At 60.1% G+C, this 327248-nt stretch carries 277 protein-coding genes and 2 pseudogenes (1 of these 279 running past the window's edge); 126 read left to right on the top strand and 153 right to left on the bottom strand.

Going from position 1 to position 327248, the window contains the following annotated elements; all coding sequences use genetic code 11:
* Positions 1–108: 108 nt before the first annotated feature.
* The 4 genes from JUI81_RS04665 to JUI81_RS04650 form a co-directional block, all read right to left on the bottom strand.
* Positions 109–1296: an MFS transporter gene (locus JUI81_RS04665; protein ID WP_019579454.1), complete on the bottom strand. Its 1188-nt coding sequence runs from the start codon at positions 1294–1296 to the stop codon at positions 109–111.
* Positions 1297–1348: 52 nt separating this feature from the next.
* Complete coding sequence (locus JUI81_RS04660; protein WP_018929765.1) at positions 1349–2047, bottom strand: dienelactone hydrolase family protein; 699 nt, start codon at positions 2045–2047, stop codon at positions 1349–1351.
* A gap of 47 nt (positions 2048–2094) precedes the next feature.
* Complete coding sequence (locus JUI81_RS04655) at positions 2095–2610, bottom strand: DoxX family protein (RefSeq protein ID WP_086946252.1); 516 nt, start codon at positions 2608–2610, stop codon at positions 2095–2097.
* A 205-nt stretch (positions 2611–2815) separates the two neighbouring features.
* Positions 2816–3445: a ferric reductase-like transmembrane domain-containing protein gene (locus JUI81_RS04650; protein WP_019579451.1), complete on the bottom strand. Its 630-nt coding sequence runs from the start codon at positions 3443–3445 to the stop codon at positions 2816–2818.
* A 228-nt stretch (positions 3446–3673) separates the two neighbouring features.
* Between JUI81_RS04650 and glsB the strand changes: the two genes are divergently transcribed.
* From glsB to JUI81_RS04635, 3 genes are all read left to right on the top strand, one after another.
* Positions 3674–4582, top strand: coding sequence for a glutaminase B (glsB, locus tag JUI81_RS04645; protein WP_018929762.1), 909 nt, complete (start codon positions 3674–3676; stop codon positions 4580–4582).
* A 74-nt stretch (positions 4583–4656) separates the two neighbouring features.
* Entirely contained in the window at positions 4657–6159 is a 1503-nt protein-coding gene (locus tag JUI81_RS04640; RefSeq protein WP_204123819.1) for an aldehyde dehydrogenase family protein, read from the top strand.
* A gap of 149 nt (positions 6160–6308) precedes the next feature.
* A complete protein-coding gene (locus tag JUI81_RS04635; RefSeq protein WP_081625598.1) occupies positions 6309–6659 on the top strand; it encodes a BON domain-containing protein in 351 nt (116 codons plus the stop codon).
* Positions 6660–6777: 118 nt separating this feature from the next.
* Here JUI81_RS04635 and JUI81_RS04630 read toward each other — a convergent pair whose 3' ends face one another.
* Positions 6778–7437, bottom strand: a complete 660-nt coding sequence (locus JUI81_RS04630; protein WP_204123818.1) for a carbonic anhydrase — start codon at positions 7435–7437, stop codon at positions 6778–6780.
* A gap of 196 nt (positions 7438–7633) precedes the next feature.
* Positions 7634–8101, bottom strand: coding sequence for a cyanase (gene cynS / locus JUI81_RS04625; protein WP_018929757.1), 468 nt, complete (start codon positions 8099–8101; stop codon positions 7634–7636).
* 118 nt (positions 8102–8219) lie between these two features.
* Between cynS and cynR the strand changes: the two genes are divergently transcribed.
* The gene (gene cynR, locus JUI81_RS04620; protein WP_204123817.1) at positions 8220–9104 is read left to right on the top strand and encodes a transcriptional regulator CynR; all 885 of its coding nucleotides are present in this window, start codon (positions 8220–8222) and stop codon (positions 9102–9104) included.
* 1 nt (position 9105) lies between these two features.
* Here cynR and JUI81_RS04615 read toward each other — a convergent pair whose 3' ends face one another.
* From JUI81_RS04615 to JUI81_RS04600, 4 genes are all read right to left on the bottom strand, one after another.
* On the bottom strand, positions 9106–9408 hold the full coding sequence (locus JUI81_RS04615) for a hypothetical protein (protein ID WP_019579446.1): 303 nt from the start codon (positions 9406–9408) through the stop codon (positions 9106–9108).
* A gap of 150 nt (positions 9409–9558) precedes the next feature.
* Entirely contained in the window at positions 9559–9888 is a 330-nt protein-coding gene (locus tag JUI81_RS04610) for a hypothetical protein (RefSeq protein ID WP_019579445.1), read from the bottom strand.
* A gap of 537 nt (positions 9889–10425) precedes the next feature.
* On the bottom strand, positions 10426–10965 hold the full coding sequence (locus JUI81_RS04605) for a GNAT family N-acetyltransferase (RefSeq protein WP_204123816.1): 540 nt from the start codon (positions 10963–10965) through the stop codon (positions 10426–10428).
* 62 nt (positions 10966–11027) lie between these two features.
* Positions 11028–12977, bottom strand: coding sequence for a DNA topoisomerase III (locus JUI81_RS04600; RefSeq protein WP_204123859.1), 1950 nt, complete (start codon positions 12975–12977; stop codon positions 11028–11030).
* Positions 12978–13209: 232 nt separating this feature from the next.
* On the opposite strand from JUI81_RS04600, the gene JUI81_RS04595 reads away from it, so the two are divergent.
* The gene (locus JUI81_RS04595; RefSeq protein WP_019579442.1) at positions 13210–13572 is read left to right on the top strand and encodes a DUF427 domain-containing protein; all 363 of its coding nucleotides are present in this window, start codon (positions 13210–13212) and stop codon (positions 13570–13572) included.
* Between the two features lie 66 nt (positions 13573–13638).
* Here the strand turns inward: JUI81_RS04595 and JUI81_RS04590 are convergent, their stop codons facing one another.
* Together JUI81_RS04590 and JUI81_RS04585 are read right to left on the bottom strand one after the other, a co-directional pair.
* Positions 13639–15261: an MFS transporter gene (locus JUI81_RS04590; RefSeq protein ID WP_204123815.1), complete on the bottom strand. Its 1623-nt coding sequence runs from the start codon at positions 15259–15261 to the stop codon at positions 13639–13641.
* A gap of 80 nt (positions 15262–15341) precedes the next feature.
* The gene (locus JUI81_RS04585; RefSeq protein ID WP_204123814.1) at positions 15342–16991 is read right to left on the bottom strand and encodes a GMC family oxidoreductase; all 1650 of its coding nucleotides are present in this window, start codon (positions 16989–16991) and stop codon (positions 15342–15344) included.
* A gap of 133 nt (positions 16992–17124) precedes the next feature.
* Here JUI81_RS04585 and JUI81_RS04580 point away from each other — a divergent pair, with 133 nt between their 5' ends.
* Positions 17125–18051, top strand: a complete 927-nt coding sequence (locus JUI81_RS04580) for a LysR family transcriptional regulator (protein ID WP_028940232.1) — start codon at positions 17125–17127, stop codon at positions 18049–18051.
* A 130-nt stretch (positions 18052–18181) separates the two neighbouring features.
* Here the strand turns inward: JUI81_RS04580 and JUI81_RS04575 are convergent, their stop codons facing one another.
* Positions 18182–18580: a carbohydrate-binding module family 20 domain-containing protein gene (locus JUI81_RS04575; protein WP_218585023.1), complete on the bottom strand. Its 399-nt coding sequence runs from the start codon at positions 18578–18580 to the stop codon at positions 18182–18184.
* 495 nt (positions 18581–19075) lie between these two features.
* Between JUI81_RS04575 and JUI81_RS04570 the strand changes: the two genes are divergently transcribed.
* Positions 19076–19435, top strand: a complete 360-nt coding sequence (locus tag JUI81_RS04570; RefSeq protein ID WP_204123813.1) for a DUF6124 family protein — start codon at positions 19076–19078, stop codon at positions 19433–19435.
* 108 nt (positions 19436–19543) lie between these two features.
* Here the strand turns inward: JUI81_RS04570 and JUI81_RS04565 are convergent, their stop codons facing one another.
* The 7 genes from JUI81_RS04565 to JUI81_RS04535 are packed head-to-tail and all read right to left on the bottom strand — an operon-like array spanning position 19544 to position 25848.
* On the bottom strand, positions 19544–20920 hold the full coding sequence (locus tag JUI81_RS04565) for an ATP-binding protein (protein ID WP_204123812.1): 1377 nt from the start codon (positions 20918–20920) through the stop codon (positions 19544–19546).
* Positions 20917–21579, bottom strand: a complete 663-nt coding sequence (locus tag JUI81_RS04560) for a response regulator (RefSeq protein ID WP_018929746.1) — start codon at positions 21577–21579, stop codon at positions 20917–20919. The genes JUI81_RS04565 and JUI81_RS04560 overlap by 4 nt, the downstream gene beginning before the upstream one ends.
* A 12-nt stretch (positions 21580–21591) precedes the next feature.
* Positions 21592–22236 (bottom strand): tetratricopeptide repeat protein, encoded by a 645-nt coding sequence (locus tag JUI81_RS04555; protein WP_204123811.1) that lies wholly within the window; start codon positions 22234–22236, stop codon positions 21592–21594.
* Entirely contained in the window at positions 22233–23042 is an 810-nt protein-coding gene (locus tag JUI81_RS04550) for an SDR family oxidoreductase (protein ID WP_018929744.1), read from the bottom strand. Before JUI81_RS04550 ends, JUI81_RS04555 begins: the two co-directional genes overlap by 4 nt.
* On the bottom strand, positions 23029–23703 hold the full coding sequence (locus tag JUI81_RS04545) for a TenA family transcriptional regulator (protein ID WP_204123810.1): 675 nt from the start codon (positions 23701–23703) through the stop codon (positions 23029–23031). The genes JUI81_RS04550 and JUI81_RS04545 overlap by 14 nt, the downstream gene beginning before the upstream one ends.
* Positions 23700–25181, bottom strand: a complete 1482-nt coding sequence (locus tag JUI81_RS04540) for an AMP-binding protein (protein ID WP_019579432.1) — start codon at positions 25179–25181, stop codon at positions 23700–23702. The genes JUI81_RS04545 and JUI81_RS04540 overlap by 4 nt, the downstream gene beginning before the upstream one ends.
* Positions 25171–25848 carry a thermostable hemolysin gene (locus tag JUI81_RS04535; protein ID WP_018929741.1) on the bottom strand — a complete coding sequence of 226 codons (678 nt, stop codon included), beginning with the start codon at positions 25846–25848 and terminating at the stop codon, positions 25171–25173. Before JUI81_RS04535 ends, JUI81_RS04540 begins: the two co-directional genes overlap by 11 nt.
* A gap of 186 nt (positions 25849–26034) precedes the next feature.
* Between JUI81_RS04535 and JUI81_RS04530 the strand changes: the two genes are divergently transcribed.
* Complete coding sequence (locus JUI81_RS04530) at positions 26035–26607, top strand: cytochrome b (RefSeq protein ID WP_019579431.1); 573 nt, start codon at positions 26035–26037, stop codon at positions 26605–26607.
* 83 nt (positions 26608–26690) lie between these two features.
* Here JUI81_RS04530 and JUI81_RS04525 read toward each other — a convergent pair whose 3' ends face one another.
* Entirely contained in the window at positions 26691–28499 is a 1809-nt protein-coding gene (locus JUI81_RS04525) for a monovalent cation:proton antiporter-2 (CPA2) family protein (RefSeq protein WP_204123809.1), read from the bottom strand.
* A gap of 193 nt (positions 28500–28692) precedes the next feature.
* Between JUI81_RS04525 and JUI81_RS04520 the strand changes: the two genes are divergently transcribed.
* Positions 28693–29607: a LysR family transcriptional regulator gene (locus tag JUI81_RS04520; protein ID WP_018929738.1), complete on the top strand. Its 915-nt coding sequence runs from the start codon at positions 28693–28695 to the stop codon at positions 29605–29607.
* On the opposite strand, the gene JUI81_RS04515 is transcribed toward JUI81_RS04520, so the two are convergent.
* The 4 genes from JUI81_RS04515 to JUI81_RS04500 form a co-directional block, all read right to left on the bottom strand.
* Positions 29597–30373 carry a substrate-binding domain-containing protein gene (locus JUI81_RS04515; protein WP_028940236.1) on the bottom strand — a complete coding sequence of 259 codons (777 nt, stop codon included), beginning with the start codon at positions 30371–30373 and terminating at the stop codon, positions 29597–29599. The two genes, JUI81_RS04520 and JUI81_RS04515, sit on opposite strands and share 11 nt — an antisense overlap.
* A gap of 32 nt (positions 30374–30405) precedes the next feature.
* Positions 30406–31698 carry an MFS transporter gene (locus JUI81_RS04510; protein WP_019579428.1) on the bottom strand — a complete coding sequence of 431 codons (1293 nt, stop codon included), beginning with the start codon at positions 31696–31698 and terminating at the stop codon, positions 30406–30408.
* Between the two features lie 171 nt (positions 31699–31869).
* Positions 31870–32943, bottom strand: a complete 1074-nt coding sequence (locus JUI81_RS04505; protein WP_018929735.1) for a sensor domain-containing diguanylate cyclase — start codon at positions 32941–32943, stop codon at positions 31870–31872.
* Between the two features lie 216 nt (positions 32944–33159).
* The gene (locus JUI81_RS04500; protein WP_019579425.1) at positions 33160–33621 is read right to left on the bottom strand and encodes a hypothetical protein; all 462 of its coding nucleotides are present in this window, start codon (positions 33619–33621) and stop codon (positions 33160–33162) included.
* A gap of 272 nt (positions 33622–33893) precedes the next feature.
* Here JUI81_RS04500 and JUI81_RS04495 point away from each other — a divergent pair, with 272 nt between their 5' ends.
* The gene (locus JUI81_RS04495) at positions 33894–34232 is read left to right on the top strand and encodes an FKBP-type peptidyl-prolyl cis-trans isomerase (protein WP_018929733.1); all 339 of its coding nucleotides are present in this window, start codon (positions 33894–33896) and stop codon (positions 34230–34232) included.
* A 428-nt stretch (positions 34233–34660) separates the two neighbouring features.
* Here the strand turns inward: JUI81_RS04495 and JUI81_RS04490 are convergent, their stop codons facing one another.
* The gene (locus JUI81_RS04490) at positions 34661–35782 is read right to left on the bottom strand and encodes a cytochrome P450 (RefSeq protein WP_204123808.1); all 1122 of its coding nucleotides are present in this window, start codon (positions 35780–35782) and stop codon (positions 34661–34663) included.
* Positions 35783–35863: 81 nt separating this feature from the next.
* Between JUI81_RS04490 and JUI81_RS04485 the strand changes: the two genes are divergently transcribed.
* Complete coding sequence (locus JUI81_RS04485; protein WP_019579422.1) at positions 35864–36628, top strand: helix-turn-helix transcriptional regulator; 765 nt, start codon at positions 35864–35866, stop codon at positions 36626–36628.
* Here the strand turns inward: JUI81_RS04485 and JUI81_RS04480 are convergent.
* The gene (locus JUI81_RS04480; protein WP_028940243.1) at positions 36625–37233 is read right to left on the bottom strand and encodes a LysE family translocator; all 609 of its coding nucleotides are present in this window, start codon (positions 37231–37233) and stop codon (positions 36625–36627) included. The two genes, JUI81_RS04485 and JUI81_RS04480, sit on opposite strands and share 4 nt — an antisense overlap.
* A gap of 104 nt (positions 37234–37337) precedes the next feature.
* Between JUI81_RS04480 and JUI81_RS04475 the strand changes: the two genes are divergently transcribed.
* Complete coding sequence (locus tag JUI81_RS04475) at positions 37338–38264, top strand: LysR substrate-binding domain-containing protein (protein ID WP_204123807.1); 927 nt, start codon at positions 37338–37340, stop codon at positions 38262–38264.
* Here JUI81_RS04475 and JUI81_RS04470 read toward each other — a convergent pair.
* Entirely contained in the window at positions 38254–38595 is a 342-nt protein-coding gene (locus tag JUI81_RS04470; RefSeq protein WP_204123806.1) for a hypothetical protein, read from the bottom strand. The genes JUI81_RS04475 and JUI81_RS04470 overlap by 11 nt on opposite strands.
* Before the next feature lie 508 nt (positions 38596–39103).
* Here JUI81_RS04470 and JUI81_RS04465 point away from each other — a divergent pair.
* Complete coding sequence (locus JUI81_RS04465; protein ID WP_204123805.1) at positions 39104–40063, top strand: hypothetical protein; 960 nt, start codon at positions 39104–39106, stop codon at positions 40061–40063.
* Between the two features lie 148 nt (positions 40064–40211).
* Here JUI81_RS04465 and JUI81_RS04460 read toward each other — a convergent pair whose 3' ends face one another.
* The 5 genes from JUI81_RS04460 to JUI81_RS04440 form a co-directional block, all read right to left on the bottom strand.
* Positions 40212–41231 (bottom strand): branched-chain amino acid aminotransferase, encoded by a 1020-nt coding sequence (locus JUI81_RS04460; protein ID WP_019579417.1) that lies wholly within the window; start codon positions 41229–41231, stop codon positions 40212–40214.
* Positions 41232–41421: 190 nt separating this feature from the next.
* On the bottom strand, positions 41422–42804 hold the full coding sequence (gene lpdA / locus JUI81_RS04455) for a dihydrolipoyl dehydrogenase (RefSeq protein WP_204123804.1): 1383 nt from the start codon (positions 42802–42804) through the stop codon (positions 41422–41424).
* A 3-nt stretch (positions 42805–42807) separates the two neighbouring features.
* Positions 42808–44082 carry a dihydrolipoamide acetyltransferase family protein gene (locus JUI81_RS04450; protein WP_028940248.1) on the bottom strand — a complete coding sequence of 425 codons (1275 nt, stop codon included), beginning with the start codon at positions 44080–44082 and terminating at the stop codon, positions 42808–42810.
* A complete protein-coding gene (locus JUI81_RS04445; RefSeq protein ID WP_019579414.1) occupies positions 44083–45141 on the bottom strand; it encodes an alpha-ketoacid dehydrogenase subunit beta in 1059 nt (352 codons plus the stop codon).
* Between the two features lies 1 nt (position 45142).
* On the bottom strand, positions 45143–46378 hold the full coding sequence (locus tag JUI81_RS04440) for a 3-methyl-2-oxobutanoate dehydrogenase (2-methylpropanoyl-transferring) subunit alpha (RefSeq protein ID WP_019579413.1): 1236 nt from the start codon (positions 46376–46378) through the stop codon (positions 45143–45145).
* 185 nt (positions 46379–46563) lie between these two features.
* Here JUI81_RS04440 and bkdR point away from each other — a divergent pair, with 185 nt between their 5' ends.
* Entirely contained in the window at positions 46564–47052 is a 489-nt protein-coding gene (gene bkdR / locus JUI81_RS04435; RefSeq protein WP_017339472.1) for a Bkd operon transcriptional regulator BkdR, read from the top strand.
* Between the two features lie 68 nt (positions 47053–47120).
* On the opposite strand, the gene JUI81_RS04430 is transcribed toward bkdR, so the two are convergent.
* The gene (locus JUI81_RS04430; protein WP_204123803.1) at positions 47121–47984 is read right to left on the bottom strand and encodes an MBL fold metallo-hydrolase; all 864 of its coding nucleotides are present in this window, start codon (positions 47982–47984) and stop codon (positions 47121–47123) included.
* Positions 47985–48087: 103 nt separating this feature from the next.
* Between JUI81_RS04430 and JUI81_RS04425 the strand changes: the two genes are divergently transcribed.
* The 5 genes from JUI81_RS04425 (at position 48088) to nahK (ending at position 54727) form a co-directional block, all read left to right on the top strand.
* Positions 48088–48423: a helix-turn-helix transcriptional regulator gene (locus tag JUI81_RS04425; protein ID WP_026331709.1), complete on the top strand. Its 336-nt coding sequence runs from the start codon at positions 48088–48090 to the stop codon at positions 48421–48423.
* A 42-nt stretch (positions 48424–48465) separates the two neighbouring features.
* Complete coding sequence (locus tag JUI81_RS04420) at positions 48466–49272, top strand: sulfite exporter TauE/SafE family protein (protein WP_028940249.1); 807 nt, start codon at positions 48466–48468, stop codon at positions 49270–49272.
* Positions 49273–49480: 208 nt separating this feature from the next.
* On the top strand, positions 49481–50665 hold the full coding sequence (locus JUI81_RS04415) for a porin (protein WP_019579409.1): 1185 nt from the start codon (positions 49481–49483) through the stop codon (positions 50663–50665).
* Positions 50666–50997: 332 nt separating this feature from the next.
* Positions 50998–52161, top strand: coding sequence for a nitric oxide-sensing protein NosP (gene nosP, locus JUI81_RS04410; protein ID WP_019579408.1), 1164 nt, complete (start codon positions 50998–51000; stop codon positions 52159–52161).
* Positions 52091–54727, top strand: a complete 2637-nt coding sequence (gene nahK / locus JUI81_RS04405) for a hybrid sensor histidine kinase/response regulator NahK/ErcS' (RefSeq protein WP_371929212.1) — start codon at positions 52091–52093, stop codon at positions 54725–54727. Before nosP ends, nahK begins: the two co-directional genes overlap by 71 nt.
* 178 nt (positions 54728–54905) lie before the next feature.
* On the opposite strand, the gene JUI81_RS04400 is transcribed toward nahK, so the two are convergent.
* From JUI81_RS04400 to JUI81_RS04375, 6 genes are all read right to left on the bottom strand, one after another.
* Positions 54906–55571, bottom strand: coding sequence for a response regulator transcription factor (locus tag JUI81_RS04400; protein ID WP_018929713.1), 666 nt, complete (start codon positions 55569–55571; stop codon positions 54906–54908).
* A gap of 56 nt (positions 55572–55627) precedes the next feature.
* Positions 55628–56185 carry a PQQ-dependent catabolism-associated CXXCW motif protein gene (locus JUI81_RS04395; protein ID WP_019648888.1) on the bottom strand — a complete coding sequence of 186 codons (558 nt, stop codon included), beginning with the start codon at positions 56183–56185 and terminating at the stop codon, positions 55628–55630.
* Between the two features lie 146 nt (positions 56186–56331).
* Positions 56332–57123 (bottom strand): ABC transporter permease, encoded by a 792-nt coding sequence (locus JUI81_RS04390; RefSeq protein WP_096480057.1) that lies wholly within the window; start codon positions 57121–57123, stop codon positions 56332–56334.
* Entirely contained in the window at positions 57120–57863 is a 744-nt protein-coding gene (locus JUI81_RS04385) for an ABC transporter ATP-binding protein (protein WP_204123802.1), read from the bottom strand. The genes JUI81_RS04390 and JUI81_RS04385 overlap by 4 nt, the downstream gene beginning before the upstream one ends.
* Positions 57860–58819, bottom strand: a complete 960-nt coding sequence (locus JUI81_RS04380; protein WP_018929709.1) for a YVTN family beta-propeller repeat protein — start codon at positions 58817–58819, stop codon at positions 57860–57862. Before JUI81_RS04380 ends, JUI81_RS04385 begins: the two co-directional genes overlap by 4 nt.
* A gap of 33 nt (positions 58820–58852) precedes the next feature.
* The gene (locus tag JUI81_RS04375) at positions 58853–60037 is read right to left on the bottom strand and encodes an ABC transporter substrate-binding protein (RefSeq protein WP_204123801.1); all 1185 of its coding nucleotides are present in this window, start codon (positions 60035–60037) and stop codon (positions 58853–58855) included.
* 250 nt (positions 60038–60287) lie between these two features.
* Between JUI81_RS04375 and pedF the strand changes: the two genes are divergently transcribed.
* From pedF to JUI81_RS04315, 12 genes are all read left to right on the top strand, one after another.
* Positions 60288–60749, top strand: coding sequence for a cytochrome c-550 PedF (pedF, locus tag JUI81_RS04370; protein WP_018929707.1), 462 nt, complete (start codon positions 60288–60290; stop codon positions 60747–60749).
* Between the two features lie 3 nt (positions 60750–60752).
* A complete protein-coding gene (locus JUI81_RS04365) occupies positions 60753–61631 on the top strand; it encodes an ABC transporter substrate-binding protein (RefSeq protein ID WP_204123800.1) in 879 nt (292 codons plus the stop codon).
* Positions 61628–62377 (top strand): quinoprotein dehydrogenase-associated SoxYZ-like carrier, encoded by a 750-nt coding sequence (locus tag JUI81_RS04360; protein ID WP_064618306.1) that lies wholly within the window; start codon positions 61628–61630, stop codon positions 62375–62377. The genes JUI81_RS04365 and JUI81_RS04360 overlap by 4 nt, the downstream gene beginning before the upstream one ends.
* A 15-nt stretch (positions 62378–62392) precedes the next feature.
* Entirely contained in the window at positions 62393–63331 is a 939-nt protein-coding gene (locus JUI81_RS04355) for a quinoprotein relay system zinc metallohydrolase 1 (RefSeq protein ID WP_204123799.1), read from the top strand.
* A gap of 352 nt (positions 63332–63683) precedes the next feature.
* The gene (locus JUI81_RS04350) at positions 63684–65459 is read left to right on the top strand and encodes a PQQ-dependent methanol/ethanol family dehydrogenase (protein ID WP_007937649.1); all 1776 of its coding nucleotides are present in this window, start codon (positions 63684–63686) and stop codon (positions 65457–65459) included.
* Positions 65460–65670: 211 nt separating this feature from the next.
* A complete protein-coding gene (locus JUI81_RS04345; RefSeq protein WP_019579394.1) occupies positions 65671–67191 on the top strand; it encodes an aldehyde dehydrogenase family protein in 1521 nt (506 codons plus the stop codon).
* A gap of 303 nt (positions 67192–67494) precedes the next feature.
* Positions 67495–67566, top strand: a complete 72-nt coding sequence (pqqA, locus tag JUI81_RS04340) for a pyrroloquinoline quinone precursor peptide PqqA (protein ID WP_081499480.1) — start codon at positions 67495–67497, stop codon at positions 67564–67566.
* A gap of 53 nt (positions 67567–67619) precedes the next feature.
* Positions 67620–68534 carry a pyrroloquinoline quinone biosynthesis protein PqqB gene (pqqB, locus tag JUI81_RS04335; RefSeq protein WP_204123798.1) on the top strand — a complete coding sequence of 305 codons (915 nt, stop codon included), beginning with the start codon at positions 67620–67622 and terminating at the stop codon, positions 68532–68534.
* A gap of 48 nt (positions 68535–68582) precedes the next feature.
* Positions 68583–69335 carry a pyrroloquinoline-quinone synthase PqqC gene (gene pqqC / locus JUI81_RS04330; protein WP_019579392.1) on the top strand — a complete coding sequence of 251 codons (753 nt, stop codon included), beginning with the start codon at positions 68583–68585 and terminating at the stop codon, positions 69333–69335.
* Positions 69332–70465, top strand: a complete 1134-nt coding sequence (gene pqqE / locus JUI81_RS04325; RefSeq protein ID WP_028940420.1) for a pyrroloquinoline quinone biosynthesis protein PqqE — start codon at positions 69332–69334, stop codon at positions 70463–70465. Before pqqC ends, pqqE begins: the two co-directional genes overlap by 4 nt.
* A 116-nt stretch (positions 70466–70581) precedes the next feature.
* The gene (gene ercA, locus JUI81_RS04320) at positions 70582–71745 is read left to right on the top strand and encodes an alcohol dehydrogenase-like regulatory protein ErcA (protein ID WP_028940421.1); all 1164 of its coding nucleotides are present in this window, start codon (positions 70582–70584) and stop codon (positions 71743–71745) included.
* The gene (locus JUI81_RS04315; RefSeq protein ID WP_204123797.1) at positions 71729–73414 is read left to right on the top strand and encodes a NahK/ErcS family hybrid sensor histidine kinase/response regulator; all 1686 of its coding nucleotides are present in this window, start codon (positions 71729–71731) and stop codon (positions 73412–73414) included. The genes ercA and JUI81_RS04315 overlap by 17 nt, the downstream gene beginning before the upstream one ends.
* Before the next feature lie 61 nt (positions 73415–73475).
* Here the strand turns inward: JUI81_RS04315 and JUI81_RS04310 are convergent, their stop codons facing one another.
* Entirely contained in the window at positions 73476–74426 is a 951-nt protein-coding gene (locus JUI81_RS04310; RefSeq protein ID WP_204123796.1) for a polysaccharide deacetylase family protein, read from the bottom strand.
* A 332-nt stretch (positions 74427–74758) separates the two neighbouring features.
* Between JUI81_RS04310 and JUI81_RS04305 the strand changes: the two genes are divergently transcribed.
* On the top strand, positions 74759–76423 hold the full coding sequence (locus JUI81_RS04305) for an MFS transporter (protein WP_204123795.1): 1665 nt from the start codon (positions 74759–74761) through the stop codon (positions 76421–76423).
* Complete coding sequence (locus JUI81_RS04300; protein ID WP_019579387.1) at positions 76420–77568, top strand: HlyD family secretion protein; 1149 nt, start codon at positions 76420–76422, stop codon at positions 77566–77568. The genes JUI81_RS04305 and JUI81_RS04300 overlap by 4 nt, the downstream gene beginning before the upstream one ends.
* Positions 77569–77731: 163 nt before the next feature.
* Here JUI81_RS04300 and copD read toward each other — a convergent pair whose 3' ends face one another.
* Together copD and copC are read right to left on the bottom strand one after the other, a co-directional pair.
* Positions 77732–78592 (bottom strand): copper homeostasis membrane protein CopD, encoded by an 861-nt coding sequence (gene copD, locus JUI81_RS04295; protein WP_204123794.1) that lies wholly within the window; start codon positions 78590–78592, stop codon positions 77732–77734.
* A 3-nt stretch (positions 78593–78595) separates the two neighbouring features.
* Positions 78596–78961: a copper homeostasis periplasmic binding protein CopC gene (copC, locus tag JUI81_RS04290; RefSeq protein ID WP_204123793.1), complete on the bottom strand. Its 366-nt coding sequence runs from the start codon at positions 78959–78961 to the stop codon at positions 78596–78598.
* A 139-nt stretch (positions 78962–79100) separates the two neighbouring features.
* Here copC and JUI81_RS04285 point away from each other — a divergent pair, with 139 nt between their 5' ends.
* The gene (locus tag JUI81_RS04285) at positions 79101–79721 is read left to right on the top strand and encodes a TetR/AcrR family transcriptional regulator (protein ID WP_007937670.1); all 621 of its coding nucleotides are present in this window, start codon (positions 79101–79103) and stop codon (positions 79719–79721) included.
* 39 nt (positions 79722–79760) lie between these two features.
* Here JUI81_RS04285 and preA read toward each other — a convergent pair whose 3' ends face one another.
* The 3 genes from preA to hydA all read right to left on the bottom strand — a co-directional run bounded on the left by preA (position 79761) and on the right by hydA (position 83999).
* Positions 79761–81035 carry an NAD-dependent dihydropyrimidine dehydrogenase subunit PreA gene (preA, locus tag JUI81_RS04280; protein ID WP_204123792.1) on the bottom strand — a complete coding sequence of 425 codons (1275 nt, stop codon included), beginning with the start codon at positions 81033–81035 and terminating at the stop codon, positions 79761–79763.
* Positions 81036–82403: an NAD(P)-dependent oxidoreductase gene (locus JUI81_RS04275; RefSeq protein ID WP_204123791.1), complete on the bottom strand. Its 1368-nt coding sequence runs from the start codon at positions 82401–82403 to the stop codon at positions 81036–81038. It lies immediately after the preceding gene.
* A 156-nt stretch (positions 82404–82559) separates the two neighbouring features.
* Complete coding sequence (gene hydA / locus JUI81_RS04270) at positions 82560–83999, bottom strand: dihydropyrimidinase (RefSeq protein WP_018929684.1); 1440 nt, start codon at positions 83997–83999, stop codon at positions 82560–82562.
* Positions 84000–84621: 622 nt separating this feature from the next.
* Here hydA and JUI81_RS04265 point away from each other — a divergent pair.
* Positions 84622–86106, top strand: a complete 1485-nt coding sequence (locus JUI81_RS04265; RefSeq protein ID WP_018929683.1) for an NCS1 family nucleobase:cation symporter-1 — start codon at positions 84622–84624, stop codon at positions 86104–86106.
* A 147-nt stretch (positions 86107–86253) separates the two neighbouring features.
* Positions 86254–87537, top strand: coding sequence for a Zn-dependent hydrolase (locus tag JUI81_RS04260; RefSeq protein ID WP_019579380.1), 1284 nt, complete (start codon positions 86254–86256; stop codon positions 87535–87537).
* A 21-nt stretch (positions 87538–87558) separates the two neighbouring features.
* On the opposite strand, the gene JUI81_RS04255 is transcribed toward JUI81_RS04260, so the two are convergent.
* Positions 87559–87972 (bottom strand): DUF6691 family protein, encoded by a 414-nt coding sequence (locus tag JUI81_RS04255; protein WP_018929681.1) that lies wholly within the window; start codon positions 87970–87972, stop codon positions 87559–87561.
* A 2-nt stretch (positions 87973–87974) separates the two neighbouring features.
* On the bottom strand, positions 87975–88409 hold the full coding sequence (locus JUI81_RS04250) for a YeeE/YedE family protein (protein ID WP_019579379.1): 435 nt from the start codon (positions 88407–88409) through the stop codon (positions 87975–87977).
* A 168-nt stretch (positions 88410–88577) separates the two neighbouring features.
* On the opposite strand from JUI81_RS04250, the gene JUI81_RS04245 reads away from it, so the two are divergent.
* Both JUI81_RS04245 and JUI81_RS04240 read left to right on the top strand, forming a co-directional pair.
* Positions 88578–90074, top strand: coding sequence for a helix-turn-helix transcriptional regulator (locus tag JUI81_RS04245; protein WP_204123790.1), 1497 nt, complete (start codon positions 88578–88580; stop codon positions 90072–90074).
* Positions 90075–90267: 193 nt separating this feature from the next.
* Positions 90268–90516 carry a DUF1652 domain-containing protein gene (locus JUI81_RS04240; protein WP_019579377.1) on the top strand — a complete coding sequence of 83 codons (249 nt, stop codon included), beginning with the start codon at positions 90268–90270 and terminating at the stop codon, positions 90514–90516.
* Positions 90517–90970: 454 nt separating this feature from the next.
* On the opposite strand, the gene JUI81_RS04235 is transcribed toward JUI81_RS04240, so the two are convergent.
* On the bottom strand, positions 90971–92086 hold the full coding sequence (locus JUI81_RS04235; protein WP_204123789.1) for a Gfo/Idh/MocA family protein: 1116 nt from the start codon (positions 92084–92086) through the stop codon (positions 90971–90973).
* A gap of 317 nt (positions 92087–92403) precedes the next feature.
* Between JUI81_RS04235 and JUI81_RS04230 the strand changes: the two genes are divergently transcribed.
* Both JUI81_RS04230 and JUI81_RS04225 read left to right on the top strand, forming a co-directional pair.
* Positions 92404–92559 (top strand): hypothetical protein, encoded by a 156-nt coding sequence (locus tag JUI81_RS04230; protein WP_204123788.1) that lies wholly within the window; start codon positions 92404–92406, stop codon positions 92557–92559.
* A gap of 204 nt (positions 92560–92763) precedes the next feature.
* Positions 92764–93408, top strand: a complete 645-nt coding sequence (locus JUI81_RS04225; protein WP_204123787.1) for a DUF2268 domain-containing putative Zn-dependent protease — start codon at positions 92764–92766, stop codon at positions 93406–93408.
* Positions 93409–93697: 289 nt separating this feature from the next.
* Here the strand turns inward: JUI81_RS04225 and JUI81_RS04220 are convergent, their stop codons facing one another.
* Positions 93698–94384, bottom strand: a complete 687-nt coding sequence (locus JUI81_RS04220; RefSeq protein ID WP_204123786.1) for a hypothetical protein — start codon at positions 94382–94384, stop codon at positions 93698–93700.
* Between the two features lie 856 nt (positions 94385–95240).
* Between JUI81_RS04220 and JUI81_RS04215 the strand changes: the two genes are divergently transcribed.
* Together JUI81_RS04215 and JUI81_RS04210 are read left to right on the top strand one after the other, a co-directional pair.
* A complete protein-coding gene (locus JUI81_RS04215) occupies positions 95241–95897 on the top strand; it encodes a VOC family protein (RefSeq protein WP_204123785.1) in 657 nt (218 codons plus the stop codon).
* Positions 95898–96160: 263 nt separating this feature from the next.
* Entirely contained in the window at positions 96161–96568 is a 408-nt protein-coding gene (locus JUI81_RS04210) for a DUF3224 domain-containing protein (RefSeq protein WP_204123784.1), read from the top strand.
* Between the two features lie 279 nt (positions 96569–96847).
* Here the strand turns inward: JUI81_RS04210 and JUI81_RS04205 are convergent, their stop codons facing one another.
* Together JUI81_RS04205 and JUI81_RS04200 are read right to left on the bottom strand one after the other, a co-directional pair.
* On the bottom strand, positions 96848–97615 hold the full coding sequence (locus JUI81_RS04205; protein WP_018929676.1) for an SDR family oxidoreductase: 768 nt from the start codon (positions 97613–97615) through the stop codon (positions 96848–96850).
* A 25-nt stretch (positions 97616–97640) separates the two neighbouring features.
* Positions 97641–98708, bottom strand: a complete 1068-nt coding sequence (locus JUI81_RS04200; RefSeq protein ID WP_019648915.1) for a phosphotransferase family protein — start codon at positions 98706–98708, stop codon at positions 97641–97643.
* A 188-nt stretch (positions 98709–98896) separates the two neighbouring features.
* Between JUI81_RS04200 and JUI81_RS04195 the strand changes: the two genes are divergently transcribed.
* On the top strand, positions 98897–99292 hold the full coding sequence (locus JUI81_RS04195; RefSeq protein WP_018929674.1) for a DUF4280 domain-containing protein: 396 nt from the start codon (positions 98897–98899) through the stop codon (positions 99290–99292).
* Positions 99293–99486: 194 nt separating this feature from the next.
* Here JUI81_RS04195 and JUI81_RS04190 read toward each other — a convergent pair whose 3' ends face one another.
* The 13 genes from JUI81_RS04190 to tssB form a co-directional block, all read right to left on the bottom strand.
* Positions 99487–100029, bottom strand: a complete 543-nt coding sequence (locus tag JUI81_RS04190) for a toxin-antitoxin system YwqK family antitoxin (protein WP_028940430.1) — start codon at positions 100027–100029, stop codon at positions 99487–99489.
* A 12-nt stretch (positions 100030–100041) separates the two neighbouring features.
* On the bottom strand, positions 100042–102051 hold the full coding sequence (tssI, locus tag JUI81_RS04185; RefSeq protein WP_204123783.1) for a type VI secretion system tip protein VgrG: 2010 nt from the start codon (positions 102049–102051) through the stop codon (positions 100042–100044).
* Positions 102052–102062: 11 nt separating this feature from the next.
* Positions 102063–102629 carry a hypothetical protein gene (locus tag JUI81_RS04180; protein ID WP_204123782.1) on the bottom strand — a complete coding sequence of 189 codons (567 nt, stop codon included), beginning with the start codon at positions 102627–102629 and terminating at the stop codon, positions 102063–102065.
* A gap of 33 nt (positions 102630–102662) precedes the next feature.
* Positions 102663–103289, bottom strand: a complete 627-nt coding sequence (locus JUI81_RS04175) for a hypothetical protein (RefSeq protein WP_204123781.1) — start codon at positions 103287–103289, stop codon at positions 102663–102665.
* A 35-nt stretch (positions 103290–103324) separates the two neighbouring features.
* Positions 103325–103846: a hypothetical protein gene (locus JUI81_RS04170; protein ID WP_204123780.1), complete on the bottom strand. Its 522-nt coding sequence runs from the start codon at positions 103844–103846 to the stop codon at positions 103325–103327.
* 62 nt (positions 103847–103908) lie between these two features.
* The gene (locus JUI81_RS04165; RefSeq protein ID WP_204123779.1) at positions 103909–104547 is read right to left on the bottom strand and encodes a YopT-type cysteine protease domain-containing protein; all 639 of its coding nucleotides are present in this window, start codon (positions 104545–104547) and stop codon (positions 103909–103911) included.
* 57 nt (positions 104548–104604) lie between these two features.
* Complete coding sequence (gene tssH, locus JUI81_RS04160) at positions 104605–107148, bottom strand: type VI secretion system ATPase TssH (RefSeq protein WP_204123778.1); 2544 nt, start codon at positions 107146–107148, stop codon at positions 104605–104607.
* A 2-nt stretch (positions 107149–107150) separates the two neighbouring features.
* Positions 107151–108176: a type VI secretion system baseplate subunit TssG gene (gene tssG / locus JUI81_RS04155; protein WP_019579361.1), complete on the bottom strand. Its 1026-nt coding sequence runs from the start codon at positions 108174–108176 to the stop codon at positions 107151–107153.
* Positions 108140–109933, bottom strand: coding sequence for a type VI secretion system baseplate subunit TssF (tssF, locus tag JUI81_RS04150; RefSeq protein ID WP_019579360.1), 1794 nt, complete (start codon positions 109931–109933; stop codon positions 108140–108142). Before tssF ends, tssG begins: the two co-directional genes overlap by 37 nt.
* Positions 109917–110360, bottom strand: a complete 444-nt coding sequence (gene tssE / locus JUI81_RS04145) for a type VI secretion system baseplate subunit TssE (RefSeq protein ID WP_019579359.1) — start codon at positions 110358–110360, stop codon at positions 109917–109919. Before tssE ends, tssF begins: the two co-directional genes overlap by 17 nt.
* Positions 110361–110375: 15 nt before the next feature.
* Complete coding sequence (locus JUI81_RS04140; RefSeq protein ID WP_007937704.1) at positions 110376–110873, bottom strand: Hcp family type VI secretion system effector; 498 nt, start codon at positions 110871–110873, stop codon at positions 110376–110378.
* Between the two features lie 168 nt (positions 110874–111041).
* A complete protein-coding gene (gene tssC, locus JUI81_RS04135) occupies positions 111042–112529 on the bottom strand; it encodes a type VI secretion system contractile sheath large subunit (protein ID WP_019579358.1) in 1488 nt (495 codons plus the stop codon).
* A 29-nt stretch (positions 112530–112558) separates the two neighbouring features.
* The gene (gene tssB, locus JUI81_RS04130; RefSeq protein ID WP_026331704.1) at positions 112559–113107 is read right to left on the bottom strand and encodes a type VI secretion system contractile sheath small subunit; all 549 of its coding nucleotides are present in this window, start codon (positions 113105–113107) and stop codon (positions 112559–112561) included.
* A 228-nt stretch (positions 113108–113335) separates the two neighbouring features.
* Between tssB and JUI81_RS04125 the strand changes: the two genes are divergently transcribed.
* The 5 genes from JUI81_RS04125 (at position 113336) to tssA (ending at position 121025) form a co-directional block, all read left to right on the top strand.
* Positions 113336–113785: a type VI secretion protein gene (locus JUI81_RS04125; protein ID WP_204123777.1), complete on the top strand. Its 450-nt coding sequence runs from the start codon at positions 113336–113338 to the stop codon at positions 113783–113785.
* Between the two features lie 213 nt (positions 113786–113998).
* Positions 113999–115330 (top strand): type VI secretion system baseplate subunit TssK, encoded by a 1332-nt coding sequence (gene tssK / locus JUI81_RS04120; RefSeq protein ID WP_028940437.1) that lies wholly within the window; start codon positions 113999–114001, stop codon positions 115328–115330.
* 18 nt (positions 115331–115348) lie between these two features.
* On the top strand, positions 115349–116116 hold the full coding sequence (locus JUI81_RS04115) for a DotU family type IV/VI secretion system protein (protein ID WP_019579354.1): 768 nt from the start codon (positions 115349–115351) through the stop codon (positions 116114–116116).
* Positions 116113–119931, top strand: coding sequence for a type VI secretion protein IcmF/TssM N-terminal domain-containing protein (locus tag JUI81_RS04110; RefSeq protein ID WP_204123776.1), 3819 nt, complete (start codon positions 116113–116115; stop codon positions 119929–119931). Before JUI81_RS04115 ends, JUI81_RS04110 begins: the two co-directional genes overlap by 4 nt.
* The gene (gene tssA, locus JUI81_RS04105; protein WP_204123775.1) at positions 119928–121025 is read left to right on the top strand and encodes a type VI secretion system protein TssA; all 1098 of its coding nucleotides are present in this window, start codon (positions 119928–119930) and stop codon (positions 121023–121025) included. The genes JUI81_RS04110 and tssA overlap by 4 nt, the downstream gene beginning before the upstream one ends.
* On the opposite strand, the gene JUI81_RS04100 is transcribed toward tssA, so the two are convergent.
* Positions 121022–121993, bottom strand: a complete 972-nt coding sequence (locus tag JUI81_RS04100; protein ID WP_028940440.1) for a 2-hydroxyacid dehydrogenase — start codon at positions 121991–121993, stop codon at positions 121022–121024. The genes tssA and JUI81_RS04100 overlap by 4 nt on opposite strands.
* Before the next feature lie 530 nt (positions 121994–122523).
* On the opposite strand from JUI81_RS04100, the gene JUI81_RS04095 reads away from it, so the two are divergent.
* Complete coding sequence (locus JUI81_RS04095; RefSeq protein ID WP_096480080.1) at positions 122524–123804, top strand: serine/threonine transporter; 1281 nt, start codon at positions 122524–122526, stop codon at positions 123802–123804.
* Between the two features lie 12 nt (positions 123805–123816).
* On the opposite strand, the gene JUI81_RS04090 is transcribed toward JUI81_RS04095, so the two are convergent.
* Positions 123817–124497, bottom strand: a complete 681-nt coding sequence (locus JUI81_RS04090) for a glycosyltransferase (RefSeq protein ID WP_050438312.1) — start codon at positions 124495–124497, stop codon at positions 123817–123819.
* Between the two features lie 148 nt (positions 124498–124645).
* Positions 124646–127255: a bifunctional aconitate hydratase 2/2-methylisocitrate dehydratase gene (acnB, locus tag JUI81_RS04085; RefSeq protein WP_018929654.1), complete on the bottom strand. Its 2610-nt coding sequence runs from the start codon at positions 127253–127255 to the stop codon at positions 124646–124648.
* Positions 127256–127664: 409 nt separating this feature from the next.
* Here acnB and JUI81_RS04080 point away from each other — a divergent pair, with 409 nt between their 5' ends.
* Positions 127665–128135: a DUF1289 domain-containing protein gene (locus tag JUI81_RS04080; RefSeq protein ID WP_007937731.1), complete on the top strand. Its 471-nt coding sequence runs from the start codon at positions 127665–127667 to the stop codon at positions 128133–128135.
* 104 nt (positions 128136–128239) lie between these two features.
* Here the strand turns inward: JUI81_RS04080 and JUI81_RS04075 are convergent, their stop codons facing one another.
* Complete coding sequence (locus JUI81_RS04075) at positions 128240–129103, bottom strand: universal stress protein (protein ID WP_018929653.1); 864 nt, start codon at positions 129101–129103, stop codon at positions 128240–128242.
* A 159-nt stretch (positions 129104–129262) separates the two neighbouring features.
* Here JUI81_RS04075 and JUI81_RS04070 point away from each other — a divergent pair, with 159 nt between their 5' ends.
* From JUI81_RS04070 to JUI81_RS04060, 3 genes are all read left to right on the top strand, one after another.
* Complete coding sequence (locus JUI81_RS04070) at positions 129263–129871, top strand: tRNA-(ms[2]io[6]A)-hydroxylase (protein WP_008010271.1); 609 nt, start codon at positions 129263–129265, stop codon at positions 129869–129871.
* Between the two features lie 160 nt (positions 129872–130031).
* Positions 130032–130739 (top strand): winged helix-turn-helix domain-containing protein, encoded by a 708-nt coding sequence (locus JUI81_RS04065; RefSeq protein WP_028940441.1) that lies wholly within the window; start codon positions 130032–130034, stop codon positions 130737–130739.
* Positions 130740–132026 carry an ATP-binding protein gene (locus tag JUI81_RS04060; RefSeq protein ID WP_019579349.1) on the top strand — a complete coding sequence of 429 codons (1287 nt, stop codon included), beginning with the start codon at positions 130740–130742 and terminating at the stop codon, positions 132024–132026.
* A 120-nt stretch (positions 132027–132146) separates the two neighbouring features.
* On the opposite strand, the gene JUI81_RS04055 is transcribed toward JUI81_RS04060, so the two are convergent.
* The 4 genes from JUI81_RS04055 to JUI81_RS04040 form a co-directional block, all read right to left on the bottom strand.
* Positions 132147–132635 carry a GFA family protein gene (locus JUI81_RS04055; protein ID WP_019579348.1) on the bottom strand — a complete coding sequence of 163 codons (489 nt, stop codon included), beginning with the start codon at positions 132633–132635 and terminating at the stop codon, positions 132147–132149.
* Positions 132636–132780: 145 nt separating this feature from the next.
* Positions 132781–134052: a cation:dicarboxylate symporter family transporter gene (locus JUI81_RS04050; protein ID WP_019579347.1), complete on the bottom strand. Its 1272-nt coding sequence runs from the start codon at positions 134050–134052 to the stop codon at positions 132781–132783.
* 93 nt (positions 134053–134145) lie between these two features.
* Entirely contained in the window at positions 134146–135354 is a 1209-nt protein-coding gene (locus JUI81_RS04045; RefSeq protein WP_204123774.1) for a pyridoxal phosphate-dependent aminotransferase, read from the bottom strand.
* Positions 135355–135364: 10 nt separating this feature from the next.
* Entirely contained in the window at positions 135365–136030 is a 666-nt protein-coding gene (locus tag JUI81_RS04040; protein ID WP_018929645.1) for an RraA family protein, read from the bottom strand.
* A gap of 128 nt (positions 136031–136158) precedes the next feature.
* Between JUI81_RS04040 and JUI81_RS04035 the strand changes: the two genes are divergently transcribed.
* Entirely contained in the window at positions 136159–137055 is an 897-nt protein-coding gene (locus JUI81_RS04035) for a LysR family transcriptional regulator (RefSeq protein WP_019579345.1), read from the top strand.
* A 46-nt stretch (positions 137056–137101) separates the two neighbouring features.
* On the opposite strand, the gene JUI81_RS04030 is transcribed toward JUI81_RS04035, so the two are convergent.
* The 3 genes from JUI81_RS04030 to JUI81_RS04020 form a co-directional block, all read right to left on the bottom strand.
* Positions 137102–137719, bottom strand: coding sequence for a DNA-3-methyladenine glycosylase (locus tag JUI81_RS04030; protein WP_204123773.1), 618 nt, complete (start codon positions 137717–137719; stop codon positions 137102–137104).
* Between the two features lie 74 nt (positions 137720–137793).
* Entirely contained in the window at positions 137794–138606 is an 813-nt protein-coding gene (locus JUI81_RS04025; RefSeq protein WP_019579343.1) for an isocitrate lyase/phosphoenolpyruvate mutase family protein, read from the bottom strand.
* A gap of 60 nt (positions 138607–138666) precedes the next feature.
* Positions 138667–139749 carry a bifunctional transcriptional activator/DNA repair enzyme AdaA gene (locus JUI81_RS04020; protein ID WP_204123772.1) on the bottom strand — a complete coding sequence of 361 codons (1083 nt, stop codon included), beginning with the start codon at positions 139747–139749 and terminating at the stop codon, positions 138667–138669.
* Positions 139750–139875: 126 nt separating this feature from the next.
* Between JUI81_RS04020 and JUI81_RS04015 the strand changes: the two genes are divergently transcribed.
* Positions 139876–140289, top strand: a complete 414-nt coding sequence (locus JUI81_RS04015; RefSeq protein WP_086946053.1) for a VOC family protein — start codon at positions 139876–139878, stop codon at positions 140287–140289.
* Between the two features lie 3 nt (positions 140290–140292).
* On the opposite strand, the gene JUI81_RS04010 is transcribed toward JUI81_RS04015, so the two are convergent.
* Together JUI81_RS04010 and JUI81_RS04005 are read right to left on the bottom strand one after the other, a co-directional pair.
* Complete coding sequence (locus JUI81_RS04010) at positions 140293–140913, bottom strand: LysE family translocator (RefSeq protein ID WP_019579340.1); 621 nt, start codon at positions 140911–140913, stop codon at positions 140293–140295.
* 183 nt (positions 140914–141096) lie between these two features.
* The gene (locus tag JUI81_RS04005; RefSeq protein ID WP_007937743.1) at positions 141097–141309 is read right to left on the bottom strand and encodes a DUF1059 domain-containing protein; all 213 of its coding nucleotides are present in this window, start codon (positions 141307–141309) and stop codon (positions 141097–141099) included.
* Between the two features lie 241 nt (positions 141310–141550).
* Here JUI81_RS04005 and JUI81_RS04000 point away from each other — a divergent pair, with 241 nt between their 5' ends.
* The gene (locus JUI81_RS04000) at positions 141551–142138 is read left to right on the top strand and encodes a LysE family translocator (protein ID WP_019579339.1); all 588 of its coding nucleotides are present in this window, start codon (positions 141551–141553) and stop codon (positions 142136–142138) included.
* A 24-nt stretch (positions 142139–142162) separates the two neighbouring features.
* On the opposite strand, the gene JUI81_RS03995 is transcribed toward JUI81_RS04000, so the two are convergent.
* The 3 genes from JUI81_RS03995 to JUI81_RS03985 all read right to left on the bottom strand — a co-directional run bounded on the left by JUI81_RS03995 (position 142163) and on the right by JUI81_RS03985 (position 147389).
* The gene (locus tag JUI81_RS03995) at positions 142163–145846 is read right to left on the bottom strand and encodes a hypothetical protein (protein WP_204123771.1); all 3684 of its coding nucleotides are present in this window, start codon (positions 145844–145846) and stop codon (positions 142163–142165) included.
* A 171-nt stretch (positions 145847–146017) separates the two neighbouring features.
* Positions 146018–146851, bottom strand: a complete 834-nt coding sequence (locus JUI81_RS03990; RefSeq protein WP_204123770.1) for an AraC family transcriptional regulator — start codon at positions 146849–146851, stop codon at positions 146018–146020.
* A 34-nt stretch (positions 146852–146885) separates the two neighbouring features.
* Positions 146886–147389 carry a VOC family protein gene (locus tag JUI81_RS03985; protein ID WP_018929635.1) on the bottom strand — a complete coding sequence of 168 codons (504 nt, stop codon included), beginning with the start codon at positions 147387–147389 and terminating at the stop codon, positions 146886–146888.
* 252 nt (positions 147390–147641) lie between these two features.
* Here JUI81_RS03985 and JUI81_RS03980 point away from each other — a divergent pair, with 252 nt between their 5' ends.
* From JUI81_RS03980 to JUI81_RS03965, 4 genes are all read left to right on the top strand, one after another.
* On the top strand, positions 147642–148097 hold the full coding sequence (locus tag JUI81_RS03980; protein ID WP_007937751.1) for a (2Fe-2S)-binding protein: 456 nt from the start codon (positions 147642–147644) through the stop codon (positions 148095–148097).
* Between the two features lie 36 nt (positions 148098–148133).
* Positions 148134–150302: a xanthine dehydrogenase family protein molybdopterin-binding subunit gene (locus JUI81_RS03975; RefSeq protein ID WP_204123769.1), complete on the top strand. Its 2169-nt coding sequence runs from the start codon at positions 148134–148136 to the stop codon at positions 150300–150302.
* A 1-nt stretch (position 150303) separates the two neighbouring features.
* Positions 150304–150882, top strand: a complete 579-nt coding sequence (locus JUI81_RS03970) for a hypothetical protein (protein WP_111453535.1) — start codon at positions 150304–150306, stop codon at positions 150880–150882.
* A gap of 74 nt (positions 150883–150956) precedes the next feature.
* Positions 150957–151565, top strand: a complete 609-nt coding sequence (locus JUI81_RS03965) for a GGDEF domain-containing protein (RefSeq protein WP_204123768.1) — start codon at positions 150957–150959, stop codon at positions 151563–151565.
* Here the strand turns inward: JUI81_RS03965 and JUI81_RS03960 are convergent.
* Both JUI81_RS03960 and JUI81_RS03955 read right to left on the bottom strand, forming a co-directional pair.
* Positions 151556–152833 (bottom strand): amidase, encoded by a 1278-nt coding sequence (locus JUI81_RS03960; protein WP_204123767.1) that lies wholly within the window; start codon positions 152831–152833, stop codon positions 151556–151558. The two genes, JUI81_RS03965 and JUI81_RS03960, sit on opposite strands and share 10 nt — an antisense overlap.
* The gene (locus JUI81_RS03955; protein WP_019579332.1) at positions 152830–153255 is read right to left on the bottom strand and encodes a VOC family protein; all 426 of its coding nucleotides are present in this window, start codon (positions 153253–153255) and stop codon (positions 152830–152832) included. The genes JUI81_RS03960 and JUI81_RS03955 overlap by 4 nt, the downstream gene beginning before the upstream one ends.
* A 113-nt stretch (positions 153256–153368) precedes the next feature.
* Between JUI81_RS03955 and JUI81_RS03950 the strand changes: the two genes are divergently transcribed.
* Positions 153369–154235, top strand: a complete 867-nt coding sequence (locus JUI81_RS03950) for a LysR family transcriptional regulator (protein ID WP_204123766.1) — start codon at positions 153369–153371, stop codon at positions 154233–154235.
* Positions 154236–154429: 194 nt separating this feature from the next.
* Complete coding sequence (locus tag JUI81_RS03945) at positions 154430–155659, top strand: hypothetical protein (protein WP_204123765.1); 1230 nt, start codon at positions 154430–154432, stop codon at positions 155657–155659.
* A 72-nt stretch (positions 155660–155731) separates the two neighbouring features.
* On the opposite strand, the gene fabI is transcribed toward JUI81_RS03945, so the two are convergent.
* The 8 genes from fabI to gloB form a co-directional block, all read right to left on the bottom strand.
* Positions 155732–156526, bottom strand: coding sequence for an enoyl-ACP reductase FabI (gene fabI / locus JUI81_RS03940; protein ID WP_007937760.1), 795 nt, complete (start codon positions 156524–156526; stop codon positions 155732–155734).
* 22 nt (positions 156527–156548) lie between these two features.
* Entirely contained in the window at positions 156549–158159 is a 1611-nt protein-coding gene (locus tag JUI81_RS03935; protein WP_018929627.1) for an ABC transporter ATP-binding protein, read from the bottom strand.
* A 1-nt stretch (position 158160) separates the two neighbouring features.
* Positions 158161–159180 (bottom strand): ABC transporter permease, encoded by a 1020-nt coding sequence (locus tag JUI81_RS03930; protein WP_007906755.1) that lies wholly within the window; start codon positions 159178–159180, stop codon positions 158161–158163.
* Position 159181: 1 nt separating this feature from the next.
* Positions 159182–160255 (bottom strand): microcin C ABC transporter permease YejB, encoded by a 1074-nt coding sequence (locus JUI81_RS03925; RefSeq protein ID WP_018929626.1) that lies wholly within the window; start codon positions 160253–160255, stop codon positions 159182–159184.
* A 4-nt stretch (positions 160256–160259) separates the two neighbouring features.
* Positions 160260–162101, bottom strand: a complete 1842-nt coding sequence (locus tag JUI81_RS03920) for an extracellular solute-binding protein (RefSeq protein ID WP_204123764.1) — start codon at positions 162099–162101, stop codon at positions 160260–160262.
* Positions 162098–163930, bottom strand: coding sequence for an extracellular solute-binding protein (locus JUI81_RS03915; protein WP_018929624.1), 1833 nt, complete (start codon positions 163928–163930; stop codon positions 162098–162100). The genes JUI81_RS03920 and JUI81_RS03915 overlap by 4 nt, the downstream gene beginning before the upstream one ends.
* A 283-nt stretch (positions 163931–164213) precedes the next feature.
* Positions 164214–165668, bottom strand: a complete 1455-nt coding sequence (locus JUI81_RS03910; RefSeq protein WP_204123763.1) for a transglycosylase SLT domain-containing protein — start codon at positions 165666–165668, stop codon at positions 164214–164216.
* 99 nt (positions 165669–165767) lie between these two features.
* A complete protein-coding gene (gloB, locus tag JUI81_RS03905) occupies positions 165768–166535 on the bottom strand; it encodes a hydroxyacylglutathione hydrolase (RefSeq protein WP_019579326.1) in 768 nt (255 codons plus the stop codon).
* 65 nt (positions 166536–166600) lie between these two features.
* Between gloB and JUI81_RS03900 the strand changes: the two genes are divergently transcribed.
* The 5 genes from JUI81_RS03900 (at position 166601) to JUI81_RS03880 (ending at position 171931) form a co-directional block, all read left to right on the top strand.
* A complete protein-coding gene (locus tag JUI81_RS03900) occupies positions 166601–167359 on the top strand; it encodes a methyltransferase domain-containing protein (RefSeq protein ID WP_019579325.1) in 759 nt (252 codons plus the stop codon).
* A gap of 93 nt (positions 167360–167452) precedes the next feature.
* Entirely contained in the window at positions 167453–167905 is a 453-nt protein-coding gene (gene rnhA / locus JUI81_RS03895; protein WP_003180633.1) for a ribonuclease HI, read from the top strand.
* A 91-nt stretch (positions 167906–167996) separates the two neighbouring features.
* Positions 167997–168755, top strand: coding sequence for a DNA polymerase III subunit epsilon (gene dnaQ / locus JUI81_RS03890; RefSeq protein ID WP_019579324.1), 759 nt, complete (start codon positions 167997–167999; stop codon positions 168753–168755).
* Between the two features lie 291 nt (positions 168756–169046).
* Complete coding sequence (locus JUI81_RS03885) at positions 169047–171302, top strand: Orn/Lys/Arg decarboxylase N-terminal domain-containing protein (RefSeq protein ID WP_018929620.1); 2256 nt, start codon at positions 169047–169049, stop codon at positions 171300–171302.
* 14 nt (positions 171303–171316) lie between these two features.
* Positions 171317–171931, top strand: a complete 615-nt coding sequence (locus tag JUI81_RS03880; RefSeq protein WP_007937773.1) for a GNAT family N-acetyltransferase — start codon at positions 171317–171319, stop codon at positions 171929–171931.
* Here the strand turns inward: JUI81_RS03880 and JUI81_RS03875 are convergent.
* Both JUI81_RS03875 and JUI81_RS03870 read right to left on the bottom strand, forming a co-directional pair.
* Positions 171897–172790, bottom strand: coding sequence for a LysR substrate-binding domain-containing protein (locus tag JUI81_RS03875; RefSeq protein ID WP_019579322.1), 894 nt, complete (start codon positions 172788–172790; stop codon positions 171897–171899). The genes JUI81_RS03880 and JUI81_RS03875 overlap by 35 nt on opposite strands.
* An 88-nt stretch (positions 172791–172878) precedes the next feature.
* A complete protein-coding gene (locus JUI81_RS03870; protein WP_018929617.1) occupies positions 172879–173115 on the bottom strand; it encodes a hypothetical protein in 237 nt (78 codons plus the stop codon).
* A gap of 184 nt (positions 173116–173299) precedes the next feature.
* On the opposite strand from JUI81_RS03870, the gene JUI81_RS03865 reads away from it, so the two are divergent.
* A complete protein-coding gene (locus JUI81_RS03865; protein WP_018929616.1) occupies positions 173300–173860 on the top strand; it encodes an NADPH-dependent FMN reductase in 561 nt (186 codons plus the stop codon).
* 144 nt (positions 173861–174004) lie between these two features.
* Entirely contained in the window at positions 174005–175288 is a 1284-nt protein-coding gene (locus JUI81_RS03860; protein WP_018929615.1) for an arsenic transporter, read from the top strand.
* 22 nt (positions 175289–175310) lie between these two features.
* On the opposite strand, the gene JUI81_RS03855 is transcribed toward JUI81_RS03860, so the two are convergent.
* Positions 175311–176261 carry a DUF1853 family protein gene (locus tag JUI81_RS03855; RefSeq protein WP_086946064.1) on the bottom strand — a complete coding sequence of 317 codons (951 nt, stop codon included), beginning with the start codon at positions 176259–176261 and terminating at the stop codon, positions 175311–175313.
* A gap of 112 nt (positions 176262–176373) precedes the next feature.
* Between JUI81_RS03855 and JUI81_RS03850 the strand changes: the two genes are divergently transcribed.
* The 8 genes from JUI81_RS03850 (at position 176374) to JUI81_RS03815 (ending at position 187401) form a co-directional block, all read left to right on the top strand.
* A complete protein-coding gene (locus JUI81_RS03850; RefSeq protein ID WP_007906781.1) occupies positions 176374–177264 on the top strand; it encodes an NAD(+) kinase in 891 nt (296 codons plus the stop codon).
* Positions 177261–178235, top strand: coding sequence for a metallophosphoesterase (locus JUI81_RS03845; RefSeq protein WP_172901237.1), 975 nt, complete (start codon positions 177261–177263; stop codon positions 178233–178235). Before JUI81_RS03850 ends, JUI81_RS03845 begins: the two co-directional genes overlap by 4 nt.
* Positions 178232–179101, top strand: coding sequence for a rhomboid family intramembrane serine protease (locus tag JUI81_RS03840; protein WP_019579319.1), 870 nt, complete (start codon positions 178232–178234; stop codon positions 179099–179101). Before JUI81_RS03845 ends, JUI81_RS03840 begins: the two co-directional genes overlap by 4 nt.
* A gap of 31 nt (positions 179102–179132) precedes the next feature.
* Positions 179133–179393 carry a YeaC family protein gene (locus tag JUI81_RS03835; RefSeq protein ID WP_019579318.1) on the top strand — a complete coding sequence of 87 codons (261 nt, stop codon included), beginning with the start codon at positions 179133–179135 and terminating at the stop codon, positions 179391–179393.
* Positions 179390–180220: a DUF2797 domain-containing protein gene (locus JUI81_RS03830; RefSeq protein WP_018929611.1), complete on the top strand. Its 831-nt coding sequence runs from the start codon at positions 179390–179392 to the stop codon at positions 180218–180220. Before JUI81_RS03835 ends, JUI81_RS03830 begins: the two co-directional genes overlap by 4 nt.
* Before the next feature lie 10 nt (positions 180221–180230).
* A complete protein-coding gene (gene pepN / locus JUI81_RS03825) occupies positions 180231–182888 on the top strand; it encodes an aminopeptidase N (protein ID WP_204123762.1) in 2658 nt (885 codons plus the stop codon).
* Positions 182889–183920: 1032 nt separating this feature from the next.
* Entirely contained in the window at positions 183921–184988 is a 1068-nt protein-coding gene (locus JUI81_RS03820; protein WP_028940457.1) for a YCF48-related protein, read from the top strand.
* A 28-nt stretch (positions 184989–185016) separates the two neighbouring features.
* A complete protein-coding gene (locus JUI81_RS03815) occupies positions 185017–187401 on the top strand; it encodes an RND family transporter (protein WP_019579313.1) in 2385 nt (794 codons plus the stop codon).
* 64 nt (positions 187402–187465) lie between these two features.
* Here JUI81_RS03815 and JUI81_RS03810 read toward each other — a convergent pair whose 3' ends face one another.
* From JUI81_RS03810 to JUI81_RS03800, 3 genes are all read right to left on the bottom strand, one after another.
* Positions 187466–192181, bottom strand: a complete 4716-nt coding sequence (locus JUI81_RS03810) for a dermonecrotic toxin domain-containing protein (RefSeq protein WP_204123761.1) — start codon at positions 192179–192181, stop codon at positions 187466–187468.
* Positions 192182–192325: 144 nt separating this feature from the next.
* Positions 192326–193045 carry a FadR/GntR family transcriptional regulator gene (locus JUI81_RS03805; protein ID WP_019579311.1) on the bottom strand — a complete coding sequence of 240 codons (720 nt, stop codon included), beginning with the start codon at positions 193043–193045 and terminating at the stop codon, positions 192326–192328.
* Between the two features lie 200 nt (positions 193046–193245).
* Positions 193246–194982 (bottom strand): IlvD/Edd family dehydratase, encoded by a 1737-nt coding sequence (locus JUI81_RS03800; protein ID WP_018926177.1) that lies wholly within the window; start codon positions 194980–194982, stop codon positions 193246–193248.
* Positions 194983–195175: 193 nt separating this feature from the next.
* Between JUI81_RS03800 and JUI81_RS03795 the strand changes: the two genes are divergently transcribed.
* The 9 genes from JUI81_RS03795 (at position 195176) to JUI81_RS03760 (ending at position 202017) form a co-directional block, all read left to right on the top strand.
* Positions 195176–196498: an MFS transporter gene (locus JUI81_RS03795; protein WP_019579310.1), complete on the top strand. Its 1323-nt coding sequence runs from the start codon at positions 195176–195178 to the stop codon at positions 196496–196498.
* A gap of 43 nt (positions 196499–196541) precedes the next feature.
* A complete protein-coding gene (gene araD1 / locus JUI81_RS03790) occupies positions 196542–197534 on the top strand; it encodes an AraD1 family protein (RefSeq protein ID WP_096480100.1) in 993 nt (330 codons plus the stop codon).
* A 10-nt stretch (positions 197535–197544) separates the two neighbouring features.
* Entirely contained in the window at positions 197545–199125 is a 1581-nt protein-coding gene (locus JUI81_RS03785) for an aldehyde dehydrogenase (NADP(+)) (protein ID WP_204123760.1), read from the top strand.
* A 185-nt stretch (positions 199126–199310) separates the two neighbouring features.
* Positions 199311–199607 carry a DUF5629 family protein gene (locus tag JUI81_RS03780; RefSeq protein WP_026331700.1) on the top strand — a complete coding sequence of 99 codons (297 nt, stop codon included), beginning with the start codon at positions 199311–199313 and terminating at the stop codon, positions 199605–199607.
* Positions 199600–200769, top strand: coding sequence for a lactonase family protein (locus JUI81_RS03775; RefSeq protein ID WP_204123858.1), 1170 nt, complete (start codon positions 199600–199602; stop codon positions 200767–200769). Before JUI81_RS03780 ends, JUI81_RS03775 begins: the two co-directional genes overlap by 8 nt.
* Before the next feature lie 155 nt (positions 200770–200924).
* On the top strand, positions 200925–201104 hold the full coding sequence (locus JUI81_RS03770; protein ID WP_018926171.1) for a hypothetical protein: 180 nt from the start codon (positions 200925–200927) through the stop codon (positions 201102–201104).
* A 205-nt stretch (positions 201105–201309) separates the two neighbouring features.
* A complete protein-coding gene (locus JUI81_RS31985; protein ID WP_007901166.1) occupies positions 201310–201435 on the top strand; it encodes a hypothetical protein in 126 nt (41 codons plus the stop codon).
* A 115-nt stretch (positions 201436–201550) separates the two neighbouring features.
* The gene (locus tag JUI81_RS03765; RefSeq protein ID WP_019579305.1) at positions 201551–201763 is read left to right on the top strand and encodes a hypothetical protein; all 213 of its coding nucleotides are present in this window, start codon (positions 201551–201553) and stop codon (positions 201761–201763) included.
* Entirely contained in the window at positions 201760–202017 is a 258-nt protein-coding gene (locus JUI81_RS03760) for a hypothetical protein (RefSeq protein ID WP_018926169.1), read from the top strand. Before JUI81_RS03765 ends, JUI81_RS03760 begins: the two co-directional genes overlap by 4 nt.
* Before the next feature lie 170 nt (positions 202018–202187).
* Here JUI81_RS03760 and JUI81_RS03755 read toward each other — a convergent pair whose 3' ends face one another.
* The 10 genes from JUI81_RS03755 to JUI81_RS03710 all read right to left on the bottom strand — a co-directional run bounded on the left by JUI81_RS03755 (position 202188) and on the right by JUI81_RS03710 (position 215367).
* Positions 202188–202784, bottom strand: coding sequence for a glutathione S-transferase (locus JUI81_RS03755; protein WP_204123759.1), 597 nt, complete (start codon positions 202782–202784; stop codon positions 202188–202190).
* Complete coding sequence (locus JUI81_RS03750) at positions 202781–206422, bottom strand: AAA family ATPase (protein WP_204123758.1); 3642 nt, start codon at positions 206420–206422, stop codon at positions 202781–202783. Before JUI81_RS03750 ends, JUI81_RS03755 begins: the two co-directional genes overlap by 4 nt.
* A complete protein-coding gene (locus tag JUI81_RS03745) occupies positions 206419–207663 on the bottom strand; it encodes an exonuclease SbcCD subunit D C-terminal domain-containing protein (protein ID WP_096480105.1) in 1245 nt (414 codons plus the stop codon). Before JUI81_RS03745 ends, JUI81_RS03750 begins: the two co-directional genes overlap by 4 nt.
* A gap of 254 nt (positions 207664–207917) precedes the next feature.
* Positions 207918–209558, bottom strand: coding sequence for a BatD family protein (locus tag JUI81_RS03740; protein WP_204123757.1), 1641 nt, complete (start codon positions 209556–209558; stop codon positions 207918–207920).
* Positions 209555–211291, bottom strand: coding sequence for a VWA domain-containing protein (locus JUI81_RS03735; protein WP_019579300.1), 1737 nt, complete (start codon positions 211289–211291; stop codon positions 209555–209557). The genes JUI81_RS03740 and JUI81_RS03735 overlap by 4 nt, the downstream gene beginning before the upstream one ends.
* On the bottom strand, positions 211288–212382 hold the full coding sequence (locus tag JUI81_RS03730; RefSeq protein WP_028940466.1) for a VWA domain-containing protein: 1095 nt from the start codon (positions 212380–212382) through the stop codon (positions 211288–211290). The genes JUI81_RS03735 and JUI81_RS03730 overlap by 4 nt, the downstream gene beginning before the upstream one ends.
* The gene (locus JUI81_RS03725) at positions 212375–212869 is read right to left on the bottom strand and encodes a DUF4381 domain-containing protein (protein WP_019579298.1); all 495 of its coding nucleotides are present in this window, start codon (positions 212867–212869) and stop codon (positions 212375–212377) included. The genes JUI81_RS03730 and JUI81_RS03725 overlap by 8 nt, the downstream gene beginning before the upstream one ends.
* A complete protein-coding gene (locus tag JUI81_RS03720; RefSeq protein ID WP_019650033.1) occupies positions 212866–213810 on the bottom strand; it encodes a DUF58 domain-containing protein in 945 nt (314 codons plus the stop codon). The genes JUI81_RS03725 and JUI81_RS03720 overlap by 4 nt, the downstream gene beginning before the upstream one ends.
* Before the next feature lie 5 nt (positions 213811–213815).
* Positions 213816–214775, bottom strand: a complete 960-nt coding sequence (locus JUI81_RS03715) for a MoxR family ATPase (protein ID WP_007941298.1) — start codon at positions 214773–214775, stop codon at positions 213816–213818.
* Between the two features lie 238 nt (positions 214776–215013).
* Positions 215014–215367 (bottom strand): hypothetical protein, encoded by a 354-nt coding sequence (locus JUI81_RS03710; protein ID WP_019579296.1) that lies wholly within the window; start codon positions 215365–215367, stop codon positions 215014–215016.
* Between the two features lie 514 nt (positions 215368–215881).
* Here JUI81_RS03710 and JUI81_RS03705 point away from each other — a divergent pair.
* The gene (locus tag JUI81_RS03705) at positions 215882–220792 is read left to right on the top strand and encodes an NAD-glutamate dehydrogenase (protein ID WP_019579295.1); all 4911 of its coding nucleotides are present in this window, start codon (positions 215882–215884) and stop codon (positions 220790–220792) included.
* A gap of 88 nt (positions 220793–220880) precedes the next feature.
* On the opposite strand, the gene JUI81_RS03700 is transcribed toward JUI81_RS03705, so the two are convergent.
* The 3 genes from JUI81_RS03700 to JUI81_RS03690 form a co-directional block, all read right to left on the bottom strand.
* Positions 220881–221300: a cupin domain-containing protein gene (locus JUI81_RS03700; protein WP_204123756.1), complete on the bottom strand. Its 420-nt coding sequence runs from the start codon at positions 221298–221300 to the stop codon at positions 220881–220883.
* A 287-nt stretch (positions 221301–221587) separates the two neighbouring features.
* Positions 221588–221881, bottom strand: coding sequence for a putative quinol monooxygenase (locus JUI81_RS03695; RefSeq protein ID WP_018926158.1), 294 nt, complete (start codon positions 221879–221881; stop codon positions 221588–221590).
* 123 nt (positions 221882–222004) lie between these two features.
* A complete protein-coding gene (locus tag JUI81_RS03690; RefSeq protein ID WP_019579293.1) occupies positions 222005–223438 on the bottom strand; it encodes a PLP-dependent aminotransferase family protein in 1434 nt (477 codons plus the stop codon).
* A 207-nt stretch (positions 223439–223645) separates the two neighbouring features.
* On the opposite strand from JUI81_RS03690, the gene JUI81_RS03685 reads away from it, so the two are divergent.
* The 3 genes from JUI81_RS03685 to JUI81_RS03675 all read left to right on the top strand — a co-directional run bounded on the left by JUI81_RS03685 (position 223646) and on the right by JUI81_RS03675 (position 225891).
* On the top strand, positions 223646–224086 hold the full coding sequence (locus tag JUI81_RS03685; RefSeq protein WP_019579292.1) for a carboxymuconolactone decarboxylase family protein: 441 nt from the start codon (positions 223646–223648) through the stop codon (positions 224084–224086).
* Between the two features lie 92 nt (positions 224087–224178).
* On the top strand, positions 224179–225165 hold the full coding sequence (locus JUI81_RS03680) for a LysR family transcriptional regulator (RefSeq protein ID WP_204123755.1): 987 nt from the start codon (positions 224179–224181) through the stop codon (positions 225163–225165).
* A 207-nt stretch (positions 225166–225372) separates the two neighbouring features.
* Entirely contained in the window at positions 225373–225891 is a 519-nt protein-coding gene (locus JUI81_RS03675) for a GNAT family N-acetyltransferase (RefSeq protein ID WP_019579290.1), read from the top strand.
* Between the two features lies 1 nt (position 225892).
* Here JUI81_RS03675 and JUI81_RS03670 read toward each other — a convergent pair whose 3' ends face one another.
* Positions 225893–226585, bottom strand: a complete 693-nt coding sequence (locus tag JUI81_RS03670; RefSeq protein WP_028940471.1) for an aspartate/glutamate racemase family protein — start codon at positions 226583–226585, stop codon at positions 225893–225895.
* Between the two features lie 77 nt (positions 226586–226662).
* Here JUI81_RS03670 and JUI81_RS03665 point away from each other — a divergent pair, with 77 nt between their 5' ends.
* Positions 226663–227439, top strand: coding sequence for a helix-turn-helix domain-containing protein (locus JUI81_RS03665; protein WP_204123754.1), 777 nt, complete (start codon positions 226663–226665; stop codon positions 227437–227439).
* A gap of 70 nt (positions 227440–227509) precedes the next feature.
* Positions 227510–228004, top strand: coding sequence for a hypothetical protein (locus JUI81_RS03660; RefSeq protein ID WP_064618184.1), 495 nt, complete (start codon positions 227510–227512; stop codon positions 228002–228004).
* 164 nt (positions 228005–228168) lie between these two features.
* Here the strand turns inward: JUI81_RS03660 and JUI81_RS03655 are convergent, their stop codons facing one another.
* Together JUI81_RS03655 and ccoN are read right to left on the bottom strand one after the other, a co-directional pair.
* Positions 228169–228390: a hypothetical protein gene (locus JUI81_RS03655; RefSeq protein ID WP_019579286.1), complete on the bottom strand. Its 222-nt coding sequence runs from the start codon at positions 228388–228390 to the stop codon at positions 228169–228171.
* 15 nt (positions 228391–228405) lie between these two features.
* Complete coding sequence (gene ccoN, locus JUI81_RS03650) at positions 228406–229833, bottom strand: cytochrome-c oxidase, cbb3-type subunit I (protein WP_028940474.1); 1428 nt, start codon at positions 229831–229833, stop codon at positions 228406–228408.
* A 428-nt stretch (positions 229834–230261) separates the two neighbouring features.
* On the opposite strand from ccoN, the gene JUI81_RS03645 reads away from it, so the two are divergent.
* The 4 genes and pseudogenes from JUI81_RS03645 (at position 230262) to JUI81_RS03630 (ending at position 234073) form a co-directional block, all read left to right on the top strand.
* The gene (locus JUI81_RS03645; protein ID WP_204123753.1) at positions 230262–231935 is read left to right on the top strand and encodes a nitrite/sulfite reductase; all 1674 of its coding nucleotides are present in this window, start codon (positions 230262–230264) and stop codon (positions 231933–231935) included.
* On the top strand, positions 231932–232426 hold the full coding sequence (locus tag JUI81_RS03640) for a DUF934 domain-containing protein (RefSeq protein ID WP_028940476.1): 495 nt from the start codon (positions 231932–231934) through the stop codon (positions 232424–232426). Before JUI81_RS03645 ends, JUI81_RS03640 begins: the two co-directional genes overlap by 4 nt.
* Positions 232427–232609: 183 nt before the next feature.
* Positions 232610–233281 (top strand): annotated as a pseudogene (locus JUI81_RS03635) (hypothetical protein); the annotation flags it as partial.
* A gap of 120 nt (positions 233282–233401) precedes the next feature.
* On the top strand, positions 233402–234073 hold the full coding sequence (locus JUI81_RS03630) for a DUF3313 domain-containing protein (protein WP_204123752.1): 672 nt from the start codon (positions 233402–233404) through the stop codon (positions 234071–234073).
* A 455-nt stretch (positions 234074–234528) separates the two neighbouring features.
* Here the strand turns inward: JUI81_RS03630 and JUI81_RS03625 are convergent, their stop codons facing one another.
* Complete coding sequence (locus tag JUI81_RS03625; RefSeq protein ID WP_204123751.1) at positions 234529–234954, bottom strand: YciI family protein; 426 nt, start codon at positions 234952–234954, stop codon at positions 234529–234531.
* Positions 234955–235135: 181 nt separating this feature from the next.
* On the opposite strand from JUI81_RS03625, the pseudogene JUI81_RS03620 reads away from it, so the two are divergent.
* The 8 genes and pseudogenes from JUI81_RS03620 to JUI81_RS03585 form a co-directional block, all read left to right on the top strand.
* A pseudogene (locus JUI81_RS03620) lies at positions 235136–235432 on the top strand (polyketide cyclase); the annotation flags it as partial.
* 149 nt (positions 235433–235581) lie between these two features.
* Complete coding sequence (tpx, locus tag JUI81_RS03615) at positions 235582–236082, top strand: thiol peroxidase (RefSeq protein WP_018926141.1); 501 nt, start codon at positions 235582–235584, stop codon at positions 236080–236082.
* A 181-nt stretch (positions 236083–236263) separates the two neighbouring features.
* Positions 236264–237580 carry an MdtA/MuxA family multidrug efflux RND transporter periplasmic adaptor subunit gene (locus JUI81_RS03610; protein WP_204123750.1) on the top strand — a complete coding sequence of 439 codons (1317 nt, stop codon included), beginning with the start codon at positions 236264–236266 and terminating at the stop codon, positions 237578–237580.
* Entirely contained in the window at positions 237577–240681 is a 3105-nt protein-coding gene (locus tag JUI81_RS03605) for an MdtB/MuxB family multidrug efflux RND transporter permease subunit (RefSeq protein ID WP_028940481.1), read from the top strand. Before JUI81_RS03610 ends, JUI81_RS03605 begins: the two co-directional genes overlap by 4 nt.
* Entirely contained in the window at positions 240678–243785 is a 3108-nt protein-coding gene (locus JUI81_RS03600; protein ID WP_204123749.1) for an efflux RND transporter permease subunit, read from the top strand. The genes JUI81_RS03605 and JUI81_RS03600 overlap by 4 nt, the downstream gene beginning before the upstream one ends.
* A complete protein-coding gene (locus tag JUI81_RS03595; RefSeq protein ID WP_204123748.1) occupies positions 243782–245263 on the top strand; it encodes an efflux transporter outer membrane subunit in 1482 nt (493 codons plus the stop codon). Before JUI81_RS03600 ends, JUI81_RS03595 begins: the two co-directional genes overlap by 4 nt.
* Before the next feature lie 283 nt (positions 245264–245546).
* Positions 245547–247628 (top strand): bifunctional diguanylate cyclase/phosphodiesterase, encoded by a 2082-nt coding sequence (locus JUI81_RS03590; RefSeq protein ID WP_204123747.1) that lies wholly within the window; start codon positions 245547–245549, stop codon positions 247626–247628.
* Between the two features lie 270 nt (positions 247629–247898).
* On the top strand, positions 247899–248645 hold the full coding sequence (locus JUI81_RS03585; protein WP_018926135.1) for an SDR family oxidoreductase: 747 nt from the start codon (positions 247899–247901) through the stop codon (positions 248643–248645).
* 75 nt (positions 248646–248720) lie between these two features.
* Here JUI81_RS03585 and mapR read toward each other — a convergent pair whose 3' ends face one another.
* The 3 genes from mapR to JUI81_RS03570 all read right to left on the bottom strand — a co-directional run bounded on the left by mapR (position 248721) and on the right by JUI81_RS03570 (position 252165).
* Positions 248721–250130 (bottom strand): GntR family transcriptional regulator MpaR, encoded by a 1410-nt coding sequence (gene mapR / locus JUI81_RS03580; RefSeq protein WP_019579269.1) that lies wholly within the window; start codon positions 250128–250130, stop codon positions 248721–248723.
* 175 nt (positions 250131–250305) lie between these two features.
* Positions 250306–251736 carry a cytochrome c oxidase accessory protein CcoG gene (ccoG, locus tag JUI81_RS03575; protein ID WP_204123746.1) on the bottom strand — a complete coding sequence of 477 codons (1431 nt, stop codon included), beginning with the start codon at positions 251734–251736 and terminating at the stop codon, positions 250306–250308.
* 195 nt (positions 251737–251931) lie between these two features.
* Positions 251932–252165 carry a DUF3203 family protein gene (locus JUI81_RS03570; RefSeq protein ID WP_019579267.1) on the bottom strand — a complete coding sequence of 78 codons (234 nt, stop codon included), beginning with the start codon at positions 252163–252165 and terminating at the stop codon, positions 251932–251934.
* Between the two features lie 280 nt (positions 252166–252445).
* On the opposite strand from JUI81_RS03570, the gene JUI81_RS03565 reads away from it, so the two are divergent.
* From JUI81_RS03565 to glgB, 3 genes are all read left to right on the top strand, one after another.
* Positions 252446–254443, top strand: a complete 1998-nt coding sequence (locus JUI81_RS03565) for an alpha-1,4-glucan--maltose-1-phosphate maltosyltransferase (RefSeq protein WP_204123745.1) — start codon at positions 252446–252448, stop codon at positions 254441–254443.
* A 252-nt stretch (positions 254444–254695) separates the two neighbouring features.
* Positions 254696–258037, top strand: coding sequence for a maltose alpha-D-glucosyltransferase (gene treS / locus JUI81_RS03560; RefSeq protein ID WP_204123744.1), 3342 nt, complete (start codon positions 254696–254698; stop codon positions 258035–258037).
* Between the two features lie 2 nt (positions 258038–258039).
* Complete coding sequence (glgB, locus tag JUI81_RS03555; RefSeq protein WP_019579264.1) at positions 258040–260271, top strand: 1,4-alpha-glucan branching protein GlgB; 2232 nt, start codon at positions 258040–258042, stop codon at positions 260269–260271.
* A gap of 107 nt (positions 260272–260378) precedes the next feature.
* Here the strand turns inward: glgB and JUI81_RS03550 are convergent, their stop codons facing one another.
* From JUI81_RS03550 to JUI81_RS03495, 12 genes are all read right to left on the bottom strand, one after another.
* Positions 260379–261443, bottom strand: coding sequence for an autotransporter outer membrane beta-barrel domain-containing protein (locus tag JUI81_RS03550; RefSeq protein WP_019579263.1), 1065 nt, complete (start codon positions 261441–261443; stop codon positions 260379–260381).
* Positions 261444–261869: 426 nt separating this feature from the next.
* Positions 261870–262670 (bottom strand): endonuclease/exonuclease/phosphatase family protein, encoded by an 801-nt coding sequence (locus JUI81_RS03545; RefSeq protein ID WP_019579262.1) that lies wholly within the window; start codon positions 262668–262670, stop codon positions 261870–261872.
* 244 nt (positions 262671–262914) lie between these two features.
* On the bottom strand, positions 262915–263673 hold the full coding sequence (locus JUI81_RS03540; protein ID WP_019579261.1) for a PIG-L deacetylase family protein: 759 nt from the start codon (positions 263671–263673) through the stop codon (positions 262915–262917).
* A 394-nt stretch (positions 263674–264067) separates the two neighbouring features.
* Positions 264068–266224: a glycogen debranching protein GlgX gene (gene glgX, locus JUI81_RS03535; protein WP_019579260.1), complete on the bottom strand. Its 2157-nt coding sequence runs from the start codon at positions 266222–266224 to the stop codon at positions 264068–264070.
* A gap of 93 nt (positions 266225–266317) precedes the next feature.
* Positions 266318–266662 carry a DUF2934 domain-containing protein gene (locus JUI81_RS03530; RefSeq protein ID WP_019579259.1) on the bottom strand — a complete coding sequence of 115 codons (345 nt, stop codon included), beginning with the start codon at positions 266660–266662 and terminating at the stop codon, positions 266318–266320.
* Positions 266663–266683: 21 nt separating this feature from the next.
* A complete protein-coding gene (locus JUI81_RS03525; protein ID WP_204123743.1) occupies positions 266684–269470 on the bottom strand; it encodes a malto-oligosyltrehalose synthase in 2787 nt (928 codons plus the stop codon).
* Positions 269467–271545 (bottom strand): 4-alpha-glucanotransferase, encoded by a 2079-nt coding sequence (malQ, locus tag JUI81_RS03520; RefSeq protein ID WP_204123742.1) that lies wholly within the window; start codon positions 271543–271545, stop codon positions 269467–269469. The genes JUI81_RS03525 and malQ overlap by 4 nt, the downstream gene beginning before the upstream one ends.
* Complete coding sequence (gene treZ / locus JUI81_RS03515) at positions 271542–273338, bottom strand: malto-oligosyltrehalose trehalohydrolase (RefSeq protein WP_204123741.1); 1797 nt, start codon at positions 273336–273338, stop codon at positions 271542–271544. The genes malQ and treZ overlap by 4 nt, the downstream gene beginning before the upstream one ends.
* A 13-nt stretch (positions 273339–273351) precedes the next feature.
* On the bottom strand, positions 273352–274938 hold the full coding sequence (glgA, locus tag JUI81_RS03510) for a glycogen synthase GlgA (protein ID WP_019579255.1): 1587 nt from the start codon (positions 274936–274938) through the stop codon (positions 273352–273354).
* A 563-nt stretch (positions 274939–275501) separates the two neighbouring features.
* Positions 275502–276455: a D-2-hydroxyacid dehydrogenase family protein gene (locus tag JUI81_RS03505; protein WP_204123740.1), complete on the bottom strand. Its 954-nt coding sequence runs from the start codon at positions 276453–276455 to the stop codon at positions 275502–275504.
* 36 nt (positions 276456–276491) lie between these two features.
* Complete coding sequence (locus JUI81_RS03500) at positions 276492–276938, bottom strand: YqaA family protein (protein WP_028940491.1); 447 nt, start codon at positions 276936–276938, stop codon at positions 276492–276494.
* A complete protein-coding gene (locus tag JUI81_RS03495) occupies positions 276938–277384 on the bottom strand; it encodes a DUF411 domain-containing protein (RefSeq protein WP_204123739.1) in 447 nt (148 codons plus the stop codon). The genes JUI81_RS03500 and JUI81_RS03495 overlap by 1 nt, the downstream gene beginning before the upstream one ends.
* Positions 277385–277946: 562 nt before the next feature.
* Between JUI81_RS03495 and JUI81_RS03490 the strand changes: the two genes are divergently transcribed.
* Positions 277947–278480, top strand: a complete 534-nt coding sequence (locus JUI81_RS03490) for a hypothetical protein (RefSeq protein ID WP_019579250.1) — start codon at positions 277947–277949, stop codon at positions 278478–278480.
* Between the two features lie 49 nt (positions 278481–278529).
* Here the strand turns inward: JUI81_RS03490 and JUI81_RS03485 are convergent, their stop codons facing one another.
* A complete protein-coding gene (locus JUI81_RS03485) occupies positions 278530–279525 on the bottom strand; it encodes an aldo/keto reductase (protein WP_204123738.1) in 996 nt (331 codons plus the stop codon).
* 115 nt (positions 279526–279640) lie between these two features.
* On the opposite strand from JUI81_RS03485, the gene JUI81_RS03480 reads away from it, so the two are divergent.
* The gene (locus tag JUI81_RS03480) at positions 279641–280567 is read left to right on the top strand and encodes a LysR family transcriptional regulator (RefSeq protein ID WP_204123737.1); all 927 of its coding nucleotides are present in this window, start codon (positions 279641–279643) and stop codon (positions 280565–280567) included.
* Here JUI81_RS03480 and JUI81_RS03475 read toward each other — a convergent pair.
* The 6 genes from JUI81_RS03475 to JUI81_RS03450 all read right to left on the bottom strand — a co-directional run bounded on the left by JUI81_RS03475 (position 280556) and on the right by JUI81_RS03450 (position 288077).
* Positions 280556–281518 carry a GNAT family N-acetyltransferase gene (locus JUI81_RS03475; RefSeq protein ID WP_096480129.1) on the bottom strand — a complete coding sequence of 321 codons (963 nt, stop codon included), beginning with the start codon at positions 281516–281518 and terminating at the stop codon, positions 280556–280558. The genes JUI81_RS03480 and JUI81_RS03475 overlap by 12 nt on opposite strands.
* On the bottom strand, positions 281518–282807 hold the full coding sequence (locus JUI81_RS03470; RefSeq protein WP_204123736.1) for a phenylacetate--CoA ligase family protein: 1290 nt from the start codon (positions 282805–282807) through the stop codon (positions 281518–281520). Before JUI81_RS03470 ends, JUI81_RS03475 begins: the two co-directional genes overlap by 1 nt.
* A 39-nt stretch (positions 282808–282846) precedes the next feature.
* On the bottom strand, positions 282847–285249 hold the full coding sequence (locus tag JUI81_RS03465) for an aldehyde dehydrogenase family protein (RefSeq protein ID WP_204123735.1): 2403 nt from the start codon (positions 285247–285249) through the stop codon (positions 282847–282849).
* A 1-nt stretch (position 285250) separates the two neighbouring features.
* On the bottom strand, positions 285251–286381 hold the full coding sequence (locus tag JUI81_RS03460; RefSeq protein WP_204123734.1) for an acyl-protein synthase: 1131 nt from the start codon (positions 286379–286381) through the stop codon (positions 285251–285253).
* Between the two features lie 21 nt (positions 286382–286402).
* A complete protein-coding gene (locus JUI81_RS03455; protein WP_026331694.1) occupies positions 286403–287644 on the bottom strand; it encodes an MdfA family multidrug efflux MFS transporter in 1242 nt (413 codons plus the stop codon).
* Between the two features lie 295 nt (positions 287645–287939).
* Positions 287940–288077, bottom strand: a complete 138-nt coding sequence (locus JUI81_RS03450) for a hypothetical protein (protein ID WP_019579242.1) — start codon at positions 288075–288077, stop codon at positions 287940–287942.
* Between the two features lie 158 nt (positions 288078–288235).
* Between JUI81_RS03450 and JUI81_RS03445 the strand changes: the two genes are divergently transcribed.
* A complete protein-coding gene (locus JUI81_RS03445; protein ID WP_018926107.1) occupies positions 288236–288424 on the top strand; it encodes a hypothetical protein in 189 nt (62 codons plus the stop codon).
* Here JUI81_RS03445 and JUI81_RS03440 read toward each other — a convergent pair.
* Positions 288414–288815, bottom strand: coding sequence for a fe2+ zn2+ uptake regulation protein (locus JUI81_RS03440; protein ID WP_204123733.1), 402 nt, complete (start codon positions 288813–288815; stop codon positions 288414–288416). The two genes, JUI81_RS03445 and JUI81_RS03440, sit on opposite strands and share 11 nt — an antisense overlap.
* A 234-nt stretch (positions 288816–289049) precedes the next feature.
* Between JUI81_RS03440 and JUI81_RS03435 the strand changes: the two genes are divergently transcribed.
* Positions 289050–291395: an acylase gene (locus tag JUI81_RS03435; RefSeq protein ID WP_028940498.1), complete on the top strand. Its 2346-nt coding sequence runs from the start codon at positions 289050–289052 to the stop codon at positions 291393–291395.
* A gap of 56 nt (positions 291396–291451) precedes the next feature.
* Here the strand turns inward: JUI81_RS03435 and JUI81_RS03430 are convergent, their stop codons facing one another.
* Positions 291452–292453: a FecR family protein gene (locus JUI81_RS03430; protein WP_019579240.1), complete on the bottom strand. Its 1002-nt coding sequence runs from the start codon at positions 292451–292453 to the stop codon at positions 291452–291454.
* 98 nt (positions 292454–292551) lie between these two features.
* Complete coding sequence (locus JUI81_RS03425; RefSeq protein WP_204123732.1) at positions 292552–297375, bottom strand: dermonecrotic toxin domain-containing protein; 4824 nt, start codon at positions 297373–297375, stop codon at positions 292552–292554.
* A gap of 229 nt (positions 297376–297604) precedes the next feature.
* On the opposite strand from JUI81_RS03425, the gene JUI81_RS03420 reads away from it, so the two are divergent.
* A complete protein-coding gene (locus JUI81_RS03420) occupies positions 297605–298645 on the top strand; it encodes an Ldh family oxidoreductase (protein WP_019579238.1) in 1041 nt (346 codons plus the stop codon).
* Positions 298646–298679: 34 nt separating this feature from the next.
* Here JUI81_RS03420 and JUI81_RS03415 read toward each other — a convergent pair whose 3' ends face one another.
* A complete protein-coding gene (locus JUI81_RS03415; protein ID WP_019579237.1) occupies positions 298680–298997 on the bottom strand; it encodes a YqjD family protein in 318 nt (105 codons plus the stop codon).
* Positions 298998–299163: 166 nt separating this feature from the next.
* Here JUI81_RS03415 and JUI81_RS03410 point away from each other — a divergent pair, with 166 nt between their 5' ends.
* Positions 299164–299415 (top strand): hypothetical protein, encoded by a 252-nt coding sequence (locus JUI81_RS03410; RefSeq protein ID WP_007937833.1) that lies wholly within the window; start codon positions 299164–299166, stop codon positions 299413–299415.
* On the opposite strand, the gene JUI81_RS03405 is transcribed toward JUI81_RS03410, so the two are convergent.
* On the bottom strand, positions 299408–300328 hold the full coding sequence (locus tag JUI81_RS03405) for a LysR family transcriptional regulator (protein ID WP_204123731.1): 921 nt from the start codon (positions 300326–300328) through the stop codon (positions 299408–299410). The genes JUI81_RS03410 and JUI81_RS03405 overlap by 8 nt on opposite strands.
* 85 nt (positions 300329–300413) lie before the next feature.
* Here JUI81_RS03405 and JUI81_RS03400 point away from each other — a divergent pair, with 85 nt between their 5' ends.
* Both JUI81_RS03400 and JUI81_RS03395 read left to right on the top strand, forming a co-directional pair.
* Positions 300414–301337, top strand: coding sequence for a carbon-nitrogen hydrolase family protein (locus JUI81_RS03400; RefSeq protein WP_019579235.1), 924 nt, complete (start codon positions 300414–300416; stop codon positions 301335–301337).
* 68 nt (positions 301338–301405) lie between these two features.
* Positions 301406–302968: an alkaline phosphatase D family protein gene (locus JUI81_RS03395; RefSeq protein WP_204123730.1), complete on the top strand. Its 1563-nt coding sequence runs from the start codon at positions 301406–301408 to the stop codon at positions 302966–302968.
* A gap of 235 nt (positions 302969–303203) precedes the next feature.
* Here JUI81_RS03395 and JUI81_RS03390 read toward each other — a convergent pair whose 3' ends face one another.
* From JUI81_RS03390 to JUI81_RS03380, 3 genes are all read right to left on the bottom strand, one after another.
* Complete coding sequence (locus tag JUI81_RS03390; RefSeq protein WP_026331693.1) at positions 303204–303677, bottom strand: LEA type 2 family protein; 474 nt, start codon at positions 303675–303677, stop codon at positions 303204–303206.
* Between the two features lie 55 nt (positions 303678–303732).
* Entirely contained in the window at positions 303733–305208 is a 1476-nt protein-coding gene (locus JUI81_RS03385; RefSeq protein ID WP_204123729.1) for a nucleobase:cation symporter-2 family protein, read from the bottom strand.
* A gap of 212 nt (positions 305209–305420) precedes the next feature.
* Positions 305421–306314 carry a LysR family transcriptional regulator gene (locus tag JUI81_RS03380; protein WP_204123728.1) on the bottom strand — a complete coding sequence of 298 codons (894 nt, stop codon included), beginning with the start codon at positions 306312–306314 and terminating at the stop codon, positions 305421–305423.
* A gap of 101 nt (positions 306315–306415) precedes the next feature.
* Here JUI81_RS03380 and JUI81_RS03375 point away from each other — a divergent pair, with 101 nt between their 5' ends.
* The 7 genes from JUI81_RS03375 (at position 306416) to JUI81_RS03345 (ending at position 312438) form a co-directional block, all read left to right on the top strand.
* The gene (locus tag JUI81_RS03375; RefSeq protein ID WP_019579230.1) at positions 306416–307507 is read left to right on the top strand and encodes a polyamine ABC transporter substrate-binding protein; all 1092 of its coding nucleotides are present in this window, start codon (positions 306416–306418) and stop codon (positions 307505–307507) included.
* Between the two features lie 22 nt (positions 307508–307529).
* On the top strand, positions 307530–308489 hold the full coding sequence (speB, locus tag JUI81_RS03370) for an agmatinase (RefSeq protein ID WP_019579229.1): 960 nt from the start codon (positions 307530–307532) through the stop codon (positions 308487–308489).
* 276 nt (positions 308490–308765) lie between these two features.
* Entirely contained in the window at positions 308766–309482 is a 717-nt protein-coding gene (locus JUI81_RS03365) for a YafY family protein (RefSeq protein WP_019579228.1), read from the top strand.
* A 52-nt stretch (positions 309483–309534) separates the two neighbouring features.
* Positions 309535–309876: a nuclear transport factor 2 family protein gene (locus JUI81_RS03360; protein ID WP_019579227.1), complete on the top strand. Its 342-nt coding sequence runs from the start codon at positions 309535–309537 to the stop codon at positions 309874–309876.
* Positions 309877–310107: 231 nt separating this feature from the next.
* Complete coding sequence (gene zapE, locus JUI81_RS03355; RefSeq protein WP_204123857.1) at positions 310108–311226, top strand: cell division protein ZapE; 1119 nt, start codon at positions 310108–310110, stop codon at positions 311224–311226.
* A gap of 19 nt (positions 311227–311245) precedes the next feature.
* Positions 311246–311827: a DinB family protein gene (locus JUI81_RS03350; RefSeq protein ID WP_204123727.1), complete on the top strand. Its 582-nt coding sequence runs from the start codon at positions 311246–311248 to the stop codon at positions 311825–311827.
* A gap of 119 nt (positions 311828–311946) precedes the next feature.
* Positions 311947–312438 (top strand): GNAT family N-acetyltransferase, encoded by a 492-nt coding sequence (locus JUI81_RS03345; RefSeq protein WP_019579224.1) that lies wholly within the window; start codon positions 311947–311949, stop codon positions 312436–312438.
* Positions 312439–312644: 206 nt separating this feature from the next.
* Here the strand turns inward: JUI81_RS03345 and JUI81_RS03340 are convergent, their stop codons facing one another.
* Together JUI81_RS03340 and JUI81_RS03335 are read right to left on the bottom strand one after the other, a co-directional pair.
* Positions 312645–314390 (bottom strand): phosphoethanolamine transferase CptA, encoded by a 1746-nt coding sequence (locus JUI81_RS03340; protein ID WP_096480140.1) that lies wholly within the window; start codon positions 314388–314390, stop codon positions 312645–312647.
* 192 nt (positions 314391–314582) lie between these two features.
* A complete protein-coding gene (locus JUI81_RS03335; RefSeq protein WP_019579222.1) occupies positions 314583–314765 on the bottom strand; it encodes a DUF6026 family protein in 183 nt (60 codons plus the stop codon).
* A 272-nt stretch (positions 314766–315037) separates the two neighbouring features.
* Between JUI81_RS03335 and gnd the strand changes: the two genes are divergently transcribed.
* From gnd to JUI81_RS03320, 3 genes are read left to right on the top strand one after another with little or no spacing between them, the layout of a single operon-like run.
* The gene (gene gnd, locus JUI81_RS03330; RefSeq protein ID WP_018926087.1) at positions 315038–316018 is read left to right on the top strand and encodes a phosphogluconate dehydrogenase (NAD(+)-dependent, decarboxylating); all 981 of its coding nucleotides are present in this window, start codon (positions 315038–315040) and stop codon (positions 316016–316018) included.
* Positions 316015–317538, top strand: a complete 1524-nt coding sequence (gene zwf / locus JUI81_RS03325) for a glucose-6-phosphate dehydrogenase (RefSeq protein WP_028940508.1) — start codon at positions 316015–316017, stop codon at positions 317536–317538. Before gnd ends, zwf begins: the two co-directional genes overlap by 4 nt.
* A complete protein-coding gene (locus tag JUI81_RS03320) occupies positions 317535–318359 on the top strand; it encodes a Cof-type HAD-IIB family hydrolase (protein ID WP_028940509.1) in 825 nt (274 codons plus the stop codon). The genes zwf and JUI81_RS03320 overlap by 4 nt, the downstream gene beginning before the upstream one ends.
* A gap of 97 nt (positions 318360–318456) precedes the next feature.
* On the opposite strand, the gene nhaB is transcribed toward JUI81_RS03320, so the two are convergent.
* From nhaB to JUI81_RS03305, 3 genes are all read right to left on the bottom strand, one after another.
* Positions 318457–319959 (bottom strand): sodium/proton antiporter NhaB, encoded by a 1503-nt coding sequence (nhaB, locus tag JUI81_RS03315; protein WP_204123726.1) that lies wholly within the window; start codon positions 319957–319959, stop codon positions 318457–318459.
* 67 nt (positions 319960–320026) lie between these two features.
* The gene (locus tag JUI81_RS03310) at positions 320027–321316 is read right to left on the bottom strand and encodes a hypothetical protein (protein WP_028940511.1); all 1290 of its coding nucleotides are present in this window, start codon (positions 321314–321316) and stop codon (positions 320027–320029) included.
* Between the two features lie 283 nt (positions 321317–321599).
* A complete protein-coding gene (locus tag JUI81_RS03305) occupies positions 321600–321866 on the bottom strand; it encodes a hypothetical protein (protein ID WP_018926082.1) in 267 nt (88 codons plus the stop codon).
* A gap of 343 nt (positions 321867–322209) precedes the next feature.
* Between JUI81_RS03305 and JUI81_RS03300 the strand changes: the two genes are divergently transcribed.
* Entirely contained in the window at positions 322210–323535 is a 1326-nt protein-coding gene (locus tag JUI81_RS03300) for a sigma-54 dependent transcriptional regulator (protein ID WP_096480145.1), read from the top strand.
* A gap of 68 nt (positions 323536–323603) precedes the next feature.
* Here the strand turns inward: JUI81_RS03300 and JUI81_RS03295 are convergent, their stop codons facing one another.
* The 4 genes from JUI81_RS03295 to JUI81_RS03280 form a co-directional block, all read right to left on the bottom strand.
* A complete protein-coding gene (locus JUI81_RS03295) occupies positions 323604–324908 on the bottom strand; it encodes a hypothetical protein (RefSeq protein ID WP_204123725.1) in 1305 nt (434 codons plus the stop codon).
* Positions 324909–324954: 46 nt separating this feature from the next.
* Entirely contained in the window at positions 324955–325701 is a 747-nt protein-coding gene (locus JUI81_RS03290) for a hypothetical protein (RefSeq protein WP_028940513.1), read from the bottom strand.
* A gap of 45 nt (positions 325702–325746) precedes the next feature.
* Positions 325747–326427, bottom strand: a complete 681-nt coding sequence (locus JUI81_RS03285) for a C39 family peptidase (RefSeq protein WP_019579214.1) — start codon at positions 326425–326427, stop codon at positions 325747–325749.
* A 67-nt stretch (positions 326428–326494) separates the two neighbouring features.
* Positions 326495–327248, bottom strand: the 3' portion of a protein-coding gene (locus JUI81_RS03280) for a hypothetical protein (protein ID WP_028940514.1). Its footprint extends 194 nt past the window's final position; only the last 754 of its 948 coding nucleotides appear in the window; its start codon lies beyond the right edge, outside the window; its stop codon occupies positions 326495–326497.

Below are 327248 nucleotides of genomic sequence, written 5' to 3'. Positions count from 1 at the left end.
TGTCAGGCGAATCGCGTTAGCCGGATTCACGACTGCTGCGCAGCCGAACGCAGCCTCGCAAGCTCGACAGCTGCTACAAAGATTGCGCTGCGGCTTAATTTGCAGGCATTAGGACTTGCGCAACAGGAGCAGCGCCAACGCCGCAGCCGCCAGCACCGCCCCGGCGATGAAAGTGCTGGCGGAGCCCGAGGTTTCCCATAGCGCGCCAGCCAGTACGCTGGCGATCAACAGGCACACGCCGCTGATCAGATTGAACAGGCCGAACGCCGTGCCCCTGAGATGTTCGGGTGCGGTGTCGGCGATCAGCGTCGCGAGAATGCCCTGGCTGAAACCCATGTGCAGACCCCACAAGGCCACGCCCGCCATCATGGTCATGATTGAATCCGCTTGCGCCAGCAGCAGGTCCGCCAGGATCAGCAGCCCCATGCCGACACACAGCAACTTGGTGCGGCTGATCCGGTCGGACAGCCAGCCCGCCGGGTAGGCAGACACCGCATACAGCAGCGACATGACCACCATCACCATCGGCACCCAAGTGGCCGTCAGGCCTGTCTGCTGCGCTTTCAAGACCAAAAAGGCCTCGCTGAAACGGGCCAGCGTGAAGAGCCCGCCAACAATCACCACCCACCAGTAACCACGGGAAAACTCCCGCAGAACCTTCCAGTGGATAGGCGAGCGAAAGGTGTGTTTCCCGGCGACATCGGTCGGTTCTTTGACGCCACCGACAATCAGCGCCACCGATATCACCGCCGGGATCACCGCGAACCACAACACCAGATGGATCTGCCCGAGCCAGAGCATCAGCACGATCGCCAGAACCGGACCCAGAATCGCCCCCACGGTGTCCATCGACTGGCGCAAGCCGAAGCAGGCACCACGGATTTCGGCGGGGGCGACATCGGCGACCAGCGCATCGCGCGGCGCGCCACGAATGCCTTTGCCGATGCGATCCAGAAAGCGTGCGGTAAATACCACATCAACCGAGTGCGCGAGGGGAAACAGCGGCTTCGACAACGCCGCCAGACCGTAGCCCATCAACAGCAGGCCTTTACGCCGGCCGATAAAGTCGCTGATGGCGCCGGAGAATATCTTGACCACCATCGCCGTCGCCTCGGCGATGCCTTCGATCACCCCGACGGTCAAGGCGCTGGCGCCCAAGGTGGTGACCAGAAACACCGGCAGCAGGCTATGCACCAGCTCGGAAGACAGATCCATGAACAGGCTGACGAAACCCAGGGCCCAGACCGTGGAGGGGATACGCAGTGAGGCTGGTCTGGGTTTTGCGAGGTTGTCCATGCTGGTTTCCGGGGTTGAATGCTTACCGATTGTTGATGTCGGCGATCAGCCCTTAAAGATTCTGACTCAAGAAGATCAACGTATTGCCATGCGCCTCGGCCGCAGCCCGTTGGTTGTAGCTGTCGCGGTGCGAGCAGTTGAAGCCATGTTCGGCCCCTGGATAGACCTCGATATCGACGTCGTCGTTGAACTCGAAACGCTCGGCGATTTGCTTCACGGCATCGATGGGGATGTGGCTGTCCTGTTCGCCGAAGTGCATCAGTAGCGGCACCTTGATTTCACCGGCCCGATCCAGTTGGTTCTGAATGCCACCGCCGTAATAGGCGATCGCCACGTCGACGAAACCGTTGGCTGCGGTGTTGTACGACAGCATGCCGCCGAAGCAGTAACCGATGGAGGCGATCCTGCCGTCGAGCCCGGTATGCGTCTTCAGGGTATCGATGGCCAGTTTGATGTCAGCCTGGGCTTTATAGCGGTCGGTGGCGTTCATCAATTCGACGGCGCGTTTCCAGCCGGCTTCGTCGTAGCCCAGTTCGATACGGTGGCCGTGGCGCCAGAACAGATCCGGCGCTATGACCAGATAGCCATCGGCGGCGTATTGCTCGGCAACCGAGCGAATGTGTTCGTTGACCCCGAAGATTTCCTGAATCAGTACGATCCCCGGCCCTTTACGGGTGTGTGGGATGGCCAGGTAAGCGCCGAAGGTGCCTTCGGGGCTGCTGATTTCGATCCATTGGCTGGTTACGCTCATGATGGCTCCTTTACACAAGTTGGATGGGGTATCGAGACGCTGGCGTCTCAGCGGTGACTGCGCCGCCAGAAGAGTCGAGCCAACAACGCGTCCATGCTGAGTTTGCCGGCCCCCGAGAACAACAACGGCATGAGGGCTGCGAGGTAGATCAGCGGCAGCTTGAAGTTGCCGTGGCCTTTATTGCTGATGGCATAACCCTGGGCAAGTTCACTCAATGTAGACCAATCGGCCGGCCAGTGAACGGCAGCGGTCGCAACGACTGTGACCACCACGAGAATAATCGCCGAGAGCCGTGTCCCGAGGCCTGCCAGCAAAGTGAGGGCGCAGATCAGCTCGGCCCACATCGCCAGTTCCCAGTTCAGCGTGGCGGGAACGTGGTTGAAGGGAAACGGGAAGCGGTCCTGGATGTCGGCAAACCAGTTCTGGCCGTTCCATTTTTCCAGGCCTGACTCGAAAAACTCCCAGGCCAGAAACAGCCGCAGGGTGAGAGGGGCGATCCAGTTGCCGACGCGGTCGAGGTTCAGGTGCAGGCCTTTGACGGCTGATGAAAGGGAAGTGTTCATGGGTTTGATCTCCGAGGGATTCATTGTGGGAGCGGACTGTGGCGAGGGGGCTTGTCGGAACGCCGCACCGCCCCGTTTGAGTGCGTAGCACTCACAAGATCTTTGATGCATCAGAGATTTTGGGGCTGCTTCGCAACCCAACGGGGGCAAGCCCCCTCGCCACAAAAGTCCGATCCCACTGGGGATTGGTGGTGTTGTTGAGGTTTTATTCGGTCAATAGCGTGTTTCTGGCGGACCGTTTGTACTTCTGCGCAATTTTGCCCAGCAGCCGAATGACAATTGCTGAAAACATCAGGCCGAACGGCAGGACATACCAGGCGCTCAGGGGGATGCGTTTGAAGTTGGAAAAGGCGAACACCGCCGCGATCACCCACATGCCGCTGGTATGCAGGGTTTTCCAGGCTTTGGGGCCGATCAGGCGCGCCGTGGTTTTGAATGAGGTCAATGCCATCAACAGAATGAACAGGTAACCGACCGAACCCGGAATATTGCCGACCGTGGTGCGGCCGGGCCAGAACTCGGGGTTCAGTTGGCCGTAGCTGTAGATCAGGATGGCGTGGACCAGATGGGAGAACGCGAAGGCCAGGCCGATGAAGCGTCGTTCACGCACCAGCGAGCGGCTGAAAGGCGAGGGCACCAGCACCGCCAGGGCCGATGCAGTGAACGCGGCGAGAAACAGCGCAAACGAAGTGCGTGCGGTGGCGCGAATGGCGATGCGGGTGGCTTCCACCAGATCGGGGTTGAGCAGCAGAATCAGGCCGGTCATCAACAGCACCAGCATGGCCAGCAGGCCAAACAGCGACCAGCCATGGTAACGGGGGACTTGGGTCATCATGACAACACTCCTGAGCAAGGGCCGACCCGGTTTGCCGGTGGTCAGCGGACGACAGAAGTGTTGCAATCAGCTGTATTGGCGATATGTCTGAAAGGCCCCCCGGTGCAAGTTGGTGTATCCCGGGCGGTGAAAGATACATTCCCATACAAAACTGTGATTCAGCGCCGCCCAGCGGCGTCTAGCGACAGTGTCCCCGCAATCCCATGGGGCGAGACTTCGGAACCCGGCATGCAAGCGCTGTTGAACGAGATCCTTGACGCAGTCCGACCGTTGATCGGTCAGGGCAAAGTGGCTGACTACATTCCCGCCCTCGGCGAGGTACCGGGCAATCAATTGGGCATTGCCGTGTATGGCAATGATGGCGAGTTGTTTTGCGCGGGGGACGCCGACACGCCGTTCTCGGTGCAGAGTATTTCCAAGGTGTTCAGCCTGGTGCAGGCCATCGAACACTCCGGCGAAGCGATTTGGGAACGCCTGGGCCACGAGCCGTCCGGCCAGCCGTTCAACTCACTGGTGCAGCTGGAATTCGAGCGCGGGCGCCCGCGCAATCCCTTCATCAACGCCGGTGCGCTGGTGATCTGCGACATCAATCAATCGCGCTTTGCCGCGCCGGCATTGTCGATGCGCGATTTTGTCCGGCGCTTGTCCGGCAACCCGAACATCATGGTGGACGGCAAGGTCGCCGAATCCGAATACCAGCACCGCGCGCGTAACGCGGCCATGGCGTATCTGATGCAGTCGTTCGGCAACTTCCATAACGATGTCGAGGCGGTGCTGCGCAGCTACTTCAGCCATTGCGCGCTGCGCATGAGTTGCGTGGACCTGGCCCGGGCGTTCTGCTTCCTGGCCAACGACGGTTTCTGCAAACACAGCGGCGCACAGATCCTCAGCGCCCGCCAGACCCAACAAGTCAACTCGATCATGGCCACCAGCGGGCTGTACGACGAAGCGGGCAACTTTGCCTATCGCGTCGGTCTGCCGGGCAAGAGCGGCGTGGGCGGGGGCATCGTCGCGGTGGTGCCGGGGCAATTCACGGTGTGCGTCTGGTCCCCGGAATTGAACGCCGCCGGTAACTCGCTCGCGGGCATGGCGGCGCTGGAGTTGTTGAGTCAGCGGATTGGTTGGTCGGTGTTCTAGAGCGGTGTGGGCATGACGCTGCGGGAAATTTGCTATACATTTTCCGACCGCCCCCTGCATGGTGAAACCGCTTCATGTCTCTTGCGCTCGAACGTCTAGTCGCTGGCACGCCGATCCCATTTGCCGGTAATCGTGTCACTGTCGTCAGCCCCGAACTGGCGGCGCGCTTTCAACCCGGCGACCATCTGCTGGTGGAGCAGGTCAGCGGCGAGTTGTTGCTGATCCCGGTGGCGGATCAGCAGGCGGCGACGGTCGCCATCGAGCGCGCCGAGGCGGCGTTTGCCGCAATGTCCAGCGTTTCGGATCACGCCATCAGCGAGTTCTTCGATCGCTTCGCGCAACGCCTGGAAACCCCGGAATGCTGGGCCTTGATTGCAGCCGCCAACCTGTCCGACATCGAGCGGGCCAAGGCGCGCGGGCGTTCCACCACGCGATTGCTGGCCGATGAGCGCATGCGCCGCGACATGATCGCAGGCCTGCGGGCCTGGCGCGATGCACCGGCCACCCGCGGTCAAGTCGTGAGATGCGTCGAGCACGAGGGCTGGAAAGTCGAGCAGGTGGTTTCGCCGCTGGGTATCGTCGCTTTTGTGTTCGAAGGTCGGCCGAATGTCTTCGCCGACGCCGCCGGTGTATTGCGCACCGGTAACACTGCGGTGCTGCGCATTGGCAGCGACGCGTTGGGCACCGCCCAGGCCATCGTCACCCATGCGTTGAATCCGGCACTGGCCGATGCCGGGTTGCCGAGCGGTGCAGTGTCGCTGGTCGAAAGCGTCAACCACGCGGCTGGCTGGGCAATGTTCGCCGACCGGCGCCTGTCGCTGGCCGTGGCCCGTGGTTCGGGGCGTGCGGTCAGCCAGTTGGGCAGCATCGCGCAACAGGCCGGCACCGCCGTCAGCCTGCACGGCACCGGTGGCGCCTGGCTGATCGCGAACAAAGACGCCGATGCCCAGCGCTTCGCCGCCGTGGTGCGCAACTCTCTGGACCGCAAAGTCTGCAACACCCTGAACGTTTGCCTGATCCACCGCGACCGAGCTGCCGAACTGGTGCCGCTGTTTCTCGATGCACTGCAACAGGCCGGCACCGCGCGAGGCCAAGGCTGCAAACTGCACATCGTCGAGGGCAGCGAGCAGCATTTGCCGAGCGATTGGCGCACCGCGAGCGTCGAGGTGTACCGCGCCGAAGGCTATCAGACCGAAGCACAGGCCGAACCGCTGCCCGAGGACCAATTGGGCCGCGAGTGGGAATGGGAAGAAACCCCGGAAGTCAGCCTGAAGATCGTCGACGATCTGGATCAGGCCATTGCCTTGTTCAACCGCTACAGCCCGCAATTCACCGTGTCGCTGATCAGTGAAGATGCACTGGCGCAGGAGCGTTTCTACAATGCGGTCAACGCGCCTTTTGTCGGCAACGGGATCACCCGCTGGGTCGACGGACAGTACGCGCTGAACAAGCCGGAACTGGGGCTTTCGAACTGGGAGAGCGGGCGTCTGTTTGCACGCAGCGCGATTCTCTCGGGTGATGGCGTGTTCACGATCCGCAGCCGCATGACCCAGGTGGATCTGTCGGTCAAACGCTGACAGCGATAAGTTAAGCCACGCTCCCACAGGATTTTCGTCGCTCATCAGGAGCCCCCGGCCGCAGGCAACGGTACGCACTATACTTATTGTGTGTCCGTGCCCGCGCGGGGACGGACAGCGCATCTGATTACGTGTGAGAGGATTGCGCCATGAAACTTCATGACTTCCAACATTACTCCCATGGTCTGGAAACGGTCGTTCACGACACGTGGATTACCACCCGGGTAAAGTCGGCCCTGGCATTGGCCGATACCACTCTTGGCCTGAATGTCCATGTCAAAACCCATGCGGGTGCGGTGGCATTGAGCGGTCGCGTCAATACCCATAGACAGTGTGAGCACGCTGTTGCTCTGGCCCGTTCGGTTCCTGGTGTCGTCAACATCGATGCCAGCGAATTGCTCACTCATGTGTTCACGCCAGGCAGTTTTCCAGAAGCGCCCAACGCTGAAGACACACCTGAACGTCGGCCACAATCGTCAGCCAAGACGGACGACAAATAACAGGGGCGATCGTGTGAGTGGCACATTCCCGGCCGGGAAACGAGGACGGGCGCAGTAGCGCGCCTGTCCACTTTGTAACGCTGCGCCAAGCCTGGTGCAGCTTGTGCGGTCGACACCTTCAGGCGGCTTCGACCATTTTGCCGTGCACGGCGCAAGTGCCGGGGTGTTCGGCCAGCGACACGAAGCTGTGACTGCCGGCATCCAGGGCATCGACCGAGCCGGTTTCGATGTCATAGACCCAGCCATGCAGGTTCAACAGGCCTTTTTCCAGGGCCAGGCGCACGCTCGGGTGGGTCTGGATATTCGCCAGTTGGGCGATGACGTTTTCCCGCACCATCGAACTGACCTTGGCCGCGTCGCTGGCATGAGGGCGGGCTTCGTTGATCACCTTGGCCGACTCGGCGTGCTGCAACCAGCCGCTGACGGCGGGCAGGTGATCCATGCATTTGCACTGGGCAATGGCGGTCATGGCGCCACAGTCCGAATGACCGCAGATCACGATGTCCGTCACGCCCAATACCGCGACCGCATATTCCACCGTGGCCGACACGCCGCCCGGATGCGGGCTGTAAGAGGGCACGATATTGCCGGCGTTGCGCACCACGAACAGTTCGCCGGGTTCTTGCTGGGTCAGCAGCTCCGGTACCACGCGGCTGTCGGAACAGGTGATGAACAAGGTGCCGGGATGCTGGGTGGTGGCCAGGTGTTTGAACAGGTCGGTACGTTGCGGAAACGCTTCTTTCTGAAACTTCAATAAACCTTCGATGAGCGCTTTCATGGCGGACTTCCTTGCAATGAATGAGGGGGCGTAGCAGCTGCCGAGCCTGCGAGGCTGCGTTCGGCGGCGGAGCCGTCGTTAACACGGTGCACGCGGTTTACCTGAAAGACCGCGCTGTTTGATTTCGCGACTGCTTCGCAGCCGAACGCAGCCTCGCAGGCTCGGCAGCTGCTACATGGGGTGCTGAGCGGTTGTTTCAGAACGGGCGCAGCGGCAGGAATTTGCCGTCCAGGGTAATCACGGCGCGGGAGCCGCCTTCCGGGTCTTCGACCTTTTTCAGGTCCAGCTTGAAGTTGATCGCGCTGATGATGCCGTCGCCGAATTGCTCGTGAACCAGCGCTTTGAGCGTGGTGCCGTAGATCTGGATCATTTCGTAGAAGCGGTAGATGGTCGGGTCGGTCGGAACACCCGACAGGCTGCCGCGCAGCGGGATGATTTGCAGGCGGGCCACGGAGTCGGCGTCCAGCTCGAGTTTTTCGCCGATCACTCTGGCGGCGGCTTCCGGCAGTGGATGTTGGCCGAGCAGGGCGGCGGTGACGTAGGCCAGACCCAGGCCGGTGCCGTCGGTCAGATCCTGCCAGGACAGATTCTTGCGCGCCTTGGCATCGAGGATCGAAGTGGTCAGGGCCAGACTAGTGTCCTGGTAAGCGTGGGACTGTTGCATGGTGTGACTCCTATCGGTTGTGGCTGGAAAGTGGAGCCATCTTCGGTTGATTGATCCATAGCGTCCAAGATCGATATACAATGTTTTGCATAATTACTGCCTATAGATGATGAATCCCATGCTGCTCCGACATTTGCGCTACCTGCTGGCGGTCGCCGACCACGGCGGCTTCACCCGTGCCGCCGAGGCGTTGCACGTCTCCCAACCGACACTGTCCCAGCAGATCCGGCAACTGGAGGAAACCCTGGGTGTCAGCCTGTTCGACCGCACCTCGCGCACGGTCAAACCGACCGACGCGGGGCAGGCCTATATCGAATGCGCCCGGCGGGTGCTGGTGGAACTGGAAGCGGGTAAACGCGCGCTGCATGACGTGAAGGACTTGTCTCGCGGCACCTTGCGACTGGCCATGACGCCAACGTTCATGGCGTATCTGGTGGGGCCGCTGGTGCGCGATTACGCGGCGAAGTTTCCGAACATCCATCTGCAGATTTTCGAGTTGTCGATGGATGACATCGAGGCGGGGTTGCTTGATGACTCGCTGGACATTGCCATTGCCTTCACCCCGGTGAGGAGCCCGGATATCGAGTGCGTGCCGGCGTTTGTCGAGACTCTGGGGGTGGTGGTCGGGCACTGTCATCCGTTGTACGAACGGCAGATCCCGCTATCGCCCAAGGAGATGGCGCAATTGGAATTCGCGTTGCTGACGCCGGACTTCATCACCCGATCCTCAGTCGACGAGTATTTTCGGCAACAGAGCATCACGCCCAAGGTGGCGATCGAGGTGAATTCGGTGAGTACGTTGCTGGAGGTCATTCGCCACACGCCGATGGCCACCATCCTCCCGGAGCCCATCGCCACGGCGGAACGGGCATTGTGCCGGATTGAATTACAGGGCGAGGTACCCCGGCGCGACGCGGCATTGCTGCGCAGGAAGAACAACTATCACAGTGCCGCGTCTGTGGCGTTCGCGAACCTGGTGATGGCCGGCAGCACCAGCGTGTGAATCAATCATCCACCGACTGGCAGATGCCATTGCCGCCTTTCTTGCTGGTATAGGTCACGGCTACCGTATCGTCATCCGCGATGCTGATCGAGATCGTCACATCCGGCCCCTTGGCCTCGAAAAGGCGATCATTGATCATTTTGGTCTGGGCTTCTTTGCTGTTGATCATCACCGGACCATCCTGGTCGGCATGGACCATGATTTTCCCGGGGCAGTCCACATCGAAGGCGGGAACGCCGGGAACACTGTTCCCATAAGCTGCACTCGCCAATGCCAGTAGCATGAATGTCAGGGTTGTTTTCATCGCAGACCTCCAGCGGATAAACCGATGTCCAGCGCACTGTTAACCATAGCTCTGTTCTTTTGACCCGGTGCGAAGTTAGAGGTGCAGACGCAAAAGACAAAAAAGGCCCCGCTCGATAACCGAGCGGGGCCTTCTTGTATTTGGGGGAGATCAGTACAACCGATCAATCACCCGAACTTCATTCTGGTTCTGCATCGAGGCCCACGCCTGTGTCAGCGTTTGCAGCACATTACCGATGAAGTCCTTGTCGGCCGCGGCTTTCTTGCCGACATAGCCCTGGCCGCGACGGTACATCTTCAGACGGGCCAGCAGGTTCTGGTTGTTCTTGTCGAACTCTTCTTCGTGGGCATGGGGCGACAGGCAGTCGATATGGACCTGGCCCGATTTGCTGATCCACAGAATATGGCTGTCTTGGCTGTCTTTTTGCGCAGCGAACAAGCGAGCCAGTTCATCGATAGTAGGTTGATTGTTCAGATTCATAGTAAGCCCCTTGACCATTTGGTGATCTTTCAAAGTTGATTCGCTAATACAGGTAGCCCATCGGTTAGTTGATCCCTGGCACCGAAACCAGGACGTCAGCGGTCGACCGTCAATACGACGGGGTTACGCGTCTGTTGCATGTAGTCGTGTTGAATAACTGCTACGCAATAGCGTCACAACGAAGAGAAGCAGCGAAAACCTGGAGGCCACTGCCGACGTTTTCAGGGTCGGCCACAAGCTTCATGAGGATTGATCGCCAGCGCTTCTCGCCCTTGTACTGGACGTTCAGGCCAGGTCAGCTTCTTCAATCTGCCTTGTGGGCAGCGTGTATCCGGGAAAAACAGCTCGGCGGTCAGACGAACTTGCTCAAACGTGTTGCCTGTACTCCCGATCGGGGAGACGTCTGCATCATGCAAGGGCAAATCGGAGGCGTCAACGGTTTTGTAGTGATTATTTTTGTTCACTACATATTGTCGGACAAAGTGGTTTTGGAATTAGAAAGTCAGCGTGGCCAGCGCTTGGAGTCTTCGGCAGCGCTTACCCGGGCCCCGGAGGTGTTGCCGAAGGCTGCGATCTTTCAAAGCGGTAAACGGTGCATGGATAACCGTCAATCGGCAGTTGATGCACGGTGAACGCTCCGCCCGTGAGATCGGGCATCACCCTGGCCCAGAACAGCCGCGCAGGCTGGTTGGCATCGATGTGGAAAATCTGCCATTGACCGGGGAACCGGCTCAAGAGGGCAGAGACGACAAACTTCGCGACACCTTGGCCACGAAAGCGTCGACTGACAAAAAAGTAGCCGATGTTGTACTCGGCGCCGACGATATGGGTTTCGTCATCCACGGTCACGAACCCCGCCAGCTCGCCGTCGACCTTGATCAGAAAAGGCCGGGTTGCCGGGTTGCGCCAGTAGTCCAGTTTGGGCTGGATGTTGAAGAAACCATGCTCCCCGAGCTTCAGAGGCAGCCATTCACTGAAATCGTACACGTAGAACTGCATCAGGTTTTCGATGGTTTCCAGTTCGTCGCGCTGGGCGGCGTGCAGTTCTATCGAGGGCTGGCTCCTGATTGTCGCCATGGTCGTACCTTCGGTGTCTTAACTGACATTGAAGAACACTAGACCATTTCGATTCGCTGCCCTCAAACCTTGCCCGCCGGTTTCGCCGCGCGCTTGGTTCCAGTCGAAGGCTTGCGTTTGGCGGGTTTGCGTTTGTTCTTCCACGGTGTGGCGCTACGCCCGGCCGGGCTTGCCGGCCCGCTGATGGTCAGGTTCAGGCCGGCGCAGCGTGCCACTTGCTTGCTCATCCACGCGGCCTGTTTGGTGACGAATTCTTCCAGGCTCATTTCACCGCTCTGCACCATGTCCAGCGCCTGTTCCCAGATTGCCGTGGTGCCGGGGTCGGCAATCGCTCGCGGCACCGCATCGATCAGGCTGAAAGCCGCCGGCGTTGCGGCCAGGGCCTTGCCGTTCTTGATCAGATAACCGCGATCCAGCAGGCCCTGGATGATCGAGGCGCGTGTGGCTTCGGTGCCGATGCCGGTGGTGTCCTTGAGCTTTTGCTTGAGCAGCGGATCTTCCACCAGTTTGGCGACGTTTTTCATCGCCTTGATCAGATCGCCTTCGGTGAATGGCTTGGGCGGTTGGGTCCAGAGGTCCTTGAGTTTCACGTCGGCCACCGCGCAGTCACGCCCTTCGGCCAGTGTCGGCAGTGTTTGCGGTGCCGGTGCTTCGCGGCCCTTGGCAGGCGCGAGGGCTTCGGGCAGGGCGCGTTTCCAGCCGGGCTCGACAATCTGCTTGCCCACGGCGCGCAAGGCCTCACCGGCACAGTCGAAGTCGGCCTGGGTCCGGTCGTATTCATGGTTGGGCAGGAACTGCGCCAGGTAACGCGCACGAATCAGGGTGTAGACCGCCCGTTGCTTGCCCGCCAGTCGGTCGAGGTTCTTCGCCGCGGCGGTCGGAATGATGCCGTGGTGTGCGCTGACCTTGGCATCGTTCCAGGCTCGCGAGCGGCGTTGCGGCTCCAGATAATCGTGCAAGGCGTTCAGCGCCGGGTCGGCTTGCCGGAGCGCCGCCAGAATACCCGGCGCTTCGCTGTGCTGACTCAGGGGCAGGTAGCCGCAGTCGCTGCGCGGGTAGGTGATGACTTTATGGGTTTCATACAGGGCCTGGGCGATATCGAGGGTTTCCTGGGCGCCGAGCCCGAGTTTTTTCGAGCAGACTTCCTGCAAAGTACCCAGGTCGAACGGCAGCGGCGCGACTTCGCGCATGCGCTCGGTACGTAGCTTGATCACCCGAGCGCTCGCCGCATTGCCAATGGCCGCAGCCGCCTGCTGGGCCAGCGCCTGGTTCAGGCAGCGATCCTGATCGTCACAGGCATCGGACGCCGCGCGCCACTGGGCAGTGAACGCAGTGCCATCGTGCAGCAGTTGCACGTCGATGGCCCAGTAGGCCACCGGGACGAAATCGGCAATACTGCGGTCGCGATCCACCACCAGGCGCAAAGTCGGCGTCTGCACCCGACCGACCGGCAACACGCCCTGATAGCCGGACTGACGCCCCAGCAGGGTGAACAGCCGACTCATGTTCATCCCGATCAACCAGTCGGCCCGGGAGCGCCCCAACGCCGAATGATAGAGGCTGAACGTCTCGGCCCCCGGCTTGAGCGCCGTCAGCGCCTTGCGGATCGACGCATCGTCCAGCGCCGACAACCACAGCCGCTGGATCGGCCCGCGATAACGGCAATGCTCCACCAGTTCCCGGGCGATCATCTCGCCCTCACGGTCGGCGTCGGTGGCAATCACCAGTTCACTGGCCTCGCCGAGCAGGCGTTTGACTGCCTTGTACTGGCTGGCCGTGCGCGGCTTGACGGTCATTTTCCATTTTTCGGGAATGATCGGCAGATCCGCCAGCACCCAACGTTTGTAACGCGCGTCGTAGGCATCCGGCGGCGCGGTTTCCAGCAGGTGGCCGATGCACCAGGTCACCGTGACGTCCGTTCCCAGCCAGCAGCCGTCGCCTCGACGCCTGGCGCCGAGCACGGCCGCGATATCTTTGGCCTGGGAAGGTTTTTCACAGAGGTACAGCCGCATAACCACCATCATCGATCAGTGTTCGAGAGGTGCACAGAATGGCGGGTGATGAGCGATGGAGCAATCTTTATCTGTATGGATGTACAGCTTGAGCTGTTGCTGTTGATGACAGCGGTCATTCCAGCGACTGAAGCACGCTCCGTTCGGCTGCGAAATATTCGCGAGACCCGGAACATGGGGTATACCTGATGGGGCGCAAACACAGCTCAACAGCAACAGAGGAGCCGACCTCATGAAAGTCCCAGGTGCCGGTAATCCCATCTCCATCGTCCCCCAGCCCGGCTGCGTGGTGGTGAAGTTCCATGGCATTCAAGTGGCGTCGTCCACTCGGGCGCTGGTCATGCATGAGACCAATTATCCTCCGGTCTACTACATCCCGCGGGAGGACATCGCCGAACAGTATTTCGCCCGCACCGACCACACCAGCTATTGCCCGTACAAGGGCGATGCCAGCTATTACAGCCTGCAGATCCCCGGGCATGAAAGTGCCAACGCGGTATGGAGTTATGAGCACCCCAAGGTGTCGGTTGCGCAGATTGGCGGGTATGTGGCGTTCTATCCTGACGAAGTGACGTTTGAGGTGCTCAAGACCTGATGTGCAGAAAACATTTTGTGGCGAGGGGGCTTGCACCCTCGCCACAAACTAACCTCCCGTTAGCGCTCAGTTTTTATCAAGGTCCACGTTCTTCGTCTCGCGCAAACACATCATCCCCACCACCAGGCTCACCCCGGTAATCACCACCGGGTACCACAGCCCGTAGAAAATATCCCCGGTGTACACCACCAGGGCAAACGACACCGTTGGCAGGAAACCACCAAACCAGCCGTTGCCGATGTGATAGGGCAGGGACATCGAGGTGTAGCGAATGCGGGTCGGGAACAGTTCGACCATCAGCGCCGCCAGCGGGCCGTAGCACATGGCGGAGATGATGATCAGCGCGACGATCAACACCACGATCATCGGTTTATTGATCAGCTGGATGTCGGCTTTTGACGGATACCCGGCCAGGGTCACTGCGCCACGCAGGGCCGCTTCGTCAAAGCCGTCGAGCTTCACGTCACCGACGCTCACCTGCACACCGCTGCCGGTCGGGGCCGCTTCGCTGTTGTACGGCAGGCCCTGTTTGACCAGGAAGGTTTTGACCTTGTCGCACGGGCTATCAAATTTCGCCTTGCCCACCGGGTCGAACTGGAAGGTGCAGGTGGCAGGGTCGGCCAGTACGGTGATCGGAGCCTGACGGCTGGCCTGGTCGATGGCCGGGTTGGCGTAGTGGGCGATGGACTTGAAGATCGGAAAGTACAGTGCGGTCGCCAGCAGCAGGCCGATCATCAGCACCGGTTTGCGCCCGACTTTATCCGACAGCCAGCCAAAAAAGATGAAGAACGGCGCTCCAATGATCACGCTGACAATCAGCAGACTGTTGGCCAGGGCCGGGTCCATTTTCAGGAACTGCGTGAGGAAGAACAGCACGTAGAACTGCGCGGCATAGAAGGTCACCGCTTGCCCGGCGTTGATGCTGAACAGGGCGATCAGCACCACTTTAAGGTTTTCCAATTTGCCGAAAGAATCGCGCAGCGGCGACTTGCAGAGTTTGCCTTCCTCTTTCATTTTCACGAACGCAGGCGACTCGTGCAGGCTCAGGCGAATCCAGGTGGAAATGCCCAGCAGCACGATCGAAAACAGAAACGGGATGCGCCAGCCCCAGACTTCAAACTGGTCGCCGGTGAAATAACGGCAACCGAGCACCACCAGCAGCGACAGCAGCAAGCCAAGGGTGGCGGTGGATTGAATCCAGCTGGTGTGGAAGCCGCGTTTGCCGATCGGTGCGTGTTCGGCGACGTAAGTGGCAGCGCCGCCGTACTCACCACCCAGCGCCAGACCTTGAAGCATGCGCAGCACCACGAGGATGATCGGCGCAGCGATGCCGATGCTCGCGTAGGTCGGCAGCAAACCGACGCAAAAGGTTGCAAGGCCCATGAGGACGATGGTCGCGAGGAACGTGTATTTACGCCCGATCATGTCCCCCAGGCGTCCGAACACCAACGCACCGAACGGCCGCACGATGAAGCCGGCGGCGAAGGCCATCAGCGCGAAGATGAACGCCGTGGTGTCGTTGACCCCGGCGAAGAACTGTTTGCTGATGACCGCCGCGAGGGCGCCGTAGAGGAAAAAGTCGTACCACTCGAACACCGTCCCCAGGGACGAGGCGAAGATGACTTTCTGGGTTTCCTGACTGGTGCCCGCGCTGCGGACGGCTTCCAGGGGGTGAACATGTTCTGACATATCGGTATCCCTCACAGTGATTGTTTTTGTTGTTCCACTGTCGACGCCAGCCTTGTGGGCGGGTGCCGCTATTCCTTTGCTCAAGAGACTGCGGTCAGTGCTTTTTCGTCAGGGGCGAAACTCCTTGCGGTTGTTTCGAGGATCAATTGCGCGGCTTTCTCGGCGATCATCAATGTCGGCGAGCAGGTGTTGCCCGAGGTGATGCGCGGCATGATCGAGGCGTCGGCGATGCGCAGGCCGGGGATTCCATGCACGCGCAGCTCAGCGTCGACTACTGCTTCCGCGTCGTTGCCCATCCGGCAGGTGCCCACCGGGTGGAAAATGGTGGTGCCGATCCGGGCGGCGGCTTCGTGCAATTGCTCTTCGCTCTGCAAGCTGTCGCCGGGCAGGTATTCCACCGGTTTGAACGCTTGCAGGGCGGGGGCGCGAACGATGCGGCGGGTCAGGCGGATCGCGTCGGCCGCCACTCGCAAGTCTTCGGGATGGCTCAGGTAGTTGGGCTGAATCAGCGGCGCTTCTCGCGGGTCGGCGGAGCGAATGTCTATGCGCCCACGGCTTTGCGGGCGCAGATCGCAGACCGACGCGGTGAAGGCGGGGAAGGCGTGCAGCGGTTCGCCAAAACGCTCCAGCGACAGGGGTTGCACATGGTATTCGAGGTTCGCCGAGGTCTGTTCCGGCCCCGAACGGGCGAAGGCGCCGAGTTGGCTTGGGGCCATGGACAATGGGCCGCTGCGGTCATACAGATAACGCAGGCCCATGCCCATCTTGCCCCACAGCGTGCCGGCGATCTGGTTCAGGGTGCGGGCGTTTTCCAGTTTGTAGATCAGCCGCAGTTGCAGGTGATCCTGCAGGTTGCCGCCCACGCCGGGCAGTTCATGGGCAACGCCGATGCCGAGTTGTTGCAACAGCGGGCGAGGGCCGATGCCGGAACGCTGGAGGATGCCGGGTGAACCGACGGAGCCGGCACACAGGATGATTTCCTTGCGCGCCTTGAAGGTTTTCGCCTGATCTTGCCAACGGGCGCTGATCGCCGAGGCTCGGCCGTTTTCCAACAGCACGCGGTCGACTTCAACGTCGGTCAGCACCGTGAGATTGGCGCGGTGGCGGACCGGTTTGAGAAACGCCTTGGCCGCGTTCCAGCGCACCCCGGCTTTTTGGTTGACCTGGAAATAGCCGCAACCTTCGTTGTCGCCCCGGTTGAAGTCATCGATGCTGGCAATTCCGCTTTGTTCGGCAGCAGTGCGGAAGGCATCGAGAATCGGCCACGACAGACGTTGCCGCTCGATCCGCCATTCGCCGGCGGCGCCGTGAAACTCCGAATCACCGGCAAAATGGTTTTCGCTCTGTTTGAACAGCGGCAGCACGTCTTGCCAGCCCCAGCCGGGATTGCCCTCGGCCGCCCAGCCATCGTAGTCGCCAGCCTGGCCGCGCATGTAGATCATGCCGTTGATCGAGGAACAGCCGCCGAGCACCTTGCCGCGCGGGTAGCTCAGGGCACGGCCTTGCAGGCCCGGTTGCGACTCGGTCTTGAAACACCAGTCGGTGCGCGGGTTGCCGATGCAGAACAGGTAACCCACGGGGATATGAATCCACGGATAGTTGTCGCGGCCGCCGGCTTCGAGCAGCAACACGCGGTGTTGCGGGTTGGCCGACAGTCGATTGGCCAGCAAACACCCGGCAGGGCCGGCGCCGACCACGATGTAGTCGTATTCATCAAGGGAAGTCTGCATCCCTGACCTCGTATTGTTGTTCTTGTTGTCGGTCATCCTAGTTGTTAGCTTTCGTTAAAAGAATGTTAGTTTTTGCGCAGCTGCTGTGCGTTTTTAAACAGCGTTATTAACGGCATAACGTCAAGGATGGTTCATGTTCGACTGGAATGACCTGCGGTTTTTTCTCGAATTGCAGCGCAGCGGCCGCTTGCTGACCGCCGCCCGCCGCTTGAACACCACCCACGCCACCGTGGCCCGGCACATCGAGGCCATCGAAAAAAGCCTCGGCACCGCGCTGTTCGTCCAGCATGCCCAGGGCTACGAATTGACCCCGGCCGGCGAAGCGCTGCTCAAGCATGCCGAGGCCATGGAAAACGTCGCGTTGCTGGCCCAGGAAGAAATCACCCAATCCACCGCGCCGCTGGGCAAGATCCGCGTCGGGGTAACGGAGGGGCTGGGCATCATGTTCCTCGCCAGCCGCATGAACGGCTTGTTCGAACGCTATCCGGGGTTGGAAGTGGAACTGGTGGCGGTGCCGCGCTTCGTCAGCATTCTCAACCGTGAAGCGGAGATCAGCATTCACTTGGAACGCCCGGCCGCCGACATGCTGGTCACCCGCAAACTCACCGACTATCGACTGGCGCTCTACGCCAGCCAGGCCTATCTGGACCGCTCGCCACCACTGCGCAGCCGCGAAGACCTCGGCCGCCATGCGTGGATCGGTTACGTCGACGACTTGCTGTTCAGCCAGGAACTGATGTTCCTCAACAGCTTCTGCCGCAACCCCCAGGTGGTGTTTCACAGCACCAGCGTCATCGCCCAACAACAGGCCGCGCGCTCGGGCCTGGGCATCGCCGTGCTGCCGTGCTACATGGCCAGCGCCGATCCTGAACTGGTGCCGTTGCTGCCGGACGAAAGCATCCAGCGCAGCTATTGGATCAGTACGCGGCGCGAGCTGCACAAGTCGGTGCGGCTGCGGGTGCTGTGGGATTACGTGGTGGAGTTGTGTGAGCGTGAGCAGGCTCTGCTGCGAGGCACCGTTCCCCCTGTAGGAGCGAGGCTTGCCCGCGAAGAACGATAACGCAGTGTGCCAGACCTGATGCCTTCGCGGGCAAGCCTCGCTCCGGGGATAAGTGTGGAGCTGCCGAAGGCTGCGATTTTTTGATCTCGGAAGAATGACAGATTCACTTTCCCATATGTTCACTCACGCCTCAGAACGTGCCGACACTCGCTGTTTTGAAAGTCACCTTCACTATGTTGTTGGGATTGCTCTGCCACTTCTGCACGTCGGTCGGTATGGTCTCGTTGCGCACGACACACTTCCACTCCACATCTTTGCCATCGTCCGTGCCTGGGAAAAGTACCTTGCCGGTCCATGTTGGATAGGCAGTAGGGGCAAGCTTTACGGCCTTGGTCGGATCCCAATTCCCTAACTCTGGACGGTTGCCGACAACATAAACACTGTAGCCCAGCGTCGTGACGCCGTTGTCGCATTGGAAGTTCACTTCGGATTGTAAGGGCGTCCACTGGCCGCCTTGGACATCGCGGAACACCGACAGCGTCGCCAACAAGAGAACGCCCAGCGGCAACAGGTAACGATTGCGAGACATGATGAACACCTCAACTCATTCCAGTGGACGCAGCTTAGCCCCGGCCAAACTGAAAGTGACCTGTTAGAACTGACAGTTCATTAGATCTCTTCGCAATAGTTCTAATCGTTGCTTGTTAACGGCGAGCTTTCTTGCGCTTAAACAAGAACAATCGCGATCGTTTAAATGAAGCTTGCCGTTACCATCCAAAGGCTACAACGCCTTGCGCCACCCCCTACACGTAAGACAGAATCCGCCGGCTTGTGCGCCTTGGGCCCGCTCGGTAACTTGATTCCCGTCACTGCCCATCAGTGATCGGGTTTAGTCGCCCGCGTTAACTCAGTTGTGCGTGCATCTGTCATGCAGGTCTTTCATTCCTGTACTTGATGGTAGCTGTACGTAGGGCGCCTTCGGGCGCGCCGGATTTCTGAGTTTCCCGGTCGACTAACCTGCGTGCAGCTGCCTCCCCTCTCGTTTAGTCGCAAGAGGGGTGGCACCCAATAGGAAACTCAGAATATGTTCAAGGTCACACCCAATCCGCCGGACGCCGATCCGGTCTCCCCGTACGAACCCGATTCAAAGAAGCTCAACGAGGCCGCCGAGCGGGCTCTGAACTTCCACTTTCCGTCGAATGCCGACATCAAAGCCACCGCGCGTAAACCCAGCAGGCTGTTTACTGTGGCCCCAGAGGCCACGACCGAAACCCTGGCGATTTTTTTGGTCGAGACACTGGCCTCGGTCGATGTGATGGTCCATCAGTTGGTGGATCATCTGGAGGGTGAGTCGCGCTACGCCCTGCTGGGCATTTCAAACAGCATCATGGTGGCGGAGATCACTGCGAACCGGGTGTTGGATAAAATTGATCTGCCCAAGTAGGTGCGCTCTGCTGTGGTGAGTGGATAGCTGACGTTGGGTTGTGCAGCGGTCCCTTTTTTGGGGTCGCTTCTCGCCCCAGCGGGAGCAAGCTCCTTCGCCACAGAGTGTTCAATGGTGCTGGTCAACAGGAATCGACAGCGTCGCCCGCAACCCGCCTTCCGGTGGGTTGACCAGGGTAATCCGCCCACCCAGCTGCGTCGCGATGGTGTTGACGATGGCCAGTCCCAAGCCTGCGCCGCCGGTGTTTCCACGGCTGTAAAAGCGTTCGAACAATCGTGCGCGATCCGCTTCGTCGATGCCCGGTCCCTGGTCCTGGACGCTCAAGTTGTAGAACCCGTCGTCCTGACTCAGTTGCACGGTGATGACGCCATTCTCCGGCGAAAAATTCGCCGCGTTGGTGACCAGGTTGTTCAGGGCGATGTCGATGGTGCCGGCGTCGGCGAGGACTTTGAAAGGCCGGTCCTCGGCGTCGAAAGCCAATTCCAGGTTCCTGCTCAGCAGCCAGGGTGTGAGCTGGGCCAGGCTGGCGCGCACGGTTTCACTCAGGTCGATGCTGTGCAGCACCGGCACCACGGCCTTGGGTTCGAGACGGGCCATGGTTAGCAACTGATTGACCAGACGGCTGGCGCGATCGACCCCGGCAATCAGAAACGCCAGGGACTCACGACGTTCCTGTTCCGTGCCGGCCTCCAGCAGGTTTTGCGCATGCACCCGCAATACGGCCAGCGGCGTGCGCAATTCGTGGGCGGCGTCGGCGATGAAGCGCCGCTCACGGCCCAGCACCTCTTGAATTTGCGCGAGCATCCGATTGAGCGCCGCTTGCATCGGTTCCAGTTCGCTGGGCAACGGGGTCAGTTGCAACGGCTCCAGAGAACCGCTGTGCCGTGCCCGCAAGGTTGCCGCCATATCGGCCAGGGGTTTGAGCCCCCAGCCAATGGCCAGCCAGACCATGGCCGCCAGTATCAGGCTGCCAAGCACATTGGGCCATAGGGTGTGACGCACGATCCGGTCGACCAGGTCCGCACGCACATCATCCCGTTCACCGACCCAGATGCGCAGGTCATTCTGTTTGTCTTCGAGCACGAACACCCGCCAATGACGGTTGTTCAAATCCACCACATCGCTGAAACCATGCGTTGTCGGCGGCACGGTGAAGGAGGGGGCGCTGGCGGTGTGCACCAGCACTTCTCCCTTGCGATTCCACACCTGAAAGGCAATTTTGCTTTCATAGGGGTGACCATCGACTCCCGGCGCCGCTTCACTCAAGGCCTTGTTGAATGCTTGATACAGTTCGGCGTGTTCATGGCTGGCCAGCGGCATGCGCATCACACCCTGCAGCAGTCGGGCGTTCTGTGCCAGTTGGGCGTCGTAGACTTCGGCAATTTCGTGATTGCTGTCGTGCAGGTTGAACACACTGATGATTGCCAACCCCGTCAGCATCAGGCCGATGATCAGCGTCAGGGTGCGACGTCGGATCGAGGTCATCGACGTTCCTCCACCAGATAACCCACCCCACGAATGGTGCGGATCAGATCGGTGGAGAACTTCTTGCGCAGGTGATGGATGTGCACTTCCAGGGTGTTGCTTTCGGCTTCTTCGTTCCAGCCGTAAAGCAGTTGCATCAGGTGATCGCGGGTCATGACCCGGCCCGGAGGCGAGAGCAATTCATGGAGCAGTTGATATTCCTTGGGCGTCAGCGCCACCGGTTCGCCCTGATAGCTGACTTGCTGGGTGCCGGGGTTCAGGCAGATGCCAGCGTGTTCGATCAGCACTTGCGCGCGACCGGCACTGCGGCGCAACAAAGCTCGCAGGCGAGCCTTGAGTTCGGCCAGATCGAAGGGTTTAACCAGGTAATCGTCGGCGCCGGCATCCAGCCCGGCGATGCGGTCTTCAGTGGCATCCCGGGAGGTAAGGATCAGCACCGGCAGGTTCGAGCCGCTGTCACGCAAGCGGCGTAGCACTTCCAGACCGTCCATGCGCGGCAGGCCGAGGTCGAGCACGGCCACATCGAAGGTTTCGCTGAGCAGTGAATGCAAGGCGTTGCTGCCGTCCTGCAGCCAGTCGACGGTGTAACCCTCACGGCCCAGCGCCTGATGAATGCCCTCGCCAAGGGCCACGTCATCCTCGATCAGTAATAAGCGCACACGGGACTCCTGTCAGTCGAGTTTCTTGTTTACGTCACCCAGTAATGCTTCGATCTCTTTGCGACGCCCGGCGTCGGCGCTTTCCCGGCCAGGACGGGGCGCGGCGTGCAGGGCTTTTTGCAGGGCATCCCGAGCTTCACCATAGCGCTTTTGACGGTAAAGGTGATCACCCCAGAAGTACAGGCTGTCGATGCCGGTCGGGTTCAGGTCCAAGGCCTGCTTCAACAGTTTTTCGGCCTTGTCGGCGTCGCCGAAACCGATAGGCCAGCCGGGCACCCGATCATACAGCGCCGCGAGGCTGGTGTAGGCCGAGCCTTGCAGGGCCTTGGGATCGATGGCCAGGGCTTTTTCCAGATCGACTTTGGCGGCCTTGGCCTTGCTCAGGGCACCGAGGCCTCCCTGGGCGCCGGCCCAACTGCTGGTGACGATGCCGGACCAGATCCACGCTTCGGCCAGGGACTGGCGTTCCCGGGTGAACGCCGAGGCCTGGGCTGCGAGTTTTTCGAAGGCGGCGCTGCGCTGTTCGGCAGGCAATTCGTACTGGATGTGCGCCCAGCTTTGTTGGATGGCATTGAGGCGCTGCTGATCGGCGGCTTCCAGCGCCCAGACGCTTTGGCTCAGCACGGCGAGCAACAAGCAGGTGAGGATTTTCTTCATGGTTTGAGGCTCTCCTTATCGGGCTTCTGACTCAGGCGACGGATCAGCGGCAATTGCTTGCGCAAGCCACGGTCCACCAGATGCGGCAACAGACTGTTCAGGCGCACGAAAAAGCGTTCAGGCCAGCCCAGGTACAAGTCGCGACGGTCGCCGGCAATGGCGTGGATGACCGCCGAAGCGACGGTTTGCGGGTCGTCGACATTGGCTTTGAGCGCATCGTTCAGCGCTTGGGCCGCCGCGCTGTTCATGCTGGTATGGGTTGCCCGGGGAGCGACATAGAGCACGTTGATCCGGGTATCGGCCAGTTCCCGGCGCAGGGCTTCGGAGAAACCGCGGAGGGCGAACTTGGTGGCGCAATAGCTGGCGTAACCGGGGTAGCCGATGGAGCCGTAGGTCGAACCGACGTTCACCACCATGGCACTCTCGGCCTGCCTGAGCAGCGGCAGCAACAGCCTGGTCAGGCTGATCGGCGCGCCGACGTTCACCGCGAGCATGGCGTTGATCTCGCTGTCATCGAGCTGTTCGAGCATGGCGAAGTGATTGACGCCCGCGGCATTGATCAGCAGGTTGATGCCGCCGATGGCCTCGGCCGCCGCCAGCACTTTGCGCCGGTCATCGGGCAGGGTCAGGTCCGCCCCGACCCAGCGCAACTGCTCCGGGTAGCGCTCGAGCAAGGGCTCCAGCGACTCTCGATGTCGGGCTACGGCCAATACGTGTGCACCACTGGCACACAGGGTGCCGGCGATGGCCAGGCCGATGCCGCCGCTGGCGCCGGTCAATACCACGCGTGCCTCAGACGGGCGCATGCAGATTCTCCCCATCACGCGGCAGGCCGCGGAACATGTCGGTGTAGAGCGTGTACACGACCTTCGAGGCATGAATCACCGCGGCCTGATCAGCCGGGTCTTCGAGCATGTTCATCAAGCGGCGGTAGGTCTGCATGTGTTCGATATCCAGCGAGCCGTGGGAGCTCAGGTAGCTGAAGGCGGTTTCCGGCAGCGCCAGGCGTTCGCGGATGCTGCCGGCCGCGTGGGTGGCCAGGGCAATGCTGGTGCCTTCAAGCACGTTGACCATGCCGAACAGGCCTACCGGGTTGTCCCGGGCAATCAGGTCGTAGAGGAAGCTGATCATCAACTCGATTGGCAGCGATGGACGGCCGTCACGCACGGCGTCTTTGTCACCGCCACAGGCCGCGATGTCATCGAGTACCCATTGTTCATGGCCGTATTCGTCCTCGATGTACTCGCACACCGCTTTGCGCAGCCATTCCAGGCGCTGCGGCAGACGTGCGCCGCACGCCATCATCAACGGCACGGTATGGCGCACATGGTAGTAGGCCTGGGTGAGGAAGGCGCGGTAGCTGTCCAGGCTCACGTTGCCCTGAAGGGCATCGCGGATGATCGGCAGATTGAACAGCTCGTGGCGTTCCTGATGAGTGGCTTCTTGCAGGGTGTCGAAAAAACTCATGGTGCAGATACCTCGGGGAAAACGGATTCAGTGAGCTGCGCCCGGTAACGCTCGACGATGGCGTCGCGGCGCGGTCGGCCATTGGCGGTCAGCAAGCCGTTGGCGGGGGTGAAGGGTTGATCGAGACGGGTCCAGTGATGAACCTGGGCGTAATCGGGCAAGGCCTCATTGGCCTCGGCTACGGCGGTGGCCAGCTCTTCATCGGTGCAGTCCGGTCGATGGGGCCAGAGCAGGGCGTGGTTGCTCGGCATCGCTTCGCCGTAGACGAACGCCTGAGCGATATGGCGACGCTGGGTGAGTTCGGCCTCGACCCATTCCGGGTTGACGTTGCGGCCGAAACTGGTGATGAACTGATGTTTCTTGCGCCCGTTGAGGTAGAGAAAACCTTCCGGGTCGAATTCGCCGAGATCACCGGTCGGCCACCATTCATCGTGGTGGGGCGCTTGCCCCAGATAACCAAGCAGGGTCGAGCCCTTGACCAGCACTTCGCCGTCGTCGGCCAGGCGAATTTCGACATGGGGCAGGGGCCGGCCGACGCTGCCGGGGCGGTGTGCTCCCGGGCGATTGAGGCACACCACCGACGCGCATTCCGACAACCCGTAACCCTCGTACACCGGCATGCCGATGCGTTGGGCACGGTGCAGCAGCTCTTCGGAAACCCGCGCACCGCCCACGGCGGCAAAACGCAACGATTGGGGGTTGAACGCTTTTTGCTCGGCGGCGCTGACCAGCATCAGTAACAACTGTGGCACCAGGATCAAACTCTCGGGCGCGCGGGAGGCCAGACACCCCAACAAGCGCGGCACATCGACACCGCTGGCGCCCTGAATGCCCAGGGTTTTCTGGCTCGGCACGCTGAGGGTCGCGCCGGCATACAGCGCGGCATAACAGCCGAGGTTTTCCAGCAGGATCGCCAGGGGCAGCAGTGCCAGGTGATGTCGCGGGTGGGTGGGCTTGCTCGCCTGATCCAGCTCACGGGCCACCCGCAAAAGGCTTTCGGCGCTCAGGCACACGCCTTTGGGCGTGCCGGTGGTGCCGGAAGTGAAGGTGAGTTTGGCGGTGCCTTCAGGTATGAGGTTCGGGCCGCTGAAGGGACGACGCCAGAATTCACCACTGTGCTCATAGCCTGCTCCTTGAAGCTCGGCTTCCAGTTCCGGTTCGGCAATCACCCGTTCGGCCTGGCTCTGTTCCAGGCAATGGATGCGTTGTGCCGGGCTGAAGAAGGGCGGCAATGTCAGGCAGGTCAGGCCTTCGAACAGGATGGCCAGGTCCCAGAGCATCGCCTCGGTGCCGTTGTCCAGAGCCAGCGCGACCACTTTGACGTGCTCATCGCGCAGTCGCTGTTGGCGATCCATGACCTCGGCATACAGCGTGGCGTAGTCCAATTTCAACTGATCGCCCCACAAGGCAATCGCGCTGCTTTTATGTTCGGCGTGATGGCGCAGGGTTTGTTTGAAACGCTCCATTTCAGGCGACATGGCTGGACTCCTCAAGGGAGGTTGGCAGCCCCAGGCGATTGAACAGGCCGATGTTGCGCAGATGAATGAAACCGGCGCGGATGTTGCCGACATGCACCCATGGCTGGCTCTCGTAATAACTGCCCCAGTGGTGACGGTCGTCGCCCAACCGCTCGGGATCGGCGGCGCACAGCGTCACTGGCTTCAAACCCAGGCGATGAAAACTGTTTACCAGCCCGATGTTGCCGGTGAACGCCACCCATTCCAGCCCGCCCATGGCCAACAGATAGGTGATGGCGACGATGCTCAGCCGCGCGCTGCCGGTATCGCTGGCTGCGAGGTTACCGACCTCGACAATCCCGGCCCGGTCCACCGGTTGGCCGGCAGCGGCGCTGATCAGCGGATCGATCGCCTCGTCCAGGTAACGCTCCAGAAACAAGGGTTCGGCACTGGCCAGTCGTAAGCCGGCCACCGCACACAGCGTGTCGGACTCATCGCTCAGGCCGAACAGTTGTGGCATGAAATGGCGGATATCGGCGCCATGGGCCTTGCGAAAACGCTGCTGGATAAAAGCTTCGAAGACGGGTCGCTGGGCATCGTCTGGCAAGGCCCTGACCAGACTCATCTGCGAGGTTTCGGCTTGACCGAAGTGCAGGGGCAGAGGGATGTTCCAGTCAAAATCGTGCATGGGCAAGAACGCCTCCCCGAGTCAGTTTGGGGGGAGTATCAAAGGCGATTCTTAACGAAGTCTGAAGGTTATCTTCAGATTGTCTTAAGACTGGACAGGCAGGGTGGCGCCGGTCGGTTCGACGAAACCGGATCCAGGCTGCACGAAATGAGTCGGCAGCCGCCACCGATCTACACGAGGTTCTGTATGACCCCAGATTCAGCAGTACACCGGTATGGAAAACTCTCGATCACCTTGCACTGGCTGATGTTGGCGCTGTTCGTCGGCGTTTATGGCTGCATCGAGATCAAAGGGCTACTGCCCCGTGGAAGTGATTCGAGGGGCCTTTTCCTGGGGCTTCACGGCTTATTCGGATTGAGCATTTTTGCGTTGGTCTGGGTCCGCCTGCTCGGGCGTCTCACGCCCCGGCCACCGATTACCCCGGCCCTGTCAACCTGGCAGACCGGCGTCTCGCACCTCATGCACCTGGCGCTGTATGTGCTGATGATTGCAACGCCGCTATTGGCCTGGTTGATGCTGGCCGCCGGTGGCAAGCCGATGCCGTATTTCGAGTTTTTCCTGCCGGCGCCCGTGGCGGTTGATCCCGTGCTGGCCAAGCAATTCAAGCATTGGCATGAGTGGCTCGGCAGTGCCGGTTACTGGCTGATCGGTTTGCACGCGGCGGCGGGGTTGGTCCATCACTACTGGGTTCGCGACAACACGCTCACGCGCATGTTGCCCAAGGGATTTAGTGCGGGTGTCAACGAGCGTCAGCGATAAGCTTCCCTGGACGTCAGGGTTGCCTCGAACGCTGCGTCATCATTCATCGCGAGCTTGCTCGCGATGAAGCCATCACTGTCACCTCAAACCTTACCCGCTTGCTCCTCCAGCTGATCTGACTCAAACAACTTCGCCAGTTCCGCCCGCGCTTCCTGCGCCGTTTGCATTACCTTGGCGGCATCGTCATACACCGCGTGCTGAGCCTCCAGCACTTGTTCGTCGTGATGGGTAAAGCGCTTGATCCGCGCATCCGCCTGGGCTTGTGTCAGCCCCAGTCCAACCAGGGTGCGCCGGGTCATTTCCAGGCTGGAGTAATAGGTCTCCCGCACCGCCTGCGCCCCGACATCCACCAAGCGGTGCACATGCTGACGGTTACGGGCGCGGGCGATGATTTTGATGTGCGGATAAAGCTTGTGCACCACCTCGGCCGTCTTGATGTTGGTGTCCGGATCATCGGTGGCGATCACAAAGAACTCCGCTTGCTCGACCTTGGCGGCGCTGAGGATTTCCGGGCGCATCGGGTCGCCGTAGAACACCGGAACGCCACCGAAGCTGCGGGACAGTTCGATGGTTTCCACCGAGGTGTCGAGGGCGATGAACTTGATGTTCTGCGCCCGCAGAATCCGCGCCACGATCTGTCCCATACGACCCATGCCCGCGATGACCACGCGGGGCGAGTCGGCGTCGATTTCGCGGAACTTCTGCGGCACCTCCACCGGTTGCACCTTGGGTTTGACCAGCCGTGCGCAGGCCAGCAGCAACAGCGGCGTCAGCGCCATCGACAAGGTGATGGTCAGCACCAGCAAGTCGTACAGGCGCGGTTCGAACAAGCCCTGATCCCGACCGATCTTGAACACCACGAAGGCAAACTCACCACCGGCCGCCAGCACGATTCCCAGACGAATCGCATTAACCTTGCCCAACCCTCCGGCCAGTCGACCGACCACAAACAGCAGCGGCAGCTTGATGGCGATCAGCAGCACGGTCAGCCCCAGCACCACGACCGGCGCACTGAGCAGCAGACTCAAGTTGGCGCCCATGCCGACGCTGATGAAAAACAGCCCCAGCAGCAGGCCCTTGAACGGTTCGATCTGCGCTTCCAGTTCGTGACGGTATTCGGAGTCCGCCAGCAGCAAACCGGCGAGGAACGCGCCGAGTGCCATGGACACGCCGACCAGATCCATCAGCCACGCCGTGCCGATCACTACCAGCAATGCGGTGGCGGTGGACACCTCCGGCAGACCGGTCTTGGCCACCACGCGAAACACCGGGCGCAACAGATAACGCCCGCCGATCACCACCACCGCGATGCTGCCCAGCACCCGCAAGCCATGGTTCAAATCTTCGGCCGCGCTGCTGGTGTGATCACCGCCGGCCAGCAACGGCACCATCGCGATCAACGGGATCGCGGCGATGTCCTGGAACAGCAAAATCGCGAACGCCAACCGCCCATGGGGGCTGGTCAATTCCTTGCGCTCGGCCAGGCTCTGCAAACCAAACGCGGTGGACGACAACGCCAGACCCAGGCCCAACACGATGGCGCTGTTCAGGGACTGGCCGAACACGAACAACGCCAGCACGCCAATCACCGAACCGGTCAGCAGCACCTGTGCCAGGCCCACGCCGAACACCGATTTGCGCATCACCCACAAACGTCGCGGCGACAGCTCGAGGCCGATGATGAACAGCAACAACACCACCCCGAGTTCGGAGATGTGGCTGACGCTTTGTGGATTACCGATCAAACCCAGCACCGACGGCCCGATGATCACCCCGGCAAACAGATAGCCGAGCACCGCCCCCAATTGCAGGCGCTTGGCCAAGGGAACGGCGAGCACCGCCGCGAACAAAAAGACGACAGCGGCTTGTAACAGGTTGCCTTCATGGGGCATGTGAAACTCCAAAAACTCGATACGGCGGGGGCGATAAGGATAAAGGCTGGAGCCGGATGCGTCAGCCATGAACGAAAATGTTTGGGCCTCGCGATGGCAATTTTGCAGGCACCCAAGATGTCGTTACATTTAGCATCAATTAGTGACATTCATAGGATAAGCTGATCAAACTGTTCGTTCCCGAGTGCGCACCATGACCATCAACTTCGACCTTAACGATCTGCAAGCCTTTCGCGCCGTGGTGGAGCAGGGCAGCTTTCGCAAGGCTGCGGACACCGTACGCATCTCCCAACCAGCCCTCAGCCGGCGGATCGAAAAGCTCGAAGACGCTCTGGGCGTGAAATTGTTCGAACGCACGACTCGCCGGGTCAGCCTGACTCAGGCCGGGCGTGGTTTCATGCCCAGCGTCGAACGCCTGCTGGATGACCTGGACGTGGCGCTACTGGGCATCAGCGAAGTCGCCTCGACCCGGCTCGGGCATGTCACCGTCGCCTGTGTGCCGTCGGCGGCGTACTACTTCATGCCGCGTGTGATCGCCCACTACCATCGGCAATTTCCGCGGATCAAGGTCAAGGTGCTCGACTCCAGTGCTCACGAGGTATTGAGTGCCGTGGTCAACGGTGAAGCGGACTTCGGCTTGAGCTTCATGGGCACCCTGGAGGCCGAAGTCGAATTCGAGCCGCTGGTGCAGGAAGGTTATGTGGTGGCGTGCAGACGAGATCACCCCCTTGCAGGACGCAGCAGCGTGACATGGGATGAGTTTTATCAGCAGGATTACATCTCGCTGGACAAGACTTCGGGCAATCGCTTTTTGCTGGATCAAGCGCTGGCTGGCGTGGTGCCGCAGCGGCCGAGCATCTGCGAAACCCGTCATGTGACGACCATGATCGGTCTGGTGGAGGCCGGGTTGGGCGTGGCTGCCGTGCCGTTGATGGCGATGCCGGCGGCGGACCACCCGATTCTGACGCGGGTACCGTTGACCGATCCGCAGGTGATGCGCAATGTTGGGTTGATCAAGCGCCGGGGTCGTACGTTAACCCCGGCGGCATTGGCGTTGGAGCGTCTTGTAGTGGAAATGAAAGTCCAGCAACCTTCGGTCAGTGGCTGACTGAGTCCAGCCCCGTCGCTTTTACGTCCGGCTGGGCTGCGCTGGAGGCCAGGTACGCAAGCAGCGCCTTGGCCTCGGCCGGGTGTTGCGCATCGACTGGAATACCGGCGGCGAAACGGGTGACCGATTGCACCGATTCCGGAATTTTCGCCACGAAACTCACCCCAGGCACCGGTAGCAATTCGCTGACCTGCTGGAAGCCCAGTTGATAATCGCCGGTGGCAACCACCGAGCCCACCGGGATTTTCGGGATCATCTTCGATTTGGGTTTGAGCTGGTTTTCGATGCCCAGACGTTTGAACAGTTGATCCTCGATATACACGCCGCTGGCACTGTCGGAGTAGGCGACTGACTTGGCGTCGAGCAGGGTTTTTTTCAGGCCTTCCACCGAGCTGATGTCCGGCTTCGGCGCACCTTCACGCACCACCATGCCGATCCGCGAATCCGCCAGTTCGACCCGTGAAGCGGGATCGACTTTGCCTTGCTTGATCAGGTCGTCGAGGGCATAGCCGACCATGATGACCACGTCGGCTTTCTCACCGCGGGCCAGACGATTGGGAATCGCTTCCGGGGCTTTCCCCATGGATGGACCGAGGGCGGTGTCCAGGGTGTTGCCGCTAGACTCGGCGAATTTCGGACCGAGGATTTTGTAGGCCGCCGTGAAACCACCGGACGTCATTACACGGATTTCTTCAGCCTGGGCGATCGAACTCAGACCGAGACTGGCCACCAGGGCCAGGGCGGTAAAGTTGAAAAACCTTTTCATCAAATAGCTCTCGCAGTTAGAGGTTGGGTGGTTCACGACACGGCCGGTTGCAGGCGGCCAGAGGCACGGCGATAGAGAAACAGCGTCGCGCACAGGGCACAGAACGCGGCGAAACTCATCCAGTAACCGGGTGCGGCCTTATCGCCGGTGTACTGGATCAGGAAGGTCGATATGGCCGGTGTGAAACCGCCGAACACCGCCGTCGCCAGGCTATAAGCCAAGGAGAAACCTGCGACCCGAACCTCGACCGGCATGATTTCCGTCAGCGCGGCGATCATTGCGCCGTTGTACAAGCCATAAATGAACGACAGCCACAGCAGCACCAACAGCATGTTGATGAAGCTCGGTGCTTGCACCAGATAGGTCAGCGCCGGGTAGGCCGTGGCCAACGTCAGCAACGCCATGGCGATCAGTACCGGGCGACGACCGATGCGATCTGAAAGCGCGCCGCCAATCGGCAACCAGAAAAAATTCGAAACGCCCACCAGCAAGGTCACCAACAGCGCATCGGAGGTGTTCAGGTGCAGCACGGTTTTGCCGAAGGTCGGCGCGTACACGGTGATCAGATAGAACGCGGTAGTGGTCAGGGCGACCATCATCATCCCGGCGAACACGATGACCCAGTTCTGTCCCAGGGTGCGGAACACGTCGCCCATGCTTGGCCGGTGTTTACGGGCGGCGAACTCTTCGGTTTCTTCCAGGTTACGGCGCAGGAAGAAGATGAATGGCACGATCATGCAGCCGACGAAAAACGGAATCCGCCATCCCCAATCGGCAATCATCGTCGGCGCCATCCATTGGTTCAGACCATAGCCCAAAGCCGCCGCGACGATGATCGCCACTTGCTGGCTCGCTGATTGCCAACTGGTGAAGAAACCTTTGTTGCCGGGAGTGGCGATCTCCGCGAGGTACACCGATACACCGCCCAGTTCCGCACCGGCCGAGAAGCCTTGCAGCAATCGGCCGATCAGCACGATGGCCGGGGCGAACAGCCCGATGGTTTCGTATCCGGGCACCAGCACAATCAGAATCGTACCGCTGGCCATGATCGACAGGGTGACGATCAGCCCTTTGCGGCGCCCCACATCATCGATGTATGCGCCCAGTATCACGGCGCCCAACGGACGCATCAGGAAGCCGGCGCCGAACACCGCGAACGTCATCATCAGGGACGCAAACTCGCTGCTGGCAGGGAAAAATACGGCAGCGATCTGCGTGGCATAGAAGCCGAAAAGGAAGAAATCGAATTGCTCGAGGAAGTTGCCCGAGGTCACTCGGAAAATCGCACTGGTCCGGGAGCGACCGGAATGGATTGATGCTGTCATTGACGTGTACTCCACCGCTTTTATGACGTGCACTGCCTGGACGCGGTGCACGGTTCTTATTGGGGTGGATAGTGGAGCAGGGACATCGATATGTTAATTGCATAGTTGGTATGTATTGATGCATGAAGCGGATCAATGCTGCCGACCCAGAGACGCGGCGTTTACCCAAGGCTATTCGCTGTGTACGCGTATCGGGCTGATGTTCCCCAACCGATACTGATTATTCCCGCTGCGCTTGGCCTCATACATCGCCAGGTCGGCAATGTGAATCAACCGGTCCATGCTCGGCGCATGGTCCGGGAACACCGCAACCCCAAGGCTGCTGCCGATATGGCGCTGGTCGTTGCCAATGGTCACCGGCGGTGCGAGTTCGATGAAGATTTTCTGGCAGATGCTGCGGGCTTCGTCTTGCAGGCTGTTGCCTTGGGGAAGTCCTTGGAGGATGACCACGAACTCGTCGCCGCCGATCCGGGCAACGGTGTCGGTTGAACGCAGGATCTTCTTCAGGCGTGTCGCGGTGGTGATCAGCACGCGGTCGCCGGCCGCATGGCCATAGTGGTCGTTGATCGCCTTGAAACCATTGAGGTCGACAAATACCAGTGCCACCCGCGTGGCGCTGAGGCGGGCGTGTTCCAGGGCAGCGGACAGGCGCTCTTCGAGCACCAGGCGATTGGGCAGGCCGGTCAGCGGGTCGTAATGGGCCAGGTGTTGCAGGTAGCTGGCGGAGGCTTTTTCCTCGGTGATGTCGCGGACCACGCCCATCATCTTGATCGTTGCGTCATGCTCATTCTTGACCACATTGCCGGTCTCCCGCAGCCAGCGGATGCTGCCGTCCGGCCAGACCACGCGGTATTCCTCGTCGTGGTTTTCGCCGGTTTCCAGGCAACGCAATTCACCGGCGCGGACCTTGACCCGGTCGTCCGGGTGCACACAGGAACAGAACAGGGCGTAGGAGGGCGTCACCTCGCCGATCTTGAACCCGAACATCCCGTAGATTGCATCCGACCAATAGAGCTTGTCGGTATCAACCTCCCAGTCCCAGGTGCCGATGCGGGCGAAGTATTGGCTGCGTTTGAAGCGCTCGGCGTCGCCTTCCTGGTGGATACTTTGTCCCTCGGTGAGGCTGTCGATCAGCGCGCGGCACTCGGCCAACTGCTTTTGCAGCGAACGATCGCGCCAAATCAGCGCGACGATCAGGGCAAGGGTCAGTGAGCCGATGGTGACGTCGGTCCAGAGCTGACTCATTGAGAAATTGCGCTCATGGCGTATCGAACCGTGGGGGAGGTGGCGGGTATATTAAGGCTCTGTACGAAAAACTGCCTGCGTGTCGATCATGCTGCGTTAAAAACAGGCTCGGAATGCTCATTTACAACCCGTAAACTCCGCTTCATCGCCTGTTTTTGCCTTGCCTGATCGACACTCGGCGACTTTTCGTACAGACCCTGGCAAGCAGGAGGTGGGTCAGTTCACCACTGACGGTTGCGTCGCGACCGAGACGGTGAAGGTCACGACAACCAGCACGACGAGTACCCAGAACATCACCATGACTGTCAGCATGACGACCTTCAGGCTTTGATAAAGCCAGCGCAACCAATGGCCTTCGGGTTTTGCTTCTGAGCGGGTTCTGAGTACGCCTTTCAAATAGAAGCCGAGGAGGGCCAGCAGTGCGCCGTCAATCAACAGCGCAGGCAGGCCGGCTTCGGGGAAAATGCTTCCCCACCGATAGAATGACGACCGGCTCAGGAACACCACATAACAAATGAGGCTGCCGTAGGGGATGGCTCTCCACCATTTACCGGCCAGCGCTCCGACCATCAGGCACATAATCACCATGAACGGGTTGAGGAGAATATTGATCATCCACTCCAGTACGTTGGGGAAGTAGCCCGGGGAATGGATGCTGCGCCAGATGTGTTCAAACATTGTTCAGGCTCCTGCCTTCTATGGAGTAAGTGCTGCTTCGGTGCTTCCGTGCCGCTGCACGGTATCGGCGTATTGTCGGGTTACATAAGTCCTGTTGTGTAAATTAGGGTCTGTACGAAAAGTCGCCGAGTTGCGATCAGGCAGTTTTCGTACAGTGCCCAGTTCACGACCACTGCCGGATGCAGAGCGAAATGGTTGCCAATAGCCTGCATTTCTGGGAAAACGGCGCCCATCAAGCCCGCTCGGGCAAGCGCACAGATAGAGTGAATGTAATGAATGATGAGTTGCAGGTAATCGACCTTGAAGTGGGCGACGGCAAAGCCGCCGTCAAAGGCGCGCTGATCACTACCCAATATCGCGGGTGGTTGGAAGACGGCACCGAATTCGATTCTTCCTACAGCCGGGGCAAACCGTTTCAGTGCGTGATTGGCACCGGGCGGGTAATCAAGGGCTGGGACCAGGGAATCATGGGCATGCAGGTCGGCGGTAAGCGCAAGCTGCTGGTGCCGGCGCACCTGGCCTACGGCGAGCGCTCGATGGGGGCGATTACGCCGAATTCGAATCTGATTTTCGAGATTGAATTGCTGGAAGTGCTGACGCGGGATGATTGATGGGCGAGTGAATTGAAATGATTAACCCCGCTGTCTCTGAGAGGAGAGAGCGGGGTTTTTGCTATCTGTGGCGAGGGGCTTGCTGTGGCGAGGGGGCTTGCCCCCGTTGGGTTGCGCAGCGACCCTGAAACCTGCACATGCGGCGTGTCAGGGAATCTCCACTCGCCAGTTTTGCGGCTGCTGCGCACCCGAGCGGGAGCAAGCTCCCTCGCCACAATTCAGCCGCTGTTCCCGTGGATCGATGTTGTCCAGCGCTCGGTTCACGGCCAGTTCCCTTTGCGGATGGGCAAGTCAGGTGAATGCCTCAATATCATCAAGGGTGTCCGCCACAGTTCCTTCCAGGGAGGGGAATCATGGCAACACTGTTTTTGCAGCCGGCCTGATCCGCTATTACCGCGATACAAGGCGAAGAGCGATGACACGGTCTGTCAGGCGTTCGGCAGATCAGCAAACAAAGGAATGCGCCCGTTAAGGGAAGGGCGGTAGTGCCAGGTCAACCGATCCAAAGCCGGTTTCATCATCAGGATCTGAGTCAGCGTCGCGCGGGCGATGCTCAAGGCCAGCACCTGCCCCGGGCACTGATGACGGCCGGCGCCGAAGGTGAAGCTGCGGCGGTTTGGGCGCTCGAGCAGGAACGTATCGGGATCGTCATTAAGCTGCGGATCACGGTTGGCCGAGGCCAGCAGCACCAGAATGACGTCGCCGGGGTTCAGATTCATGCCGTCGATTTCGCACGGTGCGGCGACGAAGCGGCGGGTGTTTTGCACCGAAGGATCGAAGCGCTGCACTTCGGCGATCAGGTCGTTGGCTTGAGTTGGGTCGATCTGCGGGTTTCGGCTCAACGCCAGTAGCGCATTGCCGATCAGCCCAGCGGTGGCTTCGTAGGTCTGGGAGAACAGGCCAATCAGGTTGGCGATCAAGGTTTGCGGGTCGGTCGCGGTGGCCGTGAAGCGCTGCCGGATACCGGTGAGCAGGGTGTTTCGATTGTTCGGATCAGCCAGAAGCTCGATGAAATATCCCTTCAGCTGTTCTGCCGCAACATGGGCAGCGTCCAGTTGGGCCTGGTCGCTGAGGGGTGACAGGCAGGCGACGAAGTCAGCGGTCAGCTCGCTGATGGCCCGGCCCTGAGCCGGAGAAAAGCCCAGCAACGCCGCCACTACACAGACCGGCCCGCGAAACATCGCCGCGTACAACCCATCGGCTCCAGGGGTAATCAACCGAGCACTGACCAGTGAGTTGACTTCATTCACATCAATCAGCGCCAGCCCCGGCTCAATCGCCGCCCTCGGGCAACGCTGCCGCTCACCCTCGTTCATCCGCATCAGCTGACCGAACACCTTGCCGGCCATGCCTTGAGCAATTGCCTTGGGCACCGGCTCATGCGCCGGCCGCACATGGCAATCCGGATGCGCCAGCACGGCAGCAACCGCTCGGGCGCTGCTGGCCACCCACAGTTTCAGTCCCTGATGAAAAACCAATCCACCCTCGGCACGCAGTTGCGCGTAGTAGGGGTAAGGATCGGCGTGAGTCGCAGCGATGATCGGGTCCATGGGTCGCAGCCTTATCGATGGTTGAAAAGTGTTGCTACTATCACCAGTCCGAAAGGGCCTTGATTCGTCCGGGAGCGAAATATGAACGCAGAACAACATGACGTTGGCGTCTCTCAAGTGGCCGCAGCGATTGCAGAGCCTGCGCGGACGAAAATCCTCTGTTCGCTGATGGATGGCCACGCCCGCACCAGCACCGAGCTGGCGGCGGTTGCCGAAGTCAGCGCTTCGACCGCCAGCGCGCACCTGGCCAAGCTCAAGGAACTGGCGCTGGTGCGTTTGCACGTTCAGGGCCGCCACCGCTATTACAGCCTCGCGGACAAACGCGTGGCCCAAGCACTCGAAGCACTGATGGTGATTGGCCAGAACGCCGCGCCGACGTTCAACCCGCGCACCCCGGACCGCCTGCAATTCGCCCGCACCTGCTACGACCACATGGCCGGCACGCTGGCGGTGGTGCTGCATGACCGGATGATCGACGCGGGGTGGTTGCTGCAAACCGATGAGCAGGCTTATCGATTGAGCGACAGTGGTGAAGCGTTGTTCGAAGGATTGGGCATCGACGTCAAAGACCTCGGCACTTTGCGCCGCCGCTTTGCCTGCCCGTGCCTGGACTGGAGCATGCGTCGGCCGCACCTGGGCGGTGCCTTGGGCGCGGCGTTGTTGCAAACGGCGATCAAACGCCAATGGGTGACGCAGGACCTGGACAGTCGGGCGTTGGCGTTGACGGCAGTGGGGCGAAAGGAACTCGGTCGCCGGTTCGCCGTTGAACTGCCGATTCAGGGAGCGACAGCGCCACTCACATCCACCGAGAACAGGCGCCGCGTGATTGCCAGTCCTGCGACTTAGCGACTGGTCGAGGCCATGAGTACGCCAAAACCGGCGAAGGTCACACCCGAAACTTTCGCGGTCAGCCATGAACCTTTCGGGCTCGACAACCAGCCTTTGGCGGAATTGGCGAGCAAGGCATAGCTGCCGTGCACCAGGATTACCAGTACGCCGTAGGAGGCGACCAGCTTGATGAACTGGCTGTAGAAGTGCGCCGAAGTGTCGATGAATTGCGGGAACACCGCCAAAAAGAAAAACACCGCCTTGGGGTTCAGAAGCTGCATCGAAGCCGCTTCAAGGAAGCGATAACCCGGGCTTGAGGGGCGCGTTTCAAGCAGCGTGCTGAAACGATCCGAGCGCCAGCTTTTGTAGCCCAGGTACAACAAATAGGCAGCCCCTGCGTATTTCAATGCGGTAAAGGCATTCGCGGAGGTGCTGAGTATCAGGCCAACACTGGTGGCGCTGATGGCAGCGACGACAAATGCCCCCGACGCGATCCCCAGAATGCCCGGCACGGCGCCCCTCCAACCGTGGCGCACCGCGTTGGACAGGGTCAGGACCACGCCCGGCCCCGGGCTCAAAATGGTCAGGGTGGCGAAGAGTACAAAGAGTCCGTAACTGTTCATGGCTTGCTCCGTCAGTGGCGTTGGCTGCGTGTTGGCAGATTGGCGTGGCGGCGAGAGTGTGACAAACGCTTTAATTGCAGCGCATAGGTGACTAAATTAGACACATGATAAATCTATTACCGCCCCTTAATGCCGTTCGCGCCTTTGCCGTTGCTGCTCGTCATCAGAGCTTCAGCCTGGCGGCCGAAGAGCTGCATGTCAGCCACAGTGCCGTCAGCCGGCACATCAAATTGCTCGAGGAATACCTGGGGGTGCTGCTGTTTGAGCGGCGTATCCGTCAATCGGTGCTGACGCCGGCCGGCCAGCGCTTCTATGAACAGGTCAGCGCCGGGCTGTCGCAGATCGCCAACGCCGCCGCTGCGCTCAAGCAACATGCCTCGCAACCTACCGTGAAGATCAATGTGCGTCCGTCCTTCGCCATGCTTTGGCTGACGCCCAGGCTGGCGGATTTCGTTGCGCAGCACCCGGGCATCGAGCCGCAGGTGATCACCCAGACCCAGGCCCCCGATCAGGCACGCGACGGGTTCGATATCGTCATTCGCCGTGGTCGTGACGATTGGGCACCGGCGATTGAAGCGCGAGCACTCTTCGAAGACGAACTGTTGCTGGTCGCGGCGCCATCGCTGATCGAGCGCCTGCCACTTGAAGACCTCACGTCCCTGAGTCGGCATACATTACTGACCGCCAAGGCCCGTCGCGAAGACTGGCACAATTGGGCCATGCACTTCGGTCAATCCCAGTCAGCCACTCAGGTCACCCGGCAGTTTGATCACATGCACCTGGTGCTTCAGGCCGCTGTGGATGGACAGGGCATTGCCCTGTGCCCGACCTCTTTACTGGGCAGCCACATCTCGAGCGGACGCCTGACCTGCCCGTTACCCGAGTTGCGCATGCCGTTGCCGCGTTATTACTACGGTGTTGCGCCGGACGTGACGGCGCACACGCGGATCTTTGTGGAGTGGTTGTTTGCCCGGATCGCTCAGGATGAGCTGAGTTGGCAGATACCTCGTGCCGTGACCGCTACGCCCTGAAATCCCAGACGATCTCCACCACCCGCACCGCCAGTACCAGGTAAACCAGACCCAGGATGATCTGGAGCGCCATGTGATACGGCAACCTGGACAGCCGACGCAAGCCATCGCTGACACTGAGCAGCATCAGCAGTGCTGACGTTGCAATCAATCCCCAGCCGGCGAGGTTTGAGGCGAGCATTCCCATAAACAGCTGATGACCGCCGTGCAACGCGTTGGTGCCCGCCGCGAATAGCAGGGCGCACACGAGCAGGTTCTTGATGTTGTCGAACACTTGCGTGGTGAAGTCTGTTTCCAGCAAGGCCAGATACTTTCGCCAGAATTTACTCATGGTTTTGGTGGCACCTGTTGATGGCGGTTGCACGTGGCAAGTCTAGTGACGAATTGAGAAGCGGGGCGCTGATTTGATCCGATTCGACGAGGGGCATGCAGACGACTTGCGCGTAGGTTCGTAATTGCTATCACCCATTGGGAGGTCGCTGCGGCAATGAAACTATTTTTACCCGCGCAATTCTGCAGTGCGGTCAGGTTATGTTGTCCATTTTTCAAGGCGCACTTCACCAACGGAAGGTCATTGTGTCAAACTGCTTGTGCGATGGCTATGTGCCATGGCTGGTGCAGTAGGCCAATTTCAGGAGCTCGTGGTCTCGGCTTTTATAGCGGCCAGCCAGTAGAAAGGAGCCTGCTGCGTCCGTGAAAACAAATGGGACTAACGATGTTTGTTCTGGGTGCCATTGTTTTTGGTGATGATTTGTTATCTTGGCCATTACATGTCTGATTGTTTGATGGCATCCTGAACTCCGTTGGATAGCCTGCAATTTAACACCTGGAATATATCGATGAGAGTGTTTTTTCTAGGCTGGAAAGCTCGATACGAGCAAATTATGATTGATGGTCTTGCTGAAAAAAATAATGTGCATATGTTTCATGTTCCGACTTATGCCAAAAGAATCAATCGTGCTGTAAGGTCATTTCAAAAGAAAGTCCCACTAAGTGTGTCCGTCTCCTGGCTTGGTAAGTTGGTCAATGCAGGTAAGTTTGTAAGTGCGGAAGACATGCTGGTTTGTAATGAGGGACAAGTTAAGCGCGGATTAAACCCTAGTGTTATTAGTACTTTCAGAGGCGTGAAGGTCCTTCTGATCAGAGATTTGGTTGATGCGCCGTTTGTAGAAGAGATGAAAGGGCTTTTTGACAAAATCTACAGCTTCGACCCCGATCAGTGCAGGTCATTTGGTATTGACTATTTGGAACAGTTCTTTCCTTTCAATGCTGAAGCTGCAAGAAAACTGAGTGCAAAAAGGCAGGGATCTGCCAGTTGTACTAGTTGTTTTTTTCTCGGTAGGGATAAAGGTCGGGCTCGCCTGATAGAAGGCATTGCTAATGATCTCGAGTCCTTAGGGTGTAGCATTAAATTTCAAATCGTGAAGGATGACTCATCCACCTCAATATCAAAATATCATACTGACGCAGTATTGCCGTATGAAGAAAATCTTCAGATGGTAATTAATGCAGATGTGCTGATAGAGATCAACCAGCCAGGGCAATCTGGCCTCACTCTTCGAGCCTTAGAGGCTGCATTTTTTGACAAAAAGCTAATTACTACCAATGAAGCAGTCAGGGAATTAGGTTTTTATGATCCTAGTCGTTTCTATGTTTTAGAAGTATTTGACAAGGAAGCTATTTCTCGATTTTTGGCGTCACCCTCAAAACCGATTGATTGGCAAGCCCTGAAAAAGCATTGTCCGGAGACCATGCTTGAACGTTTACAAGCACTGCAAGATTCCAGCAGGCGCGCATAAACGCGCGCAAGACCACTGGTGACCTATTGTCGCCAGCGAGTGATAGGGAATGAGCACACATAGACAGTCATTCCTTGCGCAATAAAAAACCCACCCACCGCCAAAGCGATGGATGGGCTATTTGCCGCTTAGGGCAGATCCGATCAGATCAAACCTTGACGATCCAGCCCGCTGGCGCTTCGATGTCGCCGGTCTGTACACCGGTCAACTCTTTGTAGAGCTTCTGGGTGACCGGGCCGACTTCGGTTTCGCTGTGGAACACGTGCAGCTTGTCCTTGTAGCTGATGCCACCGATCGGGGTGATCACCGCGGCAGTACCGCATGCACCGGCTTCCTTGAAGTCGGACAGCTTGTCGATGAACACGTCACCTTCAACCACTTCCAGGCCCAGACGGGTCTTGGCCAGTTCGATCAACGACAGACGGGTGATGCCCGGCAACACCGAAGGGGAGTTCGGGGTGACGAACTTGTTGTCGTGGGTGATCCCGAAGAAGTTGGCCGAGCCGACTTCTTCGATTTTGGTGTGGGTCATCGGGTCCAGGTAGATGGCGTCGGCGAAGTGCGCCTTCTTGGCCTGGGAGCCTGGCATCAGGCTGGCGGCGTAGTTGCCACCGACCTTGGCCGCGCCGGTGCCTTGTGGGGCGGCACGGTCGTAGCTGGAGATCAGGAAGTTGTGCGGGGTCAGGCCGCCCTTGAAGTAGGCGCCGACCGGGATGCAGAAGATCGAGAAGATGAACTCGGGTGCGGTACGCACGCCGATGTTGTCACCCACGCCGATCACGAACGGGCGCAGGTACAGCGCGCCGCCGGTGCCGTAAGGCGGGATGAAACGCTCGTTGGCGCGGACCACGTCCTTGCACGCTTCGATGAACTGTTCGGTGGACACTTGCGGCATCAGCAGGCGCGCGCAGCTGCGTTGCATGCGGGCGGCGTTCTGGTCCGGGCGGAACAGGTTGATCGAACCGTCCTTGCAACGGTAGGCCTTCAGGCCTTCGAAGCACTGCTGGCCATAGTGAAGGGCCGTAGACCCTTCGCTGATGTGCAGCACGTTATCTTCGGTCAGGGTGCCTTTGTCCCACTCGCCATTACGCCAGTGCGACAGATAGCGCTTGTCTGTCTTGATGTAGTCAAAACCCAGCTTGTCCCAATTGATGCTTTCGTTACCCATGACACCCTCTATCACTTAACAACCGTCGAAACGGTTCAAGGCTTCTGACATTTTTCTGGATGGGGACAACAATACTTCATTCCGGGCCTAAATCGCAGCCCGGATTACGAACTCCGCGACCATCGATGCACCTCGTGGTAGCAGTTGTCGAGCACCGCTCGACAGCTGCTACCAAGGGTTGCGTTAGTCTTTAAAGGTGCAGGGCATGCCCCAACGCACGCAACGCCGCTTCCTGCACTGCCTCGCCGAGCGTCGGATGCGCGTGGATGGTGCCGGCGATGTCTTCCAGCCGGGCGCCCATTTCCAGGCTCTGACCGAACGCCGTCGACAACTCCGAAACACCCACACCCACCGCCTGCCAGCCAACAATCAGATGATTGTCACGCCGCGCCACGACCCGCACGAAGCCGCTTTTCGACTCCAGTGTCATCGCCCGGCCATTGGCGGCGAACGGGAAGCTGGACACGATGCAGTCCAGCCCCGCAGCCTTGGCCTCGTCCGGGGTCTTGCCGACCACTACCAGTTCCGGGTCGGTGAAACACACGGCGGCAATGGCGGTCGGGTTGAATTCGCGGTGTTTGCCGCTGATCAGTTCGGCAACCATCTCGCCCTGGGCCATGGCCCGGTGGGCGAGCATCGGTTCGCCGCTGAGGTCGCCGATGGCGTAGACGTTGCGCATGCTGGTCTGGCAACGGTTGTCGATCTTGATTGCCGAACCGTTCATGTCCAGGTTCAAGGCTTCGAGGTTCCAGCCCTGGGTGTTGGGTTTGCGACCGACGGCCACCAGCACCTGATCGGTTGCAAGATTCAGGATGTCGCCGTTCGGGTCGCGAACTTGAAGTAAATTTCTTTGAGAATCAAAGCCTTCAACGCTGTGCTTCAAGTAAAGCTTCACGTCGAGTTGTTTGAGTGCTTCGTGCACCGGATGGGTCAGTTCGGCATCGTAAGCCGGCAGAATACGATCCTGCGCCTCGACCACGCTGACCTCGGCGCCGAGCTTGCGATAAGCAATCCCCAGCTCCAGACCGATATAACCGCCACCGACCACGACCAGTCGTTTCGGCACGTTTTTCGGCGCCAGGGCTTCGGTGGAGGAGATGATCGGCCCGCCAATCGGCAGCATTGGCAGGTTGACGCTTGTCGAACCGGTGGCCAGCACCAGGTGTTCGCACTGAATCCGCGTGTCGCCGACTTCAACGGTTTTACCGTCGATCACTTTCGCCCAGCCGTGAATGACCTGGACCTTGTGTTTCTTTAATAGCGCCGAGACGCCAGTGGTCAGGCGATCAACGATGCCGTCCTTCCACTCGACGCTTTTGCCGATGTCCAGGGTCGGCGCCGATACGTTGATGCCCAGCGCCGAGTACTGGCTGTGGTGCTGTGTCTGGTGGAACTGTTCGGCGACGTGGATCAACGCCTTGGACGGAATGCAGCCGATGTTCAGGCAGGTGCCGCCCAACGATTGGCCTTCCACCAGAATGGTCGAAATGCCCAACTGACCGGCACGGATCGCCGTCACATAACCGCCAGGGCCGCCGCCGATGATCAGCAGCGTGGTGTTCAGAGTTTGCATTTCTTACTCCACAAACAGCGTTGCGGGTTGTTCGAGCAAGCCACGAATGGCCTGGATGAAGAGCGCCGCGTCCATGCCATCGACCACGCGGTGATCGAAAGAGCTGGAGAGGTTCATCATCTTGCGGATCACGATCTGGCCTTTGATCACCATTGGCCGTTCGACGATTTTGTTCACGCCGACGATCGCCACTTCCGGCAGGTTCAGCACCGGCGTGCTGACGATGCCGCCCAATGCGCCGAGGCTGGTCAGGGTGATGGTCGAGCCGGACAGCTCATCGCGACTGGCCTTGCCAGTGCGTGCAGCCGTCGCCAAACGGGAGATTTCCGCGGCGTTGTCCCACAGGCTGCGGGCTTCGGCGTGACGCACTACCGGCACCATCAAACCGATGTCGGCTTGCGTGGCGACGCCCACATGCACTGCGCCGAGGCGGGTGATGACCTGGGCCTCGTCGTCGTAACGGGCGTTGATCTGCGGGAAGTCGCGCAGGGCCACGACCAGGGCGCGCACCAGGAACGGCAGCAAGGTCAGCTTGCCACGGGTCGCGCCGTGTTTTTCGTTCAGGTGCGCACGCAATTCTTCGACGGCGGTGACATCGATTTCTTCAACGTAACTGAAGTGGGCGGCACGCTGGGTGGCGTCCTGCATACGCTGGGCGATCTTGCGGCGCATGCCGATCACCGGGATTTGCTGTTCGTCGTTGCGCTGGGCGTAAGCGGCGGTGGCCGTCGATGCGTTCGACTGACCCTGAGCCAGATAGGCTTCGAGGTCTTCGTGCAGAATCCGCCCGGCAGGGCCGCTGCCACGCACCAGGCGCAATTGAATGCCCAGGTCCAACGCATGTTTGCGCACGGCCGGGGAGGCCAGCGGACGTTCATCGGCTTCACGCGCGACCATCGGTCCTTGGCAAGCGGCAGCCGGACGCGGGGCCGCTGCAGCCGGTTTGCTTTCTACGACGGCTTCAACTTTTGGCGCCGCCACAGGTGCTTCTTTAATAACAGCCGCTGGCGCAGTCGATTCCTTAACGTTGCCCGCGCCTTCGACTTCAATGCTGATCAGCACACTGCCGACCGCCATGACTTCGCCTGGCTGTCCGCCCAGTGCAATCACCTTGCCGTGCACCGGCGAGGGGATGTCGACCATCGCCTTGTCGGTCATGACATCGGCCAGCACCTGATCTTCTACGACCATGTCGCCGACCTTGACGTGCCACTGAGACAATTCAACTTCTGCAATGCCTTCGCCAATGTCCGGCATTTTAATAACGTGCGTGCCCATTCAGACCTCCATGACCCGTTTCAAAGCCGCGCCCACACGGGACGGGCCAGGGAAATACGCCCACTCTTGCGCGTGCGGGTAGGGGGTGTCCCAACCGGTGACGCGCTCGATTGGCGCTTCCAGGTGGTGGAAGCAATGCTCTTGCACCAGCGCGACCAGTTCGGCGCCGAAACCGCAGGTGCGGGTGGCTTCGTGCACCACCACGCAACGTCCGGTTTTCTTCACCGACTTGACGATGGTTTCCAGGTCCAGCGGCCACAGGCTGCGCAGGTCGATGACTTCGGCATCGACGCCGGTTTCTTCAGCGGCGACTTGCGAGACATAGACGGTGGTGCCGTAAGTGAGCACGGTCACGTCCTTGCCCGGGCGGGTGATGGCGGCAACATCCAGCGGTACGGTGTAGTAGCCGTCCGGCACTTGCGCGGCGGGGTGTTTCGACCACGGGGTTACCGGGCGGTCGTGGTGGCCGTCGAACGGGCCGTTGTACAGGCGTTTTGGCTCGAGGAAGATCACCGGGTCATCGTTTTCGATGGAGGCGATCAGCAGGCCTTTAGCGTCGTAAGGGTTGGATGGCATGACGGTGCGCAAGCCGCAGACCTGGGTGAACATCGCCTCGATGCTCTGGCTGTGAGTCTGGCCGCCATAGATGCCGCCGCCGCAAGGCATGCGCAGGGTCATCGGCGCGGTGAACTCACCGGCCGAGCGATAACGCAAGCGCGCCGCTTCGGAAATGATCTGGTCCGATGCCGGGTACACGTAGTCGGCGAACTGGATCTCGGCCACCGGCCGCAAACCGTAAGCACCCATGCCCACGGCGACGCCGACGATGCCACTCTCGGAGATCGGCGCATCGAACACCCGGGAGGTGCCGTACTTGGTCTGCAGGCCTTCGGTGCAACGGAACACACCACCGAAATAGCCGACGTCCTGGCCGAACACCACGACGTTGTCGTCACGCTCAAGCATCACATCCATGGCCGAGCGCAGGGCCTGGATCATGGTCATGGTGGTCGTGGTCATGGCGGTTTCCAACTGAATATTATTGTTGTGATCGTTCATGTCAGATCCCCAACTCCTGACGCTGGCGCTTCAAGTGCTCCGGCATCTCTTTGTAGACGTCTTCGAACATGGTCGCGGCGCTCGGAATCTGGCCGCCGGCGAGGGTGCCGTACTGCTCGGCTTCTTTCTGTGCGGCGATCACTTCGGCTTCCAGTTCGGCGCTGACGGCGGCGTGTTCCTCTTCGGACCACTGACCGATTTTGATCAGGTGCTGCTTGAGGCGCGCAATCGGGTCACCCAACGGGAAGTGACTCCAATCGTCGGCAGGACGGTATTTGGAAGGATCATCGGAGGTCGAGTGCGGGCCGGCACGGTAGGTGACCCATTCGATCATGGTCGGGCCGAGGTTGCGCCGTGCCCGTTCGGCAGCCCAGGCGGATGCAGCGTAGACCGCGTAGAAATCGTTGCCATCGACCCGCAGGGAGGCGATGCCGCAACCGACGCCGCGTCCGGCAAAGGTGGTGGCTTCACCGCCGGCAATCGCCTGGAACGTCGAGATCGCCCACTGGTTGTTGACCACATTGAGGATCACTGGCGCACGGTACACGTGGGCGAAGGTGAGGGCGGTGTGGAAGTCCGATTCAGCAGTGGCACCGTCGCCGATCCACGCCGAGGCGATTTTGGTGTCGCCCTTGATCGCCGAAGCCATGCCCCAGCCCACCGCCTGGACGAATTGGGTGGCGAGGTTGCCGGAGATGGTGAAGAAACCGGCTTCCTTGACCGAGTACATGATTGGCAACTGACGGCCCTTGAGCGGATCGCGCTCGTTGGACAGCAGTTGGCAGATCAGGTCCACCAGCGGCACTTCGCGGGCCATCAGGATGCTTTGCTGACGGTAGGTGGGGAAACACATGTCGTCGATGTTCAGGGCCAGGGCCTGGGCGCTGCCGATGGCTTCTTCGCCGAGGCTCTGCATGTAGAACGACATTTTTTTCTGGCGCTGGGCGACCACCATGCGGTTGTCGTAGATCCGCGTCTTGAGCATGGCGCGCATGCCTTTACGCAGGATCTCGACGGGTACGCCTTCAGCCCATGGGCCGAGGGCATTACCCTGGTCGTCGAGCACGCGAATCAGGCCTCTGGCCAGATCAGCGGTATCGGCCGGTTCTACGTCGATTGGGGGTTTGCGCACCGTGCCGGCATCGGTCAGATGCAGGTAGGAGAAGTCGGTTTTGCAGCCGGGACGGCCCGAAGGTTCGGGAACGTGCAGGCGCAGCGGTTCGTACGCTTGGTTCATGGCTTCTACGCTCGATCTTGTGAATTTCTTGTAGTGAGCTGGCAGTCATTCTTCGGTAAAAGAATTCTTGTCCTACAACAATCATAGGCCGGGCCAAGAAGAATATTTCTCTGTGTTTCGTTGCGCTGGAGGCTATTTGAGGATAAAAAATCTGCATAAACATAAAAAACAGGTGTTTTTATCTCATGCGCAAACTGGACCGTACCGACATCGGCATTCTCAACAGCCTTCAGGAGAACGCGCGCATCACCAACGCCGACCTCGCGCGCTCGGTGAACCTGTCGCCCACGCCATGCTTCAATCGGGTCAAGGCGATGGAAGAATTAGGGTTGATTCGCGAGCAGGTGACGTTGCTGGATGCCGACTTGCTGGGGCTTCATGTGAATGTGTTCATTCACGTCAGCCTGGAGAAGCAGGTGGAAGAGGCGTTGCAGCATTTCGAAGAGGCGATTTCGGATCGCCCGGAAGTGATGGAGTGCTATCTGATGGCCGGCGACCCGGACTATTTGATCCGTGTGTTGGTGCCGACCATCCAGTCGCTGGAGCGCTTCATGATGGACTTTCTGACCAAGGTGCCGGGGGTGGCGAACATTCGTTCGAGTTTTGCGCTCAAGCAAGTGCGCTACAAGACGGCGCTGCCGTTGCCGGCGAATGGTCTGACTCTGGCCAATTGAAGATCGCGGCTGTAGCGGCTGTAGCGGCCGTAGCAGCTGCCTCGCGGTGCTCGACAGCTGCTACGGGGCTAGAGTTGGTTCAGGGGGATCTTCAGGTAAGTGACGCCATTGTCTTCCGCGGGCGGCAAATTCCCCGCCCGCACATTCACCTGAATCGCCGGCAGCAACAGCGTCGGCATGCACAAACCGGCGTCACGCTGAGTGCGCATCGCGACGAAGGAGGCTTCGTCGACGCCGTCGTGAATATGAATGTTGCTTTTGCGCTGTTCGCCAACCGTACTCTGGCATTGCGGGGCGCGGCCCTCGGGCGGGTAATCGTGGCAGACGAAGAGGCGCACGCTGGCGGGGAAGGCCAGCAGTTTGCGGATCGAGGCGAACATCTGATTGGCGTTGCCGCCGGGGAAGTCGCAACGCGCGGTGCCGACGTCCGGCATGAACAACGTGTCGCCCACCAGAATCACATCGCCGTCGATCAAATAAGCCATGTCTGCCGGAGTATGCCCTGGCACATGCAGGGCCGTGGCCTTGAGGTTGCCGATGCGGAATGACTCGTCCGGCGCGAACAGGTGATCGAACTGCGAACCGTCAACCTTGAATCCCGGTTCAAGATTGAACAGTGTCTTGAACACCCCCTGAACCTTGCTGATCGACTGACCAATCGCAATCTTGCCCCCCAGTTCCCGACGCAGATAAGGCGCGGCCGACAGGTGGTCGGCGTGGGCATGGGTTTCCAGCAGCCATTGCACCTGCAACTGGTGTTGGCGAACGAAGGCGATGATCTTGTCGGCCTGGACGGTCGAAGTGCGCCCGGCGGCGGCGTTGTAATCGAGCACCGGGTCGACAATCGCGCAGTACCCGCCATCGTGCTCGTAGATTACGTAGCTGTAGGTCGACGATGCAGGGTCGAGGAAGGCTTCAATCAGCGCAGACATGGGCAGGAACCTGTGGAAAGGGCAGGAGGGAAATAACCGGTTGCAACACTTTATGTTTAAACATAATGTCCGCAGCTTAAGTGACGTCGAAGGCATCCTGCAAATGCAATCCAGTCTGACCGAATGTGAAGTCGCCCAGCTCCGGGCCTCGGCCTCCAAGGCGTGCGCGCTGCTCAAGGCCTTGGCCAACGAGGACCGCTTATTGATTCTCTGCCAGCTGACCCAGGGCGAGCGCAACGTCGGCGAGCTGGAGAAAATGACCGGCGTGCGCCAGCCCACACTGTCCCAACAGCTGGGCATCCTGCGCGACGAGGGATTGGTCGCGACCCGTCGTGAAGGCAAGTACATATTCTATGGTTTAGCCAGTCACGAAGTGATTCAGGTGATGAAGACGCTGTCCGGGCTGTACTGCGGAGCGGTGCTGAAAAGCTGGGGCTGAACCCGGCGCCGTGTCGACAGGAACGACTGAAGAGAAAACTCTATGTTGTTGGCAAGTTTTTTTGGTCTGGTCATGGGCCTGGTGCTCGGCTTGACCGGAGCCGGTGGCGGTATTCTTGCGGTGCCGGCCTTGGTACTCGGGCTGGGTCTGAGCATGACCCAAGCGGCGCCCGTCGCGTTGTTCGCGGTGGGCAGTGCGGCGGCGGTTGGTGCGATCGACGGTTTGCGCCATGGCCTGGTGCGCTATCGCGCGGCGTTGTTGATTGCTTTGCTCGGCGCGGTGTTTTCGCCGGTGGGCATCTACTTCGCCCATCAGTTACCGGAAAAGATCCTGATGATTCTGTTCAGCCTGCTGATGGTCATGGTGGCCTGGCGGATGCTGCGCCCGGAAAAGCTCGATGCCGGCCCGAGCGATCACGGCCACGCCAACTGGGGCCAGAAAAACTGCATGCTCGATCAGCAGACCGGGCGTTTTTCCTGGACTGCCAAATGCACCGCGACCCTTGCCGCGCTCGGCGCGGTCACTGGCGTGGTCTCGGGGTTGCTCGGGGTCGGTGGCGGTTTTCTGATAGTGCCTGCGTTCAAGCAACTGACCGATGTACAGATGCGCGGGATCGTCGCCACGTCGTTGATGGTGATCAGCCTGATCTCGATCATCGGGGTGATTGGCGCGTTTCACGCCGGGGTGCGGATCGATGGTTTGGGCGTGTCGTTCATTGTCGCCAGCATCGTCGGGATGATCCTCGGCCGAAAACTCTGCGCGCGGGTGCCGGCTCGAGGGTTGCAGATCGGCTTTGCCAGCGTCTGCGTGGTGGTTGCCGTTTACATGCTGTTTAGAGCGCTCGCCTAGCGCGCACCGGTTCCTGTGGACGCCTGTGTGGCCCGCAGGCTTACACCCTAAGTTCCGGGCCTGGCCGACGGGCGGTCTTACACCGAATTTGCCGCGCGCTACCGGCTACCCCAAAGCACCTGACAACCGCCTCCAAGGCAGCGTATGACGCCGCCTGTCCGCTTTCGATAATCGCCTCCGACATCAAGTCCCCGTAGCGGAGCGCGTCATGCACAACAATAAGAATCTCAAGCATCGTTTCTTGCCGGCTTTCATCGTTAGTCTGTCATCCCTGGGCCTGAGCTCGATGGCCCAGGCCGAGATCATGCTGTACGACAAGGACCAGACCACATTCTCCACCGATGGCTACATCAACGCCTTCTACGTCAACAGCAACGTGGACCGGGCCGGCGATCAGTACGACCGGCGCCAGGCGCGGGTGAAGATGGGTTTTTTGCCTAACTATCTGGGTTTCAACATGGGCAAGCAGGTCGATGACCTCAAGCTCGGCGCCCGGGCCTCGTTCTGGGTGACCATCAACGACAGCGAAACCAACGGCACCGACACCGCCATCGACGTGCGGCAGTTCTACGGTACGGTGGCCAACCCGGAGTGGGGCGAGGTGCTGATCGGCAAGGATTTCGGCCTGTTTGCCCGCTCCAACATCCTGCTCGATGAACTGCTCGCCGGTTACGGTCAGGTCAGCGATACGTTGGGCCTGGTGGACGGCGGCGGGGTGTCGTTCGGCAATATCGGCAGCGGCTATCCGTACCCGTTCCCGACGTCGCAGATTACCTATCGCACCCCAATGATGGACGGCTTGCGGGTCGCGGTGGGGATCATGGACCCCGTCGATACCAACGACAGCAGCGCAACCGGCAAGGCCTACCAGAAGAACCCGCGTACCGAGAGCGAGATCACCTATCAGTTCGACCTCGGCGGAGCGAAGATTTACAGCTGGCTCAACGGCAGCTACCAGACCTCGGACAACACCGACTCCAACGTCGAGTCCGTCACCTCCAAAGGTGTCGGTTACGGTGTGCAGGCGAAGATGGGCGGGCTGTCGCTGACCGGTTCCGGTTTCCAGGCCAAAGGCATTAACCCGTTCTTCACCAACAATGCCGGTGAACCGACCCTGCGTAATGTCGACAGCAACGGTTACTTGTTGCAGGGCTCCTACAAACTGGGCAAAAACCGCCTGGCCTTGTCTTACGGCAAGACCAAGGACGACGGTAACGGCGTGGTCGGCAGCGGCGCTGATTACGAAACCCGCGGCGTTGCGCTGTTCCATGACGTCAACGACAACCTCAAGCTGGTGGCCGAGTACAACCAGTTCGAAATCAACGGCCACGACACCAGCGCCCAGAATGAGAACACCGATACGTTTGCGGTGGGGGCGGTGTTGACCTGGTAGGGGCTGACTGGCCACTCCTTGTGGCGAGGGAGCTTTCTTTGGCGAGGGGACTTGCCTGTGGCGAGGGAGCTTGCTGTGGCGAGGGGGCTTGCCCCCGTTGGGTCGCGAAGCGGCCCCGATTCTGGTCGCGCATCGGCCAGTTTCGGGGACTGCTGCGCAGTCCAACGGGGCGATGCGGTGTTCCGACAAGCCCCCTCGCCACAAAAGCTCCAGCCACGCAATCGTGCAAATCCCCCTCTCATCCCATCGAACCACCCACCCGCTACCCAAGTAGCATTCGTCACCACCCGCAGGCTTCGTACACTCGAAGCTCATACAGGCGAGGGGCGACGATGCAGCAGGTTCAGAGTGACGGTGTGGTCAGTGCCATGTCCCAGGCCATCGATGCCCAGCAAGCGGCGCAGGATCTGGCGCGACAACTCTTGCACCCGCATTTGGGCTTCGTGCTGTTCTTCTGTTCCGCCGAGTACGACTTGCAGGCGCTGGGCCAGGCGTTGCAGCAGAGTTTCGGCGGCATTCGGCTAGTGGGCTGCACCAGTGCCGGCGAAATCACCCCCCAAGGTTATGGCCGCAGCTGCGTGACAGCGGTGGGCTTCGATCATCGGCACTTTTCCATCGCCATCGAACTGATCGATGAGATGGAGCATTTCAGCCTGATCGATGCCCAGCAAATGGTCGAGCGCCTGGTCAGCGGTTGTCGCAGCAATACCCTGGCGCCGATCAAGGGCAACAGCTTTGCCCTGACCCTGCTCGATGGCTTGTCCAGTCGTGAAGAAATGGTGCTTGCTGCCTTGAGCGCGGCTTTGGGCGATATTCCGCATTTCGGCGGTTCGGCCGGCGACGACAATTACCTGACCCACACCCATGTTTATTTCGGCGGCGAGTTTCACAGCGGCGCGGCGGTGGTGGTGCTGGTCAATACCTGGCTGGACTTTGAAGTCTTCACCACCCACCACATCCTGCCCAGGGCCGAAAAACTGGTGGTCACCGCTGCCGACAGCACTTCGCGCCGGGTATTCGAGCTCAACGCCGAACCGGCCGCCGAGGAGTACGCCCGGCATATCGGCGTGGCGGTGGCCGACCTCGATTACCGGACCTTTGCCGCACACCCGTTGGCGGTGCGGATCAACGATCAGTATTACGTGCGGGCGATCCAGCAGGTTCATCCAGACCTGAGCCTGAGTTTCTACTGTGCGGTGGAAAACGGCATCGTCCTCACCGTCATGAAACCCGGCCCCATGCTGCCGAATCTGCAAGGCCTGTTCGAGGGCTTGCGCGAGCGTCTCGGGGACTTGTTGCTGACCATCGGCTGTGACTGTTTTCTCCGGCGCCTGGAACTGGAGGACGCCGGCAGTCTCGAGCAGATCGGCGCGTTTTTGCGGGACCAGCGGGTGATGGGTTTCAACACCTACGGAGAACAGTTCAATGGCATGCACATCAACCAGACCTTCACCGGGGTTGCCATTGCCCGAGGACGCGCCCCTGGACAGCGCTGACCTTCAGGCGCAAATCGCCAGCCTGCGGCACGAAAACCAAAAATTGCAGCGTATCAATGACGCGCTGATCGAACGCATCGAGTCCGGAATCACCCGGGGCAACGACCCGTATGCGGCGTTCCAGCATTCGGTGGTGCTGGCCGAACAGGTGCGTGAGCGCACCGACGCCCTGAACCAGGCCATGGCCGAACTCAAGGCTGGCAACCATTTGCTCAGCGAAGCGCGGCTACGGGCCGAAACCGCCCATCAACACTTGATCGACGCCATCGAAAGCATCTCCGACGCCTTTGTGCTGTTCGATGCCGAGCAGCGGATTGTGCTGTTCAACAGCCGTTTCAAGGCGTTTTGGGGTAACAGCCGGGTACGGATCAACGCGGGCATGCGCCTGAGTGAGGTCAAACGATTGATGACTTCGACCGGGTTGTTCAGTGAAGAACCCCGGTCGCCTGTCGACGAAAGCCTGCTCTATCGCCTGCACAATGGCCGTTGGCTGCAAGTCAGCGAGCGGCCGACCCAGGAAGGCGGGCGGGTGATCCTGTTCACCGACATTACCGACGTCAAACTCAGCGAAACCCTGCGCCGCGAGCAGGCCGTGGCGCAGAAATCGCACCTGTTGCAACGGGCGGTCGACAACCTGTCCCAAGGGGTGGCGATGGTCAACGCCGAGGGCATTCTGGAACTGTGGAACCGGCGTTTCCTGGAACTCAGCGGCCTGGCCCCGGTGGCGGCTCATCGGCCGTTCGCCGAAGTGATCGCCGACAGCGAATTGAACCTGCTGACTCCGGCCAGTCGTGATGCCAACGGGCGGTACGTGCAGGAATGCGAGCAGCGCCTCTACGATGGCCGGGTCCTGGAAATCCGCACCCATCCGTTGCCCACCGGCGGCTTCGTCAACACCTTCACTGACATCACCGAGCGCTATCAGCACGCCGAAGCCCTCAGCGAAAGCGAGCGCTGGATTCGCTTGATCACCGACCATGTGCCGGCACTGATCGCCTACCTGAATGCCGATCTGGTCTATGAATTCACCAACAAAGTCTATGAGGAATGGTACTGCTGGCCCCGGGGTGTAATGCTCGGGCAGAGCCTGCGCGAAGTGCACAGCGAGCAGCACTATCAGCGCCTGGAGGCCTATGTGGCCCGGGCCCTGGCCGGCGAAAGCGTGACGTTCGAGTTTGCCGAAACCAACATCAACAATCAGGAGCGCTACATGCTGCGTTCCTATGTGCCCAACCGCCTGGCCAGCGGGGAAGTGGTGGGGATTTTCGTACTGATCCGCGACATCACCGAACGCCGACGCACCGCCGAGGCGTTGCATCAGGCCTATCAGAACCTTGAGTTGCGGGTACGCGAACGCACCACCGAATTGACCACCCTCAATGACCAGCTATTGCGCGAAATCGACGAGCGCCGCCGCGTGGAATCACGCTTGCGCGAGGCCAAGCTCGAGGCCGAGCAGGCCAACCTGTCGAAGACCAAATTTCTCGCCGCCGTCAGTCACGACCTGCTGCAACCGCTCAACGCCGCGCGATTGTTTACCAGCGCGTTGCTGGAGCGCCGGGAACCGGTGGCCAACGAGAATCTGGTGCGCAATGTCAGCAATTCCCTGGAAGACGTGGAAAACCTGTTGGGCACACTGGTGGACATTTCCAAACTGGATGCCGGGGTGATCAAGGCCGACATTGCGCCGTTCGCCCTCAGCGAATTGCTGGAAAACCTCGCCGCCGAATACACCCAAGTGGCCCGCAGTGAAGGCCTCGAGCTGCATTTCATCCCGTGTTCGGCGCTGGTGCGCAGTGACATTCAATTGCTCGCGCGGATCCTGCGCAACCTGCTGAGCAACGCCATTCGCTATACCTACAGCGGGCGGGTGGTGCTCGGTTGTCGGCGTCATCACCAGCGGCTGACGATTGAAGTCTGGGACAGCGGCATGGGCATTGCCGAAAACCGTCTGGAGGAGATTTTTCAGGAGTTCAAACGCGGTGACGTACAGCGCCCCGATCAAGATCGCGGCTTGGGGCTGGGCCTGGCGATCGTCGAGAAAATCGCGCGTATCCTCGGCCATCGGATTCACGTGCGGTCATGGCCGGGCAAGGGCTCGATGTTTTCCGTCGAAGTGCCGTTGAGTGCCACGGCGCCTAAGGCGTTGCCGAGTTTGTTGATGAGTGAACCGATGCTCGAGCGCCTGCGCGGTGCACGGGTGTGGGTGCTGGACAACGACGCGGCGATTTGTGCCGGGATGCGCACCTTGCTCGAAGGTTGGGGCTGCCGGGTGGTCACGGCGCTGTCGGAAGAGGATCTGGCGCGGCAAGTGGACAACTATCACGCCGAGGCCGACCTGTTGATCGCCGACTATCACCTGGATGACGAGCAGAACGGTGTCGACGCCGTGGCCCGTATCAACGCCCGTCGCGCCTCGGCGATCCCGGCGATGATGATCACCGCCAACTACAGCAATGAGCTCAAACAACAGATCCGCGAACTGGGCCACACCCTGATGCACAAACCGGTGCGGCCGATGAAGCTCAAGACGGCGATGAGTCATTTGCTGAATTCATCCAGATAGTCCATGCCAGCATCGAACCTGCGGCGAGGGGGCTTGTCGGAACGCCGCACCGCCCCGTTCGGCTGCGAAGCAGTCGTAAATCCAGGCGACTCGGTGCATCTGAGAATTTGCAGGGGGCCGCTTCGCGACCCAACGGGGGCAAGCCCCCTCGCCACAGGTCAGCTTTCAAACCGGGCAGTTACCGCCGTAAATACGACCCGAAATCAATATCCCCGGCACTCAATATCGCCTGCACCCGGTTGTGCACATTGAGTTTGCGCAAGATCGCCGAGACGTGGGCCTTGACCGTGGTTTCGGCGATTTCCAGGGTGTAGGCGATCTGTTTGTTCGACTCGCCCTTGGTCATGCGTTCAAGCACCAGCAGCTGTTTGCGGGTCAGCGCCTGGAGCAGCTCCGGCGGGAAGCTCGGGGTCTCGCTCATGCGCCGGCTGGCGCCGCTTTTTTGCGTGCGGATGATGTCCGGCGGCAGGTACACATTGCCATTGAGAATCTGCTGGATGGCTTCGGTCATCTGCACCCGTGGCGAGGACTTGGTGATGAACCCCACCGCGCCATAGGTGATGGCTTGCAGCACGATTTGCTTGTCCTGTTCGGCCGAGACGATCACCACCGGAATGGTCGGCGCCTCGTTGCGCAGGTTGATCAGGCCATTGAGGCCGTGCATGCCGGGCATGTTCAGGTCGAGCAGGATCAGGTCCAGGTCGTCGTGTTCCTGGGTCAGGGCCAGGGCGCTGTCGAGGTCGGCGGTTTCCATGACCTCGCTGCCGGGGAAACCGTCGCTGATGACGTTATGAATGGCTTCACGAAACAGCGGGTGATCGTCGGCAATCAGAATTTTGTACATGGCCTTTCACCTCATTATTTTTTTCAGGGTGTGGCAACAACACGCAAGTGCTCAAGTCAGGGAAAAGGCTCGGGCTTCGCCTGCGTCACGGGCAGATTCGCCGCTTGCCAGGCATCCAGTCCATCGCGGTACCAATACAGTGTTTTATAGCCCATGGAAGCAGCGCGTTTTACCGCGTTCCAGCTCAACCAGCAATCGGAGCGGCAGTAAAAGACCAACGGTCGGGCCTGGTCGCCCGCCGTCAATTGCTGCAAATGACGTGCGAAATAATCTTGCCAGGGCGGCGTCAGGTCACCGTCCCCGGTATTGGCCAGCCAATGGCTGCCGGGCAGGTTTTCGTGGGGCTGGTCTTCGATGAAACGGCCCTGTAGCCATTGCCGGCGGTAGACGTCGATCAGCACCGGCCGGGGTGTCTGCTTGAGCAGGTCTTGCAGGGCGGGCGTGTCGATGATGCTCGCGCCCTGGAGCTGAGTCGGGGTCGGGCTGCGGTACAGGCCGATGCGATAACCGTCGGCGGAGAACAGCGCTGTTTCGGCCTGCGCGGTGCCCAGCAACAGGCTCAGCGACAGCGCAGCGAGAGAAGGGCGCAACAGAACACGTCGGGCACGCGGCATAGGGGTCAGTCCTTATAGTTATGAACCCATTACATGCCAGTAGCGATGCGTTGTGAATGCGACGATAGACAGGTAAACCAGTACCAAAGTAGTAATTTTGTCCTGTTGATCGTTCCCACGCTCTGCGTGAGAACGTTCTGGAGTAGTCAGCCGGTTTTGCGCAAGGCGGCGTGTTGCGGGTTGAAGGTGAGCACGGCGAGCAGGGCGAACACCAGCGTCAGCCCCGCGCACACCGCCAGCGCCAACGGGTTGAAGCGTTCGTACAGCGCGAAGCGCACCAGCTCCACCGCATGGGTGAACGGGTTCAAGGCGCACAGCCAATACAGCCACTCGCTGGAATCGCGCATTTTCCACAGCGGATACAGCGCCGACGACAGGAAAAACAGCGGGAAGATCACGAAATTCATCACCCCGGCAAAGTTCTCCAGTTGGCGAATCGCATTGGACAGCAACAGGCCCAGCGCACTGAGCATCAACGCCACCAGCAGCAACGCCGGCAACGCCAGCAACAGGCCCATGGCCGGCGGTTGCACGCCGTACAGCCAGGCAATCGCGAGGAAGGCGTACACCTGCAACAACGAAATCAGCGACGTCGCCAGTAATTTGCTGCACAGCAGAAAGGTCCGGGGCAGGGGGCTGGTCAGCAGCACGCGCATGCTGCCCATCTCCCGGTCATACACCATCGACAGCGAACCTTGCATGCCGTTGAACAGCAGGATCATGCAGGCAAGTCCTGGGATGATGTAAACCTCATAGGGAATGTAGGTGTCGTAGGGCTCGATGATGGCGATGCCCAGTGCCGCGCGGAACCCGGCGGCGAACACCAGCAGCCACAGCAACGGCCGCACCAGCGCACTGAGAAACCGCGTGCGCTGCAACACGAAGCGCAGCCATTCGCGCAGCACGATACCGCTGAAACATTGCCAGTAAGCGTTCATCTGCTGACTGCTCCTGAAGGGACCGAGGTGGTCAGGCGAGCGAAGGCCGAATCGAGGTCGCCGCCATGTTCCAGGCTCAGCGCATCAGCTTGTCCGCTGGCGACCAAACGGCCTTGATGCAGGATCAGCAAGTCGTCGCTGGGCTGCACTTCATCCAGCAGATGAGTGGTCCAGAGCACGCTGATGGTTTGCTCGCGACACAGGCTGCGGATGTGCTGGTTGAGCGCCAGGCGACTGGCCGGGTCGAGGCCGACGCTGGCCTCGTCAAGCAACAACAGGCGTGGTTCGTGCAGCAACGCGCGGGCGATTTCCACCCGCCGGCGGTGGCCGCCATTGAGTTCGCGTACCCGCTCGCGACGGCGCTCGGTCAGGGCTTGACGCGCCAGCTCCGCGTCGACCCGCAGCCCGGTCTGGCGTCGGGACAGACCATGCAGCGCCGCATGATAACGCAGGTTCTGCTCGACGCTGAGATCCAGATCCAGCGTGCTTTGCTGAAACACCACCCCTAATTGCTTGAGCGCCGGGCGTGCCGCGTCGCGCAACGAGCAGCCGCCGACCCGGATATCACCGCGTTGCAGATCATAGAGGCGGGTGAGCAGGGCGATCAGGGTTGATTTGCCCGCGCCATTGGGCCCAAGCAGCGCCGCAAAACGCCCCGGTGCCAGGCTGAAACTCACCTGGCGCAAGGCCTCGCGTGGGCCGTAGGTGAAACTCAGGTCGCTGACCTCGAGGGCGTTCATGGCGTCACCACCACGCCCCATGGATAGCGCCCGACCTTCACCGATTTGCTGACCTTGAGGGTGTCGACATCGATCACCGACACATCGCCACTGACGCCATTGGTGGCCAGCAATTGTCGTTGATCCGGGGTGAACGCCATCTGCCAGACCCGTCGGCCCACCAGCAGGTAATCAACGATTTCGAAGGTCTTGGCGTCGATCACCGCCACATGGTTGGCCGGGCCGAGGGCGACGAAGCCGTACTTGCCGTCGGCGCTGAGCTTGATGCCCACCGGCTGGACTTTGTCCGGGTGCACGCCTTTGATCTGGAAGCTCAGGGTCTTGAGGATCTTGCGGCTGGCGACGTCGAGAATCGTCACCGTGCCACCGATTTCCGCCGAGGCCCAAAGCTGCGAGCCATCGGGATTGAACTCGACGAAACGCGGCCGCTGATCCACCAGCGTATTGTCGGCCAGTGTCTGGGTGCCGGTGTCGATCCAGTGCAGCATGTTGGTGGTTTCGCTGGTGTTCACCGCCCATTTGCCATCGGGGCTGACCGCCATGCCTTCGGGCTCGACGCCGACGTTGATCTGCCCTAGCACCTTGGAGGTTTCGGTGTCGATCACCGTCACCAGCGCATCGTCCTCGTTGGAGACATACAACCAGCGATTATTGGGGTGCAGGGCGAATTGTTCGGGGTCTTTGCCCGAGGGCAGTTCCTTGATGATTTTGCGGGTGGCGACGTCCATCACCTGGACCCGGTCCGAATCACTGGCGCAGATGTACAGCAGCTTGTTGTCGTGGGACAGCAACAGGCCGCGCGGGCGCTGGCCGACGGGCAGGGTGTCGGTGACTTGCAGGGTCTGCATGTCGATCAGGCTCAGGCTGTTGTCCTTTTCGTTGGAGACCCAGGCAGTGCTGGCCGCCGCATGCCCGGCGGCGAGCAGTAGAGCGCATGAAAGCAGGGTGCGGCGCATGGCAGATTCCTTATTGTTGTGGTGGTAGAGCTTTCAGGGAAAGCGGCAACTGACCTCGGCTTTGTCGTAACCCAGGCTATCCATTTCGTTGAAGGGGTGTAGAAAACCGTCTTGCGGCGACGTGCTGACCAGCGCCCGGGGTTGCACGATGGGGATCGGCTGGCGCAACTGACCGTTCCACGGCCGATAACTGAGCTTGCGACCCTTGAAGCCGTCCAGCGGCAATTGCTCGCTGATTTCAAGGGTACGAATCGCCATGGCATCGGCCTGACGCAGTTTGCCCACCGCGCTGGCAATGCTGCGCACCGCCATCCATGCGGCGAAATCCCGGTCGTTCATCCAGCGCCCGGCCAGGGCTTCGAAGCGTTTTTGCAACTGCGCGGCACCGTAGGTTTCCACGGTCTTGTGCCAGCCCACCGGGGTCAGGCCCTGGGTGCCGGCGACCGGCCGTGGGTACCAGGTCTGGTAGGGCACGTACTCGCCGAAATCTCCGCGTTCATCGGCGACCAGCACTACGTCGTACTCGGCGGTTTGGGTGAACAGCGGCATATCGGCCTGGGCGCTGCGGCGCTGGTCGTTATCAAAGCTCCAGGCTTTTTCCGCCACCAGTTGCAGGCCGAAGCGTTTCGCCGCCCGGCGCAGGGCGGCGGCATAGGCTTGATCGTCGGCGGTGGGGCCGACGATCAGCAGCGCCCGTTGCCATTTGCGCAGCACCAGAAACTGCGCCAGCGCATCGGCCAGCATCGCGCGGCTCGGCAGGCTGTGCAGCACGTTCGGCAGGCAATCGGTAGTGCGCAGGCTGTCATCGGGGCTGCCGGCATTGAACAGCAGGCTGTCGGGTAGCACGGCGCTGAGTCGGCGCAGGTTTTCCGCCGGTGCATTCACCACAAACAGCCGCAGGCCTTGTTCGTGTTGGGCTTTGGCGGCTTCGAGCAAGGCGTCGGGGTTGTCGACATTGGCGCTGACCAACTCGTAGCGCTGGTTGAGAAAGTGCCCGGTACTGTTGCTGTCGATGATCGCCAGTTCCGCGCCCCGCAGGCCGGCATCGGTCGGTTCAGGAATAACGTTCGACAGCAATGGCCCAGGGTCGGGGCGATACCCCAGATAGCCGATCCGCACCTGCAACGGCGCATCCGCCGCCTGACTCTGGGTCGCCAGCCCGGCAGCGCAGGCGATCGCCAGCAGGTAGATCAAGGCATAAGGGGCGAGCTGGCGCATAAGGCACTCCATCACAGGTAGCGCCAGCATAGGAACCCATGACGGGTGGGGAAATATGCAGAAAGTATCGATGGGCCAGTACCAAGGTAGTAACGGCGTGGGAAACACTTGGGCGGCTCACCACAAGCCCTACTACCAAGGGAGTAGGTCGCGACCACCAAAGCAGCATAGGGCTGGTGCGACGGGGTTCCTAAGATGGCTGCCATAGCCTCTGTAAAGAGGTTCTGCGTGCAATCTTGAGGGCATAACAATGACAACAAAACGCAACGCCTTGCTCGTTGCCGGACTGCTGGCCGGCTTCATCAGCGCAGGTTCCGTCTGGGCTCACGGCAACGTGGTACCCCAGGCCGTCGAAACCAAGGGACTGACCCCGATCAAGGATGCCGGTGTGCAGGTCGATGCCGATGGTTGGGCGGCGGTGAACCCGTATCGTTCCTCTCCGGAGCACGATAAAGCGTTGGAAATCGGCTCTTCGGCCTACAACCAGAACTGCGCGGCCTGTCATGGTCTGGAAGCCAAGTCCGGCGGCATCGCCCCTGACTTGCGCAAGCTCGACGTCGCCGAAGCCGGTGACGAGTGGTTCGTCGAACGGGTGCGCCATGGCGCCGTGCGTGATGGCCGGGTGTACATGCCGAAGATGGCCGACTACTTGAGCCAGGAAGCCTTGTGGGCGGTACGCACCTACCTGGACAGCGTGCACGTCGAGGAGTGACCCATGCGCCTGCTCGCGGTGTTGATCAGCGCTGTGTGGTTGTGCTGCCAGGCAGCGCAGGCACAGGTCCGAACCTATGACGAAATGATCGCCGCCGCCGAGCTGAAAGTCGCGGTCTACAAGGACTTCGCGCCCTACAGTTTCGAGGACGCCGGCCAGCCTCGCGGAGTCGATGTCGAACTCGCCCAGGCCTTGGCCAAGGCCATGGGGGTACGCCTGAAACTGATCTGGGCACCCGCCGGGGAGAAGCTCGACGACGACCTGCGCGATTACATCTGGCGGGCCAGTCAGCTGCACAATCAGCAACTGGCCGACCTGATGATGCGCGTGCCCTACGACCGCGATTACTCACAGAAGCGCAATGAGCTGGGCGAACTGGAGAACGGCCATGTGGTGATGTTCGGGCCGTACCAGACCGAGCAATGGCAAGTGGCTTATGACCGTCGTCGGCTGGACTCGGTGGCCAGCGTCGCGGTGTTCCAGCAGCACCCGATTGGCGTCGAAGTCGACAGCGTGCCGTCGTTTTACCTGACCTCGGTGTTCAACGGCATGCTCGCCGCCAAGACCCATCATTACCCCGGTGTGCCCCAGGCGTTTGCCGCGATGAAGGCGGGTGAAGTCGACGCGGTGATGGCGATGCGCGGCGAGATCGACTGGCAGGTGCATCAGGCCGCCGACCCGCAAGTGGCGCTGGCGGAAAATGCTTATCCGAACATGGGCAAGCAACGCTGGGAGATCGGCATGGCGGTGCATGAAAGCAACCGGCAACTGGCCTATGCCGTGGAAGAGGCGCTGGAAGCGTTGATTCGCGAGGGCACGGTCAAAAGCATTTATGCCCATTACGGCCTGCGCTATGACGTGCCCGAGATGTATCAACAATGAACTGGCGCGCGCGTTGGCTGTTGGCCTGCTGGTTGCCCTTGGCCGCTCAGGCGGTTGAGGTCGATCCGGTGCCGTCGGTGATGTGGGCGTTCTATCACAAGCAGATGCTTGGCGACGCGCCGTTCGTGTTCGACGAGCGGGTCAAGCTGCTGGCACCGCCGTTCGCCGAAGACGCCCGGCAAGTGCCGCTGGAAATCGACGCTCGGGCGTTCAAGGGCGAGGTGGTGCGAATCCTCGCCTGGGCCGAACTCAACCCGCTGCCGAAAATCGTCGACTTCGAGCCTTTGACCGGTGTGCTGCCCTGGCTGTCGATCCGCATCCGCGTTGAACAGGCCACGCCGTTGCGTGCGGCAGTGTTGACCCGCGACGGGCTGTGGCATGTCGGCTCGACCTTGATCGATGCGGCGGGCGGCGGTTGCACGGCGCCGAGCGTGGTGCGCACCCAGCCGGGCTGGGAAGAACACATCGGCGAAGTGCTCGGCGGTCGTTATCCCCGTGGTGAGTTCAGTCGCGTGCGTTTGCAAGTGGCGCATCCGATGGACAACGGCATGGTCAGCGGCATCCCGGAGTTTTTCCTCAACCAGGCCGAGCTGCGGGACTCAGACAACCGGGTATTGGCGCGTCTGGAGCTGTTCCCGGCGGTCAGCGAAAACCCCAACCTGGCTTTCGACATCGAAGGGGCGGGGCAGACGCGTCTGATACTGCGCGACAACAGCGGCAATCAATTCGATGCGGCCATACCCTGACCCAAGGAGCGTGTGATGCGCTGGATGCTGTTGTTGTTCATCTGTGTGAGCCTGCCGACCCTGGCCGATCCCGATTACGCACTCAAGCCCCGACAGATTGCCGAAGACACCTGGCTGCTAGAGGGCCGCACCGATAACTTCGCCAAGAACAACGGCGGCAACATCGTCAACACCGCGTTCATCGTCACCGGGCAAGGGGTGGTGGTGATCGACACCGGGCCATCGAAGCGCTACGGCGAAGCCTTGCGCAAAGCGATTGCCGCAACCACCGATAAACCGGTGATCCAGGTGTTGCTGACCCATCACCATCCCGACCATGTGCTGGGCAATCAGGCCTTCACCGACGTGCCGATTGCTGCACTGGCCGGCACCACCGAACTGTTGCATCAACAGGGTGATGCGATGGCCGAGAACATGTATCGACTGGTGGGTGACTGGATGCGCGGCACCGAAGTGGTGTTGCCGACGCAGGTATTAATGCCTGGCGTGCAAAGTTTTGGGAACCACGATTTGCGGCTGCTGAGTCTGGGTGGGCACACCGGCGCGGATCTGGCTATTCTCGACCAGAAAACCGGCGTGCTGTTTGCCGGGGATCTGGTGTTTTATCAACGGGCCCTGACCACGCCGAACAGCCCGGGGTTGTCGGTGTGGCTGGCGGATATCGCCACGCTTCAGGGGCTGCCGTGGACGCTGATCGTCCCCGGTCATGGCCCCGTGGCAACGGACAGCAAACCGCTTGAGCAAATGCGCGATTACCTCTCCTGGCTCGATCAACTCATGCACGACGGTGCGGCGAACGGCAGCGACATGGCCGAGATGATCCGCAGCCCCATTCCTGAACGTTTCGCCGGGATCAACCTGAGCCGTTATGAACTGATCCGTAGCGTCAGTCATTTGTACCCGCGCTATGAGCGCGCGCGGATGACGCGGGTGGATTCCGGCAAGGATCAGTAGTCCATCTCAGATACGACGCATCCTTTGTAGCAGCTGGCGAAGCCTGCGTTCGGCTGCGCAGCAGTCGTGAATCCGGCCGACACGTTCTGCCTGATGTACTGCAAGCTCTGGTTTTACGACTGCTGCGCAGCCGAACGCAGCCTCGCGGGCTCGGCAGCTGCTACAGCCGAACGCAGGCTCCGCCAGCTGCTACAAGTGGTGAGCCTTCGTTGGTTGGCATCATCCGACCCGCTACCAAGGAACTAGAAATCTCCGCATTGCGGGCAATTGTTGCAAGGGCGGCGGCGCCCAAGAATCTGCACCAGACCGGGAAAATTTCCCGGGTATAACAAAAACCGCAGAGGTAGCCGTCATGACCCAACCCGCACGTCGCCAACCCTTCGTCTTGAGCGTGCTGCTCAGTGCCATGCTGTTGTCCGGCCAGGCAATGGCCGCAGTCTCCGATCAAGACATCCTCCAGGATCCGAAGAATCCGGAACAGGTCGTCACCAATGGCCTGGGCGTCCAGGGTCAGCGCTACAGCCCGCTGGACACCCTCAATGTCGACAACGTGAAAGACTTGCGCCCGGTCTGGGCCTTTTCGTTCGGCGGTGAAAAACAGCGCGGTCAGCAAGCGCAGCCGATGATCAAGGACGGCGTGATGTACATGACCGGTTCCTACTCACGGGTGTTCGCCGTGGATGCGCGCACCGGCCGCAAGCTCTGGCAATACGACGCGCGCCTGCCGGATGACATCCGTCCGTGCTGTGACGTGATCAACCGTGGCGTGGCTCTGTATGGCGACCTGGTGATCTTCGGCACTCTCGACGCCAAGCTCGTGGCCCTGAATAAAGACACCGGCAAAGTGGTATGGAGCAAGAAAGTCGCCGACCACAAGGAAGGCTACTCCATCAGCGCCGCGCCACTGGTGATCAACGGCAAACTGATCACTGGCGTGGCAGGTGGCGAGTTCGGGGTGGTGGGCAAGATCGAAGCCTACGACCCGAAAAACGGTGATCTGCTGTGGACCCGGCCAACGGTCGAAGGCCACATGGGTTACGTCTACAAAGACGGCAAGGCCGTAGAGAACGGCATCTCCGGCGGCGAAGCGGGCAAGACCTGGCCGGGCGATCTGTGGAAAACCGGCGGCGCGGCACCGTGGCTGGGCGGCTACTACGACCCGGAAACCAATCTGCTGCTGTTCGGCACCGGCAACCCGGCACCGTGGAACTCGCACCTGCGCCCTGGCGACAACCTTTATTCGTCCTCGCGCCTGGCGCTGAACCCGGACGACGGCACGATCAAATGGCATTTCCAGAGCACCCCGCACGATGGCTGGGACTATGACGGCGTGAACGAACTGGTGTCGTTCAACTACAACGAAGGCGGCAAGGAAATCAAAGCCGCAGCCACTGCGGACCGTAACGGTTTCTTCTACGTGCTGGATCGCACCAACGGCAAATTCATCCGCGGCTTCCCGTTCGTGGACAAGATCACCTGGGCCAGTGGCCTGGATAAAAACGGCCGGCCGATCTACAACGAGGCCAGCCGTCCGGGTGCGCCGGGTTCCGAGGCCAAAGGCAGTTCGGTGTTTGTAGCGCCGGCGTTCCTGGGGGCGAAAAACTGGATGCCGATGGCCTACAACCGCGACACCGGCCTGTTCTATGTGCCGTCCAACGAGTGGGGCATGGACATCTGGAACGAAGGCATCGCCTATAAAAAAGGCGCGGCCTTCCTCGGCGCCGGTTTCACCATCAAGCCATTGAATGAAGACTACATCGGCGTGCTGCGCGCCATCGACCCGAAAACCGGCAAGGAAGTCTGGCGCCACAAGAACTTCGCGCCGCTGTGGGGCGGGGTGCTGACCACCAAGGGCAACCTGGTATTCACCGGTACCCCTGAAGGCTTCCTGCAGGCGTTCAATGCCAAGACCGGCGAGAAAGTCTGGGAATTCCAGACCGGCTCCGGCGTGCTCGGCTCGCCCATCACCTGGGAAATGGACGGCGAACAATACGTATCGGTGCTCTCCGGCTGGGGCGGCGCGGTACCGCTGTGGGGCGGCGAAGTGGCCAAGCGCGTCAAGGACTTCAACCAGGGCGGCATGCTGTGGACCTTCAAGCTGCCGAAGGACCTGGTTGCCAAGCACTAACCCTGGCAACCACAACCTGAGTGGCGATGAATGAACTGTGGCGAGGGAGCAAGCTCCCTCGCCACAAAAGCCCGCTGACACAGCGGCGCCTTCTACTACCAAATAACGAGAGTCCCCCTGCCAACGGCGCATTCGTCTGGCAGGCGGGGCTCTCTACTATCGGTTCATCGCCTGTTGGCCTGACAGGCATCGACCCAGACAGAGGCCCATCATGATCTACGCACAACCCGGAACACCTGGCGCCATCGTTTCCTTCAAACCGCGCTACGGCAATTTCATCGGCGGCGAGTTCGTCGCCCCGGTCAATGGCGAGTACTTCACCAATACCTCACCGGTCACCGGTGAAGTGATCGCCGAATTCCCGCGCTCCAGCGCCGCCGACATCGACAAGGCTCTCGACGCCGCCCATGCCGCCGCTGATGCCTGGGGCAAAACCTCGGCGCAGGACCGCTCGCTGGTGCTGCTGAAAATCGCTGACCGCATCGAACAGAACCTGGAAATCCTCGCCGTCACCGAAACCTGGGACAACGGCAAGGCCGTGCGCGAAACCCTCAACGCTGACGTGCCGCTGGCCGCCGACCACTTCCGTTACTTCGCCGGTTGCATCCGCGCTCAAGAGGGCGGTGCCGCTGAAATCAACGAACTGACTACCGCCTATCATTTCCACGAACCACTGGGCGTGGTCGGGCAGATCATTCCGTGGAACTTCCCGCTGCTGATGGCCGCGTGGAAACTCGCCCCGGCCCTGGCTGCCGGCAACTGCATCGTGCTCAAACCCGCCGAGCAAACACCGCTGTCGATCATGGTGTTCGCCGAGCTGATCGCCGATTTGCTGCCAGCCGGCGTGCTGAACATCGTCCAGGGCTTCGGTCGCGAAGCCGGTGAAGCGCTGGCCACCAGCAAGCGCATCGCCAAGATCGCCTTCACCGGCTCCACCCCGGTGGGCGCGCACATCATGCATTGCGCTGCCGAGAACATCATTCCAAGCACCGTTGAGCTGGGCGGCAAGTCGCCGAACATCTTCTTCGAAGACATCATGAACGCCGAACCGCAGTTCATCGAAAAAGCCGCCGAAGGCCTGGTGCTGGCGTTCTTCAACCAGGGCGAAGTCTGCACTTGTCCGTCGCGGGCACTGGTGCAGGAATCGATCTACGAGCCGTTCATGGCCGAGGTGATGAAGAAGATCGTCAAGATCAAGCGCGGCAACCCGCTGGACACCGAGACCATGGTCGGCGCCCAGGCGTCCGAGCAGCAATACGACAAGATCCTCTCGTACCTGAAAATCGCCCAGGAGGAGGGCGCCGAACTGCTCACTGGCGGCGCCGCCGAGCGGCTGGAAGGCGACTTGTCCAGCGGCTATTACATCCAGCCGACGCTGCTCAAGGGCCACAACAAAATGCGCGTGTTCCAGGAAGAAATCTTCGGCCCGGTGGTGGGTGTCACCACCTTCAAGGACGAAGCCGAAGCCCTGGCGATCGCCAACGACAGCGAGTTCGGCCTCGGCGCCGGCCTGTGGACCCGCGACATCAACCGCGCCTATCGCATGGGCCGGGCGATCAAGGCCGGGCGCGTCTGGACCAACTGCTACCACCTGTACCCGGCCCACGCCGCGTTCGGTGGCTACAAGAAGTCCGGTGTCGGCCGTGAGAACCACAAGATGATGCTCGACCATTACCAACAGACCAAAAACCTGCTGGTGAGCTACGACATCAATCCGCTGGGGTTCTTCTAACCCCATAAGCACAGCACAAACCAAATGTGGGAGCGGGCTGATGTGGCGAGGGGGCTTGCCCCCGTTGGACTGCGGAGCAGTCCCCGGAACTTCAGGTTTTGGGGCCGCTTCGCGACCCAACGGGGGCAAGCCCCCTCGCCACATCAGCCCGTTCCCGCATTGGTTCTGTGTGTGCTTGAAGGCCTTGCAACACCCCCTACCAACGCACGCCGCCACCTCCTTCGAAAGTAGCATTCGGGCAGTTGGCGCCCCGTGCATTAATGGCTCTACCGGAATCGTCCGGCACAAGAAGAGGAATGACCCATGTGGCATAAACCCGCGTTTACCGATCTGCGCATTGGCTTCGAAGTGACGATGTATTTCGCCAACCGTTGATTGATCGCCCGGTCAGCCGTCGCGTTGGCCGGGCCTGCTTTCTGGAGCCTGCCATGCACATCCGCGTTCTCGGTTCCGCCGCCGGCGGCGGTTTTCCGCAGTGGAACTGCAACTGCCGTCAATGCGCGGCGATGCGCCGCGGCACCCTGCACGCGCAACGCCGCACGCAGTCGTCCATTGCCCTGAGCGACGACGGTGTGGAATGGATACTCTGCAATGCGTCACCAGACATCCGCGCCCAACTCGAAAGCTTCCCGACGCTACAACCGGCCCGCCGCGTGCGTGACACGGCGATTGCCGGCGTGGTCCTGCTGGACAGTCAGATCGACCATTGCACCGGCCTGTTGAGCCTGCGCGAAGGCTGCCCGCATTCGGTCTGGTGCACCGAGCGGGTGCATGAAGACCTGAGCAGCGGCTTCCCGTTGTTCACCATGCTCAAGCACTGGAACGGTGGTTTGCAGTGGCAACCGATCGAACTGGACCGTGAGCCGTTCAGCATCGCAGCCTGCCAACACCTGCAATTTCGCGCCATTCCATTGGTCAGCAACGCACCGCCGTATTCCCCCAACCGTGGCAACCCGCAGCCGGGGGACACCATCGGCCTGTTCATCGAAGACCTGCGCAACGGAGCATCGGTGTTCTATGCGCCGGGTCTGGGGCAGGTCGACGCCGAGGTATTGAGCTGGATGCAGCGCGCCGATTGCCTGCTGCTGGACGGCACGCTGTGGCGCGACGATGAAATGCGCGTATGTGAAGTCGGCCAGAGCCTGGGCCACGAAATGGGCCACCTGCCGCAAAGCGGCCCCGGCGGTATGCTCGAAGTGCTGGAGGGCTTCAATCGCCAGCGCAAGGTGCTGATCCACATCAACAACACCAACCCGATCCTCGACGAAGACTCGGCCGAGCGGGCGTTGCTGGAACGACGGGGGATTGAAGTGGCTTATGACGGCATGAGTATTGAGCTGTAGCGGACTGCCTCATCGCAGAACCCAACGGTTATTCCCCGGAGAACCGCAATGACTGACACTCCCATGACCCCCACTGAATTCGAAGCGGCCCTGCGCGCCAAAGGCGCCTATTACCACATCCATCATCCATTCCACCAAGCCATGTACGCCGGGCGCGCCACCCGCGAGCAGATCCAGGGCTGGGTCGCCAATCGCTTCTACTATCAGGTGAACATTCCCCTGAAGGACGCGGCAATCCTCGCCAACTGTCCGGACCGCGACGTGCGGCGGGAATGGCTGCAACGGATTCTCGACCATGACGGCGCCCCCGGCAGCGAAGGCGGTATCGAAGCCTGGTTGCGTCTGGGCGAAGCGGTGGGGCTGGATCGCGAACAAATTCTCTCGCAAGAGTTGGTGCTGCCGGGTGTGCGATTTGCCGTGGACGCCTACGTCAATTTCGCCCGCCGTGCTTGTTGGCAGGAAGCGGCCAGCAGTTCGCTGACCGAACTGTTCGCACCGCAGATCCATCAGTCTCGGCTCGACGCCTGGCCCAGCCATTACCCATGGATCGACCCGGCCGGTTACGACTATTTCCGTACGCGGCTGAGCCAGGCCCGGCGCGATGTCGAGCATGGTTTGCGCATCACCCTGGCGCATTACGTCACGGTCGAGGGCCAGCAGCGCATGCTGGAGATTCTGCAGTTCAAGCTTGATGTGCTGTGGAGCATGCTCGACGCGATGAGCATGGCCTATGAGCTGGACCGCCCGCCGTATCACACCGTCACCACCGATCGGGTCTGGCACCGGGGGATCGCCCTGTGAACGCGATCGAGCAGCAACCCGGCCCACCGTTGTGGCTGTTGGCGGAGCTGACCTATCGCTGCCCGCTGCAATGCCCGTATTGCTCCAACCCATTGGATTTCGCCCAACAGGGTGAGGAGTTGAGCACAGAAGAGTGGATCAGGGTGTTTCGCGAAGCCAGGGAGATGGGCGCCGCGCAACTGGGCTTTTCCGGTGGCGAGCCGTTGGTGCGCCAGGACTTGGCCGAGCTGATCAAGGCCGCGCGGGACATGGGTTACTACACCAACCTGATCACCTCGGGTATCGGCCTGACCGAACAGAAGGTCCGCGACTTCAAGGTCGCCGGACTGGACCACATCCAGATCAGCTTTCAGGCCGCCGACGAAGCGGTCAACAACATGCTCGCTGGCTCGCGCAAGGCCTTCGCCCAGAAACTGGCCATGGCCCGAGCGGTAAAAGCCCAGGGCTACCCGATGGTGCTGAACTTCGTCACCCATCGGCACAACATCGACCAGATCGCGCAGATCATCGAACTGTGCCTGGAGCTGGAGGCGGATTTCGTCGAGTTGGCGACCTGCCAGTTCTATGGCTGGGCCGAACTTAACCGCGTGGGCCTGTTGCCAACCCGCGAACAATTGCTGCGCGCCGAGCGCATCACCAACGACTATCGCCAGCGGCTTGAGGCCGAGGGCCACCCGTGCAAGTTGATCTTCGTCACCCCGGACTACTACGAAGAGCGCCCCAAGACCTGCATGAATGGCTGGGCCAACCTGTTTCTCGACATCACCCCGGACGGCACGGCGCTGCCTTGCCACAGCGCTCGCCAGTTACCGGTGCAGTTCCCCAATGTGCGCGAGCACAGCGTCGAACACATTTGGAACGACTCCTTCGGCTTCAATCGTTTTCGCGGCGACGACTGGATGAAAGAGCCGTGCCGTTCCTGCGATGAAAAACATAAGGACCTGGGCGGCTGCCGTTGCCAGGCATTCATGCTCACGGGGGACGCGAGCAACGCTGACCCGGTGTGCAGCAAGTCGCCGCACCACAGCGTCATCCTCAAGGCCCGGGACGAAGCCGACGCGCCGGGGCAGGGCATGGAACACCTGACCTTGCGCAATGAAAAGGCTTCGCGGCTGATCTATCGCGGATAAATTGCGAACGCGAAGCCCCCACCCCAGGCAGTTGCTACCCATTGGTCTGATTGCATTCGCAGCCGGATGCTTTAGTGTTGGCTTTACCTTTCAAAACAATAAAAACAGGCTTTCCAATGAGCCAGAATCTCAGTCAACTGCGTAAATTCGTTTCACCTGAAATCATCTTCGGTGCCGGCTGTCGGCATAACGTCGGCAACTACGCCAAGACTTTCGGTGCCCGCAAGGTGCTGGTGGTCAGCGACCCCGGGGTGATTGCCGCCGGTTGGGTTGCCGATGTCGAAGCCAGTCTGCAGGCCCAGGGCATCGATTACTTCGTGTACAGCGACGTTTCGCCCAACCCGCGGATCGAGGAAGTGATGCTCGGCGCCGAGCTGTACCGGGAGAATCACTGCGATGTGATCGTCGCGGTCGGCGGCGGCAGCCCGATGGATTGCGGCAAGGGCATCGGCATCGTCGTCGCCCACGGGCGCAACATCCTTGAATTCGAGGGCGTGGACACCCTGCGCATGCCCAGCCCGCCGCTGATCCTGATCCCGACCACCGCCGGCACGTCGGCCGATGTGTCGCAATTCGTGATCATCTCCAATCAGCAAGAACGCATGAAATTCTCCATCGTCAGCAAGGCTGCGGTGCCGGACGTGTCGCTGATCGACCCGGAAACCACCTTGAGCATGGACCCGTTCCTGTCGGCCTGTACCGGCATCGACGCGTTGGTCCACGCCATCGAGGCCTTCGTTTCCACCGGCCACGGGCCGCTCACCGACCCGCATGCGCTGGAGGCGATGCGGCTGATCAACGGCAATCTGGTACAAATGATCGCCAACCCCGGCGACATCGTCCTGCGGGAAAAGATCATGCTCGGCAGCATGCAGGCCGGGCTGGCGTTTTCCAACGCGATTCTTGGCGCGGTGCACGCCATGTCCCACAGCCTCGGTGGATTCCTCGATCTGCCTCACGGTTTGTGCAACGCGGTGCTGGTGGAACACGTGGTGGCGTTCAACTACAGCTCGGCGCCGGAGCGCTTCAAGGTGATCGCCGAGACCTTCGGCATCGATTGTCGCGGCCTGAACCACCGGCAGATCTGCGGACGTCTGGTCGACCACTTGATCGCCCTCAAGCATGCCATCGGCTTCCACGAAACCCTGGGTCTGCACGGGGTCAGCACGGCAGACATTCCGTTCCTGTCGCAACATGCCATGGATGACCCCTGCATCCTTACCAACCCGCGCGAGTCCAGTCAGCGCGACGTCGAGGTCGTCTATGGCGAAGCCCTCTGACGAACAGCAACGGGCGCTGACCGGGTTACTCGGGCTGGGCAATCACTCGGCGCGCAAGAGTCATTACCCGGAACTGGCCGCGCGCCTGGATGAACTGGAAGCCGAGCGCAACCGCTACAAATGGCTGTTCGAAAACGCGGTGCACGGGATCTTCCAGGCCAGCCTGCAGGAAGGCATGCGCGCCGCCAACCCGGCGCTGGCGCGGATGCTCGGCTATCACGACCCGCAGGAGGTGCTGTTTTCCCTGACGGACCTGGCGGGCAGGCTGTTCGTCGGCGGCGCGCAAGAGCTGGAAAGCATCGGCGAAATCCTCCAGCGCGAACGCAGCTTGCTGGGCTATGAAACCCAACTGCGGCGCAAGGACGGCACGGTCCTCGACGTGTTGATGAACCTGCTGCTCAAGCCGGATCAAGAAGGCTTGGTGGAGGGTTTTGTCGCCGACATCACCGAACGAAAACAGGCCCAGGAGCGTTTGCAACAGCTCAATGACCAACTGGAACAGCGGGTCACCGCGCGTACCAACGAGTTGCTGGAAGCCGCCGAAGCCTTGCGCGACGCCCGTGATGCCGCCGAAGCGGCCAATCGCAGCAAGGACAAATACCTCGCCGCCGCCAGCCACGACTTGCTGCAACCGCTCAACGCCGCGCGTTTGTTGATCTCGACCTTGCGCGAACGGCATTTACCCGACGTCGAACAGGTACTGGTGGAGCGCACCCATCAGGCACTGGAAGGGGCCGAAGACCTGCTCACCGACCTGCTGGATATTTCCCGGCTCGATCAGGCTGCGGTGAAACCGGACATCGCCCTGTACCGACTCGATGAATTGTTCGCGCCACTGGTTTCGGAGTTTCAGTCGGTGGCCGCGGCGGCCGGGTTGAACCTGCGGGTGCACATGGGTGATTACGCGATTCATACCGACTTGCGGCTGATGACGCGGATTCTGCGCAACTTCCTCAGCAATGCCTGCCGCTACACCGACGACGGCAGCATCCTGCTGGGGGCTCGGCGCCGGGGCAACGCGCTGCGAATCGAAGTCTGGGACACCGGGCGCGGGATCCCGGCGGATCGTCTCGACTCGATCTTCCTCGAATTCAACCAACTGGACGTTGGCCGCGCCGCCGATCGCAAGGGCGTGGGCCTGGGACTGGCGATTGTCGAACGCATCGCCAAGATCCTCGATTACCGGATTCAGGTGCATTCACTGCCGGGGCGCGGTTCGATGTTCAGCATCGAGGTGCCTATATCCCATGAGATTCCACTGCCGATCAGTCAGGCCGCACCGCAGCCGAGTACCGGCAACCCGTTGCCGGGCCGGCGCCTGTTGGTGCTGGACAACGAAGTCAGCATCCTTGAAAGCATGAGCGCGCTGCTCGGGCAGTGGGGCTGCGAGGTGGTCACCGCCACCGATGAGGCCACCGCGCTGGCGGCCTTGCAAGGGCAGGCGCCGGAACTGATTCTGGCGGATTACCACCTCGATCACGGGGTGGTGGGCTGTGAAGTGGTCCGGCATCTGCGCGAGCATTTCAGCCGGGCGATACCGGCGGTGATCATCACCGCCGACCGCACCGACCAGTGTCGACGCTCGTTGCAGCGGCTCGACGCGCCATTGCTGAACAAACCGGTGAAACCCGGCAAGTTGCGTGCGGTGTTGAGTCAGTTGTTGGCGTAGCGAGCCGATGAAAAGATCGCAGTCTGCGATCTTTTCATTCCGGTTTTGGCGGTGATTTGGTTCAGTGGTTGTACGCCGCCTCGGTGTTATCGATCAGCGGGTTCTTTTCGGTCAGCACGATCTGGGCAATCTGATCCTTGCGCATGAAGCTGACCTTCGGATAGGACTTGGCGTAACGGATGAAACGTTCCACCGCCTCGACCATCGCCGGGGTGCCGCCGATCCGGTCATGCAGGCTCACCGACATCATCCGCCGCCGGCTGGCGCCTTCGGCGTACAGGCGATCGAATTCCAGCACCAATTGCCGGTAGAACTGTTGCGCCGAGAAGTGCCGGCCTTCAATCAGCACGATGTCGTTGTTGCGCAGGGTGTATGGCACCACGGCGAATTTCTTGCCACGGACCAGTGTCACAAACGGCTCGTCGCGGCTGACGTCATCGATGTGATAGGTGAAGTTCAGATCCTGCAGCACTTTCAGGGTATTGGGGCTGCGCCGCAGCCAATTGGCGTTGTAGCCCACCGAGCGCTGGCCGGTGAGTTTCTGCACCGCCTCGACGCCGTCGCCGATGAAGGCCTTCTCTTGCTCGTAGCTCATGTTGTAGGAGTCGGCCCAGCGCATGCCATGGGCGGCGACTTCATGGCCGCGATCGGCGATCGCCCGCACCAGTTCAGGGTGTTTCAATGCCGCTTCGCCCACCACATGGGACGTGACCTTGATGCCGTTGCGGTCCCACAAGTCGAGCATCCGCCACAGGCCTTCCTTGTAGCCATAGTCGAACCAGGTCTGTGCCGGCATGTCCGGGTAACCCTTGGGCAATGGAGTGCCGGAGAACGGACTTTCGGCACCGTCGGGCTGGCCGCCGGTTTCGAATTGCATAGAGAACGAAATCACCAGTTGCGAGCCATCCGGCCACGGGCGTTCCTGGGCGAACGCGAGGGACGGCAGCAGCAGGGCGGCGGCCAGCAGATTTTTCAGCCAGCGGGGGGAGCGTTGCCAATGGGCAGTGGTCATAGGGGGCACCTTTTGAGTTGAACAGTGCCGTGAGGGTGTCATTTGGATTGCCCCGGAAAAATCCGCTACGGGCGAGAAGACTTTTAAACAGAATTTACGAATCCCGCCGAATACACAGTCCAGTGTGGGAGAAGTCCTGTGGCGAGGGGGCTTGCCCCCGTTGGGGCGCGAAGCGGCCCCTATTTTTTCCTGCATGTCGAGTTGTCTGAATTGCGACTGCTTCGCAGCCGAACGGGGGCAAGCCCCCTCGCCACAGGCTCGTGTTTGCAAGGGTGTGTTCTCCCCGTGATTTTGCGGCAAACTGACCACACTCCTTGAACCAAGGCCATCGAATGGATCACTACACCCCGCGCGACTGGCAGCCCCACGAGCGGCCCAGCCTGCCCGGATCGCCCTCGACGCCGTTGCACTCCAACCCCAGGCGGCTGGCCTACGCGCTGGTGGGTGTGTTGGTGGCGTTGACCGGTGGTCTCGGGAACTCGCTGGTGGTCGCCAACCTTCCGTACCTGCAAGGCGCGCTGGGCGCGACCACCGCCGAGATGGCCTGGCTGCCGGCGGCCTTTGTCATGACCAATGTGTCGATGAACCTGCTGCTGGTGAAGTTTCGTCAGCAGTTCGGCTTGCGGGCGTTCACCGAAGTGTTCCTGATGCTTTATGCGCTGGTGACCTTCGGCCATCTCTTCGTCAACGACCTGAGTTCGGCGATCGCCGTGCGCGCGGCCCACGGCATGGTCGGCGCAGCGCTGAGTTCGTTGGGCCTGTATTACATGATCCAGGCCTTCCCGGCGAAATGGCGGATGAAGGCGCTGGTATTGGGCCTCGGCACCTCGCAACTGGCCTTGCCCATGGCGCGGTTGTTCTCCGAAGACCTGTTGCAAATCGCCGAATGGCGCGGGCTGTACCTGTTCGAACTGGGCATGGCGCTGTTGTCTTTGGGCTGCGTTTTTCTACTGAAACTGCCGCCGGGTGACCGTTTCAAGACCTTCGAAAAACTCGACTTCCTGACCTTCGCCATCCTCGCCAGTGGCGTGGCCTTGCTCTGCGCGGTGTTGTCTTTGGGGCGGATCGACTGGTGGCTCGAGGCGCAGTGGATCGGAGTGGCCTCGGCGGCTTCGATCGTGTTGATCCTCACGGGCCTGGCCATCGAGCACAATCGCAGCAACCCGATGCTGATGACCCGCTGGCTCGGCAGCGGGGCGATGATTCGCCTGGCCCTGGCGGTGATCCTGATCCGCATGGTGACGTCGGAGCAGTCCACCGGCGCGGTGGGGTTCATGCAAGCGCTGAACATGAGCAGTCAGCAGCTGCACAGCCTGTATGTGGTGATGTTGATCGGCAGTATCGCTGGCCTTGCCACCAGCGCCCTGACCATCGACCCCAAGCACCTGATCATGCCGCTGAACATCTCCTTGGCGCTGATGGCGGTCGGTTCGGTGATGGACAGTTATTCGAACAACCTGACCCGCCCGGAAAACCTGTATTTCAGTCAGTTTCTGCTGGCCTTCGGCGGGACGTTTTTCCTCGGGCCGACCATGGTCTACGGCATGCGCAACGTGCTGTCCAGCCCGCGCAACCTGGTGAGTTTTTCGGTGCTGTTCGGTATCTGCCAGAACCTCGGTGGCCTGATTGGCGCGGCATTGCTGGGGACGTTCCAGATCGCGCGCGAGAAGTTTCATTCCAGCCACATCGTCGAGCAGCTGACCTTGCTCGACCCGCGTGTGGCGGCGCGGGTCCAGAGCGGCGGCAACGCGGTCGGCTCGATAATTGCCGACCCGAGCCTGCGCAACCTGCAGGGCATCCGTAGCCTGGCCGTCGCCGCCACCCGCGAGGCCAATATCCTGGCCTACAACGACGTGTTCATGCTGATTGCCGTGATCGCGGTGCTGACCATGATCTGGATTTCCATTCGCGCCCTGTGGCTGATGAGCACTACCCAAGCCGTCGCCCCGGCGCCTGCCACTCCAACCAAACAATCCAGCGGTGCCACTTCTTCATGACCGAACCGACCACCACGACCACCAACACTATTGCCGCCACCCCCGAAGGCGTGACGCCGCCATCCTCGCCGGGCTCTGAACCGCGCTCGCTGGGGGTGCGGATCATCTCGTCCCTGGGCTTTGCGGCGATTGCTCTCGTCGGTGTACTGATCGTGTTGTACGCCTGGCAACTGCCACCGTTCAGCAGCGCGGTCGAGACTACGGAAAACGCCCTGGTGCGCGGGCAGGTGACGATCATCGGCCCGCAACTCAGCGGTTACGTGTACGAAGTGCCGGTGCAGGATTTCCAGTTCGTGAAGGCCGGCGATTTGCTGGTGCGTCTCGACGACCGCATCTACAAGCAGCGTCTCGATCAGTCCCTGGCGCAACTGGCGGTGCAGAAAGCCGCGCTGGCCAACGTGGTGCAGCAACGCAACAGCGCCGAGGCGACCATCAAGTTGCGTCAGGCCGCCGTCGCCGACGCCCAGGCGCAGTTGCGCAAAAGTGAAGCGGATCTGCGCCGCAACAAAGAGCTGGTCGGTGATGGCTCGGTGTCGAAACGCGAGCTGGACGTGACCCTGGCCGCCAACGCCCAGACCGTTGCCGCCGTGGCGCAAGCCCAGGCCAATCTGGACATCGCCCGCCAGGATCTGCAAACGGTGATCGTCAATCGCGGCTCGCTGGAAGCGGCGGTGGCCAGTGCTGAGGCGGCGGTGCAACTGGCGCGGATCGACCTGTCGAACACCCGCGTGGTGGCGCCGCGCGACGGTCAACTCGGGCAGATTGGCGTGCGCCTCGGCGCCTACGTCAACTCCGGGGCGCAGCTGATGGCGTTGGTGCCGAACCAGTTGTGGGTGATCGCCAACATGAAGGAAACCCAGATGGACAACGTGCGGGTCGGCCAGCCGGTGAGCTTCACCGTCGATGCGCTGAACCACCAGAAATTCCACGGGCGGGTGCAACGGATTTCACCGGCCACAGGCTCCGAGTTCAGCTTGTTGCAGGCTGACAATGCCACTGGCAACTTCGTCAAGATTGCCCAGCGGGTGCCGGTGCGGATCAGCGTCGATGCCGATCAGGAACAGAGCGAACGGCTGCGGCCGGGGATGTCGGTGGTGGTGAGTATTGATACCGCTGCCGAAGGGGATCCCAGTACCCCTGACTAACGCATAACTCTTGTGGGGGGTGACCTGTGGCGAGGGGGCTTGCCCCCGTTTGAGTGCGTAGCACTCACAGGATTTTTGGTACAACAGAAACTTTGGGGCTGCTTCGCAACCCAACGGGGGCAAGCCCCCTCGCCACAGGTCGCTCCTACAGATGGGGTGTGATTCAGGGGGCGATCATTGGGGGCAGGGTGCCCAGCAGTGAAACCGCCGCCACCGCGCCGATCCCCAGTAACCATTCCAGCACAACGCTGGCACGCAGCAGGCCCGGGCGCTGTTGGCAATCCTCGATCCGCAACCGATTGAACAGCGCCAACCCCAGCATCGCGATCACCAGCACAACCTTGATCAACAGAATCAGCGCAAACCCGGACAGCAACGGCGTCGGCCAGAACACGCCGGTCAGTACACGCACGTTGATCAGGCCGGTCATCACCAACCCTGCCACCAACGCGTAACCGATCCCGCTGAAGCGTTGCAGTATTGCGCTCAAGGGATGATCGTCCGGTTGGCGCAGGATCATCACCAGCAACATCAACCCACCGAGCCAGGCGCCGACGCATGTCAGGTGAACAATCTGGTTGAGGATCAGCAGCCGGCCTTGCAGGCCATCGAGCATGGCGCCATGACCGACCGGGGCCAGGGTCGCCAGCAGCAGGCTGGCAAGGCTGATGCGCCAGGCCATGTTGGAACGCCAGGGCGTCAACAACAATGCCACGAGCAACAGATTGAGCAGCAGATGCCAGCGCCACACCTGACCGAAAAAGGTATTGCTCAGCACCAGGCCTAGCGTCGCCGGGTCGAATGCCGCCTCCGGGGAACTGGCCATGCTGGCGGTGATCAGCAGCAACCAGCCGACGCCGCTGAGTAACGCCACCACGCTGAGCCAGCGGGTCACTCGCGCCAGGGCCGTATCCAGCAACACCGTTTCGCGGCCCAACAGCAAAGGCCTGAACACCCAGGCCCCGAACAACATCAGCACCACGGTGAAATGCAGGAAGCGGCACAGCACCAGCGCATCGGTCATGAATTACTGACCCACCTTGAAGCGGTAGGCGCCTTCACTTTTATGGGTGTCGACCGACACGGCGTGCCATTCGACTTTGTAATCACCTGCGGCCAACGGCGCTGCCGGGGTGACGACCAGGGTTTTCTTGTCGCTGCCTTCGGTGGCGAGGCTTTTTACCGGTACGTCGGCACCGTCCTTGCTGATCGTCACTTTGGTGAATGTCGCTTCAACCCCTTCGGAAAACACCAGGCGCAGTTCCGTAGGCGCGCTCACCGTGCTGTCGGCCGCCGGGGTCTGGCTTTTCAGATGGGCGTGGGCAAACACCGATGAGGCGGCGAGCAGCGAGCCGAGCAGGGCAGTGGTGGTCAGGGCGTTCTTGAGCAGCATCGTGAAGACCTCAGCGGCAGGTTCAAAGTGGCGGGCAGTTTACCTGCCGCAGGGCCGCTGTACGAAGTTTCGTTTTCCCCTGTCGCCGCGACGTAGAGCGGATGCTAGTCTTGAGCAACGCTGTTGTCAGGGAGCCCTCATGGGCAATCACAAGATCGAGATTCGTCGCAGTAACGTCGAAAAAATCCTGTTGGCGGCCGAAAAGGTCTTCGCCGAAAAAGGCTTCGGCAGCACCGCCATGGCCGACATCGCCGCCGAAGTGCAACTGCCGCGCTCCAACCTGCATTACTACTTCAGCACCAAGAGCGAGCTGTACAGCGCGGTGCTCCTGGGTTTGCTGGAGGTATGGAAGCAGGACGCCCTGTGCTTCGAAATGTTCGACGACCCGCGCGTGGTGCTCAGCAGCTACATCCGCGCCAAGATGAACCATTCCCGCAGCCGGCCGTACGGTTCGAAAGTCTGGGCCAACGAAATCATCCACGGCGCGCCGACCCTGGGTGAGAAGCTGGACGCGAGCCTGTACGACTGGGCCAAGATGAAGGAAGCGAAAATTCGCCAGTGGGTGGAAGACAAACGCATCCTGCCGGTGGAGCCTTCCAGCCTGCTGTACATGATCTGGGCCTCGACCCAGCACTACGCCGACTTCGATCATCAGGTGAACATCTTGAATGATCATCAGCCGTTGTCGGACATGCAGTTCGAACGGGCGGTGCAGACGGTGACCAGTGTGATCTTGCGCGGGATCGGGTTGGAGCCGTAACCAGATCATTCCCACGCAGAGCGTGGGAATGATCGGTGATCAAACCACAACGTGATACGGATTGCGGGGATCATGGTTCCAATCCAGAAACGGCTTGCCCGTATCCACCGGCACCATCTCGATGCAATCCTGCACCGGGCAGGTGATCTGGCACAGGTTGCAGCCCACGCACTCCTCATCGATCACTTGATATTTATGTGTGCCATCGGCCTGTTTGAGGCTGGCAATCGCCTGGTGCGAGGTGTCTTCGCAAGCGATGTGGCAGCGACCGCAACCGATGCACGCCTCCTGATCGATTTTCGCAATCACTTGATAGTTGATGTCCAGGTACTTCCAGTCCGTGGTATTGCCCACTGCGCGCCCGGAAAAATCCGACACACTGGCGTAACCATGACTGTCCATCCAGCGTGACAAACCGTCCTTCATCTCCTCGACAATCCGGAAACCATGCAGCATCGCCGCCGTGCACACCTGCACCGAACCGCTGCCCAGGGCAATGAATTCCGCCGCATCGCGCCAACTGCCGATGCCGCCAATGCCGCTGATCGGCAAGCCCTGGGTCTGCGGGTCGCGGGCGATCTCGGCGACCATGTTCAACGCAATCGGCTTCACTGCCGAGCCGCAATAACCGCCGTGGGTGCTTTGGCTGCCGACGGCGGGATTGGCGACCATGCGCTCCAGATTGACGCTGGTGATCGAGTTGATGGTGTTGATCAACGACACCGCATCGGCGCCGCCACGGTGGGCGGCACGGGCGGCGACGCGGATGTCGGTGATGTTCGGCGTGAGCTTGACGATCACCGGCAACGAGCAATAGGTCTTGCACCAGCGAGTGACTTGTTCGACGTATTCCGGCACCTGGCCGACCGCCGCGCCCATGCCCCGTTCCGGCATGCCGTGGGGGCAACCGAAATTCAGCTCGATGCCATCGGCGCCGGTGGCTTCCACCAGTGGCAGGATGTTTTTCCACGACTCTTCGACGCAGGGCACCATCAGCGACACGATCAGCGCGCGGTCCGGCCAGTCCTTTTTGACCTGGGTGATTTCCCGCAGGTTGATTTCCAGGGAGCGGTCGGTGATCAGCTCGATGTTGTTGAAGCCCATCACTTCACGGTTGGCACCGAAGTGCGCCGAGTAGCGTGACGACACGTTGACCGCCGCCGGGTCTTCCCCCAGGGTTTTCCAGACCACGCCACCCCAGCCAGCCTCGAAGGCACGGACCACGTTGTAGGCTTTGTCGGTCGGCGGCGCGGAAGCGAGCCAGAACGGGTTGGGGGCCTTGATGCCGGCGAAGACAATCGAGAGATCGGCCATTTACGCAGCCTCCACGTTGAGCATGAGTTGAGCGTTGATCGCCTCGGCGGCCAGCTTGCCGTGCTGCACGGCTTGCACGGTGAGGTCCTGATCGAGGCTGGTGCAGTCGCCACCGGCATACACGCCGGGAATGCTGGTGCGCAGCTGTTCGTCGACGAGGATGCGATCGCCCTGACGCTTGAGTTCACGGGCCAGCGGATCGGCGAGGGCGCCGGCGTCGAAGGCCTGACCGATGGCTTTGAAGATTGCGTCGGCAGCCAGTTCAAAGGTTTCGCCGGTGGTTTGCAGGCGACCTTCCACCAATCGGGTACGGGCGAAGCGCATGCCGCGCACATTGCCCTGATCGTCGAGCAGCACCTCTTCGGGTTGCGCCCAGGTCAACAGCCGCACCTGATTGGCCTTGGCGATGTCCTGTTCGTGAGCGGTAGCGCCCATATCCGCGACACCACGGCGGTACACCAGGTTCACGTCCCGGGCACCGAGACGGGCCATTTGCACGGCCATGTCGATGGCGGTGTTGCCGGCACCGAGGACGATGCAGCGCTCGGCCAGCGGCAGTTGCGTCAGGTCATCGGCCTGGCGCAGTTCGCGGATGTAATCGGTGGCGGGGAGCAGGCCGGGGGCATCCTCGTTGGGCAGGCCCAATTGTTTGCTGGCGGCCAGGCCGAGGCCGAGGAACACCGCGTCGAATTGCTGATGCAGTTCGCTCAGAGTCAGGTTGTCGCCCAGTTTCTGCCCGTGGCGAATCTCGATCCCGCCAATTCCCATCAGGAACTCAAGCTCCTTCTGCGCGTAATCGTCCACCAGCTTGTACTTGGCGATCCCGTATTCGTTGAGGCCGCCGGCCTTTTCCCGGGCCTCGAAAATCACCACGTCATGGCCGTGCATGGCGCTGCGGTGCGCGCAGGACAAACCGGCCGGGCCGGCACCCACCACGGCGATGCGCTTGCCGGTTGCGGCGGCGCGCTGGAACGGGTGTTCGCTGAAGTGTGCGTTGTCCACGGCATAGCGTTGCAGCAGGCCGATCAGTACCGGCGCGCATTCCTGGGCGTTGTTGCGCACGCAGGCTTGCTCGCAGAGGATTTCCGTCGGACAGACCCGGGCACAACTGCCACCGAGGATGTTGGCCGAGAGGATCTTCTGCGCCGCACCCTGCACGTTTTCCTGATGGATATTGCGGATGAACGATGGAATGTCGATGTCGCTTGGGCACGCGTTCACGCACGGCGCGTCGTAGCAATACAGGCAGCGCGAGGCTTCCAGATGCGCCTGACGCTCGTTGAGCGGTGGCGCCAGGTCGGTGAAATGGCCGGCGAGGGCGGCCGCGTCCTCATGGGGATGCGGGAGGTGGTTCAAAGTCTTGATCACGGTGTTGGCCTCACGGTTAATTGAGGTACTGCCTCTGGTGGGCATTGGTTTTGTGTTGTCTGGGCCGGCTTCTTCGCGGGCAAGCCTCGCTCCTACAGGGGAACGCATTCCAAATGTAGGAGCGAGGCTTGCCCGCGAAGGCCGAAGGCCTCGATTTCAGCGTTTCACTGCGGTCGGCTTGTGCAACTCGGCCCGCTTGCTCAGCAAATCAAACACCGCCGGATACGCCGGCCGTTCGATATACCGGCCCGCGCCACGCTCGGCGCGCAAATCACCATCGGCCCACACCACACGGCCCTGGCTGACGGTGTGACTCGGTACGCCACGCACGGTCTTGCCTTCGAAGATGTTGAAGTCGACCTGCTGGTGGTGAGTCTTGGCTGAAATCGTCCGCGTGCCTTCCGGGTCCCACAGCACCAGATCGGCATCGGCCCCGACACGAATCGCCCCTTTGCGCGGGTAGAGGTTGAAGATCTTCGCGGTGTTGGTGGAGGTGAGGGCAACGAAGTGCTGCATCGACAAACGCCCGGTGTTCACCCCTTCATCCCAAAGCACCGCCATGCGGTCTTCGATACCGGCGGTGCCATTGGGAATCTTGCTGAAATCGTCACGGCCAGCGGCTTTTTGCTCGGCGCAGAAACAGCAGTGGTCGGTGGCGGTGGTGTGCAGGTTGCCCGCTTGCAGGCCATGCCAAAGGGCTTCTTGATGACCGCGTGGACGGAAGGGTGGGCTCATCACGTAACCGGCGGCAGTCTGCCAGTCCGGGTGTTGGTAAACGCTGTCGTCCAGCAGCAGATGCCCGGCCAGCACTTCGCCGTAGACCGGCTGGCCCTTGGCGCGGGCGTAGGTGATTTCGTCGAGGGCTTCCTTGGTCGAGACGTGGACCAGGTACAGCGGCGTGCCCAACGTTTCGGCAATGCGGATCGCCCGGCTCGCGGCTTCACCTTCCACCTGCGAAGGTCGTGATAGCGGATGCGCTTCCGGCCCGGTGATGCCCTGGGCCATCAACTTGCGTTGCAGGTGATAGACCAGCTCGCCGTTTTCCGCGTGCACGGTCGGCACTGCGCCCAATTCCAGACAACGCTCGAAACTCGCCACCAGCGTATCGTCGGCGGCCATGATCGCGTTCTTGTAAGCCATGAAATGCTTGAAGCTGTTGACCCCATGCTGGCTGACCAGCTCGGCCATTTCCTCGCGGACTTGCTCGCTCCACCAGGTGATGGCGACGTGAAAGCCATAGTCAGACGCCGACTTCTCGGCCCAGCCGCGCCATTGATGAAAGGCCTCCATCAATGATTGTTGTGGGTTGGGTATCACGAAGTCGATGATCGACGTGGTGCCACCGGCCAATCCCGCCGCGGTGCCGCTGAAAAAGTCTTCGCTGGCCACCGTGCCCATGAAGGGCAGTTGCATGTGGGTGTGCGGATCGATGCCGCCGGGCATCAGGTATTGGCCGCTGCCGTCGAGCACTTGCGCATCGGCGGGAACATCGAGGTTTTCACCGATGGCTTTGATCACGCCGTCAGCGCAATAGACGTCGGCGCGATAACTTTCATCATGGGTAATAACGGTGGCGCCACGGATCAACAGAGACATTCCGAGTTCCTCGCAGGCATGACCGACTATTGCCGGTTCTAGATGTTTTATATGAAGCAGACGCCAATCGGTGTATTCCTGTCAGCGCTGTCAAGAATAGACGCTAGCTGCAGTTTGTGGATTGAGCAAGAATATTTTTTATAAGCTTATTACTGTTTTAACTGTTTGATAAATAACGATAAAAAGTGAAAATCACCAAAATGGTGAGGCCGCTCACCATTTTGACGCACTTGACAGGTTGGAAATATGGTCAAGATTTTCTATGTGAAATCAGCCGGTTGAGGATGGTCTATGGTTGATGCGCAACCTTTCAAAAAAAGATCGACGCACCAGATTGAGTCCTGACTGTTCGGACAACTTGCCTGGCATTCGGCCTGAGTGACAGGGCAACTGACCGGGGACTCGCTAGTTGGATAAATAAAGCTGATTAACATCAGTTGGTTAGCAAAATTTTATGGCACTGCCCGAGGCGCAAGCGGGGCACCCGGCACGTTTATTGATGCCGCCGCTGACACCGTGGCCGGTCCGTAAAAGTTGTCAGTTTCTCCGGCCATCGTCCGGCTCGCGCGCATTGCGCCAGCCTCTGATGAGCAAAAATAATCAAAAGAACAGTGGAGCGGCCATGCAACAGATCAGATCGCAAGTGACCGAGCGCGACGGCTTGTTTGAGCTCGAAGCCGGCAGCGATGTCCTCGACAGTCCCCGATACAACCACGACATGGCACCGACCAAGGTGCGCGAACGAACCTGGAACAAATGGCACATCACCGCTCTGTGGGTCGGCATGGCGATCTGCGTGCCGACTTACACCCTCGGCGGTGTGCTCACGGCCTACTTCGGCCTGACCGTGGGCGAAGCGCTGCTGGCGATTCTGTTCGCCAATATCATCGTGCTGATCCCGCTGACCCTGAATGCCTTCCCCGGCACCAAGTACGGCATTCCGTTTCCGGTATTGCTGCGCTCGTCCTTCGGCATTCTCGGTTCCAACATCCCGTGCCTGATCCGTGCTTTGGTGGCGTGCGGCTGGTTCGGCATCCAGACCATGTTCGGCGGGCTGGCGATTCACCTGTTTCTCGGCTCGGTGTTCGATGGCTGGAAGGCCCTCGGCGGTACCGGCGAGGTGATCGGCTTCATGCTGTTCTGGGCCTTGAACCTGTGGGTGGTGATTCGTGGCGCGGACTCGATCAAATGGCTGGAAACCCTCTCGGCGCCGTTGTTGGTGCTGGTGGGCGTGGGGCTGTTGGTGTGGGCCATGCCGAATGTATCGATGACCGAGTTGCTGGCGATCCCGGCCAAGCGTCCGGAAGGGGCCGGCGTGGCCAGTTATTTCGCCGCCGGGCTGACCGCCATGGTCGGCTTCTGGGCCACGTTGTCGCTGAACATCCCGGACTTCAGCCGCTACGCGAAAAGCCAGAAGGACCAGATCGTCGGGCAGATCATCGGTTTACCCCTGACCATGTTCCTGTTCGCCTCCCTCGGCGTGGTGATGACGGCCGCGTCGGTCAAACTGGTGGGTGTCACTGTCTCTGATCCGGTCACCCTGATCGGCCATATCCAGAGCCCGGTCTGGGTCGCACTGGCCATGGCGCTGATCATCATCGCCACCTTGTCCACCAACACCGCGGCCAACATCGTGTCGCCGACCAACGATTTCCAGAACGTTGCGCCCAAGTACATCAACCGCACCACGGCGGTGATGCTCACGGGGTTGGTCGGGTTGGCGCTGATGGCCCATGAACTGCTGAAAAAGCTCGGGCTGATTGTCTCGGATCTGAGCCTGGAGACGGTGTATTCCAACTGGTTGCTCGGCTATTCGAGCCTGCTGGGGCCGATCGCCGGGATCATGGTGGTGGACTATTTCCTGATCAAGAAACAGCAACTGGATCTGGCCGGCCTCTATCGTGATGACGTGTACCCGGCGTGGAACGGGTTTGGCTTCATCGCGTTCGGCGTGCCGGTGGTGTTGACGCTGCTGTCGCTGGGCAGCGATGCCTTCAGCTGGTTCTACAGCTACGGCTGGTTCACCGGCTCGGCCTTGGGAGGGCTGATTTATTACGGGTTGAGTTCGATGCGGCCGAGTCCGACTGTCGTGAAATCTCCGGTGTGATGAGTGATCGTTCCCACGCTCTGCGTGGGAACGCAGCCAGGGACGCTCCGCGTTCCAGGAGCGGACGCAGAGCGTCCAGGGATGAATTCCCATGCGGGGCGTGGGAACTAGCGAAGAAACCGATAACAACTGCCTGAGGAGATCACCATGAACGCTGCCGTTGACGTTCTGCAATCCACCCATCAGCACATTAATCGCGACCGTCTGTGGCAGTCGCTCATGGACCTGGCCAAGCTCGGCGCGACGGTCAAGGGCGGTGTCTGCCGGCTGGCCCTGACTGACCTCGACCGCCAGGCGCGCGATATCTTCGTGAAGTGGTGCGAGGAGGCCGGTTGCACCGTCAGCATCGACGCTGTCGGCAACATCTTCGCCCGTCGTCCGGGGCGCAATCCGAACTTGCCACCGGTAATGACCGGCAGCCACATCGACACTCAGCCCACCGGCGGCAAGTTCGACGGTTGCTTCGGCGTGCTGGCCGGGGTCGAAGTCTTACGCACCCTCAACGACCTCGGCGTGGAAACCGAAGCGCCGCTGGAAGTGGTGGTCTGGACCAACGAGGAAGGCTCACGCTTCGCCCCGTGCATGATGGGCTCCGGCGTGTTCGCGGAAAAATTCACCCTCGAGGAGACCCTGGCCAAGGTCGATGCCGAGGGCGTGACCGTCGGCGAAGCCTTGAACGCCATCGGTTACGCCGGGCCGCGCAAGGTCAGTGGTCATGCCGTGGGAGCGTATTTCGAGGCGCACATCGAGCAAGGCCCGATTCTTGAGGACGAACACAAAACCATCGGCGTGGTGATGGGGGCCCTCGGGCAGAAATGGTTCGACCTGAAACTGCGCGGCGTCGAAGCCCACGCCGGCCCGACGCCAATGCACTTGCGCAAGGACGCGCTGGTCGGCGCCGCGGTGATCGTCGGCGCAGTCAATCGCGCAGCCCTCGGTCATCAACCCCACGCCTGCGGCACCGTCGGCTGCCTGCAAGCCTATCCCGGCTCGCGCAACGTGATTCCCGGCGAAGTGCGCATGACCCTGGACTTCCGTCATCTGGAACCGGCGCGACTCGACTCAATGATCGCCGAAGTCCGCGAGGTCATCGAAACCACCTGCGAGCAACACGGCCTGAGCTTCGAACTGACACCCACCGCCGACTTCCCGCCGCTGTATTTCGACAAGGGCTGCGTCGAAGCGGTACGCGGTGCTGCTCAAGGGCTCGGTTTGTCGCACATGGACATCGTCAGTGGAGCAGGGCACGACGCAATCTTCCTCGCCGAACTCGGCCCGGCCGGGATGATCTTCGTGCCTTGTGAAGGTGGCATCAGCCACAACGAAATCGAAAACGCCGCGCCGGATGATCTGGCCGCCGGGTGCGCCGTGTTGTTGCGGGCGATGCTGGCGGCGTCGCAGGCGATTGCCAGTGGTAAGCAGGCGGCTTGACCACTGGCCTGGCGGGGATGCTCAACGGCGGGTTTGCAGCGCTTTGAACATCAGCATCCCCGCCAGCATGGCGATGGCGAACACCCAGGCCTGCCAGTGCCCCGTCGGCAACAACACCAGTGCCGGGCCGGGGCAGATGCCGGCAATACCCCAACCGATGCCGAAGAGCAGGCTGCCACCGATCAGGCGTCGGTCCAGCTCACGGCTGACCGGCAATTGCATAGGCGCACCCAGCAAGGACGTCGGTTGTTTCATGGCCCAGTGAAACGGCCCCCAAGCCACGGCAATGGCGCCGATCATGACCAGCGCCAGTGAGGGATCCCACAGGCCGGCAATGTCCAGAAAACCCAGCACTTTGGCCGGGTTCGCCATGCCGGCCAGCAACAGGCCGACGCCGAACAGCAGGCCGGCGAGGAAAGCGGTCAGTTTGCGCATGTTCAATACCCCAGCAGATGACGCAGGACGAACACGGTCACGAAGCCTGTGAACATGAAACTCAATGTCGCGGCAATGGAGCGTGGTGACAGGCGCGAGATACCGCACACGCCGTGGCCACTGGTGCAGCCGGAGCCATAACGAGTGCCGATGCCGACGCACAATCCGGCGACGATCAGCCCCACCGTACCGGTTTTGAATTCGATGGCCGGCCACACATGAAACAGCGCCCACACCAACGGTGCCGCCAACAGTCCAAGCAGGAACAGGGCTTTTTCACCTCGTCCTGAATCATTTCGCTCAAGCAGGCTGCCCAACAACCCGCTGATCCCGGCAACTCGCCCGTTGGCCACCACCATTACGCTGGCGGCGAGGCCAATCAGCGCTCCTCCCGCGAGGGCAGACCAGGGGGTGAAGTGAAGAGAATCAAACACCATGGCAACTCTCCGTATAGACAAAAAGCGGCACTAAACCACTCTTTCCGTATTGAGCATAGGGCTACTTTGGGAGGCCGCGGGTGCCGGGCTTTGCACTATCACAAACGCCTGCGGTCGTAATCTTCACTGGGCAGCGCGCAAAAGTGCCGCCGCAATTGTGGAGTTCCAATGAGCCAGGACGTCCTGAGCACTGAAACCAATCGCCGTCAGTTGCAGCAAATCATCGCTGGCCTGTCCGATGGGGTGATTCTGCTGGAGCTCGACCAGACCATTCTCTGGGCCAATGACGCCGCGCTGGCCATGCACGGTGTCAGCGAGATTGGCGAGTTGGGGGCCAATGCCGGGGAGTACGCCAAACGTTTTGCCTTGCGTTATCGCAACAATCATCCGGTAGCGATCGAGAACTATCCGATCAGCCGCGTGGCCCGTGGTGAGACGTTCAGCGATGTGATGGTAGAGGTGACGCAGCTGGAAAATGAAGAGCGCACCTGGGTTCACAGCGTGCGCAGTATGGTGCTGGCGGACCGTGCCGGTGAGCCGGAGTCGTTGGTGCTGATCATGAACGACGTCACCGACTGGGCCAGCGCCGAGCAGCGTTTCGAAAAGACCTTCAATGCCAACCCGGCCCCGGCAGTGATCTGCCGTCTCAGCGATTTACGTTACATCAAGGTCAACCAGGGCTTCGTGGAAATGACTGGCTATGCCCGTGATCAGGTGATCGGCGCTTCGGCTTATGAGCTGGATGTGCTGGAGCGCGCCGAGAACAAGGACTTGGCCAAGCAGCGTTTGCGTGACGGCGCCACCATTCCGCAGATGCAGGCCGAGCTGCGATTGGCCGACGGTGGCAGCAAGCAAGTGATCGTTGCCGGCCAACCGCTTGAGCTCAACGACGAAGCTTGCATGCTGTTTTCCTTCGTCGACATGGAGCTTCGGCACAAGGCCGAAATCGCCCTGCGCCAGAGCGAGGAACGGTTCGCCAAAGCGTTTCGCCTCACTCCGGTGCCGATCCTGGTGTGCCGCGCCGCCGACCAAGTGGTGATGGACGTCAACGAAGCCTTTCTCGAGTCTCTGGCGTACCCCAGTGATGAGGTGCTCGGCAAGACCGTGGCGCAACTCGGTTTCATTGATGAAGCGGGCGCTCGCACTCGACTGTTTACAGCTCTGGAGAAGACGGGGCGGGTGGATCGTGTCGATGTCAGGGTGCGCAGGAAGGATGCCGGGCTGATTGATTGTGCGGTCTCGGCGGACACCGTGAACATTCAGGATGGCTCTTGTTACCTGCTGGTGTTGATGGACATCACCGAGCGCAAACGCACCGAGCTGGAGTTGGTGTCGGCGATCGAAGAGGTGATGAAAGATGCGTCCTGGTTCAGCCGCACGCTGATCGAAAAACTGGCCAATGTGAAGAACGTCAATTCGCCGCAGTTACTCAGTGTGTCGTTCACCGACCTGACCACCCGGGAGCGCGATGTGCTCGGCCTGATCTGTGAAGGCCTGGCCGACAAGGAGATTGCTGCGCGTCTGAAGCTGGCACCCAATACGGTGCGCAATCATGTGTCGACGGTGTATTCCAAACTCGATGTGCATAGCCGTAGCGAGGCGATTGTCTGGGCTCGCGAGCGAGGTCTGTTCTCCGGGGTGAAGCGGATCAAGGGGCAACGTTAAGGTGCAAATGCACTAGTGCGGGTGGTGCAATTTCATGTATTGATCATATGGGGCTTTTTCTAGGCTGTCGGGGTGCGAGACGTGGCTTGGGCCCGGTATCGCGTCCTCTTCGATGCAGCTGAAGGAACAACCTCATGGGTGCGAAAAGAACAAGCGGGCAGTCGGCTTTACGCTGTCGCCAAGGTGAGTCGGGATGAGTTATCTGGTGCAATTGCGTATGCAGTTGGAGCGGAGCTTTTTGCCGTTGGCCTGTGAGTGTGCGCTTGCCGGGGATAATTCGTTGACGGTGAAGCTTTACCATCCGGCGACAGGGCAGGTGGATCTGGTGGTCAGCGGGTTGAACGTGGCGACGCTCCGGACGCCGGAGGCAGTGGCGGCGTTGATTGAAGAGCTGCGCTATGAGCTTGAAAGCAGTGGCTTGAATCGATCCTCCGCTCTTTAGGCGTCATATCCCGCAGGCCTGCGGTAATGGAATGGTCGCTGTCTTTCTGGCATTGGCGGGTAGCTAAGCTATAAGGAATGCGAGGGTATTTCTTTTCTGTGACAGGGCCGCGGGTTCGCGGGGTGGTTTTCGAGTCGCGGAAAATGTCGATTACTTACCGCGGGTCAGCCTATGAACAGTTTTGGGAAATGTGCTTTTTCACCACTGTCGCTCGCACTTTGCGTGGCGATTCTGGGTGGTTGCGCCAGTCCGCCGCCTCCACCCCCGGCCGTACCACCACCGACACCGGTTCGTACCTGTTCGACCACCGAAAGCACCGATGTACAGGGTGATATGAGGGCTGAAGGACAGGTGACCCGAACCACGACCCTGACCCGTTGCGTCACTCAGTAAACCGGGTCTGGTGTACCGCCAGTAGCACGTGCAACTGGCGGTGTATGACCTGAGCGTCGGTTCAGACTTCCTCGATCCTGACCCACCGCGACTCCCGTGCCGCCAGACGAATCGCCGTCGCCAGGCGTTCGACTTCCCACGCCTGCTCGAAATCGGTCCCGTCCTGGCCGAGACCGGCCAGCGCCATCACCAACTCATGCACTTCAAGAGTCTTGAGTTCGTTGTAACCCAACTGGTGCCCCGGCGCCGGGCTGAAGGCGGCGTAACCCGGCAAATCCGGCCCCGCCAGCAGCCGTTGGAAACCGCCTTGCCCGGCACGATACAGCCGCAGTTCATTCAAGCGTTCCTGATCGAACGCCAGGGTGCCTTGGGTGCCGCTGATTTCAAAACTCAGGTGATTCTTGTAACCGTGTTTGAGCCAGCTACTGCTGAACGTCCCTCGTGCGCCGTTGGCGAACCGCAGCAACGCGTGGACCTGATCGTCGACCGCGACCTCGCGTCGTTCCTGACCACCCGCCGTCACGGGGCGTTGCGCATGTACAGTCTGGGTATCCGCGCACACCGCCTCGACGTCGCCCAGTAGATGACGGGCCATGGCCAGCAAGTGACTGCCCAGGTCCGCCAGGGCGCCGCCGGCGTAATTGGCGTCGCAGCGCCAGGACCAGGGTGAAACGGGATCGGCCATGAAGTCTTCGCTGAACTCGCCCTGGAAACTGATGATCTGCCCCAGCGCGCCGTTTTGAATCAAATCCCGAGCCAGGCCGATGATCGGGTTGTGCTGATAGTTGTAACCCACCCGCGTCACCACGCCTGCGGCTTTGGCTGCAAGGTGCATGGTACTGGCCTGCTCGAGGCTCACGGCCAGCGGCTTTTCGCAATACACCGGTTTACCGGCGGCGATGGCAGCCATGGCCATGGGGTAGTGCAGATGGTTGGGGGTGGTGATGGCGATCAGGTTGACCTTGGGGTCATCAATCAGCTGTTGCCAGTCGCTGTGAGCAGCATCGAAGCCCCAAGCGTCGGCGCAGTGGCGGGCGCGCTGCGGGTCGGCGTCGGCAAGGGCGGCGAGTTTGAGCTTCAGCGGCAATTCAAAAACAGCGCTGACATTGCGAAAGGCCAGGGCGTGGGCGCGGCCCATGAAACCTGTGCCGATGAGTCCGATACCGAGTTCGCGCATAGCCGGGGTCCTTTGGATTTTTATTTTCAGGAGGGCTATTTATGGAATAAAAATTCGTAACATGCAATAAAGTGGAATAAATATTCTTTTTTTTGCGGGATCAGGAAGCACTGGGAATGGCTACATCGCCTTGCGTCATTACCTACAGCAACGCCGGAATCTGCTGGCTTGTGCGTCTTGCTAGCGGCCTCTATCGTTTCCAGGTGTGCAGATCAGCCACAAATCGCGGGCTTTGATGACGGGACAGACACCACAGATGTGTTGGCCACTAATTAATCAAGTTTGAGCAATGCAACCAAGCTCGAATAGCGGTGGCTATGTCGAAGGATCTCGAAAAAACGGCCTATGTTTTTGTTGATGGTGACCGTCATGAAGCAAAGGTTGTACGTGATTCTGCAGGATTCCAGCACGGCGGCATTGTCCGGCTAACGAATGGCAAATTCGCAAGCCGCGTCACCGAATATCTGTGTTGAAATCCAGCACCCACGTGGCACCGTCAAAGTGAACTGGCCAACTGAAAATGCTGCTGCCTGCGTAACCTTTCTCCGAGACCTGCTGAGATGATTCGCATCGACTCCATCTGGCTCGCCACGGAGCCGATGGACATGCGCGCGGGTACCGGGCCATAGTTGGCAACCTATCTCGTTACGCAAGGCTTTATGCAAGGAGGCATAATAATGACATCCATAAATTTCCATTTCATCGACGCGCGCGGCGCGCTTATCGATCACCGTGATTGGCTTCACACCCGCCTGTTAGAAACCTACGCAAAAGCAAGTGCGTTGATGCCGTTGCGCCCACTTGATGTGATAGTGAAAGCTGGCACTCATGTCATTCCAGAAAAGGGGCATCTAGGATATGCGTCGGAACCAGGTCTTATTTTTTTGACCGTAGATCCTGCAAGTGACATTTTCAGAGCAAACCAAGACGCGTCGCTCGAACGAATGTTTGCACATGAACTTCACCATGCCGCCCGATGGGATGGGCCAGGTTATGGATCATCATTAGGTGAAGCGCTTGTTTCGGAGGGGCTGGCGGGCGCTTTTGCACAGGAAATCTGTGGTGGTTTACCTGAACCATGGGAGCGCCTCGATGTGTCTGACATTCGACGCCATATCGGAATGGCGGAAAGCTACTGGAGTCGCAAGGATTATGGTCACGACGCGTGGTTCTTTGGTGCATCTGACCTCCCAAGATGGTTGGGCTATTCCCTTGGATTTCAGCTCGTAAAACGATTCCTGTTGGAGCATGAGGGCAGTACATCTTCTAGTCTCGTGGAGATAGAGGCACAAGCGTTTCGTGGAGTGCTCGCAGTTATCTAAAACGTTCGGGCTTAGGTCATCAAGATGGCCCCGCCAGTCATTGCTTGCCAAGGCAATGACACTACGCAAGATGGGATTGCCGGGCGCGTACGCCGTAATCGACCCTATGCGTGGAGAGCTGGCTGATAGCGTATGCCCGGACTTCAGCGCGATGAGTTTTTCGCACCAGACTCAGCAGTTTCACGCCCGGATTTCGTCGGTGGGGATGACACCATCGCGGCTCCACGCAGCGTATTTATAGCGAATGCAATTCCACTCTTCGTAATCCACCCACCTAGCCATGTAGAGGTCATTGCTTATACGTGAGTTTCTGCACTTGCCCTGTAACACTTTTCAGGCCTGATTTCGGTAATTCAAGCGTATGGAACTCAACGCCCATTGAGTCAGCGTGGTGTCGCTTAAGCAAGTAGAGCATGTCGCCAGACTCTGCTACCTGGCATCCCTCGTACTGGTCGAGATTTGCGTAAACCACTTGGCGAACAATACATTCTGAAGCGAGTTCCAGCGCCGCCGCCCGTCCTGCGTTCGATGGCACCCGCACCAAGAGATACCAAGCAGACATCAGCAGAAGCGCGAGTATGCAAATGGAGCCGACAACCACAAACGCGCCTCGATTTTCAACAGCCCGGTCGCGCATGTTGGCCATCCATTTCGGCACTATGACGGGCTTGCCCGTGTCGTTTCCTGGTTTCTCAAAAAGTACCAAAAGAAGGGTTACTGTTCCGACCAGAGCCATTGCGAACACCAGAGCTGCAAGGAAGGACCCAAACCCGGCGGCTCCGTAGGCCACGAACTGCTGCGCGCTGATGCTCACCCGATCAATCGGCACATCCAGTGTTAGATAAAATTTCTCCAGGTGTGCAAAACCGCTAAGGGTAAAAGCTCCCACCATGCTCGCTATAAACAGGGCTGCGTCGATACGCAGATGCTTTCTGAAGCTGCGGAGGCTTTCCTCTCTTGTGATGCGGTCCGTCAAAATGTTGATCTCCTTAAAGTAGTCAGGCTGAGCGTTGCCCCACGAGTATCATGGGGGACTTCCTGATGGTCGAGTTGAAGCCATTTCTCAGACGCTATGACCGGCCATCAAATCAGCTGCTGAGTAGACTTTCCATATCTGATTTTGTAGTGGGCGCGAGCATAACTGGCTGGCAGCATTGATGCCGAGTGGCGGTTCATGGCTGTGGATTCAACTGGTCGACACGAAGTTATTCAGCGATCACACCTTCTCAGCTTGTAACGGCTAGCGTCGTTGGTCGATCCCGCTATCATGCATGGCATAGGTCACGAATGTAGATAACGCTATGCCAAAATTGTCATTCGCCGTCAGAATTTTGTTCGCATGCTGCCTTTTCATCGCAACCGCTAATCACATTCGTGCAGACGTTTCGCATGGGTTGCTCTGGGACTACGGATACGGGCCTAACGCTTACTTGGCTAGCCGTATTTTCTGGGGGGCGCTTACGTTTTTTGACCCGCTCGCAGCACTGCTACTTTTCATCAGGCCAAGAGCCGGAATCGTGCTTACGGTAGCGATTATTTTGGTAGACGTAACCCATAACACTTTTTATGTTGCCTTGAAGCAGCAGTGGCTGGAGCCGTTCTACCTGTCCCAGATAGCTTTCCTTATCATAGTATTCTTACTCTCACCCATCGCTTGGAATCGCCCTATTCGAGGCGTAGCGCTCACCAATCCAGTCCGAATGTGATTCGCTCCATTTATGAAGTAGGAACTCTTCGATCTCACGCGGCTGCCTACGCATCGGGCGAGTGAAGTTGCTGACCTTCCGCCAAATAATTGGGCAATCAAATCACAGGATTAAAGGGAATTAACGATGGAAATAGATCACATTTTTATTTGTGTGAGTGATGACGGGCGAGGCGCTGATGCTCTGAAAGCCCTCGGGCTCGCTGAAGGGACGCCAAACGTACACCCAGGCCAAGGCACTGCCAATAGAAGGTTCTTCTTCCGAAATTCTTTCATTGAGCTTTTACATCTCACCGATGAATCAGAAGCTCAAAGTCAGTTAACGGCGCCAACCCAACTCTTTGACCGACTCAAGTGCGCAGATGGAGTCGCCGCGCCCTTTGGAATTTGCTTCAGACCATCCACCGTAGGCGAGAAGCCAATATTTCCGGTCTGGGAATATCGACCTGTTTACTTACCAGCTGCCCTGAAAGTCGACGTGGGGCATGCGCCTGTATCCGAACCGATGTGGTTTTTTCTTTCGTTTGCCAAGAGACCAGATGAGGCTCCGATTGAGCGAGCGCAGCCGTTTGAACATCCCAACGGCTTTCGCGACATTACATCTGTGCGAGTTACCACCCCCAACAGCCAAGCTTTTTCTACCCCTGCGAACTGCGCAAATCAGCTGAAAGGATTTGAAATTGTTCATGGTGATGAGCATCTGGTCGTATTGGAAATCGATCATGGCGCAAGTGGCCAGACACACGATTTCCGTCCTGGGTTGCCGATGATTATGAACTGGTGATGGATTGGCCTAACTATTCAGCCGACATCTCGTTCTGATCCCAACGCTGGGGGCGCTGGTGTGTACGTCATTGAAGTTTAGATTCAGCAGCGCGGTTGGCCGGGAGCTTATGAGTACGCCCCCCCAAAACCGATATGGCTCTGCGAAGTTGCTGCCACATAGATGGAAATAGGCTTAGCTCCGTAGAGCGTTTTTTGGCTCAGTGCGTGCTGTGCTGTGGACTAGAATGAGAACCTCACTCATTTGGATAGGGACGGATGTGAATGGAAGCGTTAGCCACTTTTGCTACTAAGAATTTCAAACCAACAGGCCTGAGCCCAACCCCCGAGATTACTACCTCCTTACCAGTGTCTATCAGCACCATGGAGAAATGCTACTCGGGTGCTATCGACGGTGTTTCCTCAACAGTTTTTACTGCGGCGTTCGATCAGACGACCAGGACGGGCAGTTACATCGCTATTGAGAGCTTCAAAGGTGCGGTGAATGGAAAAGAAGGCGCCTTCAATTTCATCCACTCTGCCTCCACAACCGGCACTGATCGGGCAGATGAATTTTTCTGCATAGTCGGAGGCAGTGGTACAGGTGATTTGAGAGGGATATCGGGATCAGGAGGGATCAAAGTCGATACCGATGGCACGCACCATATTTGGTTGAATTACCAACTCGAATAGGTCAGAAGTAAGTTTTGAGGTAATGCCGCAGAGGACCCCGTTGCCCTAGATGTTGCATCAGGGTGGGTGTCTTCACCGGATGCTTACGCTGGATTTGACTGGGAAGCCGGTTGAGTTTGTGCAGGGGGAATAGAGTCGTTCCTGGGTCCAGTCCCACGAATACAAACCATTACCCGACACCCGATGTATTTCAGAAACAGGCGAGAGTCTTCCACGAGTCCTCCGATCAAACACCAAAGGCAGCCCTGAGGCTGCCTTTGGTTTATTCGCAAAACCGAATCAGGACAGGAACCCGCCATCCACATTCAGCGAAACCCCGGTCGTATAGCTGGAAGCATCACTCGCCAGGTACAACACCGCACCGGCCATTTCACTCGGATCTGCCACGCGCTTGAGCGGAATCTGCTGCAATGCGGTGTTCAAAATTGCCTCGTTCTTCACCAGCGCCGATGCAAACTTGGTGTCGGTCAAACCCGGCAGCAAGGCGTTGCAGCGAATGCCGAACTGCGCGCATTCCTTGGCGAACACTTTGGTCATGTTGATCACCGCTGCCTTGGTCACCGAGTAGATGCCCTGGAAAATACCCGGTGAGATGCCGTTGATCGAGGCGACGTTGATGATGCTGCCACCGCCGTGTTCGCGCATCAGCTTGCCGGCTTCCACCGACATGAAGAAGTAGCCGCGAATGTTCACGTCGACAGTTTTCTGGAAGGCGCTGAGGTCGGTGTCCAGCACGTTGCAGAACTGCGGGTTGGTCGCGGCGTTATTGACCAGGATGTCCAGGCGCCCGAATTGTTCGCGGATGGCGGCGAATACCTGGGTGATCTGTTCCATCTCACCGATGTGGCAGGCAATGGCGGTGGCCTTACCGCCGGCGGCGATGATCGCGTCGGCGACGTGCTGGCAGCCGTCGAGCTTGCGGCTCGAAACGATCACGTGGGCACCTTGCTGCGCCAGCAGTTTGGCGATGGCTTCACCGATGCCGCGACTGGCACCTGAGACGAAAGCGATCTTGCCGTCGAGGTCGAACAACTGAGTCTTGGACATGATTTTTCCTTGTTATGGGGCCTGATCAGAGGCTGGATTTCTGAATGACCTGCAAGCTCATCTGCTCCAGCAGTTTGTTCATGTGAATGAACTGTGCGAAGCGTTTGTCCTGGGTCTGACCATGGAAGAAGCGGTAGTAGATCTGCTGCACGATGCCGGCCAGACGGAACAGGCCATAGGTGTAGTAGAAGTCGAAATTGTCGATCTGGATGCCGGCGCGCTCGGCGTAGTAATCGACGAATTCGCGGCGGGTCAGCATGCCGGGGGCGTGGCTTGGCTGGCGGCGCATCAGTTGCACCGGTGCCGGGTCGTCGGCTTCGATCCAGTAGGCGAGGGTGTTGCCCAGGTCCATCAGCGGGTCACCGAGGGTGGTCAGCTCCCAATCCAGCACACCGATGATCTGCATCGGGTTGTTCGGGTCGAGGATCACGTTGTCGAAGCGGTAATCGTTGTGGACGATGCTCGACGTCGGGTGATCGGCTGGCATCTTGTCGTTGAGCCAGGCCTTTACCGTTTCCCACTTCGGCGCGTCAGGGGTCAGGGCCTTTTCGTAGCGCTCGCTCCAGCCTTTGATTTGCCGCGCGACATAACCTTCGGGCTTGCCGAGATCACCCAGGCCATAAGCCTTGTAGTCGACCCGGTGCAATTCGACGAACTTGTCGATGAAGCTCTTGCACAGGGTTTCGGTCTTCGCTGAATCAAGACCCAGTTCCGGTGGCAGTTCGGAGCGCAGGATGATGCCCTTTACCCGTTCCATCACATAGAACTCGGCGCCGATCACCGATTCGTCAGTGCAGTGCACATAGGCTTTGGGGCAGTAGGGAAAACCGTCCCGCAGTTGATTGAGGATGCGAAATTCGCGGCCCATGTCGTGGGCGGACTTGGCTTTGTGGCCGAACGGCGGCCGACGCAGGACGAATTCCTGTTCGGGGTATTCCAGCAGGTAAGTCAGGTTCGACGCACCGCCCGGAAACTGGCTGATCACAGGCAAGCCACTCAGGCCCGGAATGTGCGCCTTGAGGTACGGATCGATCAGGCTGGCATCGAGTTCTTCGCCAGAGCGGATACGGGTGGACTGGTCAGTAAGCGCCATGCTTATCCCTTCTGCTTATTTTGGAGGCCAGACATCATTGGCTAATCTAATGGCGCGCCGGGGTGGCCACAAGCGCGGCACGGTCTTATAGGTTAGCGTGTTGCCGGATAATCAGCGTTCCTGATGTGCGCGAACAGGCGCGGCGGACTATGGTTCAGGGAGCGTCGCTTCCAGGAAGGAGATTCGACATGGGCTGTCCGCAAGTTTGCGCCACCGCGACCCTGCAATGCAGTTTCGGTGCGGCGCCGGCGGTACTCAACGTGCTGCCAGTGAACCGCACAATGACCGGGGGCATGCCGGCGGCGAACATCATGGACCACATTCCGTTGGTGAACGTCATGCCGTTCGGCACGTGCATGAGCATGGCCAACCCGATGGTCGCGGCCGCCACTGCCGCGGCGCTTGGCGTGCTGACACCGATGCCGTGCATCCCGGCCACCGCCACCCCATGGATCCCTGGCGGCGCGCCGACCCTGCTGCTGGGCGGCATGCCGGCCATCGATGCCAACAGCACCTTGATGTGCAACTGGGCCGGAGTGATCAAAATCGTGATGCCGGGGCAAATGCAGATGCTGATCCCCTGATCGCCACAACCTCTGTAGCAGCTGGCGAAGCCTGCGTTCGGCCGTAGCAGCTGTCGAGCTTGCGAGGCTGCGTTCGGCTGCGAAGCAGTCGTAAAACCTGAGATTGCGGTACATCAGGCAGACTGCGTCAGCCGGACTTGCGACTGCTTCGCAGCCGAACGCAGCCTCGCGCTGCTCGGCAGCTGCTACAGAACTTAGGCCTGCTCGGGATCGCTCCAGCGCCTGAACCACCAGCGCACTCGTGAGATCGGCTTGCCGTCGGCGTCCAATGGTCGTCCGTCGCTGGCGAAGCCCTGTTCCGGTTCCAGCAATTGACCGTTGAGATACCGGGCTTCGACGGCCGGCTTGCCGTTCGGATGAAAGCGTTGATAGCGCCCGTCGCGCACGCCGTCGCGGTAGAACTCGACCTCCGCCAGTTGCCCATCGGGAAAGTAATTGAACGCCTCGCCATGCAGCAGCCCCCGGTGGTAAGTCGCCTTGCGCTGCAGACTGCCTTCGGGGGCGTAGAAACTGGCAACCCCCTGCAGCTTGTCACGCATAAACGGCAACTGCGCCGAGACCTTGCCATTGGGGTGGTAGAGCAGGGAGGTGCCTTGCAGCTCGCCCTGGCTGTAGTGCAAATCAGCCTGCGCGCGCCCGTCATCCTTGATGTGCAGCGCACCGTCGAGCTGGCCATCGAGCAAGCGCCCTTTGAGCTGTTTATCGTTCTGTTGCAAATCCAGCGGTGTGATGGCCATGGGTTCTCCCGATCAGTTGACCTGCACCAGACCACCCTTGATGGTCAGCATGCCGCCACCATCCACGGTCTGCGAAGCGGCGCCCTTGTTGGTCAGGCTGATCCCGGCATCGTTGGTCATGGTCGTGCCGGCCTTGTTTTCCAGCGAGGTGCCAGCCTGATTGCTCAGAGAGGTCCCGGCCTTCTGACTGATCGACGTACTGGCCTCGGCCGCCAGATCGGCGCCGCTCTTGATCGAAAAACTGCCACCGCTTTGCAGGGTCAGGGTGCCGGTCACCTTGATGGTCAGGTTGCCGTCTACCGTCAGGCTGTAATCACCGGTGACCTTGTGCGTGTAATTGCCACCGGTACTGTGGGTCTGGTCGGCGCCCACGGTCACCGTGCGGCTGTCCTTCACATCGAGCGTGTCGCTGCCAGTCTGGATGGTCACGCTGCGTTTGCCTTTCTCCAGGGTCACGGTCTCGTCGCCGTCCTTCACCGTGCGCGTGCGGGCGTTCTGCACGGTGAGGGTTTCATCATGGCCGACCGTGGCGGTGGTGTCGTTGAGCACGTTGATCTTCAGGTCTTTCTGCGCCTGCAAAAAAACCTCTTCGGCGTCTTTCTTGTCCTCGAAGCGCAACTCGTTGAAACCGCCACCACCCTTGGACGATTGGGTCTTGATTCCTGACTGGGTCTGATTCGCCGGCAGCGCATAGGGCAGGGCGTTGTCGCCGTTGTAGACGCAGCCGGTTACCAGCGGTCGATCCGGATCGCCATCGATAAAGGTCACGATCACTTCCTGGCCGATGCGCGGCACGAACTGCATGCCGAAGCCCTTGCCGCTCCAGGGCAGTACAACTCGCACCCAACAGGAACTGGTTTCGTCGTTCTTGCCGTCGCGGTCCCAAGGGAACTGCAACTTGATCCGGCCGTATTCGTCGGTCCAGATTTCTTCGCCCGACTTGCCGACGACAATGGCGGTCTGGGTGTGCATCCGTGGTTTGGGCGTGGTCCGCGCCGGGCGAAATGGCGTGGCTTTGGGGATCGCTTCAAAGCGGTTGCGATAGCTTTCGTGACTGGCTTCGTGGGTGACCGCCGTCACCACCCAATCGATGTTCAGACTCGCATCATCATGGCCCGCAAGGGTGAACCAATGCCCCGGCACCAACCAGCGGCAGTCGCTTTCTCCAACGAAACGCTTCTCCTGACTGCGCAAGCCGTCGACCCGCTGCTTGGTCAATGCATCGCCGCGCGCTTTGGCGTTGTAACCGCCCGGATGCTCGTACATTGAACGCGGCCCGGCCACCGCTTCGGCCTGGCCGTACAGCGATGTGGTCGGGGTGGTGAATTCATAATCCGTCGCCCGATACACCCCGGCCACCGCCTGCACGCAGACCTGCCCGGAGCGAATGCCATGCAATTCACGCTCGCCCAACTGCTGGCCGAGATAGCTGACCTTCGGCCCGTTGGGGATCGGCACGAACGCGTCGTTACTGTCACCCAGCACCAGCGTGTGCTTGCCGTCCTCATGGGTGAAAAACCAGAAAATCCCTTCTTCTTCCAGCAGCCGCGAAACGAACGCGAAATCGGTTTCGCCGTACTGCACGCAGTATTCGCGCGGGGTGTAAGTGCCGGTGAGTGAGAGCTTGAAGTCGGTGAAGGCATGGGCCTTGAAAATGGTGGTGACGATGTCTGAAGTGCTGAGGTTCTGGAACACGCGATTGTTGCTGGCCAGGGTCAGCCACCAGAGCCATGGCCGTAGTACAAGCTGATAACGCTCGGCGGTGGCGTCGGCGGGGAGTTGGCGGATTTCGGCGACCAGTGCGTCCAACGGGCGAGTCAGGGCGTCGTTGTGCAGGGTGGCGGTGATGTGGGTGGCGACGGCAGTGGTCAGGCTGAGCGAGGCGCCGTCGTTGAGGCCGTTGAGGATTTGCGAGCCGAGCTGGTTGAGGGCCTCTTCGCCGGAAAGGGATTCAGGGTAAAGCGCCGACAGTGAGGCGGCGGTGAGGGAGAGGCTGGTGTTGCTGTCGGTGGTGCGGGGCATTGAATGGCCTGCTATTGATAGTTCAATTCATGGATGTCGGTGTCGCCGTTGCCGTTTTGATAGTAGAAGTGCCACTTTGAGGTGAATGGCCAATATCGGGCAACGTATTCCCCCCAAAGAACGGCCTCGGCCCATGGTCCCGAATGAGTGTACGGCTCTGCCTTGTTGATGGCAGGCACGTTGTATTTGTCGGAGGGCAACAGCCAGGAAATATTGGTCCCATATCTGGCAAGATCGTCGTGGGAAAAAACCGGGTTGTGGTTGCCACTCGTATACAGGTTGTAATGACGAACCCTGATGAACCCTCCGAAGTTCTGAATGCCCACGCAGCAACCAGACAGATTGGCGGTAAGAAAAAGAAGAGGGTTGCCGCCAGTTGGTGTGGCCGGGAGATCGATATACAGGCCGCTGTCTTCTTTCCACGGTAAATAGTAGGCGCTATAGGTGGTGCCAGACACTATTGCAATCAGTGCTTTGCTCATGTCCAGATCAAGATCGAAGTTAACGACTCCGGCATGGGCGTTGGGTATGGTTATTTGAAGATGTCTGTGTTCTTGCTCAAGTCGCGCCTTTAGCATGATGAAAGATCCTCGATACCCGTCTTTTGCGTATCAATATGGAGTGTAGCGGTATGACTTGCGTGGCTCTTGTATTCTGCCGAATGTCTTTTTCCTGTCGTCTTTTTTTAGTTTCTTTAACGGCGCTTGATTGTTTAACTCGGCAAAATAGTGCACGTACCAGTTTTCGTTTCTGGCTTCTAGCCATGGCTCGCAGTTGTTGCAAGGTGTCAGGTCGATGTAAATGTGATTATTGTTGTTGTAGGTGAAAAAAGGCCCGTTTGCATTGGCGATTCTTTCGGCCGTCAAGATGGCTGATTGCTCAGCGTGCTCTTCAGCCAGTGAATTTGAGAAAGGTCGTGTTGATGAGAGATGTCCGTGGAAAGCGTTAAAGTCAGGATCCATGCCTTGGTACAATCTCGAAGAGCCAAAGCTAACGCTAAAATTCAGGTTACCTATATTGACCGGGGCGTACATGGCATTGTGGTTTATTGCCACCGCTGCGTTGCATGAATCGTAGCTAAGCCCCAATCCGGATTGACCAAGAACTTGTGTGAAGTGCGTAAGGCATTGAAGAAAAAGAGCGTGGCCAATTCGTTCTTCAGGAGTGGTCGGGAATAAACTGACGCGGTTCAGGCTAATGATTGGCATAGTGAGTACGTCCTTGTCGGTGATGGACAAACGGGTGTCCCCTTTCTTTTCTTATAAAAAAGGACTCAAGCGTGGGGCGGTGGTGCAGACAGATCAATCCATGGAAGAGCGTTGCCCAACAACATATTGATGGACGTATTCTCGGCACCAAAATGACTGACACCAAACAGAACGACGCAGCCAACAGCGTTTGTGACGGGGAGAGGTCCGGGAAATTGGGCCCTGAAGGCAGTGACGACCGTTGCATTGCGATTGGCAACGTTCTGCGGCATCGATACCCCGGGTCGATCTCCGGGATCCCAGGCATAGATAGCTATATTCAGCGACCTTGCCAGCCTCATCAGATGCGTAAAGGGAATCTGGTTGCCCGGCCATCGATTATCGACGTACCCAACCATCCGGTCGTTTTCGTCCTCGGTGAAATCGTCAAACAGAATGATTTCCAGGACCAGGCTGGTGACGAGTCCAGAAACCATCCATTCGTAGATGTAATGCCTGGCACTGTCGGAGTCGTGATGTTCACCCACTCCCAAAGCTCCATTTTGCAGCGCTGCCCTGGCGCCATTGATGAAGTGTATTTCCGGCATGTCCTGCTCCCCCAAAGATAAATCTCATTTCAGCATCATCAACAAAGCAAAAAGGCCGGGAGTCAGCTGAATCCCCAGAGGCGATAACCTTTTGATAACCCCTGACGGTAAGCAGTCGCTACCGCGCTCAGGCACAGTGCGATGCCGTCACTTCCCTCTAATTTGAACTCGCCGAAGTTTGGGTCGAAAAAGGTACAGCTACTGCTTTTGCCGAAGAAAACCCAGGGTCTGTAAAAGGCTACGGAGTGCCCACCCAATGTGCCTTTGATGGATAAAATGAAATATCGATAGCCCGAAGTCAGGACTAGTTGGCCAATGGGTTTTCCATCATCGGCAAAGCCTTGATAGGTTTGTGATTTCTTTTCTCCCAACGATCCCAACCCCCCAGTCCTTAGCGATGACAGCGTCGCGATGGAGGGCGAGTCAGGCGAGTCGCCGCTGATGTCCAGGTAGGACGTCTGGAAGTCTGAAGCCTGCCGTGCGGTCCGCTGTTCATGCAGCAGGCTCGTGCTGGCAGTCGGTGCCACAATTTCTTTAAGGTAGTCGTTACCGTTTTTCTTGGCGATCAGCCATGCGGTGCAAACGCCGCGACATATACCGTCTCGGTTGTCACCGACGAGGTTAAGAAAACTGGACTGGCCGAAATTGTAGATGCCTTCACCATGCCCCTTGATGGCCTTGCATATAGCGTCGTAGCTCATGATGCCTCCTTGATTCAACTGTGCTCGGCCACCGGGTGCGCTCAACTGCGCGACGTCCTATTCCAATACCCACTCCGCCAACTTCCCCGTCACCTGCGTCATCAACACATTCTCAACATCCCTCGCACCCGCAGCACTGCACTTGGCCAACACCGCCTGCACAATTCCGGCATCGAACTCGAACTGCTTCCCGGTCGCAGCCTTGTACCGCCCGCGCAATTTCTCCAGCTTCGCCAACACAATCCCTTCCAGCGTCGCCTCATCCAGCGGCCGATACGCCACCACCGTCATGCGCGCCAGAAACGCCGGGCGAAAGGCTTTCAGCAGCACGTGATGCAGCGCTTCGTTGAAGGCATCGGTGCCCAGTTGCGCGGTCGGTGTGTCGAGCAGCAACTCAGCCCCGACGTTGCTGGTGGCCAGCATCACGGTGTTTTTGAAGTCCACCACCAGCCCGGTGCCGTCTTCCATCACGCCTTTGTCGAAGACGTTGTAGAAAGCTTCGAGCACGTCCGGGTGGGCCTTTTCGATTTCGTCGAGCAGCACCACTGAGTAGGGTTTGCGCCGCACCGCTTCGGTGAGTACACCGCCGCTGCCGTAGCCGACGTAGCCGGGCGGGGCGCCTTTGAGTTGGCTGACGGTGTGGGCTTCCTGGTATTCGGAAAGGTTGATGCTGATCAGGTTGCGTTCGCCGCCATACAGTGCGTCGGCCAGGGCGTAAGCGGTTTCGGTTTTGCCGACGCCGGTGGGGCCGACCAGCAGGAACACGCCGACCGGTTTTTGCGGGTCGGTGAGGCCGGCGCGATAGGCTTGCAGGCGTTGGGCGATGGTGTTCAGCGCGGTGCTCTGGCCCATCACCCGCAGGCCCATGCGCTGGCCGAGGGTGCGTACGGCATGGGCTTCGTCGGCGAGCATCTTGCCCACCGGGATGCCGGTCCAGCCGGCGATCACCGCGGCCACGGTTTTGCCGTCGACCTGTTCCGGTACCAGCGGATCGTCCTGGCGAATGGCGTCCAGACCGGCCTCCAGGCGCACCAGTTCGGCGGCCAGATGATCGATGCGGCTATCAGTTGCTTCGTCCGGTTTATCGTTGTCGGCGCGTTCGCTCAAGGTGAGTAATTCGCGGCGGGTTTCCAGCAGTTCGCGCACGGCGATCCGTTCTTCGTTCCAGCGGGTTTCCAGTTCGCGAATGGCCTGCACGTTACCCACGGATTCGGTTTCCAGCAGGGTGATGCGTTCACGGTGATCGAGCCCGGTGGCCTGCTCGCGGCGCAGGCGTTCGACTTCCTCCTTGAGGCTTTGCTGGCGGTGACGCAGGCTTTCCAGCGGTGGCGGCACGTCATGCTGACCGAGGGCGACCCGGGCACACGCGGTGTCGAGCACGCTGATGGCCTTGTCCGGTAACTGGCGCCCGGAGATGTAGCGGTGGGACAGTTTCACCGCTTCGTGGATCGCCGCGTCGAGCACCTGCACACCGTGATGCTGTTCCAGTTTCGCAGCCACGCCACGGAGCATTTCCACGGCGGTGATTTCGTCCGGCTCCTCGACTTGCACCAACTGAAATCGCCGGGCCAGGGCCGGGTCTTTTTCAAAGTATTTTTTGTACTCAAGCCAGGTGGTCGCGGCCAGGGTGCGCAACTCGCCACGGGCCAGCGCCGGTTTCAGCAGGTTGGCCGCGTCGCTGCCGCCTTCCGCGCCGCCAGCACCAATCAGGGTGTGGGCTTCGTCGATGAACAGAATGATCGGTTTGTCGGCGCTGCGCACCGCGTCGATCACGCCTTTGAGCCGCTGCTCGAACTCGCCTTTGACCCCGGCACCGGCCTGCAACAAACCGAGATCGAGTACCCGCAGGCTGACTTCCTGCAATGACGGTGGTACATCGCCGGCGGCAATGCGCAAGGCCAGGCCTTCGACCACCGCCGTTTTGCCCACCCCCGGTGCGCCGACCAGGATCGGGTTGTTCTGCCGACGTCGGAGCAGGATGTCGATGCACTGTCGAATCTCACCGTCGCGGCCGACGATGGGATCGATGCGCCCGGCGTGGGCATCGGCGGTCAGGTCCTGGGTGAACTGGTCGAGCACTGAATCCTGTTTCGGTTGCGGATGGCCGGCACTGACCGGTCGCGTACCGCCAACGTGTTCGCGGGAGCTTTCGGTCCACTCCAGCAAATTACTGCGCAAGGCTTCCCGTGGAATTTTCAACAGCGACGAGGCGCTATTGAGCAGCAGACTGCGACGTTCATCACGGTCGAGCAGGGCCAGTAGCAGCAAACCGGAGCGGATGCTCTCCAGGCCAAGCACACTGGCCTGAACCACCGCGTCTTCAAGCAGGCCGATGGTGTGCGCCGAGAGCGCCGGGGTGCGGGTGCTGCCGGATTTGAACAGTTCCAGGGCCTTGTTGATTTCCGCCGTCAGGGCATCGCGCTCCAGCCCGAAACGCGGCAGCAGCCAGGCGAAGTCGCCGCCCTCGATGTCCAGCAACTCCAGCAGCAAGTGTTCGATTTCGACGTAATGATGACCCCGTTGCAGGCAGCGCTGCGCGGCCCGTTCGAGGGCGCGGCGGTTGTCCGGGTTGAGGCGTCCGATCAGACTGGCCAGTTCCATGTTCAGGTGATCTCCAGCTGACGAAGGCGGGTTTCGATCCGTTGCACGGCAAGGCTGGTCTGGCGTTGCAGGCCGCCATTCCAACTGAGCAGGGGCGGTGCCTGGCGACCGAGTTTCATCGGACTGGCACCGCGCACCAACAGCACCAGTGTGCAATCCAGGTCGGGGCCGAAATACAGCGCGCTGAGACTGGCCAGCGCCGGATGGGCTTCACCGTCCGGCAGAAACCGCGCCGCCTGCGCCGAGGTCAGCGGGCCGAGGGTCAGGCGGATACCGGCGTGTTCATCCCAGACCCGAGTGCCGGCCACCGCGTTGCGGCCCAGTTGCAGGTTGCGCCCGCCCGGTTGCAGTCGACTGCGACTGGCCGGTGGGATTTCCCGCCAGGCACCTTCATAGGCGCTGAGTTCTACCGGCAGTTCGAAGTGCTCGCGCACGATCGCGGCGAAGCCGGCCAGGGAGCGACGACCGTCGGCAAATAGCGCGCTGCACGCCAGTACCGCAGAGTCGGGTACGGCCTGGCGTTCCTGCAAGGCTTTGGGCAACAGCCCGGTCAGCGCCCGCAGTTGCGCCTGCACCGGCGATGCGCCGGGGGCTGTGAAGCCGACGGCGATCCGGTGTTTGCGCATCACCTTGTACAGCAGGCTGAGCAAGCGATGCTGGAACAGGTCGAGGAATTCGGCCGGGGCATAGTCCTTGGCGCGGGCCCGTTGTTGCAGCCATTCCTGATAGGCGTAGGGCAGGGGGCCGTCCGGCCCGCCGAGGCCAAACACTGGGGTCGTGAGCGTCGGTGGCTGGTCAGCTTCCTGAGTCAGGCTTTCGATTTCACTGGCGGAAAACAGCGGCGTAAGCGGCCCGCGCAGGCGCAAGGCTTCCGCTTGGGGGGCGGTGCCGCTGCCCAGGGATTCGGCTTGCGGGTGTTCGCGCTCCAGCAGCAACAATGCTTGCAGCAACTGGAACGCCTGCGGATCGCGCCGCAGCTTCTGACTCAGGCTCAGAGGGACAGCGGCATGCCGGCTTGGGGTTGCCATGTCTTGACCTCCTTGTCTGACTGGACCAGAACCGTGCGCACGAAGCGATTGGCCGTGGCATAGAGTGAAAAGAACTGCGCCAGCACCGCGGAAAACAACACCGCGCTGCTGCCGACGAAATGCTGCGGATCGAGTTGCAGCTGAACCTCCAGCCCATTGCGCCAGCCGCGCCAGGCGTCTTCACCAACATGGGCGATCACCCGTTCGCAGCCGAGGCTTAACAAACCGTCGATTTGCCGCAAGGCGCTGGCCTCGTCACGCAGGTTGTGCAACTGCAGGATTTCCTTGAGGGCATCCAGCGCTTGCGGCCCCTCGACCAGTGACAAATGATTGAGGGTCAGTTGCGACACCAGCCGCCAACGGGATTCGCCATCCAGTCGCGGCAAACTCTGCGGGCTCGGCGGGTTGCGCAAACGGGCCCAGGCCACCGGCCCCGGTCGTTCGAAACCCAGGGGGGTGCCGGCCGGCAGGCTCTGGGCCAGATGCCGGTTGGTGCACAGCAGTTCGGCGGTGAGGCTGTATTCGCTGGCCTCGGTCAGCGGATCGAGCCGGGTGTCCACCAGGCTCACCATCAGGTCGGTGCCCAGCCGATTCGGGGTCATGCCGCTGACCCGTCGCGCATGCCAATAGCACTGTTTGTCGCCGCCGATATGCTGGCTGCCGTAATACGCCGGTACCCGTTGCACGCCCTGGCTTGAGCTGGCGCGCATGGCGCGGATGCTGTGGATCTCGACGCTGTTTTCCCGGTGACTGTCGGCGACCAGGCGATACTCGCTGCGGGTGCCGTCCGGGCGCAGGGGCTCCGAGGTTCGTGGAAACAGGTTGATCACCGGTGCGCAGCCCAGGGCGAAGTCGCTGGCCTGAAGGTGCAGGCGGTTGGCCGGGGCACGGTCAAACACGATGTACAGGTACAGCGTCTGGCTGTCGCTGGCGGCGCCGGCCAATGGAATGTCGAAGAAGTTGAATTTGTCCGGGAATGCAAAGTACTCGGCGAGCAGGCGCATGCCCGGATGCACACCATCCTCGTCCGGCAACAGCACTTCGTCGCTGGCAAAACCGACGATCTGCGGCAGCCCGGCCAGCATGACCGGCACGCTGCCGACCGGTCCGGCCAGCACCTTCACCGCGTGGGCACCGAGCAGGTCATACAGGCAGGCGTTGATCACCGGCGAGGCGGCCAAGTGCACGCGCAATTGTTTGATGGCCAGCGTCGCCCACTGGCTTTCACCGAGGCAACGCAGGCTCAGGCGCAGGGCCGAACGCGCCTGCGCCACACCGGTCAGGGCCTGTGCTTCATCGCTGCCCAGCAGCAGCGCTTCGTTGATTTCCACCGGCCACAATCGAACCGCGGCGCTGGTGCGAAAATGGATGCTCTCGCCTTTGCTGGTGGTGACGAATAGCGGTGTATCGCGCGGCAATGGATAACCATCGTTCAGGTTGCCCTTGCTCGGGTCCGGCTCGAACTGCACGATCGCGCAGGACGGCAACGGCCGCATGGCCAACGGGTAAAGCTGTTCGAGCAAGGCGTCGCTGAATTCGGCGTAGTCGTCATCGAGCCGCCGTTGCAAGCGTGCCGCGAGCAGGGCGAAACCTTCAAGTAGCCGCTCGACATGCGGGTCGGGGCATTCACCGGGGGACAGTTCCAGGCGTCTGGCGACCTTGGGATATCGCTCGGCAAAAATGCTCCCGGCGTGGCGCAGCCAGGTCAGTTCGCGTTGGTAGTAGTCGAGCAGTTGCGGGTCAATCGAGTCGCTCATGACGCACCTCAAGGCCATGGCTGGCCTTCTCGATGACAAATGCCACGGGCCAGTGCTGCTGGCCGCTGCGCAACTCGCCCAGTAGCCGAATGCTCAGTTGCTGCGGATGGCCGGGGACCGGATTGACCTGGACCTCGCCCAGTTGCAGGCGCGGTTCGAAATGGCTGATGGCCTCGCGGATTTCCCGTGCCAACTGACGACGGTCATCGCTGCGCTGCTGTTGCAAGGCAGTCCAGTCAGCGATGCCGTAGTCGAGAATGCTCGGCGGAGAGGTCAGCGGACGTGAGCCGCGTCGGGTGTTGAACAGGCGCAGCAACTCCGTGTGCACCGAGTCGAGCAGCCCCTGGCGATCGAACACCTGCACGGTGTCGACCTCGCTGGCGGCGAGGCGCTCGAACAACGGTGGGAGCATGCCGGTGCCTGCCATGGCCGACGCGTCCGCTTACTTGACGAGCTTGTTGGCGGCCATGTCCCAGGTCGAGGCGGCCGTGCCTTCCTTGGTGCCGTCGTCTTTCTGGGCGGTGAGCTCCCACTTGATCTTGGTAAAGTTCAGGGAAATGGTTTCCACCGGTTTGCCACCCGTGCCGCCGCTGACGCTGACGTTGGACAGCACCACGTTGGTCAGGGTGTAGATGATGAACGGCATCAGCTGACCGCTGCCTTCGGCGGCGTTACGGCCGATGGTGATCTTGGCTTCGGGGATCGGTTTGCCGGCGCAGCAATATTCGTTGAGGGAAGGCGTCGAGCTGTCGACGAACTTGGTCAGGGTGAACTCGCCGATGTGCGGCTTGCCGGAGGTGCGCTCCGAGTTGCTGACGTCGTTGGTCACCTGCATGGCCACGTTGTGGCTGTAGGACATGACTTCGATCTTGTCCTTGTAACCCTCAAGCAAGCTATCGCCTTTGATGTCGCCGCCGAGGTCGAGAATGATTGCATCCATCGCATGAAACTCCTGAAGAAATTCAATTTAGACACGTGAACGGTTGCCGAACCCTTAACCTGTGGCGAGGGGGCTTGCCCCCGTTGGGCTGCGCAGCAGACCTAAAAGCAAGGGCCGCTGCGCGCCCCAACGGGGGCAAGCCCCCTCGCCACAGAGGTTTCACCGACTTTAGGCGGCTACCGGTGGCGGCAGGGTCGCGACCAGGCGGATCGACGCGGTCAGTTCCTCAAGCTGGAAGTGCGGCCGCAGGAACACCGTGGCTTTGTAGGCTCCCGGTTTGCCGGCGACTTCGGTCACGTCGACCCGGGCTTCACGCAACGGGTACTGCGCCTTGATCTCTTGCGGCGCGTTGTCGTTGATCAGCACGTAGTCGGCGATCCAGTTGTTGAGGTAGGTCTGCACGTTGTCGCGGGTCATGAAGCTGCCGACTTTGTCGCGCATGATCACCTTCAGGTAGTGCGCGAAACGCGAGGCCGCGAGCACGTACGGCAGCATCGCCGAAATCCGCGCGTTGGCATTCGCCTCGTTGGTGTTGTAGACCTTGGACTTGTTGGTGGTCTGGCCGCCGAAGAACACCGCCACGTCGCTGTTTTTCTTGTGGCACAGGGCGATGAATCCGAGGTCGTTGAGCTCTTTCTCGCGACGGTCGGTGATCGCCACTTCGGTCGGGCATTTGAGCGACAGGTCGCCGGAGGTTGTACGGAAGGTATGGGCCGGCAAGCCTTCCACCGCACCACCGCCTTCGGCACCGCGAATCGCCGCGCACCAGCCGTATTTGGCGAAGGCCTCGGTGATCCGTTGCGACAAGGCCCACGCGGCATTGCCCCACAGGTATTTGCCGTGGTCACTGCCATTGACGTCTTCGACGTAGTTGATGCCTTCCACCGGCGACGTGTCGGGACCGTAAGGCAGGCGCAGCAGGAAGTGCGGCAGCACCAGCGACACGTAGCGCGAATCTTCGCTTTCACGGAACGAGCGCCACTTGATCAGCTCCTGGCTCTCGAACACTTTCGACAGATCCCGTGGCACGGCCAGTTCGGTGAAGCTGTTCATGTCGAACAACCGAGGGCTCGCGGCGGCAATGAATGGCGCATGGGCGGCCGCCGCGACGTTCGACAGTTTCTCCAGCAGGCCGATGTCCTGCGGGTGCCGACCGAAGGTGTAGTCACCCACCAGCAGGCTGAACGGATGGCCACCGAAGGTGCCGTATTCCTCTTCGTAGATCTTCTTGAACAGCGCGCTCTGGTCGAACTCGACGGCTTTTTCCAGGTCGTTTTGCAGCTCTTTCTGGGTCACGTTGAGCAGGCGCAATTTCAGCCGGGAACTGGTCTCGGTGTTCTTAACCAACAAGTGCAGGCCGCGCCAGGAGGCTTCAAGTTTCTGCAGGTCCGGGTGGTGCAGCACTTCGTTCAGTTGAGCGCTGATCAGCTCGTCGATCTGGCTGATGCGGTCGTTGATCATCGCCACGGTGTCCTTGTCGACGGCCATGCCCTCATCGAGGACCTGGGTGGCGAATTCCGCGAGCATGTCGCGGGCGTAATCCTGTTGGCTGTCGTCATGGGCCATGCGGCCTTTGGCGATTATTTCATCGAGCAAGGACAAGGTCTCGGTCGTACTGTCACTGGCTTGGGTCTGGGCGGCGGATGAGGCGGGCATGGCAAAATTCTCCCTGGGTGGATGAGCGATCAGGCTTGCGGTTCAGCCGGTGCTTCGCTGTCGCCAGCAGGAGCGGGAGCGGCGGTGTCCGGACGAGCCGATTTGATCTCTTGCAGTCCCTCGGTGTTGGCAATGACGTCACGCAGCAGCTTGTCCAGATCATCGTTGCCATCGAGTTTGGTCAGCAGGTCGCGCAGACGCTGGCGAGCTTCGAACAGGCGCCGCAGGGGCGTGACTTGCTCGACCACCTTGACCGGATCGAAGTCATCGATGTGTTTGAAGTTGAGCTCGATGTTGAGCTTGCTGTCGTCGCCGCTGAGGGTGTTGTTGACCTGCAAGGTGGCGCGCGGGCCGATCGAGGCGAGGACTTCATTGAAGTTGTCGCGGTCGATTTCGGTGAAACGCCGTTCATTCAATTTCGGGAGTGGTTCGAGAGGCTTGCCGGAGAGGTCGGCAAGAATACCGACAACCAATGGCAATTCTTTCTTCTCGATCGCGTTGCCGATTTCGACGTCGTAGGTGATTTGCACCCGGGGTGGGCGAACCCTGTCTAGCTTGTGCTGAGTACTTTCTGCCATGGTGGCTGACTCCGATGCATGAGGCGGGTGCAATGCATCGGGAGGCCCGTTTCATCGCATTCCCTTACTGGACCGTAGGTTAGAAAGGGAGGGCAGAGGACCTGTCATTCCTTTGACGAACCTTCCACATTCGTCGTGCCGACCGAACTACCCAAGACGCTAGAACAGGTCTATAAAAAAGCAAACGAAAAACGTTTTTGGACCGTGTCGAGAAAAGGAAAATTCATTTTGTACGCACGTCTTTTTTCTTTGCTTGTGCTCCTGTCGTTCGCCGGGTGTTCGTTGTTCGGGCCTCGCGTCGATCTCGATAGCCTGACGCTGGACGTCGCGCCCCGCGCCAACGACGACACGCCGATAGCGGTGGACTTCATTGCGGTGAACGACACGGATCTGCTCAAGCAATTGTCGAGCATCACCGCCCGCCAGTGGTTCGCCGAACGTGAGCAGTATCAGCGCGACTACCGACAGCTGATGACGGTCTGGGGACTGGAGCTGGTTCCGGGTCAATTCATCGACAAACAACCCTTCCCGCTGGGGGGCAAGCGGGCGGCTGGACTTTTAGTCTTCGCCAGCTATACCACTCCCGGAGCACACCGGTTGCGGCTGGACGATCAAAGCAACGCCTGGCTCAAGTTCGACAGTCGCGAGATGACACTGGTCAGCGACCACCCGAACTGAACACAAAATTGTGGCGAGGGGGCTCTGTGGCGAGGGGGCTTGTCGGAACGCAGCACCGCCCCGTTTGAGTGCGTAGCACTCACAAGATTGTTGGTGCATCAGCGATTTTGGGGCTGCTTCGCAACCCAATGGGGGCAAGCCCCCTCGCCACAGGATTGCTCCCACAGGGGCTGATGTTCAAGTCAGGCACCACATGAGGTCGAAAGGAGTCGTATGAGTCTGCTTCCTGACGCGGTTTGCTGGCATGAGGGCATGCAGTTGTTGCCCCAGCATTTTCAGTTGCAAGGGCTGCGGGCCGAGGCGTTGGTAGCGCATTTCGCCCAGGCATGTAATCCATGGTTCTGGGGCGTGACCCGCGTTGAATTCGATCCCTCGGCATTGAGCGCCGGGTTGGTGCGCCTGCTCAATTTGCAGGCGACGTTGCCGGACGGTTTGCCGGTCAATTTGCAGGCCGGTGTCGGGCCGATGCTGGAGCTCGACGTCAGTGAGGCGATCGATGCCACGGACAATGCCACCGTCACCGTTTACCTGGCGGTCAGCCCGCTGTGGCGTGCCGGTCAGTTGCTGCCGCTCAAGGGGCGATTGCAGTCGGTGGTCGGCGATGCGCTGCCGGATCTCACCAGCGGCGAGTACCCTGAATCGATCACGGTGTGGCGTCCGAATCCGCGTTTGTGCACGCAACTGAACAAGGCCGATTCGGTCTGCCTGCCGCTGCTGAGGATTCGCAAGGAAGGTGGCGGCTTTCTAGCGTTGCCTTACACACCGCCGACGCCGTGCCTGTTGCCCGAGTCGGTGGTGGGCCGGCGCGTGGCGGGACTGTGTGCCAGGGCGCGGGAGAAATGCATGTTCCTCGCCGGTCGTTTGCGCCAGGCGCAGCAGGCCGGCAATCAGGATGATTCGATGGAAATCCGGCGTCAGTTGACGGCGCTGTGGGCGCGGTTGCCGGAAGTCGAAGGTCTGCTGAACAGTCGCGTGGCCACGCCGCAGGCGCTGTATGGCTCGTTGCTCGGGCTGACCGGCGCCTGGTCGGCGCTCGATCCATTGGCGGGTGTTCCGGCGTTCGCCCCGCTGGATTTTCTGGAGTTGCAGCGCGGCTACGAAGCGGTGCTCGACTGGCTGGAAAAGACCCTCGAACTGATCCGCGCCGGCTATCGCAGCCTGGCGTTCGAGCGCAACGAACAATCCTTCTCGATTCAATTGCCCGACGACCAACCGAGCCAACGGCTGGTCATCGGTTTGCGCATGCCCAATGGCGCCAGCGAGCAGGCCGCCAGCGAATGGCTGAGCGGCGCGATCATCGCCTCGCAGCCGCACATCCCGTTGCTCAGCCGCCAGCGCATGAGCGGTTTGTCCCATCAGGCCATGAGTCGCAATGAGCAAGTGGCCTACGGCGTCGGTGACGATACGCGGTTGTTCGTGGTGACGGCCGAAGGCCAATGGTTCGACGGGCAGTTGCCGTTGCTGATTGCCGCACCGGCTTCCAGGCTGGCCAGCAGTCCATGGCAAGTGGTGTTGTTTGTGGCCCAGGCGAGTGAAAGTGCTTGATCGAGGAAGGAACGTCATATGTCTGAGGGGAATGCCGGGACAGGTACACGAGGCCTGAACGAAGCGCCGCTGAGCAGCGCTTTTCGCCAGGCCTGGCAGCAATGGTCCCAGGACTGGAGCCAGTTGCCCAAAGACAGCGAAGACGAAGCGCTGGTGGAAGCGGTGGTCGAACTCTCCACGCAAATCTCCCAACGCCTCTGGCGAACGGCCTTCGCCAAAGTCGGTGACGCCGCCACTGAACAAGTCAAAGCGCTGGTCTATGCCTTTGTCGCGCTGGTCGATGAAACCTTGCTGTTCACGTCGTGGCCGGGTCAGTCCACTTGGCAGGAAAAACCCCTGGAATCGCGAATGTACGCCAGCCGTCAGGCCGGCGAACGTATACCGTTGGCGATCAAGGAACTGCTGGATGAGCAGCTTCCCACCACGCGCGATCTGGCCAATGTCTATTTGCAGTGCCTGGTACTGGGCTTTCAGGGGCGTCTGCGGGGCGAACAGAATCAGGCCCAGCATGAAAAATGGCGCCTGGCGCTGTTCACCTTTGCCTGGCAGCACGAGGCGGATTATGCCGACGTCAGTGCCCGGCTCGAACAACCTTCAGCGGTAACGCCGCTGCAATTGCCGGTGCGTCTTTCGTTGCCCGATGGCTTTCGCCTGGGGTTGGGAATTCTTGCCGTGGTCCTGTTGCTGACCGGTTTGGGGCAGTTGTTCTGGCGTGACATTCGCCAGGAGCTCGAACCGGTCTTGCAACTGACCGATTCGGTGGCCACCTCGGAGCAAGACTCATGAGCACGCTGGGGATTATCGGCCTGATCATCGTCGTGCTGTTGGTGCTGGCGATTGTCGCCGTGGCGGTCTGGTGGTTGCGCACGCAAAGCGGCGCGGCGATCCGCAGTTTTTACCTGGCGGTGCGGCAGATGGAGCAGGAGCAGGGCACCCGGGATCGCTACCAGATTCCCTGGCTGCTGTTGCTCGGCAACGAGACTCAGGGCACGCAGTTGTGCACCCAGTGGCGCTTGCAGCCCACCGACAAACCAAGCTGGTTCGGTCGCTGGTGGTCGGACCCCGAAGGTGCCGTATTGGTGGTGCCCCAGGCGCTGTTTTTGCCGGATGAAGGCATGCACCTGCAACGGGGTGGCTGGTGGCGCTTGCTGGGGTTGATCCTGCGCTTGCGCAGTCAGCGTCCGCTGGACGGCGTGATCTGGACGGTGTCGATCAGTCGGCTGGGCAATGCCGAGCAGGCGGCGGCCCTCGGCCTGGCGGCGCGTCGACGTTTTATCGATCTATTGCAGCGCTTCGGTTTGAGCCTGCCGGTGTACGTGGTCGTTACCGGCATGGAAGAGTTGCCGGGTTTTCAGGAGTTGATTAGCGCGCTGCCGGTCGAGGCTCGCGAACGTACGCTCGGTTGGTCCTCACCCTACGGGCCTGATGCGGTGTGGCAGGCGCAATGGAGCGATCAGGCGCTGGATCAGGTCAACCGGGCCCTGGCGGAATCGATCATCGAAATCGGCGCCTTGTCCGGGCAGTTGAGCGTCGATCTGTACGGCTTGCCGGAACGCTTCGAAGCCTTGCGGCGCAATCTGCAATCCTTGCTGGAACCGGTTTTCCAGGGTAATGCGCAAGGCGAGGCGCCGCGTTTTCGCGGTGTCTATTTCACCGCCAACCAGCCCTCGGACGACAGCGCCGACGGGTTTTCGGCCTACGACACCGGCTTGCAGCAGAGCGCTTTCGCCCGGCAACTGTGGCAGCGGCGGGTGGTCGCCGAGCGCGGTCTGGCTCAGGTGGTGCCGCGTCTGTTACGCCTGCGTCAGCGCTGGCAGCGCGTGACCGGTGGGGTGGCGCTGGTGGTCGCGCTGCTCTGGGGCGCTGGCATGCTGTGGGTGTGGCAGGACTCGGAAAAGGATGCCCATGAGTTGTCGCGTCTGATGCAAGGGGCGCAGAAAAATTACGTGGCGGTCACGGATGAATCTCATCGGCTGGAGGCGACCCGGCGCAACGTCCAGGGTTTCTGGCGGGTGCTGGAGAAGGCGCAGCGCTGGCGCTTCACCTCGGTGGTGTTTCCGACCTCCTGGTTCTCCTCGCTGGATGCGCAGTTGGAGAACGAATTGCGCCTGACCGCACAAAGTCACTTGTTGTTGCCGCTGCGCGATCTGTTGAGCGCGGATCTGGCGCAACTCAAGACCATTCGCAACACCGAACGACGGGGCAACGTCGAAAGCGAAGACCCGGCCCAATGGCAAAACTACGTCAAGGCCACGGAGCTGGTCGAGCGTGCGGTGAGTCTGGAGCAGCAGAACCAGTGGTTCAGTCAGGCGCTGAACAACACCAAGGCGCCGCTCGAAGACCTGGTGTTGCTGAGCAACAACGCCCTGTCGCTGAACCTCAACGCAGGCACTCTGCACCGCGCCGGCTTTTACAACCGGGCGCTGCTGGATGCCGACAACAGTGAGTTGAAGCCGCTGGACCTGACCGTCGAGCGCGCGCAGATCGAGGAAAACTTCCTCGGGCTCATGGAGCGCTGGCTGGACCAGTATTTTCTCGCTGACAACTTTGTCCGTCAGGCCGGTTATCTACGTTTGCACCTGGAGCGGCTGGAGGTCGGCAGCGGCAATTCCCTCACCGAGCTGGAAGATCTGCGGGCGTTGATCGACGACCTGCAAGCGCTGGTCGGCTTGACCAACTCGGCGTGGAGCCGGGGCAAGGGACAGGATCTGGTGCCCGGTTACCGGGCGATGATGGACAAGGTGCGCCAAAGCACATTGCTTGGTCCGCAGGTCGAACAGCAACTGGATCAACAGGCGTCGAAGTTGCAGCAGAGCTTTCGTGACCAGTGGATCACCCAGACCGGGGCCAGGGACAATTTGCTGATTCAGCAAGGCAGCGGGCAACTGGTCTTGCAGGAGCATGTGGTGCAGTTGAACAACGCGGTGCAGGCACTGTTCAAGCGTGATTTCGTCGCCATCGCCTTGCAGGCGGATCAGTCCGACGTCCCGGATGGACAGGGGCGCGGTGTTGATGGCGACGACCTCGACAGTGCGCTGAACTACTTCGCCAGTTACAAGAGTTATACCGCCGAAGAGCTGCCGCGCATCCCCCCGGCGTATCGCGGCGCGTTGCTGCAAGCGGCCGAAGGCGCGGTGGTCAAGGCCATGTTGTCGAGCCTGCGCGAGCACAATGCGCAGGTCCAAAGTGGTGTCTTCAATGTGCAGGCCTCTCAGGCGATTGCCTTGCAAAAGGCTTTTGTCGAAGTGCGCCGCAGCGATCTGGCCACGCGTTTGCAAACCGCTTTGAACCGCCGCGCCCTGGCCGACATCGTCAGTGGCCTCGATGAAATCGTCGCCCAGCCGCTGTTCAGCGGGCGCACCGAAATCAGCCAGTGGGACGGCTCGAAAAACTTCGGCCTGCAACTGTACGGCGCCAATGACGTTCAGGATCTGAAACTGAGCCTCAAGCAGCAGTTCAACACCATGCTCGGCATCACCGAACGCCGCACGTCGGCGCTGGAATGGCTGAAAGTCCAGCAACAGAACCTCTCGGCACTGGATTACGAACGGGTGACGCAGTTCAGTGCGCTCAACGATGATCTGCTCAAATACAAAGAACAGAACCCCGCCAGTTCGCCAGCGCAGATCGAGCAGTTGGTGAGCCGCGACTTCATCGAAATGGACGTCGCGTCCTGTGGCCAGATCCTGCAAACCGCCAACCTGTCCGGCGGGCGCGGAACGTTGGCATTGCGCGCCGTGGATCTGCAACAAACCGCCATGCAACGCTGCCAGTTCCTGCAACAGCAGCAGGCTGCGGCGGCCTGGAATGAGCTGGCCAATTATTTCAACCAGTACCTGGCAGAGCGCTTTCCGTTTGCCAATGGCTTGCAGGCCAGCGACGCCGACCCGGCCCGGGTCCAGCATTTGCTGGAGCTGATCGACAAGCGTTTGCCGGTGGCGCAGGCCGGATTGGCTCCGAGCCAGACCCCGGAACGCCTGGCCGCCGAGGACTTTCTCAATCGTCTGAAGCAAGCCAGCACCTGGCTGGGGCCGATGTTCGTGCGCGACAAGAGCGGCGTGCTGGGGGTGGAGATGGATGTGCGCTGGCGCACCGATCGGGAGGAAGAGCGCGGTGCCGACCAGGTGATTGCCTGGGGCTTGAATGCCGGTAATCAACAGATCAACTACCCCGGCGAGGCTCAGCAGAACCTGCGCTGGATGGTCGGCCAACCAGTCCGGCTGACCTTGCGTTGGGCCAGAAATGGCTATCAGCGTCCGGCCAACGATCCGTTACAGCCGAGCCTGGTGGTGCGGGATCTGGAAGCGGGTTGGGAGTACAGCGGTCCATGGTCGCTGTTGCGCTTGATGCGATCGCACATGTCGGTGCAACGCCAACCCAGCATGGACTACACGGATTTTCCGTTGACCTTGCGCCTGCCCGTGACCACGCAGGCCAGCGCAGCGGAGCAAACCCTGATGTTTGTGCGCCTGTCGTTGATGACCCAGGGCTCGAAATTGCCGTTGTCCATCCAGCCCTTGCCGACCCGGGCTCCGCGTTCACCGTTCCTGGTGACGCGCTCAACCGCGGCGATTGAATCCCATGAGGAGGAGGGCCTGTGAATCAACCATCAACACCGTTGCCGGAACTGATTGCGCAACTGCTCGAACCGATCAGCAAGGAGGCGCCTTGTGGTCAGGATTTGCGTTATGAACCCGAGTTCGACCGGTTGCGCGAATTGCGCCGCGAGGATGACACCAGTTTGCCGACGGGGGTGTGGCAGTCGTCGATCAAGCGCGCCCAGTGGCCGGAGCTGGAAAAACTGGCCACGAGCCTGCTGCTCGAACGCAGCAAGGATTTGATGCTCAGCGCCTGGCTGGGGGAGGCCTGGCTGCATCAGGACGGGCTCGATGGGTTGCCGGGCAGCCTGGCGCTGGTGGCCGGGTTGTGCGAACGCTATCCCGAACACCTGCACCCACAGGCTGAGGATGGCGACCTGTCGTGGCGAGTGATACCGCTGGAATGGTTGGCTCGACGCTACGCTGAAGTGTTGCTGACCCGAGTGCCGTTGTTCGAACCGCGCAACCACGAATTCGATGGGTTCTGTCTGGACGCCTGGCGCCGGTTGCAGTTGCAACAGGTGCAGGGCAGCGACAGTAAAGCCGCCAAGACCTCGGCCGAGAACGCGCGCAACGAACAGAAAAAAATCACCGAACAGATTCGCGCCACACCGTTGTCATTCTGGTTGCGCAGCCAGGGCAGTCTGCTGCTCAGCCAGCAGCACTTGCAGCGCCTGGCGGTGTGGAGCGACGCTTTTCTCGGAAATCAGGCCCCAGGCTTCAAGGCGCTGCAGGACGTGATCGACGCGTTGTTGACGCTGGTTCAGGAGTTTATCGCCATGCATCCACGAAAACCGACCCCGGCACCTCCGGTCGAAACGCCAGTGGTGGCTGCATCGAGCCCCAGCCCGACCGCCGCGCCTGAAGTCCTTGCAGTGCCCCAGGTGTTCAGCGAACCGGCGAATCGTGAAGAGGCGTACCGGCAGTTGCTGCTGATCGCCGAGTACCTGGCGCGCACCGAACCCCACAGCCCGGTGCCCTATTTGATTAAGCGGGGCGTGGAGTGGGGCAACAAACCCCTGAGCGAGCTGCTGGGCGAACTGATCAGCGCCGATGCCGAATCCCGACGACTCTGGACACTGTTGGGCGTTCTTTAGTGATTGAGTCGGGTGGTTGTCGACGGTGGCGGCAACGCAATGGGCGTCAGTACCGGTTGACCGGAAAAAAACGCCGTCAGGTTTTTGCCGGCCAGTTCGACGGTGCCTTGGGTGGCCTCCGGGGACAAGCCGGCGACATGCGGCGTCAGAATCACGTTGGCCAGCCCCTTGAGGGCGTCCGGTACCTGGGGTTCGTGGTCGAAGACATCCAGCGCAGCACCGGCGATCCGCCGCTGTTCGAGCGCGGTGATCAGGTCTGCCGTGACAACCACACTGGCTCGGGCGATGTTGACGAGGAATCCGTTGGGCCCCAGGGCATCGAGCACTTGCCGGTTGATCAGGTGTTGGGTGCCGATCCCGCCTGGGGTGGCAACTATCAGAAAGTCTGAATGGCGTGCCAGCTCGGTAGGCGTCGAGCAATAGCTGTACGGCACATCGCTGCGATGCTGACGGTTGTGGTAACTCACTCTCATATCGAAGCCGTTGGCGGCACGTTTGGCGATAGCGAGGCCAACGGCACCGAGGCCGAGGATGCCTATGTGTTTGCCGGCCAGCGAAGGACGCATGATTTTCGGCCACTCGCCCCGACGGACGGCAGCATCTGCCCGAGGGATGTCACGAACCAGTGCCAGCAGCAACGCCATGGCGTGATCGGCAACGGAGGAGGCATTGACGCCGGCACCGTTGGTGACAGTGATGCCCCGGTTGACGGCGGCCTGCAGGTCGACGTGTTCGTAACCGGCGCCGATCACGCAAATGATCTTGAGGTTGGGCAGGGCGGCGATTTCATTGGCATACAGGCCCAACGGGCCACGCGTCAGCACCGCATCGATCTGGCTGCCCTGTCGGGCAATGGCGGCAGCGCGCTCGGCCGGGGTTGGGGCCAGGATCAAATGAAACCCTTGATGTTCGAGAATCGGCAGGTATTCATTGATGGTTTCAACCAGTACCAGAACGGTTGCGGTCATGCTGGGCTCCTGTGGGCAGCGGAGTGTCGGGGCTCGAACGTCGCGTCAGATTGCTGACTCCAGAGCAGATTGGCAATGGTCCGAGATCATAGGCTATTGGTTGGCAAGCACCTGTGCAGGCGTTGGCGATACCGGCGAGCTTCTTAGATACAACACTAGATCAGTGCGCGGCAGGTGGAGAGGATTTGTCCGCGATGAAATTGCCGTAGCAGCTGTCGAGCCTGCGAGGCTGCGTTCGGCTGCGCAGCAGTCGTAAAATCAGGCACTGCGGTCCGTCAGGCACACCGTACATTCAGGGTTTACTAAAGCGTGTCAGAAAACGACACATCGCATACCCACTGCCGACAGTTATTTTTCTAAAAGCGACAGGCCTTTGATCTGCTCCGCACAACCATTGCTCAGCTAAGCCTTTGCTTCTGCTCGTTTATCGCGGAGAATCCCGCCCCTGTTTCGGCCGGAGCATGTCTGTCGGTTTTTTCCGACGCGTCCTGACCGAGTGGCAAGTGACCGGAAAGCGGAGATCCGACCGGATGAATGATCAGGCCAATAGCGTCGACGAACGCTATGTAGCGGCGACACCAGCGAGCCTCGAAAGCTGGAATCGCCATGACACCACCTGGATGCTGGGCCTGTTTGGCACGGCAATCGGGGCCGGTACCCTGTTTTTACCCATCAACGCGGGGCTGGGCGGCTTTTGGCCGTTGCTGATCCTGGCATTGCTGGCGTTCCCCATGACGTTTTACGCACACCGTGGCCTGACCCGCTTTGTGCTGTCCGGTCGTGAAGGTGCAGACATCACCGAAGTGGTGGAAGAACATTTCGGCATTAAGGCCGGCGCGCTGATCACCTTGTTGTATTTCTTCGCGATCTTCCCGATCCTGCTGATCTACAGTGTGGCCCTGACCAACACCGTGGGCAGTTTCCTCGAACATCAGCTGCACATCATGCCGCCACCGCGCGCCGTGTTGTCGTTCGTGCTGATTCTCGGCCTGCTGGCGGTGGTGCGTTGCGGTGAGCAGGTGATCGTCAAGGCCATGAGCCTGATGGTGTATCCGTTCATCGTCGCGCTGCTGTTCCTGGCGGTGTTCCTGATTCCTCACTGGAATGGCGGCATCCTCAGCACCGCGTCCACGCTGCCTGAGTCGTCGGCGCTGCTGCACACCCTGTGGCTGGCGATTCCGGTGATGGTGTTCTCGTTCAACCATTCGCCGATCATTTCGGCGTTCGCGGTGGACCAGAAACGTCGCTACGGCACTCATGCCCAAGAGCGCAGCTCGCAGATCCTGTCCCGCGCCCACCTCTTGATGGTGGTGATGGTGCTGTTCTTCGTCTTCAGCTGCGTGCTGACCCTGTCGCCGGCGCAACTGGCGGAAGCCAAGGCGCAGAACCTGTCGATCCTGTCGTACCTGGCCAACCACTTCAGCAACCCGACTATCGCCTTCGCGGCGCCGTTGATTGCCTTCGTGGCCATTTCCAAGTCATTCCTGGGCCACTACATCGGCGCCAGCGAAGGCTTGAAGGGTTTGATCGTCAAGAGCGGCAAACGCCCGGCGCCGAAGACCCTGGACCGCATGACTGCGGCATTCATGCTGGTGGTCTGCTGGGTCGTCGCGACCCTGAACCCGAGCATTCTCGGCATGATCGAAACTCTCGGTGGCCCGGTCATCGCGGCGATTCTGTTCCTGATGCCGATGTACGCGATCCGTAAGGTGCCGGCAATGGCGCGTTACCGTGGCCAAGCCTCCAACGTCTTCGTGACGCTGGTGGGCCTGGTGGCCATTTCGGCGTTGATCTACTCGCTCACCGCCTGAAGCAGCGGGCGATCAATCGGGGCTGCCCCGGTTGATCGCCCCCTTCGAATGCCTGGCCAGACGACCTTTGGTTCGCTGGCGGCAATGCTCGATAGCCGCAACGGCTTTTTCGCAAGCCTTGCACAATGTGGCCGGCGCAGTGGCTTGCTGCGGTGCGAACCATTCGGGGCAGAAGCTGATCACGCCGTCCGGCGAGTGCATCCATTGACTGACAACATGTTGAACCGTCCCGCCCAGTCCCTTTCTGGCTCGTAACGCGTTGAGCTGTGGCGCACAGAGTTGGTCCAGCATCAGCCGGTGGGTCTCGCGCAAGAACGGTGAAATCTGTACCGAAAGGTAGGCAATGCCGAACTTCTCCCGGGCCACACGTGCGCCCAACGCCCAAAATGAGCCCACCACCACGATATCCTCATGGCGCCGCGCTGCGATGTAGTCATAGGTCGGTTCGAGCAGGTGCGAGACCGCGTTCCACTGCTCTGCCAAAGCGCTTTTCGAGTCTCGCGGGCGGGGCGTGTCGTCGCAGCTTTGCTGGCCTAACGGCTCGAATTCCAGCCCGTACTGTTCGACGGTGGCTTTGAACGCCGGCAGGCTGCACAAGGTCGCGCGATGACCGCGCAGGTTCAGCGCATTGGCCAGGCCAATGAAGGGGAAAACGTCACCGGGCGAACCGATGGCGATCAAGATGACCCGCATGACTCCTCCTTGAGATAAGGCCCGTGGGGCCTCGTGGCACGCCGTCCTGGTGCCGACATCAGGCAAAGATAGCTGGGTAATTGGCGTCAGGCATAAAAAAACGCCGCTCATCTCACGATGGGCGGCGTTTTTTCATGGCTTTGTAGCGTTAGGCTTGAACGACCGGGATGTTGGCGTTCGCAGCAGCTTCACGGAACTCGGCGATCTGGTCGAAGGACAGGTAGCGGTAAACGTCGGCCGCCATGCTGTCGATCTTGCCAGCGTATTCCATGTACTCCTCGACGGTCGGCAGGCGACCCAGGATGGACGCAACGGAGGCCAGCTCGGCCGAAGCCAGGTAGACGTTCGCGCCATCACCCAGACGGTTCGGGAAGTTACGGGTCGACGTCGACACCACGGTGGAGTTCGGCTCTACACGTGCCTGGTTACCCATGCACAGCGAGCAGCCTGGCATTTCCATGCGTGCGCCGGCCTTGCCGTAGATGCCGTAGTAGCCTTCTTCGGTCAGCTGGTGAGCGTCCATTTTGGTCGGCGGCGACAGCCACAGACGGGTTGGCAGCTGACCTTTGACCTGTTCCAGCAACTTGCCGGCAGCGCGGAAGTGACCGATGTTGGTCATGCACGAACCGATAAACACTTCGTCGATTTTCTCGCCAGCAACGCTGGACAGCAGACGGGCGTCGTCCGGATCGTTTGGTGCGCAGAGCACAGGCTCATTGATGTCCGCCAGATCGATTTCGATGACTTCGGCGTATTCGGCGTCAGCATCGGCTTCCATCAGTTGCGGGTTGGCGATCCAGGCTTCCATCGCTTGAGCGCGACGTTCCAGGGTACGTGCATCGCCGTAGCCTTCGCCGATCATCCAGCGCAGCAGGGTGATGTTGGACTGCAGGTACTCGGTGATCGACTCTTTCGACAGCTTGATGGTGCAACCGGCAGCCGAACGTTCGGCCGACGCGTCGGACAGTTCGAAAGCCTGTTCCAGCGTCAGGCCTTCCAGGCCTTCGATTTCCAGGATGCGGCCGGAGAAGGCGTTTTTCTTGCCTTTCTTCTCGACGGTCAGCAGGCCATTCTGGATGGCGAAGTAAGGAATGGCATGAACCAGGTCACGCAGGGTGATGCCAGGTTTCATTTTGCCTTTGAAGCGCACCAGGATCGATTCCGGCATGTCCAGCGGCATGACGCCGGTGGCTGCGGCGAACGCGACCAGACCGGAACCGGCCGGGAACGAGATGCCCATCGGGAAACGGGTGTGCGAGTCGCCACCGGTACCCACGGTGTCTGGCAGCAGCATGCGGTTCAGCCACGAGTGGATGATGCCGTCGCCCGGACGCAGGGAAACGCCGCCGCGGGTCATGATGAAGTCAGGCAGGGTGTGGTGGGTGGTCACGTCGATCGGCTTTGGATAAGCCGCGGTGTGGCAGAAGGACTGCATCACCAGATCAGCGGAGAAGCCCAGGCACGCCAGGTCTTTCAGTTCGTCACGGGTCATTGGACCGGTGGTGTCCTGGGAACCCACGGTGGTCATCTTCGGTTCGCAGTAGGTGCCAGGACGAACGCCTTTGCCTTCTGCCAGGCCGCAAGCCTTGCCGACCATTTTCTGCGCCAGGGTGAAGCCCTTGGTGCTTTCGGCCGGTGCTTCAGGCTTCTTGAACAGGTCGAACGGTGGCAGACCCAGTTCGGCGCGAGCCTTCTCGGTCAGGCCACGGCCGATGATCAGCGGAATACGGCCGCCGGCGCGGACTTCGTCCAGCAGAACCGGGGTCTTCATTTCGAAGGTGGTCAGGACTTCGTCGCTGTTGTGCTTGGTGACTTTGCCAGCATGCGGGTACAGGTCGATCACATCGCCCATGTTCATGTTGGAAACGTCGAACTCGATTGGCAGTGCGCCGGCATCTTCCATGGTGTTGTAGAAGATCGGAGCGATTTTGCTGCCGAAGCAGAAACCGCCAGCGCGCTTGTTCGGCACGTAAGGAATGTCGTCGCCGAAGAACCACAGTACCGAGTTGGTAGCGGATTTACGCGAGGAACCGGTACCGACCACGTCACCGACGTAGGCGATAGGGAAACCCTGGCCGCGCATTTCTTCGATCTGCTTCATCGGGCCGGTCTTGCCTTGCTCGTCCGGAACGATGCCGTCACGGGCCATTTTCAGCATGGCCAGGGCGTGCAGCGGGATGTCTGGACGCGACCAGGCGTCTGGAGCAGGGGACAGGTCGTCGGTGTTGGTTTCGCCGGTCACCTTGAAGACGCGCAGGCTGATCTTGTCGGCCAGCACCGGGCGCTTCTTGAACCACTCGCCGTCAGCCCAGGATTGCAGCACGGCCTTGGCGTGAACGTTGCCGTTCTTGGCTTTTTCAGCCACGTCGTGGAAGGCATCGAACATCAGCAGGGTGTGCTTGAGTTCTTCGGCAGCCACTGGCGCCAGTTCGGCGTCGTCCAGCAGGTTTACCAGGGTCACGATGTTGTAGCCGCCCTGCATGGTGCCGAGCAGTTCAACAGCGCGCTTCTTGTCGATCAGAGGGGATTTGGCTTCGCCCTTGGCGAGGGCAGACAGGAAACCGGCCTTTACATAGGCGGCTTCGTCCACTCCTGGCGGAACGCGATTGGTGATCAGGTCAACGAGGAAAGCTTCTTCGCCAGCCGGGGGATTCTTCAGCAGCTCGACCAGGCCTGCAGTTTGTTCGGCGTTAAGCGGCTGGGGAACGATACCCAGTGCTGCGCGCTCTTCGATATGTTTGCGGTAGGCTTCAAGCACAGTTATTACCCTCATCAGTGGTCCCAAATGGGTGTCCGGGACGCTCATCCCGAAATTACCGTACTCATGCGCTGCGTGGCGTTGTGGGCCGCTTAGCCAGAATTACCGGCAATTCCTTACAGAAGCTGCTTTCAAAGTTTTACGCCTGCAGAACGGGGAGCTGATGAGGGTTGGCGTTGGGCTTTTCCCCGCTGGAAAAACCCTTCGCCAACACCGCTCTGAAGGAACGACTGTGCTCGTGACGCTTTGAAAACAGCTTCTTAACGGACATTGGCGCCTTAAAAGGCTGGCTGATTCTACGGCAAAAAAATTTGAAAGGTAAGTTAGGTCCAAAACTTTGAGGGGTGATGAATGTTAGACAAAGGGCTAACATGCCGGCCTGTTCTGCTTTCCCGTGTTTTGTCTACCTATGCCCAATCAGACCATCAAGACCCCCTGCGTCGGCCTCTGCTCCACTGTTTACGGTGATTTGGTGTGCCGTGGCTGCAAGCGTTTCCATCACGAAGTGATCCACTGGAACGGTTACAACGAGGAAGAAAAACGCGCGGTGTGGTTGCGGCTTGAGCAGCTGTTGTCGCAGGTGATGGCTGCCAAGGTAGAAATTTTCGATCCCGCGCTGCTGAGAATGCAGCTGGAACAGCGCAAGATCCGCTTTGTGCCGCATCAGTCGGAGTATTGCTGGGCTTATCAGCTGATCGCCCGGGGCGCGCGGGTCATCAATAATCTGGAAGCCTACGGAATGGTGCTGCTGCCGGAGTTCCGCGACTGGAACCTGCCGGAATTGCGCGATGCCATTGATCGGGAATTTTTCCTGCTCTCGGAAGCGCATTACCAGCGCTACATTGCGCCGGGGTTCCTAAAAGACGCCTTCGGCGGCTGATTTTTAAAAGCTTCGCGGGCAAGCCTCGCTCCTACAGTCTTGCGTTGCTTACCCTGTAGGAGCGAGGCTTGCCCGCGAAGGCGATCGACCCGACGCCGAAAATCTCAATGCCGGGTCACGATCTCTTCCAGGTGATCCATGATGTCGTCCGGCTTGAGCACCAGCACATCGCTTTCCAGTGCATCAAGCACCACTTCTGCCGTATTCCCGATCAACGCCCCGGACAACCCGGTCCGCGCCACCGTGCCGATTACCGTCACGGAGGCCCCCAGCTTATGGGCCATGAACGGAATCAATACATCCGCCGGGCCTTCCTCGATGTGCAGGTGGTCGTCGTCGATGTCGAACTCGGCCTGGAACGCCTGGCACTGCTCGCGGTAACGGGCCTCGATGGTTTCCTTGAGCTGCATCGTCGGGTCGGCCGCCGACAGCATCGGCGACGGATGGGCGCTGATCACGTGCAGATGGGCCTTGGCCAAGCTGGCAATGTCGTAGCCATGATCGATGATGCTGGCATGCAAGGTGCGGTGTTCGCCGTCCATGTTGCCGACATCGATGGCCGCCAGGATCACGCCACCGGTCCAGGGTTTGGCGGTTTTCACCAGCAGCACCGGAGTCGGGCAGTAGCGCAGCAGTTTCCAGTCCGCCGGGGTCAGCAGGGCCTTTTTCAGTGGGCTGTCGGGATAATGCTGCTTGACTACCAGCCCGCAACCTTCAGCCTGCTGCACATCGATAATGGTGTCGTGCAGGCTTTCGTTCCAGGCTTGCTCGGTGGTGACGTTGTACCCGTCCGCCAGCAGGGCCGCCTTGAGCACGCCGAGCATCGCGCTGTGATCATGCTTTTTATCGCAGACCAGCAGGTGCAGATGAGCCTGGGTCACGCCAGCGATCAATTTGGCCCGTTTGAGCGCCAGGCTTTCCGAGTGTTCGGGTTCAATGACCACCAGAATGCTGCGAATGGCTTGCATGGTCGGGATCTCCAGGAAGGTAAAAACACTGCGTTGGACAACTATAGTTGCTGGTCGGGCATTCGCGACTTGATGCATATCAACGGTGGCGACTGGTGGTCTGTCGGCAGGCCGGTATAATCGGCGCCCTTCGTTTTGAACCTTTTATCCGTGAGCCCCATGATCCTTCCCGAAATTCACGAGTTCCTCGGCTGCCGCACGCCCGACGGTTGGGTCCAGGCCGCGCTGGCCGATCAGGAAACGCTGCTGATCGACCACAAAAACTGCGAATTCAAGGCGGCCAGCACGGCGTTGAGCCTGATTGCCAAGTATCACTCCCACGTCGATCTGATCAACCTGATGTCGCGTCTGGCCCGGGAAGAGCTGGTGCACCACGAGCAGGTCATGCGCCTGATGAAAAAGCGCAAGATCGAGCTGCGTCAGTTGTCCGCCGGGCGTTACGCCTCGGGGCTGCGCAAAGTGGTGCGCAGCCACGAGCCGGTGAAACTGGTGGATACGCTGGTGGTCGGCGCGTTCATCGAAGCCCGCAGTTGCGAGCGTTTCGAGGCGTTGGTGCCGCATCTGGATGAGGAACTGGGCAAGTTCTATTTCGGCCTGCTGAAAAGCGAGGCCCGGCATTTCCAGGGGTATCTGAAATTGGCCTATCAATACGGTGACGCCAAGGACATCGCCCAGGTGATCGACAAAGTGCGCGACGCCGAACAGGCGTTGATCGAGTCGCCGGATGTGGAGTTCAGGTTTCACAGTGGTGTGCCGGTCGCGGCGTGACAATGTTTCATCTTCAATAATTGTTAAAAACTCTTAAAAGAATGAAACATCGCCAAAAACCGGCCCCCGTGGCCGGTTTTTGCTGTCTGCGATAACCGTCCCTTCACCGATTGGCGCCATAATGCCGGCCATTTCATTCAAGGGTTGGCAGACGGTCATCATGGAGAGTCTGGGTTTTGGCAAAGTATTGCTGGTGGAAGACGACGAGAAGCTCGCCGGGCTGATTGCGCATTTCCTGGCCCAACACGGTTTTGAAGTTCGACAGGTGCACCGCGGAGACCTCGCGGTAGCCGCTTTCCTTGAATTCAAACCGAAAATCGTCGTACTCGACCTGATGTTGCCGGGCCAGAGCGGCCTGCACGTGTGCCGCGAAATCCGCAGTGTGTCCGACACACCCATCGTCATCCTCACCGCCAAGGAAGACGACCTCGATCACATTCTCGGCCTGGAATCCGGTGCCGACGACTACGTGATCAAGCCCATCAAGCCCCCTGTGCTGCTCGCTCGTCTGCGTGCCTTGCAACGCCGTCAGCTGCCGGACAGCAGTGTGTGCAGCTCACTGGAATTCGGTCATCTAAGCATCGATCGCAGTTGCCGCGAAGTGCGCCTGGCGGGCGAGGGCATCGAGCTCACCACCATGGAATTCGAACTGCTGTGGTTGCTGGCCAGCGCTGCCGGCAAGACGCTGTCCCGCGACGACATCCTCAACCGCATGCGCGGTATCGCCTTCGACGGCCTCAACCGCAGTGTCGACGTGTACATCAGCAAACTGCGCGGCAAGCTCAAGGACAACCCGCGCGAACCGGTGTGCATCAAGACCGTGTGGGGCAAGGGTTATCTGTTCAATCCGTTTGCGTGGGAGCTGTAAATGCTGCGGTTATTTTTGGGACTGTTTCTGGTGATGACGGTTGGCCTGGTACTGGGGCTGCAAACCGTCGAGCGCACGTTCGATGCGCTGCTCGACGGTCAGATGCGCAGCTACAACCAAGAGGCGGTGCGTGGTCAGGCCTGGTCGCTGGTCGAGCAATTGCGCGGCCTGGACAGTCCGGCCCGGGAGCGTCAGCTGGAAGCCATACGCCCTCACTACGGTTTGGGCCTGGCTCTGGTCGAGACCGATCAATTGTCTCTGACCGATCAGGAACAAGCCGAGTTGGCCCAGGGCCTGCTGGTGATGCGCGACAAGTACACGCAGTTCATTTCGCGCATTGACGACGGTTCGCAACTGCTCAGCATCAAGCTGCCAGCCGAGCCGAGTCTGATGCCGTTCTACATTGCCGCGGCCTATCTGATGATCGCGGTGATGATCGGTTTTGTATTGTTTTTCTGGGTGCGCCCGCATTGGCGCGATCTGGAGACACTGCGCTTGGCCGCCGAGCGCTTTGGCGACAACGACCTGTCGGCGCGTATCCAGCTGTCCAAGCGCTCGAACATTCGTGACCTGGCCGAACACTTCAACCTGATGGCCGCGCGCATCGAGGGGCTGATCGCCAACCAGCGCGAGCTGACCAACGCGGTGTCCCATGAGCTGCGCACACCCATCGCGCGGTTGTCGTTCGAACTCGACCAACTCAAGCAACAGCCCGACCCAACCCAGAACCGCGAGTTGATCGCCGACATGTACGCCGACCTCGGCGAGCTGGAAGAAATGGTTTCCGAGTTGCTGACGTACGCCAGTCTTGAACGCGGCGCCACGGTGATTACCCGGGAGAACATTCAGGCCAGCCATTGGCTAGACAGCGTGGTGGGCAGCGTGACGCTGGAGGCTGAAGCCGCCGGGGTGCAACTGCTGATTGTCGAATGTCAGGTTGACGAAATTCGTATCGAACCGCGCTTCATGGCTCGGGCAGTGATCAATTTGCTGCGCAATGCCATTCGTTATGCCGATCAGCGGGTGGAAGTGTCGTTGGTGCGCACCGGTGATCATTACGAAGTGCAGGTCAACGATGATGGGCCGGGCGTGCCGCTGGACGGGCGGGAGAAAATCTTCGAGCCGTTCTCGCGCCTCGATGCCAGCCGCGACCGCCGCACCGGTGGTTTTGGCCTGGGCCTGGCGCTGGTGCGGCGGGTGTCTCAATCCCATGGCGGGCAAGTGGAAGTGGCGGATTCGCCGTGGGGCGGGGCGTCGTTTCGCATGACCTGGGCGCATTTGGATTAGCTCGGGGTTGCTCTCACTGACGCCATCAACAACACCGCATCATCAAAAGGTATAAACCACCTGACCAGCCAACGACATCTGCATCCGCCGCTCCACAATCGTCAAAGACTGTGAACGGGATTACCGACTTAAGCCCAGGCGAATATGCCACTGGGCAATGGACTCTACGGGGTAGACCTCGAATTGCTGGTCCCCCGGATACACCTCGACTTCCACCCACGGCGCCTTGGAGCCGAGCATCAGATGCGTGTGCTCGGGCGGCACCGGCAACGGGGTGTCGATGGCCGAGGCAAACGGGTGAATCAGCTCCGGCCATTCAGGGCTGAACAGCCATAGCCCCGAACCGCACAGGGAGCAGAAATGTCGCTCGGCGGTGCTGCGCCGGGCGCGTTTATCGCCTTCGTCCTTGAGCCGCGCATGGTAAATCGAGATGTGCTTGCGACCACGCACCTTGAGGCTCTGGGCGTCGCCCGCCAGGTTGATCGCATAACCGCCACCGCCCTGGGTCTTGCGACAGATGGAGCAGTAGCAACGCTGATAAGGGTAGGGGTGGGCGCTGGTCAGGCTGAACGACACCGCGCCGCAATGGCAGGAGCCTTCGAGCTGCATGGGAGCCTCCGATGGGGTTGGGATGACTCAAGACAGACTAGACCGTAAGCGTTTCTGGACAGTTGAATTTATGCTGGCCGTTCGGGCGCCTTCGCGGGCAAGACACAAGCGGGCTTGCTCGCGAAGAACGATGACGCGGTCTGCGCTACGAGCACTGCCCCTGCGGCACCCTCAGGCAATGAGCCTCGCGACCCTCCCACTTGGCGATCACCAGTGGCGCCAGTGCATTGCCAAGCACATTCAGGGCGGTGGTCGGCATCTCCATCAACCGATAAACCCCGGCAATGAACGCGATGCCTTCCAGCGGTAATCCGGCACTGGCCAGGGTGGCCGAGAGAATCACGAACATGAACCCCGGCACACCGGCAGCCCCCTTGGACGTCAGGACCATGGTCACCACCAGCAACGCCTGATCGCCCAGGCTCAGGTCGATGCCGTACAACTGGGCGACGAACAAGGTGCCGATGCCGAGAAACAGCGACGCACCGTCAAGGTTGAAGGAATAACCCACCGGCACCACGAAACTGACCAGCGACGGCGGCACGCCATAGGTCTCGAGTTTCTTCATCAGTTGCGGCATCACCGCCGCCGAGCTGGCGCTGGAGAAGGCCAGGACCAGTTCATCCTTGATGTGGCGCATCAACGCGAACAGGTTGATCCCGCACAGTCGCGCCACCAGGTTGAGCACCACCAGCACGAAGAACGCGATCGCCACGTAACTGACCATGATCAGCTTGGCCAGTGGCAGCAAAGAGCTGAAACCGAAGTTGGCCACGGTCACCGCAATCATCCCGAACACACCGATCGGCGAGTAGGCCATGATCATCGACGTGACCTTGAACATCGCTTCCGAGACCCCGCGCAGCAACGCGATCAACGGCTCCTTGCGTTCGTTGCCAAGCTTCGAAACGCCGAGGCCGAACATCACGGCGAAGAACAGCACCGACAGCAGACTGCCCTGGGCCATCGCGTTGACGACGTTGTCCGGAATAATGCCGACGATGATCTGCCCCAGGCTGTGCCCTCCGGTTGCGCCGCTGGTCGGCAGGGTAACGGCGGCTGCCTTGAGGCTCGCCAGATCCGTGCCGGCACCGGGTTTTAACAGGTTGCCGATTACCAGTCCGACGATGATTGCCAGGGTGGTGATGCTGAAGAAATACGTCAGCGACTTGACCCCGATGCGGCCCAGGGATTTGCCGTCACCATGACCGGCAATGCCGACCACCATGCAGGAAAACACAATGGGTACGACGATCATTTTCATCAGCTTGATGAAAATGTCGCCGGCCGGTTGCAGCAGGTTGTTCACCAGCCATGGACGAGATTCGGGAAAGCTGTGCAGCAGTGCGCCGATGGCAATGCCGGCGAGCAGGCCGATCATGATTTGCCAGACCAGCGCGATACGGGGCTTGTGCATGGGGGATGCCTCATTTGATGACATGATTATGAGTGTTGTTCTAGGCAGTCAATGAGCAGCCGTCCGATGGCTGTCGGGTGTAGCGATCAGCCGTCAGCGCAAGCGTTGGCACGCTTCTTTGAGACGACGGCAACCTTCTTCGATCACGTCCAGCGCACTGGCAAACGACAGACGGATATATGGCGACATGCCGTACGCCGCACCGCTGACCGTGGCCAGGCCGTGCTCCTTGAGCAGGTAGGCGACCAGTTGCGAATCGCTGTCGATGCGCTCGCCGCTGGTGGTGGTTTTGCCCATCAGCCCGCTGACGTTGGCGAACACATAGAACGCCCCGTCCGGAGGGGTGAAGCTCAGGCCGTTGATCGGTTGCAACAGTTCGAGCATGCGGTCACGGCGTTGTTGGTAAACCTCGCGCATGCCGGCAATCGGTGCCTGATCCCCGGCAAAAGCCGCGACCGCCGCCGCCTGGCTGACCGAACTCGGACACGTGGTGGTCTGCGACAGCAGTTTGCCGATAGCCCCAATCAACCACGCCGGACCTGCGCCAAACCCAAGACGCCAACCGGTCATGGCGTAACCCTTGGACGCGCCGTTGACAATCAGCGTGCGCGATTTGAGGTCTGGGACGAGTCGGGTCAGCGGCACGTGCCGGGCATCGCCATAGACGAACTGCTCGTAGATTTCGTCGGCCATGATCAATACGTGAGGATGCCGACGCAGGACGTCTGCCAGTGCCAACAGCTCGGTTTCGCTGTAGACCGCGCCACTCGGGTTGTTCGGCGTGTTGAGGATCACCCATTTGCTTCGCGGGCTGATTGCCTGCTCCAGCGCCGCTGGCGAGAGCTTGAAGCCGTTGGATTCATCACCGGGAATTATGACTGGCGTGGCGTCGTTCAACCGGGCGATGTCCGGGTAAGACACCCAGTACGGCGTGTGCACGATCACTTCATCGCCCAGGTTCAGTGTTGCGGCCAGGGCGTGGTAGATGATGTGCTTGCCGCCGCAGCCGGTAACCACTTCGTCGAGCCCGTAATGCAGACCGTTATCGCGCTCAAGCTTGAGGCAGATCGCTTTGCGCAAGGCGAGTGTGCCGTGGGTGGCCGTGTAGTGCGTGTCACCGCTGTGCATCGCGGCGCTGGCGGCGTCGAGGATATGTGCCGGGGTGTCGAAATCCGGTTCGCCCATGGTGAAGTTGACGATGTCCCGACCCTGGGCGCGCAACTCGGTCACCAGTGCGTTGGCGGCGATGCTCGGCGAAGGCTGAATGCCCAGCACCCGATCAGACAAGAATGAAGTGCTCATTGTGTTCCCCTTAATCGGCCAGGCCGGCCTGCTGCAAGACCTTGTCCATCCAGCTCTGACGCAGGGCGCCGGTGGCGATTTCGGCTTTGACTTGTTCTTCGTGGGCCGCATGTTGTGCGGCGCGACGCAGCACTTCGGCCGCATCGGCCTGGGAAAACGCCACCAGGCCGTCTTCGTCGCCGACCAGCAAATCGCCCGGTTGAACCAGCATGCCGCCAATCGACACCGGTACGTTGATTTCGCCCGGACCGCTCTTGTAAGGGCCGCAGTGCACGACGCCGCGGGCGTAGCAGGGGGTATCGTCGAAACTGGCGACATCGCGAATCGCGCCGTCAATCACGAAACCGACGCAGCCACGCTGCTGGGCGTAGAGCTTGACCAGTTCGCCGATCACCGCGTTGTTGGTATCGCCCTGGGCGTCCACCACCAACACATGGCCGGGTTGCAGCATGCTCATGGCCTTGTAGATCAGCAGGTTGTCGCCTGGACGGGTTTTGACGGTCAGGGCGGTGCCGACCAATTTGCCGCTGCGGTTGTAGCGGGTCAGGCCGCGAGCACCAATGTGCCGGCCGAGGTTGTCGCTGATGTGCGGCGTGACCACATTGGCGAACGCTTCGAGCACTTCGGCAGCGGCCAGCGGTGGGTTGGGAAGAATGCGTGAACCGGGCAAGGACATGGCTGATCTCCTGAAGAATGAGTTAGCAGCCGATCAGGGCTGTGGCTCGATCTTAGGAGTGATAAACAAACAGTTTTAGCGATATTTTATTATGCGGTAGTATCGCTTTTTTTCATGTGGTGTTTGCAATGATCACCTTTAAGCAGATTGACGCGTTGTTCTGGATTGCCGAGTTGGGCAGCTTCGAAGCGGCAGCGAACAAGCTGAACATGTCTCAGTCGGCGATTTCCAAACGTATCCAGGAGCTGGAAGAAACCTTCGACGTGGAGATTTTCGACCGCAGCAAGCGCAACGCACGGCTGACCGAGAAGGGCGGCGAACTGCTGGATTACGCCAAGGATTTGCTGGAACGCCGTGACTATTTGCTGGAGCGGGTCAGCGCCCGTGAAGTATTGGTGCGCAGGTTTCGCCTCGGGGTCACCGAACTGACGGCGTTGACCTGGTTGCCGGCGCTGGTCGAGTCGCTGCGGCAGGCTTACCCCAAGGTGCAGATCGAGCCTTCGGTGGAGCTGAGTAGCGAACTGTTTCGCAAACTGGAAAACGATCAACTCGATCTGGTCATCGTCCCGGATGTCTACAACGATGCGCGGTTCGTCAGCACCCCACTGAAGTCCGTCGAAAACGCCTGGATGTGCGCGCCAGGTCTGATTACCGACCCGGATCCGGTGAGTATCGAGCGCCTGGCCGGTTGCACGGTGTTGACCCAGGGATCCCAGTCCGGGACAGGCTTGATCTACGAGCGCTGGATGGCTTCCCACAATGTACAGATGCCTAAAACCATCACCAGCCATAACTTGCTGGTGCAGGTCGGATTGACCTTGTCCGGGGTTGGTGTGAGTTATTTGCCCAAGGCCTGCCTGTCGCACTTGATCGAACGAGGCGCATTGCGCGCTCTGGTGACGACGCCGGGCCTGCCGCGGATTCGCTACGCCGCGCTGCACCGTACCGATCGTCAATTCGGTCTGAATCAGGATGTCGCAAAACTGGCGTTGCAGTGTTGCGATTTTTCGCGGCTGTTGCTCTAAGCGCTCTGCAGCCGCCGGGTTTGCCCGCGATGAACGATAGCGCCGTCTACCGGTTAGGCACCCGCCACAAGTACCACGCCGCCACCGTCCGATAAGGGCTCCACGCCAACCCGATATCAATCATCTGTTTGCGACTCGGCTGTTGTTCCACCCCCTTCAACCGGCGATATCCCTCACGCACCCCGAAGTCATCGGCCGGCAAAACGTCTGGCCGTTCCAGGCTGTAGATCAGCAGCATCTCTACGGTCCAGCGGCCCACTCCGCGCAAGGTGATCAAACGCTCGATCAATGCTTCATCGTCCATCGCCAGCGCCGTGGCGTAGTCCGGCACCACGCCGTTCAGAGCCGCCTGGGCGATGCCCTGAATGGTCGCGATCTTGCTGGCGGAAAAGCCGCAACCGCGCATCTGCTCGAAGTCAGTCGCCAGGATCTGCTCGGGTCTGGGGAAGGTGCTCGCGGGAAACAACGCCAGCAGCCGGCCGACAATCGCATCGCCAGCCTTTGCATGCAGTTGCTGATAGGCAATCGCCCGCACCAGCGACTCATAAGGATCGCGCGCCGCATGGGGCTGATGCAGGCAGGGGCCGATGGCGCTGATGTGGCGCTGCCAGTCGGTATCGAGGGCCGAGAGGAATTGGCTGGCCAGTTGATAGGTGTCGGGCATGGAGCATCCTGAGGGGCGGGTGGCAGCGGGAAGACTAGTCGTCTCCCCGCAGCGCCGCACTCCATTGCTTGCGGTCAAACTTTCCCGGTCGGGGCCAGCAGGGCGTTCACTTGGCTGTAGGTGAAGGCCTTGAGGTGACTGCTGTCGAGCGTGCCGGTTTGCAGAAAGCTTTTGGCCAGGCCGGCCATGGCGCCGTAGAGGAATTCGGCGATGCCCGAGCCGGCGCTCAAACGGCGTACGCCAAGGGCTTGCAGTTCTTCAGGCGACGGCAGGCCCGGGAAGCCGAGCACGTTCAGCGGCAGCGTCGTGCCGTGGCACAGGGCGTCGATCTCGTACGCCGCCGTGACGCCAGCGGCGAACAGTCCGTCGGCACCGGCCGCCTGATACAACGCGGCGCGTTTGAGCGTCTCGGCGACACGATCTTCGGCCGGCACCAGCCCCCTGAGGTACACGTCAGTGCGGGCATTGATGAACAGCTTCACATCCCGGCGATTGGCAACCTGGCGCGCGATTTCGATCTTGCGGGCCAGCAGGTCGGGCGGGGCAGCACCGTCCTCGATATTGATCCCCACGGCACCGGCGGCGATCACCGCGTCGACCACTTGCGCAACTCGCCCCAGGTCATCGGAATAACCCGCCTCGATGTCCACGCTCAACGGCACGCTGATGACCCGGGCGATGGATTCGACGGTGGAAACCAGCCGCTCAAGCGGCAAGGTGTTGCCATCCGGATAACCATGCACCCAGGCCACTGCAGCGCTGCTGGTGGCCACGGCTTTACTGCCCAGCTGTTCCACCAGTCGCGCCCCGGTGGCATCGGCGACGTTGGTCAGAATCAACAGCCCGCTCTGGTGCAGTTGATGGAATTGAGTGTCGAGTGTGTCCATCGAATGTCCTTCCTTATGACTCTTTATTGGAAAACCTTTTTTTGAAAAGCCGTGGAGTGATCAGAATGCCAGTTGTTGGGTGATTTGCACCGCGGCGCTTTCCAGCCTGAGCAGAAACGCTTTACGCGGTTGTCCACCACCATAGCCGGTCAACGAGCCGTCTGCGCCGATCACCCGATGACAGGGCAGCACAATCGCCAGACGGTTTTGTCCGTTGGCCATGCCCACGGCGCGACTGGTGCCGGGCTTGCCCAGTTGCGCGGCAATCGCGCCATAGGTGCTGGTCTGGCCGTAGGGGATCTTCATCAATTCGCTCCACACCTGCTTGGCGAACGCGCTGCCGGGCAGGTGGAGGGGCACGTTGAATTCGCTCCGTTTGCCGGCGAAGTATTGCGCCAGTTCCTCTTCGATCTGCTGCAAATGCCCGTTGTGGCCGGGGGCCACGGCGTAGCCATAATGGTTCTGCAGTTCTTCGATTTCCTTGGTCAATGCCGGTCGGTCGAGAAACTCCAATAGCACCAGCCCACGCTGTTCGGCCATGGCGATCATCGGCCCCAGCGGCGTGGTCAATCGGGTGAACAGCAGCGGCTCGCTGTGGGCGGCGCGACCGGGCGTGATGTGGAATGACTTTTGAAACGCATCGCGAAAACCGCTCAAGGATTCGTAGCCGGAATCGAACGCCGCGTTGTCGATGGATTCGCCTTGCTTGATGCCACCGAGGGCGATGCCCAGGCGTCGGCTGCGCAGCCAGGCGTGAAAGGTCATGCCGAAATGCTGCTTGAACCAGCGCCGCAGTTTCAGCGGCTCGATGCCCTCGGCGAGCAATTGGGCATCGGTCCAGCGCTGGTCGGGGTCGGCGTCGACGGATTTCAGCAGTCGTTGCACCCAGTCCGGCGCAATGGCCGCGGCGTCCAGCGGCTTGCACCGCAGGCAGGCTCGATAACCCGCCGACATCGCCTCATCGGCATGGGCGAAGAACTCGACGTTTTCCGGCTTCGGTTTGCGCGCCGTGCAACTGGGGCGGCAGAAGATGCCGGTGGTTTTGACCGCGGTAAAGAACACCCCCTCGTAGGCGGTGTCGCGTTCGAGCATGGCGCGAACCATCTCGGCGTGGGGCGGAAGCACAGCGTTTTGTAAGTTCATGGGCTGAGCATAAGCGGCGTTGCCTGGCGCCTCCACCGGAAAATCGACAGAGAATTTTTGTACCCTGAGCTACAGTCATCGGGTCACCGGCAATGCTGTAAACGATATTTTCAGGAATCCATCCCAATGCAAGCATTCACGATTAAACACATCGATCACATCGTCCTGCGCGTCGAGGACCTCGAACGCAGCATCGCGTTTTACGGCGAGGTACTCGGCGCCGAACTGGTCAAGCGCCGCGACGATCTGGGCCTGGTGCATTTGCGTGCGGGCACCTCGATGATCGACCTCGTCGATATCCAGGGCGAACTCGGCCGCACGGGCGGGGCTGCCGCTGGTCGCGAACGGCGCAACGTCGACCACTTCTGCCTGCGCATCGAACCGTTTGACGAGGAAGCGCTGGTCAGTCACTTGCAGTCCTTCGGCCTGAAACCCGAGAAAGCCGCGGTGCGTTTTGGTGCCGAGGGCAACGGGCTGTCGATCTATTGCTTCGATCCGGACGGCAACCAGGTCGAACTGAAAGGACCGTCCCAAGCGTAAAGGTCAGGCCCGTTTCGCCATCAACAGCACCGAAGCTGCCGCCGACAGCAACCCCGCGCAGCAACGGTTGAACATCCGCTTGCCCCGTGGTTCGGCGAACCAGCGGCGCATGTGCAGGCCCATGTAGGCGTAGGCGCTGATGGCGATCCATTCCAGCAGCAGGAACAACGCGCCGAGCACCGCGAATTGCGGCGCCACCGCCTGGGTTGGGTCGACGAACTGCGGCAGGAAGGCGGTGAACAGCAAAATGGCCTTGGGATTACCCGCTGCCACCAGAAACTCCTGGCGCGCCAGGGCCAGGATCCCCACCGGCGTGCCGGTGATGTGCTGCTCGGCCTCGGGATTGGCGCGCCACAGTTGCCATGCCAGGTACAACAGGTAAGCGGCACCGATGATCTTGATCGCGTAGAACAGCCATTCCGAGGTTTTCAGCACCACCGACAATCCGGCGGCGGCCAGGCCAATCATCCCGGCAAATGCCAGCAAACGCCCGACGCCGGCCACACAGGCGCGACGATAGCCATAACGGGTGGCGTTGCTGACCGACAACAGATTGTTTGGGCCGGGGGCCATGTTCAGGGCGAAGCAGGCCGGCAAAAACAGGAGGAGGGTGGCGAGGTCCATGAACGGGGCTCCAGGAACGAGAGCGGTATTTTTATCACGGGTGGTTGGTGATTTGGCCCATACAGCGGTGGATGCAAATAGCCGTACAGAGAAAAACATGGGACAGACCACGATTGTTCGGCATTTGCCTTGAGTCGTGGTCTGTCCCTTCTTGCGTTTACGGATCGCAGCCTTCGGCAGTTCCTACGCCGGACGCGGTGCTTCTACGGGCGGGGTGCCGTCGTGGAACATTGTCTTCAGTTGAGCACGCAGTTCTGGTGAATCGGTGTGCTTGTGAACACTGACCGCATGCTGTGCCGCGGCCTCCAGCAGTTCGTTTTCAGAGTCTGCGGACAGGGCGACCGAGCATTTGGAAGCGCTTGGGAACTCGCGGCAGTCGATGTATTTACGCGCCATGATCTTCTCCTCCCTACGATGAAGGCAGGCTGTGGCCTGCGTGAACGATCACTCGACGCGCCCCGCATCGAGTGTGCCGACTCTTGAAGTATAGGCCCGCCATAAGGTGCCTCGTGACAGTCTTGCAACCTACAGGGCGCGACATGCATCGCGGAACAGGCAAGGGTTGTTTTCTTCAATACAGCATTTCCCTGGCTCTTTACCTTGAGCCCTGGTTCAACTGAATTGAAGAAGGTATGCAATGAGTCTGATTCTTTCCATGGCGGCGTTTGCCTTGGTCGCTTCCATTACACCGGGGCCGGTGAACATTGTGGCGTTGAGTTCGGGGGCGCAGTTCGGTTTTCGCGCCAGTCAGCGACATGTCGCCGGAGCAACGCTGGGTTTCGTTTTATTGCTGGTATTGATGGGAATGGGGTTGCATGAGGTATTGCGGTTGTGGCCGGCGCTGACGCAAGTGGTGCAACTGGCGGGTGTTGCGTTTCTGTTGTTCATGGCCTGGAAACTGGCGGCGGACGATGGCCGCATCGATGCGGATAAATCGCGCCGGGCGCCGTCGATGTTATATGGCGCGATGATGCAATGGCTCAATCCGAAAGCCTGGCTGGCCTGTGTAGCGGGCATGGGCGCGTTCGTCGCGGACGGCGAGGCGCGGCTGGTCTGGCAGTTCGCGGCGGTGTATCTGGTGATCTGCTATGTGTCTGTCGGCTGTTGGGCGTATGCCGGGACATGCCTGCAGGGTTATCTGAATAATCCTGTAGGCATGCGATTGTTCAACCGGCTCATGGCATTGTTGCTAGGGCTGAGTGCGGTGTATTTGTTGCTTTCCTAAGCCACACACCCTCAGGCATTCACCTTAATCGAGTCCGTGCAGCAAACTGAACTCTTGTTTTGTCAGCGGTGTGAACCGGTTGTTTCGAAGCTGACTGATGGCATACAGGGCACGACCCGTACGGCCATTACCGTCGCCTAGACCGTGGAAACCTACGACGGTCGCCAGCAACTGTTTGTCGAAATGCTCATGACTGGAATTCAGTGTTTTCAGATGTTGTTCCATCGCGGCGAATCCACTGATGTTGCTGGCGTATTTCTTGTCATTGACGCCCACGCGCACGACGTCCGAGGTGGCTGGCGCGATACGGGCATGCAGCTGTTTGATCACGGTCGGATCAGTCAGTGTTTTTTGATTGCCGGCGTACTCGCGCAGTACCGCAACGATGCTGTCGAGGTCGTTGCCAGGGGAGGTAGAACCATTGACGATCCAGGCGCCGGCCCTTTGCGAGTTATCGGTAAAGCCCATTGAATTGAAGGCTGACTCTGGCATGACCTGATTAAACGGTGTCTTGCCCAGGTCTTGCTGTAATACGTTTTGTTGGTAATTCTTCATGTAGGTGACGTTTTTCGTTTCGACCTGGGCAAAGGTTGCCAGCGTATCGGCGTAACTTTGGGCAGCGGATGCGGAGCGGGCGCTGGTGTAGCTGTATTGAGCTTTTTCCAGGACGGCTTTGAAAAGATCATCAACAGCCGTTCGGCCGATCAATGCCTGCAGATCTTGTGTTTGCCTGAGTCCGGTCGCCGATTCAACAAGCGCATTGTTGAACAGATGCTCCAGTTCGGACGGCAGAGCGCCATCTGGCAGTCGACTGTGCTTGTTGCCCAGGCGGGTCACAATCTGTTCAACGGTTTGAATGCCATCGTCCTTGAACAGCGCACGACCATGGGCAACCGTGTCCAGCGACATTCGAATCCGTGGGGCCGCGCCGGAATGGTTGATGGCCTTGATCAAGTCGTAGCCGTTTACACCGGACATAAAACGCAATTGCTGTCTGGCCAGGTGAGAAGCGGAGCGGGCGTGGCCGCTCAACTTCATTACACCTCGAGCCAGCAGCTTGCTGCCATCGGTGAGTAACTTTGCAGGATCGTCGATGGGAGTGAAGAGGCTGATGACGGTACTGCCAACCACTTTGGAAGTGGAAAGCAGTTTCGAAACCAGGGTTGTGGCCTTCGCGCTGATAGCGGCCACTTTAATGCCGATGACGGCAACGGAAACAGCGAGGGCCGCGGCATCCATGATACAGCCGAAAATGGCGCGGTTTTGTCGGGCAGGAACCCCCGAGGAAAGCTCCTCGACGCACTCCTTGAACGGAATGATCAGGTTCAGAATGAACGTGTATATAGCTTCGGTCTTTTCAATCGCTTTTTCACGTTTGGTCTGATCGAAGCCCAGTTGCATCAGTTCATCTTCAGTGAAATAAGGATTCTCTTTTGCAATAAGATTGCTGATTGCTTCTTTTCGCGTCGAACGAAAGTAGGGGTTCGGTGTGGTGGTGTCTGCACTTGCTGATGGGTTGAACTCACCGATCTTGTGGATGAAAAAAGCGGATTTTGAATAGCTGCGGGGGGCTGTGTTCGCTCGATAAGCCTGTATATCCAGACGGCCTTCCAAATGTTGTTGGTGGTCCACAAATGTTGCGCCGGCTATGGGCCCGTTGGCCATTACCAGAGGACGAAACACTTCGCTGAGTTCTTCGCTGAATACACATTCCGTCCTCATCGGGAACAGTTGATAACAACGAAGTTCCGAATGGAGCACCGCACAGATGAGAACGCCGTAACGAGCGGTCTTTCCGGGGGTGGGCGTTGCCGGTCTTACGACGCCCGGCCAGCCGGGAATATAAGGAGCTCGGGTGGTTGTGTACTCCTGAACACAATAGATACCCAGGTGGCCGTCCTCAATGAACGACCTGTCCGTCAGGCTTAGTTGCGAAAATGTAACATTGATAATGGCCGACAACGCTTCGGTCATTGAGTTGTAATGATTGTGGATCGCTTGCTGAAATAAATCTGCAACGGGGTACATGTCAGCCAGATCAGGGAAGGACTGGTAAATGCTGGTCCCTTTGGCTCGATCCCAATCCTGGGTGTGAAGCTCGTCGCCCAGGTAAAGATCGACAACCGATACCCGCCTTCCTGCGCCGCCGCCCGTTCCGCGATGTTTGACCAACAGTTCCTCGGGGTCACAATCCGGCACCTGGGATTTCAGTTCTTTAAGCGCGAGCGCCTTGCGATGGGGCAGCGGTTTGCCTAGATCAATCAAGGCGCTCGTCATCATGTCCGCATGTTGCTTGTACTCATCCATCGCCACCGTAACGGCTTGCTGATTGAGGTTGCCCTCTGAGTCCCGGGAGATCAGGTCGTTCATCAGCGCCCAGGTGATCACCGGGTCAGCCGAGTGTGCGGTAAACACTGCTTTGAGCTCGGGTGTCAATTGCGATGCGCGGGCGAACCCCAGCAGGTGTTGGTAGGTCATGCTCCGGGAAACACCGGGGGTGATCGCTTCGGCAAAGTGTACGGCCTGGGTGAAGACGACCCACGCCGGTGTGCCGATACGCAGATTGGACGGCAGTTCATCGGCAAGATACTCCGGCGCCATGCCACCCAGGACCAGTTCCGCGACGAGCGGGGCAACCATGGCGTCGAGCTTGAGTTGGCTGACCAGATGCTGTTCAAGTTGCGTGCGGACCGCTGAGGGGGGAAGCAGCAAATAACGCTTCGAGTAGAGGTCAAAACCTGCAAACGAGGTATTGGCGCTGTCCAGTTCCGGATCAAGGTCAAGCAGCATCACCGCAATCATCAGCTGTTCGATGAACTGCTCGGTGGGCTTGGGGCCGTTTTCATCAGCGAACCAGCCTAATGCCGTCATGAACGCATGCCCATTATTCGCGCTCGACACTGCAATATCGATCAGCCGTGTCAGACGGTAACCTTGGCTGGTGGGCAGTTTGTCGGCGGAAAAGCTTTCAAGTTTCAGCGCATGGCCATAAATCGAAACCAAAGGAAGTTCGCCTCCGGTTTCTTCCTCGATCACATCGCGAATGAGGGCGCGATTTTTCTCCGTGAGTTCGAACGGTGAGTCTTTGGGAGGGCTCAGCAACTCCCAGTAGTTCCCATAGGGCGACGGTGCTGGAAGTGTGGTGACATTCAGTAAATCAATTAACTCTTTTGCACTTTCCACGCTGGCCGGAAGTGGCATGCCGTGAAAACGCAACCACTGGCTTATTGTGATTTTTTCGGTGGACGTCACCCATCCGCCGGTCAGCTTGGCACTGTCTGAAAGGAGGCGTAGCTGTTCATCGATATCGGCAACGCCGGTGTAGTGATGGGCGATGTCGTTACGCTCGGAGAAGAAACCAACGGTGACCAGCTCGCCGTTGACTTCACGGGTACTGATATTGTCATAGGCGTAAAAGAGTTGGCCGTGTTCATTGACATGAAAGATGTTTGTTTGGGGGATGCCTTGTTCGCCGCCGATTTTTTTGAAGTCGGGTTGCCGGCTGAGCCTCGCCAGGCAGGTAGTAGCTGGACGATGTAGCTGGGAGAAGTTGGAATTCGGGTCACAGGTAACGGATACACGATCCCACGACCATCCAACAGTTGCCATGACGTCTTCATCGCTGAGGAAGTTGGCGATGGCTTCAATGACTGATTGTTTCTCGCGTTGGTTGCTGGAATGAAGTACGTGGTTATTCGACGTGTTCAAGTAAGAAGCTCCATCTTCTGATATTGGGTTGTCGCGTGGGAAGGGAGCTTAAATAATAGTTTGGAGTGTTGTCATGTTAGTTATATGACTTTGTATGACTTTTGTCGGTATGGCTCGTGGTTTGATATTAACTAATCTGTTTTTAACAGGGGCGTTTGTCGGCGTATTAACTTACCCGCGATATTGCCCCGGTGTCGCCGCCAGATGTTGCTTGAACGCCCGCTGAAAATGCGCCTGATCGGCAAACCCGGCTTCCAGTGCTACATCGGCGATCAGCCTGCCGCTGCGCAGTCGATCCCGGGCGAACTGGATGCGCCGGTTGACCAGAAATGCATGGGGCGTCATGCCGTAATGCTGTTTGAACGCGCGGATAAGGTAGGACGGCGACAGTTGCGCCGCTTCGCAAATGTCTTCGAGCTTGAGCTGATGCGTGCAGTTATCGCGGATGTAGTCGGCGGCCCGTTCCAGCTTGAAGTTAGGCTCGCGCAACGGTTGATCTACAGGGTTGAGCCGCTGTTGCACCTCGGTGAAAAACTCCACCGCCGCGCTGTGCTTGCGCAGCACGTCTTGCTGCTGATCGATCAACACCTCGTATACGTTCTTCAGGCCGGCAAACAGCTCGACATCGCGATTGTGGGTGATGGAAAACCGGCGAAACGCCGAATCCTGGCTGAAGCCGAGCTGATGCTGCAAGTCGGTCAGCCAAGGCGTCTCGACGTACAGCATCAGGTACGACCAGGGCTGGTCGTCGATCGGATTGCAGGCATGCACATCGCCGGGGTTCATCAACACCACGGTGCCGGCGCTGACCTGAAACTCCGATTGCTCATGGATGTAGGTGCTGCGCCCGGCGGTGATTGCACCGATGGAAAAGTGTTCGTGGGAATGCCGTGCGTAGCAGACCTCGCGGCCGTCGGCGATGGAGCGGGCTTCGATGAAAGGCAGGGCGTCGTCGCGCCAGAAACGCGGGGCTTTGTCTGCATCTTTGGCGACGGTGTGCTTCATCTCGATGTCCTCGGCGGGCCAGTGCCTGAGTGTATTAGCTCTGGCCGGCAAAGGCTCGTTCCAGTTCGGCTATGTCGAGCTTTTTCATTTGCAGCATCGCTTGCATCGCGCGCTGGGACTTGTGCGTATCGGGGTCTTGCATCATGTGCATCAGCGCGATCGGCACGATCTGCCATGACACGCCGAATTTATCCTTGAGCCAGCCACATTGCTGCGCCTGCACAGGCCCGCCGGCGGACAGGTTGCCCCAGAAGTGGTCGACTTCCTCCTGATTCTGACAATTGACCTGGAACGACACCGCTTCGTTGAAGGTGAACACTGGCCCGCCATTGAGACCGGTGAAGGTCTGGCCATCGAGCTCGAAGCTGACCGTCATCACCGAACCTTCCGGGCGGCCGTGGATTTCCTGACCGGCCTTGCCGTAATGGGTGATGGCGGTGATTTTCGAGTGATCGAAGATCGAGCAATAAAATTTCGCCGCCGTTTCGGCCTGATCGTCAAACCACAGGCAGGGCGTGATTTTTGGAAAGCGTTGCATGGCGGTTGTCCTCGGCAGGTTAAACACACTGGATTATCAGATTAGCCAGTCCGCAGTAGACGGGTGGCGCCGTAGATCGCCAAGTCCGTAGCAGTTGCCGAGCTGCTACGGGACGGGAGCGACCGGTGGTCGATGAACATGGCTTGTGGGTGAAATTGCGCTTAGCTGTAGGGATGACCCAAGGCGCCGCGTAGGTATTTCGCTGCCACAGCGGCGCCCCTTCAGAACACCGTGAGTCTGAGGAAATCAGCCATGCTGACCCTGAATATCAATGGCAAGGACCAGGAACTGGATGTCCCCGCGGACATGCCGTTGCTCTGGGTTCTGCGCGATGTCGCGCACCTGACGGGCACCAAATTCGGTTGCGGCATGGCCCAGTGTGGCGCCTGCACCGTACACGTCGACGGCGCGCCGCTGCGCTCTTGCATCACGCCCGCTACGGCGGTGGCCCACGGGCAGAAAATTCTCACTATCGAAGGCCTGTCCAGCGACGGCTCGCACCCGGTGCAACAGGCCTGGGCCGAACTCGATGTGGTTCAGTGCGGTTATTGCCAGTCCGGGCAGATCATGTCGGCGGCCGCGTTGCTGGCGAAGATCCCCAAGCCTACCGACAGCGACATCGACCAGGCGTTGTCCGGCAACATTTGCCGCTGCGGCACCTACCCAAGAATCCGCGCCGCGGTCAAACGCGCCGCCGAGATCGGGTGAGGCGACGTTGAAGCCACGTTGAAGGGAGTCTGAGCAATGAACAGCATCAACCCTGTCTCGCGTCGCGGTTTTCTCAAGGGCAGTGCCGTGTTGGGTGGCGGTCTGGTGGTGGCGTTTGTCATTCCTGGCGGCCATCGCTTCGCCTTCGGTGCCGAGAGTCAAGGAGAGGTGTTCGCGCCCAATGCCTTTTTACGCATAGGCAACGACAACAGCGTCACTGTGCTGCTCGGCCATTCGGAAATGGGCCAGGGCATCTGGACCGGCCTGACCATGTTGATCGCCGAAGAACTGGACGCCGACTGGTCGAAAATACGCGTCGAACACGCGCCAGCCTCGGCCGCCGAGTATGGCCTGCCGGCGTTTGGCGGGATGCAAATCACCGGCGGTTCGACCTCGACCTGGATGGAGTTCGATCGCTATCGTCAGGCCGGCGCAGCGGCGCGCTTGATGCTGATCGACGCTGCGGCCAAGCGATTCGACATGGCGCCTTCGCAGATCCACACCGAATCGGGCGTGGTCATTGCCGGCGACAAACGCGTCACTTACGGCGAACTGGCGGATGACGCCGGCAAGTTGCCGGTGCCGGATCCAGCCTCGATCAAGTTCAAGGAAGCCAAGGACTGGAAGGTCATCGGCAAACCCACCAAGCGCCTCGATACCCCGGAGAAAATCACCGGGCAGGCCAAGTTCGGCATGGACGTGCAATTCGACGGGCTCATGACTGCGGTGGTCGCTCGGCCGCCAGTGTTCGGTGGCAGCGTCAAATCCTTCGAAGGCGCCGAGGCGCTGGCGGTGCCTGGCGTGCACAAAGTGGTGCAGGTGCCCACGGGGGTCGCGGTGATTGCCGATCATTATTGGGCGGCGAAGCTGGGGCGCGATGCGCTGAAGGTTGTATGGGAACCGGGGCCGAACGCCGGGCTCGACAGCCAGCAACTGCTGGAAAGCTTCCGTAAACTCGCCGCCACCCCCGGCACCTCGGTCAGCCAGGCCGGGGACGCGACGGTGATGTTGGGCAGGGCGGCGAAGACTATCGAGGCCGAATACAGCGTGCCGTACCTGGCCCACGCGCCGATGGAACCCCTCAATTGCACGGTGAAAATCACCAAGGACACATGCGAAATCTGGACCGGCACGCAGTTCCAGACCCTGGATCAGATGATCGCGGGGAAGATCACCGGGCTCAAGCCCGAACAGGTCGAGATCCACACCCAATTCCTCGGTGGCGGCTTCGGGCGTCGGGCCAACCCGACCTCGGATTTTGTCAGCGAGGCGGTGTACGTCGCCAAAGCGGCGGGCGAACCGGTGAAAACCGTCTGGTCCCGAGAGGATGACATTCGCGGCGGTTACTATCGCTCGGCATTCCTGCATCAGGCACGCATCGGGCTGGACGCCGACGGTATGCCGATCGCCTGGAAGCATGTGCTGGTCGGGCAGTCGATCATGGCCGGCACGTCGTTCGAGGCGACCATGGTCAAGGACGGTGTCGACAAAACCTCCGTCGAAGGTGTGGCCGACAGTCCTTATTTTGAGGGGCTGGCCAATCACCTGATCGACCTGCATTCCCCGCAAACCGGCATCAGCGTGTTGTGGTTGCGGTCGGTGGGGCATACCCATACGGCATTCGTCATGGAGTCGTTGATCGATGAGCTGGCAGAGGCGGCCGGCAAGGATCCGGTGGAATACCGACGAACCTTGCTCAAGGCGCATCCACGGCATCTGGGGGTGCTGAATCTGGCGGTGGAGAAAGCCGACTGGAAAGCCCCGTTGCCGGACGGCCACGCATTGGGCGTGGCGGTGCATGAGTCTTTCGGCAGCTACGTCGCCCATGTGGCGGAGGTGTCGCAGGACAACCTGGCGATTCGCGTACACCGGGTGGTGTGTGCGGTGGATTGCGGCATTGCGGTCAACCCGCAGAGCATCGCCGCGCAGATGGAGTCAGGCATCACCTTCGGTCTCGGATTTACCTTGCACAGCAAACTGACGTTCAAGAACGGCCAGGTGCAGCAATCCAATTTTCACGACTATCAGGTGCTGCGCCTGAACGAAATGCCCGTGGTCGAAGTGCATATCGTCCCCAGCACCGACAAACCCGGCGGTATCGGGGAGGTTGGTGTACCGCCCGTGGCGCCGGCCGTGGCGAACGCGGTGTTTGCCCTGACCGGGCAGCGTCTGCGGGAACTGCCGCTGCAACTGTCGGGGGTGTGACATGAAACGACATCTGTTGCTGGGCGCGGTGGTGCTGATCGGGCTGACTGGCTATGCCTCAGACCTGTTCGCTGATGAAAAAGAGGCGCTGAAGGCGTTTGACACGGTACAGAAGGTGTTCCAGAGCCCGCGCTGTCAGAACTGCCATATCCCCGGCGATTCGCCTTTACAGTTCGACGCCGGCAATCCTCACGCGATGAGGGTGGTTCGCGGGATGGATGGCAAAGGGGCGGCCGGTCTGCCGTGTGCCAGTTGCCATGCCGACAGCAATCCGCCCGCCAGTTATGGGCCTCACACACCGCCTGGAGCGCCGCATTGGAGCCTGCCGCCAGCCGCGCACAAAATGGCCTGGATCGGCCTGCCGCCCGACAGGTTGTGCGCAATGATCAAGGACCGTTCCAGTAATGGCGATCGTGATTTTGCGGCACTGATCAAACATGTCAGCGAGGACAAACTGGTGCTCTGGGGCTGGCATCCAGGTGAGGGACGGACGCCGGTGCCGGTGCCCCACGACATTTTCGTCACCCAGTTCAAACTCTGGGCGGACGCTGGAGGGCCGTGTCCGGTGGCGGGTAGCTGACCAGCGGCGCGTTTATAGGGAGTCAAACCGGGTGTGAACGACTCTAACGTTTATATCCATCAAGGGAGTGAGTAATGCTAACCCCAGACAAACCGCTCAAACCCGGCGTGGGCACGCCGAACGTCCTCGACGGCGCCGTGCAGGACCGCGATGTACTGCGCGACCTGGCGCGCAAGGCCGAGCAAGAACTGATGGGCGTGCAGATGGCGAGCATGGATGAGTTGACGCTGCTGTCCAATCGTCATGGCTTCGAGGCTCTGGCCCAATTGGCGCTGGAGGCCTGTCGGCAGTTGGGCCAACCTGCGACCTTGTTGTTTTTCGACCTTGACGACTTCAAGCGCATCAACCGGTTGTATGGGCGTGCCGAGGGCGACAACGCCCTGAAAACCTTTGCCGACGTGCTGCGCATCGCTTTTCGTGAAAGCGATGTGATCGGTCGGCTGGGCAGCGATGAGTTTGCCGCCTTATTGACCGGCGCCAACACGGTGGAGATTGCCGCAATCAGGGCGCGCCTTGAAGAAATACTCGATGAGCGTAATGCCACGGTGCATCGTGGCTATGACATTCGCTTCAGTGTCGGGCAGATCGAGTTTGATGCTCAGCTAACCCAAACGGCGCAAGACCTGCTGGCTCTGGTCGATAAGGCGTTGCGTGCCCGACAGTTCGATGCTCGTCATTCTTGAATGGCGCCTTGCAAAACCGCTGCAACGTGCTCGGCCGTTCGTAACAGCCGACCATCCTCTCTGAACCTTCCGATCATCTGTAGCCCGACAGGCAACATGGCTTGGCCGGGCCTCAGCGGGATGTTCAGTTGCGGCCAGCCAAACGCCCCCCAGAACTTGATGAAATCCGACGGTCCGGTGCTTTCCAGGCCGACCGGCGCGACCATCCCGCAAGAGGCGCCGAGCATGGCGTCGAAGGGGCGGCAAAGCTCGCTCAAGCGTGGGGCAAGATCAGCCAGGCGCGCCTTGGCAGCGGATTCCTGTTGCCAGGTTGTGGTTGCCGCCCGCTCGAACATGGCCAGGGTCGAAGGGCTCAATTGTGTTCGGTGTTGTTGAAACTCCTTTGCCAGCGAGCGGGCACCTTCGCAATCGTTAATCAACTGATGATCGTCGAATACACCGGCAAACTCATCCGGCAGCCGTACATCGCTCACGTGATGGCCGGCGCTGCGCAACTGATCCACCGCCTGTTCCAGGGCAAGGACCACGTCGGGGTCCACTTGATCCCAGCGCGACGTGCGGCAGAACCCCAAGTGCAGCGGACGCCGCTCGATGTCCGGCATCACAAACCCGGGAATCAACACGCGCGCTACCAGGTGCAGGTCGCGCACTGACTGGCCATACCAACCCACGGTGTCGAAGCTCGGCGCCAACGGTTTTACCCCTTCCAGCGACACCAGGCCCAGCGACGGTTTGAAGGCGAAGAGGCCGCAGTAGGATGCCGGTTTGAGCAACGAGCCAGCGGTCTGGGTGCCCAGCGCCAGGGCAAAGAACCCTGCAGCCATCCCGGCCGCCGAGCCAGCGCTGGAGCTGCCCGGCGTTCGCGTAAGGTCGTGGGGATTGCGGGTTGGACCGGTGTGCATGTACGCAAACTCGGTGGTATGGGTCTTGCCCATGATCAGCGCTCCGGCCTGGCGCAGTAGCGTCACGACGTGGGCGTCCCGGGAGGGTTGATGGTCGGTATAAATGGGCGAATAGAACTGCGTGGGGTAGGCCGCGGTGTCGAAAATGTCCTTGATGCCCACGGGGACGCCGGCCAGCAGGCCACGGCCGTTGTGCTGCGCCGCATCGGCGCGGACCTGCAGGGCGTCGAACGAGACAAAAGCCTGGATATCCGGCTCTTGCGCCTGAATGCGCTGAAGAAATGTTTCGGCGATGATGGCGGCGGTAGTTTCGCCATTGACCACCGCTTCACTGAGGGTGGTGGCGTCAAGGGGCGAGCGGATCATTTGGCGAACAACTGATTGATATTTTTGAACGCCTTGAACTCCAGAGCATTGCCGCAGGGATCGAAAAGAAACATCGTGGCTTGTTCGCCCACCAATCCCTGAAACCGGATGCCCGGCTCGATCACGAAGTGTGTACCCAGGGCTTTCAGGCGTTCGGCCAGCGCCTCCCATTCTTCCATCGGCAATACCACGCCGAAATGCGGTACCGGTACGTCGTGGCCATCCACGGCGTTGGTATGGGCGGCTTCCTGAGAAGCGTTTTTCGGGGCCAGATGAATCACCAGTTGATGGCCGAAAAAGTTGAAATCGACCCAGTGATCGCTGGAGCGACCTTCTTCCAGGCCGAACACCTCGCCATAGAAACGCCGGGTAGCGTCCAGATCGTAAACCGGGATGGCCAAATGAAAAGGGGACAGTTGCATCGGATGTGCCTCGACGGGTTGAGCGTTGAGGCTGAGTTTAGTCCTGTGCTTTTTGATTAAAAGACGATAATTTTTGCAGCGAGCTCAAATTATTTCGATCAATTGGGGGCAGTATGCTGCGGGAACTGAAAACCTTCATTGCTGTGACGCGCCATGGCACGTTCGCAGCGGCAGGCATGCACATCGGCCTGACTCAGTCGGCGGTCAGCGCGCAGATCCGCAATCTGGAGCAGGCGTTGGGCATCCGTCTGTTCGATCGCACCGGGCGTCAGGCACTCCTCAATGCCGCAGGGCAGCGAGCGTTGCCGATGGCTCAGGAAATGCTCGAGATCTTCAGTCGCATGGCCGTCAGTGATGACATCAGCGAGTTTCGTGGCGAATTGAAGATCGGCGCGGTGGCCACTGTCCAGACCGGTTTGTTGCCACAGGCGTTGTTGCGACTCAGGCAACAGGCGCCATTGCTGGAGGCGAAACTGGTGCCGGGGGTATCCCTGAACTTGCTGAGCCAGGTGGACACTGGCGAAGTGGACCTGGCGATTCTGATCAAGCCGCCGTTTGAATTACCCAAGGAATTATCGGTGCAAGTCATTCGCCGGGAGCCGTTTGTGCTGATCGTGCCGGCCGACCTTGAGGGGGATGACCCGCTGCAGTTACTCGCCAGCCATCCCCATGTACGCTACGACCGCAATTCATTCGGTGGGCGATTGGTGACGCGTTTTTTGCGCGAGCAGCAGATTGATGTGCAAGTAGCGCTGGAGCTCGACGAGCTGGAAGCGATCGTGAAGATGGTTGAATGTGGACTCGGCGTTTCACTGCTGCCCGAGGCGGGGCTGTGGCTTGAGCATGGGGCGAAGGTCCGGATCATCCAGTTGGGTAAGTTGACGTTTTATCGCGATATCGTCCTTTTACAGCGCTACAGCCAGCGCACACAGCCGATCCAGCAGCTATTCGCCAACTGCCTCACACAAATTGCTGGCTAAAGCAGATGTAGCAGGTATGTGCTGTAAAGAATGTATTTTGGCTCTTGACGACACTAAAACTGTTATTTCTGGCAGTGATGCTTTTTTCAGTTTTCGCACTATCGTGGCCCTATCAAACGGACTCGGCCGTCTGTAGGAATGGTTTGTGGCATTCCTCGGATTGCATGAAACCAACAATTCAGGAGGATGACCGCATGACAGCACAAGCCAGCATGGAGCAAACACCAGGTGATCTGGATTTGGGATTTGCTGAAGTAGGCATGATCAATATTCCGCAAGATTCGTCTCAATGTGTCGTTGAAACAACTGCAGAAAAACTTCTTTACGCGGCTCAAAAAGGCAATTCCCAATGGGTGTATCGTGCCGCGTCTGGTGGCACTCCCGATCGTGATTTCACAACGTTTGAGTGGAGCTTCGCCAAAGGCCAGTTCGAAAAGCCTACACGCTTACTGGCTCGAGAAGACGGCAAATTCCTGTTGATTGGTTACACAGGTAGTGACCCCTTTATCAGGCAGGCTGCGATTACGCAATTCAATGAAGAAGGAAGTCCTAATTTAGTCTTTGGTACAAGAATTTTCCCTTTGCCCGTTGATCCTGTCCCTCCGGGGCAGGGTTTGCAGACCGACGAACCCACGGGATGTCTCACGGCTGACAACCATGTTTTAGTGGGTGCAAGTTACCAATTGTCTGACAACGATGGCATCACCATCGATTCGGCAGGTCGCGTATACAGCCTTGATGATCAAGGTAATCCCGATACCGGTTTTAACGAATCAGGAATGATCGAAGTCAGGTTTAAAGGTCCGATAACGAAGATCCTTAGCCTCTCCGTCTTGCCAGATGGGCGTATTGTTGTGTTTGGGATCGTTGATCGCCCGTCTCAAGAACAATCAAACTCAAGGGCAGCCCTGGCTTGCTATAACCGGGACGGCACGTTGCACAAGGCCTTCGGCATTGACGGTTTTTGGGAAAATGATGATTACACCAATTTTGGCGCGATGGTGCTGGACGGCGACAAGATAGTCATTGTTGCTGTCACGTCGATCAACGACGATGGTAAACGTTATATTTCCGTGCAACGCCTACTGGGTAATGCCACCGCGGATCCGTCCTTTAACGGTGGAAATACCCAAGTGGTTGATCTGGATACCAGCTTTTTAAATATCCCCTCCATCGCCGTACAACCGAATAGAAAAATCGTGGTTGGAGGGAGTGAGGATTTTCCTGCGCAGAAGCTGTACTGGCTACGCATCACAGAAGGCGGTGTGCTCGACGTTTCTTTTGGTCGCTCTGGGGTGGTTCGGGAGCAAACAGGTCGCGTGAGCGACATTATTGTCCAACGCACCGGAAATCGAATCATCATTGCGGCTGATCTGAACTCAGGTGAACGTCCAGGTCCGAAAGTCCTGGGTATCCAGAGCTGACGGTAACCGCTGCTATTTCAGGCATAAAAAAACCCGCCAGAAATGGCGGGTTTTTTAACGGCTAACCGAAGATCACTCTTCGATGTTGCCCATGGCGGTGGTGTTGAAGCCGCCGTCTACGTACATGATTTCGCCGCTGATGCCGGACGCCAGGTCCGAGCACAGGAAAGCGCCGGCGTTGCCGACTTCTTCGATGGTGACGTTACGACGCAGCGGGGTTTGCGCTTCGTTGGCGGCCAGCATTTTGCGGAAGTTCTTGATGCCGGAAGCGGCGAGGGTGCGGATCGGGCCAGCCGATACGCAGTTGACGCGGGTGCCGTCCGGGCCCAGGGAGCCGGCCAGGTAACGTACGCCGGCTTCCAGGGAAGCCTTGGCCATGCCCATGACGTTGTAGTTCGGCATGGTGCGCTCGGCGCCCAGGTACGACAGGGTCAGCAGGCTGCCATTGCGGCCTTTCATCATTTCGCGACCAGCCTTGGCCAGGGCCACGAAGCTGTAGGCGCTGATGTCGTGAGCGATGCGGAAACCTTCACGGGTGGTGGCTTCGGTGAAGTCGCCGTCCAGTTGGTCGCCCGGGGCGAAGCCGACGGAGTGCACGATGCAGTCCAGGCCGTCCCACTTCTTGCTCAACTCTTCGAAGACCTTGGCGATTTCGGCATCGCTGGCCACGTCGCACGGGAAGCACAGCTCAGGGCTCGAACCCCAGCCTTGTGCGAACTCTTCGACACGACCCTTGAGTTTGTCGTTCTGATAAGTGAAGGCAAGCTCAGCGCCCTCGCGATGCATGGCGGCAGCGATGCCGGATGCGATGGACAGCTTGCTGGCGACACCGACGATCAGTACGCGCTTACCGGCGAGAAAACCCATGTGTTGCTCCTCTCTTTCAGGTTTATTGCGCAGTGGCTGGTGCCAGAAAAGCGGCTTCCAGCAACTGCTGTGTATACGGATGTTGGGGGGCGGCAAAGATACTTTGCGCGTCTCCCTGTTCGACCACTTGGCCATGCTTGACCACCATCAGCTGGTGGCTCAGCGCTTTGACGACAGCCAGGTCATGGCTGATAAACAAATACGTCAGGTTGTACTTGGTTTGCAGTGAACGTAGCAGCTCCACCACTTGGCGTTGCACGGTGCGGTCGAGGGCCGAAGTCGGCTCGTCCAGCAGAATCAACGCCGGTTTTAGCACTAAAGCCCGGGCAATGGCGATTCTCTGCCGCTGCCCACCGGAAAATTCATGGGGGTAGCGGTGCCGGGTTTCCGGATCCAGGCCTACCTCCTTGAGTGCCGCAATAATCGCTTGTTCCTGCTCGGCCTCGGTGCCCATCTTGTGGATCCGCAGGCCTTCGCCGACGATCTGGCTCACGCACATCCGTGGGCTCAGGCTGCCGAAAGGGTCCTGGAACACCACCTGCATTTCCCGCCGCAGCGGCCGAACCTGTTGCTGCGTCAGGCAGTCTAGCTGCTTGCCTTCAAAACGGATTGCCCCTTTGCTGCCGATCAGCCGCAAAATCGCCAAACCGAGCGTCGACTTGCCGGAACCGCTTTCTCCCACAATCCCCAGGGTCTGTCCCTGGGGCAGGCTGAAATTGATGCCGTCCACCGCCTTGATGTGGTCGACGGTCTTTTTCAGAAAGCCTTTCTTGATCGGGAACCAGACTTTCAGATCCTCGACTTGCAGCAATGGCGGGCCAATTACATTGGTCGCAGGCTTGCCGCTGGGCTCCGCTGCCAGCAGTTCCCGGGTGTACGGATGCTGCGGCGCGCGGAACAATTCTTCGCACGATGCCTGTTCGACGATGCAACCGCGCTGCATGACACATACGCGATGCGCAATTCTTCGTACAAGGTTCAAATCGTGACTGATCAGTAACAGCGCCATGCCCAGGCGGGCCTGCAATTCCTTGAGCAATTCGAGGATTTTCAGCTGAACAGTCACGTCCAGCGCGGTGGTCGGTTCGTCGGCGATCAGCAGTTCCGGCTCGTTGGCCAGGGCCATGGCGATCATTACCCGTTGGCGCTGGCCACCGGACAATTCGTGGGGCAGGGCCTTGAGACGCTTCTCGGGTTCCGGGATGCCGACCATCTCCAGCAGCTCCAGCGTGCGCCTGGTCGCGACTTTGCCGGTCAGGCCCTTGTGGATGCCCAATACCTCGTTGATCTGCTTCTCGATCGAATGCAGGGGATTGAGCGAGGTCATCGGCTCTTGAAAGATCATCGCGATCCGGTTGCCGCGGATATGGCGGATGGTTTTCTCTTTCAGCTCCAGCAGGTTTCGGTCGGAATAGGTGATGGTGCCGGACGGATGCCGGGCGAGCGGATAGGGCAGCAGCCGCAGGATCGAGTGGGCGGTCACCGATTTGCCGGAGCCGCTTTCACCCACCAGCGCCAGGGTTTCGCCGCGCTTGATGTCGAAGCTGACGCCTTCGACCACCCGCTGAACGTGCTCGCCAACGACAAATTCGACGGCCAGGTCGCGCACTTCGATCAGATTGTCCTGATTCATTTCACTTCCTCGGGTCGAAGGCATCGCGAGCGGACTCGCCGATGAATACCAGCAAACTCAACATCAACGCCAGCACCGCAAACGCACTCATACCGAGCCACGGCGCTTGCAGGTTGGATTTGCCCTGGGCCACCAACTCACCCAGCGACGGGGCGCCCGGCGGCAAACCGAAGCCGAGGAAGTCGAGGGCGGTCAGCGTGCCGATGGCGCCGGTCAGGATGAATGGCATGAAGGTCATGGTCGAGACCATGGCGTTGGGCAAAATGTGGCGGAACATGATCGCACCATTCTGCATGCCCAGCGCCCGGGCCGCGCGTACGTATTCCAGATTCCGCCCGCGCAGGAACTCGGCGCGCACCACATCCACCAGGCTCATCCAAGAGAACAGCAGCATGATCCCCAGCAGCCACCAGAAGTTCGGCTGCACGAAACTGGCAAGGATGATCAGCAGGTACAGCACCGGCAGCCCGGACCAGATCTCCAGAAAACGCTGCCCGGCCAGGTCGACCCAGCCACCATAAAAACCCTGCAAGGCACCGGCGATCACGCCGATGATCGAGCTGAGAATGGTCAGCGTCAAAGCGAACAGCACCGAAATCCGGAAACCGTAAATCACCCGGGCCAACACGTCGCGGCCCTGGTCATCGGTGCCCAGCAGGTTGTCGGCGGACGGCGGCGCGGGGGCCGGGACTTTCAGGTCGTAGTTGATGCTCTGGTAGCTGTAGGGGATTGGCGCCCACACCACCCAGGCGTCCTTGGCCTTGAGCAGTTCGCGGATGTACGGGCTCTTGTAGTTGGCTTCCAGCGGGAATTCGCCGCCGAACGCGGTTTCCGGATAGCGCTTGAGCGCCGGGAAGTACCAGGCGTTGTCGTAATGCACCACCAGTGGTTTGTCGTTGGCGATCAGCTCGGCGCCGAGGCTTGCGCCGAACAGAATCAGAAACAGCCACAACGACCACCAGCCACGCTTGTTGGCCTTGAACAGCTCGAAACGTCGGCGATTGAGAGGGGACAGGTTCATCTCAATGCTCCCGGCTTTCGAAGTCGATGCGCGGATCGACAAGGGTGTACGTGAGGTCGCCGATCAGCTTCAGCACCAGCCCCAGCAGCGTGAAGATGAACAGCGTGCCGAAGACGATCGGGTAGTCGCGGTTGATCGCTGCTTCGAAACTCATCAGGCCGAGGCCGTCGAGGGAGAAGATCACTTCCACCAGCAATGAGCCGGTGAAGAAGATCCCGATGAGCGCTGAAGGGAAACCGGCGATCACCAACAGCATCGCGTTGCGAAACACATGGCCGTAGAGCACGCGGTGACGGGTCAGGCCCTTGGCTTTGGCGGTGACCACGTATTGCTTGTTGATTTCGTCGAGGAAGCTGTTTTTGGTCAGCAGGGTCATGGTCGCGAAGTGGCCGATCACCAGTGCAGTGACCGGCAGAGCCAGGTGCCAGAAATAATCGAGGATCTTGCCGCCGGTGCTGAGCTCATCAAAGTTGTTCGAGGTCAGGCCCCGTAGCGGGAACCAGTCGAAATAGCTGCCGCCGGCGAACACCACAATCAGCAGGATGGCGAACAGGAACGCCGGGATCGCGTAACCGACGATGATCGCCGAACTGGTCCACACATCGAAGTGGCTGCCGTGTCGCGTCGCCTTGGCGATCCCCAACGGGATCGACACCAGGTACATGATCAGCGTGCTCCACAGCCCGAGGGAGATCGATACCGGCATCTTTTCCTTGATCAGGTCGATGACCTTGGCGTCGCGGAAGAAGCTGTCGCCGAAATCCAGGGTGGCGTAGTTCTTGATCATGATCCACAAGCGTTCCGGCGCCGATTTGTCGAAGCCGTACATGTGCTCGATTTCCTTGACCAGCGCCGGGTCCAGGCCTTGCGCCCCACGATAGGCCGAGCCGGCCACCGACACTTCGGCACCGCCGCCGGCAATGCGGCTGGTGGCGCCTTCGAAGCCTTCGAGTTTGGCGATCATCTGTTCCACCGGCCCACCGGGGGCGGCCTGGATGATCACGAAGTTGATCAGCAGAATGCCAAACAGGGTCGGGATGATCAGCAGCAGTCGCCGAAAAATATACGCCAGCATCTGATTACTCCGTGCCCGCAGGGTCGGCTTGCAGTTTGGTTTCGACTTCTATCGCAGGTGTCGCGTCGGGCTTGACCCACCAGGTATTGATGCCGATGTCATATTTGGGCGAAACCTTCGGGTGGCCGATGTGGTTCCAGTACGCCACGCGCCAGGTCTTGATGTGCCAGTTGGGGATCACGTAATAGCCCCATTGCAGCACCCGGTCCAGCGCCCGGGCGTGGGCCACCAGGCTTTTGCGCGAATCGGCGTTGATCAGTTGCTCGACCAATTGGTCCACCACCGGGTCTTTAAGGCCCATGGAATTGCGGCTGCCGGGTTTGTCGGCGGCGGCGGTCATCCAGAACTCGCGCTGTTCGTTACCCGGCGAGTTGGATTGCGGGAAACTGCCGACGATCATGTCGAAGTCCCGGGAGCGTACGCGGTTGATGTATTGCGAGACGTCGACCCGACGGATCACCAGATCGATGCCCAGGTCGCTGAGGTTGCGCTTGAACGGCAGCAGCACCCGCTCGAACTCGGTCTGGGCCAGCAGGAACTCGATGGTCACCGGTTTGCCGGTGGCGTCGACCATCTTGTCGTCGACGATCCGCCAGCCGGCCTCTTGCAGCAGTTGATAGGCTTTGCGCTGCTGGGTGCGGATCATGCCGCTGGCGTCGGTCAGCGGGTTCTGGAACGCCTCGCTGAACACTTGCTCGGGAATCTTGCCGCGGAACGGGTCGAGAATCGCCAGTTGATCGGCGTCCGGCAGGCCGGTGGCGGCCATTTCCGAGTTTTCGAAGTAACTGCGGGTACGCACGTAGGCGCCGTTGAACAGTTGCTTGTTAGTCCACTCGAAGTCCAGCAACAGGGACAGCGCCTGGCGCACGCGCACATCCTGGAACACCGGACGACGCAGGTTGAACACGAAGCCTTGCATGCCGGTGGGGTTGCCGTTGGGGATTTCTTCCTTGATCAGCCGCCCTTCGGTCACCGCCGGAATGTTGTAGGCCTTGGCCCAGTTTTTCGCGGATATTTCCAGCCAGTAGTCGAACTGACCGGCCTTGAGTGCTTCCAGTGCAACGGTGTTGTCGCGGTAATAGTCAGTGGTCATCACGTCGAAGTTGTAGAACCCGCGATTGACCGGCAGGTCCTTGCCCCAGTAATCCTTGACCCGTTCATATCGCACGGAGCGCCCGGCTTTCACTTCGGTGACTTTGTACGGGCCGCTGCCCAGCGGTAGTTCCAGGTTGCCCTTATTGAAGTCACGGGTGGCCCACCAATGTTTGGGCAGCACCGGCAACTGGCAGAGGATCATTGGCAATTCGCGGTTGTTGTTGTGCTTGAACTTGAACAGCACTTTGAGCGGGTCTTCGGCGATCGCTTCCTCCACGTCGCTGTAATAGCCGTGGTAGAGCGGGGCACCTTCCTTGATCAGGGTCTGGAAGCTGAACACCACGTCTTCGGCGCGCACAGGGTGGCCGTCGTGGAAACGTGCTTCGGGGCGCAGATAGAAGCGCACCCAGGTGTTGTCCGGGGCTTTTTCGATTTTGCCTGCGATCAAGCCATATTGAGTGAACGGCTCATCGAGACCCTGTTTGGCCAGGGTGTCGTAGATCATGCTGATGTCGTCGGCCGGCACGCCTTTGCTGATGAACGGATTGAGGCTGTCGAAGCCTCCGAACCCGGCCTGACGGAAGATCCCGCCCTTCGGCGCGTCGGGGTTTACGTAATCGAAGTGCTTGAAGTCGGCTGGGTATTTCGGCGGCTCGTTGTACAGGGTCAGGGCGTGTTGCGGGGCGGCGCAGGCCAGCCCGGCGAACAACAGACCGCTGGCCTGCAAGAGCAGGGCGCGTAAGGGAGTCATTGATCTTTCTCCGAAGATTTCAGCCACCACGCGCTCAGGCCCAGGGTGTAGGGCGGCGTGGTGACGAAGGCGAACCGGTTGCGGTAGGCCAAGCGGTGATAATTGAGGTACCAGTTGGGAATGATGTAGTGCTGCCATAGCAGCACCCGGTCGAGCGCCTTGCCGGCGGCGACTTGTTCATCCCGGGTCTGGGCGCCGAGCAGTTGTTCGAGCAAATGGTCGACCACCGGGTCGGCGATGCCTGCGTAGTTCTTGCTGCCCTTGATCCCGACCTGGCTGGAGTGGAAGTACTGCCATTGTTCCAGGCCCGGGCTGAGGGTCTGGTTGAGGGTCATCAGGATCATGTCGAAATCGAATTGATCGAGGCGCTGTTTGTACTGGGCGCGATCGACCGTGCGCAGCCGTGCGTCGATACCGATGCTGGCGAGGTTCTCGACGTAAGGCTGAAGGATCCGCTCCAGGTTCGGGTTGACCAGCAGGATCTCGAAGCGTAGCGGTTGGCCGATGCTGTTCTGCAGCCGCTGGCCATTGAGCTTCCAGCCGGCTTCGGCGAGCAGGCCCAAGGCCTTGCGCATGGTTTCGCGCGGAATGCCGCGGCCTTCAGTCTGCGGCAGGCTGAACGGCTCGGTGAGCAGCTTGGCGGGCAACTGATCGCGATAGGGCTTGAGCAACAGCCACTCGTGGCCGACCGGCAGTCCCGTGGCAGAGAACTCGCTGTTGGGGTAGTAACTCATGGCGCGTGTGTAGGCGCCACTGAACAGCGTGCGGTTGGTCCACTCGAAATCGAACATCAGCCCCAGCGCTTCACGGACCTTGATCTGGGCGAAGGTCGACCGCCGAGTGTTCATGAACAGGCCCTGGCTCTGGGTCGGGATCTGGTGCGGGATCTGCGCCTTGATCACCTCGCCACGGCGCACGGCCGGGAAGTCGTAGCCGTTGTCCCAGTTTTTCGCCTGATGCTCGATGTAGATGTCGAACTCGCCGGCCTTGAACGCTTCGAAGGCCACGTCGCTGTCACGGTAGAACTCGACTTCCATGCGATCGACGTTGTACTTGCCGCGATTGACCGGCAGGTCCTTGCCCCAGTAATCCTTGACCCGCTCGAAGACGATCTGCCGCCCAGGGGTTACCGAAGTGATGCGATACGGCCCGCTGCCCAATGGCGGTTCGAAGGTGGTGGCCTTGAAATCGCGATCTTTCCAGTAATGCTGGGGCAGCACCGGCAACTCGCCCAGGCGCAGGATCAGCAACGGATTGCCGGAGCGCTTGAAGACGAAGCGAATGCGCTGCGGGTTGAGGATGTCGACCCGCGACACTTCCTGGAGGTTGGTGCGGTATTGCGGATGACCTTCCTTGAGCAGCAGACGGTAAGAAAACGCGACATCGTAAGCGGTGATCGGCGTGCCATCGTGGAAGCGCGCTTCGGGGCGCAGGTTGAACACCACCCAACTGCGGTCCTCGCTGTATTCCACCGATTGGGCGATCAGGCCATAACTGGACGTTGGCTCATCGCCCGACGGCGCGTACTGGCCGGTGCCGACCATCAGCGGTTCGTTGAGTTCGTTGATGCCGTATTGCAGGAAGTTGGCCGTGGAAACCGGGCTCGAACCTTTGAAGGTGTAAGGGTTGAGCGTATCGAAGGTGCCAAACGCCATCACCCGCAACGTACCGCCCTTGGGCGCTTGCGGGTTGACCCAGTCGAAGTGGGTAAATCTGGCCGGGTACTTGAGCGTGCCGAACTGCGCATAACCGTGGCTTTCGCTGATCGTCGCGCTTGCGGGGGAGCTCAAGGCCAGGCTGATCAGGAGCAGGAGGAGGGGACGCTTCAAGTCAGAGATCCGATCCAGGCGGCTTGGGCTTTGTGGGCCGTACAGTAACAGCTTGTATCGACAGGAAAAAGACGGGGCTTAATGTGCGATTAATTGTTAGGGGATTGGCCTGCAAGCGCGATACCTGTGGCGAGGGGGCTTGCCCCCGTTCGGCTGCGAAGCAGTCGTGAAACCGGTGCGCGCTGTCTGTCAGAAGAAACCCGTTGCAGGTTGAGGGGGCTGCTTCGCATCCCAACGGGGGCAAGCCCCCTCGCCACAAAAGCCCCTAGGCAGGGCGTGCTGTTTAATGCGGGGAAGAAACCGTCAGCATCTGACCCGGCTTCAGCGCCTGGCCTACCCGAGGGTTCCAGCGCTTGAGGTGTTGCATTTCGACATTGAAACGTTTGGCAACCATGTACAACGAGTCGCCTTGCTGGACCTTGTACTGGGTCTGCGGCTTCTGTTTGTCCGACTTGCCGCTGGTTTTGCTGTTCGCCGCCACGACAGTGTTGATGCGACCGCCGCTGCGCTTGGTGGTGTCCTGCATCACAAGGGTCTGGCCGACCTTGATGTTCTTGCCGTTCAGCTTGTTCCAGCGTTGCAGGTCCTTGACGTCAACCTTGTTGGCCCTGGCAATGGAGGCCAGATTTTCTCCGCGCTTGACCCGGTAGGCGCGCTTGATGCTGGCGATTTCGTTGTCGTCGGCACCTTCGAACACCGGCTTGAGCGGCCGCTGGCTGATCAGCTCTTCAGGACGCATGGTCGACAGGCTGGCAGTCAGCAGTTGCGCCTTGGACGTCGGCACCAGCAGATGCTGGGGACCGTCGATGGTAGTGCGTTGCTTGAAGGCCGGGTTGAGCTGGAACAGTTCGTCTTCGTCGATGTTGGCCACCGCGGCAACCTTGGACAGGTCCATGCGCTGGTTGATTTCGACGACCTGGAAGTACGGTTCGTTGGCGATCGACTTGAGGTTCACACCATAGGCATCGGGCGCCAACACCACTTGCGACAGAGCCAGCAGCTTCGGCACATAGGCCTGGGTTTCCGCTGGCAGCGGCAGGTTCCAATAGTCGGTTGGAAGACCGAGCTTCTCGTTGCGCTCGATGGCCCGGCTGACCGTGCCTTCGCCGGCGTTGTAGGCCGCCAGGGCCAATAGCCAGTCACCGTTGAACATGTCGTGCAGGCGGGTCAGGTAATCCATGGCCGCGGTGGTCGAGGCGGTGATATCGCGACGGCCATCATAGAAACGGGTTTGACGCAGGTTGAAGTAACGCCCGGTGGAAGGAATGAATTGCCAAAGACCCACCGCGTCGGCTCGGGAATAGGCCATCGGGTTGTAGGCGCTTTCAATGACTGGCAACAGCGCCAGTTCCAGCGGCATGTTGCGTTCTTCAAGGCGTTCGACGATGTAGTGAATGTAGAGGCTGCCGCGTTCGCCGGCGTTTTCGAGGAAGGACGGGTTACTGGCGAACCACAGGCGCTGCTGCTCGATGCGCGGGTTGACGCCCAGGTTGTCCTGCAACTGGAAGCCCTGGCGCATGCGCTCCCAGACGTCCTGGGGAACTTGCGGTGTTGGTTTTTCGCTGAGCCAGATTGGTTTTTGCTTGGCTCGCGCGGCGATATTCGGTGTGTGTGTCGCTTCGGTCTGCGGCACATGGCTTGAACAGCCCGCCAAAGTGGCGGACACAGCCACCGCGATGGCTTGAGCCAAGCGGGTCAATGCGTCTGAATTGGTGGCTTTACGAATAGGTGACGACATTGGCTGGAAGTAAGTTCCGGGCGAAAATGTCGGGCGATTCTAGAAAGCACACCCCCTGCGGTCAACCATTCAGAATTTTTGTACCATTGCGCAGGCAGCTTAGAACGTATCTTTCCAAGCCCGCAATGCAGCAAAGACCGCACTCGGCGCCCGGTTTTCGGTTCCATTCCGTTCGTCCACTTTTTCTTTAACGGATGTTTCGCCGGTACGCAAAAACGGATTGGTGAGCTTTTCCAGCGCCAGGGTCGAAGGCAGCGTCATGATTCCGGCTTCCCGTTGACGGGTGACTTTGGCCAGTCGTTCGAGGGTGTCGGGATTGCCCGGTTCGACCGCCACGGCAAACTTCAGATTGCTCAGGGTGTACTCGTGGGTGCAGTAGACCAGCGTGTCTTCGGGAAGCGCCGCGAGGCGGCTCAGCGAGTGATGCATTTGCTCGGGCGTGCCTTCGAACAAGCGTCCGCAACCGGCAGCGAACAGGGTGTCGCCGCAAAACAAATGACCACGGTGGTAATAGGCGATATGCCCCAGGGTATGGCCCGGTACTGTGATGACATCGAGGTCCCAGCCCAGCACGTTGATCCGGTCGCTGTCCTTGAGGGCCACGTCCCGTGCCGGGATGGTCTCGCTGGCCGGGCCATAGACGGTTGCGTCTGTCGCTTTTTTCAGCCGCTCGACGCCGCCGACATGGTCATGATGGTGATGAGTGATCAGAATATCGCTTAACACCCAACCCGGGTGCGCCGCGAGCCACGCCTCTACGGGCGCGGCATCGCCCGGATCGACTACGGCACAGCGCTGGGTGCTGTGGTCTTGTAACAACCAGATGTAGTTGTCGGTGAAGGCGGGCAGGGCACTGATCTGTATCATCGTCGGATTCGCCAAGCGGAAAACATTGGCGCATCTTAGAGCTTCCTGGCGCGTTGGAGAATGCAATGACCGATAAAGCGTTCGCTCAGGCTGATCCTGACTGGCTGGCATTGATCAGCGCGGCTCGTGACTGGCTGTCCGGTCCCATCGGGCAATTTTTGCTGGACGAAGAACGACGCATGCTCGAAGACGAGTTGGGGCGCTTCTTCGGCGGCTATCTGGTGCATTACGGTCCCTCGGCACAGACGCCACCGTCGGCGCCGCAGGTGCAGCGCAATGTGCGACTCGGCGCGCCGTTGCCGGGGGTCGAGATCGTCTGCGAAGAGCAGGCTTGGCCCTTGAGCGAGCATGCCGCCGATGTGGTGGTGTTGCAGCATGGGCTGGATTTCTGCCTGTCGCCCCACGGCTTGTTGCGCGAAGCGGCGAGCAGTGTGCGCCCCGGCGGGCATCTGCTGATTATCGGGATCAACCCCTGGAGCAGTTGGGGCCTGCGTCATGTGTTCGCCCATGACGCCTTGCGCAAGGCGCGCTGCATTTCGCCGTCGCGGGTCAGCGACTGGCTGAACCTGCTGGGCTTCGCGCTGGAGAAACGCCGCTTCGGGTGCTATCGTCCGCCGCTTGCGTCACCTGCCTGGCAAGCTCGTCTGGCCGGTTGGGAGCGCAAGGCCGGTGACTGGCAATTGTCGGGTGGCGGCTTCTATTTATTAGTCGCGCGCAAGATCGTGGTGGGGCTGCGGCCGGTGCGCCAGGTACGGCGCGAACCGATGGGCAAGCTGATTCCGTTGCCGATGGCCAAGGTCAATCGTCGTCACATCGAACCGTAATACACTTTTTTATATTCCCGGCCGGGTATGCCCCGGCCTCGGGCATCGTCGGTCACCGATCGGCGAGCCAGCGCATTTTCTGGATAGATTGGCATGAGCGATAGCGTAGAACTCTTCACCGATGGCGCCTGCAAGGGCAATCCTGGCCCAGGCGGCTGGGGCGCGTTGCTGGTGTGCAAGGGCGTCGAAAAAGAACTCTGGGGCGGCGAAGCCAACACCACCAACAACCGCATGGAGCTGATGGGGGCGATCCGTGGCCTGGAAGAGCTCAAGCGTTCTTGCGACGTGCTGCTGGTGACCGACTCCCAGTACGTGATGAAAGGCATCAACGAGTGGATGGCCAACTGGAAGAAACGCGGCTGGAAAACCGCCGCGAAGGAACCAGTGAAAAACGCCGACCTGTGGAAACTGCTCGACGAGCAGGTCAACCGCCACAACGTCACCTGGAAATGGGTACGCGGGCATATCGGCCATCATGGCAACGAACGGGCCGACCAACTGGCCAACCGTGGCGTGGATGAAGTGCGCGGGTACAAGCAGGCTTGATTCCGGCGTAACGCGGTCTATCTGAAAGACCCACGCGAGCGTGTTAACATCGCCGCTTTTGCACGATTGACCCGTTGAGAGCTGAGCACTGATGGCCACCAGATCCGTTGTACTCGATACCGAAACCACCGGCATGCCGGTGACCGACGGCCACCGGATTATCGAAATCGGTTGTGTCGAGTTGCTCGGTCGGCGCCTGACCGGCCGGCATTTTCACGTTTACCTGCAACCGGATCGCGAGAGTGATGAAGGCGCCATTGGCGTCCACGGCATCACTAACGAATTTCTGGTGGGCAAGCCGCGTTTCACTGAAGTGGCCGATGAATTTTTCGAGTTCATCAAGGGCGCACAGCTGATCATCCATAACGCGGCGTTCGACGTTGGCTTCATCAACAACGAATTTGCCCTGATGGGCCAGCACGATCGCGCGGACATCACACAGCACTGCACGATCCTCGACACCCTGATAATGGCCCGGGAACGTCACCCGGGGCAGCGCAACAGCCTCGACGCCTTGTGCAAACGCTATGGCGTCGACAACTCCGGCCGTGAACTGCACGGCGCCTTGCTCGACTCCGAGATTCTCGCCGACGTTTACCTGACCATGACCGGCGGCCAGACCAGCCTGTCGCTGGCCGGTAACGCGTCCGATGGCAACGGTTCGGGCGAAGGTGCCGATAATTCCGCCACGGAAATCCGTCGTCTGCCGGCCGATCGTCAGCCGACCCGGATCATCCGCGCCAGTGAAGAGGATCTGGCTCAGCACGTTGCGCGCCTGGAAGCCATTGCCAAATCCGCCGGCGCGCCGTCGCTGTGGCAGCAATTGGCCGAGGCCAAGGCCCAGGCCTGAGTCCCTTCGAGCGGAAGGTTTTTTGTGGCGAGGGAGCTTGCTCCCGCTCGACTGCGCAGCAGTCGCAAATCCTGCCAATATGGTTCCGAGCGAATGCAGGGGGGGCGCTTCGCAGCCCAACGGGAGCAAGCTCCCTCGCCACAGGTATCTTTCTCGACACCGAGTTTGCTGGCCACATGATGGTGCGCCGGCCGGCCCACTTCAGGGCATCCCCCTCGCCACATGCGCTCCAACCCTCTACCCTGAGGTGATTGGCAGGCCACGATCTGCCGCTTCAGGACGCCGAGCCTCATGTATAAAGATTTGAAATTCCCGGTCCTGATCGTCCACCGCGACATCAAGGCCGACACCGTTGCCGGTGATCGTGTGCGTGGCATTGCCCGGGAGCTGGAGCAGGAAGGTTTCAGTATCGTTTCAGCAGTCGATTACACCGAGGGGCGTCTGGTCGCCTCGACCCATCACGGCCTTGCCTGCATGTTGATTGCCGCCGAAGACGCCAGCACCCACGCGCATCTTCTGCACAACATGGCCGAACTGATCCGCCTGGCGCGGGTTCGGGCGCCGGACCTGCCGATCTTCGCCCTGGGTGAACAGGTCACCCTGGAAAACGCCCCGGCTGACGCCATGGCCGAGCTCAATCAGCTGCGCGGCATTCTCTATTTGTTCGAAGACACCGTGCCATTCCTTGCCCGTCAGGTTGCCCGTGCGGCGCGCAAGTACCTGGACGGTCTGTTGCCGCCGTTCTTCAAGGCGCTGGTGCAGCACACCGCCGACTCCAATTATTCCTGGCACACGCCGGGGCATGGCGGCGGCGTGGCGTATCACAAGAGCCCGGTGGGGCAGGCGTTTCACCAGTTTTTCGGGGAAAACACCCTGCGTTCGGATTTGTCGGTGTCGGTACCGGAACTAGGTTCGCTGCTCGATCACACCGGTCCCTTGGCCGAGGCGGAAGCGCGAGCGGCTCGCAACTTCGGTGCCGATCACACCTTTTTCGTGATCAATGGCACCTCGACAGCCAACAAGATCGTCTGGCATTCCATGGTGGCACGCGATGATCTGGTGCTGGTGGATCGCAACTGCCACAAATCGGTGTTACACGCGATCATCATGACCGGCGCGATTCCGCTGTACCTGTGCCCGGAGCGCAATGAGCTGGGGATCATTGGCCCGATTCCGTTGAGTGAGTTCAGCCGCGAATCAATCCAGGCCAAGATCGACGCGAGCCCGCTGACCCAGGGCCGCGAGCCCAAGGTCAAGTTGGCGGTGGTGACCAACTCGACTTATGACGGCCTCTGTTACAACGCCGAACTGATCAAACAGAGCCTGGGCAACAGCGTCGAGGTGCTGCATTTCGACGAGGCCTGGTTCGCCTACGCGGCATTCCACGAGTTCTTCGCCGGCCGTTATGGCATGGGCACGTCCCGCAGCGAAGACAGCCCCTTGGTGTTTACCACCCATTCCACGCACAAACTGCTGGCGGCGTTCAGCCAGGCGTCGATGATTCACGTTCAGGACGGCGGTGCACGGCAGCTGGATCGCGATCGTTTCAACGAAGCGTTCATGATGCACATCTCGACCTCGCCGCAGTACAGCATCATCGCCTCGCTGGACGTGGCCTCGGCGATGATGGAAGGGCCGGCCGGTCGTTCGCTGCTACAGGAAATGTTCGACGAAGCCCTGAGTTTTCGCCGGGCGCTGGCCAATCTGCGCCAGCATATCGCCGCCGATGACTGGTGGTTTTCCATCTGGCAGCCGCCCTCGGTCGAAGCCATCGAGCAAGTGGCCGCCGAAGACTGGCTGCTGCAACCCGACGCCGATTGGCACGGCTTTGGCGGCGTGACTGACGACTATGTGCTGCTCGATCCGATCAAGGTCACGCTGGTGATGCCGGGGCTGACGGCGGGCGGCGCGTTGAGTGCGCGCGGGATTCCGGCGGCGGTAGTCAGCAAGTTCCTCTGGGAGCGCGGGCTGGTCGTGGAAAAGACCGGGCTGTATTCATTCCTGGTGCTGTTCTCGATGGGCATTACCAAGGGCAAATGGAGCACGCTACTGACCGAGTTACTGGAGTTCAAGCGCAGCTACGACGCCAACGTCAGCCTGGCCACCTGCCTGCCGTGCGTGGCGCAACAGAACATGGCCCGTTATCAAGGCATGGGGTTGCGCGATCTGTGCGATCAATTGCACGCCTGTTATCGCAGCAACGCCACGGCCAAACACCTCAAACGCATGTACACGGTGTTGCCGGAAGTCGCGATGAAGCCAGCGGACGCCTATGATCAATTGGTACGCGGGGAAGTGGAGGCCGTTTCGATCGATGCCCTGGACGGGCGGATCGCGGCAGTGATGCTGGTGCCATACCCGCCGGGGATCCCGTTGATCATGCCCGGCGAGCGTTTCACCGAGTCGACCCGCTCGATCATCGATTACCTGAAGTTTGCCCGGGCGTTCGACAGCAGCTTCCCCGGGTTTGTCGCCGATGTGCATGGCTTGCAACATGAAGACGAGGGCAATGGACGGCACTACACCGTCGATTGCATCAAGGAATGAGGACCTTTGCGAGTATGCAGCCCGTCATGAATCCCAAATACCCGGGCCTCTCGGTGCGTGTCGCCGATGAGGGTTTTGCGGCTTATATCTGGGGCAGTGATTTCAGTTTTGAAGTCGCCGCCTATGGCGCAGCAGAAATCGGCAAGCCGGTGGCGCAGTGGCCAGTGACGCCAATCACCCCGTATCGCAAGTGCTACGGCATCGATCCCGAAGAGTTCAGCAGTTTTCGCGACGCCGCCGACAGTGCGATTTTCATGGCCTATCTGGATGATGAGCCGGTGGGCCACCTGGTGGTCAGCACCAACTGGAACGGTTTCGCCCATATCGATGAATTGGCGGTGCATGCACCGGCGCGTCGCCATGGCGTGGCCAAGGCGTTGCTGGACGTAGCGCAGTTCTGGAGCCGCAAGAAAAAGCTGCCGGGCATCATGCTGGAAACCCAGAACAATAATCTTGGGGCCTGCCGGCTGTATGAACGCTGTGGCTACGTGGTTGGCGGGATCGATCATCTGCGTTATCGCGGGATCGACCCGAACACCGCCGAAGTCGCATTGTTCTGGTATCGATTGTTCGATAACCCGCTGGAAAAACCGATCAGCTCGCCAGCATCGCCACGGCTTGTTCCGTGATGATGTCCAGCAGCGTCTGAACCGCCGGAGAGGGCTCGGCGTTTTTCAGGCGCAGAGCGTAGACGCTGACCGGTACCGCAGGCGCCAGCGGGCAGGCATCGAGCCCGGCCGATTTGGCGCCGAGGGCGGTAAATGGATCGACAATCGCCAGGCCTTCACCGGCCTCGACCATGCTGCGCATCATTTGATGCGTCTGCACCCGGGTCTGGATGACCGGGGCAGGGCGCAGCGCATGCAGCTTGTTGTCCAGCGCCGGGCTGAGCGGGTCGTGACCTTCAAGGCCGACCATTGACTGGCCGGCCAGGTCTTGCAGCGAGATGTACTTCTGTTTCGGTTGCAGCCAGCCATGGGGTGCCAATAGCTGCAGCTTGCCCTGGGCGATGACCTGGCAATCGATATCGGCATGGTCCGGGTCGTGCAGGCTCAGGCCCAGATCGCTTTCGCGCAGCAGCAGGCTTCTGACAATCTCGCGGGTCGGTTGGCTCAGGAGGGTGCAAGGTGCATCGGGGAGACGTCGGCGCAGCGCCGCGATGCTCTGCGGCAACAGTTGTTGCGCCAGCGGCGGGGTGCAGATGATTCGCAGGGGCGGGGCCAGATATTGCTTGAGGCTGCTGGCCAGTCGCTGGACCGGCTCAAGGGCCTCGTAGACGCGGGCGATCTCGACTTGCAACTCCCGCGCCTCGCGCGTGGCTTGCAGACGGCCACGCACGCTGGCAAACAGCATGAAACCCAACTGATCCTCGGCATCGCGCAACGTGCGTTCAACCTCGGTCACGGGCAACTGCAACCATTCGGCCGCGGTGCCCAGGTGACCGGTCTGCAGGAGCGCCTGGATCACTTCGATATGACGTAAACGCATGCGTGAAGTCCATGTTCAGCAGGTGAGGGAGTCAGTGACTGAATCCTAACTCAAGTGCGCGCATATGACTTCTGCTCATAACAGCGGGTTATGAAGCGACGTTCGTTTCAGGTTCGCGAATGAGGGTGACACCGGTTTGCACCAGCACAAACGCGTTGTCGTCGAGTTTGTTGACCCGATCGCCAATGGCCAGTTTATAGGTGGTGACAGGCGCAGAGCCGGCGAGGCCGTCGTGCGACAGGGTGGATTCCTGGAACTCATGCACGGAATAAACACGGCCTTCCGCGTCTCTTGCATGGAACTGACCGACGAGTACTGCTGCCATCTGCTTAGAACCTCTGGAGATAAATCACTCAATTTGCGGTTCTGTAGACCGTGGTTGGGCGAGGTAAGTTTTCCTACAGGAAAAAAATAGTCAGGGGCGGCGATTTTCCGTCGCCCGCTGGTTGAATCGTCATTTGATCATCTATAACTAGAAGCTCTTTCCATCGAACAGTCGAGTATCTTCCATGAGCAACGTCTACGAGATCGCCGTTCTGGTCGGCAGCCTGAGAAAAGCATCGATCAACCGCAAGGTCGCGCTGGCGCTGGCCGAGCTGGCGCCTGCCAATCTGAAGCTGACGATCGTCGAAATCGGCGATTTGCCGCTGTACAACGAAGACATCGATGGCGATTCACCGCCGGCAGCCTACAGCACTTTCCGACAACAGGTGCGTTCATCCGACGCGGTGCTGTTCGTGACCCCGGAATACAACCGTTCGGTGCCGGCGCCGTTGAAGAATGCGATTGACGTCGGTTCGCGTCCCTATGGCCAGAGTGTCTGGGACGGCAAGCCGGGTGCGGTGATCAGCGCTTCACCGGGCGCCGTCGGCGGATTTGGCGCCAACCACAATGTGCGCCAGTCGATGGTGTTTCTCAATGTACCGTGCATGCAGCAGCCGGAAGCTTATCTGGGCGGCGCGGGTTCAGCGTTCGACGAGGCGGGCAAGTTGTCGGAGTCGCTCAAGCCGTTCCTGCAGAAATTCATCAATGCGTATGCGCAGTGGGTCGAGCAGCATAAAAAGCCATGACCGCTTCCTTTTAGCTCGTAGCGGCTGTCTCGCAGGCTCGGCAGCTGCTGCATCGGGCATTTCATCCCACCTTCACTTTACGGCCTATTCAAACCTCCCTATATTCCGCGCTTCGTTTTTCCGTCGGGCTGGAACCGGGTTTATATGCTCATCGCATCGTTGATTTTTTTGCTGACCATCACCCTGGTGATCTGGCAACCCAAAGGCCTGGGCGTCGGCTGGAGTGCGGTATTCGGCGCGGTGCTGGCACTGCTGTCCGGGGTGGTGCACCTGAGCGATATTCCGCTGGTATGGCAGATCATCTGGAATGCCACTGGCACCTTCGTTGCGCTGATTATCATCAGCCTGCTGCTGGATGAGGCGGGGTTCTTTGCCTGGGCCGCGTTGCATGTGGCCCGTTGGGGGCGGGGCAGCGGGCGCAAGCTCTTTGCTTATATGGTGCTGCTCGGCGCACTGGTCTCGGCGTTGTTCGCCAATGACGGCGCGGCGCTGATTCTTACGCCGATCGTGATTTCCATGCTGCTGGCGTTGCGTTTTTCCCCGGCGGCGACCCTGGCGTTCGTGATGGGGGCCGGTTTCATCGCCGACACCGCGAGCCTGCCGCTGGTGGTGTCGAACCTGGTGAACATTGTTTCGGCTGACTTCTTCAAGATCAGTTTCAACCGCTACGCCGCGGTGATGATTCCGGTCAATCTGGTAAGCGTGGCGGCGACCCTGGCAATGTTGATGGTGTTTTTCCGTCGCGACATCCCCCGTGATTACCATCCCGAGCAGTTGGCAGACCCGGCCACCGCGATTCACGACACTGCAACGTTTTATGCCGGTTGGGTGGTGTTGGTGATTCTGCTGCTCGGCTGCTTTGCCCTTGAGCCGTTGGGCATTCCGATCAGCGCGATCTCCGCGGTGTGCGCTGCATTGCTGCTGGCCATTGCCGCCCGTGGCCACAAGATTTCCACGCGTAAGGTGATGAAAGAAGCGCCGTGGCAGATCGTGATTTTTTCCTTAGGGATGTACCTCGTGGTGTATGGCCTGCGCAACGCCGGGCTAACCGGGTATCTGGCCGGTTGGCTGGATGGCTTCGCCGGTTACGGCGTGTGGGGCGCGGCCATGGGCACCGGGGTGCTGACGGCGTTGCTGTCGTCGGTGATGAACAATCTGCCGACCGTGCTGATCGGCTTGCTCTCGATCGATGCCAGTCAGGCGACCGGCGTGGCGAAAGAGGCGATGATCTACGCCAACGTCATCGGCAGCGACCTGGGGCCGAAAATCACCCCGATCGGCAGTCTGGCGACCTTGCTGTGGCTGCATGTGCTGCAGCGCAAGAATATCCGGATTGGCTGGGGCTACTACTTCAAGGTCGGGGTTGTGCTGACGGTGCCGGTGTTGTTGGTGACGTTGGCGGCCTTGGCGTTGCGGTTATCCATCTAGACCGGGCGGGCACTGCAAACGCTCAACCACTGCCCGGCACATTCGGCCAAAGATCGGACACCAGAAACAGCCGCTCGGCCTCTTCCCAATCCCCTTTGGCATTCTCTGTCAGCCGCACCATCAATTGCGCCGGTGCCAGCGGGTCCAGATCACTCAGCCACGCCTTCAGCTGTTCAGCGCTCCAGGTCTGCTCCTCGGGATAGTGCGCCGGCGCCAGCCAGGCATGGCGGGGCAGGGGTTGCCAGCGACCGAACGGACGCTGCACGACAAACTCCGCCCAATCCTTCTGGTGCAGCCAGCTACCGCGTAAATGCTGAGGGTGTGCGCCACTCGGTGGTTCGGCCTGCCCAGGCCACGGATAGAGCAGATAACCGCCCAGCCATAGATGCGCGCTGAACTGCTGGATATCCAGCGACGCCAGCACCTCACGGCTTTCCGCCCGTGCGGAAATCGGCAGTTGATGCCGGCTCAGGTGTTCCAGTTTGCGGTCCAGCCGATCATGGCAACCCGGTCCAAGCCATTGCGCGGTGTCACGGCCGTCACCGTTCTGCGGGCCGAGATAGAGCTTGATCGCCAGTTCCAGGTGATGCACACCATCGCGATCGCGCAGCAGCATGTCCAACTCGCCGAGGGTATGGCCTTCGCGACGGATCGGCATGTTGGCGGCGATCAGCTCGATCCCCGGCGCGTGCCGCACGGCGTACTGCCACAGCCGTTCGTAGTACAAACCCAGGCGCCGGGTCCTGGCCTGGGCCAGCCAGTGCAGCAAATCGTAACTGTCACGATCCAGATGCCTGAGCCAGTGTTCCAGGCGCTCCGGCGCCTGCACCCAATCGCTGCCGGCCAGGGGATGACGCTGCGGCCACGGGGTGGCGTCGAGCATCGGCGGCGCGAGGATGACCCAAGCCAGGTCGCGCACTTCAGGGTGGCGCAACTGGTGAGGTAACTGGAGCAAGTCTGGAAATAGGATCATCTTGCGAGCATAGCCCGAAACTAGAGCACACCGTTGTGGCTGAAAGGGTTTTGTCTACGCCGCGCTTTCGCCCATAATCGTGTTTTTCGCCGCCACACGCGTTAGGGGCCTCATGGAGCAATTTCGTAATATCGGCATCATCGGTCGCCTGGGCAGTTCTCAGGTGCTGGATACCGTCCGCCGACTGAAACGGTTTCTGCTCGATCGTCACCTGCACGTGATCCTCGAAGACACCATCGCCGAAGTCCTGCCGGGCCATGGCCTGCAAACTTCGTCGCGCAAGATGCTCGGTGAAGTCTGTGACATGGTGATTGTGGTCGGTGGTGACGGCAGCCTGCTGGGCGCTGCCCGGGCGCTGGCCCGGCACAACATCCCGGTGCTCGGTATCAACCGTGGCAGCCTGGGATTCCTCACCGATATTCGCCCCGATGAGCTGGAAGTCAAAGTCGCCGAAGTGCTCGACGGCCATTACCTGGTGGAAAACCGCTTCCTGTTGCAAGCCGAAGTCCGGCGCCACGCCGAGGCCATCGGCCAGGGCGATGCGCTGAACGATGTAGTGCTGCACCCCGGCAAGTCGACGCGAATGATCGAGTTCGAGCTGTACATCGACGGCCAGTTCGTCTGCAGCCAGAAGGCCGACGGCCTGATCGTTGCCACGCCGACCGGTTCGACCGCTTACGCGCTGTCTGCGGGCGGCCCGATCATGCATCCCAAGCTCGACGCTATTGTGATTGTGCCGATGTACCCCCATACCTTGTCGGGTAGGCCGATTGTGGTCGATGGCAACAGTGAGCTGAAAATCGTCGTGTCCAAAGATATGCAGATTTACCCGCAAGTCTCCTGTGATGGGCAGAACCACTTCACCTGCGCGCCCGGTGACACCATCACCATCAGCAAGAAAGCGCAGAAGCTGCGGCTGATTCACCCACTCGACCACAACTACTACGAAGTCTGCCGGACCAAGCTCGGCTGGGGCAGCAAGTTGGGTGGTGGAGGCGACTGATGCTCGATCCCGCGCGTAGCTACGACCTGATCGGTGACGTGCACGGTTGCGCTCTGACCCTTGAGCACTTGCTCGACCGGCTCGGTTACCACAAACAGGCAGGTGTCTGGCGGCATCCGTCGCGCATGGCGGTGTTCCTCGGCGACATCATCGACCGCGGCCCGCGGATTCGCGAGGCGCTGCACATCGTCCACGACATGGTCGAGGCCGGCCAGGCGCTGTGCATCATGGGCAACCATGAATTCAACGCCCTCGGCTGGAGCACGCCGGCGCTGCCGGGCAGCGGCAAACAGTTCGTGCGCGAGCACACCCCGCGCCACGCCCGACTGCTTCAGGAAACCCTGACCCAGTTCGAAGATCACCCCCAGGATTGGCACGACTTCCTGCAATGGTTCTACAAGCTGCCATTGTTCGTCGATGCCGAGCGTTTCCGCGTGGTGCACGCCTGTTGGGATGCCAGCCTGATCGAGCCGTTGCGCGGGTTGTTCCCCGACGGTTGCATCGACGAACACTTCCTCCAGGCCTCCGCGGTGCCGGGCAGTTTCGCCTGCACCGTGTTCGATCGTCTGCTGCGCGGCACCGACATGCGCTTGCCCCACGGCTTGACCATGACCAGCGGCGACGGCCTGACGCGCTCGTTCTTCCGCACTAAATTCTGGGAAGACGACCCGCAAACCTACGGAGACATCGTGTTCCAGCCCGACGCCTTGCCCGAGCCGGTGGCCCGCACGCCGCTGTCGTCCAGCGAAAAAGACAACTTGCTGCGCTACGGCATCGATGAGCCAATGCTGTTCGTCGGCCACTACTGGCGCAGCGGCAAACCGGCGCCGATCCGCCCGAACCTGGCGTGCCTGGATTACAGCGCGGTGCTCTACGGCAAACTGGTCGCTTATCGTCTGGATCAGGAAACCCGTCTCGACCCGCATAAATTTGTCTGGGTCGACGTCGAGCGGCCGGAGGTGTTGCAATGACGGCGGTGGCGGTATTGCGTCTACCACTGGCGGTAGATTTGAGCGGGTTCGTCAAACTGCTGCAGCGCATGCAAGTGCCCCATCGGGTCAGCGAAGAGGCGGGTGAGCAGGTACTGTGGGTACCGGCCAGCATCAGCGAAGACGTGCGCTCGTTGTACGAACGCTTTCCGGCCGGCGACCCCGATCAGCAACTGGATATCCCGGTGGCGCCGACCCTGCAACGTCCGGGTTTTGTCGAGCAGTTGCGACACAGCAAGGCCACGGCGTTCGTGCTGTTGCTGAGCCTGATCGTCGGCGTGGTGACGTTGCTGGGCGAAAACCTCGAGACGATGCGCTGGCTGACCTTCCTCGATTTCCGCGTGGTCGGCGAATACATCCATTTCACGCCACTGGCCGATAGCCTTGCGGCGGGGCAGTGGTGGCGTCTGGTGACGCCGATGCTGATCCATTTCGGCATCCTGCACCTGGCCATGAACGGCATGTGGTATTGGGAACTGGGGCGGCGCATCGAGTCGCGGCAGGGCAGCATCAACCTGATCGGCCTGACGTTGCTGTTCAGCCTGGTATCCAACTATGCCCAGTTCCTTTTCAGCGGCCCGACCCTGTTTGGCGGGTTGTCCGGGGTGCTGTACGGCCTGCTCGGGCATTGCTGGATCTTCCAGCTGTTGTCGCCGAACCCGGCTTATCGCCTGCCCCGAGGGGTGTTGGTGATGATGCTGGTGTGGCTGTTGTTGTGCCTGTCGGGGCTGGTCTCGATGATCGGCTTCGGCGAGATTGCCAACGCGGCCCACGTCGGCGGGTTACTCATCGGATGCTTCACCGGTTTGTTGGGCGGTTTGTACAACCGCCGTAAACTGGCCGTCTAAACAGTTATGAATAAAGAGCGCGGAGCCCTTGATGTCCTCTTTTAACGAAATGATCAAAAACATCACCCCGGATATCTACCAGAGCCTGAAACTGGCGGTGGAAATCGGCAAATGGTCCGACGGCGGTAAACTCACCGCCGAGCAGCGCGAACTGTCCCTGCAAGCGATGATCGCCTGGGAAATCCAGAACCTGCCCGAGGAAGAGCGCACCGGCTACATGGGCCCGCAGGAGTGCGCGTCGAAGTCGATCGAAGTGCCGAATATCCTGTTCAAGTCGGATGCCATCCATTGATCGAGATTGGCCGCGGTGCAATCAGCAAAATGTCGGCGCGCCTTGACGGGCCGAACGTGCAGTACGCTTTTCGTCTGGGCGACGCCGAGGTACCGGTCAATCCGTTGATCGGCACCACGGTGCGCCTGGAGTACCTGGGGGCGATCCACTGCACCCATTGCGGACGCAAGACCAAAACCAGTTTCAGCCAGGGTTACTGCTACCCGTGCATGACCAAACTGGCCCAGTGCGACATCTGCATCATGAGCCCGGAGCGTTGCCACTACGACGCTGGCACCTGTCGGGAGCCTGAGTGGGGCGAAAAGTTCTGCATGACCGACCATGTGGTTTACCTGGCCAATTCGTCGGGGATCAAGGTCGGCATTACCCGCGCCACCCAACTGCCGACCCGTTGGCTCGATCAGGGCGCCAGCCAGGCCTTGCCGATCGTGCGCGTCTCGACCCGCCAGCAGTCGGGCTTCGTCGAAGACCTGTTCCGCAGTCAGGTCGCTGACAAGACCAACTGGCGTGCTTTGCTCAAGGGCGATGCGGTGTCGGTGGACCTGGCGCAGGTTCGCGATCAACTGTTTGAAAGCTGCGCCGAAGGTTTGCACAGTTTGCAGGAACGATTCGGCCTACAAGCAATCCAGACGATTACCGATGTCGAACCTCTGGAAATCCGCTATCCGGTCGAGCAGTACCCGGCCAAAATCGTCAGCTTCAACCTGGACAAGAACCCGATTGCCGAAGGCACGCTGTTGGGGATCAAGGGTCAATACCTGATTTTCGACACCGGCGTGATCAATATTCGTAAATACACGGCCTACCAGCTCGCCGTGCATCAGTAAGGACTCCAGCATGCGCACCGAACAACCGAAGATGATTTACCTGAAGGACTATCAGGCGCCCGAGTACCTGATCGACGAGACGCACCTGACCTTCGAGTTGTTCGAGGACCACAGCCTGGTCCATGCGCAACTGGTGATGCGCCGCAACCCTGAGCGTGGCCCGGGCCTGCCGCCATTGGTGCTCGACGGCCAGCAACTCGAGCTGCTGTCGGTGACCCTGGCCGACCAGGAGCTGAGCGCCACCGACTACCAACTGACCGAGAACCATCTGACCCTGCACCCGACCGCAACAAGCTTCACGGTCGACACCAGCGTCCGGATCCACCCGGAAACCAACACCGCGCTGGAAGGCCTGTACAAATCCGGCACCATGTTCTGCACCCAGTGCGAGGCCGAAGGTTTCCGCAAGATCACCTATTACCTCGACCGCCCGGACGTGATGAGTGCATTCACCACCACGGTGGTCGCCGAGCAGCACAGCTATCCGGTGCTGCTGTCCAACGGCAACCCGATTGCCTCCGGTCCCGGCGAAGACGGCCGCCACTGGGCGACCTGGGAAGACCCATTCAAGAAGCCTGCCTACCTGTTCGCGTTGGTGGCCGGTGACTTGTGGTGTGTCGAAGACACCTTCACCACCATGACCGAGCGCTCCGTGGCGCTGCGCATTTATGTCGAGCCAGAAAACATCGACAAGTGCCAGCACGCCATGAACAGCCTGAAGAAGTCCATGCGTTGGGACGAAGAAGTCTACGGTCGCGAGTACGACCTGGACATCTTCATGATCGTCGCGGTCAACGACTTCAACATGGGCGCCATGGAGAACAAGGGCCTCAACATCTTCAACTCCAGCGCCGTGCTGGCCCGTGCCGAAACCGCTACCGACGCCGCGCACCAGCGGGTCGAAGCGATCGTCGCCCACGAATACTTCCACAACTGGTCGGGCAACCGCGTGACCTGCCGCGACTGGTTCCAGCTGTCGCTCAAGGAAGGCTTCACCGTGTTCCGCGATTCGGAGTTCTCGGCCGACATGAACTCGGCCACGGTCAAGCGCATCCAGGACGTGGCGTACCTGCGCACCCACCAGTTCGCCGAAGACGCCGGCCCCATGGCTCACGCCGTACGCCCGGACAGCTTCATCGAGATTTCCAACTTCTACACCCTGACCGTGTACGAAAAGGGTTCGGAAGTGGTCGGCATGATCCACACCTTGCTCGGGGCCGATGGCTTCCGCAAAGGCAGCGACCTGTACTTCGAACGCCATGACGGCCAGGCCGTGACCTGCGACGACTTCATCAAGGCCATGGAAGATGCCAATGGCGTCGACCTGACCCAGTTCAAGCGCTGGTACAGCCAGGCCGGCACACCGCGTCTGGCGGTGAGCGAGTCCTACGACGCCACGGCGAAAACCTACAGCCTGACCTTCCGCCAGAGCTGCCCGCAAACCCCGGACAAGGTTGAGAAGCTGCCGTTCGTGATTCCGGTGGAGCTGGGTCTGCTTGATTCGAAAGGCGCGGCGATTGCATTGCGTCTGTCCGGTGAAGCCAGTGCTCAAGGCACTTCGCGGGTGATCTCGGTGACTGAAGCCGAGCAGACTTTCACTTTCGTCGACATTGCTGAAAAACCGCTGCCGTCGTTGCTGCGCGGCTTCTCGGCGCCGGTGAAACTGAGCTTCCCGTACGACCGCGATCAACTGATGTTCCTGATGCAGCACGACAGCGACGGTTTCAACCGTTGGGATGCCGGCCAGCAGTTGTCGGTGCAGGTGCTGCAAGAGTTGATCGCCCAGCAGCAGAAGGGCGAGGCGCTGGTGCTGGATCAGCGTCTGGTTGCAGCGCTGCGTACCGTGCTGTCCGACGAGACGCTGGATCAGGCCATGGTCGCTGAAATGCTCTCGCTGCCAAGCGAGGCGTACCTGACCGAAATCAGCGAAGTGGCTGATGTCGAAGCCATCCACACCGCTCGCGAATTTGCGCGCAAGCAACTGGCGGACACTTTGTTCGAAGCACTATGGCTGCGTTATCAGGCCAATCGCGATCTGTCGAAGAAGACTCCGTATGTGGCCGAAGCCGAACACTTCGCCCGTCGCGCCCTGCAGAACATTGCGTTGTCCTACCTGATGCTCAGCGACAAGCCAGAAGTATTGGCGGCGACCCTTGAGCAGTTCGACAGCTGTGACAACATGACCGAGCGCCTGACCGCGTTGGCCGTGTTGGTGAATTCGCCGTTCGAAGCGCAGAAAGCCAAGGCACTGGCGAGCTTCGCCGAGCACTTCAAGGACAATCCGCTGGTCATGGATCAGTGGTTCAGCGTTCAGGCCGGCAGCACGTTGCCCGGCGGTCTGGCGCGGGTCAAAGCCTTGATGCAACACCCGGCGTTCAACATCAAGAACCCGAACAAGGTGCGGGCACTGGTCGGCGCATTTGCCGGACAGAACCTGATCAACTTCCACGCGGCGGATGGTTCCGGGTATCGGTTCCTGGCGGATCTGGTGATTGAGCTCAACGGCTTCAATCCGCAGATTGCTTCTCGCCAACTGGCGCCGCTGACGCGCTGGCGTAAGTACGACAGCGCCCGTCAGGCGTTGATGAAAGGCGAACTGGAGCGGATCCTCGCTTCGGGGCAGCTGTCCAGCGACGTGTACGAAGTGGTCAGCAAAAGCCTGGCCTGATCTGGTTGCCTGCTCTCTCAAGTGTTCACTCGGACCTTGTGGGGGCGGGCTTGCTCGCGATGGCGGCCTGATAGCCGACCGGGATTTTTGATGGAGTACATATCCATTTCTGCGGTAACGGCTACTTAGGGTTTCGCCCTTACGGCGAGGCACTTTTGGCAAACGCCCCAAAAGTACCCAAAAGGTCTCGCCCCAAGCGTCCGGCCCCTCGCTGAGGCTCGGCGTTCCTTCGCTCCGGTATCCATCTGGGGGCATCGCCCTACGGTCTGCTTCGCTACGACCTACATGCGATGGGTTCGACTGCGTCGAACGGCGCTGCGCGCCAATCCCCAGATGAACACCTGCGCTCAGCCTCCCGAAGGGGCGGGTAGATCAAGATCAAGATCAAAAGCCAAAGCAAAGCAAAGCAAATGCAAGATCAAAAGATCGCAGCCTCGCTTCGCTCGACATCTCCTACAGGGAAATGCGTCCGCTTGAGATCAGGCCGGCCGGTAGGCCGCCTTGTTTTTGATTTTGACGCACCGCCCCCTCGAGAGGCCGAGTGGAGGTTCTGCGTAGTGGGCAACCCGGCATGGATGCCGGGTTAGCCGCCCCCGGCCATGGATGGCCGATGGCGGCGGGCCCACGGAGCAGGACCGGAGCGAGGGCATGCCGAGCCTGGGCGAGGCACCGAACGAAAGGGGCAAAAGCGCTTTGGTTACTTTGGCGCTTTTCCAAAGTGACCCGCTGTAAGAGCGGAACCAATAGCCGCCGTTACCGCAGAAACGGATATGTACCCCAGACCCCAGACTCCAATCACCGCTCCGAATGCCTCCCCATTCACCCACACCCCATATCCCCCCGGTTAACAAAACATAACGTGGCGTCGATTGTCAGACCTTTCCAAACCCCGATAGGATAAGCCCAGCTTCCGAAGGGGCTCTGGATTGCGGGTTTCAGGACTATGCTCTGGAATAGGGCAGTCCCGGTGAGCACCCCCTTACGGCGCCCTGAAAGGTTGAATGACCTAACAATAATAATGGGGGAAGGTCTATGAGTGAGCCTGTCATGGGTGTGAGTATTTGCCGCCCGCCGGCGTTACGCAGGTTCGCGTTGCTGGCTACAGCGCTCTCGCTGTTGGGTTGTGCCGTGTTGTCGGCTCCTGTGCTGGCCGCTGCCGCGCCGACCACCGACGTGGTTTATTCCATTGAATCCGCCAAGGCCAGCAAAGGCCTGATGCTCGATGTCGTGCATGCCGGCAAACGCCTGGTGGCGGTCGGCGATCGCGGGCATATTCTTTATTCCGATGACCAGGGCGCGACCTGGACCCAAGCCAAGGTGCCGACCCGGCAACTGCTGACAGCGGTATTTTTTGTCGATGACAAGCACGGTTGGGCCGTCGGCCATGACGCGCAGATCCTCGCCAGTGAAGACGGCGGTGTCACCTGGAGCAAACAATTCGAAGACCTGCGACGCGAATCGCCGCTGCTCGACGTCTGGTTCAAGGACGTCAACAGCGGCTTTGCCGTGGGCGCCTACGGTGCCTTGCTGGAAACCACCGACGGTGGCAAGAACTGGGAAGACGTCAGCGATCGCCTGGCCAACGAAGACCAGTACCACCTCAACGCCATCGCTGCAGTCAAGGATTCCGGCATTTTCATCGTCGGCGAGCAGGGCAGCATGTTCCGTTCCGGCGATGAAGGGCAGACCTGGGAAAAGCTTGAAGGCCCCTACGAGGGCTCGCTGTTCGGCGTCATCGGCACCGCGCAACCGGCCACGCTGCTGGTCTACGGCTTGCGGGGCAATCTTTACCGCTCCACGGATTTCGGCACCACGTGGGAGCAGGTCGAGCTCAAGGCTGCACGCGGTGCGCTGGAATTCGGCCTGTCCGGCGCCACGTTGCTCGACGACGGCTCCATCGTGATCGTCGGCAACGGCGGCAGTGTCATTCGCAGCAGCGACGACGGCGAAACCTTCAGTGTGTTCAACCGTCCCGATCGCATTTCCGTCTCGTCGGTCACGGCGGCGGGCAACGGTAATCTGATTCTGGCAGGCCAGGGCGGCGTTCGCGTCACCTCGCCAACGGGTGCAGAGAATGGAACAAACGGGTCGTCCAAATGAGCCGGGCAAATAATAAGAAGGCGGGTCTATGACATCCTTAAGCACTCCTCATCAGGACAAGGCGACGTTTCTTGAGCGCCTGATCTTCAACAACCGCCCGGCGGTGATCGTCATCTGCCTGCTGGTCAGTATTTTCCTGTTCTGGCAGGCGACGCTGATCCGGCCGTCCACCAGTTTCGAAAAAATGATCCCGCTCGAGCATCCGTTCATTGAAAAGATGATGGAGCACCGCAACGATCTGGCGAACCTGGGCAACACCGTACGGATTTCCGTTGAAGCCACCGATGGCGACATCTTCTCCAAGGAGTACATGGAGACTCTGCGCCAGATCAACGACGAGGTGTTCTACATCTCCGGCGTCGACCGTTCCGGCCTCAAGTCGCTGTGGAGCCCGAGCGTGCGCTGGACCGAGGTGACGGAGGAGGGCTTCGCCGGTGGTGAAGTGATCCCCCAGAGCTATAACGGTTCCCAGCAAAGCCTCGACCTGTTGCGCAACAATGTGCTCAAGTCCGGGCAGGTCGGGCGCCTGGTGGCCAACGACTTCAAGTCGAGCATCGTCGACATCCCGCTGCTGGAGTCCTATCCGGACCCGCAAGACCAGGGCAAGTTACTGGCGCTGGACTACCGCAAGTTCTCGCATGAACTTGAAGACAAGATCCGCAACAAGTTCGAAGCCCAGAACCCCAACGTGAAGATCCACATTGTCGGGTTCGCCAAGAAAGTCGGCGACCTGATCGATGGGCTGGTCATGGTGGTGATGTTCTTCGGCGTCGCCTTCGTCATTACCCTGATCCTGCTGTACTGGTTCACCAACTGCATGCGCAGCACCGTGGCAGTACTGAGCACGACGCTGGTGGCGGTGGTCTGGCAGCTCGGCTTGATGCACTTTTTCGGCTTCGGGCTGGATCCGTACTCGATGCTGGTGCCGTTCCTGATCTTCGCCATCGGGATTTCCCACGGCGTGCAGAAAATCAACGGTATCGCCTTGCAATCCAGCGAGGCAGAGAACGCACTGACCGCGGCGCGGCGAACATTCCGTCAGTTGTTCCTGCCGGGGATGATCGCGATTCTCGCGGATGCGGTGGGTTTTATCACGCTGCTGATCATCGACATCGGCGTGATTCGCGAACTGGCCATCGGCGCGTCCATCGGCGTGGCGGTGATCGTATTCACCAACCTGATCCTGCTGCCGGTAGCCATTTCCTACGTGGGTATCAGCAAACGCGCCGTCGACCGCAGCAAGAAAGACGCGCACCGAGAGCATCCTTTCTGGCGCCTGCTGTCGAACTTCGCCAGCGCGAAAGTCGCCCCGGTGTCCATTGTCCTGGCGCTGATCGCGTTCGGTGGTGGCCTCTGGTACAGCCAGAACCTGAAAATCGGTGACCTCGACCAGGGCGCGCCGGAGCTACGCCCAGACTCGCGCTACAACAAGGACAACAGCTTCATCATCAACAACTATTCCACCAGTTCCGACGTGCTGGTGGTAATGGTCAAGACCAAGCCCGAAGGTTGCTCGCGCTATGAGGCCATGGCACCGATCGACGAGCTGATGTGGAAGATGCAGAACACCGAGGGCGTGCAGTCGGCGATCTCGCTGGTGACCGTGTCCAAGCAAATGATCAAGGGCATGAACGAGGGCAACCTGAAATGGGAAACCCTGTCGCGCAATCCGGACGTGCTGAACAACTCCATCGCCCGTGCCGATGGTCTGTACAACAACAATTGCTCCCTGGCGCCGGTGCTGGTGTTCCTCAACGATCACAAGGCCGAAACCCTGGATCGCGCGGTTCATGCGGTGCAGGACTTCGCCAAGGACAACAACAAGGAAGGCCTGGAATTCCTCCTCGCCGCCGGTAATGCCGGGATCGAGGCCGCCACCAACGAAGTGATCAAGCGTTCCGAACTGACGATACTGGTGCTGGTGTACATCTGCGTCGCGACCATGTGCATGATCACCTTCCGTTCCTGGGCGGCGACCTTGTGCATCGTGCTGCCGCTGGTGCTGACCTCGGTGCTCGGCAACGCACTGATGGCGTTCATGGGCATCGGTGTGAAAGTGGCGACCTTGCCAGTGGTGGCACTCGGGGTGGGGATCGGCGTGGATTACGGGATCTACATCTACAGTCGCCTGGAAAGCTTCCTGCGTGCCGGTCTGCCGCTGCAAGAGGCGTACTACCAGACGCTGAAATCCACCGGCAAGGCTGTGCTGTTCACCGGTCTGTGCCTGGCAATCGGCGTGTGCACCTGGATTTTCTCGGCGATCAAGTTCCAGGCCGACATGGGTCTGATGCTGACCTTCATGCTGCTCTGGAACATGTTCGGCGCGTTGTGGTTGTTGCCGGCGCTGGCGCGGTTCCTGATCAAGCCGGAAAAACTGGCAGGACAGAAGGGCAACTCGCTGTTTGCTCACTAGGCGTCAGCCTGACCCAAAAAGCCGCAACTCAGGTTGCGGCTTTTTTTATGGGGGACCGAGTCACTCAGCGTGGTTGTAGCGTCAGGAATGCACTGTTGGCCAGTTCCTTGCTGATGATCCCGCGGTGGATATCGATTTTCTGTTTCGGATCTGTAGCCTTGGCCATCGCCGACTCGTAGGTTTCGAAGCGTTGTTCCCTGGTTTTCAGATGGGCCTGGGTATATTGCGTCTTGGCATCATCGAAGCGCTCATAGTGAAAATGTGCGTACCCCCAGGGTTGATCGTCTTTGTTCAACAGGACGTACTCCTGCATGAAGTCTTTACGTCCGGTTTTCAGTTGTACGCGATTGCCAATCATGCGTGGGTAAACCTCCTTGCACCGTAACAGAAACTCCACACCCTCACTGCTGGGGGGCTGGGCCAGTGTCATGCGGATGCGCAGTTCCGATGCCTTACTGTCGAGGGCTCGCGCGTGATCGCGTAAATCGCGGATTAACGAGGCATCTTGTTCCCGGTTTGGCGAGGGTGCCTCGTGGTGTTCCAGGCCCTCGGCATACCCGGTCAGCTTTTGTGCTTCGCGTTGCAATTGCTCTTCAATTTCCTTGGGTGAGCTTGCGCGTTGCGCGTAACCTTCGATTTTCCTTACCTGCTTTTCGACATTGGCGATGGCCTTGCGGGCATCCCCTTTGAGCTGTGCGTAGGAGTGTGCGGAGGTCTTGGGCGCGGGCTGCCTGACCTCGACCATTTCTACCCAGACATTCGGTTCATGTTCATGGAACGAAGCCAGTGGTGCATCTTCGAGTGGGCCGTTGATATCAACAATGTCTCCACCCTGGTTAGCCACGCGGGGGCGAATATCACCGATCAGAGTGCCCTTGGCGGTTTTGATGACCCGCTTGCGACTGGCCCATGAAGAGGGGCGCTGGATCGGGGGCTTGCTGGCTCCGGGTGAAGACGGACCAGGCTCGGAGACCGAAGGTTGCGGGAGATTTTGAAGGTCGTCGGCCAGACGTCGCTCGGCATCGAGGCGCAGTTCACCGATGATCTCTCGCAGGCGATTGAAGGCCGCCGGCTGTAATTCTTCGGCATTGAAGATGCCGATACTTTCAAGCCCGTCCAGTGCTTTGCGGTAGTGATCGACCAGGTTGTCCAGAACGGCGATCCGATCGCTGTTGTTATAAGTGCGAGACGTTTGCAGTTCGGAATGGGAGCGAGACAGTAACATCAGGGGATCGAGCGCGCGTTCGAGTGGGGTCATGGTGGCGCTTCCCAGTTCCTTCAGGCTGAGAATACGCAAGATGCTCAGTTGGTAGGATTTGACTCGCAATGCGGTCAATTCATTTTCGGAGCGATTGTCGGTCAACCGTTTCCAGTCCTCGAAGCCCAAGCGAGACAGGTGTTTAAGCTCCGCAAGTCGGCTCTCTGTTTCTTCGTAGAACCTGATCATGGTTTCGTTGACTTCGGAGGTCCTGCGCATGAATTCGAAGTATCGATCCAGCACGACGTTGCCCTTGTCCTTGATTGCTTCGCGCAAGTGTTCGATACCGCGGGTCAAGTCCGCGTAAGTTCGATGGGTGGCTTCCCGTTCCCGGTCGGCGATGACAATACGTTTGCGCGCGTTGTTGATGAGATTCTCCAGCAGGCTGCGCTGCAGGTTTGGATCGGGATCAGTTTTGCTCAGAGCGCTTTTTTCGCGGATTTCGGCAAGCGCCGTGACATAGGTTGCGCTCTGTTTATCCAGTTCGTCCGCGAACCGTTGGCGAAAAGTGGCGCGATCCTGCTCGCTGCTGGCGGGGTCGTTTCTTTTCAGCTCCATCAGCTTTTCCGCGATATCAACGCGTTTTTGCACCTGTGTTTGTTGCTGCAAAAAATCCTGGTGGTTCAGTGCCAGCAGGCTGATGCGTTGCTGTTTGCTCTCGCGCAAGGCATCCCGCCTGGCGTTACGTCCTCCGCCGAGCAGTTTCAGCCCTTGATCCAGCGTCCACCGGCCATACCCATCGGTTTTGAGCTTGATTCCCGGATGGTCGGGATGCTCGGGATGCACCAGGTAGACCTCACCGAAACCGGGCACGACACTCACGCGAAACAGCAGGCCGGCGACCGTGACGTGCCATTTGTCGTCGATCCGGTACAGACCCTTGAACGGACCGCTTGCAACAGGCTCTGGCAGGGACGCGGGCCATGCAACCTTGACCGCTTGCAGCCTGTTGAACAGCCGCGCCGAGGTCGAGTCCCGAGCGGTCGACAGGTTGAAATCCAGCAACGTATCGCCACTGCCTGGCGGTTCGGAGGGCAGTCCGGGTGTTTCTTGAGTGATGTTTGTCTCGGGATTCAGCAAGTCCAGTGGCAACAGACGGCGCAGCGGATCGAGGGTCACCGGAGCGTTTTCGCCCATGCGCTCTGGCGCCAGTGCAGGCCGTTCACCTTGAGTTCGTGCGACATGCAAAAGGAGCAGGCCGATGTTCAAGAGCACATCGACCCAGGCCAGATTCCGGGTAGTTGGGTCATCACTGTCCAGTGCGGGCAGGTCGTTGATCAGGCTATGGGTGATTTGCAGCATCCAGCCCACCAGCATTGCCGGGCCGCGCAACAGTGGCAGTACCAGGTTGTTAAAGACCAGCCAGCCACCCTCAAGGATGATCGCCCAACGGCTTTCGGCATTGGACACCGATTGCCTGTCAGCCAGATCGGCCAGCGCCCGGGCGTTGCTGGCGAACAGGCTGGCCGGCAATCGACCTTCCTCCAGTGCACTGAGCCACTGGGCCGCAACTTCGTCGCCTGCCAGAATCGCCGGTTTCGGCTTGTCGGGCGGTGAGAACTCGTCGCCGATGTGAAAGTGGTTGATATGCGGTTCGTTGAAACCGTTGTTGTCGTAAACCGGACGTGCGCGGTCCGGGAGCCAGGTCAGCACGCTGGTTTGCAGCGCGCCCTGTTGCGCGACCGCTTTGAGCAAGTCGCTGCGTGCGGCGTATTGCTGCAGTGACGGGGTGTACAACGGGCGATAGAGGATATGTGGACCACTGGCCTGCAAGTCTTTGGGCTCGATGATGAACATGTTGGCGGCCACATCACAGTCGGCGCCGTCCTTGCGTTGGAAGGCCAGGGGCCGGATGACCACGGCCTGTTCATCGACGACCCGTTCGGCGGCGGTGCGATTCATCAACGCATTGACATAGCGATACCCCAGATGGGTGAACCCGTGCTCACCCTTGATCGAATGCTCGAGGGCCAGCAGGGGGAGATGAACCGACAGTTCCAGCGCGAACAATCGTTCCCGCTTCCGTGCGTCGTCGGTCTGGCCGAGCAGTAAGGTTTCAATCAGTTCGGGATAGTGCTGGCCGACATTGACCCGGCTCACCAGGTCCAGCAGATAGGCGTCGGTAGTCCACTGCTGAATCAGTTGGTCTCCCGTGTGACGGACAGTCATGCGGCCCTTGGGTTTTGCGGCGAGATTGTTGATCGCCAGCTCGGTCAGGGTCATTTTGACGGTTTCGATGTAGCCGCTGCCGAGGTCACCGACGGGTACATGAAAGGTCAGTTCCAGCTCGTCGGAGTTGTAACCGGGCGCCAGCGGATAATCTTCCTGCATCTGCTTGTGCAAGGCTTTTCGGGCAAACGTACGAAGGTCGTCGATGCCATCGTTGAAGGTGCGCCCCTGGGTCTGTTGCTTGACGCTGGCCATGGCCAGGACGTGCTTGCGATAGGCCATGCGGTCAGTGGGTGTCGCTGCTTGCAACCACTTGGGAATCGATGCCTGTATTGGTTGAAAAACGGCATCGACCGGTTGGCTGTCGATGAACAGCGTGGCGACTTCGGTGATCGCCTCAACGTGTTTCGCCAACTCGCCCAGGCCCTGGCTGGCGGGCAATTTGAGCGCAGCCAGATCTTCCAGTTGCCGGTTCAGGAGCAGGGCAGCCTGAATGTCAAAGATGTTACCGTCCGGCTCAAATCGCTTCCAGGTGATGACATCGGCTTTGCATGCCTGCTGAAACCGTGCGCCCCAAGCCAGGCCGAAAGCTTCCAGGGAAGAGAAGGGCTCGATTTTGCCGGTCACGCTGCACAACAAGTGGGTTTCACCACAAGTCACCAGGAGCTCGGAGGCCAGCAGCGTAATCGAAACGTCACCTCTGGTCAGGGTGGTTTGCAGGGTGCAGGCTTGTATTGGGCCTTTTGACCGGGGCTGCTGGAGTCGCTGCAGGTTGTCCGGGTAGCTGGCCAGTTCCGTGAGAATCCCGGCCTGCACCGGGTCGCTTTTCGACAGGCGGGTCGCGGATGCCTGCAGGACACCGGCCAGCAAGTCTCCCAGCCATTGCCAGCGGCTGACGCCGGTCTCGTCCTGCTGGTTCCAGTAAAGGGTCAGCGATTCCTGAAGCCCGATGTGCAGCAAGTCGGGCAGCTCAAGGATGACCCCCGCAATCATCTGGAGATCAGGCAGGCTCGATGTGGTTTTGCCGACAGTCAGTTGCGCGGGCGCACGGTTGGTCAGAAAGCAGGCACGACTGAACTGCTCGCTGAAATCGACAGGTGTGCCGCTGGCCAGATAATCCAGTACCAAGTCCAGCAGCAACGTGAGGCGCCAGGCCCCGTTGGGTATCGGCTGCGCGATTTTGGTTCGCTCAGGGTCGAAGTCCAGTTGCGGGTACTTTTCCAGTACGCCGTCCTTGAGCAGGCGAGCGGTTTCCGAGCGCAGGGTGGGGCGGGAGCTGAAGCGGGCGCTGACGGCGTGCGCGATGATGTTGGTCATGTCCGCCGTGGCAGGGGGGGATGCAGGTATCGGCATGATGCAATCCTTTGCATGGGTTGAGTTACGCAAAGTAAGGCGAGGCCGGAATGGATGTGCGGTAACGGGATACCGCAGATCCGACAATTCGATGATCTAAGTGATGACTACGTGGCGGCAATGAGCCCAGGGGAATTGTGGTGGTTATGAGGGATCGGTGCCGAGCACCACATTCAGCGCATTACGCGCATCGTCCAGTTGCACCAACGTCGCATGCCGCGCACCCAGCGCATCGCGATTCTCGATAGCCGTGAGAATCGCCTTGTGCCGAGGCAACGCCAGTTCATGCAGGTTCGGCCGCTGGTTGGAGTGTTTCAAGGCTTCGGCAATCGCCACCGACAACATGTTGCACAGGTTCGCCAGCAAGTCGTTGTGGGTCGCGTCGGCGATGCGGCTGTGGAAATCCAGGTCCGGTTGCAACAAGGCTTCAGGCGTCGGCGCGGCTTCCATGCGTTGGTAGGCTTCACCGATGGAGGCGATGTCTGCGTCGGTGGCGAACTGCGCGGCCAGGGCTGCCGCGGCCGGTTCGATGATGCTGCGCACGCTGGTCAGCAGGCTGAAGAACTCATTCTGCGGGCTGCTTTGCATCAGCCAGTGCAACACGTCCGGGTCGAGCATGTGCCATTCCCGGCGCGGCTTGACCACGGTGCCGACCCGCGGACGGGAATACACCAGGCCCTTGGCAACCAGCACTCGGGTCGCTTCGCGCAGGACTGGCCGGCTGACCGCGTATTCCTCGCACAACAGGGCTTCGGCGGGCAGTTTGTCGTCCGGTTTGAAGCGTCCCGAGACAATCTGCATGCCCAGTTCCTGGACGATGCGCGAGTGCATGCTTTTGCGGTCGGAGGGTTTGCGGTAATCCATGGGGAACGGCGCGGTCCTGTGCGATGGGGTGCTGCGCATGATAGCAGGCGCGAGTGGTGGGCGATCCAGCCCTTTGATGATCGTTCCCACGCTCTGCGTGGGAATACAGACCGTGACGCTCCGCGTCACTTTCCGTGCGGGGACGCGGAGCGTCCCTTGAGGCATTCCCACGCGGAGCGTGGGAACGATCGGCGAAAGGGTCAGTGAGAGTGACGCGGCACCTCGGCTCCACGACAACCGACGAGGAAGTCGAAGTCGCAGCCCTGATCCGCCTGCAGCACATGGTCGATGTACAACTGGCGATAGCCGCCCACCAGCAACTGTTGTGGCGGTTGCAGATCGGCCATGCGCGCGGCCAGTTCGGCATCCGGAATGTCCAGATGCAAACGTCCACTGGCGCAATCGAGCTCGATCCAGTCGCCTTCCTTCACCGCCGCCAAAGGCCCGCCGGCTGCGGCTTCCGGTGCCACATGCAAGACCACCGTGCCGTACGCCGTGCCACTCATGCGTGCGTCGGAAATCCGCACCATGTCGGTCACGCCTTGAGCCAGCAGCTTCGCCGGTAACCCCATGTTGCCGACTTCGGCCATGCCCGGATAACCCTTCGGCCCGCAGTTTTTCATCACCAGAATCGAGTTGGCGTCCACGTCCAGTTCCGGATCGTTGATCCGCGCCTTGTACATGTCGAAATTCTCGAACACCACCGCGCGCCCACGATGTTGCATCAGCTCGGCACTCGCTGCGGAGGGTTTGAGCACCGCACCCAGTGGCGCCAGGTTACCGCGCAGCACACAGATGCCGCCGTCGGCGCGGATCGGGTTGTCGAGGGTGCGGATCACTTCGTCTTGGCCATAGATCGGCGCGTCCTTGGTGTTTTCGCCGAGGGTTTTGCCGTTGACGGTGAGGGCGTTCGGGTTCGGAATCAGGTTGGCTTCGCCCAGGCGACGCAGCACCGCAGGCAAGCCACCAGCGTAGTAGAACTCTTCCATCAGGAAGCGCCCGGACGGTTGCAGGTCGACAATGGTCGGCATGCCGCGACCGATGCGGGTCCAGTCATCCAGGTCCAGTTCGACACCGATGCGCCCGGCGATGGCTTTCAAATGGATCACCGCGTTAGTCGAGCCGCCGATGGCAGCGTTCACCCGGATGGCGTTTTCGAAGGCTTCCTTGGTGAGGATTTTCGACAGCTTCAAATCTTCGCGAACCATCTCCACCGCACGCATGCCGGACATGTGCGCAAGTACATAACGGCGGGCATCCACCGCCGGAATCGCCGCGTTGTGGGGCAGGGAAGTGCCCAGTGCTTCAGCCATGCAAGCCATGGTCGAGGCGGTGCCCATGGTGTTGCAGGTGCCGGCGGAACGGGACATGCCGCCCTCGGCCGCGAGGAAATCATCAAGGGTGATCGTGCCAGCCTTGACCTGTTCGCTGAGCTGCCACACCACCGTGCCTGAACCAATGTCCTGGCCCTTGTGCTTGCCATTGAGCATCGGCCCGCCGGTGACGACGATCGCCGGCACGTCGCAACTGGCCGCGCCCATCAGCAGCGCCGGAGTGGTTTTGTCGCAACCGGTGAGCAGCACCACGCCATCGATCGGGTTGCCGCGAATGGCTTCCTCGACATCCATGCTCGCCAGGTTACGGGTGAGCATGGCGGTGGGGCGCAGGTTCGATTCGCCGTTGGAGAACACCGGAAATTCCACTGGAAAGCCACCGGCTTCGATCACCCCGCGTTTGACGTGCTCCGCGATCTGGCGGAAATGCGCGTTGCACGGGGTCAGTTCCGACCAGGTGTTGCAAATGCCGATGATCGGCTTGCCGTGGAACTGATGGTCGGCGATGCCCTGATTCTTCATCCAGCTGCGGTACATGAAGCCGTTCTTGTCGGCAGTGCCAAACCATTGGGCGGAGCGCAGGGTGGGTTTCTTATCAGTCATGATCGGTTCTCTTATTGTATGACTATATTGTTCGAGCTGTGGCGTAACATAAGCGCAATTTCGGCTGTTTGGAAGTGTTGTTGGTTAAATAGTAATACTATATAGTCGATTTCAACGGAGGGATGGCCCTGGTGGTTTTCCGCGAGAGGCGTCCCCCGAGGTTCTATAACAACAACAATCGGAGACCGAACTCATGAGCCAGGAATTGCGGCTTATCCGTCGCATCACGTTGAAACTGATTCCCTTCCTGATCCTGCTGTACCTGATCGCCTATGTGGATCGCTCCGCCGTGGGGTTCGCCAAGCTGCACATGGGCGCCGACGTCGGCATTGGTGACGCGGCTTACGGATTTGGCGCCGGGCTGTTCTTCATTGGCTACTTTCTGCTGGAGATCCCCAGCAACCTGATGCTCGACCGCTTCGGCGCCCGCCGCTGGTTCGCGCGGATCATGGTCACCTGGGGTGCTATCACCATCGGCATGGCGTTTGTCCAGGGCCCGAACAGCTTCTATGTGATGCGTTTTCTGCTCGGCGCGGCCGAAGCCGGGTTCTTTCCGGGCGTGCTGTACTACATCACCCAATGGTTCCCGATTCGCCATCGCGGCAAGATCCTCGGGCTGTTCATCCTTTCCCAACCCATCGCCATGATGATCACCGGCCCGGTGTCCGGCGGCTTGCTCGGCATGGACGGCATGCTTGGTCTGCACGGCTGGCAGTGGCTGTTCATCGTCATCGGCACGCCAGCGATCCTGCTGACCTGGCCGGTGCTGCGCTACTTGCCGGACGGCCCGGACCAAGTGAAATGGCTGGATCAATCCGAGAAAGACTGGCTGACCGGGGAACTGAAAAAAGACCTCGCCGAGTATGGCCAGACCTGCCACGGCAATCCGTTGCATGCACTGAAGGACAAACGGGTGTTGCTGCTGGCGCTGTTCTATCTGCCGGTGACCTTGAGCATCTATGGCCTCGGTCTGTGGCTGCCGACGCTGATCAAGCAGTTCGGTGGCACGGACCTGGTGACCGGGTTCGTGTCATCGGTGCCGTACATCTTCGGAATCATCGGTTTGCTGATCATTCCGCGCAGTTCCGACCGCCTCAATGATCGCTACGGTCATCTGGCGGTGCTGTATGTGTTGGGTGCCATCGGCCTGTTCCTCAGCGCCTGGCTGTCGGTGCCGGTGCTGCAACTGGCGGCGCTGTGCCTGGTGGCGTTCGCGCTGTTTTCCTGCACGGCGGTGTTCTGGACCTTGCCGGGGCGCTTCTTCGCCGGCGCCAGTGCGGCGGCAGGAATCGCGTTGATCAATTCGGTGGGCAACCTCGGCGGCTACATCGGCCCGTTCGTGATCGGTGCGCTGAAGGAGTACACCGGCAACCTGGCGTCGGGGCTGTATTTCCTGTCCTGCGTGATGGTGTTCGGCCTGGTCCTGACCGGCGTGGTGTATCGCCTGCTCGAACGCAAGCACGTGCTGCCGGCCGACCAGTTCGCGGCAAGTGCCCGCGGTGCTACCCGTACCTGACGCGAGATTGGCCAACAAGTTTTGCATTAACAGGAGAAGGTTCATGCGTTTAGTTCAGTTCGAATTGAGTAATGGCGAACGCCGCGTCGGCGTGGTCGAAGACGGTCTGGTGCGTGAAGTGCAGGATGCGCACACGGTGCGGGATCTGGCGCTGGCGGCGATCGAGGCGGGCACCAGTCTTGAGCGACAGGTTCAAACCCTGGGGCTGGGCATCAGCCACAACTATGCCGAGCTGCTGGCCAAGCTGCGCATCCTGCCGCCGCTGGATCACCCGGACCCGGCGCATATGCTGGTCAGCGGCACCGGCCTGACCCATTTGGGCAGCGCCTCGGCTCGGGACAAAATGCATCAGCAGGCCGGCGATGAAGCGGCGATGACCGACACCATGCGCATCTTCAAGTGGGGTGTGGAGGGCGGTAAACCTGCAGCCGGCCAGGCCGGTGTACAACCGGAGTGGTTCTACAAGGGCGACGGCAGCATCGTCGTGCGACCGGGCAAGCCTTTCCCGCTACCGCCCTTTGCTGAAGATGCTGGGGAAGAGCCCGAGCTTAGCGGCCTCTATGTCATCGGCCACGACGGCAAACCGTATCGCCTCGGTTTTGCGGTGGGTAACGAGTTCTCCGATCACGTGATGGAACGCAAGAATTACCTTTACCTGGCCCATTCGAAACTGCGCAGTTGCAGCTATGGCCCGGAGCTTCGGGTCGGCGAATTGCCTCAGCACCTGGCGGGCACCAGCCGCATCCTGCGCGACGGCGAAGTGCTGTGGCAGAACGAGTTCCTCAGTGGCGAAGCCAACATGTGCCACAGCCTGGAAAACCTCGAGTACCACCATTTCAAGTACAGCCAGTTCCTGCGCCCCGGCGACGTGCACATCCACTTCTTCGGCACCGCGACCCTGTCCTTCGCCGATGGCATCCGTACCCGGCCGGGTGATGTGTTCGAGATCAGCCAGGCCGAGTTCGGCGCACCCTTGATCAACGGCATCGCTCCGGTTGAAGCAGCGTTCGAACCCGGCACCGTCGGCACACTTTAAGGAGACACCCATGACCCGGATTCTTGGTCACAACTACATTGGCGGCGAGCGCAGCGCTGCCGGCACCGTCAAACTGCAGAGCGTCGATGCCAGCACTGGCGAGGCCTTGCCCCACGATTTCTACCAGGCCACCGCTGCAGAAGTCGACGCCGCCGCGAAGGCTGCCGCCGCCGCTTACCCGGCCTATCGCAGCCTGAGCGCCGAGCGCCGTGCGCAATTTCTGGACACGATTGCCGATGAACTGGATGCCCTGGGCGATGAGTTCGTGGCCGTGGTCTGCCGCGAAACCGCGTTGCCGGCGGCGCGGATTCAAGGTGAGCGTGGGCGCACCAGCGGCCAGATGCGTCTATTCGCCAAGGTGCTGCGGCGTGGTGATTTCTATGGCGCGCGGATCGATCTGGCGCTGCCGGAACGCCAGCCACTGCCGCGTCCGGACCTGCGTCAGTACCGCATTGGCCTGGGGCCGGTGGCGGTGTTTGGCGCGAGTAACTTTCCGTTGGCGTTTTCCACGGCGGGTGGCGACACCGCTTCCGCCTTGGCCGCCGGCTGCCCGGTGGTGTTCAAGGCCCACAGCGGCCACATGGCAACCGCTGAATGGGTGGCCGACGCGGTGATTCGCGCCGCTGAAAAAACCGCCATGCCGGCCGGTGTGTTCAACATGATCTACGGTGGTGGAGTAGGGGAAGCACTGGTCAAGCACCCGGCGATTCAGGCGGTCGGTTTTACCGGTTCACTGAAAGGCGGTCGGGCGCTGTGCGACATGGCCGCGGCACGGCCGCAGCCGATTCCGGTGTTCGCCGAGATGTCGAGCATCAACCCGGTGATCGTGTTGCCGCAGGCGCTGGAAGTTCGTGCTGAAAGCATTGCCCGTGACCTTACGGCTTCGGTGGTGCAGGGCTGCGGGCAGTTCTGTACCAATCCGGGGCTGGTGATCGGCATTCGTTCGCCGCAGTTCAGTGCGTTCGTGCAACAGGTGGCCGGGCTGATCGGCGATCAGCCGGCGCAAACCATGCTCAACGCCGGCACCTTGAGCAGCTATGGCAAAGGCCTGCACAAGCTTCTTTCGCATCCGAAAATCGAGCACTTGGCCGGTAATCCGCAACAAGGCAATCAGGCGCAGCCGCAATTGTTCAAGGCGGATGTGAGTCTGTTGCTCGATGGCGATGAAGTGCTGCAAGAGGAAGTGTTCGGCCCGACCACGGTGTTTGTTGAAGTGGCGGATCAGGCGCAACTCAGTGCTGCGCTGAACGGCCTGCACGGGCAACTGACGGCAACGATTATCGGTGAGCCGACGGACTTCGAACGCTTCGGCGAGCTGACGCCGTTGTTGGAGCAGAAGGTCGGACGGATCTTGCTCAACGGTTATCCGACCGGTGTGGAAGTCTGCGATTCGATGGTCCATGGCGGACCGTATCCAGCGACTTCCGATGCGCGCGGCACTTCGGTGGGCACCCTGGCCATCGACCGTTTCCTGCGCCCGGTGTGCTTCCAGAACTACCCCGACAGCCTGCTGCCGGACGCGTTGAAGAATGGCAATCCGTTGCGCATCCAACGTCTGGTCGATGGCAAACCATCACGAGAAGCGCTCTAACGGCTGTGGCGAGGGGGCTTGTCGGAACGCCGCACCGCCCCGTTGGGCTGCAAAGCAGCCCCAAAATCTCTGATGTACCAAAGATTTTGTGAGTGCTACGCACTCAAACGGGGGCAAGCCCCCTCGCCACAGTCCGCTCCCGCATTGAGCTATCATTGCCCTTTCCCATTCAAAGATTGACTGCCATGACTGCCGTAAACGACACCTTGCTCAACGCCCTCGAACATTGCGACATGCTGGAGATCGACGGGCTGCACGCTTTCGACTTCTCTCTCGATGAAGACGACAACCTGCACATCGAATGCATGGACGGTCGGGCGCTCAAGCGTTGGGAGTTCAGCATGGCGCAGATCAAGGCGGCGACTTTCGATCCCGATTTGAAGAGCTGGATCATCATCGGTGATTCCGGTGAACACCGGCTGGTGCCTATGGAAGCGTTTGGTGGTCAGGATGACGAGGACGAAACGAATGAGGATGCGTAACTTCTGGCCACTGTTGATCGCCGGCAGCGTCGGCGCGATGGGCGTGCAGGCGGCGTCGGTCGACAGCTACGAGTTGCTGGTGGGGTCGTACACCGCCGGCCAGAGCCAGGGGATTTATCGCCTGAACTTCGACAGCCGCACCGGGCAGATCGATGCCAAGCCGCTGCAAGTGGTGAAGAGCGCCAACCCGTCCTGGCTGACCGTGTCCAAGGATCAACGTCACTTGTTCGCGGTCAACGAAAACGGCCCGGGGCAGGCCGATCCGGTAGGGCGCGTCAGCAGTTACGCAATCGATCCGAAAACCCATGAACTGAGCCTGATCAATCAGGTGCAAACCCTGGGCAACGAACCGACCCATTCGAGCATCAGCGGTGATGCCAGCCATCTGTTTGTCAGCAACTACTCGGTGGCTGAAGACCCGGGTGGCACCCTGGCGGTGTTACCGGTGGGCAGCGATGGCACGCTTAAACCGGTGGTGCAGATGAGCAGTCATCCGGCCAGCCGGGTCAACCCCGAGCGGCAGATGTCGGCGCACGTGCATTCGGTGGTTTCTTCGCCGGACGGCCGCTACGTGTTTTCCAATGACCTGGGCGCGGACAAGATCTTTGTCTATCGCTTCGACCCCAAGGCCAATCCGGAACGGCCGTTGACTGCCGCCAAGCCCGCGTCCGTCCAGTTGCCACCCGGCAGCGGGCCGCGACATTTGCTGTTCAGCGCTGATGGCAAGCACGCCTGGCTGACCCTGGAAATGAGCGCGCAGGTGGCGGTGTTCGACCATCAGGACGGCAAACTCGAGCAAACGCAGTTGGTCGATCTGGCGGCGGGGCTGCCCACATCGGGCAAGGCTGCGGCTGCGCTTCACGCCTCGGCTGATGGCAAGTTCCTTTACGTCAGCAACCGTGGCACCGCCAATCAGTTGCTGGTGTTCGCCATCGACCCGGCAACCGGCCACCTCAAGGAACTTCAGCGTCGCTCGGTGGACGGCGATCACCCGCGCGAGTTCAGTCTCGACCCGAGCGGCAAATTCGTGCTGATTGCCAACCAGAAGAGCAACCAGATTGTCGTCATCGAGCGTGACGCCAAGACCGGCCTGTTGGGCAAAACCGTGCAAAAACTGCCGATGGATGCCCCGAGCGATCTCAAGTTTCTGCTGCGTCAATAGGCCGCAGGCCCCGGTTGATGGGGCCTGCAACCTTCTATTAATGAGACTGATATCGGCTAATGCTACAAAGCATTTCAAGGCGCCGACCCTCGGGAGTTAAGTTTGCTTCACGGCCCAACCGGGCAAGCAAGCCAACTGAATCGAGGAATACCGCCATGAACTTCAATCTCTTCTCTGTTATCGCCGCTTCCGCTATTTCCGCCACTGTTGCACTGCCTGCCAGCGCCAACGTTGAAATCAGCGACAAAAAATCCCACACCCAAAGCTACACCCAGAAATACCTGCAACAGAGCGCCAACTTCTACGCCGCGCTGGATCACAAAAACCAACACTGAAATGTCAGCCCTGCACCCTTTATGCAGGAGCGAAGTCACTTGCCAATCGGCCCACAGGCGTCGAAAAGCCCCGAAGTGATGTCGCTCCTGCATAACGCATTTACGACAGCATCATATTGCTATCAATGTAGTGCTTGATATCACATGGCCATGTGTTTAAATTTGACGCTGATTTTTTGACTCCTTCCCTAAAAGGATCGACAGCATGGCGATGCGTCTGGCAGTGGTTCTCCTGTTTCTCTATTCCACCCCGATTCTGTCGGCTGCCCAGCCCGTTCCCAACGAGCCGGATGCGGCCCGTGAGCGCTTGATGAGTTTTATCGAGGACTGAAACACGCTGGGTTCAAGATCAATAAAACTGATAGCTACTATGCATAAAGGTCGCTAGTTATCTTCTGTTTTTTGATCGATTCTGTGGGCACTGAAACATGCCCACGGAGAACACCATGGCCAGCACCATCCTCACTTCTGCCAAACACGGCGCCTACCTGGCCATTGGTCTTTACGTGGCCATGGTGTTGGTCGTCAGCCTTTCGGCTCAATCGCAACACAGCCTTCAAGCACCGATTCAGATCGCTTATCCCGGCATCCAGTTCGAACACCGCGCCCAACACGCGGTGGTTGATGACGCCGACTTGGCGGGAGTGGCAGGGGCATGAAAGGACGCAGACTCTGGGTCATCGCCTTCCTGGCGTTCATGACCAACGGCGCTTCGTTGTTGGGGATCGGGCAGGGCTCGGCGGGGTCGGTGGCGCGGGCCATCGAATGCAACCACAACATCGCCCACAACATCCAGACCGCCAAAGCGCTGGAGTTGCTGGTGGGTAATCCGCCGAGCAAATCCAATGGCGAATTTTTCGGGCCATTCCAGGTGGATTGCTCGGCGTTGGGGATGTGTGAAGTGTTGGCCTGATTCCCTTACCTGCACACACCCACACCTGTAGCAGCTGCCGAAGGCTGCGTTCGGCTGCGAAGCAGTCGTAAAACCAGAGCTTGCGGTGCATCAGTCAGACCGCATCAGCCGAGTTTACGACTGCTACGCAGCCGAACGCAGCCTCGCACGCTCGGCAGCTGCTACAAAGGCTACTTCTGCATCACACCCGTGAACAATTCTGACTCGATGAAGCGCTGCAACCAGCCCTGCAATCGCACATAAGGCGTCTGCCCGAACCACTCGCGATCCACATGGGCGAATTGCCGCACGAACGGCATCAAGGCGACATCCGCCAGGCTCGGGTGCGCGGCCAGCAAGTAGGCGCGCCCCTCCAGCAACTGATCCAGCTTGCGCAAGAACACCTCGCCCTCGGCGCGATAAAACGTCATTGGCTGCTCGGGATAACGCTCGGCGTATTTGTAGCGATTGAGGTGCACCTTGAACACCTGATCGTTTTCTTCGATCAGCCTGGCGATGTATTGCTGCCCGACAGGGTCATCCTTGAGCAGCCAGTCCTGCGGATCGTTCTGCGCCAGCGCCCAGCGCATGATTTCCAGGCTTTCATCGATCACCCGGCCGTCCACGCTCAGCACCGGCACCGTGCCTTTGCTCGACAGCGCGAGCATTTCGGCCGGTTTGGCCTTGAGGCTGACCTCGACGATATTCACCGCAACCCCCGAATAACGCAGGGCCATGCGAGCGCGCATGGCGTAGGGGCAGCGGCGGAACGAATACAGCGTGATCATTTCACCTCCAGGGTACTCAGGCCGTTGCCCTGACGGTGGACCCGGATCTGCACCGGAATCCGTTCATGCATTTCCTGTACGTGGGAAATCACCGCGACCTTGCGTCCCTGCGCCTGCAGGCCGTCGAGGGCGTCCATGGCCAGTTGCAGGGATTCGGGGTCGAGGCTGCCGAAGCCTTCGTCGATGAACAGCGATTCGATTTTCAGCGTGCTCGATGCCATCGATGCCAAACCGAGCGCCAGCGCCAGCGACACCAGGAACGTCTCGCCGCCGGACAGCGAATGCACCGAGCGCAGTTCATCGCCCATCTCGGTGTCCATCACCAATAACCCGAGCATGCTGCCGCCCCGTTTCAGGCGATAGCGCCGCACCAGTTGCCGCAATTGGACGTTGGCGTGATGCACCAGCAGGTCGAGGTTGTAGGCCTGGGCGATTTTGCGGAAGGTGTCGCCGGTGGCCGAACCGATCAGCGCACTCAAGCGCGCCCAGCGCTGGTACTCGGCGTAGGCGTCGGCGATCTGCTGCGCCAGCGCCTGATTGGCGTTTTGTCGACGCTGATCTTCGGTTTGTTCGGCACGCAATTCGGCGCAGCGATGCTCGCTGGCGGTGAACAGGTTTTGCAGCTCGGCCAGTGCCATGGCCAGTTGTTCGGCGTCCAGGTTGCCGTTGTGCTGCGCCTGATGATCGCGCAAGCGCTGATCGCGCTCCTGCAACAGCACCTTGGCTTGCGCGATGTCTTGTTCGCTTTGCTGCAATCGTTGACGCAGCTCGCTGAGCTGTTGGTCGTTGACGCCGAGCAGCGCTTCCAGCCCGCCGTCGTCCAGTTCTGGATGCTGCGCGCGCCAGTCGGCGATCTTGCTGCTCAGCTCGCGGTCTTCGCTTTCCAGGGCTTGCGCACGTTCCTGTTGCGCCTTGAGTTCGGCGGCCAGTTGCACCAGCCCCGTGCGCACGCTTTGCAGTTCCTGATTGGCCGTCGCTTCGGCATTGCGTGCCTGCTCGACGGCCTGATCCAGTTGCTGCTGCCATTGTTCGGCGCTGGCGTGTTCGCCCAGCAGTTGCGTCAGTTTTTCCTGGCAAGCCTGTTGTTGCCCGGCCAGCGCGCTGAACTGCTGCTGCGCGGCGTCCAGTTGCTGGGTGCGGGTCTGCTGGCGGTCCTGTTCTTTGTCCAGCGTCTGCTGGCGTTGTTGCTGTTCAGCGAGTTCATCGCGCTGCTGTTCGAGTTGTTGCAGGCGCTGGGCGATCTGCTGGTCGAGCTGCATGAAAGTCGCGGCGGGTTCATTGCGCAGCGCTTCCAGCGTCTCGGCTGGCAGCAGGCTGCTGAACGCGCTCAGTTCTTCGTCCAGGCGTTGGCGATCGCTGCTCAACTCCCGTTGCTGGTTGAGCAGGTGTTGTGTCGCCTGTTGGTTCGCCGCTTCGGCGCTGCGCAGTTGTTGCGCCAGTCGCGCGGCATCCTGTTGCAGGGTGAGCAGGGCGGTTTGCCGCTGTTCGTCCTGGGTGATGCTCTGGTTCAACTGGTTGCTTTGTTGGATCAGCCAGGCATCGCGTTTGTTCGCGTCCTGGGCCAACAGTTGGGCGGACAACGGGTGCGCTTCCAGGCTCGGCGCCAGGCTCTGTTGTTGAGTGGCGAGTTGTTCTTGCTGCTGCAGCAATTCCTTTTGTTGAGCAATCAAGCCGCCAACTTCTGCGCGCAGCTCGGTGAGTTTTTCCTTGAGCAAGTCCACGGCTTTCTGGGCGTTGGCCTGTTCGCTTTCATCGTGGCGGCCGAGGCTTTGCAACAAGGCTTCGGGCTGATGATAAGGATGGTCCGGGCTGCCGCAAACCGGGCACGGCTGATCGTCCTGCAGTTGCGAACGCAGCTCTTCGACGCTGGCACTGCGTGCCAGGCGCTGACGTTCCAGCAGTTCGCGGGTGACGGTCAGGGTCTGTTCGGCAACGGTCAATTCGGCCTTGGTCTTCACCCCGTCCTGGGTCAGGCGATCACGCTCTTGCTGAGCCGCGAGCTGGCGCTGCTGAAGTTCGGCGCCGCGCTTGTCCAGTTCCTGTTGGCTGGCCCACAGCCGCGACAGTTCTTCAACGGCCCGCAGTTGCTTGCGGTTGTCCTGTAGCAGGCTGCCGAGGATCTGAATCTGCTCGGCCACGGCTTCGGGCTCGGCGCCGGCCTCTTTGTACAGCACCTCAAGGCTCTGGCGCTGGGTGGCCAGATCCTCGGCGGCGCGGGTGGCGCTTTGCTCCAGGGCAGCCAGTTCGGACTGGCCCTTGTTCAAGCGATTGCCGATCAGCATCAGTTGCTGCAGACGATCGCGGTAGGCATTCCAGGCATCGCTCAGCGGCGTCAGATGAGTGCTTTTCTCAAGCTCACCGGCAATTTGCTGCAACCGTTCTGCGACTTGTTTCTGCTGGTCAAGCAAGCCCTGAATCGTGCTTTGGCCCTGCGTGCAGGCCAGTTCCGTCTGCTGCTTGAGGTCGGCACTGAGTTTGGCGTCCTTGACCAGGCGGGCGAGGGTGCTTTGCTCTTCGAAGGCCTGACGCAGCAGTGGTGCGCTGTGGCTGTGTTGGCTTTGCGCCGCGGTCAGTGCCGTTTGCGCCGCACTCAGGCTGTGTTCGAGCTGAGCCTGACGCGCGTTCAGTTCAGTCTGCTGTTGAATATGCTGCTGAATCTGCGCCGCCAGCGGTGTGAGCTGGGCGGTCAATTCGGTCTTGCGCGCGAATTGGTGCCGTTGCGGGGCCAATTGCTCCAGACGGGTCAGCTTCAAGCGATCGCCGGCCAGGCTGTCCCAGTGTTGTTGAGCGGACTGCAGTTGCTCGGAGGCGCTCTGTTGCGCGTCCTGCAACTGACGCAAATCCTTGAGCCAGGTGTGTTGCAGCTCCAATTGCTTGAGCTGCGCCTGCTGGGTCTTGAGTTGCTGCTGCGCGTCATTGAAGCGCTCATCGAGCTCGGTCCGGGCTTCAGGCGACAGTGGCGTGACCCCAGTGGCCTGGTCCTGCAACAGCTTGTGGGCTTCGCGCGCTTCTTTGGTCTTGTCGAAGGCGCGGCGACCGAGGCGGGTGTAGAGCGCGGTGTCGGTGAGCTTTTCCAGCAGTTCGCTGCGGTCGTTGTCGTCCGCCTTGAGGAACGCACTGAACTCGCTCTGCGCCAACAACACGGCGCGGGTGAACTGTTCGAAGTTCAGGCCCAGTACGGACTCGATCTGACTCTTGAATTCAAGTTTCTGGCTGGCGAGCAGTTGATCCTGATCGATGTCGCGCAGGCTCTGGCGACTGGCTTGCAGCTTGCCAGCAGCCTTTTCCCTGGCGCGATTGGCTTCCCAGCGCGCGCGATAACGGCGGCCATCGATGCCAACAAAATCCACTTCGGCAAAGCCTTCACCGGTGCCGCGACGCAACAGCGTACGCGGATCGCCAGTGCTGATTTCACCATCGGCGTCCGGGGTTTTGGCGGAAGCTTGAGCGTTGTTCAGCCGCGGCACGGCGCCAAACAGCGCCAGGCACAGCGCATCGAGCAGGGTGCTTTTGCCGGCGCCGGTCGGCCCGGTAATCGCAAACAGGCCGGCACTGGCCAAGGGTTCGGCGGTGAAGTCGATTTCAAATGGCCCGGCCAGGGAGGCGAGGTTTTTCAGGCGGATCGCGAGGATTTTCATGGCTGTTCGCTCTCCATCTGCACGTCTTGCAGCAGCTCGGCGAAGTCCTTGAGCGTTTGCTCGTCGACCTCGCTGCCGTAGTTGTCCTGCCAGGCGCGGCTGAACAGTTCCTGCGGCGTCAGTTGGTCCAGTTCGATCAAGGTGGAGCCGTCCTCGACGCCGTCGCGGCTGCCGTTGCCGGCGTATTCGGCGGCAATCCGCACCAGCCGTACAGCTTTGCCTTGCAGGGCTGTTTCCACTTGATGGCGCAGGTCCGGTTGCGGTTCATCGAGGCGCACCCGCACTTCCAGCCACGGCTGGCGCTGGATGTCGGCGAGCAGGTCGATGTTGGGCAGGTCGGCCAGTTGCAGCAGGATTTCCGCCAGCGGCGCGGGGCCGAGGCGTTGCAGGTTCACTGGTCGGGGAATGAGCTTCGGTTCGACGCTGAGCAGGGTTTCGCCATCGAGTTTGATGTCGAGAATCTGATGTTGATAACCGATCTCGGAGAACGACAACGGAATCGGCGAGCCGCTGTAGCGGATGCGTTCTTCGCCGTTGACCTTCTGCGGCTTGTGCAAATGCCCGAGGGCGACATAGCTGATGCTCGGCCCGAACAGGCTGGCAGGCAGGGCTTCAGCGTTGCCGATGATCAGGCTGCGCTCGGAGTCCTCGGACACCGAACCGCCGGCCATGTGCGCATGGCTGATAGCGATCAGCGCCTGACCCGGTTTGCGCTTGGCGTTCGCCGCCTCGATCAGCCATTCGTGAACCTGGCCGATGCCGCGCAAATAGTTGTCACCCAGGTGCGCGCCGGTCACTTCGGCGGGGCGCAGGAACGGCAGCGCCAGGCACCAGGCAGCGATTGCGCCGCTGGCATCCGGCAACGGCAGCAACAGGCGTTCGGCATCCAGTTGGCCGTCATCCAGCCATAGCACGCGCCCGAGAGCGTGAGTGCGCAAGCGCCGCATCAACGGCGCGGGCAGTTCGATGCGCGAGCCGGAGTCGTGGTTGCCGGCGATCATCACGATGGTCAGCAAGGGTTGCTGCTCGTGGGCGCTGACGATGAAATCGTAGAGGCGTTCCTGGGCTTTGACCGGTGGGTTGACGGTATCGAAGATATCGCCGGCAATCAGCAGCACATCAGGCTGGTCCAGCTTCAGCTGACGCAGCAGCCAGTCGAGAAAACAGGCGTGCTCGAAATCGCGTTCCTGGCCGTGCAGATTCTGCCCAAGGTGCCAGTCGGAGGTGTGGAACAGACGCAAGGCGTACTCCGCAACAAAATAAGGTGATGGCCGCGGGGGAAATGATGGCGGCTAAAGAGGGGAGAGTTTACTGGCAAACACATGGGATGTGGTCAGGCACTGATTTTGTGGCGAGGGGGCTTGCCCCCGTTCGGCTGCGAAGCAGTCGTGAATCCAGGCGACTCGGTGGCACTGAAGAATTGTAAGGGGCGCTTCGCACCCCAACGGGGGCAAGCCCCCTCGCCACAACAGCCCCTTCATCCCATTGGTCGGGATTATTTAGGGTAAAGCGGCGGCAACCCGCTATCGCCGACCACGCCTTGAACCCCTTCGGCCGTCGGGATCGCCCGGATGGCGCGCCAGAGTTCTTCACCTTGCCAATACTGCCCGGTCTCGCTGTAGAGCGCGCCGTTCAGGCCGTCGAGGGCATCGGACAGCGGCACGAAACGGGCAGCCATGTCGGCCAGGGTTTCCGGTTGTTGCCGGGCCCAGGCGTCGAGGGCCTGGCGGGTGGCGTGGGTGTCGTTGGCCTGGCAGGCGCGTTTGAGGTCGTCGAGCAGCGTGCGTGGGCTCGGGCCGGTCTGCGCTGCCCGCAGGACTGCCGGTTGCGAGCGGGCGCGCCACCAGAGGCCGAAGCCCAGCAGGGTGGTGCAGGCCAGAATTGCCGTGCTGAGTTTCCACCACCAAAGGGCTTCGTTGCTGGCGCCGGACATCACCAGCGGGCTGCTCGCCGGGGTGTCGACGATCAGGCTCGGATTGCTCGCCACTTGCAGCGTGCGTGCGGGCAGGCTGGTGTGTTCCAGGTGATCCTCGAAGGTGTTCCACCAGACTACTTCAACGCTCGGCAAGTCGATGTCGCCGGTGCGGATCGGAACCAGGGCTTCACGGTCCTCGCGACTGCCGACCAAGCCACGCTCCCCGCTCTGGTTGCTCAGCACCGGTTGATCCGGGTAGCGCCGCAGGCCGTTGATCTCGGTGGCGGGCAGTGGTGGCAGTTGAGAACTGGCGAGGCCTTCGGCACTTAAGGTCAGGCTGCGGGTCAGCGAGTCGCCGACCTGCGCATGATCCGGTTCCGGGCTCCAGCTTTCACTCAGGCTCAGGCTGCGGGCCGGCAGCCAGGGAGTATCGGCTGGATAACTGCCGGGCTTGGCCTTGACCGTCAGCGGAATCTCGGTGGAACTGACGCGCATCAATTTGCCCGGTTTTGGCCCCTGGGGCGATCCGTCCTGGGACGGTTGGGCATCGACCAGTGTGGCACTGAACACCTGCGCCGGAATGGTCAGTACGCCGCTGTGTTGCGGGTAAATCGCGTAGCGCATTTCGATCACGCCGTGGCGCAAACCGTTGATGGCTTTCTCGTAGGTGCGCGACTCGCCCAGTTGTTCGATGCGCGCATCGGGAATCTGCAACGGGGTCAGGCTGCTGTCGTCGTACAGCGACACCGAATGGTAAATGCGCAAGGTCAGGATCGCCTGAGCCTGCACATAGACGCTGTTCTGGTCGAGGCTGGCTTCGATGAACACTGGTGCCAGCGTATTGCTGCTGTCCTGGGTTTCGCTTTCGATCACCTGCACGGTAATCGGTTGGCTCTGCGCCTCGCCCAGTTGCAGTGACGGAATTACCACACTGCCGTTCTGCCGGGGCAGCAGGGTGATGATCCAGCGGGTAGTCGCTTGAGTGTTGCCGTTGAGGGTGTTCAGTTGGTTGACCTGACGGGTGCCGCGCACCTCGAACTGCGGCTCCAGCGGAGTCAGGTCGGGTTTGCCGAACTGGGTCACGTCGCTGGATTCCAGAGTCAGTTCGACCGTCTCCCCGGAATTCAGGCGACTGCGATCGACACTGGCGACCAGCTCCGCAGCCTGGGCCTGAGCGGTCCAGAAAAGCAGTGCAAGCAAGAAGGCGGTGAAGCGGGTCATCGAGTTTTTCCCTGATCCTGATGTTGTTGCTGTTCGTACCAGAATTTGCGTCTGAGCAGTTCGCCGGGGTCATCCGGGATCTTGCGCAACCATTGCTCCAGCGCCTGTTGCTGTTCGCCTTCGAGCATGTCGCTGGCGGGGCGCCGTGGTGGCGTGGTGCTTTGTTCATCCCCCAATTCGCTGCCCGGAACTTCATTGGCGCCCGGTTGCGGTGGTGCCGCGGGCGGCTGCTCGGCGTCCGGCGTGGCCTGTTGGGCATCGGTTTTCGGCTCGCCATCGCTCGGCTGGGTGGCGCTGCCCGGTGGCGGTTCCTGAGGCATGGTTTCGGTTTCGCCCTCGGCGGTTTTGTCCGGCTCGACGGGCGGTGTAGCGGTTTTCTGCTTGAGCAGTGTTTCCACCAGAGCCTTGTTGGTCAGCGCCGGGCGCAGGTCTGGCTGAAGTTCCAGCGCTTGCTCATAAGCGTCCAGCGCCGCTTCCAATTCGCCGCTTTTGGCCAGCGCGTTACCCCGATTGTAGTGGGCGTGGGCGTCGTTGCCTTGGGCAAACCGCTGGGCGGCGCCACTGTAGTCGCCGGCTTCATAGAGCGCCACACCTTGCCATTGCGGGTCTTCGAAATGCTGCGCGGCTTCGGCAGGGCGCTTTTGTTTGAGCAAGTGCAAACCCTGCTGATCAGGCCGCAGCCACAGGTCTTCGAAATCGAAGGCGTAACTCGGTTGCGGCAGCAGGAACAGCAGCGGCAAGCAGAACAGCCAGCCGCGACGCCCGGCACAGGCGGCCAGCAACAACAATGGCAGCAGCAGCCAGTAACCCTGATCAGCCCAAGTGTCGAGGCGCAACGTTTGGCCGTCGTTGCGCAGGTCCCGTGGGCCGTCGAGCAGGCCGAGGTCGCGCAGGTCGGCATCGTCCAGGCGTGCCTGGGCGTAACCTCCACCCAGGCCATTGGCAAAGGCTTTCAGGCTGGGGCCGTCCAGATGCGGCACCAGAATCGCGCCCTGATCGTCCTTGAGGAAACTGCCGTCGTCCTGCGCGACCGGCGCACCTTCGGCGGTACCGATGCCGAGCATCAGAAATTGTGTGGACTTGGCGTCCAGCGCCTGACGAATCCCTTGGCGTTCGTGTTCCGTCAGCGACGAACCGATCAGCAGGATCCGCCCCTGGCCGAGGGCACCCCGATCCAACAGCGTCAGGGCCTTGGCCACCGCCAGGTCGGCGCGATGACCGGCCTGGGGCATCAGCGACGGCTTGAGTGCATCCAAAAGATTGCGGCTGGTCGACAGGTCGTCCGACAGTGGCACCAGCGTGTGGGCGCTGCCGGCGTAGACGACGATGGCGGTCTGCGCGTCGCTGCGGTTTTGCAGCAGATCCAGCAGTTTGCGCCGGGCCTGTTCCAGCCGGTTTGGCGCAACGTCGGTGGCGAGCATTTCCGGGGTCAACTCAAGCAACACCACCAGCGGGTCAGCGGGTTTCTGGCCGGTTTGCTCGACGCGTTGCCAGCTCGGCCCCAGCAGGGCCAGCACGGTCAGCACCCAGGCCAAGCCCAGGGCGACCCACGGCAGTTTGCTCTCGCGACCGCTGCCACCGCTGAGCAAGGCGGCATGGAAGGCCGGTGGCAGAATCATTTGCCAGCGACCCGCGCGCTTCTGTCGGTGCCAGAGTTGCCAGAGCAACCAGCCCAGCAGCGGCAGCAATAACAGCCACCAGGGGCGGAACCAGTACGGCCAGAGAGCAATCATCGGCGCCTCCGCAGACGCAGGCGTTTGAGGCGCTGACGCCAGTCTGGCAGTTGCGTATGCAGAAACCGCTCTTTGGTAAACAGCTGCTTGGTTAACAGCCGTTGCAACGGGTTATCCGGCCAGCGCTCACGGATCACCAGCAGCATGCTCAACAGTAGCGCCATCGCCAGAGGCCAGTGATACAACGCCTGGGCCGGACGGGCCTGCGTAGGTTGCTGGGCTACCGGTTCCAGTTTGTCGAGGGTGGTCTTGATCGCCTGCAATTCCTGGCCGTCGCGGGCGCGGAAATACTGGCCTCCGGTGGCTTGGGCAATGGCTTTCAAGGCCGGCTCGTCGAGGTCCAGGCTCGGGTTGATGCCCAGGAAGCCCAGGGTGCCGCTTTGTTCCGGGTCGGCGCCAATGCCGATCGGGTAGATTTTTACGCCTTCATTCGCCGCCAGGCGTGCGGCGGTCAGCGGATCGATTTCGCCGCCATTGTTGGCACCGTCGGTGACCAGAATCAGCACGCGGCTTTGTGCCGGGCGTTGGCGCAGGCGTTTGAGGGCCAGGCCGATGGCGTCGCCGATGGCGGTGTTCTTGCCGGCAATACCGATTCGCGCTTCGTCGAGCCACACCCGCACGGTGTGGCGGTCGAAGGTCAGCGGCGCTTGCAGATAGGCCTGGCTGCCGAACAGGATCAACCCGACCCGGTCGCCATCGCGACTTTCGAGAAAATCACCGAGCAAATGCTGCACCAGTGACAGTCGGCTGACGTCTTCGTCCTGCCACTGCATGTCGGGGAAGTCCATTGAGCCGGAGACGTCCACCGCCACCAGCAAATCGCGGCCACTGGCGGCAATCGGTAGCGGTTCGCCGAGCCATTGCGGGCGCGCTGCGGCGATCAGCAGCAACAGCCACATCAGAATGAACGGGGCTTGCTGGCGCCAGGTCGGCAGGTTGGCCCGGGCGCGGCGGCGAGCGAGGCCTTCGAGGTCGCTGAGGAAGCTGACCTTGAGCGCCGGTTCGCCACTGTCGGCCACCGGTAACAGCACCCGCATCAGCCACGGTAGCGGCAGCAGGGCGAAAATCCACGGCCAGGCGAACTCAAACATGTTTGCGAATCCAGGTGTCGACGGCTTGGGTCAGGCCGGCGATGGCTTTGTCGTCGAGTTTGCATTCGGGCTTGTAGGCACCTTCCACCAGCACCATCCAGCGCGTGAGGCCGGCAGCCGGGCAGCGGTTATCAAGGAATGCCAGCCATTGGCGCCCGTTGAGGGTGTGGCTCTGGCTGTAGGGGTAATGGTTGCGGCACAGGCGTTTGAGCAAGCCGTTGAGTTGCTGCAGCCACGCACCGGCCGGGGCGCCGTCGTAGGGTTTGGGCATCAGTGCGAGTTCGGCCAGGGCGGCGAGGCGCACCGGGTCCAGCGGTTGTTCAGCGCGCACGACAGGGCGCTTGTCCGGAATGAAGCGTCGCAACTGCCATACGCCGAAACCGATCAGCGGCAGCAACAACAGCAGCAACCACCAGCCCGGTGCCGGCGGCCAGAAGCCGATCGGTGGCGGGGAAATCAGCGGTTGCAGTTGATCGAGGCTGCTCATCGACCTTTCCCCGGACGTTGTGGGTTCAGGTATTCACGCAATTGCTCGACCATTTCGCTTTGGGTGCTCAACGGCATCAGCAACACCCGCAGCTTCTGCGCCAGCAGTTCCCAGCGGGCGATGCGTGCTTCCGCTTGGGCGCGATAGGCCTGGCGCAGGTCGAAATTCAAGGTGTCGAGTTCCAGTTGCGCGCCGTGTTCGGCAAAACGAAGCAGGCCGGCGGCGGGCAGGGCGTGATCCAGCGGGTCGGACACCGGCAGCAGCAACAGGTCGCAATGGCGCGACAACAGGCTCAGTTGCTGCTCGGCACTGTCGGACAAGGCGCGTTCGTCGCAGATCACAATCACCAGGCTGCCGGGGCGCAGCACTTCCCGGGCGCGGCGCAGGGCTATGCCGAAGGCGTCGCGGTCAGGTTCGCGCTCGGCGTGCAGCGATTGATTGACCCGCACCAGCCGGTTGAGCAGTTGCAGCAGGCTCTGCTTACTGCGTCGCGGCTTGATTTCGTAATGCTCGTTGTCGCCGAACACCAGCCCGCCGACCCGGTCGTTATGCCCCAGCGCGGCCCAGCCAATCAGGCTCGCGGCCTGGGCGGCCAGCACCGACTTGAACATCAACCCGGAGCCGAAAAACAGCCGACGGCTCTGTTCAACCATGATGAAAATCGGTCGTTCGCGCTCCTCATGGAACAGCTTGGTGTGCGGTTCCTGGGTCCGGGCGGTGACGCGCCAGTCGATGCTGCGCACATCATCGCCGGCCTGATAGACCCGCACCTGATCGAAGTCCACCCCGCGCCCGCGCAGTTTGGAGTGGTGCAGGCCGATCAGCGGGCTGCGCTGGCTCGGCGTGGAAAACAGCTGCACTTCGCGCACGCGATGGCGCATCTCGATCAGCTCGGCGAGGCTGATGCGGATGCCCGGCTCGGGCGGCAGAAGGGTGTTCATCGGGGTCAAGCGACGGCTACGACGTCGAGAATCCGCTGGACCACCCGGTCCTGGTCGATGCCAGCGGCTTCGGCTTCAAAGGAAAGAATGATGCGGTGACGCAACACATCGAACAGCACCGCTTGAATGTCTTCGGGGCTGACGAAGTCGCGACCGGCCAGCCAGGCGTGGGCCCGGGCGCAACGGTCGAGGGCGATGGAACCGCGTGGACTGGCGCCGTAGGCGATCCATTCGGCCATTTCCGGGTCGAACTTGGCCGGGATCCGCGTGGCCATGACCAGTTGCACCAGGTATTCCTCCACGGCGTCGGCCATGTACAACCCGAGGATTTCCTTGCGCGCGGCGAAGATCGCCTGCTGGCTGACCCGGCGTTCAGGTTTGGTTTCGCCGTGCAGTGCTTCGCCACGGGCCTGTTGCAGAATCCGACGTTCGACGGTGGCGTCGGGGAAGCCGATTTTCACGTGCATCAGGAACCGGTCGAGCTGCGCTTCGGGCAACGGGTAGGTGCCTTCCTGCTCGATGGGGTTTTGCGTGGCCATGACCAGAAACAGCGGCGACAGCTCGTAGGTGCTGCGCCCGACGCTGACCTGGCGTTCGCCCATGGCTTCGAGCAGGGCCGACTGGACCTTGGCCGGGGCACGGTTGATTTCGTCCGCCAGCACCAGGTTATGGAAAATCGGGCCTTGCTGGAACACGAAGCTGCCGGTTTCCGGGCGATAGATTTCCGTGCCGGTGATGTCGGCCGGCAGCAGGTCGGGGGTGAACTGGATGCGATGGAACTGTGCTTCGATGCCTTCGGCGAGTTCTTTGATGGCCTTGGTCTTGGCCAGCCCCGGGGCGCCCTCGACCAGCATGTGACCGTCGGCGAGCAAGGCGATGAGCAAGCGCTCAATGAGTTTTTCCTGGCCGAGAATCTGCGTTGAAAGAAAGGTTCGCAGCGCGAGCAGCGCTTCACGATGTTCCATCGATGACTGTTCCTGGAAAGGGTGACCGAAGACGTTCGAATAACGCCAGGGCTGGGGGCGTTACTTTAATCCATCGCGGGGGGCGCCGACTAACGGCATTTTGTAGAAATGTGCGGATTAACGCTCGTTCCCACGCTCTGCGTGGGAATGCAGAGCGTGGGAACGATCACCTCAAAACCGGTAGGAGCGAGCGGTGCGGCGATCCGACTTGCCCGCGAGGGCGCCCATTCAGCCACCATCAGATTTCGCTGATGTAAGTACCAATCCCCTCGAGAATGTTCTGCAGCGTCTCTTCCACCTCGGCCAGATCGCTGGCATCGGTACTGTGCAGGATTTCCAGCGAATCATTGCCACCCAGCGCATCGGCGTCCACGGCGGCGATTTCGATCAGCAGACGGTCAGGGCTGAGGGTGACTTTCACGCCATCCAGGGCCGAAGGCTTGTCGTGGAAGATTATCTCCAGCTCGTCCTCGTCCGGGAAGCGGCTCATCAGGAACATTTCGCCCTCGGCGCTGGTGCAACAGAGCATGGCCAGATTGTCTTCTTCGTCGTCGCACGGGTTGACGATCAAGAGGTCGGTTGTCATTTGCATGGGAAAAATCCTGGCTCGGCGAGCGTTGTGAACACAACAAACGGCAATTCTGCCAGCCCTCGGGAATTTCTGCTTGGCTGAGTGTCAGAGGATGTGTCGTGAACATCCGATGCATCTCGAGTCATTTCTGGTACGAAGGTGCCGTAAATCCGGGCATAAAACGCCCATTTTTCTGCACGGCTGCTAGTGTTGTTCGAGGCGCATGCCACGAGTTACGTGCCGATGACCGAATATGTCGCAGCGCTGCAAGCACGGCCCTTGCCGCACTGGTTAAGCTGCGCAACGGATGAGCACCCGTAAAGGCATTGTCGATGGCTCAATGGTAGCCCCGACAGTCGTTTTTGCAGATGCCCATTCAATGGAAGGTGAATGTGACCTGAGTGTCTCGTCCAGCTTCACCCAACTGTCGTCCTGTTTCCTCTGCCCGAGAATCAGGAACAGGGTGACGGAATACCCCGAAAGGGGTTTGCACGCGACGCTTCCATCAATAACAAGCCCAAGCGGAGTACCACAGATGGCGTTCTTCACCGCAGCCAGCAAAGCCGACTTCCAGCACCAACTGCAAGCGGCACTGGCGCAGCACATCAGTGAACAGGCACTGCCACAAGTGGCGCTGTTCGCCGAACAATTTTTCGGCATCATTTCCCTCGACGAGCTGACCCAACGTCGGTTGTCCGATCTCGCCGGTTGCACCCTTTCTGCATGGCGCCTGCTTGAGCGCTTTGATCACGCTCAATCGCAAGTGCGTGTCTACAACCCCGATTACGAACGCCACGGCTGGCAGTCGACCCACACCGCGGTCGAAGTGCTGCACCACGATCTGCCATTCCTGGTGGATTCGGTGCGTACGGAGCTGAACCGTCGCGGCTACAGCATTCATACCCTGCAAACCACTGTGCTGAGCGTGCGTCGCGGCAGCAAGGGTGAGCTACTGGAAATCCTGCCGAAAGGCACCCAGGGTGAAGGCATTCTGCAAGAATCGCTGATGTACCTGGAAATCGACCGTTGCGCCAACACGGCCGAATTGAATGTCCTGACCAAAGAGCTGGAGCAGGTTCTCGGTGAAGTCCGCGTTGCGGTCGCCGATTTCGAACCGATGAAAGCCAAGGTCCAGGAGCTGATCGAAGGCATCGACAATAGCCAGTTCGCCATCGACGCCGAAGAAAAATCCGAAATCAAGAGCTTCCTGGAATGGCTGGTGGGCAACCACTTCACCTTCCTGGGCTACGAAGAGTTCGTGGTGGGCGAGGATCAGAACGGCGGCCACATCGACTATGACCAGAGCTCGTTCCTCGGCCTGACCAAGCTGCTGCGCGCCGGTCTGACCGTCGATGACCTGCGCATCGAAGACTACGCCGTCAACTATCTGCGTGAACCGACGCCGCTGTCGTTCGCCAAGGCGGCACACCCAAGCCGTGTGCACCGTCCGGCCTACCCGGACTACGTGTCGATCCGCCAGATCGATGCCAACGGCAAGGTCATCAAGGAATGCCGCTTCATGGGCCTGTACACCTCGTCGGTGTATGGCGAAAGCGTGCGGGTCATTCCATACATCCGTCGCAAGGTCGAGATCATCGAGCAGCGTTCGGGCTTCCAGGCCAAGGCTCACTTGGGCAAGGAACTGGCCCAGGTGCTTGAAGTGTTGCCTCGCGATGACCTGTTCCAGACGCCGGTGGACGAGTTGTTCGCCACCGTGATGTCGATCGTGCAGATCCAGGAACGCAACAAGATCCGCGTATTCCTGCGCAAAGACCCGTACGGTCGTTTCTGCTACTGCCTGGCCTATGTGCCGCGTGACATCTACTCCACCGAAGTGCGCCAGAAGATCCAGCAAGTGCTGATGGATCGTCTGAAAGCCTCTGACTGCGAGTTCTGGACCTTCTTCTCCGAATCCGTGCTGGCCCGTGTGCAGCTGATTCTGCGGGTCGACCCGAAGAACCGTCTGGACATCGACCCGGTTCTGCTGGAAAAAGAAGTGGTGCAGGCCTGCCGCAGCTGGCAGGACGACTACGCCAGCCTGGTGGTCGAGAGCTTCGGCGAAGCCCAGGGCACCAACGTGCTGGCCGACTTCCCGAAAGGCTTCCCGGCCGGTTACCGCGAGCGTTTCGCCGCCCACTCGGCTGTGGTCGACATGCAGCACCTGCTGAGCCTGAGCGAAAAGAATCCGCTGGTGATGAGCTTCTATCAGCCACTGGGTCAGGTATCGGGCCAACGTGAGCTGCACTGCAAGCTGTATCACGCCGACACGCCGCTGGCGTTGTCCGATGTACTGCCGATCCTGGAAAACCTCGGCCTGCGCGTACTGGGGGAATTCCCGTATCGCCTGCGCCACAACAGCGGCCGTGAGTTCTGGATTCACGACTTCGCGTTCACGGCTGCCGAAGGCCTGGAACTCGACATCCAGCAACTCAACGACACTTTGCAGGACGCCTTCGTCCACATCGTGCGTGGCGATGCCGAGAACGATGCCTTCAACCGTCTGGTACTGACCGCCGGCCTGCCATGGCGCGACGTGGCGCTGCTGCGTGCCTATGCCCGTTACATGAAGCAGATCCGTCTGGGCTTCGACCTGGGTTACATCGCCAGCACCCTGAATAACCACACCGACATCGCTCGCGAGTTGACCCGGTTGTTCAAGACCCGTTTCTACCTGGCGCGCAAACTGGCCAGTGACGACCTGGAAGACAAGCAACAGCGCCTGGAACACGCGATTCTGAGTGCACTGGACGACGTTCAGGTGCTCAACGAAGACCGCATCCTGCGTCGTTACCTGGACCTGATCAAAGCGACCCTGCGGACCAACTTCTACCAGACCGATGCACACGGTCAGAACAAGTCCTACTTCAGCTTCAAGTTCAACCCGCACCAGATTCCAGAGCTGCCGAAGCCGGTTCCGAAGTTCGAAATCTTCGTTTACTCGCCGCGCGTCGAAGGCGTGCACCTGCGCTTCGGCAACGTGGCTCGCGGCGGTCTGCGCTGGTCCGACCGTGAAGAAGACTTCCGCACCGAAGTCCTGGGCCTGGTAAAAGCCCAGCAAGTGAAGAACTCGGTCATCGTGCCGGTGGGTGCGAAGGGCGGCTTCCTGCCGCGTCGCCTGCCACTGGGCGGCAGCCGTGACGAGATCGCGGCCGAGGGCATCGCCTGCTACCGCATCTTCATCTCGGGCCTGTTGGACATCACCGACAACCTGAAAGACGGCGCGCTGGTACCGCCGGCCAACGTCGTGCGTCATGACGACGATGACCCGTACCTGGTGGTGGCGGCGGACAAGGGCACTGCGACCTTCTCCGACATCGCCAACGGCATCGCCATCGACTACGGCTTCTGGCTCGGCGACGCGTTCGCATCTGGCGGTTCCGCCGGTTACGACCACAAGAAAATGGGCATCACCGCCAAGGGCGCGTGGGTCGGCGTTCAACGCCACTTCCGCGAGCGCGGCATCAATGTTCAGGAAGACAGCATCACCGTGGTGGGCGTCGGCGACATGGCCGGTGACGTGTTCGGTAACGGCTTGCTGATGTCCGACAAGCTGCAACTGGTTGCAGCGTTCAACCACCTGCACATCTTCATCGACCCGAATCCGGAGCCTGCCAGCAGCTTCGCCGAGCGTCAGCGCCTGTTCGACCTGCCACGTTCGGCGTGGTCGGATTACGACACCAGCATCATGTCCGAAGGCGGCGGTATCTTCTCCCGTAGCGCGAAGAGCATTGCCATCTCCGAGCAGATGAAAGAGCGCTTCGACATTCAGGCCGACAAGCTGACCCCGACCGAACTGCTCAATGCCTTGCTCAAGGCTCCGGTGGACCTGTTGTGGAACGGCGGTATCGGCACGTACGTCAAAGCCAGCAGCGAAAGCCACGCCGATGTCGGCGACAAGGCCAACGATGCACTGCGCGTGAACGGTAACGAACTGCGCTGCAAGGTTGTGGGCGAGGGCGGTAACCTGGGCATGACCCAACTGGGTCGCGTCGAGTTCGGCCTCAATGGCGGCGGTTCCAACACCGACTTCATTGACAACGCCGGTGGCGTGGACTGCTCCGACCACGAAGTGAACATCAAGATCCTGCTGAACGAAGTGGTTCAGGCCGGCGACATGACCGACAAGCAACGTAACCAGTTGCTGGCGAGCATGACCGACGAAGTCGGTGGTCTGGTGTTGGGCAACAACTACAAGCAGACCCAGGCACTGTCGCTGGCGGCCCGTCGCGCGTTGCCACGGATCGCTGAATACAAGCGCCTGATGAACGATCTGGAAGCCCGTGGCAAGCTGGATCGCGCCATCGAGTTCCTGCCGTCGGAAGACGCGATCAACGAGCGCGTCGCGGCAGGCCATGGCCTGACCCGTGCCGAGCTGTCGGTGCTGATCTCCTACAGCAAGATCGACCTCAAGGAGCAGTTGCTGGGCTCCCTGGTGCCGGACGACGACTACCTGACCCGCGACATGGAAACCGCTTTCCCGCCGACGCTGGTCAGCAAGTTCTCTGCCGCCATGCGCCGTCACCGCCTGAAGCGCGAAATCGTCAGCACCCAGATCGCCAACGATCTGGTCAACCACATGGGCATCACCTTCGTTCAACGGCTCAAAGAGTCGACCGGCATGAGCCCGGCGAACGTGGCCGGTGCATATGTGATCGTGCGTGACATTTTCCACCTCCCGCACTGGTTCCGTCAGATCGAGTCCCTGGACTACCTGGTCTCCGCTGATGTGCAACTGGAGCTGATGGACGAGCTGATGCGTCTGGGCCGTCGCGCTACGCGCTGGTTCCTGCGTGCCCGCCGCAACGAGCAGAACGCCGCCCGTGACGTCGCGCATTTCGGTCCGCACCTGAAGGAGTTGGGCCTCAAGCTTGACGAACTGCTCAGTGGCGAGATTCGCGAAACCTGGCAGGCCCGCTATCAGGCGTACGTCGAAGCCGGTGTGCCGGAGTTGCTGGCACGCATGGTGGCTGGCACCACGCACCTGTACACCCTGCTGCCGATCATCGAAGCCTCCGACGTGACCGGCCAGGACCCAGCAGATGTGGCCAAGGCCTACTTCGCCGTGGGCAGTGCGCTGGACATCACCTGGTACCTGCAACAGATCAGCGCCCTGCCGGTTGAAAACAACTGGCAAGCCCTGGCCCGTGAAGCGTTCCGCGATGACGTCGACTGGCAACAACGTGCGATCACCATCTCGGTCCTGCAACAGGGCGACGGCACCCAGGACGTGGAAACACGCCTGGAGCTGTGGATGGAGCAGAACGAAGGCATGATCGAACGCTGGCGCGCGATGCTGGTGGAAATCCGTGCCGCCAGCGGCACGGATTACGCCATGTACGCAGTGGCCAACCGTGAATTGCTGGATGTGGCGTTGAGTGGTCAAGCGGTAATACCTGCCGCTGTAACTACTAGTACTGCGGGCGCCGAGCTGGAACCGGCTGCCTGATTGAGCGTTGAATGAAAAAGCCCCGCTCTCGAAAGAGGCGGGGCTTTTTTATGCCTGAAGGTTTTGTGGTGGCTGATGGCCTCAGCTATCAGTTTTCCAAAGGAATCAACACTTTCTCATCCGGGGCCAACACCATGAACACCAATAGCTTGGCAGGTTTTGTGGCGCTGGCGTTTTTCGACACCAGATGTTCCGAACCGGCTGGTTCATACCAGAATTCGCCAGCCTTGTAGGTGGTCGCTTTTTCGCCTTTGACTTGAGAAGTGATCTCCCCCGACAGCACGTAGGCCATGGCCGTACCCTGGTGTTTATGGGCAATGGAAGATTGGCCCGGCTGGTAATCGACTTCGATCATCAAGGCTTTTTTGCCAGGTGCATTTTTCAGCATCTGGTCCTGCAGAATGGTGACGTTTTCCGAAGGGGCGGCGGTTTTGTCGGCGAATGCCGAGGCTGAAACGCTCAGGGTCAGGGCGGTGAGAGAGGCGGCAAAAAAACGAAGTGCATTCATGGTTGATTACCTGTGGTGGTGAGTCGTCAGGGACCACAGTAAGCCGCGCTATCGGCTAATCAAACGGCCAATTTTCCGGAAGGTGAGGGGACCACTCACTGATGTTACGTTCCCTGTAGCAGCTGCCGAGCTTGCGAGGCTGCGTTCGGCTGCGAAGCAGTCGTCAAATCAGAACTCGCGGTGCGTCAGACAGATCGCGTCAGCTGGACTCACGACTGCTTCGCAGCCGAACGCAGCCTCGCAGGCTCGACAGCTGCTACGGGGTTGCGATCTTTTGATCTTGTTTTTTAAACGATTGGAAAACTGTTGAAGTCGACGGCATTGGCCAGTCGGCTGTCGATCAGGCCGATAAAACCTTGCACTTCGGGGCGATTGAAATGCGCTTGCATGGCCGCTTCCGATTGCCAGCGGGCGCTGACCGTCCAGCGGGTGTCGTCTTCCGGGCAGCGGTCGACCATATAGCCATCACAGCCCGGAAGTTCGCGCAGGGTGTCGACAATCTTTTGCAGTTGTTTGCCCAGTTCGTCCGAGCGACCGGCGGCAGCTCGTATCTTTACAGTGTTGAACACTTGGTTGGACATTACTCACACTCCTGAATCAGGCCGGACGAATCCTGCTCATTGAGGGATAACGCTCATACAGGATAGGCCTGCACCCCCGGACCGCCAATAGCCAATCACCGGATAAACCCGCAGACCAATCCCTCAGCCAACCTGCTGCAAAATGTCCCGCAAGCGGTCCAGGGCGATGTCGATGTCCAGGGTTTCGATGGCCCCGAATCCCAGAAAAAGCCCGGCTCGTGGCGCTTGCTGGTAAAAAAAGTCGTCCAGGGTATAGAGCCCCACTTCCACTTTTTTCGCGAGTTCGATCACCAATGGAATATCGACCGGCACCTTGCACAGTACCGCCATGTGAAACCCGGCCGTGGTCGGCACCGCTTCGAACCATGGCGAAAGGTCGCCCGCCATCCGCGCCAGGATCCGTTCGCGGCGCCCGGCGTAAATCGTATGGCAACGCCGGATGTGTTTGAGCAGACAGCCCTCGGCAATGAACTTGGCCAGCGCCCATTGGGGCAGGGTGGAGGTGTGCCGGTCGGTGAGTTGCTTGGCGCTGATCACCGCTTCGAGAATCGCCGGCGGCAAAATCGCATACCCCAGCCGCAACTCCGGCAACAGGGTCTTCGAGAAGGTGCCGACGTAGGCGACGATGCCTCGTTCATCCAGGCTTTGCAGCGAGTCGGTGGGCCGTCCTTCATAGCGGAACTCGCTGTCGTAATCGTCCTCGATGATGATCGCGCCCAGTTCGTGGGCCCGTTCCAGCAACGCCAGCCGACGCTCGTGGCTCATGGGCATGCCCAAGGGGAACTGGTGCGAGGGGGTGACATAAATCAGCCGCGTGCCGTCGGGAATGTGCTCGACCTGGATGCCTTGCGCATCGACCGGCACACCGACCACCGTTGCGCCATGAGTCCCGAACAACAGGCGCGCCGGAGGGTAACCGGGGTCCTCCATGGCCACGAGGCTGCCCGGTTGGGTCAGCACTCGGGAAATCAGGTCCAGCGCTTGCTGCGCGCCATTGCACACCACCACGTCTTCGTCCCGACAATTGACCCCGCGGGAAAATGCGATGTGCTGTGCGATTGCATTGCGCAACGCCGGCAGGCCTTCGGGCTGGCTGTAGAAACCCTTGGAACCGGCGATCTGGCGCAAGGCATGGGAGGTACAACGGCGCCAGTCGTCCTGCGGAAACTGGCCCTTGCTGGTTGCACCACCGATAAAGTCGTAGCGCAGCGAGCCTTCCAGCGTCGGGTGGCGCAAGAACGTCGGCAGCTTGCGCCAGCTCTCGATGACATCGAAGCTGGCCAATTCCGAATGGCTCTGTTTACGGACGACTTTTGCCGCCCGGGCATTGACGTAGGTGCCTTTGCCGATCACCCCGGTGAGGAAGTTTTCGTAGGTCAGTTGCGCATACGTGTCGGAAATAGTCTTGCGCGAAATCCCCAGTTGTTCGGCCAGCAAACGGCTGGGCGGCAGCTGCGTGCCGGCTGCCAGGCGCCCGGATTCAATGGCGCTGCGCAGTTGCCGGTACAGCTGGCCTGCCAGATCCTTGCGGCCGTTGATGACAACGTGAAGTTCCATACCGGCGGGGCTCCTGGGCGATTGTGAGGCGACTGTGCGTCGCGCCAGATTACCTGCATGAGTGACTGCACAGAAGTTGTGCGGGCGAAAAACCGGCAATTGGTCTTCTGTTGGGTGGTCCATGGCTTTTTCGCTGAATTGGCTCTGTAACGCTCGTGCATCAGCGCCTAACGTGGAGATACCGATTCGCGCCACGAGACCGCCGCCATGACCGTTCGCCTGGATTACTACAGCGCATCGCCCAAGGCGATGAAAGCCATGATCGCCATGGAGGCCTTGACCCGTGATCTGAGCATCGAACCGGCGTTGCTGAACCTGATCAAGATCCGCGCCTCGCAGCTCAATGGCTGCGCCTTCTGCACGGACATGCACTCGGTGGATGCACGTCGTATCGGCGAGACCGATCGGCGGCTGTATGCGATCGTGGTCTGGCGCGACAGCGGTTTTTTCAGCCCTCGGGAGCGGGCAGCCCTGGCCTGGACCGAAGCGGTGACCCTGCTTGCGCAAAGCCACGTGCCGGACGATGTTTATGCACTGGCCCGGGAGCAGTTCGGTGAAGGGGAACTGGTCGACCTGACGATGGCCATCAGCGCCATCAACAGCTGGAATCGCCTGGCGGTGAGTTTTCGGCAAACGCCCAGCAGTTGATTATTGGTTTGGTTTTTACCCGTTTGTCACATCAGATTCATGAACGATCAGCAGGATGAAACGCTCAAGGACAGATCGACAGGGAGTCATCGATGTCATTCATGGAATCCGCCGGGCGTCAGGGCGTGGCCGAGTACCGTTCGCCCGTAGAACACAGCAACGCCTCTCACGCACGGATAGCCGGAATCGATCCGGTGTTGCTGCAGGCTTTCAGGGTCAGCGCCCGCTGTGGCTGTTTCATGCAAGCGGCCCGCAGTCTCAACATCAAGTCGACCCAGTTGCGTAAACAATTGGCGCAACTTGAAGCGCAACTGCAGCGCTCGCTGTTCTGCCATTCGGGCAATGGCTTTGCCCTCAGTCGTGACGGGTTGCAGCTTCAGGCGCAGTTGATGGCCTTGGCCCGTGAGCGCGATTTGCCAGTGATCGAACAGCCGTTGGTGCGCCTGGCCGTGGCCGAGTCGATCCTGCACGACATCCTCGGTCGCGACCTGGTCGCGCTGCTGCGGCGCAACGCCAGTGTGCGCCTGGACATCATTTCCCTCGATAGCGAGTTGTCCCTGCGGGCGATCAGCGCCGATGTGGTGGTGTGGCTGACGGGCACCGATTCGCCATCGCCAGGCCCCAGTTTCGCCATCAGCGAGCCCCAGCGCCTGGCACGGCTGGACTATCTGCCGCACATTGCCAAACGTTACTCGCGGGTCGCGGCCCGCCCGGACAGCCTGGGTGACCTGGCCGATTTCATGCTGGTGCAATGGCAGCACGACCGCCAGGTTGAGACCTTTGGGCCGTGGAACCGTCTGGTGGAGCAGCGTCTGGCGGGGGTGGTGCAGTTGCATTCCTATGAGTTGATGCTGGAGATGATCCGTTGCAGCGCCTGCATCGGTTTGCTGCCGCACTACATGAGCCGATTCGATCGAGGGCTGCTGGCGTTGCCCGGGCTGTTCAACCAACCGATGCAGCGCCAGGTGTGGATGGCGGTCAATGCTGCCTCCCGGGACGAGGCTGAGGTGCAGGGGATCGTCGAGCTGATCCGCAACACCTTCAACGAGCGGCGGGAGTGGTTCGAACAGCTCGACTGATCTTCTGGCAAGAGCGTTTTTGTGGCGAGGGGGCTTGCCCCCGTTGAGTTGCGAAGCAGCCCCCATTCTGAGAACCCGGTTTGCCTGATGCACCGAGTCGAATGGTTTGGGGCCGCTGCGCAACCCAACGGGGGCAAGCCCCCTCGCCACATGGGTTTGCACCGTTATAGAGTAAGCGGCCATGTACGCATCAAGGACGAAATACTCATGCCCGCTGACTCCGTCATTACCCTCGAACGCTTCAACGAATCCCACATCGAGGGCATCACCGCCCTCTATAACGACCCGGCCGTGGCCCGTCAGGTGCTGCAAATGCCGTTTCAGTCCACCGAAGTCTGGCGCCAACGCCTGATGGCGGACAACGAACGGGCGGTGAAATTGGTGGCGCTGCATCAGGGCTCGGTCATCGGTAACATCGGCCTGGAACAGTTTTCGCGAATCCGCCGCAGCCATGCAGGCAGCTTCGGCATGGGGGTTGCCGTGGCTTGGCAGGGCAAGGGTGTCGGTTCGAAACTGCTGGCGGCGGCGCTTGATGTCGCCGACAACTGGATGAACCTGCAACGGGTCGAGCTCTCGGTGTACGCCGACAACGAAGCGGCCATCGGCCTGTACCGAAAATTCGGCTTCGAGACCGAAGGCCTGTTCCGCGACTATGCCGTGCGTGACGGTCGCTTGGTCGATACCCTGAGCATGGCGCGCCTGCGTCGCACGCCCAAGGCCGATTGAGTCAGTCGCCCAAGGCAAACGCCACCGCCGCCTGCGCATGCAGTTCGGTGGTGTCGAGCAGGGGCAGGGCGCTGTGCTCGGGTTTGATCAGCAGGCCGATTTCGGTACAGCCGAGGATGATCGCCTGGGCGCCGCGTTTGGTCAGCGTTTCGATCACCCGTTGATAGACTTGGCGCGATGCCTCGCTGATTACCCCGACGCACAACTCGTCATAGATGATCCGGTGCACCGCCTGACGCTCTTCAGCCTCCGGCACCAGCACCGTCAGGCCCTTGGCCGTCAGACGTGCCTTGAGAAAGTCCTGCTCCATGGTGAATGCAGTACCGAGCAGGCCCACCCGCAGAGCTCCGGCGTCCAGCGCCGCCTGAGCGGCCGGGTCGGCAATGTGCAGGAACGGAATATCAATCGCAGACTGAATCTGCCCGGCCACCTTGTGCATGGTGTTGGTACACAGCACCACGCACTCGGCGCCACCCGCTTCCAGACGCCGCGCGGCATCCACCAGAATCGCCGCCGCATCGTCCCAGCGCCCGGCATGCTGGGCCTGTTCGACAGGGCCGAAGTCGACGCTGTACATTAGCAATTTCGCCGAACGCAACGGCCCGAGGCGGTCGCGTACCTGCTGGTTGATAAGACGGTAATACTCGGCGCTGGACTCCCAGCTCATGCCGCCGATAAGGCCGATGGTGTGCATGTCGTGCTCCTGTGAATGGCAAACCCTTGGGGAGAGTGTCCAGTGGATCCTTGTTCCGATCTATCAGGAAATTTCACATGCCCGGTGTGCTGAGCGAGAACCTGTTGGGCGGCAGACTCTGCCTGCAACTCTTGCCCCGTGCGCCGTACAGCGCGCGGGATCCGGCGCAGTCACAAACCCTCGGGGTGACGCTGGAACGTCAGCAGGGCGTGCATGCGATCGATTCTGACCGGCGGACGGATTTCGATACCTGGCCGGGCGTATTGGCGTACACGCCGGTCGGCGTGGAGGTGTTTTCCGAATCGGCCAGCGGTGGCGAGTATCTGTTGATGCGGCTGGACGAACAGTTCGCCAGCGAACAATTACCCAGTGTCGCCCACCGTGTGCAGTCTTGCGGCAATCGACGTGCGCTGACCATCGCACGTGAGATTCGTCGTCAGTTGCTCGCCACGCAGCCCGACCTGCTGGCGCTTGAGCAATGTGCCGTGGCGCTGGTTGGCGTCGCGGGTTCGATAACCGATACAACGCAGCGTGCCACGTCCAAGGCCTTTGCCCGAGTCATGGAACAGATCGCCGAGCAGTTCCAGCACCCCCTGACGCTGGAACAATTGGCTGTCACCTATGGGCACAACGAACTGCGCTTTCTGCGCGATTTCACCCAGGCTATTGGCCTGACGCCTCACGCCTACCTCATTGAAGTGCGGCTTCAGGTCGCACGCAGGCTGATCGAGCGCACGGCTCTGCCCTTGGCCAGCATCGCTCTGGATGTCGGCTTCGCCCATCAGTCCCACATGGGCAGTGCCTTTCGCAAATACCTGGCCATGACCCCAAGCCAGTACCGCTCGCGCTTTTAGTCGTACGCCGGCAGCGCGCATCTGCCATGCTCAAAGTCCGCAGCACCGCTTCAACCAAAGGAACATCGCAATGGACGACGTACAGCAACTGGGCGAGATGCTTCGCCACTACGCAGAAAGCGAAGCGCACAAGAAGCAACTGTTTGAGGCGCAATCGGCCGTGTGGGCGACGCGCATCGGGGAGTTGTTCGATCAGATCCAGCAGTGGCTGGCACCGGTCCTGGCGCCGAACCTGCTGGAAGTGAGCCGCGAGGCGTATGTCGCATCCGGGCCGAGTGTGCCGGTGGAGACGTCGACGTTCAAGACCGAGAAACTGAGCGTCGTTATCGCCGGCAAACCGGTGGAGTTTGTGCCGGACGTGATGGGTGTTGGTGGGCAGATTTCCCTTGCCGTGATGGGGTTGACCGCGGCGCGCTATGGCAGTATTTCGCTGGTGTGCCTGCCACCGTCCAGCGCCTGGCAATGGCGCAAGACCAACGGCCTGAAAGACCCGGACACGTTTGCCTTCGATGCAAACTTTTTGGCGCAGCAACTGCAGAGCCTGATTCCCCGCGAGCGCAACTAATGTCCATGTGATCGACACTCAACCCTGTGGGAACGGGCTTTTGTGGCGAGGGGGCTTGCCCCCGTTGGGCCGCGCAGCGGACCCAGAACCTGCGAGCGCTGCGCACTCGAACGGGGGCAAGCCCCCTCGCCACAAGCCCGCTCCCACAGTGAATTGGGTGTACCTCAGATTTCGAGGTTGCCCCAGCCCGGCTTCGCCTCTTCCGGCGCCACCGCTTTCACTGTCTTGCCGGTAGCCAATTCCACCCGCCGCGCCACCTCGGGGTCATCGGCAAACGGAATCAGGCTGGCATCGTCCAGGCTCTCGGTCGTCTGCTGTTTCAAGCAGTATTCGATCGCCAGCCAAAGCCCCAGCACACCCAATAAATTCAACGCCATTTCGATCATGTCAGGCTCCTTGCCTCAGGCATACTGCGCTTCAAGTTCGGCCATCTTCACATCCGCAACCCGCACCGTACGCCACACGTTATAAGCCATCAGCAGCATGCCGCTGAGGAAGAACACCCCGCCGACAAACCGCACGATGAAGCCCGGATGGCTGGCCTGCAACGCCTCGACGAACGAGTAGGTCAGCGTGCCGTCGTCGTTGATCGCACGCCACATCAAGCCCTGGGTGATGCCGTTGACCCACATCGAGGCGATGTACAGCACGGTGCCGATGGTCGCCAGCCAGAAGTGCAGGTTGATCAGCGGCACGCTGTGCATTTGCGCCCGGCCGAAGACTTTCGGGACCATGTGGTAGATGGCGCCGAAGGTGATCATCGCCACCCAGCCGAGCGCGCCGGCGTGCACGTGGCCGATGGTCCAGTCGGTGTAGTGGGAGAGGGCATTGACCGTCTTGATCGCCATCATTGGCCCTTCGAAGGTTGACATGCCATAGAAGGCCAGGGACAGCACCAGAAACCGCAGGATCGGGTCGGTGCGCAACTTATGCCAGGCCCCCGACAGCGTCATCATGCCGTTGATCATCCCGCCCCAGCTCGGCGCCAGCAGAATCAGCGACATCGCCATGCCCAGAGACTGCGCCCAGTCCGGCAACGCGGTGTAGTGCAAATGGTGCGGACCGGCCCAGATGTACAGGGTGATCAGCGCCCAGAAATGCACGATCGACAAGCGATAGGAATACACCGGCCGACCCACCTGTTTCGGCACGAAGTAATACATCATGCCGAGGAACCCGGTGGTGAGGAAAAAGCCCACCGCGTTGTGCCCGTACCACCACTGCACCATGGCGTCGGTGGCCCCGGAGTACACCGGATACGACTTGAACCAGTCCACCGGAATCGACAGGTGATTGACCACGTGCAGCATGGCGATCACCACGATGAACGCGCCGAAGAACCAGTTGCCGACGTAGATATGCTTGGTCTTGCGGCGCACCACGGTGGTGAAAAACACGATGGCATAGGCGAGCCAGACCACCGTCATCCACACCGCGCCGGAGAACTCGATCTCGGCGTATTCCTTGGTGGTCGTGTAGCCCAGCGGCAGGCTGATCAGCATCACCACGATCACCGATTGCCAGCCCCAGAAGGTGAATGCAGCGAGTTTGTCCGAGAACAGCCGAGCCTGGCAGGTGCGCTGCACGGCGTAGTAACTGGCGGCGAATTGCGCGCTGCCGGCAAAGCCGAAAATCACCAGGCTGGTGTGCAGCGGGCGCAAGCGGCCGAAGGTGGTCCACGGCAGGTCGAGGTTCATCTCGGGCCATACCAGTTGCGAGGCGATCCATACCCCCATCGCCATCCCGACGACGCCCCATACCACGGTTGCCACGACGAATTGGCGGACGACCTTGTAGTTATAGGCCAGTCCGATTGTTGCTGTGCTCATGGTCAGTTCTTCCACGGTTGCAAAGTCTTGCCAGGCCACCCGGTCTGGCATGCGATGAACTGTAGAAACCCTGCCGGAAACAAAACAGTCTCAGGAAACTTTCATTTATACGGATCAGATGCGGGGCACGCCTGCGGCCATCAGTCGCGTCCTGATACGGTTTTTTAGTGTTTAGCTGAATCTGTAACACGCTGCGCTGCTGCCGCATAGTTGCACCCCAAGAACGAGCCGCAGAGTTCGATCCACCGCAACTCCTGTGGGAGCGGCCTGTGGCGAGGGGGCTTGCCCCCGTTTGAGTGCGTAGCACTCACAAGATCTTCGGTGTATCAGAGATTTTGGGGCTGCTTCGCAACCCAACGGGGGCAAGCCCCCTCGCCACAGGAGCTCCCACTGGTTCTGCGCAAAATTCCTGATGAGGTGGCAGCCACATGTATCAATACGATGACTATGACCGGGCCCTGGTGTTCGAGCGTGTTGCGCAGTTTCGCGATCAGGTCGAACGTTTCATGGCCGGCGAATTGAGCGAAGAAGAGTTCCTGCCCCTGCGTTTGCAGAATGGCCTGTACATGCAAAAACACGCCTACATGCTGCGCGTGGCGATTCCTTACGGCACCCTCAGCGCACAGCAGATGCGCACCCTGGCGAGCATTGCCCGGGACTACGATCGTGGCTATGGCCATTTCACCACCCGGCAAAACATGCAGTTCAACTGGATCGAACTGGCCCAGGTCCCGGACATCCTCGAACGCCTGGCCCAAGTGGAAATGCACGCGATCCAGACCTCCGGCAACTGCGTGCGCAACATCACCACCGAAGCCTTCGCCGGCGTTGCGGCGGACGAGCTGATGGACCCGCGCCCGCTGGCGGAGATCCTGCGGCAATGGTCGACCATCAACCCGGAATTCCTGTTCCTGCCGCGCAAGTTCAAGATCGCCATCTGCTCGGCGAAACAGGACCGCGCGGCGATCATGATGCATGACATCGGTCTTTATCTTTATCGTGACGACAGCGGGCAAATGCTCTTGCGGGTGATCGTGGGCGGCGGGTTGGGGCGTACGCCGATTCTCGGTCTGCAGATTCGCGAAGGCTTGCCGTGGCAGCATTTGCTGTCTTATGTCGAGGCGGTGCTGCGGGTCTACAACCGCCACGGACGGCGCGATAACAAGTACAAGGCGCGGATCAAGATTCTGGTCAAGGCCCTGGGGATAGAAGCATTCGCCAAGGAAGTGGAGGAGGAGTGGCAACACCTCAAGGACGGCCCGGCGCAGTTGACCGACGTCGAGTATGAGCGTGTTGCCAGTGCCTTTGTGCCACCCGATTACCGTTCACTGGCCGGCACCGACCTGGACTTCGGCACGCGCCTGGCCGAGCACCCGGCGTTCGCCCGTTGGGTGGCGCGCAACGTTCAGCCGCACAAGGTGCCGGGTTACGCCAGTGTGGTGCTGTCGACCAAACCGGGTATCGCCGCGCCGCCGGGGGATGTTACTGCCGAACAAATGGAAGCGGTGGCGCAATGGTCCGAGCAGTTCGGTTTCGGCGAAATCCGCATCGCCCATGAACAGAACATCGTCCTGCCGGACGTGCCCAAGGCAGACCTTTATGCGCTGTGGTGCCTGGCCTGCGAGCAAGGCCTGGGGAGTGCCAACATCGGCTTGCTGACTGACATCATCGCTTGCCCCGGCGGCGACTTCTGCGCCCTGGCCAACGCCAAGTCGATCCCCATCGCGCAAGCGATTCAGGCACGTTTCGACGATCTGGACTACCTGCATGACCTGGGCGACATCAGCCTGAACATCTCCGGCTGTATGAACGCCTGCGGCCATCACCACATCGGCAATATCGGCATCCTTGGCGTCGACAAGAACGGCAGTGAGTGGTACCAGATCACCCTCGGCGGCGCCCAAGGCAAGGACAGCGCGTTGGGCAAGGTCATCGGCCCGTCCTTCAGTGCCGCCGAAGTGCCCGATGTGATTGAACGGATCATCGGCACGTTCGTGCGCTACCGCGAGAGTGAAGAACTGTTCGTCGATACCCTGGCGCGCATCGGTCTGGAGCCGTTCAAGGAACGTGTCTATCCGAAAGTGCTGGAGGTGTCGGTATGAACAATCTGCTGCGTTTGCGAGAGGGCGGCGCCGAGTGGGTGCGCGACGACCCATGGCAGTTGATTCGTGAAACGACCGGTGAACTCCCGGCCGGGCCGCTGATCCTGCCGTTACCCCAGTGGCTGGCCCTTAATGCCGACACCACAACCGCGCTCGAAGGTGTCTGGCTCGGTCCTGACGACGAAGTGGCAAATCTGATTCCGTGGTTCCCCGACCTGCCGCTGATTGCCCTGGACTTCCCGAGTTTTCGTGACGGACGCGCTTACAGCCAGGCCTATCTGTTGCGCACGCGATTCGGATGGCAAGGCGAATTGCGCGCGATTGGCGATGTGCTGCGCGATCAACTCAGCCACATGCGCCAATGCGGTTTCGACAGCTTTGCCGTGCGTGAAGACAAGTCTGCCGAAGATGCGCTGAAGGGCCTGGCGGGGATGAGCGTGTTGTATGGGCGTTCGGTGATTGAGCCGCGGCCGTTGTTTCGGCGACGCTGACAAGTCAAGACGCAGAACCTGTAGGAGCGAGGCTTACCCGCGAAGAATGCGCCGAGGTGTCCAGGTATTACGCGTCATCGTTCTTCGCGGGCAAGCCTCGCTCCTACAGGGATTTCCCTCGTATGGGCATTTTTGCTTGGGCCACTGATGGCATTTTGATAGGGTCCGCGTCTCATAAGGAGTGTGGAGCCGCTGCAGTGGTCCTACGGCGTTGCGCCGATTTTCATGGAACAGGTCAAGATCAAACCCCTGAGCCGTAACCTGTCTTCGGTCAACAAAAGTGCCTACGCCGAACTTGAGTCCCGGCCCATCGACGTCCAGGGGCGTGCGACCGATTTTCCGTTCGACACCTACCGTTACGGTTACAAACCGGTGTTGTACTACCTCAAGGGTAACGAGCGCGTCGACCTGCGCTTCAAAAACGTCACCACCAGCATGCAGATGTCCAACACCTTTACGCTGATCCAGAAGTACAACCGTGTCGAGTACATCAACGAGAAAAATTCGCTGATCAGTGAGCAGGACTACAAGCCCTACGGCGCCAACGAATGCGCGTTCAGCGTCGAGCGCAAGGGCTCGTTCAAGGTGATTGTGTTGCTGTTGTTGCTGGTGATGTGCCTGCCGCTGCTGCACGTGTTCTATCGCGACGAGCCGGGCATCGACTTTCTCGCGACGCTGGTGAGTATTGGCGCGATCCGGGTGTTCCTGGTGGGGCCGTTGAACGATTTCCAGTTGTACACCATCGACTTCCTGTTCGGCGCGGTGATCATCCTGGTGGGCACGGTATCGTTGATCAAGGCGATGCGGGCCAATAGCCGGCGGGAGTTGGCAGCGAAAAGCGGGTCTTCGTGGTGATGGCCGCAACCGTGGCGAGAGCTGAAAATTGTGATTTTCGATACAAAAACGCCGGGCATTAGCTATACCTGTAACTCTCGTAGGCAATACCGTTGCCGTCCTTCTGACAGGAGTTAAAGCATGAAGCTTGCGTTAATGATGAGCACACTGTGCATCGCCTCTCTCGGGGTGGTGGGTTGCGCCAGCAAAGTCGTCGAGCCAGACCAGTACTCCGGCTTTCTCAAGGACTACAGCCAGCTCAAGGAAGCCAAGTCGCCATCGGGCGCCGTGGTGATGCGCTGGGTCGATCCCAAGCTCAACGTCAACAAATACACCAGTGCCTACATTGAGCCGACTCAGCTCTATCCCAAACCGCAGCCAACAGCGAAAATCCCTCAGACCACGTTGAACGGCATCACCAGCTACTACGATCAGGCGCTCAAGCGCGAACTGGGTAAATCCCTGCCACTGGCCAGCGGCCCCGGCCCAGGCGTGATCGTGGTGCGTGCGGCGATTACCGCCGTCAGCAGCAAGACCGAAAGCCTCAAGCCTTATGAAGTGATCCCGATTGCCTTGGTGGCGGCAGCCGTCAGCACCGCGAGCGGTATTCGCGATCAGCAAACCGATCTGGCTACCGAAGCGGTGTTTCTCGATGGCGGTACCAACAAAGTCATCGCCCAGGTGGTGCGCAAGGGCACCGGCAAACCGCTGGAAAACGAAGCTCAGGTGATGAAAGCCGATGACGTGAAAAACGTGATCGATGGCTGGGCTTCGGACATGAATCAGTCGTTTGTAAAATTCAAGTCCAAGTAACGCGGGTTTATTGTTCGCGCAAGATCGTTCCCAGGCATGGGAACGATCAATCCCCTTGGCTATTCCCCCGGGATGTCGGCCGGTATGACAGTGAGCGCAACCGGCGCCGCATGACTTTGCATTGTCTGGGCACCGACACCACAACTTGCGAAAAGCGCCATCAGGCTGAATCCCGCAACGCGAAGCAAACCTTTCATAGACGTTTCCTCATTTTCCGAAGATGACATTCGGTCTGGCCTGCATGAAGGCTTTTTTTACTCTAGCAGGTGGTTGTCGCGTCAACGGGTTTGCTTGTTGAATTGAAGATCCATTCGCGGGCAAACCACGCTCCCACAGGTATTGAGTGAGCCTTGGCTGATTTGCCAACCACAATCTCCTGTGGGCATGGGCTTGCTCGCGAAGAAGGATTGTCAGTCAACATCACTGTTGAATGCTGAGTCGCGCGTAGGTGTGCTTCATTGCTTCTTCGCCTTTGCCCGCACGCGCTCTTCCTGTTCACGCAGTTCCGGGGTGAACTCGGCACCGAAATCTTCGGCCTCGAACACCTGGCGAATCTCGATCTCGGCCTCTGTACCCGGCATCGGGTTGGGGCAGCGCTTGACCCACTCGATCGCTTCCTCTTTCGACTTCACCTGCCACAGCCAGTAGCCGGCGATCAGCTCTTTGGTTTCGGCGAACGGGCCATCGATCACTGTGCGTTTATCTCCCGAGAAGCGCACACGGGCACCTTTACTGCTGGGCTGCAGGCCATCGCAGTCGATGAGGATGCCGGCCTTGGCCAGTTCCTCGTTGTAATTGCCCATTGCGGTCATCAGTTCTTCGCTGGGCATCACGCCGGCCTCGGAATCGGGGCTGGCTTTTACAATGATCATGAATCGCATGGTCTTGTCTCCGTTGAAGTTGAGTGATTCATTGCATAGTCGAATGGGCGTGACTTGAATCGACAATGCACCTAAACAAAAATTGTCCTTTTCGTTTTAGTCGATGTTGTAGAGAACAGATGTATTTTCGACATCCTCCTCGCGATCAAATATTCCTGTGAGACCCATCCAACGACCAACGGAAGGTGCCCCCCAGTTCCGCTTCAGGCACTGGATGTTCAACCTGATCCCGTCGAACTGGACGGTGGTGATCCGGGAGGTTGGCGACACGCATTTCATCGATGAAATGCTCAAGGGGCCGCTGCGTGCCTTTCGTCATGAACATCGGGTGGCGGCGGGTGAGGGCGGTACGCTGTACACCGACCGCGTGACCTATGCGGCGATTGGCGGTGCCTTGACTGAAGGGCTGCTGGTGAATGCCTACATGCGGCGGATTTTCGCGGCGCGGCACCGCAATATGCTGCGGTTGCTTGGGTAGTGCACGTGCATCCAGCTCTGTGGAATTGCAGGTTTGCCTCTCCCGCCACTCATGACAATTTGTGTTTTTGCATAGGTCCCCGGCCCATTTCGTGGTTAACTTCGGCCTCGTCAAAATTCTCTACATCAACGTTCAGAAGGACTCCGTTCATGGCTCAAGTCACTCTCAAAGGCAACCCGGTTCAAGTCAACGGCCAACTGCCACAAGCCGGTTCCCAGGCGCCAGCCTTTTCCCTGGTTGCCGGCAATCTGTCCGACGTGACCCTGGCGAGCTTCGCCGGCAAGCGCAAAGTGTTGAACATCTTCCCAAGCGTCGACACCCCGACCTGCGCCACCTCGGTGCGTAAGTTCAACGCCCAGGCCAATGACGTGGCCAACACCGTCGTGCTGTGCATCTCCGCTGACCTGCCGTTCGCCCAAGCCCGCTTCTGCGGCGCCGAAGGCCTGGAAAACGTACAGAACCTGTCGACCCTGCGCGGTGCCGAGTTCAAGGAAAACTACGGCGTAGCCATTGCCGATGGTCCACTCAAAGGCTTGACCGCCCGTGCCGTCGTGGTTCTGGACGAAAACGACAAGGTTCTGCACAGCGAACTGGTCAAGGAAATCGCTGAAGAACCGAACTACGACGCAGCGCTCGCCGTTCTGAAGTAAGCAAAGTTTTTTACAATTGTTAACGGCCTGGCCCTGTCCAGGCCGTTTTCATTTGTGCTTCAGTGTCTTAGCCAAAACTCCTGTTAGGTAAGCCAAAGGTAAATTGCCGGTAAAGGCGCTTTGCTTAATACCCGCCAGTGCTTATCGTTCAGCCTCCCGTAGAAAAAAGCGCACGCGCCCAATGGTTGATCATTCCATGCAATCCTCCGCTTCCCGCAATCCTCGTCGCTGGCTGTTCGGCCTGCTTGTCCTGTTGGTCATCGCCGGCCTGTGCTGGAAGTTCTGGTCCGCTGGCAGCACCCCGAAGGAGGGCGCAGGGCAGAAAGCCGTTGCCGGGCATACCGGTCGGTCGGGGGGGATGCGTCCGGGATTCGGCGGGGCGACGGGACCGGTTCCGGTGCGCGTGGCGCCGGTGGTCAAAGGCGATTTTCCGCTGTATTACAAGGCGCTGGGCACGGTCACGGCGCTGAACACCATCAATGTGCGCAGCCGCGTCGGTGGCGAACTGGTCAAGGTCTATTTCGATGAAGGGCAGATGGTCAAGGCGGGTGACCTGCTGGCCGAGATCGATCCACGTCCCTATCAGAATGCCTTGCTCCAGGCCGAAGGCACCTTGCTGCAGAATCAGGCGCAATTGAAAAACGCCCAGGTCGACGTCGAGCGCTATCGTGGCCTGTACCGCGAAGACAGTATCGCCAAGCAAACCCTGGACACCGCCGAAGCGCTGGTCGCCCAGTACCAGGGCACGGTCAAGACCAATCAGGCGGCGGTCAACGACGCCAAGCTCAATCTCGAATTCACCAAGATCCGCGCTCCGATCACCGGGCGTGTGGGCCTGCGGCAGTTGGACGTCGGCAACCTCGTGGCGGCCAACGACACCACGGCGCTGGTGATCATCACCCAGACCCAACCGATCAGCGTGGCGTTTACCTTGCCGGAAAACAGCCTGGACACCGTGCTGACCCGCTATCGCACCGGCGCCAAGCTGCCCGCCGAAGCCTGGGACCGCGGCGACACCCAATTGCAGGCCACCGGGGTGTTGCAGAGCCTCGATAACCAGATCGACGTCACCACCGGCACCCTGAAATTCAAGGCCCGCTACGAGAACCGCGATCAAGCGCTGTTCCCGAATCAGTTCGTCAACGTGCACCTGCTGGCCGATACCCTTAAAGATGTGGTGCTTGCTCCCTCGGCGGCGATCCAGTTCGGCACCAACGGCACATTCGTCTATGCGCTGGACGGCGACAAGAAGGTCACCATCCGCCAGTTGAAAGTCGGCGCCAGTGACGGGGAAAACACCGTGATCACCGAAGGCCTGGCCATCGGTGATCGGGTGGTGCTGGAAGGCACCGACCGCCTGAAGGACGGCAGTGAAGTGGAAGTGGTCAACGACAGCAAGGATGTACCGACCACTCCGACCGAACATCTGCAAGGCAAATCGGCGGCGACCCCAGGCGAGCCGGCGGCCACCGACAAGGCGAAAAAGGGCGGCGCATGAACATCTCGCGGCTGTTCATCCTTCGCCCGGTCGCGACGACCCTGAGCATGCTGGCCATTATTCTGGCTGGTGTGATCGCTTATCGGCTGCTGCCGGTGTCGGCATTGCCCCAGGTCGATTACCCGACCATCCGCGTCATGACGCTCTATCCCGGCGCCAGCCCGGATGTCATGACCAGCGCCGTGACCGCGCCGCTGGAGCGTCAATTCGGCCAGATGCCCGGCCTGACCCAGATGGCTTCGACCAGTTCCGGAGGTGCTTCGGTGCTGACCCTGCGGTTCAGCCTCGACATCAACATGGACGTCGCCGAGCAGCAAGTGCAGGCCGCGATCAACGCCGCGACCAATTTGCTGCCCAAGGATTTGCCGGCGCCGCCGGTGTACAACAAGGTCAACCCGGCGGATACCCCGGTGCTGACCCTGGCCATCACCTCCAAAACCATGCTGCTGCCCAAGCTCAATGACTTGGTCGATACCCGTATGGCGCAGAAAATCGCCCAGATCAGCGGCGTCGGCATGGTCAGCATTGCCGGTGGACAGCGTCAGGCGGTGCGGATCAAGGTAAACCCCGAGGCCCTGGCGGCCAACGGCCTGAACCTGTCGGACGTGCGCACCTTGATCGGTGCCTCCAACGTCAACCAGCCCAAGGGCAACTTCGACGGCCCGACCCGGGTGTCGATGCTCGACGCCAACGACCAGCTGACGTCACCCAAGGACTACGCCAACCTGATTCTGGCCTATAAAAACGGCGCGCCGTTGCGGCTCAAGGACGTGGCGGAAATTGTCGATGGCGCCGAGAACGAACGCCTGGCGGCATGGGCCAATGAAAACCAGGCCGTGCTGCTGAACATCCAGCGTCAGCCCGGCGCCAACGTCATCGAGGTGGTCGACCGGATCAAGGCCTTGCTGCCGAGCATCACCGACAACCTGCCGGCCGGCCTCGACGTCACGGTGCTCACCGATCGCACCCAGACCATCCGCGCCTCGGTCACCGACGTGCAACACGAACTGCTGATCGCCATCGCCCTGGTGGTGATGGTCACGTTCCTGTTTTTGCGGCGAGCCAGTGCCACGATCATTCCGTCGGTGGCGGTGCCGCTGTCGTTGATCGGCACCTTCGGCGTGATGTACCTCGCCGGGTTTTCGGTCAACAACCTGACCCTGATGGCGCTGACCATCGCCACCGGTTTCGTGGTGGATGATGCGATCGTGATGCTGGAGAACATTTCCCGCTTCATCGAAGAGGGCGACAGCCCGCTGCAAGCGGCGCTCAAGGGCGCCAAGCAGATTGGCTTCACCCTTATTTCCCTGACGCTGTCGTTGATCGCGGTGCTGATTCCGCTACTGTTCATGGCTGATGTGGTGGGGCGTTTATTCCGCGAGTTCGCGATCACGTTGGCGGTGGCGATCCTGATTTCGCTGGTGGTGTCCCTGACCCTGACGCCGATGATGTGCGCGCGGTTGCTCAAGCGTGAGCCCAAGGAAAAAGATCAGGGCTGGTTCTACCGCTCCAGTGGCGCGACCATCGACTGGATGATCGCCGCCTACGGGCGCAAGTTGCAGTGGGTGCTCAAGCATCAGCCGCTGACCTTGCTGGTGGCCATCGGCACGTTGGCATTGACCGTGTTCCTGTACATGGTGGTGCCCAAGGGGTTCTTCCCGGTGCAGGACACCGGGGTGATCCAGGGAATTTCCGAGGCGCCGCAGTCGATTTCCTTCGCGGCGATGAGCGAGCGCCAGCAGGAGCTGGCCAAGGTGATTCTGGCTGACCCGGCGGTCGAAAGCCTGTCGTCCTATATTGGCGTCGACGGTGATAACTCGACGCTCAACAGCGGCCGGTTACTGATCAACCTCAAGTCCCACAGCCACCGCAACCTGAGCGCCACCCAAGTCATTGCCCGCTTGCAACCGGAGCTGGACAAGCTGGTCGGCATTCGCCTGTTCATGCAGCCGGTGCAGGACCTGACCATCGAAGATCGGGTCAGCCGTACGCAGTACCAGTTCAGCATGTCGTCGCCGGATGCTGAGTTGCTTAGCTTGTGGAGCGGGCGTCTGGTCGAAGCCCTGGCGCAACGGCCGGAACTGACCGATGTCGCCAGCGATTTGCAGGACAAGGGTTTGCAGGTTTATCTGGTGATCGACCGCGATGCGGCGTCGCGGGTTGGCGTATCGGTGTCGAACATCACCGACGCGCTCTACGACGCCTTCGGCCAGCGGCAGATTTCCACCATTTACACCCAGGCCAGCCAGTACCGCGTGGTGCTGCAATCGCAGTCCGGCGAGAAGATCGGCCCTGATGCGCTGAACCAGATTCACGTCAAGACCACCGATGGCGGCCAGGTCCGTTTGTCCAGCCTGGCGCATGTCGAGGAGCGTCAGGCGCAACTGGCGATCACCCACATTGGCCAGTTTCCGGCGGTGATGATGTCGTTCAACCTGGCGCCCGGCGTGGCGCTGGGGCAGGCGGTGCAGATCATCGATCAGGTGCAGAAAGACATCGGCATGCCGATTGGCGTGCAGACCCAGTTCCAGGGCGCGGCCGAAGCGTTCCAGGCGTCGCTGTCGAGCACCTTGCTGCTGATCCTGGCGGCGGTGGTGACCATGTACATCGTGCTCGGCGTGCTCTACGAGAGCTATATCCATCCGATCACCATCCTCTCGACCTTGCCCTCGGCGGCGGTCGGCGCCTTGCTGGCGCTGCTGTTGAGCGGTAATGACCTGGGGATGATCGCGATCATCGGCATCATCTTGCTGATCGGTATCGTGAAAAAGAACGCGATCATGATGATCGACTTCGCCCTCGAGGCTGAACGTAATCAGGGCATGGACCCGCAGGCTGCGATCTATCAGGCGGCGCTGTTGCGTTTCCGGCCGATTCTGATGACCACCCTGGCGGCATTGTTCGGCGCGGTGCCACTGATGCTCGCCACCGGTTCCGGCGCGGAGTTGCGCCAGCCTCTGGGTCTGGTAATGGTCGGTGGCTTGCTGGTGAGTCAGGTACTGACGCTGTTCACTACGCCCGTTATCTACTTGTACTTCGACCGCCTCGGGCGGCGCTGGGGCCGTAAGGCCCAGTCCGTGGATCCGGTAGAGCAGCCATGAACCTGTCCGGCCCTTTCATCAAGCGCCCGGTCGCGACGATGTTGCTGAGCCTGGCGATCATACTGCTGGGCGGCGTGAGCTTCGGCCTGTTGCCGGTATCGCCACTGCCGCAGATGGATTTTCCGGTGATCGTGGTTCAGGCCAGTCTGCCTGGCGCGAGCCCGGAGGTCATGGCCTCAACCGTGGCCACGCCGCTGGAGCGTTCCTTCGGTACCATCGCCGGGGTCAACACCATGAGCAGCCGTTCCAGCCAAGGCTCGACCCGGGTGATTCTGCAGTTCGACCTGGACCGCGACATCAACGGCGCGGCGCGGGAAGTGCAGGCGGCGATCAACGCCTCGCGCAACCTGCTGCCCAGCGGGATGCGCAGCATGCCGACCTACAAGAAGGTCAACCCATCGCAAGCGCCGATCATGGTGCTGTCGCTGACCTCGGATGTGCTGGAAAAAGGCCAGCTCTACGACTTAGCCTCGACCATTCTGTCCCAGAGCCTGTCCCAGGTGCAGGGCGTAGGTGAAGTGCAGATCGGCGGCAGTTCGTTGCCAGCGGTGCGCATCGAACTCGAACCCCAGGCGCTCAACCAGTACGGCGTGGCACTGGACGATGTGCGCACCACCATCGCCAACGCCAACGTGCGCCGGCCCAAGGGCTCGGTCGAAGACGGCCAGCGGCTGTGGCAGGTCCAGGCCAACGATCAGCTGGAAAAGGCCAAGGATTACGAGTCGCTGATCATTCACTACGCAGACGGCGCGGCCCTGCGATTGAAGGATGTGGCCAAGGTCAGCGACGGCGTCGAGGACCGCTACAACAGCGGGTTCTTCAACGATGACGCGGCAGTCTTGCTGGTGATCAACCGCCAGGCCGGCGCCAACATCATCGAGACGGTCAACGAGATCAAGGCGCAGTTGCCGGCCTTGCAGGCGGTGCTGCCGGCCAGCGTCAAGCTCAACCTGGCGATGGACCGTTCACCGGTGATCAAGGCCACCCTGCACGAAGCGGAAATGACCCTGCTGATTGCGGTGGCGCTGGTGATTCTGGTGGTGTTCCTGTTCCTCGGTAACTTTCGCGCCTCGCTGATCCCGACCCTGGCGGTGCCGGTATCGTTGGTGGGCACGTTTGCGGTGATGTACCTCTATGGCTTCTCCCTGAACAACCTGTCGCTGATGGCGCTGATTCTGGCCACCGGGTTGGTAGTGGACGATGCCATCGTGGTGCTGGAGAACATTTCCCGGCACATCGACAAGGGCGTACCGCCGATGAAGGCCGCGTACCTCGGGGCGCAGGAAGTCGGCTTCACGCTGCTGTCGATGAACGTCTCGCTGGTGGCGGTGTTTCTGTCGATCCTGTTCATGGGCGGGATCATCGAAAGCCTGTTCCGCGAGTTTTCCATCACCCTGGCGGCGGCCATCGTGGTGTCGTTGCTGGTGTCGCTGACGCTGACGCCGATGCTCTGCGCGCGCTGGCTCAAGCCGCATACGCCGGGGCAGGAAAACCGTCTGCAACGCTGGAGCCAGCGGGCCAATGAGTGGATGGTCGGCAAATACGCCACCAGTCTCGACTGGGTGCTGCGTCATCGCCGATTGACCTTGCTCAGTCTGATCGTGACAGTTGGCGTAAACATTGCGCTGTATGTTGTTGTTCCTAAAACCTTTCTTCCTCAGCAAGACACCGGCCAGCTGATCGGTTTCGTGCGCGGCGATAATGGCCTGTCGTTCAGCGTGATGCAGCCGAAGATGGAAACCTTCCGCCGCGCGGTGTTGAAGGACGAAGCGGTGCAAAGCGTCGCCGGGTTCATCGGTGGCAACAACGGCACCAATAACGCGTTCATGCTGGTGCGGCTCAAGCCGATCAAGGAACGCAACCTGTCCGCGCAGAAAGTCATCGAGCGTTTGCGCAAGGAAATGCCCAAGGTGCCCGGTGCGCAATTGATGCTGATGGCTGACCAGGACCTGCAATTCGGCGGCGGTCGCGAGCAAACCACCTCGCAGTATTCCTACATCCTGCAAAGTGGCGATCTCGGTGCGTTACGCGAGTGGTATCCGAAAGTCGTTGCCGCCTTCAAGGCCCTGCCTGAGCTGACGGCGATTGACGCCCGCGAAGGCCGTGGCGCCCAGCAAGTGACACTGATCGTCGATCGCGACCAGGCCAAGCGGCTGGGCGTGGACATGAACATGGTCACGGCGGTGCTGAACAACGCCTATAGCCAGCGGCAGATTTCGACGATCTACGACAGCCTCAACCAGTATCAGGTGGTGATGGAGGTCAATCCGAAATACGCCCAGGACCCGGTCACCCTGAACCAGGTCAAAGTGATCACTGCCGACGGCGCGCGGATTCCGCTGTCGACCATTGCCCATTACGAGAGCAGTCTGGAAAACGACCGGGTCAGCCACGAAGGCCAGTTCGCTTCGGAAAGCATTGCCTTCGACATGGCCGAAGGGGTGACGGTGGAGCAGGGCTCGGCAGCTATCGAACGGGCGATTGCCAAGGTCGGCCTACCGGAAGACGTGATCGCGAAAATGGCCGGCACCGCCGACGCCTTCGCCGCCGCACAGAAGAGCCAGCCGTGGATGATTCTCGGCGCGCTGGTCGCGGTGTATCTGGTGCTGGGTGTGCTGTATGAAAGCTACATTCATCCGCTGACAATCCTGTCGACCTTGCCGTCGGCCGGTGTCGGTGCGTTGCTGTCAATCTATGTGCTGGGCGGCGAGTTCAGCCTGATCTCCTTGCTCGGGCTGTTTCTGCTGATCGGCGTGGTGAAGAAAAACGCCATCCTGATGATCGACCTGGCGCTGCAACTGGAACGGCATCAAGGCCTGGAGCCGCTGGAATCGATCCGCAGCGCCTGCCTGCAACGGCTGCGGCCGATTCTGATGACCACCCTGGCAGCGATTCTCGGCGCCTTGCCGTTGCTGCTGAGCCGCGCTGAGGGCGCGGAAATGCGTCAGCCGCTGGGCCTGACCATCATCGGCGGGCTGGTCTTCAGCCAGGTGCTGACCCTTTACACCACCCCGGTGGTTTACCTCTATCTCGACAAACTGCGCCATCGTTTCAACCGCTGGCGTGGGGTGCGTACCGATGCTGCTCTGGAAACTCCGCTATGACTGACCGTTCGCTTCTCAACCTGGCTGCACCGCTGATCACGGCCCGAGGCTCGCGTTTGCTGAGCCTGTCGCTGTGCGTGGCAATGCTCAGCGCCTGCGCCATCGGCCCGGATTACCAGCGCCCGCAAGCCGCTGCGCCTGCGCAGTACAAAGAGGCGGCCGGCTGGCGTCAGGCCAACCCCAGCGATTCGTTGGCGCGCGGTGCCTGGTGGGAGCTGTATGGCGATCAGCAGCTCAACGGCCTGATCGAAAAGCTCAACAGCGCCAACCAGACCGTTGCCCAGTCCGAGGCCCAGTACCGTCAGGCCCAGGCCTTGGTGCGCAGTGCCCGGGGGGCGTTTTTCCCGACGGCGGACCTGACCGTCAGCAAGAACCGCTCCAGCCAGGGCACCGGCAGCAGCAGTTCGAGCTTGAGCAGTTCGTCCAGCGGCATCCGTGACACTTACTCGGCACAGGTCGGGGTCAGTTGGGAAGCCGACATCTGGGGCAAGTTGCGTCGAGGCCTGGAAGCCGACACGGCCAATGCCCAAGCGAGTTTTGCCGACCTGGCGGCGATGCGCCTGAGCCAGCAATCGGAGCTGGTGCAGAACTACTTGCAACTTCGAGTGATCGACGAGCAGAAACGCCTGCTGGAAGCGACGGTCGAGGCCTATCAGCGCTCGCTGACCATGACCGAAAACCAGTACCGCGCCGGGGTTTCCGGTAAGGACGCGGTGGCCCAGGCCACCACTCAGCTCAAAACCACTCAGGCGGAGATGGTCGACCTGATCTGGCAGCGCGCGCAGTTCGAGAACGCCATCGCCGTGCTGATCGGCCTGCCGCCAGCGGAATTCAGCCTGGCAGAAACCAAAGACATCCCAGCGTTGCCTCAAGTGCCGCTGAGCCTGCCTTCACAGTTGCTGGAACGCCGTCCGGATATCGCCTCCGCCGAACGCTCGGTGATGGCCGCCAACGCCAACATCGGCGTGGCCAAAGCTGCCTACTACCCGGACCTGACTCTGAACATGAACGGCGGTTATAGCAGTAGCACCTACGCCAACTGGATCAGCCTGCCGAACCGCTTCTGGTCGGTCGGCCCACAGCTGGCCATGACCCTGTTCGACGGTGGCCAGCGCTCGGCGGAAGTCGACCGTAGTGAAGCGGCCTACGACGAGACTGTCGCCAAATACCGCCAGACCGTGCTCGATGGTTTTCGTGAGGTAGAAAATTACCTGGTGCAGCTCAAGGTGCTGGAAGACGAAGCGGTCGTGCGCCAGGAAGCTCTGGATGCGGCGCGCGAGTCCCTTCGCTTGACCCAGAACCAGTACAAGGCCGGGTTGATCGCTTATCTGGATGTGGTGGTGGTTCAAGCCACGGCGTTGAACAACGAACGCAACGTGCTGAGCTTGTTGCAGAGCCGGCTGATTGCCAGCGTGCAGTTGATTGCCGCGCTGGGCGGTGGGTGGGACGGGCAGCTTCAGGTGAGTGACAAGCAGTAGCACCACCCTGTGTGGCGAGGGGGCTTGCCCCCGTTGGGGCGCGAAGCGGCCCCCTGCATTCTTCAGATATACCGAGCCGCCTTATTTTACGACTGCTGCGCAGCCGAACGGGGCGATGCGGCGTTCCGACAAGCCCCCTCGCCACAGGGTCACACAACAGCTTCATCATCTTGGTGGCCTTTTGATTACTTTGTGAGTGCGTTCGTCCGCGGAATCAGTACAATCGCCGGCTTTGCTCCCCGAGAACAAACACAGTATGGCGGGGGCTGTTGCGAGAAATCCCATGCTCATTGGTAGTTATTCCCTTCCGCTGGTTTTCATATCGCTGTGCGTGGCGATACTGGCCTCTTATACCGCGCTTGACCTCACCGGACGCATCGCCACGGCCAAGGGCCGAGCGGTGCATTTATGGACTGCGGGCGGCGCTTTTGCGATGGGCATCGGCGTGTGGTCGATGCATTTCATCGGCATGCTTGCGTTCACATTGCCGATCGACCTGGGCTACGACACCACCCTCACGGCACTGTCGCTGTTGATCGCGGTGCTGTCTTGCGGCTTTGCCCTATGGCTGGTCAGTCAGCCACGGCTGCCGGCCTGGCAACTGGCGTTCGGCGCGCTGGTCATGGGCGCTGGTATCAGCGCCATGCATTACACCGGCATGGCCGCCATGCGCATGCAGCCGGGCATCGATTACGACCCGACTCTGTTTGGCGCGTCGCTGTTGATTGCCGTCGGCGCGTCGGGCGCGGCGTTATGGATCGCTTTCCGCCTGCGCCAGCACACGCCGCATGTTCGCCTGTTCCGTGCGGGTGCGGCAGTCATCATGGGCATTGCCATCGTCGGCATGCACTACACCGGCATGGCCGCGGCGCGCTTTGCCGCCGGCAGTTTCTGTGGTGCGGCGGTAAGCGGCTTGAACGGCAAGGGGCTGGACAGCCTGGTGCTGATCACCACCTTGGCGATATTGAGCATCGCCTTGCTGACATCGATCCTCGATGCCCGCCTGGAGGCTCGCACTGCGGACCTCGCCCACTCGCTGACCGTGGCCAACCGCGAACTCACTCAACTGGCCTTGCACGACACCCTGACCGGTCTGCCCAACCGCATGTTGCTGGCTGACCGTATCGATCAGGCCATATCGAAAGTGCAGGAGCAGGGCGGCTGTTTTGCGTTGATGTTCATTGATCTGGATGGATTCAAACCGGTCAACGATGCGTTTGGCCATCACATGGGCGACCAGTTGTTGCGTGAAGTTGCACTGCGCCTGCGCGAAGACCTGCGTAGCCAGGACACCCTGGCGCGGATCGGCGGCGACGAGTTCGTGTTGTTGGTGCGCCTGAACGAGCCGAACGATGCGCTGAGCCTGGCGGAGCGTCAGGTCGGGTTGATTGCGCGCTCATTCCGGGTCGCCGAACATGACTTGCAGATTTCCGCCAGTGTCGGCATCGCGCTCTATCCGGGCAACGGTCAGACGGCCGATGAGTTGCTGATGAACGCCGATGCCGCGATGTACCACGCCAAAGGCGCCGGGAAAAACGGTCATCGCTTCTTCGACGCCTCGATGAACAGCAACGCGCGCAAACAGCTGCAATTGCTCCAGGACTTGCGCAGTGCCGTCGATCAGCAGCAGTTCAAACTTTATTACCAGCCCAAATTCGACGCCGGTCATGGCCGACCAGTGGGCGCCGAGGCGTTACTGCGTTGGGAGCATCCGACCCAGGGCCTGCTGCAGCCGGACACGTTCATTGACCTTGCGGAGAAGACCGGGCTGATCATTCCGATTGGCGAGTGGGTGCTCAACGAGGCCTGCCGGCAGATGCGCGAGTGGTACGTGCTCGGTTACACCGATTGGCGTATCGCGGTGAACCTCTCGGCCTTGCAATTCTGCCATGCGGGGCTGGTGCAGAGCGTTGCCAAAGCCCTGGCCACCCATCATCTGCCGGCCAACAGCCTGACCCTGGAAATCACCGAAACCACCGCCATGAGCGACGCCGATGCGAGCATGACGGTGTTGCAGGAGCTGTCGGAAATGGGCGTCGACCTGTCCATCGATGACTTCGGTACCGGCTATTCGAGCTTGATGTACCTCAAGCGCCTGCCGGCCAATGAACTGAAGATCGACCGGGGTTTTGTCCGCGATCTGGAGCACGACAGCGACGACGCGGCCATCGTCTCGGCCATCGTCGCCCTGGGCCAGGCGCTGGGCCTGCGGATCGTCGCCGAAGGGGTGGAAACCGGCGTCCAGCAAGACTTCCTGACCCAGCTGGGCTGCGACTCGTTGCAGGGCTACCTGCTCGGGCATCTGCTGCCGGCCGATCGCTTCATGGTCGACATACACCGGGGGGAGCAATTGGCAACGGGCTGATTGATCCTTGTGGTGAGGAGAGCTTGCCTGTGGTGAGGGGGCTTGCCCCCGTTGGACCGCGAAGCGGTCCCTCTTCGATTTTTCATGTTCACCGAGTTGCCTGAATTTACGACTGCTTCGCAGCCGAACGGGGGCAAGCCCCCTCACCACAGGCAAGCTCCCTCGCCACAGGTTTGTCATCACAGGGTTGATGCAGGCCCATGCAAAACCGCGCAATGGCGGTTATTCTTGGCCCCGACTGCTTACGCTTGGAACGGGGGGAAAGTCAGCATGGACAAAGTTATCGTCATCACCGGCGGCAGCCGTGGAATCGGCGCCGCCACGGCCCTGTTGGCCGCCGAACAAGGTTATCGGATCTGCATCAATTATCAGTCCGACGAACAGGCGGCGCTCAGTGTGCTGGAGCAAGTCCGCGCACGCGGTGCCCAAGCCATCGCCGTGCGTGCTGACGTCAGCATTGAAGACGAAGTGATCGCTCTGTTTCATCGGGTGGACACCGAACTGGGTCGGGTCACCGCGCTGGTGAACAACGCCGGCACCGTCGGACAAAAGTCGCGAATCGACGAAATGTCGGAATTCCGCATTCTGAAAATCCTCAAGACCAACGTCCTGGCGCCGATTCTCTGCGCCAAACACGCGATTTTGCGCATGTCGCCCAAACACGGCGGGCAGGGCGGCAGCATCGTCAATGTTTCCTCGGTCGCCTCGCGTTTGGGCTCACCCAACGAGTACGTGGATTACGCCGCGTCCAAGGGGGCGCTGGACACCTTCACCATTGGCCTGTCCAAGGAAGTGGCGGGCGAGGGGATTCGCGTCAATGCGGTGCGTCCGGGTTACATCTACACCGATTTCCATGCATTGAGCGGCGATCCGGACCGGGTCAGCAAGCTGGAATCGGCGATCCCGATGGCACGCGGTGGGCGGCCGGATGAAGTGGCGGAGGCGATTGTGTGGTTGTTGTCGGATAAGGCGTCGTATGCGACGGGGACTTTCGTCGATCTTGGTGGTGGGCGGTAAAGATCAGAAGCAAGATCAAAAGATCGCAGCCTTCGGCAGCTCCCACGCGCCTGTGGGCGCCGCGATCTTTTGCTGTTAAAAGGACCTGACAATCCGCCCCAACGTCTCCATCGCCTTCTCCGAATCCTCGGTCCACGGGCTGCCGTAATTCAACCGAATACAATTCCTGAACCGCTGGGTCGGTGAAAAAATCGGCCCCGGTGCAATGCTGATCCCCTGCGCCAATGCCATCTGGAACAACTTCAACGAATCCATCTGCGGTGGCAGTTCCAGCCACAGGAAGTAACCGCCGGCCGGTTGGCTGACGCGGGTCTGGGCCGGGAAGTAGCGGGCGATGGCGGCGAGCATGGCACTTTGCTGTTCTTCCAGGGCGTAACGCAGTTTGCGCAGGTGCCGGTCGTAGCCGCCGTGTTGCAGGTAATCGGCGATGGCGGCCTGGGCGGGCATCGAAGCGCACAGCGAGGTCATGAGTTTCAGCCGTTCGATTTTCTGCGCATAGCGCCCGGCGGCGACCCAGCCGATGCGGTAGCCGGGGGCCAGGCTCTTGGCGAACGAACCGCAATGCATCACCAGCCCTTCGGTGTCGAACGCCTTGGCCGGTTTCGGCGCCTGTTGGCCGTAATAGAGCTCGGCGTAAACGTCATCCTCGATCAGCGGCACCTGATGGCTGCGCAACAACTCCACCAGTTCCTGTTTCTTCGCCTCGGGCATGGTCGCGCCCATGGGGTTCTGGAAACTGGTCATGCACCAACAGGCCTTGATCGGGTGCCGTTCCAGGGTCTGGGCGAGTACGCCGAGGTCGATGCCGTCTCGCGGGTGGACGGGGATTTCCACGGCTTTGAGCTTCAGCCGTTCCAGCACTTGCAGGCTGGCGTAAAAGGCCGGGGCTTCGATGGCCACCAGATCGCCAGGCTCGGTGACGGCTTGCAGGCACAGGTTCAGCGCTTCCAGCGCACCGTTGGTGATCAGCAGTTCTTCCATCGGCAGCATCAGCCCGCCGACCATGTAGCGCAGGGCGATTTGCCGACGCAGTTGTGGGTTGCCCGGCGACATGTCGGTGACCACCATGCGCGGGTCCATCTCCCGGGCGGCACTGGCCAGCGAGCGGGACAAGCGCTGCAGCGGGAACAGCGTGGGGCTGGGGAAGGCCGAGCCGAAGGGCACGGTGGTGGGGTCCTTGATCGAGTCCAGCACTGAGAACACCAGTTCGCTGACGTCTACTTCGGTGGACTCGTTGACCTGGCTGCTGATCACCGGCTCCGAGAACGGGCTCGGTGCATGGGCGTTGACGAAGTAGCCAGAACGCGGCCGGGCGCGGATCAAACCGCGACGTTCGAGCAGGTAGTAGGCCTGGAACACCGTGGACGGGCTGACGCCGTAGGTCTGGCTGGCGTAGCGCACCGACGGCACCCGATGACCGGGGCCAAGAACGCCGGAGCGGATCAGTTCAGCGATGTCGTCGGCGAATTTTTCGTAGCGTTTCATCGAGTGCCCGGTTAGTGAATTGTGCATTTTGTGGCGAGGGGGCTTGCCCCCGTTGGGTCGCGAAGCGGCCCCCTACATTTTTCAGACATACCGAGTTGTCTGGTTTTGCGACTGCTTCGCAGCCGAACGGGGGCAAGCCCCCTCGCCACAGGACAAAGGATTGCATCTTAAAGGCTCAGCGGTTCATCGGTGCAACAAACCGGCTCTTGGCCACGCTATAGATACCCGGCTCATCGCTGTCGACAATCTTGAAACTGATCGTCTGCGAGCTGCTGCTCGGCCGTTCCGTGGTCATCGCCACCGACACCGGCACATCGACAATTTCACCGGGAGCCAGGCTCAGTTCGGTCTTGCCTTGCAACTGGAAGCCGTCGTCATCGACCAGCGTCAGACGGTAATCCTGACGTTGCTGGGTCTTGTTGATGACCTTCAGGCTGTAGATGTTTTCGATCTGGCCTTCACTGTTCTCGCGGAACAGGCCACGGTCCTTGCTCACGTCCAGCGACACCATCGGCCGTTCCACCAAGGCCAGGGCGAGGGCGCCGATCATCACCAGCAGCACCGCGGTGTAACCGATCAGGCGCGGGCGCAGCAGGTGGGTCTTGCCACCCTGCAATTGATGCTCCGAGGTGTAGCTGATGAGCCCTCGGGCGTAGCCCATTTTGTCCATGATCGAATCGCAGGCGTCGATGCATGCGGCGCAACCGATGCATTCCATCTGCAAGCCATCGCGGATGTCGATGCCAGTCGGGCAAACCTGGACGCACACCTGACAGTCGATGCAATCGCCCAGTCCGACCTCGGCGGGTTTCACTTCACGTTTGCGCGGGCCACGGTTTTCGCCACGAGCCACGTCGTAGGAGATGGTCAGGGTGTCCTTGTCGAACATCACGCTCTGGAACCGCGCATACGGGCACATGTGCATGCACACCGCTTCGCGCAGCCAACCGGCGTTGATGTAAGTGGCACCGGTGAAAAACAGCACCCAAAACAGGCTGACACCGCCGATTTGCAAGGTCAGCAGTTCTTCGGCCAGGGGCCGGATCGGTGTGAAGTAGCCGACAAAGGTCAGGCCGGTGAGCAGGCTGATCGCCAGCCACAAGGTGTGTTTGGCCGAGCGGCGGAGCAGTTTGTTCAGGCCCCAGGGCGCGGCTTGCAGCTTGATCCGCTGGTTGCGCTCGCCTTCGGTGATCTTCTCGCACCACATGAAGATCCAGGTCCAGGAGCTCTGCGGGCAGGTGTAACCGCACCAGACCCGGCCTGCGAACACGGTGATCGCAAACAGACCGAAGGCGGCGATGATCAGCAGCGCCGACAGCAGGATGAAATCCTGGGGCCAGAAGGTCGCGCCGAAGATGTGGAATTTGCTTTCGGACAGGTCCCAGAGCACAGCCTGGCGGCCGCCCCAGTTCAGCCATACCGTGCCGAAGAACAGCAGAAACAGAAACCCCGCGCCGCTCATGCGCAGGGTGCGGAACAGGCCGGTGAAGCTGCGGGTGTGAATCAGGTTGTCGCTGGACTTGGCCTTCATCTTTGGGCGCGAAGGCTCATTGTTTTTTATAAATGAGGCAGGTTCAACGGTTCGGACGGGGATTCTATCGCTCATGGTCTTTCGCTCATCAGCCTCCATCAGGCCTGAGCACTATGACCAGCGATCTGTTTGCATAACAGACTCAGCTAGCGCAATAAAAAGCGGATCAGATGGATTGCCCACGCCCGCCTGCGACAACTTGATGCACCCGCAAGGGCGGGCTGCAAGTACCTATGTCAGGCGCTGGCGGGATGTGTTGATGCGGGTCAGTCAAATCACCGAATCACTGTTCGTGGCCTTCAAATGTCGGCGACCGTCCACAGCGCCTGCTACGGTCAATGCGTCGGCTTCTGCTTCGGTGATGTAGAAGCGCCGGCCGTCGAAGTCCACTGCCGACATGGATTTTTCCTCATCAGTGATTATGGTGATATCAGGGCAAAGGCGAATTTCTTCACTGTCCTCGGTGATGAAAAAGCAGGTCTGGTTTTCGATTCGCACGGTCATGGAGGAGGCCTTTTTTGCGGATTCATTAAGTGTTAGGACGCATTTGCCGGTGATTGTTCTGTGCAACCGATAGATGGCGTGAGTCGTGCTTAAGTAGGTTGACCCGTGCCCGAAGGATTCGATTCCCCGAAGGGCCTGGCAAATCCCTCTGAACTTTGCCGGCGCCTGTGGCTCGGAACTTATGTGTGTTCATACCCTTGAGTTCATCTCGGGGCAGATTGCTTCGTGTGAGTGATGACCAGGCACAAGAGCGTCCTTGGGGCGTAAGGAGAGATGCTCGATGACCGCTGAAAAACCCACAGAACTGAGCTACAACCCGCATATACCGCTGTCCCAGGCGTTACTGCTGCCGCGTATCGTGATCGAAAACACCATGCCGACCCTCGATGGCGGGCAATTTGCCGTTAAAGCCGTGGTCGATCAGGACGTGGTGGTGACCAGCAAAGTGTTTGCCGACGGTCATGACAAACTGGCCGTGCGCATCCGTTGGCGTGCCGAAGGCGACGACACCTGGCAGAGCGAGGTGATGGCCGAGTTGGGCAATAACGGCTGGCAGGGCCAGTTCCGTGTCAAGAAGCAGGGACGCTATACGTTCTGCATCGATGCCTGGATCGATCAGTACGCCAGTTTTTGCTATGAGCTGAAAAAAAAGCACGGGGCCTGCATGTCGGTCAGCCTGGAATTGCAGGAAGGGCGCCTGCACGTCCAGCAGGCAGCCGAACGCAGCGAAGGCCACCTCAGCGAGCAGCTGACAGCGTTGCACCGTGAATTGTCCGGTCTGCTCGAAACCGAGCAGGTTGCCCTGTTTCTGCACCAACGCAGCGCGGACTTGATGGCCCAGGCCGATCATCGTCCTTTCGTGAGCCTGAGTCCTGAATACCCGGTGGACGTGGAGCGGGAGTTGGCGCAGTTCGCCAGTTGGTATGAATTGTTCCCACGCTCGATCACTGATGATCCGACCCGTCATGGCACCTTCAATGACGTGCATACGCGACTGGCGATGATTCAGGACATGGGCTTCGACGTGCTGTACTTCACGCCGATCCACCCGATCGGCCGCAGCTACCGCAAAGGCCCGAATAACTCGTTGACCGCCGGCCCCGACGACCCGGGCAGTCCTTACGCCATCGGCAGCGAAGAAGGCGGGCATGAGGCGATTCACTCGGAGCTGGGCAGCCGCGAAGACTTTCGCCGGCTCGTCGCGGCGGCTGCCGAACATGGGCTGGAAGTGGCCCTCGACTTTGCGATTCAGTGTTCCCAGGATCACCCGTGGCTCAAAGAGCATCCGGGCTGGTTCAACTGGCGGCCGGACGGCACGATTAAATACGCCGAGAACCCGCCGAAGAAATATCAGGACATCGTCAACGTCGATTTCTATGCCGTGGACGCGATTCCCAGCCTGTGGGTTGAATTGCGCGACATCGTGGTGGGCTGGGTCGAAGAGGGCGTGAAGCTGTTTCGCGTTGATAACCCCCACACCAAACCGTTGCCGTTCTGGCAGTGGTTGATCGCCGATGTGCGGGCGCTGTACCCCGATGTGATATTTCTGGCGGAAGCCTTTACCACGCCGGCAATGATGGCGCGTCTGGGCAAGGTCGGTTACTCCCAGAGCTACACCTATTTCACCTGGCGCAACACCAAGACCGAGCTGGCGACCTATTTCACCGAACTCAACGAGTCGCCGTGGCGCGAATGCTACCGACCAAATTTTTTCGTCAATACGCCGGACATCAACCCGGCATTCCTGCATGACTCCGGGCGCCCCGGTTTTCTGATTCGCGCGGCGCTTGCGACCATGGGGTCCGGGTTATGGGGCATGTATTCGGGCTTCGAGCTGTGTGAAGCGGCACCGGTGCCGGGCAAGGAGGAGTACCTCAATTCCGAGAAGTACGAGATCCGCCCACGGGACTTCACCGCGCCGGGCAACATTATTGCCGAAATCGCCCAGCTCAACCGTATCCGCCGGCAGAACCCGGCGCTGCATACGCATCTGGGCCTGAAGGTCTACAACGCCTGGAACGACCACATTCTGTATTTCGGCAAACGCAGCGTGGATGGCAGCAACTTTATTCTGGTGGCCGTCAACCTCGATCCGAATAACGCCCAGGAAGCGAATTTTGAATTGCCATTGTGGGAAATGGGCTTGCCCGACGATGCCAGCACCCAAGGCGAAGACTTGATGAACGGCCATCGCTGGACCTGGCACGGCAAGTACCAGTTCATGCGGATCGAGCCGTGGCATCTGCCGTTCGGGATTTGGCGGATTACTCATTCCTGAGGGTGGTAAGGGGGCTTTCTCCTGTACCGGTAAGTGAAGCGGCAAGTGCGATCTGTAGCAGCTGCCGAGCCTGCGAGGCTGCGTTCGGCTGCGAAGCAGTCGTGAATCAAACGACGCGGTCTTGCAGATATACCGTGCACTCATGTTTTACGACGGCTGCGCCGCCGAACGCAGCCTCGCGCTGCTCGGCAGCTGCTACAGCCGGACGCAGCCTTCGGCTCATGACGAACTCGAATTCAACAGGAGTTACAAATGGCGAAGAAACCCAGGTCAGCCACCTTCATCAAAGACCCGCTCTGGTACAAGGATGCGGTGATCTACCAGGTTCACGTTAAGTCTTTTTTCGACTCCAACAATGACGGGATCGGCGACTTTCCCGGCCTTATCGCCAAACTCGATTACATTGCCGATCTGGGCGTCAACACCATCTGGCTGTTGCCGTTCTACCCCTCGCCACGCCGTGACGATGGCTACGACATCGCCGAATACCGTGGCGTGCACCCCGATTACGGCACCCTGGCCGATGCCAAGCGCTTCATCTCCGAGGCCCACAAACGTGGCTTGCGGGTGATTACCGAACTGGTCATCAACCACACCTCGGACCAGCACGCCTGGTTCCAGCGTGCGCGCAAGGCCAAACCCGGCTCGGCGGCCCGCGACTTCTACGTCTGGTCGGACAACGACCAGAAATACGACGGCACCCGCATCATCTTCCTCGACACCGAAAAGTCCAACTGGACCTGGGACCCGGTGGCCGGTCAGTACTTCTGGCACCGCTTCTATTCCCACCAGCCGGACTTGAATTTCGACAACCCGCAAGTGATGAAAGCGGTGCTGTCGGTGATGCGCTACTGGCTCGACATGGGCATCGACGGCCTGCGGCTGGACGCGATCCCGTACCTGATCGAGCGCGACGGCACCAACAACGAAAACCTCCCCGAGACCCACGACGTCCTCAAGCAGATCCGCGCCGAGATCGACGCCAATTACCCCGATCGCATGCTGCTGGCCGAGGCCAATCAGTGGCCGGAAGACACACAGCTGTACTTCGGCAATACCGACGCCAGCGGCCAGAACGGCGACGAATGCCACATGGCGTTTCACTTCCCGTTGATGCCGCGCATGTACATGGCGCTGGCCCAGGAAGATCGTTTCCCGATTACCGACATTCTGCGTCAGACCCCGGAAATTCCCGCCAACTGCCAGTGGGCGATTTTCCTGCGCAACCACGATGAATTGACCCTGGAAATGGTCACCGACAAGGAGCGCGATTACCTGTGGAACTACTACGCGGCCGACCGTCGGGCGCGGATCAACCTGGGGATTCGCCGGCGTCTGGCGCCACTGATGGAGCGTGATCGCCGCCGTGTGGAGCTGCTCAACAGCCTGCTGCTGTCGATGCCCGGAACGCCGACCTTGTATTACGGCGATGAAATCGGCATGGGTGACAACATCTACCTCGGCGACCGCGACGGTGTGCGCACGCCGATGCAATGGTCAATCGACCGTAACGGCGGCTTTTCCCGCGCCGACCCGGCCAGCCTGGTGTTGCCGCCGATCATGGACCCGCAATACGGCTATCTGTCGGTCAACGTCGAAACCCAGGCCGGTGATCCTCATTCATTGTTGAACTGGACCCGGCGCATGCTCGCGATACGCAAGCAGTCCAAGGCTTTTGGTCGCGGCACGCTGAAGATGCTGTCGCCGAGCAATCGACGGATTCTGGCCTATACCCGCGAATTCACTGGCGCGGACGGCAAGCACGAGATCATTTTGTGCGTGGCCAACGTGTCCCGCAGCGCGCAAGCAGCGGAGCTGGATTTGTCGGCGTATGTCGGCATGGTCCCTGTGGAGATGCTCGGCGGCAATGCGTTTCCGCCGATTGGCCAGTTGAATTTCCTGCTGACGCTGGCGCCTTACGGCTTCTATTGGTTCGGCCTGGCGGCGGAGAACCAGATGCCGAGCTGGCACGTGGAGCCGGCGCAAAGCCTGCCGGATTTCACCACCCTGGTGCTGATGAAACGCATGGAAGAGCTGCTCGAAGCACCGTCCCGGCAATCGTTGGAGCAGGGCATTTTGCCGAGCTGGTTGCAGAATCGCCGCTGGTTCGCCGGCAAGGACGGCACCATCGACAGCGTCAATCTCGCTTACGGCGTGCGCTTCGGCGACCCGCAGCATCCAGTGCTGTTGAGTGAAATCGACGTTACCAGCGCTGGCCAGACCAGCCGCTATCAGTTGCCGTTCGGCTTTATTTCCGAGGAGCAGGTCGGCGCGGCGTTGCCGCAGCAATTGGCGCTGGCAAGGGTCCGGCGCGGTCGCCAGGTCGGCCTGATCACTGACGCCTTCAGCCTCGACAGCTTTGTTCATGCGGTGTTGCAAGGGTTGCAGGCCAGCACGGTGCTGCCGTCGGACGGAGGCGAGATCCGTTTCGAGCCAACCGACGAATTGGCCAAACTGGGGCTGAGTGCCGAGTCGGAAGTGCGTTACCTGTCTGCAGAGCAATCCAACAGTTCGGTGGTGATCGGCGCCAGTCTGGTGTTGAAGTTGATCCGCAAGGTCGCGTCAGGGGTACACCCGGAACTGGAAATGAGCGCGTACCTGACCCACGCCGGTTTCAAAAATATTTCGCCGCTGCTGGGGGCAGTGATCCGTCGCGATGCGGCGGGTGAGGACACGCTGTTGATGATTGCCCAAGGTTACCTGAGCAATCAGGGCGACGCGTGGGAGTGGACCCAGAACAACCTCGAACGGGCGCTTCGCGATGAGCTCGCCGATGCCGTGTCCGAGCAGGAGCAGCACTACAACGCCCTCGGCGAGCTGAAGGATTTTGCCGGCATGCTCGGCCAGCGCCTGGGGGAGATGCATCAGGTACTGGCGACCCCGAGCGCCAACCCGGACTTTGCCCCACACATCATGAGTCAGAAAGATGCCCTGGCCTCGGCCAAGGACGTGGCGGCGCAGCTGGAGCATGCACTGAAGCTGCTCAAGCAACATCAAACAGAACTGAGCGCGGCGGACCAGACGTTGGTCAGCCGATTGCTGGACAACAAAAAAGCCATTCTCGGTCATGTTCAGGAGTTGGGTAAAAAGACTGCTGGCGGCTTGCGTATTCGCGTCCATGGCGACTTGCACCTGGGGCAAGTGCTGGTGATCAAGGGCGATGCCTACCTGATCGATTTTGAGGGTGAACCCGCGCGGCCGCTGCGTGAACGCCGCGGTAAACACAGCCCCTATAAAGACGTCAGCGGCGTGTTGCGCTCCTTCGATTACGCCGCGGCGATGGCGATAAATGTACACAACGTCGACAACACGGCGGATGCCCAGGCGGCGCGTCAACGGGTCGCCGATCGCTATTTGAAAGAGGCGCGACAATCATTTGTCGACGCTTATCGGCTGGCGGCAGCTAGTCTTGCTCATGCATGGCAAGATCCCGAAGGCGAGGACGCTGCGCTGGCGTTGTTCGGGCTGGAGAAGGCGGCTTATGAAGTGGCTTATGAGGCGGAAAATCGCCCCACCTGGCTACCGGTGCCGTTACACGGTTTATATGGATTATTGAGTGGGCTTAAACCCTTTTCCGATCTTGGTGGAGAGTAGTCATGAGTTTCTCGAACAAGGAACAGGGGCACGTTAAAGAGGCGCTGCTGCCCAGGGCGCGGGACATCGACGCATTGGTACGCGCCGAACATCAGGATCCCTTCGCAATTCTCGGCCCGCACAGCGATGGCGCTGGCGGGCAATTCATACGGGCCTATCTGCCGGACGCCTTGAGCGTGCAGGTGGTGGACAAGGCGTCCGGGGAAGAACTCGGCAGCCTTGAGGCGACCCAGACTCCGGGGTTGTTCGTCGGGCACTTCGAGCGGGCCCAACCCTATCTGTTGCGGACCCGTTGGGCCGGCGGCGAGCAACTGGCCGAAGACCCTTACAGCTTTGGCCCGTTACTCGGCGAGATGGACTTGTACCTGTTCGCCGAGGGCAATCACCGCGACCTGAGCAGTTGCCTCGGCGCGCAGTTGAAGACGGTCGATGGCGTGGAGGGTGTGCGCTTCGCCGTGTGGGCGCCGAACGCCAGAAGGGTCTCGGTGGTCGGCGATTTCAACGTCTGGGACGGTCGTCGGCATCCGATGCGCCTGCGCCATCCCACTGGGGTCTGGGAGTTGTTCATCCCGCGCCTGCAAGCGGGGGAGGCCTACAAATACGAAATCCTCGGCGCCCACGGCATTCTGCCGCTCAAGGCCGACCCGGTGGCCCTGGCCACAGCGCTGCCGCCAGACACCGCGTCGAAAGTCGCTTCGCCGCTGCAAGTCGACTGGCAGGATCAGGACTGGATGCAGTCGCGGGGCGAGCGTCAGCGAACCAGTGCACCGCTGTCGATCTACGAGTTGCACGCCGGTTCCTGGCAATGCGAGCTGGATGACCTGGGCGAAGTCGCCCGTCAGTACACCTGGCCCGAGTTGGCCGAGCGGCTGATTCCGTATGTCAAAGAGCTGGGTTTCACCCACATCGAACTGATGCCGATCATGGAGCATCCGTTCGGTGGCTCCTGGGGTTATCAATTGTTGTCGCAGTTTGCCCCGAGCGCCCGTTACGGCTCGCCGGATGAGTTCGCCGCTTTCGTCAACGCGTGTCACCAGGCCGAAATCGGCGTGATCCTTGATTGGGTGCCGGCGCATTTCCCCACCGATGTCCATGGCCTGGCGCAGTTCGACGGCACCGCGCTGTACGAATACGGCAACCCGATGGAGGGCTTTCACCAGGACTGGGACACGCTGATCTACAACCTGGGCCGCACCGAGGTGCACGGCTACATGCTGGCGTCGGCGCTGCACTGGCTCAAGCATTTCCATGTCGATGGACTGCGGGTCGACGCAGTGGCGTCGATGCTGTATCGCGATTACTCGCGCAAGGCCGGCGAATGGGTGCCCAACCGTCACGGCGGTCGGGAGAATCTGGAGGCCATCGATTTCCTGCGTCATCTCAACGACGTGGTGGCCCTGGAAGCGCCGGGTGCACTGGTGATTGCCGAGGAATCCACCGCGTGGCCGGGTGTCAGCCAGAGCACGCAACAGGGCGGGCTGGGTTTTGCCTATAAGTGGAACATGGGCTGGATGCACGATTCGCTGCATTACATTCAGCAGGATCCGGTGTACCGCGCTCATCATCACAACGAACTGAGTTTCGGCCTGGTGTATGCCTGGTCCGAGCGTTTCATCCTGCCGATTTCCCACGACGAAGTGGTACACGGCAAGCATTCGCTGATCGACAAAATGCCCGGCGACCGTTGGCAGAAGTTTGCCAACCTGCGGGCTTACCTGAGTTTCATGTGGACCCATCCGGGCAAGAAACTGTTGTTCATGGGCTGCGAGTTCGGCCAGTGGCGCGAGTGGAATCACGATCAGCAACTGGACTGGTATCTGCTGCAATACCCGGAACACCAGGGTGTGCGCAAACTGGTCGGCGACTTGAATCGGTTGTATCGCGAAGAGCCGGCCCTGCACGATCAAGACGATGTACCGCAGGGTTTCCAGTGGTTGATCGGTGACGACGCGATCAACAGCGTTTATGCCTGGCTACGCTGGAGCAAGGAGGGCAGGCCGGTATTGGTGGTGGCCAACTTCACCCCGGTGCCGCGTCAGTCCTACCGCGTCGGCGTGCCGTTTGCCGGGCGCTGGGTCGAGTTGATCAACAGCGACGCCGACACCTATGCCGGGTCCAATTACGGTAACGGTGGCGGGGTGTTCACCGAGGAGGAACCGAGCCATGGGCAGGCACTTTCCCTGGTGTTGAATTTGCCGCCGTTGGCGGTGTTGATCCTGCGACCGGAGGGTTGATCGAAAAGATCGCAGGCTTCGCCGGCTCCTACAGGATCGGGTCGCCCCAGGTGGGCGGGACAACGTTGAACTGTAGGAGCTGCCGAAGGCTGCGATCTTTTGATTTTTTACCAACGCATCCGCACCCCAAGGCTACCAATCAACCCATTCAAATCATTGTCATCCACATTGCTGCTGTAATCGGCGCTGACGTACAGGCTGACCAAAGGCGTCACTCTGGCCACTAATCCCAGACCCACATCCACCGTTGATGAATTGCGACTGCTGCTGATTTTGTCGACCTGATCCAGGCTCACGGTATTACCGGTGTACACCGTGTGCCACACGTTGGTCCGCACATAGGGTTCGACCGGCAAGCCATTGATATCGTAACTGCCTTTCAAGCGTGCACCGACCCGTCCGCTCCAGGACGTCAGGTCGCTGGACGAGGCGTTGCCTGACCCGGCATACGGCGTATCCAGCGTGATGCGTTGATTGATCAACTGCGCCTGGGGTTCAACCACCCAGTTTTCGCTCAGGCCTATCGGGAAACCACCTTCCACCGACACTGTCATCGCGCTGCCTTCGGTGGTTTGTCGCACACCCTGGTCGTTGCGGCTAAAACCGCTGACCCGGCCGCCGCTGGCCGTCAAGTCGACGTGCCAGCCTTGCGGCCCGGTCAGGCTCCAGTAGGCACCAAGGCTTTGACCTTGAAGGTTGAGCGTGTCGTGGCTGGGGTCGGCGAGGGCGCGGCTGGTCAGCAGGCCGTTGTCGTTGCCCTGGAATTGAGCGGTGCCGCCGATCAGTCCGACCCGTTGGGTACTACCGCTGTTGCTTTGCACGGTCAGGAGCGCCGGGCCTTTGAATTCGCTGGCTCCGGGGATCGTGCCCTGGGCCAGATAATCGGTTTGGGCCTGCCGCGACGTCGGGCCATAGGCGTGGTCCCAGGCCAGGGGCGCAGCGTCTTCGATCGTCAGGCGTGAGCTGGGTAAGTCTGAGTTGACGCGTAAGCGGTCGGGATACGTGGCCAAGCCGAAGGGCAAGGTAATTGTCGGCGGTTGCTGGCTGTACCAGGGCGTTGTTTCGTCCTCGGCAGACGACGCTCGCACCTCCATGGATGAGCACAGCAGGAGTGAACCGGAGACAACGCAAAAAGTGAATTTTATCTCTTGTGGGGTGAATGAAGTTCTCATGGAGGTCTACCTTGCAATCGCATGCGTATCTCGCTGTGGCGTCTCTCCTACCCCGAATGAGGGGCGACCGAATGGATTGAGGCAAGGTCCGACCCGCCCGTTTTACGGGTGTCTGGAGGCTTGCCCCTGATGGATTTCCGGGGGTAGTAAGGACTAGCTAAGAAGACCGATGGTGTCGCGTCAAGAAAATGGCCGATAAGTGGTATGGCTATTTTAGAGTCTGTAAGTGACTGATTTTTGGCGCTGATCTAAGTTGTTGTTTGTGCGAAAAATCATCCTGAAAGGTGCAATCCAGACGTGTTGGGTAGTGGGCTATCGGTTGCGTGACAGATGAGCAGTGCAAAATTCATGAGCAAGTCCGTGACGTGATTACTGTCATTTTTTCTGCTTCAGGCAGCAGTTCTTGGCGCCTGTCGCTTGACGGTGCTACAGGCGCACCTCCACCGCCAGCGGCAAATGGTCCGACAGGTGCGTCCAGGGCTTGTAGCCGAGAATGCGCGGCTCATGACTGCTGGCATTGCGCAGGTAGATACGGTCCAGGCGCAGCAGGGGAAACCGTGCCGGGTACGTTTTCGCCGGGCGGCCGTGGTGGCGTTCGAATGCTTCATGCAGGTAGTCGCGTTGGGCGAGGGTGGCATTGCCTTGCAACTGCCAGTCGTTGAAGTCGCCGGCAATGATTACCGGGGCGTCGTCTGGCAACGATTCGAGTAACAGGCAGAGCAACTGCAGCTGGAGTTGTCGATGGCTTTCCAACAGGCTCAGGTGCACGCAAATGGCATGCACTTCAGCATGGCCCGGCACATCCAGCACACAGTGCAGCAAACCGCGCCGCTCGGGGCCGGTGATCGAGACATCGAGGTTGCGAAATTCGCGGATCGGGTATTTCGACAGCAGGGCATTGCCGTGATGGCCGTCGGGGTAGACCGCGTTGCGACCGTAAGCGAAATCGCTCCACATACTGTCGGCCAGGAATTCGTACTGCGAGGTCGGTGGCCAGTCGTTGTAACGGGAAGAATGGCGGTCGTGCTCACCGACCACTTCCTGCAAAAACACCAGGTCCGCCGACGTACTGCGTACCGCTTCGCGCAGTTCCGGGAGGATGAAGCGTCGGTTGAGGGCGGTGAAACCCTTGTGAGTATTGACCGTCAGTACTCTGAGTCGGCGAATCGCCGGGGGCGTGTTCGATGGCACTGATTCGACGGCTTGGCGTTCGGCATCGTGGGTCACGTTCACTCCTCTGAATCAGGGCTGCTGTATGTATGCGACTGATGCGTGGGCGAGCAGTTCAGTTTGAGCTACGCCAATCCATGTGGGAGCGGGCTACTGTGGCGAGGGGGCTTGCCCCCGTTGGGTCGCGAAGCGGCCCCAAAAGCTTTGCGACTGCTTCGCAGCCGAACGGGGCGATGCGGCGTTCCGACAAGCCCCCTCGCCACAAAAGCCCCCTCGCCACAGAAAACATTCTTCGAGTCATTCAGACAAACACAATTTCATACGGCAACCGCATGCGTTCCAGAATCACTCGCGGCAGCAGCGGGGCGATGCCGATCGCCGGTTCGCCGTCGAGCTGGCTGGCGTAGGCATAGGTGGCGTGGCTTTTGCGCGCGACAGTCCAGGTGTCGAGGCGTAGCTTGCGCGCGCGATGCCAAGGAAGTTGCCCGTGGTCGCGCATCGGCCAGTGCCAGGCCCAGACCGGTATTTCGTTGAGCGTCGCCCCGACCAGGGCGGCGGCCCTGGCGCTGGCCCGGCCGACAGCGTCGTGGTCGACGTTGCCGTCTTCGCGCCAGGTGGTGAACACCACATCGCCGGGGCGCAGGTAGCGGACGATGAATTGGGTCAATTCTGACTCCCGCTCGTCCAGAGCGTTGTCGGTGAAGCCGCCGCGAATCCACTTCAGGCTGTGCATCGGCAAGCCTAGCCGGCGCAAGGCTTCGACACTTTCCTGGGGGCGGAACACGCTCAGGCGTTTTTCCGACCACTGTCGCGACCCCGGATGGCTGGCGCTGCCATCGGTAATCGAGATCAGTTGCAGAGGATGACCAAGGGAGCACAACAGTTGCAGCAGGCCGCCGCAAGTCACCACTTCATCACCGGGATGCGGGGCGATCACCACCGCGCGAGCTCCAGTCGGGACCAGTGTTTCGGTGTTGATGACGGGGATGTTGTCCAGTTGTGGGGCGCTGTTCCAGATCTGCGCAGACAAGCTGTTTTCGCTGATGGAAACCGGTTTCATAGGCGCTACATCCTTGTTCTGTCTGGCCCTCAGTCGTGCGCAATGCTTGCAAGGACGCAAGCCTGGCAGACCCGTGAAGGCGGGTAGATAGCAATGTGCGGCGCTCCGAACCCTGGATTGCCGCGGTCAGAGTATTGCCCATGAAACGCTATTCGTCGCCTCAGCCTTTGGTCTGATGCCGTTTTTTTAACCCTGGCTGTGTCGGGGTTCGCAAAAAGTCACCGAAACCGTCCCTTGGTAGCAGCTGCCGAGGCTGCGTTCGGCTGCGCAGCCGCCGTAAAACCTGAGTGCACGGTATATCTGCAAGATCGCATCGTTTGACTTCACGACTGCTTCGCAGCCGAACGCAGCCTCGCAGGCTCGGCAGCTGCTACAGATGTTATGGCGATCACTTTCACTCTTCTTCCTCATGCTGCAGTTCAAACAACAGCAGCGAACGGCCAGTAACCGAGTATTGGCGACCAAACTCAAAACGTTCCTGGCCCCGAATCGACGGTTGATTGGTATCGATCATGCAGGTCCAGAAACCGCCGTCAGGCACTTCCGGCAGCAGGAAGTTGACGATGTCATGGTGCGCGTTGACCACCAGCAGCAGGGTTGCGTCGGCACCCTTGCGGCGAATGCCGGTTTCCTGGGCGCGGCCATCGAGCAGTATGCCCATGCAGCGACCGTGGCCTTCTTCCCATTGCTCATTGGACATTTCGCTGCCGTCCGGGGCCAGCCAGGTCACGTCCTTGACCCCGATGTCCTCGTTGTAATTACCCACCAGGAAGCGCCCGCGCCGCAGGATCGGATAGGCCAGGCGCAACTTGATCAGGCGTTTGACGAACTTGAGCAGCGCCTTGCCATCTTCGCTCAGGTCCCAATTGACCCAACCGATCTCGCTGTCCTGGCAATAGGCATTGTTGTTGCCTTTCTGGGTGCGGGCGAACTCGTCGCCGGCCACCAGCATCGGCGTACCCTGGGACAGCAGCAACGTGGCGAAGAAGTTGCGCATCTGCCGCAGGCGCAGGGCATTGATCTCGGGATCGTCGGTGGGGCCTTCGACGCCGTGGTTCCACGACAGGTTGTTGTTGCTGCCGTCCTGATTGTTCTCGTCGTTGGCCTCGTTGTGCTTGTCGTTGTACGACACCAGATCGTTGAGGGTGAAGCCGTCATGGGCGGTGACGAAGTTCAGCGAGGCATACGGTCGACGGCCGCGCTGGTTGAACATCTCTCCGGAGGCGGTCATGCGGCTGGCGAAGTCGGCGAGCTGGCCGTCGTCACCTTTCCAGAACGCGCGCACGGTGTCGCGAAATTTGTCGTTCCATTCGACCCAGCCCGGCGGGAAGTTCCCGACCTGATAACCGCCGGGGCCACAGTCCCAGGATTCGGAAATCAATTTCACCTGACGCAGCACCGGGTCCTGACGACAGGCAACAAGGAAGCTGTGCCGTTCGTCGAAGCCGTCATGGTAGCGGCCGAGGATGGTTGCCAGGTCGAAACGGAAACCGTCCACGTGCATTTCCGTGGCCCAGTAACGCAGCGAGTCAGTGACCATTTGCAGCACGCACGGGTGGCTCAGGTCCAGGGTGTTGCCGGTGCCGGAATCGTTGATGTAGTAGCGTTTGTCGTCGGGCCTCAAACGGTAGTAAGAGGCGTTGTCGATGCCGCGCATGGACAGGGTCGGGCCTTGTTCGTTGCCCTCTGCGGTGTGGTTGTAGACCACGTCGAGAATCACTTCCAGATTGGCCTCGTGCAGGTGCGCGACCATCTCCTTGAACTCGGCGATCTTGCCGCTGGCCAGGTAGCGCGGGTCCGGGGCAAAGAACGCAATGCTGTTGTAACCCCAGTAATTGGTCATGCCTTTGTGCAGCAGATGCTGGTCGTTGACGAAGGCATGGATCGGCAGCAACTCCACAGTCGATACGCCGAGCTTGCGGATGTGTTCCAGCACGTCATCGACCATCAACCCGGCGAAGGTGCCACGCAGATTCTCGGGAACGGCGGGGTGAAGCATGCTGAAACCGCGTACGTGAGTCTCATAAATGATCGTCTTGTCCCATGGCACGCTGACCCGATGGTCATGGCCCCAGGTGTGGGCCGGGTCGATCACTTTGCACTTGGGCACGAAGGGCGCGCTGTCCCGCTCATCGAAACTGAGGTCGGCGTCGGGGTGGCCGATGGTGAAGCCGAACAACGCTTCGGACCATTTCAATTGGCCGACCAACTGTTTGGCGTAGGGGTCGATCAGCAATTTGTTCGGGTTGAAGCGATGACCGTTGGCCGGGTCGTACGGCCCGTACACGCGATAGCCGTAAATCAGCCCCGGATGGGCGTCGGGCAAGTAGCCGTGGTAGATCTCGTCGGTGTATTCCGGCAGCTCGATACGCTCCAGTTCCACCTCGCCGGCATCGTCGAAGATGCACAGTTCGACCTTGGTCGCGTTAGCCGAAAACAGCGCGAAATTGACCCCCAGGCCATCCCAGGTCGCACCTAGCGGGAAGGGCAAGCCTTCTCGGATTCGCGAGGCCTCGTGAGGTTCGGGCGCGGTTTTCTTTGGACTGGTCATAGCTGCTCCTGCAACGTTTTTTTTCGAGGGCGAATGCGCTCTCGGTGGCGAGCGGACTCGCCACGAAGTCAATCAGGACAAGACAGTGAAGCGTCAGACCTCGGGTGGTTTACGCGCGGTGCGCGGCTTTTTCACTGTGGTTTTTTCGCCCGGCGGGATCACTGCCGAAGCAGCAGCGGGTTTGGCTTTGGGCTTTGCGCGGGGTTTGGTTTCGAGGCCCTTGCCATTGACCAGCTTGCCGTCGGGTTTGCCGGCCGCGGGCTTGGCGCTTGCGGTTTTGCCGCCGCTGGCTTTGGCTGGTTTGCCGGGCGCCAGGGCTTCGGCCTCGGCCAATTTGCAGGCCATCTCCCAATGACGGGCTTCCTGACCCTCGGGCTTTCCTTCGGATTCCCAGATTTGATAGGCAAATTCGCGAATGCGTTTTTCGTCGGTACTCATCGCAATGCTCCTGAACTGAACTCAAGTTTGGGTAAAGAGATTGACCGGGAAATCCCCCAGCGCGGCGCCGACCATCAGCTCCTTGTGTTTTGTGACTACGACGCTGGTAAAAAGTCCCTTCAGATTTTCTTCGGTGGCCGTGAACGGCAATTTGATTCGGGTATCGCCCCACAGCGACGCGTCAATCTGGGGGGCGGCACTGTTTTCCAGCAGTCCGGCACAACGTATCGGTACGGCCACGATGGCCCGTTTTCCCTGCCATTCTCGAGCAAACGCCAGTACCCGGTGAGCCTGGCTGCCAATCACTTCAAGGGCTTGATAAGTGCCTTTTTGAAACAGTTCGGCATGCTCGGCACGTCGGTTTAACGCCCGGGCGATCAAGGTTTGCTTGATGCGCCCGTTACGCCAGTTCGCCAACAGAGCGGGCAGGTCAAGCGGTAGGTGCATGGCCTGCTGACGGCTGACGTAATCCACCGGCCGGCGGTTATCCGGATCGACCAGGGTGAAGTCCCAGAACTCGTTGCCCTGATAGAGATCCGGCACTCCCGGCACGGTCATTCGCAGCAAGGTTTGCGCCAATCCATTCAGTGCACCCGGGACGGCAATGCGTTGAGCGGCTGCCTCGATGGCCGCGCGCAATGGCTGACCTTCGTGGCTCAGCAGCAGGCGTTCGAGAAACCCGTGGGTCGCCTGTTCATATACCTCGTTTGACGCGCTCCAGCTGCTTTGCAACTTGGCTTCGCGCAGGGCTTTGCGTTGCCACTGCCAGAGGCGTTTGGCGTAGTCCTCGAGCGCAGGTTGATCGTCGCAACACAATTCCAGTGGCCAACTGCCGAGGATTGCTTGATAGAGAATCAGCTCGTCGCCCGCCGAGGGCGCGCCGGGGTCGCTGCGCAGTTCGCCCGCGAGGGTTCGCCAGTGCTCGACCTGTTCGGCGTACCAAGCGCTGCGCTCGCTCAACACCGCCAGCCGCGCGCGGGTGTCTTCACCACGTTTGTGGTCGTGGGTCGCGGTGGCCAGCAGGTTGTCGGGGAGCTCGGCGAGGCGATTGGCGCAGGCGGCATGGAAGTCGGTAACCGGGGCGCTGAACTGTTCGGTGTTGTAGCCGACATCGTTGCGCGACAGCAGCACCGCCGAGCGATAAAGCGCGGTGTCTTCCACCGCTTTGGCCGCCGTCGGTGAGGTCAGTTGCTGGAAGCGCACGCACGCATGCTTGAGCAGTTTACGTGGACGGCCCACCGGGCGCTTGCGCCAGGGTTGGCCACCGAGCCAGCCGGCCAGGCAATCGAGCACCGGCCAGTCGGCCTCGCCAAGGGTTTGCCTGGCACCGGCCATGGCCTGCTGGAAAAACACCTCATCCTGGGCCGCGCGACCCAACGGGCTGATGTAAGTGCGGTACACCGGGAAGTGCACGATCAGTTCCTGCAAGGCCCGTCGGATCGCGCCGAGGGTCAGGTCCCGGGTCATCAGGTCGTCCCGGGCCACCTGCAACAGGGCGTGGGCAACACTTTCGAAATCCCCGGCGAGGGAGCCGTTGAGAATCTGCTGGCGCGCCAGTTGTGCTTCCTGGCGGAAATCGGCGGGCCGTTCGCTGTGCCGGCTCCAGAGTTCGCCCAAAGTCTGGGCGCCTTCGGGGGCGTGTTGCAGCAGCGACAACTGGTTCATGAATTCGTAACCGGTACTGCCATCGACGCACCAGTCGCGGTGCAGGGTTTCGCCTTCGCCGAGGATCTTTTCGACGTAGATCGGCAGGTGTCGGCCGGGTGCCAGTCGATCGACTCGACGTCGCAGTTTGCGGCAGTAGCCCCGCGGGTCGGCGAGGCCGTCGATGTGGTCGATGCGCAGTCCGTCGACCAGACCTTCGGCCACCAGCTCGAAGATTTTTGCATGGGTCGCTTCGAACACCGCTGGCCGCTCGACGCGCAGGCCGCCCAGTTCATTGATATCGAAAAAGCGCCGCCAGTTGATGTCGTCCGCCGCGGTGCGCCAACTGGCCAGGCGATAACTCTGGCGCTCCAGCAGGTTATGCAGGCGCTGGAAACCGTCGGGAGTGAGCGAGTCGTAAGTGTCGAGGGTGTGCTGGATGGCGTGCAGAATGGCCGGATCACTGGCCAGTTCCCGTAGCTCGGCTTTCAGTGGAATCGCCAGGCTGTACACGTCGGACTGATAACTCAAGGTGTCGAAGCGATCTGCCAGGGATTTGAGCCGTTCAGCCTGCTCGGCATTCAATCGGTCATCGGCCTTGAGCAGTTCGCCGTAGTCGGTGGGGCATATCGGGAAGTGGTGTTCATAGTGCTCGACATGAAAGGCGCCGCGCCGGGCATCGAAACGCAAGGGCAGGGTGCCGTCCTGCAAGGCGATGCCGTAGTCGCTGCCCAGAAAAGGCAGCAGCAACTGGCCTTCCATCAACGGATCGGGCGAGTGCCATTGAATGTCGAAGAACTCGCCGTAAGGGCTCAGTCGTCCCCATTCCAGCAAGTCGAGCCACCAGGGATTGTCGCCCCCGCCGACGGCCATGTGGTTGGAAACGATATCGAGGATCAGCCCCATGTGCTGTTCGCGCAACGCAACGACCAAACGGCGTAACGCCGCTTCGCCGCCCAGTTCAGGGTTGACCGTGGTCGGGTCTACCACATCGTAGCCGTGCATGGAGCCGGCGCGGGCGGCGAGCAGCGGCGAGGCATAGAGATGACTGATGCCCAGGCTGAAAAAATACGGCACCAGCGGCACCGCTTGATCCAGGGTGAAGCCTTTATGAAATTGCAGCCGCAGGGTCGCCCGCAGCGGCTGGCTGAGCGGTTGATTCATTGGTCACGCTCGGCCGCCTGAAGTCGCGCACAGGCGAGCAGTTCCAGGCGGCGGGCGGCGTCCGGATCATCGAGCAGGCTTTCGCTGTCGCCGGGCAATCGGCGGGACCAATTGGGGTGGGTGTCGGTGGTGCCGGGCAGATTGGCTTGCTGTTCGATACCCAGGGCATCTTCCAGCGGCAGCAACACCAGCGGCGCGCGGGTATGCCCGAGGAACCGGATGGCGGCGTCGAGCACCTGATCGGTTTCATGGTGCTCTTCGCGAAAGTTCTGCGGGTCCTGGCTCAGCACCCGGCGCAAGCCTTCACGCTCGCGTTCGCGATGTTGACGCCATTCGATTTCACCCGTGGCGTCGACCAGGCCCAGGCGTGCGCTCCAATCGATATCGCGGCCATGCCACCAGCCATTGAGCGTCGGCAGGTCGTGGGTGCTGGTGGTGGCCAGGGCGTTGTCCGGCCAGTCGAGAATCGGTTTGAAGTGCGTGTTGTCCTGTTCGAACAACAGCACGCGCATGCCGAGGATCGAGCGCGTGATGAGTTTTTCGCGCAGGCCATCAGGCACGGTGCCGAGGTCTTCACCGAGGACGATGGCCTGATGCCGATGGGATTCGAGGGTCAGAAGGCGCAGCAGATCATCCACCGGATAATAAAGGTACGCTCCGTCGCTGGGCGGTGCGTCTTTAGGGATCACCCACAGCCGTTGCAGGCCCATGACGTGATCGATGCGCAGGCCGCCGGCATGGGCGAAATTGGCCCGCAGCATTTCGATGAACGCGCGAAAGCCGTTACGCACCAGACCTTCGGGGGAAAACGCGGAAATCCCCCAGCCCTGGCCGGTGCGGTTGAGGATGTCGGGTGGCGCACCCACGGTCAGCGAGGCGAGTAATTCGTCCTGGCGACTCCAGGCCTGGCTGCCGCCGCCGTCAGCGCCCACCGCCAGGTCGGCGATCAGGCCAATGCCCATGCCGGCACCACGGGCGGCGGTTTGTGCGCGCTCCAGGCTGCGCGCAATCAGCCATTGGCAGAACGCGTAATAGCCGATGCGGGCCGAGTTTTCTTCGGCAAATTGCGCCAGAGCGGCGCTACGCGGGTTACGCCATTGTTCGGGCCACTCGCGCCAGTCGAGGCTTTCACCGCGCCTTGCCCGGGTTTCCTGGATCGCTTCGAAACGGCAATGATTCTCCAGCGCTTCGCCACCGGCGTGACGGAAGCTGCTGAAGTCGGCATGCAAGGGGTGTGCGCCGTGGGTGAATCCTTCGTACAAGGCTTCCAGCAAGCGATGTTTGGCCTCGGCGGCGGTGGGCCAGTCGATCAGCGGCAATGCCTCGAGGTGCTTGAGTTCGGCGGCAAGGTCGGTGGCGTCGATCGCGGTGCGCAGGGCACGCTCACCGAGAATTGCACCGGGCGCCGCGTACAGGCTATTGAGGAACAAACGGCTGGACGGCGAGTAAGGGCTGTAACGCTGGGTGTCGCCGCTGAACATCGCATGCAGCGGGCTGATCGCCAACGCTTCGGCGCCCCGTTCGCCGGCCACCCGGGCCAGATCTTCGAGGGCCTGGGTATCGCCGAAACCGCCATCGCCGGGGCGGCGCAGCGAATATAACTGCACGCTCAGGCCCCAGGCGCGCGGGGTTTGACTGTCAACGGCGTCGCCGACGCTGTAGCAGCGCTCGGGCGCCACCGCCAGGGTGAACGACTGATCGTCGATGCTGACGTGCTGATAACCCACCGGCACCAAACCGGGCAACACAGCGTTGTCATCGAGCTTGAGGTTGAGCCGCGAGCCGTCTTCAAGATGGATCTCACACGGGGTTTGCGGTGCGAAGTAGTGGGCCAGATCAAGACCGACGCCAACGTCGCAGGTCAGCAGCGGCGGCAGGTGCCGGGTTTGTTGCACCTCCTGCAGTTGCAGCAGGCTGGCGTCGATTTCCTGGGCGGTGCTGGCGGGATGGCCAAGCCCGATAAGCACTGAGCGCAGCACCGCCGGCGTGACTTTTTGTGGCCGGCCGTTGGCGTCGATCCAGTCGACGGCCAGGCCGGCTTGGCTGGCCAGTATTTCCAGTTGCGCATCGCTCATGGTCGCTCTCCATCCGGGGGTAGCAAAGGGGCTGCGGCTGTGAGGCTGACGAGCGCGCAATACGGGGCAAGGGTGCCCTGATCCAACAGACCGGCCGAGTGCGGCGGGTATTCGAACAGCAGTGTCGCGTCGGCCTGTGGGGAGTGGACCACGGGTGCGTCGCTGAGGTTCAGGTCAATGCGCAGCTGACGGCCATCGCCCAACCGCCAGCGGGCCGTCACCGCGCCTTCGGCCAGTACCTGCGCCCCCAGCGCGTGGGCGCCGGGCAACTGCGGGATGATGTGTTGATGGCGGATTTGCAGCAGTCGACGATACAGCTCATGAATGGCCGGTTGCCGGGTGGCGGTCAGCTTCGGCCGCGACGCTTCGAAAGTCTGCATCGCGTTCGGGTCGGGAATCTGCTCGCGTTTGTGCGGGTCGGCAAAGGCGCTGAAGGCCGCGAATTCATTGCGTCGACCTTCGCGCACCAACTCCGCCAGCTCACCATGGTGGCTGGTGAAGAACAGGAACGGTTGTTCGGCGGCGAACTCATCGCCCATGAACATCAGCGGAATCATCGGCGACAACAGCAGTAACACGGTGGCGGCGTTGAGGGCCTCAGGCCGGGCCAGTTGATGCAGCCGCTCGCCAAAGGCGCGGTTGCCGATCTGGTCGTGGTTCTGCAGGAACAGCACGAAGGCCGTCGGCGGCAAGTGACCGCTCGGCTCACCGCGCGGCGTACCGTGGCGGGTGATATGGCCTTGAAACACGAAGCCCTGGCTCAGGCAACGGGCGAGTTGTTCGGTGGGGTTTTGGGCATAGTCGGCGTAATAGGCGTCGGTTTCACCGGTGAGCAACACGTGCAGGGCGTTATGGCCATCGTCGTTCCACTGCGCGTCGAAACCTTGCTCCAGCAGGCTGGCCTGGTTGTGCTCGTTCTCCGCCATCAGCCACACATGCCGCGCCGGGTCGATTTGCCGGCGAACCCGTTGCGCCAGCTCTTGAAGGAAGTCCGGGTCTTCGATGGCGTGCACGGCATCCAGGCGCAGGCCGTCGAAACGGTACTCCAGCAACCACATCAACGCGTTGTCGATAAAGAAGTCACGCACCTCGCGCCGGCGGAAGTCGATGGCTGCGCCCCACGGGGTGTGTTGGTCTTCGCGGAAAAAGCCTTTGGCATAGCGATGCAGGTAATTGCCGTCCGGGCCGAAGTGGTTGTAGACCACGTCGAGAATCACCGCCAGGCCATAGCCGTGGGCCGTGTCGATCAGGTGTTTGAGTTGTTCGGGCGAACCGTAGGAGGCCTGCGGTGCGTAAGGCAGAACCCCGTCATAGCCCCAATTGCGCTCGCCGGGAAACTGCGCCAACGGCATCAGTTCGATGGCGGTAATCCCCAACTCGACCAAGCGCGCCAGATGCTGCTCGACCTCGCTGAAACCGCCGAGCGCACCAACATGCAGTTCGTAGATCACCGCCTCGTTCCATGGCCGACCTAGCCAGGCACTGTGTTGCCAGCGATAGGCGAGGGGATCGACCACCACACTGGGGGCGCCGATATCGCCCGCCTGGGCGCGGGAAGCCGGGTCCGGTACGTCCAGCTCACCATCGATGTTGTAGCGGTAGAGGGTCCCCGCGGGACAGCGGGTCTTGATCACAAACCAGCCGTCGGCCTGAGGCAGCAGTGGCAGGGATTGTCCGTTTTCCAGTTCAAGACTGACGTAAAACGCATCTGGCGCCCACAAGGCAAAACGCGTGTGTTCAGCGTCCAGCATGATTGCGCCGTGGGGCCAGGTTTCAAGAGTCCGTAACGGCATCGTTGAAAACCTCTTACTGTTTGCCCGATTTACCCAGCGCTTTAGCCACCAGTTGTTCGTAGAGTTCGGCGTAGGGTTCGACCGCCTTGCACCAGTTGAAAGGCGCCGCCATGGCCCGGCAACGCATGGCGTTGAGCAGGCCGGGGAAGGCGAACACCTTGAACGCGCGGCTCAGGGCTTCGCGATAGCTCTCCACGGTGGATTCGTCGAAAAGAAAACCGGTCACGCCGTTTTCAATGGTGTCGGCCAGGCCGCCGGTATTGCGCGCCACCGGCAATGAACCGAAGCGCTGGGCATACATCTGGCTCAGGCCGCAAGGTTCGTAACGCGAAGGCATCAGCAGGAAATCACTGCCGGCAAACATCCGGCGGGCGTCTGTTTCATTGAAGCCGATGTGCACGCCGATTTGCCCGGGGAAGCGCAACGCCAGCTCACGCATGGCTTGTTCTTCTTCCGGTTCGCCACGGCCGATAATCGCGATCTGCCCGCCGTTGGCGACAATGTATTCGGCCACCGCTTCGGTCAGGTCCAGGCCTTTCTGGTAGACAAGTCGCGAGACCACGGCGAACAGCGGGCCTTCGGAATCATCCAGGCCGAACAACCGGCGAACGTGCGCCGCGTTGACTGCTTTACCGTCCCAGTCGCCGATGCCGAACGGGCAGAACAGGTGCGGATCGGTGGCGGCGTCCCAGCTTTCATCGATGCCATTGGGAATCCCGCTGAGCAGACCTTGCTGGGTCTTGGCGGCGAGAAAACCGTCGAGACCGCAGCCGAAGGCCGGCGTGGTGATTTCCTGGGCATAGGTGGCGCTGACGGTGGTGATGTGACTCGAGTAGGCCATGCCGGCCTTGAGGAACGACATCTTGCCGTAAAACTCCATGCCTTCCTGCTGCAAGGCATGCACGGGAATACCGAGTTCCGGGCACGAACCGAGGCTGGTGACGCCCTGGTACGCCAGGTTGTGGATGGTGAATAGGGTCGGGGTGCGCTGGCCACGCCAGTGCATATAGGCAGGGGCCAGGCCGGCGGGCCAATCGTGGGCGTGCACCAGATCCGGGCACCAGTGAATTTGTGCGAGGTTGGCGGCGATATCGGCGGCCGCAAGGCCCAGGCGGGCGAAACGAATATGGTTGTCTGGCCAGTCACGGCCGTTGTTGGCGCCGTAGGGTGAACCTTCGCGCTCGTACAGTTCAGGGCAGATCAACACGTAAATGACCAGGCCGTCGGGCATGTCCATGCGCCCGATCTTGCAGGGCGGCAACGCGGCGTGCCCGCCCAGTTCACCGATGATATGAATCGGGTTTTCGCTGTTCAGCACTTGCGGGTAACCGGGGATCAACACCCGGACATCGTGCAGGTGGGCCATGGCTCGCGGCAGCGCGGCGGAAACGTCGCCCAGGCCTCCGGTCTTCACCAGGTCGGCAATCTCCGAGGTCACGAACAACACTTTCTTCTTGTTGGGATTCTGACGGACTACCGGTGCCAACGCCTTGGTGACCGGGACGCTGACCGATTTGGCGGTAAGGGCTCCCACGGTGTTGGCTTCGCCGACCTGCTGAAGAGCACGTTCTCCCTGAACATCTAACGCCGTACTGATCATATGCATCTCCCCGTGTTGTTGATCTGATTCCAGGCCTGGCACAAACGGTGTTGGCCAATTCCTGTGGCCGGGCGCAAACGCGCTACGCATCGGTGAGCAAGTGCTGCCCATGCGCTGAAGCTCAATGGGTGAAGTGGCTGTTGCAAGGAATGCACCAGTCGCTGTGCCCTACCTTTCAGCTGACCTGAAGCCAGCACCAAAAGTTTCTATTTATTTCACCGAATGACCAGTCGGTTTTATTCCCCGAAAACAGTCTAGGCCAGAACCTAGAGCGGGGTGGTCAACCGGACAAATTGTTCGACAATCGGTTGGAGGAGGGTACAAAACACACGGGCTTTATGGGGAAACGCACCGACGAAGGGCAGGTTTGTTTTTTGGGGTGGGTCAAATCGGGACCGGGAGGTCACGATAGTTGGGCACGATGGAATAGGGATTGCACCATTGCGGTGCGCAGAATTTAGGGGGGGATTTGAGGGCCTCTTCGCGGGCAGGCCTCGCTCTCACAGGGGAATGCATTTCACATGTGGGCGCGCGGCTTGCCCGCGAAGAACGATAACGCCGTCTCAGCCCAACAACCGAATCGGCGCCCCGGCCGCCCAAGCCTGAATGTCCTCGATCATCTGCGAAAAGAACAGCTGATAGTTCTGTCGGCTGACGTACCCGACATGGGGTGTGGCCAGCACATTGTCCAGGGTTCTGAGCGGATGATGGCGGGGCAACGGCTCGTGCTCGAACACATCCAGCGCAGCACCCGCCAGGCGTTGTTTCTGCAGGGCCTTGATCAGCGCCGCTTCATCGACAATCGGCCCGCGCGCGGTATTGACCAGCCATGCCGTGGGCTTCATCCAGTCCAGCGCCTGAGCGTCCACCAACCCGCGACTGCGCTCGCTGAGCACCAGATGGACCGACAGCACATCAGCCTGTTCGAACAGTTCCTGCTTGCTGACATAGGTCACGCCGACTTCGGCCGCTCGTTCACTGGTGAGGTTTTCGCTCCACGCAATGACGCGCATGCCGAACACCTGGCCGAATTGGGCGACCCGTTGACCGATGCTGCCCAGGCCGAGGATCGCCAGCGTCTTGCCCTGCAAGTCGCCGCCCAGGCCTTGCTGCCAAAGGCCCGCGCGCAAGGCGTTGGCTTCGGCCACCAGGTTGCGGGTCGCGGCCATGATCAGTGCCCAGGTCAGTTCTGGCGCGGCATGTTTGTAGCTGTCGGTGCCGCAGACCTGGATGCCCAGCGCGGCGGCGGCCTTCAGGTCCAGGGCGGCGTTGCGCATGCCGCCGGTGACCAACAGTTTGAGGGTGGGCAAGCGGCGCAGCAGGTCTTCGTCGAACCGGGTGCGCTCGCGCATCACGCAGATCACCTCGAATGCGCCCAGGCGCTCGGCCAGGGTTTCGTTGTCGGCCGGGTAGTCATGGATAAAACTCACCTGGCCGATGCTGTCCAGCACCGACCAGTCCACCACGTCACGCGCCACGTCCTGCCAGTCATCGATCACTGCAATCTGCACCGCCATCAGCCTTACCTCATCAACGAACGGGATTGGTTTTGTTCAGCCAGTCGGGAAACCCATCCAGCCTAGTGTGGCCATTGCCAGCACGCCATAGCGGGCGCCCTTGGCGAGGGTCACGATCATCAGGAAACGCCCCAGCGGTTCGCGCATGACGCCGGCCACCAGTGTCAGCGGGTCGCCGATGATCGGCACCCAGCTCAGCAGCAAGGACCAATGACCGTAGCGCTGATAGTGTTTTTGGGCTTGTTGAAGATGACGAGGGCTGACCGGAAACCAGCGCCGCTCGCGAAACCGCTCGATGCCGCGCCCCAGCCACCAGTTCAGCAGCGATCCCAGCACGTTGCCCAGCGTTGCCACTGCCAACAGCGACCAGAGCCAATACCGGTCGCTGAGCAACAGCCCCACCAACACCGCTTCGGACTGCAAGGGCAGCAGGCTCGCGGCGCCGAACGCCGCGAGAAACAACCCGATGTAGGCACCGAACATCAATGGGCGGGGTAGTCCGCCACCACCACGTCAGTGCCGTCCTTTTGCAGGCCGATCACTTGGTAGGCGTCGCTCATGCCGTCCATTTCCATCCCGGGCGAGCCCATCGGCATGCCGGGTGCGGCAACCCCCAACAGATCGTCGCGCTTGCTCAAGGCCAGCACTTGATCGGCCGGCACATGGCCTTCGACGAATTTGCCGTTGATCAAGGCGGTGTGGCACGACGCCAGGCGAGGCGGCACACCGTGTTGTTGCTTGAACTGGCTCATGTTGGCTTCGACGTGGTCTTCGACCTTGAAGCCGTTGGCTTCCAGATGGCTGACCCATTTTTTGCAGCAGCCGCAATTGGCGTCGCGGTGCACTTCGATCGGGATCAGGTCGGCGGCCTGGGCCAGGGAGGAGATGAAGAGGGCGCTCAGGGCGGCCAGACGCAGGTGGGTTCGCATGGGAGTCTCGTCTCGGGTTGCGGCCAAAAAGATGCATTTTGACTCTTTTATCCGACTGGGCATTGCGCGAGTGTTTCTAAGTTATACAAGGTCGGCTGGCCAGATCATCACAGATCAATGCTGTCAGCTGAATGAGCGCGCAATGACAAAATTGTCAGGTTTGCCTCCTGAGCGTCGAAAACCGGTGCTCAGTAGGCAACAGTCAACGCACCTTGAACCGATCCGCATGTTCGTTGACGCGCTGGGTGACGGGCGCTGTAAGGCGGTAAGTGTCGAGGCTGATAAAAACGAACTAACTAACGCGTACATAAAGTTGTTTTTAGTTGTCCGCTGCTCTATTTGCAAGGTCATCTGGGTCAATGAAAAAAGGCGTTTTTTGATAAGTATCATAAATGTATAAAAATTGTTAAAAAGAGGAAATATTAGTTGGTGGCACTAGTTTGCGCGTCGATACTCGCCCGCACCTAACTCGGTCAAACAAGGAACTTTTTATGGTCGCCTCACAAGGACGTCTGTGTGTTTTGGATGATGGTCATCCGGTCACGCAGTCGGGAGCCCGGTCATGACAATCGGTTACACAGGTAGCTGGACGAGCAAGGCAGGATTACTGGTCAGGGATGCGGGCAGCAGCAAGCCTGTCACCCATAGCGCCAGGGTCAAGCAGATGCTGGCAATGGTGGGAAACAATCCCAATGCGCTGAACACGGCGAAAATGGATGAACAGAAACTGCACCGGAACATCAAGGGCTTCGATCCGGAAAATGTCTCCGCCAAGCAACTGGGCAATCTCAGTGCCTTCTTGAGAAGCAAAGGACTGATTTCCGATATTACTTCGATGACCTTATTGAATGCCGGTGACAAGTTCGACCGGTTTGGCGTACAGAAAGATCCGGATGCGAAGTTCAATGCACTGGAGTATTTCGCCACACAATTGGACGCCATCCAGAGCAACAGCATCAAGGGTGACAAGTACGCCGCTGGCTTGATCCCGGAATACAAGACGGCGATCTACGTACTGCAGAACCTGCAAACTTACGGCAAGGGCAACGGAACAACGGTGGCGCCCAATGACAAGGGCGTCAAGTCCAGGGCCTGACGTTTGGCTGCATTGGCCCGCTCGAGCTGTCGAGCGGGCCAGGCAACGGCTACTGGTCGAGCAACTTCATGACCTCTTCCGGATAGCGCAAGCCAGCGGTGGCATTGGCCGGGAATATCGCTTCAAGGGCCTGCAACTCTTCGCGGCTCAGTTTCACCTCCAGCGCGGCCACATTTTCCTCCAGGTATTTACGCTGTTTGGTGCCCGGAATCGGGATCAGGTAATCCCCTTGAGCCAAAACCCAGGCTAAGGCCAATTGGCCGGCTGTCACGCCTTTGTCGGCGGCCAGCGTTTGTACCTGCTGCACCAACAACAGGTTTTTAGCGAAGTTTTCCCCTTGGAAACGCGGGCTGAAGCGACGGTAGTCGTCTGCGGCGAAGTCATCCGGGCTTTTCAGTGCCCCGGTCAAAAAGCCCCGGCCCAACGGGCTGTAAGGTACGAAGGCCACGCCCAGACGCTGGCATGCGGCCAGGCAACCGTTATCTTCCTGATCGCGGCTCCACAGCGAATACTCACTTTGCAGGGCGCTGATCGGATGAACCTTGTTCGCTCGCTCCAGCGTGTCGACCGAGGTCTCACTCAATCCTAGATAGCGCACCTTGCCGGCCTTCACCAGTTCGGCCATGGCGCCGACGGTTTCCTCGATGGCCACCTGCGGATCGATGCGGTGCTGGTAATACAAATCCAGGGTTTCCACGCCCAGGCGCTTGAGGGTGCCGTCGATTGCCGCGCGAATGTATTCCGGGCGACCGTTGACACCCCGTGCACCAGGGTTGGACGGGTCTCGGACAATGCCGAACTTGCTGGCCAGAAACACCTGGTCGCGCTTGCCGACAATCGCCTTGCCGATCAGCTCTTCGTTGGTGTGTGGGCCGTACATGTCCGCCGTGTCGAGCAGGTTGATCCCCAACTCCAGCGCGCGATGCAGCGTTGCCGTGGCTTCGCGGGTGTCTACGCCGGTGGTGTAGAAATCGGTCATGCCCATGCAGCCCAGACCGATGGCTGACACCTGTGGTCCGTTCTTGCCCAGTTGACGTGTTTGCATGAAATGAACTCCCTGTGGATGTAGGCGCTTAGTGTCGATCTCGACAGAACGAAGATAAACCGGCTAAAAGTGCTATCACTGTTCGTAATTTCTAAATAATCATCGAGTCCTGACCATGGATCGTTTAAACGCCATGCGTGTATTCACGCGTATCGTCGAACTGGGCGGCTTCGCCAAGGCGGCGGACAGCCTGCAATTGCCGCGTGCCTCCGTGACCATTCTGATCAAGCAACTTGAGGCCCACCTGGGCGTGCAACTGCTGCAACGCACCACCCGGCAAATCAGCCTGACGCTCGATGGCGCAGCCTATTACCCGCGTTGCGTGCAGTTGCTGGCGGATCTGGAGGAAACCGAAGCCGTGTTTTCCGCTGCTCGCCACAACCCCAAAGGCCTGTTGCGAGTGGATATGCCGGCGGGAGTGGGGCGTTTGATGGTGATCCCGGCATTGCCGCAATTCACAGCACGCTATCCCTTGATCGAGCTGGAAATCGGTTTGAATGACCGGACTGTGGATCTGATCCGCGAAGGTGTCGATTGCGTGTTGCGGGGCGGCTCGGCCCTGGACGAATCACTGGTGGCGCGACCGCTGGCCACACTGGATCAGGTCACGTGTGCGAGTCCCGAATACTTGCAGCGTTGCGGGACTCCGTGGTGTCTGGAGGATCTGAAGGGGCATCAGATGGTGGAGTACTTTTCCAATAGCACAGGCAAACGCTACGGACTGGAGTTTGTCGTCGATGGGCAGTTGCGGTTGATCGACCTGCCCAAGCACGTCGCGGTCAACAGCTCCGATGGCTATCTGGCGGCGTGTGAGGCGGGGTATGGCTTGGTCCAGGCTCCGTATTATCACGTTGCCCGTCAATTGAAGGAGGGGCGGTTGATCGAGGTCCTGAGGGATGTGCCGCCACCGGGTATGCCGCTGACGGCGCTCTATCCTCCTCACCGCCAGTTGTCCCGGCGGGTTAGGGTGTTTGTCGACTGGCTGGTGGAACTTTGCGCTCAGTCGGGTAATGGTTTTTACAGAGAAGACTCACGCGGCTGAGCGGGCACCGATGGGGACGTCGGCGCAGCGGTGGCCTATCGTGGCGTTGGCGTTGTGTTGTAGATCGTCATGCAACTGTTGCATGTGCGGGCAGTTCAGGTTGAGGGGGCGAGACTGGACACCCCGATGAAACAGGGCGAACCAGCCATTGCCACCCGGCGTGGGCATCAGGCCGGTGAAGGCGAAGCCCAGCGCCGAAAAGCTTCGCAAGTCTCGTGTGAAGTGCCGGGATAGTTCGAGTCTGGCGCAGATCGTCCACTGCCTGGGCAGCTGCCAGAGTTGTTGGAGCAAGTGTCTGTTCAAGCGCGGAATGACAATATCGAACCGATGCTGGTGTTGCTTTATTTGCAAAGGCATCTCTGACCGCGACGCTATAGCCTGCCGGGTTCCGAACACCGAGCACAGGTGCTTCATGAGCGCCCGGTAGCGTTCGGGCCAGGGAATGTCGGGGAGCGGGTGCTCACATCCTTCGACCATGCGACACCCCATCACGATGGTTTCCGGGAGTGGTTCAGCGAATGGCGAAGGGACATAGTCGGGAAGCAATCCAGTGCTGTGAAAACCGATCTTTTCTGCCATGCGTTGAGTGTAGGGATGGTGGGTCACTTGCTTGATCGAAACGCTCGTGAGCCCCAGAGAACCTGACTGCCTCAATAACTCTCGGCCCAGGCGGGTTGCGATACTTTGTCCCTGTGCGGCGGGATGCACCACGCTTAGGGCCAGTTCCGCGGTATTCGAAAGCGTGTCGCAACACAATGCGGCATGCCCCAGAACGCGTGCGTCGTCCACGGCCAGCATCGATTGCCAGCGCCCCGCGGCGTGGTGCTGACTGATCATGTTCGGCAGGTAGACATCCGGCTGAACGTAATGATCGCCGTAGACCTCTCGAAACAGTTGACTCACGGCACCTGCGTCGGAGGGGCGGTAGGCGCGAAATATCAACCGGGTCATCACACAGTCTCCAGCGAGGGAGTGTCATACACTCGCAAATCCAGCACCCTGAGTTGTTTGCCCGAGCGAGGGTGAAGCTTCAGATCGGTGGTTGCACAGGTCTGCACCCGCAACTCGAGCAGGCCCTCGCGGCTTAGCTCGACGATGGCGGGGTAGTGGGCAAGCAGCGCCTCACGCAGTGCGTGGCGATCCGGTTCGACGGTTTGCAAGTGAGGTTCAGGCACCCACATCACGCTCAACAGATCTTTGTGGCCGGTCTGCTCGATCAGCAATTGCCATTGCTCAGTGCGTGCTGCACGCTGAACAATCTCGTGTATTTCTTCGGTAAACAGCGACAACACACCTACTCGTATACGTTGACTATGGGCACTGCGCCCCTTGAGGGCGAATTTACGCATCGGGGTTGCGGTCGGTTCACGCCAACAAGCACGGTCTCCCACCGGGTAACGCAGCAGCGGCATGAGCTGGCGTGTAAGGTTGGTCAGTACCAACAACCCGATGCGATCGCATTCTTCAATCACTTCACCAGTGTCTTCATCGATGATTTCCAGCAGGGTTTGTGGTTCGAATACCCGATGCTCGCCCAATGCACAGTCGCGATCGCTGGCGCCAATGAGTCCGGCGTCTACGCTGGCATAGCCAATAGAGGCGATGCGTGCGTTGGGGAACACTTCTGCGAGCATTGCCAACTGCGCGGTAAACAGGCTTTCGCCGCCGTACAGCAGCGTCTCGACCCCGCACAACACAAGCCGATGCTGCGCCAGGTAAGCTGCGAATCGCAATAACTGTGCCGGCACTCCGGCCAGAACATTGATCCGATGTCGTGCGATGGCATCCGCCAGTACGTCGAGCTCGACGCTGCCGGTAAACGGAAACTCACAGATAGGTCGCCCGACATGAGCCAGGGAGTCGTGGATAAACAGAAAGCTGGCGTAGAGATCCCCTGAAAAAAACAGGTTGGCAACCCGGTCGCCGTTGTTCAGTTGAGCTGAGAGGCTGGCGCCGAACGTGCTGACCAAAGTGTGCCATTCCTCGGAGGAGTAAACTGCAAGTTTGCCCTGGCTGGTCGAACCGCCGGTTTTAAATACCAGTGCGTCATCGACATCTCCGGTCAGGACTGACCAATGACTCAAGTCGTTGCTACCGGACCAATAGTCGGCCACATTGGTTAATGGCAGATCTTTTAAAGTAAGCCTGTTCGCGGGCAAGTGCTCCAGATGTTTACGGTAGAAGTTGGAGTGTTGTCTTATATAAGGTAAAAGTTGATCAAGCGAATAAGTTGGCTTCACGGCATTCTCTTTTATGGTGAGCGTCTTGCGTCGACTTTTTTATTTTCGTTGATCGATAATTAACGGTGTTTTGCCACTGTGTTTGTTTCGGGTGAATGCTTGTTCAGCGCATGTCGTCACCTCCACAATTAAAAGTTCAGCACGCACCGCATTCGCCAAGGCTTCGTGGGTCAGCAGTTTTTCGTGTACCCACGCGGCGTCTGCATCCGCGCGAACGTGCATTCGTTCGATCCCGTCGGCGTTGTGGTCCAGGACCACTTGAATGGGGGATCCCACACTGAGTTCCAGCGCCGCAGGCGCAATGAATTCCGTGCCAATGCGCACCAGCTTGCCGTGCCGCTGCAGCAGTTCGAATCGTGGCGTCTCCAGTCCGCAAGCGCAGGCTCCGGGTATCCAGCGGCCGGTGTCGCCGATGTCATATCGGCGCACGTGCTGACCTTGCCGGGCGCGGGACGTAAACAGCAGCCGGCCGATCTCATTGGCCTGTACCGGCACATCCTGTTCGAGCTGAACGATTTCCAGATGCTGGGTTTCGCTCATCAAATGGAATACACCGTCCGCCGTTGCCCGGCAGGCATGCCCCAGGGGGCCGGCATCGACGGAGCCATACATGGCGGAGCGAATCGTCGACACCCCACAACTTTCCATCAGGCGCCGACTGGCTTCTCCCGGATGTTCGCCGCCAAGGAATACTTTGCCGATACCGGCATAAGCGCGAAGTCGGGCCTGCTCTTTGAGAAACAGCCGATGCAGCGTACTGGGCATGCCGATCAGCACGGTGACGCGCTGCTCCACGATCAGTCGGGCGATTTCGCTGAAGTCATCGTCCTGGGGAGCCCCCATGGGCAAATGCACAACACCCATCTGTTGAAGAATGTTGGAAAAGCTGAAAAAACCACCATAAAGGTTGCCGCCGTAGAACAGGTTCATCACCCGGTCCAGTGACGGATCGAGGCCGACGCAGAACATGCCATCGGCTGCGGCGCGCATTTGTCGTTGAAAGTCTTGATAGCTGAATCCAGCCAACGCCGGCGTCCCGCTGCTTCCGCCGGAACGGAAGTACAGCTGTGCTGCGGACCCGATCGGCTGGGCCATAAAAGTGCATTTGTCCATGATCGGGTCATTAGATGTGTCAGGGGCAGGCGGAACCGGGTCGAGCGTCGCACGGCCCGTCGACACATGCGGGGGCAAACTCACCGAGAGGCGGCGACTCAGACGCGACAGCGCGTAGACGCCATCGTGGGGCTCACCGGCGTAGCCGTCATGGATCGACTCACAAGGCGCAATGCGGCTGACGCCGGCATTGACCAATGTTCGAACAGTCTCAGGCGTTTTTGCCGGGGGGCACATCAACGCGCAACTTTGCAGGACGTTGCGCCAGGGCTGCAGTGTCTCGGCGAGCAGATGTTGCGGAACCGGTTTGAGCATAATCGTACGAAACAGTGGTGACGGCGCGAGCGTTTGATGGTGCTCCCAGATGACACGCCATCCGAGGCCGGTCCACACCTGGCCGGTCTGATTGGCAAAGCACTGGCCGAGCCGCGCCATGGCGGTTCGGGTAGTGATTTCCGATGCTTCCTGATCTGTCGGGCTTAACGCCGGCCAGTGTGGGGCGCGACGGATGAAGGCTTCGGCCAGTCGATCTCCAAGGTTCTGCAAGACGGCTGGATCGTTGCTGTCCACCAGCACCCACTGAGGGCTGGTGCACGCCTGCTGATCCAGTCGACAGACTTCATCCACCAACGCATCGAGCGCCGAAGGGGTCGCCGCGTCAGGTGACAGATAGGCAAAGCTGATTTTGTGTCCCCAATCGATCCAGCGACAGCCGGACGGGATCTGCTGACGGATAGATTTAAGCGCCGCTTCCCCGCCCCAGGCGGACACTCCATCGGCCTTGGCGCAGAGTTGAGCGATGTACGAGGTGTTCACCGGCAGAACCGCTACGAATTCGGCCAGTCTGCCGCTGGTGTCGCACTGCACAAGGGCGGCGAGCAACTGTGCGGTCAAACCCTGATCGCTGGAGCTGGGGCGAAGCCAGTTGATGTTGCCGGCCAGCAGGCTTTCGAGGATCGCGCAGAACGCCAGCATCGGCGCATTGCCCGGGGTGATATGCACCACCAGCCCCAACGGGTGCCAGCTTTCGAAGCACGGTTGTCGGTAGTCGATGCGTCGCAGCGAACGCGGTAGCTGGCCCAGTTCCCGCTCAAGCTTGGTGCTCAGGTTGCTGTGTTGGCAGAAATCGATCAGCCCTTGATATTGATCGTCGTCGAGGGACAGATCCAGGCTACGAGTTTGCAACTGCGCCGCAAAGCGAGCGGCAGACTCGATGACGGTCTCGCTATCGATCGGTGCGCAAAGCAATCGAGGCAATGATTCTTGAAGGAGTTGCAGGGCGCTTTGCGGGGTGACGTCATCACGCAACTGGCCATTGATCAGGTACATATCAAGCCCCCCCGATCAGTTCTGAAGCGGCCATGGCACAGCTGCGACTGGCGGTGGTGCCGGCACGTCCATGCAGTTCGAACCAATCGGTCGCCAAGCCGCATCCGCAACTTGTGCCGGGGTGCAATGTCGCCAGATCGCCCATGACCACAGCATGAGCAGGGCTGGACGAGATGTACGGGGAGACGAATCCCAGCAAGCCGCGCTGGCCGTAGGGCTGGACAGTGAAATCGGATGGGTTGCGCACGAAAACCCTCGAGTAAATCGGTACATGAAAATGATGGTGGGCACACTGGATATAGGGCACGGCATGCTCTACGGCGCCGTAGCCGTCCCGACAGCGGGACAGGTCGATACCCAATTGCCGGTTGATGCGGGCATACAACTTATGCAGGGGAATCTCCTGCGCGGCCTGGGTTTTCCAGCCACCGCCCAGAAACACCAGTGACTGGGCAGGCAACTGCAAATCGGCGACGCTGGTGTCTTCCATGCATTGAAGCGCATGCGAAAGGAATGCCGGAAAACCGATAATGCGAACGGGCAATCCTTCCTCGGCAAACTCCTGCAAGGCACGAATCACACCGAAAAGGTCGAAATCGTGGCCTTTTCCGGTCAGGCGCAAGCCGTAAACGACTCGGTTGACGGGGGCATAGCTGCAAAGAAACTGATCGGTGTAGGCCGTGCCCAATGTGGTGGCAGCCTCGGGTTCATAGCTCAGGAGCAGGTAATTGCAGGGGGTGTGCGGAGTATCCCAGCCGTAATGCCGGAAGATGTGGTTCACCATGCCTTGTGCCGCGGTCATGCTGCGATGGTCGTAGCGCATGCGACTCTTCTGGCCGCTGGTGCCGGATGATGTCAGCTCCAACGCGTCTTCGCCTGTGGGGCCGAACAACAAATGACGTTTGAAGTAATTGGCGAAAATCGGCGGCAGCCTGGACCAGTCATCCAGTGTCTCCAGGGTGTTGGCAGCAAGCCCATTGGCGTTCAGCCAGCGTTCATATCCGGGCGTGTGATGACAATGAAACAGGCTGATTTCACCCATTGCCTGATCGAACAGACCTTTTGGCATGGATTCCAGGCAATAGGGTTGTGCTAACGCGCAAAGCGCATCGGTGTGGGGTAGATGGATCATCAAGAGACCTGTGGGGTGGTGTCAGACGGCAAGCGTGATATGAGAGCGGCGCAGAAACAGTCGTAAGGGCACCAGGCACAAGAGTCCCGTGAGACCGGCCATCAGGGCGAAAGCTTCAAGGCTGTCACCGGCACCCAGAGCGGCAATGATCGAGCCGCCACCACCCATCACGGCGATGGAGATCATGCCGATCATGGCCGAGACCAGGCCTTTGCTGTCGTCGCTGGAGAACAGGGCGAGCCGGTACAGCGCGGCATTGCTCATGCCAAGACCGATGGCGTAAAGCGATAGGCAACTGACCAACAGCACCGTTGAAGCACCGGTGAACGTTATGGTGATCAATGCAATGAGCCCGCCGCAAAATGGCCAGAGCGCATATCGAATCAGTTGGGGCAGTTCAGTGTTGGCAAGCAATCGATTGAGTATCAGATTGCCGAGAATGACGGACGCAAATACCGGGATTTGCCACAGGCCGTACTGCAGAGGAGAAAGTCCTTGGCCCTGGATCAGCAAGATTGGCGCCAAGCCGATCCAGGCAATCAACGGCAGGCTCATGAGTCCGAGGGCGACGGTAGCGCTCAGGAATTGCGTGTTGCTGAGCAACGCGGCGTATCGGCGCACGGTGCCGTTCCATTCAAAGGGCACTGCGGCCAATTGTTGACCGTCCTGGCGCACAGTACCCACGGTTTCCGGCATGAACAGGTAAAGCCCGAACCAGACCGTCGCGCCACCGGCGCCCAACACTAAAAACAGCTCCCGCCAGGAAAGCCATTCCAGCGCCAGGCTGCCGAGCAGGGGGCCGAGAAGCGGGGAGAGCAGCGCAACGTTCCCCAGCAACGCCATGATTTTTACCGCGTCGGCTTCGCAGAAGACCTCTTGCAGGGCTGGATAACTGACTGCAATGACAAATCCCAATCCGATGCCCTGAATCAGGCGCAAGCCGTTGAAGGCAAGAATGCTCTGCACGTAGAACGCCGCGGCACAGGCCAGAGCAAACGCCGCACAACCGATGAGCAACAGCCTGCGACGACCGAAGTGATCGGACAATGGACCGATCAGCCACTGCAGCAGAATGCCGCCAATCAAGTAAAGGTTGAAGGCATATGGGACGTGACTCGGACTGGCATCCAGTTGATGGGTTACGGTCAACATGGCCGGCATGATCATATCGCTGGCCATATAAGTCAGCAGCTCGAAAAGAGTGATCGCAAGGCAAAAACCAAATAATCGAGGCGGACTTATATCTATCAAAGGTTTGCGCATGGTGTTCCTGTCGGTGCTGGAAGTTGGATAAAGCAGCGGAGCAAGAATAACCATGGCTCATGAATGATTACATGTGCTTATTTGAGGCTAAGAGTTTCAATGCTTTTCGTTATATGTCTGGTTGGGAGGTCAAGAGAAAGAAGAGTAAATTTGTAAATAAAATTACAGCGAAATAATAACGGTTCCACCCAAAAATGCCTGCTATAGAGCAGGCATTTTTACGCGAGGTGTAGGAAAGTTCTTCGTCTTGTGAGTGAACAGTAAATTGCTCTCTGGTCAAGAAAGCAAATTAACGTTATCGACGCTGATAGTAGCCGTGTCCGTCACGGTCGTAATGGTGGCCGCCATGCCAGCCGTTATTAGGAAAAATGATGCAGCCACTCAGGGTCAGGAGGGCGAGCAGTGGAATCAGCCGTGTGATTCGACGGAGCATTTTAAAAATCCTCATGGTTATCGCCGCAATGAAGTCAAAACTCTTCATCGGCTGTAACATGAGACCCCGTTTGCAGCCCCGCATTCGCAAAGAACTGTAGGGGTTTGGTATGCAGTCGGATACAAACCGGATACATTTTTTTGGTTCAGGAACCCGTAATGACCCAGTCGCAACGTTTGAAATACTCGATTCTGATTTCCCTGGTGGTACTGGGGATCATGTTCGGCCTTTCCTGGCTGCAGAACGCAGGGTTCATCAGTGAGAAGCTGTTCCAGTACATCGCCATTGGCGTGGCGGTGGTCGTGGTGGTGATCAATGGCGTGATGCGTCGCAAGGTCAAGCCTTGAGCGACGCCTGCTGGCCTGATTGCACACCATGAAGGACGGCTACAGCCTGTGGATGCAGGCTGTAGCTTTTGTCTGGATTGAGCGTGATCACGCCTTCACTGCACAGGCGTTTCAACACTTCGCGGACACTGAGAAAGGACAGGGGAATGTCCAGGTCCAGCAAATGACTGTGCACACCGCGCACACCCAGGCTGCGGTCGCCTTCGGCGGCGCTTAGCAAGGCGTCGATGACTTTCAGGCGAATCAGGCTGGTCCGCAGGCCAAAGCACTTGAGCAAAAACCTGATCCGTTCGTTGCCCTGGCGTTCGGTCTGTTGATTGCAAGCACCGGAGCTCATGGCGCTGCCCTTTGATGCATGGCTACCATCCGTTGGCAGTTGCGGGTTGTACATGCAAAAACTCCTTTCCAGAGCCTGATCATGAAAATGTGATGGGTGCTCTTGATCAATAAGACGAACGAGCCGGGAAATAATGAAGACCTGCATGTAGAAAATTTGTCGCCGCGACGTCAGCGCTCTGTGAGAAGGGCATTGGGGATGCCCTCAAAGACCTAATTTTTTTGGTGTTTGCTTCGTTTTTCTGGAAGGCGCATTGCGTGTCATACGTCTTTTCGATCAGGAGCGAGCGTGATTATTTCCAGGCAGTTAACCAGGTTGAGCCTGGCGGGTGTGTTTCTGGGGCTGAGCCTTGCGGCAAACGCGCGCAGCCAGCCAGAGCAGGCGACGGCCGACATCCGTCGTACCAGTTTCGGCGTACCGCATATCCGCGCCGAAAACGAGCGTGGGCTCGGCTATGGCATTGGCTATGCCTACGCTCAAGACAACTTGTGCTTGCTGGCCAATGAGATCGTCACCGTCAATGGCGAGCGTTCGCGGTATTTTGGCCCGGAGCAGGTGACGCTCGAGGAGCGCGGCAACCTGGCCAGCGATCTGTTTTTCAACTGGCTGAACACCCCTGAGGCTGTCGCCGGTTTCTGGCAGGCGCAAACTCCGGAAGTCCGTGAGCTCATTGAAGGTTATGTGGCGGGTTACAACCGTTCGCTGACAGAGCGTCGAGCGCAAGGTTTACCGCAGCAATGCCAGGGCGAATGGGTGCGCGCAATTACCGCCCAGGACCTGGTCAAGTTGACTCGTCGATTGTTGGTCGAAGGCGGCGTGGGGCAGTTTGCCGAAGCACTGGCCGGCGCGACTCCGCCTAACGCCGTCGCTCATGTGGCAGGCGACCCGGAGTCGTTCCAGTTGGCGGCTTCGCGCATGCAACGCTTCGCTCTGGATCGCGGCAGCAACGCCGTGGCGGTTGGCAGTGAGCGTTCGTTCAACGGTCGCGGAATGCTGCTGGCCAATCCGCACTTCCCTTGGGTGGGCGGGATGCGTTTTTATCAGATGCACCTGACCATTCCCGGCAAACTGGATGTGATGGGCGCCGCGTTGCCCGGTCTGCCGATGATTAACATCGGGTTCAATCAGCATCTGGCATGGACCCACACCGTGGATTCGTCCAAGCACTTCACCTTGTATCGCCTGCAACTCGATCCGAAGGAGCCGACCCGCTACCTGCTCGATGGCAAGTCCTTGCCGATGAAAAAGCAGACGCTGGCGGTCAGCGTGAAGCAACCCGATGGCCAGACCCGGCAGATTTCTCATGTGGTCTATAGCTCGGCGTTCGGGCCGATTGTGCAATGGCCCGGAAAACTGGACTGGAACAATCAGTTTGCCTACAGCCTGCGCGATGCCAACCTGGATAACGACCGGGTCTTGCAGCAGTGGTACGCGATGAATCGTGCCGCCAGCCTCAAGGATTTACAGGCTTCGGTGCACAAGATTCAGGGGATCCCGTGGGTCAACACCCTGGCAGTGGACGATCAGGGGCAGACGCTTTACATGAACCTGTCGGTGGTGCCGAACGTCAGTGCCGAGAAGTTGGCCAAGTGCAGCGATCCGCGAGCGGGGTTACAGATGATCCTGCTCGACGGCTCCAACGGTGCTTGTGCCTGGGACATCGACCCGCACGCTGCGCAAAAAGGCATTTATGCGGCAGACAAGTTGCCGCAACTGTTGCGCAAGGATTTTGTGCAGCATTCCAACGATTCGGCCTGGATGGCTAATCCGGCACAACCGCTCACCGGTTTCTCGCCATTGATCAGTCAGGACAGCCAGCCATTGGGGCTGCGTTCGCGCTTCGCCCTGGAGCGCCTGAGCTTTTTGAACAAGGCGGGTCCTATAGCGGCGGCGGATCTGCAACACATGGTGATGGACGATCAGGTGTATCAGGCGGCCCTGGTGATGCCGGACCTGCTGCAATTCTGTGCCGCGGACCTCGGCACCGATGCGCCGACGCTGACGCCCTTGTGTGCGAGTCTCAAGGCTTGGGATCACCGAGTGAATCTGGACAGTGGGCTGGGCTTTGTGCATTTTCAGAACGTCATGCTGGCGTTGCAGCAAACCCCTGACTTCTGGCGTGTGGCGTTCGATACGAAGGACCCGCAAACCACACCGCGTGGCCTGGCAATCGAACGGCCGGAAGTCGCCAAAGCGGTTCGGGCGGCGATGCTGGCTTCGGTAGAAAAGGTCAAGAGCCTTGGCTTGAAGGCCGATAGCCGCTGGGGCGATATCCAGGTGGCCAGCAGTGGCGGGCAGCAAACGCCGATCCACGGCGGGCCAGGCACGCTGGGTGTGTATAACGCCATTCAAAGCGTGCCGAGAACCGACGGCAAACGTGAAGTCGTCAGTGGCACCAGCTATTTGCAGGTGGTGACGTTCGATGACAAGGGGCCGCAGGCTCAGGGGTTGCTGGCATTCTCGTTGTCCAGTGACCCGGCGTCGAAGTATTCCCGGGACCAGACACAGGCCTTTTCGAAGAAACAGTTGAGTGTGTTGCCGTTCAGCGAGCAGCAGATCACGGCTGATCCGCAGTACCAGGCTCAGACGATCCGCGAGCAGGATGAAAAAGCAGGGAAGATCGCCGCGCAATAACAGCGATAGCGTTTAAATGAAAAAATGAAGGCCGCACCCCGCAAGGGTCGCGGCCTTCAGCTTTTTGGGGCTTGTTGAGGCATTGAGTTGAGGACCGGATTGCCGTCCTGGTTGCGGGTCAGGTAGACCGGCAGCACCTTGGGCAGCGAAGCCACCAGGTTATTGAGTTCTTTGATGTTGTAGATACCGCCGAGGCGAATCGAACCAGCGCTATGGTCCGCGAGCATCACCGGTTTGTTCAGATAACGATTGATCAAGGGCAGGGCGTCGGTCAGCGCCAGGTTATCAAGCACCAGTTTGCCGCTGCGCCAGGCCAGCGATTGGTCGTTGGCATAGGTCTGGCTGATTTGTGGCGTGAAGTCGCCGTGCCTGTAACGTGCCTGCATCGCAGGTTCCAGGCGTAGACCGTCGCCGGGCAGGGCATCGTTGCTGGTCACCAGCACGGAACCCTCGATCAGGTTCACACGTACTTGGTCTTCATACATCCAGACATTGAATTGGGTGCCGGTGACGCGAATCCTGCCGTCGCCCGCCCTGACAATGAACGGGTGCTGCAGGTCGTGGCTGACGCTGAAGAAGGCTTCGCCTTTTTTCAGCGTGACACGACGTTGATCCTTGTAATTGCTGAACGTCAGTTCACTGCCCAGGTTCAGCTCCACCTGGCTGCCGTCACCTAGCGTGACCTGACGAACATTATCGGTCGCCTCGAAATGCTGGTAGGCATTGGGCAGCCACCCCAGGTTCCATCCGGTATACGCCGCCAGTGGCAGCGCCAGGGCGCAGACGGTGGCGGCGATGCCGAAGGTGCGCCAGGGCGTTGTCGGTTTGAGCCGAACAGCCGGTGTGGCGGATTCAGGACGAGGTAAATCCCCCGCAACATCCCAGATCTCCAGCATGGCTTCGTACTCGAAGGCGTGCAGCGGATGAGCATCACGCCATTGCTCGAACGCCAGGCGTTCCTCTTCTGTGCAGTCGGTGGCGTGCAGACGCATGCACCAGTGCGCAGCGGCATCGGTGATGGCGTCGTATTGGGCTTGCGAGAGAGAGTGGTCGGTCATTGACTCATCCTGATTTCCTGCATTCTAACCTTGAGGGGAAGTCTGCGAGAACAGCCGTCATGGCATTTCCCCATCAAAGTGGCGCTTATTTTTATGGTTCAAGGAGTGCTGGTGTGCAATTGTCGCCCTAACTGACCGATTAACCAGGACACGCTATCAGCATTGCTGAGTTGCACAGCCAGTCTGGTCGTTGAGTCCCTCATGAAGCGCTTGCGGGCATCGTCCAGAGTCTGTTCACCCGTTAATTTCAAAACATGTTCCAGCATCCGATCAGTATTGTCATAAGTAGTACTGCCAAAATCTTCCCATAGCCCGGAATCAGCATTCTCGAGCTTGAACAGTTGATTCAAGGGTGACTTGCTCGATAAGGCGGTCCGCTGAACGTCAGTCAGTGCTTTTTTAAGGTCTCTGGCCCGGGAGCTCGACGTTTCTATCAAGTCGGCAAAAGGTCTGGAGGCGTCGAGATAACCAAGGTCTTCTGTGTCGCACACAATGTGCGACAGTTCGTGGATCAAGGTGGAGGCACGGGCATGAGGCCGGATGGGGAAGGATGCATCAGACATGTAATTGCGGTAATGGTCGAAATACGGGAGAAAGAATTTCTCTGCCAGATAGACTTTGCGCTTGCGGTCCGAAGGAATCGTGAAGGCAAAGGTGGTTTCCCTGCCTTCATGGACGCTTCCGACCACAAACCGCTCGGACCTGGCTTCCCTGAGTGTGGGATCCAGCAAAGCACCAAAAATATCGCCGACGACTTTTTCGAGCATCGTCATATGCTCGGGTAGCACTGTCGGTACATCGAGAAACTCCATAATGAGCTGATGCACAGGAGTGACCTTGTTACCCGAGGTTCTGAGTAGTTGCAGGTTGCGAAAAGCGTTCCAGGCATACGTGGTCGCCTGGTCAAGACTTTCGTCGATCAATCGAGCCCTGACGGGAAACAGCATGCGGATTTCTGCCATCCCATCGGCTTCGACATTCATGCCTTCCCTTACAGCAAGAGCGGTCTCCAATCGGTTGAGCATGCTGTAGCGCGGAGCCAGCGCTTTCAAATCCAGCACCCATTGTTTGGAGGTGTTCAGGCGAAGATTGGGACCATGGGCATCGTCGCCGCCGATGCACCAACGCGCGCCCCGTTTTTCGAGTGGATACACTTTGCCTTCAACCGGGGCATAGTGTTTTTTTGTCGTCGGATGGGTGTAAAGCCCAAGCGTCGGGTTCGGCGTCAATGAGCCCAGATCGACATCGGGACTCTCATAGCGCTGCAAGTGAGTGCGTTCGGGAGCGGTGATGTCGACATCTTTCCATTTGAACCGGGTGTCGGGTGCTGCGGGTGTCGGCTCAGTCACGGACAAGGATGAGGGCGTCTGGTTTTCCATCGATTGACGCAAGGTGGCGAGTTGCGCAATACCGCTGATGAACGCCTTTATCGCGGCCCCCCACTTGTGCGTTTGCAGGTCTTCGGCAGACTGCTTGATGTCCCGGTAACTGCGCCATACCGTGATCGGATAAGCGAGTTTGCCCATGAAAAACGTAAAAGCCTGATGAAAGTCCTCACCCAATACATGCTTGATGGTTGCCCATTCGCCCTGAGCATGGTTGTCCGACTGACACCCCAGTAAACGAGCGAGTAATGCGGCGTTGTCGTTGAATAAGTGCCTGAACAGGTTTCCCTTGATCGGACTGGACGCCAGGGTGACTTCGTTGAGGCGATTACTGGTGTGCGCCATCCGGTTTTCCACCAGGATCCGATCAGGCTGCGGCAGATTCTTGAGTACCCAGTGATGCAGCGCGCCCCGGGTCTTCATTTCGGTCACCAGTTGTTGTTCATTGTCATATTCTTTCACCCCATGCCGAGGACTATAGGGCGCTATAAGCACCTGTGGTCCTGCGCTGTCCGACGTTGAACCGATCAAATAGAGGCCTGGCACTTTGATGGTCTGGCCACTCTTGATACCGATGAACTCAAGTGGGCGGATGATCGCATTTGCACCGTCGACTGCGGCACGGGCGATGGCGTCGGGCATGTCCATGACTTGCCGGATCAGATCAAACCCGGTCTCGCTCAGGCGCTCCTGCAGTTTTTCCGAATGGGCGTAGTGCATCAATTGCCAGGGCAATTGCGTGGCGAACCGCTTTCTGCGATCCACCGCGCTGATGTGTGTATCGGCAAACTCTGTGTTCAATATCACTTGCTGATGCTCGCCCAGCTTCAGGTTACGTATCAGGTCTTTGATGTAACTCTGGTCCATGTCGTCAGGAATGGTGGTGGCATTAAGCGACACCAGCTTGAAGGCGGCTTGTTCCAGATCCTTAATGTGGGTCAGCGCAAACTCTGTCAGGGTTTGTATCACTGGCCCAGATGTCGGACGTGGTCTGATGTGTATCTCCACATTGTCTGGGTCAATGTCGAAGGCGTCTGCCTTGAGTTGCTTCTGCAATTCATGGTGTGCCGTGCGCGCCAACGTGCGAACGCCGCTCAGGTAGTCCTTGTCGTCGGTGGTGTTATTCAGATATTGCTGAAGCAGTTCTCCGTGCAGCATCTGGTCTGCGATAGAGGCCTTTGCCAGCCATGCCGGAAGCATTTGCTGGGTTGTCAGGGACCGGGCGATGTCCGTTGCACGTTGTAACCCTGTCTTCGGTTCACGCAGTGCCACCAGGTTCAGCAACCTGGATAGGTTCGTAACGCAAAGCGGTGTCTTCAGTGCATCCTCGATGGACGTCAGGTCGAGGTGGACATTGGGCCTTTGTACATGATCGAAGAAATTGCCGTGTACCCGCTGCAGAGGTGCCAGGTTCACTATCTGCCTGGGCAATCGCTGGTCGCGTCCGAGGTTTTCCAGCAGCGTGCTACGTTCATCTTGGTCTTGCAGGCGTCTTTCTAGTTCGGTCAGCAAGGGTTTGAGTGACGGGAATGCTTCGAAGCCAAGCGCCGGGGTCCATACAATGGCCTTGCCCGAATGTATCGGGTCCAGTCCGCCTCGTTCAGTCAGCACAAAACAACTGGCCAGTTTCAATAAGTCGGCGGAGTCGTCCACCTTGAGCGCCAGAGAAAACACGTCGGGCAGAAAACCGTTAAGTGCAGTGCGTTGCAGGTGCACCGGGGCATCGAGCACCGTTTTGATGATCGCCTGTTCCGTTGCACCTAACGTACGGGCGACGGTTCGCAGTTTGAGTTCGCTGCGCAGCGCCGTTGACAGGGTATGGGTGAAGCTCGATTGCAAGCCTTCCAGCGATGAACCGACGATACGCTGCGCTTCAGCGACCGTGCGGGTTAGGGCGGGAATGGTGGGGTGGTTTTCAAGGCGTTGTTCGAGCGCCTGTTCGACCGTGGAGAGCAGGCTCAGCTGTTCTTTGGCCGACTCGGCGCGCACGGTGGCCGGTTGCGCGCTCCAGCGCTGGTCTGCTTGGGTGCTCCAGCGCCCGGCAGTGTCGGGGACCAGCAGCCGATCGTCGATCAGGCCTCGAACATCCAGCGCCTTGTCGAGCAGGGCGTGGAGGTTGAGCGTGCCTTCGCTTTCACGGTACCGGCTCAAGGCGTAGCTCAGGTTTTGCGATTGTTTGGCAAGCACGTCCGCCATCAGTTGTTCAAACACCGGACCGACAATCGCTTCACCGATAAGCATTGTGTCATGGGGTTTCAGGTCAAGAAACGTGCCGCGCTCATCCAGCGACATGAAATTGAGCAGCGTGTCTTCATGACCTTCGCTTTTCAGCATGCGCAACACGATGCTCTTGATGGCGGGCAGGTCGCTCGTGGCTTCGATGCCTCGGGATTGGGTGTACAAAAAACCGAGCGTATCGTCACCGCCAATCATCAAGGTCGAGGCCAGTTCCGCATAGTGCTTATAGGGGGCGGTGACGCGCACTTTTTCAATACGCAGAGACGCGCCCGGGGTGGGCATGAGGCTGATGTTCATAAGGCGCAGGTATTGCTGCACGGACAAAACACCTTGCTGGCATCTGAGCAACAGATTCACGTGATAGGTGTCGCGCATGCACTCGGTTAAAAACTCAGCACGAGATTGTCCGCCATTCATGGGCATGTTCCAGAACGTCTCGAGCAGGCTTTGCAGGTGTGGTGTAAAACTTTGCGCGATTTCCGTGATCGCACTTTCCCATACCTGGTTATCGGCGTTGCTGCTCACGCCGTGTCGGGGGTGGGAAAAAATCCGGTAGTCGCCAACGGGCCATTGATTGGTCAGGTAGTACTGCAGGAGGGCGGTGCCCAGCGGTAGCGCGGACATCTTGTGGCTATATTCGGTATTGTCGAAGGCGGAAACGGTGTTGATAAAGCTCTCCAGTCGCGTGTGGCGTTGGTCCAATTCGGGGAAGGACCTGGCCAAGGCAATCTTGAGGGTTTCATCGAGCATCGCCTGCAGGGTCGGAGTCTTTATCAGCTCGCCCATCATCACCTGGATGTTGTGGGCCCCATTGCGTTCGAGGACAGCCTCTTGATCCTGAAATACCGGCCCTTCGATGGCTTGTAGGGTGATGTCTGGCGTGGCGGCTGCCAGCAAAGCGGTGCGTTGTTCGATTGAGAGGTAGCGCAGTAATTCTCGCTTTCCGGTGTCCTGCACCAGCCACTCCTTGAGTTTGCTTTTCACGTCGTCCATGTCGGCGAATTTGATCAGACCTTTCCAGGGTGTGTAGAGCGTTACCTCGCCGTCATTGGGCCGGCTTATTGCGAAGGCTCCGGCCAGTGGAATATCGGCCGCACCGGTTTGGCTTAGAAGCAATCGGTCGACGTGCATAGGTTTGCTGTGTGTCTTGCGCGCTACTTGGGTCGGGAGGTAAACGCCCTTTAACCATTTCAGGTCATCAAGGGTGAAGTTCAGCGCTTTCTCGCGATCACCGGGTTGTTTGGCATTGGATGCACGTTCTGCCTCGTCGAAAAAATACGGCAGTGCTGGAGCAGTCATGATTTTTCCTCGATGGGCTGCGATCGATGGCGATCGCAGGTCGTTGGGTCGAGGGAAAACAGTAGGGCCAATGGAAAGCCCGGGTGCGGTACATATTGCTTGAGCTTATCCTTTGTCGCAGGCTTGACAGGACGCCGGTAAAACAGCGCTTAATCGACGACTTTTTTCGGTTGCCCTGCAACCTCGCTTGACCTGTTGCCCATACCCAATAATAAAACCGGAGCTTCAGATGACCGCATCGCCTGAAATGGCCGTCAACTCGAACACACAAAACCTCGATTTCGACGCGCTCGTTCAATTGCTCGAACAGATTTTCCTGCGCCATGGCACCTCAGCCGATGTGGCCAGAACCCTGGCCCTCAACTGCGCCAGCGCCGAACGTGACGGGGCTCACAGTCACGGTGTGTTCCGGATTCCCGGTTATGTGTCGACGCTGCAAAGCGGCTGGGTCAATGGCCAGGCCGTGCCGGTGGTCGAGGACGTGGCCTCGGGTTTTGTCCGGGTTGACGCCGGTAATGGATTTGCCCAACCGGCCCTCGCGGCGGCGCGGCCCTTGCTGGTGGAAAAAGCCCGCAGTGCCGGCATTGCGGTGTTGGCGATCCGCAATTCCCATCACTTCGCAGCCTTGTGGCCGGACGTCGAGCCGTTTGCCGACGAAGGATTGGTGGCGCTGAGCGTGGTCAACAGCATGACCTGCGTGGTGCCGCACGGTGCCGATCGTCCGCTGTTCGGCACCAACCCGATTGCCTTCGCCGCGCCCAGGGCCGGCGGTGCGCCGATTGTCTTCGACTTGGCGACCAGCGCCATCGCCCATGGCGACGTGCAGATCGCCGCGCGTAAAGGCGAACGCTTGCCAGCGGGCATGGGTGTGGACAGCCTCGGCCAGCCGACTCAGGACCCGAAAGCCATTCTCGAAGGTGGCGCGTTGCTGCCGTTTGGCGGGCACAAGGGCTCGGCGCTGTCGATGATGGTGGAGTTGTTGGCGGCGGCGTTGACGGGTGGCAACTTTTCTTTCGAGTTCGACTGGTCGAACCATCCGGGGGCCAAAACCCCCTGGACCGGGCAACTGCTGATCGTGATCGATCCGAGCAAAGCGGCGGGGCAGAATTTTGCCGAACGCAGTCAGGAACTGGTCCGGCAGATGCATGGTGTGGGGCTCAAGCGTTTACCGGGTGATCGGCGTCACCTGCAACGCGCCAAAGCCAATGTTGAAGGCATTGCGCTCGATCCACAGACGCTGGCGAATCTGCGGGAACTGGCCGGGCTTTGAGCCCGATCCCACAGGTTTCGCAGTGGTCAATGGTTTAACGCCGACCCAACAACAGACCAACCACCAGGCCGAAGCCCGCAGAAATGGCCACGGTTTGCCATGGATGACCGCCGATGTAGGTTTCGGTGGCGTCGACTGCGGGTTGGGTTCGGTCGCGGACGCTGGAAACTGAGCTTCGGGCTTGCTGGAGTTTCTGGGCGATTTGTCCACGTAGGGTGTCCGCTTCCTCGCCGACCAGTGAAGCACTGCTTTTTAGCAGTTTTTCCGATTCTTCGATCAGGGCCTGAAGTTCGCTGAAGACCTGATCCTTGATTTGATCCTCGGCGATTTGATCGGTGTATTTGCGGGCCATTGGTGTACTCCTTACAGATGAATGGACAGTGAGCAATGGAGTCTGCGGCGATTGAAAAAGTTGCAGCAATTTTGCGCGGTGGCGTAACCCTGAAGAAAAATCCAGCGCAGGACATTTCTTCCTACAGTGTAAGATGTCGCCTATTTTACGCAGCAGGTAATTCCCCATGAGCTTCAATCTGGCCGACAAACCCCTCGCCGAGCGCGCGGCGCTTGAAGATGAAAAATCCCGTCTGTTCGAACTCTGGCAAAACAACCTGGGCAAAGCCAAGGGCGAAGCCGCACGGTTGTTCGGTGAGCGCGCCAAGCGCAAAGGCAAATGGGCGGAATGGGTACGCTCCGAACTCGACGGCATGTCGCCGCCGGAATTCGCGAACATGGTGCGCAGTGAAGTCAATCGCTTGATGGCCGCTAAATAAACGCCCCGGAAAAAATCTCGGCAATCGCTTCACGTACTTTCAACACCACCGGATCGAGCTGCGTACTGGTGCGCCAGCCCAGTTCGATCGGGTAACGCGGCAGCGCCAAAGGGCAGGGCAGCAGCGCCAGTCCACTGAGGGCGGCGATACTTTGCGCCGCATGGGCCGGAATGGTCGCCACTGCCTGACTGCCCTTGAGCAGATAGGGCAGTGCGGCAAAGTGGGTGGTCGATGCGCATACCCGCCGACTCAATCCCAGCGCCCCCAGACCTTCATCGGTAATTCCGATAAAACCGCCCGAAGACACCAGAATGTGCTCGCGGGCGACGAACTCATCAAGGCTGAGACTCTGTTGTCCCTCGGCCAGGCTGAGGGGATCCACCAGGCACAGATAACCCCCTTCACCCAGCACTTGGCGGCTGAGCAAACGCTCGGCAAACCCGCCTGCGGTGATCGCCAGATCGATGCTGCGCTCCATCAGGGCCCGGGCGACGATCTGGCTGTGGGTCTGGCGAAAGATCAGGCGCAGTTTCGGCGCACGTTGAGCGATTTCCTCGATCAATCGTCGCCCGTAGGCGATTTCGAAATCATCCGACAAACCCACGGTCACTGAGCGCCCGTCGTATTGATGGGCCGCCGGATCAACCATCGCCAGGCTCTGGCGGCATTTGTTCAGCGCATCGCTGACCACCGGTTTGAGCTGGTTGGCCTTGAGCGTCGGCGCAAGACCTCGGCCAGTGCGCACGAACAACTGATCGCCATACACCTCGCGCAACCGGCGCAATGCCGCGCTGACCGCCGATTGCGTCACACCAAGGCGCAGCGCGGCGCGGCTGGCGCTGGACTCCTCGTGCAGCGCTTCGAAGACTTTGAGTAAGTTGAGATCGACGGTGGCGATATTCATTTGGCTCATATCATTCAGCAGTGAGTCGGGCTTTATTCATGATCCTGTGGCGCCGGAGAATGAGCAACACCTCATTCCTGACGGAGCCACCGTAATGCCCAAGTCAATCGTTGCTGCCCTGCAAATCGGCGCCTTGCCCGGCGGCAAGGCCGACACCCTCGATCAAATCCTCTCTTGGGAAACCGCCATTATCGAATCCGGCGCGGCGCTGGTGGTCATGCCTGAGGCGTTGCTAGGTGGCTACCCCAAAGGCGAGAGCTTCGGCACGCAACTCGGCTATCGACTGCCGGAAGGTCGTGAAGCGTTTGCCCGGTATTTCGCCAACGCCATCGACGTGCCCGGTACCGAGACCGACGCCTTGGCCGGGTTGTCGGCCCGCACCGGGGCCAACCTGGTGATCGGTGTGATCGAACGCGCCGGCAGCACCTTGTACTGCACCGCGTTGTATTTCGATCCGCAGGCCGGGCTGGTGGGCAAGCACCGCAAACTGATGCCCACCGGCACCGAGCGACTGATCTGGGGCAAGGGCGACGGCTCGACCTTGCCGGTGATCGACAGCCAGGTCGGGCGGATCGGCGCGGTGGTGTGCTGGGAAAACATGATGCCGTTGCTGCGCACCGCGATGTACGCCAAGGGCGTGGAGGTCTGGTGCGCGCCGACTGTGGACGAGCGCGAGATGTGGCAGGTCAGCATGCGTCACATTGCCCATGAAGGACGCTGCTTTGTGGTCAGTGCCTGTCAGGTTCAGGACTCGCCACAAGCCTTGGGCGTGGACGTTGCCAACTGGCCGGCGGAGCGCCCGTTGATTGCCGGCGGCAGCGTGATTGTCGGGCCGATGGGCGACATTCTCGCTGGGCCGCTGCGTGGCGAGGCGGGATTGCTGACCGCCGAAATCGACACCGATGACCTGATCCGCGCCCGGTACGACTACGACGTGGTCGGGCACTATGCGCGCCCGGACGTGTTTGAGTTGACGGTGGATGAGCGAGCCAAACCGGGTGTTCGGTTCAACACATAATCCGTCGGGGGGTGTGATTGTCGTCTAGTCTCCAGACGTTCACACCCCCGTCAACGGATGGACTCGCCATGAGTTTGTTACTCGGCCCGATTCTGCAGTTTCGTGGCATCAATAATAATATCTACAACGTGTCTGCCTTGGTGGTTTCACCCTTGGGCGAGCCACCTCCCACGGTAAAAGTACCCAAGGGTGTGACTGCCGACACACCCTTGGCCATCGCCGATATCCCGCTGCTCAACCCTAATTCCCGCGTCTGGCGCATCGATTTCAAAGTGGCGCAGGATCAGGCCGTTGCCACCAGTTACACGGTCACCGTAGACGGTGCGCAGGCCAACTTCGTCGTTCCGGCCAAGGGCCAGTCGCCGCGCATTGCCTATGTATCGTGCAACGGTTTCTCCGACCCCAAGGAAATGGAGAAGGTAGACCGGAACAACGAGCGTTGGGAGCACATGTGGGGCGCTCACCAAGGCGAGCCCTACCATCTGCTGTTGATGGGCGGCGATCAGGTTTACAGCGACGACATGCGCAGCAGTGTGCCGTCGATGAAAGCATGGTTCGCCAAACCCTTCGCCGACCGTCAAAAGGCCGCTTACAGCAAGGTGATCGAAGCCGATCTGGACAAGTTTTTCACCAGGCTCTACCTGGAATGCTGGAAACAGCCCGAGATGGCCAAGGTGTTCGGCGCCATTCCGACGGTGATGATGTGGGATGACCATGACATCATCGATGGCTGGGGTTCCTACGATGAGATATTGCATTCGAGCCCGGTGTTCCAGGGGTTATTTGCCACAGCCAAACGCTATTTCAGGATTTTCCAGCAGCAACTGATCCAGACGCATCCTCACCTCAAACCGTCCGCTGATACCCATCCGTGTGCGATTCCCGGCACTGCTGATGGCTTTCACCTGGGGTTCACCGGCCTGGGCGAGTTGGCCTTGCTGGTTCCCGATCTACGCAGCGAACGTGCGCCGGACTTGACCACCCCGCAGGCCCAACAAACCCGGGTCATTTCCCCGGTCAGTTGGGATGCGATTTATGCCTGGCTGGACAAGGTCCCTGCGCACAAGCACCTGTTGCTGATGTCGAGTATTCCGGTGGGCTACCTTGATTTGCAGGCGGCCGAAAAGGCGCTGGACGTGATGGTGGGGCAACAGGAGCTCGAGGACGATTTACGCGACCACTGGCGAAGCCTGCCGCACCGCAGTGAACGCAGGCGCTTGATCATGCGGCTGCTGGATTTCGCCAAAGCCCAATCATGCAAGGTCACGCTGGTGTCTGGCGACGTTCATGTGGCCGGGGCCTGTGTGATCGAATCGAAATTGCCCCGGCATGGCAGCGATGGTGCGGGGAAAATCTACCAATTGATTTCCACCGGCGTCGTGCATCCTGCGCCGCCAGTGTTGGCGGTGCACTTTCTGGAGTCCATCGGTGGCAATCAGGAACAGATCGACTACGGCATCACCGGAACCATGTTGCCTGTTGGCGCAAGGGGGCGTTACCTGATCACCGCACGAAACTGGCTGGCGATAGAGCCGGATGAAGGCGGCAACGGCAAGACCCGACTGTGGGCCAATTGGCACGTAGAAGGTCTGAAGCATAGTGTGACGCAGGTGATCGACCCCGTTACCTAGCGTGCTGCGGTTCACTTAAGCGATTTCAGCCGCGACGCATTCCTTGTAGCAGCTGCCGAGCTCGCGAGGCTGCGTTCGGCTGCGCAGCAGTCGTCAAATAAGACAATGCGGTGCATCAGATACACCACGGCAGCCGGACTCACGACTGCTTCGCAGCCGAACGCAGCCTCGCGAGCTCGACAGCTGCTACAGATCGCATTACGGCGTAAGTGAACAGAATTACGTTACTAGCGCGTTACCAGGTGCCGGAGATCGAGCCCGGCAGGCTGAGCTTGCCGCTATCGACAAAACGCATGGTGCCGAACGCACCTCCGGCCAGTTTGCCGCGCAGTACGTAAGGCAGATTGTCCAGTGTCTGCGTCTGACTCAGCCCGAGGGTCTGACGCAGCACCGAGAAGGCCGAAACGCTCACCGGCACCACGATCACTGCTTCGGAGAATCGTGGGATCGAGCCCGACTGGTCGCTGACGCCGGAAGCTAGCGGCTGGCCATTAACCTCCAGGTCCAGCGCCACGCCGTTGTAGGCGATTGCGGTTTCATTGGGGTTTTGCACGCGCAGTTTTACTGCGAAGCGCACTTCCAGCTCCTGGCTTTGCAGCGGCTCGATCCCGACCACGTTGATGTGCAGCGGGTCGCGACTGGGGAACAGGGCGCAGGCGCTCAGGGAGAGCAATAGAAGGGATAGGGACAGGGCTAGCAATCTGCGCATGAACATATTCTCGTAAAGAAAAAGGCCGAACCGCTCAAAGCTCGGCCTTCGAGCATTACGGACGGTTCAACTGTGCGACAGCCACAGGTGACGCGGGTTCACCCTTGGCCGCAACATCCGGGTTCTGCATCACCTGAAGCACCGAGGCTTCCGGGTCGAACTCGTCTTCTTCCAGCTCGATGAACTCTTCGGGCAGGAAGATATTCAGCACGATAGCGCACAACGCACCGACAGTGATCGGCGATTCGAAGATGTTGTGCAGCGCCTTCGGCAGCTCGCGCAAGACTTCAGGCACCGCCGCGACACCCAGGCCCATGCCGAGGGAAATCGCCACGATCAGCATGTTGCGCCGATGCAGGCCGGCCTCGGCGAGGATCTTGATCCCGGCCACGGCCACAGTGCCGAACATCACCAGTTCGGCACCGCCGAGCACCGGTTTCGGCATCAATTGCAGCACGGCGCCGATCATCGGGAACAAGCCCAGCAGCACCAACAGACCGGCAATGAAAAACGCCACATAACGGCTGGCCACGCCAGTGAGCTGAATCACCCCGTTGTTCTGGGCGAAGGTCACCATCGGCATGCTGTTGAACACCGCCGCCATGGCTGAGTTGAGGCCGTCGGCCAGCAGCCCGGATTTGATCCGACGGATATAGACCGGGCCTTTGACCGGCTGCCGGGAAATCATCGAGTTGGCCGTCAGGTCACCGGCGGCTTCCAGGGGCGACACCAGGAAAATCACCGCCACCGGCACGAACGCGACCCAATCGAAGGAGAAGCCGTACTTGAACGGCACAGGCACGCTCATCAGCGGCACGGCGGGCAGGCTGGCGAAATCGACCTGGCCCATGAACCATGCGACTGCATAGCCGAGGGCGAGGCCGATGACGATCGCCCCCAGGCGCAGGAATGGTACGTCCACCCGGTTCAACACCACGATGGTCCCCAGCACCAATGCCGCCAGAGCCAGGTGGCTGGCCGCGCCGAGATCCGTCGCGCCGAAACCGCCGGCGATGTCGGTCATGGCAACCTTGATCAGCGACAGACCCATGAGGGTGATGATGGTGCCGGCTACCACCGGGGTGATCAGCATCCGCAGCTTGCCGATGAACTGGCTCAACACCACTTCGATGAACGCGGCGAAAAAGCACACACCGAAAATCGTCGACAGGATTTCATCGGTGCCGCCGCCTCGCGCCTTGACCATGAACCCGGCGCTGAGGATCACGCTGATGAACGAAAAACTGGTGCCTTGCAGGCACAACAGGCCGGAGCCGACCGGGCCGAACCGCCGCGCCTGCACAAACGTGCCCAGCCCCGAGACGAACAGCGCCATGCTGATCAGATAAGGCACTTCGCTTTGCAGGCCCAGGGCACTGCCCATGATCAGCGTCGGGGTGATGATGCCGACGAAACTCGCCAGTACGTGTTGCAGGGCGGCGAAGACCGTGGCGGTCAGGTGAGGGCGGTCGTCGAGGCCGTAAATCAGATCGTTGTGGCGTTGGGAAGCGGTTTGTTCAGCTGCGGTCATGGTCAGGTGCGTGCCAGAAGGCGGGCCGGTCAGAAAAGGGAGCGCAGGATGCCAGAACGGTCTGGCCACGGCAAAAGCAAGGTCAAATGATTGCAGCCTTCGGCAGCTGCGCGATGAAAGTATTGTAGGAGCGAGGCTTGCCCGCGAAGAATGCGCCGCGGTTTTTCAGGTATTACGCGTCATCGTTCTTCGCGGGCAAGCCCACTTGCTCTTCAAGCAAACGCCGCAAGCAGATCCTCTTCAAACGCCTTTTGCGCATCCCCCGGCACCTGTGCGCGATGGAGCGCCAGGTGGAACGCTACCTCGAAGCTCATATCACCCTGGCGCACGGCACGCAGTAACCCTTTGTCTTCCCAGCTCCGGGCGAAGTGATCGGGCAGGTAGCCAACGTGCTTGCCGGACAGAATGAAGGCGAGGGTGCCTTCGACCTGCTCGGATCGCGCTGAACAGAGCTTGCCCTGAAACGGCTCATCGCTGCGCAGAAAGCGGTAGGGATGATCAACCCGGTCGCAGGTCTGGAGCGCTTGATCGTCAGGTGCGTCATCGGTGAACAGCGGATGCCCGGAGGCGCAATACAAGTGCTGGGTTTCGGTGAACAGTTCGCGGTAGTCAAAAGCACGCTGCGCCTGTGAGAAATAGCCGATCGCCAGGTCCAGCCGTTGTTGCAGTAACAGCCGTTCCATTTCGCCGGGCATGGCGCTGATCAACTCGATGCGCACCGATTCGTCCCGTTCGCGAAAGCGTCGGATCGCCTCGGCCACCCGTTGCAGCACCGACTGGTCAAGCGCTTCGGACAAACCCAGGCGCACTTCGCCGATCAAGCGTCCGGCCACACCGTTGGATTGATGGCGGAACGCTTCAATGGATTCGAACAAGGCACGGGTGGCAACGAGCAACTGTTCGCCCTTGGGCGTGATCTTGAACCCGCCCTTGCCGCGACTGCACAGGCGATAACCGAGTCGGGTTTCGAGCTTGGCCATCTGCTGGCTGATGCTCGACTGACTCAACCCCAAGTCACCCTGGGCTGCGCTGAAGCCTCCGCATTCCACCACGCTGACAAACAGGCGCAGCAGGTGCAGGTCCAGATCATGCAGTTGACCGAGCATCAAACATTACTCCGCTATAAAGTCAGGATAACTAACTTGGTATTTTTCCAATGTAATCGACGAAGCATCCTGCAACCACTTCCTCCGGTCAGGTGTTCGTCATGGCTCCGCTCTTCAAGCTGTGTTTACCCGCACTGTTCCTCGCCATGGCCGTGCCGGCCCAGGCTGAAGAAAAAGTCCTCAATCTCTACAGTTGGGCCGATTACGTCGCGCCCGAGACCTTGCAGCGGTTCGAAAAGGAAACCGGCATCCACGTGCGCTACGACACGTTCGATACGCCGGAAGTGCTGGAAACCAAACTGCTCACCGGCGGCAGCGGTTACGACGTGGTGGTGCCGTCGTCCAGCGTCCTGGCGCGCGGCCTGGCGGCGGGAGCGCTGAAGGAAATTCCTCACGATGGCCTCAAGGGATACGCCAACCTCGACCCGGACATGCTGGAAAAACTGGCGGCGGTCGATCCCGGCAATCGGTATGGCGTGCCTTACACCTGGGGCACGCTCGGGCTAGGGATGAATGTTGAAGCGGTAAAACAACGCTTGCCCAACGTACCGCTCAACAGCCTGGACCTGCTGTTCAAGCCCGAATACGCCAGCAAACTGAAAGACTGCGGCATCGCGATTCTCGATTCGCCGCAAGAGGTGATTGGCCTGGCGCTGCATTATTTGGGTAAAGATCCCTACAGCACCGACAAGGCTGATCTGACAGCCGCCGACGCCCTGTTGCGTCAGCTACAGCCGTCGGTGCTGTACGTCGCCACCGGGCGGCAGATCAATGATCTGGCCAATGGCAGCGTTTGCCTGGCACTGACCTACAACGGCGACGCGAGCATGGCCGCCGATCAGGCGCGCAAGGCCAATAAACCGTTCGAGGTGGCTTACCGCATTCCACGTGAAGGCACACTGGTATGGCAGGACAACCTGGCAATTCCCAAGGACGCGCCGCACCCCGAAGCCGCCCGAGCCTTCATAGAGTTCATGTTGCGCCCCGAATCCGTTGCCGCACTGACCAATACGCTGTTCTTCGCCACGGCCAATCAGGCGGCGACGCCACTGGTGGATGAGGCGGTGCGCAGCGATCCCGACATCTACCCGCAGGCCGAGGTGCGTGAGCGGCTGTATGCCGACCGCAGCATGAGCCTCAAGGACATGCGTCAGCGCACCCGCCTGTGGACCACTTTCCGTAGTCGCCAATAAACCAACAATAAGGAACACGCCCATGGACGTCCCTGCACAGAACGATCAGGCCATGACCCGCGACAGTCTTTACGGGACTGCCGCCGAAAGCACCTACGCCGGTATCACCAGTTTCATGCGCCGTCGCTACAGCCGCGACTTGCGTGGCGTCGACGTGGTGGTCAGCGGCGTGCCGTTCGACACCGCCACCAGTAACCGCCCCGGTGCGCGCTTCGGACCTCGCGGTATTCGGGCGGCGTCCACTGGTATTGCCTGGGAACGCCATTGGCCGTGGATGTTCGACCCGTTCGATCACTTGGCTGTCATCGACTACGGCGATTGCGCTTTCGATTACGGCGCGCCGCATTCGGTGCCGGAAAGCATCGAAGCCCACGCCGGGCACATCCTGGATAACGGTTGCGCGATGCTGACCTTCGGCGGCGATCACTTCATCAGTTATCCGCTGCTCAAGGCTCATGCCCGCCAGCACGGCCCGTTGTCATTGATTCACTTCGACGCCCATAGCGACACCTGGCCGGATGAAGAGGGCAAGCGCGTGGATCACGGCACGATGTTCTGGCATGCGGCCAGGGAAGGGCTGGTGGATCCGTCGCGTTCGGTGCAAATCGGCTTGCGCACCACCAATGACGATCATCAGGGCTTTCAGGTGCTGGATGCGCGGCAGGTGCATCGGCAAGGGGCCGAGGCGATTGTCGAGGCGATTCGTGCGCGGGTCGGCGATCACCCGGTGTATTTGACCTTCGACATCGACTGCCTCGACCCAGCTTTCGCGCCCGGCACCGGGACGCCGGTGTGCGGCGGCTTGAGCACGGTGCAGGCGCTGGAGATTCTTGGCGGTTTGCGCGGGATCAACCTGGTGGGAATGGATGTGGTGGAGGTGGCGCCGGCCTACGACCACGCCGACATTACCTCTCTGGCTGCGGCGACCCTGGCCATGGAAATGCTGTGCTTGTATGCGGCCAGGCATAAGGTCGATCGGTAACGGGCAAGCCGATGTGGCGGGTGGGGCTTGTGTGGCGAGGGGGCTTGTCGGACCGCCGCACCGCCCCGTTCGATTGCGAAGCAATCGTAAACCGGTCACTGCATTTTCTAATGCAAGACCGCGAAGGCTGGTTTTAGGGGCGCTTCGCACCCCAACGGGGGCAAGCCCCCTCGCCACATAAACCCGCTCCGGGCTGTGTCAGACTTTCGCTCCTGCCACTTTCTGACAGCAGCCTCTGCTAAGCTCCGGCGACTTCCAGAAAGGAGCCTGCCGACCGTGTCGCGAACCACTCGTTTACTGACCTTGTTACAAGTGCTACGCGGCAAAAGTCGTCCGGTGACTGCCGCGACATTGGCCAGCGAGCTGGAGATTTCCGAGCGCACGCTGTACCGCGACATCGCTGAACTCACCGCACTCGGCGCGCCGATCTTTGGCGAGGCGGGGATCGGCTATGTGTTGCGCAGCGGTCTGTTTCTGCCGCCCTTGATGCTCAATGCCGATGAGACCGAAGCCATCGTGCTCGGTCTGCGCTACGTGGATCAGCGGGGCGATGAGGTGTTGAGCAAAGCGGCGGCCGATGCCCTGGCAAAAATCGCCGCGGTGCTCGACCCGACGGCCCAGGACGCCTTGCGTAACCCGACGGTGTTGCCGGGGCCGCCGGGTTATGGCTATCCGCAAAACGCCGTGCCGTTGAATGTGTTTCGCCAAGCCATCCGCGATCAGGCCAAGTTGCATATCGATTACGCAGACGCCAACCAGGTGCCCAGCCAACGGTTGATCTGGCCACTGGCCCTGGGGTTTCTCAATGAGGTGCGGATCATCGTCGCCTGGTGTGAGTTGCGCAGTGCCTATCGCACCTTTCGCACCGACCGGATCTCGGCCGCCAGTGAACAGGGTGAGCGCTACCCGGGGCGGCGCAGCGACCTGTTGCGCACCTGGCGCAAGCAGATGCAACTGGACGAAGCAGGGCGTTTCACTCCTGACAAGAACTGACACTGACTTGTTTTAGCATGGCTCCAGAATCAACTCACAAGGAGCCGTAAACATGTCCAATCCAGCCTCTTCACTGGCCCCCGCCATTGCCGCCTACATTGCTGCCGCCAATGCTCGCGACACCTCGAGGATCGCCAGTTTTTTCGCTGAGGATGCCAACGTGTTCGATGAGGGGCAGCATCAGGTCGGCACGCAAGCCATCGCCCAATGGATGCAAGACACTGCGCAACGTTATCAGCCGCGGGTCGAGGTGCTCGACGTTCAACTGCGCACCGGCAAAGTGCTGGTGCACAACCTGATCTCCGGCACCTTTCCCGGCAGCCCGCTGGAATTGCGCTACATGTTCCGCCTCAATGAACAGGGCAAGATCGCCCGGCTGGACATCTCGCTGTAAGCCGACGCAGAACCTGTGGGAGTGGGCTCGTGTGGTGAGGGGCTTATGTGGCGAGGGGGCTTGCCCCCGTTGGGGTGCGAAGCACCCCCAGCATTCTCAACGTTAAACCGCATGTAAAGGTTGTACGACTGCTTCGCAGCCGAACGGGGGCAAGCCCCCTCGCCACACAAGTCCTCTTCACTACAATAAGCCCGTTCCCACATGAATCGCGCTTTGCCTATACTGCCGCGCATGAATGTCGACTCTCCCTTAACCGCCTGGCAACACGCCATCGAACAGAAGGGCTTCGTCCAGGACGAAGCCCAGGAACATGCCGTGTGGGCGCTGCAAAAATGCCACGAAGCCTTGCAGGAAGGCCGCGCGCCCATCACCGGCGTGTACCTCTGGGGCCCGGTCGGGCGGGGCAAGACCTGGTTGATGGATCAGTTCTATCAAAACCTGCGCGTCCCGGCCCGGCGGCAGCACTTTCACCACTTTATGGGCTGGGTGCACCAGCGCTCCTTCCAGTTGACCGGCACCGCCGACCCGCTGAAGGCCCTGGCCCGCGAGCTGAGCCAGGAAGTGCGGGTGCTGTGTTTCGATGAACTGTTCGTCAACGACATCGGTGACGCGATCATTCTCGGGCGCTTGTTCCAAGTGATGTTCGAGCAGGGCGTGGTGGTGGTCTGCACTTCCAACCAACCGCCGGATCAGCTGTACGCCGATGGCTTCAACCGCGACCGCTTCGTGCCTGCGATTAGCGCGATCAAGCAACACATGCAGGTGATTGCGGTGGATGGCGGGGAAGATCATCGGCTGCACCCCGGCGCCGGCCTGCAGCGTTACTGGGTGAACGTTCCGGGTCAGCCCGGTGCCCTCGGCGACGTGTTCAAGGCCTTGACCGTCGGCCAGACGCTGTCCAGCGCTCCGGTGCAGATCGGCTACCGTTCGGTCAATGTCATGCAGGCCAGTCGAACCGTGCTCTGGTGCCGTTACGCCGAGGTCTGCGAGCAGCCTTTTGCCGCCATGGACTTCATGGCCCTGTGCGACACCTTCAGCGCTATTCTGTTGAGTGACGTGCCCAATCTCAGCGCGCAAAAACGCGAAGGGCGCATCGCCCGCGGCACTGAAGACGGTGTCGAGCGGGTGGCGGCGGGGGATCGCGAGTTGCCGCAATTGTCGGTGCATGACGACGGCGTGCGGCGGTTCATTGCCCTGGTGGACGAATGCTACGACCGCAAGGTGCCGCTGTACCTCGAAGCGCAGGTACCGATGGAGGCGTTGTACACCGAGGGCTATCTGGAATTCCCGTTTCGCCGCACCCTCAGCCGTTTGCAGGAGATGCAGCTAAAACGTTTTGCCGAGGCTTGATGCCCGGGGGGATGTGAACATGAACCAGCCCTTGTCCCACCACTTACTGACCATGGCCTATCAGAATGCCTGGGCCAATCACCGATTGGCCAAGGCCTGGCTTCAGCTGAGCCCGGCCGAGCTGGTGGCGCCGCGCGTCAGTTTTTTCCCCAGCCTGCGCGCAACCCTCAACCACATTCTGACGTGCGACTGGTTCTATGCGGACGCCCTGGAGCGGGAGTTGCGCGGTGACGAGCCGCATCCCGATTGCTATGTGTTTTTCAACCAGGATGAGCCATTCACCGACGGCGCCGATCTCAAGCGCGAGCAAGCGCTGGTCGACCGTCGACTGATCGCCTACTGCGAGCAATTGCGTGACGCAGAGCTCGGGCGAATCGTGACCATTGCGCGCGATACCCCGCAACACGACAGCCGATTACGCCTGCTGTCCCATCTGTTCGAGCACCAGATTCACCATCGCGGGCAGGTTCACGCGATGCTCAGCGGCACTTCGGTCAAGCCGCCGCAACTGGACGAGTTTTTCTGTGCCGGTGAGGCGGGGTTGAGGGCCGAGGATTTTGCCGAGCTGGGATGGACCGAGGCACTGATCTGGGGTGCTTGAGCACGCGCGATCACAACAGGATCCAGTTGTCGGCACCCCGGTGCTCGCGATAAGGTCGCAGGACCTTTCAGTGCGCAAGAAGCGAACTGGGGCAACTTCATGTGTGATCGAGGGTGGAAATGGAATCCGCAGAAATTCTTGTGCTTCAGGCCAGTTACAGCAATCCGACACATGCCGAGGCGATTTGTCTTGTATTGAACCATTACGCCGAAGACCCGATGGGTGGCGGTAAGTCGTTGCCTACCCATGTGTTGCAACAACTGCCGGGGGAGCTGGCCAAGCGGCCCCATGCCTTCAGTGTATTGGCGTTTGTCGGTGGCGAGCCGGCAGGGCTGGTCAATTGCTTCGAAGGCTTTTCGACCTTTGCCTGTCGGCCATTGGTCAACGTGCACGATGTGGTCGTGGTGTCGAAGTTTCGCGGGTTGGGACTGAGCCAGAAAATGCTGCACAAAGTCGAGGACATCGCACGTCAGCGCGGCTCCTGCAAAATCACCCTGGAAGTGCTGGAAGGCAATCCAGTGGCCCAGGCGTCTTATGGCAAATTCGGTTTTTCGCCAGGCATGTTCGACCCGGCGCATGGCCGGATGCTGTTCTGGACCAAAGCGCTTTAGTCCGCAATCCATGCGGGAGTGTGTGGCGAGGGAGCTTGCTCCCGTTGGGTCGCGCAACGACCCCGGTATTTCAAAGTTAAACCGCATGTAAAGGGTTTACGACTGCTTCGCAGCCGAGCGGGAGCAAGCTCCCTCGCCACAGAAAACCCTCGCCACGCAGGCCCTCTTTGCCACACAAGCCCGCACCCACAGGGGGCGCGCCAAAATTACTGCTTAACGACCGTCGGAGTGACAGGCGCAACCTTGGGTTTTATCAGGCTGAAGTCGATCAACGGCCGCTGCTCACGCTCGTAAGGGTTGCCGATCATCAATGGCCGAGGCTTGAAGCTGTCGCTGACCAGGCTTTTGCTGCGGTCCAGTTCATCGAAACTCAGGCCGGCCAGATCCGCCCAGGTGTGAATCAGCTGGGAGCTGCTGTACGGCCGATCCAGATCAGCGGCAAAACTCCAGTCATGGGTTTCGCGCCATTTCGGCGAGGCCCAGGCCATGAATGGAATGGTGTACATCGGCGCGGTCGGCTTGTTCTCGTTGCGGCCCAGGGTGTTGTGGCCCGCGGAGTCGAACACGTCTTCGCCGTGGTCGGAGAGGTACAGCAGGAAGCCGTTCGGATCGGTCTTGGCGTAGTCCTTGATCAGGCTCGAGACCACGAAGTCGTTGTACAACACCGCGTTGTCATAGCTGTTGTACGTCGGCACCTGATCGTCACGTACACCGTCCGGCACGCCTTTGCGGTCGGTGAACTTGTTGAACGTCGGCGGGTAACGGTACTGGTAGCTCATATGCGTGCCGAGCAAATGCACGACGATCAGCTTGCGTGGCGCCGCATCGGCCAGCGCCTTGTTGAACGGCTCGATCACATCGCCATCGTACTGGGCGGCGTTCTGGTTGCGGTTGTTGTTCAGGTACGCCTGCTCGTCGGCCTGTTCGGAGAAGGTCGTGAGCATGGTGTTGCGCTTGGTCATGGTCTGCTGGTTGGTGATCCAGAAGGTTTTGTAACCCGCCTGCTTCATCATGCTGACCAATGACGGCGTCGTCAGGTAGAGGTTCGGGTTTTCTTCGTCGGCGAACGTCAGCACCTGCTGCAACGCTTCAATGGTGTAGGGGCGTGGGGTAATGACGTTATCGAAAACCGCCAGTTGGTCCTTGAGCTTATCCAGTTCCGGAGTGGTTTCCCGCGGGTAGCCGTACAGGCTCATGCGCTGACGGTTGGTGGACTCGCCGATCACCAATACCAGGGTCGCCGGCTGATTGGCCATTGAGTCGGTGAAGTTCTTCAGCGGCGGGATCTTGCTGGTGCTGTCGAGCATGTCTTGCATGCCGGCCAGGGTACCGAGGTAACGGTGATAGGCCACGGCCATTTGCCACGGCACCGCGGGCTCGATGCGGGTTTCGAATTTCTCGAAGCCTTCCGCAAGGCTGCCGGTGTGCGCGGTCTGCTTGATCAGCGGGTAACCGATCACGGCCAGCACAATCGCCGTCGCGGCAATCAGGGCCTGGGCGCGTGGCAGGTGCACCGGACGCACGCGGGTCCAAAGGAAATACGCGAATGCGGTGTGTGCGAGGAACGCCAGCACCATCCACCAGGCAAAATACTGTGTCATGTACTCGCCGGCTTCAGACACGTTCGATTCGAACATGATGAAGATGACGCTCTGGGAGAATTCCTGCTGATAGATGAAGAAATAACCCAGGCTGGCCATCGAACAGGCCCACAGCACCACGCCGATCAGCGCGGACATCACACGGGTTTGTTTGGGGAATAACAGCATTGGCGCGAGCCAGACGGCGCTCATCACAAAGGCCTGGCGGAACCCGCTAAAACCGGAGGTGCCCGTCAGTTGAATCAGCAGTTGGGTGATACCGGAGAAATACCAGAAGAACAAAAATAACCAGAGAAATCCTGCCCAATCAAAACCAGTCGCAGACGTTTTGCTGCGTTTAAGCAAAGCCATTCAACACTCCAGCCTGATGATCGGCCGTCGGCACTCTCCTTGTCACAGACGAACGGATGCTGCTCGCAAAGCAAGCAGCCACAAGGGCCGGAGTATCGCCAAGCAAGTGTGAAAACTTTGTGAGATGTCGCAGCGGACAGGATTGCAGCGAGTCAGAAACAGCAGTGACTGTTTCTGACTCAAGCGAGGGGATCAGGCGTGAGGAGCACGTTGGGTGATGGGCAAGGGCTGAGCCTGATTGCCTTGGGTCAGCAGGCGCAATTGCGCAACTTCCCGTTTCAACTGATCGCGCTCGTCTTTCAACTGGCGCAGTTCATCGCGACGGATCGTGACGTAAAGGGTTTGTGCTGGCAGTGCTGTGTGTACGGTGCCCATTGCTCACCTCGCAAATGGCGGTATCAACTGTAAGTCGGCTCCCGAAATCGGGTGCTCACTTACTATCGGCGCCAATTTTGATTTCTTTTGCCCCTGAAGGGAACTTTTTTATTTTTCATGGTCGTTGTGTCTTCGGCACGATTCCCGACGTTATCAGTCTGGATCGGGCACAATGCCCGGAAACTTCATCCCACCGCTCTGGACTAACCTTCACTAGTCGCGTTGGGCTATAACCTTAGACACACTTTATTTGTAGTAGGGAGCATCAGTACATGCAACTCGGGATTATTGGACTGGGCCGCATGGGCGGTAATATTGCGCGGCGCCTGATGCTCAACGGGCACACCACCGTTGTTTACGACCGCAATACCGCTTTTGTCGACACCCTGGCCGAAGAGGGCGCCACCGGCGTCGCCGATTTGCCAGCCCTGGTCGCTGGCCTGGCCAAGCCGCGCGCGGTGTGGGTCATGCTGCCCGCCGGCGCACCGACCGAAGACACCATCGACACCCTGAGCACCCTGCTTGAAGCGGGCGATACCATCATTGATGGCGGCAACACCTTCTATAAGGACGATATCCGTCGGGCCAAAACCCTGTCGGAAAAAGGTCTGCATTACATCGACGTCGGCACCTCCGGCGGCGTCTGGGGCCTGGAACGAGGCTACTGCATGATGATCGGCGGCGATGCCGAGACGGTTAAGCGTCTTGACCCGTTGTTCGAGTCCCTGGCCCCGGGTATGGGCGACATTCCGCGCACCAAGGATCGCAAGTCCGATGACGATCGCGCCGAGCGCGGTTACATCCACGCAGGCCCCGCCGGTGCCGGCCACTTCGTCAAGATGATCCATAACGGCATCGAATACGGAATGATGCAGGCCTTCGCCGAAGGCTTCGACATCCTCAAGACCAAAGCCAGCACCAACCTGCCGGAAGATCAGCGTTTCGACCTGAACGTGGCCGACATCGCCGAAGTCTGGCGTCGTGGCAGCGTAGTCTCGTCGTGGCTGCTCGACCTGACCGCCGATGCCCTGGCGTCCGATCCGAAACTCGACGGCTACTCGGGTGAAGTGGCCGACAGCGGTGAAGGGCGCTGGACCATCGAAGCCGCCATGGAACAAGCGGTACCGGTACCGGTGCTGTCGAACTCGCTGTTCTCTCGCTACCGTTCGCGCGGGCAAGGCAACTTTGGCGACAAGATTCTCTCGGCCCAGCGCTTCGGCTTCGGCGGCCATGTGGAGACTGCGAAAAAATGACCCACGTGATCCGCAGGAAATCCAAGGCAGAACCCGCACCGCCCACCACGCTGTTTTTGTTCGGTGCCCATGGTGATCTGGTCAAGCGCCTGCTGATGCCGGCGCTGTACAACCTGAGTCGCGATGGTTTGCTGGGGAATGGACTGCGGATCGTCGGCGTTGATCACAACGCCATCAGTGACGAAGCCTTTGCCAAAAAACTCGAAGATTTCATTCGGGCGGAAGTGGCAGCCAAGGTCGGCAAGGGCGATCAGGCCCTTGATCCGGCGTTGTGGGCCAAATTGGCCAAACACATCAGCTACGTCCAGGGCGATTTCCTGGATGAACGCACTTATGACGCGCTGGCGGCGAAAATCGACGCCAGCGGCACCGGCAACGCCATCTTCTACCTGGCCACCGCCCCGCGCTTTTTCAGCGAAGTGGTGCGGCGTCTCGGGGCTGCCGGATTGTTGCAAGAAGCCCCTGAAGCGTTCAGAAGGGTGGTGATCGAAAAGCCTTTCGGCTCGGATCTGTACACCGCCGAAGCCTTGAACGCGTGCTTGCTCAAAGTGATGACGGAAAAGCAGATCTACCGGATCGATCACTATCTGGGCAAGGAAACCGTGCAGAACATTCTGGTCAGCCGGTTCTCCAACAGCCTGTTCGAAGCCTTCTGGAACAACCATTACATCGACCACGTACAAATCACCGCCGCCGAAACCGTCGGCGTGGAAACCCGTGGCAGTTTTTATGAGGTCACCGGCGCCCTGCGGGACATGGTGCCCAATCACCTGTTCCAATTGTTGGCGATGGTCGCCATGGAACCACCGGCGGCGTTTGGCGCCGATGCGGTACGCGGCGAGAAGGCCAAAGTGATCGGCGCGATTCGCCCCTGGTCGACCGAGGAAGCGCGAGCCAACTCAGTGCGTGGCCAATACACCGCCGGCGAAATCGATGGCAATTCGCTGCGCGGTTATCGTGACGAAGCCAACGTCGCGCCCGACAGCACCACCGAAACCTATGTCGCGCTCAAAGTGATGATCGACAACTGGCGCTGGGTCGGCGTGCCGTTCTACCTGCGGACCGGCAAACGCATGAGTGTGCGCGACACCGAGATCGTCATTTGCTTCAAACCGGCGCCGTACGCGCAGTTCCGCGATACCGAAGTCGAAGAGCTGCAGCCGACCTACCTGCGGATCCAGATCCAGCCCAACGAAGGCATGTGGTTCGACCTACTGGCCAAACGGCCGGGACCGGCGTTGAACATGGCCAATATCGAACTGGGTTTTGCCTACAAGGATTACTTTGAAATGCAGCCGTCCACCGGCTACGAAACCTTGATCTACGATTGCCTGACCGGTGATCAGACGCTGTTCCAGCGCGCCGACAACATCGAGAATGGCTGGCGTGCCGTGCAGCCGTTTCTCGACGCCTGGCAGCAGGACGCAACCCTGGAGCGCTATGCGGCCGGCGAAGACGGGCCACAGGCCGCTGACGAGCTGCTGACCCGTGATGGTCGCGTGTGGCATAGCGTCGGATGAGTGACGTCACGCGACAACCCATCCGTTTTCTGCTCAGCGACATGGACGGCACGTTGTTGTTGCCCGATCACAGCCTCAGCCAGCGCACGATCGAGGCGGTCAGTGCCTTGCGCGAAGCCGGCGTGCTGTTCAGCCTGGCCACCGGGCGTCCGCCCAAAGCCATGTTGCAGCAGATCGAAGCCCTGGGCATTGATCTGCCGACGGCGGCGTTCAATGGCGGCACCATCGTCAACCCGGACGGTAGTTTGCTGGTGGCGCATTATTTGCCGGCAACGGCGGCGCTGACGGCGCTGGCGCTGTTTGCCGATCAGCCGGACATTGAAGTCTGGGTGTTCAGCGGTGGCGACTGGCTGTTGAAGGACTCAAGCGGCCCGATGGTCCCGCGAGAGCAGCATGGCCTGGGTTATCCGCCGGTGGTGGTCGAGAGTTTCGAGCCTTGCCTGGCACGCATCGACAAGATTGTCGCTGCCAGCAATAACACCGAACTGTTGATCGAGCTGGAGGCGCGGTTGCTGCCCAAGGTCGAAGGGCAGGCGCAGGTGTCGCGTTCACAACCGGTCTATCTGGATGTGACGGCGGTGCAGGCCAACAAGGGCGCGGCACTGGCGACGCTGGCCGAGTTTCTCGGGGTGTCGCTGGAACAGACCGCCGCCATGGGCGACGGCGGCAATGACCCGGCGATGTTTCATCGTGCCGGGCTGTCGATTGCGATGGGGCAGGCGGAAGAGGCGGTGAAGCGTCAGGCCGACGTGGTGACCGGGGCCAATACCGAAGACGGCGCGGCTCAGGCGATCGAGCGATACATCCTGAGTTCAGTCTGAACCGCGTTATCGTTCTTCGCGGGCAAGCCTCGCTCCTACAGGTTTTACACATTCCGTAGGAGCGAGGCTTGCCCGCGAAGGCGTCAGACCTGCCACCTCAAAGCCAATAGCTTACGGCGTACCAGCCAAGCCCTCCCATCACCACGGTGTATGGCAGCGCCATCCACACCATCCGCCCGTACGACAGACGAATCAGCGGGGCAATCGCCGAGGTCAGCAGGAACAGGAACGCCGCCTGACCATTAGGCGTCGCCACGCTCGGCAGGTTGGTCCCGGTATTGATCGCAATCGCCAGGGTTTCAAAGTGCTCGCGGCTCATGTGGCCGGAGATGAATGCCTGTTTCACTTCGGTGATGTAAATGGTCGCCACAAACACGTTGTCGCTGATGGCCGACAGCAAGCCGTTGGCAATAAACAGCATGCCCGGCTGTTGATCCGCCGGCAGCGCTAACACCCACTGGATCAGCGGCGCGAACAGCTGCTGATCGTGAATCACCGCCACCACGGCGAAAAATACCACCAGCAGCGAGGTGAACGGCATGGCGTCCTTGAAGGCGGTGCCGAGGCGGTGTTCGTCAGTGATACCGGTGAACGCGGTGATCAACACGATCACCATCAAGCCGATCAGGCCGACTTCGGCGATGTGAAACGCCAACCCGGCAATCAGAATCAGCGCCGCCGCCCCTTGAACCAGCAATGCGGCGCGCTGACGCGAAGTACGCTCGGCGTTGTCTTCAGCAGCGTAGTTGGCCAGCACTGCACGCACGTTGTCCGGCAGCAACGTGCCATAACCGAACCAGCGCAGTTTCTCCAGCAGTACGCAGGTCACCAGGCCTGCTGCCAGCACCGGCAACGACACCGGGGCGATCTTCAGAAAGAACTCGGCGAAGTGCCAGCCCATCTCATGGCCGATCAGCAGGTTTTGCGGCTCGCCAACCAGCGTGCAAACACCACCCAGCGCTGTGCCGACCGCGCCGTGCATCAGCAGGCTGCGCAGGAAGGCGCGGAATTGTTCGAGGTCGGCATGGTGGAGGGTGGGCAAATGCTGGTCATCGGCGAACTCGCTGTCTTGACGCGGATCGTTGCCCGAGGCGACGCGGTGATACACCGAGTAAAAGCCCACGGCCGCGCTGATGATCACCGCGGTCACGGTCAATGCATCGAGAAACGCCGAGAGAAACGCTGACAGGAAACAGAACATCAACGCCAGCAGCGCCTTGGAGCGAACTCCCAGCAGCAGGCGCGAGAACAGAAACAGCAGCAGGTCTTTCATGAAGTAGATGCCCGCCACCATGAACATCAGCAACAGGATCACCGGGAAGTTGTGCACCAGTTCGTCATAGAGCGCCTGGGGCGTGGTCATTTTCAGCAGCAGAGCTTCGATCAGCAGCAACCCGCCGGGCATCAGCGGGTAACACTTGAGCGCCATGGCCAGGGTGAAGATGAACTCCAGCACCAACAACCAGCCGGCCGCCACCGGACCGATCGTCCACAACACCAGGGCGTTGAGAATCAGGAATCCGATAATGCTTGCTTTGTACCAGCGGGGTGAATGCCCAAGAAAATTGTGTGCGAAGGCCTGGGCCATTGAGCCGGACATCGGCTACTCCTTGTATTAAGAAGCGCGCAACTTGCCGTAAGCGGAAGGGAAGATCAAGTGCAGGAGACTAGGGTTGATAACGGGCGACGACGGCGCGGTAGTTGCCATCCAGTGAATAACCGCCGACGACGATGCAACCATCGGCCTGCAAGGCCAATGAAGTGGCGGTGTCCGGGCCTCGACTCAGGCGTGTGCGGACCCAGCCCATGCCATTGGCGAAGCTGCGATCCAGCGCCCCATTGGGTAAGTACCGGGCGAGAATGAAATCGCCCTCGAGCCCGCCGCCCGTCGCTCCGACCGTCAGCACACAGTCGTCCGGTTGTATCTGGGCGGCGGTCCACTGGCAGCCGCTGTGGCTGATTTCCAACAGTTGTGGCTGGCCGCTATTGCAATGCATGTCAGGTCGGCCATTGCTGTGAACGTTCAGGGCGAGGCAGTGCATCGGGTCGCGACTGCTGCCAAAACAATGCAAATCACCATTTTCGTGCTGGACGATCTGGCAGACCTGGGCACTCTGACCCCAGGCCTTGAAGGTCATGAAGCCATCCACGGCGAAGCCGTCATCCAGCTGGCCATCGGCGTGATAACGCGCCAGCAAACCTTCCTCGGGGAAGTTGATCGATCCGCCCACCAGGATTCGGCCGTCATGTTGCACCATCAGACTGTTCAGCCAGGTGTTCATCAATAAGTGCCGGACCATGACAAAGCCACGACCATTGAAGGTGCTGTCCAGCGAGCCGTCGGCATTGAGTCGAATCAGCATGCCGACGTGATCGGCCAATTCAAAGTGATGATTGGCCAGCAGCAGGATTCGACCATCGTCCTGCACGCAGATATCACAGGCCTCGGTACCCGGCACGCCGGGTGGTAACCAGGCATCGCGAGCGCCTTCGGAAAGCTTCCCCGGCAGGCGCACCACGCAGCGGCCGTGCTCACCAAAACCCTGTATCGGACAGCCCCGTTGATCAAACATCGCCAGGGCGGGCAGCGTACGATGAGCATTTTCGTAGTGCAGGCCGGCCACCAGAATGGTCCCGTCGGCCAGCACCCGCACCGTGCCTGCCATGGCCTCGTAGCCGTGGGCGAATTGCCCGATGATGCTGCCTTGTTTGCCGAAGGCCAGATCCGCCGAACCATCCTCACGCAGGCGTGCCAGGCCAAAGCGGCAGCCACCTGGCGTGCCGACCTTGGCTGCCACCAGAATTCGGCCGGTGTGGTCAATCGCCACACCATTGACCCTGCTGGAGGTACTGCCGGCGAAATACACTTGAGTCTTGCCGCTGCCGGCGAAATGGCTATCGAGTTGCCCGGCGTCTTTCACCGCTGCCTGTATGGCAAAAGCAGTCTGGAGTGACATGCACGCATCTCCTTGCCAGTCGTCCTTGTCCGGGTGTCCGGAGGTTGACTGCATGAGAAGAACATTCAATCCCTGAAAGCGATGATGCGCAACTGCCATTACGCTCGGGAGGAGCGGCGTTTTGTGCCAGAACAGTGTCTTCTCGAACCACTGACAAGCCTGCCAAGTAATCTGGCGGCTAGAAGTTGGAAAATGTAAATGGCGTTATGCAGCGGACCGTAGAAAACCGTCAACTAAGGAGAAGAAGGGGCGCGGATTACCGGGCGGTAATCCGCGAAAAAGATTAATGCGGCATGGACCACGATTGCAGTGTGTAACCTTCCTCGCTCAGCTCGGCGCGGGCTTGTTCCAGCAAGTGTGCAAGTTGCTGCGGATCGGAATAGGCACTGCTGGGGATTTGTTTGCTGCTGATGCGAGTGTTAGTGCGATCAATGATGGCCAGGCTGAGCTCGCCATTACCGTCTTGTGGGGCCCAGGCCACGCATTGAAAGGGTTGGAATGCGCGGTCGGCAATCAAAAGAGCTTCGTTGATACGGAGCGGGGCGTTCATGGGGTCTTCTCTCTGTGTGCCCAATCAAGTGATGTGCCGTCGGTTGGGCTTACCGTTCGGCTGGTTACTTGTACTGATGTCCGCAACCGGGGGTTGGGTCACACACAATCAAAAGAAATTTCAACTTTCTTTGATTTGCCGGCGATTCAGGCAGTTGCTGAAAGCTGAATGAAAGGTTCAATTCGTTAGGCAACTCATTAAGTGATTTTTTATAACTAATAAGCCGACGTCCCTATAAGCAATCGATACAAGCCCGCGTCAATATTTTGCTAGTGTTACACCGAAGCCCGCCAAATGACTGTTTTTAATAATATTTCCTAAAATTTGGCGCCAAGGAACAGTCATGATCGAAGCGCCTGCTTTACGACGTCTTTTAGTAGTGGATCCTTGCGACGACTGCCACCGTTTGCTGCCGGGTTTACGCGCTGTGGGTTGGGATGTCGACAGCTGTACCCTGGAAAACGCCGTGGAACGAACCTGCGACGTCGGCCTGTTGCGCTTGCAGCCATTTCATCTGGAACGTCCGGAAGCCGTCAAGGAACTGATCACCCGTAGCGGTACCGAGTGGATCGCCGTGCTCGATCAGGATGTCCTGCGAATGCAGAATGTCGGGGATTTCGTCTGCGAATGGTTTTTTGACTTCCATACCTTGCCGTTCGATGTTTCAAGGGTTCAGGTCACTCTGGGCCGAGCGTTCGGCATGGCGCGCCTGCGCGGGCAGGGCACGGTTCATATCGATCAGCCTGAACACGAACTGCTCGGCGACAGCAAACCGATTCGCGAGCTGCGCAAATTGCTGAGCAAACTGGCGCCCACCGAATCGCCGGTGCTGATCCGCGGCGAAAGCGGCACCGGTAAAGAATTGGTCGCCCGTACCCTGCATCAACAATCCCAGCGCCACAGCAAGCCATTCGTGGCGATCAACTGTGGCGCGATTCCCGAACATTTGATCCAGTCCGAATTGTTTGGTCACGAGAAGGGGGCCTTTACCGGCGCCCATCAGCGCAAGGTCGGGCGGATAGAAGCGGCCAATGGCGGCACCCTGTTTCTCGATGAAATAGGCGATCTGCCCCTGGAGCTGCAAGCCAATCTGCTGCGCTTCCTGCAGGAAAAACACATCGAGCGGGTTGGCGGCCATCAACCTATTCCGGTGGATGTGCGGGTATTGGCGGCGACGCACGTCGACCTTGAAGAGGCCATCGAGAACAAACGCTTTCGCGAAGATTTGTACTACCGTTTGAACGTCCTGCAAGTGGTCACCGTGCCGCTGCGTGAGCGCCATGGTGATCTATTGATGCTGGCCAACCACTTTTCCCATTTCTACAGCAGTGAAACCGGCCGTCGTCCGCGCAGCTTCAGCGAAGATGCATTGGTCGCCATGGGCAAGCACGACTGGCCGGGCAATGTCCGCGAGCTGGCCAATCGGGTACGTCGTGGGCTGGTATTGGCCGAAGGACGGCAGATCGAGGCGCGAGACCTGGGGCTGCTCAGTCAACACGCCTTCGCCACGCCGATGGGCACCCTTGAAGACTACAAGACCCGCGCCGAACGCCAGGCGCTGTGCGATGTGTTGAACCGGCACAGCGACAACCTGAGTGTTGCTGCCCGAGTCCTGGGCGTGTCACGGCCGACTTTTTACCGATTGCTGCACAAGCACCAGATCCGCTAGGGCGGTGCAACAAAAAAGGCCCGCTACGACAACTATCGTAGTGGGCCTTTTCTATTGCGGGGTGCGGTTTAGAAGTAGTACGGGAATTTCAGGCTGAAGGAAAAGTCCGGCGCATCGTCGGTCATACCGATGGACAAGTTGGGAACGATCGTCAGGTTGTCGGAGGCCGCGATGGTCATGCCGACGTTGAAGTAACCGGCGTTGGCGTCACTGGACACCACAGACTCCCAATCCCCGCCATCCTGCTTGAGCTTGCTTTTGCGTTGCACCAGGTCAGACATCGAGAACGACATACTCATTTTTTCGTTCAGCGCGAACGCGATCCCCGCGCCAATCTGGAAGCTGTCCCCGATCCGCACCTTGCCCGGGACTTTCTGATTGACGGTGGCGCTGATGTCGTCGAAGGATTCTTCGAAGTTGTGGGTATAGGACAGGCTTCCGAACAGAACCGCCGGATCGTAAGTCTTGACCAGCGAGATACCGGGGCTGATCGACCAGACGCCGTTGCCGGTCGGCAAGGTGTCAGGCACGAACAGGTTGGTATTGGCGTCGCTCTGGCGCAGCTTGATCCCGAACGGGTCCTTGCCGGTCGGTGCCTTGACCCGGAAGGTGAACACCGCATCCGGGGTGTTGACCGATTCGTCCATGAATTTGTAGGCGATCCCGAAGTTGACATCGCCGAGCGTCGGATCCCGGGTGACGGTTTCTTCGCTGGTCACCCCTGCGGCACCGTTGTTGGCACCACCGGACTGATACGTCGATTCGCGGTACACCACCGGCACGTTCAGGTCGAACTGCCAGCGATTGTCGAAGTTGTAGCGCCCGGTGAGGTCCAGCGTCCAGGTGTCGGCCTTGATCCGGTCCAGGTTGATGTTGCCCAGAAAGATCGAGTCCAGTGCGAGGAAGCCGTTGAGGATCAGCTGGCGGGTGTCGTAACGCGAATAGGTCAGCCCGGTTTCGAGGCTGAACTTGCCGCCGCCGAAGAATCCGCTGGCCTCGTCATACAGGTTGGAAACACTCTGTGCCGGTTGAGAGTCATCGGCCAGTGATTGTCCATAGGAACTGCCGCTGCCTGCGGCGCCTCCTGAAGCCGCAGCCGCTCCCGTCCCGGTGGCCACTTGCGGGTTGCCTTTCATGTCGGCTGGCGACTTGGCCAGACGTTTAGGCGGTGCCGCCGCCGGTTGTTCCTCCACTTGGCGGACTCGTTGTTCGAGTACTGCCAAGGCCTTTTGTTGTACTTCGTATCGTTGCTTGAGCTCCATGAGTTGTTGCTTCAAAGCCTCCACGTCCGCATCGGACGCTGCTTGCAGCAGCGCCGACGGGAACAAAGTACTCAGACAAACGATCGCGCGCAGTGGTACTGACCGATACATGATAAGCCGTCCCCCATGAAGCCCGATGATCGAACATCAGCGTAGTTCAATATCCCAGGCTGCGTAGTGCCTTGAGTTGATTCAGATTGCAGTTGACTGCTCCGGCATTTCGGCCGTTGTTGTTAAGCACTACGTTAAGTTGCGTCAGGTTATTGACCCTGTTGCTGTTGCCCAGAAGCCGGGTGTTCTGCACCAGCCCCCCCTGAGCCGCCTGTTGCATGGCCGTGCCTTGGTTGTTGTTGGCCTGGATCGCCATTTGCACGCCACCACCGGTGGCCGCCACTGCGACGTTACCGGCGGCATTGCTGTCGGTAATGGTTTGCCCGCTCGTCAGCACCTGCCCTTGGACGGGACTCGGCGCAGGCGCCTGGTTGGCCTCCTGGACGTTGATGGCGACATTGTTGTAGGCGGTATTGCCGTCACCAGCGGCGCGCACAGTTTGGGTGACTCCCTGGGTGGTGGTCAGTCCTGCGCCACCGATTACATTCCCGGTGCCCGATGGCGGCGTACTGCCGTTACCGGACTCTTTAATGGTCGACACGTAAAACTGCGGCTTTACGGTAGAGGCCTGGATCTGCATCAACGTCGTTGCGCCAATCAGGTCCCCACTGGCATTGCGCCAGGTACTGCTCATGACAATGCCGAAGCTGATGATCCGCCCTGGCATGACATAACGACCGCGTAGCTCGGCGAGCTCATGGTCCTTGAGTTCGATGGGTTTGAATCCTGCATTGGCATAGCCCGATGCGCTTGCTGCCAGGCAAGCGGCGGCCAGCCAGTATGAGGTTTTCATTTGCTGCTCCCGGGGCATCCGGCCCTCTCTATCATCAGTGGGCGATTAGAAGAAGTCGCTCTGAATGAAGCCAAAGTCCATCAATTCGGCATCTTTGACCGGGTTGAAAGTGTCCAGTTTGTTCTTGGCCGTCAGCGGTTCCGGAGGGCTGCGCAATGCATTGGTTTTGTCGTACCCGGGACCCACGATAGCGAAGACGATGCCGTTCCAGCCTTTGACAAAGTCATCATGGGAGTAGCGTTTGTGCCCAAGCACCGGGTCGCCGATATAGACCCAGTTCTTGTCCGCCCGCTGCATCACCACGAAATGCTTGTAGCCGCGAATTTCCATCAGCACCACCACCGGAATGGTCACCGCTTCGAGTTTCTCGGGCGGTATCCGGTAGCCACGCGCGCGCATGCCGATTGCTTCGATGTAGCGCTTCATGTCCAGCATGGAGAAACCTTGAGTACGGACAAGGTTCTGATCAGCATTGACCAGCATGCCTTTGATGATGTGTTCCTCATCGACATCGAGCCAGTAAGCCTGGCGTAGCACCGTGGCCAGTGCGGCGGCGCCGCAGCTGAAGTCGGTTTTTTGTTCGACGATGTCGCTGAACTTGCGCTCACGCACGCTTTGCACCTGCTTGTAAACCAGCATGCCGCCCGGTAAGGCGGCCACCGGCATCTGCGCCGCCTGAGTCAGGCCGCACAAGCACAGCAGGGCGAAACAGGCTGTCGTACGCATGATCGATACGCCTTTGGTGAACCGTGGAAAGAAAGCCCCGTTGCCGGGGCTTTCATTTCGATCGCGATTACATGCAGGCTCTGCAGCCGGCAGCAATGGACAGAGAGTTGCTTTGTTGGTTGCCCACACCCGCCGACACGTTGGCACCGCCGTTGCCGGAGAAGCTGTTCATCGAGTTGGTCATGGAGGCGTTGTTCACAACAGGGTTTTTCCAGCCGTCTGGAGTCAGCACTTGATGGGTGGTGACGCCAGCCAGATCGAAGGTGCCCACGGCGCTGAATTTGAACTTGTCATCGCCTCTGTGACCCCAGCCACTGTCGTCGATCGTCCCGGTGCCTTTGGCCTTGAAGGTGCCTGAGGACGTGGTGGTATCGGTGAGGGTGGTGGTGACGTGGGTCCGGTCAGCCTTGTTGTCGACATCCAGGCCGGTGGTGGATTGGTAAGCGTCAGCCGAGGCTGTTGCTACCCGGCCGCCAGACACGGCAATCGCCAGGTTGTTTTTCTGTTGGTTGAAGTTGCCGGCAGTCACGTTGATGCCAATGTTGCCGGAGCCGTTGTTGCCAGCATTGTTGAGCGTGGCGTTATTTTGAGTAGAGCGGTTTTTGACGTAGTTATTGGTGTTGTACTGATACGCGGTGGAGGTTGCCTCGGCAGAACCGAAGATGAAACTTTCATCAGCGGTAGCCAGCGCGGCGGCGTTGTCTTGTTGGTTGCCATCGCCACCCGCGACGTTGGCGCCCATGTTGCCGTTGGAACCGTTGAGCGAGTTGTCAGCCTCGGCGGTGTTGTTGGTGCCTTGGTTGAGTACCGAGTTGCCGCTG

Source organism: Pseudomonas sp. 008 (genome assembly GCF_016861935.1).
Lineage (GTDB): Bacteria > Pseudomonadota > Gammaproteobacteria > Pseudomonadales > Pseudomonadaceae > Aquipseudomonas.
Note: the sequence above shows the minus strand (reverse complement) of the source record. Positions and strands in the feature narration are given on the sequence as shown.

What these genes read in the sequence shown, in the direction of transcription:
- JUI81_RS04245 (WP_204123790.1), top strand. Translation starts at nt 88,578, where the DNA reads ATGAGCCAGGACGTCCTGAGCACTGAAACCAATCGCCGTCAGTTGCAG.
- JUI81_RS03740 (WP_204123757.1), bottom strand. Translation starts at nt 209,558, where the DNA reads ATGACCCGCTTCACCGCCTTCTTGCTTGCACTGCTTTTCTGGACCGCT.
- JUI81_RS03550 (WP_019579263.1), bottom strand. Translation starts at nt 261,443, where the DNA reads ATGAGAACTTCATTCACCCCACAAGAGATAAAATTCACTTTTTGCGTT.
- JUI81_RS04660 (WP_018929765.1), bottom strand. Translation starts at nt 2,047, where the DNA reads ATGAGCGTAACCAGCCAATGGATCGAAATCAGCAGCCCCGAAGGCACC.
- JUI81_RS03810 (WP_204123761.1), bottom strand. Translation starts at nt 192,181, where the DNA reads ATGCCGATACCTGCATCCCCCCCTGCCACGGCGGACATGACCAACATC.
- JUI81_RS04495 (WP_018929733.1), top strand. Translation starts at nt 33,894, where the DNA reads ATGAATGATGAGTTGCAGGTAATCGACCTTGAAGTGGGCGACGGCAAA.
- JUI81_RS03430 (WP_019579240.1), bottom strand. Translation starts at nt 292,453, where the DNA reads ATGACCGACCACTCTCTCTCGCAAGCCCAATACGACGCCATCACCGAT.
- JUI81_RS04225 (WP_204123787.1), top strand. Translation starts at nt 92,764, where the DNA reads ATGACATCCATAAATTTCCATTTCATCGACGCGCGCGGCGCGCTTATC.
- JUI81_RS03385 (WP_204123729.1), bottom strand. Translation starts at nt 305,208, where the DNA reads ATGACCGCAGCTGAACAAACCGCTTCCCAACGCCACAACGATCTGATT.
- JUI81_RS03390 (WP_026331693.1), bottom strand. Translation starts at nt 303,677, where the DNA reads ATGCGCAGATTGCTAGCCCTGTCCCTATCCCTTCTATTGCTCTCCCTG.
- mapR (WP_019579269.1), bottom strand. Translation starts at nt 250,130, where the DNA reads ATGAAACGCTACGAAAAATTCGCCGACGACATCGCTGAACTGATCCGC.
- JUI81_RS04100 (WP_028940440.1), bottom strand. Translation starts at nt 121,993, where the DNA reads ATGACCGCAACCGTTCTGGTACTGGTTGAAACCATCAATGAATACCTG.
- JUI81_RS03485 (WP_204123738.1), bottom strand. Translation starts at nt 279,525, where the DNA reads ATGCAAACACGTCAACTGGGCAAGAACGGACCACAGGTGTCAGCCATC.
- JUI81_RS03850 (WP_007906781.1), top strand. Translation starts at nt 176,374, where the DNA reads ATGGAGCAATTTCGTAATATCGGCATCATCGGTCGCCTGGGCAGTTCT.
- JUI81_RS03885 (WP_018929620.1), top strand. Translation starts at nt 169,047, where the DNA reads ATGTATAAAGATTTGAAATTCCCGGTCCTGATCGTCCACCGCGACATC.
- JUI81_RS03760 (WP_018926169.1), top strand. Translation starts at nt 201,760, where the DNA reads ATGAAAGGACGCAGACTCTGGGTCATCGCCTTCCTGGCGTTCATGACC.
- JUI81_RS04385 (WP_204123802.1), bottom strand. Translation starts at nt 57,863, where the DNA reads ATGAACGCCCTCGAGGTCAGCGACCTGAGTTTCACCTACGGCCCACGC.
- JUI81_RS04240 (WP_019579377.1), top strand. Translation starts at nt 90,268, where the DNA reads ATGAGTTATCTGGTGCAATTGCGTATGCAGTTGGAGCGGAGCTTTTTG.
- tpx (WP_018926141.1), top strand. Translation starts at nt 235,582, where the DNA reads ATGGCTCAAGTCACTCTCAAAGGCAACCCGGTTCAAGTCAACGGCCAA.
- JUI81_RS31985 (WP_007901166.1), top strand. Translation starts at nt 201,310, where the DNA reads ATGGCGATGCGTCTGGCAGTGGTTCTCCTGTTTCTCTATTCCACCCCG.
- JUI81_RS04365 (WP_204123800.1), top strand. Translation starts at nt 60,753, where the DNA reads ATGCGCCTGCTCGCGGTGTTGATCAGCGCTGTGTGGTTGTGCTGCCAG.
- JUI81_RS04300 (WP_019579387.1), top strand. Translation starts at nt 76,420, where the DNA reads ATGACCGAACCGACCACCACGACCACCAACACTATTGCCGCCACCCCC.
- JUI81_RS03350 (WP_204123727.1), top strand. Translation starts at nt 311,246, where the DNA reads ATGAACCAGCCCTTGTCCCACCACTTACTGACCATGGCCTATCAGAAT.
- JUI81_RS03495 (WP_204123739.1), bottom strand. Translation starts at nt 277,384, where the DNA reads ATGCGAACCCACCTGCGTCTGGCCGCCCTGAGCGCCCTCTTCATCTCC.
- JUI81_RS04595 (WP_019579442.1), top strand. Translation starts at nt 13,210, where the DNA reads ATGAAAGTCCCAGGTGCCGGTAATCCCATCTCCATCGTCCCCCAGCCC.
- JUI81_RS04235 (WP_204123789.1), bottom strand. Translation starts at nt 92,086, where the DNA reads ATGCGCGAACTCGGTATCGGACTCATCGGCACAGGTTTCATGGGCCGC.
- JUI81_RS04420 (WP_028940249.1), top strand. Translation starts at nt 48,466, where the DNA reads ATGTTGTTGGCAAGTTTTTTTGGTCTGGTCATGGGCCTGGTGCTCGGC.
- JUI81_RS03785 (WP_204123760.1), top strand. Translation starts at nt 197,545, where the DNA reads ATGACCCGGATTCTTGGTCACAACTACATTGGCGGCGAGCGCAGCGCT.
- JUI81_RS04190 (WP_028940430.1), bottom strand. Translation starts at nt 100,029, where the DNA reads ATGGCCATCACACCGCTGGATTTGCAACAGAACGATAAACAGCTCAAA.
- JUI81_RS04015 (WP_086946053.1), top strand. Translation starts at nt 139,876, where the DNA reads ATGCAAGCATTCACGATTAAACACATCGATCACATCGTCCTGCGCGTC.
- JUI81_RS04080 (WP_007937731.1), top strand. Translation starts at nt 127,665, where the DNA reads ATGCCCAATCAGACCATCAAGACCCCCTGCGTCGGCCTCTGCTCCACT.
- JUI81_RS04050 (WP_019579347.1), bottom strand. Translation starts at nt 134,052, where the DNA reads ATGCACAAGCCCCGTATCGCGCTGGTCTGGCAAATCATGATCGGCCTG.
- JUI81_RS04610 (WP_019579445.1), bottom strand. Translation starts at nt 9,888, where the DNA reads ATGAATCTGAACAATCAACCTACTATCGATGAACTGGCTCGCTTGTTC.
- tssB (WP_026331704.1), bottom strand. Translation starts at nt 113,107, where the DNA reads ATGGCAGAAAGTACTCAGCACAAGCTAGACAGGGTTCGCCCACCCCGG.
- JUI81_RS04415 (WP_019579409.1), top strand. Translation starts at nt 49,481, where the DNA reads ATGCACAACAATAAGAATCTCAAGCATCGTTTCTTGCCGGCTTTCATC.
- JUI81_RS04140 (WP_007937704.1), bottom strand. Translation starts at nt 110,873, where the DNA reads ATGGATGCAATCATTCTCGACCTCGGCGGCGACATCAAAGGCGATAGC.
- JUI81_RS03680 (WP_204123755.1), top strand. Translation starts at nt 224,179, where the DNA reads ATGTCATTCATGGAATCCGCCGGGCGTCAGGGCGTGGCCGAGTACCGT.
- JUI81_RS04445 (WP_019579414.1), bottom strand. Translation starts at nt 45,141, where the DNA reads ATGAACGATCACAACAATAATATTCAGTTGGAAACCGCCATGACCACG.
- JUI81_RS04345 (WP_019579394.1), top strand. Translation starts at nt 65,671, where the DNA reads ATGATCTACGCACAACCCGGAACACCTGGCGCCATCGTTTCCTTCAAA.
- JUI81_RS04315 (WP_204123797.1), top strand. Translation starts at nt 71,729, where the DNA reads ATGGCGAAGCCCTCTGACGAACAGCAACGGGCGCTGACCGGGTTACTC.
- JUI81_RS03295 (WP_204123725.1), bottom strand. Translation starts at nt 324,908, where the DNA reads ATGTATCGGTCAGTACCACTGCGCGCGATCGTTTGTCTGAGTACTTTG.
- dnaQ (WP_019579324.1), top strand. Translation starts at nt 167,997, where the DNA reads ATGGCCACCAGATCCGTTGTACTCGATACCGAAACCACCGGCATGCCG.
- JUI81_RS04310 (WP_204123796.1), bottom strand. Translation starts at nt 74,426, where the DNA reads ATGACCACTGCCCATTGGCAACGCTCCCCCCGCTGGCTGAAAAATCTG.
- zwf (WP_028940508.1), top strand. Translation starts at nt 316,015, where the DNA reads ATGACCCACGTGATCCGCAGGAAATCCAAGGCAGAACCCGCACCGCCC.
- JUI81_RS04195 (WP_018929674.1), top strand. Translation starts at nt 98,897, where the DNA reads ATGGGCTGTCCGCAAGTTTGCGCCACCGCGACCCTGCAATGCAGTTTC.
- JUI81_RS03910 (WP_204123763.1), bottom strand. Translation starts at nt 165,668, where the DNA reads ATGTCGTCACCTATTCGTAAAGCCACCAATTCAGACGCATTGACCCGC.
- JUI81_RS04640 (WP_204123819.1), top strand. Translation starts at nt 4,657, where the DNA reads ATGTCTCTTGCGCTCGAACGTCTAGTCGCTGGCACGCCGATCCCATTT.
- JUI81_RS03605 (WP_028940481.1), top strand. Translation starts at nt 237,577, where the DNA reads ATGAACATCTCGCGGCTGTTCATCCTTCGCCCGGTCGCGACGACCCTG.
- JUI81_RS03600 (WP_204123749.1), top strand. Translation starts at nt 240,678, where the DNA reads ATGAACCTGTCCGGCCCTTTCATCAAGCGCCCGGTCGCGACGATGTTG.
- JUI81_RS04255 (WP_018929681.1), bottom strand. Translation starts at nt 87,972, where the DNA reads ATGCGCAAACTGACCGCTTTCCTCGCCGGCCTGCTGTTCGGCGTCGGC.
- JUI81_RS03445 (WP_018926107.1), top strand. Translation starts at nt 288,236, where the DNA reads ATGACCCAGTCGCAACGTTTGAAATACTCGATTCTGATTTCCCTGGTG.
- JUI81_RS04390 (WP_096480057.1), bottom strand. Translation starts at nt 57,123, where the DNA reads ATGAACGCTTACTGGCAATGTTTCAGCGGTATCGTGCTGCGCGAATGG.
- JUI81_RS03625 (WP_204123751.1), bottom strand. Translation starts at nt 234,954, where the DNA reads ATGCGATTCATGATCATTGTAAAAGCCAGCCCCGATTCCGAGGCCGGC.
- JUI81_RS03500 (WP_028940491.1), bottom strand. Translation starts at nt 276,938, where the DNA reads ATGTTCGGTGCCTACATCGGGTTGTTTCTCGCGGCGTTCGGCGCCGCG.
- JUI81_RS04630 (WP_204123818.1), bottom strand. Translation starts at nt 7,437, where the DNA reads ATGAAAGCGCTCATCGAAGGTTTATTGAAGTTTCAGAAAGAAGCGTTT.
- nahK (WP_371929212.1), top strand. Translation starts at nt 52,091, where the DNA reads ATGGCATGCACATCAACCAGACCTTCACCGGGGTTGCCATTGCCCGAG.
- JUI81_RS04650 (WP_019579451.1), bottom strand. Translation starts at nt 3,445, where the DNA reads ATGATGACCCAAGTCCCCCGTTACCATGGCTGGTCGCTGTTTGGCCTG.
- JUI81_RS03530 (WP_019579259.1), bottom strand. Translation starts at nt 266,662, where the DNA reads ATGAGTACCGACGAAAAACGCATTCGCGAATTTGCCTATCAAATCTGG.
- JUI81_RS04210 (WP_204123784.1), top strand. Translation starts at nt 96,161, where the DNA reads ATGGAAGCGTTAGCCACTTTTGCTACTAAGAATTTCAAACCAACAGGC.
- JUI81_RS03320 (WP_028940509.1), top strand. Translation starts at nt 317,535, where the DNA reads ATGAGTGACGTCACGCGACAACCCATCCGTTTTCTGCTCAGCGACATG.
- JUI81_RS03945 (WP_204123765.1), top strand. Translation starts at nt 154,430, where the DNA reads ATGACAGCACAAGCCAGCATGGAGCAAACACCAGGTGATCTGGATTTG.
- JUI81_RS03420 (WP_019579238.1), top strand. Translation starts at nt 297,605, where the DNA reads ATGACCGCATCGCCTGAAATGGCCGTCAACTCGAACACACAAAACCTC.
- JUI81_RS03875 (WP_019579322.1), bottom strand. Translation starts at nt 172,790, where the DNA reads ATGCGTTTACGTCATATCGAAGTGATCCAGGCGCTCCTGCAGACCGGT.
- JUI81_RS03440 (WP_204123733.1), bottom strand. Translation starts at nt 288,815, where the DNA reads ATGTACAACCCGCAACTGCCAACGGATGGTAGCCATGCATCAAAGGGC.
- preA (WP_204123792.1), bottom strand. Translation starts at nt 81,035, where the DNA reads ATGGCCGATCTCTCGATTGTCTTCGCCGGCATCAAGGCCCCCAACCCG.
- JUI81_RS03585 (WP_018926135.1), top strand. Translation starts at nt 247,899, where the DNA reads ATGGACAAAGTTATCGTCATCACCGGCGGCAGCCGTGGAATCGGCGCC.
- JUI81_RS03975 (WP_204123769.1), top strand. Translation starts at nt 148,134, where the DNA reads ATGAACAGCATCAACCCTGTCTCGCGTCGCGGTTTTCTCAAGGGCAGT.
- JUI81_RS04615 (WP_019579446.1), bottom strand. Translation starts at nt 9,408, where the DNA reads ATGAAAACAACCCTGACATTCATGCTACTGGCATTGGCGAGTGCAGCT.
- JUI81_RS03695 (WP_018926158.1), bottom strand. Translation starts at nt 221,881, where the DNA reads ATGTCCAACCAAGTGTTCAACACTGTAAAGATACGAGCTGCCGCCGGT.
- JUI81_RS03375 (WP_019579230.1), top strand. Translation starts at nt 306,416, where the DNA reads ATGGCTCCGCTCTTCAAGCTGTGTTTACCCGCACTGTTCCTCGCCATG.
- JUI81_RS03630 (WP_204123752.1), top strand. Translation starts at nt 233,402, where the DNA reads ATGAAGCTTGCGTTAATGATGAGCACACTGTGCATCGCCTCTCTCGGG.
- JUI81_RS04360 (WP_064618306.1), top strand. Translation starts at nt 61,628, where the DNA reads ATGAACTGGCGCGCGCGTTGGCTGTTGGCCTGCTGGTTGCCCTTGGCC.
- JUI81_RS03925 (WP_018929626.1), bottom strand. Translation starts at nt 160,255, where the DNA reads ATGCTGGCGTATATTTTTCGGCGACTGCTGCTGATCATCCCGACCCTG.
- JUI81_RS04440 (WP_019579413.1), bottom strand. Translation starts at nt 46,378, where the DNA reads ATGAACCAAGCGTACGAACCGCTGCGCCTGCACGTTCCCGAACCTTCG.
- JUI81_RS04655 (WP_086946252.1), bottom strand. Translation starts at nt 2,610, where the DNA reads ATGAACACTTCCCTTTCATCAGCCGTCAAAGGCCTGCACCTGAACCTC.
- JUI81_RS04565 (WP_204123812.1), bottom strand. Translation starts at nt 20,920, where the DNA reads ATGACCTCGATCCGACGTCGCACCCTGACGCTGATCATCGGCCTGATG.
- JUI81_RS04040 (WP_018929645.1), bottom strand. Translation starts at nt 136,030, where the DNA reads ATGTCCTTGCCCGGTTCACGCATTCTTCCCAACCCACCGCTGGCCGCT.
- JUI81_RS03735 (WP_019579300.1), bottom strand. Translation starts at nt 211,291, where the DNA reads ATGATTGCTCTCTGGCCGTACTGGTTCCGCCCCTGGTGGCTGTTATTG.
- JUI81_RS03950 (WP_204123766.1), top strand. Translation starts at nt 153,369, where the DNA reads ATGCTGCGGGAACTGAAAACCTTCATTGCTGTGACGCGCCATGGCACG.
- JUI81_RS03780 (WP_026331700.1), top strand. Translation starts at nt 199,311, where the DNA reads ATGACTGCCGTAAACGACACCTTGCTCAACGCCCTCGAACATTGCGAC.
- ccoN (WP_028940474.1), bottom strand. Translation starts at nt 229,833, where the DNA reads ATGAGCACAGCAACAATCGGACTGGCCTATAACTACAAGGTCGTCCGC.
- JUI81_RS03395 (WP_204123730.1), top strand. Translation starts at nt 301,406, where the DNA reads ATGAGTTTGTTACTCGGCCCGATTCTGCAGTTTCGTGGCATCAATAAT.
- copD (WP_204123794.1), bottom strand. Translation starts at nt 78,592, where the DNA reads ATGACCGATGCGCTGGTGCTGTGCCGCTTCCTGCATTTCACCGTGGTG.
- JUI81_RS04170 (WP_204123780.1), bottom strand. Translation starts at nt 103,846, where the DNA reads ATGCCGGAAATACACTTCATCAATGGCGCCAGGGCAGCGCTGCAAAAT.
- JUI81_RS04635 (WP_081625598.1), top strand. Translation starts at nt 6,309, where the DNA reads ATGAAACTTCATGACTTCCAACATTACTCCCATGGTCTGGAAACGGTC.
- JUI81_RS03465 (WP_204123735.1), bottom strand. Translation starts at nt 285,249, where the DNA reads ATGTACCTGATCAATGGCCAGTTGCGTGATGACGTCACCCCGCAAAGC.
- JUI81_RS03450 (WP_019579242.1), bottom strand. Translation starts at nt 288,077, where the DNA reads ATGCTCCGTCGAATCACACGGCTGATTCCACTGCTCGCCCTCCTGACC.
- JUI81_RS04600 (WP_204123859.1), bottom strand. Translation starts at nt 12,977, where the DNA reads ATGCGGCTGTACCTCTGTGAAAAACCTTCCCAGGCCAAAGATATCGCG.
- JUI81_RS04200 (WP_019648915.1), bottom strand. Translation starts at nt 98,708, where the DNA reads ATGGCGCTTACTGACCAGTCCACCCGTATCCGCTCTGGCGAAGAACTC.
- JUI81_RS03640 (WP_028940476.1), top strand. Translation starts at nt 231,932, where the DNA reads ATGAACAATCTGCTGCGTTTGCGAGAGGGCGGCGCCGAGTGGGTGCGC.
- JUI81_RS03675 (WP_019579290.1), top strand. Translation starts at nt 225,373, where the DNA reads ATGCCCGCTGACTCCGTCATTACCCTCGAACGCTTCAACGAATCCCAC.
- JUI81_RS03415 (WP_019579237.1), bottom strand. Translation starts at nt 298,997, where the DNA reads ATGGCCCGCAAATACACCGATCAAATCGCCGAGGATCAAATCAAGGAT.
- JUI81_RS04205 (WP_018929676.1), bottom strand. Translation starts at nt 97,615, where the DNA reads ATGTCCAAGACTCAGTTGTTCGACCTCGACGGCAAGATCGCTTTCGTC.
- JUI81_RS03300 (WP_096480145.1), top strand. Translation starts at nt 322,210, where the DNA reads ATGATCGAAGCGCCTGCTTTACGACGTCTTTTAGTAGTGGATCCTTGC.
- cynR (WP_204123817.1), top strand. Translation starts at nt 8,220, where the DNA reads ATGCTGCTCCGACATTTGCGCTACCTGCTGGCGGTCGCCGACCACGGC.
- JUI81_RS03980 (WP_007937751.1), top strand. Translation starts at nt 147,642, where the DNA reads ATGCTGACCCTGAATATCAATGGCAAGGACCAGGAACTGGATGTCCCC.
- JUI81_RS03855 (WP_086946064.1), bottom strand. Translation starts at nt 176,261, where the DNA reads ATGATCCTATTTCCAGACTTGCTCCAGTTACCTCACCAGTTGCGCCAC.
- JUI81_RS03525 (WP_204123743.1), bottom strand. Translation starts at nt 269,470, where the DNA reads ATGAATCAACCGCTCAGCCAGCCGCTGCGGGCGACCCTGCGGCTGCAA.
- JUI81_RS03665 (WP_204123754.1), top strand. Translation starts at nt 226,663, where the DNA reads ATGCCCGGTGTGCTGAGCGAGAACCTGTTGGGCGGCAGACTCTGCCTG.
- JUI81_RS04535 (WP_018929741.1), bottom strand. Translation starts at nt 25,848, where the DNA reads ATGCACGATTTTGACTGGAACATCCCTCTGCCCCTGCACTTCGGTCAA.
- JUI81_RS03290 (WP_028940513.1), bottom strand. Translation starts at nt 325,701, where the DNA reads ATGAAAACCTCATACTGGCTGGCCGCCGCTTGCCTGGCAGCAAGCGCA.
- JUI81_RS04095 (WP_096480080.1), top strand. Translation starts at nt 122,524, where the DNA reads ATGAATGATCAGGCCAATAGCGTCGACGAACGCTATGTAGCGGCGACA.
- JUI81_RS03795 (WP_019579310.1), top strand. Translation starts at nt 195,176, where the DNA reads ATGAGCCAGGAATTGCGGCTTATCCGTCGCATCACGTTGAAACTGATT.
- JUI81_RS03645 (WP_204123753.1), top strand. Translation starts at nt 230,262, where the DNA reads ATGTATCAATACGATGACTATGACCGGGCCCTGGTGTTCGAGCGTGTT.
- JUI81_RS03340 (WP_096480140.1), bottom strand. Translation starts at nt 314,390, where the DNA reads ATGGCTTTGCTTAAACGCAGCAAAACGTCTGCGACTGGTTTTGATTGG.
- JUI81_RS03405 (WP_204123731.1), bottom strand. Translation starts at nt 300,328, where the DNA reads ATGAGCCAAATGAATATCGCCACCGTCGATCTCAACTTACTCAAAGTC.
- JUI81_RS03410 (WP_007937833.1), top strand. Translation starts at nt 299,164, where the DNA reads ATGAGCTTCAATCTGGCCGACAAACCCCTCGCCGAGCGCGCGGCGCTT.
- JUI81_RS03610 (WP_204123750.1), top strand. Translation starts at nt 236,264, where the DNA reads ATGGTTGATCATTCCATGCAATCCTCCGCTTCCCGCAATCCTCGTCGC.
- JUI81_RS03920 (WP_204123764.1), bottom strand. Translation starts at nt 162,101, where the DNA reads ATGACTCCCTTACGCGCCCTGCTCTTGCAGGCCAGCGGTCTGTTGTTC.
- JUI81_RS04035 (WP_019579345.1), top strand. Translation starts at nt 136,159, where the DNA reads ATGATCACCTTTAAGCAGATTGACGCGTTGTTCTGGATTGCCGAGTTG.
- JUI81_RS04355 (WP_204123799.1), top strand. Translation starts at nt 62,393, where the DNA reads ATGCGCTGGATGCTGTTGTTGTTCATCTGTGTGAGCCTGCCGACCCTG.
- JUI81_RS04550 (WP_018929744.1), bottom strand. Translation starts at nt 23,042, where the DNA reads ATGCGCCCGTCTGAGGCACGCGTGGTATTGACCGGCGCCAGCGGCGGC.
- glgX (WP_019579260.1), bottom strand. Translation starts at nt 266,224, where the DNA reads ATGACCAGTCCAAAGAAAACCGCGCCCGAACCTCACGAGGCCTCGCGA.
- JUI81_RS04020 (WP_204123772.1), bottom strand. Translation starts at nt 139,749, where the DNA reads ATGAACTTACAAAACGCTGTGCTTCCGCCCCACGCCGAGATGGTTCGC.
- JUI81_RS03400 (WP_019579235.1), top strand. Translation starts at nt 300,414, where the DNA reads ATGCCCAAGTCAATCGTTGCTGCCCTGCAAATCGGCGCCTTGCCCGGC.
- JUI81_RS03700 (WP_204123756.1), bottom strand. Translation starts at nt 221,300, where the DNA reads ATGAATGCACTTCGTTTTTTTGCCGCCTCTCTCACCGCCCTGACCCTG.
- JUI81_RS03800 (WP_018926177.1), bottom strand. Translation starts at nt 194,982, where the DNA reads ATGACTGATAAGAAACCCACCCTGCGCTCCGCCCAATGGTTTGGCACT.
- JUI81_RS03360 (WP_019579227.1), top strand. Translation starts at nt 309,535, where the DNA reads ATGTCCAATCCAGCCTCTTCACTGGCCCCCGCCATTGCCGCCTACATT.
- JUI81_RS03815 (WP_019579313.1), top strand. Translation starts at nt 185,017, where the DNA reads ATGACATCCTTAAGCACTCCTCATCAGGACAAGGCGACGTTTCTTGAG.
- JUI81_RS03655 (WP_019579286.1), bottom strand. Translation starts at nt 228,390, where the DNA reads ATGATCGAAATGGCGTTGAATTTATTGGGTGTGCTGGGGCTTTGGCTG.
- JUI81_RS04525 (WP_204123809.1), bottom strand. Translation starts at nt 28,499, where the DNA reads ATGCCCCATGAAGGCAACCTGTTACAAGCCGCTGTCGTCTTTTTGTTC.
- pedF (WP_018929707.1), top strand. Translation starts at nt 60,288, where the DNA reads ATGACAACAAAACGCAACGCCTTGCTCGTTGCCGGACTGCTGGCCGGC.
- JUI81_RS04375 (WP_204123801.1), bottom strand. Translation starts at nt 60,037, where the DNA reads ATGCGCCAGCTCGCCCCTTATGCCTTGATCTACCTGCTGGCGATCGCC.
- pqqB (WP_204123798.1), top strand. Translation starts at nt 67,620, where the DNA reads ATGCACATCCGCGTTCTCGGTTCCGCCGCCGGCGGCGGTTTTCCGCAG.
- JUI81_RS04285 (WP_007937670.1), top strand. Translation starts at nt 79,101, where the DNA reads ATGGGCAATCACAAGATCGAGATTCGTCGCAGTAACGTCGAAAAAATC.
- JUI81_RS04215 (WP_204123785.1), top strand. Translation starts at nt 95,241, where the DNA reads ATGGAAATAGATCACATTTTTATTTGTGTGAGTGATGACGGGCGAGGC.
- lpdA (WP_204123804.1), bottom strand. Translation starts at nt 42,804, where the DNA reads ATGCAAACTCTGAACACCACGCTGCTGATCATCGGCGGCGGCCCTGGC.
- JUI81_RS03460 (WP_204123734.1), bottom strand. Translation starts at nt 286,381, where the DNA reads ATGATCCATCTACCCCACACCGATGCGCTTTGCGCGTTAGCACAACCC.
- speB (WP_019579229.1), top strand. Translation starts at nt 307,530, where the DNA reads ATGGACGTCCCTGCACAGAACGATCAGGCCATGACCCGCGACAGTCTT.
- JUI81_RS03380 (WP_204123728.1), bottom strand. Translation starts at nt 306,314, where the DNA reads ATGCTCGGTCAACTGCATGATCTGGACCTGCACCTGCTGCGCCTGTTT.
- JUI81_RS04395 (WP_019648888.1), bottom strand. Translation starts at nt 56,185, where the DNA reads ATGCCGCGTGCCCGACGTGTTCTGTTGCGCCCTTCTCTCGCTGCGCTG.
- JUI81_RS03490 (WP_019579250.1), top strand. Translation starts at nt 277,947, where the DNA reads ATGACAATCGGTTACACAGGTAGCTGGACGAGCAAGGCAGGATTACTG.
- JUI81_RS03425 (WP_204123732.1), bottom strand. Translation starts at nt 297,375, where the DNA reads ATGACTGCTCCAGCACTGCCGTATTTTTTCGACGAGGCAGAACGTGCA.
- JUI81_RS04055 (WP_019579348.1), bottom strand. Translation starts at nt 132,635, where the DNA reads ATGCAGCTCGAAGGCTCCTGCCATTGCGGCGCGGTGTCGTTCAGCCTG.
- ercA (WP_028940421.1), top strand. Translation starts at nt 70,582, where the DNA reads ATGAGCCAGAATCTCAGTCAACTGCGTAAATTCGTTTCACCTGAAATC.
- JUI81_RS03705 (WP_019579295.1), top strand. Translation starts at nt 215,882, where the DNA reads ATGGCGTTCTTCACCGCAGCCAGCAAAGCCGACTTCCAGCACCAACTG.
- JUI81_RS04425 (WP_026331709.1), top strand. Translation starts at nt 48,088, where the DNA reads ATGCAATCCAGTCTGACCGAATGTGAAGTCGCCCAGCTCCGGGCCTCG.
- JUI81_RS03715 (WP_007941298.1), bottom strand. Translation starts at nt 214,775, where the DNA reads ATGGAACATCGTGAAGCGCTGCTCGCGCTGCGAACCTTTCTTTCAACG.
- JUI81_RS04265 (WP_018929683.1), top strand. Translation starts at nt 84,622, where the DNA reads ATGCAACAGATCAGATCGCAAGTGACCGAGCGCGACGGCTTGTTTGAG.
- JUI81_RS03965 (WP_204123768.1), top strand. Translation starts at nt 150,957, where the DNA reads ATGCTAACCCCAGACAAACCGCTCAAACCCGGCGTGGGCACGCCGAAC.
- JUI81_RS03835 (WP_019579318.1), top strand. Translation starts at nt 179,133, where the DNA reads ATGTCCTCTTTTAACGAAATGATCAAAAACATCACCCCGGATATCTAC.
- rnhA (WP_003180633.1), top strand. Translation starts at nt 167,453, where the DNA reads ATGAGCGATAGCGTAGAACTCTTCACCGATGGCGCCTGCAAGGGCAAT.
- araD1 (WP_096480100.1), top strand. Translation starts at nt 196,542, where the DNA reads ATGCGTTTAGTTCAGTTCGAATTGAGTAATGGCGAACGCCGCGTCGGC.
- JUI81_RS03990 (WP_204123770.1), bottom strand. Translation starts at nt 146,851, where the DNA reads ATGAAGCACACCGTCGCCAAAGATGCAGACAAAGCCCCGCGTTTCTGG.
- JUI81_RS03595 (WP_204123748.1), top strand. Translation starts at nt 243,782, where the DNA reads ATGACTGACCGTTCGCTTCTCAACCTGGCTGCACCGCTGATCACGGCC.
- JUI81_RS03480 (WP_204123737.1), top strand. Translation starts at nt 279,641, where the DNA reads ATGGATCGTTTAAACGCCATGCGTGTATTCACGCGTATCGTCGAACTG.
- cynS (WP_018929757.1), bottom strand. Translation starts at nt 8,101, where the DNA reads ATGCAACAGTCCCACGCTTACCAGGACACTAGTCTGGCCCTGACCACT.
- JUI81_RS03310 (WP_028940511.1), bottom strand. Translation starts at nt 321,316, where the DNA reads ATGTCACTCCAGACTGCTTTTGCCATACAGGCAGCGGTGAAAGACGCC.
- JUI81_RS04230 (WP_204123788.1), top strand. Translation starts at nt 92,404, where the DNA reads ATGTCGAAGGATCTCGAAAAAACGGCCTATGTTTTTGTTGATGGTGAC.
- JUI81_RS03685 (WP_019579292.1), top strand. Translation starts at nt 223,646, where the DNA reads ATGACCGTTCGCCTGGATTACTACAGCGCATCGCCCAAGGCGATGAAA.
- glgB (WP_019579264.1), top strand. Translation starts at nt 258,040, where the DNA reads ATGAGTTTCTCGAACAAGGAACAGGGGCACGTTAAAGAGGCGCTGCTG.
- fabI (WP_007937760.1), bottom strand. Translation starts at nt 156,526, where the DNA reads ATGGGTTTTCTCGCCGGTAAGCGCGTACTGATCGTCGGTGTCGCCAGC.
- JUI81_RS03285 (WP_019579214.1), bottom strand. Translation starts at nt 326,427, where the DNA reads ATGCGTACGACAGCCTGTTTCGCCCTGCTGTGCTTGTGCGGCCTGACT.
- JUI81_RS03505 (WP_204123740.1), bottom strand. Translation starts at nt 276,455, where the DNA reads ATGGCGGTGCAGATTGCAGTGATCGATGACTGGCAGGACGTGGCGCGT.
- JUI81_RS03840 (WP_019579319.1), top strand. Translation starts at nt 178,232, where the DNA reads ATGACGGCGGTGGCGGTATTGCGTCTACCACTGGCGGTAGATTTGAGC.
- JUI81_RS03590 (WP_204123747.1), top strand. Translation starts at nt 245,547, where the DNA reads ATGCTCATTGGTAGTTATTCCCTTCCGCTGGTTTTCATATCGCTGTGC.
- JUI81_RS04665 (WP_019579454.1), bottom strand. Translation starts at nt 1,296, where the DNA reads ATGGACAACCTCGCAAAACCCAGACCAGCCTCACTGCGTATCCCCTCC.
- JUI81_RS04260 (WP_019579380.1), top strand. Translation starts at nt 86,254, where the DNA reads ATGAACGCTGCCGTTGACGTTCTGCAATCCACCCATCAGCACATTAAT.
- JUI81_RS04010 (WP_019579340.1), bottom strand. Translation starts at nt 140,913, where the DNA reads ATGGACCTCGCCACCCTCCTCCTGTTTTTGCCGGCCTGCTTCGCCCTG.
- hydA (WP_018929684.1), bottom strand. Translation starts at nt 83,999, where the DNA reads ATGTCTCTGTTGATCCGTGGCGCCACCGTTATTACCCATGATGAAAGT.
- JUI81_RS03670 (WP_028940471.1), bottom strand. Translation starts at nt 226,585, where the DNA reads ATGCACACCATCGGCCTTATCGGCGGCATGAGCTGGGAGTCCAGCGCC.
- JUI81_RS04480 (WP_028940243.1), bottom strand. Translation starts at nt 37,233, where the DNA reads ATGAACAGTTACGGACTCTTTGTACTCTTCGCCACCCTGACCATTTTG.
- JUI81_RS03870 (WP_018929617.1), bottom strand. Translation starts at nt 173,115, where the DNA reads ATGGCAGCAGTACTCGTCGGTCAGTTCCATGCAAGAGACGCGGAAGGC.
- JUI81_RS04065 (WP_028940441.1), top strand. Translation starts at nt 130,032, where the DNA reads ATGGAGAGTCTGGGTTTTGGCAAAGTATTGCTGGTGGAAGACGACGAG.
- JUI81_RS04115 (WP_019579354.1), top strand. Translation starts at nt 115,349, where the DNA reads ATGTCTGAGGGGAATGCCGGGACAGGTACACGAGGCCTGAACGAAGCG.
- JUI81_RS04250 (WP_019579379.1), bottom strand. Translation starts at nt 88,409, where the DNA reads ATGGTGTTTGATTCTCTTCACTTCACCCCCTGGTCTGCCCTCGCGGGA.
- JUI81_RS04520 (WP_018929738.1), top strand. Translation starts at nt 28,693, where the DNA reads ATGACCATCAACTTCGACCTTAACGATCTGCAAGCCTTTCGCGCCGTG.
- JUI81_RS03930 (WP_007906755.1), bottom strand. Translation starts at nt 159,180, where the DNA reads ATGAACCTGTCCCCTCTCAATCGCCGACGTTTCGAGCTGTTCAAGGCC.
- JUI81_RS04515 (WP_028940236.1), bottom strand. Translation starts at nt 30,373, where the DNA reads ATGAAAAGGTTTTTCAACTTTACCGCCCTGGCCCTGGTGGCCAGTCTC.
- JUI81_RS03860 (WP_018929615.1), top strand. Translation starts at nt 174,005, where the DNA reads ATGCTCATCGCATCGTTGATTTTTTTGCTGACCATCACCCTGGTGATC.
- JUI81_RS04350 (WP_007937649.1), top strand. Translation starts at nt 63,684, where the DNA reads ATGACCCAACCCGCACGTCGCCAACCCTTCGTCTTGAGCGTGCTGCTC.
- JUI81_RS04580 (WP_028940232.1), top strand. Translation starts at nt 17,125, where the DNA reads ATGTTCGACTGGAATGACCTGCGGTTTTTTCTCGAATTGCAGCGCAGC.
- JUI81_RS03690 (WP_019579293.1), bottom strand. Translation starts at nt 223,438, where the DNA reads ATGGAACTTCACGTTGTCATCAACGGCCGCAAGGATCTGGCAGGCCAG.
- JUI81_RS04000 (WP_019579339.1), top strand. Translation starts at nt 141,551, where the DNA reads ATGAGTCTGATTCTTTCCATGGCGGCGTTTGCCTTGGTCGCTTCCATT.
- JUI81_RS03985 (WP_018929635.1), bottom strand. Translation starts at nt 147,389, where the DNA reads ATGCAACGCTTTCCAAAAATCACGCCCTGCCTGTGGTTTGACGATCAG.
- JUI81_RS03970 (WP_111453535.1), top strand. Translation starts at nt 150,304, where the DNA reads ATGAAACGACATCTGTTGCTGGGCGCGGTGGTGCTGATCGGGCTGACT.
- zapE (WP_204123857.1), top strand. Translation starts at nt 310,108, where the DNA reads ATGAATGTCGACTCTCCCTTAACCGCCTGGCAACACGCCATCGAACAG.
- JUI81_RS04075 (WP_018929653.1), bottom strand. Translation starts at nt 129,103, where the DNA reads ATGCAAGCCATTCGCAGCATTCTGGTGGTCATTGAACCCGAACACTCG.
- JUI81_RS04555 (WP_204123811.1), bottom strand. Translation starts at nt 22,236, where the DNA reads ATGAAGAAAATCCTCACCTGCTTGTTGCTCGCCGTGCTGAGCCAAAGC.
- JUI81_RS03755 (WP_204123759.1), bottom strand. Translation starts at nt 202,784, where the DNA reads ATGATCACGCTGTATTCGTTCCGCCGCTGCCCCTACGCCATGCGCGCT.
- JUI81_RS04110 (WP_204123776.1), top strand. Translation starts at nt 116,113, where the DNA reads ATGAGCACGCTGGGGATTATCGGCCTGATCATCGTCGTGCTGTTGGTG.
- glsB (WP_018929762.1), top strand. Translation starts at nt 3,674, where the DNA reads ATGCAAGCGCTGTTGAACGAGATCCTTGACGCAGTCCGACCGTTGATC.
- JUI81_RS03770 (WP_018926171.1), top strand. Translation starts at nt 200,925, where the DNA reads ATGAACTTCAATCTCTTCTCTGTTATCGCCGCTTCCGCTATTTCCGCC.
- JUI81_RS03775 (WP_204123858.1), top strand. Translation starts at nt 199,600, where the DNA reads ATGCGTAACTTCTGGCCACTGTTGATCGCCGGCAGCGTCGGCGCGATG.
- JUI81_RS03540 (WP_019579261.1), bottom strand. Translation starts at nt 263,673, where the DNA reads ATGAAACCGGTTTCCATCAGCGAAAACAGCTTGTCTGCGCAGATCTGG.
- JUI81_RS04165 (WP_204123779.1), bottom strand. Translation starts at nt 104,547, where the DNA reads ATGAGCTACGACGCTATATGCAAGGCCATCAAGGGGCATGGTGAAGGC.
- JUI81_RS04430 (WP_204123803.1), bottom strand. Translation starts at nt 47,984, where the DNA reads ATGTCTGCGCTGATTGAAGCCTTCCTCGACCCTGCATCGTCGACCTAC.
- bkdR (WP_017339472.1), top strand. Translation starts at nt 46,564, where the DNA reads ATGCGCAAACTGGACCGTACCGACATCGGCATTCTCAACAGCCTTCAG.
- pepN (WP_204123762.1), top strand. Translation starts at nt 180,231, where the DNA reads ATGCGCACCGAACAACCGAAGATGATTTACCTGAAGGACTATCAGGCG.
- JUI81_RS03805 (WP_019579311.1), bottom strand. Translation starts at nt 193,045, where the DNA reads ATGGATTACCGCAAACCCTCCGACCGCAAAAGCATGCACTCGCGCATC.
- JUI81_RS04450 (WP_028940248.1), bottom strand. Translation starts at nt 44,082, where the DNA reads ATGGGCACGCACGTTATTAAAATGCCGGACATTGGCGAAGGCATTGCA.
- JUI81_RS04030 (WP_204123773.1), bottom strand. Translation starts at nt 137,719, where the DNA reads ATGCCCGACACCTATCAACTGGCCAGCCAATTCCTCTCGGCCCTCGAT.
- treZ (WP_204123741.1), bottom strand. Translation starts at nt 273,338, where the DNA reads ATGCCGTTACGGACTCTTGAAACCTGGCCCCACGGCGCAATCATGCTG.
- JUI81_RS04180 (WP_204123782.1), bottom strand. Translation starts at nt 102,629, where the DNA reads ATGCTAAAGGCGCGACTTGAGCAAGAACACAGACATCTTCAAATAACC.
- JUI81_RS04545 (WP_204123810.1), bottom strand. Translation starts at nt 23,703, where the DNA reads ATGAGTTTTTTCGACACCCTGCAAGAAGCCACTCATCAGGAACGCCAC.
- JUI81_RS03865 (WP_018929616.1), top strand. Translation starts at nt 173,300, where the DNA reads ATGAGCAACGTCTACGAGATCGCCGTTCTGGTCGGCAGCCTGAGAAAA.
- JUI81_RS04090 (WP_050438312.1), bottom strand. Translation starts at nt 124,497, where the DNA reads ATGCGGGTCATCTTGATCGCCATCGGTTCGCCCGGTGACGTTTTCCCC.
- malQ (WP_204123742.1), bottom strand. Translation starts at nt 271,545, where the DNA reads ATGAGCGATGCGCAACTGGAAATACTGGCCAGCCAAGCCGGCCTGGCC.
- treS (WP_204123744.1), top strand. Translation starts at nt 254,696, where the DNA reads ATGGCGAAGAAACCCAGGTCAGCCACCTTCATCAAAGACCCGCTCTGG.
- glgA (WP_019579255.1), bottom strand. Translation starts at nt 274,938, where the DNA reads ATGATCAGTACGGCGTTAGATGTTCAGGGAGAACGTGCTCTTCAGCAG.
- JUI81_RS04060 (WP_019579349.1), top strand. Translation starts at nt 130,740, where the DNA reads ATGCTGCGGTTATTTTTGGGACTGTTTCTGGTGATGACGGTTGGCCTG.
- nhaB (WP_204123726.1), bottom strand. Translation starts at nt 319,959, where the DNA reads ATGTCCGGCTCAATGGCCCAGGCCTTCGCACACAATTTTCTTGGGCAT.
- JUI81_RS04490 (WP_204123808.1), bottom strand. Translation starts at nt 35,782, where the DNA reads ATGGACCCGATCATCGCTGCGACTCACGCCGATCCTTACCCCTACTAC.
- JUI81_RS04045 (WP_204123774.1), bottom strand. Translation starts at nt 135,354, where the DNA reads ATGAGCACTTCATTCTTGTCTGATCGGGTGCTGGGCATTCAGCCTTCG.
- JUI81_RS04460 (WP_019579417.1), bottom strand. Translation starts at nt 41,231, where the DNA reads ATGGGTAACGAAAGCATCAATTGGGACAAGCTGGGTTTTGACTACATC.
- JUI81_RS04505 (WP_018929735.1), bottom strand. Translation starts at nt 32,943, where the DNA reads ATGAGTCAGCTCTGGACCGACGTCACCATCGGCTCACTGACCCTTGCC.
- tssF (WP_019579360.1), bottom strand. Translation starts at nt 109,933, where the DNA reads ATGAGCGACTCGATTGACCCGCAACTGCTCGACTACTACCAACGCGAA.
- JUI81_RS03565 (WP_204123745.1), top strand. Translation starts at nt 252,446, where the DNA reads ATGACCGCTGAAAAACCCACAGAACTGAGCTACAACCCGCATATACCG.
- JUI81_RS03660 (WP_064618184.1), top strand. Translation starts at nt 227,510, where the DNA reads ATGGACGACGTACAGCAACTGGGCGAGATGCTTCGCCACTACGCAGAA.
- JUI81_RS03335 (WP_019579222.1), bottom strand. Translation starts at nt 314,765, where the DNA reads ATGGGCACCGTACACACAGCACTGCCAGCACAAACCCTTTACGTCACG.
- tssC (WP_019579358.1), bottom strand. Translation starts at nt 112,529, where the DNA reads ATGCCCGCCTCATCCGCCGCCCAGACCCAAGCCAGTGACAGTACGACC.
- JUI81_RS04380 (WP_018929709.1), bottom strand. Translation starts at nt 58,819, where the DNA reads ATGCGCCGCACCCTGCTTTCATGCGCTCTACTGCTCGCCGCCGGGCAT.
- gnd (WP_018926087.1), top strand. Translation starts at nt 315,038, where the DNA reads ATGCAACTCGGGATTATTGGACTGGGCCGCATGGGCGGTAATATTGCG.
- JUI81_RS03935 (WP_018929627.1), bottom strand. Translation starts at nt 158,159, where the DNA reads ATGAATCAGGACAATCTGATCGAAGTGCGCGACCTGGCCGTCGAATTT.
- tssH (WP_204123778.1), bottom strand. Translation starts at nt 107,148, where the DNA reads ATGGAACTGGCCAGTCTGATCGGACGCCTCAACCCGGACAACCGCCGC.
- JUI81_RS04540 (WP_019579432.1), bottom strand. Translation starts at nt 25,181, where the DNA reads ATGTCGCCTGAAATGGAGCGTTTCAAACAAACCCTGCGCCATCACGCC.
- tssG (WP_019579361.1), bottom strand. Translation starts at nt 108,176, where the DNA reads ATGGCAACCCCAAGCCGGCATGCCGCTGTCCCTCTGAGCCTGAGTCAG.
- JUI81_RS03820 (WP_028940457.1), top strand. Translation starts at nt 183,921, where the DNA reads ATGAGTGAGCCTGTCATGGGTGTGAGTATTTGCCGCCCGCCGGCGTTA.
- JUI81_RS03750 (WP_204123758.1), bottom strand. Translation starts at nt 206,422, where the DNA reads ATGAAAATCCTCGCGATCCGCCTGAAAAACCTCGCCTCCCTGGCCGGG.
- gloB (WP_019579326.1), bottom strand. Translation starts at nt 166,535, where the DNA reads ATGATACAGATCAGTGCCCTGCCCGCCTTCACCGACAACTACATCTGG.
- JUI81_RS03880 (WP_007937773.1), top strand. Translation starts at nt 171,317, where the DNA reads ATGCAGCCCGTCATGAATCCCAAATACCCGGGCCTCTCGGTGCGTGTC.
- JUI81_RS03570 (WP_019579267.1), bottom strand. Translation starts at nt 252,165, where the DNA reads ATGACCGTGCGAATCGAAAACCAGACCTGCTTTTTCATCACCGAGGAC.
- JUI81_RS04475 (WP_204123807.1), top strand. Translation starts at nt 37,338, where the DNA reads ATGATAAATCTATTACCGCCCCTTAATGCCGTTCGCGCCTTTGCCGTT.
- JUI81_RS03730 (WP_028940466.1), bottom strand. Translation starts at nt 212,382, where the DNA reads ATGTTTGAGTTCGCCTGGCCGTGGATTTTCGCCCTGCTGCCGCTACCG.
- JUI81_RS04575 (WP_218585023.1), bottom strand. Translation starts at nt 18,580, where the DNA reads ATGTCTCGCAATCGTTACCTGTTGCCGCTGGGCGTTCTCTTGTTGGCG.
- JUI81_RS04485 (WP_019579422.1), top strand. Translation starts at nt 35,864, where the DNA reads ATGAACGCAGAACAACATGACGTTGGCGTCTCTCAAGTGGCCGCAGCG.
- JUI81_RS03345 (WP_019579224.1), top strand. Translation starts at nt 311,947, where the DNA reads ATGGAATCCGCAGAAATTCTTGTGCTTCAGGCCAGTTACAGCAATCCG.
- JUI81_RS04070 (WP_008010271.1), top strand. Translation starts at nt 129,263, where the DNA reads ATGATCCTTCCCGAAATTCACGAGTTCCTCGGCTGCCGCACGCCCGAC.
- tssE (WP_019579359.1), bottom strand. Translation starts at nt 110,360, where the DNA reads ATGGCAGGCACCGGCATGCTCCCACCGTTGTTCGAGCGCCTCGCCGCC.
- ccoG (WP_204123746.1), bottom strand. Translation starts at nt 251,736, where the DNA reads ATGAGCGATAGAATCCCCGTCCGAACCGTTGAACCTGCCTCATTTATA.
- JUI81_RS04605 (WP_204123816.1), bottom strand. Translation starts at nt 10,965, where the DNA reads ATGGCGACAATCAGGAGCCAGCCCTCGATAGAACTGCACGCCGCCCAG.
- pqqC (WP_019579392.1), top strand. Translation starts at nt 68,583, where the DNA reads ATGACTGACACTCCCATGACCCCCACTGAATTCGAAGCGGCCCTGCGC.
- JUI81_RS04570 (WP_204123813.1), top strand. Translation starts at nt 19,076, where the DNA reads ATGTTCAAGGTCACACCCAATCCGCCGGACGCCGATCCGGTCTCCCCG.
- JUI81_RS04585 (WP_204123814.1), bottom strand. Translation starts at nt 16,991, where the DNA reads ATGCAGACTTCCCTTGATGAATACGACTACATCGTGGTCGGCGCCGGC.
- tssK (WP_028940437.1), top strand. Translation starts at nt 113,999, where the DNA reads ATGAGTCTGCTTCCTGACGCGGTTTGCTGGCATGAGGGCATGCAGTTG.
- JUI81_RS03900 (WP_019579325.1), top strand. Translation starts at nt 166,601, where the DNA reads ATGACCGATAAAGCGTTCGCTCAGGCTGATCCTGACTGGCTGGCATTG.
- JUI81_RS04510 (WP_019579428.1), bottom strand. Translation starts at nt 31,698, where the DNA reads ATGACAGCATCAATCCATTCCGGTCGCTCCCGGACCAGTGCGATTTTC.
- JUI81_RS03305 (WP_018926082.1), bottom strand. Translation starts at nt 321,866, where the DNA reads ATGAACGCCCCGCTCCGTATCAACGAAGCTCTTTTGATTGCCGACCGC.
- JUI81_RS03475 (WP_096480129.1), bottom strand. Translation starts at nt 281,518, where the DNA reads ATGACCCGGTTGATATTTCGCGCCTACCGCCCCTCCGACGCAGGTGCC.
- JUI81_RS03765 (WP_019579305.1), top strand. Translation starts at nt 201,551, where the DNA reads ATGGCCAGCACCATCCTCACTTCTGCCAAACACGGCGCCTACCTGGCC.
- JUI81_RS04305 (WP_204123795.1), top strand. Translation starts at nt 74,759, where the DNA reads ATGGATCACTACACCCCGCGCGACTGGCAGCCCCACGAGCGGCCCAGC.
- nosP (WP_019579408.1), top strand. Translation starts at nt 50,998, where the DNA reads ATGCAGCAGGTTCAGAGTGACGGTGTGGTCAGTGCCATGTCCCAGGCC.
- JUI81_RS04005 (WP_007937743.1), bottom strand. Translation starts at nt 141,309, where the DNA reads ATGGCGCGTAAATACATCGACTGCCGCGAGTTCCCAAGCGCTTCCAAA.
- JUI81_RS03710 (WP_019579296.1), bottom strand. Translation starts at nt 215,367, where the DNA reads ATGCAAATGACAACCGACCTCTTGATCGTCAACCCGTGCGACGACGAA.
- JUI81_RS04500 (WP_019579425.1), bottom strand. Translation starts at nt 33,621, where the DNA reads ATGTTTGAACACATCTGGCGCAGCATCCATTCCCCGGGCTACTTCCCC.
- copC (WP_204123793.1), bottom strand. Translation starts at nt 78,961, where the DNA reads ATGCTGCTCAAGAACGCCCTGACCACCACTGCCCTGCTCGGCTCGCTG.
- JUI81_RS04470 (WP_204123806.1), bottom strand. Translation starts at nt 38,595, where the DNA reads ATGAGTAAATTCTGGCGAAAGTATCTGGCCTTGCTGGAAACAGACTTC.
- JUI81_RS04025 (WP_019579343.1), bottom strand. Translation starts at nt 138,606, where the DNA reads ATGGACACACTCGACACTCAATTCCATCAACTGCACCAGAGCGGGCTG.
- JUI81_RS03720 (WP_019650033.1), bottom strand. Translation starts at nt 213,810, where the DNA reads ATGAACACCCTTCTGCCGCCCGAGCCGGGCATCCGCATCAGCCTCGCC.
- JUI81_RS03455 (WP_026331694.1), bottom strand. Translation starts at nt 287,644, where the DNA reads ATGCGCAAACCTTTGATAGATATAAGTCCGCCTCGATTATTTGGTTTT.
- JUI81_RS04400 (WP_018929713.1), bottom strand. Translation starts at nt 55,571, where the DNA reads ATGTACAAAATTCTGATTGCCGACGATCACCCGCTGTTTCGTGAAGCC.
- tssI (WP_204123783.1), bottom strand. Translation starts at nt 102,051, where the DNA reads ATGCCCCGCACCACCGACAGCAACACCAGCCTCTCCCTCACCGCCGCC.
- JUI81_RS03725 (WP_019579298.1), bottom strand. Translation starts at nt 212,869, where the DNA reads ATGAGCAGCCTCGATCAACTGCAACCGCTGATTTCCCCGCCACCGATC.
- JUI81_RS03960 (WP_204123767.1), bottom strand. Translation starts at nt 152,833, where the DNA reads ATGATCCGCTCGCCCCTTGACGCCACCACCCTCAGTGAAGCGGTGGTC.
- JUI81_RS03955 (WP_019579332.1), bottom strand. Translation starts at nt 153,255, where the DNA reads ATGCAACTGTCCCCTTTTCATTTGGCCATCCCGGTTTACGATCTGGAC.
- JUI81_RS04465 (WP_204123805.1), top strand. Translation starts at nt 39,104, where the DNA reads ATGAGAGTGTTTTTTCTAGGCTGGAAAGCTCGATACGAGCAAATTATG.
- JUI81_RS04530 (WP_019579431.1), top strand. Translation starts at nt 26,035, where the DNA reads ATGACCCCAGATTCAGCAGTACACCGGTATGGAAAACTCTCGATCACC.
- JUI81_RS04590 (WP_204123815.1), bottom strand. Translation starts at nt 15,261, where the DNA reads ATGTCAGAACATGTTCACCCCCTGGAAGCCGTCCGCAGCGCGGGCACC.